Origin of the sequence: Brevundimonas sp. S1H14 (genome assembly GCF_047716865.1) — a bacterium.
Classification (GTDB): domain Bacteria; phylum Pseudomonadota; class Alphaproteobacteria; order Caulobacterales; family Caulobacteraceae; genus Brevundimonas; species Brevundimonas naejangsanensis.
Genome location: NZ_CP136679.1, coordinates 2,819,727 through 3,207,108 on the forward strand (window position 1 = coordinate 2,819,727; position 387,382 = coordinate 3,207,108).

A 387,382-nucleotide genomic window follows, 5' to 3' on the forward strand; every position below is an offset into this window, starting at 1 on the left:
ATGGCGGTCCATCCCGCCCCCGGCTGCGAGACCGGCACCCTGGTCCACGCCCTGCTGCACCACTGCGCGACCCTGTCGGCCCTTGGCGACCCCGACCGTCCCGGCATCGTCCATCGGCTGGACAAGGACACCTCCGGCGTCATGGTCGCCGCCAAGTCGGACCGCGCCCACGCGGGGCTGGCCGCGCTGTTCGCCGCCCACGACATCGAGCGCACCTATGTCGCCCTGACGCGCGGCGCGCCCTCGCCCGAGAAGGGCCGCATCCAGACCCAGATCGGTCGCTCCAGCGGCGACCGCAAGAAGATGGCGGTGCTGAAATCCGGCGGGCGAGAGGCCATCACCGACTATGTCGTCCAGCAGACGTTCGGCCGCCCGGCCAAGGCCTCCAACGCCCCGCTGGCCGCCCGCGTCGCCTGCACCCTGCAGACCGGCCGCACCCACCAGATCCGCGTCCACATGGCGTCCAGGGGCTCGCCCCTGCTCGGCGATCCCGTCTATGGCTCAGGCAGCCCCGCCGCCCCCGTGCGCGCCGCCATCGCCGAGGTCGGGCTGAAACGCCAGGCCCTGCACGCCGCAATCCTCGGCTTCGTCCACCCCGTCACCGGCCGGCCCCTGCGTTTCGAGACGGCCCCGCCCGAAGACATGAAGCGGCTGGAAGCGCTGCTGGCGGACCTCTGACGCCGCCGCTTTATTCGCAACAACATCTGTGCTAGATAAAGACGGGCGGCGACACAGCATCGCCGTTCAATTGGGACAATCCGCCCCTTTCGTTTCGGGCAACGGATTCCCATCTTGTCAGTTGAGGGGCGAGGTGATGATGCACGTCATGTGGTCGGAGCCGTAGCGCCAGCTCGTGAAGCCGGAGGGACCATATGGCCAATAAAACGCTGACGGTGATGTCGCCTGAACAGGGACTGTCCCGTTATCTTACGGAAATCCGTAAGTTTCCCATGCTCACCAAGGACGAGGAGTTCATGCTCGCCAAGCGGTGGAGCGAACACCAGGATACCGAGGCCGCCCACCGTCTCGTGACCTCTCACCTGCGCCTCGTGGCCAAGATCGCCATGGGTTATCGCGGCTACGGCCTGCCGATCGGCGAGGTGATCTCCGAGGGCAACGTCGGCCTGATGCAGGCGGTCAAGAAGTTCGATCCCGACAAGGGCTTCCGCCTGGCGACCTACGCCATGTGGTGGATCCGCGCGTCCATTCAGGAATACATCCTGCGCTCCTGGTCCCTCGTGAAGATGGGCACCACAGCGGCGCAGAAGAAGCTGTTCTTCAACCTGCGCAAGGCCAAGAGCCAGATATCGGCCTTCGAGGAAGGCGATCTGCACCCTGATCACGTCGAACACATCGCCACCAAGCTGGGCGTAACCCATCAGGACGTCATCGACATGAACCGCCGTCTGGGCGGCGACGCCTCGCTGAACGCGCCCCTGCGTTCGGACGGCGAAAGCGAGTGGCAGGACTGGCTGGCCGACGACAACGCCGTCAGTCAGGAAACCGAGTTGGCCGAGAGCGAGGAAAAGTCCATCCGCATGGGCCTGCTCGAAGAAGCCATGCAGGAACTGACCGACCGCGAAAAACACATCCTGACCGAGCGTCGCCTCAAGGACGATCCCGTCACGCTTGAGGAACTGGCCGGCCAGTACGGCGTCAGCCGCGAGCGCGTCCGCCAGATCGAAGTCCGCGCCTTCGAGAAACTCCAGAAGGCCATGCGCGCCGCCGCCGAAGAGCGCAATCTGGTCGACGCCTGAGGGCGCTTGCCCGTCACCCTTCTCCGTAGCGGGAGAAGGGGCGCCCCTACCCGGCCCGCGCCAAGCTCTCGGGCGAGGCCAGCTTCAGCACGGCCTGAACCGGCGCCGTCAATGCGGCCTTGGTCGGTGCCCCGGCGGCCAGCACCGTGTCCAGTCCCGCCGCCGCAATCGCCAGCGGCGCGTCGCCTGTCTTGATGGCCAGCGCTTTCAGCGTCTCCGCCTGCTGCTTGATGGCGCGCACCGCCTGCATGGGATCGCTGTCGAACTGGGTCAGGGCCGAAAACAGGATCCGCATCGCCTGATCCTTGACCGCCAGGGCGGCCTCGGCGCTGGAGCGCGGCTTGTCCGCCTTGCGCTTCTGCGGCCCGGCGTAATCGTCCGAGTTGAAGCGCCGCCGGTCCGGCCCGATATAGCCGACCGCCTCGACCCAGTCGCGCGGCTTGGTCGCCAGATTCTCGATCCGCCGCTGCAGATCGCCGCTGGTGAAGGGCTTTCTCAGGAACTCATGCACGCCGGAATCGCGCGCGCCCTTGATGGCGCTGGCGGTGGCCTCGGCCGTCACCATGATGATCGGCGCGCGACGGCATGACAGGCTTGAGCGCCGGATACGCCGCGCCAGCGCCTCGCCGTCCAGCTTGGGTCCGGTCCGCTCGGTGAAGATCAGGGCCGGCTCCATTTCGCGCGCCAGATCCAGCACCCGCGCCTCATCGCCCTCGACCACGATCTCGCGCGATCCGAACCCCTTCAACAGGTCCTGCAACAGGCGCGCGGCGGCGGGATTGGGATCAACGATGATCACGCGCCGAACCACCGGCGCGATCCTCTGCATCGTCTTGGCGTCTAGGGCGAACACAGGGCGAGCTCCATTTCAGAGCGCCACCCTATGCCCTACCAGTTAAAGCGTCGTTGCCTCGGCCAGAAATGTAAACTCAACCCTGAAACGGATCGCGCATCAAAATGGTGTCGTCGCGCTCGGGGCTGGTCGACAGCAGGGCCACCGGCGCCCCGATCAGTTCCTCGATCCGCCGCACATATTTCAGCGCATGGGCGTTCAGGTCTTTGAAGGTCCGCACGCCTGCGGTGCTTTCGTCCCAGCCGTCCAGTTCCTCGAACACCGGCTCGGCCGAGGCCTGATCCTTCAGGCTCGACGGCAGATAATCCAGCACCTCGCCGTTAATGCGATAGCCGACGCAGATCTTCAGCGTCTTCAGTCCGTCCAGCACGTCCAGCTTGGTCAGGGCGATGCCGTCAATGCCATTAATGGCCACCGACTGGCGCACCAGAACGGCGTCGAACCAGCCGCAACGGCGCGACCGGCCCGTGTTCACGCCGATCTCGCGCCCCACGACCGCCAGGTGCTGGCCGACTTCATCGTTCAGTTCGCAGGCGAAGGGGCCCTCGCCGACGCGCGTCGTATAGGCCTTCACAATGCCCAGCACATAGCCGACGCCGCGCGGCCCGACGCCCGACCCGGCCGCCGCCTGTCCGGCCACGGTGTTGGAGCTGGTCACATAGGGATAGGTGCCGTGGTCCACGTCCAGGAAGGCGCCCTGCGCGCCCTCGAACAGCACCCGCTTGCCCGCCTTCTGCGCCTCGTCCAGCACCCGCCACGCCGGTTTGACGTAGGGCAGGACCTTCGGCGCGATCTCCAGCAGTTGCGCCAGTAGCGCCTCCGGGTCGATCGGCTCCAGCCCCAGACCCGCGCGCAGCGGATCGTGGTGCGAACGCAGGCGGTCGATCTTGATCTTCAGATCGTCTTCATTCGCCAGATCGCAGGCGCGGATGGCTCGGCGGCCGACCTTGTCCTCATAGGCCGGACCGATGCCGCGTCCGGTCGTGCCGATCTTTGCGCCCGGCGCGCTGGCGGCGGCCTCGCGCGCCACATCCAGCGCCGGATGGATCGGCAGAATCAGGCAGGCGTTGTCGGCGATGGTCAGGATGTCAGGGGTGATCGCCACGCCCTGAGCCTGGATCTTCTCGATCTCGCCGACCAGATGCCAGGGATCGACCACCACGCCGTTGCCGATGATCGAAGGCTTGCCCTGCACCACGCCGCTCGGGAGCAATGCAAGTTTATAGACCTTGCCGTCGACGACCAGGGTGTGGCCCGCGTTGTGGCCGCCCTGGAACCGCACCACCATGTCGGCGCGATTGGACAGCCAGTCCACGATCTTGCCCTTGCCCTCGTCGCCCCACTGGGCGCCGACCACTGCGACGTTCGCCAAGACCTATACTCCGCAATCCAGAATGCGGTGGGAGCCTATAACCCCTGAATCGTCCGGAGTCGCCCCCAAGGGCGTCTAATGGGCGACAGAATTATCTGTGCGCCGACTGAGCCAGTTCACTGACCGCCGTCTGAAACGCCCATTCCAGCCACGGCGTCGCCGCCACGATGTCCGCCGTCTCGACCGTACAGCCGCACCACAGACGCAGGCCCGGCGGGGCGTTGCGGTGCGGCTCCATGTCATAGACCGCCCCCTCGCCTTCCAGCAGCGCCTTGAACCGCTTCACAAAGGCCTTCTGTCCCGCCTCATCCAGCGCCGCCACGCGCGGATCGACGAACTTCAGACAGACCGAAGTCGTCGAGCGGATTTCCGGCTGCTCCGGCAGGAAGGCGATCCAGTCCGTCCGCTCCACCCACTCGGCCAGGGCGGCATAGTTGGCGTCTGTGCGCGCGATCAGGGCAGGCAGGCCGCCTTCGGCCTTCGCCCAGTCCAGGGCGTCGATCCAGTCCTCGATGGTCAGGACCGAGAAGGTGTTCATCACCACCCCGTCCGCGAGCGTCCGATCAAAGCCCGTCTTGTCGGCGATCCGCAGCACCTTGGGCACCGCCCGATCCGGCCGATAGCTGTCCAGCCGCGCCACCGCGCGCGGCGACAGCACCATGACGCCGACGCCCGCCTCGCCGCCCAGCGCCTTCTGAAAGCTGAAGGTCGTCACATCCAGCCTGTCCCACGGCAGATCCATCGCAAAGGCCGCCGAGGTCGCATCACAGATCGTCAGCCCCTCGCGGTCGTCGGCGATCCAGTCGCCATCCGGCACGCGCACGCCCGAAGTCGTGCCGTTCCACGGGAACACCACGTCCTTCTTCGGATCTACCTTCGACAGGTCCGGCAGTTCGCCCCACGGCGCCGTCAGGGCCTCGGGCTTCAGCCCCAGATGCGTCTTTACATCCGCCAGCCAGGTCAGGCCGAAATTCTCATAGGCGATCACCTGCACCGGGCGCTCGCCCAGCATGCACCACAGCGCCGCCTCGACCGCCCCGGTGTCCGAGCCGGGCGTATAGAGCATCACATAGTCGTCCGGCGGGCTCAGCACCTCGCGCGTCAGCCGCAGCCCATGCGCGAACCGCTCCACCACCTCCGGCGCGCGGATGCCCCGCCCCATCAGGTTCGTCGGCAGGTTCGCCAGCTCCCAGCCCGGACGCTTGGCCGTCGGCCCGGCCGAGAACCAGGGGCGAGCAGGCTTGGCGGCGGGCTTGGGCGTCATATCGGTCTCTGAAGTCTCGGGGGAGGAGAAGGAAGCTTCCGCCTTAGGCCATCAACGGCCAGGCTTATAGGGCCGGCGCTCACGCCATTCTGTCGCAAACCGGACCAGTTCGTCATCCGGCGCCTCGGGCAGCGTCACAACCAGCCTGGCCATCAGATCGCCGCGCTTGCCGTTCGCATAGGCGCCGCGCCCCTTCAGCCGCAGCACCTTGCCCGAGTTCGATCCCTTGGGAATGGTCATCATCACCGCGCCCTCGGGCGTCGGCACCTGAATCTTGCCGCCCAGCACGGCATCCGGAACCGACACCGGCAGATCCATCGTCAGGTCAGCCCCGTCGCGCTTGAACACCGGATGCGGCTGGATACGCAGTTCGATCAGCGCGTCGCCCGCCTGACCGCCGCGCCCCGGCGCGCCCTGCCCCTTCAGCCGGATCGTCTGGCCGTCCGCCGCGCCCTTGGGGATGGCCACGTCGAGCATCCGCCCGTCCGAGAACTGGATGCGCCGCGTCGTCCCGGCGATGGCGTCCTCAAGACTGATGTCGAGGGTCGCACGCACGTCCTGCCCTCGCCCTCCGCTAAAGCCGCGCCCGGCGCTGCGTCCGCCGCCTCCGAAGGCGCCGAAGATTTCTTCCAGGTCGATATCGTCAAAGCTCGCCCGCCCGCCGGGGCCGCCCTCGCCGCGCCCGCCGAAGCCGAAGCCGCCGAAACCGCCGCCGCCCGGCCGCCCGCCCTGCGCGCCGCCAAAGCCTCGGAACTGCTCGCGTCCGTCAGCGTCGATCTCGCCGCGATCATACTTCGCGCGCTTCTCGGCGTCGCCCAACAGGTCGAAGGCGGCGGTGATGCGCTTGAACCGCTCTTCGGCCGCCTTGTCGCCGGGGTTCTTGTCGGGGTGCAGTTCCTTGGCCAGCTTGCGGAACGCCTTCTTGATCTCGTCCGCGCTCGCGCCCTTGGAAACGCCCAGTTCCTGATAGGGATCGCCAGCCAATTTTCGCTCCACTCCGGATAAACACAGACCAGAGCGTCAGTTAAGCCATGCAACCGCCCGCCGAAAGGGGCGAGGATGGTTTCCTCATGTTGCGCACCTCATCCCAACAGACAGGGAGGCCGTTGTCACAACGGCGCCGTCGCCTCCGCCCCCCAGCCGAAGCCATCCCCCCACTGGGCGACAGCCACGTTCGCCTCAGCCCCGAAGCCACTCGGAAAGTCCGCCGCAACCTCCAGGGCTCCATAGACCGTCTCCAGCCCCTCGACCTCCCAGACCCGGCGCTCAACAGCGCCATCCAGCACCCGCACTCGGAAACGCCTCGGATCGACCTCGACCGGCTCGCTGTCCCATCCGCCGCCGCCCAATCGCACGCGGGGCGTCCAGCTCAGCCGCCATCCGCTGTCCTCCGGCGTGGCGCGCAGGTGCGCCGGTAGCCAGGGCGCGGCGTTCCGGTTCGTCCAGATGAAGCCGACCTCCGTCGTCCCCGCCCCGCCCGGCGGCGCGCCTGCCGGTCCGGCCCGCCAGATTCGAGGCAACCCTCGCTCGACCGCATCGACCTCGGCGCGCGCCATGCCGCGTTCCAACAGCACGACCAGCGCCCCCGCTTCCGACCCGCGCGACGCTGCGCCTTCCGTCCCCTGCTGTCCGCGCAACAGACCACTCAAGCGCCACACATCCCCGCCGACCAGTTCGGCCCGACGGAACTGCACCATCTCCCATCCTTCCGCGCTGCTCACCGCCAGCAGATTGGCGCCCGACAGCACCGCCTCGGCCGCTTGGCTCTGCGGCGCCCGCCCCTCGATCCGCACGTTCAGCACGCCCGTCTCGTCCCAGCGCCCGACCACGCCGGGCCGCAGGGGCGCCGTCAGCGTCCCCACCGTCGCGGCCGACTCCACCACCGCCCTTGGCGTCAGACTGTCGACCGACGCGCCGCCATGGAGCGCCATCGTCGTCCAGGGCTCGGCCGCCGCCGCGACCACCGGCCGCCCGTCGGCCTCCTCTCCCGGCAGCGGCGGCAGGTCCAGCAGCATCAGGAACGGCGCCCCCAGCGTTGCGATCCCGCCGCCCTCCCCGCGCCAGTCCTCCGGCGCATCCACGACGACGGCCTCGACCACGGGCGTCAACACCGCCCTGGGCGTCTCGTCCCAATCCAACCGCTCAACACGCCAGTCGCCCGCACGCCCCTCCACCGCCGCCACATCACCCGGCTCCAGCTTCAGCGCCTCCAGCGGCCCCAGCTTGAGCGTCAGCCGCTCGGCCGCCTCGCCCTGCAACAGCCGCTGCGCCGCCGCCGTCGCCAGCCCGGCCCCGACCACGGCGGGCAGGGCCGCATCCACACCGCCGCCCTCGCCGTCCCCGCGCACCGTCACGGCGCCCAGCTGATAGTCCGCCGCCTCATCGATAAAGCGCAGCCGCGCGGCGCTGGGCCGAGGCGTCAGCCGCCGCTCGGCCGCCGCGCTCCCGCCCTTGTCGGGCAGGGCCAGCGCCGCCAGATCCAGCGTCATCTCCCGCGCTGTCTCGCCCAGCACCGCTGCCTTGCCGTCGCGCTCGGCCGCCGTCGCCCCCAGCGCCTGCACCAGCGGCGCCAGCGCATCCTTCGTCGCCATCGGCCGGTCGATGACATAGCCCGTCACCGCGCCGTCCACCGCCTCGACCGTATAGTCCCTCTCCGCCAACCCGCCGCGCTTCAGAATCGCCTCGATCAGCCCCCGCGCATCGCCGCCCATCCGCCCGTTCAGCCAGTGTCCCGTGCGCCAGGCGCCTGCATCCGCCCACACCTCCCCCAGCGCCGGAAACGCCGGATAGGGCCGCGCGTCCCAGCACCAGACATCCGCCCCCTTCAGCATCGGCCCGCCATAGACGCCCGAGATCGGGTTGTTCGCCGGCTGCGCATAGTGCGTCAGCACCGCCTCGATCAGCCGCCGCTGCATCCGGTCGTCGCGCGCTCCGCTCGAGTACGGCGGCAGGGCGTTCTCAGTGCTTTTGGGGTCCTGGAACAGGTTCGGCGCATTGCCCCCGCGATCCACCGCCGCACAGCCGAACTCGGTCAGCCGAATCGGCTTCATCTGCGGAACCCAGGCGGTCGGCGCCGCCTGCCGCACCCCGGCTACGCGCTCATGGTGCGCGTTCGACCACCAGCCCTTCAGGTCCTTGTAACGCCAGATCCAGTCCTCGCCGTGGGCGCCGTCCTCGATCGCCGTGCGCCGCTGCGCCGCCCGATCCGCGTCCGAGGCGTAGTACCAGTCATACCCCTCGCCGCCCGCCACCTGCGCCGCCAGATAGGCCGGGTCTGACGGCCCTGCGAAGTCCGCGGCATCCAGCCCGCCCTCGCCGCCGCGCCAGTCGCCCATCGGCGGATACCAGTCGATGGCGACGTAATCGATGTTCGAATCAGCCCACAGCGGATCGAGGTGAAACCTTACCTCTCCCTCCTTCTGCCAGCCGAAATATTCCGACCAGTCAGCGGCGTAGCTCAGCTTCACCCGCGTCCCGACCAGCGCCCGGCACTCAGCCGCCAGCGCCCGCAACTGCGCCACTGCCGGAAAGCCCCCACCCGCATCGCGCGTCCAGGTCAGCCCGCGCATCTCCGAACCGATCAGCAGGTCGTCCGCCCCCTCCTCGGCCGCGATCTTCGCATAGTGCAGCGCCAGCCGACGCAGGCCCCAGCCGTCCGCCGCCCCGAACAGGGCCGCGACCTCGGCCGTCGCCCCCGCTCCATCCGTCCCCGTAATCCGCCCCCGCCACGGATAACCGGGACAGTCCATGAAGACGAAGGGATACAGCGTCACCTCCAGGCCGCGCGCCTTCAGCGTCCGGATCGCCTGCCTCACGCTGTCGTCCGAGGGCGTGCCGCCATAGGCCGGACCATCCTCGACCTGAGAGATCAGATGCGCGTCCGCCCGCTCGACCCCGGCCACACGCCAGACCAGCGGCTCGGTCGGCTTCTGACGCCGCTCCACCCCCGGGCGGATGCGGCAATGGCTCATGCGTATGTCGTCGCCGAACCAGCCGACCACCAGGCTGACCCGTTTCAGCCTCGGCGCCTGGGCCGTCAACTGATCCAGCGACGCCTCCAGATCCGTCTGCCCCACCGTCAGATGCACATTCTCGGGCGTCGATTTCGTCAGCCCCTCGCGCCGCATCACCGGCTCGGTCGCCAGACAGAATTCGCCCGCTCCGGGGATCAGGCAGACGCCCTCCAGCCGGTCCTCCATCTGCGCTTCGGCGCCCTGCGGTCGGCGGAACACCTCAAACGACAGCTGCGGCGCCCGGTCGCCATAGGCGTCCAGCGGCAGGTCCTCGAACACCACATAGGCCGTCCCGCGATAGGCGGGCGCCCGCCCCTCCACCGCCTCGATCAGCGGGTCGGGCAGTTGGCCCTCGGTCCCGCGATGCAGGCGCATGGTCACGCCCGCCATGTCCATCGGCTGGCCGTCGGCCCAGATGCGCCCCACCCCGTCGACCGGCCCCTCGCACAGGGCCACCGCGAAACTCAGCGAATAGGCGTAGTCGACCGTCTTTCCCGCCTTGCCCGCCGACCGCTTCTCCTTGCGCTCCAGAAAACGCGCGGCCCAGATCACCTGTCCCGTCACCCGCGCCCGCCCGAAGACGCAGGCCATCGGCGCCCCCTCGGCCGAGGATTGCAGCTTCAACCCCTCCAGCCTCGGCCCGACCTGCCGCGCCGGCGACGGTCCCGCCACCAGCCGGTCGTCCAGCGCCCGCCCCAGCAGGCCCCCGGCCAACAGGCCCAGGCTGCTGACGCCCGCCATCCCGCCAAGCCCGCCCAACAGCACCTGCGCCATCGTCTACTCCTTCAAATTCCCGCCAAGGGTTCAGGCCAGCGAAACACCGCGACCAGCCGCCGCCGCCACCACGGCCCCATCCAGCTTTCCACGACCGAGCGGCCCCAATAGGCGTGGATCATCCGCCGCTCGGGCCCCTCCACCGCGCTCAACACCGCGCAGTGTTTGGCCGGCGCGCCCGCCGCCATGCGGAACAGCAGCACGTCGCCCAGCCCCGCCCGCCCGGGCGGTATCTCCACCAGCCAGCGCCGCGCCGCCGCCCACAGCGCCTCCTCTCCCCCGACCTCGGCCCAGTCAGGCCGATAGGGCGGCGGCGCCTCCGGCTCCACGCCCATCACCTCCCGCCAGACCCCGCGCACCAGGCCCAGGCAGTCCGCCCCCTCGCCCTTCACGCTGGCCTGATGCCGATACGGCGTGCCCAGCCAACCGCGAGCAGCGGCCACGATCTGAGCGCCCTTCCTCATCTCCTGCGGCTCCGGCCGTCATTGCGCCCGCTTACCGGCCGCGCGGTCAGGAAGTCCTCGCCCGGCACATCCGGAAAGCCCTGAAAATTGACCCCATTCCCGAACACGCCCGCACACGTCGCCCACCGCTTGTCGCAACTGCGCCCCGCGATCGCCGCCGCCTCCAGCCCGCAGCGCCCATCGCCCAGTACCGCGTCGCAGCCCCGGCCATAGGTCCGCCCCACCACCCGCTCCAGCGCCGCCATCGGCCCGTCCAGGTCGGCGATGAACCGTCCGTCCTCGCGCCGTATCCGCGCCAGCCGCCCCTTCCACAGCCGCACCTTCAGGTCCGGCCGCATCCAGTCCACGCGCCACAGCTCGACCTCGGCGGCGTCATACCGCCCCGCCGCTATGTCCTCTTCGGTGATCGCCGCGTCATCCAGCCCGCCCGAGGCCGACAGCCCACCCGCCGCCAGACCGACCTCGCCTTCGCCTGCCCCGCCGGTCCAGCCGCTGGCCGCCCGGCACGTGACGCCCTCGACCTCCAGATCGCGGTCATGGTCTGTGAAGCCCATCGCCCGCCCGTCCGCCCGCCTCAGCAGCCAGACATGGCAAAGCGTCGCCGCCCCGCTTTCGATGCGGGCGGCCAGTTCATCGGGAACATTGCGCATGGCTCAGATCCGCACCTCGATCAGCGGCATGGCGACCATCCGCCCGGCGCCGAAGCTCTCCAGCGTCACCTCCATCCGGTCCGCGTCGAACCGCACCGGCACGTCAAAGGCGAAGCCCGCCGTCACGGCGACGCCCTGCAGCGGCGCCGTCGCCAGCGTCACCCGCCCTGTCGTCGCCTCCAGGTTGAAGGCCGCCGTCTCCACGCCCGCCACGGCCACCCGCACCGATCCCTCGACCGGTTTGGCGATGAGCCGCCGATGATCGCCATAGGCCTTGCACAGCTGGAACGTCCGCGTTTCGCCGTCGCCCGTCCCGATCGTCTGATCCAGCGGCGTCACGGCCGCCCCCGGCGCCCCGCTCCTGAAGTCCGCGAAGTCGCGAAACCGGAAACCATGCAGCCGCCCGCGTCGCGCTTCGAAGAAACTCGTCAGCGCCGCCATGTCGTCCAGCGAGCGCAGTCTCGCCCCGATCAGATAGCGCCTGCGACCATCGGCCCACGGCGTCGAGCGCCGCTCGAACCCCGACGCCAGCGTCGTGATCTCCGTCCTGCGCTCGACGCCTCCGGTCGAGCCGAACGCCAGCCGCGCCGGCAGGCGCACCTCATGAAAGGCCATGCGTCCTCTCCCCATCCCTGTCTCAATGTCTGGATTGCGTCCCGGACGGGACGGATTGCGAACGCGTCGCGAAAAATCTTGCGTAACGTCACGCTGCGGGTTGTCCGCGCCGCCAGCGTCGGCCATGCTTTCGCCACACCACGGCAAAGCCGTTCAACGACAGGAGATCCGCGTGCGCGGCGAAATTCTCAGCTATGACGACGCCACGGGCACAGGGCTGATCAGCGGCGACGACAGCCTCCGTTACGGCTTCGCGCGCACCGCCGTTCAGGGCGACGGCGCAGTCGCCGCCGGCGTCCGCGTCGACTTCGTGCCCGAAGGCATGGAGGCCACCCAGATCATGCTCCTGCCGTCCGCCACCGCCGCCGCGGCCTTCGGCCAGGCAGCAGGGGCCGCCTCCTCGGCCAGCGCCGAGTCCGGCTCCGGCTACGACATCAAGACCGCCTTTTTCTCCTTCAAGGGCCGCCTGCGCCGTCGAGACTTCTGGATCAGCTGGGCCATCCTGTTCGTCGTCGGCCTGGTACTGAACTTCGTGCCCAAGGTCAGCTTCATCCTCGGCCTGGTGCTGATGGTCCTGCACCTGGCGGTCGGCTTCAAACGCTTCCACGACATGGGCAAGCCGGGATGGCTGGTCGTCATCCCCTGGGCGCTCTGGTACGCCTCGCTCGCCATGTTGGTCAGCGCCTTCGGCCTGTCGGTCCTGAGCGACCCCAACGCCATGCAGTCGATGAACCCCGAACTGCTCTTCGCCACCGGCGGCGCCGCCTTCGGCCTGATGTTCCTGGCCGGTCTGGTCAGCTTCGGCTTCTGGATGTGGCTCGGCTTCGGCGGCAGCCAGCCCGGCCCCAACAAATACGGCCCCAACCCCAAGGGCGAATAAGTCCCAAAGAGCGCTCTTCGGAGCGCTCTTTTTTGTTGTCGCTACTGCTCGGCGCGCGGCGCCTTGCTGCTTGAGGTGGTCAGCGCGCTCCCAGCGCCGTGGCGCGCGCCAGCATGCGCGCGATCTGCGTCTCGGACCGCAACAAGCCCTCGGCGCCGCCGTCCACCGTGACGTTCACCGTCACCCCAGGCCCAGAGCCAGAGTGACCGTTCATCGGCTCCACCGTCCCGGCGCCGGCCGGGCGAAACACCTCCGGCCCGCGCTCGCCGACCAGATAGGCGCCTCCGCCCATGACCGGCCCGCCGTCCGCTCGCGCGCCGCCGAAGCCGCCCATCGCCGCCGCTATGGCGCCCGACAGACCTCCGCCGCGCACGCCTGCCGCCGCATTGACGGCGTTCAGCACCGCCCGCGCCAGCTCAGCCAGCGTCACCTGCCCATCCGCCGCCGCCCGCGCCAGCGACCGGGTCAGACTGGCCCCCGCCCGCCCGAACGCGTCCTCGATCGAGGCCGCCGCCCGCTCCGCCGGCTCCTTCAGCGCCTCCAGCGCCGCCGCCGCCTCAGCCGCCTTCACCGGCACGGCGTCGATCCCGTCCGGCCTGAAACCATCAGTCATCCGGCCACATCTCCTGCATTCGTTCCAGTTCGCCGCGCCCCAGGGGCGCCGCCTGCGCCGGCCCCGCCATCAGCATCCGCCACTCCTTGAGCGACAGCCGCCAGAAGCCCTCCGGCCCCACGCCGATCCGCGCCGCCGCCTGCATCATCTCCGCCCATTGACGGTCCTGGGGCGTCATCAGGCCGCCGCCGCGAAAGCCTTCGCCACCGCCTCCGCCGCCTCACGCGGATCGACCGACGCCGCCGCCAGTCCATCCGCCAGCACAGCCTCACCGCCGCCACGCAGAAGGGCCGCCAGCACCACCATCAGATCGCGCGCCGACAGCGAACGCAGCCGCTCGGCCAGCGCCGCCACCCCGGCGACGCCCAGCCCGGTCTCGATCTCCGCTAGCGCCCCCAGCGTCAGGCACAGCGTCCGCTCCGCCCCCGCCAGGTTTGCGACCACCTCCCCCCGCACGCCGTTCGCCATCACAGCGCCTCGAAACTGATCTCGCCCGCGCTGGCCAGGCTCAGCGCAAAACTGGCCTCGCCCTCATGCTCGCCAGCATATTCCAACGCCGCGACCAGGAACGGCCCTTCCAGCACGCCGAAATCCGGCACGATCAGCCGCCACGTCTTCGCCGCCTGCTCAAAGAAGCCCTCGCGGATCAGGGCGTCCGACGCCGCGTCGCGGAAAATCCCCTGCCCCGACACCGCCGCCGACTTCACGCCCGCCCCCGCCAGCAGTTCGCGCCACCGTCCGGCGCTGTCGCTGTCGGTCGCATCCACCGTCTTGGCGTTCAGCGAGATCGTCCTCGCCCTCAGTCCCGCCACCGTTGCGAAGGCGCCGCCCGCGCCCTCGACCTTCAGCAGGATGTCCTTGCCCCGTTGCGCGCTCATCTCAGATTTCCTCCGTCACGGCTCTCAGCCGCATCACCGCCCACGCCCGCTTCAGGTCCGGACTGCGGAACAGGTCCGTAAACGTCACCGACACGCTGACCGCCTTCACCCCGTCCGCTTCCAGCAGCGCATCGGCGAGCCGCGCCCGCACCGCCGCCGCCACGGCCCGCGCCTCCTCCAGCCCCCGGAACCGACTGGCGCAGGTCAGGGTCAGCCGCTGCTCCACCCCGCCGCCGTCCGCATTCAGCGGCCTGCTCTCGCACCGCCCGATCAGCAGATGCGGAAATCCCGCACCCTGCGGCGGCTCATCCCAGATCCGCGTCGGGTCGCCCAACAGCGCCTTCAGCGCTCCATCGCCGCCCAGATGCGCGATCAGCGCCTTTACCAGCGCCCCTTCATGATCCTTCATCGCGCCCGCTCCAGATTCAGCCGTACCCGACCCGCCGCCTTCGGATCGGCCTCGATCCCGACCACGGCCCAGTCCGCCCCGCCGAAGCGCGCCACCAATCCTTCCTCCAGCCTCGGATCGGCCCGCACCGTGGCGCTCAGCGTCTCTACCGCGCGCGTCACGCCCGCGTCCGTCCGCTCGCGCCGCCGTCGCGCCCCCAGCGCCAGCCACAGCGACCCGATCGGCTCATAGTTGACCACCTGGCCGCCATAGGGCGTCTGCGCCGCCACCGGCCGCACCAGAGACGCCACCACCTTCATCGCGCCCGCGCTCACAGCCGCACCACGCGATAGGGCGCGATCCACCCCTCGACCGGCGCGGCGGTCATCTCGCCATCGCCGCGCTCATGGGCGCGCATCACCAGCATCATCACCGCCAGCCTCAGCGGCGCCGCAGAGGTCGAGGTCAGGCACAACCCGACTTCGCCCTCCACCCGCGCCCTGGCCGCGTCGATCAGCGTCTGGATCAGCCCGTCCTCCGCCTCATGCTCGACGCGCAGGAACAGCTTCGCCTCCGTGAGGCTCACGGGTGCGGTCATGCTACAATCTCCAATATTCTGCTGCCTTCTCCCCTTGGGGGAGAAGGCGGGCGCCACAGGCGCTCGGATGAGGGGAAGGGTTCAACAGACGACCGGCCGACCGGGTGCACGCAGCCCCCGTGCCCCTCATCCGTCTCGCTTCGCGAGCCACCTTCTCCCCCGAAGGGGAGAAGGATGACCCACCGCCAGTCCTACGAAGCCGCGAACTTCATCAGCTTGATCGCGTCGAAGTTCTGCACTCCGCCGCCCACGCGCTTGGTCGTGTAGAACAGCACATAGGGCTTGGCCGAATAGGGATCGCGCAGCACCCGCACCCCCGCGCGATCCACGATCAGATAGCCGCGCGCAAAGTCGCCGAACGCGACCGACAGGCTGTTGGCGCCGATATCCGGCATCGTCTCGATCTCGGTGACCGGATAGCCCAGCAGACTGGCCGTCTCGCCCGGCCGCGTCGCCGGCGACCAGACATAGTTGCCGTCCGCATCCTTGAACTTGCGCACCGCCGAGACCGTGCGCCGGTTCATCACGAAACGCCCATTCGGCCGATACTGGGCCTTGGGCGCATAGATCAGGTCGATCAGCTTGTCCGCCGGGTTGGTCGAGGCGAAACCGCCCGCCGCCCCCGACGCCACCGTGCCGATCTGGCCCCAGGTCTGCGTCCCCTCGGCCGCATTGGCGTAGGCCAGAAAGCCCTTGGGCTTGTTGACCCCGTCGCCGCTGACGAAGGCCGCCGTCTCCTGCGCGGCAAAGGCGTCCTCGACCTCGGCCGCCAGCCATTCGTCCAGGTCGATAAGGGCGTCGTCCAGCAGGCTCTGCGTCGCCGCCGGACAAGCGTAGAGATCGGCCGACGAGAACTCCAGCAGCGCCAGCGTCGCCGGATCCGTCTCCGGCCGCGCCGCCGTCTCGGCCACCCAGCCCGCCTGCACGCCCGCCGTCGAGACCGGCTTTCGGAACACGCCCGAGCCCACCGTGCGCACCGTGGCGATCTCGCGCATCGGGCTGCCCGCCATCAGGCGCCGCTCGATAGCGCGCTCCGTCTCCGGCGGCACGACATAGCCCGCCGAGTTCGACGCCGACGACAGCCCCGCCTTCAGCTCCAGACCATGCGAAGCGCCGGACTTCATATAGCCGTCCCACGCCGCCTTGGCCTCCGGCGCAGCGACCACAGCGGGCGGCTCGGCGCCCAGCATCGGTCGGCGGCTCTCGCTCAGCGCACGGTCCATGCGCGCCTGCGCCTGAGCCACCGCCTGATCAATGCGCGCCACCTTCTCCTCCAGCAGCGCATCGGCCGAAGCCTTCTTCTCGATCTCGTCCAGCCGGGCGTCGTTCGCCCCTTTGAACGCCTCGAACGCTGCCATCATCTCATGCATGGCGGCGCGCGCCTCGGGATGACCCGAGACGGTCTTGGTCTCTTTCATGATGTCTCCAGAAAAATGCGCGACCGTCCTGCGGCGCGCCGTCAAACCGGGCCAGGCCCGGAACCGTCCCATCCTTTGCCTCGCTTCAAAAGCGTGCGACCCTCCCGTTATCGAACCGGAGGACATGGAGGATGGATGTTGAAACTCGTAGGCGTCGCCCTCTCGGCTCCGCTGTCGGCCATCGCCCTCATGGCCTGCTCCACCCCTGAGCGTCCGACTATGTCCCAGAATTCGTCCCAGGGTTCGCCCCAGACAGCGCCCGCCGCTCCGCCCCGCCTATCCGCCGACGTCTCCCTCGACGCCCGCCTGTTCGAGATCCTCGGTGCCTGCGAGGCCCTTGATCCGGACGGCGACCAGACCTTCGAGGCCCATCTGCGGCGCCACGCCCCCTACGCCGCCCCAGACCGACAGGACGCCCTGCGCCAGGCCCATGCCCGCGGCCGCGCTATCGCCGCCCGACAGACGCCCGAATCCTGCGCTCGCCTGCTACGCGCCTACCGTCAGCAAGAGCCCGGCCTGCACGGCCCGGCCGCCGTCCGTTCGTCATTGCAGACGACCGACTGATGCCCATCGTCTCAAGCCCAACCTCGCAGTTGCTGGACGTCGCCCGACAGTCCTGGCTTCTGAAACTGGTCTGGCCCTGGCCGCCCTGGCCCTGCTGGACGATCCTGTCGCTCTACTGACGCGTGGACTGGGTCGACCCTGGCCTCTCAGCTACTGGAGCACCTACGCCATCTTCGCTGCGATCGGCTTCCTCCTCGTGACCTGGCATTGGCTGCGCGCCATGCATGACCATTATGTCGCCGAGGGCCTCAATGCCGGCCGTCGCCCTTTTCCGGCCTTGCGCGCCTGAACCGCGCGCCCGGCAGCATCGGAAACGTCACCAGCGACACCTCCCACAACTCGACCGCGCTCAGCACCCTGAGCCGTCCCTCGCGCCGCGCCTTGGTCGCCCGAAAGCCTATCGACAGCCCGTCCAGCGCCCCGGCGCGCGTCAAGGCGGCGGCGTAGCGGGCCTCAGCGGACCAGTCCTCGATCCGCCCCTCGACCCACAGGCCCCGCTCGTCCTCAACCATCCGCTCCCAGACGCCGACGACAGCGCGGCTTTCATGCTGGTGCAGCATCCGCACCCCGCCCGCGCCGGTCTTCGCCAGGCTCCCGGCGAAAACGCCGCGCGCCGTCATGTCCCCGTTCAGGTCCGCCACGCCCCACAAGGAGGCGTAGCCGGCGATGGCCAGCGCCCCCTTCTCCCTCCCCTTTATGGGGAGGGTGGCTGAGCCTTCAGGCGAAGCCGGGTGGGGGCGGCTTAGGTCATCCAGGTCCAAGCTTGACTTGTTCTCCCCTCCCCACCCGTCGGCTGCGCCGACACCCTCCCCATGAAGGGGAGGGAGAAATCCCTGCGCCATCATTTCTCCTCCAGTCGCCGCTCGATCCGCTCGACCGCAGCGCGCGTCGCCTCGCCCTGCGCCTCCAGCCGCGCCAACCGCTCGGCGACCAGCCTTTGTTCATCCACGCGCTGCTCCAGGGTGGCGATCCGCGCCGCCGCCCCGCCGGCCCACACCAGGCCGCCGATGGTCTGCACCAGCAGCGCTGCGATCAGGGCGACGGGCATCTTCTTCATCGCTTCCATCACTCGCCCACCCCCGCCATCCGGCGCCGCTCGTCCTCGGTCAGGAAGCCAGCCGCATTCAGCCGCGCCCACAGCGCATCCCGCTCGACCTGAAGGGCCGGAACCGCATCCAGATCCGGCTCGATCCGGCAATCGACGAAGCGGCTGCCTAGCCACCCCGTCATCGCCCCGGCCGCCTTCCTCACCAGCGGGATCACCGTCCCTCGCCAGAAGGCCGCGTTCGCCTCGCGATAGTTGGCGTAGGTCGCATCGCCGGGTATCCCCAGCAACTGCGGCGGCACCCCGAAGGCCAGGGCGATCTCCCGCGCCGCGGCGTGCTTCCCGGCGATGAAGTCCATGTCGTGCGGCGTCAGGCTCATCGGCTTCCAGTCCAGCCCGCCTTCCAGCAGCAGCGGCCGCCCGGCGTTCCGCGCCCCGGCATGGGCCTCGCCCAACTCCGCCTTCAGCGCCTCGAACTGATCCGCTGTCAGCCGCTCCCCATCCTTGGCCCCATAGACCAGCGCCCCCGAGGGCCGCGCCGCATTGTCCAACAGCGCCTTGTTCCAGGCCCCAGACGCATTGTGCACGTCGATGGCGAAGGCCGCCGCCTCCAGCGGCGAAAATCCGTAATGATCGTCCGTCGGATGAAACAGCTTCAGGTGCATGACCGGCGACCAGCCGTCGCCATGCCGCCCGATCCGCACCGCGCGCCCGCCGACCGCATATTCATAGGCTTCCGGCCAGCCCGCCCGTCCGGGAACCACCTTCACCCGATCCGGCCTCAACGCCCACAGTTCATCGGGCGCGCCGTCCCCGTCGGCGTCGCCGGTCGCCTCGACATAGGCGTTGCCCGCCGTCTGCAGCGCGCCGTAAACCGCCTCCATCAACTCGCCGCCCGACTGCTCGGGATTGGGTTTGTCGATCAGCCGCGCCAGCGGATGGTCCGCGCTGCGCACGCCCCCGACCATCACCATCAGCGGGGTCGAGGCCGCCGCCTCCGCGATCATCCGCACGCAGCGATAGGCCACGGCGTTCTTGCCGAACCCCTCGTCCGCCAGATGCGTATAATCGCGCGGCGTCCACCGCGCGCGGCCCGCCCCGGTCAGAGCGATCAGCGGCCCGGTGCGGCTGTCCTTGATTTCGGGCGCAGCAACGCGCCGCCGACCGAACGGTCGTCGCCAATCCATGTGGTTCTCCATGTCCATCTTCCTTCTCCCCTTGAGGGAGAAGGTGGCCCGTCAGGGCCGGATGAGGGGTGTCGACGCGAGGCCTGCCTGGAAGCCGCCAACCCGCTTCCCCGCACCCCTCATCCGTCTTGCTCCGCAATCCACCTTCTCCCTCAAGGGGAGAAGGAAGTCCGCTAGAGCGCCCGCAGCCTCGGCTGCGTCTTCCCGGCCAGCAGCAGGTGCGTCAGCCCCCACACCAGAGCGTCCGCCCGGTCCGGGCTCTTGGCGCCCGGCGCCTCGCTCCCCAGCGCCATCATCTCTTCTTCCAGCGCCGGAAACGCCCCGCAGTGGACGACCCGGCCCTGCTCGTAGAGCGCCGCCACCGGCTCGGCCCGCGCCTTCTTGGACCGGCTGGCGTGAACCAGCTTCACCTGCGCCGGACAGTCCGCCTGCCCCAGCAGGGTCCGCACCATCTCCCCGCCCTGATTGGCCTCGGCCAGCACCAGGTCGGCGTCGAACTCGCGCGCCGTCTCCGCCACGCGCCGCGCCCATCCGGCGGGCGACAGGCCGCGCGCCGAACGGTCGGCCAGCACATAGGCCGCCTTGTCCCAGCGCCCTGCGACCACGATCCCGCAGGCGTCGCCGTGGGCGCTGGCGGGCGGATCGACCGCCACCACCACCCGCTCGAACCGCGCCGGACGACTCCCGCGCGCCCGCGCCAGATCCTCGGCCCGGAACAGGGCCCCGTCGGCCTCGACCACCAGCCCTTCCATCTCCTGCGCCTCCAGCCGCGTCCCGGCGTAGAGGCTCTGAAGGTGGCCCAGGAACCCCGGCGCCAGATTGGCTTCGTTGTCCTTGGTCGCCAGCCGGGCCGTCGCCACGCCCGGCTCGGCCAACAGGCGCCTCAGCGCCGGGATCGGGCGCGGCGTCGTCGTGATCGCCAGCTTAGGGTCCATCCCCAGCCGCAGGCCGAATCTCAGGTTCGACAGCGTGGTCTCGATGTTCCTCCAGGCGCAGAACTCATCCGCCCAGGCCGCGTGAAACTGCGGTCCGCGCAGGCTGTCCGGGTCTTCGGCCGAAAACGCATAGGCCGCCGCGCCCGAGGGCCAGACCAGCCTGCGCCGCCCCGCCTCCCAGCGCGGCCGGTTGTCCGCCGTCGCCTGAGCCTTCAGCCCCGACGGCCCCTCGACCATCACCTCGCGCACGTCATGCAGCGCCGTTCCGACCAGGGCGAAGGTCCGGTCCGCGCCCCGCGCCAGTTCGTTCATCCAGAAACCGCCGGCGAAGGTCTTGCCCGACCCGCGCCCGCCCAGCAGCACCCAGGTGCGCCAGTCCTCACGCGGCGCGATCTGGTCGTCGTTCAGCCTCGGCGTCGCCTTGACCGCCGCCCGCAGCGCCTGCCCCCGCTGTTCGCGCGGCAGGCTCTCGATCCAGTCCCGCAGCCAGCGACTTGCGCTCGATGGCTGCGACGAGATGATCGACACGGGCGAAGAATTCGGCCTGAAGCCCGGCCAGTTCGGCGTCGCTGAGGTCACGGTCGTCGTCGCTCATTCCATCCTCTTCAGGGCTGCGGCTCTTGCGGATCAGGTCGGCCTCCAGCGCCGCCACCGCCTTGGCCGTGCGGGCCAGAACGCCGATGGCGCGCGCCCGCTTCTCGGCCTCGGCCACATCGGCGGGCGGCTCGGCCGCCGTCACCACGGCTATCGCCTGGTCCGTCGCGGCCCTCAGACTGGCGAAGACCTCGCCCAGCCACGCCGCCGTCGCCCCCGCCGCCCCGCCCCGATCCGCTTTTCCCGCCATGACTGAACCATAGCCGAGCAGCGTCCTCAGGCGCGCAAAGGGCGCCCGGATCGCGTCAAACGTAAGGATTTCCCGGCTTTGGCCCGCCCAGTCGCAAAGATCGTCGGCGTCAGGCGCCCGCTCGCGTCTCTTCAGGCGTCGTTTCAGCCTCGTTCAGCCACCACGACAGGGCGGCGGCCAGTTCCGTGATCTGGATCGGTTTGGCCAGATGGCCGTCCATGCCCGCCTCCAGGCAGCGCGTCACCTGATCGGCCTGGACGTTGGCCGTCAGCGCCAGGATCGGAATGCGGCGCTCGCCCTGGGCCTGCATCCGACGAATTTCCCGCGTCGCCGTCAGCCCGTCCATGACCGGCATGTGCACATCCATCAGCACCAGGTCATAGACCCCCGAATGCGCCGCGTGCACCGCCTCGGCGCCGTCGGCGACCGTATCGATCTCCAGCCCCAGATTTCTCAGTATGGCGCTGACCAGTTCGCGGTTGGCGGCCGCGTCGTCGGCCATCAGCACCCGGCCGCGCATGGCGTCCTTGCGGGCGTGATCAGTCTCGTCCCTCGCCGTAACGCCTTCTTCCGTCGCCGCCGCCAGCGGCGCCTCGAACCAGAAGGTCGAGCCTGCGCCCGGCGCGCTCTCCACCCCGACCTCGCCGCCCATCAGTTCGATCAGCCGCCGCGAGATCGCCAGCCCCAGACCCGTCCCGCCGTAGACCCGCGTCGTCGAGGCGTCGGCCTGGGTGAAGCGCCGGAACAGTTCCCCGATCTTTTCGGACGGGATGCCGATGCCGGTGTCGGTCACCTCCACGCGCATCCGCCAGCCGCCGCACTCCTGCGGTCGCCCGCCGACCTTCAGCGTCACCGCCCCCCTGGCGGTGAACTTGGCCGCATTGGACAGGAAGTTCAGCATCACCTGCCGCAACCGCCCCTTGTCGCCGGTCAGGCGCTCGGGGGTTTCCGCCGCCATCACCACATTCAGCGTCAGCCCCTTGGCCGAGCACTGGCTCTCGATGATCGCCGCCGCCCCCTCGACCAGGGCGCGCGTATCGAACGGCTCCGGGTCCATCTCGATCGCGTCGGCTTCCAGCTTGGAATAGTCCAGAATGTCGTTGATGACGCCCAGCAGCGCCTCCGACGCCGTGGCGATGCGCTCGACATAGACGCGCTCTTCGGCGGGCAGATGCTCCGACGCCTGCAACAGTCCGGAAAAGCCGATGACGCTGGTCAGCGGCGTACGCAGCTCATGGCTCATATTGGCCAGGAACTCGCTCTTTACCCGCGCCGCCGCCACGGCGGTCTCCTTGGCCTCCAGCACCTCCGCCTCCAGCGCCTTGCGCTGTGTCATGTCGCGGATCACCACCACCACGTCGTCGACATGGCCGTGCTCGTCCTTCAGGGCCTTGAAGGTGCACTCGACCCAGACGGTCTGGCCCTTCTTGTGCACCGCCCGGTGCTCAAGGCGTGTCGGCTCGCCGCTCTTCACCGCCCTGCCGATGGCGCCCAGCACCAGGTGCCGGTCCTCGGGGTGAACATAGTCGGTCGACTGGCCGCTCATCTCCTCATAGGTCCAGCCCAGCAGTTGCTGGATCGCCGGCGAAATGTATTTGCTCGACCCGTCCATCTTGACGCGGGTGATGACGTCGCCGGTGTTTTCGGCCAGCAGCCGATAGCGCCGCTCATTGGTCTGGGCCGCACGCAGCAAGGCCTCGCGCTCGGTCACGTCCTGCAGCACGCCGAACAGGGCGATCACCCGGCCGGTGGCGTCCTTCTCGGCGGCGCCCTCGGCGGCGACCACCCGCTCGGTCTCGTCGACGCCCACCAGCCTCAGCTTGAAGGTATAGCCCTCGCCGGTCTTCAGAGCCCGCTCGACCAGCCGTTGAATCTCGCCCCGGTCGTCGACGTGATAGTGGTCGAACACATCCTCCAGCTTCGGATGGAAGACGCCCGGCGCCCGCCCGTGGATGCGATAAATCTCGTCCGACCAGGTCACCGTTCCGGTCGCGACCTCATAACGCCAGCGTCCGACCCCGACCATGTCCTCGGCCAGCCTCAAAGTCTCCAGGCGCGCCGCCTCCTGGCGCATCGCTTCGGCGTGTTCCATCAACTGTCCCGCCAGACCGGCCAGTTCGCGGATCAGGTCCAGCTCCCCCTGCGTGGGCGCCGGACGCGGCTGAACGTCCATGACGCCGATGGCTCCTGCGGGCCGGCCGTCAGCCCCGCAGACCGTGGCGCCGAGGAAGAAGCGGACATAGGGCGCCCCGACCACCATCGGATGGCGGCGATAGACCGGATGCTCATGCGCATCCTGGATCACCATCACGGCGTCCGGCCCCATGTCCGCCAGTTGGTGGCTGACGCTGTTCAGGCGCGGCACGCTCACCTCGTCCAGCCCGACCCCGGACAGAAAGACCGCCCGGTCTTCATCCAGCGTCGCGATCATGGCGTGGGGCGTGCGGAACGTCGCGCACGCGATCGCCGTCAGTCGGTCGAACGCGTCCCGCGCTCCGCTTCCCGACCCTTTTCGTGTTGCGACAATGTCCATTCCGCCCTCGCCCCTGACCACGCCCTTACCCCCGGTCGACGAATTATTCGTTAGCGACGCCGCGTTCCGCCATCCATTCCGGCGCCTCGAAGTCCAGGGCGTCCTCGGGTTCGTTCAGCGCTGTCTCGCACACGGTCTGACGCCGCACGGACACCCCGGCCGCATGCACCGTCTCCCGGTCGCCCGAGACCAGCGGGTGCCACCCGGCCAGCGGCCGCCCTTCATGCAGCCGACGATAGGCGCACGACAGCGGCATCCACTTCAGCCGCTCGATATTGTCGGGCGTCAGCTGCACGCAGTCCGGCACCTCGGCCTGACGATCAGCATAATCGGTGCAGGTGCAGGCGTCCGTATCGAACAGCTTGCAATGCACGCGCGTAGGGATGATCTGGTCGGTGTCCTCGTCCTCGAACCGGATGACGCAGCACAGGCCGCAGCCGTCGCACAGGCTTTCCCACTCGCCCGGATTCATCTCGGCGAGCGTCTTGGTCTCCCAGAAGGGCTTGGCTGGCGCGGAACTCATGGGCGCGCCCTATACGCCTCAAAACCCCCGCTGTCGCCTTCTCCCTCCCCTTCATGGGGAGGGTGGTCGAAGCGAAGACCGGGTGGGGAGGGTCAGGCGATCCTGGTCTCGGCGATTCAGCCGCACCGCCGGCGCGCTTCAGTGCGTCACGCTCTTCGAGAACAGGTTGATCACCACCACCCCGCCGACAATCATCACCAGGCCGATGATCGCCGGAACGTCCAGCTTCTGTTTGAACAGAAAGACGCCGATCGCCGAGATCAGCACCACCCCCAGCCCGCTCCAGATCGCATAGGCCAGCCCCACCGGCATCTGCTTCAGCGCCAGCGTTAGCAGATAGAAGGCGATGCCGTAACAGACCGCCAGCCCGGCCGTCGGCAGCGGCCGGGTGAACTGCTGCGACTGCTGCAACAGGCTCGTCCCCATCACCTCAAAGCCGATCGCGCCCAGCAGGGCCAGCCAGGTCGCCGGATTCATGCGTCGGCCTTCCCATCGGCGTCGGCTTCCGAATAGCCATCCGTCAGCAGACTGCCCGGCGTCAGCAGCGACAGCAGGGCCTGGCGCTGTTCCAGCGACACCTCATGCGTGCCGAACAGGTCGCTCATCCACAGGCCGTCGGCGATCAGCCGCAGCATCAGGGCGTCGTCCCGGCCCATCGGGTCTTCGGGGTCTCCCACCGTCAGGCTGCGGATCGCCTCGCGCCAGCGCGGGATCAGGCTCGGCTCTATGGCGCAGGCGGCCAGGACAGCGCGCCCGATGCTCACGTCCCGCTCGGTCGCCGGCTCATTGACCACCGTCCTCAGATAGGCCCGCGCATTGCGGCCATAGGGATTAGGATCACGCGCCGCCTCGGCCAGCACCACTGTCGTCATCTCCAGCGACAGATGGTCCAGCACGCCTTCCAGCAGGGCCTGCTTGTTCGGAAAATGGTGCAGCAGGGCGCCCTTGCTGAACGGCAGGCGCGCCACCACGGCGTCCAGCGTCACCGCCATCGCCCCCTCTTCGGCGGCCAGCTCGATGGCCGCCTCGATGATCTGGCGGCGGGTGTCTTCGGGCGTGCGGCGTATCGGTTGAGCGTCCATGCGGAGCGCCATACCGTCTGGACGGTTTTGTGTAAATCCTGAAATATTGGCCCTCGGCCCCCTCGACGCGCTATAGGCGTCGCCTCCCCTTTCGGACTGGTGTTCATGGCCCCTCGCCCCCCTCTCGTCGCCCTCAAGGACGTCCGCCTTCAGGACGGCCCCCGCCCGCTGTTCGACGGCGTCGACATGGCGATGGAGCCGCGCAGCCGCGCCGCCCTGGTCGGCCGCAACGGGGCGGGCAAGTCCACCCTGATGAAGGTCGTCATGGGCCTGATCGAGCCGGACTCGGGCGACCGCTCGTTCCAGGCCGGCACCCGCTTCGCCTATGTCCCGCAGGAACCGGTCATCACCGGCGAAACCCTGGCCGATTACGCCGCTTCGGGCGAGGCCGAACGCTGGACCGCCGAAAGCTGGCTGGAGACCTTCGGCCTCAACCCGAACAAGTCGACGCAAGGCCTGTCGGGCGGCGAGATCCGCCGCGCCGCCCTCGCCAAGGCCTTCGCCGAGGAGCCCGACCTGCTGCTGCTGGACGAGCCGACCAACCACCTCGACATCCTGGCCATCGAACTGCTGGAAAATGAGCTGATCCAGGCCCGTTTCGCCCTTCTGGTCGTCAGCCACGACCGCGCCTTCCTGAACCGCGTCACCGACACCGTTCACTGGCTGGAAGGCCGCAAGGTCCGCACCCTCAACAAGGGCTTCATCGAGTTCGACGACTGGGCCGCCAAGGTCATGGAGGAAGAGGCCGAGTCCCTTCGCCGCCTGACCAAGCGCATCGAGGCCGAGACCTATACCTTCTACCGCTCCATCACCGCCCAGCGCACCCGCAATGAAGGTCGCGCCCGCGCCCTGCAACAGATGCGTCTGGACCGCGCCGAACGGGTCAAGGACATCCCGCGCGAGCTGAATCTCGGCGTCGATTCCGGCGGCGCCTCGGGCAAGCTGGTCGCCGACATCAAGGGCGTCAGCAAGTCGTTCGGCGACCGCACCATCTTCAAGAACCTGACCACCCGCATCATCCGCGGCGACCGGCTGGCCATCGTCGGCCCCAACGGCGCGGGCAAGACCACCCTGGTCAAGGTCCTGCTGGGCGAACTGGCCCCGGACGAAGGCACGGTCCGCATGGGCGCCAACCTGGAACCCCTCTACCTCGACCAGTCGCGCGAGGGGCTGAAGTCGGACATGACCCTGTGGGACGCCCTGACGCCGGGCGGCGGCGACTCCATCCTGGTGCGCGGCCGCTCCATGCACGTCGCCGCCTACGCCAAGGACTTCCTGTTCCAGGAGGCCCAGCTGAAACAGCCCATCTCCACCCTGTCGGGCGGCGAACGCAACCGCCTGCTGCTGGCGCGGGCACTGGCCCAGCCCGCCAATCTGCTGATCCTCGACGAACCGACCAACGACCTCGACATGGACACGCTGGAGAAGCTGGAGGAGCTGCTCGAATCCTACGACGGCACCCTGATCCTGGTGTCGCACGACCGCGATTTCGTCGACCGTCTGGCCACCTCGACCATCGCCCTGAACGGCCGCGGCGACGTGGTCGAGACCCCCGGCGGCTGGCAGGACTTCCTGCGCCAGAACCCCGGCTTCCTCGCCCCGCCCCCGACCCACGCCGACAGCGCGCCCTCAGGGGCGCGTCGGGTCGAGAAGGCGGAGCCTTCTGACCGCGCCCCCAAGAAGACCGTCAAGCTGTCCTACAAGGACGCCCGCCGTCTGGAAGAGGTCGAAAAGCTGATGGAGACCCTCCCCGTCGAAATCGCCAGACAGGACGCCATCCTCGCCGACCCGGACCTCTATTCGCGCGACCCGGCCGCCTTCGACCGCGCCATGAAGGCCGCCGAAAAAGCCCGCGCCGAACTGGAAACCGCCGAACTCGACTGGCTGGAGCTTGAAGAGAAGAAGGCCGCGCTGGCAGGGTGATCGCCTGCGTCTGCACCCCTAGTTGAGTCAGGACCCCGCATGAAAGCTGTTCTCTCCGCCCTCGTTCTGGCCTTTGGGGCCCTGGGCGTCTCAGCCGTCGCCCTCCCGTCTCAAGCCCAAGCCCAGACGGTCGTCGGCTACGGCGCCTTCACCGCCCTGCCCGACGCGGGCGAACAACCTGACGCCGGGCGCGACTACCGCGTCATCTTCGACGTGGCCCAGGGCGGGCCGGACGACAAGTCGCTCAGGTCGCTCGACCGCGTGGCGCGCCTGGCCAATCTGCTCGAAGCCGGCGGCGTGACGGGCGAGCGCCGCAAGATCGTCGCCGTCCTGCATGGGGGCGCCACGCTCGCCACCCTGTCCGACGCCGCATGGGCTGCGCGCGGCAAGGGCGAGGTCAATCCCAACAGCGCCCTAATCCGCGCCCTTGTCGCGGCCGGCGTTCAGGTGCGCCTGTGCGGTCAGTCGATGGTCGCCAACGGCCTGACGCCCGCCGATCTGGAGCCCGGCGTTCAGGTCGATACCGCCGCCATGATGACCCTCATTCACCATCAGCAGGCCGGCTACGCCCTCATTCTCTAGAACGCGCGACAGGCGCGGCGTCAGACGCCTTTTCCTGTGGACAGCGCAACGCCCTGATCCGCCTGCGCGAATTTCGTCCGTCCACAGATATCCACAGGCTTACCCACCGGGTCCGGGACGATTCCGCACAGACGCGCCGGTTTGGGCGCTTGCCCAATAACCGATTTCGCGGGAACGTCAACAGGCCGAAGGGACACGGAGGCGCGGAAATCCGGGGAGACCCGGAAATCAAGCGGACCAGTCCGGCTCTCTGACCCAGGGTTCCAAGCCTCCTCGGAGGACGCGGAAACACCGACGCAGGGCCAAGGCTCCCGATCCTTTAGCGTTTCGGCGCAGGGATCATGGAGAACCTGGCCGGGATCGACGGACGGCGCGAGGTTCGCCTTGCGGAACGCCGAAGACCAGGAGCCGATGAAACAGGCGCTGAACGACGCCGGGTTCGCCCGCCGACGCTGAGGCGAAGTTTCGACCCTATAGCGGCCAAGTCCAACCCGGACTTGGCGAGGGGACGCGATCCGCGATCCGACCGGCGACGGTCTGGCTCAAAGGGTTACGTCCCCTCGCTCAATTCCGGCGCTGGATCGCGGGCTCAGGTTCGGAAATCGGCCCGGCGACGCCCCGCCGCCTTTCCAAGCGCGGCCCGCCCCCCTACACCCTAGAGGTGATGACTCGCCCCCACCTGGACCGACGCCGCCTCATGGTCGGCGCCCTTGGCCTGAGCGCCGTGGGCGCGCTGTCGGCGTGCGGCCGTACGCCTGCGCCGACCGACGAGTCCGGCCGCGTGCGCCTGCGCGTGGCGGCGGGCGGATCGGCCGACGCCCTGCATGGCGGCTTCTATCAGGCGCTGGCGGCCGGGGCCTATGAGCGGCGCGGCCTCAACGTCGAGATTCTGGCCGGCCCGACCGGCGCCGACATCCCCGCCCTTCTGGCCGCCAGCGCGGTCGAACTGGCCATCGGCCGCGACAGCTTCCTGCCGCTGCGGCTGATCGCCGAGCGCGCCCCGGTCAAGGCCGTGGCCGCCTTCCTGCAGAAAGACCCGGTCGTCCTTCTGGCCCATCCCGACCAGCAACTGGAGGATCTCACCGTCCTGCGCGGTCGCAGCATCCTGATGGAGCCCAGGGATCAGGGCGGCTTCTGGACCTGGCTGCGCGCGCGCTTCGACCTGACCCCCGACCAGGCCCGCCCCGGCGCTCCCGAGGATAATCTGAAGGCCTTCCGCGACGATCCGGACAGCGTGCTTGTCGCGCGCCTCACCGACGGCGGCCCAGAGATGATCGCGCGCGCGGTCGGCTTCCAGCCCCTGATCCTGTCCCCGGCCGAGGACGGCTACCCCTCCTATTCCGGCCTGGTGCTGGCGCCCAACGCCTTCGCCCGCGACAACGCCCAGGCCCTGCGCAACTTCATCGCCGCCTCGGTCGAGGGCTGGCGCGACTACGTCCACGGCGACGGGGCCAAGGGCGACGCACTGATCCGCCGCGCCAATCCGGACCTGCCCCAGCGCGCGCTCGACGCCGCCCGCGCGGCTCTGCGCGCCCAGGCCATGGTCGACGGCGGCGACGCGGCTCTCTACGGCCTCGGGGCCATGACGCCCGAGCGTTGGCAGGCCTTCGCCGATCAGACGCAAGGCGCCTATCCCGCCGCGCCCGACTGGCGCGAGGCCTTCACCGGCCAGTATCTGCCCTCGCGCGGCTAAATCGCCCGACGTTAGGCGAGGATTAAGTCGCGCCGCCTAGGATGCCCGGCTGAACCTCTTCAGTTTTCACGAGGCGCCGTTGCCGCGCACCCTGACCATCGCCGCCCTTCTGCCCGCGCTCGGCGCGGCCACGGCCGCCTGGGCGCAGCCCGTCCCGCCGCAGCAAAGCCCCGGCCAACCGCCCTATCCGGCGCCCTCTCATGCACGCCAGCTGTCCTGGCCCGGCCGCCCTGCGGCCCATCCAACCAGCCAGCCTGCGCCGGACTGGACCAGCGCCCCGGCTGACAGCTTCGCCCCGCCGCAGCAGGTTGTGGCGGACAGCCCGACCTATGCCGCTCGCCCGCCGATCATCCCGCACGGCGGATACCCCTGGCGTTCCGCTCAGACCTACGGCGAGCCCCAGCAGGCCCCCGCGCCCGAGTTCCGTCCGGTGACCAGCCACCCGGACGCCGTCTGGCGTCCGTATGTGAGTCCTCCTGCCGAAACCCCGGCGCCCGACTTCACGCCGCCCCCGCCCTATCAGCCGTCCTATCAACCCCCGCCGTGGACGCGCCAGCCGACGCAGAGTCAGCCTGAGCCTGCGCCCTATGCGCCGCCTCAGATTCCCCCCCAGCCCGCGTATCAGGCCTCGCCCGCGCCGATTGAGCGCGCCCCGGCGCCGAGCCAGACCCCTTGGTCGCGCGCCCAGCCAGAGCGTCAGCCGCAACCCGCGCCGGCTCCCCCCGTCCAGCACACGCCCCTGCCCCAGCCGACGCCCGCGCCGATGCCCGAGCCTTTGCGGCCGATGCCGACGCCGCCGCCGGTTCAACCGGTCCCGCGCGTCGTCGAGCCTGCCCCTCAACCCGCTTCACAGCCGGCGCCTGAACCGGTGCGACAGCCGCCGCAGACCGTTATCGCCGAGCCCCAGCCTGCGCCGCCCACGCCGCCGGTCCAGCCTGCCTCCCCGCTCCAGCTCGAGCCTCAGCCCCAAGCTCAGCCAGAGCCCGCGCCCGCACCGGCCCAGCCGACCGTCGACCCGCTGGCGCCTCGTCGCGACGCGCTGATCTTCCAACTGCAAAGGAATGCGCCTCAAGCGCCCGCCGCCTCGCCTCCCGCCTCGCCCGAGGCGCCCGCGCAGCAACCGCCCCAGACGGCGCCGCAGCCCGCGCCCCAACCCGCGTCCCAGCCCGCGTCCAATGACGCTCCAGCTCAGAGCAGCGCCCGCTATTACTCCGTTCACCGTCAGGCGGGCCGCCAGCCGGACGCCACGCCCCTGCCCGCGCCCAACTATCTGGACGCCCTGCCGGTCGAACTGGATCAACCAATCGCCTCCGACGACCTGGCTCAGCCGCCCGAAGCGCCCGCCGTCATGCGCGACGCCCAAGGCCGTCTGCGCGCCGCCCCCATGATCGACGGTCCCATGCCTGACGGTCCCGGCCTGCCATGAGCGACGGCGCCCTGCACCCCGCCGCCGCGACCGGCTCGCGCCTGCCTGAGTTGATCGCCCTGGCCCAGGAAGGCTCCAGCCCCAAGCGGCGCGCCCTCCTGCGTGAGTTGACCGACTGCTTCTTCGGCGCAGCCGAGCGCACCGAGGCGGAAACCGCCCTCTATGGCGCCGTCCTGTCCGACCTCACCGAGGCTATGGAGACGGCCGTACGCGCCGAACTGGCCGAGCGGTTCGCCGAGGCGCCCGACGCCCCGCACCAACTGATCCGCCGCCTGGCCAATGACGAAGCCGAGACCGTCGCCGCCCCCGTCCTCAGCGCCTCGCCGGTGCTGACCGAGGCGGACCTGATCGGCGTGGTGCGCTCGCGCGGTCAGGGGCATATGCGCGCCGTCAGCCGCCGCGCCGCCGTGTCCGAGGCCGTGTCCGACGCCATTGTCGAACGCGGCGACGACGAAACTCTGGGCGTGCTGCTGGGCAATGAAGGCGCCAGCCTGTCGCGCGCCGCCTCGGAAACCGCCGTGGAACGCGCTCGCGCCAACCCGGCCCTGCACGCGGTGACGGTCGAGCGCTCCGCCCTGCCGCCCGACCTGCTGAACGACCTGTATTTCGAGGTCGAAGCCCGCCTGCGTCAGCGCATTCTGGAACAGAATGCGCGGATGGACCCGGCCCTGCTGGAAAGCGCCCTGGCCGCCGGCCGCACGCGCGTCGCCGCCGAAGACGGCGCCCTGCCGCCCGACTACGCTGAGAGCCTGGCCTATGTCGAAGAACTGCGCGCCGCCCATCAGCTGACGCCTCAGGTGCTGGCCCGTTTCCTGCGCTCGGGCGGCCAGACGGCATTCCTGATCGCCCTGTCGCAACTGGCTGACGTCGACTTCCATACCGCCCGCCAGATCATCGAGCGGCGCGAGCTGGACGCCCTGGCGGTGATCTGCAAGGCGGCCGACCTGGATCGCGCCCTGTTCCTGACCTACGCCGTCGTCCTGCTGAACACCGACGACAACGCGATGGGCAAGGCGCGAGCCTATGCCGGGATGTATCAGGAACTGACCCGTGAAGCCGCCATGCGGACGATCCGCTTCTGGCGCGCGCGCAAGGCGATGCAAGCGGCCTGACGCCCCCCCGCCTTTCGATCCGGCTTTCGATCCGGCCCCTGAACAGCAAAACGCCCGCCTTTCGCTGGAAAGGCGGGCGTCTGTCTTTAGCGTGGCGCCGCTTTTACTTGCGGGTCGCGCGGGCGGGTTTGCGGCCGCCCTGGCCCAGGCCCATCTGCTTGGCCAGTTCCGAACGCGCCTTGGCGTAGTTCGGGGCGACCATGGGATAGTCTTTCGGCAGACCCCATTTGGCGCGGTATTCTTCCGGGCTCAGATTGTATTTGGTGCGCAGGTGACGCTTCAGCGACTTGAACTTGCGACCGTCTTCCAGGCAGATCAGGAAGTCCGGCGTGATCGACTTGCGGACCGGGACGGCCGGTTCTTGCGGCTCGGGCTCGGCTTCAGCCGGGGCTTCCGAAACGCCCGACAGAGCGGCGTGGATCTGCGCGATCAGGACCGGCACGGTGTCGGCCGATACGGTGTTGTTGCTGACATAGGCCGACACGATGTCCGCCGTCATCTCTAGCAGTTCGGGTTTTTCTTCCATTCGGATCAGCCTTCTGTCGTCCCAAATTCAATCGACTGATCTGAAAGGATCCGCCGCTCGTCGGTTTCATACGGATGTTCGAGTTCGAAAGCAATGCAGCCGTCTTTTATCGCTTGATAAGCGAGTTCAACTGCCCTGATCAGTAATTACGACAACGCCGATTTTTTATCGACCGAAGTTCTCCGCAAGGGCCAGCAGGGCTGCACGTTCAGGCGCCGAGTATTCGTCGATCAACGCCTCCTCCCCCTCGCGGATCGCCCGTAGAAGCGTTGGCGTCAGCGCCGAGGACAGAGACCAGTTCCAGTAACGCAGCACCGTCTGGGCTCGGTCCACCGCCAGCATTTCATAGATGGTCTGCACCCGGCGCCAATCGGGGTGCTCGGCGCCGTCAGCGGTGGTTTCCGGACGGCGCATGGCCCGCCACAAGGCCGCCAGGTCGCGCCGCGCCAACCCTGTCGCCTTGCACAGTATGGCCAGGGGCTCACCCCCCGCATCGCCCATGATCTTGGCCGAAGTCAAAGGCTTGATCCCCGACAGATAGCCGATCTCGGCGACCAGTTCGCGCGTCAGTCCCCCGGCGCCCGCCGTCGCCACGGCCGCTTCCAGATCCGCGTAAGGGCTCCTGGCCACGGCTGCACGATTGCGCTGGCGCCGCTCGATGAACTGCAGCGCCTTGCGCGCGACGGGGTCGCTCCACCCCTCCTCCGCCGCCAGGGCGAAGACGTCCTCGACGCTGCTCTGCATCACCTCGCGCGACACGGCGAAGCGTTGCAGGATGATGCGCCGCTCATCGGCGCCGCACCACCAGAACATGACATAGGCGCCCGAGGGCCGCAGTTCCGGGCGCCGCAGGATCAGGGCGCACAGAACCGGCGCGTTGCGGCTCAGAGCGATCACGCTCTCGACGGCGGATTGCGGCAGGCGCGCCGTGTCATTGCGCAGGACGGCGGCGATCACCGCCTCCTCGGCCCAGTTGAACAGGGCCTCGGTCACGACCTCGGACAGGCCGCGCCGCGCCGCCATCAGCAGGCGATGCTCCAGCCCGGCGTCGCGCGCGCAGCCGATCAGGTCCGCGTCCGACAAGGCGGCGCACTCCTCCAGCAGCGGGCGCGCCACCTCGGGCTCGTCGCGCAGCAGCAGCCGCTTCAGCGCATCAGGCAGTTCGCCCAGCGGCGCCAGCCGCTCGGCCACCCGGCGGCGCTCTTCCGTCGAGGCTGTCCGCAACACGTCGACCAGCAGGTCGCCGACCACCGAACGCTCGAAGACGTTGATCCGGCTGGCGGGCAGGCTGACCACATCGGCCAGACGACGCAGCAGGGCGCGACGCGCCCGCATCGGTCGCGCCTCGGTCTGTTCCGCCCTGCCCCCGGTTTCACTCATTGGGCGACCTTAGCGCCGACCCGTTAACCGGCTGTCACAGCCCTTCGAACAGGGCGGTCGACAGATAGCGTTCGGCGAAGCTGGGGATGATGGTCACGATCGTCTGACCGGCATAGGCGTCCTGCGCCGCCAGCCTGAAGGCCGCCGTCAGGGCCGCGCCCGAGCTGATGCCGACCGGTATCCCGTCCTCGCGCGCGACGCGGCGGGCCATGTCGAAGGCGTCTTCGTTGGTGACCTGCTCCACCCCGTCGATGACATCACGGTCGATCACGGCGGGGATGAAGCCTGCGCCGATGCCCTGGATCTTGTGCGGCCCCGGCGCGCCGCCGGACAGGACCGGAGAGTCGGTCGGCTCCACCGCGATCATCTTCACGGAGGGCTTCTTCGCCTTCAGCGCATGGCCGACGCCGGTGATGGTGCCGCCGGTGCCGACGCCCGCCACCACCACGTCCACGGCGCCCGCCGTGTCGTTCCAGATTTCCTCGGCCGTCGTGGCTTCATGGATGGCGGGGTTGGCCAGGTTCTCGAACTGGGCCGGGCTGATCGAGCCGGGGATTTCCGCCAGCAGTTCCTCGGCGCGGGCGATGGCGCCCTTCATGCCCTTTTCGGCGGGCGTCAGTTCCAGCTTCGCGCCCAGCAGGGCCAGCATCTTGCGCCGCTCGATCGACATGCTCTCGGGCATGACCAGGATCAGCCTGTAGCCCTTGGACGCCGCCACGAAGGCCAGGGCGATGCCGGTGTTGCCGCTGGTCGGCTCGATCAGGGTGGCGCCGGGCTTGATCCTGCCCAGTTGCTCCAGCGCCTCGACCATCGCCACGCCGATGCGGTCCTTGACCGAGGCGATCGGGTTGAAGAACTCCAGCTTGGCCAGCACCGTGGCCTTGGGCTTCAGCGCCGCCGTCAGGTTCGGCAGCCGCACCAGAGGCGTATCGCCGATGGTGTCGACGATGCTGTCATAGACCCGGCCGCGCCCCGCCTTCCTGTGGCGGCTGGCGTCATAGGCCTGGGTTTGAGCAGTGTCGGACATGGCGAGGTCTCCGTGCGTTCGGGGGCGACGTAACAGATAAGGCTTATACGCGCGAAGCAAGGCCCCGCTCCGCAGCTTTTCTGTCGCGGTGTTTAGCCGCGCTGGCCGCTCCCTGACGCGACGGACCTATTCGTCCGGAAAGCTCTTGTGATCCTGCCGGTGCTGGGCCGGCAGATAGGGACCGGCGGGCAGGCCCTGACCCAAGGTATGGGTCGCCGTCAGATTGGCCTGCTGGGTCAGCGGCATATAGTTGGGCTTGGCCTTCTCCAGCGCCGAAACGATGGCCTGGGCCAACAGATCGGCCAGCGGATTGCCCGAACTGGACGCCTGAGGATTATGTGTCATCGACTGATGGTCCGACCACAGCACCTGACCACTGCGACAGCTCTTCAGCGTGTATTCAAACGCCACATTGGTCGAGGTGGAAATGATGGCGTATTGCGACTCCCACTTCTGGATTTCGACGAACAGCACGGCGTCGCAGCCGAACAGGTGACCAAAGCGCGCGGCGTCGGCCTGATGCACCAGACCAGCATCCGACAGGCCTTCGTCCTCCAGCACCCCCTTCACCATATGGGCGGGGAACACATAGTAGCCCCGCTCGGCGACCGGCCGGGAAATGGTCGAGACGAAATAGTCCGCCGCATCTACGTTGACGGTCGAGTTCAGCGCCGGAACCACCATGACGCTGCGCGGATTCTCGGCGCGCAGGGCGGCGTAGCTCTTGGGCGCAGGCCCCGTGGCGCAGGCCGTCAGCAGGGCGGCGCAGGCCAGGGCGGCGACGGCGAGCGGTCTGCGGATGATCATTGCGCCTCTCCCCCGGCGACGGCGGCCTGACCGCCGAGGCCGACGATCACCCGATCCATGAAAACGGCGGATTCGGGGAAGCGCGCACGCTCTTCCTGAAACAGCGTCAGGGCCTGCGTCGTCTCGCCCGCCTGCAGATGCAGATAGCCCAGCTCGGCCAGCAGCCCCGGAGCAACGGCGTCGCGCTTGCGCCCCGCCTCGATGGCGCGCTCCAGGGCGGTGCGATAGGCCTCGCGGTTCTCGGGGTTCTGGGCATAGGCGTAGAGCGCGGGCTCATAGGCGCCCCACTCGAACCGCGTCGCGGGCGCGCAGGCGGCGACGCCGGTCAGGGCCGTCATCGCAACGATCGTGATCAGACGTTTCACGGCACCACCACTACAGCCTGCGCCCCGGCGGCGACGATCACCGTCTGGGCGTGAAGGGTCCGGTCGCCCTGACGGACGACGACCTCATGTCGGCCCGGCGTCAGGGCCGCGCCCCCGCCCAGGGCGCCGACCGATCCCAGATCGCGCCCGTCCACGATCAGGCGGGCGTCGGCCGGGGCATTGCTCAGCTTCAGCGTGCCTGCGGATGCGCCCTGCACCGCCTCGCGCGTGGGATAGTTCTTGACGCACCCCCCGGTCGCCAGCGCGGCGCACAGGACGGTCAGCACGACCGCGCTCGTCTTCATGGTCTGATCTCCGTGACCCGCAGGCCGGTTGGATCGGCAGGCAGTTCGCCCTCGATCACGCGGGCGGTCGCGCCCTCGGTCTCAGGGCTGTCGCCGAAGAAGCCGGTGATCTCGATCTGCGCCACCCGGCTTCCGGGCAGAGTGATCGGCAGGCCCGACTGGCCGCTGACCACCGTCTCGCCCGGAGTCTCGACCTGGAAGCGGTCGCCGGCGCGCAGACCCTGGCTGGGACCGCCGCTGACATAGACGGTCGGGCCGGACACCCGCAGGATGTCGGTGAACCAGGCCCGCTGCTGCAACTGGTTGACGATATTGGTCATGGCGTCGGCGATGGCCACCGATATGGCCCGATCATTCAGGGTCGAGTCATAGCCCGCGCGGCTGCCGAAACCCGCCACCTCGCCGGTCTCCGTCGTCGCCTCCCCGGCGCCCGAGGCGGTGAAGAAGACGCGGCCGGTGCGCACGTCGACCAGACGGATCTCGACCGTGGCGTTGACCGCCTGACGACGCTGGGAGTTGAGGAAGCCCTGCTTGCCCTCATTGCGGCGGCCCAGCTGGGTGATCGAGCCCAGCAGCAAGGCGTCGACCCCGCTCAGCGCCTGACCGTCCGCCTCGGACAGCACCCGCTCGGCGTTCAGCGCCGTCAGATCGGACCGCTCGAAGACAAAGAAGTGGTCGGACGTGACAAGGGCGTTGACCAGCATGTCGCCTGCCTGGCTCGCCACCGGATCAGCCTGCCCCGGCGACAGCAGCAGGCGGCCATAGGGCGTGCTGTTGGTGAAGCGCCCGACCGCCACCCGACGCTTCAGCCCCACCCTCGCTGAACCCGGCCGCGCCGTCTCGGCCTGAACCGCCCCAGGCGCGGCGACCGCTGCGGCCGGCCAGGCGGACGCACAGACGGCCAGAGCCGCAAAAACTGCGAAAGCACGCTGGAAAATCATCTGAAACCGCCCCCGGCCAATCAGCGTTATTCATGACATGTCTGGTGCGCTCAGCGCAATCCCTTCGCCAAACCCGCGCCAATTCAACAGAAACATCCGGCGCCGACGCCTTGTCGCCAGCCGTCGCGTCAGGCAATCCAGAAGCTGAACCAAGGGGATGACCAGATGACCGACACGCTTGAGCTTTCGCACTGGATCGGCGGCGAGAAGGTCGCCGGAACGCGCACGGGCGAGAGCCTGAACCCGTCCGACACGCGCGACGTCGTGGCCCGTACCCCCAAGGGCGGGGCCGCCGAGGTCGATCAGGCGGTCGCCGCCGCCCGCGCCGCCTTCGGCCCCTGGGCCGACGCCTCGCCTGAAGTCCGTTCGGATGTGCTGGATCGCGCCGGAACCCTGCTGATGGAGCGCCGCGAAGCGGTCGGCCGCCTGCTGTCGCGCGAAGAGGGCAAGACCCTGGCCGAGGGCATCGGCGAGACGGCCCGCGCCGCCCGCATCCTGAAGTTCTTCGCGGGCGAGGCCCTGCGCCTGCACGGCCAGAACCTGGCCTCGACCCGGCCCGGCGTGGAAATCCAAACCTACCGCCAGCCGGTCGGCGTGTTCGGCCTGATCACCCCGTGGAACTTCCCCATCGCCATCCCGGCCTGGAAGATCGCCCCCGCCATCGCCTTCGGCAACACCGTGGTCATCAAGCCCGCCGGCCCGACCCCGGCCACGGCCGAGGCCCTGATCGCCATCCTGCATGAGGCGGGCCTGCCCAAGGGCGTGGTCAACATGGTCATCGGCGACGGCGACGTCGGCCGCGCCATCGTCGCCCACCCAGACGTGGACGGCATCAGCTTCACCGGCTCGCAGAAGGTCGGCGCCGGGGTGGCCGAAGGGGCGATGAAACGTCAGGCCCGCGTCCAACTGGAAATGGGCGGCAAGAACCCGCTGATCGTGATGGACGACGCCGATCTGGACCGCGCCGTGAACATCGCCCTGGACGGCAGCTTCTTCGCCACGGGCCAGCGCTGCACCGCCTCCAGCCGCCTGATCGTTCAGGACGGCATCCACGACCGCTTCGTCGCCGCCCTGGCTGAGAAGGTCGCCGCCTTGCGCGTCGGCGACGCTCTTGATCCGTCCACCCAGATGGGCCCGGCCGTGACCGAGGCCCAGCGCGACGTCTCCTACGACTACATCGACATCGCCGCATCCGGCGGCGGCCGCGTCGTGGCGGGCGGCCAGCGCCTCAACCTCGACAAGCCGGGCTGGTACGTCCAGCCGACCCTGATCGTCGACACCCTGGCCGACGCCCGCATCAACAACGAAGAAGTGTTCGGCCCCGTCGCCTCGACCATCCGCGTGGCCGATTTCGAAGAGGCCATGACCATCGCCAACGGCGTCGAGTTCGGCCTGTCCGCGGGCATCGTCACCCAGTCGCTAAAACATGCGCGCGAGTTCCAGCGCCGGGCGCGGGCGGGCATGACCATGGTCAACCTGGCCACTGCCGGGGTCGACTATCACGTCCCGTTCGGCGGCACGAAGAAGTCCAGCTACGGCCCCCGCGAACAGGGCTTCGCCGCCGCCGACTTCTACACCCAGATCAAGACCAGCTACTCGGCCTCTTAAGCGTAAAGCCCTCCCCCTTCGCGGGGGAGGGTTCGCCGGCGACTAGCCTTTGAACCCGTCCTTGGCCGCACGGCGCTGGGCGAAGTCTTCGGCGTCGCGGGCGCGCAGGAAGGGGTTGAAGCGGCGCTCGACCCCGACCGTCGTCGGCACCGTCGCCTCGCCTCGTTCGCGCGCGGAGAAGATGGCCTCGGCATGGGCCTGCAAGGCCGCGTCGGCGTCCGGCAACGACAGGGCGAAGCGGGCGTTCGACGCGGTATATTCATGGGCGCAGTACAGGGTCGTCGCCTCGGGCCAGGCGGCGATGCGGTTGAGGCTCTCCCACATCTGTTGCGGCGTCCCCTCGAACAGCCGCCCGCAGCCCAGGGCGAAGATGACGTCGCCGACGAAGGCCAGACCGTCGTCCGCCGCATGATAGACCACATGGCCCAGCGTATGGCCGGGCGACAGCACCACGTCGAAGGCCGTCTCGCCCAGCCGCACCGCCTCGCCATCGACCAGCACATGGTCCAGCGGCGCCGCGCGGCGCACCTCCTCCGGCCCGGCGATCTCGCAGCCGGTCTCGGCCTGCAGCCGTTCGTTGCCGCCGGTGTGGTCGGCGTGCCAGTGGGTGTTCAGGATCAGGTCCAGCCGCCCCCAGCCCGACGCCTCCAGATCGTTCAGGACCGCCTCGGCGTCCGGCGTGTCGATGGCCGCAACCAGCCCGGTAGCCTCATCGCGGATCAGAAAGCCGTAGTTGTCGGACAGGCAGGGGAACTGGCGGACGGTCAGGGTCATGAGGAGGTCTCCGATCAGGCGGCATCCTAGCAGGCCTATATACAATTTTCCGCTCATCCCGGCGGACGCCGGAATGAGCGGCTTTAAGCAGGAAAGCCGACATCCGCCGCGAAATCCGCCATACTGCCCCCCATGCGCCGCAGCATCGACGAGCTCCGCACCTTCTACGGCGAACCGACCGGGGCGCTGGCGCGGCGCATGCTGGCGCGGCGGCTGGACGACGCCTGGGGCGAGGCGAACGGCTGCGACGTGCTGGGACTGGGCTACGCCACCCCCTGGCTGGACGCCTTCATCGGAGCCCGACGCGTCATCGCCGCCATGCCGGGCGGTCAGGGCGCCGAGCAATGGACGGCGGCCGGGCGCAACCGCACCACCCTGATCGACGAGCGCCGCCTGCCCTTCGCCGCCGGGACCTTCGACCGCATCCTGCTGGTCCACGCCCTGGAAGAGGCGGACGATCCCAAGGCCCTGCTGACCGAGGCGGTGCGCGCCCTGGCGCCGTCGGGCCGCGTCATCCTGGCGGCGGCGGCGCGCGGCGGCCTGTGGGCCCGCGCCGAGGCCACCCCCTTCGGCCACGGCCGCCCCTTCACCCGCGGCCAGCTGGAGCGGCTGGTGCGCGAGGTCGGCCTGGAGCCGGTCGCCTGGTCCCAGGCCCTGTACGTCCCGCCGTGGCGACCGCTGCTGGGTCTGGCCGACGGGCTGGAGCAGGTGGGGCCCAAGCTGTTTCCCGGCGCGGCGGGCCTGATCATGCTGGAGGCCACGCGTCAGGCCTACGCCCGCGTCCGCCCGCGCGGCCTGGCCCAGACGGTGCTGGCCGGACGACCCGCCCTGACTCCCTCGCCCGCCGCCCGCGACCACGCGCCCGCCTCGCACCCTATGGGCGCCGCGCGCAAACAGCCTTAAAGCCAGCCTCATGCAAAGACTGATCCTGATGCGTCACGCCAAGGCCGAAGCCTCGGCGCCCGGCGGCGACGTGGACCGCGCCCTGAGCCCGCGCGGCCTGCGGGACGCCGACGCCGTCGGCCGCGCCCTGGCCGAGCGGGGACTGAAGCCGGACATGGCCCTGGTGTCCGGCGCCCGGCGAACGCGCCAGACCTGGGATCAGGCCAGCGAGCATTTCGGCGACGTCGAACTGCGCGTGTCCGACAACCTCTACAACGCCTCGGCCGACACCCTGCGTCGCGCCGTCGAGGCGTCCGAGGAAGAGGCGGGCTGCCTGCTTCTGATCGCCCATAACCCCGGCATTCACCAGTTGGCGGTCGAATATCTGATCGAGAGCGCCGCCTCCCCGTCGGTGCTGGACAAGATGAGCGGCGGCTTTCCCACCGGGGCGGCGGCTGTCTTCACCGTCGATGTCGCCGGGCGCCCCTCCTATGAGGGCTGGCTGACCCCGGAGGCCCTCTAGGCCATGACCGACCTGCCCCACGTCGCCTTCAAGATCCTGAGCCGCGCCGACTGGCGCGCGACCCTGGCAGAGGGCCGCTATGACGGTTCGGCCGTGGACCTCGCCGACGGCTACATCCACCTGTCGGCCGCCGATCAGCTGGAGGCCACGGCGACCAAGCATTACGCCGGTCAGACCGACCTGATGCTGGTTGAGGTCGATCTGACGGCCCTGGGCGACGCCCTGATCTGGGAGCCATCGCGCGGCGGCGCCCTGTTCCCCCACATCTACGGCCCCCTGCCCGTCGCGGCGACGCGCGGCGCGCGCGCCCTGTCGGTCAGCGCCGACGGCCGCATGATCATCGAAGAGACCGCCTGAGCCAGAACATGAGCATGAGCCTGACCGACCTGGGCGCTGTCCTGCTGCGCCAGATGGACCCCGAAACGGCCCACCGCCTGGCCATCCGCGCCCTGCAGCTGACGCCCCTGCCCGCCCCCAGCGCCGACGACCCGATCCTGAAGACCGTCATCGCGGGGCTGGAGATGTCCAACCCCGTCGGTCTGGCCGCCGGTCTGGACAAGAACGGCGAGGCGCTGGAAGGCCTGTCGCGGCTGGGATTCGGCGCGGTTGAATGCGGCTCGGTCACCCCACGCGCGCAAGCGGGCAACCCGAAACCGCGCCTGTTCCGCCTGTCGGAAGACCGGGCGATCATCAACCGCATGGGCTTCAACAACGAGGGGCTGGAGCTCTTCGCCGCCCGTCTGGCCCGGCGCCCGACCCGCACCGCCATCGGCGCCAACCTGGGCGCCAACAAGGACACTGAGGATAAGGCCGCCGACTATGTCGCGGGGCTGAAGCGGCTGGCGGGACTGGCCGACTATTTCACGATCAATATCTCATCGCCCAACACGCCGGGCCTGCGCGCCCTACAGGGCCGCGAGGCGCTGGACGACCTGCTGAGCCGCATCCATGAGGCCCGCCCCGGCGACGGCGCTCCGGTCTTCCTTAAAATCGCGCCCGATCTGATCGGCGAAGAGATCGGCATGATCGTCGAGGCCTCCATCGCCCACGACATCGACGCCCTGATCGTGTCCAACACCACGCTGGAGCGGCCAGCCTCCCTGCGTTCCGCATTCGCAGGCGAGAGCGGCGGCCTGTCGGGCGCCCCGCTGAAGCCCTTCGCCCAGAAGGCGCTGGAGGCTGCGGCCGAGGCGGCGGACGGGCGCCTGCCGCTGGTCGCGGTGGGCGGAATCGCCAGTGGCGAGGACGCCTTCGCCCGCATTCGGGCCGGCGCCTCGGCGGTCCAGGTCTATTCGGCCCTGATCTATGAAGGGCCGGGCCTGATCGGCCGCATCAAGCGCGACCTGGCCGCCCGCCTGCGCGCCGAAGGCTTCGCCAGCATGGCCGAGGCGACCGCCGCCCGCCGTTGACGGAGCATTAGCAACCCTCGGTCGATGATGAACCAATGGGCCCAGCGCCCGTTTGGAACGTCGTATGTCCGACACTCTCGCCGACGCCCACATCGGGTGGGCGCCCGCCATTCGCCAACGTCGCAAGGCGACGATGCAGCGCCTTGTCACGGGCGGCGCGACGGCGCTTGTCTTCAGCCCCATTCTGGGACTGACGCCCGCCATGGGATGGCTGGCCGTCTATGTCCTGATCCAGGGTGTTGAGGCCTGGCTGGCCGAGCCCGTGCTCCAGGGCCGTCAGGAGACGCCAAAGGGCTGGCGCGGGCTGGCGATGGACGCCGTTCTGGCGCTCAACGCCGGCTGGCTGGGTTTCCTATCCGTGCCCCTATGGCTGATCGGCGGTCCGATGGGCGGTTTCGCCGCCTCCGTTCTTCTTTCAGCAGGCTCGATCAACTCCGTGATCATGTCGGCCGGCAACATGCGTGTGTTCAGCTTCACCGTGCTGCCCCAGCTCGTCTTCATGGCCCTGACGCCCATGTTCATGGCCTTGTGGGGGGCCGAGCGGTCCCTGATCATCGCCGTGGCGATCGGCGTCTTCTGCTACGCCCTGTTCTGCTTCAACACGCGCGCGCGCCTGCGCAACGCCATGCTGGCCGAACGCCACGCCCTGGCCGAAGCCGAACGGGAACGTCGCCAGGTCGAGACCGCCATGACCGAGCGCAGCGCCTTCATGGCCGCCGTCGGTCATGACCTGCGCACGCCCATCAGCGCCATCCTGACCGGCGCCGACTATCTGCGCGCCGCCGCGCCTTCGACCGCCGCGCGACAGCACATCGCCCTGATCGAGGACGCCGGGCTGATGATGAAGGCCCTGCTGGACGACCTGCTCGATCACGCACGGCTGAACGCAGGCCGTATGCACGTCGAGAGCAACGAGTTCGACCTGCGCCTGATGCTGGCCCAGACCGCAAGGCTGTGGCAGGGCCAGGCCCGCGCCCAGGGTCTTCAACTGCGGCTGGAGGGCGCGCGCGAGACGCCCCGCTGGGTGCGCGGCGACGCCATGCGCCTGCGCCAGGTGCTGAACAATCTGATCTCCAACGCCATGAAGTTCACCGAGGTCGGCACGGTGACGCTGAAGGTCCGCAGTTGGATGGACGACGAGGGCGCCTACGCCCTGCTGATCGACGTCGCCGATACGGGGCGCGGCATGAGCCCCGGCCAACTCCAACGTCTTTTCACGCCTTTCGACCAGACCAGGGACGGCGTCGCCGCCCGCTTCGGCGGTTCCGGCCTCGGACTGGCGATCAGCCGCGACCTGATCGAACTGATGGGCGGGCGCCTGACGGTGCGCAGCGAACCCGGCTGCGGCTCCCAGTTCACCGTGGCCCTGAGCCTGCCTCAGGGACGGCGCGATGCGGCTGCCGACGACATCCGCGATGAGCCGATCACCCCGCTGGCCGCGTCCGCCCGCCTCGACCCGCTCGCTCCCCCGCCGGGCGTCGCTCCTGCGGCCCCGCCTTCGCAGCCCCTGGCTTCGCCGCCTGCGTTCGAGGACGCCGCGTTCGATGACGATGCGGCGGACGCCCGGCCTCTGCGTGTTCTGGTCGTCGACGATCACGCTATCAACCGGCGCGCCATCCAGCTGATCCTGCAGGCCTTCGACTGCGAGATCGTCATGGCCGAGAACGGTCTGGCCGCGCTTCAGGCCTGCGAGGGCCAGGTCTTCGACGTCGTTTTCATGGATGTGCGGATGCCGGAACTGGACGGTCGCGAGACCACGCGGCGTCTGCGCAAGGGCGGCGGCCCGAACGCTGGCGTTCCCGTCATCGCCGTAACCGCCGACACCGAGCCGGAAGACATGAGCGCCTGCCTGGCCTCGGGCATGAACGCCTTCGTATCCAAGCCCCTGACCCCGGCCGCCCTGCTGGACGCCCTGTCCCACACTCTGGACGCCGCCCAAGCCGAAGCGGACGCCGAGGCCGCAGCCTAGGCTGTTTCCGGGCGCAGCGCCGTGATCAGGCGCTCTTCCCAACCCGGCTGTCTGAGGTCGCATTCCCACAGGGTCAGGACGCGCCAGCCCGCCGCCGTCAGTTCGTCGGCCACGCGAGCGTCCCGGGTGCGGTTGCGGTCGATCTTCGCGATCCAGTAATCGGCGTTGCCCTTGGGCTGGCGGGCGCCGCGCGGACAGTCGTGGCCGTGCCAGAAACAGCCGTGGACGAAGACGACGGAGCTACGCCCCTTCATCACCACGTCCGGCCGCCCCGGCAGGCCGCAACCGCCCAGACGATAGCCGATCCCGGCGGCCCGCAAGGCGCGTCTGACCTTGATCTCGGGGCCAGTGTCGCGGCTCTTCACGCGCCGCATGACGGCGCTGCGTTGTTCGTGCGTGAAGACGTCGCCCGCCACGGCCTCAACCCCGCGCGCGGCGGGCGAGATGGAGGGGGCGGGCGACGCCGGGGATCACAGCTGGGCCAGAAGGTGCTCGGCCGAGGACACCTTGAACTCGCCGCCCTGCTCGATGTTCAACTGATCGATCACGCCGTCCTTGACCAGCATGGAGTAACGCTGCGAACGCTCGCCCATGCCGAAGCCCTTGGCGTCCAGCGTCAGGCCGACCGCGCGGGTGAAGTCGCCGTTGCCGTCGGCCAGCATGACGATGTCGTCGGCGCCGTTCAGATCATTGGCCTGGGCCCAGGCGCCCATGACGAAGGCGTCGTTGACCGAGACGCAGGCGACGGTGTCCACGCCCTTGGCCGCCAGGTCGGCGCGGTGGTCGACATAACCCGGGAGGTGGCGCGCCGAGCAGGTCGGGGTGAAGGCGCCCGGCACGGCGAACAGGGCGACGGTCTTGCCGCCGAACAGCTCGGCCGTCGTGACCGGCTTGGGGCCCTCGGCGGTCATGGTGGTCAGGGTCGCCTCGGGAATGCGGTCGCCGATCGAAAGGGTCATGTCGGGGTCTCCGGATGTCGGCCCGGACGATCCGGAGCGCGATGAGGTTCAGATAGAGAGCCCCGGCCCGAACGCCAAGCGTCGAGGCGGCGACCGTCTTGCGCACTGCGGCCCGCACACCGATGATAGGGGCATGAAGACCTCCTCCTCCCCGGCGGCCTCCTCTCTGACCGGACGTCTGCTGGTCGCCATGCCCGGCATCGATGACGACCGCTTCCGGCACGCCGTCATCCTGATCTGCGCCCACGACGACGACCACGCCCTTGGCGTGCGGCTGGACCAGCCCGCGCCCGGCGTTTCCCTGGCCGATGTGCTCGAAACGCTGGATACGCCGACCGACGACCGCGTGCGCGGGCGTCATGTCCTGATCGGCGGCCCGGTCGAGCGCGAGCGCGGCTTCGTCCTGCACACCGACGACTGGATCAGCGACGACACCAGCCTCAGCTTCGGCGAGGGGCTGGCCCTGACCGGCACCCGCGACGCCCTCACCGCCATGGCCGACGCCGAAGGCCCGCGCCAGTCGATCCTGCTGCTGGGCTATGCGGGCTGGGGCGAGGGTCAGTTGGAGGAAGAGCTGAACGAAAACGTCTGGCTGACCGCAGAAGCCGACGACGCCCTGATCTTCGATACCGACTACGACACCAAATGGAGCCGCGCCCTGGCGGGCCTCGGCGTCGACGCCGCCCGCCTGTCCAGCCAGAGGGGCCGGGCCTAGTCTTCTTTCGGATACCTGCGGCGCAGATGTCGGATTCGCGCCGCAGCCACAGGCGGCGTCAGGCTGAGGGCGGCCGAAACAAGCGCCAGACCGGCCCCGACGGCGCCGACCACCACCAGATCGTGCGTGAACAGAAGGGCGACGCCAACGCCCAGAACGGCGGGCGCCGCCGCTCCCGTCATGATCAGACGATCCTTCATCGCCGGGTCTATCTTCACGCCGAGCGTCCCTTGATCGGAGCGACGCCGTCGGCGAGGGACTCGTTCAGATAGACCTCGGCCTCCTGCGCCGGCAGGGCGGGCGCATAGCCGAACCCCTGGCCGTAGTGGCAGCCGTCGGCCAGCAGCAGCTGCGCCAGCCCGGCGTTCTCGACCCCCTCGGCCACGACTTCCAGCGCCAGATCGCGGCCCAGGTTGACGACCGATTTGACGATCTTGGCCGAGCCTTCGTCCTTGTCCATCGTCAGCACGAAGTAACGGTCGATCTTCAGGGTGTCGAACGGCAGCTTGGCCAGGTAGGACAGCGACGAGAAGCCCGTGCCGAAATCGTCCAGCGCCAGGCTGGCCCCGGCTTCGCGCAGGGCCTTCAGCACCTCGGCGGCCCGGGCGGTGTCGCGCATGATGTCGCCCTCGGTGACCTCCAGCTTCAGGGCGCCGCGCGGCAGGCCCGTCTCCTTGATGATGCGGGCGACGTCCTCGACCAGATGGGGGCGCTCGATCTCGCCGACCGACAGGTTGACGCTGCAGAACAGCCGCCCCGCGTTCGGATGGCGGGTCAGCCACTCGTCCAGCTGACGCGCCGCCTGGGTCATCATCAGCAGGCCCAGTTCGTTCATCAGGCCCATTTCATCGGCCAGGGTCAGGAACTCGTCCGGCGGCACCAGACCGCGCCGGGGGTGGCGCCAGCGCGCCAGCGCCTCGAACCCGGCCACGGCGCCGGTGTTCAGGTTCACGATCGGCTGGAAGAAGGGTTCGATTTCGCCCCGTACGAGGGCGTTGCGCAGGTCCGCCTCCAGCGCCAGACGCGACAGGCTGTCGCTTTCCAACGCCCGGCCATAGGCCGCAGCCCCGCCGCGCCCGGCCGTCTTGGCCTGTTCGACCGCCAGTTCGGCGCGGCGCAGAAGTTCGGCAGGGTCCGGAGCGTCCGGACCGCCCTCGGCCGTCACCGCGCCGATGGAGACGGTGGGGTAGATGTCGAAACCGGCCATGCGCAGCGGCTGCTCCAGCGCCTCGCGCATCCGTTCGCCCCCGCCGGTTCCCCCGCGCTTCACCAGAACGGCGAACTCGTCCTCGCCGATCCGGGCGGGGGAGCAGTCTTCGGAAAAAGCCGCCGACAACCGCGACCCAAGGGCCGACAACACCAGATCGGCCCGCTCGTGCCCCAGGGCCTCGTTCAGGCGGCGCAGGCGGTCCAGATCGCCGACCACCACCTCATAGTCACCCGGCTGCGCCAGGGTTTCCGCCACGCGGACCAGAAAGGTGCGCCGATCCAGCAATCCGGTCAGCGTATCCCGGTCGGCGCCTGCGAACTTGGTTTCCAGGGCGACGATGCCCGCCGCGCGCAGTCCGTCCTCCAGCCAGACGCCGCGCCACAGACAGGTCTCGCACCCGCGCATCCGCAGGCGCACGGCGATCTCGGTCCCTTCCGCCTGCGGCTTCAGCAGGCGGTCGGCCAGGGCGCGGTCCTGCGGCATGGTCAGGGCGGTGAAGGCCGCGCCCGAACACTGCGGCGCCAGCGGCCCCAGCCCCAGCGGCCGGGTGGCCCCGGTGAAACGGATCTGATCCTCGGCGGGCGTCCATATCCACAGAGCGGCGTCCGCCGCAGCCAAGGCTTCGATGGCCGTGGTGGGATCCCACGTCAACGCTCTGGATCTTGCACTCAAAGCGTACCCGCTAAACTGGCTGAGGAAGGGTCGGCGCGAACTCGGTGTTCAAAACGCCGAACAGAAGATGATCTGCCCAGCGGCCGTTAATTTTCAAATAAGCCCGCGCCAGACCCTCGTGACGAAAGCCCGCCTTTTCCAGCACCCGGCGCGAGGGATAGTTGGTCGGCAAACAGGCCGCCTCGACCCGGTGCAGCTTCAGAGGCCCGAAGGCGTAGGTCAGCATGGCGCGCACGGCCCGCGTGCCGACCCCGCGCCCGGCGTGCGGCTGGCCGACCCAATAGCCCAGCGTCCCTGTCTCGGCGACGCCGCGCCGGATGTTGGACAGGGTGACCGCGCCCAACAGGGCCTCGTCCTCGCCATCAAAGATGAACAGGGGCCAGGCCGTGCCCAGCTCCATTTCGCGCGCATAGACGCCCAGCCGGCGACGAAAGGCGGCCCGGGTCAGGTCGTCCTCGGGCCAGGCAGGCTCCCACGCCTGAAGATAGGCGCGCGACTCCTCGCGCAGGGAGGCCCACGCCATATAGTCAGAGGGGCGCGGCGGGCGCAGCACGACACCCTGCCCGTTCAGGACCGGTCCGGTCGCCTCGGCCATCCAGTCGAACAGGGCCATGAAATCAGGATAGCGCGTCGCGGCCCCGGCGTCAGCCGCCGGTAACAAAGATGACGTCAGCCGCCGGTTGCGGACATGGCGGCGCGGAAGGCGGCGCCCGCCCCGCCCGCTGCGCGCGGCCCCAGTACGGCGCTGGCCGAACGTCCCGCCGCCGCCATTTCCCGCCCCACAGCGCGCAGATCCTCGGCGCCTTGAGCCTCGATGCGGGCCGCCGTCGTCTCGGACGAGACCGGCGCCCCGAACACCAGGGTCTGTCCTGCGTTCCGCCCCGCGCGGCTGGCCGGGCTTTCATCCGCCATCCACAGGCTGGCGTTCAGCACCGCCTTGGCGCGCGCCAGTTCCTGCGGCGTAGGCCCCCGCTCGGCCAGGTCCAGGATTTCGGCGGCGCAGACTTCGGCCAGTTCCGTCGACCGCTCGGCCGCCGCCCCGGCGTAGACGCCCAGCAGGCCCAGATCGTCATAGGTCTCGTGATAGGCGTCGATGGCGTAGGCCAGACCCCGATCCTCGCGTGCGCTCTGGAACAGGCGCGAGGCCATGCCCCCGCCGAGGATTTCGGTGAACAGGCGCAGGGCGGGCAGCCGCTCGTCGCGCGCGCCGATGGTCGGCAGTTGGAACACCAGATTGGCCTGTTCGATCTTGCGCGTCAGCCGCGCCTCGCCGCCGACGAAGACGGCCGGCGGCAGCGCTTCCGTCGGCGTCGCCGTCTGATGGCCGAACCAGGTCTCGGCCAGCGGCAGAAGCTCGTCTTCGTCCACCTCGCCCGAGACGGCCACCACCATGCGGTCGGGCGAATAGAGGCGTCGGCGCCAGTCGCCGATCGTCTCACGCGTGACCGGCGCCAGGCTGGCGATCGAGCCCAGGATCGGCCGCCCCAGCGCCTGCCCCACGAAGGCCCGCGTCTGGGCCATCTCGAAAACATGGTCGTCGGGGGTGTCGAAGGCCTCGGCGATCTCCTGCGCCACCACGTCCTTCTCGCGCTCGATCTCCTCGGGCGCCAGGGTCGGGCGGAACACCAGGTCGGACAGCACCTGCATGGCCAGCGGCAGACTGCCCTTCAGGGCGCGGATGTCGAAACTGGTGCGTTCATAGCCGGTGGCGGCGTTGATCGAGCCGCCCTCGGCCTCGATGCGCTCGACGATCTCGCGCGCCCCCATGTCGCCCGCGCCCTTGAAGACCAGATGCTCCAGCAGGTGCGACCAACCGGACCGGGCTTCGTCCTCCATGCGGGCGCCGCCGTTGACGGCCACGGTCACGGCGATGGTGCGCAGGCCGGGCATGGGGTCGCACACGACGCGCACGCCGTTGGACAGGGTGTGAAGGCGAGCAGTCAGATCGATTGTCCTCAGGAAGAACGGTAACGGCGGACCATCACGGCCGCATAGAAGCCGACCAGCACCGCCGCCAGGCCGAACCAGGTCAGGGCGTAGCCCAGGTGATTGTTGCTGAAGGCGGCGGGCGGCGCCACGGGCCGCAGCGCCGTCAGCTCGGGATTGGCCGAGGTGGTCGCATAGACGGTGTAGGGCGACACCGGCCCGGTCGCCCCCAAAGCCTGCGCCATGGCCGTCCGATCACGGCCGTAGAAGAGCTTGCCCGATGGCGGCGGCGTGAGGGCGTTGGGCTCCGGCGCCCGGCGCACCACGCCCGCGATCACGACAGGCATGGCTGCATCGGCGCGAACCGCGGGTCGGTCAGAGACTTCGTCGGGCACGAAGCCGCGATCGATCAGCACTATCCCGCGCCCCTCGACCGGACAGGCCGAGATCAATCGCACGCCGGCGTCGCCGTCCTCGATGCTCTGAAGCTCGACGAAGGGCGCCGTGTTCAGACCGCGACAGGTTACGATCGCCTGACGGAACTCGGGGTCCTCCAGCGCCAGCGCTTCCGCAAGCGGAACCGGCGCCTGGCGGGCGGCGGCCTCGGACCGGGCGATCAGGTCCAGCTTCCATTGCAGCCGCTGCGCCTGCCAGACGCCCAGCGTCAGCAGCAGGGCCAGCGCCGGCACCGCCACGACGGTCAGCACAAGGGGAAAACGAGGCCGGGCGGCGTCGGTCATCGGGTCTCTCGGGGTGAATCATCGCTGCGCTGACGCAGCATCTGAAGCGCCGTCATCAACCCCTTTCCCGGCCGCATCAAGGCCAGGGCCAGACCCGCCGTCAGCGGCAGCCAGATGATCAGGTGCAGCCAGATCGGCGGGCTGAAGGCGATCTCGACCGCCAGGGCTGAAAACCCGACCAGAAAGCCGGCGATCTGCATGATGAAGGTGGCCGCGCCGTCGCCCGTCTCGACCGCGCCCAGATCAAAGCCGCAGGCCTCGCAGGACGTGCGGCGCTTCAGAAAGCCCTCGAACAGCGGCCCGCGCCCACAGGCGGGACAGCGCCCCATCAGCCCTGTGCGCACAGCGGGCCAGACAAGCAAATCGGCGCGGGACCTGGGGCCCCGCGCCGACGAAAGCTCGACTTGTCCGTTGTGTTCGATCAACCGAAGACGACGTACATGAAGACGAACAGGAACAGCCACACCACGTCGACGAAGTGCCAGTACCAGGCGGCGGCTTCGAGGCCGAAGTGCTTCTGCGGCGACATCTGACCGGCTTGCAGGCGCAGCAGACAGACGGCCAGGAAGATGGTGCCGACCGCGACGTGGAAGCCGTGGAAGCCCGTCGTCATGAAGAAGATCGAACCGTACAGCTTGGCCTGGGCCGCGTCTTCGCTGAAGAACAGGTGGCCGTGCAGGATGTGGTAATACTCATAGGCCTGAACGCCGGTGAACAGCAGGCCCAGCAGGACGGTGATCAGCAGGCCCATCTTGGCGGCCTTGCGGTCGCCGACGATGATGGCGTGGTGCGCCCAGGTCAGGGTCGTGCCCGACAGCAGCAGGATGACCGTGTTCATGAGCGGCAGGCTCCACGGATCCAGCAGTTCTACGCCCGTCGGGGGCCAGGTCTTCCAGGCGGCGGCGGTGTCCATCCAGTTGCCGACCTCCGGGATGATCGCACGCGATTCATTGAAGATCGCCATGTCGAAGAACATCCAGAAAAAGGAGACGAAGAACATCACTTCCGAAGCGATGAACAGCACCATGCCGTAACGCAGGCCGATGCCCACGACGGGGGTGTGGTCGCCCTTGCGGCTTTCCTTCACGACATCCGACCACCACGAGAACATGGTGAACAAGACGCCGGCCAGGCCGACGAAGAACATCCACTTGGTGCCGGCTTCGAGGCCGAACAGCCCCTTCATCCACACGACGGCGCCGACGAACATGACGCAGGCGGAGAAGGAGCCGACCAGCGGCCACGGGCTGGGGTCGACCAGGTGGTAGTCGTGTTGCGGTTTCGCGTGCGCGTCGGCCATTCCTGGAGTCTCTGTAATCAAGGCGAGAATGTTTGAAGAGGGCTATAGCCCCCGCTATCCGGCTTTGCCAACAGCAGAGTCGTTCGCAGCCGCCTGCTGGAAGCCCTTCGTCGGGAAGAAGGTGTAGCTGAGCGTGATCTGACGGACGCCCTTGACCTCAGGGTCGGTCGCCAGTTCCGGGGCCACAAAGTACTGAATGGGGAAGGAACGGGTCTCTCCGGGCCCGATTTCCTGACCTTCGAAGCAGAAACACTGCAGTTTCTGGAAATAAGGCCCCGCCCGCTCGGGCACGACATTATAGGCCGCCGTGGCGTGCAGGGTCTGGTTCGAGGTGTTGGTCACCTCGAAATAGGCCATGCCGGTCTCGCCGATCCGCACCTTCTGGCTCAGCGTTTCGGCGCGGAAGGTCATCGGCAGGTCGCGCACATTGGTGTCGAACCGAATCAGCACCTCCTGATCCAGGATCTGCGTCGGGGCCGCCTCGGCCCTCTTCACCGTGCCGTCGAAGCCCGTCACCTGACAGAAGATGCGATAGAGAGGCACCGCCGCGAAGGCCGCGCCGGTCATCACCAGCACCAGAGCCGCGCACAGAATCGCGACCTTGTTCTGCTTGGTCACGGCTGGGCTGCCTCCGTAGCGACAGGAGCGGCCGGCTGGACCGGGGGCGGCAGGGCCGGATCGGCCCGCTCCAGCGTCGCCAGAGCCTCGGCCTCGGCCGCCTTGCGCGCCTCGTTGTTGGCGCTCATCCGCGACAGGGTGACCAGATAGACCAGGGCGATGAAGCCCAGCAGGCCCAGGGCGATCGCCACATTGCGGCGCTTGCGCGCGCGGACCTGCTCATCGGTCAGTTTGACGTATTTGAGTTGGGACATAAGGGTTTAGCCTCCAACGCCAGGCAGGTGCTCGACCAGCAGGGCTGAGAACAGCGCCATAAGATATAGAATGGAAAAGGCGAACAGGTTGCGAGCCGGTTTGGCCTCGGCCCTGACGTCATACAATGCGGCCTCTCGTCCCACGGCCTCGGCCTTGTCGGGCTGATCGCCGGCGCGCGAGCGATAAAGCCGCAGCGCCAGGCCCAGGAAGGCCACGCCGCCGACGATCGACACCACCAGATAGATCGGCCCGCCCAGTCCCGTCAGCGCCGGGGCGATCGCCACCGGCACGAAGACCAGGGTGTAGAGAAGGATCTGCAGGCGGGTGGACTTGGCGCCGCGCGCCACCGGCATCATCGGAATGCCCGCCTTGGCGTAATCCCCGGCCGAATAGAGGGCCAGGGCCCAGGTGTGCGGCGGCGTCCAGGTGAAGATGATCAGGAACAGCAGCCAGGCCTGCCACGGGGCGTCGCCCGTCACGGCCGCCCAGCCGATCACCGGGGGAAAGGCGCCCGCCGCTCCGCCGATGACGATATTCTGCGGCGTCCGCCGCTTCAGCACCAGGGTGTAGAGCCAGGCATAATAGACGATGGTCAGGGCCAGCAGCCCCCCCGCCAGCCAGTTGGTCGTCATGCCCAACAGCATGACCGAGAAGACCGACAGCACCATGCCGAAGGCGATGGCGTCGTTCTTGCGCACGCGTCCGGCGGCGACCGGACGGCCGCGCGTTCGGCGCATCAGGGCGTCGGTCTCGCCCTCGACGGCCATGTTGAGCGCGCCGGCCGCGCCTGCGCCCACGGCGATGCACAGGATGGCGACAATGGCGTTGATCCAGTCCAGCCGCCCCGGAGCCACGATCAGGCCGGTGACGGCGGTGAACACCACCAGCGACATGACGCGCGGCTTCAGCAGCTGGAAGAAATCTTCCGGCTGGGCGCTGGTGACGAGCGGGGTCTCGCGGGCGGGGTGATCGGTCATGGTCATAAAGAGCAAAGGCCGCCCTTCCGGTTGCGGAAGGGCGGCCTCTCCGGGTCTATCCGATAAGGATCAGTGGTTGTCCGCCTTGACCACCGGCAGTTCGTTGAACTGGTGGTGCGGCGGCGGCGAGGACAGGGTCCACTCCAGCGTGGTGGCGCCTTCGCCCCACGGGTTGGCCTCGGCCTTGCGGCGACGGATGGCCGACTCCAGCAGCATCACCATGAAGACGCCGACGCCGACGATGGTGATGACATAGCCCACCGAGGAAACGTGGTTCCAGTAGGTGAAGGCTTCCGGATAGTCGACGTAACGACGCGGCATGCCCTGCAGGCCCAGGAAGTGCTGCGGGAAGAAGATCAGGTTCACGCCGATGAACATGATCCAGAAGTGCGCCTGGCCCAGGAACTCGTTGTACTTCACCCCGAACATCTTCTCGTACCAGTAGTAGAAGGCGGCGAAGATCGAGAAGATGGCGCCCAGCGACAGCACATAGTGGAAGTGCGCCACGACGTAGTAGGTGTCGTGCAGGCTGTAGTCGATGCCGGCGTTCGACAGGACCACGCCGGTCACGCCGCCGACGGTGAACAGGAAGATGAAGCCCATCGCCCACAGCATGGGCGTCTTGAAGGTGATCGAGCCGCCCCACATGGTGGCGATCCAGCTGAAGATCTTCACGCCCGTGGGCACGGCGATGATCATGGTCGCCGCCACGAAATAGGCGCGCAGGTTCACGCTCATGCCGACCGTATACATGTGGTGCGCCCACACGATGAAGCCGATGAAGCCGATGGCGACCATGGCGTAGGCCATCGCGAGGTAGCCGAAGATCGGCTTCTTCGAGAAGGTCGAGACGATGTGCGAGATCATGCCGAAGCCCGGCAGGATCATGATGTACACTTCGGGGTGGCCGAAGAACCAGAACAGGTGCTGGTACATCACCGGGTCGCCGCCGCCGGCAGGGTCGAAGAACGACGTGCCGAAGTTACGGTCCGACAGCAGCATGGTGATGGCGCCCGCCAGAACCGGCAGCGAGATCAGCAGCAGGAAGGCGGTGATGAGCACGCCCCAGGCGAACAGCGGCATGCGGTGCAGGGTCATGCCCGGCGCGCGCATGTTGAAGATGGTGGTGATGAAGTTGATCGCGCCCAGGATCGACGAGGCGCCCGCGACGTGCAGCGAGAAGATCGCCAGGTCGAACGACGGCCCTGCGTGACCCATGGTCGACAGCGGCGGATAGGAGGTCCAGCCCCCGCCGAACCCGCGCCCCGGCCCGCCGTCGACGAACATCGACAGGATCAGCAGGCAGAAGGCGAAGAAGATCAGCCAGAAGGAGATGTTGTTCAGACGCGGGAAGGCCATGTCCGGCGCCCCGATCATGATCGGGATGAAGTAGTTGCCGAAGCCGCCCATCGTCGCCGGCATGACGACGAAGAACACCATGATCAGGGCGTGCGCCGTGACGGTGGCGTTGTAGCCGTGCTTGGAAGCCTCAACCAGGCCCAGATACTGGACGAAGGTGCCTTCCTTGAAGAGCTGGATGCCCGGCTCCGCCAGTTCCCAGCGGATCAGGCCCGACAGGGCGCCGCCGATGAGGCCGGTGAAGATGGCGAACATCAGGTACAGAAGCCCGATGTCCTTGTGGTTGGTCGACAGGAACCAGCGGGTGAAGAAACCCGGCTTGTGGTCGTGCGGATCGTGAACAGCTGCGGTGGCCATCGGTCTGGGCTCTCGCGTCTCTCTTACTGAGCAGCCGGCGCGGCGGGCGCGGCGGCGGTTGCGGGGGCCGCAGGCGCGGCGTCGGTCGGGGCGGCGGCGTCAGCAGCCGGAGCGGCAGGCGCTTCGGCGACGGCGGGCGCGGCCGCAGCAGCGGCTTCATCAGCCGCCTTGGTCATGGAGCCGCCCTTGGAAGCGACCCATTCGGCGAAGGCCTGCTTGCTGACCACCTTGACGTGGATCGGCATGAAGGCGTGGTCGACGCCGCACAGCTCGGAGCACTGGCCGTAGTAGTCGCCTTCCTTCTCGGCGCGGAACCAGGTCTCGTTCATACGGCCCGGAACAGCGTCGACCTTGATGGCGAAGGCCGGGACGGCGACGGCGTGGATCACGTCCGAAGCGGTGATCAGCAGGCGGACGTTCTCGCCCACCGGCACCACCATCGGCTCATCGGCGGCCAGGCGGTACAGATGCTTGGGCGCCTTGTCCTCCGGCAGCATGTTCGAGATGTACTCGGCCACGCCCTGGTCCGGATATTCATAGCCCCAGTTCCACTGGTTGCCCGTGATCTTCACCGTGACGTCCGCATCCGGATAGTCGTGATAGGCGAACAGCAGACGGAACGAGAACAGGGAGATGCCGACCAGGATCAGCACCGGCACCACGGTCCAGATGATCTCGATAACGGTGTTGTGGCTCCACTTGGCCGGGGTCGGATTGGCGCGCTTGTTGTAGCGGATCGCGATCCACACCAGCAGCACCAGCACCAGAACGCAGATCGCGGTGATGATCGGCATCAGCACGACGTTATGGAAGAAGTGAGCCTCATGCGCCAGCGGCGCGGCGGCCGTCTGCAGGCCCAGGCCCGCCGGAGTCGGCTGACCCAACACATCCTGCGCCATCGCCGGCGCGGCGAAAATGGCGGCAAGGGCGGTCGCGGCGATACCGCCTCCCAACCGCGCCATGGCTCGCATGCCCATCCCCATTCGAGAAGTCCTCATTAACCGTTCAGCAGCAGACGTTTGCGAGCAATTCGCAAGCGTCGCCGGGCCCAGAGGACCTCGGCGTGTCATGGGCCGGTCCTTATCGGCTCGGATCGCCCTTGCCAAGCGATCAAGCGCACCCAGGGCGCCGTCTCGACAAAATGCGGTCGATTAATTCGCTGTCATGTTTGAGCAGCTACCTTGCACCACAAGATACCTTGCGATACCTCTTCGTCATCCAGACAGGGATGCCCAAGAGGGAGGCCCGCAGGGAGACCATGCGAGACACCATCGACGTTCAACTGAAGAAAGGCGTGCTGGGGCTATGCGTCCTGGCGCTGCTCGCCCGGCGCGACAGCTACGCCTATGAGATCGCCAGCCGCCTGTCCGACGCCATCGGCATGGGCGAAGGCACCATCTATCCGCTGATGCGGCGGATGCAGACCGACGGCCTGGTCGAGACCTATCTGGTCGAATCATCCAGCGGCCCATCGCGGAAATATTACCGCCTGACCGATGCGGGGCGCCGCGCCCTGGACGGCCAGACCGGCGAGTGGCGGGCCTTCGCCCGCGCTGTCGAGGCCCTGATCGCGGGCGATGAAGGCGAAGCCGTCATCGTCGCCGAGGCCCCGGCCGAGACGCCCGCCCTGCTTGACCAGAGCGCCCAAACCGAATCGATCGCCCAAGCTGACAGGGGAGAGGACCAATGAACCGCGCGGAATTCCTGGCGCGCCTGCGTCGCGGCCTGGTGGGTCTGCCCGCCGCCGCCGCCAATGAGATCGTCGCCGACTATGAAGCCCACTTCGCCGACGGCGCCGCCGCCGGGCGCAGCGAGGCCGAGGTGGCCGAGGCCCTGGGCGATCCCGATCGCCTGGCCCGCGAACTGAAGGCCGAGGCCGGCGCCCAGCGCTGGCGTCAGGAGCCGTCGGCCTCGTCCGCCGCCGGGGCCGTGTTCGGCATCCTGGGTCTGGGCGCGATCGACATCCTGATCCTGCTGCCGATCGCCCTGCCCGTCTTCGGCACGGTGCTGTCGCTGCTGCTGGGCGGGGTCGGCGTCTTCATCGCCGGCGGCTTCGTCATGGTGGCGGGCGCCTTCACCGGCCTGCCGGGCGGGGCGCTGGCCGCCGCGCTGCTGGGCGTCGGCCTGATGGGTCTGGGCATCTTCATGGTCGGAACCATGGCCCTGCTGACCAAATGGCTGATCGACGCCACCGTCTGGTACGCCCGCCTGCACTACCGCGTCGTCAAACCCGCCCTGGAACCCCAGGCCTGAAGCCAGAGAGTGAGGAGAACACAGTCATGATCCGCAATCTGCTCATCATCTCCGGCGCAGGCCTGATCCTGGCCATCGTCGGCATCGGCGGCGCCTTCGCCGTGGGCGGCCGCGACCTGGCCCGCCACGACTGGACCTGGGTCATTACCGACGACGACGGTCCCGACAGCGGCTTCACCGTCGAGCGCGGCCAGGTGTCGCCCGACGCCACGCGCACCATCGAATGGACCGGCGACGAGCGTCTGGCCATCAACGTCCCCGCCGACGTCGTCTACGACCAGCAGGCCGACGCGCCCGGCATCACCGTCACGGGCGCCGAGACGGTCGTGAACCGCGTCCGCTTCTCCAACGGACGCCTGACGCTGGAGGAAGCCCCGCGCGGCGACCGCAGCTATGTCCGCTGGACCCGCACGGGCATTCGCGGCTGGAGCGAGACCGACGCCCTGAAGATCATCATCAAGGCGCCCTCGGTGAAGACCTTCGACCTGTCCGGCTCGACCGAACTGAAGATCCGCGGTTATGACCAGCCGACGCTGGACCTGACCCTCACCGGCGCGTCCGACGTGCGCGTTCAGGGCCGCACCGGCGCCGTTACGGTCGACGCCTCCGGCGCCAGCGACGCCCGCCTCGACGAACTGATCGTCGAGGACGCCAAGGTCCAGGTCAGCGGCTCGGGCGACGTCCGCGTCGGCCCCAGCGGCAAGGCCGAGGTCGATGTTTCGGGCAGCGGCGAGGTCCGCCTGACCCGCCGCCCCGCCGAACTGCGCCAGTCGGTCAGCGGCACGGGCGACGTGAGACAGGACTGACAAACGCTCACCCTCTCCCGGCGGGAGAGGGTTTGAGCGCACGGCGGCGCAGCCGTCGTTCTGGCGCGAAAGGGTGAGGGGCTTGTCCCGTCCGTCGGCGCAAGCCGCCGCGCGACCTTATCAACCGCGAACCCTCACCCTTTCGCGCCAGAACGATCGCTCCGCTCTCGTGCGCTCAAGCCCTCTCCCAACAGGAGAGGGTTTTTGCTTCCCCCGTGACGCGAGGCCCCGCAGCCCCTATCTAGCCTCCATGAGCACTGTCGCCTCCCCCTCCCCCATCCTCGACGCCGCCGGCGTAGCTCCTGACGAGGCCCTGTCGATCCTGCAGACCGCGCTGTCGGGCGCCGACGATGGGGAACTGTTCCTCGAAAAGACCGAGAGCGAATCCCTGGTCTTCGACGACGGGCGGCTGAAGGGCGCCTCCTATGACGCCGTGGAAGGCTTCGGCCTGCGCGTCGTGGCGGGCGAGACCGCAGGCTACGCCCACGCCAATGAGATTTCCTCCGCCGCCATCCGCCGCGCCGCCGACAGCGCTGCGCTCGCCAAGCGCGGCTATGACGGAACCGCCGCCGAGGCGCCGCGCGACACCAACCAGCGCCTCTATGATCCAGTCGACCCGCTGCTGGCCCCGGCCTTCTCGGACAAGATCGCCCTGCTCGCCGAGATCGACGCCTGGGCCCGCGCCCGCGATCCGCGCGTAGTGCAGGTCTCGGCCTCTCTGGTCGGCGAGCGCCGCGCCATCGATATCCTGCGCGGCGACGGGCGACTGCTCAGCGACCTGCGTCCGCTGGTCCGGTTGAACGTCTCAGTCACCGTCGAGAAGGACGGCAAGCGCGAGAGCGCCTCGTCCGGCGCGGGCGGCCGCGCGGGCTTTGAAGAATGGGTCGCGCCCGAACGCTGGCAGGCCCAGGTGGACGAAGCCCTGCGTCAGGCCCTGGTCAATCTGGAGGCCGTCGACTGCCCGGCGGGCGAGATGGACGTGGTGCTGGGCGCGGGTTGGCCCGGCGTCCTGCTGCACGAAGCCGTGGGGCACGGCTTCGAGGGCGACTTCCACCGCAAGGGTTCGTCGGTCTTTACCGGCATGATGGGCAAGCGGGTCGCCGCGCCGGGCGTGACGGTCGTGGACGACGGCTCCATCGCCGGGCGTCGCGGCTCCCTGTCGTTCGATGACGAAGGCACCCCGACCTCGCGCACCGTGCTGATCGAGGACGGGATCATGGTCGGCCTGATGCACGACCGACTGTCGGCGCGTCAGCTGGGCGCCAAGGCCACCGGCAACGGTCGGCGCCAGTCCTTCGCCCACACGCCCATGCCGCGCATGACCAACACCTTCATGGAAGGCGGCAAGGACAGCCAGGCCGACATGATCGCCAGCACCAAGCGCGGCCTCTACGCCGCCAACTTCGGCGGCGGCCAGGTGGACATCACCAACGGCAAGTTCGTCTTCCAGTGCACCGAGGCCTATCTGATCGAGGACGGCAGGATCACCGCCCCCGTGCGCGGCGCCACCCTGATCGGCGACGGCGCCACGGCCCTGACCCAGATCCAGATGATCGGCGACGACTTCGCCTTCGACCCCGGCGTCGGCACCTGCGGCAAGGCCGGTCAGGGCGTCCCCGTCGGCATCGGCCAGCCAAGCCTCAAGATCGGCGGCCTGACGGTCGGCGGCACGGCGGTCTAGGGGGCGCTCCTGTCTAAGGTGCAGCGGGCTTCCATTCGGGCCCGTCGACCTCAAAACCCTGCGCCTCCAGCAGGTCCAGCACCCCGCCTGGCTCGGCCAGGCGGCGCAGCGGCGCGACCGCCAGCGTCAGGCCCGGCTGGCTGACCGCCTGGGTGACCGCCTCGGTCCATTCCGTGCGCAGTTGCGACCCGATCTGCGGGTCGCCCCATGGCCAGCAGCGATCCACCGCCTGATCCACCGGCGAGGCCAGCACCTCGGCCACCCTCAGCGCTCGCCAGGCCTCGGCGCGCAGACGCAGGGCGTCCGGCCCCAGCTCGGCGGCCGACAGGGCGGCGCGCAGGCATTCGCGGTGCGTCTCAGGCGGGGCGGAAATCAGGCCCTCGATCAGATCGGCGCCGCGCACCACGCCGATCGAACGGATCGGCACACGCGCCTTGCGCGCGGCGCGACGCACGGCGTCGTCGGCGCCGACGGACCGGGCGTCCGTCTCGCCCGCCTTGTTCTTGACCAGATCAATGGCCAGCAGCAACAGGCTGTACCGCCGCCACTGGTCGGTCTTTTCCCCCGTCATCAGGGCCTCGAGCCGCTCCTGATCCTCGGGCGTCAGGTAATCGGCCGTCGTCGTCCCCTCCGGCAGCCAGCCGATAGTGCGGATGCGCCACATCAACCGCAGCACGTCGGCAGGCGAAGCACGGCCCCGTTGAGGGAACAGGATGCGGTCGGCGCGGGCCGCCGCCTCCTCCAGCGCCTGCGGCCGCCATTCGAACCCGCGCGGCGCCTCCTCGATCGCGCCGACCAGAACCATCACCCCTTCGCCGTTGCGCCTGACCGTCCACATCGGCGCGCCCGCCCGCCGCGCAGTGACCACCACCTCGTCCAGACGGGTCGGCGCCTCGTTCTGGTTCTGGGCGGCCAGAACTGAACCCGGCGCGACGGACAGCGCCAGAAAAGTCGACAGGACAATGGGAGCAAGACGAGCTTTCATCCGGTCATTCTAAAGTCTTCAAAAGCCGCCGCACGTGACTATTCCGTAATGATGTCCACGATTTAATCCACCTGTCCCGCTTGTAACTGGAGATCGTAACACGCGCCGTCCACACCTCTGCCGACACCGAGGGAGAGGAAAAATGAACACCAAAAGCGCCCTGCTGGCCACCACCGCCCTGCTGCTGAGCGCCGCCGCGCCGGCCGTCGCCCTGGCCGCCGAGAAGGCCGACGCCCCCGCCCGCCAGACGGCCGTCGCCGGCGATCAGGCCGTGCTGATCTTCACCCCTGACTTCTTCGTCGACGCGCGCCCCAACACGGCGCTGGACATGGTCAACCGGGTGCCCGGTTTCTCGGTCAACGACGGCGACGGAGCGCGCGGCTTTGAGGGCGCGGTCGGCAACGTTCTGATCAACGGCGCGCGCCCGGCTTCCAAGAACGACACCGGCTCCAACGTCCTGGCGCGCACCGTGGCCAGCCAGGTCGAGCGTATCGAACTGATCCGGGGCGGGGCGCCGGGCATCGAGATGCAGGGCTATTCCGTCGTCGCCAACGTCATTCTGAAGAACACGGTCAGCCGCGAGCACATCGCCACCTTCAACGCCAATCTGTTCGAGGGCGGCCAGGACCTGTTCGGCGGCTCCTATCAGTTCACCGAGCGCAAGGGCGACCGCACCTGGGGCGTGACCCTGAGCGACGGCATCTCCATGAGCGACTCCAACGGCGCCGGTCCGCTGCGCCGGGTCGGCCCGAACGGAGAGACCCTGCGCGCCGAGGATTACTACAACGACGGCTACGGCGGCGGGAACTCGATCCGCGGCAACTTCTCCAGTCCTTTCCTGGGCGGCAAGGTCGACCTGACGGCGCGTTATGGGATCAACGACTGGCACAACATCAACCGCCAGACCGCGCCCGGCGTGCTGCGCGAAAGCCTGTATGACGAAGACAGCCACAGCGGCGAGTTCGGCGTCGTCTACACCCGCCCCCTGTCCGAGAAGCTGAAGCTGGAAACCCGCTTCATCCATGAGTTCGGCGACTATGACTCGGCCTCGGTCTCACGCGGCCGGGTGGTTGACGTCCAGAGCCCGGAACAACTGTTCAGTTCTGACGGCAAGTCATCCGAAACCATCCTGCGCGGCCTGGTGCGCTATGAGCGGACCCCGTCGATGGATTTCGAGGCGGGCGGCGAAATCGCCTACAACATGATGCAGCGCGACCAGGCCTATTCCATCGACGGCGTCGAGGAGCCCCTGCCCTCCGCCTCGGTCAAGGTCGAGGAGACGCGCGGCGAACTGTTCGGCAAGGCGACCTGGCGCATCAACCCGAAATGGACGCTGGAAAGCGGCCTGCGGCTGGAATCCTCGACCATCAGCCAGTCCGGCGACGCTGATCAGGAAAAAAGCTTCTTCTTCGCCAAGCCGCGCCTGCTGGCCACCTGGACCCCGGCGGCCAACAACCAGCTGCGCCTGCGGCTGGAGCGCACCGTCGGTCAGCTGGACTTCAGCGACTTCGCCGCCTCGGCCGAGTTCGCCGACGGCAATGTCTTCGGCGGCAATGTGAACCTGCATCCCGAATCGCGCTGGGTCGCCGAACTGACCTATGAGAAGCGCTTCTGGGGCGAAGGCGTCGTCAGCATCGGCCTGCGCCATGACGAGATCACCGACGCCATCGACGTCATCCCCCTGGAAGGCGGTTACGCCGCCGTGGGCAATATCGGCGACGGGACGCTGGACCAGCTGGTGCTGAACGTCACCATTCCGACCGACAAACTGGGCGTCTCGGGCGGCAAGTTCGGCTTCCGCAACACCTGGAACCACACCGAAGTCACCGACCCGACCACCGGCGAGATTCGCCCCATTTCCGGCGTCCGCGCCAGCCAGGCGACCATCACCTTCCAGCAGGACATCACGCGGTGGAAGGTGCAGTGGGGCGGCGCCTGGATTCCCCTGCTGGGCCAGAACAACTATCGGCCGGACCAGATTTCGGGCTGGCGCGGTCACGACTACTATGAGCTGTGGGGCGAGTATAAGCCGACGCCGACCCTGTCGATCCGCGCCCAGATCAACATCTGGGACGACTTCAACGTCCAGCTCACCCAGTTCGCTGATCGCGAGACGCGGCCGATCGCCTTTGTCGAGAACCGCTTCATCGACCCGCGCACCTTCTATCAGATCCGCCTGCGCAAGACTTTCTGAGGAACTGAAACCACGCGCCCCGGAGCCAGCCGGGGCCTTTCCCCGGACAACTGAAAAGGGCGGCGCCTCCTGCGAGACGCCGCCCTTTCCTTTGATGGTCAGCCGGTCCGGCGCGCGAACGCAGGACCGGCTTTCTCATGGACGCTTAGTGCGGCGCCTTTTCGTGCGACCAGCCCTTGATGAAGAAGCTGAGGACGATGAAGCCGACGCCGATGCCCATGCCCCACACGCCCAGCATGCCGAACACCTCCAGCGAGGTGCGCAGGGCGGCGCCGGGGTCCAGCACCTGGCCGCCGACCGTTTCGGTCCCGGCCAGACCGGCGATCCAGCCGCCGACGTACTGGGCGATGGACGAGGCCAGGAACCACACGGCCATCATGAAGCTGACGACCTTGGGCAGCGACAGCTTGGTGATCTCCGACAGGCCCACCGGCGACAGGAACAGCTCGCCCAGGGTGTGGAACATGTAGAGCAGGCCCAGCAGCAGGATCGGCATCTGGAAGGCCGAGTCGGCCATCCCGGCGCCCCACACCACGATCATGAAGCCCAGGCCGACCTGCAGCAGGCCGAGGCCGAACTTCAGCACCGGGTTCGGATCCATGTTGCGCTTGCCCAGGAAGGCCCACAGGGCCGCCATGATCGGCGCGAAGATCAGGATGAAGCCGGCGTTGAACGACTGGGTCTGCGCCGCCGTCACCGTGGCGTCGATCCAGAAGCCGGTGGGCGTGATGCCCGCCGCCGCCAGTTGGGCCGGAGTGCCGATGGTGACGCCCAGGAACTGCACCGCCGTCGGCGTCAGGCTGAGGTCGACGTTACGGTCAGCGAACAGGTTCAGCGAGGTGCCGGCCTGTTCGAACAGGGTGAAGAAGACCACCGAGCCGAAGATCAGCACCACCGCCAGCATCATGCGCTCGCGCTGGATGCGGTTCTCGCAGACCTTGACGATGATGTAGGCGATGAAGGCCAGCGACGCGATGGTCGCGGCGCCCAGCACCCAGCCCACCAGGGCGTTGCGCTGAACCATGAACCACACCACGCCGACGCCCAGAATGCTGAGCAGATAGATCGACCACTCGCGGTTCAACGGGCCCAGGAAGGGCTTCTTGAGCTCGCCCTCGACCGGCGGCTCGCCCTTGCCCTGCAGCAGCGGCTTGCCCAGGACGAAGACGACCCAGCCCAGCGCCATGCCGACGCCGGCCAGGCCGAAGCCCGCCCACCAGCCGACCGTCTGGCCCAGATAACCGCACAGCACCGCGGCCCAGAAGGCCCCCAGGTTGATGCCGTAGTAGTAGAGGGTGAAGCCTGAATCCCGGCGCGGGTCGCCGTCAGGATACAGTTGCCCCACGATGGTGGAGATGTTCGGCTTCAGATAGCCCACGCCCATGATGATCAGGGCGATCGCCAGGTAGAAGACGTTGATGCCCGCCAGGTCGCGGGTCACGTCGATCTTGTAGTCGCCGGTCGGCAGCACGGCCGGAATCGGCGCGTCCTGCGGCAGGTCCCTGATCGCCAGGCCGTTCTCGACCGGAGCGAAGGCGTATTTCTGTCCGTTGACCATCAGGCCGACGTCGCGGGCGGCGCCGCGGCCCTCGGCCGAGATTTCATAGGTCGCGCCCTGATAGGTCAGGGTTTCGGTGGCGGGACGGCCCTCGAAGGCCATCATGCCGTGACCGGCGACCAGCAGCAGGGCGCCGAAGGCTACGGCCTTGCGCGTGCCGATGAAGCGGTCGGCCATCATCCCGCCCAGCAGCGGCAGCAGGTAGACCAGCGAGGTGTACGAGCCATAGGCCGAACCGGCCTGGGCGTCGTTGAACAGGAAGTGCTGGGTCAGGAAGAAGATCAGGATGCCGCGCATCCCATAGTAGGAGAAGCGTTCCCACATCTCCGCGAAGAACAGGATGATCAGTCCGCGCGGGTGATTTTTCAGGATCTGCATCAGCACGGGCACGCCCGTGACCAAGGTGATGATCAGACCGATGGCGATGACGATATTCATGCCTGGGCCCCCGCGCAGATCATGATCGACGTCGCTTCATTCACAGTCACCGTCTGGGCCATCGCCAGGGCGTAGCCCCCTCGAGTGCCGGGCCGGCGCGCAAGTCGCGCGCCCCCTCCGTCCGTCGTGCTCAACGGCAAGCTCCATTGTCTGACGCCCCCGACGGGCGTGGAAGCGACCAGAAACAGCACGGTCACGGATTGCAAACAAGCGTTAACGGCCAAATCCAGGCCGCCAAGGGGCGCCTGATCGTCGCAAGGTTCGCGTTTTGGGGGTAGTTAGATCATTCTACACATATTTCGCGAATGCTCTCCGAACGCCGAGATGCGGCTGAGGAGACTCGAACAGACATGTCGTTGCGCCCGTTTAACGAGAGCGATCTCGAGGCCGTCAATCGACTGCACCGCAGCGTGTGGTGGCCGGAGCGGTCGGCGGCGGGCTGGCGCTGGTTGATGGCGAATCCGGCCTCGGCCGAGATCGAGGCTCCGCACGGCTGGGTGATCGACCATGGCGCCGGGCCTCAGGCCTTCGTCGGCAACTTCATCCAGCGCTTCTGGCGGAACGATCAACGCCTGCACGCTGCGACGGGCTATTCCATCGTCGTTCCTCCGGCGCAGCGAGGCCGCAGCCGGTCCCTGATCAACGCCTTCGTCGACCAGCCCGCCTGTTTCGCCCGCTACACGCTGAACGCGAACGCCCGCTCCAGCCCTCTGTACAAGCGGCACGGCATGGTTCCCTGGCCGCCGAACACCCACACGCTGAAGCTGTCCTGGCTGATCGACCCGGTCGCCTGCCTGTACGGACGGGGCCTGCGAGAGGTCGTGGACCGCGCCCCGGCCCTGGCCCGCCTGCTGGGCGAACAACTGTCGCCCCTGCCCCGGCTGAGCGGCGAGCGCCGTCTGCGTCAGGCTGAGAGCCGCCTGCCTGGAGGGGTAAGCCTCAGCCCCGACCTCTCGGAACGCTCGGACTACGCCCGTTTCTGGACGGCCCTGCGCGCCGAGGGGCGGCTGACGGCGGACCGCAGTCCGGACATCATGCGCTGGCGGCTGTCGGACCCCGATCTGACGGTGCCCCCGCTATGTCTGGCCTATCGCGACGGAGGGCGACTGACAGGCTTCGCCGTCGCCATGCTGAACAAGCAGACGCCGCTGGAGCCGCCGGTCCTGGAGATCATCGACCTGGTCGCGCTGGACAATGATTCAACGGCGATCCAGGCGCTGGTCGAGGGTCTGCGTCGCATGGCGCCTGCGCTGGGAGCCGCCAAGGTGCGGCTGCAGGTGGTGTCGCCTGACCTGCTCGCCGCCTTGGGCCGACTGGGCCAGAAGGCCTGGCGCGAGGGCGGCTGGGGCCATTGTCACATCGCCTTCGACGACGAGATGCAGGATGCGGGCTGGCGGCCCACCCCCTATGACGGCGACTATTCCTTCTGCCTGCGCCCCCTGCCCGCGCGGGCCAGCGCCGCCCTGCGGCTGGCGTCGGCGCCCATGCGCGCTCAAACGATGGAAGCGCGGGCATGAATGGAAACGAGGGCCTCTTCCGGCCCTCGTCAGGCGCCGCCGTTTAGGAGCGCGCCTTCAGTTCGTCGCGGATTTCGGCCAGCAGGGCCTCGGTCGGCGTCGGCGCAGCGGGCGCCTCAGGCTCGGCGGGCTGCTCGCGGCGCAGCTTGTTGACCATCTTGACCATCAGGAAGACCACGAAGGCCACGATGACGAACTGGATCAGGGTGTTGATGAAGGCGCCGTACTGAATGGCCACCTTCTCGACCGCCTCGGTCGCCGGGTCTTCCGGAACCAGGACCCACTCCAGCTTGGAGAAGTCCACCCTGCCCAGCAGCAGACCGATCGGCGGCATCACCACCTGATCCACCAGACTGGTGACGATCTTGCCGAACGAGGCGCCGATGATGACCCCGACCGCCAGGTCGACGACGTTGCCGCGCGCGGCGAATTCCCGAAACTCGGACAGCAGGCTCATTTGATCTTCAGTCTTTCAGATTGTGTCAGGCGTCGCCGGACGCGTTCAGCCGCTCTCTCAGTTCCTTGCCGCTCTTGAAGAAGGGCACGGACTTGGCCGGGACCTCGACCGTTTCGCCGGTGCGGGGATTGCGCCCCGTCCGCGCCGGTCGGCTGCGCACCGAAAAGGCGCCGAAGCCGCGAAGCTCGACACGCCCGCCTTCCGAGAGGGTCTCGGTCATGCGGCCCAGGATCACATTCACGACCCGCTCCACCTCGGCATGAGTGAGGTGCAGGTTCTCCGCCGCCAACTTCTCGATCAGTTCAGACTTGATCATTCAGGCCCCCGCCATGGTTTCACCGTCCGGGACGACACCCTAACCGCCTGTCGCCACAGGAAGAAAGGGCAAAACGCATCGTCGTGAAGGTTTCTTGCATTCCACGGCGACAGGTTTCGCCGCCGAAGGGCCGTGTGAGGAAGAAAATACGTCGCAAAGAACCAGAGTCGCGGCCAAAGAAAAAGGGCGGCCGGATCGCTCCGGCCGCCCCGTTTCCCGAAGGGTGAGGAAACTTATTCCTTGCCCGCGTTCTTGAGCGCGGCGCCCAGGATGTCGCCCAGCGAGGCGCCCGAGTCCGACGACCCGAACTGTTCGATGGCTTCCTGTTCGTCCTTCATCTCCAGCGCCTTGATCGAGACGGAGACGCGGCGCGTGGCCTTGTCGACGCCGGTGATCATGGCGTCGACGCGGTCGCCGACGGCGAAACGCTCGGTGCGCTGTTCGTTGCGGTCGCGCGACAGGTCCGACTTGCGGACGAAGGCCGTGACCGGCGCGTCGTCTTCACCGAACTTGACCTCGATGCCGCCGGTCTCGATCGCCGTCACGGTGACGGTGATCTGCTGGCCGCGCTTGTAGGTGTCGCCTTCCATCGGGTCGCCGCCGAGTTGCTTGACGCCCAGGGAGACGCGCTCCTTGTCGATGTCGACGTCCAGCACCTTGGCCTTGATGACCTCGCCCTTGCGGTAGCGCTGGATGGCTTCTTCGCCCGACACGTTCCAGTCCAGGTCCGACAGGTGGACCATGCCGTCGATGTCGTTGTCCAGGCCGACGAACAGGCCGAACTCGGTGGCGTTCTTGACTTCGCCTTCGACGGTCGAACCGACCGGGTGAGCCTCCAGGAAGGCCTCCCACGGGTTGTTCTGAGCCTGCTTCAGGCCCAGCGAGATACGGCGCTTGGCGCTGTCGACGTCCAGGACGATGACGTCCACTTCCTGCGAGGTGGAGACGATCTTGCCCGGGTGGACGTTCTTCTTGGTCCAGGACATTTCCGACACGTGGACCAGGCCTTCGACACCCGGCTCCAGCTCCACGAAGGCGCCGTAGTCGGTGATGTTGGTGACGCGGCCGGTGTACTTGGCGTTGACCGGGTATTTGGCTTCGACGCCGTCCCACGGATCCGACTGCAGCTGCTTCATGCCGAGCGAGATGCGCTGGGTGTCCGGGTTGATCTTGACGATCTGGACCTTGACAGTGTCGCCGACGGCCAGGACCTGCGACGGGTGCGACACGCGCTTCCACGACATGTCCGTGACGTGCAGCAGGCCGTCGATGCCGCCCAGGTCGACGAACGCGCCGTAGTCGGTGATGTTCTTGACGACGCCTTCGCGGACTTCGCCCTCTTGCAGCTGGCCGACCAGCTCCGTGCGCTGTTCAGCGCGGGCTTCTTCCAGGATGGCGCGACGCGAGACGACGATGTTGCCGCGCGGACGGTCCATTTTCAGGATGGCGAAGGGCTGTTCCTTGCCCATCAGCGGGCCGACGTCGCGGACCGGACGGATGTCGACCTGCGAGCCCGGCAGGAAAGCCGAGGCGCCGCCCAGGTCGACGGTGAAGCCGCCCTTGACGCGGCCGACGATGGCGCCGTTGACCGGCTGGCCTTCGGCGAACACGGCTTCCAGACGGGTCCAGGCTTCTTCGCGGCGAGCCTTGTCGCGGCTGATGACGGCCTCGCCCATCGCGTTCTCGACGCGCTCCAGGTAGACCTCGACGTTGTCGCCGACCTTGGGCAGGATGGCGCCGTCGCCCTGGCCGAACTCGCGCATGGCGATGCGGCCTTCGGTTTTCAGACCGACGTCGATGATGACGATGTCTTTTTCAATGCCGACGACGCGGCCGTGAACGACCTGGCCTTCGCCAAGGTCGCGGCCTTGCAGTTGTTCGTCGAGGAGCGCGGCGAAATCGTCGCGAGTGGGGTTGAGGGTTTCAGTCATGGAAACTCTTGAGGTTGATGAAAGGCGAAACGCGCACGACCGAGCGGACCTGCGCGAATGGGGTTTGAAAAGGAGAAGTCAGGTCGTCACGAGGCGAGGCGACACACGCTCTGAAAAGCGCGAAAACGAAGAGCCAGAACGCCCGCGGCCGCCGAGGAGATCGGTGCGTTGGATTTGCCCGGCAGGATCAGATCCCGGCCCTGGCTCGCGCCGCCTCGACGATACGGCGGGCCGCATCGAAGGCGGCCTCTATACCCATATCGGTCGTGTCCAGCAAGACGGCGTCGTCCGCCTGAACCATCGGGGCGTCGTCACGGCCCGCGTCGCGCGCGTCGCGACGGCGGATATCCTCCAGCATGTCTTCAAAGGCGATGACCTCGCCGCGCGCCGTCAACTGCTTCCAGCGACGCTCGGCCCGCACCTCGGGACTGGCGGCGATATAGAGCTTGGCCGGAGCGTCCGGCGCGATCACCGTGCCGATGTCGCGCCCGTCCAACACCGCCCCGCCCGCCTGGGCGGCGAAGTCCTGCTGCAGCTTCAGCAGCGCCGCGCGCACGCCCGGATGGCTGGCCACGCGGCTGGCCGCCTCGCCCGCCCCGCGATCGGTCAGGCGCGCATTGTCGCTCAGGCTCGCCAGATCCAGCGCCTGCGCGGCCCTAGCGGCCGCCTCGGCGTCGTCCAGATCGCCGCCCGCATCCAGCACAGCCAGCCCCACGGCGCGATACAGCAGGCCCGTGTCCAGATACGGCAGGCCGTAATGGGCGGCCAGACGCGCGGCGATGGTGCCCTTGCCGGATGCGGCGGGGCCATCGACGGCGATGACAAGCACTTGGGTCAGGCTTTTCTCTCCTGTTTCAATTCACGAACGTCGCTGACCGAGGGAGGTAGCGCGCACCCATAATCGTTTCAGATCAGGAAGCGCAGCTCGGACACCAAACGCAAAGATAAGCGCCGCAACGCCCGCATCCCAAAGGACGGACAACCAGAAATCAGCAGGGCTCGCGCTACGCAATACAGTCCCGCCGTAGCGAACATGCACCTCGCCAGTCAGCAGCGCACGAACGACATTCCCGCCAAACAGTAATAGGGCACCGCCGACGAACAGGAAGCCAAGCGTATTTCTCACACCGCGCGGCAGCCGTCTCTTCCTGGTTTTGGAGCGTCGGCTAACCATCAATGGCCCCGCCCAGCCCGTTCATCATCTCGACAAAGCTGGGGAAGCTGGTGGCGATCATCTCGGGATCGCGGACCGAGACGGGCTGCTGCGCGGCCAGACCCAGCACCAGATGGCTCATGGCTATGCGGTGGTCGTGGGCGGTGTCGACGGTCGCGCCGCCATTTACCGGGCCGCCGGTGACGACGAAGCCCTCCGGCTCCTCCTGCACCTGAACGCCGCAGGCCGACAGGCCCGCCGCCATCAGGGCGATGCGGTCGCTTTCCTTGACGCGCATCTCGCCGATGCCGCGCATGACAGTCTCGCCTTCAGCGAAGGCGGCGGTCACCGCCAGGATCGGGTATTCGTCGATCATGGAGGCGGCGCGGTCTTCAGGAACCACGATCCCCTTCAGCGCCGAGTGGCGGGCGGTGATGTCGCCGACCTCTTCGCCCCCGGCCATGCGGCGGTTGGCGATGGTCAGGTCCGCACCCATGTCGATCCAGGTCTGGAACAGGCCGGTGCGTAAGGGATTCAGCATCACCGCCTCGACCGTCACCTCCGACCCCGGCGTGATCAGGGCCGCCGCCAGGGGGAAGGCCGCCGAGGACGGGTCGCCCGGCACGGCGACATGGGTTCCCTTGAGTTGCTGGCCGCCCGGCAGACGGATGCGCCAGCCCTCGCTCTCTTCGATCACCTCGACCTCGGCGCCGAAGGCGCGCAGCATCCGCTCGGTGTGGTCGCGGCTCTTCTCCGGCTCGACCACGACCGTCTCGCCGTCCGCATTCAACCCGGCCAGAAGAATGGCCGACTTCACCTGCGCCGAGGCGACGCTCTGAACGAAGGTCACGCCCTTCAGCCCGCCGCCGTGCAGGGTCAGCGGCACCCGGTCCTCGGCCGCGTTCCACTCGAAGCGCGCGCCCATGTCAGCCAGCGGCCCGGTGACGCGCTTCATCGGCCGTTTGCGTAATGACGCGTCGCCATCGAACGTCGCCGTCAGCGCATAGCCCGCGACCGCTCCCATCAGCAGGCGCACGCCCGTCCCGGCGTTGCCGCAGTCGATGACGCCTTCAGGCGAGCGCAGCGGGCCGCGCCCCTCGACCCGCCAGCGCCCCTCGCCGACCCGTTCGACCGAGGCGCCGAAAGCCTGCATGGCGCGGCCGGTGGCCAGGATGTCGTCGCCCTCCAGCAGCCCCTCGATTTCGGTCACGCCCTCGGCCATGCCGCCGAAGATCAGGGCGCGGTGCGACATCGACTTGTCGCCCGGCGCCCGCACCACGCCTTTGAGGCCTGAATTGACGCCGGAAACGGGGGACGCGGTGAAGGTCTGGGGAGTGCTCACCCTGATGCAGGCTCCGGTTGTCAGGAGGGCCGCGAAACGCGCGGAAAAGAAGGCTTTTGACAGCGGCCCCCGCCAGTGGCAAGGGAGCCGCCCTATTTCCGATTTTCCCCTTAAACCCGCCGAAGGTCTAATCACGTGGCCAATCCCGAACTGGGCCAAAAGCAGGTCTGCCCGAACTGCCAGGCCAAATTCTACGATCTGAACCGTCGCCCGGCTCGTTGCCCCAAGTGCGACACCGAGTTCGACCCGATGGAAGAAGCCGTCCGCAGCCGTCGCGCGCGTCGCGGCGCCGGCTTCGCGGCTGACGACGAGGAGGCCGAAGATCAGGTCGCCGACAAGTCCGCTGACGCCGAAGAGGACGAAGAGGATGCCGAAGGCTCCACCCCCGAAATCGACCAGGAAGGTCATGAGCCGATCCTGACGCCGGACGACGACGACGGCGAGCCCGGCGCAGACGACGCCGGCATGGGCTCGGCCGACGGCGACGATGACGACGACGTCCTGGATGATGACGACGACGATTCCGTGCCCTTCATCGAGGACGAAGACGACGACGATCTCGACGAAGAGCTGACCAAGCCGTCGCGCGACGACGACTAAAGGGTCAAGGTTCGGAAAAATAAGCGGAAAAAAATGTGTCAGACCCGCTTGATCTTCAAAACGGCCTGACCTAGTTTCCGCGCCTCGCCGGGAGGGACCATTTCTCCCGGCGGGACCGACCGAAAGGTTCGGGGCTTTAGCTCAGTTGGTAGAGCGCTTGCATGGCATGCAAGAGGTCAGCGGTTCGACTCCGCTAAGCTCCACCACCGAAGGCCTCGCGGAACGCCCGCGGGGCCTTCGTCCTTTCCAGACTTTCCGTCTGGTGCGGTCGAAAACATAACCCAGCCGATACGGCACGGGGCTTTAGCTCAGTTGGTAGAGCGCTTGCATGGCATGCAAGAGGTCAGCGGTTCGACTCCGCTAAGCTCCACCATCGAAGGCCTCGCGGAGCCCCCGCGAGGCCTTCGTCCTTTCTGGCCCGATTTTTTCCGACATTCAGGCGGGCATCGCCCGCTCCAGCACCGCCCGCTGATCCACCTGCGCCTCATAGGCGCCATAGGCCATGCCGCGCGGGCGCAGGCGAAGCGCGATGAAAGCCTCGGCCGAGGGACTGTCCATCTCCAGCAAAGCCGCCGCCTGGGCCGCCAGCGCCAGCCGCTCGACCGCCAATCGCGCCCCCGCCTCATTCGTCGTCAGATCCAGCCCGACGATGAAGCGGTCGTAGTCGGCGGATTTTCCAGCCTGCGATCCCAGCCAGTCGCGCAGGGCCTCGACCGCCTCCGGCTCGCGTCCCGCCGCGCGCAGCACGTCCAGGGCGATGACATTGCCCGAGCCTTCCCAGATGGCGTTCAGCGGCGACTGGCGGAACAGGCGCGGCATCGGCCCGGTCTCGACGTATCCAGCGCCGCCCAGCGCCTCCATCGCCTCATAGATCATGTTCGGCGCACGCTTGCAGACCTGGTACTTGGCCACCGGCGTCAGCAGTCGCCCCACGGCGTCGTCCGTATCGAAGGTGGCCGCCAGCCGCATCGATAGCGCCGTCGCCGCCTCGCTCTCCACCGCCAGATCGGTCAGGACGGCGGCCATCATCGGTTGGTCGATCAGCCGCTTCTGGAAGGCGGTGCGGTGGGCGGCGTGCCACACCGCCTGCGCCAGCGCCCCGCGCATCTGCAGGGCCGAGCCGACCACGCAGTCCAGTCGCGTGTGCTGGACCATGCGGATGATGGTGGCGACGCCCCGACCCTCGTCGCCCAGCCGCTGGGCCAGGGCGCCGTGATACTCGACCTCGGACGAGGCGTTGGAGCGGTCGCCCATCTTGTCCTTCAGCCGCATGACGCGGAAGCCCGCATTGCGCGTCCCGTCCGGCAGCCAGCGCGGCAGGATGAAGCAGGTCAGCCCGCCCGGCGCATAAGCCAGCGTCAGAAAGGCGTCGCACATCGGCGCGGAGCAAAACCACTTGTGCCCGGTCAGGGAATACCAGCCATCCTCGCCCACTGGCTCCGCGCGGGTGGTGTTGGCGCGCACGTCAGAGCCGCCCTGCTTCTCAGTCATGGCCATGCCGAGGGTCACGCCCGCCTTCTCGATCGCCGGGCGCACAGCCGGGTCATAGCGGCCGGACAGCACGCCTTTGATCCACGGCTCGCCCACGGCCGGATCGGCCTGAAGCGCCGCGACCGAGGCGTAGGTCATGGTCATGGGGCAACTGGTCCCCGAATCCGCCTGGCCGGTCAGAAACAGGATGGCCGCGTGCAGCAGATGCCCGTTCGGCGTCCCGTCCCAGGCGCTGGCGGCCAACCCCGACCCCAGCCCCAGATCCATCAGTTGATGATAGGCCGGGTGGAACGTCACCTCGTCGATCCGTCGACCATAGCGGTCGTGGGTGTCCAGCACCGGCGGGACGCGATTGGCCTGCACGCCCCAGTCGATCACCTCGGCCGATCCGCAGCGACGGCCCAGATCGGTCAGTCGCTCGACATGCCCCGCCCCGCCCCAATGGCGCACGGCGTCGTGCAGAGCCCTGTCGCCAGTGAACAGGTCGACATCCTCCAGCGGCGGAACCTGATTGGACACCTCATGGGTGTCGAGCCGCTCGACGGGACGAAAGGCGGACATGGCGAGCCTCCTGACTTGGGCGAGGAGGATGGCACGGCCGGGCGACAGCGGCGACCCTCTCCCGATGGGAGAGGGCTTGAGCCTCCAAGAGCCGGAGGCGATTGGCTAAGGCAAAAGGGTGAGGGTTCGCGATCAAAGTCGGCCGAAGGCCGTTGTGCGACGGCTTACGCCGACTGATAGGACAAGCCCCTCACCCTTTGGCTGCTACGCGCCGCCCTTCGGGTCGCGCCAGAACGATCGCTGCGCTCTCGTGCGCTCAAGCCCTCTCCCGCCGGGAGAGGGTTGGTTAAGGTCGCCCCCACGTGCGCCACGCCCCGGGCGCGGGCGATCTGCATCTGCTTCTGCCGTTCGGCGTAGCCCTCGCGCTGGGTCGCGTCGCGGCTGTCCCAGCAGCGGTCGCAGGACACGCCCTCGACATAGCGCGTCGAGAGCCGCCCCTCAGGGCTGACCGGCATGCGGCAGGCGCGGCACAGGCTGTGTGCGCCTTCGACCAGACCATGCCCCACGGACACCCGCTCGTCGAAGACGAAGCATTCGCCGCGCCACAGGCTTTCCGGCTCCGGCACCGTCTCCAGATACTTCAGGATGCCGCCCTCCAGATGGTGCACGTCGCGCACACCCTCGGCCTTCAGGAAGGCGGTGGCCTTTTCGCAGCGGATGCCGCCGGTGCAGTACATGGCCACCTTCGGCGGCGTCGGGCGGTCCAGCAGGGCGCGGCCCTCGGTGCGGAACCAGTCGGCGAACTCGCGGAAGGTGCGGGTGTTGGGCTGGACCGCGCCCTCGAAGGCGCCGATCTCGCCTTCGTAGTCGTTGCGGGTGTCGATGACGACGGTGTCGGGATCGGCGATCAGGGCGTTCCAGTCCTGGGCCGAGACATAGGTCCCGACGCCCTCGACCGGATCGATGTCGGGCTGGCCCATGGTGACGATCTCGGCCTTCACCCGCACCTTCATGCGGTGGAAGGGCATGGCCGAGGCGATCGAATACTTCAGCTCCAGCCGGTCGAAGCCCGACAAGGCCCGCACCCCGTCGATAACGCGAGCGATGTCGGCCTGCGGCCCCGCAATGGTGCCGTTGATCCCTTCATGCGCCACCAGAAACGTGCCGCGCACGTCATCCCCGCACAGATCGAGCAGATGCAGGCGCAGCGCCGCCGGGTCGGCCACGGCTGCGAAACGATACAGGGCCGCCACAGTGAAGGGGGCCGAAGGCGACGGGGAGGGAACGGCTGGGACGGTCACGGCCTTCCTATAGCGTCCCGTCGCCGCCCTCGCGACGCCAATAATCCGGAACCCAGAGTGACCGTTTCCCGGCTTGCTTCCCCCGCCGAAGCCGTGTGCATTGATCGCATGGTCGTCGTCGGTTCCCGCCTGTCCCATGTGGTTCATCCGCGTATCGCCCATGCGAGGAGCCGCCCCGCATGAGTTCAACCGCCGACGCTCCGACTTCCGCCCCCGCCCCTGTCCCGCCCGGCCGCCCGTCGGCCCTGGCGCCTCTGCGACACCCGGTTTTCCGGGCGGTGTGGATCACCAGCCTGGTCACCAATTTCGGCGGGCTGATCCAGTCGGTCGGCGCCGCATGGATGATGACCTCCATCGCCTCGGCCCAGATGGTCGCCCTGGTGCAGGCCTCGGTCACCCTGCCGATCATGCTGCTGTCGCTGGCGGCCGGGGCGCTGGCCGACACGGTGGACCGGCGCAGGATCATGCTGGCGGCGCAGACCTTCATGCTTCTGGTCTCAGCGGGGCTGGCGGCGATGACCTGGATGGGCTGGATCACGCCCTGGGTGCTGCTGACCTTCACCTTCCTGATCGGCTGCGGCGTCGCCTTCAACGGCCCGGCGTGGCAGGCGTCGGTCGGCGACATGGTCCCGCGTGAGGACCTGGCCGGGGCCGTAACCATCAACTCCATGGGCTTCAACATGGCGCGCAGCGTCGGCCCGGCGCTGGGCGGCCTGATCGTGGCGGCGGCGGGGGCGGCGGCCGCCTTCGCCGTCAACGCCGTCAGCTATCTGGGCCTGCTGGTCGTGCTGTTCCGCTGGAAGCCCGACCGGCCCAAGCAGACCCTGCCGCGCGAGGGCCTGCTGGCGGCGATGGCGGGGGGCGTGCGCTACGCCTTCCTGTCGCCGCGCGTGACGGCGGTGCTGCTGCGCGCCGTGGTGTTCGGCGTCGGAGCCAGCGCGGTTCAGGCCCTGATGCCCGTGGTCGCGCGCGAAAGCGGCGGCGGCCCGCTGGTCTTCGGCCTGTTGCTGGGTTCGTTCGGCGTGGGCGCGGTGGGCGGCGCCCTGTTCGTCGGCAGGCTGCGAGCGAAATATGAGACGGAAACCATCGTCCGCGTCGCCGCCCTGGCCTTCGCGGCAGCAGCCCTGGGCCTGGCCTATGCGCCCTGGCTGGCCGTCACCCTGCCGGCGTTGATGATCGCCGGGGCGGGCTGGGTGCTGGTGCTGTCCAGTTTCAACGTCACGGTGCAGATGTCGGTGCCGCGCTGGGTCGTGGCGCGGGCGCTGGCGCTCTATCAGATGGCGGCCTTCGGCGGCATGGCGGGCGGCAGCTGGTTATGGGGCGCCCTGGCCCAAACCTATGGGGTCGAGACGGCCCTGTCGGTCTCCGCGGGCGTGCTGGCGCTGTGCATCCTGATCGGATTCAGGGTGCCCCTGCCCTCGACCGCCAATCTGAACATGGACCTGTTGCGCCGCTGGACCGAGCCGCAGACCACCCTGGCCATCGAGCCGCGCAGCGGACCGGTCATCGTCTCCATCGCCTATCGCATCCGCGAAGAGGACATCGACGCCTTCCTGACCCTGATGGACGAACGACGCCGCATCCGCCGCCGCGACGGCGCGCGCCAGTGGCGCCTGATGCGCGACCTGGCCGAACCCCAGGTCTGGGTCGAGAAGTATCAGACGCCGACCTGGCTGGACTATATCCGTCACAACCAGCGCATCACCCACGCCGACGCCTCGATCAACGAAGGCATCCGCGCCCTGCATCAGGGACCTGACAAGCCGGTCGTGCACCGCATGATCGAGCGCACCACCGCCCCCCTGGCCGCCAATCTGCACGGCGACCGACACTATGGAGAACCGCTGACCGACCCGACCCGATCCTCCTGAGGCCAGACCCGCCGCGCCTGCCCGATATGTTGAGCAAATAATCAGCCGCGATCGGCCCAACACAGGTCGTCCTTATCAAGCCTGTCGATATTGCGGCGCACACAAACTGCGACTTGCGTGAAGGGCGCAAAATCTGGTCTAGGGAGCCACGCGTCTGGTTCGCGCAAGGTCAAGACCCATGAAGATCGCAATCCTCGGCGCCGGCGTGATCGGCGTAACCACCGCCCACTACCTGGCCCGCCAGGGGCATGAGGTGACCGTCATCGACCGCCAGAGCGGTCCGGCGCTGGAGACCAGCTTCGCCAATGCGGGGGAGATTTCGCCCGGCTACTCCTCGCCCTGGGCCGCGCCCGGCATCCCGGCCAAGGCGGTGAAGTGGCTGTTCATGCGCCACGCCCCGCTGATCCTGCACCCCCAGATCAACGCCCCGACCGTGCGCTGGCTGCTGTCGCTGCTGCGCAACTGCACCTCGGCCCGCTATGCGCTGAACAAGGCGCGCATGGTGCGTCTGGCCGATTACAGCCAGGTGGTGCAGACGGCGTTGAACGAAGAACTGGGTCTTGAATACGACCACCGCACCCAGGGCACGCTGCAACTGTTCCGCACGCAGAAGCAGCTGGACGGCATCTACAAGGACACCGAGGTCCTGCGTGAAGGCGGCGTGCCGTTCGAGGTGCTGGACCAGGACGGCTGCATCGCCGCCGAGCCGGGCCTGAAGGCCACGCGCGACCTGTTCGTCGGCGGTCTGCGCCTGCCGCGTGACGAGACGGGCGACTGCTTCAAATTCACCACTGCCCTCGCCGACCACGCTGCGTCGACGCAGGGCGTGACCTTCCAGTACGGCACGACCATTCAGGGCCTTGTCGCCGAAGGCGGCCGGATCACCGGGGTCAAGACCGACAAGGGGCTGGTCACGGCCGACGCCTATGTGCTGGCGCTGGGGTCCTATTCTCCGATGATGGTCAAGCCGCTGGGCATGACCCTGCCGGTCTATCCGGTGAAGGGCTATTCGATCACCGCCCCGATCATCAATGAACCCGCCGCCCCGGTCTCGACCATTATGGACGAGAGCTACAAGGTGGCGATCACCCGTCTGGGCGACCGCATCCGCGTCGGCGGCATGGCCGAGATCGCCGGCTTCTCGGACGCCCTGCCCGAGCGCCGCCGCAATACGCTGGAACACTCGGTCGGCTCGCTGTTCCCCGGCGCGGGCGACCTGAAGGCGGCCAGCTACTGGTCGGGCCTGCGCCCCATGACGCCGGACGGCACCCCGGTCATCGGCAAGACCAAACTCGACAACCTGTTCCTGAACACCGGTCACGGCACGCTGGGCTGGACCATGGCCTGCGGCTCGGCCCGCGTCATCGCCGACCTGATCAGCGGCCAGACCCCAGACATCGAGACAGCCGACCTGGGCATTGCGCGATACGGCCGCTGAACCCTTCTCTCCCTGTGGGAGAAGGGCCTAGCTTCTTGCCTTCGCCGCCACGGCCTTCAGGCCGCTCAGAAGTTGCTCCGTCGCCGCATTGCGTTCGCAGCCGGCGTTGAGGATCAGCCGCAGCGCCTGGACGTGCACCTGCACCGGCGGCCAGTCCCAGGCGTCCGCCGCCGTCATGCGGTCGGCTGTATCGGCCAGGCTGTAGCCCGCGTCGAACAGCGGCCCGGTATCGAAGAAGCCCGCCAGGTCCACCACGCGCGACGCGAGACGATAGACTTCGGCGCCGGGCGCCTGCGGCCGTGCTGCGCACAGGCTTTCCAGCCCCGCAACGGCGGCTTCGATCTCGGCCATGACCTCGGCCTTGTGGCGGCCCAGACGTTCATTGGCGCGGCGCTCGACGTCGGTCAGGGTCCGGCCGCCCGGCTGAGCCATCTGCTGCGCCAGAGAGGTCTTGATCCGGGTGATCACAGGCTCGGTCACAGCGACACCCTCTGCGGTTTCAGCAGCATGTCGATATCGGCCTGATCCATATTCTCTTCGACGGCGTGGCCGACGTGAGCCGACAGGTCGCCCTTGCGGCGCCCGGTCATGCCGACGGGCGGGCCGAAATTACGGACGCGCCGGTCGGGGCCGACATAGGTCTCGCACTCGACGAACTCGCGCTCATCGCCCGCCAGCCACAGGATGCGCTTCAACAGCACGGCGGGCGTCAGGGGCTTGGTGATGACAAAGCTGACGCCGCAGTCGCGGCCTTCCTGCACCTTGGACTGGGAGGCGTGGCCCGTGACCAGGATGACGGGCGTATAGCGCATCGGCGCGGGCGTCTCGCGCCGCAGCCAGCGGGTGAAGGCGTAGCCGTCCATCTCAGGATCGCCGCAGTCGATGACGATCAGATCGACCGGACGCTGTTGCAGGACCTTCACCGCCTCGACGGCCGAGGGGCGTTTGATCTGCTCCTTGACGCCGAAGCCCTGAAAGATCGAGCCGAGCATGTCCAGCGCCTGCGGCGTGTCGTCGACCAGCAGCACCGTCGACTGCTCCAGATTGATGCGGTCCTCGGCCATCGCTCAGAACAGTTGCAGCACGCCCGACGCCGAGGCGCCGGACGCCTCGTCCGGATCGTCAGCGGGCGCCGCCGAGGGGCGGGCGCGATGCGCCGTTTCCTGCATCCGCTCGGCCATCTCGGCCAGGGGCAGAGCCGCCAGGGCCGTGTCCATCGGCTGCTCCTCGGCCACGGCCTGCGCCAGTCCGGCCAGGGCCTCGATCCGCTGGGACAGGACGTCGAAGCTCTGGCTGCGCGTCAGATAGCCCAGCCGCGTCTCGGCGGGCAGTTGGCGCAGCACCTCGGACACCAGCCCGCCCGCCGCCTCGATCTCGGCGCGGATGTCCGACAACTCCGCCGCCATGGCGGCCAGCAGGTCGCGATTGTCTGTTTCAGCCATCAGAACAGCTCCAGATCCCCGGCAGCGACAGGCGTCGGCGGCGGCGTCGCGGGCGGCAGGCTGGCGCCGTCCGTCACCACGCGCTGACGCGCCCGACCGCTGACCGGCCAATAGTGAATACGACGCCCGCCGGCGCCCCTCAGACTGCGGCTGACGACGGGAATGCCCTCGTCGGCCAGGAATTTCTCGGCGAAGTCGGCGTTGGCCGACCCGATGTCGGTCAGGGCGTCGAACATCCGGCCGCCGCCGAACAGCTTGGCCTCCAGCCGGTCGCGCCGACCGCCCGCCTTCAGCACGTCGTTGATCAGGACTTCCATCAGATAGGCGCCGTAACGGCGGCTGGCCCCGCTCTCGGCCCCGGCGCCTTCGGGCAGCAGGAAGTGGTTCATCCCCCCGACCCCCGCCTCCGGATCGCGCAGGCACAGGGCCACGCAGCTGCCCAGAACCGTCGTCAGCACGACGTCGGGATCGGACGACACATAGTGATCGCCCTGCCCCACGTGCACGCGCCGCTCGACCGGCTCCTGAACAGCCGCGCCGATCACGTCAGCGGGCCGAACACCGCTTCCAGCTTCTCTTTCAGCTGGGCGGTGGTGAAGGGTTTGACCAGGTAGTTGTTCACGCCGAACTGCACGGCGCGCTGGACCAGCTCGCGGTCGGCCCGGCCGGTCAGCATGATGAAGGCCGTCTTGGAGATCGGCGGATGCGCCCGGATGGCGCGCAGCAGGCTGAGGCCGTCCAGATTCGGCATGTTGAAGTCCGAGATCACCAGATGGACCGGCTGGACCAACAGCGAGCGCAGAGCCGCCTCGCCGTCGGGCGCTTCCTCGATGTCGCGCACGCCGATCTGCTGCAGACTGGCGCGGACAAGTGAGCGCATCGTCAGCTGATCATCGACGACGAGGGTGCGGATGGCGGAGGCGGCGGGCATGAACGTCCTTACGCGACAGTCTGGGGCGCGGCCGTACGGGCGGCGCAGGATTCGAGGATGGCCGGGGCCATGCGGGACAGGGGCAGCTGGCGCTCGACGGCGCCCAGTTCGAAGGCCGCGCGCGGCATCCCATAGACAACGCAGGACGCCTCGTCCTGGCCCAGGGTGCGGGCGCCCGCCTGACGCATGGCCAGCAGCCCCTTGGCGCCGTCCTTGCCCATGCCGGTCAGGATGACGCCCGTCATCGGGCGGCCCAGCTGGGCGACCGAACCGAACAGTACGTCGACCGAAGGGCGGTGGCCGTTGACCGGATCGGCGGCGATCAGGCGGCAGCGCCCGCTCGAGGCGACCAGGTGCGCGTCCCCGCCCGGCGCGATGTAGACATGACCCGGCTTCAGCGGCGCGCCGTCCTCGGCCTCGCTGACCGTGGCGGCCGAGACCTTGTTCAGACGCGCGGCGAAGCTCCTGGTGAAGCTGGCGGGCATGTGCTGGGTGACGACCGTCGCCGGGCAGTCGGCGGGGAAGGCCGACAGAATGGTCAGCAGGGCCTCGACCCCGCCCGTGGACGAACCAATCGCCAGCACATGGTTGGGGTCGGCGTGATAGGCGCCCTCGTGGCCCTGAACCGCGCGGGTCTCCAGCGGACGGACGCGCGAGCGGGCGGCGACCTTCACCTTTTCGGCCAGATCGCCGAAGGCTTCCTGAACCGGCACGCCGGGCGCGGGCTTGGCCACGGCGTCCACCGCTCCGACCTCCAGAGCGGCCAGGGTCACGTCGGTCCCCGCCTGCGTCAGGGTCGAGACCATGACCACCGGCATGGGCCGCAGCCGCATGATCTTCTCCAGGAACTCCAGCCCGTTCATATTGGGCATCTCGACGTCCAGGGTGATGACGTCGGGGTTCAGCTCCTTGATCTTGGCCCGCGCCTCCAGCGGATCGGCCGCCGTGCCGACCACGTTGATCTCTGGATCGCGGCGCAGGACGGCGCTGATCAGGCTGCGCATGGTGGCGCTGTCGTCCACCACCAGGACCGAGACCGCGCTCATGCCCCCGCTCCCTTGACGTAGGTGGTCAGGCCCGCCGGTTGCAGCTGTTGCGCCGCCGGACCCGTCACCCGCTCGGAATGGCCGATGTAGAGGACGCCGCCGGGGTTCAGGATCGGCGTGAACCGGCCCCAGACGCGCTCCTGGGTCGCGTCGTCGAAATAGATGACCACGTTGCGGCAGAAGATGACGTCGAACCGGCCGCGCATCGGCCAGTCGCCGATCAGGTTCAGTTCCTTGAAGGTCACCAGACGGCGCAGGGCTGCATCGGCGCTGAACCGGCCGGGCGCGCCCGCCACCGGTTCGAAATGCCTCCGCGACGCGGCCGGGACCGGGGCCAACAGGTCGTCGGAATAGACCCCCGCCGCGCCCTCGGCGACCATGTTGGGGTCGATGTCGGTGGCCAGGATGCGCACGTCCAGATCGGCCGCCTCGGGCAGAACGTCCAACACCGTCATCGCCATCGAATAGGGCTCCTGCCCGTTCGAGCAGGCGGCCGACCACAGGCGCACCCGCCCGCCCGCCCGCGCCTTGGCGGCCAGGCCCGGCATCACCTTATCGCGCAGGTGATCGAAGTGGTGCGGCTCGCGGTAAAAGCGGGTGACGTTGGTGGTCAGGGCCGCCATCATCGCCTGGCGCTCGTCCACGCCCTGCGCGCCGTCGATCAGGGCGCAATAGTCGCGGAAGCTGCGCAGGCCCAGCAGGCGCAGGCGCTTGGCCAGGCGCGAATAGACCAGCGCCGCCTTGCCTTCGCTGAGGGCGATGCCTGCGTGGGCGTGCAGGGTCTGGGCGATGTGGCGGAAATCCTCGGCCGTGAAGACGAACTCGCCTTCGACCAGGGCTCCCCGCCCGGCGACGGTCGTCATGCCGCTTCGGCCTCGCTTTCCGGCAGGACGTGATCCAGATCGATCAGGCTGATCATGCGGCCGCCTTCGACAGCGAAGATGCCCTTGACGAAGGACTTCACATGATCGCTGGCCACGTCCGGGGTCGGCTGGATGGCCGCGTCCGACAGTTGCACGATGTCCGACACCGCATCGACCAGCAGGCCCACCAGACGTGAGCCCACATGGGCCACCATGATGACGTGCCGCTCGGTCGGCTCGCCGGTCTGGAGGCCGAAGCGCGCGCCCAGATCGATGATCGGCAGCACCACCCCGCGCAGGTTGATGACGCCCTTCATATAGGCGGGCGAGCGCGGCAGGGGGGTGGCCGGGGTCCAGCCGCGAATCTCGCGCACGCTCATGATGTCGACGCAGAATTCCTGTTCGCCGATGCGGAAGGCGATCAGTTCGCGATCGGTCCCGGCGACGTTGGGGGTGAGGATTTGGTCAATGTGGGTCATGGTTCAGCTCGCCATTTGCAGGTCGGAACGCGACGGGGTTCGGGAACGCTTGGCGGTCACTAGGGCGTCGATATCGAGGATCAGGGCCACGCGGCCATCGCCCAAGATGGTGGCGGCGGCCACGCCCTCGACGTGGCGGTAGTTGGATTCCAGGCTCTTGATGACGACCTGGCGCTGGCCGTGGATGGCGTCGACCAGCAGGGCGGCGCGCTGGCCGCTCTCGGTCTCGACGATCATCACCACCCCGCCCTTCAGGACCGTGGGGTCGTCGCGGAAACCCATGACCTGCGCCACGTCCACCAGCGGCACGAAGGCCTCGCGGAAGCGCAACACCGGATCGACGCCGCCGACGTAATGGATGTCGGCCTCGTTCGGCGTCAGGCTCTCGACGATGGCGGCCAGGGGCGCGACCAGGGTCTGATCGGCCGCGCCGACCACCATGCCGTCCAGCACGGCCAGCGTCAGCGGCAGGCTGAGAGTGAATGTCGAGCCCTTGCCCGGCACGGAGCTGATCGAGATACGCCCGCCCAGCGACTGGATCGAGCGGCGCACCACGTCCATGCCGACGCCCCGGCCCGACAGGTCCGACACCTCGGTCGCGGTCGAGAAACCGGGCAGGAAGATCAGGTTGTCGATCTCGTCGTCCGACAGGATGGCGTCCTCGGCGATCAGGCCGCGCTCGACGGCGATGCCCTTGACGCGCGGGCGGTTGATGCCCTTGCCGTCGTCGGAGATCTCGATGACGATCCGGCCCGAGCGGTGCAGGGCCGCCAGACGCACCGTTCCCTCGGCCGGTTTGCCCGCCGCCAGACGCTCCTCAGGCCCTTCCAGCCCGTGGTCGATGGCGTTGCGCAGCATGTGGGTGATCGGGTCGGAGAGGCGTTCGATCACGGTCTTGTCGACCTCGGTGTCCTCGCCGGACGTGACCAGTTTCACCTTCTTGCCAGTGGCCTCGGCAGCCTCTCGCACCAGGCGCGGCATGCGCTGGAACACCGACTTCACCGGCTGGGCGCGAATGGCCATGACGCTGTCCTGAATCTCGCGCGTCAGCAGCTCCAGGTCTTCAAGACCCAGGCCGATGTCGGACGATCGGGCCAAACCGCTCTCGGTCACGCGCTGGGCCAGCATGGCCTGCTGGATGACCAGTTCCCCGACCGCATTGATCAGGCGGTCCACCCGCTCCAGATCGACGCGGATGGTCACGGGCGCGGCGGCGGGAGGCGCCATTTGCACAGGCGCCGCAGCGGTCGGCGCAGGCGCAGGTTTGACCGGGAGCGGCGGCGCGACAGGCTCAGGGGCGGGGGCGATCACAGGCGCGGCGACAGGGGCAGGCGCTTCCGTCGACGCGGCGCCGACCGAGGCCAGCAGGGCGGCGATATCCAGTTCCGAAGACGCCGCACGGGCCAGGGCCGAAGCGTCGCTGTCATCCTCGTCAGCCACGGCGGCGAGCGCGGCCTCGACCGGCGCCGCATCGCCCAGCGGCGAGATGCTGAGATCGCAGTCCATCTCCACGAAGTCGAAGACCTCGCGCACCTCGGCTTCGCTGACGGCGCCGCCCAGTTCGATGGTCCAGATCAGGTGGCTGTCGGTCGGCTCCAGCGCGTCAAGGAGCGGCAGGCCGCTGTCGTCCAGTTGCACCCGCGCCGGCCCCAGGCGGGCCAGTTCGCGCAGCAGCAGCCCGGTCTCATTGGCGCTGGCGTAGAGGCGCGGATGCGGGCGGAAGACGATCTTCCAGCCGCCCGCAGCGGCCGGCGCCGACAGGTCAGGCAGAGGCGCCGGAGCGGACAGGGACGACAAGGTCGCCAGATCCGGCAGCGGCGGCAGGTCGGCCAGATCCGGCAGCCCCGCCGGAGCCTCGAACGCCGCCAGGTCCATGGCGACCGGCGTGAAGCCGAAGTCATCCTCTTCCGGCTCGATCGAGGCGACCGGAGCGCCCCCGCCATAGGTCAGGGCCTCTAGCTCGGCGACCAGCCCGGCCGAACGAACCGGGTCGACGGCTGCGCCTGCACCGCGCGCAGCGGAGACGTGATCCGCCAGCACGTCCGCAGCCCGCAGCAGGGTCTTCACCGTCGGATCGTCACACGGCTTCCGGCCCGAGCGCAGTTCATCCATCAACGTCTCGAAGACATGGGCGAAGCGGACCAGTTCTTCCAGCCCGAAGGCCCCCGCCCCGCCCTTGACCGAATGGACAGCGCGGAAGACGGCGTTGATGACCTCAATGTCCGTCGAACCGGACTCCAGCGTCAGCAGATTGCCTTCCAGGTCGGCGAGCAGTTCCTCGCACTCCTGAAAGAAGGTCGCCTTGATCGCCTCGAACGGATCGTCGCTCATCGCCCCACGCCCCTCTTTTCTTACGCCGCCACGCGGCGCACGGCGTCAACCAGACGCACCGGATCGAACGGCTTGACGATCCAGCCGGTGGCCCCGGCCTCACGCGCGCGCTGCTTCTTGGCGGCGTCGCTCTCGGTGGTCAGGACCAGCACGGGCACGGCGCTGAAGGCCGGGTCCGCCCGCATCCCCTCGATGAAGCCGAAGCCATCCATGCGCGGCATGTTGATGTCGGTGATGACGATGTCGGGGCTCTCGGCCTGAAGCACCTCCAGACCGTGAACGCCGTCCTCGGCCTGGACTACGCGATAGCCTGCGTCCTTGAGCGCCAGCATCAGCATGTCGCGCATGGTGCGTGAATCGTCGACGGTCAGAACGGTCTTGATCATTGCAGGGCGTCCTGTGTGGAAAGGTCGAAGGGCGAAGCGCCGAAGGCGCTCCATTGGGTCGTCATGGCCTCGGAAGCATTGACGAAGGTCAAAGCCTGGCCGTCGGCGCGCCAGGTGCGGATCGCCGACAACAGCAGTTGAAGGCACAGCCCGCCCAGCCGCTCGACGGCCGAACCGTCCAGCGTCAGGGCCTGACCGCGCGCCGCCAGCAGTTCGCCCTTCAGCGGCTCGGCCGCGCGCAGGTCCAGAACCGGGGCCAGAACGACCGTGGCCGTCATCAGAACTCCTCCCACCCGTCTTCGATGATTTCAGCTTTCAGGGCCGCGCCGCCGCGTCCCATCGTCTTCAGGGCGGCGACCGTCTCGGCCACCGGCTGAGCCGTGCGCAGGGGTGACGTCGACGGCTCGACAGCGCCGAAAACGGCGACCGGCTCTGGAGCCGTCGGCTTCGAAGCCGACGGCTTGAGGGCAGCCGGTTTGAGCGCAGGTGCAGCCGCGTTGAGATGCGCGACCTTGAAATGCGCCACCGACGCGGCGAGCACATCGGCCTCCTGAGCCAGAGAATGGCTGGCGGCGGTGGATTCCTCGACCATCGCGGCGTTCTGCTGCGTGACCTGATCCATCTGGTTCACGGCGGTGTTGACCTGTTGCAGGCCCGTCGCCTGCTCCTGAGCGGAGGCCGAGATTTCCGACATCAGACCGTCGATCTCGGCCACGCCGGCGACGATGCGGCCCAGGGCCTGGCCTGTCTGACCGACCAGGGTCACGCCCTGCTCCACCTGACGGCCGGAGGCGGTGATCAGGGTCTTGATCTCCTTGGCCGCCTCGGCCGAGCGCTGCGCCAGCGCCCGCACTTCCGACGCCACCACGGCGAAGCCGCGCCCGGCGTCGCCCGCCCGCGCCGCCTCGACGCCTGCGTTCAGAGCCAGCAGGTTGGTCTGGAAGGCGATCTCATCGATCACGCCGATAATGGCGCTGATCTGATTGGACGACTGTTCAATGGCGGTCATGGCGGCGACGGCGTCGCTGACCACCACGCCCGAGGCCTCGGCCTCATTGCGGGCGGTCTGCACGGCGCGCGAAGCCTGACGGGCGCCGTCGGCGGTCCGGTTCACCGTGGCGGTGATTTCATCCAGAGCCGCGGCTGTCTCTTCCAGACTGGCGGCCTGCTGCTCGGTGCGGCGCGACAGGTCGTCCGAGGCCTGGCTGATCTCGCCCGAGCCCGAGCGGATGGCGGCGACGTTGCCGACCACCGCCGCCACCGCCTGCTCCAGTTGGGATACGGCGGCGTTGAAATCGCTCTTCAGCTGTTCGGCCTTGGGCGCGACATTGGCCGTCATCCGATGCGTCAGGTCGCCATGAGCCATCGCATTCAGGCCCTGGGCCAGGGCGGTGATGGCGATGCGGTCCTCTTCGGCCGCCTTGGCCTTTTCGGCCTCGACGCGAGCCCGCTCTTCCTCGACCGCGCGACGCTGGGCGGCCGTCTCGGCCTCAAGGGCTTCCTTGGCGATGGCGGCGTCCTTGAAGGTCTGGACGGCGGCGGCCATCTGGCCGACTTCGTCCTTGCGGCCGGCGGCCGGAACAGGGACGGAGGTGTCGCCCGAGGCTAGGCGGCGCATGGCCGTCGTCATCGCCGTCAGCGGCTTGGCCAGAACATTGGTCAGCATCACCGCCATGCCGCCCGCCAGCGCCAGGGCCAACAGCAGGCCGCCGATCAGCACAATGCGGGCCGTCTTGGCGGCCAACACCTGCTTGTCGCCATAGACGCGGCTTTCCTGAACCTTCTTCTCGATCAGTCCGTCCAGCGCGCTTTCAGCCGGATCGATGAATTTGTCCGCCTGGCCTTCACGGCCGACCATGGCGATGGCCTGCATCCAGCCCGCCTGATCGGCGACCATGACCCGGCCGCGCTGAACCACCTGCTTGTTCCACTCGTCCGCAGCCGTGCGGGCCGCCCGCGCCTGAGCGGCGCTGGAGCGGTCCAGCTGGACCAGCCGGTCCAGGCTCTGATTGAAGCTCTTGCGATGCTCTTCGACACGCTGAAGATAATAGGGGTCGCGCGACACCAGGAAGCCGCGATAGCTGGCCTCCTGACGCGCCAGATAGAATTGCGCCGCCTCGGCCTCACGCTGGACCACGCCTGCGCGCGAACGATCCGTCCGCGCCGCATCAAGCGCATTGATCTGCAAAAACACCGTCAGCCCCATGGCGACGATGGCCAGAATCACGACCGCAAAGGCCGCCATCAGTTTCTTTTCGATCTTCAGGTCGCTCAACATGGCGTCCATCTAACTCTTCCCCCGTGAAGATTCTCTTGAGAGCCGAAAACGGCTTTCGATCAGAAGTTGAAGCTGAGCGCACCGACCAGGCGCCCGTCATAGCTATCGCCCAGCGAACGACTGTCGGTGTCGTACCAGCGGGCGTCGATCGCCCATCGCTCGCTCAGGTTGTATTTCACACCCAGGTTCCAGGCGTTGTAGTCGGCCCCGCCGTCGGCCGAACGAACGGCGAAGGCGGCCGAGGCCCGGGCGCGCGGACCCAGCGGCGCGGCCGCCTGAGCCTCGATCCACCAGGCCTGTCGCGTCGCGGCGAAGCCGTCCGGCGTGTAGTTGACGCGCAGCCGCCCGGACACGCGCCCGAACCTGCGCGAGACGTCCGCCTGATATTCCCAATAGTTGGCGTCGACGCCGGGCCGCGTCCCAGGCAGGTCGCGGTTCATCACCGACAGATCAAAGGCGAAGCCCGCCGCCCTGGGCCGCCAGCCCAGAGCCGTGATGATCTCGGCGTCCGAACCCTGAGACAGGTTGGCGGTCGAGGCGAAGACGCTGCCGTAGAGATCGCCGTACGACGCCTCCAGCGTTCCGTTCAGGCTGGGATCACCCGCGCTCTTGCCCAGCCCCTTGCCGACGTATTCGCTGGCGAGGCCCAGTTGGCCGCTCCAGCGGCCATCTACGGACTGCGCCGTCGCCGGGTTAGCAGCACAGGCGACTGCGACCAGAGCCGCCGTACAAAGCCCGCGCGCGCCATTCTGGCGGGGGGCTGAAACATGAAAGGGCATTCGGACCTCTTTTGAGTGAGGCCTTCTTGCCGGGCATATCCGTATGGAATCGTAAACTACCGCCTACGTATAAATCCGCATGTCCCGACGAGGGACGTCACAACCACAAGATCGACATCTGCTGACGACATGAATCTCCAGCGTCGAAACGGTAGAGTTAAGCAACAGCGTTAACAAGGTAACGAATATCGTCGTTATCTTTAGAAATGTCGCTTTCTGTGATCTCTCTGATCACTGGCGATGATTGCAACCTTCACTGCGAATATTTAGAACCCCGCAACGTCTTGATTCTGACGATGCTGTTACGAAAGATCTCGGCCCTGGTCGGGCAGGCGCGAGGAGGACTTTCGATTTATTCCGCATTGGATCGTCGCCACCCCGTCGCCTCGCATCGCAAGCCCCACGCCTGGGCTGCAGCTCTGGCGTTCTCGACGCTGACGGGCGCCGTCCTGGCGTTCGCCCTGGCGTTTCCGTGGGCAGCGACCCGCCCGGCGCTCCTGATCGCCCTGGTCTTCATCCTGCTGTCGATCCTGAGCCTGATCGCAGCCTGGCGTCAGGACCGCGACATGGCGCGCCAACTGACAGCGCGCGACGCCATGCTGCACGCCGCCTTCCTGTCGACCCCCGCCCTCACCCTCAGCCGGGAAGGTCTGATCCAGCGGATGAACGGCTCCGCCGTGGCCCTGTTCGGCCTGCCGCGCGAGGCGGCGCTGGGACGCGCCTTTTCCGATCTGACGGCCGAGTTCGACATAGACGCCGTCCTCCGGTCCGACGCCCAGGCGGGCCACTTGGAAAACCGCCGCGGCTATTGGACCGGCCGCCGCGCCGACGGCTCGACCTTTCCGCTCAGTCTGCGCTTCGGTCTGATCCCCTCGACGCCTGGCCCCGGCGGATCGGGCGTGGAGCACGTGGCCGTGGCCCTGACCGACCTGACGCACTCACATGCGGCCGAGGCGCAGGCGCGTGAACTGCACGCCCAGCTCAACAAGGTCTGGCGACTGAATTCCCTGGGCGAGATGGCCGCCACCCTGGCCCATGAGCTGAACCAGCCGCTCAGCGCCGCGACCGCCTATATTCACGCCAGCCAGGCGGAAATGCTAAAGGCCGGCCCCGCCGCCGACGCCGCCCGCCCGCCGCTTGATCTGGCCAAGGGCCAGTTGCTTCGCGCCGGCAAGCTGATCCACCGAATGCGCGAGCTTCTGACCATTGAAACCAGCGTGTTGGGGCGCGAGCGCGTCTCCTCCATGATCGAAGATCTGGCGCCCATTCTGCAGATGATCGGCCAGGACAAGAAGGTCGAGGTCCGCCTCGACGCCGAGGCCGAGGACGACGACGTCCGCGCCGACCGCATCCAGTTCCAGCAGGCTCTGGTCAATCTGGTGCGCAATGCGGTCGAAGCGGCGGCGGACCGTCCGGGCGGCGGCGCCGTCCACGTGACCGGCCGCGTGGAAGGTCCCGTCTATCGCATCAGCGTCGAGGACAACGGCGGCGGCATCGCCGAGGCGGACGTCGAACACATCTTCCAACCCCTGACCACCACCAAGTCGGGCGGGATGGGTCTGGGCCTGTCGGTCACGCGCACCATCGTGGAACGTCACGGCGGCGCCCTGTCGGCGCAACGCAGCCCGTCGCTGGGCGGCGCCGCCTTCGCCTTCGCCCTGCGCCGTCACGAGGGAGGTTCGCGATGAGCCGTTCCGTCTTCGTCATCGATGACGATCACGCCGTCCGGGACTCCCTGCTGGCCCTGTTGCGCGCCGACGGCGTGCGGGCGCGCGGCTTCGCCGGAGGCGCCGACTTCTTCGCCGCCCTGCCGCAGGACGCCGCCGCCTGCGTCATCACCGATGTGCGGATGCCCGGCATGGACGGCGGCGAACTGGTGCGCCGCCTGATCGAGCTGCGCGGAAACGCCTGGCCCATCATCGTCATCACCGGCCACGCCGATGTGACGATGGCGGTGCAGATGATGAAGTCCGGCATCGTCGACTTCATCGAAAAGCCGTTCGACCCTGAGCGCCTGATCGAGGCCGTCCGCGCCTGTCTGAACCGGATGGACGATCTGGACCAACGCCAGCAGGCCCGTCAGGCGGCGCAGATGCGGCTGGGGCGGCTGACCCCGCGCGAGCGCCAGGTCTTCGACGCCCTGATCGCGGGCCTGTCCAACAAGGAGATCGCGCTGCAGCTGAAGATCAGCCCGCGCACGGTCGAGGTCTTCCGCGCCAAGGTCATGGCCAAGATGGAGGCCGACAGCCTGTCGGCACTGGTCCGCATGGGACTGATGCTCGGCTAGACTTTCGCGCGGCCGTGCAGCCTCGTCCGCGCCGACGCATTATAACGGCTCCCCGCCCTCGTTCCTGCGTCTTGCGTCCAAGGAGTTCGCCCCATGTCTGATCCCGCCCGTCTGCTGCGTCATCAGGCTTATGTCGACGGCCGCTGGATCGACGCCGACGGCGGCGGAACCCTCGAGGTGACCAACCCGGCCACGGGCGAGGTGCTGGCGACGGTCCCCGACATGGGCGCCCCTGAGACCCGCCGCGCCATCGCCGCCGCCGAGGCCGCGATGAAGCCGTGGGCCGCCAGGACGGCGGGCGAGCGCGCCCGCATCCTTCGCCGCTGGTTCGACCTGATGATGAGCGAGCAGGACGCCCTTGGCCGCCTGTTGACCCGAGAACAGGGCAAGAGCCTGACCGAGGCCAAGGGCGAGATCGCCTACGCCGCCAGCTTCATCGAATGGTTCGCCGAAGAGGGCAAACGCACCTATGGCGAGGTCATCCCCAGCCACGAAGCGTCCAAGCGGCTGGTGACTCTGCGCCAGCCGGTCGGGGTGGTCGGGGCCATCACGCCGTGGAACTTCCCCGCCGCCATGATCACCCGCAAGGTCGGCCCAGCGTTGGCCGCCGGCTGCGCCGTGGTGCTGAAACCCGCCAGCCAGACGCCGCTGTCAGCCCTGGCCCTGGCCGTTCTGGCGGAAGAAGCGGGCCTGCCGCCCGGCCTGTTCAACGTCGTCACCGGCTCGGCCTCGGCCATCGGCGGCGAACTGACGTCCAATGAGACGGTGCGCAAGATCAGCTTCACCGGCTCGACCGAGATCGGCCGCCTGCTGATGAAGCAATCGTCGGACACCATCAAAAAGATGAGCCTGGAACTGGGCGGCAACGCCCCCTTCCTGGTCTTCGACGACGCCGATGTGGACGCGGCCGTGGCGGGCGCAGTGGCCTCGAAGTACCGCAACGCGGGCCAGACCTGCGTCTGCACCAACCGCTTCTATGTGCAGGCCGCCGTCCATGACGAATTCGTCACCAAGCTGACGAAGGCGACGCAGGCGCTGAGGGTCGGAAACGGCCTAGACGACGGCGTCCAGATCGGCCCCCTGATCGACGAAAAGGCGGTGAAGAAGGTCGAGGAACACGTCGCCGACGCCCTGGCCAAAGGCGCGACCCTTTTGACCGGCGGCGAACGCCACGACCTGGGCCGCACCTTCTACCAGCCGACGGTCCTGTCGGGCGTGACGCAAGACATGCAGATTTGCCGCGAAGAGACGTTCGGCCCCGTCTCCGGCGTCGTCTGTTTCGACACGGAAGAGGAAGGCGTTGCTCTGGCCAACGACACCATCTTCGGCCTGGCGGGCTATTTCTACGCCCGCGACCTGAGCCGCGTCTGGCGCGTGGCCGAGGCGATGCAGACCGGCATGATCGGCATCAACACCGGCCTGATCTCCACCGAGGTCGCCCCCTTCGGCGGCATCAAGCAGTCCGGCCTCGGCCGCGAAGGCTCCAGCCACGGCATCGAGGACTACCTGGAGATCAAATACCTCTGCATGGGGATTTAGCCCCCTATCCTGATGAGAGAGGGTCGCGGTTCCTGACTGCGATTATTCGACCAAGGTCGCTCTCCGCAAACCTGCGTTCCTGCTGTCACTCTCCCTTCCGACGCTCGGCGCAAAGCACGCCGGGCGCGAGGGAAACGCGCCGCGCTTCGCGGCCGCACAGGAAGGGACTGCCCATGACCGACCGCGCCATAGGTGCGGCGGACGGCGGCGAGCACACGGTCGACAAGAACGACCGGCTGGTGATTCTCGCCTCCTCCGTCGGCACCGTTATCGAATGGTACGACTTTTATCTCTACGGCTCGCTGGCCGCGATCATTTCCGCCCAGTTCTTCTCGGGCGTGAATGAGACCACCGGCTTCATCTTCGCCCTGATGGCCTTCGCCGCCGGTTTCGCCGTGCGTCCGTTCGGGGCCATCGTCTTCGGCCGCATGGGCGATCTGTGGGGGCGCAAGAATACCTTCCTGGTGACCATGCTGCTGATGGGCGTCTCGACCTTCGTGGTCGGCCTGTTGCCGCCCTATGCCGCCATCGGCATCGCCGCCCCGATCATCCTGGTGCTGATGCGCCTGATCCAGGGCCTGGCGCTGGGCGGGGAATACGGCGGCGCCGCCACCTACGTCGCCGAGCACGCCCCGGAGGGCAAGCGCGGCTTCTATACCTCCTTCATCCAGATCACCGCCACCGTGGGCCTGCTGCTCAGCCTGGCCGTGATCCTGGGCGTCCGCTTCACCATCGGCGAGGAAGCCTTCGTCGCATGGGGTTGGCGCATCCCCTTCCTGGTCTCGATCCTGCTGCTGGGCGTGTCGCTGTGGATCCGCCTGAAGCTGTCAGAAAGCCCGGCGTTCAAGCGCATGAAGGCCGAGGGCAAGGGCTCGACCACCCCGCTGAAGGACAGCTTCATGAAGTGGCCGAACCTGAAGCTGGTGCTGATCGCCCTGTTCGGCCTGGCGGCTGGTCAGGCCGTGGTCTGGTACACGGGTCAGTTCTACGCCCTCTTCTTCCTGGAGAAGACGCTGAGGGTCGATCCGACCCTGGCCAACATCATGATCGCCGCCGCCCTGGCGCTGGCGACGCCCTTCTTCATCATCTTCGGCTGGCTGTCGGACAAGATCGGCCGCAAGCCCATCATCATGGCGGGCTGCCTGCTGGCCGCCGTGACCTACTTCCCGCTGTTCGGCGCCCTGACGGAGGCGGCCAACCCGCGCCTGGCCGCTGCGGCGGCCTCGTCGCCGGTGACCGTCGTCGCCGACCCGGCCGATTGCCACTTCCAGTTCGACCCCGTCGGCAAGACCGTCTTCAACAGCTCGTGCGACGTCGCCAAAACCCATCTGGCCAAGGCGGGCGTCACCTACGTCAATGAGGCCGCCCCCGCCGGGACCGTGGCCCAGGTGCGCATCGGCGATCGCGTGGTCGACAGCTTCAACGGCAAGATCATGCCCAAGGCGGACTTCGACGCGCAGAAGAAGACCTGGGACGCCGGCCTGACCGCCGCCCTGACCGAAGCCGGCTATCCGGCCAAGGCCGACAGCGAACTGGTCAACAAGCCGCTGGTGATCGGCATCCTGTTCCTGCTGGTCCTGTATGTGACCATGGTCTACGGCCCGATCGCCGCCGCCTTGGTCGAGATGTTCCCGACCAAGGTGCGCTACACCTCCATGTCCCTGCCCTATCACATCGGCAACGGCTGGTTCGGCGGCTTCCTGCCGACCACGGCGTTCGCCATGGTCGCGGCCACGGGCAACATCTACTACGGCCTTTGGTACCCCATCGCCATCGCCGTGCTGACCCTGATCGTCGGCGTCCTCTTCGTGAAGGAAGGCAAGGACGTGAACATCCACGACTGATCGGGAACTAAGTAACAACTGACTTTCGCCAACCTGTGGGCGGTCCGGCTTCGGCCTGGCCGCCCTCTTTTTCACTTGCCCGCGTGATCGCGCCCGGCCCAGATGACGTCCATGTTCAGCCTCGCCACCCTGGCCCTGACGGCCTTCTACATGGCCGCCCTGTTCGGTATCGCATGGTGGTACGAGCGGCCTCAGATCAAGGCGCGGCGAGGCATGCTGGGGCCCTCGCTCTATGCCCTGTCGCTGGCCATATACTGCACGTCGTGGACCTATTACGGCGCGGTGGGCACGGCGGCGCGCGACGGGTGGGAGTATCTGCCCATCTACGCCGGGCCGATCCTGGGGCTGACCCTGCTGCTGCCGCTGTGGCGGCGCATCGCCTCGGCCGCCCGGCGCGAGAACGTCGGCTCGATGGCCGACTTCATCTCGTCCCGCTACGGCAAGAGCCCGGCGCTGGGCGCGGCGGTGGCGGGCGTCGCCATTCTGGGCTCGGTCCCCTACATCGCGCTGCAGCTCAAGTCGCTGTCGATGGCGGGCGAGATGATCACGGTCGGCACCCCAGTCGCCGGGTCCGAGAGCCTGACCGTCCTGGTCATGGCGGCGGTTCTGGCCGGGTTCGCCATCCTGTTCGGCGCGCGGCGGCCCGACCTGACCGAGCATAACCGCGGCCTGATCCAGGCCATCGGCATCGAGTCCATCGTCAAGCTGGCCGCCCTGCTGGCCGTCGCCGTCTTCGCCGTCTTCCTGCTGGCCGCTTCGCCGTCGCGGCAGGCCGTGACCGACAGCCTGGGCCAATTGGGAACGTGGCCGCACATCGACGCCCGCTTCATGGCCATCACCCTGGTGGCGACCCTGGCCATCTTCTGCCTGCCGCGTCAGTTCCACGTCGCCTTCGTCGAGGGCGGCGATCCAGCCCAGGTGCGCCGCGCACGCTGGATCTTCCCCCTGTACCTGCTCCTGACCACCCTGGCCGTCCTGCCTCTGGTGGCGGCGGGGGGATTGTTCACCCCGCAGACCAATCCCGACCTGCTGGTGCTGGCCCTGCCGCTGGGCGCGGGTCACAGCGTGCTGACCGCCGTGGTCTTCGTCGGCGGTTTCTCGGCCGCCACCGCCATGGTCATCGTCGAGGCCGTGGCCCTGTCGGCCATGGTGTCCAACAACCTGATCCTGCCGCTGCTGGGCGCAGGGCGGCGAGGCGGCGCCAGCCAGCCGGACATGGCGCGCACCCTGCTGAACATCCGCCGCCTGGCCATCGTCGCCCTGCTGCTGTTGGCGTGGCTCTATTATCTGGCGATGGACCGGACCAGCGGACTGGCGGCCATCGGTCTGGTGTCCTTCGCCGCCATGGCCCAGTTGGCGCCGTCGCTGTTCGGAGCGGTGCTGTGGCGCGGCGGGCGGGCCAGCGGCGCCCTGGCCGGGCTGGCGGCGGGGATGGCGGTCTGGGCCGTCATGCTGGCCGCGCCGCAGCTGGCCCCCGGCTTCGGCCTGAACGTGCCCGCCATGCTGGGGCTGGAAGACCCGTTCGCGGCCGGGGTCTTCCTCAGCCTGTCGCTGAACCTCGGCGTCTTCGTTCTGGTGTCGCGGGCGCGGCCGCCGCGCCTGATCGATCGGGTCCAGGCCCGCGCCTTCGTCGACCGGCTCGGCCCGGACTGGATGGAGGGACGCGGCGGCTCGGCAGGGGCCTCGGTCGGCGACCTGCGCGCCCTGGTCGCCCGCTTCATCGGCGACGAGCGGGCCGAGCGCGCCTTCGCCGCCTGGGCGCGAGAGACTGACACCCGCCTCAAGGACGCCGACCCCGCCGACGCCGCCCTGGCCCGCGCGGCCGAGCGGATGCTGGCCGGAGCCGTCGGCGCCGCCGCCGCCCGCCGCGTCCTGGCCGCCGCCCTGGCCGCCGGAGGCCGCGCGCCCGAGGACGTGGTGCGGATGCTCGACGAGGCGTCGCAGGCCGTCCAGTTCAACCGCGACCTGTTGCAGACCACGCTGGACAACATCGATCAGGGCGTCAGCGTCGTCGACGAAGACCTGCGCCTGACCGCCTGGAACCGCCGCTATGTCGAGATGTTCGACCTGCCCGCGGGCTTCGTCCACGTCGGCCTGCCTATCGCCGCCGTCTATCGCCTGAACGCCGAGCGCGGCGAGGCGGGCGTGCCCGATCATGAGATCGACGCCTGGGTCGAACGGCGGCTGGAGGCGCTGGCCCGTCGCATCCCCCACGACCACGAGCGCGAACAGCCCGACGGCCGCATCCTGCGCTCGTCCGGCGCGCCCATTCCCGGCGGCGGCTACGCCACCAGCTATACCGACATCACCGCCCTGCGCCGCGCCGCGCGCGAGCTGGAGGAGGCCAATGAACGGCTGGAGGCACGCGTCGCCGACCGCACCGAACGGCTGGAGGAGGCCCGGCGCACGGCCGAGGACGCCACCGCCTCCAAGACCCGCTTCCTGGCCGCCGCCAGCCATGACCTGCTGCAGCCGCTGCACGCCGCGCGCCTGTTCATCGCCGCCCTGAGGGAGGATGCGGATCTGGCCGGATCGCCCGCGCGCGGCCTGGCGACCAACGCCGACCGCGCCATCGACAGCGCCCACCGCCTGCTGACCGCCCTGCTGAACCTGTCCAAGCTGGAGGCGGGCGGAGTCCGGCCCGCCGTGGCGCCGCTGGCCCTGGGCGGCCTGTTCGACGAACTGGCGCGCGAGTTCGCCCCGGTCGCCCGCGCCAAGGGGCTGACCCTGACGGCGGCGCCGTCCAGCCTGTGGATCGCCTCGGACCGCGACCTGCTGCGCTCCATGCTGCAGAACCTGATCGCCAACGCCATCCGCTACACCGACCGGGGGCATGTGCTGATCGGCGCACGACGCGACGGCGAACGGGTGCAGATTCTGGTCAGCGACACCGGGCGCGGAATCGCCGAAGCCGACCGGCAGGCGGTCTTCGGCGAGTTCGTGCGCCTGCCCGGCGCCCCGGTGGACGAGCCCGGCGCGGGCCTGGGCCTGGCCATCGTGCAGAAGCTGTCGGACCTGCTGGGCCACCCGCTGTCGCTGGCCTCGCACGTCGGGCGGGGCACGACCTTCCGCGTCGTCGTTCCCCGCGTCCCTGCGGCGCCCGAACCGGAGATCACGCCCGACGACCTGCGCCTGCCCTTGATCGGTCTGCGGGTGCTGTGCGTGGACAACGAACCCGCCATCCTCGACGCCCTGACGGCCTTGCTGGACCGCTGGGGCGCGCAGGCCGTGACCGCGCGTTCGGTCGCCGAAGCCCGTGCGGCGGTCGGCCCGTTCGACGCGGCCCTGGTCGATTTGCATCTGGGCGACGACGAGCCGGACGGTCTGACCGCCATCGACCGCCTGCGCGCGCAGGGAGTCAGACGCATCGCCCTCGTCACCGCCGACACCCGCGACGGGCTGAAGGAGAAGGCGGCGGCGGCCGGGGCCGTGCTGTTGCCGAAACCGGTCAAGCCAGCGGCGTTGAAGGCGTTCCTGAGAAGCTGACCCTTCTCCCCTTGTGGGAGAAGGTGGCAGGCGGAGCCTGACGGATGAGGGGTGTGAACGTCCCGGCGTCCGCATAAGGGCAGCATGGCCTGAATGACTTTTGAGCGTCGCGCTGACACCCCTCATCCGAGCGCCTCCGGCGCCCACCTTCTCCCACAAGGGGAGAAGGGCGCTAAATATCCAGCGACTGCGCCAATATCACCGCCTGGGTCCGGTTCTGCACGCCCAGCTTGCGGAAGACGCTGGTCAGGTGCGCCTTGATGGTGGCCTCGGTGACGCCCAGGTCGAAGGCGATCTGCTTGTTCAGCCGCCCGACCTTCAGCCCCTCCAGAATCCGCAGCTGCGACGGCGTCAGGCTGGCGATGCGAGCCTGAAGGTCGGCCTCCTCCTCGCCCGCCGCCTCGACCTCGGGCGCCCAGGTCTCTCCCTCGAGGATGGCCTGTATGGCCTCGACCATTTCGGGCAGGGCGGCCGATTTCGGAATGAAGCCCGCCGCACCCAGCGACAGGGCGCGGCGGATGGTCGGCGCCTCTTCGCTGGCCGAGACGACGGCGACCGGGACGGCCGGATGATCGGCGCGGATCAGGGTCAGGCCCGTCATGCCGTCCACATCCGACAGCTTCAGGTCCAGCAGCAACAGGTCGACCGGCCCCTCGGACAGGGCGGCCTGCGCCTCTGCCAGACTGGCGCACTCGACGATCTGCGCGCCCTCGGACGCCTTTTCGACGGCCGACCTCAAGGCCGCGCGAAACAGGGGATGGTCGTCGGCGACGACGATGCGATCCATGAAGGTCCTTCCCACGCGCGGTTCTTGTTCATCGGGCCGCGTCGCGACGACACCATGCCGCGCCTCGACTTTGGTCGAAACTAGACGAATGGCTAATGGCCGCAAACCCGAACCGCGCGGAATGCTGCCGTTCTGAGGCCTGCGACAGACGGGCCCGGAACAACGGTCTGGGAGGACCTCGCATGGGAAGCTGCCGTCTGTTCGGCGGCGTGGCTGCGGCCGCGTTGCTGCTTGTCCCCGGCACGGCTCTGGCTCAAGAGGCCAGCGCCGCACTGGAAGCCCGTATCGCCCAGCTCGAAGCCGAGCTGAACAGCCTGAAGTCCGAAGTCGCCGCCGCCAGAACGCAGCAGGCCTCGCAAAATCAGGTCATGGCGCAGGACATCGTCCGCCTCGAAGCGCGCCCTGCGCCCGTCCCGGCGTTGGCCCCGACGCCCGTCTCCGACGCCCCGCGCGAAGAAGGCTTCCGCATCGGCGACCACACGGTGAAGTTCGGCGGCTTCATCAAGACCGACTTCATGGCGTCGAAATATTCCGGCGGCGACCCGGCCAACGGCGACGCCCTGCGCGACTATCACCTGCCCGGCTCCATCCCCGTCGGCGGCGACAGCGAGGACGTGGCCACCGACTTCAACGCTCGCCAGACCCGCTTCTGGCTGACCACCGACGGCGTGGTCGGCGGCCGCAAGATCGGCACGCGGTTGGAGATGGACTTCCAGACCCTGCCCGGCTCAGGCGACCAGCGCACGACCAGCGGCGCGAACCCCGCCCTGCGCCGCGCCTTCGTCACCATCGATGAGTGGCTGATCGGCCAGGAGTGGACCAACTTCCAGAACACCGCCGTCCTGCCGGAATCGGCGGACTTCGTCGGCGCGGCCGAGGGCACGGTCTTCGCCCGTCAGGCCCAGGTCCGTTATACGCGCGGCCCCTTCTCCATCGCGCTGGAGAACCCCGAGACCACCGTCACCCCCTTCGGCGGCGGCGCGCGGATCATCGCCGACGACAACAGCCTGCCCGACCTGACCGCACGCTATGGCCTCAGCCGTCCGTGGGGCGCCGTCCAGCTGTCCGGCCTGCTGCGTCAGCTGAAGTACCAGAACCCGGCGACCAACGTGGATTCCACCGCCACAGGCTGGGGTCTGTCGGCCTCGGCGCTTTTCAAGGTCGGAGCGCAGGACGACATCCGCCTGATGCTGACCGGCGGCGAAGGCATCGGCCGCTATGTCGGGCTGAACTTCTCCAACGACGCCGTGCTGGACGCCTCGGGCAAGCTAGAGGCCATCGGCGTGGTCGCAGGCTTCGCCGCCTATCGCCACGTCTGGGCGCCGGGCTGGCGCTCCAGCCTGATCTGGTCCACGCAGAAGGTCGACAACGACGTCGCCCTGACCGGCGCGGCCGTCAACCGCTCGGCCCAGAGCCTTCACGCCAATCTGATCTGGTCGCCGGTTGCGGCCTTTGATGTCGGCGCCGAGGTGATGTTCGCTGACCGCAAACTCGAGTCAGGACTGGACGGCGACATGACCCGTCTGATCCTGTTCGTGAAATACGGCTTCTGAAGCCGAAGAAGAAAAAGACTTTGGAGGAAAATCGCGTGTCTGATCCGGAAATCTATCCCGTCCCCGCCGAACTGGCCGCCCGCGCCCACATGGACCGCGCCGGCTATGAAGCGGCCCGGATTCAGGCGCGTGAGACCCCTGACGCCTTCTGGGCCACCCAGGCCGAGCGGCTGGACTGGATGACCTTCCCGACGAAGATCAAGGACGTCTCCTTCAACAAGGCCGACTTCCGCATCCGCTGGTTCGAGGACGGGGTGCTGAACGCCTCGGTCAACTGCATCGACCGCCACCTGCCCGCCCGCAGGGACGAGGTCGCCATCCTCTGGGAAGGCGACGAGCCGACCGACAGCGAAGCCGTCACCTTCGGCCAGTTGCACGAGCGCGTCTGCCGCCTAGCGAACGTGCTGAAGGCCAACGGCGTCAAGAAGGGCGACCGCGTCACCATCTATCTGCCGATGATCCCCGAGGCGGCCTACGCCATGCTGGCCTGCGCGCGCATCGGCGCCGTGCACTCGGTCATCTTCGGCGGCTTCTCGCCCGACAGCATCGCCGGGCGGATCGAGGACTGCGAATCCACCTTCGTCATCACCGCCGACGAAGGCTGCCGCGCCGGCAAGCGCGTACCGCTGAAGGCCAATGTCGACAAGGCGCTGGAAAAGGTCGCGGGCGTGAAGACCGTCGTGGTCCTGCGCCACACCGGCGCGGAAGTGCCCTTCGTCGCGGGCCGCGATCTGGACTGGGGCGTCGAGACGGACAAGGCCTCGCCCGACTGCGCGCCCGAGCCGATGAACGCCGAGGATCCGCTGTTCATCCTCTACACCTCGGGCTCGACCGGAAAGCCCAAGGGCGTGCTGCACACGACCGGCGGCTATCTGTTCTGGGCCAGCTATACGCATGAGCTGGTGTTCGACTATCGCCCCGGCGAGGTCTTCTGGTGCACCGCCGACGTGGGCTGGGTCACGGGCCACACCTATGTCGTCTACGGCGCCCTGGCCAATGCGGCGACCAGCCTGATGTTCGAGGGCGTGCCCAACTATCCCACCGTCAGCCGCTTCTGGGAGGTGGTGGACAAGCATCAGGTCAACATCTTCTACACCGCCCCCACGGCCCTGCGCGCCCTGATGCGCGACGGCGACGCGCCGGTGAAGGCCTCCAGCCGCAAGTCCCTGCGCCTGCTGGGCACGGTCGGCGAGCCGATCAACCCCGAGGCGTGGCGCTGGTATCACGAGGTCGTCGGCGAAGGCCGCCTGCCCATCGTCGACACCTGGTGGCAGACGGAGACGGGCGGCGCCCTGATCTCGCCCCTGCCCGGCGCGACCGACCTGAAGCCCGGCTCGGCGACCAAGCCCCTGCCCGGCGTCGAGCTTGAAATCGTCAACGCCGAGGGCGCAGTGCTGGACGGCGCGACCGAGGGCAATCTGTGCATCACCGACAGCTGGCCGGGCCAGATGCGCACCGTCTATGGCGACGACCAGCGCTTCTTCGAGACCTATTTCTCGACCTATCCGGGCAAGTATTTCACCGGTGACGGCTGCCGCCGCGACGAGGACGGCTATTATTGGATCACCGGGCGGGTCGATGACGTCATCAACGTCTCGGGCCACCGCATGGGCACGGCCGAGGTCGAGAGCGCGCTGGTCCTGCACGACGACGTGGCCGAGGCCGCCGTCGTCGGCTTCCCCCACGACATCAAGGGGCAGGGCATCTACGCCTATGTCACCCTGAACAAGGGGGTCGAGGCCACCGAAGACCTGCGCAAGGCCCTGGTCGCCCAGGTCCGCGAGGAGATCGGCCCCATCGCCGCCCCTGACGTGATCCAGTGGGCGCCGGGCCTGCCCAAGACCCGCTCGGGCAAGATCATGCGGCGGATTTTGAGGAAGATCGCCGAGAACGAACTGGGCGCCCTGGGCGACACCTCGACCCTGGCCGATCCGTCGGTGGTGGATGATCTGGTGAAGAACCGCGCGGCGTAGACTCCCTAAATCCGCTCATCCCGGCGGACGCCGGGATCCAGTGAGAGCGACGCGCGCCGCGCCAACCAGCATGGTCGCGCCCCTCGGCCAAAGCACTGGGCCCCGGCGTCCGCCGGGGTGAGCGGGCACATCATTCAGCTTCCCCGAAGAGGCGGCCCCGGACGGCGCAAGCTGGACGGGGCCGCCCGCCTCGGCTTCAGTGCCGGGTATGAGCGGAACTCTCGACGGCCTGACCATCATTGAAATCGGCGGCATCGGCCCGGCCCCCTTCTGCGGAATGATGCTGGCTGATCACGGAGCGGAGGTGGTGCTGGTCCACCGCCCCGGCGCCGCACCCGACCTGCGTGATCCCCTGAACCGCAGCCGCGCCCGTCTGGTCGAGGCCGACCTGAAGACGCCAGAGGGCGCCGCCCTGATCCGCGATCTGGCCCGCACCGCCGACGGCCTGATCGAAGGCTTTCGTCCCGGCGTCATGGAGCGTCTCGGCCTCGGGCCCGACGCGCTGCTGGCCGACAACCCGCGCCTTGTCTACGGCCGCATGACCGGCTGGGGTCAGGACGGACCGCTGGCTCCGGCGCCCGGCCACGACATCGACTACATCGCCGTCTCGGGCGCCCTGCACGCCTTCGGCCGGGCGGGCGAGAAGCCGACCCCGCCGATCAACATGGTCGGCGACTTCGGCGGCGGCGGGATGCTGCTGGCCTTCGGCATGGTCGCGGGCCTGCTGAAGGCCCAGCGCACCGGGTGCGGCGACGTCATCGACTGCGCCATGACCGACGGCTCCGCCCTGCTGATGAGCATGATCTGGGGCTTCCGCCAGAATATGCCCGCGCCCTTGCCGCCCAGTCTCGCCTGGCGCGACGAGCGCGGCGTCAACCTGCTCGACACCGGCGCGCCGTTTTACGAGGTCTATGAGACGCTGGACGGAAAATACGTCGCCGTCGGCGCCATCGAACCGGCCTTCTACATCGCCCTGATGCGGCTGACGGGGCTGGGCGCCGATCCCGACTTCGCCATGCCGTTCGACCCGGACCAATGGCCGAGGCTGAAGGACAAGCTGGCCGCCGTTTTCCGCACCCGCACCCGCGACGACTGGTGCAACGACCCGGACGCCCAGGCCGCCTGCGTGGCCCCCGTCCTGTCCATGACCGAGGCGCCCGACCACCCGCACAACCGCGCCCGCGACGCCTTCGTCACCGCACAGGGCGTGGTGCAGCCCGCGCCCGCGCCTCGCTTCCGGGACAGCCCGGCGAAGCGGCCGAAATAGAAGGCAGGTCACAAAATCCCGCTCACCCCGGCGGACGCCGGGGCCCAGCGCTTTGGCCTCAAACGCGCGGCCTGAATTACGCAAGTCCTGTGCACGCGGCTCTCACTGGGTCCCGGCGTCCGCCGGGATGAGCGGTAAGAGGGGGACTTCACCCCCCGTCCGTCCACACCGTCTTGTAGAGATCGAACCTCCGGTCGCGCAGGTTCCGCACCGTCCCCTGCGCCTTCGCCCAGGCCAGGTCTGACAGGTCCAGGTCCGCCACCGTCACTGTCTCGACGTTCTCGCTCGCCTCGGCCGCCACCCCGTCGCGCGCGAAGGGGAAGTCGCACGGCGTCAGGATGCAGGACTGGGCATACTGGATGTCCATGTTCTCGACGTTGGGCAGGTTGCCGACATTGCCCGACAGCACGACGTAGCACTGGTTCTCGATGGCCCGCGCCTGCGAGCAATAGCGCACGCGCAGATAGCCCTGGCGGTTGTCGGTGCAAAAGGGGGTGAACAGGATGCGCGCCCCCTCGTCCGCCAGGCGCCGCGCCAGTTCGGGGAACTCGGAATCGTAGCAGATCATCACCCCGATCGGCCCGCAGTCGGTGGGGATGGCGTGGACGCGGTCGCCGCCCTTGATGTTCCACCAGTGGCGTTCGTTCGGCGTCGGGTGGATCTTCTCCTGCTCATGCACCGAACCGTCGCGCAGGAAGACGTAGGCGACATTCTGGATCTCGCCGTCCTCGGTCCGCGTCGGGTGCGAGCCGCCGATGATGTTGACGTTGTAGCCGACCGCCAGTTCACGCATCGCCTCGACGAAGCGCGGCGTGTAGCGGGTCAGGGCCTCGATCGATTCCGCCGGGGTCAGCTTCTTCGTCTCCAGCGACAGAAGCTGAAGCGTGAACAACTCGGGGAAGACCACGAAGTCGGCGCGATAGTCCGACACCACGTCGACGAAATATTCGACGTTATCCATGAACTCCTGAAAACTGCCGACCTTGCGCATCTGCAGCTGGACGGTAGCCACGCGCACTGTTTCCTTCACCGCAAAGGCCGCCCCCTTGCCCGTCGCCTCGACATAGTAGGGGTTGCGCCAGACCCAGCGCGCCGCGTGACCCAGCGACGCCTTGTCTGACGGCAGATAGTTCAGCAGCACCCCCGCCGGCTCGAACCCCGAACGCTGGTGAAAGGCCATGATCGGGTCCTTCACCTTGCGGTCGCGCACCGCCTCGACATAGGCGTTCGGGTCGGGATAGGCCGAGCGGCGGCGCACGAGGCCGGGCATCCGGCCGCCGAAGACGACGCCCTTCAGGTTCTGGGCCTCGCACAGGTCGCGGCGCGCGTCGTACAGGCGCTGGCCGATGCGCAGGCGGCGCCGGGCGGGGTCGACGCAGACCTCCATCCCATACAGCCACTCGCCCGCCGGATCGTGGCGCGCGCCATAGCCGCCGCCGGTGATCTGGTCCCAGGTGTGCGGCCCCATCGCCGACTTTTCGTCGATGCGGAAACTGGCGGCGTAGCCGACGATCTCGCCCTCGAACTCAACCACGAACTGGCCGTCCGGATAGGTGGCGATCTGGCCGCGCAGCATCCCGGCCGTATAGGGCGGCATATCCTTATACACCCGCGCCACCAGGGCGTTGATGCCGGCGACGTCGCCCATGCGGGCGTTGCGGATGGTCAGGACGGCGGGCTTGGCCGGCTCGGCGGGAAGGGAAGTCTCAATGTCAGTCATGCCGCCCTAACGCGCGAGCTTGGCTGTTGGATCAATCCGGCCGACAAAAGAGACCATGCGTCAATTCCGGTCGCGTCACCCAAGGATGTTCCTGTTAAGTTCACGAGAACATCTTGCGAACAAGAACAAACCATGTCCATAGTCGGCTTCACCAAGGGAGCGGGTCCGTGGCGGGTCTCTCCCGAAGTCAGATGGGAATCATGGCAAGGGAGAGAAAACCAATGTCACAGGCGGCACTGAAGCTCGTGGGTAAAGAAGACAGCGACAAACAACGCGCTCTAGAGGCGGCGATCGCGCAGATCGATCGCGCCTTCGGCAAGGGCTCGGTCATGAAACTGGGCAAGGCCGGACAGGTGGCCGAGATCGAAAGCGTCTCGACCGGCTCGCTCGGTCTCGACATGGCGCTCGGCATCGGCGGCCTGCCGGTCGGGCGAGTGATCGAGGTGTTCGGTCCCGAATCCTCGGGCAAGACCACCCTGGCCCTTCACACCGTGGCCGAGGTCCAGAAGAAGGGCGGCGTGGCCGCCTTCGTCGACGCCGAACACGCGCTGGACCCCGTCTATGCGCAAAAGCTGGGCGTCAATCTGGACGACCTGCTGGTGTCGCAGCCCGACACGGGCGAACAGGCGCTGGAGATCGTCGACACCCTGGTGCGTTCGGGCGCCGTGGACATCGTGGTGGTCGACTCCGTCGCCGCCCTGACGCCGCGCGCCGAAATCGAGGGCGAGATGGGCGACAGCCTTCCCGGCCTTCAGGCGCGTCTGATGTCGCAGGCCCTGCGCAAGCTGACGGCCTCGATCTCCAAGTCGAAGTGCATCGTCCTGTTCATCAACCAGATCCGTCACAAGATCGGCGTCATGTACGGCTCGCCGGAAACGACGACGGGCGGCAATGCGCTGAAGTTCTACGCCTCGGTGCGCCTGGACATCCGCCGCATCGGCGCGATCAAGAACCGCGACGAGGTGGTCGGCAACACCACCCGCGTCAAGGTGGTCAAGAACAAGGTCGCCCCGCCGTTCCGCGAAGTCGTCTTCGACATCATGTACGGCGAAGGCATCTCCAAGATCGGCGAGATCATCGACCTGGGCGTCAAGGCGGGCATCGTCGAGAAGTCCGGCTCCTGGTTCTCTCATGACTCGACCCGCATCGGCCAGGGCCGCGAGAACGCCAAGGAGTTCCTCAAGAACAACCCCGACATGGCCGCCTCGATCGAAAAGGCGGTGCGCCAGTCCACAGCCAAGATCGCCGACGACATGCTGGGCGCGCCCGAACCCGACGAGGGCCAGGACATGGAAGGCTGATCCGTCCCATCATTTGAACGCCGTCATCCTCGGGCCTGATCCGAGGATGACGCCAGGAAGCGCCCCCTTCCGTTCCAGCCGGGATCGCGCGGACGATCCAGTCCTCGGGCAAGCCTGAGGATGACGGCGGGACAGGCGCCTTCCGACACAGCTTCTCCGTTCGCCGCCGCGCGACCCGCCTACCGACCCCGCGTGGCCGGTCGGACGGAGATCGGCCCGCCCGACCTGCTTCGGGCGGGCCTTTTTTTGTTCGGCGACTTTTCGTAACTAGATCAGAGCGGCCCACCAGGACGGCACTCGTGTCCTCGCTCCGCCGTATAATATGGCGTAGGGAACAGAGGCGTTACTACCCAAGCATTACCACCATATTCCATACAGTAGTCCTGGCCGTAGCCCACGATCGTGGTCTTCGAAGCATCCGAATAAAAGGTGTAATAGTATACATACTCGGGTGCTTTGAACGCCACGGCTGGCGAAGCCGTCATCGCGAACAAGAGACCTGCAGCCGCCAGCTTGACGATGCTACGCATATCCAATCTCCTTGAACTCATGACCTGACATTATTGTCAGAGACAAAGACATAACATCGATTCGCCAGATCGCTTCCCTTCTCACTCAGACAGACATCTCCATGCCCCTGCCCTTCGCCACCGCCGACCTTTGCGACGCCCACCCCGACATGGTGAAGGTCTGCCAGACTCCCTTCCGCAGCTACGGCAAGGTCACGGCTTTACACGGCCCCGTACGCACGCTCAGCGTGCTGGACGACAACGCCCTGGTCCGTCAGGCGCTGGAACGCCCCGGTCAGGGCGCCGTGCTGGTCGTCAATGGCGGCGGCTCCCTGAAGCGGGCATTGGTCGGCGACAACCTGGCCAAACTGGCGATCGATAACGGCTGGGCGGGCGTCATCGTCCACGGCGCCGTGCGCGACACCGCCGTCATCAACACCATGGATATCGGCGTCAAAGCCCTGGGGACCGTCCCCCTGCGCGCCGACCGCGACGCCATCGGCGAGATCGACATCCCCACAGCCTTCGGCGGCGTCATCTTCACCCCCGGCGACTGGCTCTATGCCGACGAGGACGGCCTGATCGTCTCGCCGCATCGCCTGCACGATTAAAGCTCCGGCCACGCAAAAACGCGGCCCTCGTCGCATGATCACGCGTCAGTGATGCGTTCGGCGCAAAATCCCTATATGACGCCGGTTCCGATATTTCCTCCGCGCGCCCGAGTTCCAGAGCGATACGCCCATGACCAGCCTGAAGCAGATCCGTTCCACCTTCCTCGACTACTTCGCCGCCGACGGCCACGAGAAGGTGCAGTCGGCTCCGCTCGTGCCGCAGAACGACCCGACCCTGCTGTTCGTCAATGCGGGCATGGTGCCGTTCAAGGACTATTTCACCGGCGCCGCGACCGCCCCCTACAACCGCGCCACCAGCTCGCAGAAATGCGTCCGCGCCGGGGGCAAGCACAACGATCTGGATAACGTCGGTTATACCGCGCGCCACCACACCTTCTTTGAAATGCTGGGCAATTTCTCGTTCGGCGACTACTTCAAGGACCACGCCATCGAGCGCGCCTGGACCCTGCTGACCAAGGAGTTCGGCCTCGATCCCGCCCGCCTGCTGGTCACGGTCTATCACACGGACGACGAAGCCTTCGACATCTGGAAGAAGGTCACGGGGTTCGCCGATGAGAAGATCATCCGCATCCCCACCAACGACAACTTCTGGGCCATGGGCGACAGCGGCCCGTGCGGCCCGTGCACGGAAATCTTCTACGACCACGGCGACCACATCTTCGGCGGCCCTCCCGGTTCGCCGGACGAGGACGGCGACCGCTTCGTCGAGATCTGGAACAACGTCTTCATGCAGTTCGAGAAGGAGAACGACGAGATCGTTCGCGAACTGCCCAAGAAGTCGGTCGACACCGGCATGGGTCTGGAGCGCATCGCCGCCGTGCTTCAGGGCGTCCACTCCAACTATGAAGTGGACCTGTTCAAGACCCTGATCCACGCCTCGGAAGAGCTGACCTCGACCAAGGCCGAGGGCGAACGCGCCCCGTCGCATCGGGTCATCGCCGACCACCTGCGCTCGACCGCCTTCCTGATCGCCGACGGCGTGACCCCGTCGAACGAAGGCCGGGGTTATGTCCTGCGCCGCATCATGCGTCGCGCCATGCGCCACGCCCACCTGCTGGGCGCCCAGGACCCGCTGATGCACCGTCTGGTGCCGACCCTGGTCGAGGAGATGGGCGAGGCCTATCCGGAACTCGGCCGCGCCCAGGCCTTCATCGAAGACACCCTGAAGCAGGAAGAGATCCGCTTCCGCACCACGCTGGGCCGCGGCATGAACCTGTTCGACCAGGCTACGACCGGCTTCAAGGCCGGCGACATGCTGGACGGCCAGACCGCCTTCACCCTGTACGACACCTACGGCTTCCCGCTGGACCTGACGCAGGACGAGGCGCGTCGTCGCGGCTTCAGCGTCAACGTCGACGGCTTCGAATCCGCCATGGCCGAGCAGCGCGACCGCTCGCGCGAGCACTGGAAGGGCTCGGGTCAGACGGCCTCGGCCGGCGCCTGGCTGACCCTGCGCGATCAGCACGGCGGCACCGAATTCACCGGCTATGAGTCCGAAACCGGCGAAAGCAAGGTCATCGCCGTCGTCAAGGACGGCGCCGAGGCCGCGTCCGCCGCGACCGGCGAGACGGTCGAGGTCCTGCTGGACAAGACCCCCTTCTACGGCGAGGGCGGCGGTCAGGCAGGCGACAAGGGCGCCTTGGTCTGGAGCGGCGGCGAAGGCCGCGTTCTGGACACCAAAAAGCACGGCGGCGACCTGCACGTTCACACGCTGGAGGTGACGCAAGGGTCGCTGTCCACGGGCGCGATCGTAACCGCCACGGTCGAGGAAGGCTCGCGCCCGACCACCCGCGCCAACCACTCGGCCGCCCACCTGTTCCACGCCGCCGTCAGGAACGTGCTGGGCGCCCACGTCGCCCAGAAGGGCCAGATGGTCGACGCCGAGCGGATGCGCTTCGACTTCAGCCACAACGCCCCGATGACGGACGAGGAGATCGCCCGCGTCGAGGATGAGGTGAACGCCGTCATCCGTCAGAACGTCCCGGTCACGACCGAACTGATGACGCCCGACGCCGCCATCGCGGCGGGCGCCGTGGCCCTGTTCGGCGAGAAGTACGGCGACGAGGTCCGCGTCCTGACCATCGGCCGCGCGCTGAACGGACCCGGCGCCTATTCGGTCGAACTGTGCGGCGGCACTCACGTCTTCCGCACCGGCGACATCGCCCTGTTCAAGATCGTGTCCGAAGGCGGCGTGGCCGCCGGCGTGCGCCGCGTCGAGGCTCTGACCGGCGAGGCGGCCCGCCGCTTCCTGCTGGATCAGGCCAATGTCGCCCGTCATCTGGCGCAGGGCTTCAAGATCCAGCCCCCCGAGGTTCCGGCCCGCGTCGAGGGCCTGCAGGCCTCGGTCAAAACGCTGGAGAAGCAGGTCGCCGACCTGAAGAAGCAGCTGGCGCTGGGCGGCGGCGCGGGCGCCAACGCCGCGCCGGAAGAGATCGGCGGAATCAAGCTGATCGCCCGCGTTCTGGACGGCGTCGACGGCAAGGGCCTGCGCGGCGTGGCGGAGGACTTCAAGAAACAGCTCGGCTCGGGCGTCGTCGCCCTGGTCGGCGTCACCGACGGCAAGGCGGCCATCACCGTCGCCGCGACCCCGGACATGGCGGGCAAGGTGAATGCGGCCGATCTGGCCCGCGACGCCGTCATCGCCATGGGCGGCAAGGGCGCCGGCGGCAAGCCCGACTTCGCCCAGGGCGGCGCGCCGGATGGATCGAAAGCCGAGGACGGCCTGAACGCCATCCGGGCCGCGCTGAAGGGCTGATCACCCCGACAAGCTGAAACGAGAAAGGGCGGCGCACCGGATGCGCCGCCCTTTTTCTTGGGCTGAACCCTCCACCCGCTCATCCCCGCGGAGATGAGCGGATATTTTTACTCCGGCGTCCCCAGATCAATCGCCGCCAGTTTCCAGCCGAACAGGTTGCGGCGCTTCATCAGCAGGGAGACCTGCTCGTCCGGCTGGTCGTCGCGGGTCAGGGTGACCGCGAAGGTGTCCAGGTCGCGATAGCCCCACGACTGGCGCACGCGCTTGTTCTCGGCTTTCGGCTCCGCGGGCTCCGGACGCTTGATCTCCGGCTTAGGCGTACGCCCCTCCTGCACCATCAGGGCGATGGCCTGAGGGGTGACGAAGGCGTCCACCGCCCCGCTGACGAGGGCGGGCGCCAGCAGCATGCCCAAGCCCGACAGGCCGCTGTCGCCGAGGCGTTTGTCCTTGCGCATCTCGACCATCATGCGGGCGTTCAGTTCGTCCTTCAGGCTGGCGCGGAACGCGGGGAAATCGACCTGACGCTCCAGCCCCTGCGCGTCCCCGGCCTGGGCCGCCTGCACCAGAGAACGCGCCGCCAGCAGGGGCGAGGCGCCGTAGGCGACCACGAAGACGGCTGCCGCCGCCAGCCCCAGACGAATAATCAGTTTGCGGTTCATCGGCCCTCCCCTGCCTTACGAACGCGACGCGATAACGACGAAACGGCGCCAAAATCCCCAGGCGGATTAGGGACATGGATCGCAGGCGGGTTCAATGCGTGTTTTCACCGGCTCGCGTTTCCAGGGGAACCTGACGATGGGGTGAGGCAAACATTGATCACTGCTCGTCCCGGCGGACGCCGGGACCCAGTTCTTTGGCTTCACGCACCCCAGATCAGCGGATAGGACACAGCGTGGCGCTCTCACTGGATCCCGGCGTCCGCCGGGATGAGCGGAATAGGGAAGCGATACCGCCCAACAAAAAAGCCCGCCGGATCGCTCCAGCGGGCCTTGATGTCTTGGCGGCTCCAGGCCGCGTCGGGTCGAGACCCGAAGGGCGGCGCGAAGCAGCCAAGGCGGAGCCTTCTGACCGCGGCCGACTAAAAAAGCCTCAGCCGATACCCGGCAGGGCCTTCTTCAGGTTCTCGGACACCTTGTCCAGGAAGCCTTCGGTCGTCAGCCAGGACTGCTGATCGCCGACCAGCAGGGCCAGATCCTTGGTCATGAAGCCCGACTCGACGGTGTCGACGACCACGCGCTCCAACGTATCGGCGAACTCGGCCAGCTGGGCGTTGTCGTCCAGCTTGGCGCGGTGCTTGAAGCCGCGCGTCCAGGCGAAGATCGAGGCGATCGAGTTGGTCGAGGTGGCCTCGCCCTTCTGATGCTGGCGGTAGTGGCGGGTCACGGTGCCGTGGGCGGCCTCGGTTTCCATGACCTTGCCGTCCGGCGTCATCAGCACCGAGGTCATCAGGCCCAGCGAGCCGAAGCCCTGCGCCACGATGTCCGACTGCACGTCGCCGTCGTAGTTCTTGCACGCCCAGACGAAGCCGCCCGACCACTTGATCGCGGCCGCGACCATGTCATCGATCAGGCGGTGCTCATAGGTCAGGCCGCGCTTCTTGAATTCCTCGGCGTATTCGGCGTCGAAGACTTCCTGGAAGATGTCCTTGAAGCGGCCGTCATAGGCTTTGAGGATGGTGTTCTTGGTCGACAGATAGACCGGGTAGTTGCGCTGCAGGCCATAGGCGAACGAGGCATGGGCGAACTCGCGGATCGAGGAGTCCAGGTTGTACATGCCCATGGCGACGCCAGCGCCCGGCGACTTGTAGACCTCGTGCTCGATCACCTGGCCGTCGTCGCCGACGAACTTGATCGACAGGGTGCCGGCACCCGGCATCAGGAAGTCGGTGGCTTTGTACTGGTCGCCGAAGGCGTGGCGGCCGACGACGATCGGCTGGGTCCAGCCCGGCACCAGACGCGGCACGTTCGAGCAGATGATCGGCTCGCGGAAGACCACGCCGCCAAGGATGTTGCGGATGGTGCCGTTCGGCGACTTCCACATCTTCTTCAGGCCGAATTCGGCGACGCGCGCCTCGTCCGGGGTGATGGTGGCGCACTTCACGCCGACGCCGTGCTTCTGGATGGCGTGGGCCGCGTCGATCGTGATCTGATCGTCGGTGGCGTCACGGCTTTCCATGCCGAGGTCGTAATAGTCGAGTTCGAGGTCCAGATACGGGAAGACCAGCTTGTCCTTGATCATCTGCCAGATGATCCGGGTCATTTCGTCGCCGTCGATGTCCACGATGGGGTTGGCGACCTTGATCTTGGCCATGCTTACGCCTCTGTCTCTCAAATCAGGGAAGGAATTCAGTGCAGGGGATATAGCGACCCCCGCGCGCGGGCGCAAAGGGGACGAAAGCCGCAACGCTCGAACACCCGCGCCGGAACGAAACGGCGGCTTGGCCGCTTGGCTTCTTCACGGCTACGCTTGAAGGCCGTCGGTCGGTCACAACGCATGGAATCCCTGATGTCGCCTCGCCGCCTCCGGTTCGTCGCCCTCGCCCTGCTTCCGCTCGCTATGGCCGCCTGCAAGGGACAGGAGGCCGCCGCCCCGCCTGAGGCCCCGGCGGTTCAACCGCCCGCCGCAGCCGCCTCCGCCGTAGTGCCCGCCGCTCAGAACGACGCCCATCCGCCCAGCGTGACGCGTGAGTTCCGCGACTGGACGGCGACCTGCGACAACACCAACCACTGCGTCGCCTTCGGCTCGGCCGAGGAAAACATGGGCTTCGTCATGGTCTCCCTGGCGCCGGGCCCTGACGCGCGGCCGGTCGTCCACATGGGGGGCTGGGGGCTGGAGGCCGGACAGGGCGACGTCTACGCCGAGATCGACGGCCGCCGCTATGCCGGCAAGAACTCCAAGATGGACGAGGAAGGCGACGTCATCGCCTTCCGCACGCCCTCGGCCGAGCTGTTGCGTGACCTGGGCGCCGGCTCCTTCATGGCGCTGAGGCGCGGCGACGAGAAGATGAAGGTCAGCCTGGGCGGGGCGGCCGCCGCCTTCCTGTGGATCGACGAGCGTCAGGGACGACTGGGCACGACCACGGCGCTGATCCGACGCGGCGACCGGTCCGCGTCCAGCGTGCCCGTCGCCGCCGCCGCGCCGCGCGTGACGCTGGCCGCCGCCGTTCCCCAGAACGGCCTGCCTCAGGATGACCTGTCGCCTGCGCTGCTGGCCCACCCCAAGGTCAAGGAATGCCTGGCCGCCACCCGCATCGGCGAACGGTTCGAGCCGAATGTCGAGGTCGCCCGTCTGGCGTCCGACAAACTGCTGTGGAGCGTGCCGTGCGGCGAGGGCGCCTATAATTTCACGCAGGTCTATCTCATCACGCCTGCAGACGGGACCGCGCCTCAACTGATTGACTTCCCCACGGCCATGAGCCGCCACGACGAACTGGTGAACAGCCGTTACGATCCGAAAACTCGGACCCTGTTCGCCTTCGGCAAAGGGCGCGGCATCGGCGACTGCGGCCGCATGGGCGTCTGGGCCTGGACCGGCGAACGCTTCGCCCTGCTGGAGGAAAAGGAAATGCCGAGTTGCACCGCCATTCCGCAGGACCTGTGGCCGAGCACCTGGCGCGCCGTGACCTGACGCCCGTTCGTCGGCGCATATGAAACGGCCCGGACGCGCAAACGTCCGGGCCGTTTTTCGTTTCAGGCCTCAGCCGCGCATCAGGCGCGCATCCGCCCTTCCAGCACCGCCAGAGGCAGGGAGCCGCTGCCCAACACCTTGTCGTGGAAGACGCGTAGGTCGAAGCCGTCCTTGGCCTGAGCCTCCTCGCGCAGGCGAGCGATGACCGTGTGGCCGACCTTGTAGGCGCAGGCCTGACCCGGCCAGACCGAGTAGCGGTTGATCTCGCTGTTCGAAGCGTCCAGCGGCTTGGCGCCCGAGGCCGCCATGTAGTCGACCGCCCGTTCACGGCTCCAGCGTTCAGAGTGGATGCCGGTGTCCACCACCAGCCGCACCGCCCGGAACAGATAGGACATCAGGAAGCCGACTCGGCCCAGCGGATCGGCCGCATAGGCGTCCAGATCATTGGCCGCCACCGCCTCGGCGTACAGGGCCCAGCCTTCGTTGAAGGCCGAGAAGCCGCCCGCGCGGCGCCACTGCGGCAGCTCGCCCGACTCGCGTTGCAGCGCGACCTGCAGGTGGTGGCCCGGCGAGGCCTCGTGATAGGTCAGGGTCGGCAGGGCGAACTTCGGCCAGTTCCCGCTGTCGCGCAGGTTGATGTAATAGGCGCCCGGACGCGAACCATCCAGCGGCGGCCCCTGATAGTAGCCACCGGGCGCGCCCGACTGGATCGACACCGGCACGCGGCGGATTTCGACGTGGGTCTTGGGCAGGCGGCCGAACACGGTCGGCAGCTTGGGCTCCAGCGCAGCGACCTGTTCGTTCAGCCACTTCAGCAGCTCTTCCTTGCCCGCATCGGTATTGGGGAAGAGTTGGGCCGGATCCTTGTTCAGGGCCTGAACCCGCTCGCCGACCGTGCCCTGAGTATAGCCCTGAGACTTCAGAATGGCGTCGATCTCGGCGGTGATTTCGGCCACCTGTTCGACGCCCATGGCGTGGATTTCCTTGGCCGACAGCGTGGTCGTGGTGTTGGACTTCAGTCCGGCGGCGTAGAAGGCCTCGCCGTCCGGCAGGCGCCACACGCCCGCGTCGTGAACGGCCTTCGGACGGATGGCTTCCAGCGCCTCGATCTGACGGGCCAGGGCCGGCTTGACCTTCTCGTTCACCAGGGCGGCGGCGCGCGCGTCATAACCCGACAGATTCAGCGCCCCGGTCTTGCGGACCAGCGACTGGATCATGGCCATGTCGGCGGCGGGCGCATCGCGCAGGGTGCGGATCTGCGGCAGCATCCGGTCGATGATGAAGTCCGGCGCGATGACCCCCAGACCGGCGTCCTCCTTGATCTTGTCGGTCTCGCCGTCCAGCACGCCGGCAAAAGCCTCCAGACGCGACAGGAACGCGTCGGCGCCCGCCGCGTCCTCGATGCGGTGCTGGTTGTCCATGAAGTCGGGCGTGGAGAAATAGGCGCCCGACAGCTGGGTCACGACATAGGGCGACGGACGGCCCGGCCCCGCGCCATAGTCGAAGCGCGCCGTCTGGGCCGCCGTTTCGCGCCCGAAGGCGGCGATGGCGTAGTTCAGCGCCCCGGCCTCGGACAGGCCCTTCTGGTCGAAGGCCTTCAGCTCGTCCCAGCGTTTGACCGCCTTTTCACGATCCTTGCGGATGGCGTCCGGCCCGGCCTCGCTGAGCTTGGACGACAGGCCCGCGCGGGCGTCCTTGTCCAGACCCAGGTTGGTGGCGCGCTCGGGCGCCTCGTCGATGTCGGCCTCGAACCAGCCGTCCAGCAGGGTGTTCAGGCGCGCGTCGGCATCGCTGGCTGCAGCGGCGGCGCACTGGGCCAGCATGGGCGCGGCGGCGGCGGTCGCAGCGGCGCTCAGCAGAAGATGGCGGCGATTGATCATTCAGGTACTCCCCCCAAAGAAGCCGCGCCGCGCCGGGCGTTGCTCCACACTCACGCTCAATGAAGGACCGGCGCGTCCGGGAAATCAGGTCGCCGTCAGACCGGCGTCCAGGCGTTCATGGTCCGCTCCAGCACGGTCAGCGGCACGCCGCCGAGGTTCAGACCCGTGTCATGGAAGCCCTTGATGTCGAAGCGGCTGCCCAGACGCTTCTTGGCGTCTTCGCGCAGTCTGACCCAGGTGGTATGGCCGACCTTGTAGCTGGACGCCTGCCCCGGCCAGACGCAGTAGCGTTCGATCTCGGTGGCGATGGTGCTTTCCTTGTCCCCCAGCACATCGACCATGTAGCGGATGCCCTGCTCGCGGCTCCAGCGCTTGTGGTGCAGGCCGGAGTCCGCCACCAGCCGCGCCGCGCGGAACATCAGCGACTGCAGATAGCCCACCTGGCCGAAGGGATCGTTTTCATAGACCCCCATCTCGTCCGCCAGCTGCTCGGAATACAGGCCCCAGCCTTCCGAATAGGCCGAGAAGCCCATCACCTTCATCAACAGCGGCGTGTCCGGCTGCTCCATCTGCAGGGCGATCTGATGGTGATGGCCCGGCGTCGCCTCGTGATAGGTCAGCGTCGGCAGCATCCATTTGGGCCACTCGGCCGTGTCGCGCAGGTTGATGTAGTAGGCGCCCGGCCGCGACCCATCCAGCGCCGGGGCCTGATAATAGCCGCCCGGCGCGCCCGCCTCGATGGCCTTGGGCACGCGCCGGATCTCGCACGGCGACTTGGGCAGGCGGCCGAAATAGTCCGGCAGGCGCGCCTGCATGGCGGCCATCTGGACGTTCAGTTCCTGGAGCAGCTCTTCCTTGGCCTCGTCCGTGTTCGGATAGACGAAGCGCGGGTCCGCGCCGATGGCGGCGATGCGTTCCCCCACGCTTCCCTGCGTCATCCCCTGCGCCTTCAACAGGGCGTCTGCGCGGGCGGAAATCTCGGCCACCTGCTCCAGCCCCATCTGGTGCACCTCGTCCGGGCTGAGCGAGGAGGTGGTGTAGTTCTTCAGGCCGAAGCGGTAATAGGCCTCGCCGTCCGGCAGGCGCCAGACGCCCGCGTCATGCGTGGCCCCGGCGCGAACCGCCTTCAGCGCGTCGGCCTGACGCTGGATCGCCGGATAGACGGCGTCGGTCAGGATGGCCTCGGCGCGCGCGGCCCAGTCGCCGGGGATGTTCTTCTCGGCCGTGCGGCGGGCGATGGACTGGGTCATGACCGACTGGGCGGCCGCCGTGCCAGTGATGGCCTCCATCTGCGTCAGAGTGCGGTCGATGACGAAGTCCGGCGGCACGGCCCCGGCGACGTAGTCGATCTGCATCCGCTCGCGCTCGTCATCCAGACTGCGGGCGAAGTCCGACAGGCGCGACAGATAGGCCTCGGCGTCGTCCGCGGCCTCGATGCGGTGCTGGCTGTCGAGGAAGTCGGGAATCTGCTGATAGGATCCGCCCAATTGGCTGATCGTATAGGGCGAGGGGTACATTCCGCCGCCGTAGGGGAAGGCGTAGCCTTCCATCACCGTCTCGCCGAAGAAGCTCAGGGCGTCGTGATAGATCTGTTCCTTGGCCGGCAGGGCGTCGCGGTCGATCGCCGCCATATCCTTCATTCCGGCGATGAATTTCGCCTTGTCGGCCTCGACCTTGGCCTGGCTGCGGTCGCTCAGCTTGAAGCGGGCGTCGGCCATCGGCCCCCGGTCCATGCCCAGCATGGTCAGGGCTTCCGGATCGCTCAGCAGCAGTTCCTGCGCGATCCGGTCCATCAGGGCGTTGAAGGCGGCCGAGGCGTCCTGCGCCCCTCTCGTGCGGGCCAGGGCGCGCACCGGCCCGATCGCCGCCAGCGCTCCCCCCGCTGCGGCCCCTGCCAGAAGACGGCGACGATCCATCATGGCTTTCCTCCCAAAAAGCGATGGGCCGGGATGCTAGCTCAGCAATGAAAGCCCGCAAGCCATGATCGTCATAGGTCGGAAGTTTCCCGCCCTCGACGTCGCGAGGGCGGGCGGGCCTTGAGGCCTCAGCGCTTCACATGGGCCTTGATGCAGTCGCGCACGGCGCGTTTCAGGTCGCCCGGCGCGTTCGGCTCGTCCACGCCCTCGGCGGCGAAGACAGCGCGCATGGCGGCGTCCAGCCCCTTGGGCAGGGCGGCGATCACCTTCTTCTGTCCTTTTTCATGCAGGCAGAAGCCGACCTGGTTGCACAGGTCGGCGAACATGGAATCGAAATCGGGGGCGGCGTCGGTCATTTCACTCAGGCTTTCAGCCGCTTGGCGTGGAAGGCCACATGGTCGTCCACGAAGCTGGCCATGAAGAAGTAGGAATGGTCATAGCCCGGCTGCATCCGCAGGGTCAGCCCCTGACCGGCCTTTTGCGCCGCCGCCGTCAGCAGTTCCGGCTTCAGCTGATCGGTCAGGAAGGTGTCGGCATCGCCCTGATCCACCAGAATGTCGTCGAAGACGCCTTTCGCCGTCCCGCCCTCGATCAGCAGGGCCGCGTCATGCCTGGCCCATTGCGCCCGATCCTCGCCCAGATAGGCGGTGAAGGCCTTCTCGCCCCAGGGGCAGCGCGTCGGCGACGAGATCGGCGCAAAGGCCGACACCGATTTGAACAACTCGGGATGGCGCAGCGCCAGCGTCAGCGCCCCGTGCCCGCCCATCGAATGGCCGAAGATGGAGCGCGTCTTCGTCGTCGGGAACTGGGCGTCGATCAGATCGATCAGCTCGCTCGTGACATAGCTTTCCATGCGGAAATGCGGCGCCCACGGCGTTTCAGTCGCATCGACGTAGAAGCCCGCGCCCTGTCCCAGATCATAGGCGTCGTCATTGGCGACGCCCTCCCCGCGCGGCGAAGTGTCAGGCGCGACGATGATGACGCCATGCTCGGCGGCGGCCTTATAGGCCCCGGCCTTGGTGGTGAAGTTGTCCTCGGTGCAGGTCAGGCCCGACAGCCAGATCAGGACCGGAAACGGCCCCTCGCCCGCAGGAACAAAGACCGACAGCGTCATGGGCGTGCCCGTCGTCGCGCTGTCGTGCTTCAGATAGCACAGCGTTCCGCCGTGCACGACGTGACTCTTGACCGTTTCCATAAGCTCAACTCCTGAAGATCAGTCCGGCCAGACCCTGGCCATGAAGTCGTCATCGAGGACGCCGCCGTCCTCGGAGAAATGAGCGTACCAGTCGCGCGGGATCGGGGCGACCGCGCCATCGGGCTGGGCGCCGCCGCCCCAGGCGTCGAACTGCAGGCCGACCAGAATCGGGCCCTGCCGCACCGATGGCGCCGGAACAGCTTTGGCGGCGCCGGTGAGGGCTTCAATGATCTGCGGCTGCATCGCCGGCTCGCCCGTGATGACCCAGGCCCTGGACCGCTCGCCCGGTTTGACCATCAGCAGCATCATGCCGGATGCGCCCGCTTGGGTCGGCTGCGCCCTGGCGGCGGCGGCGACCGCCTCATCCACCGCCGTCAGGTAGGGCGACAGATCGGCGATCTCGACCCGCTCCTTCATCACCTGATCCGGCAGATACAGCACCACCTTCTTGCGGACCCAGACGTCTGCAGGCGCCTCGGCGGGCGCGGGCGCATCGGCTCCGCGCGGCGTGCAGGCGGCGAGCGCCCCGACCGCCACAGCGGCCATGATCGACGCAATCGCCGCCTTCGTCTTCATCGTCTCAATCCTCAGCCCGGCCGGTGCACGGCGCAGATCTTGTTGCCCGACGGATCGCGCAGATAGGCCAGATGCATGACGCCGAAGGGCGAATTGCGCGGCCCGGCCGGATCCTCGATCGCCGTGCCGCCCGCCGCAACCCCGGCTTCGGAGAAGGCGACCACCGCCTCGGGGCTTCTGGCGAAAAAGCCGATGGTGCCGCCGTTGGCGTGACAGGCCGCCTGGCCGTCGCGCGGTTTGACCACGCCCAGCATTCCGCGCGGCGTCATATACCAGACGCCCGGCATCGGCGCCTCGCTCAGCGTGCCCGGCTGATGACCCAGCGCGCCCATAACGGCGTCATAGAATTTGTGCGAGGCTTCGAGGTCGTTGGCCCCGACGGTGACGTGCGTGAACATGATGATCCTCCCAGATCCGCCCGATCCTTCGCCGGGCGCGGCCAGCTAAACCGAGCAGGTTTCATTTGGCAACGAACTTTGCTGCACCTGCTCAGTCCAACCTCAGTCGGGGCGCGCGCCCTCGCGGGCGTAGGCGCCCATCAGCTCGCCATAGTCTTCGGGCGGCGGAAACTCAGGATAGCCGACCCTGGCCCCCGACTGCACGCCCGGCAGACGCTCCGTCGTCCAGGTGTCGGCATAGGGAACGAACCACGCCCCGTCGTCCAGCAGGCTGGGCCTCAGGTTGACGAACTGTCCCCCCGCAATACCGCGCGTGAACAGCCACGTCTTGCACGACGGGCAGAAGTGGTGCTCCGGCACGGGATTGTGCAAGCCGCCGATCTCCGTCTCGCCCTCGATTGTCAGCCCTTCGCTGGGCAGCATCAGGCTCAGCGAATAGGCGCCGCCCGTCAGCTTCTGACAGGCGCGGCAATGGCAGGCCGCTGCAAACACCGGCGCCTGGGCGACCTTGATCCGCACCTGCCCGCAAAGGCAGGCGCCCGTCCACGGCAGTTTCCAGTCGCCCATGGCTGAACCCCTCTCTTAGAACACGATCACCGATCGGATGCTCTTGCCTTCATGCATCAGATCGAAGGCTTCATTGATACGTTCCAGCGGCAGGGTGTGGGTGATCATCGGATCGATCTCGATCTTGCCGTCCATGTACCAGTCGACGATCTTGGGCGTGTCGGTGCGACCGCGCGCCCCACCGAAGGCCGAACCCTTCCAGACGCGGCCAGTGACCAGTTGGAACGGACGGGTGGCGATCTCCTTGCCCGCCTCGGCCACGCCGATGATGACGCTCTCGCCCCAGCCGCGGTGGCAGGCTTCCAGCGCCTGACGCATGACCACGGTGTTGCCGGTGCAGTCGAAGGTGTAGTCGGCGCCGCCCCCGGTCAGCTCGACCAGATGGGCCACCACGTCCGAGACGTCCTTCGGATTGACGAAGTGGGTCATGCCGAAGCGACGGCCCCACTCCTCCTTGTCGCCGTTGATGTCGACGCCGATGATCATGTCGGCCCCGACCATCTTCAGCCCCTGAATGACGTTCAGGCCGATGCCGCCGAGGCCGAAGACCACGGCGTTAGCGCCCGGCTCGACCTTGGCCGTGTTGACCACCGCGCCGACGCCTGTCGTTACGCCGCAGCCTACGTAGCAGGCCTTGTCGAAGGGGGCGTCCTTGCGGATCTTGGCCACCGCGATCTCGGGGAGGACCGTGTAGTTCGAGAAGGTCGAGCAGCCCATATAATGGTGAATGGTCTGGCCCTTGTAGGAAAAGCGCGAGGTGCCGTCCGGCATCAAGCCCTTGCCCTGCGTGCCCCGGATCGAGGTGCACAGGTTGGTCTTGCGGCTCAGGCACGACTTACACTGGCGGCATTCCGGCGTGTACAGCGGGATGACGTGATCGCCGACAGCGAGGCTGGTCACGCCCGGTCCGACTTCCACCACCACGCCCGCGCCTTCGTGGCCCAGAATGGAGGGGAAGAGACCCTCGCTGTCCAGACCGTCCAGCGTATAGGCGTCGGTGTGGCAGACCCCCGTCGCCTTGATCTCGATCAGCACCTCGCCCGCGCGCGGGCCTTCCAGATCAACCTCGACGATCTCGAGCGGACGTTTGGCTTCGAACGCAACGGCGGCGCGGGTTTTCATGTCTTGGTCCTTCGGACGTCCCTGACGCTCGCGACGCGGTCGCTCGCTGCTTCAGGGACATGAGGTGGGCGGGTGATTTGGCGACCTTACTACGCCCGATGCGGCTGGGTCGAAACGGCGACAACCGCAAAACATTATTGCCGTTGAGCAATAATCCTGATCCAACGTCCCCATGAGCCGCTGGGACGGGATCGACGAATTCACCGCTGTCGCCGAACAGGCCAGCTTCTCGGCCGCCGCCCGGCGTCTCGGCCTGTCGACCTCCGCCGTCAGCCGCGAGATCGCCCGACTGGAGGACCGCCTTCAAACGCGCCTGCTCCACCGCACCACCCGCCGGGTCGAACTGACCGACGCCGGCCGCGACTTCCTTTCCCGCTGCCGCCGCCTGATCGACGAACGCGACGAGGCCCTGGCCGCCGTCCAGCCCGACGATCAGGCCCCGCGCGGCCTGCTGCGCATGACCTGCTCCGTCTCCTATGGCGAGCGGTTCATCGCCCCCGCCGTCAACGCCTTCGCGCGCCAGAATCCCGAGCTGCGGATCGAGCTCGACCTCGACAACCGCCTGCGCGATCTGGTCGGCGACGGCTATGATCTGGCGGTGCGCTTCGGCCACTTGACCGACTCCCGCCTGATGGCGCGGCGGCTGGCCTCGCGGCGACTGATCCTGTGCGCCAGCCCCGACTATCTGGCCCGTCGCGGCGCCCCGCGCGACCTTTCCGAGGTCGCCAGCCACGACGGCCTGATCGGCTCAGCCGAGCACTGGCGCTTCACCGAGGCGGGGCGCGAGGTCAGCCTTCGCCCCACCGGCCGCTGGCGCTGCAACTCCGGCGCGGCGGTGCTGGACGCCGCCCTGCAAGGCCTCGGCCTGTGCCAGCTGCCCGACTTCTATGTCGCCGAGGCCCTGGCCTCGGGCGTCCTCGTCTCCTTGCTCGATGACCAACGCCCGCCCGACGAAGGCGTCTGGGCCGTCCACCCCCATCCCCGCCATGTCCCGCCCAAGGTCCGCGCCATGATCGACTGGCTTCACGACCGCCTGTCCGCGCCAAGGAGCCCTGCATGAACCTCGTCATCCTGACCGGCGCCGGCGTCTCGGCCGAGAGCGGCGTGCCGACCTTCCGCGCGTCCGACGGGCTGTGGGAAGGGCATCGCGTCGAGGCCGTCGCCACGCCCGAGGGCTTCGCCGCCGACCCGGCTCTGGTGCAGGACTTCTACAACCAGCGGCGGCGGCAACTGGCGAGCGTGCACCCCAACGCCGCGCACCGGGCCCTGGCCGATCTGGCGGCGCGGTGGGCGGACGACTTCCTGCTGGTCACCCAGAACGTCGACGACCTGCACGACCGGGCGCAAGTGGAGACGCCGCCCGCCTCGGGCTTCGAGCTGATCCACATGCACGGCGAGCTGAAGAAGGCGCGCTGCACCGCCTCGGGCGTCGTCTGCGACTGGCATGATGATCTGGAGCCCGCCCACGCCTCGCCCCATCATCCGAGCGGACGCTTGCGCCCGCACATCGTCTGGTTCGGGGAAATCCCGCTGGAGATGGAGCGGATCGAGCAGGCGCTGGCGCGGTGCGACCTGTTCGTCTCCATCGGCACCTTGGGAGCAGTCTATCCGGCGGCGGGCTTCGTCCAGCTGGCGCGCATGGCTGGAGCACGGACGGTGGAGATCAATCTGGAACCGACGCAGGGCGCGAACCTGTTCGACGAGGGCGTCTATGGGCCCGCCAGCGAGACCGTGCCCGCCTTCTTCGACGCGCTCTAAGCCCTCGGCCCGAACAGGATGATCGCGGCGCCTATCAGGCAGACCGCGCCGCCGATGACGTCCCAGCGGTCCGGCGTCGTCTTCTCTACCAGCGCCATCCACGCCAGCGACGCCACGATATAGACCCCGCCGTAGGCGGCGAAGGCCCGCCCCGCCGCCTCGGCCGGAACCAGGGTCAACAGCCACGCAAAAGCGATCAAACTGAGCACGCCCGGCGCCAGCCACCACGGCGAGCGATCCAGCTTCAGCCACGCCCAGAAGGCGAAACAGCCGCCGATTTCGGCCAGCGCCGCGAGGGGATAGACGAGGGCGAGTTTCACTTGTCCTTCTTCGCCGCCTCAGCTCGTTCCGCCGCCAGCTTGGCCAGCACCCGCCCCCGCCCCTTCGAAAGGGCGTGGATGGCGCCGCGCATGGTGGCGACCTCCTGCTCGGTGAAGGCGGCGCGGCCCAGCATGACGCGCAGGTTCTGGCTCATCGAGCGCTTCTTCTCGGGCGGATAGAAGAAGCCGCCGTTGTCCAGTTCCGCCTCCAGATGCTCGTACATGCCCAGCAGAAGGTCGTTCGACGCGGGCGGCTCGCCCTCGCGGAAGCGCGGCGGCGGGGCGTCCAGAATCAGGGTGCGCCACTCATAGGCGTTGATCGCCACCGCCTGCGCCAGGTTCAGCGAGTGGTGCCTGGGGTCGATCGGAATGGTGGTGATCCCGGCGCACAGGGCGATGTCGCCCGTCTCCAGCCCCGCCCGTTCGCCGCCGAACAGCAGGCCCGTCCTCAGCCCCGAGGCCGTGTCGTCATACAGGATGCGGGCGCTCTCACGCGGGGTGCGCACCGGCTGGCGCGTCTCGCGCGGGCGGGCGGTGGTGGCGAAGACGGTGTGCAGGTCGGCGATGGCCTCTGCCACGCTGTCGAACAGCTTCACCCCGTCCAGCACCCAGTCGGCGCCGGACGCCGTGGCCCAGGCGCGCTCCTGGGGCCAGCCGTCGCGCGGGCTGACCAGCCGCAGCTCGGACAGGCCGAAATTGGCCATGACGCGGGCGACCGCGCCGATATTGTCGGCCATCTGGGACTTGTCGAGGACGACGACGGGAGGGGTGAGTTCGCTCATGGGCGCTGTGTAATCCTTCTGCCCCGGCGCGAGAAGCGCGCTTGCCTCCTTCTTCGCCGCGCCCATATCCTCGCAACACCTTCTGTTTCCGAAAGCCGCCGCCATGACCGCGCCCGCCCCCAAGCCGCTGAAGATCGACTTCGTCTCCGACGTCATGTGTCCCTGGTGCGCCGTGGGGTTGGGCGGGCTCGAACAGGCTCTGGAGCGACTGGAGGGCGAAGGGATCGCCGCCGACATCGCCTTCCAGCCGTTCGAGCTGAACCCCGACATCGCCCCCGAGGGCGAGAACATGGGCGAGCACCTGGCCCGCAAATACGGCTCCACCCCCGAACAGTCGGCCGCCAACCGCGCCGCCATCACCGCCCGCGCCGCCGAGGTCGGGGTCGAGATGAACTTCCGCGACGACAGCCGGATGTGGAACACCTTCGACGCCCACCGCCTGCTGCACTGGGCCGGGCTGACAGCGCCCGACAGGCAGGCGGCGCTGAAACACGCCCTGTTCGGCGCCCACTTCACGCAAGGCCGCAACGTCTCGGACGCGGGCGTCCTGACCGAGGCGGCGCAGGCCGCCGGGCTGGACCGCGCCGAGGCGGCCGAGGTGCTGGCGTCCGGCCGCTATATGCAGGAGGTTCGCACGGCGCAGGCCCTGTGGCGCGCGCGGGGCGTCACCTCCGTCCCCGCCGTGGTGGTGGAGGACAAATATCTGATCTCCGGCGGCCAGCCGACGGACGTCTTCGTCAACGCCCTGCGCGAGATCGCGGGCAAGGCATAAGGCCCTTCTCCCCTTGAGGGAGAAGGTGGCAGGCGGAGCCTGACGGATGAGGGGTGTGAGCGCCCCGTTTTCCAATGAGCCCGAGGGAGAGAAAGCGCTTCATGTCGCGCCGACACCCCTCATCCGGCCCTTACGGGCCACCTTCTCCCTCAAGGGGAGAAGGGTTGGGAAAAACAGAGTCCAATTCGTCTGAATCGTCTGAAATCGTCCCCTCTCCTTCCGGCGTCAGGCGGGCGCTGAGGACGGCGATGCGCGCCTCGACGGCGCGACGGCCCAGCAGGTCGTCGGGGGCTAGGCGGGCGGCGTCGCGGGCGACGGCGGCGACCGCCTTCATGTCGGCTTCCAGCGTATCGAGCGGGTCAGGTTCAGGCGCGGGCGGCGGGCTTTGCGGCTCGGCGGCGGCCAGCAGAGCTGAATCCGTCAGCGCGCGCCAGGTGCGCAGCCACGACGCCGCCTCGGCCGCCCGGCCGCGCCGCACCGCCCGGTTCAGCCGCATCAGGGCCTGAGCCGCCATCGCGGCCAGATCGGGGGCGTCCGCCGCCGCATCCTCGACCGGATCGTCTTCGTCAGGCCAGGGGTCCGGGTCGCCCGCGTCGCAGCGGCGCCAGCCCTCGCGCGCGGCGCGGGACCGCAGCGTCCCCAGCTTCAGCCCATAGCGGTCGCAGACGGCCTCGGCCGTATCCCCGGCCAGATAGTCGCGCCGCGCCGCCGCCCAGACCGCCTCGGAGCGGACGCGATAGCCGTCCCGCGGCGCCGGGTCTTCGTAGTAATGGCCGCGCGGGGCGTCATCCTCGTTTAGAGGGGGCGCCTCGGCCCGCTCGGCGGTCGAGGGCCGCACATGGTCGGGGATGTAGGTCGTGTCGCCGTACTCGTCCTGCTCCCACCGGCCGGAGGCGATGATGCGCGGCGCCTCCTCATGCCAGTCCTTTTCCGGCCAGTCCTTCTCCCGCCCGCCCGAAGCCTGATCGTCCATCGCGCCGCCTCCTGCCTGAAAGGCGGAGGATGGAGGACGGGTGCGTCAGGATCGGACGGGGCTCAATTTACCCGGACGGCGAGGACGTGCGCCTTTGATTAGGCGTCACTAGCTGCCTCAGCCTCGACTGCTTCGGCTTCCTTTGACTCGGCACTCACTTGTTCCCGATCCTCCTGAAGGCGGTCGCAGAGAATGTTTGCAATTTCTTGAAGTTGCATTTCCATGTCTCCGGCAGGATCCAGCGGAAGCCCGCCGTAATTTCGATCTTCGGAGAAGAATCCATCCCTCACATCGGTGAGCCGAATAGGAATAACGGCTTCTTCGCCAAATCGGTCGCGGAACTGGTCGCTTTCGAATTTCGTCCAAATTCTCGTCGGATATTCTTGAGAAAGAATGGGTATTACGTACCTAGCTTCAGTTCTGTAAATAGGTCCCAAATAATCTTCTACGTTTCTCGCAATAATTCTGTGCTGCTCGTTGTAGTCGTAAAATACTGAGACTTCTCTTTCCTCAAGGATTTCGTGGAGTCTCTTTGCAATCCTGCGCTGAGGTCCGGCGAATGATAGCGCGAAATCGTACGCTCCCTTGAAGTAGTCCGTCGCAAACCCCGCTTTCCTAGTGAAATTTCTCCACACCAAATTCCTAAGGAAGAATATGAGTTTAGGATCTTCGACGCTCAGAATTCTCGTTGATGGTTCGTAATGGAAGTGCCCCCCCAGAATATCGGCTTTGTCACGCAGGAGAGCCTCTAGGTGGCCCTTCTTAATGACCTGACCAATGCTACCTTTGTGTTCTGGGTGAAGGCGGATCAGTTCAGCGAGGTCGAGAGACCAATCTTCGCTCTCAGAAAGCCACTTTAGGATATGAAGGTAGGGCGCTCGCCCCTCGCGTCGGATCTTTGATCCTCCCGCAAACACGAGTGCGGGCTTCATGAATTGTCGGGCTAGATCGGCCATCACTCTATCGATAACGACATCGACAGATACATCGATCTTAGTCAGCTCGGCTTGAGTTTCGGTGATATCGGCCTCTACGCAAATGTAGTGACAAAGTACCTGCGTGATATGAAAGCTGCCCTGTGCGGCGGCCGCGATCTGTGTATTGTCAAGAAAGTTTACATTTAGCGCAGTTGCACCTTTTGTGATCAATTCCTCAATCTTATCCTGAGGGTTTGCTTCCATTTTAAAAATGTCGATCCGCAATCCGAGATCATGTGCAAACTGAACTAACTGATCTCCAGCCTTATTAATTCCAATTAGAACCAGCTGAGAGTACTCGTCCGAGGTATCAGCCAGAAGCTTCATGTAATCTGAAAGACGAATTTTAATGTCGTCAGGAAGTCTATGGAAATCGTCAACGACTACGGTGCCAATTTTTCCCAGCTCGGGTAGTTCCGAGATCATTTCGACGTCTTGAGGTCGCCTTGCGCTTAGCTGTAGGATTTCTCCGCCTTTACCCAAGTTCTCAATGATTTGGGTAACCGTGGTTGTCTTTCCAATGCCTGAGGGTCCTTCAAGAACAACACAGCGGCCAGGAGTTCTAACTGCTACTTTGATAGCACCATATCGGAGCGGTTCCACAAACGTGTAGGTCGGGACCCCCGCTAAGCGGAAAACGTCTTCCAAATTAGGCATTTCATCCCCCAAGCTTATAGCTGCGCTCTATCTTGAACCACTAAGTCGTGGCAAGCTGGATCGTCCATAGGATCGGACACGAGGCTAGCCGAGGCTGCTTCCCGTCCAAAGGCCCGATTCCGGCCCGCGCCGGAATGCGTGGGGCTGTCTACACCTTCACCTCGATCTCCCCGCCTCCGGCCCTGAACTTCGCGCTCATCTCGGCCATACCCGCCTCGGCGTCCGTCAGGCTGGCGCCCGCGTCGTTCTGGGCCTTGGCGGCGTCGCGGATGTCCTGGCTGATCTTCATGCTGCAGAACTTCGGGCCGCACATGGAGCAGAAGTGGGCGGTCTTGTGCGCCTCCTTCGGCAGGGTCTCGTCGTGGAATTTGCGGGCGGTCTCGGGGTCCAGGGAGAGGTTGAACTGGTCCTCCCAGCGGAACTCGAAGCGGGCTCTGGAGAGGGCGTCGTCGTGGGCGCGGGCGCCGGGGTGGCCCTTAGCCAGGTCGGCGGCGTGGGCGGCGATCTTGTAGGTGATGACGCCGTCCTTGACGTCCTGACGGTCGGGCAGGCCCAGGTGCTCCTTGGGCGTGACGTAGCAGAGCATGGCCGTGCCGAACCAGCCGATCATGGCCGCGCCGATGGCGGACGTGATGTGGTCATAGCCGGGGGCGATGTCGGTAGTCAGGGGCCCGAGCGTATAGAAGGGCGCTTCGTGGCAGTGCTTGAGCTGCTCGTCCATGTTGGCCTTGATCTTGTGCATCGGCACGTGGCCGGGGCCTTCGATCATGACCTGACAGCCCTTGGCCCAGGCGATCTTGGTCAGTTCGCCGAGGGTGCGCAGCTCGGCGAACTGGGCCTCGTCGTTGGCGTCGGCGATGGAGCCGGGGCGCAGGCCGTCGCCGAGGGAGAAGCTGACATCATAGGCGCGCATGATGTCGCAGATGTCCTCGAAATGCTCGTAGAGGAAGCTCTCCTTGTGGTGGGACAGGCACCACTTGGCCATGATGGAGCCGCCGCGCGAGACGATGCCCGTCACCCGCTTGGCCGTCATCGGCACGAAGGGCAGGCGCACGCCCGCGTGGATGGTGAAGTAGTCGACGCCCTGTTCGGCCTGTTCGATCAGGGTGTCGCGGAAGACTTCCCAGGTCAGGTCTTCGGCGATGCCGTTCACCTTTTCCAGCGCCTGATAGATGGGCACGGTGCCGATGGGCACGGACGAGTTGCGGATGATCCAGTCGCGGATGTTGTGGATGTTGCGGCCCGTCGACAGGTCCATGACGTTGTCGGCGCCCCAGCGGGTGGCCCAGACCAGCTTGTCCACCTCGTCATCGACGCTGGACAGGACGGCCGAGTTGCCGATGTTGGCGTTGATCTTCACCAGGAAGTTGCGGCCGATGATCATCGGCTCGACTTCGGGGTGGTTGATGTTGTGCGGGATGATGGCGCGGCCGCGGGCGATCTCCTGACGCACGAACTCGGGCGTGACGAAGTCGGGGATCGAGGCGCCGAAGTCTTCGCCGTCGCGGATGCAGGGGGCGGTCTGTTCGCGGCGCAGGTTCTCGCGGATGGCGACGTATTCCATCTCGGGCGTGATGATGCCGGCGCGGGCGTATTCATACTGGGTGACGGGGCGGCCCTCGACGCCCTTGAACACCTGATGGTTGGAGGTGTCGAAGCGGGGGGCGAGGTGCTTGCCGCTGGCGTGGCCGTTGTCCTCGGGCTTGACCTCGCGCGGATTGGCGACGGGGGCGATGTCGCCGCGGTCCAGCTGCCAGCTGGATTTGACGCGCGGCAGGCCCTTCTTGATGTCGATGGTCACGGACGGGTCGGTGTAGGGGCCCGACGAGTCGTACATCGTCACCGGCGGCTCATTGGCGGACGGGTGGACGGCGACCTCGCGGAAGGGGACGCGGATGTCGGGGAAGAGCTCGCCCGCGACATAGACCTTGCGGCTGCCTGCGCGGGGGCCGGTGGGGATGGCGCCGTGCTCAGACGCGACTTCCTTGCGGGCTTCGCTGAGAGCGAGGCTATCGCTCGCGACGCGGTCGCTCGCTGCTTGAGCCTCGGTCGGCGCTTGGGCGTCGGTGACGTGGATATTCATTTGGCGGCCTCTTGGACTAAGAGGTCCGCCGGCGCGGTATGAGCGCCCCCTACGCCGGACTTCGGGCGTCGAAAGCGGTGAACTCGTCCCTTCGCCGGCATGACCCGGATCAGGTTCGACGGGTCAGAGGAGAAACCTCAATCTCAGCCGCTCGATTGCGACCCCCCGGAGAACGCGGCGACCCTAGCCCGTCTGTGCGGCAGGTCAAGCGCGACGGCTTCAGGAGGGAGAGGGGGCGGCCCGGCTTCTCAGTCGGGGGGCGTTAAGGCCGGGCCGCCGCAGACTTCGTCGGGATTGGGGGGGCGTCCGACGGGTCCGACTGTGAGAACCAACAAGCCGCTGGTTGGTTCCGTCCAGCGCACGGCGTTAGCCATCTTTATCGAACAGGCGTCTTCTTCGACCTGCCCCCCCTGCGGATCAGGCGATGCGACGACGGCGCTGCAGGTGCAGCACAGCGCCGCCCGCTGATACTGCCGTTGATCCGGCAGGCAATCTTATCTCCGCATCTAACGGGAACTACGCCCGGGCCGGGATTGGTGACTTGGCTGTCAAAAGCATCGCATCACTTTCAAGAAGGTGATGGGGTGGAACACTAAAATCAAAGATGAGTAAAACTGCGAACCATGGGTTTTGAAGCTTTAGTTTGCGCAGACGGGCTTTACCTCCAACGCCCTCCGGCCGCATGAGAGCCGCCTGAAGCGGACGTGCCGCCGGGAGATCGAGATGAGTCGTATTCTGGGTGTTCTGGGCGGGATGGGGCCAGCGGCGAGCGTGGCTTTTCTGGCGCGGGTTCAGGCGCTGACGCCAGCCAGGGCGGACGAGGACCATGTGCGGGTCATCGCCGACATCAATCCTCAGGTGCCCAATCGCCATACCCAGCCCGAGGCGGCCGGACGGGCGCTGGGCGAAATGGCGCGAGCGTTGAAAACGGCCGGGGCGCAGGTGCTGGCCATGCCGTGCAATACGGCCCACGCCCATGCCGACGCCATCCGCGCGGCGGGCCTGCCCTTCATCGACATGGTGGCGGAAACGGCCAGGGCGGCGGCCGGGACCGGGGCGCGGCGGGTCGGGGTGCTGGCCACGCCGGGCGGGATGCGGCTCTATGCCGGGGCCCTTGACGCCGAGGGGCTGGCGATGGTTGCCCCCTCCCCCGCCGAACAGGAGCGGTTCATGCAGGTCGTGTTCGCGGTGAAGGCGGGCGACGTCGGCCCCGGACAGCGGGCGGCCATGCGTGATCTGGCGCAGGCCCTGATCGCGGCAGGCGCCGAGGCGGTGATCGGCGGTTGCACCGAGGTGCCGCTGCTGCTGGATCAGGCGGACATCAGCGCGCCGCTGATCGATTCCGCCGAAGTGCTGGCGCAGGCTTGCGTCGTCGCCTGTCGATAGGGATCAGGTCTCCGACTTCTTGCCCATCAGGGGCGACAGCAGGCTGTTGACCTCGTCCATCTGACCGTGGCCCTGGGCGGCGCGATGCTCCAGCTCTGCGGCGCGGCGCTCCAGCTCGCGGGCGCGTTCGGCGCGCGGGTCGCTCTCGGCCACGGCGTGAAGGGCCGGGCGGCGCGATTCCAGTTCGGCGATCAGTTCGTCGAACCGCGCCTGATTCATGTTTTCGCCTTGTTCAAACAGGGCGATGGCCTCTTCCAGAGCGGCTTCAAAGGCGTCTTGATCGGGCATGGGCCTCATCCTCTTATGCTTACGCTTATCAATGGCCGGGGCCGTGCGCGGGTTCCGCCTTGGCCGGTGATCACGCAGGGTTTACGGGTAGGCCATGCGCATTCCCTTCGCCCTCGCCGCCCTGACGCTCCTGCTGGGCGCGTGCACCGTCTCGACCGGCGCCGAGCCTGGGCCGACCCAGGTCGCGGGCGCCGTCTGCGACGTGCCGGACGATTTGCGCCCGGCCCGCCCCTATCGCATCCCGCAGGACGAGGTCGCCGCCGACGTGGCCGTGGCCTTCAACATGCTGGCGGTCAGTTGGTCGCCGCAGGCGTGCCGCAGCGGCAAGGACTATCCCGACGCCCGCTATCAGTGCGCGGCCAATCAGTTCGGCCTAACCCTGCACGGGCTGTGGCCCAACGGCGCGGACAACAGACACCCGCGCTATTGCGCCGCGCCCGGCCCGGCCATTCCGGTCGAAACGGTGCGCCAGCATTTCTGCATGATCCCCTCGCCTAGCCTGCAACAGCACGAATGGGCGGCGCATGGCACCTGCGGCTGGGACAGTCCCGAGGCCTATTTCGCGCAGGCCGCGAAGATGTGGGACGGTCTGAACAAGCCGGACCTGGAGGCCATTCCGGCCCAGCGCCTGACCGCCGGGGCCATCCGCGACGCCTTCGTCGCGGCCAATCCGGGCTTCCCGCGCGAGGGCGTGTTCATCGCCACCACCGACGGCTGGTTCCGCGAGGCGCGGCTCTGCTACTCCAAGGACTATCGGCCGATGCGCTGCCCGCGCGGTCTGGGCGCGCCGGATCGCGAGCGGCTGAAGCTGGCGCCGAAGGGCGTTCAGCAGGACGCGCAACGGGGCGTGCAAACGACCGGTTAACCAGAACAGGGTCAGGCTGCGGATCGCTGTTTCGTCCGAGGCCGTCATGTCGACCATGCTGACCCAGTCCCGCCGCCGCTCCAGCGACCACTTCATGCCCGAGGACATGGAGCCGCAGGAGCAACGCCGCCTGCGCGGCCTGCTGGATCAGATCGACTACGCCGCCTATGTCGCCAACCGCGAACTGATCGGTCATGCGCTGAGCCAGGTCGACGTCGCCGCCTTCCAGAAGCTGGCCGTGCTGACGGCGCAGGCGCGGGCGCGATGGGGCGCCGAGGCCGTACGACTGGCCGAATCCGGCGCCCCGGCGACGCCCGATCAGGTCGCCCGCCTGACCGCCGCCCGCACCGCCTATGACGAACTGAGCGAGGCCTATGACGGCCTGCGCCGGATGGTGGAACGCGGGTATCTTCCGCTGAAATAGACGCCGGCTGCGTCGCCCCGGATCAGTCCAGCTTCTGGGGCCGGGTGACGATCGGAGCGTTGGGGTCGGTCTGGGCCGGGCGGGCCTGGGTCGGCGGCGGGCCGTCAGCCTGGACCGGGACGTCGGGCTGAGACGCGGCGGGAGGCGTGACGACCACCACCGGCGCGGGCGTCGCAACGGCCGGGGCCTGAGCGGCGGGGGTCTGGGTCGCGGAAGTCGGAGTCGCGGAGGTCGGGGCCGGAACCGGAGCCGGTCGGGATGGAGCGGGCGTCGGGCGCGTGGGCGCAGGCAACGTGGCTGCGGTTCGCGGCGAAGGCGCGCGCGCGACGGGCGCGGCGGCGGGCGTCTCGACGACGGCCGGGGCGGGTTGCGGCGTCGGCGCCGACGTTTCGACAGGGATCGCGGGGGTCTCGACCGCAGGTTCCGTCATGGCGGCAGGCGGCGGAGGCGCGGCGTCTTCCGCGCCCGAACGGGCCAGCAGCCACACCGCCACAGGAACCAGAACGGCGGCGGCCGCTACCCCGGCGTAGAGCGGCCAGCGCGAGCGAGGCCTTGGCGCCAGGGAGGGGGCTGGGGAGGCCGCCACGGCGGCCGGCGGCGCGACGACGGGCGCAGGCTCAGCTTGGGCGAACGACGCCGAAGCGGCTTGCGCCACAGGCGCGGCCGCCGCAGCCGCGACCACAGGCGCGGACTGAGGCACAGCGTCCGGCAGCGGCCGCGGCGTCAGGTCTACGGCGGCGGCGGCGGCGGGGGCCGCCTGCGGCGCTGGCGGAGCGGCTGGTTGCGGAGCCGAAGGGGTCGGGGCAGGCTGGCGGCGCGGCACCATCGAGCCGCCGAAGACGCCCGATGGGCGCGGCGCGGACAGCGGTGCTGCTGGCGCAGACCTGGGCGGCGTCTGCTGGGCAGGCTGGGGCTGGGGCTGGGCGGGCCTTGGCTGCGCCGGTTTGGGATGCGGCGGCATGGCGGTCAGGCGCGCCAGGCCTTCGTCGCGCGGCAGGGGGCCGACGTGGAAGGCGGCCTGGGGCGGGCGGCCCCAGGTGATCTGGCCCCGGCGGAAGGGCGCGGACTGGGTCTTGTCGTCGGCGTCAGACATTCGGTCTCCGGCGCTCAGGCGAGCGCGCATCAGGTCGAAAAGGCGTTAGAGGGCCAGGACGGTGAGCGCCGAGTTCGGCGCTTTCGTGGCCTTCAGTTCTTCAGACGATAGCCGGTCTTGAAGATCCAGCCCACCACCGCCAGACAGCCGAAGAAGAAGCCCAGCGTGGCCAGAAGGCTGACCTGAACGCTGACGTCCCCCACGCCGTAGAAGGCCCAGCGGAACCCCGAGATCAGATAGACCACCGGGTTGAACAGGGCGAGGGTGCGCCAGCCCTCGGGCAGCATCTCGATCGAATAGAAGGCGCCGCCCAGGAAGGTCAGGGGCGTGACGATCAGCATGGGAATGAACTGGAGCTGCTCGAAATTCTGCGCCCAGACCCCGATGATGAAGCCGAACAGGGCGAAGGTGGTCGAGATCAGGATCAGGAAAGCCAGCATCCAGAAGGGGTGCAATATCTGCAGCGGCACGAAGAAGGCGGCCGTTGCCAGGATGATCAGGCCCAGGATCGCCGATTTGGTCGCTGCCGCCCCGACATAGGCCAGCACGATCTCCAGCGGCGAGACGGGCGCGGACAGAATCTCGTAGATCGTCCCGGTGAACTTGGGGAAGTAGATGCCGAAGGAGGCGTTGAAGATCGACTGGGTGAACAGGCTGAGCATGATCAGCCCCGGCACGATGAAGGCGCCGTAGGGGACGCCGTCCACCTCGGTCATGCGGCTGCCGATGGCGCCGCCGAAGACGACGAAATAGAGCGACGTCGTGATGACCGGCGTCACCAGCGACTGCCACAGGGTGCGCAGGGCCCGCGCCATCTCGAAGCGGTAGATGGCCCAGACTCCGTAACCATTGAAGCTCATCACGCGGCCTCCCGATCCTGATGGACCAGGCCGACGAAGATGTCCTCGAGCGAGCTCTGGCGGGTGCTGAGATCCTTGAAGCCAATGCCGAGGTCCGACAGGCGGCGCATCAGGGACGGGACGCCGGTGCGCTCGGCGTTGGAGTCGAAGACGTATTCGATCTCGCCGCCGTCATTCTTGAGCGTCAGAGACCAGTCGGCCAATTCGGGCGGCAGGGCGGCCAGCGGCTCCTGCAGGTTCAGGGTCAGGGTCTTGCGACCCAGCTTCTGCATCAGGTCGGCGGTCTTCTCGACCAGGATCAACTCGCCCTTGAGGATGACGCCGACGCGATCGGCCATCTCCTCGGCTTCCTCGATGTAGTGGGTCGTCAGGATGATGGTCACGCCGCGATCGCGCAGGCGGCGCACCAGGGCCCACATGTCGCGGCGCAGCTCGACGTCGACGCCCGCCGTGGGCTCGTCCAGGAAGAGGATGTCCGGTTCGTGGCTCAGGGCCTTGGCGATCATGACGCGGCGCTTCATGCCGCCGGACAGGGTCATGATCTTGGCGTCCTTCTTGTCCCAAAGGGAAAGGTCGCGAAGGATCTGTTCGACATGGGCCGGGTTCGGCGCCTTGCCGAACAGGCCCCGGCTGAAGGTGACGGTGGCCCAGACGGTCTCGAAGGCGTCGGTCGTCAGCTCCTGCGGCACCAAACCGATGCGGGTGCGGGCGGCGCGGTAGTCGGACTGGATGTCGTGGCCGTCGGCGATGATGGTTCCGCTGGACGGGGTGACAATGCCGCAGACGATGGAGATCATCGTCGTCTTGCCCGCCCCGTTCGGCCCCAGAAGAGCGAAGATTTCGCCCTTCTCGATCTCCAGATCGACACGCTTGAGGGCCTGATGGCCGGACTTGTAGGTCTTGGTCAGACCTTCGATGGAAATGACGGCTGGCATGGAGCCCCTCCCGGCTTCGGGGATGGCAGATAGGCAGGGCGCCCCGCCCGCTCAAGGGGGACGCCCTTTCTCGCGCGAAACGGCGTATGATGAAGGGCAACCGTTCAGGATGTCCGTCATGTCTGTTCGCCCCCTCTTCCTCGCCCTGCCTCTCGTCGCCGCACTCGGGCTGGCGGCCTGCGAGACCGAAAGCGTGCTGCCGGAAACGGACGGGTTCGGCGCCGCGCCCAACCTGCCCGCGCCGCAGCCGCAAAGCGTGCCGATGGTGAAGATCGCCCCGGCGGTCGGCTGGCCGCAGGGACGCACGCCCGTTGCGGCGGCGGGGCTGGCGGTGAACGCCTTTGCGACCGGGCTGGATCATCCGCGCTGGCTCTATGTCCTGCCCAACGGCGACGTGCTGGTCGCCGAGTCCCAGGGGCCCGCCAAGCCGAAGGCGAAGAAGGGCGGCCTGCGCGGCTGGATCGAGGGGCTGGTGATGGCGCGCGCCGGGTCGGGCGACCGGCCCAGCGCCGACCGCATCAGCCTGTTGCGCGACGCCGACGGCGACGGGACGGCGGAGACGAAGACGGTTTTTCTGAGCGGCCTGACCTCGCCCTTCGGCATGGCCCTCGTCGGAGAGACGCTCTACGTCGCCAACGCCGACTCCGTGGTCCAAGTCCCCTATCGGACAGGACAGACGCGCATCGAGGCGGCGCCGGTCAAGGTCGCGGACCTGCCCGCCGGGCGCAACCACCACTGGACCAAGAGTCTGGTCGCCTCGGCCGACGGGACCAAGCTCTATGTCGGGGTCGGCTCCAACTCCAACATCGGCGAGAACGGGTTGGACGAGGAGGTCGACCGCGCCGCCATCCTGGAGATCGACGTCGCGACAGGCGCGCGGCGGGTCTTCGCCTCGGGGCTGAGAAACCCCGTCGGCCTGGCCTGGAACCCGCAGGACGGGCGGCTGTGGACCTCGGTCAATGAGCGCGACGCCCTGGGGAACGATCTGGTCCCCGACTATATGACCTCGGTGACGGCGGGCGGCTTTTACGGCTGGCCGTGGAGCTATTACGGCCAGATCGTCGATGAAAGGGTGACGCCCGCCCGGCCCGACATGGTCGCCAGGGCGATCCGGCCCGACTACGCCCTGGGGTCGCACACAGCCTCGCTGGGCCTGACCTTCTATACAGGCGACCTGCTGCCGCAGTGGCGCAATGGGGCGATCATCGGCCAGCACGGCTCGTGGAACCGCAACCCGCCGTCCGGGTACAAGGTCATCTTCGTCCCCTTCCGCGACGGGCGGCCGGACGGGCCGCCGCAGGACGTGCTGACCGGCTTCCGCAATCAACAGGGCGAGGCGATGGGGCGGCCGGTGGGGGTCGCCGTAGACGGCCGCGGCGCCCTGCTGGTCGCCGACGACGTGGGCGACGCCGTCTGGCGCGTGAGCCCTGCCGCACGCTGAGATGCGAAACAGACCTTCGTCAGTCATGGCGGCCGGCGACGGATTTCATCTGTAGACGATCCGGTGTGAACGCGTCCGTCATTGATGGATCAGATTGACGTTACGTCGCCCTTCGACTTGACCTTACGTCATTGAAAACGGCGCGAAAGCTTGCCTTTTTGTCGAATGGCCCCGCCTGCGTCTCCGCCGCCGGTTGACCCGCCGCTCCGCGCCGTTCATCACCCTTGGTAAAGGCAAATCGGGAAGAGGCGGCGCACCCATGGGACTGGCGGCAAACATCCGGCGTGACATCAAGTTCGCGAGCGGGCTGTTCCGGCTTCTGAAGCGCATCAAGCCCATCACCCTCGACAGCGACGTCCTGGCCTGTGACGACATCGAGGAGGCGGTCGACAGGTTCGGCCCCAACATCGCCGTCGAGGACGAGACCCGCAAACTGACCTATCGCGAGTTCGAGGCCCTGGCGAACCGCTACGCCAACTGGGCCAAGAGCCGCAATCTGAAGCGCAGCGACGTCATCGCCCTGGTGATGCACAATCGCGTGGAATACGTCGCGGCCTGGTTCGGCTTCTCCAAGGTCGGGGTGGCCACCGCCCTGATCAACAACAATCTGACCGGCGCGGCTCTGGCCCACTGCCTGACCATTTCGACCGCCTTCAACGTGGTGACGGACGAGGACTGCTGGCAGGCGGTCGAGGACGCGCGCGGCCTGGTCGACCGCAACCTGATGATCTGGGTCCACGGCCTGGGCGAGGAGAACGAGACCAACGGCCGCCGCGATCTGGACAACGCCGTGCGCAGCGCCTCCTCGGTGCGACCCGACCGCTCGCTGCGTCAGGGCATGACCAACCGCGACACGGCCCTGTACATCTACACCTCGGGCACCACGGGCCTGCCCAAGGCGGCGCGGATGCCGCATTCGCGGGTGCGGACCTATATGCGCGCCTTCGCGGGGGCCACGGCCTCGACGCCCAAGGACGTGCTGTTCAACGTCCTGCCGCTGTATCACTCGACCGGCGGGCTGGTCGGGGTCGGCTCGGTGCTGTTGAACGGCGGGCGGATGGTGACGCGGCGGCGCTTCTCAGCCACCCATTTCTGGCCCGACGTGAAGGCGACGGGCGCAACGATGTTCGTCTATATCGGCGAGCTGTGCCGCTATCTGGTCAACAGCCCCGAGACCCTCGACGAGCGGGACCACAAGCTGCGGCTGGCCTTCGGCAACGGCCTGCGCCCCGATGTCTGGCCCGAGTTCCAGAGCCGGTTCCGCATCAAGGATATTCTGGAATTCTACGGCTCGACCGAGGGCAACGTCTCCCTGTTCAACTTCGACGGCAAGGCGGGCGCCATCGGCCGTGTGCCGAGCTATCTGAAGTCGCAGATCAACATCCGCCTGATCGCCCTGGACCCCGAGACGGGCGAGCCCCTGCGCGGACCGAACGGCCAGTGCGTTCCCGTCGCCGTCGGCGAGACCGGCGAAGCCATCGGCCAGATCGGCAGCGACATCCGCCACGACTTCTCGGGCTACGCCGACAAGAAGGCGTCCGAGAAGAAGATCCTGACCGATGTGTTCAAGAAGGGCGACCGCTGGTTCCGTACCGGCGACCTGATGCGCCAGGACCGGCAGGGCTACCTCTATTTCATGGACCGGCTGGGCGACACCTACCGCTGGAAGGGCGAGAACGTCTCGACCGCCGAGGTCGAGCAGCGCCTGTCCGAGGCGCCGGGCGTGCAGGAGGTCATCGCCTATGGCGTCGAGGTGCCGGGCCAGGAGGGCAAGGCGGGCATGGTCGGCCTGGTGCTGGACGAGAAGTTCGACGCCGCCGCCTTCGCCGCCTGGACCGACGAGCAACTACCGACCTATGCGCGGCCGGTGTTCGTGCGGATGCTGAAGTCGGCCGACACCACCGGGACGTTCAAATACCGCAAGGTCGATCTGGTCGCCGACGGCTTCGACCCGGACAAGGTCGACGGCCCCGTCTGGGTGCGCGGCGGCAAGGCCGGCTATCAGAAGCTGACCGCCAAGGCGCGGGAAGCGATCCTGAGCGGCGCGACGCGGCTGTAGATTTCTCCCTCCCCTTCATGGGGAGGGTGGCTGAGCCCGTCAGGGCGAAGTCGGGTGGGGCGGCTGGCTGTTCACGCGCCACGCCATGCATCACCCGGCCCTCCCCACCCGGTCGCTGCGCGACCACCCTCCCCATGAAGGGGAGGGAGAGGGTCTTCGTCTTTTTGTGCCGAACCGGGATTCCCGAAACGCGCCCTTAAGCATTAACCGCGATAAGGGCGTCCTGACCCATCGGCTGCAGGACGCACGCTCGCCCCATGTTCCAGATCATCGGCATCGTCATGCTGTTCGCCATGGTGTTCGGCAGCTTCCTGCTGCACGGCGGCAAGATGGCGACCATCCTCTATTCGCTGCCCTATGAGCTGATGGCGATCTTCGGGGCGGGCATCGCGGCCTTCCTGATTTCCAACAGCCTGCCGGTGATCAAGGCCACCCTGGGCGGGCTGGGCAAATGCTTCGCCGGGCCGAAATGGAAGAAGCAGGACTACAAGGATCTGCTGAGCCTGCTGTTCCAGCTGACCAAGACGATGAAGTCCAAGGGCGTGATCGCCCTGGAAAGCCACATCGAAAAGCCGGCCGAGAGCACCATCTTCCAGAAGTATCCCAAGGTGCTGAAGGACCACTTCGCCACCGACTTCATCTGCGACACCCTGCGGATGATGACCATGAACCTCGAAGATCCGCATCAGATCGAGGACGCCATGGAAAAGCAGTTGGAGAAGCACCACCACGAGGCCCTGGCCCCGGCCCATGCCCTGCAGACCCTGGCCGACGGCCTGCCGGCGCTGGGCATCGTCGCGGCGGTGCTGGGCATCATCAAGACGATGGGCTCGATCACCGAACCGCCCGAGGTGCTGGGCGGCATGATCGGCGGCGCACTGGTCGGCACCTTCCTGGGCGTCTTCCTGGCCTATGGGCTGGTCGGGCCGTTCGCCTCGCGCCTGAACGCCATCGTCGAAGAGGAAGGCGCCTACTACAAGATCATCCAGTCGGTGCTGGTGGCCCACCTGCACGGCAATGCGGCCCAGATCTCGGTCGAGATCGGGCGCGGCGACATTCCCTCGACCGCCCAGCCGTCCTTCACCGAAATGGAAGAAGCCCTGGCCGCCGCGCCGATGGACGCCTGATGGGCGCCTGAAGCGACTTTCGGAACACAGAGCGTTCACGACGGTTCTCTGAAGATCACGGCTGCGTGCGCGGCCGTTTCTGAAAGGAGCCGTCCAATGCGACCGTCCTCAAGTTTCTTTCTGCCGAGCCTGAGCGCGCTGGGCGCAGTCCTGTTGCTGAGCGCCTGCAATGAGCGGGCGCCGGAAAAGGCCGAAGGCGTGGCCTCGCCCGCCGCCCAGTCCTCGCAGCCCGCCCAGCCCGCACAGCCGCCCGCGACGACGGCGTCTCCCGACACGATGTCGCCCGCCAATCCGCCGCCGGGCGACGGCGTTCCGGCCCCGACGCCGCCGACCTTGCCTCAGGATCCGGATGCCGCGCCCACGCCGCTTCCCAATGATCCGACGGATCCCACCAGGCCCCCTCCTCCGCACAGCGGCTGATGCGAGGAGTATCGGCGCATCGACAATCGAGATGCGCTCGCGACGTCTTCACGAACGCGTGAGAAATCGCTTGCGCTTATCCTCACGAAGCCGTTATCACTCCCTCAGCGAGGTTCATGGTCTCGCATTTACCTTCTGAAGGAAGAAAACTATGCGCATCACCGCTCTGATCGCCGCTTCGGCCGCCGCTCTGGCCCTGGCTGCTTGCCAACCCGCCGCCACCGACAAGGCTGAAGACGCCGCTGCCGACGCCACCGCCGCCGCCGACACCGCTGCCGACGCCGCTGCTACGGCCGACGCCGCCGCCACCGACGCTGCCGCCGCTGCTGGCGAAGCCGCTGGCGAAGCCGCCAAGGCTGCCGACGCTGCTGCTCCGGCCGCCGACGCCGCTGCTGCTCCGGCTGCCCCGGCTGCCTAAGACTTCACAGTCTTAAATCGCGGTCTCCGGACCGTGATGGAGAAAGGGATCGTCTTCGGACGGTCCCTTTTTTCTTGCCTATAGTTCCGGCCAGCTTTCGCCCGGTCGCGCGGGTCGATAGACCGGCCGTCATGACCCATCCCGCCGACATCGCGCCTGACGACGCCTCCCCGCAACTGGTGTGGGCCGAGGACGGCTCGCCCCGCTCGGGCCGATTCGGCGACGTCTACTTCTCGAAAGACGACGGGCTGGCCGAGACGCGCGCGGTCTTCCTGCAGGGCTGCGGACTGCCGGAGGCGTGGAGCGGGCGATCCGCCTTCACCGTAGGCGAACTGGGTTTCGGCACCGGGCTGAACATCGTCGCCCTGCTGGGTCTGTGGCGGCGGACGCGGCCCGAGAACGGGCGACTCAAGGTCTTCTCCATCGAAGGCTTCCCCCTGACGCGCGAAGAGGCGGCGCGGGCGCTGGCCGCCTGGCCGGAACTGGCCGAGACGGCGGCCGGGCTGCTGGCGGTCTGGCCCGCCGGGACGCCGGGGTTTCACCGGCTGGACCTGCCGCAGTGGGGAGCGACGATCGACCTGGCCGTCGGCGACGCGCGGTGGGCGCTGGAGCAGTGGTCGGGCGCGGCCGACGCCTGGTTCCTGGATGGATTTTCGCCGGCGCTGAACCCCGGCATGTGGTCGCCCGAGATTCTGGCCCTGGTCGCGGCGCGCTCGGCGCCGGGCGCGCGGCTGGCCACCTTCACCGTCGCGGGGGCCGTGCGTCGCGGTCTGGCCGAGCATGGCTTTACGGTCGAGAAAAAGCCCGGCCACGGGCGCAAGCGCGAGCGGCTGGAGGCGCGGATGGCGGGCGAGCCCCGGCCGGAACGCCCTGTCCACGTCGCCGTCGTCGGCGCCGGGATCGCCGGGGCGGCTGTCGCGCGCGCCCTGATCGCCGAGGGCGCGCGCGTCACCGTCATCGAGGCCGAACGGGCGGGCGCGGAGGCGTCGGGCTTTCCGGCGTCGCTGGTCACGCCCCGGCTGGATGCGGGCGACGCCCTGATCGCGGGCCTGCACGCCCAGGCGCTGGAGCGGGCGGGGAGCCTGTACCGCGCCCTGCCCGGCGCCGTGGTCGCCGAGGGGGTGCTGCAACTGGAGCAGGCGCCGCGCGACGCCCTCCGCTTCGACAAGATCGCCGCTCAGGACCTGTGGCCCGAAGGGGCGATGCAGCGGCTGGACGCGGCCGCCTGTTCGCAGCGTCTGGGCGAGCCGACCGCGCGCGGCGGGCTGATGATGGCGCTGGCGCTGGCGGTGCGCTCCGACGCCATACTGGAGCCGTGGCTGGAGGGCGCAGAACGGGCGCCGGGCCGCGTGACACGGTTGGAGCCGCTGGCGGACGGCTGGCGTGTTTGGGACGAGGACGACGCCGTGCTGATCGAAGCGGACGCCGTAGTGCTGGCGGCGGGCTGGGGGACGACGCGGCTGGAGCCGGACCTGCCGCTGTCGCCCGTGGCCGGACAGGCGGACTGGATCGAAGACGAAACGCTGTCTGCCCCGAGCGTCCCAGCCGCCTGGGGCGGCTATGCCGCGCCGACCGGACGAGGAATGCTGTACGGCGCCACCCACGACCGGGGCGTCGAAGCGCCCGAGGCGTCCGACGAGGCCAGCGGCCGCAACCGGACGATCCTCGGCAGCGCCCTGCCCCGATGCGCCGCGCGCGTGGACGCCGCGCCTGCCGAGGCGCGGGGACGCCGCGTCGCCGTTCGCGCCACGACGCCCGACCGCCTGCCCCTGTGCGGCGAATGGCGCCCCGGCCTGTTCGTCCTGACCGGGATGGGATCGCGCGGCTTCTGCGTCGCGCCGCTGCTGGGCGAGCATCTGGCGGCCCTGGCGATGGGGCGGCCCTCGCCCCTGAGCGCCGAGGCGGCGCGTCGGCTGTCGGCGACCCGTTGGCTGACCGAAGGCGATAACGCGGTTTGAGCGAAACCAGCGGGCGCGCCCGGCGTTGTCGTGCATAACGCCACCGGCCTGGTTCAGACCGGGCGCACCGCCGTGATCGACTTCAACCGAGGCAGCGTCATGACCCTTCGTCTCGCTATGGCTCCGGCCCTTCTGGCCGCCAGCTTCACCATCGCCAGTTGCGCGCCGGTCAACGACGGCGGCAGCAGCGGCCAGACCGCCGCGAATACGACGGCGCGCCAGTGCATCTTCCAGCGCGACATTCGCAATTTCCGCGTCTCGAACGACGGGCGCAACGTCTATGTGCGCACGGGAATGAAGTCGGTCTATCAGTTGGAGACGCTTGGCGCCTGCCCGGACCTGGAGAATGCGCTGGCCATCGGCTTCAGGCCGAACGGCGGCCTGACCAGCCTGTGCGTGGGCGACTGGACCCGCATCGTCTCGGCGCCCCGCGACTTCGACAACACGCCGTGCAGCGTTCGTATGGTCAAGGGTCTGACCGACGCTGAAGTCGCCGCCCTGCCGGCGCGGGATCGCCCCTGACCCCCGTCCCTGCCCCTTGTCCCTGATCGCAGCGCCTCCCGATCCGGCCGCCCGCAGATTACTTCTGTGTAATTGCGATCGAGTCGTTTGAGCGGGGATCGCCGAAGGGCTAAACAGCGTTGCTATGCCCGCGACGCCGGACAGAAGGTTGGCGCGCGCCCGACTGAACGCTCAATCTCCCAGGATATCCCCACGTGGCGACCTCTCGACGCTTTTCGGCCCGACTGACCGGCGCCCTGGCCGTGGCGCTGACCGCCAGCCTGACCCTGGCCGCCTGCGGCGGACACGGCGACGCCCCCAAGGACAAGGAGGCCGGCGCCTCGCGCCAGACCGTCAGCGCGGCGACGGCGACAACGGTCGCCCTGCCCCGCACCGTGGTCGCCTCAGGCACCGTCACCGCCTGGGAAGAGGTGCCGGTCGGCGCCGAAACCGGCGGGCTGACCGCGACGACCCTGTATGTCGACGAGGGCTCCTATGTCCGCCAGGGACAGCCGCTGGTGCAGATGAACGACGTGCTGCTGCGCGCCCAGGTGCGTCAGCAGCAGGCGGCGGTGCAGACCGCCGAGGCCAACGCCGCGCGCGACGACGCCGCCCTTTCCCGCGCGCAGGAGCTGAAGGAGCGGGGCTTCCTCAGCCAGGCGGCGCTGGACACGGCCCTGGCCAACCAGCGCGCCTCGGCGGCCAATCTGGCCTCGGCGCGCGCTTCGCTGTCAGAGACCCAGACCCGGCTGTCGCAGGCCACCATCCGCGCGCCCGTCAGCGGCCTCATCATCAGGCGCAGCGTCACCAAGGGCCAGATCATCGAAGCCGGAACCGAACTGTTCCGCATGGTGCGCGACGGCCGTCTGGAGCTGGACGCGCAGGTGCCGGAGACGGAACTGCCGCTGATCCAGGCCGGTCAGAGCGCGGCCATCACCTCCAGCCAGGCCGGATCGACCACCGGCACGGTGCGCATCGTCACGCCCGAAGTCGATCCGCAGACCCGTCTGGGCCTGGCGCGCATCAGCCTGGCCCCCGGCAGCGCGCTGAAGCCCGGCATGTTCGCCCGCGCCGCGATCGAAGCGGGCGCCCGCCCGGCGACCGTGGTGCCGACCGACGCCGTTCTGTACCGCAGCAACCGTTCGGGGGTGTTCGTGCTGAACGCCGACTCCTCGGTGCGCTTCGCCCCGGTGACCGTGCTGGCGCGCAACGACGACCAGACCTCGGTCGAGGGGGTGGACGCCGGGATGCGGGTCGTGGTGGCCGGCGCAGGCTTCCTGAACGACGGGGACAAGGTGACGGTGGCCGCGCCCAAACCGGCTGCGGCGCCCGCCGCTGCGACCGCCCCGGCTCCGGCCTCCGCGCCCGCCAAGAAATAAGGCCCGGCCATGAACCAGATTTCCGCCTGGGCGATCAAGAACCCCATCCCCGTCATCCTGCTGTTCCTACTGCTGACGTTGGGCGGGGTGACCGGCTTCGCCGGAATGAGGATCAACAACAACCCTGACATCGACTTCCCCCTGGTCGCGGTCACGGCCGCGCGCCCCGGCGCCGCCCCGACCGAGATGGAGGTGCAGGTCACGCGGGTGATCGAGGATTCGATCGCCGGCCTGTCAGGCGTGCGTCACATCTATTCCAACGTCTCCGACGGGGTGTCCTCGACCACCATCGAGTTCGAACTGGGCACCGACACCGAGCGCGCCACCAACGACGTGCGCAACGCCATGAGCGGGGTGCGCGCCAGCCTGCCCCAGGACATGCAGGAGCCGACGGTCCAGCGCATCGACATCACCGGCGACGCCCTGATCACCTACGTCGTGCGCTCGGAGACGATGACTCCCGAGCAGATCAGCTGGTTCATCGACAATGAGATGAGCCGCGCCCTGCTGGCCCTGGGCGGCGTCGGAGAGGTCAACCGCTCGGGCGGCGTGGATCGCGAGATCCGCGTCGAGCTGGATCCGCAACGGCTCAGCGCCTACGGCGTCACGGCGGCTCAGGTCAGCCAGGCCCTGACCAACGTCAACAACAACCTGCCGGGCGGGCGCGTCACCATCGCCGGGTCGGAGCGCGCGGTGCGAACGCTGGGCGCCGCCGGTTCGGTCGAACAACTGCGCGAGACCCTTGTGCCGGTCGGCGACGGCAAGAACGTGCGCCTGGGCGATCTGGGCGTGGTGGTCGACAAGTGGAGCGAGCCGCGCCGTCTGGCCCGCTACAACGGCCAGGAGGCCGTGACCTTCAACTTCCTGCGCTCGCGCGAGGCCAGCGAGGTGAAGGTCTCGGAAAAGGTCCGCGCCGAGGTCGCCAAGATCGACGAGGCCCACCCGGACCTGACCATCGAGCAGGTCACGTCCAGCGTGAAATACATCGAGGAATCCTACCTCGCTTCGCTGGAGGCGCTGATCCTGGGCGCGGTCCTGGCGGTCATCGTGGTGTGGATATTCCTGCGCGACTGGCGGGCGACCCTGATCGCGGCGACGGCCATGCCGATGTCGCTGATCCCGACCTTCGCCATCCTGGGGCCGATGGACCAGTCGCTGAACGTGGTGACGCTGCTGGCGCTTTCGCTGACGATCGGCATTCTGGTCGACGACGCCATCGTGGAGATCGAGAACATCGTCCGCCACATGCGCGACGGCAAGCCGCCCTATGACGCCGCCTTCGAGGCCGCCGACGAGATCGGTCTGGCGGTGGTGGCCACGACCGGCACCATCATCGCCGTGTTCGCGCCTGTGGGCTTCATGCCCGGCATCATCGGCCAGTTCTTCAAGGCCTTTGCGCTGGCCGCCTGCATCAGCGTCTTCTTCTCTCTGGTGGTGGCGCGTCTGCTGACGCCGCTGATGGCGGCCTATATGCTCAAGCACACCCACCATGAGGACAAGGACCCCTTCTGGATGGGGGGCTATCTACGGGCGCTGAAGTGGTGCCTGCGCCATCGCTGGATCGTCTTCGTCATGGGCGGGGCCTTCCTATTCGGCTCCATCGGCCTGTCCGTGGTCGCCAAGATGTCGTTCGAGTTCATGTCGCCCGCCGACGAAGGCCGCGCCGCCTTCCAGATCGAACTGCCGCCGGGCGCCACCCTGCGCCAGACCGACGCCGTGGTGCAGCAGGTGACCCAGAAGCTGAACGCCCGGCCCGAGGTCACCTCGGTCTACGCCGCCGTCGGCGGCCAGTCGGTCAATCAGGCCAACGTCTACGCCGATATGGTCGCCAAGGGTAAGCGCGAGCTGAGCCAGCAGGCCTTCGCCCGCGTCATGGTCGATGAGCTGAAGCAGATCCCCGGCGCCCGCATCCGCGCCGGCATCGCCCAGCAGGGCGGCGGCCCCGGCGACGGCACCAGCTACACCTTCTCCATCCTGGGCGACGACCCGGCGACGCTTGAGGCCGCCGCCCGCAAGGTCGAGGACGAGATGCGCGGCGTGAAGGGGCTGGCCAATGTGGTCAATACGGCCGCCATCGCCCGCCCGGAAATCCTGGTCACGCCGCGCCCCGACGAGGCGGCCCTGCTGGGCGTTTCGGCGGGGGCCATCTCGCAGGCGGTGCGCGTCGCCACCATCGGCGACATCGATCAGAACCTGCCGAAGTATAATCTGGGCGACCGTCAGATCCCCATTCGCCTGCAACTGACCGAGGCGGCGCGCGAGGACCTGAACGTGCTGGAAAGCCTGCGGGTGCCGACCGCCTCGGGCGCCTCGGTGCCGCTGAGCGCGGTGGCCGACATCGAATTCGGCGCCGGGCCGGCCACGGTCAGCCGTCAGGATCGGTCGCGCATCGCCTCTATCACGGCCGAGCTGGACGGCATCACCACCGGCGCCGCCGGTCAGGCGGTCAACCGCCTGCCCTCGGTCAAGAGCCTGCCGAACGGCGTGCGACAGGTCCCGGCCGGGGACGCCGAGTTCATCCAGGAGATGCTGGTGGGCTTCGGCATCGCCTTCCTGTCCGGCATCCTGCTGATGTATGCGGTGCTGACCCTGCTGTTCAAAAGCTTCGCCTATCCGGTCACCATCATGGCGGCCCTGCCCCTGGCCATCGGCGGCGCCTTCATCGCCCTGGTGATCGCGGGCAAGAGCTTCTCGATGTCGGCCCTGATCGGGGTGCTGATGCTGATGGGGATCGCGGCCAAGAACTCCATCCTGCTGGTCGACTACATCATCATGGCCGAGAAGAGCGGACTGAACCGTTTCGACGCCATCATGGACGCCGCCCACAAGCGGGCCCGGCCCATCCTGATGACCACCTTCGCGATGGGGGCGGGCATGGTGCCCATCGCCATCGGCTGGGGCGCCGACGTGGAGTTCCGCTCGCCGATGGCCGTGGCTGTCCTGGGCGGGCTGATCTCCTCGACCTTCCTGTCGCTGCTCTACATCCCGGCGGTGTTCACCATCGTCGACGACATCGCCGGCTTCGGACGGCGGATGCTGAACCGGATGTTCGCCGGACAGCGGCGGATGGCCGGAGAAAGCCACGCCCCGGCGGAGTGAGGCGCGCCTCAAGCGCTGAATACAGGAAAGCCCCCGGTCGCATGGCCGGGGGCTTTTTCGTGGGCGCGAGCGCGCGCCGTAAGACAAAGGGCGGGCCGGATCGCTCCGACCCGCCCCTATTGTCAGACGCTCCGCTTAGATCAGTAGCGGACGCGCAGGGTCACGCCGTAAGTGCGCGGCTGGCCCATGAAGGCGTTGTAGGTCTGGGTGTCCAGCGCCGGGTTGTAGTAGGTGCCGTTCGGCTGGACCGTGGTCTGGAAGGCCGAGCCTTGCAGCGGGGCGTTGATGGCCACCTGCTTGTACTCTTCGTCCGTCAGGTTCTGGGCCCACAGGTCCAGCGCCCAGCGGTCGTCTTCGGCGCCCAGGGTGATGCGGCCGTTCAGCAGGGTCATGGCGTCCTGCATCTTGTACGGCAGCAGGTCCGAGCCGGTGTTGAACTCGGTCGAGTACTTCGCCGACAGGTTCAGACCCACCTTCATCCCCGAACCGATCGAACGGTCGAACGCCACGGCGGCCGTGGCCGACCATTCCGGCGCAAAGGAAGCGCGGGCGCCCGGCAGCAGCGACAGCTGCGGGAAGTTGCCGGGGTTCGCCAGGTCGGCGGCGGTGAAGTCGCCGTACTTGGTGTCCGTGTAGGTCACGCCGCCGTTGAACGACAGACCCTGGACCGGCGTGAACCAGACGAAGTCGGCGTCGACGCCCTTGGAGGTCAGCTCAGGAATGGATTCGACCACAAAGGCCGTGCCCAGGAAGGTGTTGAGCTGGAAGTCCTCGAACTTCTGATTGAAGTAGGTGATGTTGAACAGCACCGAGCGGTTGAACAGGGTGTTCTTCAGCCCGATCTCGAAGCTGTCGACCGTCTCTGACGGGAACAGCAGGGAGTCGCTGGGGTTGATCGGCAGCGGATTGGCCGCCGTCGGTCCCTGCACCCGGTCCATGTTATAGCCGAACGACTTATAGCCCCGCGCATAAGAGGCGTAGGCCATCACGCTGTCGTTGAAGCGATAGCTGCCCTTCACCGTGCCGCTGAACTCGCCGTTGCTGTGGCCTTCGCCGATGCGACGGTTGTCGAACATCGGGTTGGCCCAGGGCAGGCACAGGTTGGAGGCCAGACGCCCGGCCGTAGCCTGAGCGGTCGCTTGAGGCAGACCCGCGCCCATCAGGGCCCCGGTCATGGCGGCGATGTTGCCCAGAGCGCCGCCGCAGGCCGCGCCGTTGGTCCCCAGATTGTCCTGGACGCCCGACAGGCTCTTGTCGTCCAGCGTGTAGCGCAGGCCCAGGGTGACATCGAACTTGTCGGTCAGATGCAGGGTGTTGTTGGTGAAGATGGCGAAGGATTCCGTCGTCTGACGGTAGTGGTCCTGAACGCCATGCCCCGCGCCGAAGCCGGGGCCGGTCGGCGCCGTCGGGCCGGAAGGCGCCATGCCGCCGGTCGCCAGACAGCCGGTCAGGAACTGCGCCGTCGTGCCCGGACGGGTCAGGCAGCCGACGATGTTCGGGCTGATCGGGATGGCGCTCGAACCGGCGTTCAGCTGGCTGGAGATCAACAGCGACATGAAGGGCGTGTAGCCCGCGCCGTACCAGTAGCTGTCGTCGCGGTTGATGGTCTCGCGCGTCATGAAGGCGCCGACCAGCCAGTCGATACGATCCGTGGCGCCGGCCAGACGGACTTCCTGGGTCAGGTTGTCCAGCTCGAAACCGTAGCCGCCGTCGTGCGGACGATAGAGCAGGTCGGCGGTGGTGTAGTCGAGGTCCATGCCGTTGACGCCCGACCAGTTCCGCCAGGAGCTGAGCGAGGTGAAGGTGGCGTTCCACGACGGGATGTCGATGTTGGCTTCGGCCGAGAAGCCCATGTCTTCCATGGTCTGGCCGGTGCCGCGGTTGGCGTAGGCCGTGCGCGAGAAGGGCAGCTCGCCGAAGCCCGGCGCCGGGGCGGCCTGTTGACCGCCGACCGCATTGATGAAGGCCACGGTCGGGCCGGTGCGGACCTGGGTCGAGACGCAGCAGTATTCATCGCGCTTGGAATAGTCGGCGATCAGGCGGATCGAGATGTCGTCCGACGGCAGGATCAGCAGCTGGCCGCGCGCGGTCCAGAAGTTCTGGTTCTGGTCGTCCGTTTCCTGACGCGGGCCGGCGCCGGTGACGACGTCATAGAAGCCGTCGCGCTCTCGCTTGGCCATGTAGAGGCGGCCGGCGACCTTGTCGCTGAGCGGGCCGGTGACCGAGCCGGCGATGCCCCAGGCCCCGAAGTTGCCGTAGGTGGCCTCGGCCTCGAAGCCCGGCGTGAAGGACGGCGCCTCGGAGATGATGTTGATGACGCCCGCCGAGGTGTTCTTGCCGAACAGGGTGCCCTGCGGCCCCTTCAACACCTCGATGCGGCTCAGTTCGCCCAGGTCGCCGAAGCCGACGCCGTTGCGCGAGCGGTAGACGCCGTCGATCACCACGCCGACCGAGCTTTCCAGGCCGGGGTTGTCGCCCACGGTGCCGACCCCGCGGATACGGGCGGTTGTGGCGGTTTCCGACTGGGTCGAGGTCACGGTCATGCCCGGCGTCAGGATCTGCAGATCCTTGATGTCGCGGACCCCGGCGCCTTCCAGCGCCGCCTGCGACAGGGTGGTGACCACGATCGGCACGTCCTGCAGGCTCTGCTCACGCTTCTGGGCGGTGACGATGATGTCGTCGACCGTGGTCGGCCCGTCCTGGGCGGCGGCGGCCCCCGCGAAGCCGAAGGCTGCGACGCCGACGACGGCGACCGAAGCGGTGCAGCGAAGGATGTGGTTCAAACGCATAAGGCGGCTCCCCGACTCTGTGGGCCCGGCCGCATTTCGCGGCCGCGCGCGATTCCTGTCCCTGATGATCCGCGCTCATTGAACGGCGCGGGTTCTCAGCACAAAGGGGTAGTCCATGCCCGAGTCACCGACAAGCAAAGGCCACCTGAGGAACGCTAATTTCCCTCACCCTCGCCTCACCTGTGGCGATAAAGCGACAAATATACTGACGTTAGGTCAATGTTATCAGCGATCACTCAGCCGAAGCGACTGATTTCAAATGGCGTCTTTTCTTCTGCGCTGCGTCGGCCAACGACAGAATCACGGCCGCAGCCAGACCGGACAGCAGCGAGCCGCCGATGACGCCCAGCTTGACCTCGATCTGCTCGACGGAGTCCACGGCGCCGGGGAAGGCCAGCACGCCGATGAACAGGCTCATGGTGAAGCCGATGCCGCACAGCAGGCTGACGCCGTAGATCTGCATCCAGCCCGCGCCCGACGGCTTGTCGCCCAGGCCCAGCTTAACCGCCAGCCAGGCCACGCCGAAGACGCCGACCTGCTTGCCGACGAAGAGACCAAGCGCGATGGCGATGACAAGGGGGGCGAAGGCCTGCTCCAGCGACAGGCCGGCGAAGGAGACGCCCGCCTTGGCGAAGGCGAACAGCGGCAGGACCAGATAGGCCACATAGGGGTGCAGGTCGTGCATGGCGTCCTTCAGCGGACTCTGGGACGTCTCGCGGCGCGGATCGACCGGCACGATCAGGGCGAAGGCCACGGCCGTCAGCGACGTGGACAGGCCCGACAGCACCGTCAGATACCAGACGGCGGCGAAGCCCAGCACCCAGAAGGCCGCGGCCATCCGGCGGCGGCCCAGCACGGCGAAGACGGCGATGACGCCCAGCGCCGCCAGCAGCGGAACCCACTGAACGCCCTGACTGAACAGGATGGCGATCAGGGCGATGGCGCCCAGATCATCGACGATGGCCAGGGTCAGCAGGAAGACGCGCAGCGACGCAGGCAGGCTGCGCCCCACCACGGCGAAGACGGCCAGGGCGAAGGCGATGTCGGTGGCCAGCGGAATGGGCCAGCCCTGATGCGGTCCGCCCAGCGTTCCAGCGACGGCCAGATAGACCAGACCTGGAACCGCCATGCCGCCCAGAGCCGCCAGGATGGGCAGGGCCAGCTTCTTGGGATTGCTGAGTTCACCCTTGAGAACTTCGTATTTGATCTCCAGACCGACGATCAGGAAGAAGACCGCCATCAGGCCTTCCTTGATCCAGTCGGACACCGTCTCCTCCAGCCGCAGAGGCCCGATCTGGACGGCGTGAACGCTCTTGAGCCAGCCGAAATAATCGGCCGACCAGGGCGAGTTGGCGACGATCAGCGCCGCAAGAGCCGCGAAGCCGAGGACGGCGCCGGAACCGGCCTCGGTCTTGAGAAAGGCGAGCGTGTGTTTTCTGGCCACGAAGGTCTCCGAAACAGTGAGAGGGTCTATCGTGGCGTCAGGTTATCGACGGACGCCGGACCGGATTCGCACGCAAGGCGGCGCCAGCCTGACCCCTAGGCGATGTCGCGCGGGGCCTGATCTCTGCCGGTGAAAATACGGATCGGGCCGTAAGGTTCAACCCCGCCACGCCGGATCGGCCTCGCGGTTGCGAAATGCGCGGCGAAGGGGCATCTGCGGCCCATGCCCGTCTCCCCCGCCTATCGCCCCGAACCCCGCTTTTTTGAACTGGGCGCCGACTACGGCGACGCCGTGAAGTCGGCCGACTTCCCGCAGACGATCTTGCGCCTGCGCAACGACCGGGCGGCGGCGACGGTGGGGCTGGAGACGCTGAGCGACGCCGAATGGATCGCCCATTTCGGCCGTTTCGAGCCCCTGCCCGGCCAGCCCGGCCCCGTGGCCATGCGCTACCACGGCCACCAGTTCCGCGTGTACAATCCCGAGATCGGCGACGGGCGCGGCTTTCTGGCGGCGCAGATGAGAGAAGTCCCTCAAGACGACAAGGACGCCAAACGCCCTCAAGCAGCCTCCCTCCGCGAGGGAGGCGATAGGGAAAACCAAAATCCCCGCCTTCTCGACCTGGGCACCAAAGGCTCAGGCCAGACGCCGTGGTCACGTCATGCGGACGGGCGGCTGACGCTGAAGGGCGGGGTGCGCGAGGCGCTGGCGGCGGCCATGCTGGAGAGCCTTGGCGTTCCGACCTGCCGCATCCTGTCGCTGGTCGAGACGGGCGAGGATCTGGAGAGGCACGACGAGCCGTCACCGACGCGCTCGGCCGTCATGGTGCGGCTGTCGCACAGCCATATCCGCTTCGGGACCTTCCAGCGCGCCGCATACTATGGGCGCAAGGACCAGATCGAGGCGCTGATGGAGCACGGGCGCAGCCTGTATCATCCGGCGGTCGCGCCGGGCGACGCGGCGGGCTTTCTGGGGGCGGTGGTCCAGGCCTCGGCGGCGCTGACGGCGAAATGGATCGCGGCCGGCTTCGTGCACGGGGTGCTGAACACCGACAATCTGAACGTCGCCGGCGAGAGCTTCGACTACGGCCCGTGGCGCTTCCTGCCCCACTATGAGCCGGGCTTCACCGCCGCCTATTTCGACCAGAACGGCCTCTACGCCTTCGCGCGACAGCCCGAGGCGGTGTTCTGGAACCTGACCCAGTTGGCCGGGTGTCTGAAACTGATCGCCGAGCCGGAGTCCTTGGCGACGGCGCTGAACGCCTTCGGCCCGGCCTATATCCGCCATCTGCGGGCGGCCTTCCTGAACCGGCTGGGGGTGCAGAGCCTGGGCGAGGCGGCGGACCAGCGGCTGCTGGACGCGACCCTGGCGCTGGCGCGCGAGAAGAAGGAGGCCCTACGCTGGGAGCCGCTCTTCTTCGACTGGTTCGGCGGTTTCAGCTCGGCGGCGCGGGCGCTGGGCGGGGTGCGCGGCAAGACCTATCAGGGCGAGGCCTTCGACGCCTTCCGCTTCGCCCTGATGGAGCATGAGCCCGACCGGCCTGAGCGGCTGGAGCATCCGATGTTCGCCGCGCCCGAACCTGAAGAGCTGTTGATCGACGAGGTCGAGGCCTTGTGGAGCGCCATTGACGCCGCCGACGACTGGGCGCCGCTGAAGAGCAAACTGGCCCGGCTGGAGACGGCGAAGGCGGCCTGGAGCCTCTAAGTCATCAATTGATGTCATCGACCGTTGACTCGAAATACGGCTCGGCTTAGAGGCGAATGATCCCGGCTGGGTTACGGGGAATTGTGGTTTCAGCCCCTCTGTCGCCACGACCTTCCGCCACCGTGATCACAGATTGTTTCCAGCGCTTGAAAAGCGGCTACAAGAACTGATCTTGTGACTGTTGCAAATTAACGGTTACGGCAATGACGACGACCACCTTGACGCCCCATCAGGCGCGCGCCCGCGACGACTATCTGAACATCGCGCTTTGGACGTTCCAGGGCTGGATCGCCATGTTCTTCCTCGCCGCTGGCTACGCCAAGCTCTCCGAGCCGATGGAGAATCTGATCGTCCTGATGCAGTGGCCCGCCCTGGTCGGCGAAACCTTCGTGCGCGGCGTCGGCGTCGCCGAGATGGCGCTGGCGGTCATGATGCTGGCGCCGCTGGTTTCATGGCGGTTCGGCCGCCCGCTGCTGCTGACGGCGGCGGCGGGCCTGCTGGTGCTGGAGGCGATCGCCCTGGGCGTCCACGCCTTCAACCTGGACCTGGGCCTGAGCCTGACCAACGTCTTCCTGATCGCCATTACGGCGCCGGTGCTGTGGCTGCGTCGCCGCTGAGCCGACGCTCCTTCCCGATCCGATTTGCAGGCCCGCTTCTCCCCCTCCCCCTGAGGGCCTGCGAATACGAAGGCCGCGACCCGTCCCCGGTCGCGGCCTTTTCTTTTGAGCCGTTCACAAGTTCGTAGCCGTCACGCGAAAAGCTTCCCTTTACGTCCGCGTCAAGTTATGACGAGACCATGTCGATCGCAGACGAACATCGCACCTATTCCATACGGCAGCTATGCCGTGAGTTCGGCGCGACCGCGCGCGCCCTTCGTTTCTATGAGGACAAGGGCCTGCTGACGCCGTCGCGCAAGGGGCAGACTCGGGTCTATGGCCCGCGCGACCGCGCCCGGCTGAAGCTGATCATGCGCGGCCGCCGCATCGGCTTCACCCTGGTCGAGATCCAGGAGATGCTGGATCTGTATGACCAGAAGGACCACAACGTCCATCAGATGGCCATCGCCCTGCCCCGCCATCGCGCCCGCATCGAGGCGCTGAAGCAGCAGCTCGAAGACATCGAAGGCGCCATCGAGACGGCCGAGGCCGCCTGCGCCTGGATGGAAAAGACCCTGAGCGAACACCGCCCCGACCTTCTGCCGGGCGCTGAGGCCTACGCCAGCCTGCTAAGCGAGCGTCTCAACGACCCCGACGACCATTTCCTGACCTTCAAAGCGAGAGCGTGATCCCATGACCTATAAGGCGCCCGTCCGCGACCTGTCCTTCGTCCTGCATGACGTTCTGCAGGTCGAGAACTACGGCAACCAGCTGCCCGACGCCGATCTGTCGCGCGACCTGATCGACCAGATCATCGAGGAAGGCGGCAAGTTCGCCGAAGAGGTCATCGCCCCGATCAACCGTCCCGGCGATCTGGAAGGCTGTCACATCGACGGCGACGCGGTGACGACGCCCAAGGGGTGGAAGGAAGCCTATCATCAGATGGTCGAGGCCGGCTGGCCCTCGCTGGGCTTCAGCACCGAGTTCGGCGGTCAGGGCATGCCCTCGGTCGTGTCGAGCGCGGTGGGCCAGTTCACCGCCGCCGCCAGCGCCGCCTTCTCCATGTATCCGGGCCTGACCAGCGGCGCCTTCCACGGCATCGAGGCCAGCGCTTCGGACGAGATCAAGCAGAAGTATCTGCCGAAGATGGCGTCGGGCGAATGGACCGGCACCATGAACCTGACCGAGCCGCAGTGCGGCACGGACCTGGGCATGGTCCGCACCAAGGCTGTGCCCAACGCCGACGGCTCCTATTCGATCACCGGCCAGAAGATCTGGATCTCGGCGGGCGAGCACGACTTCGCCGACAACATCATCCACACGGTGCTGGCCCGCGTCGAAGGCGCGGTTCCGGGCATCAAGGGCCTGTCCCTGTTCGTGGTGCCGAAGTTCCTGGTGAATGAGAACGGCTCGCTGGGCGAGCGCAACGGCGTGGCCTGCGCGGGCCTTGAGCACAAGATGGGCATCCACGGCAACGCCACCTGCGTCATGGCCTATGAGAACGCCAAGGGCTGGCTGATCGGCGAAGAAGGTCGCGGCATGAACAATATGTTCGTGGTCATGAACGAGGCCCGCCTGGGCACCGGCCTGCAAGGGCTGGCTATCGGCGACGCCGCCTATCAGGCCGCCGTCGAGTTCGCCAACGACCGCCTGCAGGGCCGCGCCCTCACAGGCGCCAAGAACCCGGACGGCCCGGCCGACCCGATCATGGTCCACCCGGACGTGCGCCGCATGCTTCTGGAAGCCAAGGCCTTCGTCGAAGGCGGCCGCGCCTTCATCCTGTGGACCGCGCTGCAGGCCGATCTGCAGAAGGCCGCCGACGAAGCCGTCGCCACCAAGGCCAAGGACTACATGGGCCTGATCACGCCGGTGCTGAAGGCCTATCTGACCGACAAGGGCTTCCACGTCGCCTCTCTGACGATGCAGGTCCACGGCGGTTCGGGCTACACCGAGCACTTCCCGGCCTCGCAGTATCTGCGCGATGCGCGGATCACCATGATCTATGAAGGCACCAACGGCATTCAGGCGCTGGATCTGGTGGGTCGCAAGCTGCCCGCCAACGGCGGCCGCGCCATCATGAGCTGGTTCGCCGACATCGACGCCTTCGTCAGCGAGAACGGCGATGACGAGGCGATCAAGCCCTTCGTCGAGGGCCTGGCCGACGCCAAGAAGAAGCTGCAGGAAGCCACCATGTGGCTGATGCAGAACGGCATGGCGAACCCGGACAATGCGGCGGCGGCCTCGACCGACTATCTGCACATCTTCGGCCTGACGGCCTACGCCTTCCTGTGGGCCCAGATGGCCAAGGCGGCGCAAGAGAAGATCGCGGCCGGGGACGCCGATCCCTATTACGCCAACAAGCTGATGACCGGCCGCTACTTCGTCGAGCGCATCCTGCCCGACGCCGGGGCGCACCTGAAGAAGCTGAAGTCCGGCGCGGAGGTGCTGATGCAGATGCCCGCCGAGGCGTTCTGAGCATGAACGTCTCCCTCCCCTTCATGGGGAGGGTGGTCGGCGCGTAGCGACGACCGGGTGGGGAGGGCATGGCGAGACACACGCCGCGCCCGTCCCTCCGCCACAGAGAGTCTGCCTTGCCTTGCCGCCCCCACCCGGCTTCGGCCTGACGGCCTCAGCCACCCTCCCCATGAAGGGGAGGGAGAAAGCAGGATCGCCTTTCATGAACGTCCTAGGCAGCCCCGAACCCGACTTCATGCGCGAGGAGGAGATCGTCCTCTTCTCCGACTCCGTCGCCAAATGGATCGAGGAGCACGCGCCGCAGGAGAAGTTCCAGCAGTGGATCGCCGCCTCCTCAGTGCCGCGCGGGCTGTGGAATGCGGCAGGCGAGGCGGGCCTGCTGGGCCTGTCTCTACCGGAAGAGGACGGCGGCTTCGGCGGCGACTATCGTCATGAGGTGGTGCTGATGCGCCAGTTGGGCTGGAAGGGCGCGGACCACTTCGGCATCAGCCTGCACAACGCCATCGTCATGCCCTACATCTGGCACTACGGCACGGCCGAGCAGAAGGCGCGCTGGCTGCCGCGCCTGCAGTCGGGCGAACTGGTCGGCGCCATCGCCATGACCGAGCCGGGCGCGGGGTCCGACCTGCAGGGGGTGAAGACCACCGCCGTGAAGCAGGGCGACCACTATGTCCTGAACGGCTCCAAGACCTTCATCACCAACGGCCAGCTGGCCAACTTCATCATCGTCGTCGCCAAGACCGACCCGGCCGAAGGGGCCAAGGGCACCAGCCTGATCTGCCTCGAAACCGATGGCGCCGAGGGCTTTGAGCGCGGCCGCAACCTGCACAAGATCGGCATGGAGGCGAACGACACCTCCGAGCTGTTCTTCAACGACGTGAAAGTCCCGCTGGACAACGTCATCGGCGACACCGAGGGACAGGGTTTCGTCCAGCTGATGCAGCAACTGCCGCAGGAGCGTCTGAACATCGCCGTTCAGGGCGTGGCCGCCGCCGAGCGCGGGCTTCAGGAGACGCTGGCCTACGTCAAGGAGCGCAAGGCCTTCGGCAAGCGGGTCATCGACTTCCAGAACACCCAGTTCAAACTGGCCGAGATCAAGACCAAGCTGACTGTCGCCAAGGTCTTCGTCGACCACTGCATTGCTCTGCACCTGAAGGGCCAGCTGGACGCCGCCACGGCCTCGATGGCCAAATACTGGGTGACGGACATCCAGGGCGAGACCATCGACGAGATGCTCCAGCTCTTCGGCGGCTACGGCTATATGACCGAATATCCGATCGCCCAGCTCTACAAAGACGCCCGCGTCCAGCGCATCTATGGCGGCACCAACGAGATCATGAAGCTGCTGATCGCGCGGACGCTGTAATCAGCGCAGCAGCAGGGCGCCCGCGATCAGGGCGCCTGAGATGACAATCGAAGCGGCGATCCACCGCCCGGCCGAGAGGATCGACCGGGCGGTTTCCTTGTCCGACGTCGCCGTCGCGGCGGGCTCGGCCGTCAGGCGGCGCGAGGCGGCGCGGATCAGGCGGGGCAGGTCGTCGCTGGCCGCCGACAGGTCCAGAAGGGCGCCGATCAGGCGGTTGCGCAGGGCCTCGGGGCTGCGGCTGGAAAACAGGGCGCGGCTCCAGGCGCCCTTCATGGTCTGGACCAGATCGAAATCGGGATCGACGCGCGACAGCACGCCCTCGATCGTCACCAGCGCCTTGAGGATCAGCACCAGATCGGGCGGGGCGGCCACACGCTCCTGCCGCATCAGGGCCATCAGGTCGGCGACGATGGCGGGCAGGTCGACCGCGCCCTGACCGTGGCGGGCGATCAGCCGTTCGGCCCCGGCGGTCAGGCTGGTGCGCGAGACGTCCGTTCCCTCGGTCCAGTCGGCCAGCACCTCGGCCATGCGGGCGCCGTCGCCGGCGGCCAGCGACTGGACGAAGCTGATCAGTTCGGCGCGGCGGCGCGGGGTCACGGTCCCCACCATGCCGAAGTCCAGCAGGCCCACCCGGTCGCCGGGCAGGGCGCGCAGGTTGCCGGGGTGCGGATCGGCGTGAAAACGGCCATTGACCAGCACCATGTCCAGCACGGCCTCGGCGCCGACGCGAGCCAGTCGGTGCGGATCGATTCCCGCCGCCCTCAGCCGTGCGGCGTCTATGGGCGGGACGCCGTCGAGATAGTCCTGCACCAGCACGCTGTCGGTCGTGTGTTGCCAATAGACGGCGGGGATGACCACATCGCGGTTGCGGGCGAAGTCGGCGGCGAAGCGGTCGACGTTGCGGCCTTCGGTGGTGAAATCCAGCTCGTCCAGCATGGCCTCGGTCAGTTGGGCGATCAGGGCGCGCGGGCGATAGCGGGCGATCTCGGCGCTGGACTGTTCGGCGCGGCGGGCCAGTTCGGCGATCAGGCGCAGGTCGGCCTCGACGCGCGGACGCACGCCGGGGCGGCGGATCTTGACCACCACCTCGGTCCCGTCGTGAAGGGCGGCGCGGTGCACCTGGGCGATGGAGGCGGCGGCCAGCGGCGCCGCGTCGAAGCGGGCGAAGACCTGTTCCGGCGGCCCGCCCAGAGCGGCCTCGACCTCGGGCCGTAGCGTTTCGAAGTCGAGGGTGGGACCGGCGCTCTGAAGCTGTTCGAACTCGGCGATCCAGTCAGCGGGCAACAGGTCCGAGCGGGTGGACAGAATCTGGCCCAGCTTGACGAAGGTGGGGCCCAGCGCCTCCAGCGCCTGACGGGTGCGGCGGGACAGGGGCTCAGGCCCGTCCGTCTCGTCCGCGCCTCCGCCGCCGAGGCCGAGGCGCAGCAGCACGGCCTCAAGCCCGAAGCGGGCGGCGACGCCGGAAATCTCGACCAGACGTTTTCGATCGCGCGCCGCAACGGCCAAGGTTGTGAACATGACAGACGAACGCAGGCGGAACGGCCGCGTTCCCGGCAAATTCAGTCGATCGCCGAGGTTGGTCGCGACTGCGAAAGCGCGATATGCAGACGCCATGATCCGTCTTCATGTTCAGGGCGACCTCGCCCCCGGCGCCGCCGTGGCGCCCACGCTCGACCAGTCGCGCTATCTGACGCAGGTGATGCGGTTGAAGGGGGGCGACGAACTGCTGGTCTTCAACGGTCGCGACGGCGAGTGGCGCGCCAGCGTCGCCGAGGTGCTGAAGAAGGGCGTCATCCTGCGCGCCGAGGAACAGACGCGGCCGCAGACCTATGGCCCCGATCTGGAACTGATCGTGGCCGTGGTGAAGAAGGCGCGCGTCGAAACCATCGTGGAGAAGGCCGCCGAACTGGGCGCCAAACGGGTGCGGCTGGCGCTGACCCACCGCACCAACGCCGACCGTCTGCGGCTGGACCGGCTGGACGCCATCGCCGAGGAGGCCGCCGAGCAGACCGGCCGTCTGGACGTGCCGGCGGTGGATGATCCGGTGAAGCTGGACGCCCTGCTGGACGGCTGGGAGGACGGGCGTCGGCTGATGTTCTGCGACGAGACGGGCGGCGCGCCTGCGGTGTCGGCGCTGACCGCCGCTGGCGACGGCAAGTGGGCCATACTGATCGGGCCGGAGGGCGGGTTCTCGCCCGAGGAGGGCGAGCGGCTGCGCTCCCTGCCCTTCACCACCGCCGTCTCGCTGGGTCCGCGCATCCTAAGAGCCGACACCGCCGCCATCGCCGCCATGACGCTGTGGCAAGCGGCGGTCGGCGACTGGGATCGTTAGAAGTTTCCGCCGCCCCCCTTGAGCCCGGCCGCTGGCTGGCCCATCTAGCCGCGACAGCAGAGGTTACAGATGTCCGACACGGCGCCCCTTTCCAGAGACCAGCTGATCCACGCCATGTCAAAGGGCGAGAAGCCCCGCGACCAATGGCGCATCGGCGCGGAGCACGAGAAGTTCGGCTTCGACAAGTCGACCCTGCGCCGCCCCGCCTATGACGGCCCCGGCGGCATCAAGGCCATGCTGGACGGGCTGACGCGCTTCGGCTGGACGCCGGTGCTGGAGGGCGACCACGTCATCGCCCTGGAGCGCAAGAACGCCGAGGGCTTCAGCGCCTCGATCAGCCTGGAGCCGGGCGGGCAGTTCGAACTGTCAGGCGCCCCGCTGAAGGACATTCACGACATCTGCAACGAAACCGGCCAGCACCTGATGGAGGTCAAGCAGGTCGCGGACCAGCTGAATCTCGGCTTCCTGGGGCTGGGCTTCGACCCCCTGTGGCGGCGCGAGGACATCCCCGTCATGCCCAAAGGCCGCTATGACGTCATGCGCGCCTATATGCCCAGGAAGGGCAAGCTGGGCCTGGACATGATGCTGCGCACCTGCACCATTCAGGCCAACCTCGACTTCGATTCCGAAGCCGACATGGTGATGAAGTTCCGCACGTCGCTGGCGCTGCAGCCCATCGCCACCGCCCTGTTCGCCAACAGCCCCTTCACCGAGGGCCAGCCGAACGGCTTCCTGTCGGCGCGCGCCAACGTCTGGACCGACACCGACCCGGATCGCACCGGCATGCTGGGCTTCGTGTTCGAGGACGGCTTCGGCTATGAGCGCTACGCCGACTATGCGCTGGATGCGCCGATGTATTTCGCCAAGCGCGGCGAGACCTATGTCGACCTGTCGGGCCAGTCGTTCCGCGCCTTCATCGAAGGCAAGCTGGACGCCCTGCCGGGCGATCGGGCGACGGCGCAGGACTGGGCCGACCACCTGACCACCCTGTTCCCCGAAGTGCGGCTGAAACAGTATCTCGAGATGCGCGGCGCCGACGGCGGGCCGTGGAGCCGCATCTGCGCCCTGCCCGCCCTTTGGGCCGGGATCCTGTACGACGCGCCGTCGCTGGCGGCGGCGTGGGACCTGTGCAAGGACTGGGACATCGCCGACCATGAGCGCCTGCGCCGCGACGTGACGCGGCTGGGCCTGAAGGCTGAAGTGGGCGGCCGCAGCGTGCGCGACATCGCCGTCAACATGGTCAACATCGCCAAACAGGGCCTGAAGAACCGGGCTCGTTTCAGCGGCGGCATGGTGGACGAGCGGGGCTACATCACCGAGTTGGAAGACATCGCCGACAGCGGCGTGACCTCGGCCGATCGCCTGCTGGAACTGTACAACGGCGAATGGGGCGGCGACATCAGCCGCGTCTATCGCGACTGCGCCTATTAAAGACCCAGCCAGCCCGCGATCATGGCCCGCAGCGGATTGGCGGGGTCGGACAGCAGCCGCGCCGTCATGGCCAGCGAGATCACCACCAGCAGGGGTCGGATCAGGCGCGGGCCGAAGCGCATGGCCGCGTGCGAACCCAGCCGCCCGCCGATGAACTGGCCCACCGCCATGATCCCGGCCAGCGCCCAGACCACGTGGCCGCCGACGGCCAGGACGACGATGCCGACGACGTTGCTCATCAGGTTCAGCGCCTTGGTATGCGCCGTCGCCCGCGTCAGCCCCATGCCCAGCAGCATGACGAGGCTCAGCGCAAAGAACGACCCCGTCCCCGGCCCGAAGAAGCCGTCGTAAAAGCCGATCCCGCCCGCCACAAAGGCGTAGGCCAGCGGCGTCAGCCGGGCGTGGGCGTCCTCGTCCGCCGCCTTGGGTCCGAGTAGGAAATAAAGCGCGATGCCGATCAGCAGGACCGGCAGCAGGATCATCAGCCAGCGCGTATCCACCAGGGTCACGGCGAAGGCGCCCAGCCCCGACCCGACCGCCACCAGCGCCAGAGGCCAGCGGATCAGACGGAAATCTACCCGGCCCTTGCGCCAGAAGTTCCACAGGGCGCTGGCCGTGCCGACGCTGCCCTGAACCTTGTTGGTGGCGATGGCGGCGACCGGGTTCAGCCCCACCGACAGCAGGGCCGGCAGCGAGATCAACCCCCCGCCTCCGGCGATGGCGTCGATGAAGCCGGCGATCACCGACGCGACGCCCAACAGGGCGATGATTTCAGGCGTCAGGTCGAACACGCGCACAGCACTCCGGTCAGGCTGGCGCTATAGCCCCGCGAGCGGCGAACCGCCACGCTCTGGCGTTAAATCGGCGATGAAGCCTTAGGAACTGGCCCCGGCCCTGGCCTGACAGGCGTTGGCGACGCCTTCGCGGATGTCGCGATAGCCGGCGCGCTGGGCCAGTTCGGTCGCCTGGCCGCATTCGTTGGCGGCGATCAGCTTGTCGAGCTCGTCGGCCAGCAGCCAGCGTTGGTTGATGACGGCGGCTTCGTAGTTCAGGCGGACGCGCTCACGGCGCATGTCGTCGATCATGCGGCGATCATCCATGTCCTGAAAGCGCCACATGGTGGTGTCCGCCCCCCTGTCGCTGGGCCGGATGACCTGATGGTTGGAAGGGGGCGCAGGCTTGGCCTGCGTCTGGCCGCCGAGCGCCGTAACACCGTAGAACAGAACCGCCAACAACATGACCGACCTCCGTTTGTCGAGCATCACTATGCATAGGCTGACGGTGCGGCCAAGCCCCCTTGAGCCATGATCTGACGGCGCCGTCATGCCTCTGTCGTCGCGATTAGGCGGGGTCCTGACGAATGTCTTGGACATGGGCCGGGCGGCGGGCGCATGGTGGCGGTCCCGCAGGGACGAAGGCGCCGGAGGGCCCGTGTCGTTCATCGCCGTCGTGACCTTCGCCCTGATCGCCGCAGCCGCGCCCCAGACAGCGGCGGCCTCGCCCGCGCCCTCCTCCGCCTCTGCATCGGCGCCCATGTCCGCCGCCCCGGCGCGGCCCCAGTGGCTGCTGTCGCGCGAGGGACTGCGCGTGGTGTTTCGCGGCGCCTTGAACCCGGCCTCGGGCGCCGCCCTGGCCCTAGCCCTGTCGGACGAGAGCGTCGAGGGGCTGGTGATCGACAGCGGCGGCGGCGACGAGAACGCCGCGCTGGATGCGGCCGAGGTCATCCTGGCGCGGCGCCTGCCGGTGACGGTGCGGGGGCAGTGCACGTCCGCCTGCGCCAACGCCGTCTTCGCCGCCGGGGCGACGCGCACCATAGAGCGGGCAGGCTTCGTCAGCTTCCATCACTCCTCGCCGGTGATCGAGGCCAACTATCAAAAGCTGAACGAGGCCGTGCCTGAAGAGATCGCCCGGGGCGCCCAGCGGCTGCGCGCCCTTTACGCCGCGCGGGGCGTCGATCCCGGCATTCTGGAATGCGCCGCCGCCCAGATCGGCCTGTCGGACATTCAGACCCAGGTGACCATCCCCGGCGAGACGACGCCGCGCGCGGCCTGGCTGTCGCGCCATTCGCTGTGGCTGCCGCATGAGGCGACGCTGAGGCGCTACGGCCTGGACTTCACCCGCTGGGGCCGACCGCCCAGCCGCCGCGACGTGCTGGCCCGCCTGCGCCCGCCCAACCCGCGCGCGGTGGTCTTCGGCGGGGCGGGAGATTGCGTTTCAGGCTGAGGCGGGGGTCGGCCGTTTGGCTGGCTCGCTCAATGTCCGGGAGTTGGATTGAGACGGACTTCGCTTCACGACCCGTTGCGGACGTTCACTCGCCCTTGCTTCGAATATCCAGAGTGACGGCGGCCAGTCCCAGAAACCCGATCATGAGGCCAAGCGAGAACTCAGCGTAGATGTGGTTTATCAACCAACGCCAAATCTCGTTATCGAAACTTGGCCACCAACCATCGGGTTGATTGTAATATAGAAATCTGAGACCCGCCGCCCAGGCAACTGGCGGCCCCAATAGAACAATGGCCATGATCAAAAGCCTGTCGCCGATTTTTTTTCGAAAAACGTAGGCCGCTACGCCGAACGCTATAAATATCGTCCACGCGAGAATGACATGTGAACGAGCGAAGACCACAGTCTCCCATAGGTCTACTACTCGCGCGCCGCCTTCGTTCAAACCTACCATTACAAAGCCTACGTAGGCGGCTGCTGAAGCCGCTGCTCCGAGCGATGCGAATAGCCTGATTGAATGCGCTTTCGTCATGCCTGAGCATACACCGTAGAAGACCGCTTCCCACCACTTTCAGACCTTCACACCATCCGCTTTCCGTAGCCGCCGCCGCTGATTTCTGCGATCAAGCGGCCTGCATCAGGAGGCGCGGCCATGACAGGATCCATCCATATCGGCGTCGGCGGCTGGACGTTCGAGCCGTGGCGGGGGGTCTTTTATCCGCAGGGGCTGGTGCAGAAGCGGGAGTTGGAGTTCGCCAGTCGGGCGCTGACCTCGATCGAGATCAACGGCACCTATTATTCGACCTTCAAGCCCGACAGCTGGATGAAGTGGCGCGACGAGACGCCGGACGGCTTCGTCTTTTCGATCAAGGCCAGCCGTTACTGCACCAATCGCAAGGTGTTGGCCGACGGCGCCGAGAGCTTTGAACGGTTCCTGTCGCAGGGGCTGACGGTGCTGGGCGACAAGCTGGGGCCGATCAACTGGCAGTTCATGGGGACGAAGAAGTTCGATCCCGAGGACTTCGAGGGCTTTCTGAGGCTGTTGCCGAAGGAGAAGGACGGCGTGCGGCTGCGCCACGCGCTGGAGGTGCGCAACCCGACCTTCGCCACCGAACAGTTCTATGATCTGGCGAGGAAGTATGGGGCGGCCATCGTCTATGCGGTCGACGACGAAGAGCCGACCTGGCCGCAGATCGACGAGGCGACGGCGGACTTTACCTACGCCCGGCTGATGTCCAGCCGCGAGGACGAGCCGACGGGCATGACCTCCGGCGAGCTAGACGCGGTGGCGGCACAGGCGCGCGGCTGGGCCGGGCGGGGCGATGTCTTCGCCTACTTTATCTCGGGGGCCAAGGTGCGGAACCCGGCGGCGGCCCAGGCGCTGATCGCCCAACTCCGGGACGCCAAGCTGAAGGACTGAATCCATGCCCATCGCCACACGCGCCTTCGCCGCGACCGCCGCCGACCAGCCGCTGAGCCCCTATAGCTTCGAGCGGCGCGATCCGGGGCCGGACGACGTGGCGATCGAGATCAAATACTGCGGCGTCTGCCACTCGGACCTGCATGTGGTGAAGAACGATCTGGGCGGAACGCGCTATCCCATCGTGCCGGGTCATGAGATCGCCGGAGTGGTGACGGCGGTCGGCGCGAACGTCACGCGCTTCAAGGAAGGCGACCGCGTCGGCGTCGGCTGCATGGTGGACAGCTGCCGGACCTGTTCGGCCTGCCGCGAGGGGCTGGAGCAGTATTGCGAACCGGGCATGACCCAGACCTACGGCTCGCGCGATCCGAAGGGCGCAGGCGTCGGCCAGACGATCACCCAGGGCGGTTATTCGGACCGGATCACCGTCGATCAGGCCTTCGTGCTGAACATACCCGACAGCCTGCCGCTGGATGCGGCGGCGCCGTTGCTGTGCGCGGGCGTGACCACTTGGTCGCCGCTGAAGACCTGGGGCGTGGGGCCGGGCTCGAAGGTGGCGGTGATCGGCCTGGGCGGGCTGGGCCATATGGCGGTCAAGCTCGCCGCCGCCCTGGGCGCCGAGGTGACGGTGCTGTCGACCTCGGACCGCAAGAAGGCCGACGCCGAGCGGATGGGCGCCCGACACTTCCTGATCAACTCGGACGCAGACGCCATGAAGGCGGCGGCCGAGCAGTTCGACCTGATCATCAACACCGTTTCGGCCACGCATGAGATCGCCAGCCACGTCAATCTGCTGGCGCGTGACGGGACCATGGTGATGCTGGGGCTGACGACAGAGGGGCTGCCGGTCTTCGCCATGCCCCTGCTGTGGCGCCGCCGCCGCATCGCCGGCTCGCTGATCGGCGGAATCCGCGAGACTCAGGAGATGCTCGACTTCTGCGGCGAACACGGGATCGTGTGCGATATTGAAGTGATCGCCCCTGACCAGATCAACCAAGCTTATGAACGGATGGAGCGTTCGGACGTGCGCTATCGCTTCGTCATCGACATGGGCCGCATGGCCGCGACGGCGTAACCCCGTCTTCTCGTTCGACGCGCGCCGCGCTAAGGCTGGCGTCCAAGGGAGGCGGACGGCGTCGCGACCACGACGGCCGCCGCACAGGACAGGGAGACGTCATGACGCGTACCGCATTCGTCACCGGGGGCACCCGGGGCATCGGCAAGGCGATCGTTCAACGACTGAAGGAAGACGGGTTTCAGGTCGCGGCCGGCTATTCCGGCAACACCGAGGCCGCAGAGGCCACCGCCCGCGAACTGGGCGTCATGGTGGTGAAGGGCAACGTCGGCTCGTTCGACGACTGCGCCCGCGCCGTGCAGGAGGTCGAGGCGCAGCTGGGCCCGATCGACGTGCTGGTCAACAACGCCGGGATCACCCGCGACGGCTTCTTCCACAAGATGAGCGCCGATCAGTGGTCCGACGTGATTCGCGTCAACATGGACAGCGTGTTCAACATGACGCGCCAGGTGATCAACGGCATGCGCGACCGGGGCTTCGGCCGCATCGTCAACATCTCTTCGATCAACGGCCAGAAGGGCCAGATCGGCCAGACCAACTATTCCGCCGCCAAGGCCGGGATGATCGGCTTCACCAAGGCGCTGGCGCTGGAGAACGCGCGCAAGGGCGTGACGGTCAACTGCATCGCCCCAGGGTATATCGACACCGAAATGGTCGGAGCGATGGACCAGAAGGTGCTGGACGCCATCGTCGCCCAGATTCCCGTCGGTCGCCTGGGCAAGGGCGAGGAGATCGCCGACATGGTGTCCTGGCTGTCAGGCGAGCGTGCCGGATATGTCACAGGCTGCACCCTGTCGCTCAACGGCGGGCAGTACCTGGTTGGATAAGCCGCGTTCGCCCAAAATCCGCCGTTCGCGCATATCACCTCTGAAAGCATGAGGTCTGCGGTCCAAGCCGTGGCGGAGAATCCGCCTGCCGTCCTCCTCGCGACGCCTCGTGTCGCGGGGAGCGTCTGCGTGCGCGCCTGGCGCCGCAGCGGGGCGACGGCCGGACTGGCCATCGCCCTGGCCATCGTCCTGGCCTGCGGGATCGCAGCGGCCGAGGCGCAGGCTCAGACGCGTTCCAACGCCCAGGCCGAGCAGAGCCGGGCGATCCGCGACCAGTCCGTCATTCGCACCACCCCGCCGCCCGGACGCTATGTCTCCGAGGCGGGGCAGGCCTTTGTGCTGGATCAGGCCGGGTCGCTGACCCTGCTGCGGTTCGAGCGCTCGACCGAGACCTGGGCCCTGCGCCCGTCTTCGGCGCCGCGCGGCGACACCATCTATCGCAACGACGCCGGGGATCAGGTGCTGCGCGTCACCGCCGGGGGCGGCATCACCGTCTATACGACGCGGACGCCCGGCGGCTCGCCGGTGTCGCTGGCCGGGCCGCCGGTCAGTCTGGCGCCGCCGTCGCTGGGGCCGGTGCAAATGTTCAATCTGATGGCGCGCCGCAGCGGACTGGTCTCCGAGGCGATGGGCCGGCTGGTCCGCATCAATGTGGACGGCCAGGAATCCGAGGCCCTGTGCATCGAGGCCCTGATCGTCACCACCGACGCCGTGGTCCGCATCGCCCGCTCGCCCAGCGCCCGCCCCTTCCTGGACCGGCTGCGCAGCATCACCGTCATCGAGGGGCAGCGCTCGTCGGTGACCTATTCCGGCGGCGACCTGCGCGTGGTGGTCGATCCGCGCCGGGGCATCGCCGGACGGCCGTCCTCGGCGCGCGTCATCCGGGCGGTGATCCCGCAGGACTGACCTGGGACCAAAGGCGCCAGTCGCCCCATCTGCCCTTTCGCCGTCTTTGGGCGTATGAGGGCCGCCATACTCACCATCACAGAGGCTGATTTCACAGTGACCTCTTCCCTCACCGCCGTCTCCGCCGAAGATCAGGCCAAGACCCGCGCCATCGTCCCGGTGTCGATGAAGGACTATGACGCCGACTTTCAGGCCTTTTCGGACGCTCTGGGCGCCTCCTTTTCACGCTACGGCTTTGCCGTCATCGCCGATCATGGTCTGGATCAGGGGCTGATCGACGCCGCCGTCAACGACGCCAAGGCCTTCTTCGCCCTGCCGGAAGACGTGAAGCGCCAATACCACCAGCCCGGCACCGGCGGGGCGCGCGGCCTGACCCCCTTCGGCGTCGAGGCGGCCAAGGGCGCCAAGGCGGTCGACCTGAAGGAATTCTGGCACACTGGCCGCGAACTGCCGGAGGGCCACCCCTATCGCAAATACATGCGCGACAACGTCTGGCCGGCCGAGGTCGAGGGCTTCCAGCAGCACGTCTACGGCCTGTACGACGGTCTGGACACGCTGGGCCGCCGCATCCTGAAGGCCATCGCCCGCTATCTGAAGCTGGACGACGCCTATTTCGAGGACAAGGTCCAGCTGGGCAACAGCGTGCTGCGCCTGCTGCACTATCCGCCGATCCCGGCCGACGCCGAGGGCGTGCGCGCGGGCGCCCATGAGGACATCAACGTCATCACCCTGCTGCTGGGCGCCGAAGAGGCCGGGCTGCAGCTCAAGGACTCGGATGGAGAGTGGCTGGACATCGCCCCGCCGCCGGGGGCGCTGGTGGTCAACATCGGCGATATGCTGCAGCGGCTGGTCAACCACGTGCTGCCGTCGACGACGCACCGCGTGGTCAATCCGGCCCCCGAGCGTCGCGGCTTCGCCCGCTATTCGACGCCTTTCTTCCTGCACTTCAACCCGGACTTCCCGATCGAGACCCTGCCCTCGACGGTCACGGCGGAGAACCCGGACCGCTATGCGGGCAAGACCATCCTGGCCGAGGACTTCCTGACCGAGCGCCTGAAGGAAATCCGCCTGATCTGATTGGGCGGAACGATGGCAACGATAAAGGGCCGACGGAGCGATCCGCCGGCCCTTTTTCATGCCCTCGCCCTGCCTTGGCGAGACCCCGCCTCAGCGGGCGATGCGCAGGCGGGTGATGTCGCGGCCGATGGCGCGGAAGGCTTCCTTCAGATCAGCGCCGCTGTTGGCCTGGAAGAAGTGGGTGTTCTTGTTGGTGGCGCAGGCCTCCATGACGTCCAGGGCGCTGTCGATGACGTTCGGCCTGCCGGTGTCGCTGCCCAGGTCGAAGCCGACCGTATAGACCACCACGCCTTGAGCGTGCATCGCCCGGCACAGTTCGACCGACTGGGCGAAAGGATCGCCGTTGGAGGAGTTCAGGTTGATGTGGGTGTTCAGGGCGCCGCTGCCCGTTCCTGCGTCCAGGCCGATGACCCCGTCGCGGAAGGGCGTGTTGAACTCACCGTCGGTCATCAGGATGGCGACCTTAAGCGTCTCCGTCGGCGCATAGGCGCCCGGCTTGCCCGCCCCGTCGAACAGGGAGGCGAAGTTGGGCGACACCATATACCAGGCCCAGGCGATGCCGATCTGGCCTGCGGTCGAGCCGCCGCCGCGCATCTGGTCGATCTTGGTCTTCAGGGCGCTGGCGCTGGCCGTCAGCGGGGTGATGGCGGCGCTGGGGCAGGCGTTGCCCGAGTCCAGATAACTGCGGCCGACATAGGCGGTGGACGGCCGCGCCTCTGTATAGCGCTCGGCCCCGACGCGCTCGCTGACGCAGGTGCTGGAGGCGAGCACGTTGACGTAGCCGTCCGCCGTGGAGAAGACGCGCCATTCAGCGCCGTCGCGCCCGTTCATCAGCTGACCGCCGCTGGAATAGGAGACGCCGCCCTTTGAGGTTCGGACTAGACCCAGACTGCGCGTCGTATCCAGAACCAGTTGCGATCCGTTGACGCTCGCCACGCGGAACCCCGCCTCGTTCAACTGGGCCAGACCTCCCATGCTGGTCAGGCGGACATGGTCGTTCAGCGAAAGACCGTGACTGCCGACCGTGAGCGTCAGGCCGCAGTCGCTGCGCACGCATTTGGCGACATAGGCCGATTTCGTCGTGCTGGTGGACGAGCCCTGATAGCTGGAGGCCGCGCCCGACGCCGACAGCGTCCTGAGCTGGAACTGGTTGTTGGAGATCCTCACCACCTCATAGGGAACCCCATTCAGGCCCGCGATGTCCTGGACGTTCCACAGCACCACCCGATCGCCGTTGACGAAGCCGTGGCCGTTGGAGGTGATGGTCGTCGGCGAGGCCCGCGAAATGCTCGTAATCGTGCGCACGGTCCCGCTCACCCACGACGCGGCCGTGACGGAACGGGTCGTGCTGTCCAGCGGCCCACGCGCCTGAGCCGCCAGCGACCCGACGTTCACCCCCGCCGCATACGGGACCAGCGCCACCTTGGAGTAGAAGGGCGTCTGCTGGTCCTGAACCACGATGTCGATCAGATCCTTGGCCGCCGCCTGCAGGTCCTGAAGCTTGGACGTCGGCGGACAGTTGCGCGTGCAGTTGTCCATCGACCCCGTGATGTCCAGCGCCATCGCCACCTCGACGTTGCGCGAGGCGCGCAGGACTTCGGAGCGGGTGCCGACCGGCAGATAGTCGTCCAGAAGCTTGCCGTAGGGCGGCAGGAAGACGTTGGCGACCAGCACCTTCACATTGACGCGCGCCTCGCCAGTCACTCGGTTGTTCGCCAGGACAAAGGTCGCCGTATCCGCCGAACCAGCCTGGAAATAGCGCGGCATATTGGCCTTCAGCGCGGCCATGCCTACCCGGTTGATGTTGGCGTCGTCAGCATAGATCGAACGGGCGGCGGCCAGGGCGGCGGCGTCCAGCGCGTCCTGAAGCTCGGCCTTCACCTTGGACGCCTGATGCAGGTCGATGGCGCCCAGGGTGATCATCATCAGGATCGGCAGGGCGATAGCGAACATCAGGGCGACATTGCCCTGGGTCTGGCGCATCAGGCGGCGGACAAAGAGGCTTAGACCGCGCCCAGCTCGTTTCAGACCGTGTTTCACCGTGAAATCCCGTCTCGCGCGCAGACGCCCAGGTCCGCAGTCCGCCTTAGCATGACGCGGGTCCGTTAAGGCTTGGCCCCAAGTTCACGGTTAACGGCGGGTTGCGAAACGGCCGGCTTCAGCGGCGGTCGACGCAGGCGTCCAGACCCTGCTGGCGCACCGTGCCCATGGCCGCCTGGATGCGGGCGGCGCGGCGGCGAACGTAGGGGCCGGGCGCCGCGGCGTTGTAGCGGCGCGGGCTGGGCAGGATGGCGGCCAGACGGGCGGCCTCCTGCGCGGTCAGCTTGTCCGCGCTCTTGTTGAACCAGTGGCGCGAGGCGGCCTCGGCGCCATAGACGCCCGGCGCCCATTCGGCGACGTTCAGATACATCTCCATGATCCGCCGCTTGCCCCAGCCGATCTCGATCAGGCCGGTGTAGCCCGCCTCCAGCCCCTTGCGGACCCAGTCGCGGCCGTGCCACAGGAAGACGTTCTTGGCGGTCTGCTGGCTGATGGTCGAGCCGCCGCGCACCTTGCCCGAGCCGCGCTGTTCGGCGCGCTCGTTGGCCTCCAGCGCCTTCTGGATGGCTTCGACGTCGAAGCCGTGGTGCTGGCAGAAACGGGCGTCCTCAGAGGCGATCACCGCCTCGACCAGACGCGGCGAGATGCGGTCCAGCGAGCGCCAGCGATAGTCCATGCCACGCCCGGCCGCCGCCTGCTGGACCATCAGGATCGTGGCGAGAGGCGGCAAAAAGCGATGCACCGCCACCCCGGCCAACGGGAACAGAGCCAGGATCACGAGCAGGGTCAGGATCGGCCGCCGCCTGCGGCCCTTTGCGCGGGTCATGCCGTCATCCTGCCTCAGCCAAGCTTCAGCGCAAGCGCGATCAGAGCGAGGCCACGCCCGCGTGACCGTCTTCATCCGCCCAGGCGATGCGGGCGGCGCCGGAACTCATGGCCAGGGCGGTGATGGGGGCGCCCTTGTCCTGTTTGACGAACTGAAGGCCGCGCCCGGCCGGATCGGCCCACCAGACGCGCCCGTCTTCCAGCCCCGCCGCCAGACGGCCGTGGGCGGGGGCGGCGGCGACCTGGGCGATCAGGGTCGTCTCGTCATAGCCGATCTCGGTCGCCTCGCGCCCCATTGGGCCGTTGGCGCCGACGAAGGGCCACAGCACCACGCCCTGCGCGCCCGAGGTGGCCAGAAGCTGGCCCTTGGCCATGAAGGCGAAGCTCTTGATCTTAGACGGATAGCCGCCCATCCGCATGTTCTTCTGATCCTTCAGGCGCCAGCCGTGCAGTTGGTTGTCCTGCATGGAGGTGACGACGAAGGCGCCGTCGGTCGAGAAGCCGACCGCCAGGTGCGACCCGGCCCAGGCCAGCTTCGTCGGCTGCTGCTGCTCGATGCGGGCGTACCACAGCCAGGCGCCGCCATAGGTCGAGGCGGCGATGCGGCGCCCCTTGGGGTCGAAGGCCACGCCCGAGACGGTGCGCTCATGCTGGAAGTCGCGGCGGAAAGCCACGTCCTTGCTGTCCAGCACCGTCAGCGCGCGGCCCGAGGAGAAGGCGATCAGGCCCGACTCGGCCGATGCGGCCACGGCGTCGATCCATTGGCCCTTCGTCTGGGCCAGCAGTACGGCCTCGCCCTCGCGGCTCCAGACCAGTTTGCCGTCGTCGCCGCCGGTGACGATCCCCTCGCCCGAGGGATGGACGCAGGCGCACAGGACGGCGCCGTCATGGACCTCGCTGCGGGCGCCGCTCTCGAACCGCACCGAGCCGTCGCCCAGGGCGAAGATCGCGCCCGTCTTGTCGAACAGGGCGGCTGTGACCTGGGCGTCGAAGGAGAAGGTCGTCATGTCGGCTCGCACACGCAAAGAAAGTCAGAGGGGCCTCATAACCTCCCCCGTCGCGTCTGTCGCGTGGCGGGTCTATGAGGGGGCCATGACCCTGCTGCTCATTCCCGGCTTCATGGCCGATGCGACCCTGTGGGACGAAATGGCCGACGATCTGGCCCCGTTCGGGCCGCTGGTCGCCACCGACCTCAGCCGGGGCAAGGATATCGAGCGCATGGCGGCGGCGATCCTGGCCGATGCGCCGGAGCGGTTCGTCGCCGTGGGCTTCTCAATGGGCGGCTATGTGGCGCGGGAGCTGGCGCGGATCGCGCCGGAGCGGGTGGAGGCCCTGATCCTGATCGCCACCTCGGCGCGCGGGGATACGGAAGAGTTGATCCGCCAGCGGCGCTCGTCGCTGAAGGCGCCGCCGAAGGCCTTCAAGGGGTTGAGCCGACCGGCCATCGTCTCGTCCCTGCACCCCGATCTGGCGAACGACCAGGCGATGATCGCGCGGGTGCGCGACATGGGGTTGAGGCTGGGCGGCGAGGTGTTTCACCGCCAGTCGGCGATGGCGCGGGCAGGCGATCTGGAGCGACTGGGGGAGATCGCTCAGCCGACGCTGATCGTGGCGGCGGATGCGGATCGTCTGCGCAGCGCTGAGGAGGCGGAGGAGCTGCGGCGGGGGATCGCAGGCGCGACGCTGAAGACGGTGACGCACAGCGGCCACATGATCCCGCTGGAACAGCCGAAGGCGCTGGCGCGGGTGATGACGGAATGGCTGAACACCCTCTCCTGATGGGAGAGGGCTTGAGGCTCGGGGAGCCGAAGGCGATCCGCCAGCCGAAAGGGTGAGGGTTCGGGGGTGAAGTCGGCCAAGGGCCGTGGCGCGACGGCTGACGCCGACTGAAGGGACAAGCCCCTCACCCTTTCGCGCAAGGGCAACGGCTGCGCCGCCGCGCGCTCAAGCCCTCTCCCGCCGGGAGAGGGTTTATTTATGCGTTTCGACCCAGCGCTTCGTCATCAGTTCGCCGGACACGTAGGCCTCCTGAAGCTCGACGCTCCAGTAGTTCAGGGCCTCCAGCGGGATCGGCGCGCCCGAGACCGCGCAACGCACGTGGTCGCCGTGCTGCACGATCTCGAACTCGGGCGTGCCGTAGATCAGCTTGGCTTCTGCGCGCGGGCGGGGCGGCGGGTTCATGCCACGCAGGCCTCGAACCCGGCCTTCAGCTCAGCCTCGCTCAGATCGCGGCCGATGAAGACGGCGCGGCTCCAGCGGCGCTCCTTCTCGCCCCAGGGCTGCTGAAGGTCGCCTTCGAGGATCATGTGCACGGCCTGGAAGACCAGACGGCGATCCTCGCCCTGAACGTCGATGATGCCCTTGGCGCGCAGGATGTTCTGGCCCTGCTCGCCCAGCAGGCGGTCCAGCCAGGCGGTGAATTTGGCCCCGTTCAGCGGGCGGTCCAGCGTCAGGGAGATGCCCTTGATGTCGTCGTTGTGGGCGTGGCCGCGTGGGCCGCGCGCATGATCGTGGTCATGGTCATGACCGCAATGCTCGTCGTGGACATGGTCCTCGGCATGGTCATGCCCGTGGCCGCAGTGTTCATCATGAACGTGGCCTTCGGCGCCGTGGGGCGGATTCACGAAGTCCGGCTTGACCTCAAGGATGCGGTCCAGATCGAAGGCGTGCAGGCCCAGCACCTGGTCCAGCGGCACGTTCGAACGCTCTGCGCGGACGATGGGGGCCAGAGGGTTCAGCGCGCGCAGACGGGTCTCGACCTCGGCCAGAGCGGCCTCGTCCACCAGATCGATCTTGTTCAGGATGATGCGGTCGGCGAAGGCGACCTGCTCGCGCGCCTCTTTCGAGTCATCCAGACGCGCCATGACGTGTTTGGCGTCGACCAGGGCCGTGACGCTGTCCAGCTGGGTCCTGGCCTTGACCTCGTCGTCAACGAAGAAGGTCTGGGCCACCGGGCCGGGGTCGGCCAAGCCGGTGGTCTCTACGATGATGGCGTCGAAGGCGGGCTTGCCGGGACGCTGGCGCTTCATCAGGCCGTTGACCACGCGGATCAGGTCGCCGCGCACCGTGCAGCAGACGCAGCCGTTGTTCATCTCGAACACATCCTCGTCGGCGCCGACCACCAGGTCGTTGTCGATGCCGATCTCGCCGAACTCATTGACGATGACGGCGTAGCGCTTGCCGTGGTCCTCGGTGAGGATGCGGTTCAGCAGGGTGGTCTTGCCGGCGCCGAGGTAGCCGGTGAGGACGGTCACGGGTGTCTTCTGGGTCATGGCTCGCTAGATGGCGGCTGAGGGCCGCCTTGGGAAGAGGCGAAACCGCTCAGCAGGTCGGACAATCCGGCAGGACGCCCGTTTCCAGCTGCAGCGTCGTGTGGCTGATGTCGAAGCGGCCGCGCGCCAGCCCTTGCGCCTCGGCCAGAAGGGCGTCGGGGTCGGGGCGCTGATGCACCAGATGGGCGGTCAGGGCGGCGTCGGTGGTCGACAGGCCCCACACGTGCAGGTCGTGCACCGCCGTCACCCCCGGCAGAGCCAGAAGCGCGCTGCGGATCTCGGCCACGTCGAGGCCGTTGGGCGCGGCGTCCAGCGCCAGATTCACCGAATCTTTCAGCAGCCCCCAGGTCCCGATCATGATGACGGCGACGATGATCAGGCTGACGATCCCGTCGATCATGGCCCAGCCGGTGAACAGAATGACGACGCCGGCGATGACCACGCCCAGCGAGACCCCGGCGTCGGCCATCATGTGCAGATAGGCGCCGCGCACGTTCAGGTCCTTGTGCTGGTCCTTCATGAACATCAGGGCCGTGCCCAGGTTGATGATGAAGCCGATCCCCGCCACGGCGATGATCATGCCCGAGGCCACCGGCGCGGGCTCGGCCAGACGACGCACCGCCTCGAAGGCGATGGCGCCGCAGGCGAAGATCAACAGCAGGGCGTTGCCCAGCGCCGCCAGCACCGTCGCCTTGCCGTAGCCGTAGGTGCGTCTGGCCCCCGCCGCGCGCCGGGCCAGCCAGGCCGCGCCGCCGGCCATCGCCAGGCCGAGAACGTCTGAAAGATTGTGCCCCGCATCCGCCATCAGGGCGGTGGAGTCGGCGATGAAGCCCGCTATGAACTCAACCGCGACGAAGGCCAGGTTGACGATCAGGCCGACGGCGTAGCGCCAGTCGCCGGTGTCGGTCGGGCCGTGATGATGGCCGCCGATGCCGTGGCTGTGGCTGTGGCTGTGGCTGTGGCTGTGGCTGTGGCTGTGGCTGTGGCTGTGCGAATGACCCTGGCCATGCCCTTGGCTGTGGGAATGATCGTGGCCTTCATGACCGTGTGCGTGTTCGTGCGCCATGTCCGTCCAGCTAGGTCTTCCCACGCGGCAAGGTCAAGCCCCGCAGGACACAAGTCTTTGAATGTAAATATATAACCTATCGAAACTCAGTGCTGATGCGTCAGCACCAGGAAGCCGATCAGGATCAGGGCCCCGCCCAGAATGGCTCCTTCATAGCGCGCCCACCGCTCCAGCCGCAGGATGGAGTAGCCCGCCGTCGCCAGCGCCGCCAGCAGGGTCATGCCCAGCACCGTCCCCGCCGCAAACACCAGCGTCAGAAGGCCCAGAGCCCAGAAGCCTTCGGTCGCCGAGGACAGATAGATAGGCAGAAGCACTTCGCCCGGCGTCACCGCCATCATCAGCACCAGCCCCAGAAAGGCCGCCCGGTCGGAGACGGCAGGCCCGGCCCCCTCGCCCGCGTCCATCGCTGGTCCGCCCGCCGTCGCCGTACGCTTCAACGACGCCTTGGCCAGATAGAAGGCGCCGAACAGGAACAGCAGGCCCGCCGACAGATGCGGCAGCAGGCCCTCGACCCAGCGGTTCAACGCCAGGCCCGCCGCCACGATCAGCGATCCCACCAGGGCCGTGGATGCGATATGGGCCAATCCGGCCGTCACCACGGTCGTCATCACCCGCGCCACGCTCCAGCGCTGCGCCCGTCCGACCAGGACGAACGGCAGCCAGTGGGTCGGCAGGGCCGCGTGCAGGAAGGCCGCGACGAAGCCGCCGCCCAGAAGCGACAGCAGCACCGGCTCGGCGAGATCGGGAGAGGACATGGCCGCTCCCTTAGAGTGTTACCTTATAACGGTCGAGAAGAATCGGCGAAGAATCTTCGTCCGCGGCGCCACGTCGCGTCTTCATATATAAGGGGCTTCGAACTCGGCCCGCGCTTGCACGCCCGTGCATCGCGGCCACAGAGTCGGCTCAGAACCCGTTTCAGGCGGGTTTTGCCCCCTTGGGCGTCCGTTTCACGTTGACTCTTCCGTGACCATCCGTATATGTCGCCGCTCTTCGCCCGCAGGGTCTCCTGGCGGGCGCATCCATTTTTGCGTTCACGCTGAGGCTTCCTAATGTACGCGGTGATCAAGACCGGCGGAAAGCAGTACCGGGTTCAACCGGGCGATGTGATTGTTGTCGAGAAGATCGACGGCGACGCTGGCGCTGCCGTCAATTTCGGTGAAGTCCTCATGCTGGGCGGCGACAAGGGTGTTACGGTCGGCGCTCCGCTGATCGACGGCGCCGCTGTCGCAGCCACGCTGATCGAGACCCGCAAGGGCGAGAAGATCAAGATCTTCAAGAAGATCCGTCGTCAGGGCTATCGCCGCACGAACGGCCATCGCCAGATGGAATCGGTCCTGCGCATCACCGGCATCGAAGGCGCCGGCGAGAAGGCCAAGTGGGACGGCAAGGTCGAGCTGATCACCAAGGCTGAGATCAACGCCCGCGCCCGCGGCCTGGCCCCGCGCGTCGAGGCTGTCGAAGCCGAGGCCCCGAAGGCCAAGAAGGCTCCGGCCAAGAAGGCCGCCAAGGCTGAGGCCTCTGAAGGCGCCGAAGCCTAAGATTTTCACCGGCGCTGGATCAGCGCCTAGCAGGACAGATGGAGCGCTCAAGCAGCCCGAACGGGCGGTAGCGCACCAAGGAAGAGGAGCAGCAAGATGGCTCACAAGAAATCTGGCGGTTCGTCGCGTAACGGCCGCGACTCAGAGTCGAAGCGCCTTGGCGTGAAGAAATTCGGCGGCGAGCACGTGCTGGCCGGCAACATCCTCGTGCGTCAGCGCGGCACCAAATTCCACCCGGGCACGAACGTCGGCCTGGGCCGCGACCACACCCTGTTCGCCACTGTGACCGGCTCGGTGCAGTTCACGACCAAACGTGGCGGCCGTTGTTACGTGTCGATTCTCCCGGCCAACGACGACGCCCAGGCGATGGCCGCCGAGTAACGCGAAGCCAGGACAGTATTTCCCCGGATCGCGTTGCTCTCGACAGCAGCCGATCCGGACCAAGGGAAAATATTCCGCGGGGAGTCTGGATCACCAGGCTCCCCGTTTGCGTTTCCCCGCCTCGAAAGCCGTCCGAGCCCTCCAAGGAGGCGGCGCCGAAGACATCGAGGCCGAACCATGTGCGTGATCGAAACCTCTCCCGTCGTCGAGACGCGGCGCCTGCTGCTGCGCGCCCCCGGCGCCCAGGACGTGTCGCGGATCGCGGCCCTGGCCAATGACCACGACATCGCCCGCATGACCAAGCGGATGCCCCACCCCTTCGGCGTCGACCATGCCGAGGATTTCGTGCTGCAGGTGGCGTCGCAGGACCCGAAGAAGGCCAACACCTTCCTGATCGAGCACGAGGACCACGGCCCCGTCGGCGTCGTCGGCATGTTCCACGACGCCGACACCGTGCCCGAGACCGGCTATTGGATCGGACGCGAGTTCTGGGGCCGCGGCTATGCGACCGAGGCGCTGCAAGGCGCTCTGGTCTGGGCCTCGACGCGATGGAAGCGCCGCGCCCTGATGGCGGGCCACTTTGCGGACAACCCCGCCTCGGGCCGGGTGCTGGAAAAGGCGGGGTTCCTGTATACTGGCGAGACCCGTCCGGCCTTCAGCCGCGCGCGAGGCGAGAGCGCCGATACGCGGATGATGGTCTGGCTGGCCTGATAGTGCGCGGATTTCCCGGAGCTTTTGGTCAACGGCGCAGTTTTTTCACGAAAGCGAAAAAAGCCTGTTGACCGCCCCGAGGGTCCCCCCTATTAGTCCGGCCCTCGGCGGGGCGACCCACCGGGCCCAGGTGGCGGAATTGGTAGACGCGCTGGCTTCAGGTGCCAGTGGCTTAACGGTCGTGGAAGTTCGAGTCTTCTCCTGGGCACCATTTCTCAAGCGGCGCTGTATCCGATAGGATGCGGCGCCGTTTGTCATTTCGGCCCTGATCTCTCCTCCCCTGCGGCCGCGACGGCGAAGTCGAGCCCGAGTTCCGGCGCCTGTGTTCTGGCGGTGGCGCGCGGTTCGTCTATGTTGCGGCCTGAACGACGAACGAGTTTGCGCGCATGACGGTTTATTTCCACGAAGGCGACCTGCCCGACGGCCTGGACCTGGGCCCTGAGGTGGCGATCGATTCCGAGACGATGGGCCTGCGCTTCCGCCGCGATCCGCTGTGCGTGGTGCAGTTGTCGTCGGGCGACGGAAACGCCCACGTCGTGCGCCTGAACCGCCCGGCCTATGACTGCCCCAACCTGAAGCGGCTGCTGACCGATCCCAAGGTGCTGAAGATCTTCCACTTCGGCCGTTTCGACATCGGCATGTTCGAGCTGCACCTGGGCGTCGAGACGCGGCCGGTCTACTGCACCAAGATCGCCTCCAAGCTGGCGCGTACCTATACCGACCGCCACGGCCTGAAGGACGTGTCGCGCGAACTGGCCGGGGTCGACATGTCCAAGGCGCAGCAGAGCTCGGACTGGGGCGCGGCCGAACTGAGCCAGGCGCAGCTGGACTACGCCGCCTCAGACGTTCTCTACCTGCACGTCATCATGAACCGGTTGAACGAGATGCTGGTGCGCGAAGGCCGCATGGAGCTGGCCCAGGCCTGCTTCGACTTCCTGCCCATGCGTTCGCGCCTCGACCTGGCCGGTTGGGACGAGATCGACATCTTCGCCCACGCCTAGAAGGATCGGACCTGAAACGCCGATGAGCGAACAGCACGCCCAGGACGAGCAGAAGCGCGCCGACGAGGTGCGCGTCGCCCGCGCCGGCGAACGCTGGCGCACGCGCTCGCGGCGGGTAAAGCTGTATCGGCGCGTCCTGCCCATCGTCATCCTGATGCTGGCGGGCGGCGCCCTGACCTGGACCGTGTTCCGCACCGTCATGTCGGGGGTCGAGCGCAAGGCCAGCGAAAGCCGCGAGATCCGGCTCGACAACCCGATGTTCCACGGCCAGGACGCGCAGGGGCGCTCCTTCGTTATCGGGGCCCAGGGGGCGGTGCGCGATCCGGCAAGCGGCCATTTCCGCCTGGTCGGCCCGTTGCTGAGGCTGAACCTGGGCGCGCGCAAGACGACGGAACTGAGCGCCGACGGCGGGACCTATCTGGAAGCCCAGCGCAAGGTCGTCATCGGCCCGAACGTGAAGATTTCCGATGGCGGCACGGGCTGGGAGCTGACCACGCCCGAAGCCGTGGTGGACACCGACACCGGCGTCGTCACCGGCGACAAGGGGGTGCAGGGTCGCGGCCCCCTTGGAAGCATCGATGCTTCGTCTTATGCGATCTATGATCAGGGCCAGAGGGTCGTCTTCAACGGCCAGGGCGAAAACAAGGTAACCGGGACGATCAATCCCGCCGGAGCCGACCGATGAAACTGTCCAAGTCCAAGCTGACGATCGCAGGCGCCGCCCTGCTGACCGCCCTGATGCTGCCCGCCGTTTCGGGGGCCCAGAACGCCAGCACCCGCGCCGACGCCAGCCGCCAGCCGGTCCAGTACGGCGCTGACAGCGGCGAATATACGCCAGACGGCTTCTCGCTGCGCGGCCGGGCCGAGGTGACGCAGGGCGGCAACCGCCTGCGGGCCGACGCCATCCGGGGCTTTACGTCCAATGGCGACCTGAACCGCATCGAGGCCAGCGGCGGCGTCTACTTCGTCACCCCGGACCAGAGCATGAAAGGCGACCGCGCCGTCTACACCCTGAACGACGGCAACGTCGTGGTGACCGGCGACGTGATCCTGACCCAGGGAAAGAGCGTGCTGACCGGCAGCCGCCTCGTCTACAACGTCCGCACCGAGACGGCGCGCATCGAGGGCGGCGGCGGCAACGGCCGCGTCCAGGGCGTCTTCTATCCGCAAGGGAACTGAGGCGGCGTGGCGCGCAAGGAACTCTCCGCCCTGAACCTGGACGGCCCCGTCGTCGAACCGACGGCGCCGGCGGTCGAAAACGCGTATCCGACGGGTCTGCGCGTCGAACACATCGCCCGCAGCTTCGGCCAGCGGCAGGTGGTGCGCGACGTCTCGCTGAACGTCCAGCGCGGCGAGGTCTGCGGCCTGCTGGGGCCGAACGGGGCGGGCAAGACGACCTGCTTCTACATGATCACCGGCCTGATCCCCGCCGACAGCGGCTCGATCTGGCTGGACAATGAGGACATCACCCAGCAGCCCATGTACCAGCGCGCGCGCATGGGCCTGGGCTATCTGGCGCAGGAAGCCTCCATCTTCCGCGGCATGACGGTCGAGCAGAACGTCAAGGCCGTGGTCGAACTGCGCGAGAAGACCGCCGCCGGGGTTCGCGACGAGACCACCCGCCTGCTGGAGGAGCTGCGCATCGACCACCTGCGCCACGCCCCGGCCACCGGCCTGTCGGGCGGCGAGCGGCGCCGCGTCGAGATCGCCCGCGCCCTGGCCGCGCGACCCAGCTTCATGCTGCTGGACGAGCCGTTCGCGGGCATCGACCCGCTGGCCATCGCCGATATTCGCCAGGTGATCCGCTATCTGTCGAGCCAGGGCATCGGCGTGCTGATCACCGACCACAATGTGCGCGAGACGCTGGACATCATCGACCGCGTCTCAATCATCTCGTCCGGCTCTCTGCTGTTCGAGGGCACGGCTGACGAAGCCGTCGCCGACGCCGAGGTGCGCCGCGTCTATCTGGGCGAGATGTACGGCTGAGGCCGAGCCGCAGGGCCAAGGTAAAGCCCCGCTCATCCCCCGTTAACGGCTCTGCGCCATGATCCCCAGCAAGAAGCGGGCCAACAGCGCCTGCATGCGGGGTTGAAGCGACGTGATCGGTCAGAGGCTGGAGGTCAGGCAGGGGCAGGGGCTGGTCATCACGCCCCAGCTGCAGCAGGCGATCAAGCTACTGCAACTGTCGAACCTGGAGCTGGAGGCCTTCGTCGAGGCCGAGCTGGAACGCAATCCCCTGCTGCAACGCGACGAGGCCGACGCCGGCGGCGACGCTGCGCCGGACGCCGCCAACGACGCCGCCCCCGGAGACGGCGGCGAGGCGGAGCTGAGATTCGTCGAAGGGTCGGACGCCCACGCCCAGAACATGGACGCCGCATCGGACGATCTGTACGGCGACGCCGCTCCCGGCGAACGGGTCAGCGACCGTCAGGAGGACGGCGCGGCCGCCCAACCGGGCCTCAACGACTGGTCCCGCGCAGGCCCCGGCGGCATGGCTGACGACGAGGAGCGCGAGCGCCCCGATCATCGCAACCTGACCCTGTGGGAGCATCTGCAGGCCCAGGCCTCGGCGGCGGGCCTGTCGGCGGCCGACCACGGCATCGCCCTGACCCTGATCGACGCCACGGACGAAGGCGGCTATCTGCGCGCCGATCTGGGCGAGATCGCCGAGCGGCTGGGCGTGGATATCAGCCGCGTTGAGGCGATTCTGAGCGTCTGCCACGGGTTCGAGCCGACGGGGGTGATGGCCCGTTCGATCGCCGAATGCCTGATGCTGCAACTGGTCGAGCGCAACCGCTTCGATCCGGCGATGGCCGCCCTGTTGGAGAATCTGGAGCTGCTGGCGCGGCGCGACCTGACCGCCCTGCGCAAGGCCTGCGGCGTCGACGCCGAGGACCTGGGCGAGATGATCGCCGAGCTGAAGGGCCTGACGCCGCGCCCCGGCGCCGGGTTCGGCGGCGAACCGGCGCAGACCGTGGTGCCCGACGTCCATGTGCGGCCGGATCCGGCGGGCGGCTGGCGGGTCGAACTGAACGCCGACACCCTGCCCCGGCTGCTGATGGACAAACGCTATCATTCGGTGATCGCGGCGGGCGCCCGGTCCGACACGGAGAAGACCTTCGTCGCCGACTGCGCCGCCCAAGCCAGCTGGCTGGTCAAGTCGCTGGACCAGCGCGCCAAGACCATCCTCAAGGTCTCGTCCGAGATCGTGCGCCAGCAGGACGCCTTCCTGGCCTTCGGCGTCGAGTTCCTGCGCCCGCTGACGCTGAAGACGGTGGCGGAAGCCATCGAGATGCACGAATCCACCGTCAGCCGCGTCACCTCGAACAAATACGTCTCCACCCCGCGCGGGGTGTTCGAGCTGAAATTCTTCTTCACCGCCGCCATCCAGTCCAGCGACGGCGGCGCCGCGCATTCGGCCGAAGCGGTGCGCCGCCGGATAAAGACCATGATCGACGGCGAGGACGCGGACGGCGAGGTGCTGAGCGACGATCGGATCGTCGAAATCCTCAATGAGGCCGGCATCGACATCGCCCGGCGCACGGTCGCCAAGTATCGGGAAGCCTTGAAAATTCCGTCGTCGGTCCAGCGCCGCCGCCTGCTCAAGACCGCCTGATCACGCCCCCGCCAAGCTTCACCACAAATCGGTGATCGACGTTGACACCAAACGCGGTCCGTCGCGTTGTATGGCTATGCAGATACAAGTCAGCGGCAAACAAGTGGATGTCGGCGAAGCGCTAGGCTCGCGCATCTCCCAGGAACTCGAAGAGGGCATCGGCAAATATTTCGCCCGCGGCGCCCAGGACGCCGAGGTCGTGGTCTCCAAGGATCGCCATGGCTTCCGCGTCGATTGCTGGGTGCGTCTCGCCTCGGGTCAGTCGCTGGTGACGACCGGGTTCGGCGGCGACGCCCAGGCTGCTTTCGCCGACAGTCTGGACAAGCTGGAGAAGCGGGTCCGCCGCTATAAGCGCCGCCTGAAGGATCACCACATCGGTCCCAAGGGCCTGTCGCCCGAGAAGACTGAAGACGCTGCGCGTGAAGTCGCCGCCATGACCGTCTTCCGCGATCCCGATTCAGTCGAGGATGAAGAATTCGGCGATGCGGGTCGCCCCGATGAACCGCCCCCCGTGGGCATGGTGATCGCCGAGACCCAGGCCGAAATTCGCACCCTCACGGTCGGTCGCGCCGTGGCCGAACTGGACATGACCGGCTATCCGCTGGTGATGTTCCGCAACGCCGCCCACGGCGGCCTGGCCGTGGTCTATCGTCGCCCGGACGGCAACGTCGGCTGGATCGACCCGGAGCGCACGGTGAACGGCGCGGCGAAACGGGTCGGCTGAGAGACTTCCGCTGGAGGGGCGAAGGCGCTAGAAGGCCCTCGCCCTTCCGCACATGTCGGGTACCGATTTCGGGGTAGTCATGGACATTGCTGATTTGTTGTCGCCGGACGGGATCGTCCTGCGCGGCGGCGCGTCATCCAAGCGTCAGGCGCTGCACGCCGTCGCCGAAGCTTTCGCCAGCGCGACCGGCATGGACGCCGAGCGCACCTTCGAGGCCCTGCTGGAACGCGAAGCCCTGGGTTCGACCGGCCTGGGCTCGGGCGTCGCCGTCCCGCACGCCCGCATCAAGGGTCTGGAGCAGGTGTGCGCCGTCTTCGTGCGGCTGGACACGCCGGTGGCCTATGAATCGCTGGACGATCGTCCGGTGGACCTGCTGTTCGCCCTGTTCGCGCCGACGGACGCCGGGGCCGAGCATCTGCGCGCTCTGGCGGCGGTGTCGCGCGCCCTGCGCTCGCCGGAACTGCGCGAGCAACTGCGTCAGGCGCGGACCGTGGACGCCATCCGCGCCCTGTTCGTCAAGGACGTGTCCAAGACGGCCGCCTGACCAACGAAAAGGCGCGGCGCCCAGCAGGCCCGCGCCTTTATTCTTCCAAAGAAATCAATGGACCGAGACCGGCTCCAGCTCGTGCGCGACGGCGGCGGCGAAGGCGGTTTCACGATCCAGCATGACGGCCAGACGCTCGCCGTCGGCGCCGTGCACCGCGTAGAGGATCTGGTCGGGATCGATCTCGATATCGGCCGCCGGCTCCACGTGGGCGTCGGCCATCACGTCCGACGCGCGGATGGCGCGGACGTAAACAAGATCAGGGGCGCCGAAACCGGCGAAGTCCTTTTTAGTCATGATGGGCGTCATAAGACCGCCTCCTTACGCTTGACTGAACGCCCGGAAAGCCGAGCGGTTCGACGGCTGATTCAGCCCGTCGTGGTGATAGGGATGCGCCGCACCAGCTTTTCCTGCTCCGGGCGGATCAGCTCGACGTGCAGCAGGCCGTGCTCCAGCCGGGCGCCGGAAATCTCCAGCCCATCGGCCAGAACGAAGCTGCGCACGAAGCCGCGCGCGGCGATGCCCCGATGCAGAAAGGCCTGCGGGTCGCGGCCTGCGTCCTCGCGCTTGCCGGTGATGGTCAGCTGGCGTCCTTCGACGGTGACGGAAAGGTCGTCCGGCGTGAATCCGGCCACCGCCAGAGTGATGCGGACGGCCGCATCGCCGATCTGTTCGACGTTATAGGGCGGATAGCTCTCGCCCGCCGCCTTGGCGGCGCGGTCGATCAGGGCTCGGGTTTGGTCGAAGCCCAGCAGGAAGGGGCTGTCGAACAGCACGGCGCGGGTGGTCATGGGGTCCTCATGGAAAAGCGACCTCGGCCGTCCGGCGCCTCCCGCGATCGGCAAAGCGCCCGGCCGCTGTTACAGATGGGGGGCCGGGGCCGTGCGGTCAACGCTCGCCGAGGTCGCAACCGCTGTGAAAACCCTGCCGGTTCCGTTCATGACGGGTACAGATTGGAACCTTCACCATATGGCCTGCGTTTCTGCGACCGGATCACTATCGAAAGGATCACCTATGCGCGCCAAGCTTGCCGTCACAGGCCTGAGCATCGCCGCCCTGCTGGGCGCCGCCGCTTGCACCACCACTGACCCCTACAGCTCTGCGCCGCGTCGCAACAACACCGGCACGGGCGCGATCGCCGGCGCCGTCGGCGGCGCCCTGCTGGGCTATCTGACCAACACCTCCAGCGGCGAGCAGGGCCGCAAGAACGCCCTCATCGGCGCAGGCGTGGGCGCCCTGGCCGGGGCCGGGGTCGGCCAGTACATGGACCGCCAGCAACGCGCGCTGGAAGCCGAGCTTTCGGGCACTGGCGTGGGCGTGGGGCGCCAGGGCGACAACCTGGTGCTGCGCATGCCGTCAGACGTGACCTTCGCCACCAACCAATCCTCGCTGGACACCCGCTTCCTGCCGGTGCTGGACGATGTCGCACGGGTGCTGAACGAATATGATCGCTCGATGGTCGACGTGATCGGCCATACCGACGCCTCGGGCGGCGATGCGATCAACCAGCCGCTGTCGGAACGCCGGGCGTCGTCGGTCGCCTCCTATCTGATCGACCGCGGCGTGATGCGCGAGCGCCTCTACGTCGCCGGCATGAGCGCGCGCAATCCGATCGCCTCGAACGATACGGTCGAGGGCAAGGCCCAGAACCGCCGCGTCGAAATCCTGATCCGTCCGTTCACCGGCTGATCCCGACGCCTTGTCGAGGATGGAGGGCGGCCCGTGACCGGGCCGCCCTTTTTCTTTGCCCTGTACACCCTTGCGGTTCCCTGCCCGCACGGCTTTGGTGTTCGCAATCAGGGAGATTCACATGGATGACGACGCGCCGGGTCGGGCGCTGGGCAGGGCGTTGAGGCTTGGCGCCACGGCGGCGTTCGCCGCCGTGGTGACAGCCGCCGTCGTCATTGCAGCGGGACGGGCCCTGTTCTTCTAGAACTCGCTGATCAGGCGGCGTGGTCGGGACGACCGATCGACGTATAGCGGAAGCCCCGCGCCTTCATGTCGTCCGGGCGATAGACGTTGCGCAGATCGACCATGACCGGCTGCTTCAACAGCAGCTTGACCCGGTCCAGATCCAGGGCGCGGAACTGGTTCCATTCGGTCAGGATCACCACCACGTCGGCGCCCTCGACCGCGTCATAGGGGCCGTTCTTGAAGACCACCCCGTCCAGAAGCTTGGCGGCTTCCTCCATGCCCTCGGGGTCATAGGCGTGAACCGTCGCCCCGCGCGCGATCAGGGCCGGCGCGACATCCAAGGACGGCGCATCGCGCATGTCGTCGGTGTTCGGCTTGAAGGTCAGACCCAGCAGGGCGACCGTCCTGCCCTTCAGATCGCCGCCAAGCGCCTTGGCCACGCGGTCGGCCATCGCCTTCTTGCGGGCGTCGTTGATGGCCACCGTCGTCTCGATGAGACGAACCGGCGAGCCGGCGTCGGCCGCCGTGCGCACCAGGGCCAGGGTGTCCTTGGGGAAGCACGAACCGCCGTAGCCCGGCCCGGCGTGCAGGAACTTCGAGCCGATGCGATTGTCCAGGCCGATGCCGCGGGCCACCTGCTGCACATCGGCGCCGACCGCCTCGCACAGGTCGGCGACCTCATTGATGAAGGTGATCTTCATCGCCAGGAAGGCGTTGGCCGCATATTTGATCAGTTCGGAGGTGCGGCGGCCGGTGAACATGATCGGCGTCTCGTTCAGGTTCAGCGGCCGATAGAGTTCGGCCATCACGGCGCGGGCGCGCTCGTTATCCGTGCCGACGACGACGCGGTCAGGGCGCTTGAAATCGCCGATGGCGGCGCCTTCGCGCAGGAATTCGGGGTTGGAGACGACGGCGAAGTCGGCGTCGGGGCGGCGTTCGCGGATGATGCGCTCGATCTCGTCCCCGGTGCCGACCGGGACGGTGGACTTGGTCACCACGACAGTGAAGCCCTGCATCAGATCGGCGATCTCCTCGGCCGCCGCATAGACGTAGGACAGGTCCGCATGACCGTCGCCGCGGCGCGAGGGGGTGCCGACGGCGATGAAGACGGCGTCGGCCGAGCGGATGGCCTCGGCCCCGTCCGTGGCGAAGGACAGGCGCCCGCCCTTGACGTTGGTCTCCACCAGATCGTCCAGGCCCGGCTCATAGATGGGCATGATGTTCTGGTGCAGGCGGTCGATCTTGGAGGCGTCCTTGTCGACGCAGGTCACCGTGTGGCCGAAATCGGCGAAACAGGCCCCAGACACCAGGCCGACATAGCCCGTTCCGATCATGGTGACGCGCATCGAAGCACTCCTCTAGAAAATCGTTCCCCCGCAGATAACCGCAGATGATGACAGGCGCCAGCAAGGGCGGCCTTCAGGCATAGAAAAAGGACGGTCAGCCCGCATGGGCCGACCGTCCTTGTTCTTATCGACGCTTCTACGGTCGCGGGGGCCGGGATGAGCCGGCCCCCTTGAGCCTTAGAAGTTGATGTCGACGGTGGCGCGGCGGTTCAGCGGCTCACGCACGCCGTCGCCGGTGGCCTTGGCCGGCTGGGTCTCGCCCTTGCCGTCCAGCGAGATCACGCCGCCGTTGACGCCTTGAGCGACTAGGGCGTCAGCCACGGTGCGCGCACGGCGGTTGGACAGGCCCATGTTGTAGGCCGCGTTGCCCGAGGTGTCGGTGTGGCCGACCACCAGCACGCGCGTCGGAGCGCCCGACTTGGCGTAGTTGGCGGCTTGCGTCACCACCGAGCGGGCTTCCGCCGTCAGGTCCGAACGGTCGAAGTCGAAGTAGACCACGAACTGACGCGCAGCCGGCTTGGCCGGAGGCGGCGGAGGCGGCGGCGGGGGCGGCGGGGGAGGCGGCGGAGGCGGCGGCGGCGGGGGCGGCGGCGGCGGCGGGGCCACCGGCTCGGCGCCGAACGCATAGCGCAGGCCCAGCGTCACGGTGTGCGACTGGTCATAGTCGCCCGCCAGGGTACCGAACGGAATGGCGCCCGTGCCCGAGGTGTTGGTGTCGAACTCCATGTCGCCCGTCAGATAACGGTACGTCAGGTCGATGTTGGCGCGGTCCGAGACGGCCCAGGCCAGACCGGCGATCGCCTGGGCGGCGAACTTGGTCGAGCTGTCGTCAGCGGCGAAGGCCACGCCCGGCGTCTGACGCAGGCGGCCGACGGTGTCGGTGTTGACGCGGTTGGCGCCAACGCCCAGGCCGACGAACGGACGGATGGTCCAGTCCGGCGAACCGAAGTCATAGATGACGTTGGCCATCAGGGTGGTCGACGTGATGTCGCCTTCCGGCGAGTGGCACGGACCGGTGGCCGGCGTCAGGTTGCACAGGCCCTGCGGACCCGAGACGGCGCGCACGCGGCCGATGTCGCCCGAGCGGTAGCCGCCTTCGAGCTCAACACGCCAGTTCGGGTTGAAACGGTAGCCCAGGCGAGCAAAGGCCGCCCAGCCGTCGTTGACTTCCCAGTTCCAGTTGTGGCCGGTCGCCGAAGCTTCCGTATTGATGTCGTCGATGATGTGGTAGCCGGCGTCGATCGCGCCGTACCAGCCATCGGGCTCAGCCGATGCTGCGCCGGCCGACAGGGCCAGGGCAGCCGCCGCGCTCGACGCCAGGATCAAACTCTTGACACGCATGTGATGCGGCCCTCCGAGATCTGTTGTCAGTATGGCGACGAGAAAAGTCACCTGCAGCTTCCCTAGCAGCGTTGCCATGAAGGGTCGAGCGTGAAAGGCGCCAAAACCACAGCTTAAGCCCAAAACGTGGCCTGCGGGCTACAGGGATGAAGCACAGGTTAACAAAGGCTCCTCTTGCGCCCCTTGACCTGAGGTTCAGGGTGTCGTCCACATCCGGCTGCTTCATCGGATCAGCTCATCTCAATGTCTTCTATCTGCATCGACGGCTTCAACCTGGCGCTCGCAAAGGGCTCGGGGATCGCCACCTATGGGCGAAACCTGCTGATCAATGCGCGCGAAATCGGTCTGGGCACGCAGGTGCTTTACGGCCCGGCGGCGGCCCGCAAGGCCAGCAACGTCGTCAACGAAACGGCTCTGACCGACGCCGAGCGCCCTTCCGAGAAGCTGAACCGAAAGAAGAAGATCCAGCGCTTCCGCGACACCTATATGTCGCGCTTCGGACGTGAAGCGCACGCCATTATGCCTTCGGGCGAGGTGATCTGGCCCAATCGCGGCGGCGGCCGACCAGCGGCCGACAGCTTCTGGGCCGCCCAGAACCTGTTCCAGATCGCCAACCGCAGCTTCGCGGCCTATGGCAAGGAAACCCCGGTAAGCTTCGAAACCTCGACCGAGGTGCCTCGGCCCGACGCCATGCACTGGACAGCGACCCTGCCGCTGTACGCCAAGGGCGTGGCGAACCTATACACCATCCACGACCTCATCCCGCTGCGCCTGCCGCACACGACAATGGACGACAAGGCCGTCTATATGCGCCTGTGTCAGGCCGTGGCGAAACGCGCCGACCACATCGCCGTGGTGTCCGAGACGACCCGTCAGGACGTGATCCGTCTGCTGGGCGTGTCCGAAGACCGGGTCACCAACACCTATCAGGCCGTCGACCTGCCCGAGAGCCTGACCTCGCGCTCTCAGGCCGAGGTGGAGCTGGAGCTGGAGGGCGTCTTCAACCTGGGCTGGAAGGACTATTTCCTGCACTTCGGCGCCATCGAGCCGAAGAAGAACCTGGGTCGCATCGTCGAGGCCTATCTGGCGTCCGGCAGCAAGACGCCGCTGGTCATCATCGGGGGCCGCGCCTGGCTGGACGAGGGCGAGACCGCCCTGCTGAACCAGGTCAAGCGCGACGGCGGCCCCAGCGCCGACCGCATCCGCCAATATGAGTATATGCCCTTCTCCATGTTGGTCAGCCTGATCCGGGGCGCCAAGGCCACCCTGTTCCCTTCCCTGTATGAGGGGTTCGGCCTGCCGGTGCTGGAGTCGATGGCCCTGTCGACGGCAGTGCTGACCTCGACGGGAGGCTCCCTGCCCGAAGTCGCCGGGGACGCGGCCGTGATCGTCGATCCCTATGACGTCCAGGCGATGACGCGCGGCATTCAGGCGCTGGACGCCGACGAGAGCCTGCGTCACGAGTTGCAGGCGCGCGGCCTGATCCAGGCCGGCCAGTTCACGCCCGCCGCCTATCAGGCTCGACTGCGCGACCTGTACGGCAAGGTCGGCCTGACGCTGGCCTGACGCCGTGCCCGCCGCCCTTTCCGCTGAACGGCTCACGCACCTCCAGAGACTGGAGAGCGAGAGCATCCACATCCTGCGCGAGGTGGCGGCCGAGTGCGCGCGCCCGGTGCTGCTGTATTCGATCGGCAAGGATTCGGCCGCCCTGCTGCACCTGGCGCGCAAGGCCTTCCATCCGGCCCCGCCGCCCTTCCCCCTGCTGCACGTCGATACGACGTGGAAGTTCCGCGCCATGTACGCCCTGCGCGACCGCATGGCCGCCGAAAGCGGCATGGAACTGATCGTCTACAAGAACCCCGAAGCCGTCGAGCGCGGCGTCAATCCGTTCGATCACGGCTCGGCCGTGCATACGGATATGTGGAAGACGCAGGGGCTGAGGCAGGCGCTGGACCTGCACGGCTTCGACGCCGCCATCGGCGGAGCGCGCCGCGACGAGGAGGCCAGCCGAGCCAAGGAGCGGGTCTTCTCCTTCCGCGGCCCCGGTCACCGCTGGGATCCGCGCCGTCAGCGGCCGGAGCTGTGGAGCCTGTACAATCCGCGCGTCTCGCCGGGCGAGACCATGCGGGTCTTCCCCCTGTCCAACTGGACCGAACTGGACGTGTGGGACTACATCGCCGCCGAGAACATTCCCGTCGTGGACCTGTATTTCGCCGCGCCGCGCCCAGTCGTGACGCGCGAAGGCGCCCTGATCGTCGTAGATGACGAACGAATGCGGCTGAGCCCCGGCGAAACGCCCGAGGTCCGCACCGTCCGCTTCCGCACCCTGGGCTGCTACCCCCTGTCCGGCGCCATCGAAAGCGAAGCGACGACGCTGGACGCCGTCATCGCCGAAATGCGCGCCTCGCGCAGTTCCGAGCGTCAGGGTCGCCTGATCGACCGCGACCAGGCCGGGTCGATGGAGCGCAAGAAGCAGGAGGGCTATTTTTGATGTCGGCGCCCTCCCCTCAGCGCGACCTGCTGCGCTTCATCACCTGCGGCTCGGTGGACGACGGCAAGTCGACGCTGATCGGCCGCCTGCTGCATGACGTCGGCGCCGTGCCCGACGACCAGATCGCCGCCCTGACCGATGCGGACGGCGCGCTGGATTTCTCCCTGCTGGTCGACGGCCTGCTGGCCGAGCGCGAACAGGGCATCACCATCGACGTGGCCTATCGCTATTTCTCGACCGAGCGGCGCAGCTTCATCGTCGCCGATACGCCCGGTCATGAGCAGTACACGCGCAACATGGCCACCGGCGCCTCGACCGCCGATGGAGCGATCATCCTGGCCGACGCGCGCAAGGGGGTGCTGACCCAGACGCGCCGCCACGCGCACATCCTGGCCCTGATGGGCGTGCGCCGGGTGGTTCTGGCCGTCACCAAGATGGACCTGGCGGACTGGAGCCAGCCCGCGTTCGAGTCCATCGCCGCCGAGTTCGCCTCCTACGCCGCACAGGTCGGACTGGAGGTCACGGCCATTCCGGTGTCCGGCGCGACGGGGGCCAATGTGGCGCGACGCGGCGAGGACGGCGGCTGGTATTCCGGCCCGACCCTGCTGGAGACGCTGGAGGCGCTGCCGCCGCTATCCGAAGGCCAGGACATGCCGTTCCGCATGGCCGTGCAGGGCGTGATCCGGCCGCATCTGGACTTTCGCGGCTATACGGGCCGGATCGCCGCGGGCCGCGTGAGGCCCGGCGACGGGGTGCGCGCTCTGCCTTCAGGGGTGACGACCACGGTCGCGCGCGTCCTGGCCCCGACCGAGGACGCCGAAGAGGCCCGCGCCAGTCAGTCCGTCGTTCTGACACTGACCGACGAGATCGACCTGTCGCGCGGCGACGTCCTGTGCGCCGCCGACGCCCCGCTGGAGACCGCCGACCAGTTCGAGGCCGCCGTGATCTGGATGGCCGAGGCGCCGCTGCTGCCCGGCCGCCAGTACGATCTGAAGCTGGGCGCCCGCACCGTCGCCGCCTCGATCACCGACATCCGCCACAAGGTCAACGTCAACACCCTGGAGCCGCTGGCCGCCCGGACGCTGGAGCTGAACGACATCGGCGTCTGCCATCTGTCGCTGGGGGCCGACATCGCTTTCGCCCCCTATGAGGAAGACCGCGAAATGGGCGGCTTCATCCTGATCGACCGGATGAGCCAGGCGACGGTCGGGGCCGGGATGATCCGCTTCGCCCTGCGCCGCGCCCACAACATCCATCGCCAGCCGATCAAGGTCGACCGCGCCCGACGCGCCGCCCTGAAAGACCAGCAACCAGCCGTGCTGTGGTTCACCGGCCTGTCCGGCGCGGGCAAGTCCACCATCGCCAACCTGGTCGAGGAGCAGTTGGCCGCCGAGGGGCGTCACACCTATCTGATCGACGGCGACAATCTGCGCCACGGCCTCAGCCGCGACCTGGGCTTCACCGAGGCCGACCGGGTCGAGAACATCCGCCGCGCCGCCGAAGCCGCCCGGATGATGGCCGACGCCGGCCTGATCGTCCTGGTGTCGCTGATCTCGCCTTTCCGCGCCGAACGGGCGATGGCCCGCGAAATGATGGGCGATGTCCCCTTCCTGGAAATCTTCATCGACGCCCCGCTCGCAAAGGTCGAAGCGCGCGACGTCAAAGGCCTCTACGCCAAGGCCCGGCGCGGCGAGTTGGTCAACTTCACCGGCATCGACAGCCCGTATGAGGCGCCGGAAGGGGCTGAAATCCATGTTCAAACGGAAAAAAATACGGCAGAAGAAGCGGCAGGCGTCATCCTTGACGTTTTCCTGAACGCATCGGGGCGTCCGTCTGGCGCTCGATCCAGGTAGGTTCGATGGCTTCCGATACCTCAATCCCCGACAAGTCGGCCTCGTTTCCGCGCCGCTTCTTCGCCGGCGTCGAGCACCATCTGCGCATCATCGGAGCTCTGATCCTGCGCGAGATGGCGACCCGCTATGGCCGTCAGGGGCTGGGCTTCGTCTGGATCGTGGGCGAACCTCTCATTTTCTGTTTCGGCGTGATGATCCTGTGGAGCTTTACCAAGTCGCCTTATGAGCACGGCATCCGCCTCGCGCCCTTCGTGATGACCGGCTATATGAGCCTGATCATGATCCGGCACATGATCAGCCTGCTGTCCACCGCGCTGCAATCGAATCTGGGACTGCTCTACCATCGCCGCATCACCCCGATGCACATACTGTCAGCGCGCATCATCCTGGAACTCGCCGGCAGCACGACCGCCTTCCTGATCGTCTATCTGGTGCTGCTCAGCCTTGAACAGGTCAGCCTGCCGTTCAACTACCTGCTGCTGTATCAAGGCTGGTTCACCCTGGCCTGGGTCGCTTCGGGCCTGGCTCTGGTGCTGGCCGGTCTGGCCATGCGTTTCGAGGTGTTCGAACGCATGATCGGCCTGATTAGCTACGCCATGATCCCGCTGTCGGGCGTTTTCTTCATGGTTGCGTGGGTGCCGCCAGCCGCCCAGAAGATCTATCTGAGCGTGCCCTTCGTCCACTGTGTGGAAATGATACGCGCGGCGGTGTTCGGCGAGTTCGTGGTCACCCACTACGATCCGATGTACCCGATCATCTGGGGCGCGTGTCTCAATATCGCAGGCCTGCTGCTGATCGCCGGCGCCCGCGAACACATGGCGTCTGACTGACTTTATTTACCATTTATGACCACTCCCAAGGGTAAAAGGCACGCATGGCCGACTCCAAGCTGCAGTACCTAGGCTCCTTGCCCAAGATGCTTCCGGGGCCAGGCAAGACCGGTAAGAAGCGCAAGCTTCCGATCGCCTTCATGATCGTCGTGGGCGTGCCCACCGCGTTGGCTGCAATCTATTATCTGCTGATCGCCTCGCCGCGATACGTGTCAGAAGCGCACTTCGTCGTCCGTTCAGCGAATGTATCCCAACCCACGACGGTCGGCATGGCGTTGAGCGTTGCGGGCTTCTCGACCAGCGCCAACGAAGCCTTCGCTGTGCACGAATATCTGACGTCACGCGACGGCATGAAGGAAATGCAGAAGCGGTTCGACCTGCGCGCCATTCTGGGCCGCCCCGGAGCAGACGCCCTGTCGCGCTACCCGCGTCCTTGGGAAGGCGACAGCGAAGAGAGCCTCTACAAGGCCTTCCAGCGCTTCCTGACGGTCGGCCATGATTCCGGCACCGGCATCAGCACCATCCGCGTGCAGGCCTTTTCCGCCCGCGAAGCCCAGGCGCTCAACCTGGCGATGCTGGACAGCGGCGAGACCCTGATCAACCAGTTGAACGAACGCGCGGCCGCCAACGCCCTGCGCGATGCCGAACGCGACCGCCAGGCCGCCCTGGCCGCCGCCGAAACCGCCAAACAGGCGCTGACCGCCTTCCGCACCTCGACACGCTTCCTCGATCCGCGCGCCGAAGCGGCTGAAAGCACTCAGGTGAGCGTCACCCTACTGGTCTCAATCGCCCAGTTGAAAGCCGAACGCGACCAGCTGGCCGCCGAGGCGCCGGCCAGCCCGCAACTGCCGATCCTGAACCGCCGCATCGCCGGGCTGGAACGCCAGGTGGAGGACGCCCGCGCCCGCCTCGCAGGCGGCGCCGACTCCCTGGCGCCCAAGCTGGGCGCCTATGAAGATCTGGTCCTGCAGCGCGAGATCGCCGAGCGCCGGGTGTCCCAGGCCGAAGCCAGCCTCCTGACGGCTCAACAGGACGCCAGCCGCCAAAAGCTCTATCTGGAGCGCATCGTATCGCCCAGCCTGCCGGACAAGGGCAGCGAGCCGCGCCGCTGGCGGGCGATCCTGACCATCTTCGCCTCGTCGCTTCTGGCCTATGCCATCGGATGGCTGGTCTGGGCCGGCATTCGGGAACACAGGCAGAGCTGATGGCGCTCGAAGAGCCGGGCTTGCGCGTCGTCGACGTCAGCAAGAAATTCAAGTCGAGCAAACGTCCCGTGTTCAAGGACGTCAACTTCGACCTCGGCCGCTCTGGTCGGCTCGCCCTACTAGGCCGCAACGGCCAGGGCAAGTCGACGCTCATCCAGATGTTGGGCGGCATCATGCCCCCCAGCACGGGCAAGATCGAATGGAACATGACGACGTCATGGCCCATCGGCTTTGCAGGCGGCTTCCAGGGCAGTCTGTCCGGGCTGGACAATGTCCGCTTCCTCTCGCGTCTGTATAAGCGCGACTACAAGGAGACCCTGGCGCGGGTCGACGACTTCGCCGAACTCGGCAAGGCGCTGCGCGAACCGGTCAAGCATTTCTCGTCGGGGATGCGCGCCCGCCTGGCCTTCGGCCTGTCGCTGGCGATCGAGTTCGACTGCTATCTGATCGACGAGCTGGTGGCGGTCGGCGACGCCCGCTTCCAGCGCAAATGTCAGGAAGGCCTGTTCGAGGATCGCGGCCACTGCGCCTTCCTGATGGCGTCGCACGACACCAATCTGATCACCCGCTATTGCGATCGGGCCCTGATCATCGAGAGCGGCAAGGCCAAGATTTTCGACGACATCAAGGAAGCCGTCGAAGTCTACACCTGGCTGCGCGCCGCCTGACCATGCCTAACACCAAACAACATCTGTGGCTGATCATTCCGCCATGCGCCGATCGGGACGACTGGGTGGCTTCGATCACAGCACAGGCGACGGATGCGGGCTTTACGGTCATCAATTCGGCAGCCGACGCCAACACGGTCGCGTTGGGCAAGACATTGACCCTGTCGCTAGACCCTGAAGAGGCTCGCAAAGCTGGCGTTCACGCAAAGGACGTTGCCGTCTTACTGAGCACCAGCGGTCCCCTCTCCGCCAAGCTGGACGCAGATAACGACCCTGCGCCACGCCATAATGCGGTGAAGAATGCTTCTGACTTCATCCGACGCGGATACGCCTTCTTTCCCGACCGGGTTTTCAAGGCCGAAGACTTCGCAGGAACTTCAGTCAAACTCTTTCCCGGCTTCTCCTTGCTTGGCCCAACATCCACCTCAACGTCCAATCGTAACAGAGCGCTGAAGGAGGCCCTTTCCATCTACGCGGCCGACCACGCTTTCTGGGGAAGTGAGGTTTTTGATATCAACGCAAAGGATGTGCGCCACAACAAGGAAGAAGTCGCTCTCGACCTGACCGGCCGTCCGCGCTTCCTGATCTTCGGCCCTTACATCGCCATGCCAGCGGGACGCTGGAAAGCTGTCGCCCGTATTGGCTTCAGCGCCCCCACCGCAAGACACCAATACAGGGCCGATTGGGGGACTCAGGATACATACACCTCACATCACTTTCGTCCGGAGCGGGAAGGCGTGTTCCAGGTTGAAATCGAATACGAATGGGACAAGCCCTCGGCGTCCGAATTTCGATTGCTGTTGCTAGAGGGCGCTTTCGACGGCGAAGTGACTTTCTTTGGCGTTGAGATCGTCCGGGTTGGTTAGAACCTGCCGAGACGTTCCCGGGCCCGGCAGGAAGCCCCTGCGCAATCCCATCAGGATATGGCGGTCTGCGACCCTTGACCAAGTGGGAACATCACTTGCCGTTTGCACCCGACAAACCTTCGGCAAGTTGACGCGATTGGATAACCGCTCCAGATCGCCCGGAAGCGATCCCGGAACTTCGAAGTTCCTACTACAGGAAATCATGAGACGGGGCTGCGGTGGTGCTGAGTACCTGAGACGCTGGGAACATGAAGCGATGGATTGCCCTGCCGAGAGCCCTTAGGCTACATGCACTCGCACGCTGATGATCTCTAGGATTGCGTGACCTTGTTGAGAGAAGCGACGAACATATGGCGACGGTCCAGCTATTAAAAACCAAAAGATTTGGCGACACTCGTGGCTGGTTTTCAGAAACTTATTCTGAGCAATCACTGGCCAAAGCGGGCATCCACCATAGTTTCGTTCAAGACAATCACTCGTATTCGGCCTTAACCGGGACCATTCGTGGATTGCACTTTCAGAGGCCTCCGTATGCACAGGCCAAGCTGGTTCGTTGCGCACGCGGTTCGATAATGGATTATGCTGTAGATGTTCGTCGAGACTCTCCAACCTATGGCAAGTGGGTTGCCGCTCTACTGTCGGCTGATAACGGCTCCCAGCTCTATGTGCCTGTTGGTTTTGCCCATGCCTTCATTACCCTCGAGCCCGATACCGAGGTAATTTATAAGGTTTCCGCCGTTTATGCGCCGGACTGTGATGGCGGGCTGCTCTGGAACGACCCCGAGATCGGAATCGACTGGCCGCTCCCGGCTGCGGGCCCGATCCTATCGGATAAAGACGCAGCCCTGCCTGCGTTAGCCGAGTTTGACAGCCCGTTTGACTATGACGGGGTCCCCCTCACAGCACTATCCGACTAGGCTGCACCGCGGCCCGATACGGCGACGTTACTAACGGAGAAATTGTTTTGCGCATTCTGGTTACGGGCGGAGCTGGTTTCATCGGCTCGGCTCTAGTTCGTCAGTTGATGAATCACACGGACCACGAGGTCCTCGTCTATGACAAGCTCACCTATGCAGGCGTCCTCAGCTCTCTTGAACCTGTAGTCTCCAATCCACGCTATAGCTTCGTTCGCGCCGACATCACCGACCCAGAAGCCGTTGCTCAAGCCCTGACCGACTTCAAACCGCAGATAATCGCTCACCTGGCGGCTGAAAGTCATGTTGATCGCTCGATCGACGGGCCTGGCGAATTTGTCCAAACCAATGTCGTCGGCACCTACGTTATGCTACAACAGGCACTAGGTTATTATCGCAGCCTGGACGATCAGGCCAAAGCAGCTTTCCGTTTCCACCATATCTCCACGGACGAAGTATTCGGATCGCTGGGCGATGAAGGCTTATTTACGGAAACTACCGCCTACGACCCCCGGTCTCCCTACTCGGCATCAAAGGCATCATCCGATCACCTCGTTCGCGCCTGGGGGCATACATACGGCCTCCCCATCCTGGTTACCAACTGCTCGAACAACTACGGCCCGTATCATTTCCCTGAAAAGCTAATCCCCTTGATCATCATTCGCGCCCTGAATGGTGAGCCATTGCCCGTTTACGGCGATGGGACCAATGTGCGCGACTGGCTCTTTGTCGATGACCACGCTCGCGCCCTGCAAGCCGTGTTCGAACGCGGTACGCCAGGCGAAACCTATAATGTAGGTGGTAATGCAGAACGCAAGAACATCGAGGTTGTGCGTGCCATCTGCGCCGTGCTGGACAGGGAACGCCCCCGGGCCGACGGCAGTCCGTATGCCGATCAGATAACCCATGTCGCAGACCGACCGGGCCACGATCACCGCTACGCCATTGATGCGTCGAAGATCCGGCGAGAGTTGGAGTGGGAGCCGACAAAGACATTTGAAGAGGGGATCGGTCTGACAGTCCGCTGGTACCTCGACAACCAAGAGTGGTGGCAAACTATTGTGGCTAATAGCTATGCCACCGAGCGCCTGGGCAAAGCCCATGCTTGAGACTGAGCAACCGCTTTCCATCCTCGTCACCGGCGGCGCTGGACAGGTCGGGCTGGAGCTCTTGGCGACCAAATGGCCAGATCACATCAGACTTCACGCCCCCACCCGTTCCGAGTTGGACCTTGGTAATCCAAGCGCGATAGAGCGGCTGTTCTCGTCGCGTGCTTATGCTGCGGTTATCAACTCAGGCGCCTATACCGCCGTGGATCAGGCTGAGAACGAAGTGGCCGCCGCCTATTCCGCCAATGCTCTAGGGCCGGCGCTCCTGGCTGACGCAACCCGTGCAGCGGGCATCCCGTTGATCCAGGTCTCGACCGACTACGTCTTCGACGGTGCGCATGTCGGTGAGTACAATGAAGACGAAGCCGTACAACCCCTTGGCGTGTATGGAGCTTCTAAACTGGCTGGCGAGATGGCCGTTCTGAGGGGCAACCCTCGCTCCGCAGTGTTGAGGACCGCATGGGTCGTTAGCCAACATCGCACCAATTTTGTCAAAACCATGCTTCGGCTGGCGACGGAGCGCCACACGCTGCGCGTCGTGAATGATCAACACGGCAATCCCACTTCAGCTAGGGATATCGCCGAAGCTCTGAAGACGATCACGCTGCGCATGATTGAAGACGAGGCTGCCCCGCGAGGCATTTTTCATTTCGTCAACGCCGGCGCTACAACCTGGGCAGGACTGGCGCGTGAAGTGTTAGCCCTCAGCGAAGCCCACGGCGGCCCTACAGCCAAAGTAGAGAACATTACCAGGGCCGAGTTTCCTACTCTCGCAAGCCGTCCAGCCAATTCCCGACTGGCGACGCAGAGAATCCAGCGTGAGTACGGCGTTGTTCCTCGTCCGTGGCAGTCTGCCGTTTATGAAATTGTGGACCAGTTGTCCGCCAAGGAGTGACCATGAAAGGTATTATTCTCGCCGGCGGTTCCGGCACACGGTTGCATCCAATGACGTTGGTCACATCGAAGCAGCTCATGCCCGTCTACGATAAGCCGATGATCTATTATCCGCTCTCTACACTGATGCTGGCGGGCATTCGCGAAGTCCTGATCATCTCCACGCCCCGCGATACGCCAGCCTATCGTGCGCTTCTCGGTGATGGGTCGCGCTGGGGAATGGACATCCAGTATGCTGTGCAGCCTAGTCCAGACGGATTGGCGCAGGCCTATATCATTGGCGCCGATTTTGTCGGCGACGAGCCATCAGCCCTCATTCTAGGCGACAATATTTATTACGGCCACGGCATTAACGACCTTTTCGTCAGCGCTATATCGCGATCAGAAGGCGCGACCGTGTTTGCGTACCACGTCAACGATCCCGAGCGATATGGAGTGGTCGATTTCGACACTTCCATGAAGGCCCTGTCGATAGAGGAAAAGCCAACCGCCCCTAGATCCAATTGGGCAGTGACTGGGCTTTATTTCTACGACAAGGACGTGGTTGAAATTGCAGCCAACCTGGAGCCTTCAGCTCGCGGCGAGTTGGAGATCACCGACGTCAATCGTATTTATCTGGAGCGAGGAAAGCTTTCTGTAGAAATCATGGGGCGCGGCTTCGCCTGGCTGGACACCGGTACGCCTGACAGCCTGTTAGAGGCGGGCGAATTTGTCCGTACACTTGAAAAACGTCAGGGCTTCAAGATTGCGTGTCCCGAAGAGATCGCATTCGATCGCGGCTTCATCGACGTCAATCAGCTGGAACGACTCTCACACGATTTCGGAAAGAGCTCCTATGGTGATTATCTCCGCAACATCATCTCAAATCGATAGGCGTGAGAGGGCGTAGCGCCGAGGCGCTTCTGGCTTCCGAGCCAGCCTTTTGCTCGGCGTGCGAGCTCAACCCACGTAGCCTCCAAAGTTATCGCTTGACTAATCCAGTTCCCTAACCCGCAGGTAGATTTGTGAAGATCTCGAGGTGGCTAGCGCGCGCGTATCGCAAGGCTATAGGGCGTCCGCATCGCCCTCCTCTTCTGCCCGTGGAGGATGCTGCAAAGATGGCGGCTAGCATGGGCGACGCTGCGCGGGACCGGCAAGACTGGCAGGGTGCCATCACAAACTACGGCCTGGCGTTAGTACTGGCACCCGAGAATTTGCCTATTCGCATTCAGTTAGGGCATGCCCTGAAAGAAGCCGGGCGTTGGTCCGAAGCTGAAACAACCTATCGCCTCGCCTGCGCGGCCGACCCAGCGAACTCCGAACTAAGACTGCACCTTGGGCACGTGCTCAAGATCCAGGAACGTCGTGCGGAAGCTATTGAGGCGTACTTGGACGCCCTCGACATCGACCCGGGCCTAACTCTCGCCCGCAACGAGCTAATCTCCATGGGCGCGCGTGACTTTCTGCCGAGCGAGCAATATGGGCAGCCGGCCATGTCGGCCAGCCTAGCGCGGATCAGCAGCCTCTTGGATCAAAACCTGGAAGCTATACGAGAATGGATTACGGTCTCAACCTATCCAGCAGAGGCCTACCATAATTTCAGATCCACCTTCCCCGTACAGCCTCCCCCCCCAGCAGCGGTAGGTTCCAGTCTGGCTGTAGTTATTGATGCAGTAGATGTGGATCCCGATCTTCTTCGTCTATCGCTCAACAGTCTTCTCGACCAAAGAGATGGCAATTGGACGGCAGTAGTTCGCGCGTCGGCGAGCCTGCACGAACACGCTGTCGCCAGTTATGTCTATCAGGATCGCCGGATCTCGTTCGTTAGCGACGGGGCGGATGCGCCTTGGCTTGCGCTAGATTCAGACTTGGTCCTGTTAACGGAAGCAGGCTGCAGACTAGACCGCGAAGCCGTCGGGTGGCTGCGCTACGCTTCGGAGCGAACGCGCGCCGACGTGATCTATGCGGATCACGATCATCACACCTATGACTGGCGGCGCGGGGCGACCTACAGCAGACCCGCTTTGCACGCGATGCCCGACATCCACGATCAGGCGAACACTCCCGATCCACCGCTATGCCTGCTCGTCCGCGCTGGCGCCCGGCCCCTTATAGCCGCCGCCTCTATTGAAACCGCCGGGAAGGAACGGCGCCAGAGCATCCTATTAGCTGCCCTCTCTACAGGCCTAACCGTCGCCCACCTGCCTCGCATACTTAGCAGCAAACGTATTTCCGATGCGGCTATGTCGAACAATGAGCCGTTGCCTCGTAGCGAGGCACGCCGGGTCGAGGGTGAGGAAAGACTACTGGTCATCATCCCGACTCGTGACCAGCCTGACCTCCTCAGGTCATGCCTCGACAGCTTAAAAGAGAAGCTGTCAAACCCGCATTCAGTTGATGTAATGGTGATTGACCATCGAAGCACCCAAGCTAACACTCTAAATCTTCTTTCGGAGCGCGCGCTGAGCGGCGATATCGAAATTATGCAGGTGGATGAACCCTTTAACTGGGGACGGTTCAACAACCTAGCCGCAACCGGGCAAGGCCATGACATACTTGTGTTCGCCAACAACGATGTCGAATTCCTAACCGATGGGTGGGACGACGTCGTTCGCGGCAGTTTAGCCGGCGAAGCCGTGGGTGTTATAGGCGCTAGACTTCTCTATCCGGATCGCACTATCCAGCATGCGGGCATTGCCATGGGAGTTAACCACGGCCGGCCGGTCCACGAAGGCGTCGGTGCGGATATGGCGTCCGGGGGCCCCATGAATCGTTGGCACCGTTCACGCCAGACATCCGCCGTTACCGGAGCATTGATGGCGGTAAAGCGGCGGGTGTTTGAAGCGGTTGGAGGCTTTGATGAAAGGCTGGCGATCGCGTACAATGACATTGATCTCTGTCTGCGCGTAAGAGAAGCTGGTTTCCGTGTTCTTTACGAACCGGGACTCGAGGCTATTCATCACGAATCGAAAACGCGCGGTCACAACGTGGATGCCGCTCGCGTTGCGTGGGATGATGCTGAACTTGCAGATATGTATGACAAGTGGGGCCAGGCCATGCTGCAAGAGCCCGGCAACAACCCACACTGGGTTGCCGCCGAGTCTCGGACGCATGACGGTTATCGCGACCTAAGCATGAGCGAGGTTCTTCAACACCTGGATCGCAGCGCCTTGATCAATCCATGGGCCATACATCAACGAAAGTAGCAGTCGGACTGCTGATCGTCGCTAGCCAACACGCAACGACCACGCGTGCCTTTGCTACTCGAAGAGCGCCTTTAGGGGCTTCTGATAGCGCTCTTCGATGATTTGGCGGATCGCGTCTGCGTGTCGCGAATCCGCAACCTCAAGCACCATCTGGCGCGACTCGATGCCAGAACGCAACTGCGCCTCACGGGGAAGGCCGGTCCAGACACCGCCAGCGTGTTGGTGATAGATGCTCATCGCCTGCTTGATGAAGCCGATCGGACCGAACCTTTCAAAGAAGAACGCCATTGCAATCTCATTGAACCGTTCGCGGAACAGCCGATCCGGCAACTGCCGCACCAAATCGGCTCTCAGCATGCATGACGAGAAATTGGCGATTAAATTCATCGACGGATCGGCCAGAAAATCCTCGCCGCTCAGTTTCTCCTTCGTCAGCTTGATCTGGCGATCGAGGAATGAGTCCCCACCTTCCGGTATTTGCCTGACCTTAATCATCGAGAACACCATGGAGCATTCTCGATTCCTCTGGAGGAAGTCCTTCTGGCTCTGGAGCTTCGTTGGATCGGTCCAGAGATCATCGCCCTCGAGAATGGCGATATAGTCTCCCGAGGCGGCCTGGAAAAGTCGGCGGAAGTTGCCGGAAATGCCGACGTTGGGCTCCTCGCTGATGTCGCGCACCAGCATAGGGTAGCGTTTCCGCCATTCCTGGATTTTGGCGCGCGTCCCGTCCGTCGACCCATCGGACGAAACAAGTATTTCGTGTGAGAAATCGCCGAGCTGTTCAACGACACTCCCGATTGCGGCATCGATATAACCTTCCTGATTATAGGTCGGCACTATGGTCGAGATACGAGTCATTGGGCGTATAGTCGCTTCATAGTTTGAGAGACCCCTTCGGCAGAAAAGCCTTCGCCAAGCTGCACCTCTCTTACACTCCGATCCATCGACACTATCGCTACCCGGTTCGCCTCGTCCTCCCATAGAGCGAGCCCGAGCAGGCGTTCGAGCCCATGCTCAACCGCCCCATCACGCACGAATGTCGAGCTATACCCGTCTGCGTCGCACATCATGCGAGCCGCTTTAAGCAGCAGCTGTGGGCGTATCCAGAACATAGTCCCGGCGACGAATGCCCAATCCCTGTCAAGATAACGCGAGAGACCGACTTTCTGCGCGAGAAGCTCTAGCTGTTCCATACTCGGCGGAATCGTATTGCGCCCGCCATGTTTGTAGAAATCTGCGCTACAGGCCATAGCTAGTTTTTCATCGGCTCTAAATCGTTCGATAATCTCGTCGACCAATTCAGCCGATCCTAGTAGAGGCTCCAGCAATCCCTTGCGCCAAGTATCGCCCCAAGGCTCGACATCACGTTTGGTATGAATCTTCAGAACCAGTTCATAAGTTTTGAAGGTCGACATCAGGCCGAAGAAGGGGGCAATGTCCGCGCCGACATTTGGGTAAAAGAAAATCCTCACATTAGGGAAGGCTTGGCGTATAAGCTGAAGTGCCTCGTGTTCTCCATCGAGCGATGTGGACACGAAGAGATCAAAATCAACTCGAATATTGCTGAGATATTTAATAATCTCCGGCACGCGTTCAGGGTGAAAAACGTGCAACAGGGCGGCGATCCGATATGACGACGCGTCACGGATCCTCTCAGATTCGACAGTCAGCGGGCGCGATTTCGACCGTACCTGGTTTTGAAGCGCGATAACGGCGCCCCGATCGACGTGCTCCTTATTCGTAATGCGCTCATTGGTGCCATCGTAATAGTCGACACCGACATAGGGAAGACCGGTAACTCTAGTTCGTGCGGCAACGCGCAAGATAAGATCCCAGTCCACGAGACGTCGCAGATTTTCGTCGAACCGAAAATCTCTGAATGACCCTACCCAGCGCATGAAGAAACAATTGAGGTCGATGAAGTTCGACCGCAGGCATGTCTCATAGTCAAAATCTGCATAAAGGATGCACTTTGTTTGCTGGGCATCATCATGTACGTTTGCCGCGCAATAACCGGCAGAGGACTGTGTTGCTGCAGCGTGCTTCAGCAGGAATTCGATCAGGCGATCTTTCCAGACATTGTCCGAGTCGAGAAAGAAGATCCATTCGCCGGCAGCGATATCAAGGCCAGTGTTCCGCGCACCTGACACGCCTTTGCTGTGACGATTGGACGTGTAGATGATCCGGGGGTCCGTAAACGCCTTGACCAGTTCGGCAGTCTTGTCCGTGCTCCCATCGTCAACAATGATCAGTTCGAAATTGGCATGTGTTTGAGCGAGAGCCGAGCGAATAGCGGCTTCAATCATTCCCGCACGATTGTGGGTCGGCATGATGATGGAAACCTTGTCGGCCGCGAACGGACTAGGAAGCGCTGCAAGGCGATGAATAGTTTTTTCGTGAGCGCCCCAGGCCCACTCACGATTACGGGGCGTTAATATTCGTCTGCATTCCTGCCGGTCGGCTGAAGTGCCCTGTTCCTGAACAGGGTAGATCCTCCGATTCTCATTCATGCCGCTTTTCAGATAATGAAGAAGCGGGTTTACGCCCGCTGCCTTAACATCCCGATTTGACCTAAGATATTGCGGTACACTGAAGGCGGGCGACGGGCTGCGGCCCAGGCGATGACCGAGCCAGAGGAAATGTTCCACTGGGTCCAGCCCGATCGTCTTCACATCCTGATAGCGCTCTTGGTACCACTCGGCATCAAATAAAGAAGAAGCCTTCACCAGGGCCACATCCGAATCCGACACTAACTTGATCTTTTTCATAGATTATCGCTTCAACTTTTCAATAGGGCTTGCGAAAAACATCCTGCGCAACGCCATTAATGACCTAAACCCTGAGCAATATCGGAGCTAACCCCTGTATAGCGCCAAGTAAATTCTTATATTCTTGGAATATCTCGCCATCAACTTCTTAATACTAACATGCTTTAGCTGATCGTTCCTTTCAGTTAACAGCGCGATACGCGCTTCTGCTCGAATCAATGAAGCCTCCCTCGCCTCTTTAGCCGACTGAATATTTAGCAATATTCGAGTAATATCGGCGATTTCATTGAATCTCTCTTCGACACTTCTCTCAAGAAGTTGAATCCGCTCATCGCGAGAGCGTATGATTTCATTACAACGCTCTAATTCTTTGGATTGCTCGCCCTCAAGCTTCTTGATCTCATCCTTCAAGGATGCCTGCGCCGACGCCAGTCTGCAGTTCGCCTCAAACCACTCCTCAGCCTCGAGGCTTCGCTGTCTCAACGCCGCCTCAAGTTCAGCGACGCGCGCCGCATGCTCGACCTGCACGCCCGCGCTCGTCTGGCGATGACGCTCCAACTCGTCCTCAGCCTCGAGGCTTCGCTGTCTCAACGCCGCCTCAAGTTCAGCGACGCGCGCCGCATGCTCGACCTGCACGCCCGCGCTCGTCTGGCGGTGACGCTCCAACTCGTCCTCAGCCTCGAGGCTTCGCTGTCTCAACGCCGCCTCAAGTTCAGCGACGCGCGCCGCATGCTCGACCTGCACGCCCGCGCTCGTCTGGCGGTGATGCTCCAACTCAGTCGTTAGGCGGATGCTCTCTTCATGGGACAGAAACGCGCGTCGCTCAAGTTCAGCGATTTTGTTCGCCTTCTCCGCCTCCATCGCCGAGTTTACTTGGCGTTGACGCTCCAACTCAACCACAAGGCGGGCGTTTTCTTCCTCAGACAGCACCTTACGCCGCTCAAGATCAGCAATTTTCGCCGCCTGTTCGGCCCCTCCCTCCTCCCGCGCCCGGCATTCACGGTCCAGCTCGGCGTTCAGACGGGCCGTCTCTCCCTGGTAGACTTCGATTTTTTGCTCAAGCTCGGCGATTCTAATCACTCTTTCCGCATTCTCCTGGCGGTCGCGTTCCAGCTCTGTGGTCAGGTCAGCCTTCGCCTTCTCGAGCAAGTGGGCCTTCTGCGCGACAGCCTTTAGCTCACTCGACAGGTCCTTTTTGGCGTCCAATGCACGCACCAAGGTCGTGACCTGATCCAGAGCTCCATTCATCCTGCCGCGAAGTGCGTCCAAAGCGTCGTGGTCAGACGACGCGCCAGACCCGCCCGCCCAACTTTCTAGGATCTGGAACGTCTCGCGCACGATATCGGCGACCTGCGCGGACTTGCGCACGTCTTCGGGCGCTCGTTGCTCATGACGCAGGCTCCCGGTCAGGAAGTCGTCGATCTCCTGCCGAACCTTCCCCGTATTGCGAGAGAAGTTCAGACCTAGCGCCTGTTCCATCCGCGTGATCTGCACGCGCCAGTCCTCAAGCAAGGCTTTGTAATTGGTGAACACCCGCACCCGCCCCCGTGTCGCCGCCTCGGCGTCGAGCACATGGCGAAGCCAGAGCAGCAGCCCGAGCTCGATAGGAATCCCGTCTCGCTTCTGCAGGGACTGAGCAGTCTCAAGCGGATTTCGATGGGTGTGGACAAACAAGGGCTCATAGCCGGCGCGGCTGAAGGCCTGATCCCAGAAACCAACGAAGCGACAGATTCGCGGGTCCTTTAGGAGAGGAAAATTTGCGGCCGAAAACTCTTCCTGCAGCACCTGGACGGCTTCAGTCATGAGGCTCTCGAACACCTGGGGGATAGTCGATCCTGGATCCAAAGGCGTAAGGCTCTTCCAATCAGACCCAAGTGCGTTCAGAAGCTTGTCGTTAAAGGCCATCACGCGCTGAGATTCGAAATATCCTTGGACGTTGTCGTCCCCTGCGGGCATCAGCGTTTTAGGAAGATCGCCCCCCAGGTGGCTGAGCAGGCCCGAGAGCGCTGAAGTTCCGGAGCGATGCGGACCCAGGACCATTAGGCTGAATGGCTTCTGGACCGATTTCGCTCGAGTGCTAGTCATCTTATCCATAGAGGCTTCTTAATTTGACGTTGGTCCAATGGTTGATCAAGGCGCGCGTCAATGTTGGCAGCGCGCTAGTGACTCTCTCACACGTCGCCTCCCAATAAAAAAGGCAGATCGACCTCGAAGCAGCCCTCGGCTGTGCGTTTGGAGGCAGCTTTGCTCTTGAACCCAAGAGCCAGCATCCGCGGTCATGATTCAGATAAAGCCCGCTAGTCGAAGTGCACGCGCTCGGCACGGTCCAGTGGAATCACGACCAATATCCCCATTAGGTCGTTCTGCCTCCCTTTGCGGGTAGAGACAACAGCAGGCGACGACGCGATCGACGCAATTGGCCTCATTGCTCCCCGTGCTCGCCAGGATAGCTTCTTCACCAGACTAGTTCTCGATCGGAGAACCTCGATCTGATGTGGACCTGAGCTCGTGCGAACGGGGAGCCCCAACGTGATCGCCAGGCGGCATCAGCCGCCTGGCCATTCCGCCAATTTCAAGCGCCGGCGAACAAGGACTTGCCAACGACGAAGCGTTGCCGCTGTACTTCGACTAACAGCAGGCGAGAATCCATTGTCCGTATCAATCACTATTCCAGACAAACCCGTAATGCCCCCCAGTGCGGTGGAGCGGCTTGAGCGTGCACTTGCTCAGTCTGCATGCTATCTGGAGTTCGGATCAGGCGGATCAACCGCCATGGCCAATCGTCTTGGCGTGCCTGTATCGATCAGCGTTGAAAGCGACAAGGCTTGGCTTGAGACGCTGAGCGCTGGTCTTATAATCACCCCCAACGTCCGGCGCTTTTTTCTCCATGCGGACATCGGGCCGACTCGAGAATGGGGACACCCCGTAAATGAGTCAAAGTGGCGCAGATGGCACGAGTACCCCCTTGGGGCATGGCGCACCTGCCGGGACGAATCTCTCGATCCAGACTTGGTGTTGATTGACGGTCGTTTTCGTAAGGCTTGTTTCTACGCAACCCTTATCTTCGGACGTCCTGGGGCAACGGTATTGTTCGATGATTACCAAAATCGACAGCATTATCGTGAGGTTGAATATTATGTTCGACCGTCAGCCATGTACGACCGCCTAGCCGAGTTCGTTGTCCCCGAAATCGTCGATAAGACAGCCCTATGGATGTCCTTCACTGAAGCTGTCACCGATCAGCGTTAGAGTCGATCGGCTTGGTTGATATAATCTCATCTGATTAGATCGGCCCAACGCTTCACTTGTGCTGATTAGCCCCCCACCGCCCCCTTTACTTTCCTAACTACAGCGTCAGGAAGCAACGTCTCATCTCTCTTGGCCTCATCGCGTGGACCCTTCTCGCTAAACCAATGTGCGCCACCAGCGTCGAAGAATCCTAATGCTACCCCTTCCCCCGTGACTCCCGCGCCCTTGCCCGCTATCGAGCGCGCACTATGATAGAGACTGATCGGCAATCCGAGGAACGCGGCTGGGAGACGGCGAAGACGCTCGCTGAGGCCCTGCCCTATATCCAGGTGTATGACCGCGAGACCGTGGTCATCAAATACGGCGGCCACGCCATGGGCGAGAGCGCCGTGGCCAGGCAGTTCGCCGCCGATGTGGTGCTGCTGAAACTGATGGGGGTGAACCCCGTGGTCGTGCACGGCGGCGGGCCGCAGATCAGCGCCATGCTGGATAAGGCCGGGGTCAAGTCGGCCTTCGTCGACGGCCTGCGCGTGACGGACAGGGATACGATGGCGGTGGCCGAAATGGTCCTGTCCGGCGCCGTCAACAAAGAGATCGCTCACTGGATCACCGTCGCCGGCAAGGAAGCCGATGTGCGCGGCGTCGGCCTGTCGGGCAAGGACGCGGGCCTGCTGACGGTCGAGAAGACGCGCCGCACCAAGCGCGACCCCGACAGCATGATCGAGCACGAAGTCGATCTGGGCTTCGTCGGCGAGCCGACCAAGGTGGACCCCAAGCTGATCAAGGGACTGATCGCCTCGGAGACCGAGGACTGGGTGCCGGTCATCGCCCCCATCGGCGTGGCCGAGGACGGCCAGACCTATAACGTCAACGCCGACACCGTCGCCGGGGCCGTCGCAGGCGCCCTGCACGCCAAGCGGATGCTGCTGCTGACCGACGTGCCGGGGGTCAAGGGCGCCGACGGCGAGATCATCCGCCAGATGACGCTGGACGAGGCGCAAAGCCTGATCGACACGGGCGTCGCCACCGGCGGCATGATCCCCAAGCTGGAGACGGCGATGGCCGCCGTGCGCGCGGGCGTCGAGGCTGTGGTCATCCTGGACGGGCGTCGTCCGCACGCCATGCTGGTCGAACTGTTCACCGAGCACGGCGCCGGCACACTGGTCAAAAGGAAGTGACGGGCCCGGCGTCGCAGGCGGCGCCTGAAGCCGCTCTCTCAGCGACCGAGATCGGTGCGGACCTGCGTCATGTGCGGTCCTGGATCTTCGACCTGGACAACACCCTGTATCCGCCCGAGACGCAGTTCCTGCGTCAGGTGGAGCAGCGCATCAACCAGTATGTCGTGCGGACGTCGGGTCTGGAATCGGCCGAGGCCCTGTCGGTGCAGCGCGGCTATCTGCACGACTACGGCACCTCTCTGGCCGGTCTGATGATGCACTATCAGATCGACCCGCATCACTTCCTGGCCGAGGTCCACGACGTGCCGTTGGACGCGCTGACGCCCGATCCGGGCCTGCACGCGGCGCTGGAGCGGTTGCAGGGCCCCCGGCTGGTCTTCACCAACGGCTCGACCGGTCATGCCGAACGGGTGATGGAGAAGCTGGCGCTGACGCACCTTTTCGACGGGGTGTTCGCGCTGGAGGACGCCGATCTGATCCCCAAGCCGGACCCGCGCACCTTCCAGAAAATGCTGGCGCGCTTCGGGGTCGATCCTACGACCGCCTGCTTCTTTGAAGACACGCCCAAGAACCTTGAGCCGGCGCACGACCTGGGCATGACTACCGTGCTGGTCGGGCCCAAGGCCTTCATCGCCGAAGGCGAGCATATTCACCACCGGGCCGCCTCCCTGGGCCCTTTCCTGACCACCGCCGTGCTTGACGGAGACGCGCAATGACCGACCTGACCCATCTGGAATCCGTGATCGAGGCCGCCTGGGAAGATCGCGCCGAAGTGTCGTCCGCTACGCGCGGCGAGGTGCGCGACGCCGTGGAGACCGCCCTGGCCCTGCTCGACTCCGGCCAGGCGCGCGTCGCTTCGCGCGGCGAGGACGGAGTCTGGAGCACGCACCAATGGCTGAAGAAGGCGGTGCTGCTGTCCTTCCGCCTGAACGACAACGTCATCATGCGCGCGGGCCACGCCCCGACCCTGCCGCTGTCGGCGGATCATCCGGCCGCCGTCGGCCCCTTCTGGGACAAGGTGCCCAACAAGTTCGGCGACTGGGGCGCCGCCGATTATCAGGCCGCGGGCTTCCGCTCGGTGCCCGGCGCGATCGTCCGCCGCGGCGCCTATGTCGGCAAGAATGTCGTGCTGATGCCGTCCTTCGTGAACATCGGCGCCTATGTCGATGAGGGCTCGATGGTTGACGCCTGGGCCACGGTCGGCTCGTGCGCCCAGATCGGCAGGAACGTCCACCTGTCGGGCGGCGCCGGCATCGGCGGCGTGCTGGAGCCGCTGCAGGCCAATCCGACCATCATCGAAGACGGCTGCTTCATCGGCGCCCGCGCCGAGGTGGCCGAGGGCGTCATCGTGCGCGAAGGCGCGGTCCTGGCCATGGGCGTCTATCTGTCGGCTTCGACCAAGATCGTCGACCGGGCGACCGGCGAGATTTTCCGCGGCGAGGTCCCGGCCTATTCCGTCGTGGTGCCGGGCGCCCTGCCCGATCCGAACGGCGGGCCGAGCCTGTATTGCGCCGTCATCGTCAAGCGTGTCGACGCCCAGACCCGCGCCAAGACCGGCGTGAACGAACTGCTGCGCGACTGATCCTGAGCCGGGAGCGCGAAAAGGCGCAGACGAAACAGGCTCGTCAATCTCTCTGAAACAGGCCTAATGGCTGGATGGGTTTCGGGAGAGGGAACCATGGCTGTTCATCGACTGCGCCGTATCGCGATCTCGGTCAGCGTCCTGGGCCTGCTGGCGACGCCGCTGGCGGCCTGTGGCGGAGGCGGAGGGGGGACCGGAGGCGGCATTGTCACGCCAACGCCGCCCCCTCCGCCACCGCCTCCGCCACCTCCTCCCCCGCCGCCTCCGCCGATTCCGTCAGAGGCGTCGCGGGAATATCAGCGCAACTGGGGCGTCGGCGACACCAACGCTTTCGCCGCCTGGCGCACAGGCGCGACCGGGCGCGGCATCACGGTCGGGGTGGTCGATTCCGGCATCCGCATGAACCATCAGGACCTGGGCGTGAACGTCTCGCCCCTGTCCACGGACATCGTCGCCGGACGCAATGAGCGCGAGGACCAGGACGGGCATGGCACGCGGGTGTCCAGCATCATCGCGGCGCCCTTCAACGACTACGGCACCGTGGGCGTGGCCTTCAACTCGACCATCCTGTCGATCCGCGCCGACGTCAGCGACTGCTCCAAACCCGAAGACAAGATCTGCTTCAAAAGCGGCGATCTGGCGCGCGCGCTGGATTACGCGGTGCAGAACGGAGCGCGCGTGATCAATCTGTCGCTCGGCGGCGAAGGCCCGCTGGGCGCCCAGTTCGAAGCGGCCCTGCTGCGCGCGATCAACGCGGGCGTGGTCTTCGCCATCGCCGCCGGTAATGAGGAGGGCGCCAATCCCGAATGGCCCGGCCGCTACGCCAGCGACTCGCGCTTCGCCGGCGCCATCATCGTCACCGGAGCGCATGATCAGACCCAGCAGATCGCCGACTTCTCCAACCGCGCCGGGGTGTCGCAGAACGCCTTCCTGTCGGCGCCGGGGGTCGATGTCATCGTCGACTGCGAGGGCGACACCTGCTGGCGGGTGAACGGCACCTCCTTCGCCTCGCCCGCCGTGGCGGGGGCGCTGGCCCTGCTGCTGGAGGCCTTCCCCAACCTGACCGGACGCGAAGCCGTCGAGATTCTGCTGCGCACAGGGCGAGAGGCGGGCGATCCGGGAACCGACATCGTCTACGGCCGCGGCCTGCTGGACATCGCCCGCGCCTTCCAGCCGGTGGGCGCGACCTCGGCGCCGATGGCGAACGGCGCGGCGGTCAATATCGCGCTGGAGCCGGGCGCCCATGTGGGCGGACCGTTCGGCGACGCCCTGGGCCGCACCGGGGCGCTGAGCACCATCGCCTATGACGAGTATGAACGGCTGTTCCGCGTGGACCTGGGCGCCGCCTACGGTCCGGCGCCGCGCCGCAGCTATCAGCCCAGAAATCCGACGCCGATGCAGCAATCGCAGGTGACGCTGGACGCGCCGGGCGGGGCGCGGCTGTCGCTGGCCGCCGCAACGCCCGTGGCCGTGCCCGAGCCGGTGGTCGCGCGCTACACCCCGTTCGACGCGCCGTGGTTGGGCGACGAGACGCGCAGCGAGGCCCTGTTCGACGTGCAGGCGGGGCGGCTGTCGCTGACCGCCTGGCAGGGTCAGGGCGGAGCCAGTTCGCCTTTCCGCAGCGGGTCCGGCGACGGCTTTGTCGCCCTGACCCAGGCGGATCACGCCCTGCGCGGGGCCATGAAGTTCGGGGCCATGAAGTTCGGCGCCCTGACCTTCAGCGCCGAGAGCGGATCGGGCGACCGTCGCGCCCCGCTGCGCCCGGTCGAGCGCGACGCCTCGACTTACGCCCGTGCCGGGCTGGACTGGCGTTTTGCAGACGAGGAACAGGATCGTGGCGGCCTTTCGTTCAGCCTCGGGTCGCTGGACGAGCGGATGGGGCCGCTGGGGGCCTATCTGCCGACGCGCTCGGACTTCGCCCTGCCCTCGCGCACCCGCTTCGCGGCGGTCGGGGCGGATGTTGCGCTGGGACGCGGCCTGACGCTGTCGGGCGAGGCGGGCTTCGGCCGCACCGAACTGGAGGGGCGTTTCCTGCATCTGTCCGCCCCGGCGCTCAGCTCGACATGGCGCATCGCCCTGCAATCGGCCTGCCCGTCCTGGTCAATCGCCAAGGCGCTGGGCTGCAGCAGCCTGAGCTGGGAGATTTCCCAGCCCCTGCGGATCGAGGACGGCACATTCAGCGCCTTCCTGGCCGATGCGCCGCTGGAATATTTCGACCCGGTGACCTTCTCGGAGCGGCGCTTCTCGGCCGCGCCGTCGGGGCGGCAGATCGACTTCAGCGTCCGCAGCCTGCATGCCCTGCCCGGCGGGTCGTGGCTGCAGTTGGAGGCCGTGGCCAGCCGCGAAGAACAGCACCGCGCCGACGCCCCGACCGGCTACGCCCTGCTGGGCAGCTGGCGGCGGGGGTTCTGAAACGAGGCTCCGCAATCACCCCCCGCTTGTCCCGGCGGACGCCGGGATGAGCGGGGAGTGATAGGGCGCAACAAAAAAGGCCGGCGATTGCTCGCCGGCCTTTCCCGTTTCAGCCTGTGGCTTCGCGCCTTAGCGCTCGACGCACATGGCCACGCCCATGCCGCCGCCGATGCACAGAGTCGCCAGACCCTTGCTGGCGCCCGAGCGTTTCATCTCGTGCAGCAGGGTGGTCAGGACGCGCGCGCCGGACGCGCCGATGGGGTGGCCGATGGCGATGGCGCCGCCGTTGACGTTGACCTTGGCCGGGTCGAGGCCCAGCTCCTTGACCACGCACAGCGACTGGGCGGCGAAGGCTTCGTTGGACTCGATCAGGTCCAGGTCGGCGACGGTCCAGCCCGCCTTCTCCAGCGCCTTCTTCGACGCCGGGATCGGGCCGGTGCCCATGATAGCCGGATCGACGCCCGCCGTGGCCCATGAGGCGATGCGGGCCAGCGGCTCCAGACCGCGCGCCTTGGCTTCCTCAGCCGACATCAGCACCAGGGCGGCCGCGCCGTCGTTGATGCCCGAGGCGTTGGCGGCCGTCACCGTGCCGTCCTTGACGAAGGCGGGCTTCAGCTTCTGCATCGCCTCGATGGTGGCGCCGTGGCGGATGTATTCGTCCTGATCGACCACCACGTCGCCCTTGCGCGTGGAGATCGTCACGGGCGCGATTTCGTCAGCGAACTTTCCAGCCTTCTGGGCGGCCTCGGCCTTGTTCTGGGAGGCGACGGCGAAGGCGTCCTGGGCCTCGCGGTCGATCGACCATTTGGCGGCGATGTTCTCGGCCGTCTGGCCCATGTGATAGCCGTGGAAGGCGTCGGTCAGGCCGTCCAGGATCATGGTGTCCTTCAGCGTCAGATCGCCCATCTTCTGGCCGGTGCGAATCTGCTGGGCGTGGGGCGACTGGCTCATGCTTTCCTGACCGCCGGCGACGACGATTTTCGCGTCGCCCTGCACGATCTGCTGATAGGCCAGGGCGACGGCGCGCAGGCCCGACCCGCACAGCTGGTTCAGGCTCCAGGCCGGAGTCTCATTGGCCAGGCCGGCGCCGATGGCGGCCTGACGCGCCGGGCCCTGGCCTGCGCCCGTCTGCAGCACCTGGCCCAGGATCACCTCGTCCACATCAGCGGCGGCCACGCCCGCGCGCTCCAGCGCCGCCTTGATGGCGACCTCGCCCAGCTTGGAGGCCGGAAGGGTCGACAGAGCGCCGAGGAAGGAGCCGACCGGCGTGCGGGCGGCGGAGACGATGACGACGTCGGTCATTTTTATTCACTCCCTGGAGAAATCTTTCGCGCGAGGTTGTGCCGCATTCGAATGCGCCCGTCACCTGTTGCGTTGCAGCAATCAGCAAAACGTCATCGCCGCGCCGCAGCATGGTGAAGGAACGATGCCCGCACCCGCGCTTTTACAAGGGAAAGGAGACGTCGCCGTGTCGAAAGCCCGCCCATGCTGAAAAGTCTGACCCGCCGCATCTGCACCCCGGACGAGCTCGACATGATCGAGCATTATCAGACGCGGGCCGAGCGACTGGCCGATCTGTGGGTCCACGCCGTGGGTCTGGCGCTGGCGGCGGCGGGAGGCGTGGTGCTGGCGGTTCTGGCCAGCGTCTATGCGGGCGTCGGCGCGGCGGTTTCGACGGCCATCTACGCCCTTTGCCTGGTAGGCATGCTGACGGCCTCGACCATCTACAACCTGACCCACCCGTGTGCGGCGCGGCCGGTGCTGCGGCGGCTGGACGAGGCGGCGATCTTCCTGATGATTGCGGGCAGCTACACCCCGTTCACGACCGTGCGGTTCGAGGGCGCCTGGTCCGTGGGCTTTACCATCGCCGTGTGGACGATGGCCTTTGTCGGCGCGGGCGTGAAGATGCTGGCGCCGCGCCTGTCCGACGCCTTCTGGAGCGTGATCTACGTCCTGTTCGGCTGGGTGGCCGTGTTTGCGCTCAAGCCGATGATCGAGACGGTGCATCCGCTGGCGCTGGGCCTGCTGGTCGCGGGCGGGCTGATCTACACCGCCGGGGTCTTCGTCTTCATCAGCCAGAAGGTGAAGTTCCGCCGGGCCATCTGGCATGGCTTTGTGGTGACGGGCGCGGGCGTCCACTGGGCCGCCGTGCTGATCGGCGTGGTGCTGGTCAACGGCTGAGGCCGCAACGAAAGACGGGACTCGCCTTCGCCGCCGCAATGCGGGATGCTTGGGCGTTGCAACATCGCGAGAACAAGCGTGGCCGACAAGAAATCCGAGGGCGGAAAAACCCGTGACGGCATGGTCGTCATCAAGAAGTATGCGAACCGGCGGCTCTATAATACCGCCACCAGCGCCTATGTGACGCTGGACGATCTGGCGCGGATGGTGCGCGAAGGCGTGGAATTCACCGTCTATGACGCCAAGACCAACGATGATCTGACGCGCCAGATCCTGACCCAGATCATCTTCGAGGAGGAGAGCCGCGGCGAGGCCCTGCTGCCGGTGCAGTTCCTGCGTCAGCTGATCGGCTTCTACGGCAACTCCATGCAAGGCGTGCTGCCGTCGTATCTGGAGATGTCGCTGGATACCTTCACCCGCCAGCAGGAGCAGTTGCGCGGCCAGTTCACCCGCGCCTTCGCCGCTGCGCCCGGCGGCAATCTGATGGAAGAGGCCGTGCGTCAGAACATGGCCATGTTCGAACGCGCCATGCGGATGTTCCCCGGCTTCGCCCACGCTCGTCCGGAGGGCGAAGCGGCCGAGGCCCCGCCCGCCGCCGCCAAGGCGGAACCGGCCAAGGAAGACGCCGCGCTGGACGAGATGCGCCGCCAGATGGACGAGATGCGGGCCCAGATCGACCGCCTCGCCCAGTCCAAGGGCTGAACCGGCATGACGGACGAGATCCGTCCGGTCAGCGCGGCGGATCCGATGAACGATCCTGTCGTCGAGGATCGGCGCGAGAACGACCGCCGTCGCCGTGAGCGGCGTCGCGCGCGCGCCCTGGTCCCGACCGCGGCCGAGGGACCGGAAGAGGCGGCTGATCCTGCCGCCTCCCCGGCAAAGCCTGCCGTCACCCCGCCTCCCCCGCCCGCCGCCTTCGCCGCCCAGGTGCTGGGCCAGTCGGGGCAGAAGCGCGGGCTGAAGGGCGGCGTCCCGGTGCTGGATGCGGCGCGAACCACCTATCTGGGCCGGGAGTATTCGGGACGGCACGACCGGCGCCCCTCGCCGGGACGCGCGCGCAAGACCGAGATCTGACGGCGACTGGCGCCTGAATTGCGAGGACGCAGGCTCAACCGTCTTCGGATCGCGCCATGCCCGCCGTTCTCAGCCTCGCCGCCCGCCTGTTCGACGCCACAGTGGTGGCGGTGATTTTTCTGGCGTTCAGCTAGGGGCCTCAGAACTCGCTGATCGCCCCCGGACGCCGCGAGCGGGACTTCAGCCACATCACGCCCAGCAGGTCCGAGAAGGACGCGCGCAACCGACCCCAGTTGGTGTATTTCGACCGGCCCGTCTCGCGGTGGCGATGATCGACGTCGAGGTAGCGGTTCTCATACCCCTCGCGGATCATCAGGGCGGGCAGGTAGCGGTGGATGTGATCGAAGTAGGGCAGGCGCAGGAAGACGTCGCGGCGGAAGGCCTTCAGCCCGCAGCCGGTGTCGTCGGCGTCGTCGCCCAGCAGTTTCCTGCGGATGCGGTTGGCCCATAGCGACGCCTGGCGCTTGGCGTTGCTGTCCTGACGCTTGGCCCGCACCCCGCCGACCAGGGCGACGCTGGGCGGGGCGGCCAGCAGGGCGTCGACCAGACGCGGCGCATCGGCGGGCGGGTTCTGGCCGTCGCCGTCCAGCGTCACCACGATCGGCGCCCGCGCGGCCAGCACTCCGGTGCGCACCGCCCGGCTCTGCCCCGCATTGGTCCCGTGCGACAGCACCCGCAGGGCGGGCAGTTCGGCCATCGCCGCCTGAAGCTCGGCCAGCGTCGAGTCGCGGCTGGCGTCGTTGACGAAGATCATCTCATAGGACCGCCCGGCGAAGGCCTCGGCGATTTCGCGCGCCAGAGGCACGGCGGCGCCGGATTCATCATGCACGGGCACGACGACGGAGATATCGGGCGAGGAAGCGGAGCGGTCGATCATCGACGCTCTTTAGCGCAGGCCGCGTCTCGGCGAAACGGCGCGTCCACAGCCGTCGCACAAGGTGAAGCTTCCGGGCGCCGCACCGGGCGTGATACGAGTGCGGCATGAACCGCCCGAACCTGGATCGCTACATCGCCGGCTGGCGCGGCCCCGTCCTTGCGGCCCTGCTGGCTCTGATTGCGGGCCTGCCCGGCCTGCTGCTGCTGCCGCCGCTCGATCGGGACGAGAGCCGTTTCGCTCAGGCGACGGCCCAGATGCTGGAGGGCGGCGACTATGTCGACATCCGCTTCCAGGATGATCCGCGCTGGAAGAAGCCCATCGGCATCTACTGGATGCAGGCGGCGGCCGTCGCCGCGACATCGGACGTCGAGGACCGCAACATCCAGCCCTATCGCCTGCCGTCGTTGCTGGGCGCCATGCTCGCGGCCTGGGCCGTGGCCTGGGCGGGCGCGGCCCTGTTCGGCAACAGGGCGGGCTTTCTGGCGGGCGTGATGCTGGGCGCGACCTTCCTGCTGTCGACCGAGGCGGGCATCGCCAAGACCGACGCCATGCTGGCGGGCCTGACCACCCTGTCGATGGCGGCGCTGGCGCGCATCTATATGTCCACGCGAGCGGGCGAGAAGGCCGATCGGCTGCACAAGCTGCTGTTCTGGACGGGCATCGGCCTGTCCATCCTGATCAAGGGACCGATCGGCCTGCTGGTCGTGGCCCTGACTATCATCGCCCTGTCGCTGTGGGACCGGAACATCCGGTGGCTGGGGCAGCTGGGCTGGGGCTGGGGCCTGCCGCTGGTCGCCCTGCTGGTCGGGCCGTGGGCCATCGCCATCACCATCGCCACCGACGGCGGCTTCTGGCGCGAGGCCATCGGCGGCGATCTGGCGCCCAAGATCGCGGGCGCTCATGAAAGCCACGGCGGCTTCCCCGGCATGTATCTGCTGCTGTCGCCGCTGCTGCTGTTTCCCGTCACCCTGATGCTGCCCGCCGCCCTGTCGGCGGGCTGGCATCGCCGGGCGGAACCGGCTGTGCGCTTCGCCGTCTGCTGGCTGGTCCCGGCCTGGCTGATGTTCGAACTGGCGCCGACCAAGCTGTGGCACTATACCCTGCCGACCTTCGGGGCGATCGCCCTGCTGGCCGCCGCCGCCCTGACCCAGCCGATCGGCAAGGTCTCGCGCGTGACGGGCGCCCTACTGGGCCTGTTCGCAGCCGTGATCATCTGCCTGATCACCGTCTACGGCCTGACCGAGTTCGGCCGCTCGACCGCCCAGACCTGGGCTACGGTCACCATCGTCTTCGCCGTCATGGCCGCCGCCGTGGGAGGCTTCCTGCTGGTCAACCGCGCGGCGATCACCGGGGTGCTGATCGCCGTCGTCTTCGGCGTTCTGGCCCACGCAGGGCTAGCGGGAACCATCCGCCAGCTGCGTCCGCTGTCGATCGCGCCGCGTCTGGTGCAGACGCTGGACTCGGCCGAGTTGAACCCGGCCCAGGGCCGCTATCCGGGGCCGGTGGCCATCACCACCTTCCATGAACCCAGCTTCGTCTTCCTGACCGGCAAGGACACCCAGTTGACCGACGGCGCCGGCGCCGCCCGCGCCTTGGCCGAGGGTCGTCCGGCCATCGTCGAGGCCCGCGACGACGAGGCCTTCCGCCGCGCCCTGGCCGAACTGGGCGCCGCCGGGCGCGCCGTCGGCGTGGTCAGCGGCCACAACTATTCCTCGGGCGACGACGTGCGCCTGACCGTCTACGCCCCGGCTGGGGCGGGCGAGCGGAGCATCCGCCAATGAGCCGTTTCATTCAGATCGTCGAGGTCGGCCCCCGCGACGGCCTTCAGAATGAGAAGGCGGTGCTTGAGCCCGCCGTTCGCGCCGACTTCGTCCAGCGGCTGGAGGCGGCCGGGGCGAAACGCATCGAGGCGGTCAGCTTCGTCCACCCCAGATACGTGCCCCAGATGGCGGGCGCCGAAGAGGTCATGGCCGCCCTGCCTCGCCTTGAGGGCCGCAGTCGCATCGGTCTCGTTCTGAACGGCAAGGGCTATGACCGCGCCCTGGGCACGGCGGTGGACGAGGTCAATGTCGCCATGTCCGCCACCGACGGCTTCGGCCTGAAGAACCAGGGCCTCAGCGTCGACCAGCAGGTGCAGATGCTGTCCGACATCGTCGCCGGCCGCGCCAATGCTGACGGCGCGCCGGGCGCAACGCCGAAGCTGTCCGCCACCCTGTCCTGCATCTGGGGCTGTCCGTTCGACGGCGAGGTCTCGGTCCAGCAGGTCAGCGACGTGGTCGCCCGCATAGCCGCCTTGGGCGTCGAGGAGATCGCCCTGGCCGACACCATCGGCGTCGGCGATCCTTGGAGCGTGACGAAAAAGGTCGAAGCCGCCCGCAAGGCCGCGCCCGACACGACCCTGCGCCTGCATTTCCACGACACCCGCAACACCGGTCTGGCCAACGCCTATGCGGGCGTCGAGGCGGGTGTGGACGTTCTGGACGCCTCTGTCGGCGGCATCGGCGGCTGCCCCTTCGCACCCGGCGCGACCGGCAACATCGCCACCGAGGATCTGGTCTACATGCTGGAGCGAGCCGGGTACTCGACCGGCTACGATCTGGACACGCTGATCGAAACCGCCCGCTGGATCGGCGCCCAGATCGGCAAGCCCAACCCCAGCGCGCTCAGCCGTGCGGGCGGATGGCCGCAAATCAAGGCCTGATCGCCCGCACGAAAAATGCCCCTGATGGCTTTCCCGTGAAGGCTAAAATGCGATACGAGCAGGGTTAAGGTGCCCTTGAGGCGACCGCGAACTCCTCCCGACGAGAATGCTTTGATAAACCCGTTGAAGTTCTGGCGTAAAAAAGCCCGTCAAGCAGAAGCGGTCGCGAATAAATTTCAGCTGGCGACCAACCAAATAAACGCTCTTTCCTTAGCTCTGGAAGAACATCGGCGCGAAACCCGTCTATTTTACAACAGCCTGGCTCTGCCCGCTAAGGCGGAGTGGCACGGTCAGCCCCCGATGATCCAGGGCGAGCCCGCTAAACTGGCCTTTCCGCGCAGCACCCTGTGCCGTCAGGACAGCTTTCACGAGGCCTATTTCTCTTACTGGACTCATCGCTTGCGCGAAGGCCTGCGTTATCATCGCAAGCTGTGGGAGTTCGTCTTTATCTGTCAGGTTTTATGGGAACGCGGCGCGGTCGTTGCAGGCGCGCGCGGACTGGGCTTCGGGGTCGGAGCCGAGCCCCTGAGCGCCTTCTTCGCCTCTCAGAACTGCCGCATCTTGGCCACCGACATGGATGTCGAAATGGCCGAAGCGATGGGATGGACCCTGACCAATCAACACGCAGTCGGCAAGGAAGCCCTACGCAAACCGGACGTCTGCCCTGATGATCTGTTCACCGAGAACGTCTCCTTCCAGGCGTGCGACATGAACGACGTGCCGGCGGAGTTTGTCGATTTCGACTTCTGCTGGTCGGCCTGCGCACTGGAACACCTTGGTTCCATCGAAAAAGGCCTCGCCTTTATTGAACGCTCCATTCAGTGCCTGAAGCCGGGCGGTTGGGCCGTTCACACCACCGAGTTCAACACCAGTTCCAACGAGGCGACAGTCGATAATCTGGGCACGGTCTTGTTCCGGCGGCGCGATCTCGAGGCGCTCGCTCAACGGCTACGACAACAGGGGCACACCGTCGTGCCCTTCGATTTCAACCCCGGAGACGGCCCGGTGGATCGCTACATCGACGTGCCGCCTTATCGGGAGCAGCCCCACCTGCAGATGGCTCTGTCCGGCTTCTCCACGACCTCGTTTGGGATCATCGTGCAACGCGGAGCATAGCTCGTCGCAAAGCCTCGCGATCAACAGCGCAGCGGACCAGCCTTAAGCGCCTTTCAGGCCTTGCGAAGGCCTCGCATCACCGAGCGAAGCCGGGTAAGCCCGCGTGCCGCCCAGCCTGCAATGCGCCGCTGGCCGAGATCATCCGCCTCGGAACCGCGTCGGTAGGCTTTCAGCATTTGCCGATACTGCGGGTTAGGGTCCAGGGCGATCGCCCGCTCCACAGCTTCAATAGCCGCCTGTTTCTCACCTAGGCTCTGCAGCAAAAAACCTTCCCATGCGTGAAGGTGCGCCTGATGTGAGAATGCTTCGACCGCCTCTCGAGCATGAGGTCGAGCCTCCTCAAAGCGTCCCGCCGCCATCAGAGCGTCTACATAGGGTATGAGATAGACTGGCGCCCGATTGGTCGAAGCGACAATGCCCTCCAGCCTTTCGATGGCGTCGTCATGCTGTCCCTCAGCTGACAACAGCTTGGCGAACGCCAGGCCAACGAGCGGACTTGAAGGGTTCGTTTTCACAGCTAACCTTGCCAAATCGAAAGCAAGACCCCGCCGATGCGCCGGCTGGCTCATCGCCAGTTTCGACAGGTAGAAGCCGCTCGCTCGACGGCGTCTTCGGGCTTCGATTCCAAATGCGGCTGAGTCCAATTCCCCCGAGAGCGTCTGAAACACCAACGGCTTTAGAAATCCTATCTCAGCCAGATATGTGCTGGCGGGGTGAGAGACATGGGGCAGCCGGATCGGCCAGATATCGATGTCTTCTTGTATCCTCTCGACCTGCCGTCCGTCTTCTATCGGATCGAAAACCACGATCGGCCTAACCTCACAAACGATTCGACCTTCAATCTCAGGCCGCCACTCAATACACTGGCCCTCCTGAAGCCAGCGCGTTTCAAACGGCATCTTCTTCGGGTCGATGGAATATTGCGGCGAGATCGCCAGCACGGCGTTGGCGCCGGCGGCGTCAGCGAAGCGCAGCGCCGCATAGCCGCCCATGCTGGAGCCATAGGTCATGACCCGCTCGGCGCCCGCCGTCGCCTGACGCACCGCCTGCATGGCGGCCGCCATCTCAGGATATTGATACCAGTCCTCACGGACGCCCATCACATGGATGGCCGAGATGCCTGCGGTGCGGAGGAAATCCTCGCCGAAGCCGGGGCGATCGAAACCGTGGCCGATACCGTAGTTGTCGAACGTCACCACCCAGCGGCTGAGGTCCGAAGCAGGGACGCTGCGGACGACGACATTGTCGCTGCGGAAAAGGTCAGACATTCGAGCTCCTTGCCGCTCTCCTTAGACTGATTTTTGGCAAGAAGATAAAAATACGGCGCGCCGCCGAAGCGACGCGCCGACATCCTTTAGAGATTCAGCAGGGCCGGGTCCCCGCCCTGGGCGGCGATGTTGATGCTGATGGCCTTTTCCGCGGCGTAGCGGATCAGGCTGTTGGGGCCGCCGGCCTTGGGGCCGGTGCCGCTGAGACCTTCGCCGCCGAAGGGCTGGACGCCGACCACCGCGCCGATGATCGAGCGGTTGACGTAGACGTTGCCCGCCGGGACCAGCTCCATCACTTCCTTGGCGAAGGCGTCGATGCGGCTGTGGACGCCCAGCGTCAGGCCGAAACCGCGCGCGGCCAGCTTGCCCGCCACCGTCTCCAGATCCTTCGGCTCATAACGGTAGACGTGCAGGATCGGGCCGAAGACTTCGCGTTCCAGGAAGTCCGGGGTCGGGATTTCGGCGATGACCGGGGCGAACAGATCGCCCTTATCGGCGCCCGCCGGCAGTTCGGCGCGGGCGATGATCTTGGCTTCCTTGGACAGGCGCTCGACGTGGGCTTCCAGGTTGGCGCGGCTTTCGGCGTCGATCACCGGGCCGACGTCGGTCCTGGCGTCGGTCGGATCGCCCAGCACCTGGGCGGCCAGGGCGCCCTTCAGGCCCTCGATCAGGGCGTCGGCCGAATCCTTGGGCGCGTAAAGGATGCGCAGGGCCGAGCAACGCTGACCGGCCGAGCCGAAGGCCGACAGGATGACGTCGTCGATGATCTGCTCCTTCAGCGCCGTGGTGTCGACGAACATGCCGTTCAGGCCGCCCGTCTCGGCGATGAAGGGGATGATGGCGCCCGGACGCGCGGCCAAGCCGCGATTGATCGCCGAGGCGGTGTCGGTGCCGCCGGTGAAGGCCACGCCGTCGATGCCCGGATGGTTGGTCAGGGCGACGCCGACCGTCTCGCCGCGACCCGGGACCAGGGCCAGCAGGTCGGGGTTCAGGCCGGCCTTGTAATAGAGGCGCACGGCTTCGGCGGCGATCAGCGGCGTCTGCTCGGCGGGCTTGGCCACCACGGCGTTGCCGGCGGCCAGGGCGGCCGCGATCTGGCCAGTAAAGATGGCCAGGGGGAAGTTCCACGGGCTGATGGCGGCGAAGACGCCACGGCCGTGCAGGACCAGTTCGTTCGTCTCGCCGGTCGGGCCCTTCAGGGTCTGGCGGCCGCCGAAGTCGCGCTCGGCCAGTTGGGCGTAGTAGCGGCAGAAGTCGGCGGCTTCGCGCACCTCGGCCACGCCGTCGTTCAGCGTCTTGCCCGCTTCACGCGACAGCAGGGCGACCAGACGGTCGAGGTCGGCTTCGAGCGCGTCGGCCATGGCGCGCAGGACGGGCGCGCGGCCCGCGCCGCCCAGACGGTCCCAGGCGACCTGGGCCTCAGCGGCGGCGTTGACGGCGGCGTCGACGTCCTCGACCGAGGCTTCGGAGACATGGCCCAGCACGCGGCTGCGGTCATAGGGATTGGTGACGTCCTGCGGGTTCACGCCGGCGCGCAGCTTGCCGCCGATGATCGGACCAGCGGTCAGTTTCTCGCTGTCGACGCGCTCCAGGGCCGCCGCATGAAGCTCGCGGTCGGAAGCCTGCGAATAGTCGCGGCCGAGGGAGTTCTTGCGGTCACCGTAGATGTTCATGGGCACAGGGATCTTCGGATGGCGATCGGGCTGGGCCTCGACCGAGGTGATGGGATCGGCGGCCACATCGGCCGCAGGCACGCGCTCGTCCAGCAGGGCGTGGACGAAGGAGGAGTTAGCGCCGTTTTCCAGCAGGCGGCGCACCAGATAGGGCAGCAGTTCTTCGTGGCCGCCGACGGGGGCGTAGGCGCGCACGACGACATCGCCCCACTCGACCTTGGCGCCGTCGTAGAGGGCCTCGCCCATGCCGTGCAGGCGCTGAAACTCGATGGTCACGCCGCGATCGGCGGCCATGCGGTGCACGGCGGCCAGGGTGTGGGCGTTGTGGGTGGCGAACTGGCAGAAGATGTGGGGGGAAGCCTCGATCAGCGCCTTGGCGCAGACGAGATAGTTCAGGTCGGTGGCCGGCTTGGTCGTGAAGACCGGATAGTCGGTGCGGCCGTTGACCTGGGCCAGCTTGATCTCGGTGTCCCAATAGGCGCCCTTGACCAGACGCACCATCAGGCGGCGGCCCGACGACTTGGCCAGTTCGGCCAGCTTGGCCACCGTCTCGGTGGTGCGCTTCTGATAGGCCTGAACGGCCAGGCCCAGGCCCTGCCAGTCGCCCAGCGCCGGTTCGCGCGCCAGCCGCTCCAGCAGTTTCAGCGACAGGGCCAAGCGGTCAGCTTCCTCAGCGTCGATGGTGTAGTTGATGTCGTATTTGGCGGCGATCAGCGCCAGACGCAGGATGCGGGGATAAAGCTCCTCCCACACCCGATCCTCCTGCACCGCCTGATAGCGCGGCGACAGGGCCGACAGCTTGACCGAGACGCCGTGGCCGCGCTCGGGGCCTTCGCCCTTGGCGGTCCTGCCCACGGCCTCGATGGCGTCGGCGTAGATCTTTTCATAGCGTTCGGCGTCGGCGGCGGTGCGGGCGCCCTCGCCCAGCATGTCGAAGCTGCACAGCCAGTTTTCGCGGTCCGAACGCTTCAGCGCCGCCTCGATCGTACGACCGACGACGAACTGCTCGCCCATGATCTTGACGGCCGTGGCGACGGCCTGACGGATGACCGGCTCGCCCAGACGGCCGGCGATGCGCTTGAGGAAGTTCGGCAGGTCGCTGCGGGCCTCATCGTCGACGTCGACCAGCTTGCCGGTCAGCATCAGGCCCCAGGTCGAGGCGTTGACGAACAGGCTGTCCGACTGGCCCAGGTGCGAGGCCCAGTCGGCCGAACCGATCTTCTCGGCGATCAGGCGGTCGCGGGTGTCCGCATCGGGCGTGCGCAGCAGGGCCTCAGCCAGACACATCAGCGCCAGACCTTCGCGGGTGCCCAGGGAGAACTCCTGCAGGAAGCTTTCGACCACGCCCTGGCGCTTCTGGCTCTTGCGGGCGCTTTCGACCAGGCCGATGGCGTCGTTCAGGACCGCCGCGCGACCATCAGGCGTCAGGGGTTCGGCGGCCAGCAGTTCGGCCACCACCTCACGTTCGTCCCGGTACTTGTTCCGGTCCAGCTCATCCCAATGGCGAAGATCGGTCGGCGTCATGAATCTATAAAACCCCAGGACAAAAAGCCTCTAATTTTAATCATATATGGCGAGATTATCCGAATGTGCATTGGATGATTGAATAGATCTATACCAATCCTTCGGAAAAAATGCACAGGCAACGTATGATTTTTACCGTAGGTTCAGCGAGGCTAGGCGCTCGATTTCGTCACCCTAAGACGTGCCGGGAGAATCACCTTCTCCAGAGCGCACTCTGGAGATGAACACTGCCCCTGGGCATCCAGAAGAGCGCCCCGCTCCACCAGGTCTCGACCAACCGGAAACGCCCAGCTAAACCCGGACCTATGAAGTCGAGGCCATCTGTTTATCCCGTTATTCTTTGCGGCGGAGCCGGGACGAGGCTGTGGCCCGCGTCACGGCCATCCCGTCCCAAACACTTCATTCCTCTCGCAGGCAATCGGTCGCTCTTTCAAGAAACGGCACAACGCGTCGCTCCTCTAGCGAGCGGCGACGGTCGCCTCGTCGTCGTGGGCGGCGCCAAGCACCAGAAAACAATTCTGCACCAACTATCTGAAATCGGCGTTTCAGCCGTTATCTTACTGGAGCCGGAAGGACGAGACTCTGCCGCGGCAATGGCGGCAGCAGCGATCTGGACACGGCGGCAGTCGCCAGACGCCGTCAATCTGTTCGTGCCTTCCGACCACCACATACCAGATCATAACGCCTTCCAGAACGCCGTAGAGCTTGCCGTTGAAGCCTCACTGGCTGGACGAATCGTAACCTTGGGCATTGTGCCGACATCGCCTTCTTCCGCCTATGGCTACATCGCCCCCACGAACACAGGCCTAAGCGAAGTCGCCGCCTTCGTGGAAAAGCCGACTGAAAGCGCAGCGAAACGATATATCGACAACGGGTACCTTTGGAATAGCGGCAACTTCATCGTGCAGGCTGAAGTGCTTGAACAGGAGTTCGCACAGTCAACAGCCTCACTGCACGCAAGTGTCAGAGATGCGGTCGACACCGCAGTCCATGACAGCAGCTGCCTCATTCTGGGCGAATCCTTCAGATCCGCCGCCAAGATCTCCGTTGATTACGCGATAATGGAGACGACACGCTGCGCTTCAGTGCTTCCAGTGTCGTTCGAATGGTCAGATCTCGGCGCATGGGATTCCGTACACGCCTCAGGAGAAGGCGATGTCGGCCTGCACGTTCTAGAAGATTCTGAAGGCTGCCTGATTCGCGCCCGTGATGGTGTTCTGGTTGCAGCTATCGGCTTGAGAAATGTCGCGATCGTCGTCGAGCAAGACGCCGTTCTCGTTACCGACCTCAAGCGCAGCCAAGACGTTAAAAAAGTCGTCAGGCGCCTGAGCGACCTATCCCCCAGGCATCTCGATTTTGAGGTGTCGGCCCCTCCTTCCTTCTATGAGAGCGCCGCGCGCCTTAGCGCTTGGCTCAGAAGCAAGGCATTGCCGATTTGGTGCACGCTTGGCCAGAATGACAGCGGTGCGTTCGAGGAAACCCTCGCGCTGGACGGCCGCCGCGTAAGATCCTCAAAACGCGCTCGCGTCCAAGCGAGGCAAATCTATGCCTACGGCCAAGCAGGCCTGATGGGCTGGCAAGGCCCTTGGCGGCGAGCGGTTGAAAGCGGCATGGACTATCTGGACCAGCGCTTCACGCGACCGGACGGGCTTCTTCGCTCCGTTCTTGATATGGACGGCCAGCCGATCGATGAACATGCAAGTCTATACGATCAGGCCTTCCTGCTTTTGGCTCTCGCTATCACGCGCCGTTCACTTGATCGAGCAGACCTGGAAGCACGGGCTGCAAAAATTCGTGAACTGCTGCTGATAGAACGAAGCCACAAAGGGGGGCTGACGGAGGTCGGCACCAAGCCGTACCAAGCCAATCCCCTGATGCACATGCTCGAAGCCTCCATGGGATGGGAGGCGATAAGCGCCGACAGAGGCTGGCGCGACCTATCCGACTCCATCGTCGCGATCGCCCGCACTCGGCTTATCGACCAGAAAAGCGGTCTTATCGGCGAGTTCTTCGACGAGAACTGGACACCTCCTGGCGACCGACGCGCCGAACTCATTGAGCCCGGTCATCAGTTGGAATGGTCAGGCCTGCTTGCACAACATGCGAGGGCGCGCGGAGATAGCGAACTCAAGGATCTTGCCTGGAGCCTCTACTTGAGCGGGCTTGACGGTTTCGACCCTCACAAGGAAGTCATTATCGACAGCCGCAACATCAACGGCACAATCCGAAGCGAGCGCGCGCGCCTTTGGCCGCAGACAGAATGGCTCAAGGCTTCCTTGATTTTCGCAACTCTATCGGACGACGGTCGACGCGAGTTCTGTCTCAACCAAGCAGCCCGGGCAGAAGCCAGCCTATGGCGTTACCTGACCTCCGAGGGGCTGTGGAAAGACAAATTGCTCGAAATAGGACGCTTTATCGATGAACCGGCCCCAGCCAGCTCCTTCTATCACATCATAGCCGCCTATGCCGAGGTGGAGCGCGCTGTTTCAAACCTGTCGCCAGACAGGAAAGCGGGCGTTTCATTGTTCTAGACCCGCCACACGACAGATTTGGCGCGCAGCACGGATCTATGCTTTTCTCGAGAAGGTGAAGACAGCGATGGCATCGCCGATGCAGCCCGTCTCGCCTTCGTCATGCGGAGCGTCTAGAAGTTTCACCTTCGCGAATGGCTCAAGGCCCTATCGACTTCATGCGCATTGTTCTGGTCACCGACGCCTGGGAGCCCCAGGTCAACGGCGTCGTCCGCACCCTGACCCGCACCGTGGCCGAGTGCCGCGCCATGGGGCATGAGGTGGAGGTCATAGAACCCAGCCAGTTCAAGACCATTCCCTGCCCGACCTATCCGGAAATCCGCCTGGCCCTGGGCGCCGAGGAAGAGATCCGCGAACGCCTGCGCGCCTTCGAGCCTGAGGCCGTCCACATCGCCACCGAAGGTCCGCTGGGTATCGCCACGCGGCGCATCTGCGTGGAGTGGAAGCTGCCGTTCACGACCAGCTACCACACCAAATTCCCCGAATACGTCTCGGCCCGTTTCCCGATCCCGGTGCAGGTCGGCTACGCCTATATGAAGTGGTTCCACAAACCGTCAGGGCGACTGATGGTGGCCACCCCGACCCTGCGCGACGAACTGGTCGAGCATGGCTTCAAGAACGTCTCGCCGTGGACGCGCGGCGTGGACACCGAGCTGTTCCGCCCCGACCTTGAACCGATCTACAGGGAAATGGGCGGCGATGAGTGGCCCCGTCCCTTCTTCCTGAACGTCGGCCGCGTGGCGGTCGAGAAGAACATCGAGACCTTCCTCGGCCTGGACCTGCCAGGCACCAAGATCGTTGTCGGCGACGGCCCGGCCCGCGCCGAGCTGGAAGAGAAATATCCGGACGCGAAATTCCTGGGGGCCAAGTTCGGGGAGGAGCTGGCGCGCTGCTTCGCGGACGCCGACGTCTTCGTCTTCCCCAGCTGGACCGACACCTTCGGTCTGGTGATTCTGGAAGCGATGGGCACGGGCACGCCGGTCGCCGCCTATCCGGCGCACGGCCCGATCGACCTGATCCCCGGCTCGGGCGCCGGCTTCATCGACGACGACCTGAAGACCGCCTGCCTGAAGTGCCTCGAGCTCGACCGCAAGGACGTGCGCGCCTATGCGGAGAAGTTCAGCTGGCGCGCCTCGGCCGAGCAGTTCATCGAGAACCTGCAGCCCTATCCCGAGCCCGCGCGCGGCCGCTTCTGGCGTCGCCTTCGCCGGGTGGCGCGCCTGAGACGACGCGCGGCGGCCTGAACCCCGAGCCTTGCGAAAAAGCAACAACGCCCCGGACGATGTCCGGGGCGTTTCGCATTCAGCCGTCTCAGTTCGGTCGCGACATGGAGGTCATGGCCGAGGCCTTGGCGCGTTCGGCCGCCAGTTGATCGGCGGGCAGCGGCACCAGACCGCGATCCTGCAGATAGCCGCCGCGGCCGGCCGAGCCGTCGGACATGAACTCCTGTACGAACTGTTCAAGGCCGGGCGTAACGCCGATATGGACCTTCTTGACATAGATGTAGAGGCTGCGGGCCAGCGGGTAGGAGCCGTCGGCGATGGTGGCGACCGAGGGGGCCACGCCGTCGATCGTCTCGGCCTTCACCGTGTCCATGTTCTGCTCAAGGAAGGAGAAGCCGAACACGCCCAGCGAGCCCGGCGTGCGGGTCAGGGTCTGGACGATGGCGTTGTCGTTCTCGCCGGCGTCGATCCAGGCGCCGTCTTCACGCAGGGTGTGGGCCACGGTCTCGAAATGGGTCTTGTCCTGCTTCTCGATGGCGGCGACGGCCGGGATCAGCTTGGCGCCCGGCGCCATGCCCAGCTCAAGGAAGGCGTCGCGCGTGCCCGAGGTCGGCGGCGGGCCGTAGACCTGAATGCGGGTGGCCGGCAGGGCCTTGTTGACGTCGTTCCAGGTCTTGGCGGCGTTGGCGCCCAACTGACCGTCGGCGCCCGGCGTTTCCTTGGCCAGGGCCTCATAGAGGTCGTTCAGTTCAAGATTGAAGCTGGCGCCGGTGCGGGCGGTGGCGACGACGATGCCATCATAGCCGATTTTCAGTTCGACGATGTCGGTGACGCCGTTCTCGACGCAGCGGTCGAACTCGCTGGCCTTCATCGGACGCGAGGCGTTGGCGATGTCCGGGGTCGATGGGCCGATGCCTGAACAGAAGGCCTGAATGCCGCCGCCGGTGCCCAGGGCCTCGACGCGAGGCGACGATCCGCCGCCGTTGCGGGCGAAGGTTTCGGCCACACGGGTGGAGAAGGGGAAGACGGTGGAGGAGCCGGCGGCCCAGATGCCCGTTCGGGCCTTCTGCGAACCGGGGGCGCCGCCCTCGTTGTTTCCGCAGGCCGCCAGGGCCAGCAGGGCGGCCGCGCAGGCCGTGAACTTCAGTGTGCGGATCATGGCCGGACCTTCTCCAGTCGTCAGTGCACGACGCTTAAAGCAGGAGAATGTGACGGTCCGGCCAGACCTTTGTGACAGTCAGAGCAAACGTCGACGCATAGCCTGCGACAGGAAGTCGATCAGGGTCACGGCGACGATGACCACGATGACCACGGCCGAGACGTCGCGGAAGGCGAAGCCGTTCATGCGGTCGAACAGAACCTGGCCGATGCCGCCCGCGCCGATCAGGCCCAGCACGGTGGCCGAACGGCTGTTCGATTCGAAGCGGTAGAGGGCGAAAGAGGTCCACAGCGGCGCCACCTGGGGAATCACGCCCCAGACGATCTCGTGCAGCTTGGACGCGCCGGTGGCGCGCACGCCCTCGACCGGACCCTTGTCGATCGACTCGACCGCTTCCGAAAACAGCTTGGCCAGAACACCCGCCGTGTTCAGGGCGATGGCCAGGACGCCCGCCAGCGGGCCCAGGCCCACGGCGACGACGAACAGCAGACCCATCACCAGGTCGGGGATGGAGCGCAGCATGTTCATGATCCAGCGCACAGGCTGAACCACCCAGACCGGGGCGATGTTGCGCGCGGCGGCCAGACCCATGGGCACGCCCAGGAAGATGGCCAGGAAGGTGCCCCACAGGGCGATCTGGATCGTCTCCCACATCTTGGCGACGAACAGGCGCCAGTCGGAGAAGTCCGGACGCAGCAGGTCGGCGGCGAAGGTCTGGATATTGGCCGAGTTGGTGATCAGGCGCGACAGATTGCCCAGATCGACCGCGTCGATGCTGATCAGCAGCAGGACGGCCAGACCGCCCCAGATCAGAATGTCCAGCGCCCAGGCCCCGGCCGATTTGGCGGGCGCCTTGGGGATGCCGGAGGCGGCGGCGGTAAGCGAAGCGTCGGTCAAGGCTGGACCTCGCGCAGACGACGCAGACGTTGCAGCTCGGCCTCGGCGCGCGCAGCGCCGGCGGCGTCGCCCTTGGCCTTGGCCTCGGTCAGGGTCTGGTCGGCGATCATCTCGCGCACCGGGTTCAGATAGGATTCGTCGGCCGGATTGAAGCCCGAATAGTTCAGGTCCTTCAGGATTTTGCGCTGGCGTTCAGCCTCAGCGCCCTCGCCGCGGCCATAGGTCAGGAAGAAGCCGCGGATCTTTTCCTTGATCGCCGGGTCCAGGTCTTCGCGGATGACGATGCCGGCTTCGGGGATCGGGGGCGAGCGCCAGATCTCCTCGATCTGGGCGGCGATCTGCGGATTGGAGCGGCCGATGAAGACGGTGTTGATGGTGTTCGACGTGGCCACCTGCACCAGACCGTTGGCTACGGCGAAGGAGTTGGCCTGATGGTTGGCCGTGCGCACCGTCTTGAAGCACTCGTTCGGCACGACGTTGTTGGCGTTGAACAGGAAGGTCATGGGCGCCAGGGTGCCCGAGGTCGACAGGGCGTCGCCGATGCCGAAGTCGTAACGTTTGCCGCAGGCCAGCACGTCATCCAGCGTGATGCCCGAGCCCTTTTTGACGATCAGGGTCGACTGGTAGGAATCGCGGCCTTCAGGGTCGACGATGCGGGCGACGACTTCGCCCTTGGAGCGTTCGATCGCCTCGATCGCGGTCTTGGCCGGGAACCAGGCGGCCTGAATCTGATTGCCGCGCATGGCCTCGACCAGCACGGTGTAGTTGGACGCGAAATAGGGCTTCACCGGCACGCCGACGGCCTTGGTCATGTCGTCCAGCAGGGGCTGCCACAGCGGGCCGGAGGACGCCTGCCCCTCGGCCGGAAGGATGGCGAAGCTGATCTCGGACGGAGCGCCCTTGGCGGCGCCCGCCTTGTCGCCCTGGCCGCACGCGGCGAGGCTGACGGCCAGGGCCGCGCCGGCGGCCAGGCCCAGCATCCGGCGGGTCAGTTTGGAATGGGTCATGCCTTGGCTTCCCAGAACGCGTCCTCGTATTCGGGACCGTAGATTTCGATCAGACGCTTGGTGTCCAGGCCGGTCGAGGGCCCGTCGTAAACCACCTTGCCCTTCTGCAGGGCGACGACGCGGTCGCAGTAGCGGATGGCGTAGTCCACCTGGTGCAGGGTGACGATGACGCCCAGGCCGTCGCGCTTGTTCAGCTCGACCAGCAGCTCCATCACCTTGCGGGCCGACACCGGGTCAAGCGAGGCCACGGGTTCGTCGGCCAGAATGGCCTTGGCGCCCTGGACCAGGGCGCGGGCGATGGCGCCGCGCTGCTGCTGACCGCCAGACAGGGTGTTGGCGCGCTGGGCGGCGTATTCGGACACGCCGACGCGGTGCAGGGCCGCCATGGCCTTGTCCTTGTCCGCGCCCGGCCAGACGCCGAACAGGCCGCGCCACGACGGCAGACGGCCAAGCGCGCCCAGCATGACGTTGGAGAACAGACTCAGCCGACCCACCAGGTTGAACTGCTGGAAGATCATGCCCAGCCGTCCGCGTGCGCGGCGGACAGCGCCCGTGACGCGGCCGTTCTGCTGAACGACATCGCCGAAAACCGAGATGGTCCCGCCGGGATCGATCGGGTGCAGACCCGTGATCGACCGCAGCAGGGTGGACTTGCCCGAACCCGAAGGACCGATCAGAGCGACCATTTCACCGGCGCCGACCTCGACGGACACGCCGTCGAGCGCCTTTCTGGCCCCGTAGGTCTTCGAGACGTCGCGGACAGAGGCGACGGCGGCTGTTGAAGAACTCATGAACCCATGGATGAGGTTGCGACAAAGGGGGCGCCGCATGACGCGAGATGGGCGCAAGGGCAAGTCTTAATGGCATGTCTGCGTCGATTACGTCCAGTGGGTGAGCCTTTTCAGCACGGCGCCTCCGTCTCGAAAGCCGCGCGTTCGACCGGATCGTCCAGCCGCCGCAGCGCCGCCTCGCGGCCCCAGCGGGCCGTCTGCGCCGCCACCTGACCCAGGGTGCCGTCGCGGCTGGACAGAACCGCCAGCGTCTTCTGAACCTTCACCGCCACCGAAACATCGGCCGAGCCGTAGCGGATGATGGGCGCATAGAGGTCCTCGACCATGTCGCGGGCCGATACGGCGGCGATGAACAGGCGATCAAGCTGGCCGCTGTCGCCTTCGGCCGCCTGACAGGTCACGGCCCAGTCGTCCAGCAGGCGGGCCCCGGCGCCGATGACCTGAATGGCCGTGCCCGGATCATTGATGCCCGGCGACAGGGCCTTGCCCGCGATCTCGCCCAGGACGATCAGCCCATAGCGCGGGTCCTGATCAAAGGTGCGGTCGGCCTCAAGGGTGAAGGCGTCGCGATAGGTCTTCAGCCGGTCTTCATCAGGCCGCCCCCCCCCGACAGCCGGGCCAGGGGCTGGCCGCGCATCATGAAGGCGCCGGGGCGCACCAGAATCTCGACCTGACGATCGTCCGCCTCGGCCAGCGCCTGCAACAGGCGCACGTCGATGTTCTGGATATGCCCGGCCGCCGCGCAATCCAGTTCAACACCTTCAACGACCCGCCCTTCGCGTCCGCCCAGACGCGGCGAGCGGGCATAGGCCTGCATGGCGGCGGCGGTGCGGGCCTCGACCTGGGCGATGGTGTGGCCCAGACGCGCCAGACTGGTCAGGCGGCTGACCCAGGACAGCAGGCGGAAGGCGACCAGGGCCACCACGGCCAGACTCAGAATGAACAGGATCGCCCGACCGCCCGGCCCGTAATATTCGGCGTTGATCGCCGTCACCCCGACCACGGAATAGAGGAAGGCGCCGACGAAGGTGGCCAGCGACTTCTGGGTGCTTTCATCCCCCGTCACCAGCGCCGCCGCCCGCGGCGTCGCCGAGGACGATACGCTGGTATAGGCCGTCACCATCGCCCCCAGGGAGAAGGTCGCCACCGCCAGCAGGCTGGACGCCAGAATGGTCAGCACCGCCTCCCCCGAGGAGCCGCCCAGACGGTCAGCCAATGCGTCCGGCACATAGTCGGCGCCGAGCGCGGCCAGCAGAGCCGCCAGCACGCCGAAAAGCGCATAGAGGCTGGCGCGCCACCACAGCTGGCGCGACGCCCGTCGAATCAGAAACAGCCAGCGGTTCATGCCCACGCCTCCCGCACCGCCCAACGCACGGGCACCGTGCGGGTTGCCGCAGCCGGGCGTGCGACGCGACGCCGCCCCGGATCGAGGACCCGCCGCAATTTTTCCGCTTTACATGACAGTCCAATGCCCCCATATCGCGCGTTCCGGCGGACCCCGTAGGTCCTACTTGCGCCGCTAACGCCGGGTCTGGGTTTAACAATCATCAGGGGGTTACGTGAGTTGCACACGTACCAGCTTCCCCTGGACCTGGTCCGTCAGCGGTCCCCGGAGCGTCCGGTCGCACTCGTGCGTCCCCGCTCCGTTGCCGTAGCGGCGCAGTGGTTCCAGGATAATCTGAAAGCCGACGTCTTCTATGCGGTGAAGGCGAACCCTTCGCGCTGGGTCATCGAGACCCTTGTCGAACAGGGCGTCAACGCCTTCGACGTCGCGTCTCTGGCCGAGATCGAACTGGTTCGGTCGGTCAGCCCTGACGCGCGTCTGGCCTTCATGCACCCGGTCAAGAGCCGCGGCGCCATCCGTGCGGCCTATGCCGACCACGGCGTGCGCACCTTCGTGCTCGACAGCCATGACGAGCTGAACAAGATCCTCGAGGCCACCGGCCACGCCGAGGACCTGAACCTGATCGTGCGCATGGGCGTGTCGGCCGACGGCGCCGCCTATTCGCTGTCGGGCAAGTTCGGCGTCACCCCGGATCAGGCCCCCGCCCTGCTGCTGGCCACGCGCCAGGCGGTTCAGGACGGCCTGATGGGCGTGTCGTTCCACGTCGGTTCGCAGTGCATGCGCCCCTCGGCCTATGAGGCGGCGATGACCCAGGTCGGCCGCGCCATCAAGAAGGCGGGCGTCTTCGTCGATATCGTCGATGTCGGCGGCGGTTTCCCGTCGGTCTATCCGGGCATGGTCCCGCCGGATCTGAGCGAATACGCCGACGCCATCCATCGCGGCTTCAACGAGATGCCGGTGTCGGAAACGACCGAGCTGTGGTGCGAGCCCGGCCGGGCGCTGGTGGCGGAATCGTCGTCGGTGCTGTGCCGCGTGGACCTGCGCAAGGGCGACGCCCTTTATCTGAACGACGGGTCGTACGGCTCGCTATTCGACGCCACCCACTCGCGCTGGCCCTTCCCGACCAAACTGGTCCGGGACGGCGACTCCGCGTCGGAGTTGAAGCCCTTCCGCTTCTATGGTCCGACCTGCGACAGCATCGACCACATGCCGGGTCCGTTCTGGCTGCCCGCCGATGTGCAGGAAGGCGACTTCATCGAGATCGGCATGCTGGGTGCCTATGGCGTGGCCATGACGACGGGCTTCAACGGCTATGGCGAGCATGACATCGCCGTGGTCGAGGACGCTCCGATGGGTTCGATGTACGGCCTGGCGCCGCGCTCCATCCCGACCGTGCGCACCACGGCCGAGGAGAACGCCCGCAAGGTCGTCCGCCTGTCGCGTCCCAAGGGCAAGGCGGGCCAGCGCAAGCGCAAGCGCTGATCCATCACATCACGCCTTGAACTGAAAAATGTCTCAAGGCTTTGGTACAAGCAGCGGCCCGTCGCTCCGTCCGGGCCGCTGTTCCTTATTGACGACGGGCGCTCAAATCCGAGGGAAACCGCTGAAATGAACGCTCCCGTTCAGTCGAACAAAAAAGCCGAACTGCTGGCCACCACCGTCGAGCACGTCGACATCACCAGCTTCGACGCCCGCCCGATCATCGATTCCATGCGCAAGATGTCGTTCAGCTCGCGCGACACCGCCCGCGCGGCCGACATCTTCAACATGGCGCTGGAAGACGAGACCTGCTCGCCGTGGCTGATCCTGGCCGGTTCGACCTCGGCCGGCGGCTGCATGCACGTCTATCGCGACATGGTGCAGTTCAACATGATCGACGCCGTGGTCGCCACCGGCGCCTCCATCGTCGACATGGATTTCTTCGAAGCCCTTGGCTACAAGCACTATCAGGCTGCGGGCCCGGTCGACGACAACATCCTGCGCGACAACTACATCGACCGCATCTACGACACCTACATCGACGAAGAAGAACTGCAGGACTGCGACAACGCGATCTATGAGATCGCCAATCGCCTGGAGCCGCGCGGCTATTCCTCGCGCGAGTTCATCTGGGAAATGGGCAAGTGGCTGTCGGAAGGCAACGCCAAGAAGCCCGGCTCGCTGATCCAGACCGCCTATGAGAAGGGCGTGCCGATCTTCTGCCCGGCCTTCGTCGACTCTTCGGCCGGTTTCGGTCTGGTCAAGCACCAGAAGGAACGCGCCAAGGCCGGCAAGCCGTACATGATGATCGACGCCGTCGCGGACTTCCGCGAACTGACCGACATCAAGATCGCGGCCGGCACCACGGCCCTGTTCATGGTCGGCGGCGGCGTGCCCAAGAACTTCGCCCAGGACACCGTCGTCTGCGCCGAAATCCTCGGTGAAGACGCCGAGATGCACAAATACGCCGTGCAGATCACCGTCGCCGACGTGCGCGACGGCGCCTGCTCGTCCTCGACGCTGCAGGAAGCCGCTTCGTGGGGCAAGGTTTCGACCACCTACGAACAGATGGTCTACGCCGAAGCCACCACCGTCGTGCCGCTGATCGGTTCAGACGCCTATCACCGCGACTCGTGGAAGAAGCGCGAGCCGCGCCAGTGGGCCAAGCTGTTCGGCAAGTAAGAAGAGGCCTTCGGTTCGCCGGACGCATCAAGGGCCGGAAGCGCACGCTTCCGGCCTTTTTTCATGCCCGGACTGCATCAGCGGCGCCCGCGCACGGAACCGGGCCGCCCTCCTGTCGATTGTTTCTAGTCCAGCCAAGGGAGAGCTCCATGACCGACCCCAAGACCGAAAACGACGAAAGCCGCGAAGCCGCCGCCATGGGCGAGAAGACCGATCGCGGCCACCTTCGCGACGCCCTCAACAAGGCGCTGGAGGGCACCGATTCGGGCTCTGACACCCGCGCCGGCTCCCTGCGCGGCGGGTCGGCGTCGGGCTCCGAGATCGATCCGGACCAGGACGTCATCAACGACGCGCTCGCCCGCGAAGGCCTGGCCGCGCGCGACGCCGCCACCCGCCCCGCCGGCGGACCTGAACAGGCGCGCAAGTCCACCGGCCAGCCCGGCGACGACGTTGACGCCCCTACCGGTTGAACCGCCTTGCTGCCGCCGCACGGATAGGCCACGGTGCATCCAAGTAGCGACATTAAGGATGTAGTGGGAATGAGGCGTTGCGTGGCGATCGGGGTCCTGGCGTTCAGCATCGGGCTGGCGGCGTGCGACAGTCCCGCCGCGTCCCAGGGCGAAGCGGCTGCGATCCCATCGGTCGAAGCGGGCGCGGAGGCGGCTACGGCCGACAGCGCCGCAGAAGCTTCGGCAGTCGTCATCCACGGCGCCCCGACCTTCGCCGCCCTCTATCCCGGCGCCGAGGCTGACGGCGCGCCGATCGCCGCCAATGGGCCGAGCGGGCCCGGCGGACTGATCACCTTCAGCACCGATGCAGACCCGGAAACCGTCGTCGCCTTTTATCGTCATCGGGCGGAGAAGGCCGGGCTGGCCTCGATCATGGCCATGAATCAGGGCGAGGCCCGCGCCTATGGCGCCGCCGCATCCGGCGATCGCGGCGCCAGCCTTCAGGTCGTCGCCTCGCCGGGCGAAGACGGTCTGACCTCAGTACAGTTGTCCTGGAGCGCCGGGGCCTGATGCGCGCGCCGGGCGGTCCGCGCGCCATCACGACGGCGGCCGTCCTGGCCGTCCTGTTGAGCGCCTGCGCCGGAACCCCCGCCGCCCTGCGGCCCGACGCCGCCCGCGCGCCTGTCGTGGCGGGCTATCTGGACGAAACCGTCGTGGCCGCCCTGGCCGACGCCGTCCCTCCGCCGCCTGCGCCCGGCTCGGCCGAAGATCTGGACGACAAGGCCCGTTCCGCCCGCTTCATCGCCCTGGAAGACACCGACCGCTGGCTGCTGGCCACGGCTCATGCCGAGTTGCGCCCGCCGCTGGCGCTGCAGCATTTCGACTGCGCCCTGAACGCGCGCCTGGATCCGGCCGCCATTCCGCAACTGACCCGGCTGATGCAGCGGCTGTTTCATGACGCGGACGGCGCCGCCGAGCGGGTCAAGGCCCGCGCCCATCGCCCGCGCCCCGTCGGCGACGATCTTCAGCGCAACGCCTGCCAGCGACTGACCGAGGCGGGCCGACGCAGCGCCTCCTATCCATCCGGCAGTTCGACGGTCGGCGCCGTCTATGGCGAAGCCTTCGCCGCCCTTGATCCGACGCGCGCCGAGGCCGCCCGCCGCATGGGCGACGAACTGGGCCGCAGCCGACTGGTCTGCGCCATGCACTATCCGCGCGACGTGGCCGCCGGCGACGCCCTGGGCCGCGCCGTGTTTCAGGCCGCCGTCGCCCAGCCCGCTTTCCAGGCCGATCTGATCGCCGCCCGTGCGGAATTGGCCGCCGTTCGAGCGACGGGCGCACGCAACCCCGGCTGCGCGGCCGAGGCGCAAGCGCTGGCCACGCCTCTGCCCTGATGGCCGCGCCCTGATGACGGCGGTGCGATGAGCGTTCTGGCGACCTTCCTGCTGCTCGCCGCCGAGGCCTGGTCCCTGCCCGCCGCCCGCCCCTGCGACGCCCAGGACATCGCCGCCCTGACCGCCGACGCCGATACGCCCTATCTGCTGGCCTGCCGCGCGACGCTGACGCCTGACCAGACGATCGTTCGCCCCGTGCGCATCATCGGCGCAGAAGCTTCAGGCGCCCAGTTGGACTGCGGCGGCGGGACGGTCGGCCGCCCGGACGTTCCGGTCGCGGCCTCAGCGCCGACCATCGCCATCTGGTCACGCCGTATCGACGCCGCCCTCTGGAGCCGTCCGACCGATGTCCGCATCCGCAATTGCCGGATCAACGGCGCCGTGCGGGTCTGGGGCATGGGCGCCGATGGAAGCTATGACGACCTGCGCGCCTCTTCGCGCACAAAGGATCACACCGACCGCCTTCAGGCGACGGCGCCCAGTCATGTGACGCTGGAACAGGTGACCATCCGCGCCGCCGGGACGATCCCCCTCTATGTCGGACCCGGCGTCACCCGGCTGAGCCTGCTGGGTTCGACCCTGGACGGCGACAGCGTCTCGACCGCCATCTATCTGGACGCCGAAAGCGCCGATAACCGGATCGAGGACAATCTGATCCGCACCCGAACGCAGCGCGAGATGATCGCGATCGACGGTTCGGCCCGCAATCGCATCATCGGCAACCGCTTCGAACTGGGCGGGCGGCCCGGCGTCTTCCTTTATCGCAACTGCGGCGAGCGCGGCGTCATCCGCCACCAGACGCCATCCTACAACACCATCACCGACAACCTCTTCAGCGGCGCAGCCCGACTGCGCCCTCGCCTGGTGGTGGAGAACGCTCGCCAGGGCCGACGTTCATATTGCGGCGACGACAAGGGCTACCCCTGGGGCAGCAGCGCCGATGACCGGGACGGAGCCTCGCACAACGTCGTTCGTTACAGTTTTGGGAATTGAGCGTATTTTTTGCGCCTCATCCCGAATTTTCTTCATTTGTCAGTATTTTTTTCTGCACTGTGCCATTATTGACGTAATTCCGACTTGCTTGTGGCAGGCCTCGCCGTAATGTCCCCACCGCAGGGCGAACGGCCCTGATGTGCCGCGAGCTGTCGATCGGTCCCTTCGTTCAAGGGCCGACGGCGGCTTGTTTTGTTCAGGAGAGGGTCTCTTTTGAAAAAGAGAATTGTTCGCGAGTCCTTGCTCGCTTCGACCATTATCGGGGGCGCCGCCCTCAGCTTCATGGCCGCCACCCCGGCGTTCGCCCAGTCGGCCGATGAAGATGTTGCAGAAGTCGCTTCCATCGTCGTCACCGGCTCGCGCATCCGCCAGCCCGGCTACGAGGCGTCCAGCCCCATCACGTCGCTGAGCTCTGAAGCGATCGCGATGTCGCAGCCGGTGGCTGTTGAAGAGCTGGTCAAGGACCTGCCGGCCGCCGTGCCGGCTGTCGGTTCGGCCACCAACAACGGTTCGGGCGGCGGCGCGACCATCAACCTGCGCGGCCTGGGCACCAACCGTACGCTGGTGCTGATCAACGGCCGCCGCGTGGTGCCGTTCAACCTCGAAGGCGTGGTCGACACCAACACCATCCCGCTGGCGCTGGTCGAGCGTGTCGACACCGTCACCGGCGGCGCCTCGGCCGTGTACGGCGCTGACGCCGTCGCCGGCGTGGTCAACTTCATCCTGAAGAACAACTTCGAAGGCGTCGAGGTCAACTCCTCCTACGGCTTCTCGGGTGAAGACGACGCCGTGCGTCGCAAGTTCGACGTCACCCTGGGCGGCAACTTCGCCGATGACCGCGGCAACGCCGTCGTCAGCTTCGGCTACACCAAGACCGACCCGCTGTACCAAGTGCGTCGTCCGTGGGGCGAGGTCGCTCTTTCCTCGACCACCGGCAACCCGCTGGGCTCGGGCACCTCAGTTCCCGGTCGCTTCGACCTGACCCCCGCCACGATTAGAGACGCCGACGGCAACATCATCCGTCAGGGCACGGCTCTGCCGCAGGGCGCAGAGTTGGATCCCACCACGGGCGCTCTGATCGGCTCGAACCACCCGAACTACAACTCGGCCGGTTACAACTACAACCCGTACAACCTGTATCAGACGCCCCTGAGCCGCTATCAGATCAACGGTCTGGGCAGCTTCAAGATCAACTCGGCAGCTGAAGTCTACAGCCACCTGACCTATGTCCAGAGCGATGTTTCGCTGGACAACGCGTCGAGCGGCACCTTCGGCAACACCTATCAGGTGCCGATCGGCAACCCGTTCATCCCGGACGCCATGCGCCAGCAATTCTGCGGCGCCCTGCTGATCGATCCGGCCAAGTGCGTCGCCGGCGCCGGCGGCGACACCATGATGGACCTGACCATCAACCGTCGCTTCACCGAAATGGGCACCCGCCCGGTCGACATCGAGAACAAGACGGTCCAGCTGCTGGCTGGCGTCCGTGGCGACATCAACGCCGACTGGAACTACGACGCCTACATCTCGCACGGCGAGACCCAGCAACTGCTGACGCGCCGTAACTGGGGTTCGCTGTCCAAGCTGCGCAACGCCCTGAATACGGTCTCGGCGACCGAGTGCCTGGTTCCGGGCGCCACCACCGCCGTCGCGGGCTGCGTGCCGATCAACGTCTTCGGGCCCGAAGGCACGATCACCCAGGAAATGATCGACTACATCAACCTGTCGTCGATGAGCAAAACCACCATCAAGCAGGACGTGGCCTCGGGCTCGATCTCGGGCCTGCTGCCGGAGCATCTGTCCAGCCCGTGGAGCGAGCGCCAGATCGCTGTCGCCTTCGGCGCCGAATGGCGTCGGTCGGGCGCCTCGACGCGCGGCGACGCGGCTTCGCAGACCAACGGCGAAATCCTGGGCACCGGCGCGCCGGTTCCGGATCGCAACGGTCAGTTCGAAATGCGTGAAGCCTTCGCCGAACTGGCGGTGCCGGTGATCGAGAACCTGCCGTTCATCCACAGCCTGAACCTGGAAGCCGGCTACCGCCAGACCGAGTTCAAGGCCGGCAGCTCCAAGACCAACTACGGCAGCTACAAGATCGGCGGCGACTGGTCGCCGATCGAGGACGTCCGCGTCCGCGCCATGTATCAGCGCGCCACCCGCGCCCCTAACATCGGCGAGTTGTTCAACCCGCAGGTCACCGGCCTGGGCAATATGGCGATCGATCCGTGTCAGTTGAACCTGATCAACTCGGCTGACGCCAATACGGCCGGCACGCTGAGCAACCTGTGCCGTCTGACCGGCGTGCCGGAAGGCGCGATCGGCTATGTGGCTGCGCCGAACTCGGGCCAGGTCAACCAGCAGACCGGCGGCAACCCGAACCTGGGTCCGGAAGAAGCCGACACCTGGACCATCGGCGCCGTCTGGCAACCGGCCTTCGTGCCGAGCCTGCGTCTGAGCCTGGACTACTACGACATCAAGATCGACAAGACGATCAACAGCCCCAGCCTGGCTGATGTCATGAACGGCTGCTACGACAAGGCCCTGAACCCGACGCTGGCGTTCAACGACAGCTGTAAGGCCATCCAGCGCAGCACCGCCAACGGCTCTCTGAACGGCGTCGACGCCAAGGGCGTCATCCGCCCGTCGACCAACGCCGGCAACGAGCGCGTCTCGGGCTTCGACATCGCGGCCAACTACCGCGTCGAACTGTCGGACTTCGGCTGGGGCGAAATCGGCCGCCTCGACCTGAGCGTCAACGGCAGCATCCTCACCAAGCACGAAACCCAGGCCACCCCGGCCTCCGTGCTGCGTGACTGCGTCAACTACTACTCCGTCTCGTGCGGCGAGCCCAAGGTCAAGCAACGCTGGAACAGCCGCGCGACCTGGACGCTGGGCGACTATTCGGCCTCGCTGAACTGGCGTCACCTGTCCGGCGTCGAAGTCGAGCCGAGCGCCACCAAGTGGTTCCCGGACTACGCCAAGATCGACAGCTACGACTACTTCGACCTGAGCGGCCGCTGGGACATCACCCAGACGGTGCGTCTGACGGCGACGATCAACAACCTGTTCGACAAGAACCCGCCGATCGTCGGCTCGCAGATCGGCACCACGGCTGCGAACAACGGGAACACCTTCCCGCAGACCTACGATGCGATCGGTCGCTACTTCACCTTCGGCGCCACGCTGAAGTTCTGATAGCGTTCAACGCATAAAATGAGAGAGGCGGAAGACCCCGGTCTTCCGCCTCTTTTCTATTGGGATCGGATTTTTACGAAGACCGGATCAGGCCGGGCGCCCCGTCGACAGGGCGCCGTAAAGATCCGTCCTGCGATCGCGGAAGAAACCCCAGGCTGCGCGGTGGCGATCCAGGAAATCCAGATCGAAGGTGTGGACCAGCACGCCCTCCTCCCGATCCAGGCTCTCGACCAGATCGCCGCGATGGTCGGCGATGAAGGAGTGGCCGTAGTAGGTCTGGCCTGCATCCGTCACCTGCTCGTGGCCGATGCGGTTGGCGCCGACGACCGGCACGACATTGGACACGGCGTGACCCTGCATGGCCCGCCGCCACGGAGCGGCGGTGTCCAGCGTATCGTCATGCGGCTCGGTGCCGATGGCGGTAGGATACAGCAGCACCTCGGCGCCCTGCAGCATCATCGCCCGCGCCGTTTCCGGGTACCACTGATCCCAGCAGATGCCGACGCCGATGCGGCCGAAGCGCGTGTCCCAGACCTTGAAGCCGGTGTCGCCGGGGCGGAAATAGTACTTCTCCTGATAGCCGGGGCCGTCGGGGATGTGACTCTTGCGATAGACGCCCATCAGCTCGCCGTCGGCGTCGATCATCACCAGGCTGTTGAAATAGTGCGGCCCCTCGCGCTCGAAGATGGAGACGGGCAGGACGACGCCCAGTTCCCTGGCCACCGGCTGGAGCTGGGTGACGGCCGGGTGCTCGCGCCACGGATATGCGGCGCCGAACCACTTCTCTTCCTGAGAGACGCAGAAGTACGGCCCCTGAAACAGCTCCGGCGCCAGGATGACCTGGGCGCCCTTGGCTGCGGCGCCGCGGATGAAGCCGATGGTCTTGTCGATGTTCGCCTGCATGTCCTCGCCGTACGAGGTCTGGATGGCGGCGAGAGTGATTTGACGGGTCATCACGCGGGCTCCTGCTGGCTGATGCAGTGGAAGGAACCGCCGCCCGACAGGGTGGCGATCGACGGCAGGGGGATGATCTCGCGATCGGTGAAGACAGTGGCCAGGGCCTCGCAGGCCAGACGGGCGGCCATCTCATTGCCATAGGTCGGCACGATGACAGCGCCGTCCGCGATCAGGAAGTTCATGTGGCTGGCCGGGACCGGGCGTTCGTCCTCGTCCAGGATCAGGCCCGGCGACGGGATGCGCAGCACCCGGATCGGGCGGCCTGCGGCGTCGGTCATGGCCGAGAGCGTCTCGGCGGCTTCGTCATAGACTTCGGCGTTGGGGTCCTTGGGGCCGAAACCGATCGGGCAGGCGACGACGCCGGGCGCGACGAAGCGGGCCAGGTTGTCGACGTGGCCGTCGGTATGGTCGTTCAGCAGGCCGTCGCCCAGCCACAGCACCTTCCTGGCGCCCAGGGCCTTGGCGAAGGCGGCTTCGGCCGTTTCTTCAGTCCAGCCGGTGTTGCGGTTGCGGTTCAGCACGCACTGGCGCGTGGTCAGCACCGTGCCCTCGCCGTCATGATCCACGGCGCCGCCTTCCAGAATGAAGTCATGGCGGGTCAGGGCGACGCCCGTCTGTTCGCCGATCTGGTCGGCGACCTCATCATCGTGCGGCAGGTCGTACTTGCCGCCCCAGCCGTTGAAGACGAAGGCCTGGGCCGAGGCCGATCCGGCGCCGAAGATCGGCCCCGTGTCGCGCAGCCAGATGTCGCCGAAACGCCCGGCCACGACGGTGACGCCGGCCACGTCGGCGAAGCGCGCCTGAGCGTCGGCAAGGGCCTCGTCATTGCCGACCATCAGCTTGACCTGTTCGCGGCCCGGCCCGGCCAGGGCGCGCACCAGGGCCTCGACCTCGGCCTGCGCCGGTTCGAGATTGTCCTCCCACAGATCGGCATGGCTGGGCCAGCCGACCCACATCGCGCGATGCGGCGTCCATTCAGCGGGGATAGGCAAGGTCATGGGCGAAGTCATGGGCCGAAAACGTCCACATAAAAGGGATGAAGCACGAAGGGGGCGAGATAGGCCCTGAAAGCCTCGGGTTCAATGGCGGCGGGCCTCGGCGGGTCAGCCGCTTCAACGCAGCAGGCCTGCTCAACTCGCCTTAGGCAGCGCGACCGCGCGGTAGGCGACCTAGAATGGCCTCAAGCAGCGCCACTGCGCGATAGGCTTACTTAACAATGGCCTCAAGCAGCGCGAATGCGCGGTAGGCCACCAAAAAGAAAGGGCGGCCCGTTTCCGGACCGCCCTCCCCTAGTCTTCGTTCAGCGTCGCTTAGAAGCGGTAGCGGACGCCGACCTTCACCTGCCACACCGACTCGGTGCCGAAGGTGCTCGGGCTGCGCGGCGTGAACAGCGTGTAGTTATACTTGCCGTCCACGATCGAGGCCCCGACGTTGTTCGAGGTGTAGGGGAAGCCGATCTGTTGGATCGTGCCCCACTCGTCGTTGATCAGGTTGCCCAGGTTCTTGACGTCGACATAGCCTTCCAGCTTGGCGCCGCCCGGGAAGAAGGCCGGCAGCTCCTGCGAGATGTGCAGGTCGACCGTTGTCACATAGGGCGACTTGAAGGCGTTACGCGGCGAGATTTCGCCGGCGTATTTGATCAGCCCCGTCGAGTGCAGGAAGTCGTTGAAGGCGCCGACGTTGAAGTTCGAGCCATAGGTGACGCGCGGATCGCTGGTCGCCGTGACGTTCCCCGACGAGTCGACGGCCGGCACGTACAGCAGCTGACGCTGGGTCGTGACGTGTTCGCCGTACAGGTTCGCCGGGCTGGTGCCGAAGGTGTAGCTGTAGGGCAGGCCCGAACGACGCTGGGCGTACAGGTTGAAGCGCGTGCGGTAGTCGCCGAAGAAGGCGCGCGAGTAGGTCAGGTTCAGCTTCAGCGCGTGCTCGATCTCATAGTTCGAGTCCGCCAGGGTCGGGTCGTTAGGGTCCGACAGAGCGATGTTGCCGAAGTTGGAGCTGGCCGTCGAGGAGGTCGCCGGCGAACGGTCCGTGCTGTCCAGATAGGTGTAGGACAGGTTGAAGCCCGCGCCGTTCAGCCAGCCGTCGTACCAGGCTTTGTCCAGGCCGATCGCGAACTGATCGGTCTTGCCGCCGTTCAGGTTGGTCAGCATCAGCACCTGCTGACCGCGACGGACCGGGTTCGGACCAAAGATCGGACGACCGTCAGGAGCCGTACCGGTCTGGGTCTGGGCCATGCTGAGGTCGACCCAGCCGATGGCGTTTTCCAGTTCCGAGTGAACGTACTCGGCCGTCACGCTCCAGCCCGAGCCCATGTTGAAGCGGCTCAGATCGAAGATCTTGTTGACGCCCAGCGAGGTCTTCCAGATCGACGGCGTCTTGAACGCCGGGCTGATCAGGTTGATGTTGCCGGTGCCGAGTTCGGCGCTCTCGGTGACCTTGTCCTTGAGCTGCTGGTTCGGGTTCAGACCATCGACGTTGCTCAGATACGAGCCGTCCGGACAGATGCCGAAACCGCCGGCGAACTGCGACTGATAGTCAGCGGCCGACTTGCACTGGAACGAGCCCGTCAGGTTGCCGGGGTTCGAATAGGAGTTCGAAATCCAGACGTTGGGCGAACCGCCCTGGAAGCGACCGAAGCCGCCGTAGACGGTCAGGCTGGGGTCCGGGCGCCAGTTGAAGCCGAAGCGCGGCTGCAGGATGCTGATACCGTCCAGGTTGGTGTCGTTGCCGAAGCCGAAGCGGTCATAGAACGCCTGGTTGTACTTCGGCTTGTCGTCCGAGGTGTACCAGTCGTAGCGCAGGCCGGCCGTCAGGGTCAGGTTGGGGCTGACCGACCATTCGTCCTGCAGGAACAGAGTGTTCAGGGCGTAGCTGAAGCTGGCGCCGCCGTCGTTCTTGTTGTTGCTGGCGGCGTTGGTGTAGCCGACCGACGAGGCCTTACGGGCTTCGAAATCAGCGACCGAGGCGAACTCGTACTCAGCGTTCGCCACCTGGACGAACAGGTTGAAGATGTCCTGTTCTTCGCGCTCATAGCCGCCGGTGAAGCGGTGACCGAAGCCGGCTTCCCAGTTGCCGACCAGGCGGTACTGCATGGTGTCGACCGTCAGCATATTCGCGTGACGCGAACGCTCGGGACCGAAGCGGATCGAACGACGCACGCCGGTGTTCGTGCCGATCGGCGGGTCCAGATAGACCTGCATGGCGGCGAAGTCGTTGCCGCCCAGGCCGTTCGACAGGTTCTCGGTTTCCTTGCGGCTGATCGAGAACTCGGTCGAGAAGGTGTCGGTCCAGTCCGAGAACAGCTGGGCCTTATAGGCCGTCAGGTTCTGGTCGATCTGATAGGCCGACGACAGCAGGCCGACGCTGACGTAGGCGCCGTTGGTCACCGTGTTGTTCAGACGCAGGTCGCTGCCCTTGGTCTGCTGGTACGAGAAGACCGCGCGGTGCTGGTCGTTGATGTTCCAGTCCAGCTTGGCGAAGTATTTCTCGTCCTGAACGGTCAGGGCGTCGGCCGACCAGTCGAGCGGATCGTAGCCGTAGACGCTCTTGGCGATGTTGCGGACCTCGTCAACCTGGGCCTGGGTGATGCCCGGCGCCTGGTTGACGGCGCCCGAGCCTTCCGGACCGGACAGGACCGGTTGGGTCGACTCATACTTTTCGTAGTTCAACAGGAAGAACAGGCGGTCCTTGATGATCGGGCCGCTGAGGGTCGCGCCCCAGGTCTTCTCTTCGAACTCGCCGGTCAGCGAGCGGTTCTGACGCTCGCCCGAGACGAAGTCCTTATAGCTGAAGCTGTCGCCGCGCAGGCTGTCGTTGGTGACTTCCCAGAAGGCTTCGCCGTGGAACTCGTTGCCGCCCGACTTGGTGACCGAGTTGATCACGCCGCCGGTGAAGCTGCCGTACTGGACGCCGTAGGGGGCGACATCGACGCTGACCGCCTGCAGCACCGAACGCGAGATCGGCGAGCGCAGGGTCGGATAGCCGTTGCCGTTCAGGCCGAAGTCATCGCCCTGCTTGATCCCGTCGATCAGCATGGCGTTGTAGCGGGTGTTCTGGCCGCCGATCGACAGGGCGTCGTTGTTCGTCGGGTCCACCGTGGCGAACGGCGTCGTGCGCACGATGTCCTTGATGTCGCGGCTGATGGACGGCAGCGTCTCGATGTCTTCCAGGTTCAGGCGAGCCGTCGGCGAGGTGCGCACAGCACGCACGCCGCGCACGACCACTTCAGCCACTTCGGTGGCGCCCGCGTCGGCCGCCATAGCCGAGACGGTGACGTCGAACACGGTCGGGGCGCCGATGCCGACGCTGCCCAGTTGAGCCGTCTCGGTCTGGCCGTCCACCATCACCGTCACCGAGTACGGGCCGCCGACGCGCAGGTTGCGGGCGGTGTACAGGCCGTCTTCATTGGTGACCGTCGTGGTGCTGGTGCCCGACGGAATGTGGGTGACGACGACGGCCGTATTGGCCACCGGCGCGCCGGCCGCGTCCGTGATCACGCCCCGGATGCCGCCCGTGGTTTCCTGGGCGAAGGCGGCGCTGGAGGTCGCCAACAGGATAGCTGCGGCGGAAACCCCATAGGCGAGGTTGCGGTTCAACATGGGTGCTGTGATCCTTTTCGACGCATTTGCCAGAACGACAATCAGCGCGGTCATTGATGAGGCGGCTTTAGGCCCCCCATCGGACGCTCGGACGACAACTGGATGACAGAACGATGACAGCGCCCAAGGGTGACCTGAGAGCCACACCGTACAGAGGGCGGTTCGGCGACCTAGGCTAGGCGTGTGGCCAGGGCGTCCGCCACGCGTTCGGCGGTCGCGTCCAGCGCACGGGGCTCATGATAGTTGCCGTTGATCTGGGTCCGACTGATCACATAGGCGCGGAAGGCCGTGAACAGGCTGCGGTCCGCCGACGCAGGCGCGTCCCAGAATTCATCGAGCGGCTTTTGATCGGTCAGTCCCTCGAAATCAAAGAAGGCCTGCCCCAGCACCTTGACGGGCGTGCCGAAACCAAGCGCCGACAGGGCCGCGCTAGAGTTATTGACCACCATGCCGCGCGAAGCCCGGCACAGCTGAGCCAGATTGCCCCCGTCGATGAAGTCGACACGGCCAGTCAGGCCATGCCTGGCCGCAAGGCGTCGCGTCTCACGGCCCAGGTTGATCACGCCGGGATCCAGCGGATGGTTTTTGACAAGCAGCCGCATCGACGCAGGCGCCGAGCGGGCGAAGCTGGCCATCACCCGATCCAGGAAGGACAGATTGTCGTGAATCTCGGAGTAGCGCAGCAGTTGGGCGTCGCCGTCCCGCTGCAGACAGGCGATAAAGAAATCGCCCTTGGCCTGAAGGCGCCCCACGTCCTTGGCCTGGGCGCCTGATACGGCGAGGGCCAGATATCGCCGCACATGGCCCACGCACTGCCTCCACGGCGAAGCGGTGTAATAGTGGCGATAGTGCGGGAACATCAAACGGCCAAAGGGCTGGACCGCATGATAAAAGCTGATGTTGAGCACGTGATGCGGCAGGATCTTGCCGACAGGCCTTGAAATCGGCAGTTCCGGCGGCGGCGGCGGATAGCCTGCGCCCGAACGCGGCAAGCCGCTCGAGGCATTGACGCCGTTCCGCTCCAGAGTGATCCAGTCAGGCCGAAAATAGCCGTTTTCCAGCACCCAGACACGGGCTGGAAGCTGCTTCGCCTGGGTCAAGACGCCCTGGTTATAGGGGCCGCCCTCTCCGAAAAGGATGATGTCGGTGAACTCTTCAGCCAGACGCGCGACGTCCTGCGGCCACTGCGTGGCGGGACGGCGATAGACGAGGCCGCCGGCCCTCCCCCAATTCGAAATGTCTCCGGCGTTGAACAGCATGCGGCGCACTTCGCCGCCCCGGCTCTCGATGGCGCGCGCCAGCCTGCGCCCGAACCGCCCGAAGGGCGCGGACACGACAAGAAACCGCCGTCCAGTCAGGTCGACAGGAGCCTGTAGGCCGGCGACCGGCTGGTCTGGATCGAAGGGCGCGAGCAAACGCTGATATCTCTCTTGCGGCAGAGCCTTATTAAACTTCAGACCGGCGCGGACAAGCCAATAAGGCCGCGCGCCGTCTGAAGCCTAAACACAACCGCCGAACTCAGAAACCTGAGCTCGGCGGAAGGTTCTTATCGACGCTTCTACGGTCGCGGGGGCCGGGATGAGCCGGCCCCCTTGAGCCTTAGAAGTTGATGTCGACGGTGGCGCGGCGGTTCAGCGGCTCACGCACGCCGTCGCCGGTGGCCTTGGCCGGCTGGGTCTCGCCCTTGCCGTCCAGCGAGATCACGCCGCCGTTGACGCCTTGAGCGACTAGGGCGTCAGCCACGGTGCGCGCACGGCGGTTGGACAGGCCCATGTTGTAGGCCGCGTTGCCCGAGGTGTCGGTGTGGCCGACCACCAGCACGCGCGTCGGAGCGCCCGACTTGGCGTAGTTGGCGGCTTGCGTCACCACCGAGCGGGCTTCCGCCGTCAGGTCCGAACGGTCGAAGTCGAAGTAGACCACGAACTGACGCGCAGCCGGCTTGGCCGGAGGCGGCGGAGGCGGCGGCGGGGGCGGCGGGGGAGGCGGCGGAGGCGGCGGCGGCGGGGGCGGCGGCGGCGGCGGGGCCACCGGCTCGGCGCCGAACGCATAGCGCAGGCCCAGCGTCACGGTGTGCGACTGGTCATAGTCGCCCGCCAGGGTACCGAACGGAATGGCGCCCGTGCCCGAGGTGTTGGTGTCGAACTCCATGTCGCCCGTCAGATAACGGTACGTCAGGTCGATGTTGGCGCGGTCCGAGACGGCCCAGGCCAGACCGGCGATCGCCTGGGCGGCGAACTTGGTCGAGCTGTCGTCAGCGGCGAAGGCCACGCCCGGCGTCTGACGCAGGCGGCCGACGGTGTCGGTGTTGACGCGGTTGGCGCCAACGCCCAGGCCGACGAACGGACGGATGGTCCAGTCCGGCGAACCGAAGTCATAGATGACGTTGGCCATCAGGGTGGTCGACGTGATGTCGCCTTCCGGCGAGTGGCACGGACCGGTGGCCGGCGTCAGGTTGCACAGGCCCTGCGGACCCGAGACGGCGCGCACGCGGCCGATGTCGCCCGAGCGGTAGCCGCCTTCGAGCTCAACACGCCAGTTCGGGTTGAAACGGTAGCCCAGGCGAGCAAAGGCCGCCCAGCCGTCGTTGACTTCCCAGTTCCAGTTGTGGCCGGTCGCCGAAGCTTCCGTATTGATGTCGTCGATGATGTGGTAGCCGGCGTCGATCGCGCCGTACCAGCCATCGGGCTCAGCCGATGCTGCGCCGGCTGCAAACAGCCCGGCTGCAGCGACACTGGCCAGAAGTTTCAGCTTCATGGTGTCCTCACACTCCTTAGTTAATCCGATAGCCGACACGTACCCCGCGAAGGCGCTCGAAACCCGAACGACATTGCAGTGCGGCAGTTCCCTCTTCTAGCGTTGATTGTGGCGACTGTGGCGCCGTTTCAACACAAAAAATCGTCCCCGCCTCGGTGTCTGACAACAGGGCTTCACTGTCTGGACGAACCTGAACGAGCGATGAACCTGCGGACTTTGCGACAACTTACTTGCGGCGTCATAACCGGGGTCGGCGATGAATTCCACAACATCCCGACACAGATGGTTAAAGACCAGACGATCAGGACTCTCAATTGCCACGCCCAGCCCTCTGCGTCCGCAGCTTGAAGGGTTGCAGTCAGACGAATTCGCCGCATTCCGGCCTCGCCGCACCGCGCAAATGAGGCGTTGCGCCGCGGGGCTAGCTCTCTGCAAGCAGGGCGCGCACGAACTGATCGCGCCAGTGGGCGACGTCCGTGTCGCGGACGACCTGCATCAGGGCCTTCCACTTTCGGATACGCTCTTCCAGAGGCATGGTCAGAGCCTTGCGGATGGCGTCGGACAGTTCTTCGCGGCTGAAGGGGTTGACCAGCAGGGCCTCGCCCATCTGTTCGGCGGCGCCGGCGAAGCGGGACAGGATCAGCACGCCGGGGTCGTCAGGGTCCTGGGCGGCGACGTATTCCTTGGCCACCAGGTTCATGCCGTCGCGCAGCGGGGTCACCAGCCCGACCCTGGCGGCGCGATAGATGCCCGCCAGCTGGTCGCGCCGGAAGGTCCGGTTCAGGTAGCGGATCGGCTGCCAGTCCATGTCGGCATAGGCCCCGTTGATGCGCCCGGCCAGGGCTTCCAGCCGAGCGCGGATATCCTGATAGGTATCCACGTCATCGCGCGAAATCGGCGTCACCTGCAGCAGGAAGACGTCGCCCCGCATCGACGGATTGTCTTCCAGGAACTGCTCATATCCGAGCAGGCGCTGTTCCAGCCCCTTGGAATAGTCGAGCCGGTCCACCCCCACGATCATGGAGCGGAAGGCCGCGCTGGCCGCGATACGGTCATAGGTCTTCTGGCCCAGCAGGGAATCGCGCGCCGCCAGGAAGCCGTCCACATCGATGCCGATGGGAAAGACGCCGAGCTGAACGCTGCGGTCGAAGGCTTCGACACGGCCGCCCGGCCCGACCACGCCCTTGGCCTCGACCTCCACATAGCGCTGGAACAGTTCCATCCACTCGCGGGTCTGGAAGCCCAGCAGGTCGAAGTGGAACATGGATTTCACCAGGCGTCGGTGATGCGGCAGGGTGACGAGCAATTGCCGCGCAGGCCAGGGCGTGTGCAGGAAGAAACCGATGCGGTTCTTCACCCCCAGACGGCGCAGATCCCGCGCCATCGGGATCATGTGGTAATCATGAATCCAGATGACGTCGTCGGGCTGCAACAACGGCTGCAACACCTCGGCGAAACGGCGGTTGGTGCGCTCATAACCCTCGCCATAGGATCGCTCATAGGCCGTCAGGTCGACGCGGTGATGGAACAGGGGCCATAGGGTCTTGTTGGCGTAGCCGTTGTAATATTCATCGACATCCTGAGGCTCCAGATCGACGGTGGCCACCGTGACGCCGGCGCGATCCTCGACGTTGAGCTCGCCGGTGAAATGCTCGACCGTCTCGCCGGACCAGCCGAACCACAGGCCGTCATATTTCCGCAGCGCCGCCGACAAGGCCATGGCCAGACCGCCCGCCGAGCCCGCCGCCGGGTCCTTGGGCGCCGAGACGCGGTTCGAAACGACGATCAGGCGGCTCATCGCGCGTCCTGCCATGAACGACTGAGCAGGACGGCGCAGTTGATGATCCCGACCAGAGAATAGGTCTGGGGGTAGTTGCCCCACAGTTCGCCGTCCTGGATCGAAATATCCTCGCTGAGCAGGCCCGCGTGTGTGCGGCGGCTGAGCATCTCCTCGAAGATGACGCGCGCCTCCTCGACCCGGCCGTTCAGCGCCAGGGCCTCGATGTACCAGAAGGTGCAGAAGTTGAAGGCGGTCTCGGGCTCGCCGAAATCGTCCGGGTGGATGTACCGGAACAGATAGGGGCCGCGCTTCAGGTCGCGCTCGATCGCCTCGAAGGTCTTCACCTGGCGCGGGTCGCGGGCGTCGAGGAAGCCCAGGTCCGTCATCTGCAGCAGGGCGGCGTCCAGCTCGGTTCCGCCGAAGCTGGCGGCGAAGCGGCCCTCGTCGGGAAGGTAGGCTTCGGCCTCGATGCGCTCGCGGATGATGCGCGCCCGCTCGCGCCACAGTTCACAGCGATCGTTCAGGCCCAGGTGAAGCGCCGCGCGGGCCAGACGGTCGCAGGCCGCCCAGCACATGACCGAGGAATAGGTGTGCACCCTGGCGATGGTGCGGAACTCCCACAAGCCCGCGTCGACCTGATCGTGCATGGCGAAGGCGCGGTCGCCGACCTTTTCCAAAGCGCGGAAATCCTCGACCGTGCCGGGACGCAGCAGGCGCTGATCGAAGAAGGCCTGAACCAGCGGCAGGACGATCTGGCCATAGACGTCGTGCTGAAGATGCTCATGCGCCTGATTGCCGACGCGCACGGGCTTCATGCCGCGATAGCCTTCGACGCTGTCGACGATGCGCTCGACGATGGCGGGCTCCAGCCCCACGCCATAGACCGGCTGCACATGGCCGCCCGCCGAGGCGTCGACCAGATTGCGCAGATAGCCGAGGTAGTTCTCCAGGATATCCACCGCGCCCAGGCGGTTCAGCGCCCGCACCGTGTAATAGGCGTCGCGGATCCAGCAGTAGCGATAGTCCCAGTTGCGCCCGCTCTCGGGAAATTCGGGCACCGACGTCGTCATGGCGGCGACGATGGCGCCGGTCTCCTCGTAGACGCACAGCTTCAGGGTGATGGCGGCGCGGATCACCGCCTCCTGCCAGTCCAGCGGCAGATAAAGCGTGCGCGTCCAGTGCTTCCAGTGGGCGATGGTCAGGTCCAGCGCCGCGTTGACGCCCGCCAGCACCGACTGGTCATAGCCTTCGTCCGGGCCGAGGAAGAAGGCCATCTCCTCTTCCAGACGGAAGGTGCGCTCGTTCAGCACATGGCTGACGGGACAGTTGGTGGTCAGGCGCAGCGTCACGTCGCTGCACAGATAGCGGACGTGGTTGGAGCCCGAGGTCCGCTCGGCCGCCCGCGCGCCCCAGTCGGCCGAGGGGCGCAGGCGCACGGTCACGCGCGGCGATCCCGACAGGGGCCGCAACACCCGCGCAAAGGCGATCGGCCGATAGATGCGCGAGTGCTTCAGATGGCGAGGGCAGAAGTCAATGATCTCGACGGCGGCGCCGTCCTCGGCCGTCAGGACGGTGCGCAGCACGGCCGTGTTGCGCACATAGGCCTGTTCGACAGTGGCGAGGCCCTCCAGTTCGACGGCCCAGAAGCCGTGCTCGGGCTCCTCGCCGTCCATCAGGGCGGAAAAGACCGGGTCGTCGTCGATGCGCGGGGCGCAGGCCCAGACGATGCGGCCGCGCCGGTCGATCAGGGCGCTGACGGAGCAGTTGCCGATGGGGGCGAGGTCGAGGTCAGGCTTCATGGCGAGCCTCCTTGTGAACGTCGGCGGCGACGGCTTCCAGCCAGTCCAGAACGGCGGACACGCCGGGCAGACCATAGCGGGCGGCAGTCGAGCGCGGCGCGCCGACGAGAACGCCAAAGCCGCCGAGCGCCTGCGCCGCCTCGAACCCGGCCTCATCGGTCAGATCGTCGCCGACCATGACGGGGACAGCGCCGAGGAAGGGCGGCTCCTGCATGAAGGCGCGGACGGCCGTGCCCTTGTCCGCGCCGGGGGTCTTAAGCTCCAGCACCATTGAGCCGGGCTGCAGGGTCAGGCCCGTCGCCGCCGCCAGATCGGTCGCCAGCCGCGTCGCCGCCTCGCCCTCGGTCGGAGCCTGACGGAAATGGAGGCCAGCGGACAATCCCTTGTCCTCGACCAGAACGCCGGGTCTGTCAGCGGCGAAGGCATGGAAGGCCTGCAAGGCCTGCCCGATGGCGGGCGAGGGGGCCGTCCGCAGCAAGGCGCCGTCGTCTCGCCGACGCTCCAGCCCATGCACGCCGGAAGCGGCGCGCGCGGCGCCGTCGCTGATCCGATCGATCTCGGCCAGGGTGCGACCGCTGACCACAGCCGTTCGTCCCTGCAGGACCTGCGTCAGCCGCGTCAGAACCGCCGTGCGGCGCACGTCAGGGCCCACGGCGTCCGGCGTCGGCGCAAGGGGCGCAAGCACGCCATCTAGGTCAAGAAACAGGGCGAGGCCCGGCAAGCAGACGGGCGGGTGAGGCAGGCGCGGGGGGACGGCCCCCTGAGCATCGGACATCAGGCTGAGGTTTCGACTTTCCCATTAGTGAGACCGTCACAACGCCCCAACACCGCAAAGGTTGTAAAAGATTCTCAAACGGGCGGATCGGAAAGTTTTGAGCGGCGCTTTCCGAACGCGCCATTGTGCGAAGCAGCTTATTGGGGCAATTCCCGCTGCTGTACGAAGAGCCGCAGAAGCGGCCCCGGCGCCTGGAACCGTCATGACCGCCATTTCCGCCCCTTCTACTCCCGAACAGCTCGCCGCCATGTCAGACCGCGCCCGCGAGGTCGTGCGCCTGAACATAGAGGCGCTTGAGGCGCTGGAGCGGTCGCTGGATTCCTCGATCGCGCGGGCGGCCGATGTCATCCTGTCACGGCCGGGCTATGTCGTGGTCACGGGCATGGGCAAGTCGGGACACATCGGCGGCAAGATCGCCGCCACCCTGGCCTCGACCGGCACCAACTCCTTCTTCGTCCACCCGGCCGAGATGAGCCACGGCGACCTGGGGATGCTGCGCCCGGACACCACGCTTCTGGCCCTGTCCAACTCGGGCGAGAGCCGAGAGCTGCGCGATCCGCTCATCTTCTGTGCGCGCAACGACATTCCGGTGATCGGCCTCACCCAGAGGCCGCAGAGCTTCCTGGGCCGCCACTCCGACGTCTGCCTGACCATGCCCAAGGTGGCCGAGGCCTGTCCCAACGGCCTGGCGCCGACGACTTCGACCCTGATGTCGCTGGCGATGGGCGACGCCCTGGCGATGGTGCTGATGGACCGGCGCGGCTTCACGCGGGAGGATTTCGGCCTGCACCATCCGGGGGGCTCGCTGGGCATGAGCCTGCAGACCGTGCGCGAATGGATGGGCGACAACGCCGCCGCCCCGGCCAGCGTGCCTCTGGACGCGGATTTCAGAACCGTCGTTTCGGCCATCACCGAGGGGCGCAAAGGCGCGGTCGCCGTGCTGTCGCCGGACGGCGCCCTGGCGGGCATGATCACCGACGGCGACGTGCGCCGCGCCTTCGCCAACGACATCACGACCCTGCACGCCGAAGACATCATGAGCCGCAGCCCGATCACGGTCGATCCGCAGGCCCGGATGAGCGACGTGGTCGATCTGTTGAGCGCCAACAAGATCAGTAATCTGTTCGTCGTCGATGAGCGCCGCCCGGTCGCCATCATCCACATCGCCGAGCTGATGCAGGCAGGATACGTCTCCTGATGGTGCAGGACGTGCTCTTCGACGCCAGTCGATTGCTCAGCCGGACCGAACGCAGTGCGCCGACCGGCGTGGACCGGGTCTGTCTGGCATACGCCGAGTGGCTGATCGAGCATCCCGTCTATCGCATGACGCCGGTGCGGGCGCGCAAGGATCAACTGGCGCGCGTCGACAACGACTGGTTCCGCCAGCGCCTGACCGAGCTTCGGATGCGCTGGACCGGCCCCGGCGCGGTGTCCGAACTCAACGGCGAGGCCCGTAAACTGTTCGACGCCCTGAGTTCGCCCGAGGACGACGCCTCGGTCATCGGCCATGCCCCCGAGGAAAGCCCGCAGCTTCGCAAGAAGCCGAAGCGGGTGTGGAAACAGTATTTCCGGTCGCGCCGCATCGCCGCCCCGCCTGCGGCGCGCGCCTATATCAACGTCGGCCACACCAGTCTGAATACGCCGGACATCCTGACCTCTTTGGCGCATGGCGGCATCGAACGGATCATCATGGTCCATGATCTGATCCCGGTGACGCACCCCGAGTTCTGCCGTCCCGGCGACGGGGCCAAGCATGAACGGCGCATGGAGAATGTGCTGCGCCACGCCTCGCGCATCATCGTCAACTCCCACTATACAGCGGATGAACTGAGCCGCTTCGCCGCCCGGTCGAACCTGGCCGCCCCGCCGATCGACGTCGCCCACCTGGGGCTGGAACGCACCTTCGACAGCCGCACCGCCATCACGGCCGCCCGCCCCTATTTCCTGCACGTCGGCACGATCGAGGCCCGCAAGAACCTGGCCTTCCTGCTGACCGTCTGGCGGCGGCTGCAGGAGACGATGGGCGCCGAGACGCCGCGCCTGGTTCTGGTCGGGCGTTATGGCTGGGAAAACGAGGCGGTGCTGGATCACCTGCAACGCTCGCCCAATCTGCGCGGCCTGGTGCATCAGGCGGAAAACCTGCCTGACTGCGCCCTGTCGGCGCTGATGCGCGGCGCCCGCGCCATGGTGGCGCCGTCGTCGGTCGAGGGCTTCGACCTGCCCGCCGTCGAAGCCAGCGCCATGGGCGTGCCTCTGATCGCCTCCGACATCGCCGCGCACCGCGAACTGGTGCCCCACGCCCGCCTGATCGACCCGCTGGACGGGCTGGGCTGGCTGAGCGCGCTGGAGGACTGGACCCGCAACCCGCCCGTCGCCCCGCCCTATTGCGCGCCGGATTGGGAGCACCACTTCGACGTCGTTCAGGACCGGGTGCTGTCTTCCTCTGGCGGCGCGACCGCCTGAAGGGTAAGCATCTGATGAAATTGAACAGAGGCCCCATGACCAGAACCGCCGCCAGCCTGCTCATCGTCGCCCTTCTGGCCGGGTGCTCCACCCTGCCACGCGACGGGCCGTCCGGGCGCAATGTCGTTCAGGGCGCCTCCTCGCCCGAACGCGCCGGCGACTACGCCCTGATCGATCTGGACTTCGCCCTGAGCGAACGTCTCAAGGCCGCGCCGCCGCCGTCATTCTCGAGCTTGGCCCTGGCGTCGTCGGACGCACCGACCGACATCATCGGCATCGGCGACACCCTGGCCGTCAGCGTGTACGAACCCGGCGGCGGTCTGTTCAGCGGCATGGGAACCACGACCGCCACCTCGGGCGCGCAGATGCTGCCCCCGCTGGTGGTAGGCCGCACGGGCGCGGTGCCTATCCCCTTCGCGGGCGAGGTCAATGTTCAGGGGCTGACACCGTCGCAGGCTGCGGCCGCCGTGCGCCGCGCCCTAATCGGCAAGGTCGCCAATCCGCAGGTGATCGTCACCATCGGAGCCAACGCATCCAACGCCGTCACCGTGCTGGGCGATGTCCGCAACCCGGGCCGCCAGCCCCTGTCCTCCAACCATGACAGGCTTCTGGACGTTATCGCCGCCGCCGGGGGACCGTCGCGCTCGCTGTATGATATCGATGTGCGGATCCAGCGCGACGACAAAGTCTATACGGCCCCGCTGTCGATCGTCACGACCGAGTTTAACGAGAATGTGCGCCTGCAGCGCGGCGACCAGGTCAATCTGGTCCACAAGCCCCGCCGCTTCAGCTCTTTCGGCGCCTTCAACGCCGTGGCGCGCAGCGAACTGCCGTCCGGCCCACTGACCTTGGCCGAAGCGCTCAGCGGCGTCGGCGGCCTGGACTCCAACCTGGCCAACGCCCAGTCGGTGCTGATCTTCCGCTTCGAGCGGCCTGAAGTGGCGCAGGCTCTGGGCATTCAGCAGGCTCCCACCTCTCGCGGGGTGCCGGTCGTCTATCGCCTGAATCTGAACGAGGCTGAAGGCTTCTTCATCGCCAGCAACTTCCAGATGCAGCCGGACGACGTCATCTACGCCCCGCGCGCCGGGGCCGCAGAGATGCGCAAATTCTTCGAGTTCGTGCAGAGCATGACCCGCGTCGTCTACGACGTCTCGGTGACCAGCACGCTCAACCGCTGACGGAGCAAGTCTTGTTCAGCCGCTTCGGACGATCGCGAGAGCCTTCACCGCAGCGGCTGAACGATGGGCGCTCACGGGAAGCCGACGGCCGCTTGGCTCTCGGCGCAGAAATCGACGCCATCGAGGCGGCGGCGCTCGAAATCTACGTCCGTCACGGCCTGCCCGGAGACATCGGCCACTACCAGCGCGCCGACCGTCAGGCGCCGTGGGAAAAGCTCGAAGAGACCCTGACGCCGGAACAGCGCTGGGCCATGGTGCAGGCCGCTCCAGAAGGCGAAGGTCGCCGTTTTGCGTCCAGCGCAGACCTCGGCGTCGATTCGCCTGTGCCTGAGGTGCGCAGGGCCGCCGCTGTTCTGGCCGCCTGTCGCGGGCTGAGACAAAGACTCGCTGAGGCGGCCGGCTTCACCGCCCAGGACCTGGCAGATGCGATTCAGTTGGGCGCCGCCGCACGGCGCCTCGAAGATGACGACGCTCAGGACATATCCAGTTAGACCGCCGCCCCCGCCGCCTCGGCCAGCAACTCCAGCGAGCGTATCCGTGCGGCCGGGTCCCAGATCTGGCTGGTGAGCATCAGTTCATCCGCCTCGGTTTGGGCGATGAAGGCGTCGAGGGCGGCCCTGGCGGTCGCCGGGGCGCCGACCGCAGAGCAGGCCAGGGCCGCGTCGATCATGCCGCGCGCCGCGCCGTCCAGCCGCTCGTAATAGCCCTCGACCGGCGGCGGCAGCTTGCCGGGGCGGCCGGTTCTCAGGTTGACGAAGGCCTGCTGGACCGAGGTGAACAGCAGGCGCGCCGCCTCGTCCGTCTCGGCGACGAAGGCGTTGTAGCCCAGCATGACATAGGGCTTGTCCAGGTGCTGCGACGGGCGGAAGGTCCGGCGATAGATGTCGATGGCCCGCATCATCTCGCCGGGCGCGAAATGGCTGGCGAAGGCGTAGGGCAGCCCCAGATGCGCCGCCAGTTGGGCGCCATAGGTCGAAGAGCCCAGAATCCAGATCGGCACGTCCTGCCCCTCGCCCGGATTGGCGATGATGCGCTGATCCGGCGCGGCGGGCTCGAACCACTGCATCAGTTCCATCACGTCCTGCGGGAAGGCGTCGTGGTCGCCCTGAAGCGTGCGGCGCAGGGCCCGCGCCGTGGCCTGATCCGAGCCAGGCGCGCGACCCAGTCCCAGGTCGATGCGGCCGGGGTGCAGCGCGTTCAGGGTGCCGAACTGTTCAGCGATGACCAGTGGGGCGTGGTTGGGCAGCATGACCCCGCCGGCGCCGACGCGGATGGTCTTCGTCGCCGCCGCTACTGCGCCGATCACCACCGAGGTCGCCGCGCTGGCGATGCCCGGCATGTTGTGATGCTCAGCCAGCCAGTAGCGGTTGTAGCCCAGCCTCTCGGCGTGGCGGGCCAGATCGATGGTGTTGGCGAGCGCCTGGCCCACGTCGGAGCCTTCCGGCACGGGGGCGAGGTCGAGAATGGACAGAGGGATCATCCGACCGATATGGGGCCGCGCATGCGCGACGCCATACCGGCCGTGACGATCAGTCGTCTATTGGCGCCGCTTATTGACCGGCGGGGCAGTCGCCGATGCGCTCGGCCGTCATGGTGACCTTGGTCTGTGCCATCTGCGGCGTCGGCGCCGGGTCCATCTTGGTGGTGACCTCGGTGACGTAGCGGCTGTTGAAGTCGCCGGTCACGCGGATGGTGGAATCGGCCTTCATATTGCCCGGCAGGGTGCACGACGAGGCAGCGACCATGGCGTCGCCCTGGCGCGCGAAAGGCTGGATCGTACAGTCGGCACCCGGCTGCTGGGCGCTGGCCGGCGCTTCCAGCTTGGCGTCCTTGATGCAGACGTCCTGCGCCGGGACCGAGGCGCCCCCGGGCATGCCTTCCATGGCGGTGGACACGCGCCACAGGCCGGGCTTGGGCGCGTCGAGCGTCGCCGGGGCCGTCGAGGCGATCTCGGCCCCCTCAGCGGCTGGGCCTTCGGCCTTGTTGTTGTTTCCGCAGGCCGACAGACCCAGCAGGCAGGCGACGGCGACGCCGCCGATGATCGCTGAACGCATGACGCGCTCCCCTCTCGTTAAGAACCAGGGGACAACGCCGGTCCGGCTTAACGGTTCACGCCAACGTGAGAGTCAGTCGAGAACGACGCCGGTCGTGCGCATGATCTCGGCGCGCAGTTCAGGCAGACCCAGGCCCTTCTCGGACGAGGTGACGGCCACGTGGGGGTAGGCGGCCGGGCGTTTGGCGATGGCCTTCAGCGTCGCCGCCTGCACCTTCTCGGCCTCGCCCGCCTTCAGCTTGTCGGCCTTGGTCAAGACGATCTGATAGGAGACGGCGGACAGGTCCAGCGCGTCCAGCGCCTCGTCGTCGACCTTCTTCAGGCCGTGGCGGCTGTCGATCAGCAGATAGACGCGCTTCAGCGTCACCCGGCCGCGCAGATAGTCGCGACCCAGGTCCTGAAACTTCTTCACTGTCGTTTTCGACGCCTTGGCCCAGCCGTAGCCGGGCAGGTCGACCAGACGCATCCGACCGTCCAGATCGAAGAAGTTGACCTCGCGCGTGCGGCCCGGCTCGTTCGAGGCGCGCGCCAGCTTGTGCATGCCCACCAGACCGTTGATCAGGCTGGACTTGCCCACGTTCGAGCGACCGGCGAAGGCGATCTCGGGCAGGTCCGGCGTCGGCAGCTGCTCGATCTTGGCGCAGCCCATGATGAAGGTCGCGGGGCGCGCGAACAGCACGCGCGCCGCCTCGATCTCGGCGTCGGCGTATTCGCCGACCTTGTGCTCGTCAGAAGCGTCCAAACGATCAGGCCTTCTTGAAACGGGCGATGAAGCTGTCGATCGGGTTTTCGGCCCCGAAGCGATGCATGATCACATATTGCTGGATGATCGACAGGACGTTGTTCCAGGCCCAGTAGATCAGCAGGCCGGCCGCGAACGGGGCCATGATGAAGGTGAAGACGATCGGCATCAGGGCGAAGATCTGACGCTGCATCGGGTCCTGCGCCGGCGGGTTCATCGCCATCTGCAACCACATGGTTAAGCCATAGACCAACGGCAGCACGCCTAGGTGCAGCGGGCCGTTCAGGATGGCGCCCAGCACCGGCAGGGTGGCCGGGTCCCACGGCACGGCGCCGAACAGGTTCCACACCGTCGATGGGTCGCGCGCCGACAGGTCGCGGATCCAGCCGAAGAAGGGGGCGTGACGCATTTCGATGGTCACGAACAGCACCTTGTACAGGGCGTAGAAGACCGGGATCTGCACCACCATCGGCAGACAGCCCGCCAGCGGATTGATCTTCTCCCGCTGATACAGGGCCATCATCTCCTGCTGCTGCTTCTGCGGGTCGGAGCCGTGCTTCTTCTTGATCTCCTCCATCTTGGGCTGGAGGGTCCGCATCTTGGACAAGCTCTCATAGGACTTGTTGGCCAGCGGGAAGAGGATCAGCTTGACCACGACCGTCAGGGCCAGGATGGCCAGGCCGAAGTTGCCCAGCACGCCGTAGAAGAACTCCACCACGGTGAAAATCGGGCGCGTCAGGAACCAGAACATGCCCCAGTCGATGGCGTAGACGAAGCGCGGCAGGCCCAGCGACTCCTCATAGCCCTTCAGCACCTCGGCGCGCTTGGCGCCGGCGAACAGACGCTGGGTCTCCTCGATCTGGCGGCCCGGCTGGATGGTGTGGGTCGCGCCCAGCATGGCGGCTTCGTGGATGTTCATGCCGTCCGCGTCGCGCACCGAGAAACGGCCTTCGATGGCTTCGTTCTGGGTCGGGATCAGGGCCGCCAGCCAGTATTTGTCGCTGACGCCCAGCCAGCCGCCGACCGATTCCTTCTGGATGCGCGGCTTCTTGGCCCAGTCCTTGTACTTCACCTGTTCGGTGGTGAACTTGCCGTCCGAACCGAAGGCGCCGATGGCCCCCTCGTGCAGGATCATCTGCTTGCCCAGATCAACCGGAACGCCCTGGCGCTCGACACGGCCGTAGGGGGCGATGGCGATGGCCTGGGTCCCCAGGTTGGCCACCGTGTCCTTGACCGTGAACATATACTGCTCGTCGATCGAGACGAGGCGAGTGAAGCGCAGGCCCGCGCCGTTGTCCCAGGTCAGCTCGACCGGGGTGGTCGGCGTCAGGGTCTCGCCTTTGGTCAGGCGCCAGACGGTGTTGGGACCGGGAACGCCGCCGGGGACGTTGGGGCCGCTCCAGCCGAACTGGGCGAAATAGGCGTGCTCCATCCCCTGCGGGCGGAACAGCTCGACCGGCGGCGAATTCTTGTCCAGCGTCTCGCGATAGCGGGTCAGGTACAGGTCGTCGATGCGCGCGCCCTGCAGCGACAGCGAACCCTTCAGCGTCGGCGTCTGGATCGGCACGCGGGCGACGGCGCCCAGGGCCTCGCCCCGGTCCTTGATGAAGGCGCCCGGCGCGGCCGACGACGACGTCAGCCCGGCGTCGGCCGAGGCCTCGCGCGCCTTCTGCTGCTCGGCGGCGACGATCTGCGCCTGGCGGCGGCTCTCGGCCTGCGGGCGCATCACCATGAAGTAGTAGACGCCCATGATCAGGGCCGCGCACACGAAGAAGATGATGGTGTTGCGCGAATTCTGGGTCTGCATCGGGATCAGCGGTCCTGGTCGGCGGGGCGCGGGTCGGAGGGGACGCGGGTCGGTATCGGAGCGGGCGAAACGGCCCGTTCTCCCATATCGGGAGCCGCGCGCGGGGTTGCGAGCCTTGTAAGGGCCGATTTCACATCGTCAAGCAAGCGGTCCCAGTCACGGTCCGCCGTGCCCATGCGGGCGATGAACACATAGTCGCATCCCGCCCGCCCGTGGAGCGGCGTCAGCAGGCGCGCGGCCTCGCGCAGACGGCGCTTGGCGCGGTTGCGCACGACGGCGCCGCCGATCTTGCGGGTGGCGGTGAAGCCAAGGCGCACTGAGGGGTCGCCATCGGCGCGGTCCAACTGCTGGACCACCACGGCGCCTCGGGCCTGAGAAACGCCTTTGGCGGCCGCCAGAAACTGGGGCCGCCTCAACAGGCGATCGATTTTCATCAGATCGGTCATGCGCCCCGCCCTGAAGGGAAATGGGCGCGTGACGTCAGGCCGTCAGGCGCTTGCGGCCTTTGGCGCGGCGACGCGCGACAATCTTTTGGCCATTCGCGGTGGCCATCCGCGAACGGAAGCCGTGACGGCGCTTGCGCACGAGTCGCGACGGCTGATAGGTCCGCTTCACGGTCGGCTCCGGGTTACTGGGGTTGGCGACAGACACAAGCGTCAGCCGCGAGAGAGGCGGGCGTATAAGCGGCGACAGGACGGGAGTCAACGCCACAGCCGCTTTTCCGTGCGCTCGACAGACGCGCGCGACGGCTGGAAATCCGCTAGGGATGCAGAAGGAAGAGGACGGAGCGCGGTTTGGACCGGGTCAAAAGATTTCTGCCCCTGGCCGTGCTGCTGGCCGCCGCCGCCCTGATCTTCGGCATGGGCTGGAATCGCTATCTGTCGCTGGAGACCCTGCGCGAGCACGGCGCCGCGCTGGAGGCGCTGGTCGCCCAACGCTATCTGCTGATGCTGGGCGCCCTGATGCTGGTCTTCGCCCTGCTGACGGCCAGCGTGGTGCCGGGCGTGGTCTTCATCACCGTGACGGCGGGCTATCTGTTCGGGCCGTGGGTCGGGGGCGTGGCCACCGCCTTCGCCGCCACCGTCGGCGCCCTGGCCGTCTATTATGTCGGGCGCACGGCCCTGGGCGATTCCCTGCGCCGCCGCGCCGCCGCCGATACGGGCCTGCTTAACAGAGTCTGCGCGGGCGTGGACAAGGACACCTTCTGGTATGTGCTGATCGCCCGCCTGGTCGTCACCGTGCCGTTTCACATGATCAATGTGGCGGCGGGCGTGATGGCGGCGCCCTTGCGCCCCTATGTCATCGCCACCTTCGTCGGCCTGCTGCCCGCCCACATCATCTATTGCTGGATCGGCGACAGCCTGCATGAGGTGCTGATCACCAACCCGAACCCCGACATCCGCAGCCTGTTCGCCGAGTTCTTCTGGCCCCTGATGGGCGTGGCCTTCCTGTCGATGCTGCTTCCCCTGCTGCTCAAGCTGGGCCAGAAGCTGCGCGGCCGCGCCCGCATGGAGGCGTCATGACGGTCGGCGAGATGCAGTCCCATGCGCCCGAAGTCACGCCGGTGACGGAAAGGCCCGAGCCGCGCCGCCGGTTCGCCCTGCCGTCGCCGGACGGTCTGTCGGTGCGGCTGCTGGTGCTGACAGTCGTCTTCACCCTGTCTGTCGTCGGCCTGATCATCGTGCCCAGCGCCGCCTCCTTCCAGGAGCGGTGGCTGATGGACCGGCTGCAGGCGGCCGAACTGGCCTCGGTCGGGGTCGAGGCCCTGCCCTATTCGGCGGTGGAGGATACGACGGCGGAGCAGTTGCTCAGCATCGGCGGGGTGCAGTCGGTCGTGGTCGGCGAACAAGGCGTGCGCCGCCTGCTGCTGCAGGCCCCCAACCTGCCGCGCGCGCCCGAACTGATCGACCTGCGCCAGCGCAATGTCGGCGCGCGGCTGCTGGACCCGTGGAAGACCCTGTTCGGCCACCCGGACCGTTCGCTGCGGGTGCAGGCGGCGCCGCGCTATCGCTCGGGCGACCTGATCGAGATCCTGGCCCCGGCCCAGCCGCTGAAGAAGGAACTGGCGACTTTCCTGCGCAATAACCTGGCCGTGGCCCTGCTGATCGCGGCGATGGCGGGCGGCCTTCTGTACGCCGCCCTGTCCTATCTGGTGCTGCAGCCGCTGGGCCGGGTGACGCGCTCGATTGAGCGCTTCGCCGCCGATCCCGAAAGCCCGGCCGAACCGCCGTCCAACCGCCGCGACGAGATCGGCCGGGTCGAGCGCGAACTGGCGCGGATGCAGGAGGAGGTGCGCCAGTCCCTGCGCTCGCGCGCCCGTCTGGCGGCGCTGGGCGAGGCGGTGGCCAAGATCAACCACGACCTGCGCAACATGCTGACGTCGGCCCAGATGGCGTCCGAGCGGCTGTCGACCTCGTCCGACCCGCTGGTGGCGACGGCCCTGCCCCGGCTGGAGCGGGCGCTGGGGCGCGCCTCGACCCTGGCGCGCAACGTCCTGGCCTACGGCAAGACCGAAGAACCGGAGCCCCAGCGTCAGAAGATGCTGCTGGCCCGCGCCGTGGCCGCCGCCGCCGAGGACGCCGGACTGGAGCCGGACGGGGTCAAGCTGGTGCGCGACCTGCCCGCCCGCTTCACCGTCAACGCCGACCCGGACCAACTTCACCGCATCCTGGTCAATCTGATGCGCAACGCCCGGCAGGCCATCGAGGCGAACGCCGAGACCGGAGGCAAGGGCGCCATCACCGTCAGCGCCGCGACCGAAGGGGCTGAGGCCGCCATCCTCATCGCCGATGACGGACCCGGCATCCCTCCGCGCCTGGCCGAGCGCCTGTTCGAGCCCTTCGTCAGCGGCAGCAAGACGGACGGCACGGGGCTGGGACTGACCATTTCGCGCGAACTGGCGGCGAACCACGGCGGCTCGCTGACGCTGGTCGACACCGGGCCTTGGGGCGCACGGTTCGAATTGCGCCTGCCGATCTGACAGGCAGCCAAACCGGCTCACAAAGCGTTGTTTCCCTGAAGCCTCGGAAACGCCAAGCTTGCAGCGTTCCGTCGCCGCGTCCGAAGGAGATTTCGATGATTCGCTTTTCCGCCCCGCGAAACGCCGCCCGGGTCCTGCCCCAGACCCTGGCCTTGACGCTAGCTCTGACAGCCCTCGCCGCGCCCGCCGGCGCCCAGTCGACGGCGCCCCGCGCCGACCAGCCGCAGACTCAGGCCCAAACCCAGTCGCGCGACCACGTCGCCGAAATGCTGATCAAGGGCGAGCGCTACCGGCGCGCGCCCGATTCGAAGCAGGACCCCGACGAACTGCGTCGGACCCAGGCTCTGAATGCCGAAATCGTCGCCCAGAACGATCTGGCCGAGAACGAAGACCGCGCCAATCAGACCGCGCAGGCCGAGGCGCAGCGGCGCTGGCAGGCCGAGCTCGATCAGACGGAGGCCGACGCCCGCGCCGCCCGCGAACGCCACGAGGCCGATCTGCGCGCCGCCGGGGAAGCCCAGGCCCGCTATGACCGCGAGATGGCCGACTGGCGCGCCACCGTCGCCGCCTGCGAACGCGGCGACCGCGCCCGCTGCAACGCCGGGCGTCAGGGGCCGAACTAAGCCTTCAGCAATAGAAAAGGCGCCGCCGACCTTGCGTCAGCGGCGCCTTTTTACTTAGTCGCAGCGGGCCGGATCAGGCTTCGACGCTGTCCGTGCGGCGCTTCATCATATTGTCGAAGCTGTCCCAGACGCCGTCGGCGCCGTGCCAGGCCCCCTGCGTCGCCGCCTTGGAGTATTCGGTGGCGCGCGCCTCGAAGAAGTTGGCGTGCTCCACGCCGCTGAGCAGCGACTGCAGCCAGGGCAGCGGGTTCTCGGTCACGCCGTAAACCTCGGGCAGGTTCAGCTGGCGCAGGCGCCAGTCGGCGATGAAACGGATGTAGGCCTTGATGTCGTCGGGCGTCATGCCGTTCACCGGGCCCATCTCGAAGGCCAGGTCGATGAACTTGTCCTCCATCTCGATCACCGTCTTGCAGCAGTCGACGATGTCGTCGGCCACGGCCTTGGTGACGGCGCCCGTCTCCTTGTTGAAGGCGTGGTACAGCTTGATGATGCCCTCGCAGTGCAGGCTTTCGTCACGCACCGACCAGGACACGATCTGGCCCATGCCCTTCATCTTGGACTGGCGCGGGAAGTTCATCAGCATGGCGAAGCTGGCGAACAGCTGCAGCCCCTCCGAGAAGCCCCCGAACATGGCCAGGGTCCGGCAGATGTCGGCGTCGCTGTCGACCCCGAACTGGCCCATGTAGTCGTGCTTGTCCTTCATGGCCTCGTATTCCATGAAGGCGCCGAACTCGCTGTCCGGCATCCCGATCGTCTCGAGCAGCAGGGCGTAGGCCGCGATATGGATCGTCTCCATATTGGCGAAGGCGGCCAGCATCATCTTCACCTCGGTCGGTTTGAAGACCCGGCCGTAGCGCTCCATGTAGTTGTCCTGCACCTCGATGTCCGCCTGGGTGAAGAAGCGGAAGATCTGGGTCAGCAGGTTGCGCTCGCCGTCGTTCAGATTGGCCGCCCAGTCCTTGACGTCCTCGCCCATCGGGACTTCCTCGGGCATCCAGTGGACCTGCTGCTGCTTCTTCCACATGTCGAAGGCCCACGGATAGCGGAACGGCTTGTAGGCGGCCGAAGGGGTCAGCAGGCCGGGCGTGCCGGGACGAATGATAGCGGGAGCGTTCATCGAAAAAGACCTGGGGCGAATCCGGAGAAGATGCGTTTCACCATGCGTCCGTCAGCGCGCGGGGACAAGGGAAGATGCGCACATCTAGCGATCACATTTCTCTCGACCGCTAGATATGGTGTTTCGATGACAGGAAATTGGGGAGGAAGATGGGGATGGTTTTCACGCTTTACGGCGCCACCGGATCCGGCTCTGTTCCGGTCGAGGCCACGCTGCGGCTGATCGGACTGGACTATCGGGTGGTCGAGGCGCCGACCTGGGAAGGCGAGGCGGAGCGCGACAAGGTGGCGGCGGTCAATCCCATGCGCCAGGTGCCCGCCCTGGTCACGCCCGGCGGCGAGGTCGTCACCGAAAGCGCCGCCATCCTGATCTGGCTGACGGACGCCCATCCGCAAGCGCGGCTGTCGCCGACGCTGGACGATCCGCGCCGGGCGCAGTTTCTGCGCTGGATGAGCTTCATCCCCGCCTCCATCTATTCGATGTTCTGGGTGCGGGACGAGCCGTCCCGCCTCGGGGGCGATGATCCAAAGGCTCAGGCCGAAATCCAGCAGCGCACCCTCGACCGCATCGCCGCGTGCTGGCGGATGATGGACAGTCAGGTTACGCCCGGCCGCTTCCTGCTGGGCGAGGAGATGACGGTGCTGGACCTCTCTGTCGCCGTCGCCAGCCGCTGGACGCCGCGCCGTCGCCGCTTCTATGCCGAAGCGCCGGGCATGGCCGAGGTCGTGCGCCGCGTCGACGCCCTGCCCGCCCTGCAAGACTTCTGGGCGGAGCGATTCCCGTTCGACGACGGCTGGGAGGGCTAGGGCCTAGATCAGACCCATCGCCCTCGCCTCCAACTCCAGCCCCTCGCGGAACTCGGGCGCGGCCAGGCCGATTAGGGCGCGGGCGCGGGCGTCGTCGGTCAGTCCCTTCAGATTGACCGCCCCATGCTCGGTGACGACGTAGTGGATGTCGTTGCGGGGCGTCGTCGCCGGACCGTCCAGCCGCGCCACGATGCGCGAGGCGGTCCCCTTCGCCGCCGTCGAATGGCAGGCGATGATCGACTTGCCGCCCTGCGACACCGCCGCTCCGCGCACGAAGTCCAGTTGGCCGCCCGCCGCCGTATACTGCCGCCCGTTCAGATATTCGGAGCAGCATGCCCCGAACAGGTCGATCTGAAGGGTGGCGTTGACCGAGACCATCCTGTCATTGCGGGCGATGACGGCCGGGTCGTTCACATAGTCGACCGGATAGGCCTCGACGGCCGGGTTCTCGTGCAGGAACTGATAGGTCGAGCGGTCGCCCATCGAGAAGGTGAACACCGTCTTGCCGGGATGCAGGGTCTTGCGCGCATTGGTGACGACGCCCGCCTTCATCAGTTCGACCAGACCCGGTGTCAGCATCTCGGTGTGGACGCCCAGATCGCGATGATCGTGCAGGGCCGCGCACACGGCGTCCGGCAGGGCGCCGATGCCCATCTGCAACGTCGCCCCGTCCTCGACCAGCCCCGCGATCAGGGCGCCGATGGCCAGATCCTGCGGCTGCTGCGGCGCCCTGCCCGCCTCCAGCAGGGGCGCCGAATGCTCGATCAGGGCCGCGACCTGAGAAACGTGGACGCGGCAGTCGCCGAACACGCGCGGCATGTGCGGATTGACCTCCAGGATCACCCGCTGCGCGCTCTTCGATACGGCCAGGGCGTAGTCGGTGTTGGTCCCGAAACTGAAATAGCCCTCGGCGTCCATCGGCGAGACGGTCGCCAGCAGGGTGTCGACGCCGATCTCCTGCGTCAGCACCCGAGGCGCCTGCTGAAAGCCGGTCGGCACGAACCAGACGGCGCGGCGGCCTTCCTCGATCGCGCGCGCCTCCAGCTTCCGTTCGATGGCGCCGTGGAACAGGCTGTGCGGGCGGATGCGGTCGGTCAGTTCGTAGCGCATCACCGTCTCGCCCGCGATGGCGGTGGACAGCAGGTAGTAGAGGTTGATGTCGCCGACCTGCCGCGCCTCGGCCCGGTCGGCCAGGGCCTTCAGCAGGGCCGGCGGCTGGCCGACGCCCAGGGCCATAGCCACCTTGGCGCCCGACGGTATCAGGGCGGCCGCCGCCTCGGGCGTCGTCAGCCGTTCGGCGTATAGGGCGGCGAAATCGGTCATGGGCAACTCCTGAAACGTCGTCCTTCTTTATCCGACAGCCTTGCGCCGTCGCGGCGCTAGACCTTGGTCTAAGGGAGCGGGCGTCTAAGGGGCGATCAGGGCGCGTCCTGAAGCGGCGCATCATGCAGGCGCTGACGGCGCTCGGCGGCGTAGGCGACCAGCCACAGCGCCATCGACCAGGCGGCGCCCACGCTCCAGCCCGCAAATACGTCCGAGGCCCAGTGGGCGCCCAGATAGATGCGCGTCAGCCCGATCAGAAGGGCGATCACCACCGCACAACCCAAGACATAGGCCTTCAGCCGCCGACGCGGAAAGGCGCGCGTCAGCATGACGCCCAGCGTCAGATAGAAGACCGTCGACAGCAGGGCGTGGCCCGAGGGGAAACTGGCGTTCAGCGTATCGACCGCCTGATAGATCTGCGGCGGCCGCTCCCGCTCGAACAGCGCTTTCAGCCCCTCGCTCAGGGCCACCCCGCCCGCCAGGCCGACCACAAGCATCAGCGCCGACAGCCGCTTCTTCATGATCAGCAGGAAGCCGATGGCGATGATCGCGAACAGGGACAGGACCGATATGCCGCCTAGCGAGGTCAGGTCCGCCGCCGCCTCGTGCAGCCACCACGGCCCCCACGGTCGCCCCGGATCGTCGGCGAAGGGCCGCACCGCCGCCAGCATCGCATGATCGAAAGCCTGACCGTCCGCCTCGCGCATGTCGTCCGCCACCTCGATGAAGGTCAGCACCCCCAGGGCGACGACCAGCATGGCGGCCACAGCGGCGATTTCAGTGCGCGCGACACGCAGCGCGCGGGTCAGAAAAGCGGTAGGGTGCGGGGCCATGGGGCGCTAACGGCCAAGCTGCCTGGCCGTTCCCGTCTCGCCGCCGCAGAAATCGACGCGCGTTCGGTGAAAAATGTGACCGGGCCAATTCCTGAGTCATTTCCACAGGGTGTGATCAGCCGCCCACCGATTCGTCTGAAAAGCTCCCGTCAAGAGCTTTACCTGCGGTTAGGGATGTGTACCCATATATGTAGCCGAGCACCGGCGAGCAGCCACTAGATGTAGTGTCTCAAACCGGTACGGCCTTCTAATCGCATTTGTTCGGGACAGGGACGAAAATGGCTGGCGGCGAAGCGTTGCAGACGACGGAATTTTCTAAGGTTTCCCCGGCTCCGATCGAGCTGAAGCCGGAACTGAAGGTGGTGGGCGGCCTGAAACTGGACCGCACGCGCGACGCCCTGCTGACCGAATTCGGCAAGAAGACGCTGGAAGACCGCTATCTGCTGGCGGGCGAAAGCTATCAGGACATGTTCGCCCGCGTCGCCACGGCCTATGCCGACGATGCGGAGCACGCCCAGCGCGTCTACGACTATATGTCGAAGCTGTGGTTCATGCCCGCCACTCCCGTCCTGTCGAACGGCGGCGCCGATCGCGGCCTGCCGATCTCCTGCTTCCTGAACGCGGTCAACGACAGCCTGGACGGCATCCAGAACGTCTGGAACGAGAACGTCTCCCTGGCCTCGAACGGCGGCGGCATCGGCACCTATTGGGGCGGCGTCCGCTCCATCGGCGAAAAGGTCAAGGGCGCGGGCCAGACCTCGGGCATCATCCCCTTCATCCGCGTGATGGACAGCCTGACGCTGGCGATTTCGCAAGGGTCCCTGCGTCGCGGTTCGGCCGCCGTCTACCTGGACATCCACCACCCGGAAATCGAAGAATTCCTCGAAATCCGCAAACCGTCGGGCGACTTCAACCGCCGCTCGCTGAACCTGCACCACGGCATCAACATCACCGACGCCTTCATGGAGGCGGTGCGCGACGGCAAGCCGTTCGACCTAGTTTCGCCCAAGAACGGCGAGGTGCGCAAAACCGTGGACGCCCGCAACCTGTGGACCAAGATCCTGGAAATCCGGATGCAGACGGGCGAGCCCTATCTGATCTTCTCGGACACGGTGAACCGGCAGATGCCGCAGCACCAGAAGGACCTGGGCCTGTCGGTCAAGCAGTCCAACCTGTGCTCTGAAATCATGCTGCACACGGGCCTGGACCATAAGGGCGTCGAGCGCACCGCCGTCTGCTGCCTGTCGTCGGTCAACGCCGAGACCTTCCTGGAGTGGCGCGAGGAGCCCCGCTTCATCGAGGACATCATGCGCTTCCTCGACAATGTGCTCGAGGACTTCATCACCCGCGCCCCGTCGTCGATGGCGGCCGCCGTCTATTCGGCCCAGCGCGAGCGTTCGGTGGGTCTGGGCCTGATGGGCTTCCACTCCTTCCTGCAGGCGCAGGGCGTGGCCTTTGAATCGGCCATGGCCAAGAGCTGGAACATGCGCCTGTTCAAGCACCTGCGCCGCGAGGCCGACAAGGCCAGCCGCACCCTGGCGGAAGAGAAGGGCCCCTGCCCCGACGCCGCCGATCGCGGCGTGATGGAGCGGTTCAGCCACAAGCTGGCCATCGCCCCGACCGCCTCGATCTCGATCATCTGCGGCGGCACCTCGGCGGGCATCGAGCCCATCCCGGCCAACATCTACACTCACAAGACCCTGTCGGGATCCTTCGCAGTCAAGAACCCCTATCTGCAGAAGCTGCTGGGCGAGAAGGGCATCGACACGGAGGCCGTCTGGTCCTCGATCCTCGAGAACGAAGGCTCGGTTCAGCATCTGGACGCCCTCAGCGACGAGGAGAAGGCCGTCTACAAGACCGCCTTCGAACTGGATCAGCGCTGGGTCATCGAACTGGCGGCCGACCGCACCGGCGACATCTGCCAGGCGCAATCGCTGAACCTGTTCATCCCCGGCGACGTCAACAAGTGGGACCTGCACATGCTGCACTGGTCGGCGTGGGAGCGGGGCCTGAAGTCGCTCTATTATCTGCGCTCCAAGTCGGTGCAGCGCGCCGCCTTCGCCGGCGCCGACGACAAACAGGAAGAAGAGATCGATCCGAACCAGCCGGATCTCTTCTCGGCCGCCCCGACCGATTACGACGAGTGCCTGGCCTGCCAGTAAGGCAAGCCTTAGCCGTCATCGCCATCGCCTTTGAGCCACCCGGGGAACCCTCTCCGGGCGGCTTCGTTCGTTTGATAAGGATTAAGGCGCAAAAGAGTCCGTTGCGGTTCCCCGGCGTTCGTGCACAGTGGAACCGTTAACGGGTCGGGAGGGACCGTTGATGCGGCGCATGGCATGGGCAGGACTGGCGATCGGGGCGGCTGCTGTCGTTCCCCTGCCTGTTTCCGCCATGCCTGCTTCCGCCCTGCCCCAGGTCGACGCCGAAGGCCCCATCGTCGCGCGCGGCGGCGAGGCCGTCCGATTCGAAGACGCCGCCTCCCTGATCGACAGCCGTCTGCCGTTCTCGGCCGAGCCTGACGCCGCCTTCGGCGCCCCGGTCCAGTTCAACAACGCCTCTCGTCTCAGCGCCGAAACAGGCCAACTGCGGCAAGAGGCCTGGTTCGCGGGCGACGGCTTCACCGACCGTCTGCGGATCACGACCACCGGCGAGCTGCGCCACGCGGACGGCTCGCCCGCGCCGCCCCGCGCCCTCGACCCCGTCGCCTTCTCGGGCGAGAGCTATGACGTCACCTATACGCGCGGCTGGACAGCGGCCAGCGGCCGCACCCCGTCCGGGCTGGAGGTGTCGCTGACGCCGCACGCCGGCTTCGGGGTCGGCAGCGACGGCCCCTCGGCCGAAGCGGGCGCCACCCTGCGCATCGGCGAAAACCTGGACCGCCTGGCCCCCAACGGCGACGAGGCCTTCGGCGAGCGCCCGCGCTGGTATCTGTACGCCGCAGGCTCTAAGCGGGCGGTCGGCTACAACTTCGCCCGCACGCGCGACGGCGATTTCGCCCGCTCGGGCGTCAGCCAGGACGCCGGCACCTATCTCGGCGACGCCTCCATCGGCGTGGCCTATCGCCGGGGCGCGGTGCAGAGCTCGTTCGGCGTCGTCTACCGCGAAATCGAAGCCAAGGGCCTGCGCGGTTATCAGGGCATCAACACCGACGTGTCGGAAGGCCTGGTGGCCTTCCAACTGACGATCCGCCCGCCGCGCTAAGCGGCCTCGCAGCCCTTACTGCGTCCGCGCCACGCCCTCGCGACGGCTGTCCGCGCCGCCGTCCCAGCGCCCATTCCGCCACAGGCCGCCGTGCAGACCGGAAGTCTCGGTCGTATTGGGCTTCAACTCCACGCCGCGCGCCGCCATCCCCTCGCGCACCGCCTCCGGGAAGCCCTCGGTGTCGGCGCCGAAGCCGTCACCCTTGGCCACCAGGTTCGGCAGGTCGAACGCCTGCTGCAGCGGCAGGCCCCAGGCCAGGGCGCCGATCAGGGCCTTGGCGTTATAGGCCAGGATCGACGAGCCGCCCGGCGAGCCCAGCAAGCCGACCAGACGCCCCTCGCGATCCAGGATCAGGGCAGGCGACATCGACGAACGCGGCCGCTTGTTCGCCGCCACGGCGTTGGCTGCAGGCGTGCCGTCCGACGCGGTCGGGACCATGGAGAAGTCGGTCAGCTGGTTGTTCAGGAAGAAGCCGCCCGCCATACGGCCCGAGCCGAACAGGCTCTCGACCGTGGTGGTCATGCTGACGGCGTTGCCTTGCGCATCCACCACGACCAGATGCGACGTCCCCGCCGGTTCGCGCGTAGCGTCAGCGCCGACATTCGGCGCCCCCGCCGGAACGCCATAAGGCGCCGCCCCGCGAAGGCCCGGCGCCAGGGCCGCCCGCTCGGCCACATAGGCGGGGTCCAGCAGACCAGCCACCGGAACGCTGACGAAAGCCGGATCGCCGAAATAGCGGTCGCGGTCGGCGTACATCAGCCGCTGAAGCTGGCCGAAAGCGGCCCAGGCTTCGGGGCTGTCAGGGCCCTTGTCGATGTCCGGCGTCCGCTCAGCCATCGCCAGCAACTCCAGGATGGAGGCCCCGCTGGACGGCGGCGGCGGCACGCAGATGGTGTAGATCTTGTAGGGACCGCACACGGCCTCGCGCACGATCGGGCGATAGCCGGCGACGTCGGCCGTGGTCAGGGCGCCGGGACGCGGGCCTTCATGCACGGCGGCGACGATAGCCTCGGCCAACGGCCCCTGTTGCAGGGCGGCGGCCCCGTCCCGTGCGATACGGCGCACCGTTTCGGCATAGGCCGGGTTTCGCAACGTCTCGCCCGCCTGATAGCGAGCGCCGTCCGGTTTGGTGAAATACTCGCCCGCCCAGCGGGTCTTCGCCTGAGGCGCGTCGCTGTTGATCATGCCCGCCAGCCGCTCGCTGACGACAAAGCCGTCCTGCGCCAGTTTCTCGGCGTCGCCGAACAGTTCCGACCAGGCCAGGACGCCGTGCTGCTTCTGCGCCAGGGCCAGCATGGGCACCACGCCGGGCGCCCCGGTCGAGCGCCCGCTCAACACCGCATCGACAAAGGCCAACGGCTTGCCGTTCTCATAGAAGAGTTCAGGCGTGGCGGCGGCCGGCGCCGTCTCGCGTCCGTCATAGACGGTGACGGCCCCGCTCTGCGCATCATAGAACATCATGAAGGCGCCGCCGCCCAGGCCCGACGACTGCGGCTCAGCCAGCCCCAACACCGCCTGCACGGCCACGGCCGCATCCACGGCCGACCCGCCGCGCGCCAGCACCTTCATCCCCGCCTCGACCGCCAGCGGATTGGCCGCCGACACGAACGGCCCGCGCGCGATGGTCTGGCTTGCCTGCGCCTGCGTTCCCGGCGCGACGCCGACGTCCACCGCCGAGGTCGCGCATCCGCTCAGCAACAGGGTCGCAGCGGCCGTCCCGGCGATCAAGGCCGTCATGCGGCGGGCGGGACGGAAGGTCGAGAAGGGCAGGTCGCGCACGCAGTTTCTCCAGCACGTTCCAGGTCGCCTTATGCCTAGGCCCCGCGCCCGCTCAGGCCAACCCTGCATTTTCTCAAGTTTTTCTTAGAAAACCGACTTGCCAGCCCGAAAGCGACCCGCTAGATACCCGGCCCTGCCCGCAAGGCGGTGCGCACCCGTAGCTCAGCTGGATAGAGCACCAGACTACGAATCTGGGGGTCAGGAGTTCGAATCTCTTCGGGTGCGCCATCTTTCCCAACATCGTTGAGAGCCTAGCGGAATTCACGTCTGCACTGCCGCGATCCGGCCTGTACGTCAGTTAAATTTCGTTAATCCGCATCTATCACCGCTAAGCTCGCCTCTTAATCGCATCGTTCCAACTTGTGGACATTCAGATGCGATACGCAGCCATAGCTCTTCTAGCGGCCCTTTCACTCGCTCCCATGGCGTCTTGGGCGCAATCGGATGTCGAGGTCAGCATACCATCTGGTGATGCTGTTCTGGCCGGCACGCTGACCTTGCCGGAAAGCCCCGCCCGCGCCGCGGTCGTCTTAATCCAAGGCGCAGGTCCGCATGGGCGCAATCAGATCATCTCAGGAACCCCAATGTTCAAGGAACTGGCCGAGGGCCTTGCCGAGCAAGGCATCGCCAGCCTTCGTATCGACAACGCCGGGGTCGGGGCCTCCACCGGACCGCGCGTCCAACACTTCAAGCAGCGTGAACCGCACATCCTCGCCGCATTCGACGCCCTCGCTCAGCGAAACGACCTTCAGAATGTCCCGTTGGGTCTGATCGGCCATAGCGAAGGCGCCCTGGTCGCTTCATCCATCTGGGCGGACCGCAAGGACGCCGTCGCCTTCATGGTGCTGCTCGGCGCCCCCAGCCGACAGGGCCGCGCCGTGTGGGTCGAGCAGCAATCCAACCCTGCGCGTTTTCCCGACCACAGCCCTGAAGACCACCAACGCCTCCGCGCCGCCTTCGACGTCATAGCGGAAGCGTCCATCGCCGCCGACCGCGCCGCCGTGGCGGCGGGGGTCGATCGCCTCTTCGACCTGGCGCGGGCTACGCCCGAAGAGATCGCTGAGAACAAGACCGATTTCGTTGACCGGATGGCCAGCCAGGAAATGCAGGTCTGGCTGAGCCACGATCCCGCGCCCGTATTTGGACAGATCACCGACCCGACCCTGCTGGTCTGGGGCGATGCGGATTCGCTCACCTCGCCATTGCAGAATCTGCCTGTCTTCCTTGCGAAAAAGAATCCCGCCGCCGAAATGACGTTCATCGTGCTGCCCCACGAGGATCACTTCTTTCTGCGTGGCGAAGGGTTCGCGCCGGGACAGCATCGGGCGGGAGCTATGAGCCTCAGCCCCGCCATCGTGAAGACCATCAGCGACTGGATCGCGGTGCAGGCAGTCGATTAGACAACGGTTGCGCGCCAGCGTGTGTTCAACGATGTGCTTGAGACTGGCGCACCCGACAGGATTCGAACCTGTGACCTCTGCCTTCGGAGGGCAGCACTCTATCCAGCTGAGCTACGGGTGCGTCTGCGGCGACGAGGCCGGAGGGCGGTGCTTACAGCATGGGCGGGGCGGTCTCAATCCCTGAACTGCCTTCCGCTGGTCGCTTCTTGGCGAGAGGGGCCGGAGCGCCTAGCGTCAGGGGCGAGAGAGGGAGATTTCCATGCGTGTCGCCACCATCGCCGCCCTGATGGGCGCCGTCGTCGTTCTGGCCGCCTGCGCTGCGGCGCAGAAGCCGGACGCCGACAGTCTGGACGCCGTCGCGCGCGACTATGTCGCCCTGACGCTGGAGATCGGCGAGCGCGAGCCGGGTTATGTCGACGCCTATTACGGCCCGGCCGAGTGGGCCGAGGCGGCCAAGGCCAACCCGCGCGCCCTGCCCCAATTGGCCGAAGGCGCGGCGGCGTTGAGCCGACGTCTGGACGCCCTGCCCGAGCGCGGCCTGGACGCCCAGAGCCGTCAGCGCCGCGCCTATCTGAAGGCCCATGTCGCGGCGGCCTCGGCGCGGTTGCGGATGCTTCAGGGCGAGAAGATGGGGTTCGCCGACGAGGCCGAGGCCCTGTTCGGCGTGCGGCCGGAGCTGCGGCCCCTGTCGTCCTACGATCCGGTGCTGGCGCGCATCGACGCCCTGGTCCCCGGCGAGGGGCCGCTGGCGGAACGGGTCGCGGCGTTTCGCGCCCGTTACGTCATCCCCAAGGACCGGCTGGACACGGTGATGCGGGCCGCCATCGGCGAGTGCAAGGCGCGCACCGAACAGCACATGACCCTGCCCGCCGGAGAGACCTTCACCCTGGAGTTCGTCACCGATCAGCCGTGGTCGGGCTACAACTGGTTCAAGGGCGGGGCCTTCAGCCTGATCCAGGTCAACACCGACCTGCCGATCTATATCGACCGCGCGGTCGATCTGGGCTGCCACGAGGGCTATCCGGGGCACCACGTCTACAACGCCCTGCTGGAACAGACCTTCGTCAAGGACAAGGGCTGGGTCGAGATGAGCGTCTATCCGCTGTTCAGCCCCATGTCCTTCATCGCCGAGGGCAGCGCCAACTACGGCATCGACCTGGCCTTCCCCGGCCATGAGCGGACGGATTTCGAGGCGCGCGTGCTGTATCCGCTGGCGGGGCTGGACCCGGCGACGGCGGAGGCGCAGACGCAGCTTCTGGCCCTGACGCGCGAGCTGGCGCGGGCGGAGTATACTGTGGCGGACGCCTATCTGGCCGGGCGCATCGACCGCGAGACGGCGCTGGACCAGTTGCAGAAATACAGCCTCGTCGCGCGCGACCGTGCAGCGCAGCGGTTGAGCTTCATCGAGACGTATCGCTCTTACATCATCAACTATGGCCTCGGCCGCGACATGGTGCAGGCCTGGGTCGAGCGGCAGGGGCCGGATCACTGGAAGACGACGGAGCGGCTGCTGGCCAGCCAGACGCTGCCGATCGATCTGGACTGACGCCGATCGCAACCTGTGCGGGCCAGCCGCGTTAAGGCCAAGGTTCACATCTCAGAGGGGCTATCACCCATGCGTATCCGCACCCTGACCATCGCCGTCGCCTCGGTTCTGGCGCTCGGCGCCGCCGCCTGCACCCAGGCCGAGCAGAACAAGGCCGAGGCCAACGCCGAAGCCGCCGGCGACAAGGCTGCCGACGTGGCCGCCCAGACCGGAGAAGTCATCGAATCCGGCGCCATGAAGGCCGCTCAGGCTGTCGAAGACGGCGCCGGCAAGGTCGCCGACAAGCTGGAAGACAAACAGGCTCAGGCCGCCGCCGAGGGCCGCCCCGGCGCCGTCGATCCAGCCACCGACACGCGCGTTCCCGCCAAGCACTGACGACGAACGCCAGATACACGAAGGGGCCGCGCGATGTCGTTCGCACGGCCCCTTTTTCTTGCCTCGAGCGGGGTAAAAGGACCCCCAGGCCGCGTCGGGTCGGGAGGTCCCGAAGGGCCGACGATCGCGGCCTGCTCGACTGCGCTCAAGCAGCGAGCGACCGCATCGCGAGCGATAGCGCCCTCAGATGTGTATGGCGTGACCCAGAGCGCGCAGTGAGGCCTCATGGAAGGCCTCGCCCAGCGTCGGGTGGACGTGGATGGTTCCGGCCACGTCCTCCAGCACGGCGCCCATTTCCAGCATCTGGGCGAAGCTGTTGGACAGCTCCGAGACATGCTGGCCGACGGCCTGAACGCCCAGCAGACGGTGATCCGACTTGGAGGCGATGACGCGGACGAAGCCGCCGTCCTCGCCCGCTTCGATGGCCAGGGCGCGGCCGATGGCGGCGAAGGGGAAGACCGCCTGGATCACGTCGTCGCGGCCCTTGACGTCGTCAGGGCCGAGGCCCGCCGAGACGATCTCCGGCTCGGTGAAGCAGACGGCGGCGATGGTGGTCGGGTCGAACACGCGATCATGACCGGCGATGATTTCGGCCACGACTTCACCTTGCGCCGAGCCCTTGTGCGCCAGCATGGGTTCGCCGGTCAGGTCACCGATGGCCCAGACGTTCTTCATGCTGGTGGCGCAGCGATTGTCGATCTTCACGAACGGGCCGTTCATGGCCACGCCCATGTTCTCCAGGCCCCAGCCCTGGGTCCGCGCGCGGCGGCCGACGGTGACCAGCACCTTGTCGGCGTCCAACTGCATCGGGTTTCCGTCCTTGTCGGTGACGTTCAGCTTGCCGTCGCCGAACCCTCCCGCGCGGGCGCCGAGCAACAGCTGGACCCCGTGCTTTTCCAGCCATTTGGCGACCGGGTCGGTCAGGGCCTTGTCGTAGAGCGGCAGGATGCGCTCGGCCATCTCGACGATAGCGACTTCGGCGCCCAGCTTGCGGAAGGCGATGCCCAGCTCCAGGCCGATATAGCCGCCGCCGACGACGACCAGCTTCTTGGGAACCTCGGGCAGGCTCAGGGCCTCGGTGGACGAGATCACGTCGCCGCCGAACGGCAGGAAGGGCAGTTCGACCGGCTCCGACCCGGTGGCCAGAATGACGTGCTCGGCGGTGATGCGGATGTCGCCGTCGTCCGTTTTCACCGTGCAGGTCTTGGCGTCCGAGAAGTCGGCCCACCCCTTGATGACCTTGACCTTGGCCTTCTTCAGCAGGGCGGCGACGCCGGCGTTCAGCTTCTTGACCACGCCGTCCTTCCACTCGACCGTCTTGGACAGGTCGATGGCCGGGGTGGAGGCGGTGATGCCAAGCGTGCCGTCGCCGGCGGCCTTGGCCACCGTTTCAAACTTGCCCGCCGCGTGGATGATGGCCTTGGAGGGGATGCAGCCGACGTTCAGGCAGGTGCCGCCGAGACCGGGTGACGCATCCACCAGCACGGTCTCCAGACCCAACTGGCCGCAACGGATGCCTGCGACATAGCCGCCGGTTCCGGCGCCGATGATCAGGACTTTGGTCTTGAGGGTCTGGGTCACCTGTTCAGGCTCCTTAGTCGATCAGCTGCCGCCCGAAGAGCTTCGGCGATACGCGGATCGTAGATGAAACGAGGTCCATCACTGTCGATGATGGACCAGCCAGAGTTGGGAAGAAGACGTGTCGGCAAGCCGTTACGTCTCAGATAGAGCACCACGACCGTGCCGCGCTCGGGAGGAAAGAAGCCGCATTCCCTGTCGACACCGTTGATATGCCGCATACGGTGGATCTCCTCGGGGCCGACAGTCCCTTTGATGATCGCCACGGTGCGCCAGGTTAGCCGCGCATGGTCGCGCGTGAGCCAAGCACGTCCATTGAGCCGAGCCAAAACGACGCTGTCAGCTTGATCCCAATGCAAGCGCTGCCTTGCAAGATCTGCAGAATGGTCAGCATCGAACATCACCGTGCAGGCGATGGTGGCGCTCGGTCCCAAGAGGCACAGTATGAATGCGCCAAAGGCTGCTGCGAGCGACGTTCGCATTCCGCTCTACATCCACAAGGTCGCCGGGTTCTCCAGCAGGGTCTTGATCTTCTGCACGAAGATCGCCGCGTCATGGCCGTCGACGATGCGGTGATCGAAGCTGGAGGACAGGTTCATCATCTTGCGCACGACCATCTGGCCGTTCCGCACCACGACGCGCTCTTCGATCTTATTCGGACCGACGATGGCGACTTCGGGGTGGTTGATGATGGGCGTGTGCACCACGCCGCCGAGCGTGCCCAGCGAGGTGATGGTGATGGTCGAGCCGGACAGTTCCTCGCGCTTGGCGCTGCCGTCCTTGGCGGCGCCCGAGACGCGGGCGATCTCCTCGGCCGTGTCATAGGCGTCGCGCGCCTCGGCGTGGCGGACGACCGGGACCATCAGGCCGTTCGGCGTCTGGGCGGCGATGCCCAGATGGACGGCGTTGTGCTGGGTCAGCACGCCCGCCTCGTCGTCATAGGTGGCGTTGATGTTCGGCTGGTCCTTCAGGGCCACGACGATGGCGCGGGCGATGAAGGGCAGGACGTTCAGCTTGGCTTTCCCCGTCCCCTTGTTCTGGGCGTTCAGGTGGGCGCGCAGCTCTTCCACCGCCGTCATGTCGATGTCCTCGACATAGGTGATGTGCGGGATGCGACGCACGCTCTCGGCCATCTTCTCCGCGATCTTGCGGCGCAGGCCGATGATGCGGACTTCGTTGGTTCCCTCAGCCTTGGCGTAGAGCGAGCCGCCTGAGGCCGTGGCCGGGGCGAACGTGCCGCCGCGGGCGACGAAGGCGTCCAGATCGGCGTGCTCGATGCGGCCGGCGGGGCCGCTGCCCGGCACGAAGACCAGGTCGATTCCTAGATCGCGCGCGCGGTTGCGCACGGCGGGTGAGGCCAGCGGGCGCTCGCCCGGCTGGCGGCCGGTCAGGGCCGGAACGGGCTTGGCGTCGGCCTTGGGCGCAGCAGCAGGCTTGGCGGCTGGTGCGGCGACAGGAGCCGGTGCGGCCTTCTCAGCCTTGGCGGCGGGCGCCGGAGCAGCCGCTGGAGCCTCGGCGACATTGCCCTTGCCCTCGACCTTGAAGCTGACCAGCGGACCGCCGACGGCGATCTGCTGACCGGCTTCGCCGTGCAGGGCGACGACGACGCCGGAGACCGGGCTGGTCAGTTCGACCGTGGCCTTGTCGGTCATGACCTCGGCCAGGATCTGGTCTTCCTGAACCGCGTCGCCGACCTTGACGTGCCAGCCGACCAGCTCGGCCTCGGCCGTGCCTTCGCCGACATCGGGCAGTTTGAAGACGTGGTTAGCCCCGGCGGCGGCCGGGACGCTGACTGGAGCAGCCTCGGCCTTCGGCGCCTCAGCGACGACCGGAGCCGCTTCGGCCTTGGCGGCCACGGGCGCGGGGGCTGGCTCATCGGCGGCGACGTTGCCTTCGCCCTCGACCTCGAACTCGGCCAGCGGGCCGCGCACGGCCATCATCTGACCGGGCTCGCCGTGCAGGGCGGTGACGACGCCCGCGACCGGGCTGGTCAGCTCGACCGTGGCCTTGTCGGTCATGACGTCAGCGACGATCTGATCCTCGGCGACCGTATCGCCGACCTTGACGTGCCAGCCGACGAGCTCGGCTTCGGCGGTGCCTTCGCCCACGTCAGGAAGCTTGAAAACAAAACGACCCATCTTAGCGACCTCCCGTCATGACGGCTTTCAGCGCGTCAGCGACCCGCTGCGGTCCGGGGAAATATTCCCATTCAAAGGCGTGCGGATAGGGCGTGTCCCAGCCGGTCACGCGCGCCACCGGCGCCTCCAGGTGATAGAAGCAGCGCTCCTGCACCAGAGCGCTCAGTTCGCCGCCGAAGCCTGAGGTTTTCGGCGCCTCGTGCACGATGACGCAGCGGCCGGTCTTCTTGACCGAGGCCTCGATGGTCTCAATATCCAGCGGCACCAGGGTGCGCAGGTCGATGACCTCGGCGTCCACGCCCGCATGCTCGGCGCCCGCCAGCGCCACCCAGACCATCGTGCCGTAGGCCAGGATGGTGACGTCGGAGCCTTCCTTCATCACGCGGGCCTTGCCGATCGGCTCGACGTATTTGCCGGTCGGGACCTGGGCCAGTTCCTGCGCCTTCCACGGCGAAACCGGCTTTTCGTGCCAGCCGTCGAAGGGGCCGTTGTAGAGGCGCTTGGGCTCGAAGAAGATGACCGGATCGTCGTCCTCGATCGCCGCGAGCAACAGGCCCTTGGCGTCATAGGGGTTGGACGGGATCACCACCTTCAGACCGGCGATGTGGGTGAACAGGCTTTCCGGCGACTGGCTGTGCGTCTGGCCGCCGAAGATGCCGCCGCCGTAGGGGCTGCGGATCACCATCGAGGAGGTGAACTGGCCGCCCGAGCGATAGCGCATCTTGGCCGCTTCGGAGACGATCTGGTCGTAGGCCGGATAGATGTAGTCGGCGAACTGGATCTCGACGACCGGGCGCAGGCCATAGGCGGCCATGCCGATGGCGGTGCCGACGATGCCGGTTTCCGAGATCGGAGCGTCGAAGCTGCGGCTCAGGCCGTGCTTCTTCTGCAGGTGGTCGGTGACGCGGAAGACGCCGCCGAAATAACCCGCATCCTCGCCGTAGGAGACGACGGTCGGGTCTTCGGCCATCTTGACGTCCAGGGCCGAGTTCAGGGCCTGGATCATGTTCATCGGCGCAACGGCGGGCGCGTCCGGGGCGACCGACGCCGGGGCGTTCTTCTGGTCGACCATGTCGGCTTCAATCTTGTCATTGATCTCGGCCATCACTCAGACTCCTACTTCGCGGCGCTGTTCGACCAGACGCCAGTCCTCGGTCGCATAGACCTCCTCGAACATGGTCTTCACGCTGGGGCGCGACTGGCCGAGCGTGCCGATGGCCTCGGATTCCTTGGCGGCGGCGCGGACCTTCTCGACCGCTTCCTTTTCGGCCTCTTCCTGCTGTGCGTCCGACCATTCGCCGATAGCGATCAGATGCTGTTTCAGGCGGGCGATCGGATCGCCCAGCGGCCACTTCTCATGCTCGTCGCCGGGGCGGTAGCGGCTGGGATCGTCCGAGGTCGAGTGCGGGGCGCCGCGGTAGGTGAACAGCTCGATGATCGTCGCGCCTTGATTGGTCCGGGCGCGCTCCTCGGCCCACTGGGTCGCGGCCCAGACGGCCAGGAAGTCGTTGCCGTCGACGCGCAGGGCGGGCAGGCCATAGCCGATGCCCTTGGACGCGAAGGTGGTGTCCAGTCCGCCGGCGATGCCCTGGAAGGACGAGATGGCCCACTGGTTGTTGACGATGTTCAGGATGACCGGCGCGCGATAGACGGCGGCGAAGGTCAGGGCCGAGTGGAAGTCGCTCTCGGCCGTCGAGCCGTCGCCGATCCAGGTGATGGCGATCTTGTCGTCGCCGCGGATGGCCGAGGCCATGCCCCAGCCCACGGCCTGAACATACTGCGTGCCCAGATTGCCCGAGATAGTGAAGAAGCCGTAGTCCTTGGCCGAATACATGATCGGCAGTTGGCGGCCCTTGATGGGGTCTTCGGCGTTCGAATAGATCTGGTTCATCATGGTCGCGAGCGGATAGTCGCGCGCGATCAGAAGACCCTGCTGCCGATAGGTGGGGAAGCCCATGTCCTCGCGGCTCAGGATCATCCCTTGCGCGACCGCGATGGCCTCTTCGCCGGTGCACTTCATATAGAAGCTGGTCTTGCCCTGACGGTGGGCGCGGTGCATCCGGTCGTCGAAGGCGCGCGTCAGGATCATGGCTTTCAGGCCGCGACGCATCGTCTCGGGGTCCAGCTTGGGGTCCCACGGCCCGACGGCCTTGCCCTGATCATCCAGAACGCGGATCAGTCGGAAGGCGTGGTCGCGCATCTCGGCAGGGGCCGTGCTGACGTCGGGGCGGGCGACCGCGCCGGGCTCGTCGAGCTTCAGATGGCTGAAATCAGGCGTGTCGCCCGGCCGGCCCGAAGGCTCGGGGACGCGCAGCGACAGCGTCGGGGTGTTCTTCATCAATGCCTCCCGTCCGGTTGAACCGGCCGCGTTTCCTTATGAAGCAGGGCATAGCATGTCGGCTCAATGTTAGCTCTTCCAAAAACACTCTTGCCAAATACCGATTTGGGGTATTTTATTGCGCAGAAAGCAAATTCGGAGAAAGCCTTTGGCCGACGAACTCGACCCCATCGACGCGCGCATCCTTGACATCCTTCAGCAGGACGCAGGCCTGTCCGTCGCCGAGGTGGCCGATCGGGTCGGCCTGTCGGCCTCGCCCTGCTGGCGTCGGATCAAGAGACTGGAGGATAGCGGCCTGATACGCAAGCGTGTCACGCTGTTGGACGCCGGACTCCTGGGTCTGGACTTCGAGGTCTACGCCATCGTCAAGCTGAGCCTGCCGACGCGCGACAATCTGCAGATCTTCGAGGAAGCCGTCGAGGGCTGGCCGGAAGTGGTGCAGTGCGCCACCATCACGGGGCGCGAAGACTATGTCCTGCGCATCATCACCACCGACATGCACGCCTTCGACCAGTTCCTGCGCGACAAGCTGCTCACGCTGGGCATCGTCTCCAACTGCGAGAGTCACATCGTCACGCGCGGGGTGAAAAGCGTCACCACCCTGCCCCTGGGCATCATCACGCCCCACGTCGGCTGACCGGCCGAACCGTCCTTGCGCCGTCGCCGCCTCAGCTGAGGCGGTCGAAGGCGACGGCGTGGACCTTGTCCCGCCCCAGCAGGGCCGCCAGCGGCGCGGTCGCGAACAGGGACGCCACCGCCGCATCGCGCACATCCAGCCCCCCGGTGAAGGCGCCGAAGGCGGGCATGATCAGCCGCCGCCCATCGGTCACGAAACACGGACGCCGCACCCCCCGGCCATAGGCGGCGACGCGCGCGGCGGGGTGCAGATGGCCTGCGACCTCGCCCGGCGCCGGCTCGATCTGGGGTTCGTGGATCAGAAACAGGCCGCCCAGCGCCATCGTCTCGACCACCCGGCCCGGCAACTGGTCCAGGGCGCCGGCCAGGGCGTCCAGATCATGGTTCCCCTCCAGCCAGACCCAGTCGCGCCCGGCCGCCAGTCTCTCCAGCCGCGCCAGCTGGGCGCCGTCCATGCGCGACACCGCTTTTGAATCATGGAAGCTGTCGCCCAGCAGCACGACCATGCGCGGGTCCAGCGCCTCGATCTCAGCTTCCAGCCGCGCCAGGGTTGCGGGGCTGTCATAGGGCGGCAGCATCTGGCCGCGCGCAGCAAAGGCCGAGCCCTTCTCCAGATGCAGGTCCGAGGCGATCAGGGCCTGACGACCCGGCAGCCACAGGGCGCCGGAACAGCGCAACACGCAAGGCTCGCCGTTCACCATCAGCTTCAGCCCTCCGCAGGGATGGCGGTAGGGCGACAGGGTTTCGCGCAGGGCGTCGTTCATCGCCCTTCTCCCCTCGGGGGAGAAGGTGGGCGGCGGCGCCGCTCGGATGAGGGGGCTGTATCCGCAGGCAAGCCGTCAGACCGGGAGCGCGTGTCGGGCGTCCCCCTCATCCGTCTTGCTCCGCAAGCCACCTTCTCCCCCGAGGGGAGAAGGACGCACGATTGCTTCACGCCGCCCCTTTCAGCGCCTCAGGCGCGTCTTCCATCACCTCGGCGATCAGGGCTTCGGCGCTTTCATCCAGGATCATCTCGGCCGCATCGCCGCCGACCCGTTCGCGACCGATCTGCACCAGCACGGGCACGCTGAAGGGCGAGGGCCTGTCCAGCGCCTTATGGACGATGCGGCCGTGGATGCGGCTCAGCAGTTGGCCCAACCGCGCCACGTCCAGCAGGCCGGTCGCCGCATCCGCGCGCGCTGTCCTCAGCAGCAGATGGTCCGGCTGATGCCGCCGCAGCACGTCGTAGATCAGGTCGGTCGAAAAGGTCACTTGCCGCCCGCTCTTCTCGGCCCCCGGCTGGCGCTGCTCGATCAGGCCGGAAATCAGCGCACAGTTGCGGAAAGACCGCTTCATCATGAAGCTCTCCTCCAGCCAGGCCTCCAGATCGTCGCCCAGCATGTCCGGCTCGAACAGGGCGTCCAGGTCAAGGTCGTCCATCGGTCGGATCGACCAGATGGCCAGAGAATAGTCCGTCACCACAAAGCCCAGAGGCCCGACGCCCATCCGGTCCAGCCGCCGCGTCAGCAGCATGGCCAGCGTCGTATGCGCCAGCCGCCCCTCGAACGGATGGGCGACCATGAAGTGTCGCGTCCCGCGCGGAAAGGTCTCGACCAGCAGGGTCTGCGCTTCGGGGATGGCGCTGCGGACCGCCTGAAGTTCCAGCCACTCCTGCACGTCGGGCGGCAGGACGCGCCAGTGATCGCGGTCCTGCACCATGCGCCGCACCCGCTCGGCCAGAGAGGTGCCCAGCGGGAATTTCGAGCCGCCGTAGGAGGGGATCTTCGGATCTTTGTCCACGGCGGGCGAGACGAGGGCGTCCGTCTTGACGATGCCCTGAAAGGCCCAGACCTGACCGGCGAAGACGAAGGTGTCGCCCGGCGTCATCTGTTCGAAATACCACTCCTCGGCCTCGCCGATCTTGCGGCCTGCGATCAGGTGTTTGCCGCCTCCTCGCCGCCCGGCGACGCGCACGTTCAGATTGGCGGCCGAAACGATGGCGCCGACGTTCATCCGGTGCCGCTGGGCCATCTGGGCGTTGCGCACCATCCACTTGCCGTCGCGGGTCCGCACGATGCGGGCGAAACGGTCGTAAGTTCGCAGCGCATAGCCGCCTGTGGCGACCAGATCGACGACCTCCTCGAAGGCTTCATAGGTCAGGCCGCGATAGGGACCCGCCGTCGTCACCTCGGCGTAGAGATCGGCCAGATCGAAAGGTTCGGAGCAGGCGCAGCCCATGACGTGCTGGGCCAGCGTATCCAGCGTGCCGGTATGCTCCGGCTCCCAGTCGAAGGCATTCTCGGCCACCGCCTCGCGCGCCGCCTGACATTCCAGCATCTCGAAGCGGCTGGCGGGGACCATCAGGGCGCGCGAGGGCTCGTCCAGCCGGTGGTTGGCGCGGCCGATGCGCTGGACCAGACGGCTGGCCCCTTTCGGCGCCGCCAGCTGGATCACCAGATCGACGTCGCCCCAGTCGATGCCCAGATCCAGCGTCGAGGTGCAGACCACGGCCTTCAGGTCGCCGCGCGCCATCGCCGCCTCGACCTTGCGCCTCTGCTCGGCGGCCAGCGAGCCGTGGTGCAGGGCGATCGGCAGGTCGTCCTCATTGATCGCCCACAGCGACTGGAACACGAACTCGGCCTGCCAGCGGGTGTTGACGAAGATCAGGCTGAGGCCTGCCTGTTTGATGGCGTCATAGACCTCGGGGATGGCGTGGACGCCGGTATGGCCCGCCCACGGCACGCGGCCTTCGCTGACCAGCACATCCACCACCGGCGGCGCGCCGGGATCGCCCAGGACGACGCGCACCGCGTCCGGTGTTGCGAGAGACGGCGACAGCCAGTCTGCGATCCTGCCTGGATCATCCACCGTCGCCGATAGCGCCACCCGCCGCATCTCGGGCGCGAACTGTTGCAGCCTCGCCAGCCCCAGCGCCAGCAGGTCGCCGCGCTTGCCGCTCCAGATGGCGTGGACCTCGTCCAGCACCACGCATTTCAGATCGGCGAAATAGTTTCTAGCCCCCTCCCAGGCGCAGAACAGGGCCAACTGTTCCGGCGTGGTCAAAAGGATGTCGGGCGGGAAGTCGCGCTGGCGCTGCTTCTTCGACTGCTTGGTGTCGCCGGTGCGGCTCTCGACGTGGATGTTCAGCCCGATCTCCCGGATGGGCGTCATCAGGTTGCGCTCGACGTCGGTGGTCAGCGCCTTCAGCGGCGACAGATAGAGGGTGTGAACGCCCGAACCCGGCCCTGCGTCGGGCCTCGGGCCGCGCTCGGCCAGATCGATCAGGCTGGGCAGGAAGCCCGCCAGAGTCTTGCCCCCGCCCGTCGGCGCGACCAGCAGGGCGTGCTGTCCGGCCTGCCCCGCCGCGACCATTTCCAGCTGATGCCGACGCGGCGACCAGCCCCGACCGGCGAACCAGTCGGCGAACAGGGGCGGAAGCGTTGCAGTGATCGTCGTCGTCACGCCAAGCCTATAGCATGTTCCCGTTCCGTTTCGTCACCATCGACGCTATCTAGCAAAAGTGACCGTCGAATCCGCCGAGATCAGCACCGCGTCGTCCCTGACGTTCGACCTGCCGCCCGCGCTGGCCACGCCGCCGGGGGCCGGGGCCGTGTGCGACGATCAGGGCGCAAGGAAGATCGGACGCGGCGCCGCCGAGGGCCTGTTCACCGGCGGCGACGTCATCGTCGCCCACGCCGGGCTGACGGCGCGGCGTCTGGGTCTGGCGCCGCCGCCGCGCTCGAGCGAGATGCTGGATGCGTTGGAGCTGTTCGCCTTCGTGCGCCCAGCCCGGTTCTGCGCGCCGTCGGCCACCGGGCTGGCGCTGGCGCTGGGGCGCGAGGAGCCGAGAGGGGCCGAGGCGCAGGCCGCCGCCCTGCGCGCCGCCGCCGCCGACCTGCTGGCTGAACTGGCGGCGCCCGCCTATCCGGGACGGGAGGAGGCCTACACGCTGGCCCTGACGCTGGAGCGGGCGGGTTGGGGCTGGGCGCCCCGCGTGCTTCAAGCCCTGCGCGCCGGGCCGTTGCGGGACCGCCAGCAGCGCGGCTCGGGCCTCGACGTCTGGGCGCGTCTGCAGGAGTGGGAGGACGAGGCGCCGCGCGGCGAGGCCGGGTCCGCCCCGGTCGATTCCGAGAGCGCCCGCATCCGTCTGGACAAACTGCTTCAGGCCTCGGGTCTGGACGAGACGCGGCCCGCCCAATCCGACTATGCGGCCGAGGCCGCCTACGCCTTCTCGCCCCGCAATGAGGAGGGCCGACCGCGCGTCCTGCTGGCCGAAGCGGGGACCGGCACGGGCAAGACGCTGGGCTATCTAGCGCCCGCCAGCCTGTGGGCCGAGCGCAACGCCGGGGCGGCGTGGATCTCGACCTACACCCGCGCCCTGCAACGCCAGATCGACCGCGAGAGCCGCGCCCTGTGGCCCGACGAGGCCGAACGACGCCGCAAGACGGTGGTGCGCAAGGGGCGCGAGAACTACCTCTGCCTGCTGAACCTTCAGGACATGGTGCAGGCGGCGCAACTGGGGAACGGCGACCTGATCGGCATGGCCTTGGCCGCGCGCTGGGCCGCCCACACCCGCGACGGCGACATGACCGGCGGCGACTATCCCGGCTGGCTGCCCGGCCTCTATGCGACCGCGCCCATGCATCAGGCGGGACCAGCCAATCTGGTCGACCGGCGCGGCGAGTGCGTCCACGCCGCCTGTCCCCACTATCGTCTGTGCTTCGTTGAAAAGACCATCCGCGCCAGCCGACGGGCCGATCTGGTGGTGGCAAATCATGCGCTGGTGATGACGCAGGCCGCCTTCGACGGCGCCCGCACGGCGCGCGGCCTGAAGCAGGACGGCGAGACGGCGGCGCTGAAGCGCATCGTCTTCGACGAGGGCCACCACCTGTTCGACGCCGCCGACAGCGCCTTCTCCGCCTGCCTGTCGGGGCAGGAGGCGGCCGAACTGCGTCGCTGGATACGCGGACCGGAGGGGCGCGGCCGTCGCGGGCGCGGGCTGGAACAGCGTCTGGGCGACCTGACCGCCGACAACGAAGCCGCCTCCAAGGCCCTGAAGGACGCGCTCCAGGCCGCCGCCCAACTGCCCGGCGAAGGCGTGTCGGGCCGCATCGCCCCGGCCTCGGGCGAGGTGAATCCCATCGGGCCGATCGAGCGGTTTCTGGTCGCGGCGCTGGAGCAGCTGCGCGCCCGCGCGGCCGAGAACGGCGGCGCCGAGTTCGGGCTGGAATGCGCCCTGCGCCCCGTCACCGAGCCGGTGCTGGAGGCCGCGCGCGAGGCCGCGCGCGCCATCGCCGCCGTCGAGGCGCCCCTGCTGGCCCTGTCGCGCCACCTCGAAGACATTCTGGACGAGGAGGCGGCCGAACTGGACGGCGCCGCCCGCGCGCGCATCGAAGGCTCGCTGCGCGGACTGGACCGGCGCGGCCGCATGACCCTGCCCGGCTGGCGCTCCATGCTGGCGGCGTTGGAGGAGGGCGGCGACGAACCGGATCCCGACTATGTGGACTGGTTGAGCGCCGAGGCCGCCTTCGGCCGCATCCACGACGTGGCCCTGCGTCGTCACTGGATCGACCCGACCGTGCCGCTGGAAGCGGCGGTGGTCATGCCGTCGCACGGCGTGCTGGTGACCAGCGCCACCCTGTCCGATCCGGCGGCCGAAGACCCCTTCGACCTGGCCCGTCTGCGGACCGGGGCGGCGCGCCTGATCGAACCGGCGCGGACGCTGAAGGTCGACAGTCCCTTCGACTATGCCACCAACAGCCGGGTCATCGTCGTCAACGACCTAGTCAAGGACGATCCGCGCCAGATCGCAGCGGCCATGCGCGAACTGTTTCTGGCGGCGGGTGGCGGGGGACTGGGCCTGTTCACCGCCATCCGTCGGTTGAAGGCGGTCTATGAACGGCTGGGGCCGGAACTGGCGCGCGCGGGCCTGCCGCTCTACGCCCAGCACGTCGATCCGCTGGAGGTCGGGGCGTTGGTCGATGTCTTCAGGGCCGAGCGGGACAGCTGCCTGCTGGGCACGGATGCCGTCAGGGATGGCGTGGACGTGCCGGGCCGGTCCTTGCGGGTTCTGGCCTTCGACCGCGTACCGTGGCCGCGTCCGGACCTGCTGCACAAGGCGCGGCGCGAGCGGTTCGGCACGGGCTCGGGCGGGCGTTCATGGGACGACGCCCTGGCGCGCGGGCGCATCGCCCAGGCGTTCGGCCGCCTGATCCGCCGGGCGGACGACCGGGGCGTTTTCGTCATGCTGGACGCCGCCTGCCCGACGCGCCTGTTCGCCGCCCTGCCGCCGGGGACGGAGGTGCTGCGCCTGGGGCTGGCCGAGACGGTGGAGTTGACCAAGAACTTCCTCGATCCCGAGACGACCTGAAGCCTCGGCCTCTTCTTCGTCATCCTCCGGCGAGCGGAGCGAGACCGGGGGACCTAGCGGCGCCGAAGGCGATCTTCATGGCAAGCGCAGCGCGTGGGCTTTTCGCCCTGACGGGCGCCGCTGGGTCCCCCGGTCAGCGCCGCTGCGCGGCTTGCCGGAGGATGACGAAAGGTGAGATGGGGACGCCATGTCCAAGACCACCCCCGCCACCGTCGCCCTGACCAAGGCCGGCGTCGCCTTTGAACTGCATCCCTACGATTACGATCCCGATGCGCCGCGCGTGGGTCTTCAGGCGGCCGAGGCCCTGGGCTGGGCGCCGGAGCAGGTGTTCAAGACGCTGATGACGCTGGTGGACGCCAAGCCTGTCTGCGTCGTCGTCCCGTCCGACTGCGAGGTCAGCATGAAGAAGCTGGCCGCCGCCGCCGCGGGTAAGTCGGCCCAGATGATGAAGCCCGCCGACGCCGAACGCCTGACCGGCTTCAAGGTCGGCGGCGTCAGCCCCTTCGGCCAGCGCAAGGCCGTCCCGACCTTCATCGACGAGACGGCGGCCCTGTTCGAGCGGGTGCTGATCAACGGCGGCCAGCGCGGCCTGCTGCTGGAGCTGGCGCCGGACGAGGCGGCCCGCGCCTGCGCGGCGACATGGGCGGATCTGACGGCCTGACCAGCCTAGCTCTCGAACGTCACGACCACGCTGGCGGCGGAACGCTCGGCCTCGCCGTGGAACACCGCTTCGATGTTGTTGCCGTCCGGGTCGAGCAGGAAGGCGGCGTAGTAGCCGGGGTGATAGGGCCGCTCGCCCGGCGCGCCGTTGTCGGTTCCGCCCGCCGCCAACCCCGCCTTGTGGAAGGCTTCGACCATGGCGCGGTCCTTCGCCTGGAAGGCCAGATGGCAGCGGCCCGTCGGCCGGCCCTGCGCGGCGATGCTGTCCACCGCCGAGACGAACAATTCGTCGGCCCAGAAGAAGCGTTCGGCTTCGCCGCCGATCGGCACGCCCAAGGCCTCCAGCACCGCGCCGTAGAAGCGGCGGCTGGCCTCAAGGTCCGGCGTCACCAGTTGCAGATGGTCGATCAGACGGCCGCGATGAAGCTGCTGCGTCTCCATGGTCCTCGTCTCCTGTCAGCTTGCAATTCGAACGGGTGGCAGCCTCACCTGTTCCTGCTGACAGGACGTGTCAGCAGCCGCTCATCCTGCTAAAGCGCGCTCATGACCGACGCCGTCCCGCATCACAGCCGCAAGGGCCTGATCATACCCTTCGCCATCGTCGCCGTCGCCCTGGCGGCGTGGACGGGCTGGTGGTTCGTCCTGACCCAACAGATCGAACAGCGTCTCGAGGGCAAGATCGCCGGGCTGCAGGAGAGCGGCTGGACCATCAAGCATGGCGGCGTCTCGACCACGGGCTGGCCGATGCACGCCCGGGTGACGATCAAGCATCTGGATGTGATCGCGCCGTCGGGCCACGCCGTCGAGGCGCCCGAGATGGTGGCGCAGGCCAACGCCTATAATCCCACGCGCTGGGTGCTGGCGGCGCCGGACGGTCTGACCGTCACGCGCGGCGAAAAGGGCAAGACCGCCATCCGCGCCGAAGGCATCCGCATGAGCCTGCACGGCCTGACCCAGCGCTGGCCCAATGTCGTGCTGGAGCTGGAGAAGCCGGTCTTCACCGCCCTGCCGGACGCCGAGCCCTTCCCGCTGAAACAGGCGGCGCTGGTGCAGTTTTACATGCGGCCGCATCTGGTCGGCTCGGACACGCCGACCGACGACGTCGACGTGTTGTTCCGCCTGGTCGACGGCGAGGGCCGCGCGAACGGCCCGGTCGAGAGCTTCGCCCAGTCGGGGATGCTGAACGCCCAGATCGAGGCGGTGATCGAAAAGGCCTCAGCCCTGCGCAAGGGCGCGGACGCCAAGGGACTGCTGACCGCATGGACGGCGGCGGGCGGCCGCTTCATCGACGTGAAGGGCCAGCTTCAGGCGGGCGAGAGCAAGGCCTTCGTCTCCAGCGACGCCCTGTCGGCCGACGCCAAGGGTCAGTTGGAAGGCGAGGTCTTCGTGCGCGCCGAGAAGCCGCTGGCGGCTATCGTCGGCCTGGCGGGCGCCCAGCAGGGCGGGGCGCTGGACCGCGCCGCCGCCGCAAAGGCCGCCGCCGCTACGCCGCAGGGCGGAACCGGCGACGACGGTCAGGGCGTGGAGCTGGCCATCCTGTTCCGCGGCGGCCGCACCTATCTGGGGCCGTTCGCCCTGGCGCCCGCGCCGCAGCTGTTCTGATGCCGCCCTTGTCATGCTGATCGAGCCGCCCGCCGACGAAGCGCGCCTGTCGCTGGAACGGGCCGTGGCCGAGGCCGTCCGCGCGCGGCTGGCGGCGGGCGCGCGCGGTTCGGTCGACGGCGACGCCATCGCCCTGCGCGCCATTCTTTCGGGAATGAGCCTGTCCGAAAAGGCGGCGGTGCGCGCCGTGCTGGGGCGGCTGGAGGCGGCGGACGGACGCCCCCTGATCGCCTGCGGAGCGCTGTCGCAAATGCTGGCGTCTGACCGCTGGGGTCTGACGGCGCGGCCGATGGCCGAGGCGGATCAGGCGCTGCTCGCCGTGCGTAACGGGACGGCGCGCAAGACCCGCGCCCTGATCGACCTGTCGCCGCGGCCGTGGTGGGGGCGGCTGCTGGCCCTGCCCATGCTGAAGATCATCGCCGCCCTGCCCGATGACGCCGCCGGGGCGCCGCGCGCCCTGATGGTGTCGACCGAGGCGCCGGGACCGACCGGCGAGGACCGCACCTTCTGGGTCACGGACAGCGCATGGCCGGACGCCCGTATCGTCGAGGCCCTGTCGCAGGCCGGTCTGGCGGCCGAATTTCTGTCGGGCGGAGGCGGGTTGAAGCTGTTCGTCCTGACAGGCTATGTGCAGGCGGAAGACATCAGGCTGGACGGCGCGCCCGGCGGCCTGACCGGCGTCATCGGCGCCGCTCCCGTCTTCTGAACATAGCGACCGGCAGGGGATGACGCGCGCATGACCGAAGCGAACCAGGCGCCGTCTGACGGCGCGCCTCAACCCAAGCGCGGCGTGCTGGACATCGCGCCCTATGTCGGCGGCAAGAGCGCCATCGCGGGCGTCGCCAAACCGATCAAGCTGTCCTCCAACGAAAACGCGCTGGGCGCGGGCGAAAAGGCGCGCGAGGCCTTCGCCGCCGCTGCGTCTTCGATCCACCTCTATCCCGACGGCCGGGCCGATCGCCTGCGCGTAGCGGTGGCCGAGGCGCACGGGCTGGAGCCGGAGCGGCTGATCTTCGGCAACGGCTCGGACGAGGTCTTCGCCCTGCTGAACCAGACCTATCTGGAGGCGGGGGACAATATCGTCACCAGCCAGTACGCTTTCGTCGCCTATCAGATTTCCGCCCGCGCCTGTCAGGCCGAGGTCAGGCAGGCGGCCGAGCCGGACTTCCGCGCCGACGTCGACGCCATGCTGGGCCTGGTCGATGAGCGGACGAAGCTGGTCTATCTGTCGAACCCGGCCAATCCGACCGGCAGCTTCGCCACGGGCGAGGAGATCCGCCGCCTGCACGCGGGCCTGCCGCCCCACGTCATCCTGGTGATCGACGAAGCCTACGCCGAGTTCGTGACCGAGCCGGACTGGGAAAGCGCCTTCGATCTGGCGCGCACGGCGCCCAACATCGTCGTCACCCGCACCTTCTCCAAGCTGCATGGGCTGGGCGGTCTGCGGGTCGGCTATGGCTATGCGCCGCTGGCGGTGGAGCAGGCCATCGACCGCATTCGCCTGCCGTTCAACGTCTCCCTGCCGGGGATCGAAGCGGCCATCGCCGCCCAGGGCGATGAGGCGCACCAGAAGGCCTCGCGTGATCTGGTGGCCGAGTGGCGGCCGCGCCTGACCCAGGCCATTCGGGGCTTTGATTTCGAGGTGTTTCCGGCGTCGGGCAACTTCATCCTGATCCGCTTCCCCGATGCGAAGCGCTCGGCCTCGGCGGCGCAGGATTATCTGCAGGCCAAGGGCATCATCGTTCGCGGCGTGGGCAGTTATGGCCTGCCTGACTGCCTGCGGGTGACGATCGGGACGGAAGACCAGAACCGCGCCGTCCTCGACGCCCTCAGCGAGTTCGCGGCGAGCTGAAGACTCAGCCGCCGCTGTTGAAGCGCACCACGCCGATCACGCCTGCGCGCCAGACGTAGTCGTCCTTGATCAGGGGGCTGTCCTTGATGTCGCCCAGACGCTGTTCGTAGTTGACGAAAGCGCCGACGCCGTAACGGTCGCCGATCGGCACGGCCAGCATGGCTGCGGCGCCTGCGGCCGACAGTCCGCCCGACGGCGTGAAGGCGGCGTAGTCGCTATTGGCCGCTTCCTGTGCGGTGACGCCGTAATAGCGCTGGACGCGCGCGTCGCTGCCGCCGCGCATATAGGCCATCGTCTGCAACATGCCGATAGGCGTCACGCGCTGGTGGCTGACCGAGCCGTAGTACTCAAGACCGGCGTCGTCGCCGGTGGCGTCATGCTGGATGCGGCCGCCGACCACGACATTGCCCGGCAGACGTTTGAAGGCGTAAAGGGCCGCATCGGCGCCGTAGCCGGGCCGGTCCATGCCCTCGATGTCGCCCGCTGCAAAGCGCGGACGCAACTGAACGCCCGCATGGAAGCCGTCGCGCTTGACGGCGTTCCAGCCCAGTCCGTCCAGACCGTTGGCGTAGACGATGTCACGATAGGAGGCCGAGCCCCAGGCGGTGAAGTTGAAATCCTCGGACTTGTCGCCCGAGACGCTGAAGCCCCGGACAAAGCCGCCGCCGATGTCGACCTTCCACGTCTGCGGCGCTTCAAGCGGCTGGAACGGCTGGGACTGCGCAGAGGCGACAGCCGGAAGGGCGCCGAGGGCGACCGTCAGCAGGGCGAGGCGAAAGGCGGAGCGTGAAATCATGAGCGGGTCCCGGTCAACAGCTGATGATATAGGGGCCCGCCCTCCAAAGCCTAGGTTCTGGGCGGCAACAAGGCGGTCGAGGCGTCTTCGATCCGGCTTTCCAACTGCTTCATGAACTCGGCCCGCTTCAGACCCGCGGGAATCGGCGGCAGAAACTCGAACACCACCGTGCCCGGATAGCGTTTGAAACCATGCGCCGGCCAATGGACGCCCGAGTTGGTGGCGACAGGCCAGCAGGGCGCGTCCACGTCGCGATAGATGGCGGCGACGCCGGGCTTGTAGTCGGCCGGTGCGCCCGGAGCCGTGCGGGTGCCTTCGGGGAAGATCAGGATCTGACGCCCCTCCGCCAGACGGGCGCGGGTCTGCCGCACCATGTCCTTCAGCGCCTTGGCGTGGGCGGCGCGGTCGACGGCGATCATCTTCGTCTTCCAGGCGAACCAGCCGAAGAAGGGCAGCGGCATCAGCTCCTTCTTCATCACGAAACAGGCGTCGTCGAGGAAGGCGAAGGGGGCGATGACGTCCAGCATCCCCTGATGCTTGGCCGCAATCAGGGCCGGGCCGTTGGGGCGGTGCTCCAGCCCGCGCACTTCGACCTTCACCCCCGCGATCCAGCGCAGGCCGAACAGGACGAAGCGCGCCCACAGCTTGATCACCCCCATCGCCGCCCGGTGCGGCATCAGCAGCGCGGGCGACAGCAGGACGGCGAACAGCGGCATCGACAGATACAGCCACAGGGTGAAGATCAGGGATCGAACGGTCGTCATGCAGCGGCCTTGCGGAGGTCTGAGGCGTCGGGTGCGGCAGGGCCGGGGCGCTCGGGATGGCGGCCGGTCAGGCGATGCATCCCCTCGCGGCCCAGGACGGCCAGGTATTTCATGTACTCCAGCGTCATGCGCCGGGCGGTCTCGGTCGCGCGCCACCAGGACGGGGTGTCCAGCGACGGCGTGGAGATGGCGTAGGGGGTCAGCCGCACGCCGGGCGCCGCCCCGCGAATCTCCAGCAGGCTGCGCGGCATATGATAGTCCGAGGTGACGACGATCAGATCGTCATAACCCTTGGCCCGCGCCCAGGCGGCGATCTCCTGGGCGTTGCCGACGGTGTTCTCGGCCTCGAAGCCCAGGTCGACACAGCAGTTGAACAGCTTCTTGGACCCCGGCGTCAGGGCGCGCAGCTCCTGACGGCGCACCTCGCGGTTGACGCCCGAGATCAGCAGCCGGTCGCCCTTGCCCTGCTCCAGCAGGCGGATGGCGGCGTTGACGCGCTCGGCCGAGGGGCCGGTCAGGGAGACGATGGCGTCCGCCCGCGCGGGCTCGGGCGCAGGCGTCAGACCGCGAACCCGCTCGGCGAAGACGAACAGGCCCGTCAGCCACATCAGCGCCACCACGGCGATCAGCGTCAGGAACTTCATGCTTAACTAACTAGCGACGCCCGCCCAGCTTCGCCAGCGCCGTCAAACGCGCAGCCAGCACCGCGACCGCCCCCGCCAGCAAGGGGCAGGCGATCAGCGCCAGCAGGTCGCCAAAGGCCAGCGGCAGGGCCGGGGTCAGCCCGCCCTCGCCCCCGATCAGGCGCAACGCCGCCAGCATCAGCGCGGCCAGTCCGGCCCCCGCCGCGCCCGCCGTCGCCGCCAGAACGCCGAACCGCTGCTGGAACAGGGCGGCGATCGCTCCGTCCGACGCGCCGTTCAGGCTCAGCGTCTCGATCACCGTCGCCTGAGCCGCCATGCCCGCTCGGGTGGCGTAGGCGATCGCCGCCGCCGTCGCCGCCGCGATCAGCAGGAAGGCCGCGCCCGCCAGGGCCGTGATCAGGCCCGCCGACCGTTCGACCTCGCCGCGCCACAGGCTGTGGTCGTCGACGCTGGCGTCCAGCCCGGCCTCGGCCAGGGCGCGGCTCAGGCTCGGCGCGCTGGCGGGCGCCTTGGGGTCCAGCCGGACGACGACCAGATAGGGCAGAGGCAGGTCGGGCAACACCGCCTCCCCTACCCACGGCCGCAACAGGGCCTCGGCCGCCTTGCGGTCCATCGCCTGCGCCTCGGCCACGCCCTTGACCCCGGCCAGGGTCTCGGCGGCGCGGGCGGCGGCGGCGGGGCCGGTCTCATCGACGCGCGGGCGCACCTGCACCGTCGCTTCGGCGCGCAGATGCGACGCCCAACCGTGCGCGGCCCGATCGGCCGCCAAGGCGCCGACGGCGGCGATGGAGGCCAGGAAGCACAGCACGGCGATGACCACCACCAGCCAGCGCTCGCCCCCGGCCTCGCGCGGCAGAAGTTCGGGCTGGGCGTTGCGCATGAAGCCGATCATGACTGCGCCTCCGGTCCCGCCGATGAAGCCGGCGCGATCTGAGCCAGCCGCCCGCCTTCCAACCGCAGGACGGCGGCGCCGCTGCGCTCGGCCAGAGCCTCGTCGTGGCTGGCGATCAGGACCGTGGCGCCGAGTTTGTTCAGCGACTGGAACAGCCGCATCAGCTTCTCGCCCATCGGCCGGTCGACGCTGCCGGTCGGTTCGTCGGCCAGGATCAGGCGCGGGCGGGCCACCACGGCGCGGGCGATGGCCAGCCGTTGCTTCTCGCCGCCGGACAGGGTGGGCGGCAGGGCGTCCAGCCGCCCGCCCAGCCCGACCCAGCGCAGCATCTCCTGCACGTCGGCGCCGTAGTCCGCCGGGCGTTCTCCCGCCAGCCGCAGCGGCAAGGCCGCATTGTCGAAGGCCGACAGATGGTCCAGCAGGCGGAAATCCTGAAAAATCACCCCCATGCGACGGCGAAGCGCCGGGACCTCGCGCCGGGGCAGTTGGGTCACGTCCTGACCGAACAGGCTGATTCGACCCGCCTGCGGCCGCGCCGCCAAAGTCAGCAGCCGCAGCAACGAGGACTTGCCCGCCCCCGAAGGTCCGGTAAGGAAGTGGAAAGAGCCGTTTGGCAGACTAAGGTTAACGTCCCGCAGCACGACGGGCCTGCCCCCATAGCCGAAGCCCACGCCTCTGAGGCGGACGGCGTCAGGCGCGGAATCAGGGTCGGCGGCGCGGCGGATCGGATCGGGCATAGGGTTTCGTATTGGACCGGGGCGTTGCGCCGCGACAGGAGGGGGCGATAAGCCTCACAGTCAGCTGACATGATACTGACCTGTCCCGCCTGCGCCACCAGCTATTTTGTTCCCGACGAAGCGATCGGCCCCAACGGCCGTCGTGTCCGCTGCAAGACGTGCGGCCACGACTGGCGCGCCAGCCTTGAGGATGCGCCGCTGGAGCTGGAATCGGCGACGGAAGGCCTGAGCCCAGCCGAAGACGCTTCGTCCGAAACCCTGCCTGAAAGTCTGGCCGAGACGCCTGCGCCCGAACTGCCGCGCGCCTTCCGCGCCCGGGCCGAGCGCAGGCGCCGCACCCGGCAGGCGGCGGCGGCGGGCGCAGCCTGGGCCGCGGCGGCGGCGGTCGTGCTGGGACTGATCACCAGCGGCGTCCTGTTCCGTGAAGAGATCGTCCGCAAATTCCCGGTGACGGCAGGGGCCTATGGCGCCCTGGGTCTGGACGTGAACATCGTCGGACTGGAGTTCGAAGCCCAAAGGGCCCGCGTGGCGCCGCATGATCCGGGCAAGATCGTCGTGTCAGGCGTCGTGCGGAATATTCGTGAAACCGAGGTGTCGTCGCCTCCCATCCGCGTGATCCTACAGGATGAACGCGGCGTCGAGATCGCCAGCAGGGTGGTGCGCCCAGACTGGCCCCCCACGCTGCCGGGGAAAACGCAGGGTTTCGCCACGGTCATCGCTGACCCGCAGGGCAAGGCGGCGGGGATGACGACGAAGTTCATTCTTGAGCCTGCGCGCAAGACGCCCCCCCGCACCGCCGGCAAGAAGGCTCGCCCTGAACCCGCCGCGCGCGAAGATGGAGGCCTACGTCGTCTGGGCGCCCTCAACCTTGGTCCGACGCCCGCGCCTCTCGACACCGACGTCGCAGACGGGGTATCGGCGAGGCATGGCTGACACCCCATCGACGCCCGCTCCCGCTGTCCTTCTGTCCCAGGCTGAGATCGAGGCCGTCGTGGCCCATCTGGCGCGCCGCATCGCCCCCCATGTCGATGATCAGACGGTGGCCGCCGTCCTGCTGACCGGCGGACTGTGGTTCGCCGCCGACCTGACCCGCGCCCTGTCGCGCGAAGGCCGCAATGTGCGCTTCGACGCCCTGTGGCTGGCTTCCTACGGCGATGAGCAGACCAGCCGGGGCCGGATCGAGGTCCGCGCCCCCTATCAGCGCCCGCTGACCGGCAAGAAGGTGCTGATTCTGGACGACGTGTTCGACACAGGTCTGTCGTTGGCCGAGGCGGTGCGCATCACCAGGGAAGCAGGCGCCGCCGAGGTGCTGACCTGCGTCTTCGCCCGCAAGCCCTGGCCCAAGCCCCGCGCGCCCGAGCCCGACTTCGTCGGCTGGGAGGCGCCGAACCGCTTTCTGGTCGGCTATGGCCTGGACCATGCGGGCGGGATGCGCGGCCTGCCCGACATCTGCGCGCTGGACTGAGGCTTAAAGCCAGTCCGCCATCGGTTCGCGGGCGAACATCTCGTCATAGGTCGGGCGCGGGCGGATGACCGCGCTGCGCTCGCCGTCGACCAGAACTTCGGCGGCCAGGGGACGGGTGTTGTATTCGCCGCTCATGACCGCGCCATAGGCTCCGGCGCTCATGAAGACGACCAGATCGCCCGCCTTCAACGGCGGCAGGTCCCGATCGCGCGCGAAGGTGTCGCCGGTCTCGCAGACCGGCCCTACCACGTCGTGGGGCAGAGCCTCGCCCGTCACAGGACGCACCGGCTTCAGGTCGTGGAAGGCGTCATAAAGCGCAGGGCGCATCAGGTCGTTCATCGCCGCATCCAGCACCAGGAAGCGACGGCCGTCGGTCCGCTCATTGACCTGAATGACGCGGCTCAGCAGCACGCCCGCGTTGGCCGCCATCAGGCGACCGGGCTCGAAGGCCGCTTCGACGTTCAACCCCTCCAGCACACGCGCGGCCATCGCCACATAGTCGGCCGGAGCAGGCGTCGCCGCATCGCCATAATAGGGCACGCCCAGTCCGCCGCCGAGATCAAGCCGCGTGACGCTGTGCCCCTGGGAGCGCAGGTCTTCCGTCATCTGGCGCAGCACCCGGAAGGCGGCCTCGAGCGGGGCTAGGTCGGTGATCTGGCTGCCGATGTGGCAGGCCAGCCCCACCGGCGTGACGTGGGGCGAGCTTGAGGCGCGGGCGTAAAGGGCCATCGCCTCCTCGACCGGCACGCCGAACTTGTCGCCCGCGCCGCCGGTGGTGATCTTGGCGTGACCGCCCGCGCCGATCTTGGGGTTCACCCGGATGGCGATGGCGGGGGCGGCGTTCTTAGTCGCAGCGACCGCGATCAGCCGGTCCAGCTCGGTCGAGGACTCGACGTTGATCTGACGCACGCCCTGTTCGATGGCGAAGGTCAATTCGGCGTCGGTCTTGCCCACGCCCGAAAAGATGATGCGCTCGCCGGGAATGCCGACGGCCAGCGCCCGGCGGATCTCGCCCTCGGACACGGTGTCCGCGCCGCAGCCCAGCTTGGCCAGGGTCGCCAGCACCGACAGGTTGGAGTTGGCCTTGACCGCAAAGGCGATCAGGGCGTCGCCCAGCGCGCCCCGATGCGCGTCGCACGCCTCGCGCAGCAGGCCGTAGTGACGGCGCAGGGTGGCCGAGGAATAGACGTAGGTCGGCGTGCCGACGCTGTCCGCCAGCGCCTCCAGAGAGACGCCCTCGGCATGCAGGACGCCGTCCTTGAGATCGAAATAGTGCACCGGCGGGGAGTCCAGTCAGAGAGAAGAGCCAGAAGGCTCAGTTCATCGGCGGCGGCTTGCCGAACGGGTTGCTCGTGCCGTTGTCGATGGGCATCTGGCGCGGCGGCAGGTTCTGCATCGCGTCCTCGGGCAGATGATCGGCCGAGCGGTCGCGGATGGCGCGCTCGGTCTGCTTCTTCGGCGTCGCGCCCTGCGGCGGCTCAAGGTCCGCCATGCGACCGCAGGCCGACAGCATCAGGGCGGCGGCGCCCGCGAGGATCAGGGTCTTTTTCACAGACGTCTTCTTCACAGGCGGCTTCTCCAGTCGGCGATGCGCGCGCGGACCTGTTCCGGCGCCGTGCCGCCGAAGCTCTGGCGGCTGGCGCAGGAGGCTTCGGGCATCAGCACTTCATACACGCCTTCGGTGATCCGGCCATCCAGCGCCTGCAATTCCGTCAGCGGCAATTCGCCCAGCCCCAACCCCAGCGCCTCGGCCCGCTTCACGGCGGCGCCGGTGACGTGGTGCGCCTGGCGGAAAGGCAAGTTCAGTTCGCGCACCAGCCAGTCGGCCAGGTCGGTGGCGGTCGAGAAGCCCGCGCCCGCGGCGGCGGCCATCTTTTCGGTGTTGGGGCGGATCACGGCGACCATGGCGGTCATGGCCGTCAGAGCCAGATCCAGCGCGTCAAAGGCCTCGAACACCGGCGGCTTGTCCTCCTGCATGTCCTTGGAATAGGCCAGCGGCAGGCCCTTCATCACCGTGGTCAGGGCGATCAGGGCGCCGTTGATGCGGCCCGTCTTGGCCCGCACCAGCTCGGCCGCATCCGGGTTGCGCTTCTGCGGCATGATGGACGAGCCGGTGGTCAGGTCGTCGGGCAGGGTCGCAAAGCCGAACATCGGCGTCATCCACACCACGATCTCTTCGGCCAGACGCGACAGGTGGCCCGCCGCGATGGAGGCGGCGGCCAGGCTTTCCAGCGCGAAATCGCGATCCGAAACGGCGTCCAGAGAATTCGCCATCGGCCGGTCGAAGCCCAGCGCCTGCGCCGTCATATGACGGTCGATGGGGAAAGGCGATCCGGCCAGGGCCGCGGCGCCCAGCGGGTTCTCGTTCATGCGGGCGCGGGCGTCGGCGAAGCGCCCCGCGTCGCGGCCGAACATCTCGACATAGGCCATCAGGTGATGGCCGAAGGTCACCGGCTGGGCCGTCTGCAGATGGGTGAAGCCCGGCATCAGGTCGCCCGCGTGCTGTTCCGCCCGGTCCAACAGAGTCCTCTGCAGGTCTTGCAGCTGCGCCACGGTGCGATCGCAGGCGTCGCGCACCCACAGGCGGAAGTCGGTCGCCACCTGATCATTGCGGCTGCGCGCCGTATGGAGGCGCCCCGACGGCTCGCCGATCAGCTCCGACAGGCGGGCCTCGACGTTCATGTGAATGTCTTCATAGGCGTCGCGGAAGGGGAAGCTCCCGTCCCGGATCTCGCCTTCGATCACGTCCAGCCCGCCAAGGATGGCCTGGGCGTCGGCGGCGGCGATGATCCCCTGCTTCTCCAGCATGCGACAATGGGCCCGCGAACCGGCCAGGTCCTGCGCCCACAGGCGTTTGTCGACGCCGATGGAGACGTTGATGGCCTGCATGATGTCCGCAGGCTTGGCGCTGAAGCGCCCACCCCATAGAGACTGGCCCTGAGCGGGGGAATCTGGCTGTGGTTTGGAAGGCGTATCGGACATGAGCGGCTCTGGACGGACTTGGGCGGGCGTGGCGACGTTCGCGGTGATCGGCGTGATCGGCATGGGCGCGGCGCTGCTATACGTCAATCAGAAGGGCGGAGGCAAAGAGTCCGCGCCGCCTGCGGCCCAGGCGCCGGTCCAACCCCTTGAGCCGCAACTGGCCGCCTTCGCCAAGGGATCGCTGGCGGCCCTGCAGGCGCCCGCCTCCCCCGCCGCTCCCGACTATGTGTTCAAGGCCGCCGACGGCGCCGACGTCCGCCTGGCCGACTTCGCAGGCAAGGTGACGGTGGTGAACCTGTGGGCCACCTGGTGCGCCCCGTGTCGGATCGAGATGCCGACGCTCGCGGCCCTGGCCGACCACTATAAGGCGCGCGACGACTTCGCCGTGGTCGCCGTCAGCATGGACCTCGACAAGACGGCGGACGAGGCGCGGGCCTTCATCGCCCAGAACGCGCCTCTGGACTTCTACATCGACCCGAAATTCCAGCTGGCGTTCGAGTTCCCCGGCAAGGGCGCCATGCCCCAGACGATCGTCATGGACCGCCAGGGCCGGGTCCGCGCCGTCCTGACCGGCGAGGCCGACTGGGCCGGGCCCGAGGCGCGCGCCCTGATCGAGCACCTGCTGGCCGAGGGCTGAGGCCGAGCTCCGGCCCCGCTTGTCGAAGACGGCCCGAAAGGTTGATGCTCCAGCCGAACAGGAGGCTGCGATGAGCGTCGAGACCCACTATCTGGCCGTCTTCACCAGCGACAAGACCGGCCCCAAATGGCGGGCCTGGCGCGCCATGAGCGAGGCCGAGCAGGCTGAGACGGCCCGCCGCGGCGTGGCCGCCGTCGCCGAATGGGAGGCGGCGCACCGCGACTCCATCGTCTTTCAGGGCGGCCCGCTGGGCCCGACCAAGCGCCTCGACGACGACGGCGCCGTGACCGACATGGTCAACCTTCTGACCGTCTTCATGGTCGTGCGCGCCGAAAGCCACGAGGCGGCGGCCCGCCTGTTCGAGGGGCACCCGCACATGAGCATCTTCGTCTGCGACGGGGTCGAGGTGATGCCGGTGTTGGGAGGATGACACCCCAACAAATGGAACGCCACTATACGAACCAACCTGCTGAGTATAACAACTGATCATCAAATGTCGGGGAGGAACGGTTGGCCAAGCTCGCAGTCAACATCGCTGAAGGACTCATAGAAATCGAGGGCGACGAGAAGTTCGTGCTGTCCGCTTTCTCGGAGGTTCGTGCAGCACTCAAGGAAATGGAGACAGGTTCGTCAGCGCCTGAAAAAATACAGACAACTTTCAAGGCCACGCCGCCCCCTCAAAAGGAGGAAAAAGGCTCTGGGGTAAAGACCAAGGGCTCAACCGGCAAAGGCAAAACATCAAAGGCGGCCCAGCCTGTCTTGAATGCTAACCTCGACCTGACCGGTCTGAGTGGGTTCGTAGCTGATCATAAGCCCGCGAAGAACACCGAGCGAATTCTGGTGTTCGCAGCCTTCCTTCGAGACAAGCTAGCTATTTCACCCTGCTCATTCGACGACATATTCTCGTGCTTTCACGCCATGAAAAGCACCATGAAGATTCCTCAAGCCTTCGCAAAAAACATGCATGACGCTAAATCTGAGGGCTTCATTGAATACGTAAAGCTCAACGAAATTGGAATTCCGATCATGGGCGAGAACCACCTCGTTACCCTCGCCAAGAAAACGTCTGAATGAGCGACGCGCTGGATCAATCTCATTTGGCCACCTTCTATGGCGAGATTCCTAATAAGGATGATCTTTCCAAAGGTGAGTTAGCGAACATGTTTGCCTACTATCTTCAGGTCGAGCTAGGTCGCCCATCAGTGACCACGGCCGAATTGAAACGGTGTTTCGCTCTGAGCGACCTCGGCATGCCTACATGGCTAGCCACACATCTGACCAACAATTCAAAGGGGCGCGGCGCTACCTACGTCAAGGCAACCAAGGGCTACAGGCTTCACGCCCGAGAACGTGAACGACTGGCGGCCATATTTGGTCCTAAACTCACTATAGTTCAAACTAGCTCCCCCATGAAGGCAATTCACGACTCATTGCCTGAAGGAGCGCGCAAAGACTTCTTGGACGAGGCCATTCGCTGTTACGCTGCTGGCTGCAACAGGGCGTCTGTCGTCATTTTCTGGTTATTCCTCATGGATCACCTTTACGAGTTGGTGCTCACTAGACACAAACCCGCATTCAATACTGTACTCGCAGGCAATACCGACAAGAGAATCAAGATAACATCACTATCGAAAAGGGATGATTTCGGCGAGATACCGGAAGGTAAGTTCGTAGAATTTCTGCGCTCCGCCGGTATCATCAGCAATGATGTCAGAAAAATTCTCGATCAAAAGCTTGGCACAAGAAATACTGCAGCACATCCATCTACGGTTAAACTTGCACAGAGCAAAGCAAACGATTTTTTTGACGACTTAATTGAGAACGTTTACAAAAAATACCCTCTATAGCCAATTATTGACGTCACGCTGTAGAGCGTAGCGTTCAAAAACGGCGCAAAGCCCCCATGGTGCCGCATAGCCCCGATCGGATCTACGACCGGGGCACACCATCAATGCACTCGCGCCTTGCCGATCTCCAGCCCATCGGCGCCCGCTGACACGGCCACCACGCTGCCGTCCTCGATCTCGCCGGCCAGCAGCATCTTCGCCATCGGGTCGACCAGTTCCTTCTGGATGACGCGCTTCAGCGGCCGTGCGCCATACACCGGGTCGTAGCCCTTGTCGGCGAGCCAGGTCAGGGCGCTGTCGTCCAGGGCCAGCGTCAGGCGACGGTCGGCCATCAGCTTCTCAAGACGCGCCAGCTGGATGCGGACGATGCCGCCCATCTGTTCGCGGCCGAGGCGGTGGAACAGGATGATCTCGTCGATGCGGTTCAGGAACTCGGGCCGGAAGTGGGCGCGGACCTGTTCCATGACCAGCGGGCGCACGGCCTCGACATCCTCGCCCTCAGGCTGGTCGGCCAGATACTGGCTGCCCAGGTTGGAGGTCATGATGATCAGGGTGTTCTTGAAGTCGATGGTGCGGCCCTGACCGTCGGTCAGGCGGCCGTCGTCCAGCACCTGAAGCAGCACGTTGAAGACGTCGGGGTGGGCCTTCTCGACTTCGTCGAACAGGACGACCTGATAGGGGCGGCGACGCACGGCCTCGGTCAGGGCGCCGCCCTCGTCATAGCCGACATAGCCCGGAGGGGCGCCGATCAGGCGGCTGACCGAGTGCTTCTCCATGTATTCGGACATGTCGATGCGGGTGATGGCGTTGTCGTCGTCGAACAGATAGCCCGCCAGCGCCTTGGTCAGCTCGGTCTTGCCCACGCCCGTGGGGCCGAGGAAGAGGAAGCTGCCCAGCGGCTTGTTGGGGTCGTTCAGACCGGCGCGGGCGCGGCGCACGGCGTCGGAGACGGCGGCCAGGGCCTCGTCCTGACCGACCACGCGGCGGCCCAGTTCGTCCTCCATCTTGAGCAGCTTCTCGCGCTCGCCTTCCAGCATCTTGTCGACGGGCACGCCGGTCCAGCGGCTGACGACGGCGGCGATCTGCTCGGCGTCCACGACCTCGGGCGTCAGGGGGGCGGCGACCGCCGCCGGGGCTTCGTCTTCGGCGAGCTGCTTCTCCAGCTGCGGGATCTGGCCGTAGGCGATCTCTGACGCGCGGCCGAGGTCGCCGGCGCGCTGGGCGGCGGCCAGTTCGGCGCGCAGGCGGTCTAGGGTCTCACGCAGCTGGGCGCCCTGCCCCACCTTGTCCTTCTCGGACTTCCAGCGGGCGGTCATCTCGTCCGACTGGCCCTGCAGGTCGTCGATCTCGTCTTCCAGCCTCTCAAGACGGTGCTGGGAGGCCTGATCGCTCTCCTTCTTCAGGGCCTCGCGCTCAATCTTCAGCTGGACCAGGCGGCGGTCGATCTCGTCCAGCGCCTCGGGCTTGGAGTCGACGGCCATGCGCACGCGGCTTGCGGCCTCGTCGATCAGGTCGATGGCCTTGTCCGGCAGGAAGCGGTCGGTGATGTAGCGGTTCGACAGGGTGGCGGCGGCGACGATGGCGCTGTCGGAGATGCGCACCCCGTGGTGGACCTCATACTTCTCCTTCAGGCCGCGCAGGATCGACACCGTGTCCTCGACGGTGGGTTCAGCGACGAAGACCGGCTGGAAGCGACGGGCCAGGGCCGCGTCCTTTTCGACGTGCTTGCGGTATTCATCCAGCGTGGTGGCGCCGACGCAGTGCAGTTCGCCGCGCGCCAGGGCGGGCTTGAGCAGGTTGGAGGCGTCCATCGCGCCGTCGCCCTTGCCCGCCCCGACCAGGGTGTGCATCTCGTCGATGAAGAGGACGATCTGGCCCTCGGCGGCGGCGACCTCGTTCAGCACGGCCTTCAGCCGCTCCTCGAACTCGCCGCGGTATTTGGCCCCGGCGATCAGGGCGCCCATGTCCAGCGACAGGACCTTCTTGTCCTTCAGGCTTTCGGGCACGTCGCCGTTGACGATGCGCAGGGCCAGGCCTTCGACGATGGCGGTCTTGCCGACGCCGGGCTCGCCGATCAGGACGGGATTGTTCTTGGTGCGGCGGGCCAGCACCTGGATGGTGCGGCGGATCTCTTCGTCGCGGCCGATGACGGGGTCGACCTTGCCGTCGCGCGCGGCCTCGGTCAGGTCGCGGGCATAGCGTTTAAGGGCGTCGAAGCTGTCCTCGGCGCCCGCGCTGTCGGCGGTCTTGCCCTTGCGGATTTCGGCGACGGCTTCGTCCAGTTTCCTGGCCGTGACCCCGGCGGATTTCAGCGCCTCGGCGGCGGCCCCGCCCTCCTTGGCGATGGCGGCCAGCAGGCGTTCGGTGGTGACGAAGGCGTCGCCCGCCTTCTTGGCGGCCTCTTCGGCGGCGCTGAAGACGCGCGCGGTGTCGCCGTCCAGATAGAGCTGGCCCGAGCCGCCCTCGACCTGAGGCCGCTTCTTCAGCAGGCCTTCGGTGACCAGCTCAACGGCGGACGGATCGCCGCCCGCCTGATCAATCAGCTTACGCGCTAGGCCGTCGCGCTCCTCAAGCAGCACCTTGAGCAGGTGCTCGGGCGCGAACTGCTGGTGGCGGCGAGCCAGGGCCAGAGACTGGGCGGACTGGACGGCCTGTTTGGCGCGGTCGGAATAGACGTCGAGATTCATGGTGTTCGGTTTCCCCTCAGGAGGCGGAGTTGAACTCAATGCGCCCTTATCTGAAGCGACGCCTTGAGCTGTCGCAAAACAGGTGGGTGTGGCCGATCAGACACGCAAGGGCCCAAGCGAGAACGCCCGCCGCCACAGGGGCGACGGGCGTCGGGCGCAGCCTGACGACAGGGCTCAGCCGCCCGTCGGTCCGGTGGAGAAGTCGAACTGTTCGGGCTGACGGCGCGGCCCGCCGAAGGACCAGCTCAGCCCCAGATAGAAGGCTCGCAGGTTCAGGTCCTGACTGGAACGGTCGCGGAACAGGGGCGTGTCGTAGACGGTGTCGCCGCCGAAGGAGTTGAGGATGTCGCGGGCGGTGAACTGCAGCGACAGGGTGTCGTTCAGCTTGCGCCGATAGCCGAAGTTCACCATGCCGCCGCCCTCGCGCTTGCCTTGCGCCAGCAGTTGATCGCCCTGCCAGAAGCCCATCAGCTGGACGAAGTCCTTGGGCGTGGCCTGCCAGTTCAGGCTGAGGCGACCGCTCACCATCTCGCCCTCGCGGTCGCGCCCGCCGGGGATGCCCGCCGCGTCGATCTCCTGACGGAAGGCGTTGACGCTGGCGTTGTAGCGCAGGGTCGGGTGCAGGCGGCCGCTGGCGGTCAGCTCGATCCCCAGATCGCGGCGGGCGCCCAGATTCTCGGGCCGGGTCAAAAGCACGCCGCCGCCCACGTCGGTCGCTACGTCGGTAAAGGCCTTGGTCGTGTCGCGGTAGTAGGCCGTGGCCTGATAGAAGCTCTGGCCGCGCCGCATCTGCCACATGGCCTCGAAGCTGTCGGTCTCCTGCGGCTCCAGGTCCGGGTTACCCGAGCGCAGGTTCAGCGGATCGCCATAGATGACGAAAGGATTCAGCTGCGACGGCTGGGGCCGCTGGATGCGCCGCGAATAGCTGCCGCGCAGGGTCTGGGTCTCGGTCAGCTGATACTGCAGGTGGAAGGTCGGATAGGCGCGGAAATAATCCTGAGACGCGCGCACGGCGTTGGTCACGTCCTCGACCTCGATGTCGGCCTGTTCCAGCCGCAACCCGAATTGGCCGGACAGCTTCTCGCCGAACGGGCGTTCATAGGTGGCGTAAAGGGCATGAACCGTCTGCTCCGCCTCGAAGCGGTTGCTCTGCGACGGCACGAGCGCCAGGGCGTTCTCGGCCGGTCCGCGCCGGACCTCATTGTCCTGATCCGGGCGGGTGAGGTTCAGCTCATAGCCCGCGCGCAGCTTGGCGCCCTCGCCCATCGGCCGGGTGTAGGCGCTGGTGAAGCCGATGGTCTCCTGCGCGGTCAGGCCGTGTTGGGCCTCATATACCGTCGGCTCCGTCGGTATGCGGAAGACGTTGGCGGCCAGGGAGTCGTTCTCCTGATCGTTGCGATCATAGCGCAGCTCGTTCGACCATTCGTGCCCGGACGTATCGAACTGGTGCAGCACCCGGCCGGTGACGCCCCAGCCCTTCATGGCGAAGCCGCCCGAGCCATCGCGGGTATAGGCGCGCGTCAGGGCGCCCGAGGCGTCGCGCGTCTCGAACACGCCGCGCACATCACTGTCGATGTCGAAGCGATTGGCGCGCGCCTCGCCGGTCAGCATGGTTTTTTCAGTCAGCCGGTATTCAGCGGCGACGCGGCCGAAGAAGCCGTCCTGAGTCGATTCAATGTCCTGAATCGTCGTCGTGGCGCCGGTGGTCGCACCGGTGGCATCCAGCTGTTCGCGCAGACGCCCGAAGCTCAGGCTCTGCTCGTCGTGGCGATAGCTGAGATCGCCGGTCAGGGTCAGCTTGCCCTGCTGGCGCGAGCCGCTGGCGCCGACATTCCAGCGTCCATGATCGCCCACATTGGCGCGCAGCGATCCGGTCGTGACAGCCGCGCCCGGCGTCCCGGCGGCCGCAGCAGCGGCGACCGCCGCCGGAACCGGCTTCGTGATCAGATTGATGACCCCGCCCGAGCCCTCTGGGCTGTAAGCGGCGGACGGATTGGTCATCACCTCGATACGGGCGTAGCGATCAGCCGGCAGTTGCAGCACCGCATCGGCGCGGTTCGGTCCCGACAGTATGGCCGACGGGCGGCCATCCACCAGCAGGGTGACATTGCCGTCGCCGCGCAGGGAGACGTTGCCCTGAGGATCGACATCGACCGAGGGGACATTGCGCAGGGCCTCGGCCAGCGTCCCGGTCGCCGCCTGAAGATCGTCGGCCAGACTATAGCTGATGGAGTCGATCGAGGTCCGCACATCATTGGCGCGGGCGCTGACGACGACATCGCCCACGGCGGCGGGCTGATCGTCCTTATCCGCCTTCTGCGGCGGAGTCTGAACGGGACGGTTCTGGGACGGCTGCGTTCCAGGCGAAGGCGTCTGCGCCAGAACCCCGGCTGCGGGCAGGGCCAGAACCACCCCCAGAAGGGGCGCGAACTTATATTTTGTCATGATGGGCGTCCTCGCACGGACGTCCCTCAACGTCCTGTTTCGCCGATATCAGCGTCCCGACGCATAACCGAGTTACATCTTTTTCATCCCCGAGGCGGGTCTGTGGCCAAGCCTGATTTCATTACAGCTCCGTAAGGTGCGCGGCGGCGCTTCGTCCTGTTAGGTTTTCAGCGCCCGTTTCTTCGACTGCGGGTGTTGGAAAGCCGCCCTCATGAAGAATCGTCTGATCCTGACCGCCTGCGCCTCGGCGCTGCTGCTCGGCCTGCCCGCCGCCGCCGCCGCCTGGGCCAAGGCGCCGCCTGCGAGCGCAACCGCGATCCAGGGCGGCGTCCAGGTGCCGCCGCTGGGCTTCCACAAGCGGGTGCTGGCCAACGGAATGGAGGTCTATACAGCGCGCGACGCCTCGACCTCGAACGTCACGGTGCAGGTCTGGTATCGCGTGGGATCAAAGGACGATCCGGCGGGCCGCTCGGGCTTCGCCCACCTGTTCGAGCACCTGCTGTTCAAGGCGACGAAGAACATGCCGTCCGAGACGTTCGACCGTCTGACCGAGGACGTCGGCGGCATGAACAACGCCTTCACCGCCGACGACGTGACCGCCTATTACGAGGTTGTTCCGGCCAACCACCTGCAGCGCATCCTGTTCGCCGAGGCGGACCGCATGGGGTCTCTGGTCGTCGACCAGAAGACCTTTGAATCCGAGCGCGACGTGGTGAAGGAGGAATACCGCCAACGGATTCTGGCCAGCCCCTACGGTCGCCTGTTCGGCCTGTTCGCGCCCGAGACCATCTATCAGGACCATCCCTATCGCCGTCCGGGCATCGGTTCGATCGAGGAGCTGGACGCCTCGACGCTGGACGACGTGCTGCGCTTCCACGCCACCTATTACCGGCCGGACAACGCCATGCTGATCGTGGCGGGCAATTTCGATCAGGCGCAGTTGGACGGCTGGGTCGACGAGTATTTCGCCCCGCTGAAGCGGCCGTCGACGCCCATGCCCGCCAATGACGTGAAGGAGCCCGAGCCCGCCGGCCCGCGCACCGCCACCTTCTATGCGCCGAACGTGCCCCTGCCCGCCGTGGCCCTGGCCTGGAACACCGTGGCCTATAAGGACGCCGACCGCGCGGCCCTGACGGTGCTGGACGGCATCCTGTCGACCGGCGAGAGCAGCCGCCTGTACCGTTCGCTGGTCTACGACAAGCAGATCGCCGCCTCGGCGGGCTCCAACCCTGACTTCGCCCAGCAGGCGGGCAATCTGGCCGCCTACGCCATCATGGCCGACGGCCAGACGGTCGAGACCGGCAAGGCCGCGCTTGAGGTCGAGATCGCGCGCCTGCGCGACGAGCCCGTCACCGCCGCCGAACTGGCCGAAGCCAAGAACGAACTGGTCGCCGACGCCCTGCGCGGCCGTGAAAGCATCGACGACCGCGCGACGACCCTGGGCATGGCGCTGATCATGACCGGGGATGCGACCGCCGCCGACCGCGAGATCGCCGAGATCCAGGCCGTCACCGCCGCTGACGTGCAGCGTGTGGCCCGCCGCTATCTGACGCCGCAGCGCCAGATCACCATCAACTACCTGCCCGCCGACGACGCCAACGCGCCCAGCGAGCAGAAGAAGAACGTCGACGCCCCGGTCACAGTGGCGTCTCTGGCGCCAGCCGGTCCGGTCGCCGTCCTGCTGCCCGAAGCCGAACGCGCCCGCCTGCCTCAGCCGGGACCTGAGGTGTCGCCCGCCACGCCCGCCATCGCCGACTTCCGTCTGGACAACGGCCTGCGCGTCCTGGTCGCCCCGACCAAGGGCCTGCCGCTGGTTTCGGCGCGCCTGAACTTCAACGCCGGCTCGGCCCACGATCCGGCAGACAAGCCGGGCGTCGCCTCCATGACCGCCAGCCTGCTGACTCAAGGGACAACGACCCAGTCGGCGCCGGAAATCGCCACCGCCATCGAACAGCTGGGCGCCAACATCGGCGCGGGCGCGGGCGCCGATTTCACCAATGTCTACGCCAATGCGCCCAAGGACGTGTTCGGCCGGACCCTGACCCTGATGGCCGATCTGGTGCGCAATCCGGCCTTCGCCCAGGAAGAGCTGGAGCGGCAGCAGTCCCAGACCCTGGACGGCCTGCGCGTGGCGCTCAGCCAGCCGGGGGCCATCGCCGGCCAGTCGGTCGGCCGCGTGATGTACGGCGCGGCGCCCTATGGCGCACCCGGCTCAGGCACGGTGAACAGCATCCCCGGCCTGACGCGCGACGACATGGCGGCCTTCCACGCCGAGCGGTTCCAGCCCTCGCAGGCGACCCTCGTCTTCTCGGGCGACGTGACCCCGGCCGAGGCGCGCGCCCTGGCGGATCAGGCCTTCGGCGACTGGCGCGACGCCGGTCCCGCCCCGGCCGCCATCGACAAGGCCGGTCAGGCGCTGGCGCCGCGCGTCGTCGTCATCGACCAGCCGGGCGCAGGTCAGGCCGCCGTGGTCGCCGCCATTCGCGGGATCAGCCGCACCGACGCCGACTACTTCCCGCTCACCCTCGGCAACACCCTGCTGGGCGGCGGCTTCTCCTCGCGCCTGAACCAGGAGATCCGCATCAAGCGCGGCCTGTCCTACGGCGCCCGCTCCTCGGTCGGCGCCCAACAGCAGACCGGCGTCTTCTCCGCCTCGACCCAGACCAAGAATGAGACGGCGACCGAGGTAGCCGACCTGATCCTTGAAGAGATCGGCAAGCTGGGGACCACGGCGGCGACCGAGGCCGAGCTGGCGCCCCGCCGCGCCACCCTGATCGGCGGCTTCGGACGCTCGCTGGAAACGGTGGACGGTCTGGGCGGCCTGGTCGCCAGCCTGGCTCTCTACGACCTGCCGATGAGCGACCTGGCCGACTACGCCGGGCGGGTTCGCGCCGTCACCGCCGAACAGGTTGAAAACGCCTTCGCTCGGCATCTGCCGACCGACCGAGCCAGCCTCGTCATCGTCGGCGACGCGTCCAAATTCATCGACGGCCTGCGAGCGAAATACCCCAACGTCGAGGTCATCCCCCTGACCGAACTCAACCTGGACAGCGCGACGCTGAAGTAGGGGCGGCTTGCCACGGGCTCCGATTTCCGGCCAAGCTGGAAATCGGAGAACCGCATTATGCTGAAGACCGGATACGCCGCCCTGCTGGCGGTCGGAACGATCTGGCTGGCCGGGTCGCCCGTACAGGCGCTCTCGCCCGCGCAGAACTCTCTGGACGACGCCTTGGCGCTGCTCCAGACCGATCCCTCTGCAGCCATCGCCGCACTGGAGCCTCTGGTCGCCGCTGGCGATCCCGAGGCGGCTGCTTCCCTGGCTTCCGCGCTGGAACTCACAGGAGGCGACCCCGAACGGTCAGAACGCCTCTGGGCGCAGGCTCTGCGGGACGGATCGCAGAACGCCCGCCTGAACATCGGCATGCGGCGATTGATAAACGATGACCCTGCCGACGATGCGGAAGCCATAGCCTGGCTCAATGGTCTGGATGCGAAGTATCAGCCGGCCGCCGCCTATCCCCTGGGCCGGGCCTATCTCTTCGGCGCGGGCGTCCAACAGGATCTGAAAAAGGGAACCCGGCTGATACAGACAGCCGTCAGGACGGACCCCGGCAATGTCGACGCCCAGTTCCTGTTAGGACGCGCCTATCAGAACGGCTGGGGCGTGCCGGTCGACGTCGACGCCGCCCGCACCCACCTGACCCTTGCTGCGGACAGCGGCGATCCGCGCGCCCAATGGAACCTCGGCATGCTGCTGCTGGACGGCGGGGCGCCCTCCGAGCTTGCGACAGCGTACCGCTACGTTCGTCAGGCTGCGGAACAGAATTTCGAAAGCGGCATGATCTCATTGGCGGTCATGCTGGCCGTGGGACAGGGCGTGACGCCCGATCTCGCCGAGGCTCGCCTCTGGTATGCGCGGGCGGCGCAGAACGGCTCGGCCCACGCCCTGCGTGCTCTGGGCATGATGATCCTCGTCGGCGAGGGCGGCGCCAGCGACCCGGTCCAGGGCGCAGCCTATGTCGAGTTGGCCGCGGAAGGCGGCGACGCCAACGCCGCGATCCTTCTGAGGCAGTTCGCCAAGCCCCTGTCTCAACTTCCCCGCGCCGACATCGACGCCGCCAAGGCGAAATGGGTCAAGGATCACGGCGCGCCGCGCTAGGCTCCATTCACGTCGTCAGACACACCACCTGGGCGACGCGCAGGTCGCGGCGCAGGCGGTCAGACACGGCGCCGTAGTTCTGGGTCGTCACCGCTTGACCCAGAGCCGCTTCGTCGGCGCGCTGCTGGGCGCCGACCGCAGGCACGAAGGTGTCGGGCGCCGTGGTGTAGATGCGGCCGCGCCGGGGCGACTCGGCGATGGTCACGCCCAGCACCCGCCCGCGACGATCCAGCACCGGCGCGCCCGACAGGCCCGACAGCGTGCCCTTCAGTCCCCGCGTGCGACCGGCCTCGGCCCAGGCCAGGACCGGCTCGTCATAGGAGCGGTGGCCGCGGATTTTCAGCGTTTCGCGACCGATCAGGCGCGAGGCGACCTCGCCCGGCTGACCCTGCGGGAAGCCGGGGTGGAAGGCGCGCTGGCCCTTGTACAACGGCGCCTCGGCCGCGATCGGCAATGCGGGCGGTCCGCCGTCGGTCAGCAACAGGGCCACATCCGCCCGCGCCGCCAGCCTCACGTCAGCCGCCAGAGCCCGAGTCTTGTCGATCACCAAAGCGGGCTTGCGGCACCCTTCAACCACATGGCGGGCGGTGATCCAGCGACCATCCCCGGCGATGGAGAAGGCCGTGCCGGACACCGGCTCATGCTCGTCGGACGTGTCGACGGTGACGGAAGGATCGAAAGGCGTGATTGGTCCCAGCAGAGGACCGGACGCCTCATCTGCGTGTTGATCATGAGGGGCGTCGGCGCGCTCGCCCCGGTTCAGAGAGGCGATCAGGATCACCGCGATGACGGCTGCGTAGATCGTCCAGTCGGGAAGGTGGGGAAAGCGCAAAGCCGCCCCCTCAGCCCGTCAGGGCGGCCGCCAGGATCAGGGCGGTCGACAGCTTGGCCCCGGCCAGGACCACGGCGGCGGAGACTTCGCCCTTCTCTATCCGTTGCGGCAAGCCGTGCAGCAGGAAATCGACGACGCGGAAGGCCAGCAGTTGCAGCACCACCGTCGCCACACCCCATATGGCGATGTCGCGGATCGAGTTCGACACCGAAAGGGACACCGCCAGCGGGACCGCCAGCCCGACCAGCACCCCGGCGAAGGCCACGGCGGCGGCCGGGTTGCCCTGGCGGATCAGGGCGATCTCGCGCCACGGCGTCAGCAGGGCGTAGACCGCCGCCCCTGCCGCCAGAAGGCCGAAAGTCACGGCCAGATGCAGCATCAGGATCGGAAAGCCCGTCGCAAAGGCCTGGAGTTCAGGCGTCGACAGCACGCCCGGCAACGACGAGGTCTCCATCACGACGAACCCTAGCCTCCCGATCTGAAGAGGAACGAAACCAAAACATCCTTGCCCGAAAGCTTGACCCTTCCGCTAGGGCGCCCGCGCCACAGTCCGCGGACAAAGCGTCCGGGCGGGCGATGACCTCAAGCCGCGTCGACCGCGTCGCGTTCGGCCTTCAGACGCGCCGAGGCCCGCAGCTTCTCGCTCTCGGACTTCAGCTGGCCGCAGGCGGCCAGGATGTCGCGGCCGCGCGGCGTGCGGATGGGCGAAGCGTAACCCGCCTTGTTCAGGATGGCGGCGAAGGTCTCGATCGTCTTCCAGTCCGAGCACTGATAATCCGTGCCCGGCCATGGGTTGAACGGGATCAGATTGACCTTGGACGGGATGCCCTCGATCAGCTTGATCAGGGCGCGCGCCTCGGCTGGGCTGTCATTGACGCCCTTCAGCATGACGTATTCGAACGTCACCCGGCGCGCGTTGGACAGGCCGGGATAGGCGCGGATGGCGGCCATCAGCTGGTCCAGCGGATACTTTTTGTTCAGCGGCACCAGCTGGTCGCGCAAGGGGTCGTTGGTGGCGTGCAGACTGATCGCCAGCATGGCCGCCGTGCGCTCGCCCAAGGCGTTCAGTTGCGGCACCACGCCCGAGGTCGACACGGTGATCCGCCGCCGGGACAGGGCGATGCCCTCATTGTCGGAGATGATGTCGATGGCGTTGGCGACGTGATCCAGATTGTAGAGCGGCTCGCCCATGCCCATGAAGACGATGTTGGACAGGCGACGGTCTTCCTTGGGCGAGGGCCACTCATCCAGATCGTCTCGCGCCACCTGGACCTGGGCCACGATCTCGGCCGTCGTCAGGTTACGGACCAGCTTCTGCGTGCCGGTGTGGCAGAAGGTGCAGTTCAGGGTGCAGCCGACCTGGGACGAGACGCACAGGGCGCCGGCCCGGCCCACGTCGGGAATGTAGACGGTCTCGATCTCAATGCCCGGCGCCGTGCGGATCAGCCATTTGCGCGTGCCGTCCTTGGACACCTGGCGCTCGACGATCTCGGGGCGGGCCAGGGTGAAGGCCTCAGCCAGCGCCCCGCGGGTGTCCTTGCCGATATCGCTCATCAGGGCGAAGTCGGTGACGCCGTAGTGGTGAATCCAGCGCCACACCTGTGAGGCGCGCATCCGTGCCTTCTCCGGCGGACAGATTCCGGCGTCGATCAGGGCCTGGCGCAGTTCGTCACGCGTCAGACCGCTGAGGTTGACGGGCGTCTTGGCTGAAGCGCTGGCGCGCGAAAGATCGAGCGTGATGCTCAAGGGCGGATGTCCTGCGGCGAAGAGTTGAGGCGGCGGCGTCTATCACAGATGGGGCGTCTTGTCGCCTTTGGCCATTCGGGGCCATGTGCGGGTTGATAGACGGCGAACGAGGCGCTAGAGGGGCGGCCGTTGGGGAGTAGCTTCCGACATATCCCAGTCGGGATCGCGTCAACATACTTGCCTTAAGGGGCATGGCGCGATCAGCGGATTTTGTTTCCGCCTAGCGAGACCAGCATGCTGCACCCGTGGGGCCGGCCCGCGCGTGGAGCGTGCTGTCATACGCCCGGCCGAGTTCCCGTCTCCATCATGATGTCCCCGTTCGCCATTGCCGTGCTGTCGCTCAGCATGTCCGCCGACGCCTTCGCCGCCGCCATCGGTCGCGGCGCCCAGCATCGCCCCACCCTGCCCCAGGCCCTGCGGTCCGGCCTGGTGTTCGGCGTAGTCGAAGCGATCACCCCCCTGATCGGCTTCGCCCTGGGCGTGGCCGCCGCAGGTTTCGTCGAGGCGGTCGACCACTGGATCGCCTTCGGCCTGCTGGGCGCGGTCGGCGCCCGGATGATCTGGGAGGCGCTGAAGCGCGACGATGACACGGCCGAGGCGACCGCTCCCGTCGGCAAGGCGGCGTCGCGCGGCCTGCTGGCCCTGATCGCGACCGCCGTGGGCACCTCGATCGACGCGGGCGCCGTAGGCGTGGGCCTTGCCCTGCTGGAAGCCAATATCTGGCTGATCGCCTTCTGCATCGGCTTCACCACATTCGTCATGGCGAGCATCGGCCTGTTGATCGGCAAGGCGGCGGGAACGCGGCTGGGCAAGGTCGCCGAACTGCTCGGCGGCCTGGCCCTGATCGCCCTGGGCAGCAAGATTCTGTTGGAACATCTCGGCGTTCTGGCTGGTTAAATCAGCCAGGAACCGGCTTTGCGCTTGCCGCCCGCAGACATTAGCGGAACCATCGGCCCTGACGCCCCAAGGCCGCACCAAAGGAGACGCCCATGCGCCCGCCCCTTCTGCTCATCGCCGCCATCGCGGCGCCTCTGGCTCTGGCCGGATGCGCGACCGGCCGTGGCCTGCCGACCTATCAGGAAGAAATGAACAAGCTCGACGCCGAATGCGTGGCGCGCGGCGGCGTCCTGACCCCCAGCGGCATGCAGACCGGCCGCCCTCAGACCGACTATCTGTGCAAGATCACCGGCGGCGCATCGAGGCTTCCAAATAACTGAACCCCGGCCTCGAAGCCCGCGCGCTGGGCGCGCCAGACCAGCCGCAAGCCAATACCCTGAAGATGAAGAAGTCCGTGGTGGTTGGAGGCGGGATCGAACCGCCGACCTGTGGGTTATGAATCCACCGCTCTAACCATCTGAGCTACCCAACCCCATGCGGAGCATCTCGCCGGATCGAAACGACCCTGAGCGCGAGAGGGGTGCGTATATCGCCGCCTTTCGTCCGGTTCAAGCCGCTTCGACATGGATTTCGTGCGGGACCATCGGTCGCGGCGTCTTTCGGCTCGCGTAATGCGTTGCGAGCCTGCATCTTCGCCGTCCAAAGCCACGCTGTTCAGGAGCCGCCATGCGCCCCGCCCTCTTCGCCGTTTCCGCCGCCGCCCTGCTTCTCGCCGCCTGCGGCGCCAATGGACAGAGCGAGGCGCAACCCGCCGCCACCGGCGCTCCGGTCGAGACGCGCCCGCCCAACAACCCGGATCAGAAGCCCGCGCACGAAGGCCAGACCCGCGCGCCGTCGGTTAGCACCGCCATCGCCATGCAACACGCCGTCGTCGCAGAGGGGCTGGAGCATCCCTGGGGCCTGGCCCTGCTGCCGGACGGCCAGTGGCTGGTGACCGAACGGCCCGGCCGCATGCGCGTCGTCAGCGTTGAAGGCCAGATCGGGTCTCCGATCAGCGGCCTGCCCGCCGTGGCGGCGCGCGGACAGGGCGGCCTGCTGGACGTGATCCTGAGCCCGACCTTCGCTCAGGATCGCACGATCTACTGGTCCTACGCCCAGCCGCGGAACGGCGGCAATGGCACGGCCGTAGCGCGCGGCCGCCTGTCGGACGACCTGAGCCGGGTCGAGAACGTGCAGGTCGTCTTCCAGGTCAAGGACACCTACGACGGCGACAAGCATTTCGGCTCCTCCCTGGTCTTCGGCCCGGACGGCAAGCTGTACATCACCATCGGCGAGCGTTCGGACAAGCCGATGCGGCCGACCGCCCAGAGCCTGGCCTCGCACCACGGCAAGGTCATCCGCATCAAGGCCGACGGCTCGGTCCCGTCCGACAACCCCTTCGTCGGCCGCGAAGGCGCCCTGCCGGAAATCTGGTCCTACGGCCACCGCAACCCGCAGGGCATCGCCGTCCAGCCGGGAACTGGCGCGGTCTGGAGCATCGAGCACGGCACGCGCGGCGGCGACGAACTGAACCTGGAGAAGGCGGGCGCCAATTTCGGCTGGCCCGGCGCGGCCTACGGCATCGAATACAACGGCGACGCCATCCCCGGCGCCACGACGACGCAGGAAGGCACCGTCCAGCCCATCTACTACTGGGACCCGGTGATCGCGCCGGGCGGCATGGTCTTCTACGACGGCGCCATGCTCCCGGACTGGAAGGGCAACGTCCTGATAGGCGGTCTGGGCAGTAAACATCTGGTCCGGCTGGTGCTGCGCGACGGGCGGGTGGTCGGCGAGGAGCGCCTGCTGACCGGTCTGGGCGAACGCATCCGCGACGTTGCGGTCGGGCCCGACGGCGCCGTCTGGGTCGTGACGGACGAGGAGAACGGCAAGCTGGTGCGGCTGGCGCGCCGATGAGGCTGAAATGACAGGGCGGGCCGCATGAAGCGGCCCGCCCTTTTCACATCTGGCGACCTCACGCGCCTTGTTACTTGACGTTGACGTAAACGTCGGCTTTCTAGCGACCTGAGTTTCAATTCCAGACGCGATGATCGGACCCGTCCGCCCACCGCCTCCCAACCAAGACCCAACCGTCCCTCAAGCAGTTCGCTGCCGCGCAGCGAACGGTAGGGACATCAAAGAAGAGAGACGCTCCATGGCCGACGCCTATATCTACGACGCCGTGCGCACCCCGCGCGGCAAGGGCAAGAAGGACGGCAGCCTGCACGAGATCACGGCCCTGAGCCTGGCGGCGCAGGTCCTTGAAGCGCTGCGCGACCGCAACGGGCTGGACACCTCCAAGGTCGACGACGTCATGCTGGGCGTGGTGTCTCCGGTCGGCGAACAGGGCGCGGACATCGCCCGCACCGCCGTCCTGACGGCGGGCTGGAGCCAGGAAACGGCGGGCTATCAGTTGAACCGCTTCTGCGCCTCGGGTCTGGAGGCCGTGAACGTGGCCGCCGCCAAGGTGAAGTCGGGCGAGGCGAACATGGCCGTCGGCGGCGGCGTCGAGGCCATGAGCCGGGTGCCGATGGGTTCCGACGGCGGCGCCTGGCCGACCGACCCGTCCTCGGCCTTCCCGACCTATTTCGTGCCGCAGGGCGTCTCGGCCGACATGATCGCCACCAAATACGGCTTCAGCCGCGATGACGTGGACGCCTATTCCGTCGAAAGCCACAAGCGCGCCGCCAAGTCGTGGGCCGAAGGCCGCTTCGGCAAGTCGGTGATCGCGGTTAAAAACCAGCTCGGCCTCGTCCAGCTGGATCGTGACGAAACCGTTCGTCCGAACACGGACATGCAGACGCTGGCGGGCCTGAACCCCTCGTTCGCCATGATGGGCGGCATGGGCTTCGACGCCGTGATCGGCCAGCGCTACCCCGAAGTCGCCAGCGTCAACCACGTCCACACCCCCGGCAACTCGTCGGGCATCGTCGACGGCGCCGCGGGCGTGCTGATCGGCACCAAGGAAATGGGCGAGGCCCTGGGCCTGAAGCCGCGCGCGAAGATCCTAGGCGGCGCCTCGATCGGCTCTGAGCCGTCGATCATGCTGACCGGCCCCGAGCCCGTCACCCGCAAACTGCTGGGCAAGCTGGGCATGCAGCCGGGCGACATCGACCTGTATGAACTGAACGAGGCCTTTGCGGCCGTAGTGCTGCGGTACATGCAGGCGCTCGACATCCCGCACGACAAGATCAACGTCTGCGGCGGCGCCATCGCCATGGGCCACCCGCTGGGCGCCACCGGCGCCATGATCCTGGGCACGGTGCTGGACGAGCTGGAGCGCTCGAACAAGTCCACCGCCCTGGCCACCCTCTGCATCGGCGCCGGCATGGGCACCGCCACCGTCATCGAACGCGTCTGATCCGGGAGCATATGACCATGGAAAACTTCAAGATCGACATCGACGCTGACGGCATCGCCACAGTCGCCTTCGACGTGCCGGGCCGTTCGATGAACACCCTGACCAGCGCCGTCATCGCCGAGATCCCGGCTCTGGTGGAGAAGATCAAGACGGACGACGCCATCAAGGGCGTGGTCATCACCTCGGGCAAGCCGACCGGCTTCTGCGCCGGTGCGGATCTGGGCGACATGGCCTCGGGCATGCTGGCCGGCGGCGGCGACCTGCAGAAGGCGTTCGACACCGGCTGGGCGCTGAACGGCGCATTCCGCCAGCTCGAGACCTCGGGCAAGCCGGTGGCGGCGGCCATCAACGGCCTGGCGCTGGGCGGCGGGCTGGAGTTCACCCTGGCCTGCCACTATCGCGTCGTCGAGAACGACCCGAAGATCCAGTTGGGTCTGCCCGAGATCAAGGTCGGCCTCTTCCCCGGCGGCGGGGGCACCCAACGTCTGACGCGCCTGATCGGGGTGCAGAACGCCCTGATGCAGATGGCCGAGGGCAAGTCCTGGCGCCCGAACGACGCCAAGGGCGCCGGCGTCGTCCATGATGTCGTCGAAAAGGGCCAGTCGGTCGCGGCCGCCAAGGCCTGGATCAAGAACGGCGGCAAAGCTGTTCAGCCGTGGGACGATCCCAAGTTCAAGATTCCCGGCGGCGGACCGCACCATCCGGCGGGGATGCAGGTCTTCGTCATGGGCAACGCCATCCTGCGCAAGCAGTCCTACGGCAACTACCCGGCCGTGCTGAACATGATGAAGGCCGTCTATGAAGGCGTTCAGGTGCCGATCGAGGCGGGCCTGCGCATCGAGACGCGCTACTTTATCAAGACCCTGATGACGCCGCAGGCTCAGGCCATGATCCGCAGCCTGTTCCTGTCCAAGCAGGAACTGGACAAGGGCGCCGTGCGCCCGGCGGGCGTGCCCAAGTCCGACCCCAAGAAAGTCAGCGTCCTGGGCGCGGGCATGATGGGCGCCGGCATCGCCTATGTTCAGGTCATGGCGGGCATCGAGACCGTGCTGATCGACCAGACGCAGGAAGCCGCCGACAAGGGCAAGGCCCACGTCGAGGAGCTGCTGAAGAAGCGGCTGTCTCGCGGTCAGATGACGCAGGAGAAGTATGACACGACCCTGGCCCTGGTCACGGCGACGACGGACTATGACCTGATCAAGGGCTCGGACCTGGTCATCGAGGCCGTCTTCGAGAACCGCGAGATCAAGGCCGACGTCACCAAGCGCGCCGAGGCCCAACTGGCTGAGGGCGCCGTGTTCGGCTCCAACACCTCGACCCTGCCCATCTCGGGTCTGGCCGAGGCCAGCGCGCGACCGGAAGACTTCATCGGCATCCACTTCTTCTCGCCCGTCGACAAGATGATGCTGGTCGAGATCATCATGGGCGAAAAGACCGGCGACGCGGCCCTGGCCAAGGCGCTGGACTATGTCCTTAAGATCAGGAAGACGCCGATCGTCGTCAACGACAGCCGCGGCTTCTACACCTCGCGCTGCTTCTCCACCTTCCTGATGGAAGGCATGGCCATGCTGGAAGAGGGCTATTCGCCCGTGCTGATCGACAACGTCGGCCGCATGACCGGCATGCCGCGCGGCCCGCTGGAGATGCACGACGACGTGGCGCTCGACCTGTCGTACAAGATCGCCAAGCAGACCCGCGAGGATCTGGGCGACAAGTATGTCCCGACCGAGGGCGAGCAGATCGTCGCCACCATGGTCGAACAGGGCCGTTATGGCCGCAAGAACGGCAAGGGCTTCTACGACTACGACCAGAAGCCCAAGGTCATCTGGCCGGGCCTGGCCGAACTGGCCCCGACCACCAAGGGCGACGCCTTCGGCGAAAGCCCCGAGGCCCTGGCCGCCATCGACGAACTGAAGACCCGCCTGCTGTATCGTCAGGCGGTCGAGGTGGCCCGTTGCTGGGAAGAGGGCGTCATCGACGACCCGCGCGAAGGCGACCTGGGCGCCATCCTGGGCTGGGGCTTCGCGCCCTGGACCGGCGGCCCCATCACCTTCATCGACCAGACGGGCCTGAAGGCCTTCGTGGCCAAGGCCGACGAACTGGCCGCCAAATACGGCGACCGCTTCAAGGTTCCGCAGCTCCTGCGTGACATGGCCGCCAAGGACGAAACCTTCTACGGCCGCTTCGCGCCGGAGAAGAAGGCGGCCTGAGGCAGGATCTCAAACTAACGGAAAGGGCGGCCTCCGCGGGCCGCCCTTTTTGTTGGCGCTACGCTCACAACGCGGTCGCTCGCCCCTACTTCCCGCTCATCCCGGCGGACGCCGGGACCCAGTGAGAGCCACGTGCTCAGCCTTTAAAGAAGTCCAAGATTTCCACGCCCTACGCATGAAGCCAAAGAACTGGATCCCGGCGTCCGCCGGGACGAGCGGAAAAGGGGTCATCTGCTCCGGAAAACTCGCGACGCCGCATAACCCGTCATCGCCGCCAGGATCACGCACAGCACGCCATAGCTCCACGGGCGGCGGTGGGCGAACTCATAGATGTCGCGCTCCAGTCCCACCTTCTCGACCGTCAGGGTCAGGTTGGACACCGACACCGGCGCCCCTTCCTGAAACAGCCAGACCTCGGCGTAATACTTCCCCGTCGGAGCCACGGCGGGCAGTTTGACCTCGGCGCGGAACAGGCCCCGGTCGACGAACTCCACCCCCTTGGGGTCGGTGTCGTAAAGGGCCGCCGCCTCCTTCAGCCGGATGACGGCGCGGCGCCAGTCCAGATAGTCTTCGCCCAGACGGCTGACGACCACGTCGCGCACGCCATAGCGGGTGACGGTGCGGGCCTCTTCCGGCGCGTCGATGCGCAGGTGGTCGACGCCCACGCCCAAGCGGCGCAGCTGGCCGAAATCGGCGATGTCGCTCAGCGGCCGCGTCGAGGCGGTCATGTAGAAGCCGGGCGCCCCCTCGAACAACACCGGGCGGCTGTTCAGCCATACGCCCATGTTGCGCGCCTTCTTGACCAAACGCACCGGCGCGTCGGGCCCGCGCACCACCACCACCACGTCGGCGGGCGTGTCGGTCGGGTTGAACACGGCGCCGTAGAGGACGATGGACGCCCCCCGGAAACCAGAATCCACATCCACCCGTGCGTCGGTCAGGGCGGCGGCGACCCGCACCTCCTCGGTCGTAGCGGCCGAGCGTTCGATGATGATCTCGGGCGCCGCAATCTGGGGCGGCGGTTCTGGCGGCAGAACCTGAAACATCAGTCCGCCACCCCCGGCGCCAGCAGGAACAGATCGCTGGGCCGCACGAACAGTTCCAGCCCCATCTGGATGCCGACCAGCAGAACGATCAGACCCAGGGCCGCACGCATCTCTTCGGCGCGGAACCGGCCCGACAGGCGCGCGCCGTACTGAGCTCCGACGACGCCGCCCAGCAGCAGGATGGTCGACAGGACGATGTCCACCGTCTGGTTGCGTCCGGCCTGCAGCACGGTGGTGATGGCGGTCGTGATGATGATCTGGAACAGGCTGGTGCCGACCACCACGCTGGCCCTCATCCGCAGGACATAGAGCATGGCCGGCACCAGGATGAAGCCGCCGCCCACCCCCATGATGGCCGACAGAATCCCGGCGAACACGCCCAGTCCGAACGGCGGAATGGCGCTGATATAGAGGCCCGAGCGCGGGAAGCGCATCCTGAACGGCAGGCCGTACAGCCACATGGGGCGGCGGCGCTCCTTGCGCGGCGGGGTCTCGCCCCGGACGCGATGCAGGATCTGCGTCAGGCTCTCGTACAGCATCATGCCGCCGATGGAGCCGAGGAACAGCAGGTAGGACAGCGACACCACCAGGTCGGCCTGACCCAGCAGACGCAGGTAGCGGAACAGTTCGACCCCGGCGAGCGCGCCCAGCGCCCCGCCTACCGCCATGATGCCGCCGATGCGGTAATCGACCGCCTTCATGCCGGAATAGCGGATGACGCCCGAGGTCGAGGAGGCGACGACGTGGCTGGCCTGGCTGGCCACCGCCACCGTCGGCGGAATCCCCAGAAACACCAGCACCGGCGCCATCAGGAAACCGCCGCCGATGCCGAACAGGCCGGACACGAATCCAACCAGCGCCCCCAGCATGACCAGGAGCGGCCAGTTCACCGAGACTTCGGCGATCGGCAGGTAAATATCCACGGCACGCGCCTTCGGCTGGAAGGACAGGCAATCGGCGCCGGAAAGGCGACTAGGCCTCTGGTCTTAGCGGCCCCTGCGGCGAACCGCCACCCCCGGCCGCGCCTGTTTGCGCGCGGCCTCTACGCCAGCGGCGGCGCGGTGAAGGCGTCGGCGGCCTCGCGGGCCTTGCGGCGTTCGACAGCCGACAGGGCGGGCGTCAGGCGCTGCACCGAGGCCAAGGCCTGCTGATCGCCGCGACGGGCCGCGATCATGTACCATTTGAAGGCTTCGGTGCGATTGGCGGCGACGCCCTGATCGCCCTGCTCCAGCATCTTGGCGACGTTGTACTGGCTGTCGACGCGTCCGGCCTCGGCGGCCTTCTTCAGCCAGGTCAGGGCGTCCGGCCCGCTCTTGGCGCCGCCCACCCCGTCATAAAGCTGCATGGCGTAATGGTGCATGGCCTTGGCGTCGCCGCCCTCGGCCGCACGACGGGCCCAGGCGCGCGCCTCGGCGTCATCGACCGCCAGCCCGGCCTGACCTTCCTGATAGAGCATGGCCAGACGCAGTTGCGCCGGCGCATAGCCCAGATTGGCCGCACGCGTCAGCGGTTCGACGCCCGCCTCGTCGCCGTTGTTCAGCATCAGACTGGCGCGAGCGAACAAAGAGGCCCCCTCCGTCGCAGCCGCCTCGGGCGACGGCACGGCCTCGGTCGGCACGGCGTCCAGCGCCACAGCGGCGATAGGCGCATCCAGCCCGGCTTCCGCATCCGCTGTACCCGCCGCAACGCCGGGCACGCTCACGCCGGGGAAGCGCAGGCCCGCGCCCTCGGCCACCTGCAGGCTGGCGTAGCCGCCGCCGACCACCAGGGCCGCCACGGCCGAGGCGCCCATGGCCTTGCGCATGGTCGAGCCCTGACGGCCCGCCTGCTTGTCCAGACGCTCCTGCAGTTTGGACTTGCCGCCGCGCTTCTTGAGACCGAAGCCGGAGCGGGCGCCGTCATCGGCGGCCTCAGGCGCCATCGCGGCGCGCGCCGCGTCCAGCACGTCGCGCGTCGTCGTCGGCTCCTCAGCGACCGTCGCACGCGGCGCGGGATCGACGAACTCCAGTTCCGCCGCAAAACCGTCGTCATCGTCCAGCGTCAACGGACGGTCACCCGCCGTCGCGGCGCCCGTTTCGGGACGGGCGAAGACATCGGCCGCCGGGTCTTCGAACGCCGCCAGAATGTCGCTGATGTCAGCGCCGCCAAAGGCGTCCGGCGCATGGAGCGAAGATGAGTCCGATGCGGTCTCGGCGGGCGCTCGGCCGAACGGCGCCGCGCTCTGTCCCGGCTCCAGGAAGTCGGCTTCGAACGGGTCGGCGAAGACGCCGTCGTCCGGGTGGCGTTCAGTCTGGGTCGGGAAGGGTTCGGCCTGAACGGCGCCCGCCAGCGGGTCCTGCGACCAGGGCTCGACCGGGTCGGAGAAAGCGGCCGCGCGCCAGTCGCCGCTGGGGCTCTCAGCGGGGGTCCAGGGCGCGGGTTCAGGGCTATCCAGCGGAACGTCGCGGCGTTCGATGCGGCCGGCGCGCTGCTCGATGCTGTCGCGCGCCTCGGCCAGCAGGCGCGCCGTGCGCTCCTCGCTCTGACGCATCCGTTCAGCCAGGTCGCCCGAGGCGCGCTCGTGGCGCTGATGCATCTTGTCGGTGCTTTCGGCCAGACGGCGGCCGATGTCGTCCAGCGCCTGGGCCGAGCGACGTTCCGACTGGGCGATGCGTTCGCCGAGCCTGTCGGAAATACGGGCGATCTCTCCGCCCAGACGTTCCAGCGCCAGAGCATGCTGATCATCAGCCTGGGTCAGGCGCTGATCAACCGCCTGGGCGTGGCGTGCCAGATCGCGCTCCAGCTTCTGCTCCAGCGCGGCGACGCGCTTATCGGACGCCCCTGCGCCTCCCGCCTCAACCTTTTCGACCCGACCGTTGAGGTTGCGGGCGATGCGCATGATCTCGCGGCCCATGCCCTCGACGGCGACGACCGAGCGCTGCTCGGCGGCGCGGGCCTGATCGCCGATGGCGGCCAGTGCGCGCTCGATCCGTTCGACGCGTCCTTCGGTCTCGGCCGCATCCAGACGGCGCATCATCTCGGCGCGGCTGGATTCGACCTGTCGGCTCAGGCTCTCGGCCAGCTTTTCAAAGCGCGATCCTTCGCGCGCATGATCCGGCTCGATGCGGCGCTCGGCGTCGCGCATCCGCAGGTCCAGCGCGGCGAACGACCGCTCCAGCCCCTTCAGGGCTTCGGAGGTCTGCGACTGGGCGTCGTCCAGACGCGCGCCGACCTGCGACAGCAGCGAGGTTCCAGCGCCCGGCCCTGCCGCCTTCTCGACGGCCTCGATGCGGTCGCGCAGTTCGCTGACGCCCGCTCGCTGGCGCTCGTCCATTTCATACAGGCGGGTGGAGACGGCGGTCAGGGCCGCGTCCAGCCTGTCCAGCCCCTCGCGCGCCTCGGTTCCGGCGTCCTGCTCCAGACGGCGCAGACGACGATGACCTTCGCGCAGTTCCTCGGCGATGTCGTCGATGCGGCGCGCCTTGACCGCCTCGGCCTCGTCCTGCGTCTCCAGCCGACGCACCAGACCGGCCACGGCCTGATCAATGCCCTGAATGGCCAGGGTCGAGCGACGTTCGGCCGCCTCCAGACGCTCGGCGATCACTTCCAGCGAAGCGCCCATCCTGCCCATGTTTTCATGGCGGCCTTCATCGCCATAGACGTCGTCCAGACGGCGCGAGCGGCTGCGGCGGTCATAGGGGTCAGGAATGGGCGACCGGCGCGGCAGGGTGGCGACGCCGTCGTCCTCGTCCGGCTCGTCCATGATCATGGAGTTCAGCCACTCGCCCAGGGTCATGCCCGAGCGACGCGCCAGATCCTTGGCGATCTCGCGCGCCTTGGGGTCGATGCCCTTCACGCTCCACGGCGCCGCTGCGGTCACTGATTCGCCTCCCGACCCATGGCGCGAACGGTATCCTTCCAGATAAAGCGTGTAAACGTGTCGTTAACCGCAAGATGTGGCGCCTCGTCACGAAACGCCGACGGCAGCCGACACGGCGCTGATGCGCCTGACATGGTTAATGCCGCGTTTAGATTAACCGCGCATCAAGAAATACGGCCAAGCTGCAGATCGTGGACAGCGGGACGCTTGCATCCCGCCCTCGGGCGCCCCAACTGCCGCGGTCATGGACGCCACGCTCACCCTGATCCTGCTGATCGCCTCCGTGGCGGTCGTCGTCTTCGCCGGATGGCGCGGAGCGCGACCGACAGACATCACGCGCGGCCCGCGCATGATGCCGTGGCGTTTCATCATGCTGCTGGCGGCTGCGCTGGTCTTCTTCCTGCTGATTCATCTGATGGCGGAGCTCAGCGGGCGCCCCCTGCCCGCCGCGCCGCCTTTCTAGCGGAACGCTACGACGCCTGGCTGGTTGTCTTGTCTCCCCCGCCGACAGACAGGAGACGAGCGTGACCGACAGGGAACTGACGCCCCACGAAGCCGAAGAGGCCTTCTGGAAAAGCCTGAAGTCCAGCAATACGGGCATGCTGGGGCTGGACCGTCCCGGCTATCACAGCCAGCCGATGACCGCCTTTCGCGAAGCCGAAACCGGGACCATCTGGTTCTTCACCCGCGACGACACGGACCTGGCGCGCGACGCGTCCGCGCCGGGACAGACGGCCATGTTCAGCTATGGCGCGAAAGACCAGAAGGTCTGGGCCTGCATTCACGGCGCCCTCTCGGTGCACGGCCACGACCGCGAGGTCATCGAGCGCCATTGGAACCCGGTGCTGGCGGCCTGGTATCCCGAGGGCAAGGATGATCCGCGCCTGACGCTTCTGCGCTTCGACGCGGACGACGGCCGTATCTGGGTCAGCGATGGCGGCCTGATGAAGTTCGCCTTCGAGATCGCCAAGGCCAACCTGACCAAGACCCTGCCCGACGCCGGCGACGTGGCCGACGTCAACCTGAGCTAGGCGCGTGGCCCGCCCTCAAGCAGCGCGAAGCGCGTTAGGGCTTCCTAAAAAGCTCCGAAGCACCAGGCCAGGACCGCCTTCTGGGCGTGGAGGCGGTTCTCGGCCTCGTCCCAGATCAGCGACTGCGGGCCGTCGATGACGGCGTCCGTCACCTCTTCGCCCCGGTGGGCGGGCAGGCAGTGCAGGAAGACGGCGTCGTCGGCAGCCTCGGCCATCAGGGCTTCGTCGACGCTATAGGGCTCAAAGGCCGCCAGCCGGGCCTCATAGTCCTGATCCCCCATCGACACCCAGGTGTCGGTGACGATGACGTCGGCGCCCTTGACCGCCTCGCGCGGGTCGCTGGTCAGGTGGACGTGGGCGCCGCCCTTTTCCAGATCGCGCAGGTCGGGGTGGTATTCCGCCGGGCAGGCGACGTGCAGGTGGAAGCCGAACTTGGGCGCGGCGTGCATGAAGCTGTGGCAGACGTTGTTGCCATCGCCGATCCAGGCGATCGTCTTGCCCTCGATCGGGCCGCGATGCTCCTCGATGGTCATCAGGTCGGCCAGGATCTGGCACGGGTGGCTGCGGTCGGTCAGGCCGTTGACGACCGGCACGGTCGAGACGCGGGCGAAGCGCTCGACATCTTCATGGTCGTTGGCGCGGATCATAACGGCGTCGACCATGCGCGACAGGACGCGGGCGGTGTCCTCGACCGGCTCGCCCCGACCCAGTTGCATGTCCGAGGCGGTGGCGATGATGGACGCGCCGCCCAGTTGGCGGATGGCGGCGTCAAAGCTGAAGCGGGTCCGCGTCGAGTTCTTCTCGAAGATCATGGCCAGCACGCGATCCTTGCCCGGCGCGTCGGCGTCGGCGCGGCCCTGAGGCCAGCCCTTGCGCGCGCGCTTGCGGGCGTGGGCGTCGTCCAGAATGGCGCGCAGATCAGCCGCGTCCAGGCGGTGGATGTCGAGGAAGTGACGAACCATGACCAAGCCTTCTCCCTCCCCGTCATGGGGAGGGTGGTCCCGCAGGGACCGGGTGGGGGCGGCCCTGCGGAAATCTGGAGGTAGAAGGAAAACGGCCCCACCCGCCCTCCCCATGACGGGGAGGGAGAACCAGCGTCAGCCCGCGACCTTGGTGCGAGCGAACTCGCAGGCCTTCTCGAACTTCTCGACCGCCTCGCGGGCTTCTTCGAGGGTGATGTTCAACGGCGGCAGGACACGGACCAGATTGTCCCCGCCGCCCGCGACCAGCAGCTTGGCCTCGTCGCGCGCCCAGCCCATGAACTCGCGGTTGTTCGGGACCAGTTTGACGCCCAGCAGCAGACCCTTGCCGCGCACCTCGACGATCACGTCGGGGAAGCGTTCAGCCAGACCATGAAGCTGCTGCTTCAGATAGCCGGCGACCTCATTGACGTTGTTCAGGATGGCGTCCGACGACACCTCGTCGAAGGCCGCCTTGCCGACCGCCATCGCCAGCGGGTTGCCGCCGAAGGTCGAGCCGTGAACGCCGACCGTCATGCCCTTGGCCGCCTCGGCCGTAGCCAGGCAGGCGCCGATGGGGAAGCCGCCGCCCAGAGCCTTGGCGATCGCCATGATGTCCGGGGTCATACCGGCCCATTCGTGGGCCCACAGCTTGCCGGTCCGGCCCATGCCGCACTGGACTTCGTCGAAGATGATCAGGACGCCGTGCTTGTCCGCCATCTCGCGCATCCAGCGCAGATCTTCCTCAGGCGTGGCGCGGCACCCGCCTTCGCCCTGAACCGGCTCAAGAACGATGGCGGCGGCGTTCGGGTTCTCGAAGGCGGCGGTCAGGGCGGCCTTGTCGCCCCACTTCAGCTGATGGAAACCCTCCATCTTCGGCCCGAAGCCCTCGGTGTAGCTGGGGTTGGCGGCGGCGTTGATGGCGCCATAGGTGCGGCCGTGGAACGAGCCGTCGAAGCCGTAGATGTCGATACGCTCAGGCTGGCCGTTGGCGACGTGATATTTGCGCGCCGTCTTCAGGGCGCACTCGATCGCCTCGGTGCCCGAGTTGGTGAAGAAGACGACGTCTGCGAACGACTTGGCGCACAGATCGTCGGCCAGGGCGTCCTGCCCCGGAATCTTGAAGATGTTGGAGACGTGCCACAGCTTCTCGGCCTGATCCTTGACCGCCTGCACCAGCTTGGGGTGGGCGTGGCCCAGGGCATTGGTCGAAATGCCCGAGACGCAGTCCAGATATTCGGTCCCGTCAGTGGACCACAGGCGGACGCCCTGGCCGCGCTCCACTTCCAGCGGCGCGCGATTGTAGACACCCATCAGATGACCGGACACTTGGCAGACTCCATAAAGCGAGACGGCCCCGGCGCGACAGCGACGGGACCGCTTCAGAAAAGGGCGACGAACTTGTCGGGCGCTATTTCCGCATAGTCAACACCGCGCGGGGCGCGAATTCAGCGCAGTTGCGCATCCAGTTTCCGGATCAGGGCCGCATAGGTCCGGCCTGCCAGGTCGACAGCCTCGCCCTCGACCGCCTCCATGGCGTCGTCCTTGGAGTGGATCAGGCGGAAAACCTGCGGGACGAAGCCCTCGGCCAGGCCGTTGGCCTCGCCGCCGTTGAAGGCCAGCCACATCTGATGGGCGCCGACCTCGTCCTGAAAGCCCAATGAGACCACCGGCGCGCCCGCCGCTGAGAAGGCCCGGTCGTCCGACGGCGGATAGACGGGGAAGCCCACGCACTGCATGGCCCGCTCGGCGCACAATTCCTGCACCGCGCGGGTGACGAAGGCCGACTGCGGCCCGTTGTTCTGACCGTACATCATGGTGTCGCCATAGGCGGCGATGTCGGAGTTCACCACGGCGGCGACGTTGGCGATCCCGTGCGCCTCGATCCACTTCTTCGCGCCGATCAGACCCAGCTCTTCCTGATCGAAGAAGATGATGCGGATGCGGTGCGACAGCGGCGCCTCGCGCAGAATCTTGGCCGCCTCGATCAAGGCGACCACCGAACCGGCGTTGTCGATCACGCCCTGCGACATCGTCCCATCCCGCAGCTTCACCGCGTCATAGTGGGCGGTCAGCAGGATTTCCTTCGGCCCTTCGCCCAGGGTGACGACGACGTTTGAGCCCTGCATCGGCTCGCCTCGCCCGCCGCCTTCAAAGGTCTCGACGCTTGGCGTGAAGCCCTCGTCGCGCAACTGGCGCAGCAGCACCTCCAGCCGCGCGGCGTTCGAGGACTGGACATAGGCGCCGACCTGCTCACGCAGGTCTGCGGCCCGGTTCTGCGCCAGTGACGGCGCGGCCGTCAGAAAGACAGCGGCCAGACAGGCGCCGCTGACAGCGGCTTTCAGACGAAGATGAAACGACATGGCGGGGCCCCTTTCGCGAAGCCCCTCGCCTCGCGCTGAACGCCCTGCTTAAAACGTCAGCTCTTCAGCCGCCAGCCCGAACGGAACACCAGCCAGCAGGCCGCGCCCATGACCACGGTCAGCACGGCGCTCATGACCACGCCGACCATCAGACTGCCTTCCGCGTGGCCGATGAACCCCGCCCTGAAGCCGTCGATCAGGTAGAAGAAGGGGTTGAACTTGCTGATGCTGGCGAAGGGCTCGGGCAGGCTGTCGATCAGGTAGAAGGTGCCCGACAGGAAGGTCATCGGCATGACCACGAAGTTCTGCACCGCCGACAGATGGTCGAACTTCTCCGACCACAGACCCGCCAGCACCCCCATCATGCCCATCAGCAGGGAGGCGATCAGGCCGAACCAGACGATCAGGGCGATGTTGGCCAGACCCAGCTTGGCAAACGGCATGACGCAGATCGCCGTCACCAGGCCGACCGCCACCCCGCGCGTCGCCGCCCCCAGGGTGAAGCCGATGGTCAGTTCCAGCGGGCTGAGCGGCGGGGTCAGGAAGTCGGTCGCCGTACCCATGATCTTGGCCTGAATCAGGCTCGACGAGGCGTTGGCGAAGGCGTTCTGAAGGATGGCCATCATGATCAGGCCCGGCGCCACGAACTCGGCGAAGGGCGTGCCGTGCAGCGGCGGCCGGGCGCCCTTCAGCGCCACCACGAAGACCATCATGTAGAGCAGGGTCGTCACCACCGGCGCCGCCACCGTCTGGGCGCCCACTTTCCAGAAACGGCGGACCTCCTTCAGGTAGAGGGTGCGCAAGCCCACCCAGTTGATCCCGTCGTAGCGGCGGGGCTGGGGGAGGCCATGAGGGGCGTCGGAACCGGCGGTCAGGTGCGTCATGCGGCCTCAGATGCGACAGGCGAAGCCGTTTCGCAAGGCGCCCGCCCTGTGGATGAAGGCCAAGAAACTGATTCAAATCGGGACATTAACCATACTACATATAGTTTCTGTGGACAGGTGAATTCCCACATATTGCGTGTTTTAAGAGGTGATTTACGATTAGAGGCGTGATGAGGGGCCGAAATTCGGACTCCGACACAAGATATTGAATCTGACGTCTCCGCAGGAGGACGACATGAACCCAGGTTGGACCGAAGACCGCGTCGGCGCGCTGAAGAAGCTGTGGCTGGAAGGCCAGTCAGCGAGCCAGATCGCCAAGGCCTTGGGCGGCGGCGTGACCCGCAACGCCGTGATCGGCAAGGTGCACCGCCTGGGCCTGTCGGGCCGGGCCGCTCCGTCGCAGCCCGCGCGCACGACCTTCCGCCCCGCCCGTCCCCGCGCCGCCGCCCCGGCCGCGCCGGTGCAGGCCCCGTCGGCCCCGCGCCGCATCGAGGCCGTCGCCCCGCGCCCGATCGCCGCCGCCGCTCCGCAGGCGCCGGCCCCGACGCCCACGCCGGAACTGCCCGGCACCGCCACCGTGCTGACCCTGGGCGCACACATGTGCAAATGGCCGATCGGCGATCCCTCGACCAGCGACTTCAGCTTCTGCGGCCGTCGCGCCTCGGAAGGCGTCTATTGCGTCGAACACGCCCGCGTCGCCTACCAGCCCCAGGTCCGCAAGAGCGCCAGCAAGGACGCCTCCTCCGACCTGGCCCGCAGCCTGCGCAGGTACATCTAAGTTCGCTATCGCTCGCGACGCGATCGCTCGCTGCTTGAGCTTCTAGGCCTGCTACCGCTCACCGCGCGGCGGTTCGCTACTTGAGCAGCCGCCGCGTCGTCGCCTTTCGGCCCCACGGCCGACACGAACGCCCCCTAGAGGGGCCGCCGTCCGACCCGCCGGTTTCCTGCGGGCTCCGGGGCGGGACTGCGGTTCTCCGGGTTGACGCAGTCCCATCCCCCTCGCCTCTGGCGAGGGGTTTTTTGTTTGGCCCTACCGCGCTTCGCGCTGCTTGAGGGCCGAGTTAGGCGCCCCTGCCGCGCCCTCGCTCTAGTTCAGCACCCTTCGCGCATCGGGCACGTCCAGACTGAAGGCGGGAATGGCGGCTTCGAACATCCGCCCCTCTGCGTCCTGCATGAAATAGGCGCCGACCATAGAGCCGGATGGCGTCGTCAGCGGGCAGCCCGAAGCGTAGGCGTAGCTGTCGCCCGGCTCGATCACCGGCTGTTCGCCGACCACGCCTTGACCGCGCACCTCTTCGACCCGGCCCAGCGCGTCGGTGATGGTCCAGCGCCGGGCCACCAGTTGCACCGGTCCGCCGCTCAGATTGACGATCTCGACCTGATAGGCCCAGACCCAGCGCCCCTCGGCCGGGTCCGACTGGCCCGCCAGATAGGAGGGGCGGACGCGAACGACGACGCCTTCGGTCTCGGCGGAGTAGGCAGGAGCGGAATGCATGCGCTATATGCAGCCCGCCGTGCGCGGGGTTCAAGCGTCTGTCGTCGCCGACAAGCTACACAGACGGGAAAATCCATGTGAGAACAGGACGGCATGACCAGCTTTCAGATTCCCGACCAGCCCGGCATCCTTCCCTTCCAGGGTATTGAGACCCTGATCGCGATCGGCGCCATCGCTTCCGACACCCCCTTCGACGTCGATCAGGTCCAGCCCGCCAGTCTGGACCTGCGGCTGTCGGACCAGGCCTGGCGAGTGCGCGCTTCCTTCCTGCCCGGCCAGCGCAAGGTTGAGGAACGCATCGCCGACGTCGCCATGCACGCCATCGACCTGCCCGACAGCGGTTATGTGATGGAGAAGGGCTGCGTCTACATCGCCCGCCTGCAAGAGCGTCTGCACCTGCCGCGCGGCCTGAACGCCCGCGCCAATCCCAAGAGCTCGACCGGACGCGTCGATGTCTTCGTGCGCCTGCTGACAGATCAGGGCGGCAGTTTCGACGACGTGGACGAGGGCTATGACGGCCCCCTCTATCTCGAGATCGCCCCTCAGACATTCTCCATCCTGGTCAAGCCGGGCACCCGCCTGAATCAGCTGCGCCTCAAGGCGGGCGAGCCGCCCAAGCTGGAGACCCGCAGCGTCGGCGTCGACCTGCGCGCGGGCGACAACGGCGTCGTCGGCTATCGCGGCCGTCGTCACGCGGGCGTGGTCAACATGGACCACATCGACGGCCACGACCCGCGCGACTTCTGGGAGCCGCTGACCCTGCGCCGGGGCGAGCTGCTGCTGGATCCGGGCGAGTTCTACATCCTGGCCTCGTCGGACGATGTGGAGATCCCCGTCGATCAGGCCGCCGAGATGACCCCGATCGACCCCTCGGTCGGCGAGTTCCGCGTCCACTACGCCGGCTTCTTTGACCCCGGCTTCGGCACGGACGAGGCGCACGGCGCGGGCTCCAAGGGCGTGCTGGAGGTCCGCACCCACGACACCCCCTTCCTGCTGGAACACGGCCAGATCGTCGCCCGACTGGTCTATGAGCCGCTGACGGAACGGCCCTCGCGCCTCTACGGCGAGGGCGGCAGCCACTATCAGAGCCAGGGGCTCAAGCTGTCGAAACACTTCCGCCCCTGGGGGTGACCGCCAGAGACATGAAGGCCCCGAGATCAGAGGATCACGGGGCCTTTTTCTTGCGGTTCTAGGTCAGCTTGTTCGCCTTCCTCAGATCAGGAAAGACCTTGGCCCAGACGCCCGTCGCGGCCAGCGCCCCGAAGCCGCCGAACACCGCCGCGCCGATCGGTCCCAGCAGGCGCACCATGACGCCGGAATAGGCCTCGCCCAGTTCATTGGACGCGCCGATGAACAGCATGGACACCGACGACACCCGCCCGCGCATGTGATCCGGCGTGGCCAGCTGGATCAGGGTCTGGCGGATGTTGACGCTGATCATGTCAGCCGCCCCGCCCAGGAACAGCACAGCCCCTGACAGCCAGACGCTTCTGGACAGGCCGAAGATCAGGGTGCAGACGCCGAACACGGCCACCGCCCCGAACATCCAGCGCCCGCCGTGTCGCACGATGGGGAAGCGGCTGAGATATAAGGCCATGATCAGCGCCCCCACCCCGAACGAGGCCCGCAGCAGGCCGAAGCCGATAGCCCCGACATGCAGGATGTCGCGCGCGAAGATCGGCGTCAGCAGCGCCACCCCGGCCAGCAGGACGACGACCAGATCCAGCGAAATGGCGCCCAGCACGATCTTGGTCTTCCACACATAGGCTAGGCCTTCGCGGACCTGCTGCACCGGGCCCAGCTTGGACGGATCGACCTGAGGCTTGCCCTTGGTGCGGATCAAGATGAAGCAGGCGATTGCTGCCAGAAACAGCGCCATCGCCGAGGCGTAGGCCAGCGGCACGTTCACGCCGACGATGACCCCGCCCAGCGCTGGCCCCGCAATGGCGCCGGTCTGGAAGGCGATGGACTGGGCGGCGATAGCGGGCGGCAGGGCCTTGCGACCCACCACCATCGGCAGGAAGGCCTGGCTGGCCGGAGCAAGGAAAGCGCGCGCCGCGCCGAAGACGGCGGCGACCGCCAACAGGCCCCACAGAGGCGGCGATCCGTGCAGCGCCATCATCAGGAAGGCGCCCGCGCACATCCCCTCGACGATGATCGACAGGGTGACGGTATGCTTGCGGTCGCGCCGGTCGGCCATCGCCCCGGCCGGCAGGGTGAAGGCCAGCAGCGGCAGGAACTGGCACAGACCCACCAGCCCCAGATAGAGGCTGGCCTCCTCGATCGGATGGTCGCGCCGGGCGATCTCATAGACCTGCCACAGCAAGGCCGAGGACTGGATCTGAATGCCCAGGACCGCCACCATCCGCCCCAGCCACAACAGACGAAAGTCGCGAATGCCCCACGGACTGGACGGCCCGTCGTCATGAGAGGAACCGGACGGGGGGCCAGGCGGCAGAGGCGGCTGGGGCGGAACCGTCGGGGCGGTATCGATGCTTTCGGTCGTCACGGTCGTGGTGCGTCTTCAAACAAGAGAGAGCTGTCGCGGCCGTCGGGCCTTCTCGCGGGTGCGCGATATGCCTAAAGCATAGCGGCATGAGCGCCGCATCACATTCCGTCATCGATCCTGTCGACCTGACCCGCGACCTGATCCGCATCCCCTCCGTCACCCCCGCCGACGAAGGGGCGATGGACGTGCTGGAGCGCGCCCTGACCGGTCTGGGCTTCGCCTGCCGTCGCATGGTGTTCGAGGGGCCGACCGGCGTGGGCCATGACGCCCGGATCGAGAACCTCTACGCCCGGCGCGGGACGGCCTCGCCCAACCTCTGTTTCGCGGGTCACACCGACGTGGTGCCGATCGGCGACCTGAAGGCCTGGAGCGCCGGTCCGTTCGAGGGCGAGACCCGCGACGGCGTCCTCTATGGGCGAGGCGCCGTGGACATGAAGGGCGGCATCGCCGCCTGGGTCGCCGCCGTCTCGCGCGTGCTGTCGCATTATGCCGAAGAGGGGGGCGAGGTCGAAGGCTCCCTGTCCTTCCTGATCACCGGCGACGAGGAAGGCCCGGCCCTGCACGGCACCAAACGGGTGGTCCAGACCCTGGCCGCCGAGGGCGAGGTCATCGACGCCTGCGTGGTCGGAGAACCCTCCTCGGCCCACCATCTGGGCGACATGATCAAGGTCGGACGGCGCGGCTCGCTGAACACCTGGATCACCGTCCACGGCAAGCAGGGCCACGTCGCCTACCCCGACCGCGCCGCCAATCCGGCCCCGGTCATCGCTCGCCTGCTGGCCCGGCTGGACGCCCATGTGCTGGACGATGGCTACCCCGAGTTCCCGCCCTCGAATCTCGAAGTCACCACCATCGACGTGGGCAATCCAGCGACCAACATCATCCCGGCCGAGGCCAGGGCGCGGCTGAACATCCGCTTCAACCCGACCCACACCGGCGACGGCCTGATCGACTGGCTGAACCGCGAGGCGGGCATGCTTCAGGCCCAAACAGGTCTGCGAATCGAGCTGGAGCACATGTGCTCGGGCGAGGCTTTCCTGACCGAACCCGGCGTCTTCATCAGCGCCGTGCAGGACGCGGTCGAGGCTGTTTTGGGCCGCCGCCCCGAAGCCTCGACCACCGGCGGCACCTCCGACGCCCGCTTCATCCGCGCCCTGTGCCCGGTGCTGGAGCTGGGTCTGGTCGGCCAGACCATGCACCAGGTCGACGAGCGCGTGCCCGAGGCCGAACTGCGCGCCCTGACCGACGCCTATGAGCGCGTCATCATCACGGTGCTGGAACGACTGGCCGCCTGATCAGGCTCAGCGGCAGGCGTCGACCCATTGCGCGCCTGTCAGCTCGGCCATGCGTTCAGGGCTGATGCGGACGGCCGAGTGGATGGCCCCGGCCGCCGGGATCACCACGTCCCAGGCCTTCAACGACGCATCGCAATAGACCGGCAGGGGCGTCGCCAGACCGAAGGGGCAGACCCCGCCGACCGGATGGCCGGTCACGCCCTCGACCTCGGCCAGGTCCAGCATCCTGACCTTGCCGCCGAAGGCCGCCTTGGCCTTGGCGTTGTCCAGCCGGGCATCGCCCGTCGTCACCAACAGCACGATGCGGTCGCCCGCACGCAACGACAGCGTCTTGGCGATCTGTCCCGGCTCGACGCCATGAGCGGCCGCCGCCTCGGCCACGGTGGCGGTGCTGACCTCCAGCTCGATAATGGCGATGTCCGGCGCCGTTTCCGCAAAGAAGGCGCGGACGCTGTCCAGGCTCACGCCTCGCCTGCCGCTTCCAGCCGGGCGATGCGGCGGTCCATGTCGGCGACCTGATCCTTGAGGCGCCGAGCTTCAGACGCCATGTCGACCGGCGTGCCATCCTCATAGGTCAGCTGCGCCCCCTTCTCGATCAGATCGAGGCGGTACAGGGCGGTGACTCGGGTCGCTTTGAATCGCTCCAGCTCGCTCTCGTTCGAGATGACGCGCGCCATGTCAGCGCGCCGCCACGACGACGACCTCGACCCGATAGTCGGGCGTGGCCAGCTTCGCCTCGCAGGTGGCGCGGGCGGGCGGATTGGCCGTGTCGACCCAGGCGTCCCACACGCTGTTCATCGCCGCGAAGTCGGCGATATCGGCCAGCCAGACCTGGGCCGACAGGATATTCGACTTGTCGCTGCCGCACTGCGCCAGCAGGGCGTCGACCTCGGCCAGGGCGGTGCGCGTCTGGGCGACGACGTCCTCGCCCGGTTCGCCGACCTGACCGGCCAGATAGATGGTGTCGCCGTGGATCACGGCCTGGCTCATGCGACGGTCGGGCTGGATGCGGGTGATCATGACGGCTCCTTGCTTCGCCCTCGGCCTTAACGCGACGGCGGCGCCGCTCCAAGGACAAACGCCGCTTCGACTGAAAGCTCAGGCCCGCGCCATCTTCCTAAACCGAAAAAGCCATGTCACAGGGAGCGCATGGAAACGATCCGCATCGAACACCGCATCGGCGTGCGCGCCACGGCTGAACGCCTCTGGGACGTGCTGACGGACTTCTCCGGCTGGGAGCGCTGGAATCCCCATGAGGTCGAGGTTCAGGGCGCCCTGGGCTATGGCGCGCCGATCAACCTGACCGAGCGGCTGCCGAATCTGGGCGAGCGCCAGGTGCAGGCGCATCTGGGCGAGTGGGAGCCGAACGCCCAACTGGTCTGGGTCGAGCGTCGCGGCTTTCTGTTCCGCACCCTGCGCTACTATGAGATCGAGGAGCTGGATCGCGGCGCCTGCATCGTCTCGCATGGCATGGTCTTCACCGGGCTGCGGGCCGAACTGTTCCACGACAAGCATCGCGGCCGCATCCGTCCGGCCTATGAGGCCATCAGCGAGAAGCTGAAACAGGTCGCCGAACAGGGCTGACGTCTCCCCCTGTCAGCCGTCAGCAGTCAGCCGTCAGCCGCCCTTGATCGTATCGGTGATGTTGATGATCGCCGGCCCCAGGATGACGACGAACAGAACCGGCAGGAAGAACAGGATCATCGGCACGGTCAGCTTGGCCGGAAGCGCGGCCGCCTTCTTCTCGGCGGCGGCCAGACGCAGGTCGCGGTTTTCCTTGGCCATCACCCGCAGGGCGCTGCCCAGAGGCGTGCCGTAGGTCTCGGCCTGGGTCATGGCTGTCGCCACGGCCCGGATGCCCGGATGCTGCGTCCGCTTGGCCATGCCTTCATAGGCCAGGCGCCGTTCCGGCAGATAGCTCAGCTCGGCCGACAGCAGGGACAGTTCCTCGGCCAGTTCGATCGACTGGCCGCCGACCTCCTGACTGACCTTCTGAATCGCCGCCTCGATGGACATGCCGGACTCGACGCAGATCAGCAGCAGGTCCAGCGAGTCGGGAAAGGCCGCGACGATCGACTGACGCCGCTTGTCGATCAGGTTCTTCAGATAGACGTTCGGCGCATAGAAGCCGACGCCCGCCGCCAGGATCACAAAGGAAAACAGGGTGAAGCCCGGCAGGTCCGGCTTGATCACCACAAACAGATAGAAGGCTGTCAACGCCATCAGGATGAACGGCAGGGCGAAGCGGAAGAAGTAGAAGGTGTTCACCGGCCCCGGCCCACGAAAGCCGGCCTGGGTCATGTTTTCGGCGACCTTGGGGTCTTCCAACAGCTTGACCAGATTCAGCCGCGCCACCACCCGGCTGCGGAAACTGTCGTCGGTTCGGCGCAGCCCGCCGCCGGTCTCGCCCCCGCCGCCGCGCAGGGCCTGACGCGAGCGACGGCGCAGTTCCTCGCGGCGTTCGGCCACCGCCTTCATTCGCTTGTCCAGCCGCGGCCCGCCGCCGACGAAGGACGACAGCAGCGTCAGGACGCTGGCGAAGACGGCCACGCCTACGCCGATGCTCAGCAGGTTCTGCGGATCGGTGATGAAGCGCATGAAGGCGTTCACGGTCCTGGCCCCTTCCTCAGAACTTGAAATTGATCATGCGCTTCATCACGAAGACGCCGGTGGCCATCCACAGGACTGCGCCCAGCAGCATCACGTGGCCGCGCACGTCGGTGAACAGCAGCATCATGTAGCTGGGGCTGGTCAGGGTCACCATGATCATGACCGCCGGCGGCAGGGAGCCGATGATGGCCGCCGAGGCCACGGCTTCGGACGACATGGCCTTGATCTTCTCGCCCATCATCCGCCGGGCGCGCAGCACCGAGGTCAGGTTGCTCAGGGCCTCAGCCAGGTTGCCGCCCGACTTCTGCTGGATGGCGATGACGATGGCGAAGAACTTCAGCTCCGGCGTCGGCATCCGCGTGTACATCTTGTCCAGGGCGTCGGCGAGCGTCAGCCCCACGCCCATCCCCTCGACCAGAAGGCGGAACTCGCCCGCCAGAGGCTCAGGGCTTTCGCGGGCGATGACCTTGAAGCAGTCATGGACGGGCAGGCCGGTCTTGATGCCGCGCACCAGCACGTCGACCGCATCGGGAAAGGCCAGGGCGAATTTCTTCATCCGCGCCTTGGCCTTCATGTTCACGACCCAGCGCGGCAGGCCCAACCCCATCGCGATCCCGACTCCCAGCACGATCAGGATGTTGCCGCCCAGGACAAAGGCCAGAAGGGCGCCGATCAGCCCCATCGCCACGCTGATGATGACGAAAGTCCGCAGCGACAGTTCCAGCCCCGCCTGCTTCAGCTTGGCGCTGGTGGTCATGCGCGCCTTGCGCTCGCGACGATCGACCTCGCGCAACTGGACCATGATCTGCTTGCGTCGGGCCTCGGGCGTATTGGTCGCCGCCGCCCGCTTGGCCGCCGCCACCGACTCGGTGCGGCTGGTCGCCAGAACCTTGGCGCGCTTGACCGCCTGACCCGAGGAATCGTCGCCGCCGACCAGCACCCAGCCGACGCCGCCGATGGTGATGAAGGCCAGAACCGCCGCAAGCACAGGAAGCAGCATCCGCCCTACTCCGCCGCGTCCAGGGCCTCGGCCAGTTCACGCTCCAGACCGTAATAGCGGGCGCGATCCCAGAAGCGCGGGCGGGCGATGCCGGTCGAGCGGTGGCGCCCGGTGATCTTGCCGTGCGCGTCCTCGCCGGTGATGTCGTAGACGAACAGGTCCTGGGTGACGATCACGTCGCCCTCTAGCCCCACCACCTCGGTGATGTGGGTGATCCGGCGGCTGCCGTCGCGAAGGCGCGCGGCCTGAACGATGACGTCGATCGAGCCGACGATCATCTCGCGGATGGTCTTGGACGGCAGGCCGTAGCCGCCCATGGTGATCATGGATTCCAGACGGCTGATCGCCTCGCGCGGGCTGTTGGCGTGCAGCGTGCCCATCGAGCCGTCGTGGCCCGTGTTCATGGCCTGCAGCAGGTCGAAAGCCTCAGGACCCCGCACCTCGCCGACGATGATGCGTTCGGGGCGCATCCGCAGGCAGTTCTTCACCAGGTCGCGCATGGTGATCTGACCCTGCCCTTCCAGGTTCGGCGGCCGGGTCTCCAGACGCACGACGTGCGGCTGCTGCAGTTGCAGTTCGGCGGCGTCTTCGCAGGTGATGACGCGCTCTGTCGGATCGATGAAGGCTGTCAGAGTGTTCAGCAGCGTCGTCTTGCCCGAGCCCGTGCCCCCCGAAATGACCAGGTTGCATCGCGCCGCGCCGATGACGCCCAGCACGCGCGCGCCCTCGGGGCTGATGGAGGCGTACTCCACCAGATTGCGCATCGTCAGCTTGTCCTTCTTGAACTTCCGGATCGTCAGCGTTGGGCCGTCGATGGCCAGCGGCGGGGCGATGACGTTGACGCGGCTGCCGTCGGGCAGACGGGCGTCGCAGATCGGCGAGCTTTCATCGACGCGGCGGCCGACCTGCGACACGATCCGCTGACAGATGTTCATAAGCTGGATGTTGTCGCGGAAGCGAACGTTGGTCAGCTGCACCTTGCCGCCGACCTCGATGAAGACGCGTCCTGCGCCATTGACCATGATGTCGGCGATGTCGTCGCGCGCCAGAAGGGGCTCCAGCGGCCCATAACCCAGCACATCGTTCAGGATGTCCTGAACCAGGTGCTCCTGCTCGGCGACCGACATGGAGACGTTCTTGATCGCCACCAGTTCGGCGACGATGTCGCGGATTTCCTCGGACGCCGCCTTCTGATCCAGCTGCGCCAGCTGGGCCAGGTCGATGGTGTTCATCAGGGCGTTGAAGATGGTCGTCTTCGTCGCGTGATAATAATCGCTCTGCTCGCGCACAATCTCGGCGACGGCCTGGGCGTTCTTGAGCTGGGCCAGGCCGGCGGTGGCGCGCGGCCCGGCGCCGCCCGCAGCCGGCCGCGCCGACTTATCCGACTGTCCCAGCGCGTGCTCGAACGGATCGGGACGCCTGGGCGTCGTCGGCGTCAGAGGGTCCAGTTCTTCAGGCGAAAAGCCGTCGACAGGATCCAGCGCCGGACGCCGGGACGCAGCCTCGGCCAGACTGGGGTCCGGCGCCACCGTCGGGCGCGGGGCTGCCTGAACCGCCGCCGGGGCTGACCGCTTGCCGAACACCTAGGCCCGCTTCCGGCTGAACAGACCGGCGAACAGCGACGAACCGCCCGCTGCGACCTTCGCCCGCGTCTGCGTTCCAGCGGTCGGCAGTTCGCGATGAGACACAATCTGGGCCAGGGTCTCGAACGCCTCGGCCGGTTTGGTCTTGGCCGCCGAGTCGATGATCATCTGGCCGTTGTTGGCCGCCGTGCCGAACACCTTGGCGTCGAAGGGGATGATCAGACTGGGATGCACGCCCAGCGCCGCGCCGAAATCCTTGACCGGGATCTCGGGTCGTCCCGGCAGGCCGACCTGATTCAGCACCAGTCGCGGCGGCGCGTCGTTGGGTCGCCCCTGTTTGATCAGGTCGATCATGTTCTTGGCGTTGCGTAGCGAGGCCAGGTCCGGCGTCGCCACCACCACCACTTCGTCCGCTGAAATCAGCGCTCGCCGCATCCAGCCCGACCACAGGTGCGGCAGGTCCAGAACGACGAAGGGCGCCGTGGCGCGGATACGCCCCGTGACTTCCTCGAACACGTCGGGGCTGAAGTCCCAGTCGGCGTCCAAGGTGGCGGGCGCTGCGAACAGGCTCAGCTTGTCGGTACAGCGCACCGTCATCCGGTCCAGCAGGGTGGCGTCCAGACGTTCAGGCTGTTTCAGGGCGTCGGCGACCCCGCCCAGCGGATCCTGGTTGAAGTCCAGCCCCGCCGTGCCGAACGGCAGGTCATAATCGACGATGACGGTGTTGACGCCGATCCGCTCGCTCATCGCATAGGCGGTGTTGTGCGCCACGGCCGAGGCCCCGGCCCCCCCGCGCGCGCCGACAAAGGCGATGGTGCGACCGACGAAGGGCTGAGCCGGATCAGCAAACAGGCCGCCGATCGCGGCGATCAGCTGCAAGGGCTGGATCGGCGCCACCAGATACTCGCTGACGCCGCGCCGCATCAGTTCGCGATAAAGAAGGATGTCGTTGGCCGCGCCGATGATGACGACCTTGGTGCCGGAATCGCAGACCTGGGCCAGTTGATCGATCTCGGCCAGCAGGCTCTGCGGGTCCTTCAGGCTTTCGACGATCACCAGGGGCGGCGTCGGTTCGCTCTGATAGGCCTCGATGGCCGCCTGCACCCCGCCCAGACGGATCTGGGTGGCGGCGCGGGCCATGCGGCGGTCCTGACCGGCGCGCTCGCCGGCGGCGGCCGTGTCCTGCCGCTCGGCGAAAATATGAACCGCGATGCGCGGAATGGCGACTTCCACCGCCCCGCTCACCGGGCTGAGGGCCGAAGGCGTCGCAACGGCGGGCGGCGTCGCCTCTACGAACGCGCCTTCAGCACGGGCGGACATCGGCGCGACGGCGGGAGTGGGCGTCGGCGCCGGAACGGGCCGACCGTCATCAAGATCCAGAAACTCGTCGTCCAGATCAAAGCCGTCCAGGGCGTCGAACCCGCTCGAATGGGTATCGGCCAGCTTGCTCATTGAATGGCCTGTGAGATGCGCATTTGCGACAGCAGGGGTTCACGCGCCGCCGAGGTCGCCGTTCCGGCGCGATAGGCGTCGAACACCACCGCCCGTCGCCCGGCCTCGGACGGCGTCATGCCGCGCGGCGCCACGATATCGCGCGGATCGGCGATCTGGGCGGCCAGGTTGGCGTTGACGGCGCAGCCGAAGTTGGAGGCGGACTGATTGTCGCCGCTGCGGCCCAGATTGCCCCATTGCATTCCGCACTGAGGCACCACCGCACGGACGGTCTCGAAACCGACCAGCACGGGCGCGCGCGGGTCCGGCGCGACATAGGCCGCGACCTGGATGCGGTTCTCCGGCACCCCCGCCTGTTGCAGGATCGCCCGGACGCCCCAAGCCGCTTCGGCCGCCACGGGGTCGCCGCCGGACGGGGCTTCGATGACCAGGACCGGCGCCCCCTCCATCGCGAAGCGGTTGACCAGATCGCCCAGGGCCGCGCGCTGATTGGCAGAGACGCCCGTCTCATGCACCGCCAAAGCGATGCGCTCGAGTCCCGGCTCGACCTGGAGGGAATAGCGCGACATGGGCGTCAGCGGCGGTTCGCCGCCCAGGCTCGCCGGGCCGCCGACGCAGGCCGATAGGGCTAATCCGCCCGCCGTCAGAGCAATCAGGGGAAGATACCGCGAGGAAAGTCGGGTCATGGCGTTCACTCGATCACATAGCCGACGGGGCCGCGCCAACCGGGGCCCGCCTGGGCGGTCGGCGCGGGCGAGCCGTAGACCTGATTCAGCTGGCCGAAGAAGATGGTCTGGGCGTCATGGGCGATGCGCAGGCCGTCGGCCGGCGTCTGCATCCGCCCCGGCGCCGTCGGCGTGACGACATAGGGCTCGACGATGACCACCAGTTCGGTCTCGCCCATCAGATAGTCGCGTGAACGGAACAACTGCCCCAGCACCGGGATGTTCGTCATGCCCGGCAGGGAATCCACCGCCTGACGCGTGCTTTCCTGCAACAGGCCCGCGATCATCATCGAGCCGCCCGAAGGCAGTTCGATGGTGTTCTCGCTGCGCCGCACGGTCAGGCCCGGCAGGGTGATCGACGACGGCGTTCCGGCGCCGATCGTCAAGCCGCCGCTAGGCGTCAGCTCCGACACCTCGACCTTGACCTGCAGGCTGATGCGCCCTTCGGACAGCACGACCGGGCGGAAGCCCAGCGCCACGCCATAGGGTTTGTACTGCACCGTGACCTGACCATCGCGATCGCGGCCGGTGGGCACGGGAAACTCGCCGCCCGCCAGAAAGCTGGCGGCCTCGCCGTTGACCGAGGTCAGGTTGGGCTCCGCCAGGGTGCGGACCAGACCGACGCGCTCGAACGCCTTCAGCGTCGCCGAGCCTTTGTTCAGGCCGTCGGAGCCGGGACCGGTGCCCGGCTGTGCGGTTTCCCAGTTCGGAGGATCGCCCGGACTGCCATCGACAATGACCGGGCATAGGGCGCCTTCCGGCCACCCCGGCCCAATGCAGGGCGCCTGCATCTGGAAGTTCTTGGTCGTGTCGCGCGCGATCCCGCCCGCCAGCCCGCCAAGCAGCGAGCCGTTGACGCCCCAGGTGGCGCTGTTGCCCAACAGCCACTGGGTGTCGCCGACGCGGCCGATCACGGCCTGGGTGTCGAAGCCCAGCTGCTTGATGACGTTACGCTGCACCTCGACGACGCGGACCTTCAGCGTCACCTGGTCCGAACCGGCGACCGAGATCATGTTCATGACCTTTTCGGGCGCGCTGACGAAGGCGCGCGCCACCTGGGCGGCGCGGTCAGCGTCGGCCGGGCTGGCGGCCAGACCGCTCAGGATGATGCTGTCATTGACCGCTTCGGCCCGCAGGTCCGAGCCGGGCGCGATGCGGTTCAGCGTGTCCTGCAGGGCGCTGACGCCCGCATCCACCCGCACGCGCAGCGCCAGAATGGTGCGGCCTGCGGCGTCCAGGAACACGGCGTCCGTCTCGCCTCCCTCCAGGCCGATCATGGTGATGCGGCGCGGCGAATGCAGCATGGCCTCGGCCACGCGCGGATTGGAGATGATGACGTCGCGCGCATCAGAAGGCAGGTCGACCGCAAAGGAGGTCCCGCGCGGCAGGTTGACCAGCTGTGGCGCCGAGCCCGCGGTAATGGCGGCGCGCGTCGTCTGGGCGCCCGCCTGATCCATCGGCGCCCCCGCCCCGCCCAGAGCGAGCACAGCGACGCTGGCGACGACGGCGAAACGATTCATGCGCGAAATCCTCATGGCGTCGCCACTTCCTGAGCGTCGCCGCCGCGATAGACCTTGACCACCGCGCCCGTCCGCTCGCCGCCGCGCCGTACTGCGCCCGGAACGTGGCCCGACGGCCCCGCCGTATCGGCATAGGAGCGCAGCACCAGCGACAGGTCCCCTTCGGACCGCGCCAGGGCGAGAAGCTCGGCGTCGCGTTCGCTGACGGCCAGGGTGGCGGTGGCGCCCACCACGGCCTTTTCGTCTTCGGCGGCGCGGGTGGTCTGATCGATGGCCAGGACCTTCATGTTGCGCATGATGGTCGCCGTCGTGAAACGCGGCCCGGCGCTGCTGTCGTTATTTTTGATCTCGCGCGTCATCAGCACGTCCACCCGGTCGCCGGGCAGGATGAAGCCCCCGGCGGCGGTCTCGACATTGACGCGAATGGCCATGGCGCGCGTGCCCGGCTCCAGATAGGCGGCCATATAGCCGCTGTCCCCGGCGCGGACGATCTTGCGCGCCACGATCGGCTCGCCCGCCAGAATGGGTTCGCGCACCACGGCGCCGATATAGTCGGACTTGGCGCCCGGACCGTTCAGTTCAGCGGCGGCCTTCAAGGCGCGCTCGACCGCATGGGCGCGCGCCTGCTCGCGGCTCGGCTCGCCCTTGGCGTCGACAGCGGCGTTCTCTGCGGCGGCGCCCTCGGGTTTGGCGGGCGGCGGGGTCGAGCCGTCAGTGATGAAGAGCGGATTCAGTTCCTCGGCCGGCCAGTCCTTCCAGCTCAGGTCCGCGTCGGCCAGGCGTCGACCGGCCTCAAGATCGCGCGCGGCGACCAGCACCTTGGTCATGGGGCGCGCTTCGACGGCGGCCGAGGCCGTCGCCGGTTCCCGACTGGGGGAGCCCATGGCGCGCACCACCAACGCCAGGCCGACGGCGGCCAGGGCGGCGATACAGATGACGGCGATCTTGGCGGGCTTCATCGACGGTCTCCGGCAGACGCGACGACGCGATAGCGCGCGGGCCGCCCCCTGCCGTTAACAATGATGAGGGATCGAGGTTAACGCGTCCCTAAGCGGGACAGTCCTTGGCGAACGCAGGTCAACCGGCGATGAAGGCGGCCATCAACGGACTGGCGGGATAGGCCAGAAGAGCGCCGATCGCGATGGCGACGCCATAGGGAATGTCGCCCTTGGGCTGCATCAGCCGCATCACCCAGCCCGGTCCCGTCTGGGCCAGGATGGGCAGGCGACTGCGCGCCGTCAGCAGCAGCATGCAGAAGACTCCGCCCGCCAGGCCCGTATAGAGCAGAAAGTGCAGCGTGCCCGACAGCCCCATCCACAGGGTCGCCGCCGCCAGCAGCTTGGCGTCGCCCCCGCCGATCCAGTTCAGCGCGAACATCCCCGCGCCGATGAACAGCGCCGCCAACGCCATCCCGGCGGAAACGCCCACCACGCTCAGCGGCAGCCCCAGCGCCAGCGCCGCCGGAAAGTAGCCGACGACGAGGGCGATCGAGATCCAGTTCGGGATCTTCATCGTCGTCAGATCGTGGAGCGCGGCGACGACGGCGAGCACCGGGAGGACGGCGAGGAGGATGAAGGAGAGCTGGTCCATGCCGTCAGACTGCCCTCAAGTCTTTAAAACTCGGTTTCGTTGCTCTTTATTTCACCGGGTCAAGCCAAAGAAAAACGGCCGGAGCTTTCACTCCGGCCGTTATTATTTAAGTTTAAAAAGGTCTCAACCTTCTTCCGGCTCAGCCTTGTCCAGTTCGTTGTTCACGCCATCGAACATGCCCTTGACCTTCGGTCCGATTTGCGTGAGCGCAACAATGATGACCACCGAGATCAGGGCGGCGATCAGGCCGTATTCGATGGCCGTGGCGCCGGATTCGTCTTTGGCGAAGCGATTGATGAAGTTACGCATGATTTGTCTTCCTTTGTTCAGAGCGAGCAACAGTCCCACCATTCAGGGTCACCGGTTTTCTGCCCGCTTGATCCCCGTATGCCTGACGATCATGCGCCGGATCGGATTAAGGACGAGTAAAATCTAGCCATCAGTCGCAAAATTATGATGGTTACTTATGTATTTACTACGAAATAGCCCAATCCTCGGAGGACACGCGAATTTCAGGAAATCTTGACCTTTGCGCGCGACAGTTCACGCGCGGCGTCGCGCGCGCCCGTTCTTTTGACTTCGGAGGTTCCGACATGACGGCATCGGCCAGGCCCCACAGGGCGAACCTGATCCGCCTGCTGTGCGTCGGCCTGCCGGTTGTTCTGGGCGCGACGGCGGCGACGGCGCAGAGCCGTCAACTGGAAGTGCCGATCCATCAGGCTGCGCGCGTCCAGCTGGGCGCCGCCGCCGGGTCCGTCATCGTCGCCAATCCCGCCATCGCCGATGTCGCCGTCACCGACGCCCGCACCCTGTTCATCACTGGCAAGGCCTATGGGGTGACCGAGGTCATCGCCGTGGACGGTCTGGGCCGCCCCCTGTTCCAGCGCCAGATCGTGGTGGCGCCCAGCAACGCCGGAACAGTGCGGGTCTGGCGCGGCCGCGAGACGACCGAAGTGACCTGCGGCGCGACCTGCGCCCCTGCCGCGCCCGCCGGGCGCGGCTCTTAAAAGGCCGGGCCTTGGCGCGACGTTCTCACGACCGGAAACGACGCGAGGGCTCGAACGCCATCGAGTTCGGCCTGGTCGCCCTTCCTTTCTTCCTGCTGCTGTTCGGCATATTGGAGATCGGCCTGATGCTGCTGGTCGACGCCATGGTCGAGACAGCCGCCTCGGACGCCGCCCGCCAGGTGCGCACCGGCCAGGCCCAGACGCAGGAACTGACGCCGGAGCAGTTCAAGGACAAGTTCTGCGCCGAGATGAGCCTGTTTTCCGGCGACTGCGGCCGCCGCGCCTTCATCGACGTGCGCGTACTGGACGACTTTTCCCTGACCGACCCGAGCAAGGCCCCGCCGGACCCGACCAGCGGCGACCTGTTCGACCCCGCCGGCCTGAAGTTCGAGCCCGGCGGCCCCGGGGAGCGGGTGCTGGTCCGCATCTGGTACGAGCAGCCGATCGTCACGCCGATGATCGCCCAGGCCGTGTCGCGCACCAAGGACGGGCGGGTGATGCTGACCACCACCCTGGCTTTCCGCAACGAGCCCTATCAATGAGCCGGCGCCTGCGTCTCCGCTCCCTGACCCGCCTGCTTCGTAACCGGGACGGCGCCACGGCGATCGAGTTCGCCCTGATCGCGCCGGTGATGATCCTGCTCTATTTCGGCCTGGTCGAGTTCAGCCAGGGCTTCATGGCCCAGCGCCGCGCCAGTCACGCCGCCTCGGTCGTGTCGGACCTGGTCGCCCAGAGCGAAAGAACCAACCGGGCCGGTATCAACGCCATCTACGCCGTCGGGGGCCTGATCATGCGCCCCTTCCCCGCCGCCGAACTGTCCATCCGCACCACCAGCATCTCCGTCGACGCTCGGGGCGTGGCTACAATCGAATGGAGCCACGGCAACGGCAAGGCGCTGTCGCCTCTACAGCGCGGCAGTCGCGTCACCGATTTGCCGCCCGACGTGGTCGAGAAGGAGCAGACGGTGATCATGGGCGAGACCCAGTATATCTACAGGTCGCCGTTCGCCGCCGTCCTGCCCAAGCCGGTCACTCTGTCGCGCCGTTACTTCCTGCGGCCGCGCACAGTTGATCGTGTCGTCTGCACCGACTGCTGACCTACCCCGCCAACGCCTCGCGCAGCGCCTGGATCTTGGCTTCGGTCTCCAGCCGCTCGGCGTGCGGATCACTGTCGGCGACGATGCCCGCCCCGGCTTGAGCGCGCCAACGCCAGCCCGCCGCACCCTCAACGAAGGCCGCCGTGCGGATCAGCACCGACGCCGTCAGACGGAGATCGCCCGCCAGCCCCCAGCCGAACAGAGAGCCGCACCACGGCCCGCGCGGCGGTTCATGCGCCGCGATCACCTTCATGGCCTGATGCTTGGGCGCCCCGGTGATGGAACCTGGCGGAAAGGCCGCCTCCAGCACCTCAGCCGGACCGAAGCCTGCGGCCGCCTCGGCGCTGACGGTTGAGACCAGATGATGCACCGTGGGGTGGCGTTCCAGCTCGCACAGCCCCTCGACCCGGACCGTTCCCGGCCGCGCCGCCCGCGCCAGGTCGTTGCGCATCAGATCGACGATCATCAGATTCTCGGCCCGATCCTTGGCGCTGGCGGTCAGTTCAGCCGCCAGGGCGTCGTCACGGCCCGGATCGGAAGCGCGCGGCCGCGTTCCCTTGATCGGGCGAGCCTCGATCCGCCTGCTCGCCTCGTTGAAGGTCAGGAACAGTTCCGGCGAATTGGACACGATCGCCCGATCGCCCAGCCGCCAGAAAGCGCCGTAGGCCGCGCCGCGCGCCGCCGACAGCCGCACAAAGACATCGAACGGATCACGCCCCGCCGCCAGCCCGCCCGACCAGGCGCGGGCGATGTTGGCCTGGAACAGCTCGCCCGCCGCGATGCGCCCCACGACATCCGCTACGGCGGCCTCATAGACCTCCGGCGCCGCCTCGCCCTCAAAGGCGGAAGCCGGCGCTGACGGCGTCGTCGGCGCCCGCGCCTGCGTCAGCCAGGCCGCCGCCCGACGCGCCTGTTCGCGCGCCTGCGCCCCGGTGCGGCCCCGCCCCACGGCGCGCACTTCTTTCCTCTGGTGATCGAAGGCCAGAAGGGCCGGATAACGGGCCAGCATCAGATCGGGCCAGTCCCCGCCCCGTTCACCCGTCGCCGGGCGGGCCCCCGCATCATAACTCAGCAGGCCGACGACCCCGCCGCCCGCAAAGGCCGGACTCCGCAGAGCCTCGAAAGGCGCGGCTTCGTCCACCCGCCCTGTCACGCACAGATCCGGCTCGCAGGCGACGAAGGACATCCGCCCTCCATGCGCGGCCGGATCGCCGGCCCCGGCGATCAGTCCCAGCGCTCCCTCGCGCCGGTGGATCCCCGCCACGACCGCCACCGGATCGACCCAGACGCCCGGCTCGACAGCCAGCGCCGAAAACGGGCCGGCCCCGCCTGTGTCTGATGATGAAGGGCGCTGGCTCATACCCGCCCTCCATAGCTGGTTCAGCGTCCGGCGCCAGCTGCTCTAGCGGCCCGCCACAAGGGCGGACATGGCGTCCAGATAGGCGAGAAAGGCGTCGCGCCCCGCCGTCGTCATGCTGGCGCGCGTCAGGGGCTTGCGGCCCTGAAAGCTCTTGGACACGGAGACGAAGCCCGCCTCCTCCAGCTTGCGCAGATGCACCGACAGATTGCCGTCCGTGGTCTGCAGCCGGGCCTTCAGCTCGCCGAAGTCAGCGCTCTCCACGCCCGACAGATAGGCCATGATTCCCAGACGCACCCGGCCGTGGATCACCTCGTCGATGCGGCCGATGTCGAAATCGTCAGCCGGTTCTGCGGCGGTCATGTCAGACCACCTCCGCCGGTTCCTGACGCGCCAGGATCAGGCCGGGAACGAAAGCAAAGAGGAACAGCCCCGCCGCATAGCCCAGCCACAACAGGGGGCTGCCGATCAAAAAGGCGATCAAGGGGGCGGCGATCCAGGCTCCGATGGCCAGCCGCCACTGCCACCGCTGGCCGCTCATGGTCGCCGAGACCGCCCAGCCTGAGCCGTAGAGGGCGAAGATCAGCGACGGGAAGATGGCGAAGGCGTCGCCGCGCCCTGTCATCCAGGCGATCACGCCCATCGACAGGAACATGACGAAGGTCGCCAGCCCCACGCCCATCCAGCCCGCGCCGGCGGCGCGGTTGCCCGCCGACCGGGCGCCCGGCCTGTGGCCACAGCGCTTGATCTCGACCATCAGGGCGCCGAAGAAGATCACCATGGCTGCGCCCCACAGCAGCGGATAGGCCATGGGCGACACCTCGATCACGCCGCTCTGGACGCCGTAGTGGGCAAGCGCCGCCACGCCGAACACCAGTCCGGCGATGATCAGGATGCGCCCGCCCAGCAGCGGCGCATGCCGCCCTTCCTGGGCCAGGGCCTTCATATAGGCGATGTCGTCGTGAACGGATTGAACCTGGTCGCGGGTCATGGCGTCTCTCCCTGCCTGTGATGCAGAAGATGAGCCAAGAACTTTATGTTGTAAAGTTCTTTCTTGAAAACAAAATCGAGCCTCTCCCTCCCCTTCATGGGGAGGGTGGTCGCAGCGAAGCGGAGACCGGGTGGGGAGGGCCCGGCGATATGAGCGCAGAGCGCCGCGGAGCTTGATCAGCAGCCTAGCCCCCCCACCCGTCTTGGCTGCTCCGCGCCGCCCTTTGGGTCGGCCTGACGGCCTCAGCCACCCTCCCCATGAAGGGGAGGGAGAGGCGCCGCGCCTGCACTCAAGCAGCGCGCGACCGCGTCGCGCGATAGCGCCCTCTTACCGGAAAGGCGGCTCGTCGAAAGCGCGCAGCTTGCGCGAGTGCAGGCGCGCGCCCTCGGCCCGCAGCAGTTCCACCGCCTGAATACCGATCTGCAAATGCTCGGAGATCGAGCCCTCGTAGAAACGGTTGGCCTGGCCCGGCAGCTTGATCTCGCCGTGCAGCGGCTTGTCCGAGACGCACAGCAGCGTCCCGTAAGGCACACGGAAACGATACCCCTGCGCGGCGATGGTGGCGCTTTCCATGTCGATGGCGACGGCGCGGCTCTGGTTGAAGCGCAGGGCCGACTTGGAATAGCGCAGTTCCCAGTTGCGGTCGTCGGTGGTGACGACGGTGCCGGTGCGCAGCCGCTTCTTGACCTCTTCGCCCGGCGCGCCCGAGACCAGCTTGGTCGCGTCATAGAGGGCGCGCTGCACCTCGGCGATGTTGGGGATGGGGATGTCGGCGGGCAGGACGGCGTCCAGCACATGGTCGTCACGCAGATAGGCGTGGGCCAGCACATAGTCGCCGATGGTCTGGCTGCCGCGCAGGCCGCCGCAGTGGCCGATCATCATCCAGGCGTGCGGCCGCATGACCGCCAGGTGGTCGCAGATGGTCTTGGCGTTGGACGGGCCGACGCCGATGTTGACCAGGGTGATGCCCTGACCGTCTGGCCGCGTCAGGTGATAGGCGGGCATCTGATGCTTGCGCCAGGCGGCGTCCATGATGGCCGCCTCCGGATCGTCGGTGGCGCGCGTCACCACCACGCCCCCGGCGCAGGACAGGGCCTCATAGGGGCTGTCGGGATCGGCGATCTGGGCCGTAGCCCAGCGCACGAACTCGTCGACGTAGCGGTTGTAGTTGGTGAAGAGGATGAAGCTCTGCACGTCCTCGACCGGGGTGCCGGTATAGTGCCGCAGCCGCGCCAGGGAGAAGTCGGTGCGCAGAGCGTCGAACTGGGCCAGCGGATGCTCCTCGCCCGGCTCCCACAGGCCGTCGGACACCTCGTCGCCGATGTGGGCCAGTTCGGTCGTCGGGAACCAGCGGGCGATGGCCGCCGTCATGGTGCGGTCCAGCACCACGTCCGAACCGTCCAGCACATAGGGGAAGGGGATTTCCTGATCCGACGGCTCGACCTTGAAATCGGCGCCGTATTCGGTCGCCAGCAGGGTCAGCTGCTCCAGCAGATAGGGGCGGAACAGGTCAGGCCGGGTGATGGTCGTGGAATAGACGCCGGGCCACGACAGGCGGCCATAGGCGCGGGTTTCCAGATTCTGCGGCCGCTCGCCGTGCCAGGTCACCGTCAGGCGGGGATAGGCGAACAGGCCCGCCGCGCGAGCTTCGGGTTCGGCGCGCTCGCCGGTCGCCAGAAAGACCTTCACGGCCTGGCGAAGATTGGCGACGGATTGATTGTAGAGGGTTTCGAGGCGGTCCAGCGCCGCCTGGGGGGTCATCTTGTCTGTCATGGCTTCCTCTAGCGGAAAACCGTGACCTTGGCGAGACAGGGGAAACACGCCGACATGACAGTTGACCGCAAAGACCTAGGCCAGAGCTTCGCGCAGGAAGGCGACCGCGCCCGCCATATCGCCCGTCGCTCCACGCCACACAGGCGCTGAATCAGAGGCGACGCCATAGGCCGAAGGGTCGGTGAAGGTCGTGTCCGGCCCTGCATTTGCGCTCAGGGCGGCGGCCGCGCGCGCGGCGGCAGGCGCGCCGACCGCCGCCAGATAGCGTCGATCCAAGACCAGCATCAGGGCCGCGCGGCCGCCCTCGCCCAGGCCCAGAACGCCGATGCGTTCCGCATCGCCGCCGAGATCCTGGACCCGTTTCGCCGCCCAGGCGACAGCCGCCGCCGCGTCGGAAATGAAGGCCGGGTGCGGACTGTCCGGCGCGTCGCGTCGGTCGGCCAGGACCACAATGAAGCCGCCCTCGGCCAGATCGCGTGCGGCCCGCTCGTCCGCCGCTTCGGGCGCGCCGTCCGGCAACACGATCAAGATCGGCAAGCGGTTCGCCCCTGCCGATCGATAGAGGCGCAAGGTCTGACGCGGATCGGCGCCATAGGCTGCGCGCGCCGTGCGCCAGCCGGGCGGCCCCAACTGCGCCGGCGCCATCGCCCCCTGCCCGATCAACGGCGCGCAAGCGGCCGTCGCCACAGTCGCCAGCAGCGGCGCCAGAAGCCCTCGTCGCGTCATGCGTCCTCCCCCGAAAGACGAAGGGCGCGGCCCTGACGAACCGCGCCCCGAAGTCAGGCTGAGCCTTATTTGGCCAGGTGCTTGTCCAGCCAACCGAACACTTCGTTGTGCCATTGCAGGCTGTTGGCGGGCTTCAGCACCCAGTGGTTCTCGTCGGGGAAGAAGACCAGGCGGCTCTCGATCCCGCGCCGCTGCAGGGCGGTGAAGGTCGACAGGCCCTGGGAGGTCGGGATGCGGAAGTCGAGGTCGCCCTGAACCACCAGCATCGGATCGCGCCAGTTCTGCACGTGGTTGGCCGGGTTGAACTTCTGATAGCCCTGCGGATTCTCCCACGGCGTGCCGCCGTATTCCCACTCGGTGAACCACAGCTCCTCGGTGCCGTAGCCCATGCCGAAGGTGTCGAAGACGCCGTCATGGTTGACCAGGCATTTGAACTCGCCCGGCCAGTTGCCCGCGATCCAGTTGATCATATAGCCGCCGTAGGAAGCGCCCAGCGCGCAGGCGTTGTCGCCGTCCAGGAAGTCATACTTCGACTGGGCGAAGGCCCAGCCCTTCTGCAGGTCTTCCAGCGGGCGGTCGCCCCAGTGCTGGCTGATGGCGTCGGTGAATTCCTGGCCGTAGCCGGTCGAGCCGTGGAAATCGATCATCACCACCGCATAGCCCGCGCCCGCATAGGTGCCGGGGTTCCAGCGGTAGGACCATGAGTTGCCGAAAGAGCCCTGCGGACCGCCATGGATCAGGAAGGCGACCGGATATTTCTGCCCCTCGACGTAGTCAGCCGGCTTGATGACGTAGCCGTGGACCGTCTCGTCGTTCCAGCCGGGGAAGCTGAACTGCTCGGCCTCGCCGAAGACCTTGGTCGCCAGTTGCGGGTTCACATTGGTCAGGCGGCGCGGCATTTCGCGGCCGCGCCAGGTCTTGAAGTAGAGGTCGCTGGGCGACGTCAGGCTGTCCATCGCGAAGACGAAGCCCGAGGGCGTCTGGCCGAAGGCGCCGACGTGGCCATCGCCCGTCAGCGGCATGACCACCCCGTTGCGCGTATCAATGGCGAACAGCTTGGTCTGACCGACATCGCCCGCTGTCGTATAGAGCGTCTTTCCGTCCTTGGACCACTGCAGGGTGTCAGCCGAACGGTCCCAGTTGGCCGCGATCTGGCGGGTCTGGCCGGTGGCGACGTCGCGCAGGAAGATCGAGTATTTGTCCGCCTCAAAACCCGGACGGGCCATGGCGCGATAGGCCAGCGTCTGGCCGTCCGGCGAGAAGACCGGGCCGGTGTCCCAGGCCGGGTTGGCCTCGGTCAGATTGGTCAACTGCCCCGGCGCCGAGACGGCGACGCTGTAGAGATCGAAATTGGTGCTCCACGGCTCGCTGTTCCCGGCCTTGCGCGCCGAGAAGACCAGCGACTGCCCATCAGGCGCGAAGGTGAATTCGCTCTCATCGCCGAACGGCTTGGAGGGCGTGTCGCCGTCGAAGCCCTTGGTGACCCAGACCGGCTCGCCGCCCGCCTTGCCGTCGGCGCCGATCGACTGGACGAAGAGGTGGTTCTGGGTGTGATCGTTCCACGTATCCCAGTGACGCACGAACATGCGGTCATAGACCTGGCCGGTCGACTTGCGCTCGGCCTCGGTCTTTCCGCGCGCGACCGAGGCGTTCAGGTCCGCGGCGTCCGGATAGACGGCCAGGGACACGGCCACCGCATCGCCCGCGTCGTTGATGCGATAGGCGTTGACGTCGGTCGGCAACGCCGTGACCTGCGTCGCCGTCGCGCCCTTGTCCGCCGAGACCCAGACCTGGCTTGAGCCGGAGCGGCTCGACAGGAAATACAGCTTGCCTTCGGCGCCCCAACGGGCGGTGTTGGCGCCGCCTTCGGAGATGGCCAGCTTCTGCGGCTGGGCCTCGCCCTTCAGGCTCAGGATGTAGAGGGCGCTGGAGCGCTTGTTGGCCGCCACATCCGTCTGGGTCAGGGCATAGACCACCCACTCGCCGTCCGGCGACACCTGGGGGTCGCCCAGCCGGTTGGCTGAGATCATGTCCTGATAGGTGAATGCCGTACGGGCCTGGGCCGTCGCCGCGGCCGGAGCGGCGGGCGCCCCCTCGGCCAGGGCCGGCAGGGCCGTGGCGGTCAGCAGGGCGGCGGCGCTGAGGCCGGACAGGAGATGGGGCAGGCGGCGCATTCAGGCGCTCCTCATGCGGATGTGATGTCTGGCCGAAGGCCTAACACCGCCGCGCGCCGCCCGCAAAGTCTCCTGTTCAGCTCACGCTTTACTGACCTTCCTTCGTCCAGTCGGCCGTCCAGTCCAGAATCTCCTGCTGCCACTCGACCCAGGTCTGGGGCTTCAGCACCCAGTGGTTCTCGTCCGGTACATGGACGAAGCGGCTGGGGATATTCAGCCGCTGCAGGGCCGAGAAGGTCGCCAGCCCCTGCTCCATCGGGACGCGGAAGTCCTTGGAGCCATGCAGCACCAGCATCGGCTTCTTCCAGTCGCCCGCATAGGTCTCGGGGTTGTGGACGTCATAGACGGCCTTGCGGTCCCAGGTCGCGCCGCCGAACTCATGGATGAAGGTCGAGATGTCCATGGCGTTCATCAACTGCGGCACGTCGAACACCCCGGCGTGGTTGACCAGGCAGCGCCACGGCTCGTTCCACTGGCCCGCGATCATATTGACCATATAGCCGCCGTAGGAGGCGCCGAGCGCGCAGGCCCGTTCGCCGTCGATCCACGGATTGGCCGTCAGCGCCGCCGGCCAGCCCTTGCGCAGGTCTTCCAGAGGACGATCGCCCCAGTGGTCGTTGATGGCGTCCGTAAAGGCCTGCCCGTAGCCCGGCGAGCCGTGGAAGTTGACCATCACCACCGCATAGCCCGCCGCCGTATAGACCTGCGGATTCCAGCGGTAGGACCAGCTTTCGGTCCAGGGCGACTTGGGCCCGCCGTGGATCAGATAGACGGCCGGATATTTGCGGCCTTCGACAAAGCCCGCGGGCTTGAACACCCAGCCGTGCGTCGTCTCGTCGTTCCAACCGGGGAAGCGGATCTCCTCGGGACGGGGCAGGTCGATGCGAGCCAGCAGCTCGGCGTTGTGCTGCGTCGCCTGACTCGCGGCATGGCCGTTCCTGGCGATGAAGACCTGCGTCGGGGCGGTGAAGCTCTCATGCGCATAGGCCAGGACGCCGCCGACCTCGTCGAAGTCGCCGACCGAGCCGATGTCGGTCAGGGCCTTCACCGCGCCGGTGCGGGCGTCGATCTCGAACAGGCGGTTCTGCCCCTCGTCGGCGGCCGTGACGTAGAGCGCCCGCCCATCCGAGCGCCAGCTCAGGCCGGTGGGGCCGCGATCCCAGTTCGTCAGGGCGCGAGCGTTCGCGCCGTTCACATCGGCCACCATGACCACCGGCTGATCGCCGCCGACGTTCTCACGCGGAGCCGCCAGCCAGGCCAGACGGCGTCCGTCGGGCGACAGGGCGGGCGCCCCGTCCGGCCCCGAATGCCCTTCGGTCAGATTGACCGGCGCGCCGCCGTCCAGGCTCAGTCGATACAGGTCGCTGTCGTTGGTGAAAGGCGCGCGGTCCGCCTGTTTGCGCGCCGAATAGATGAAGGAGCGCCCGTCGCGCGCGATGGTCAGGCTGCTTTCGCCCACGCCGATGTCGGCATCCAGCCCGGCGGTCAGGTCGCGCGGCTGGCCCTCGGCGAAACCCGAGCCGTTCAGCGGCTGCAGGAAGAGATGGCTCTGGCGCCCGTCGGCCCAGCGGTCGAACACGCGCAGCGGCATCCGCTCATAGACCTGCTGCGTCGACTTGGCCCGCGCGGCCAGCCGGTCCTTTGTGCAGTCCAGCGTCTCGCAGTCGGTATAGACCGACACGCCCAGCACCAGCGCCTGGCCGTCCGGCGTGAAGCGGAAACCCGACACGGACACCGGCAGGGTGGTGACCTGAGCCGCCGCCATGCCGTCGCGGTCCGCGCGCCAGACCTGGTTTGACCCGCCGCGTGCGGACATGAAATAGATCGACTGTCCGTCCGGCGCCCAGCGCGCGCCCGAGACGCCGCCGTCGGAGATCGGCAGACGACGCGCAGGCGCAGCGCCGTCGACATCGACCATCCAAAGGCCGGTCTGATTCTTGTTGCCGGCCCAGTCCGTCGTGGTGACGGCATAGATGACGCGACGCCCGTCCGGCGAGACGCGCGGGTCGCCGACGCGCTCCATCATCGCCAGATCCTTCAGGCCCAGACGATCGGACGCCGGAGCCTCGGCCGACGCCGCAGCCGCGACGGGCGCTTCGCGCGCCAGCGTCGGCGTCGCCGCCAGACTGCCAGCCAGCAACAGCATCTGGACAGCCGCCGCCGTCATCCAATGTGATCGGGTCATTACGCTACACTCCCCTATGAATGGTCAGGCTTCCTGCATAGGCGGCCCTACAGCCAGCGCCAAGCGGGATGGCGCTTGCCCGCCGCCGCCGCCTCGGCGACAAGCAGGCGATGAGTCCGGCTCCCCACATCGTCGACGTCCTGATCGCCGAGCGCGCGCCGCGGCTGACGGGATCGGCCGCATGGCCGCTGGTCCGCCTCGCCCTTTACGGCCTGCTCGACTACGCCAAGGCGCGCCGCATGGCCGACGCCATCGGCCCCATGGGCGGGCGACAGGCGCTGGATCATGTCTCCGACCTGCTGGAGCTGACGGTGCGGACGGCGCATCTGGACCGCCTGCCCGCCTCGGGTCGATGTCTGGTGGTGTGCAACCACCCGACCGGCATCGCCGACGGCCTCGCCGTGCATGACGCCCTACGTACGGTGCGCGACGACCTGATCTATTTCGCCAACGCCGACGCCCTGCGCGTCTCGCCGCGCCTGTCGGAAACCGTGGTCCCGGTCGAATGGGTCACGGCCAAGCGCACGCGCGAAAAGACCCGAGCCACGCTTCAGGCCGCCAGGGAGGCGTTCGAGGCCGAACGCTGCGTCGTCATGTTCCCGGCCGGACGCCTGGCCCGCGTCGGCCCGAACGGCCTGCTGACCGACCCTGAATGGGCCGCCACCGCCGCTTCGCTTGCCCGCAAATATGAAGCGCCGGTCATCCCGATCCACGTCTCTGGTCCGACCAGCCGCCTGTTCCACCTGTTCGACAAGGTGTCGCAGGAGCTGCGCGACATCACCCTCTTCCACGAACTGCTGAACAAGAAGGGCCGCGCCTTCGACCTGATCGTCGGCCGCCCCATCCCGCCGCTGGCGTTGGACATCGACGCCCAGGCCGCCACCCTGAAACTGAAAACCTTCGTCGAGCGGACCCTGGCCGCCGATCCTGACGCGACCTTCGCCTGATGACTTTCGACCTTCCCGACGCCGACGCCACCACCCGCCTCGGCGAAGCCATCGCCCCCCTGCTGGCGCCGGGCGAGGCCGTCCTGCTGTACGGCCCGCTGGGCATGGGCAAGTCGACCCTGGCGCGGGGTCTGATCCGCGCCCTGACGCGCCCCGACGAGGACGTGCCGTCGCCGACCTTCACCCTTGTCCAGTTCTATGAGAGCGACCCGCCCATCGCCCATTTCGACCTCTATCGCCTCAGCCGTCCCGAAGAAGCCTTTGAGATTGGTCTGGACGAGGCGCTGGACGAAGGCTGCGCCCTGATCGAATGGCCCGAACGGCTGGGCGACGACCCCGGCCGGATGCTCGGTCCCGACCGGCTGACGATCGAAATCTCGGAACCCGCCCCTCAGGCAGCCGCCCTCCGCGAGGGCGGCGATAGGGGCCTCTCTGGAAGAGTTGCGACCGTTTCCGGCACAGGCTCGTGGGAAGCCAAACTGAAGGAACTCCATGTCTGACCGCGAAGCCTTCCGTCTCGACTTCCTGCGCTCGGCCGGTCTGGCCGGGGCCGTCCGCGCGCCCCTGCCCGGCGACGCCTCGACGCGGCGCTACGAGCGGCTGACCACGCCCTCGGGCGCCTCCCTGATGCTGATGGATCAGGCCCCCGCCGCCGAGAGCCAGCCCTGCGATCCGTCGTGGACGCCGGAACAGCGCCATGCGCACGGCTGGAACGCGGTCGCCCGCCTGTCGGCAGGACGCATCGAGGCTTTCGCCGCCGTCGCCGCCCACCTGAAGTCGCTGGGCCTGTCAGCGCCCGAAATCATCGCCATAGACGCCCCGAACGGTCTGGCCGTGATCGAGGATTTCGGCGACGCCCTGTTCGCCCGCGTCATAGAGGACGGCGCCGACCCCGCCCCCCTCTATCGCGCCGCCGTCGAGGCCCTGGCCATCCTGCACGCCGCCCCGACGCCCGATGTCCTGACCGGCCCTGCAGGCGACTGGCCCCTGCTGGCCTATGACCAGACGGCGCTGCAGGGCGGGGCCGACCTGTTCGTCGACTGGCTGCCGAAACTGATCCCGACCCTCAGCTTCGACGAGGCCGCCATCGCCGAATGGCGCACAGCCTGGGCCCCGATCACGGCGGCGGGCGAGGCGGGCGCGACCGTCATGGCCCACCGCGACTACCACGCGGAGAACCTGATCCGGCTGGACGGCAAGACCGGCGCCGCCTCGGTTGGGATGATCGACTTCCAGGACGCGGTGAAGGCCCACCCGTCATGGGATCTGCACTCCCTGCTGCAGGACGCGCGCCGCGACGTGGCGCCCGAACTGGAGGCGCTCGCGCTCGACCATTATTTCACCCTGCGCCCCGAGACCGACCGCGAGACCTTCATGGCCGCCTACGCCGGTCTGGCCGCCCTCAATGAGGCGCGCATTCTGGGCATCTTCGCCCGCCTGATCGCCCGCGACGGCAAGCCCCGCTACGCCGCCTTCATGCCGCGCATGTGGGCGCACCTGAGCGCCAATCTGAAGGCGCCGGGCCTCGAAGCCGTCGCCGCCTGGATGGACCGCCACGTGCCGGAGGATGTGCGTCGATGATGTCTCCCACAACCGCCATGGTTCTCGCCGCCGGGCTCGGCACGCGGATGCGCCCCTTGACCAACGACCGCCCCAAGGCGCTGGTCGAGGTCGGCGGCAAGGCGCTGATCGACCATGTTCTCGACCGGTTGGCCGAGGCTGGCGTCACCGACGCCGTGGTCAACGTCCACTGGTTCGCCGACCGGCTGGAAAGCCATCTGGCCGCCCGCACGCGCCCGACGATCCGCATCTCCGACGAGCGCGCCGAACTGCTGGAGACCGGCGGCGGCTTGAAGAAGGCCCGTCCCCTGCTCGGCGACGATCCCGTCTTCGTCGCCAATATCGATAGCGTCTGGATCGACCGGGGCGACGCCCTTTCCGACCTGATCCGCCTGTGGGATTCCGCGCGCATGGACGCCGCCCTGCTGCTGGCCCGGCGCGAGGGCTCTATCGGCTTCGAGGGCGGCGGCGACTTCTTCCTCGGGGACGACGGCGCCCTGACCTTCCGGGGCGAGGCCGCCAGCGCCCCTTACGCCTATATGGGCGTCCACATCACCCGCCCCGACTACGCCGACCACGGCCCCGACGGCCTCTTCTCGCTCAGCCCCCTGTGGCGCGCCTCGGCCGCCGAGGGGCGCCTGTTCGGCTGCGTGCTGGACGGGGACTGGATGCACGTCGGCGACCCGCAGGCGCGCGACGACGCCGACGCGCGGCTGAGAGAGGACCTCTGACCATGACGGGGGGGCGCTTCGATCCGTTCGCCGGTTCAGGGCCGCGCTGGCGCACCGTGCCGGCCTGGCGGCCCTTCCTCGAGGATCTGGCGGCGGGGGTGCTCGACTGGCTGGGCGACGCCTCGCCCGAGACCCTGTCGGACGCCACCATCCTTCTGCCCAACCGACGCGCCGCCCGCGCCTTCGCCTCGGCGCTGGGCAGGCTGGCCGGCGACCGGCCCGTGCTCCTGCCCCAGGTGCGGCCGCTCGGCGATCTGGAGGAGGACGAGCCGCCCTTCGCGCCCGGCGAACTGGGTCTGGACCTGCCGCCCGCCATCGCCCCCCTGACGCGCCGTTTCGAGATGGCGCGGATGATCGCCGAAGAATTCGAGCCGGGGATGAAGCCGCTGCGCGCGCTCGAAATGGCCGACGCCCTGGGCGGCTTCCTCGATTCCTGCCAGTTGGAGGAGGTGTCCGACCTGTCGCGCATCGCCACCCTGGCCGAGGCTGACTTGGCCGCGCACTGGCAGGACAGCGCCCGCTTCCTCGGCCTCGCGGTCGAGGCCTGGCCCAAACGGCTGGCGGCGCTGGGCCTGGTCGATCCGGCCTGGCGCCGCGCGACCCTGCTGCGCCGTCTGGCCGAGGCCTGGGACGCCCGCCCGCCGCAGGCTCCGGTCATCGCCGCCGGTTCGACCGGCACCGTGCCCGCCGCCGCTGACGTCCTGGCCGCCGTGGCCCGCGCGCCTCAGGGCGTGGTGGTCCTGCCGGGCCTCGATCTCGACCTCGCCCCCGACGTCTGGGCCCTGATCGACGACCAGCATCCGCAATCGGCGTTGAAAGCCTTGCTGGCCCGCGCCGGGATCGCGCGCGAGGCGGTTCGGCCCTGGTTTCAGCCCCCCGTCGAAGCCGCCGTCCAGACGCGCGGCCTGGCGCGCCAGCGCCTGATCCACGAAGCCCTGCGCCCGGCCGAGGCCACCGACGACTGGCGTCAGGAAATCCGCGCGCTTCGCGCCCGCTCGGCCGAGGCCGGCCGCGCCGCCGACCCCATCGCCGAGGGCCTGTCGGGCCTGTCGGTCCTGTCCCTGCGCGCCGAGGAGGAGGCCGCCGCCGCCATCGCCCTGATGATGCGCCAGAGCCTCGAAGAGCGCGGCCCCGACGGGCGGCCGATCACCTGCGCCCTGGTGACGCCCGATCTTCAGCTGTCGCGCCGGGTCGAAGCGCGGCTGGCGCGCTGGGGCATTGTCGCCGACTCCTCCACCGGTCAGCCGCTGTCGCGGATGACGGCGGGGGTGCTGGTCGATCTTGGCGCTCGCTTCCTGGCCGAGCCGCTGAAGCCGCAGACCCTGCTGGCCCTGCTGAAGCACCCGCTGGTCCGCCTCGATCTGGGCGAGACGTCGCTCACCGACGCCGCCGAGGCGCTGGAGGAACATGCCCTGCGCGGCCCGCGCCCTCGCCGCTGGTCCCAGTTGCAGGAACGCCTGCTGAAGGCGGCTCAGCCCCGGCGCGGCGGCCTGCCCCTGGCCGACTGGAAGCTGGCCCGGCTGAAGGGCGCGCAGACCCTCGCCGACCGGCTGGAGGCTCTGGCGACCGCCCGCCCCTGTCCGCCCGACGAGGCCGCCCGAACCCTGACCGCCCTGATCGAGGTCCTGGCCGGCCAGAACGCCTGGGCCGGGCCGGACGGCGAGGCGGCGGCCGCCCTGCTGTCGGCCCTGATCGAAGGCGGCGGTCCGCTGGGACAGACCACGCCCGCCGAGTTCGCCGACCTGATCGCCGCCCTGCTGGCCGAGACGACCGTGCGGACCGGCGGCGCCACCCATCCGTCCTTGCGCATCCTCGGCGCCATCGAGGCGCGGCTGGCGCGGGCCGACCGCATGATCCTGGCCGGGCTGGAGGAAGGCGTCTGGCCCAACGCCGCCCCGGTCGATCCCTTCCTGTCGCGGCCGATGCGCGCCGCCCTGCCCCTGCCTGCGCCCGAGCGGCGCCTGGGCCAGACGGCGCAGGATTTCGTTCAGGCCGCCTGCGCCGATGAAGCCATCCTGGTCCACTGCGAACGGCGCGGCGGCCAGCCCGCCGTGCGCTCGCGCTGGCTGTGGCGGCTGGAGATGCTGACGCGCGGCGCCGACGCCCCGGATACTCCGGTCAAGCTCAGCGCGCCCGAGGGCGTCGCCGACTGGACCGAAGCGCTGGACGCTCCGCCGCCCGGCCCGGCCCGGCTGGCGCCGCGCCCGGCGCCCACGCCCCCGGTCGAGCGCCGCCCGCGCAGCCTTTACGTCACTGGGGTCGAGCGCTGGGTCCGCGACCCCTACGCCCTCTACGCCCGCCGCATCCTGAACCTCGAACCGATGGAGCGTCCCGGCGCCTCGGCCGAGGCCCTGGCGCGCGGCAACGCCGTGCACAAGGCCATCGAGCGCCTGACCGAGGACTGGCCCGACCTGCTGCCCGACGATCTCGACGCGGTGATCGAGCGTCTGCTGCTGGAGGAGCTGGGCGCCCACGGCTTCGAGGACGCCGCCATGGCCCGCGAGGCGCCGCTGGCGAGAAACGCCGCCCGCTGGCTGGCGGGGTTCGAAACCGAGCGCCGCGCGCGCGGCGTCGACCTGCTGATCGAGCAGCAGGGAGCCCTGACCTTCGACGCGCCGGGCGGCCCCTTCACGGTCAAGGCCTACGCCGACCGCATCGAGGTCGGCGCCCTGTCTGCCGCCGTCATGGACTTCAAGACCGGCCAGATCCCGACCGCCAAACAGATCAAGGCAGGCTTCGCCCCCCAACTGACCCTGACCGGCGCCATCCTGGCCGCCGGCGGCTTCAAGGAGACCAACGGCCCCGTCTCGCCGGAAGAACTGACCTATGTCCGCGTCGTCGGCCGCAAGAAGGCGGGCGAGGTCGCCGTGCGCGCCTCCGGGCCGGAGGCGCAGGCCCTGTCCGACGCCGCCCTGCAAGGCCTGATGGCCCGCGTCGCCGAGTTCGACCGGCCGGAGACGCCCTACCTCTCGTGGGCCGCGCCTCATCTGATGGGCAGCTACAGCCCCTACAACCTGCTGGCCCGCGTCTGGGAATGGCACGTCATCGGCGGCGGCGAAGAAGGAGAGGCGGAATGAACCTCCACGTCCGCGACGCCCTCAACCCCCAGACCCGCGCCGCCGACCCGGCCCGCTCGGTCTTCGTCACCGCCAACGCCGGATCGGGCAAGACCACCACCCTGGTCAGCCGGGTGGCGCGCCTGCTGCTGGGCGGCGCGGCGCCCTCGGCCATCCTGTGCGTGACCTACACCAAGGCCGCCGCCGCCGAGATGCAGGCCCGCCTGTTCGAGACGCTAGGCAAATGGGCCGTCATGGACGACGGCGAACTGTCGGCCGAACTGGCCAAGCTGGACGACGGCGACCCCGCCGCCCTCAACCCCGCCCGCCTGTCCGAGGCGCGCCGCCTGTTCGCCCGCGCGCTGGAGACGCCCGGCGGGCTGAAGATCCAGACCATCCACGCCTTCTGCGAAAAACTGCTGCGCCGCTTTCCCATCGAGGCGGGGGTGTCGCCGCGTTTCACTGTGCTGGAGAACGAGGCGGCGATCGCCCTGTCCCACGCCGCGCGCGAAGACCTGGCCCGCGCCGCCCTCGCCGACGCCGAGGGGCCGATCGGCGAGGCCTACAGCCATTTCGCAGTCGAGCTGGACTGGGGTCGTTTCCAGGATCTGCTGGCCCTGATCGAGAACAAGCGCGCCGAACTGACCGACTATGTCGCCCGCGTCGCCGACGGCCGCGCGCCCGGTCCCTACGTCCTGACCGGCGCCGATCCGGACATGACGCCCGAAGACATCGAGGCCGACTTCCTGCGCTGGCTGGACCGGCGCGAGGTCCGCCGCATGGCCGGGTTGATGGCGACCGGCTCCAAGACCGACAAGGATCGGGCTGCCGAACTGGTCCACGCTCTTGACCACGACTGGAGCTTCCACGCTCTGGGCATCGTCTTCCTGACCGGCTCGGGCTCGCCCCGCAAATCGATGGCGACCAAGCAGGCGCCGCCCGACGCCACAGGCTGGCTGGCCGATCTTCAGGACAAGTTCCTGGCGGCCCGCGACCAGTTGCGCGCCGCCAAGGTCGCGGGCGACACTGTCAGGCTGCTGACCCTCGCCAACGCCCACGCCGCCCTCTACGAGGCGGCCAAGACAACCCACGGCGCGCTCGACTTCTCCGACCTGGTGGCCCGCACGGTCGAACTGCTGACGGTCCGCTCGACCGCCGCCTGGGTGCTGTACAAGCTGGACGGCGGCGTCGATCACGTGCTGATCGACGAGGCTCAGGACACCGCCCCCGAACAGTGGGCCATCATGCGCGCCCTGACCGGCGAGTTCTTCACCGTCGAGGGGACCGACCGCACCGTCTTCGCCGTCGGCGACGAAAAACAGTCGATCTACTCCTTCCAGGGCGCCCGGCCCGAGCGGCTGAGGCAGGAAGCGCAGGTCTATGACAGCCTGATCACCGGAGCCGGCGGCGCGTTTGAAGGCGTGCCGCTGGAAACCTCCTACCGCTCGACCGAAGCGGTGCTGACCTTCGTGGACGCAGTCTTCGCCACGCCCGAACGCGCTCGCGCACTGGTCGGGGAGACGGGCGAGATTCCCCACCACACCGCCGCCCGCAAAGGCCAGCCCGGCGCGGTCGAGCTGTGGCCCCTGTTCGTGGACGAGGCCCCGCCGGAGCGCGACGCCTGGACCGATCCCGTCGATCAGGAAGGAACCGCCAGCGCCCGCAAACGCATGGCCCAAACGCTGGCCCTCGAAATCAAGCGTCAGGTCGAAACCGGCGCCGTCGTCTTCGCCAAAGACGGGACGCCGCGTCCCTGTGGGTACGGAGACTTCCTGATTCTGGTCCGCCGCCGCGACGCGACGTTCGAGGAGATCATCCGCGCCCTGAAGGCGGCGGGCGCGCCGGTGGCGGGCGCCGACCGGCTGAAACTGTCTCAGCACATCGTCTTCGACGACCTGAAGGCCCTGGCCCGCTTCGCCCTCTTCCCCGGCGACGATTTGACGGTCGCCGAGGTGCTGCGCGGTCCCTTCTGTGACGTGGACGAGGACAGCCTGTTCGAGCTCGCGGGCCGCGAGAAGCGCGACGGCCTGTGGCGCGAACTGAAGCGCCGAGCGGACGAACGGCCTGAATGGGGCCGAGCGCTGGACCTGCTGCGCATGGCGCGCGGCGCCCGCGACCTCGATCCGTTCGGCTTCTTCTCCCGCCTGCTGAACCGGGTCGATGCGACCGGCCGGTCAGGTCGCGCCCGCATCCTGACCCGTCTGGGACGCGAGGCCGAGGAAGCCATAGACGAGACCCTCAATCAGGTGCTGGCCGCCGAGGGACGCGGCGGGACCGATCTGGAGACCTGTCTCGCTCTGCTCGAAGCCGCCGACGTCGAGGTGAAGCGCGAACTGGAAGGCCCGCGCGGCGAGGTCCGCGTCATGACCGTTCACGGCGCCAAGGGGCTGGAGGCGCCGGTCGTCATCCTGCCCGACACGACGATGAAGGCGAAGGCGCAGGGGCCGTCCCTGATGCCCGTCCCGCTGGAGGGCGGCGCCGAGGCCTGGCTGATGTGTCCCGGTTCGTCGAAGGAGGACTGCCCCGTCTCGGCCGACGCTCGCGCGGCGCGTGAGGCGCGGGTCGGCGATGAATCTCTGCGCCTGCTCTACGTCGCCCTGACCCGCGCGCGGGACCGGGTGGTCGTCATGGGACGCGGCTCCAAACGCGCGCCCGAGGCCGGTGACTGGTGGTCGGTGATCGAAGAGACCTTCAACCGGCTGGGCGATCAGGTGCGGGAACTGGACGGCGGCGTTCGCCGCTACGGCGCCGACCCCGACAGCCTGCCCGCCGCCGTCGCTGCTGCCCAAATGCGCGCGGAGGCCCCCGCCTGGGCGGGGACCAACCCGCCGCGCGACGCCGCCGCCCGCTTCGCCTCGCCCTCGTCGATGCAGGAGCAGAAGCGCATCCCCGCCCCGTCGCCCCTGGCGCGCGGCGAAGGCCCAAGTTCGGGAGTGGGCGCCGGGCTGGGCCGCTTCCGGCGCGGCGACCTGATCCACCGCCTGCTGGAGCGGCTGCCTGAGCTGCCCTCGCACGACCGCCCAGACGCCGCGCACCGGATGCTGGCGCGCGAGCGCGACCTGAGCGAGGACCAGCGCGCCGAAATGATCGCCGCCGCCTTCGGCGTTCTGGACGACGCCCGCTTCGCCCCCGTCTTCGGCCCCGGCAGCCGCGCCGAGGTCGCCCTGACCGGGACCGCCCCCGACCTGCCCAGCGGGGTCTCGATCTCAGGCCGCATCGACCGACTGGTGGTCGCGCCCGAGCGGGTGCTGGTGATCGACTTCAAGTCCAACCGCCCCGCGCCTGACCACGTCGAGGACGCCGATCCGGCCTATATTCTGCAGATGGCCATCTACGCCGCCGTCCTGCGCCGCCTCTATCCCGAGCGCGCGGTCGAGGCGGCCCTGGTCTGGACCGACGGACCGAAGCTGATGGCGGTCCCGCAACGCCTGATGGACGCCGCTCTCGAAAATGCGCGTTGATTTGTCGGGGATTCGCACCCACATCTGTGGCCGAACGCTGACGCTACCGTCAGCGCGCGATTATCAAATGCGCTCAAGCAGCGAGCCGCCGCGCGGCGAGCGATAGCGCTCTTAAGGAGATCATTCATGGCGACTGTGAAAGTCACCGACGACAGCTTCGACGCCGACGTCCTGAAGTCCTCGACCCCCGTGCTGGTGGACTTCTGGGCCGAGTGGTGCGGCCCCTGCAAGCAGATCGGCCCGGCGCTGGAGCAGATCGCCGACGAACTGGCGGGCAAGGTCACGGTGGCCAAGGTCAACATCGACGACAGCCCCATGGTCCCGTCCAAGATGGGCGTGAAAGGCATCCCGACCCTGATGCTGTTCAAGGACGGCCAGATGACCTCGATGAAGGTCGGCGCCATGCCCAAGGGCAAGATCGTCGAATGGCTGGCCGAAGCCGGCGTGAAGGCGGACTGACACGACATTCTCCCTCCCCTTCATGGGGAGGGTGGTTGAGGCCGTCAGGCCGAAACCGGGTGGGGGCGGCGCCGCGAACGGGGCGCCGCCTTTTTCTTTGCCTGCTTCGCCCAAGCCCTCCCCACCCGGTCGCTGCGCGACCACCCTCCCCATGAAGGGGAGGGAGAGGCGGCGCGCTTGGTTCAGACCGGCCAGGTCTCGCGGCTGGCGCCCAGCACCTCGCCCGCCAGATAGAGCGAGCCGCAAATGACCACCCTTCCGGCGCCCAGGGCCAGGGCGCGGTCCAGCGCGGCGTCCACCGATTCAACCGCCATGGCGCCGAAACCCCGTCCCTGCGCGACGGCGGCCAGGGCCTCCGGCTCGGCGGCCGTACCCTCGAAGCCGACGGTGAAAACCTGGGCGTCGATCCCCTTCAGGGCCTCGAAGAAGCCGCCGGCGTCCTTGTTGGCCAGGATGCCGACGATCAGGGCCGTGGGGCGCGGCGCCCGCGCCTGGCGGTCGGACAGGGCGCGGGCCAGGGCGCGGGCGGCGTGCGGGTTGTGGCCGCCGTCCAGCCACAGTTCGGCGTCGGCCTTCTGGGCCTTGTCGGCATAGGGGCCGGCCGTCAGCCGCTGCATCCGCGCAGGCCAACGCACGGCCTTCAGCCCCTCGGCGATGGCGGCTTCGGGCAGGTCCAGTTCCAGCGCGGCGGCGATGGCGACGCCGGCATTGTCGAACTGGTGCGCGCCGGACAGGGCGGGCGCGGGCAGGTCGAGGAACCGCTCCTGATCCTGATAGACGAGGCCCCCGCGTTCGGCCCAGGCGTCGAAGTCGACGCCCATGACGGTCAGGGGCGAGCCGACCTCGGCCGCGCGGCGCTCGATAACGGCCATGGCCGCCTCGGACTGACGCGCCACGACGCCGCGTGCGCCCGCTTTCAATATGCCCGCCTTCTCGCCCGCCACGCCCTCAATGGTCGTGCCCAGAAACTCGGCGTGGTCCAGATCGACAGGCGTTATGACGCTGAGCAGGGGCCGGGCGATGACGTTGGTGGCGTCCAGCACGCCGCCGAGGCCCACCTCGATGATCGCCAGATCGGCAGGGGTCTCGCTCATGGCCAGAAGGCCCGCCGCCGTGGTGCTTTCGAACACCGTGGCTTCGCCGCCCGTATCAGCCATGGCCGCCTCGACCCGGTCGAGGATGGCGTTCAGGGCGTCGTCGGTAATCAGCGTCCCGGCCAGGCGGATGCGCTCGTTGAACCGCACCAGATGCGGCGAGGTGTAGGCATGGACGCGCAGGCCCGCCGCCTCGGCGATGGCGCGGATCAGGGCGACCGTCGAGCCCTTGCCGTTCGTGCCCGCGACATGGACCACCGGCGGCAGCCTGTCCTGCGGATTCCCGAGCGCCTCGCACAGGGCCCGCATCCGATCCAGCGACAGGTCGATGCGCTGGGGATGCCGGGCGCGCAGGCGTTCCGAGATCGGGTCCATGGGGACTGGCTTTACGCCGCCTTCTGTTTCTGGGCGGTTCCGCTCATCAGCATGGACAGGATCAGGCCCAGCGTCGTCGGCAGGTCGGCGCGCGACACCACCTTGTCCACCATGCCCTTGTCCTTGAGGTATTCGGCGCGCTGGAAGCCCGGCGGCAGTTTCTCGCGGATGGTGGTCTCGATCACGCGCGGACCGGCGAAGCCGATCAGGGCGCCCGGCTCGGCCAGGTGAACGTCGCCCAGCATGGCGTAGGAGGCCGTGACCCCGCCCGTGGTCGGGTCGGTCAGAACCACGACGTAAGGCAGCTTGGCCGCCTTCACTTCCTGAACGGCCAGGGTGGTGCGGGCCATCTGCATCAAGCTGAGGGCGCCTTCCTGCATCCGCGCCCCGCCTGCGGCCGTGTAGCAGACGAAGGGAACATTGCGCTTCACCGCCTCGCGCGCGGCGGCGATGAAGGCCTCGCCCGCCGCCATGCCCAGCGACCCGCCCATGAAGGTGAAGTCCTGAACGATGACCACGGCGGGGACGCCGCCGATGCGGCCATAGCCGATGGCCATGGTGTCCTTGCGGCCCGCCGCCTTGCGCGCCGCCGACAGGCGGTCGCGATAGGGTTTACCGTCCGAGAACTTCAGCGGATCCTCGGGCACGTCGGGCGTGTCGATCGCCTCATACAGGCCGTCGTCGAAGGTGGCCTTCAGGCGCGTCGGGGCGTTGATCCGCATGTGACGGCCCGACGGCGTGACCCACAGGGCCGCCTCCAGGTCCGAGCGGAACAGCATCTCGCCCGTGTCCGGGTCCTTGACCCACAGATTGTCCGGCGTGTCGCGCGGGCTGACGATCTTGCGCACGCCCGGCGCGAAACGCGACAGCCAACCGCCGCGCGGCTTGTTCTCGGGATTCTTATCGACCATGGGCGGGCCTTTAGACGGTTTCCGCGAGGAAAGCACTATTTTGGGATGCACTCGTCCGCGCGGTTCTCACCGCATCGGACAGCGCCTTCACCTTGGCCAGAACGCGCGGGACAGCCGGTTCGTTCGCCTCAAGGGCGGCGGCGACTTCGTTCACGAAAACCGAACCGGCGACGACGGCGTCGGCGACGCGGGCGATCTCGGCGGCGCGTTCGGGCGTGCGGACGCCGAAGCCGACCGCAACCGGCAGGCCGGAGGCGCGGCGCACGCGCTCGACGGCGGGCGCCACCTCTGCGGCCACGGCCTCCTTCACCCCGGTCACCCCGGCGACCGAGACGTAGTAGACGAAGCCGGACGTGCCCTCGGCGATGACCTTCAGCCGCTCGTCATCGGAGGTCGGCGTGGCCAGCCGGATCAGCGAAACCTCGGCCGCGTCCAGGGCGGCGGACAGCGGCCCGGCCTCTTCCGGCGGGCAGTCGACGACGATGATGCCGTCCACCCCGGCCTCGGCCGCATCGCGGGCGAAGACCTCATAGCCGTAGGATTCCACCGGGTTCAGATATCCCATCAGGATCAGCGGCGTGTCCTGATCGCCCTTGCGAAAGTCGGCCACCAGATCGAGCGTGCCGCGCAGGGTCATCCCCGCCTTCAGCCCGCGCAGGGCGGCGCGCTGGATCGGCGGCCCCTCGGCCATGGGGTCGGAAAAGGCCAGACCCAGTTCGATCAGGTCGGCGCCGGCGGCGGGCAGGCCCTTGAGGATCTCCAGCGCCTCGTCCCGGCTGGGATCGCCGGTCATGACATAGGGGACGAAGCCGGCCCGGTTCTCGGCCTTCAGCTTGGCGAAACGGGCGTCGATGCGTGCGGTCGTCATTGCGGCAGGGTTCCGGCGACCGGCGAGGCCGGGCCCGAGGTGCAGACGTCGCCGGGAATGACCGCGAAGCCCAGATAGCCGGGCGCCGTCGCCTCGGCCGGTTTGCTCTCGTCATAGAAGGCGACCATCTGCAGGCCGTCGCAGCCGCCGCCCTCGCGGCGTCGCACGAAGATGACGCGGTTGTCGTCGCCATCCGCCGCCAGCCAGTTCAGCGAGGCCAGATGTTCCGAATAGGCGTCGGCCAGGGCGCCGATCTGGTCCAGTTGCGCCGTCACGCAGAAGGCTGGGCTGCGCAGCAGGCCGCCGCAGTCAGCCGCCTCGGTCGCCGGAGGCAGGACCGGCATTCCTGTCGCCGCCGGGCCGGGCGGGACGGTCGGCGCCGTCTGCACCGGCGCCTGGGGGGCGGGCGCCGCGGTGTTCTGCGCCAGGGTCAGGGTCGGAGAAAAGGCCGCCATGGCGGCGGCGATCAGCAGGGTCTTCATCATCACAGCTCCACGCCCAGATGCTGGGCCACGGTGTTGATATCCTTGTCGCCCCGGCCGGACAGGACGATGACCAGATCGCCCTCCTTGCCGAGTTCCCGGGCCACCTCGCCGGCGCGCGCCAGGGCGTGCGACGACTCCAGCGCCGGGATGATGCCTTCCAGTTCGCACAGGGTCTGGAACGCTTCCAGCGCCTCATCGTCGGTCGTCGACAGATATTCGCCCCGGCCCAGGTCGTGCAGCCAGGCGTGTTCCGGCCCCACGCCCGGATAGTCGAGCCCGGCCGAGATGGAGTGGCCTTCCAGAATCTGACCGTCGGCGTCCTGCAACAGATAGGTGCGGTTGCCGTGCAGCACGCCCGAGCGCCCGCCCTTCAGGCTGGCGGCGTGGGCGGGGGTGTCCAGGCCGTGGCCCGCCGCCTCGACCCCGATCAGACGAACAGCCTCGTCCTCAATGAAGGGATGCATGGCGCCGATGGCGTTCGATCCGCCGCCGATGCAGGCCATGACGGCGTCGGGCAGGCGACCGATCTGACGCTGGGCCTGCGCCTTGATCTCCTTGCCGATCACCGACTGGAAGTCGCGCACCATCGCCGGATAGGGCGCCGGGCCCGCCGCCGTGCCGATGATGTAATAGGTGTCGGCGACATTGGTGACCCAGTCGCGCATCGCCTCGTTCATGGCGTCCTTCAGCGTCGCCGCCCCCGCCGTCACCGCCGAGACCTCGGCGCCCAGCAGCTTCATGCGGAAGACGTTCGGCTGCTGCCGGGCCACGTCGACAGCGCCCATGTAGACAGTGCAGGGCAGGCCGAAACGGGCGCAGACGGTGGCCGAGGCGACCCCGTGCTGACCGGCGCCGGTCTCGGCGATGATGCGCGTCTTGCCCATGCGGCGGGCCAGCAAGATCTGGCCCATGCAGTTATTGATCTTGTGCGCGCCGGTGTGGTTCAGGTCCTCGCGCTTCAGCCAGATCTTGGCGCCGCCGAAATGCTCGGTCAGCCGTTCGGCGAAATAGAGCGGGCTGGCGCGGCCGACGTAATGCTCCAGATAGCCGTCCAGTTCGGCCTGAAAGCTCGGATCCGCCTTGGCCGCCTTATAGGCCGCGTCCAGTTCGTGGATCAGCGGCATCAGCGTCTCGGGCACGAAGCGGCCGCCATAGGGGCCGAAGCGCCCTTCGGCGTCGGGCCAGGCGTAGGAGTTCGACAGTGGGGCGTTCACGATATCGGGCACACGAAAGTCTTCAGGGAGGAAGGCGACGAAATCAGGACCGCGATGCGGCGTCCAGAAAAGCTTTGATCAGGGCTGGGTCCTTAACACCCGGCGCGCTTTCAACGCCAGAGGAGACATCAACCATAGGCGCCCCTGAAATCCGCACCGCTTCGGTGAGATTTTCCGCAGACAGCCCGCCCGCGAGGAACCAGTTTGCGGGAAGCGCCCGGTTCTGCATCAGCCGCCAGTCGAACGAAGCCCCCACCCCGCCGGGCAGATCGGCTCCCTGCGGCGGCTTGGCGTCGAACAGCAGATGATCGGCGACGCCGGTCCAGTCGGCGAGGCCGGCGAAGTCCGCCTCGTCCCGGATCGGCAGGGCCTTGATGACCCCCGCCCCCGTCAGCCGCCGCGCCTCGGCCGCGCGCTGCGGCGCCTCATGGCCGTGCAACTGGATGAAGTCGGGCCGCAGGATCAGGGCGACTTCGCTCAACAGGGCGTCGTCGGGATCGACCAGAACGGCGACCACCTTCGCCTTCCCGCGCGCCCGGTCGAACAGGGTGGCGGCGTGCAGCGGCGTGATGTGACGCGGGCTCTTCGGAAACACCACCGCCCCGACAAAGGCCGCCCCGCCACCCAGCGCCGCATCCAGCGTATCCGGCGTCGTCAGGCCGCAGATCTTGGTCAGGGTCATGACAGGGAGGTGCGCGACTGTGGGGAAGAGGTCAAGCACGCCCTTTTCTCCCCGCTCACCCCGGCGGACGCCGGGGCCCAGTGCTTTGGCGGCAAACGCGGCGTATGGGGCTCTCACTGGGTCCCGGCGTCCGCCGGGATGAGCGGAGTTAGGAGGCGAAGATCGACGCGATCTCGTCCTCGCTCAACAGCCGCCACTGCCCCGGCGCCAGATCATCGCCGAGCGACAGCCCTCCCAGCCTCTCGCGGTGCAACGCCTCGACGTGATTGCCCGCCGCCGCGAACATCCGGCGCACTTGGTGATAGCGGCCCTCCGTCACCGTCAGCAGGGCCTCGGTCGGCGACACCACCTCCAGCACGGCGGGCGCCAGCGGCTTGTCCTCGCCCTCCAGCACCAGCTCTCCCGAGGCGAACAGCGCGCCCTCCGTCCCGTTAAGCGGCCGCGCCAGCGTCGCGCGATACACCTTGGCCACCTGGCGCTTGGGGCTGATCACCCGGTGCAGCAGGTCGCCGTCATCCGTCAGCAGCAACAGGCCCGAGGTCTGCTTGTCCAGCCGCCCGATGGTCGAGATCGCCGGATCGCGCCGCCGCCAGCGGTCGGGCAGAACATCATAGACCAGCGCCCCGTCTTCCTTGTGCGAGCAGGTCATGCCCAGCGGCTTGTTCAACAGGATGACGAGGCCCGGCACAGGATCCAACGGCTCGCCGTCGATCTCCATGCGGTTCGGCAGATCGGGCGTCACCGGAATGCGCCTGGACACGTCGGTCAGATCGGCGCCGTCCAGCACGATGCCGCCCGCCTTGCCCAGCCGGGCCATCTCGGCCCGCGAGCCGTAGCCCATCGAGCCCAACAGCTTGTCCACGCGGGATGTAGGAACTTTGCCCGCCACTATTTCACCGCCTCGAAAATCTTGTAGCCGCCCTGATCCAGGACCATCCGTACCCCCTTGAAGGCCACGTCCAGTTCGGCCTCATAGGGCAGATGGCGGTTGGCGACGATCCAGGCGGTCCCGCCCTTCCGCAGCATCTCGGCCGCCTTGCGGATGAAGGCCTGACCCAGCCGCCGGTCCTCGGCGCCGCCGTCGTGGAAGGGCGGATTGCTGACGATGAAGTCCAGATCGCCCGCCGCTTCCAGCGTCCGCACATCGGCCCAGTCGAAGCGCGCTCGCGCGTCCTCGACATTGCGCTTCGCCGCCTCGACCGCCCGCCGGTCGATGTCGATCAGCCGCAGGGCCGTCACGGCGGGCGCGCGCAGCACCACCGTCGACAGCGCCCCGAAGCCGCAGCCCAGATCGGCGCCCGCCCCCTTCAGCGGCGGCAACACCTGCGCCAGCAGGGCCGTGCCCGGATCGATCCGGTCCCAGGCGAAGACGCCCGGCTGGGACCAGGCCTCCAGCCCCGGAACCACGCGCGGCGCGCCCGCCTTGATGGCGGCGTCCAGTCCCTCGACCGTCTCGGGCCGGATGACGATGCAGCGGCGATGATGGGCCTTGGCCGTCTCAGCGACCTCAAGTCCGAAGCCCTTCAGCTCCTTGCCCAGCCGCGAACCGCCCTTGTCCTTGGGCGCCATGACATCCAGTCGCCCGCCGGGCTTCAGGGCCTTCAGCGCCAGGGCCAGCGTATAGCGCCGCTCCACCGCGCCGGGCGGGGCGTAGAGCATCACCCCGTCGGCCGATCCGGGCGCGATCGCCTCCAACGCCGTAGAACCGGGGATCAGGGGCGAGGTCTGGGTCGCCGTCGCGGGTGGATTGAACACGGCGGGCGGGCGGCCGTAGAGAAGCATGGTCATCCCCCGCCTATAATCCCTTCCCCCCTCGCCCGAGAAGCCGCCCGCGCCTAAGCTGTCGTCCATGCCCGAATTGCCCGAAGTCGAAACCGTCCGTCGCGGCCTTCAGCCCGTGCTGGAAGGCGCTCGCCTGAGCGCGCCGCGCCAGAACCGGCCGGACCTGCGCTTTCCCTTTCCCGAACGCTTCGTCGAGCGGCTGGACGGGGCGACGGTGCTGCGGCTGGACCGGCGGGCGAAATATCTGCTGTTTCCCCTGTCGACCGGCGAGACCTGGATCACGCACTTAGGAATGACCGGCCGCTTTACTCTGGAAGGCGTCGCCCCCGGCCTGTTCGAGACGGACGCCCCCGTCGTCGGCAAGCATGAGCATATGAGCCTGACCGCCGACCGGGACGGGGTGCTGACGCGGCTGGGTTATGCCGATGCGCGACGCTTCGGCTTCATGGGCCTGATCCCGACCGAGGCGGTCGAAGGCCACGCCTGGTTCGCCAAACTGGGGCCAGAGCCGCTGGGCAACGCCTTTTCGGGCGCCCATCTGGCCGAGGCCTTCGCGGGCAAGGCGCAGAACATCAAGGTCAGCCTGCTGGACCAGAGCATCGTTGCGGGTCTGGGCAACATCTATGTGTGCGAGGCGCTTTACCGGGCGCGCATCTCGCCCCTGACGGCGGCGGGCAAGGTCAGCCGCCCCCGGCTGGAGCGATTGGCGGTCGAGGTCCGCAACGTCCTGGCCGACGCCATCGCGGCGGGCGGCTCGACGCTGAAGGACTTCGCCAATGTCGAGGGCGGACAGGGCTATTTCCAGCACCGTTTCGACGTCTATGGCCGCGAGCATGAGCCGTGCCGCACCGAGGGCTGTCGCGGCGTGGTGAAGCGCATCGTGCAGGGCGGCCGCTCGACCTTCTTCTGTCCGGTTTGCCAGAAGGGTTGAGGGGTGTTCCTGTGAGCCGCCCGAGGCGCTAGACCTGCCCCGAACGAGTTGAGAGGAGCGCCTGATGGCCGACGCCTATTCCACCCTGCTGATCGAACGCTGCGCGGACGGCTATGCGGTCGTCACCCTGAACCGGCCCGAGGCGCTGAACGCGCTGAACACCACCCTGACCGGCGAACTGGGCGACTTCCTCGAGAGCGTGGCTGACGACGACAGCGTCCGCTGCATCGTCCTGACCGGCTCGGCCAAGGCCTTCGCGGCCGGCGCCGACATCAAGGAGATGGCGGATCAGGCCTATGCCGACATGTACCGCGGCAACTTCTTCGCCCGCGCGCACGACCGGGTGGCGAACTTCAGGAAGCCGATCATCGCGGCGGTGTCGGGCTATGCCCTGGGCGGCGGCTGCGAGCTGGCCATGCTGTGCGACTTCATCATCGCCTCGGAGACAGCCAAGTTCGGCCAGCCCGAGATCAACCTGGGCGTGGCGCCCGGCATCGGCGGCTCGCAACGCCTGACGCGCGCCGTGGGCAAGGCCAAGGCGATGGACATGTGCCTGACCGGCCGGATGATGGACGCCGCCGAGGCCGAACGCTCGGGTCTGGTGTCCCGCGTCGTCGCCGCTGACGCCCTGCTGGACGAGGCGCGCGCCGCCGCCGCCAAGATCGCCGGACAGTCGATCCTGGCCGTCATGGCCAATAAGGAACTGGTCAACGCCGCCTTTGAGACCACCCTGGCGCAGGGAGTGGTGTTCGAGCGTCGCCTGTTCCACTCCCTGTTCGCCTTTGACGACCAGAAGGAGGGCATGGCCGCCTTCGTCGAGAAGCGGAAGCCCGCCTTCACCGGCCGCTGAATCCATGTCGGGGCCGGATGAAACGAGGCGCAAACCCCGGCCCCGACTCAATTCCCGCCGGATCGCGTTGACCGTTCGGGGGCTTTCCGCTATAGCCGCCCGCTCTTGAGATTTTCTCGCCGTGGACGTGTGGTTTACGGCGTTTTCGTTCGAAGGTTTTTACCCGATGGCCAACAATGCAGGCGCCCGCAAGGCGATCCGCAAGATCGAAGCGCGGACCGAAGTGAACAAGGCCCGCCGCACCCGCGTTCGCACCTACCTGCGCAAGTTCCAGGAAGCCGTCACGGGCGGCGACGTGGAAACCGCCAAGGCTGCGTTCATCACCGCCCAGTCGGAACTGATGCGCGCCGTGTCCAAGGGCGTGGTTCACAAGAACACCGGCTCGCGCAAGGTGAGCCGTCTGGCCGCCCAGCTGAAGAAGCTGTCGGCCGCCTGATTTCGCACGGGCGCTCGGACGGGTCTTCACGGCTTCGTCAAACGACGCAATGCGACGGCTACGGAAGGCCCTTAACAGGCATTTCGTAAAAGAATGTAAGAATTTCAACGGCGAGGAAGCGCAAGCTCCCTCGCCGTCTTGCTGTCCGCCTCTAAGTCATGCTTACCGATTCCAGTTATTGATTGAGGCGAAATCGCCATTTTCCTAAGCCCTGCCGGGGTTTGCTGGAGTCAATCAATTTAAGTGCGAATCTCGACTCGAATCAGCGTTGATCTCCGCCGTTCCGGGGGTAAGTTGAGGGGGTAACGCACTTCCGTCCTTTCTGGATGAAGACGAGGGAAATCAATGATTTCCCCCGGCGCGAGATGTCTGTCTGTGAGTACGACCCCGCTTGCGAAGCCCGGCTTCGCGAGACGAGAGAAGTCGTCCCCGGACCTCGTCTCGAAGGGCGTTCGTCGGTGATAACTCTTGTGGCGG

At 67.3% G+C, this 387,382-nt stretch carries 355 protein-coding genes, 6 tRNA genes, 2 pseudogenes and 2 riboswitches (1 of these 365 running past the window's edge); of the genes and pseudogenes, 165 read left to right on the forward strand and 198 right to left on the reverse strand.

The window, feature by feature from the left end; translation table 11 throughout:
* Window positions 1-678 carry the 3' portion of an RluA family pseudouridine synthase gene (locus tag RSD66_RS13665; RefSeq protein WP_415288277.1) on the forward strand. Its footprint begins 321 nt before the window's first position, so 678 of the gene's 999 nt are visible here — the last part of the coding sequence; its start codon lies beyond the left edge, outside the window; its stop codon occupies window positions 676-678.
* A gap of 194 nt (window positions 679-872) precedes the next feature.
* Window positions 873-1,757 (forward strand): RNA polymerase sigma factor RpoH, encoded by an 885-nt coding sequence (gene rpoH / locus RSD66_RS13670; protein WP_024354665.1) that lies wholly within the window; start codon window positions 873-875, stop codon window positions 1,755-1,757.
* A 46-nt stretch (window positions 1,758-1,803) separates the two neighbouring features.
* Here the strand turns inward: rpoH and RSD66_RS13675 are convergent, their stop codons facing one another.
* The 8 genes from RSD66_RS13675 to RSD66_RS13710 form a co-directional block, all read right to left on the reverse strand.
* Complete coding sequence (locus RSD66_RS13675) at window positions 1,804-2,610, reverse strand: two-component system response regulator (RefSeq protein ID WP_303697954.1); 807 nt, start codon at window positions 2,608-2,610, stop codon at window positions 1,804-1,806.
* A 76-nt stretch (window positions 2,611-2,686) separates the two neighbouring features.
* Window positions 2,687-3,982 (reverse strand): adenylosuccinate synthase, encoded by a 1,296-nt coding sequence (locus RSD66_RS13680; RefSeq protein WP_415288280.1) that lies wholly within the window; start codon window positions 3,980-3,982, stop codon window positions 2,687-2,689.
* 91 nt (window positions 3,983-4,073) lie between these two features.
* Window positions 4,074-5,246, reverse strand: a complete 1,173-nt coding sequence (locus RSD66_RS13685; protein WP_415288282.1) for a phosphoserine transaminase — start codon at window positions 5,244-5,246, stop codon at window positions 4,074-4,076.
* Window positions 5,247-5,297: 51 nt separating this feature from the next.
* The gene (locus RSD66_RS13690; protein ID WP_415288284.1) at window positions 5,298-6,230 is read right to left on the reverse strand and encodes a DnaJ C-terminal domain-containing protein; all 933 of its coding nucleotides are present in this window, start codon (window positions 6,228-6,230) and stop codon (window positions 5,298-5,300) included.
* A gap of 125 nt (window positions 6,231-6,355) precedes the next feature.
* Complete coding sequence (locus RSD66_RS13695; protein ID WP_415288287.1) at window positions 6,356-10,033, reverse strand: baseplate multidomain protein megatron; 3,678 nt, start codon at window positions 10,031-10,033, stop codon at window positions 6,356-6,358.
* Between the two features lie 11 nt (window positions 10,034-10,044).
* On the reverse strand, window positions 10,045-10,497 hold the full coding sequence (locus tag RSD66_RS13700) for an NlpC/P60 family protein (protein ID WP_415288289.1): 453 nt from the start codon (window positions 10,495-10,497) through the stop codon (window positions 10,045-10,047).
* Window positions 10,494-11,147, reverse strand: coding sequence for a DUF2163 domain-containing protein (locus RSD66_RS13705; protein ID WP_415288299.1), 654 nt, complete (start codon window positions 11,145-11,147; stop codon window positions 10,494-10,496). The genes RSD66_RS13700 and RSD66_RS13705 overlap by 4 nt, the downstream gene beginning before the upstream one ends.
* 3 nt (window positions 11,148-11,150) lie before the next feature.
* Window positions 11,151-11,762: a TIGR02217 family protein gene (locus RSD66_RS13710; protein WP_415288305.1), complete on the reverse strand. Its 612-nt coding sequence runs from the start codon at window positions 11,760-11,762 to the stop codon at window positions 11,151-11,153.
* Window positions 11,763-11,934: 172 nt separating this feature from the next.
* Here RSD66_RS13710 and RSD66_RS13715 point away from each other — a divergent pair, with 172 nt between their 5' ends.
* Window positions 11,935-12,642 (forward strand): DUF805 domain-containing protein, encoded by a 708-nt coding sequence (locus RSD66_RS13715; protein WP_415288307.1) that lies wholly within the window; start codon window positions 11,935-11,937, stop codon window positions 12,640-12,642.
* Window positions 12,643-12,721: 79 nt separating this feature from the next.
* Here RSD66_RS13715 and RSD66_RS13720 read toward each other — a convergent pair whose 3' ends face one another.
* From RSD66_RS13720 to RSD66_RS13755, 8 genes are all read right to left on the reverse strand, one after another.
* Window positions 12,722-13,255, reverse strand: coding sequence for a phage tail tape measure protein (locus RSD66_RS13720; RefSeq protein ID WP_119413438.1), 534 nt, complete (start codon window positions 13,253-13,255; stop codon window positions 12,722-12,724).
* Complete coding sequence (locus tag RSD66_RS13725) at window positions 13,248-13,433, reverse strand: phage tail assembly chaperone (RefSeq protein ID WP_415288309.1); 186 nt, start codon at window positions 13,431-13,433, stop codon at window positions 13,248-13,250. Before RSD66_RS13725 ends, RSD66_RS13720 begins: the two co-directional genes overlap by 8 nt.
* A complete protein-coding gene (locus tag RSD66_RS13730; RefSeq protein ID WP_346524762.1) occupies window positions 13,433-13,723 on the reverse strand; it encodes a GTA-gp10 family protein in 291 nt (96 codons plus the stop codon). Before RSD66_RS13730 ends, RSD66_RS13725 begins: the two co-directional genes overlap by 1 nt.
* Complete coding sequence (locus tag RSD66_RS13735; RefSeq protein ID WP_415288311.1) at window positions 13,723-14,133, reverse strand: phage major tail protein, TP901-1 family; 411 nt, start codon at window positions 14,131-14,133, stop codon at window positions 13,723-13,725. Before RSD66_RS13735 ends, RSD66_RS13730 begins: the two co-directional genes overlap by 1 nt.
* 1 nt (window position 14,134) lies before the next feature.
* Window positions 14,135-14,542, reverse strand: coding sequence for a DUF3168 domain-containing protein (locus RSD66_RS13740; RefSeq protein ID WP_119413434.1), 408 nt, complete (start codon window positions 14,540-14,542; stop codon window positions 14,135-14,137).
* The gene (locus tag RSD66_RS13745; RefSeq protein WP_415288313.1) at window positions 14,539-14,856 is read right to left on the reverse strand and encodes a head-tail adaptor protein; all 318 of its coding nucleotides are present in this window, start codon (window positions 14,854-14,856) and stop codon (window positions 14,539-14,541) included. The genes RSD66_RS13740 and RSD66_RS13745 overlap by 4 nt, the downstream gene beginning before the upstream one ends.
* Window positions 14,853-15,119 (reverse strand): head-tail connector protein, encoded by a 267-nt coding sequence (locus tag RSD66_RS13750; protein WP_415288315.1) that lies wholly within the window; start codon window positions 15,117-15,119, stop codon window positions 14,853-14,855. Before RSD66_RS13750 ends, RSD66_RS13745 begins: the two co-directional genes overlap by 4 nt.
* A gap of 191 nt (window positions 15,120-15,310) precedes the next feature.
* A complete protein-coding gene (locus RSD66_RS13755; protein WP_415288317.1) occupies window positions 15,311-16,537 on the reverse strand; it encodes a phage major capsid protein in 1,227 nt (408 codons plus the stop codon).
* 135 nt (window positions 16,538-16,672) lie between these two features.
* Here RSD66_RS13755 and RSD66_RS13760 point away from each other — a divergent pair, with 135 nt between their 5' ends.
* Window positions 16,673-17,101 carry a hypothetical protein gene (locus tag RSD66_RS13760; protein WP_415288319.1) on the forward strand — a complete coding sequence of 143 codons (429 nt, stop codon included), beginning with the start codon at window positions 16,673-16,675 and terminating at the stop codon, window positions 17,099-17,101.
* Between the two features lie 248 nt (window positions 17,102-17,349).
* Here the strand turns inward: RSD66_RS13760 and RSD66_RS13765 are convergent, their stop codons facing one another.
* The 9 genes from RSD66_RS13765 to RSD66_RS13805 all read right to left on the reverse strand — a co-directional run bounded on the left by RSD66_RS13765 (window position 17,350) and on the right by RSD66_RS13805 (window position 25,250).
* Window positions 17,350-17,799 carry an HK97 family phage prohead protease gene (locus RSD66_RS13765; protein ID WP_415289600.1) on the reverse strand — a complete coding sequence of 150 codons (450 nt, stop codon included), beginning with the start codon at window positions 17,797-17,799 and terminating at the stop codon, window positions 17,350-17,352.
* 143 nt (window positions 17,800-17,942) lie between these two features.
* A complete protein-coding gene (locus RSD66_RS13770) occupies window positions 17,943-18,158 on the reverse strand; it encodes a hypothetical protein (protein ID WP_306460735.1) in 216 nt (71 codons plus the stop codon).
* An 8-nt stretch (window positions 18,159-18,166) separates the two neighbouring features.
* Window positions 18,167-19,345 carry a phage portal protein gene (locus tag RSD66_RS13775; protein WP_119413428.1) on the reverse strand — a complete coding sequence of 393 codons (1,179 nt, stop codon included), beginning with the start codon at window positions 19,343-19,345 and terminating at the stop codon, window positions 18,167-18,169.
* 161 nt (window positions 19,346-19,506) lie between these two features.
* On the reverse strand, window positions 19,507-20,631 hold the full coding sequence (locus RSD66_RS13780; protein ID WP_415289601.1) for a DNA-packaging protein: 1,125 nt from the start codon (window positions 20,629-20,631) through the stop codon (window positions 19,507-19,509).
* Window positions 20,632-20,647: 16 nt separating this feature from the next.
* Entirely contained in the window at window positions 20,648-21,112 is a 465-nt protein-coding gene (locus RSD66_RS13785; RefSeq protein WP_415288321.1) for a hypothetical protein, read from the reverse strand.
* A 109-nt stretch (window positions 21,113-21,221) separates the two neighbouring features.
* The gene (locus RSD66_RS13790) at window positions 21,222-23,645 is read right to left on the reverse strand and encodes a PAS domain-containing protein (protein ID WP_415288323.1); all 2,424 of its coding nucleotides are present in this window, start codon (window positions 23,643-23,645) and stop codon (window positions 21,222-21,224) included.
* Window positions 23,646-23,688: 43 nt separating this feature from the next.
* Entirely contained in the window at window positions 23,689-24,168 is a 480-nt protein-coding gene (locus RSD66_RS13795) for a YcgN family cysteine cluster protein (RefSeq protein ID WP_415288325.1), read from the reverse strand.
* A gap of 138 nt (window positions 24,169-24,306) precedes the next feature.
* A complete protein-coding gene (locus RSD66_RS13800) occupies window positions 24,307-24,645 on the reverse strand; it encodes a DMT family transporter (protein ID WP_415288327.1) in 339 nt (112 codons plus the stop codon).
* Window positions 24,642-25,250, reverse strand: coding sequence for a TetR/AcrR family transcriptional regulator (locus tag RSD66_RS13805; RefSeq protein ID WP_119413424.1), 609 nt, complete (start codon window positions 25,248-25,250; stop codon window positions 24,642-24,644). The genes RSD66_RS13800 and RSD66_RS13805 overlap by 4 nt, the downstream gene beginning before the upstream one ends.
* A gap of 105 nt (window positions 25,251-25,355) precedes the next feature.
* On the opposite strand from RSD66_RS13805, the gene RSD66_RS13810 reads away from it, so the two are divergent.
* The 5 genes from RSD66_RS13810 (at window position 25,356) to RSD66_RS13830 (ending at window position 31,986) form a co-directional block, all read left to right on the forward strand.
* Complete coding sequence (locus RSD66_RS13810) at window positions 25,356-27,173, forward strand: ABC-F family ATP-binding cassette domain-containing protein (protein ID WP_415288329.1); 1,818 nt, start codon at window positions 25,356-25,358, stop codon at window positions 27,171-27,173.
* A gap of 39 nt (window positions 27,174-27,212) precedes the next feature.
* Window positions 27,213-27,755, forward strand: coding sequence for a DsrE family protein (locus RSD66_RS13815; RefSeq protein ID WP_415288331.1), 543 nt, complete (start codon window positions 27,213-27,215; stop codon window positions 27,753-27,755).
* A 664-nt stretch (window positions 27,756-28,419) separates the two neighbouring features.
* Window positions 28,420-29,448, forward strand: coding sequence for an ABC transporter substrate-binding protein (locus RSD66_RS13820; RefSeq protein WP_415288333.1), 1,029 nt, complete (start codon window positions 28,420-28,422; stop codon window positions 29,446-29,448).
* 79 nt (window positions 29,449-29,527) lie between these two features.
* A complete protein-coding gene (locus tag RSD66_RS13825; RefSeq protein ID WP_415288334.1) occupies window positions 29,528-30,874 on the forward strand; it encodes a hypothetical protein in 1,347 nt (448 codons plus the stop codon).
* Window positions 30,871-31,986 carry a DUF2336 domain-containing protein gene (locus RSD66_RS13830; protein ID WP_415288336.1) on the forward strand — a complete coding sequence of 372 codons (1,116 nt, stop codon included), beginning with the start codon at window positions 30,871-30,873 and terminating at the stop codon, window positions 31,984-31,986. Before RSD66_RS13825 ends, RSD66_RS13830 begins: the two co-directional genes overlap by 4 nt.
* 103 nt (window positions 31,987-32,089) lie before the next feature.
* Here RSD66_RS13830 and RSD66_RS13835 read toward each other — a convergent pair whose 3' ends face one another.
* The 7 genes from RSD66_RS13835 to RSD66_RS13865 form a co-directional block, all read right to left on the reverse strand.
* Window positions 32,090-32,512 carry a MucR family transcriptional regulator gene (locus RSD66_RS13835; RefSeq protein WP_024354633.1) on the reverse strand — a complete coding sequence of 141 codons (423 nt, stop codon included), beginning with the start codon at window positions 32,510-32,512 and terminating at the stop codon, window positions 32,090-32,092.
* A 165-nt stretch (window positions 32,513-32,677) separates the two neighbouring features.
* A complete protein-coding gene (locus RSD66_RS13840) occupies window positions 32,678-33,892 on the reverse strand; it encodes a DUF2336 domain-containing protein (RefSeq protein ID WP_415288338.1) in 1,215 nt (404 codons plus the stop codon).
* Between the two features lie 34 nt (window positions 33,893-33,926).
* Window positions 33,927-34,919, reverse strand: a complete 993-nt coding sequence (gene cysK, locus RSD66_RS13845) for a cysteine synthase A (RefSeq protein WP_415288340.1) — start codon at window positions 34,917-34,919, stop codon at window positions 33,927-33,929.
* A gap of 126 nt (window positions 34,920-35,045) precedes the next feature.
* Complete coding sequence (locus RSD66_RS13850; RefSeq protein WP_415288342.1) at window positions 35,046-35,726, reverse strand: GNA1162 family protein; 681 nt, start codon at window positions 35,724-35,726, stop codon at window positions 35,046-35,048.
* A complete protein-coding gene (locus tag RSD66_RS13855) occupies window positions 35,723-36,091 on the reverse strand; it encodes a DUF4810 domain-containing protein (RefSeq protein WP_415288343.1) in 369 nt (122 codons plus the stop codon). Before RSD66_RS13855 ends, RSD66_RS13850 begins: the two co-directional genes overlap by 4 nt.
* Complete coding sequence (locus tag RSD66_RS13860; RefSeq protein ID WP_415288344.1) at window positions 36,088-36,396, reverse strand: hypothetical protein; 309 nt, start codon at window positions 36,394-36,396, stop codon at window positions 36,088-36,090. The genes RSD66_RS13855 and RSD66_RS13860 overlap by 4 nt, the downstream gene beginning before the upstream one ends.
* Entirely contained in the window at window positions 36,393-37,337 is a 945-nt protein-coding gene (locus RSD66_RS13865; protein WP_415288345.1) for a CsgG/HfaB family protein, read from the reverse strand. Before RSD66_RS13865 ends, RSD66_RS13860 begins: the two co-directional genes overlap by 4 nt.
* 165 nt (window positions 37,338-37,502) lie before the next feature.
* Between RSD66_RS13865 and RSD66_RS13870 the strand changes: the two genes are divergently transcribed.
* Window positions 37,503-38,945: an aldehyde dehydrogenase family protein gene (locus RSD66_RS13870; protein ID WP_415288346.1), complete on the forward strand. Its 1,443-nt coding sequence runs from the start codon at window positions 37,503-37,505 to the stop codon at window positions 38,943-38,945.
* A 42-nt stretch (window positions 38,946-38,987) separates the two neighbouring features.
* On the opposite strand, the gene gloB is transcribed toward RSD66_RS13870, so the two are convergent.
* The gene (gloB, locus tag RSD66_RS13875; protein ID WP_415288347.1) at window positions 38,988-39,719 is read right to left on the reverse strand and encodes a hydroxyacylglutathione hydrolase; all 732 of its coding nucleotides are present in this window, start codon (window positions 39,717-39,719) and stop codon (window positions 38,988-38,990) included.
* Between the two features lie 132 nt (window positions 39,720-39,851).
* On the opposite strand from gloB, the gene RSD66_RS13880 reads away from it, so the two are divergent.
* The 5 genes from RSD66_RS13880 (at window position 39,852) to RSD66_RS13900 (ending at window position 44,502) form a co-directional block, all read left to right on the forward strand.
* Window positions 39,852-40,622 (forward strand): methyltransferase domain-containing protein, encoded by a 771-nt coding sequence (locus RSD66_RS13880; protein WP_415288348.1) that lies wholly within the window; start codon window positions 39,852-39,854, stop codon window positions 40,620-40,622.
* Window positions 40,623-40,632: 10 nt separating this feature from the next.
* The gene (locus tag RSD66_RS13885) at window positions 40,633-41,124 is read left to right on the forward strand and encodes a SixA phosphatase family protein (protein ID WP_415288349.1); all 492 of its coding nucleotides are present in this window, start codon (window positions 40,633-40,635) and stop codon (window positions 41,122-41,124) included.
* Between the two features lie 3 nt (window positions 41,125-41,127).
* Window positions 41,128-41,481: a DUF952 domain-containing protein gene (locus tag RSD66_RS13890; RefSeq protein ID WP_024354622.1), complete on the forward strand. Its 354-nt coding sequence runs from the start codon at window positions 41,128-41,130 to the stop codon at window positions 41,479-41,481.
* 14 nt (window positions 41,482-41,495) lie between these two features.
* Entirely contained in the window at window positions 41,496-42,533 is a 1,038-nt protein-coding gene (locus RSD66_RS13895) for a quinone-dependent dihydroorotate dehydrogenase (protein WP_415288350.1), read from the forward strand.
* Between the two features lie 64 nt (window positions 42,534-42,597).
* Complete coding sequence (locus tag RSD66_RS13900; RefSeq protein ID WP_415288351.1) at window positions 42,598-44,502, forward strand: ATP-binding protein; 1,905 nt, start codon at window positions 42,598-42,600, stop codon at window positions 44,500-44,502.
* On the opposite strand, the gene RSD66_RS13905 is transcribed toward RSD66_RS13900, so the two are convergent.
* Window positions 44,499-44,918 (reverse strand): very short patch repair endonuclease, encoded by a 420-nt coding sequence (locus RSD66_RS13905; protein ID WP_415288352.1) that lies wholly within the window; start codon window positions 44,916-44,918, stop codon window positions 44,499-44,501. The two genes, RSD66_RS13900 and RSD66_RS13905, sit on opposite strands and share 4 nt — an antisense overlap.
* Before the next feature lie 54 nt (window positions 44,919-44,972).
* Window positions 44,973-45,461 carry a peroxiredoxin gene (locus RSD66_RS13910; protein WP_119413407.1) on the reverse strand — a complete coding sequence of 163 codons (489 nt, stop codon included), beginning with the start codon at window positions 45,459-45,461 and terminating at the stop codon, window positions 44,973-44,975.
* 133 nt (window positions 45,462-45,594) lie between these two features.
* Between RSD66_RS13910 and RSD66_RS13915 the strand changes: the two genes are divergently transcribed.
* On the forward strand, window positions 45,595-46,176 hold the full coding sequence (locus RSD66_RS13915) for a YqgE/AlgH family protein (protein WP_415288353.1): 582 nt from the start codon (window positions 45,595-45,597) through the stop codon (window positions 46,174-46,176).
* Here RSD66_RS13915 and RSD66_RS13920 read toward each other — a convergent pair.
* From RSD66_RS13920 to coxB, 12 genes are all read right to left on the reverse strand, one after another.
* Entirely contained in the window at window positions 46,173-46,394 is a 222-nt protein-coding gene (locus tag RSD66_RS13920; protein WP_415288354.1) for a hypothetical protein, read from the reverse strand. The genes RSD66_RS13915 and RSD66_RS13920 overlap by 4 nt on opposite strands.
* Window positions 46,391-48,058 carry a putative bifunctional diguanylate cyclase/phosphodiesterase gene (locus RSD66_RS13925; protein WP_024354616.1) on the reverse strand — a complete coding sequence of 556 codons (1,668 nt, stop codon included), beginning with the start codon at window positions 48,056-48,058 and terminating at the stop codon, window positions 46,391-46,393. The genes RSD66_RS13920 and RSD66_RS13925 overlap by 4 nt, the downstream gene beginning before the upstream one ends.
* 10 nt (window positions 48,059-48,068) lie before the next feature.
* Complete coding sequence (locus tag RSD66_RS13930) at window positions 48,069-48,719, reverse strand: GNAT family N-acetyltransferase (protein WP_415288355.1); 651 nt, start codon at window positions 48,717-48,719, stop codon at window positions 48,069-48,071.
* A gap of 8 nt (window positions 48,720-48,727) precedes the next feature.
* Window positions 48,728-49,948, reverse strand: a complete 1,221-nt coding sequence (locus tag RSD66_RS13935; RefSeq protein WP_415289602.1) for a M16 family metallopeptidase — start codon at window positions 49,946-49,948, stop codon at window positions 48,728-48,730.
* Window positions 49,949-50,013: 65 nt separating this feature from the next.
* On the reverse strand, window positions 50,014-50,724 hold the full coding sequence (locus RSD66_RS13940; RefSeq protein WP_415288356.1) for an SURF1 family protein: 711 nt from the start codon (window positions 50,722-50,724) through the stop codon (window positions 50,014-50,016).
* The gene (locus RSD66_RS13945) at window positions 50,721-51,053 is read right to left on the reverse strand and encodes a DUF983 domain-containing protein (RefSeq protein ID WP_415288357.1); all 333 of its coding nucleotides are present in this window, start codon (window positions 51,051-51,053) and stop codon (window positions 50,721-50,723) included. Before RSD66_RS13945 ends, RSD66_RS13940 begins: the two co-directional genes overlap by 4 nt.
* Window positions 51,054-51,145: 92 nt before the next feature.
* Window positions 51,146-52,024 carry a cytochrome c oxidase subunit 3 gene (locus RSD66_RS13950; protein WP_024354611.1) on the reverse strand — a complete coding sequence of 293 codons (879 nt, stop codon included), beginning with the start codon at window positions 52,022-52,024 and terminating at the stop codon, window positions 51,146-51,148.
* Between the two features lie 54 nt (window positions 52,025-52,078).
* Window positions 52,079-52,642, reverse strand: coding sequence for a cytochrome c oxidase assembly protein (locus RSD66_RS13955; RefSeq protein WP_415288358.1), 564 nt, complete (start codon window positions 52,640-52,642; stop codon window positions 52,079-52,081).
* Window positions 52,639-52,896: a hypothetical protein gene (locus tag RSD66_RS13960; protein WP_415288359.1), complete on the reverse strand. Its 258-nt coding sequence runs from the start codon at window positions 52,894-52,896 to the stop codon at window positions 52,639-52,641. Before RSD66_RS13960 ends, RSD66_RS13955 begins: the two co-directional genes overlap by 4 nt.
* 6 nt (window positions 52,897-52,902) lie before the next feature.
* Window positions 52,903-53,880, reverse strand: coding sequence for a heme o synthase (gene cyoE, locus RSD66_RS13965; RefSeq protein ID WP_119413401.1), 978 nt, complete (start codon window positions 53,878-53,880; stop codon window positions 52,903-52,905).
* A 63-nt stretch (window positions 53,881-53,943) separates the two neighbouring features.
* A complete protein-coding gene (gene ctaD, locus RSD66_RS13970) occupies window positions 53,944-55,590 on the reverse strand; it encodes a cytochrome c oxidase subunit I (RefSeq protein ID WP_024354607.1) in 1,647 nt (548 codons plus the stop codon).
* Between the two features lie 23 nt (window positions 55,591-55,613).
* Entirely contained in the window at window positions 55,614-56,573 is a 960-nt protein-coding gene (coxB, locus tag RSD66_RS13975; RefSeq protein ID WP_119413400.1) for a cytochrome c oxidase subunit II, read from the reverse strand.
* 275 nt (window positions 56,574-56,848) lie between these two features.
* On the opposite strand from coxB, the pseudogene RSD66_RS13980 reads away from it, so the two are divergent.
* The 4 genes and pseudogenes from RSD66_RS13980 to tldD all read left to right on the forward strand — a co-directional run.
* Window positions 56,849-57,172 (forward strand): annotated as a pseudogene (locus tag RSD66_RS13980) (PadR family transcriptional regulator); the annotation flags it as partial.
* A 104-nt stretch (window positions 57,173-57,276) separates the two neighbouring features.
* Window positions 57,277-57,843: a DUF1700 domain-containing protein gene (locus tag RSD66_RS13985; protein WP_024354604.1), complete on the forward strand. Its 567-nt coding sequence runs from the start codon at window positions 57,277-57,279 to the stop codon at window positions 57,841-57,843.
* Window positions 57,844-57,869: 26 nt separating this feature from the next.
* Entirely contained in the window at window positions 57,870-58,649 is a 780-nt protein-coding gene (locus RSD66_RS13990; protein WP_415288360.1) for a GIN domain-containing protein, read from the forward strand.
* 250 nt (window positions 58,650-58,899) lie between these two features.
* A complete protein-coding gene (tldD, locus tag RSD66_RS13995) occupies window positions 58,900-60,330 on the forward strand; it encodes a metalloprotease TldD (protein ID WP_415288361.1) in 1,431 nt (476 codons plus the stop codon).
* Window positions 60,331-60,343: 13 nt separating this feature from the next.
* On the opposite strand, the gene RSD66_RS14000 is transcribed toward tldD, so the two are convergent.
* A complete protein-coding gene (locus RSD66_RS14000; protein ID WP_415288362.1) occupies window positions 60,344-61,315 on the reverse strand; it encodes a TraB/GumN family protein in 972 nt (323 codons plus the stop codon).
* Between the two features lie 142 nt (window positions 61,316-61,457).
* Between RSD66_RS14000 and RSD66_RS14005 the strand changes: the two genes are divergently transcribed.
* On the forward strand, window positions 61,458-63,509 hold the full coding sequence (locus tag RSD66_RS14005) for a TonB-dependent receptor plug domain-containing protein (RefSeq protein ID WP_415288363.1): 2,052 nt from the start codon (window positions 61,458-61,460) through the stop codon (window positions 63,507-63,509).
* A gap of 145 nt (window positions 63,510-63,654) precedes the next feature.
* Here RSD66_RS14005 and RSD66_RS14010 read toward each other — a convergent pair whose 3' ends face one another.
* A complete protein-coding gene (locus RSD66_RS14010) occupies window positions 63,655-65,505 on the reverse strand; it encodes an oligopeptide:H+ symporter (protein ID WP_346524705.1) in 1,851 nt (616 codons plus the stop codon).
* A 350-nt stretch (window positions 65,506-65,855) separates the two neighbouring features.
* Between RSD66_RS14010 and RSD66_RS14015 the strand changes: the two genes are divergently transcribed.
* Window positions 65,856-67,022: a hypothetical protein gene (locus RSD66_RS14015; RefSeq protein ID WP_024354598.1), complete on the forward strand. Its 1,167-nt coding sequence runs from the start codon at window positions 65,856-65,858 to the stop codon at window positions 67,020-67,022.
* 43 nt (window positions 67,023-67,065) lie between these two features.
* Here RSD66_RS14015 and mscL read toward each other — a convergent pair whose 3' ends face one another.
* The 5 genes from mscL to aroA form a co-directional block, all read right to left on the reverse strand.
* Complete coding sequence (gene mscL / locus RSD66_RS14020) at window positions 67,066-67,479, reverse strand: large-conductance mechanosensitive channel protein MscL (RefSeq protein WP_024354597.1); 414 nt, start codon at window positions 67,477-67,479, stop codon at window positions 67,066-67,068.
* A 25-nt stretch (window positions 67,480-67,504) separates the two neighbouring features.
* Entirely contained in the window at window positions 67,505-67,795 is a 291-nt protein-coding gene (locus RSD66_RS14025) for an integration host factor subunit beta (protein ID WP_003169157.1), read from the reverse strand.
* Window positions 67,796-68,028: 233 nt separating this feature from the next.
* Window positions 68,029-69,726 (reverse strand): 30S ribosomal protein S1, encoded by a 1,698-nt coding sequence (gene rpsA / locus RSD66_RS14030; protein WP_415288364.1) that lies wholly within the window; start codon window positions 69,724-69,726, stop codon window positions 68,029-68,031.
* A 187-nt stretch (window positions 69,727-69,913) separates the two neighbouring features.
* Window positions 69,914-70,555 carry a (d)CMP kinase gene (cmk, locus tag RSD66_RS14035; RefSeq protein WP_415288365.1) on the reverse strand — a complete coding sequence of 214 codons (642 nt, stop codon included), beginning with the start codon at window positions 70,553-70,555 and terminating at the stop codon, window positions 69,914-69,916.
* Window positions 70,556-70,892: 337 nt separating this feature from the next.
* Window positions 70,893-72,221 (reverse strand): 3-phosphoshikimate 1-carboxyvinyltransferase, encoded by a 1,329-nt coding sequence (aroA, locus tag RSD66_RS14040; RefSeq protein WP_415288366.1) that lies wholly within the window; start codon window positions 72,219-72,221, stop codon window positions 70,893-70,895.
* Between the two features lie 135 nt (window positions 72,222-72,356).
* Here aroA and RSD66_RS14045 point away from each other — a divergent pair, with 135 nt between their 5' ends.
* The 3 genes from RSD66_RS14045 to RSD66_RS14055 all read left to right on the forward strand — a co-directional run bounded on the left by RSD66_RS14045 (window position 72,357) and on the right by RSD66_RS14055 (window position 73,194).
* Window positions 72,357-72,821 (forward strand): TIGR02300 family protein, encoded by a 465-nt coding sequence (locus tag RSD66_RS14045; RefSeq protein ID WP_024354593.1) that lies wholly within the window; start codon window positions 72,357-72,359, stop codon window positions 72,819-72,821.
* Between the two features lie 130 nt (window positions 72,822-72,951).
* A tRNA-Ala gene (locus RSD66_RS14050) sits at window positions 72,952-73,027 on the forward strand.
* 91 nt (window positions 73,028-73,118) lie between these two features.
* Window positions 73,119-73,194: transfer RNA gene (locus RSD66_RS14055), tRNA-Ala, on the forward strand.
* Window positions 73,195-73,256: 62 nt separating this feature from the next.
* On the opposite strand, the gene RSD66_RS14060 is transcribed toward RSD66_RS14055, so the two are convergent.
* Complete coding sequence (locus RSD66_RS14060; RefSeq protein ID WP_415288367.1) at window positions 73,257-74,873, reverse strand: acyl-CoA dehydrogenase family protein; 1,617 nt, start codon at window positions 74,871-74,873, stop codon at window positions 73,257-73,259.
* Window positions 74,874-75,160: 287 nt separating this feature from the next.
* A pseudogene (locus RSD66_RS14065) lies at window positions 75,161-76,114 on the reverse strand (rhodanese-related sulfurtransferase); the annotation flags it as partial.
* 179 nt (window positions 76,115-76,293) lie between these two features.
* On the opposite strand from RSD66_RS14065, the gene RSD66_RS14070 reads away from it, so the two are divergent.
* Both RSD66_RS14070 and RSD66_RS14075 read left to right on the forward strand, forming a co-directional pair.
* Window positions 76,294-77,985: an MFS transporter gene (locus RSD66_RS14070; protein ID WP_415288368.1), complete on the forward strand. Its 1,692-nt coding sequence runs from the start codon at window positions 76,294-76,296 to the stop codon at window positions 77,983-77,985.
* A 154-nt stretch (window positions 77,986-78,139) separates the two neighbouring features.
* Window positions 78,140-79,423, forward strand: coding sequence for a D-amino acid dehydrogenase (locus RSD66_RS14075; protein ID WP_415289603.1), 1,284 nt, complete (start codon window positions 78,140-78,142; stop codon window positions 79,421-79,423).
* Window positions 79,424-79,450: 27 nt separating this feature from the next.
* On the opposite strand, the gene RSD66_RS14080 is transcribed toward RSD66_RS14075, so the two are convergent.
* The 13 genes from RSD66_RS14080 to RSD66_RS14140 are packed head-to-tail and all read right to left on the reverse strand — an operon-like array spanning window position 79,451 to window position 89,958.
* Entirely contained in the window at window positions 79,451-79,903 is a 453-nt protein-coding gene (locus RSD66_RS14080) for a chemotaxis protein CheE (protein WP_415288369.1), read from the reverse strand.
* Window positions 79,900-80,487 carry a response regulator gene (locus RSD66_RS14085; RefSeq protein WP_024354587.1) on the reverse strand — a complete coding sequence of 196 codons (588 nt, stop codon included), beginning with the start codon at window positions 80,485-80,487 and terminating at the stop codon, window positions 79,900-79,902. The genes RSD66_RS14080 and RSD66_RS14085 overlap by 4 nt, the downstream gene beginning before the upstream one ends.
* A 3-nt stretch (window positions 80,488-80,490) precedes the next feature.
* The gene (locus RSD66_RS14090) at window positions 80,491-80,865 is read right to left on the reverse strand and encodes a hypothetical protein (protein ID WP_346524692.1); all 375 of its coding nucleotides are present in this window, start codon (window positions 80,863-80,865) and stop codon (window positions 80,491-80,493) included.
* Entirely contained in the window at window positions 80,865-81,410 is a 546-nt protein-coding gene (locus tag RSD66_RS14095; RefSeq protein WP_415288370.1) for a chemotaxis protein CheD, read from the reverse strand. Before RSD66_RS14095 ends, RSD66_RS14090 begins: the two co-directional genes overlap by 1 nt.
* Window positions 81,407-81,796: a response regulator gene (locus RSD66_RS14100; RefSeq protein WP_003169183.1), complete on the reverse strand. Its 390-nt coding sequence runs from the start codon at window positions 81,794-81,796 to the stop codon at window positions 81,407-81,409. The genes RSD66_RS14095 and RSD66_RS14100 overlap by 4 nt, the downstream gene beginning before the upstream one ends.
* Window positions 81,797-81,804: 8 nt before the next feature.
* Window positions 81,805-82,842, reverse strand: a complete 1,038-nt coding sequence (locus RSD66_RS14105) for a protein-glutamate methylesterase/protein-glutamine glutaminase (protein ID WP_415288371.1) — start codon at window positions 82,840-82,842, stop codon at window positions 81,805-81,807.
* Window positions 82,839-83,705, reverse strand: coding sequence for a CheR family methyltransferase (locus RSD66_RS14110; protein ID WP_415288372.1), 867 nt, complete (start codon window positions 83,703-83,705; stop codon window positions 82,839-82,841). The genes RSD66_RS14105 and RSD66_RS14110 overlap by 4 nt, the downstream gene beginning before the upstream one ends.
* Window positions 83,702-84,184 (reverse strand): chemotaxis protein CheW, encoded by a 483-nt coding sequence (locus RSD66_RS14115; protein ID WP_024354581.1) that lies wholly within the window; start codon window positions 84,182-84,184, stop codon window positions 83,702-83,704. Before RSD66_RS14115 ends, RSD66_RS14110 begins: the two co-directional genes overlap by 4 nt.
* Before the next feature lie 3 nt (window positions 84,185-84,187).
* A complete protein-coding gene (locus tag RSD66_RS14120) occupies window positions 84,188-86,515 on the reverse strand; it encodes a chemotaxis protein CheA (RefSeq protein ID WP_415288373.1) in 2,328 nt (775 codons plus the stop codon).
* A 20-nt stretch (window positions 86,516-86,535) separates the two neighbouring features.
* Window positions 86,536-86,901, reverse strand: coding sequence for a response regulator (locus RSD66_RS14125; RefSeq protein ID WP_312448639.1), 366 nt, complete (start codon window positions 86,899-86,901; stop codon window positions 86,536-86,538).
* The gene (locus tag RSD66_RS14130) at window positions 86,898-87,179 is read right to left on the reverse strand and encodes an STAS domain-containing protein (RefSeq protein ID WP_415288374.1); all 282 of its coding nucleotides are present in this window, start codon (window positions 87,177-87,179) and stop codon (window positions 86,898-86,900) included. The genes RSD66_RS14125 and RSD66_RS14130 overlap by 4 nt, the downstream gene beginning before the upstream one ends.
* Window positions 87,179-89,188, reverse strand: a complete 2,010-nt coding sequence (locus tag RSD66_RS14135) for a methyl-accepting chemotaxis protein (protein WP_415288375.1) — start codon at window positions 89,186-89,188, stop codon at window positions 87,179-87,181. The genes RSD66_RS14130 and RSD66_RS14135 overlap by 1 nt, the downstream gene beginning before the upstream one ends.
* A 50-nt stretch (window positions 89,189-89,238) precedes the next feature.
* Window positions 89,239-89,958, reverse strand: coding sequence for a TorF family putative porin (locus RSD66_RS14140; RefSeq protein WP_024354577.1), 720 nt, complete (start codon window positions 89,956-89,958; stop codon window positions 89,239-89,241).
* 296 nt (window positions 89,959-90,254) lie between these two features.
* On the opposite strand from RSD66_RS14140, the gene RSD66_RS14145 reads away from it, so the two are divergent.
* The 5 genes from RSD66_RS14145 to RSD66_RS14165 all read left to right on the forward strand — a co-directional run bounded on the left by RSD66_RS14145 (window position 90,255) and on the right by RSD66_RS14165 (window position 99,114).
* Window positions 90,255-91,646: a two-component system sensor histidine kinase NtrB gene (locus tag RSD66_RS14145; RefSeq protein WP_245559476.1), complete on the forward strand. Its 1,392-nt coding sequence runs from the start codon at window positions 90,255-90,257 to the stop codon at window positions 91,644-91,646.
* A complete protein-coding gene (locus RSD66_RS14150; protein WP_346524680.1) occupies window positions 91,643-92,245 on the forward strand; it encodes a response regulator transcription factor in 603 nt (200 codons plus the stop codon). The genes RSD66_RS14145 and RSD66_RS14150 overlap by 4 nt, the downstream gene beginning before the upstream one ends.
* 93 nt (window positions 92,246-92,338) lie before the next feature.
* Window positions 92,339-93,784, forward strand: coding sequence for an NAD-dependent succinate-semialdehyde dehydrogenase (locus tag RSD66_RS14155; RefSeq protein ID WP_415288376.1), 1,446 nt, complete (start codon window positions 92,339-92,341; stop codon window positions 93,782-93,784).
* 173 nt (window positions 93,785-93,957) lie between these two features.
* Window positions 93,958-95,628 carry an MFS transporter gene (locus RSD66_RS14160; protein ID WP_415288377.1) on the forward strand — a complete coding sequence of 557 codons (1,671 nt, stop codon included), beginning with the start codon at window positions 93,958-93,960 and terminating at the stop codon, window positions 95,626-95,628.
* A gap of 111 nt (window positions 95,629-95,739) precedes the next feature.
* The gene (locus RSD66_RS14165; protein WP_415288378.1) at window positions 95,740-99,114 is read left to right on the forward strand and encodes a PAS-domain containing protein; all 3,375 of its coding nucleotides are present in this window, start codon (window positions 95,740-95,742) and stop codon (window positions 99,112-99,114) included.
* 172 nt (window positions 99,115-99,286) lie between these two features.
* Here RSD66_RS14165 and RSD66_RS14170 read toward each other — a convergent pair whose 3' ends face one another.
* Complete coding sequence (locus tag RSD66_RS14170; protein WP_415288379.1) at window positions 99,287-99,901, reverse strand: response regulator transcription factor; 615 nt, start codon at window positions 99,899-99,901, stop codon at window positions 99,287-99,289.
* 182 nt (window positions 99,902-100,083) lie between these two features.
* Here RSD66_RS14170 and RSD66_RS14175 point away from each other — a divergent pair, with 182 nt between their 5' ends.
* From RSD66_RS14175 to RSD66_RS14185, 3 genes are all read left to right on the forward strand, one after another.
* Window positions 100,084-101,454 carry a DcaP family trimeric outer membrane transporter gene (locus RSD66_RS14175; RefSeq protein WP_415288380.1) on the forward strand — a complete coding sequence of 457 codons (1,371 nt, stop codon included), beginning with the start codon at window positions 100,084-100,086 and terminating at the stop codon, window positions 101,452-101,454.
* Between the two features lie 35 nt (window positions 101,455-101,489).
* Window positions 101,490-103,427, forward strand: a complete 1,938-nt coding sequence (gene acs / locus RSD66_RS14180) for an acetate--CoA ligase (RefSeq protein ID WP_415288381.1) — start codon at window positions 101,490-101,492, stop codon at window positions 103,425-103,427.
* Window positions 103,428-103,635: 208 nt separating this feature from the next.
* Window positions 103,636-104,694, forward strand: a complete 1,059-nt coding sequence (locus tag RSD66_RS14185) for a CaiB/BaiF CoA transferase family protein (RefSeq protein ID WP_415288382.1) — start codon at window positions 103,636-103,638, stop codon at window positions 104,692-104,694.
* A 148-nt stretch (window positions 104,695-104,842) separates the two neighbouring features.
* On the opposite strand, the gene RSD66_RS14190 is transcribed toward RSD66_RS14185, so the two are convergent.
* Window positions 104,843-106,414 (reverse strand): GNAT family N-acetyltransferase, encoded by a 1,572-nt coding sequence (locus RSD66_RS14190; protein ID WP_415288383.1) that lies wholly within the window; start codon window positions 106,412-106,414, stop codon window positions 104,843-104,845.
* A 221-nt stretch (window positions 106,415-106,635) separates the two neighbouring features.
* On the opposite strand from RSD66_RS14190, the gene recA reads away from it, so the two are divergent.
* Window positions 106,636-107,715: a recombinase RecA gene (gene recA / locus RSD66_RS14195; RefSeq protein ID WP_024354566.1), complete on the forward strand. Its 1,080-nt coding sequence runs from the start codon at window positions 106,636-106,638 to the stop codon at window positions 107,713-107,715.
* A gap of 272 nt (window positions 107,716-107,987) precedes the next feature.
* Here the strand turns inward: recA and RSD66_RS14200 are convergent, their stop codons facing one another.
* Window positions 107,988-108,245, reverse strand: a complete 258-nt coding sequence (locus RSD66_RS14200; RefSeq protein ID WP_155802476.1) for a hypothetical protein — start codon at window positions 108,243-108,245, stop codon at window positions 107,988-107,990.
* Window positions 108,246-108,346: 101 nt separating this feature from the next.
* Between RSD66_RS14200 and rraA the strand changes: the two genes are divergently transcribed.
* Entirely contained in the window at window positions 108,347-108,835 is a 489-nt protein-coding gene (gene rraA, locus RSD66_RS14205; RefSeq protein WP_415288384.1) for a ribonuclease E activity regulator RraA, read from the forward strand.
* 130 nt (window positions 108,836-108,965) lie between these two features.
* The gene (gene alaS, locus RSD66_RS14210) at window positions 108,966-111,611 is read left to right on the forward strand and encodes an alanine--tRNA ligase (protein WP_415288385.1); all 2,646 of its coding nucleotides are present in this window, start codon (window positions 108,966-108,968) and stop codon (window positions 111,609-111,611) included.
* Window positions 111,612-111,718: 107 nt separating this feature from the next.
* On the opposite strand, the gene RSD66_RS14215 is transcribed toward alaS, so the two are convergent.
* Window positions 111,719-112,270, reverse strand: coding sequence for a DUF2939 domain-containing protein (locus RSD66_RS14215; RefSeq protein ID WP_415288386.1), 552 nt, complete (start codon window positions 112,268-112,270; stop codon window positions 111,719-111,721).
* A gap of 430 nt (window positions 112,271-112,700) precedes the next feature.
* Window positions 112,701-113,921 carry an NADP-dependent isocitrate dehydrogenase gene (locus RSD66_RS14220; RefSeq protein ID WP_024354562.1) on the reverse strand — a complete coding sequence of 407 codons (1,221 nt, stop codon included), beginning with the start codon at window positions 113,919-113,921 and terminating at the stop codon, window positions 112,701-112,703.
* Window positions 113,922-114,116: 195 nt separating this feature from the next.
* Here RSD66_RS14220 and RSD66_RS14225 point away from each other — a divergent pair, with 195 nt between their 5' ends.
* Entirely contained in the window at window positions 114,117-115,238 is a 1,122-nt protein-coding gene (locus tag RSD66_RS14225) for a DUF1176 domain-containing protein (RefSeq protein ID WP_415288387.1), read from the forward strand.
* A gap of 80 nt (window positions 115,239-115,318) precedes the next feature.
* Here the strand turns inward: RSD66_RS14225 and RSD66_RS14230 are convergent, their stop codons facing one another.
* From RSD66_RS14230 to RSD66_RS14265, 8 genes are all read right to left on the reverse strand, one after another.
* Window positions 115,319-117,118: a DUF885 domain-containing protein gene (locus RSD66_RS14230; RefSeq protein ID WP_415288388.1), complete on the reverse strand. Its 1,800-nt coding sequence runs from the start codon at window positions 117,116-117,118 to the stop codon at window positions 115,319-115,321.
* Between the two features lie 95 nt (window positions 117,119-117,213).
* Window positions 117,214-119,037: a DUF885 domain-containing protein gene (locus RSD66_RS14235; protein WP_415288389.1), complete on the reverse strand. Its 1,824-nt coding sequence runs from the start codon at window positions 119,035-119,037 to the stop codon at window positions 117,214-117,216.
* 125 nt (window positions 119,038-119,162) lie between these two features.
* A complete protein-coding gene (locus tag RSD66_RS14240; RefSeq protein ID WP_024354558.1) occupies window positions 119,163-119,390 on the reverse strand; it encodes a hypothetical protein in 228 nt (75 codons plus the stop codon).
* Between the two features lie 5 nt (window positions 119,391-119,395).
* On the reverse strand, window positions 119,396-120,229 hold the full coding sequence (fghA, locus tag RSD66_RS14245) for an S-formylglutathione hydrolase (RefSeq protein WP_415288390.1): 834 nt from the start codon (window positions 120,227-120,229) through the stop codon (window positions 119,396-119,398).
* Window positions 120,230-120,247: 18 nt separating this feature from the next.
* Window positions 120,248-120,805 carry a hypothetical protein gene (locus tag RSD66_RS14250; RefSeq protein ID WP_415288391.1) on the reverse strand — a complete coding sequence of 186 codons (558 nt, stop codon included), beginning with the start codon at window positions 120,803-120,805 and terminating at the stop codon, window positions 120,248-120,250.
* Window positions 120,806-120,816: 11 nt separating this feature from the next.
* Window positions 120,817-121,203, reverse strand: a complete 387-nt coding sequence (locus tag RSD66_RS14255; protein WP_024354555.1) for a VOC family protein — start codon at window positions 121,201-121,203, stop codon at window positions 120,817-120,819.
* Between the two features lie 102 nt (window positions 121,204-121,305).
* Complete coding sequence (locus RSD66_RS14260; RefSeq protein ID WP_415288392.1) at window positions 121,306-121,770, reverse strand: GFA family protein; 465 nt, start codon at window positions 121,768-121,770, stop codon at window positions 121,306-121,308.
* Between the two features lie 15 nt (window positions 121,771-121,785).
* The gene (locus RSD66_RS14265; RefSeq protein WP_003166043.1) at window positions 121,786-122,892 is read right to left on the reverse strand and encodes an S-(hydroxymethyl)glutathione dehydrogenase/class III alcohol dehydrogenase; all 1,107 of its coding nucleotides are present in this window, start codon (window positions 122,890-122,892) and stop codon (window positions 121,786-121,788) included.
* A gap of 172 nt (window positions 122,893-123,064) precedes the next feature.
* Here RSD66_RS14265 and RSD66_RS14270 point away from each other — a divergent pair, with 172 nt between their 5' ends.
* Both RSD66_RS14270 and RSD66_RS14275 read left to right on the forward strand, forming a co-directional pair.
* Window positions 123,065-123,952, forward strand: a complete 888-nt coding sequence (locus RSD66_RS14270; RefSeq protein ID WP_415288393.1) for a LysR family transcriptional regulator — start codon at window positions 123,065-123,067, stop codon at window positions 123,950-123,952.
* A complete protein-coding gene (locus RSD66_RS14275) occupies window positions 123,949-124,650 on the forward strand; it encodes an NAD-dependent deacylase (RefSeq protein ID WP_415288394.1) in 702 nt (233 codons plus the stop codon). The genes RSD66_RS14270 and RSD66_RS14275 overlap by 4 nt, the downstream gene beginning before the upstream one ends.
* Here RSD66_RS14275 and RSD66_RS14280 read toward each other — a convergent pair.
* Window positions 124,647-124,970 carry a YnfA family protein gene (locus RSD66_RS14280; RefSeq protein WP_024354551.1) on the reverse strand — a complete coding sequence of 108 codons (324 nt, stop codon included), beginning with the start codon at window positions 124,968-124,970 and terminating at the stop codon, window positions 124,647-124,649. The two genes, RSD66_RS14275 and RSD66_RS14280, sit on opposite strands and share 4 nt — an antisense overlap.
* Window positions 124,967-125,752: an RNA methyltransferase gene (locus tag RSD66_RS14285; RefSeq protein ID WP_415288395.1), complete on the reverse strand. Its 786-nt coding sequence runs from the start codon at window positions 125,750-125,752 to the stop codon at window positions 124,967-124,969. The genes RSD66_RS14280 and RSD66_RS14285 overlap by 4 nt, the downstream gene beginning before the upstream one ends.
* A gap of 103 nt (window positions 125,753-125,855) precedes the next feature.
* On the opposite strand from RSD66_RS14285, the gene RSD66_RS14290 reads away from it, so the two are divergent.
* Window positions 125,856-126,524: a DsbA family oxidoreductase gene (locus RSD66_RS14290; RefSeq protein ID WP_415288396.1), complete on the forward strand. Its 669-nt coding sequence runs from the start codon at window positions 125,856-125,858 to the stop codon at window positions 126,522-126,524.
* A 130-nt stretch (window positions 126,525-126,654) separates the two neighbouring features.
* Here RSD66_RS14290 and RSD66_RS14295 read toward each other — a convergent pair whose 3' ends face one another.
* From RSD66_RS14295 to thiC, 3 genes are all read right to left on the reverse strand, one after another.
* Entirely contained in the window at window positions 126,655-127,497 is an 843-nt protein-coding gene (locus RSD66_RS14295; protein ID WP_415288397.1) for a hypothetical protein, read from the reverse strand.
* A 98-nt stretch (window positions 127,498-127,595) separates the two neighbouring features.
* Window positions 127,596-129,122 (reverse strand): hypothetical protein, encoded by a 1,527-nt coding sequence (locus tag RSD66_RS14300; RefSeq protein ID WP_415288398.1) that lies wholly within the window; start codon window positions 129,120-129,122, stop codon window positions 127,596-127,598.
* A gap of 157 nt (window positions 129,123-129,279) precedes the next feature.
* Complete coding sequence (gene thiC / locus RSD66_RS14305; RefSeq protein WP_415288399.1) at window positions 129,280-131,214, reverse strand: phosphomethylpyrimidine synthase ThiC; 1,935 nt, start codon at window positions 131,212-131,214, stop codon at window positions 129,280-129,282.
* Between the two features lie 68 nt (window positions 131,215-131,282).
* Window positions 131,283-131,392: riboswitch (TPP riboswitch) on the reverse strand.
* A gap of 545 nt (window positions 131,393-131,937) precedes the next feature.
* Here thiC and RSD66_RS14310 point away from each other — a divergent pair.
* Complete coding sequence (locus tag RSD66_RS14310) at window positions 131,938-132,600, forward strand: aspartate/glutamate racemase family protein (protein ID WP_346525600.1); 663 nt, start codon at window positions 131,938-131,940, stop codon at window positions 132,598-132,600.
* Between the two features lie 3 nt (window positions 132,601-132,603).
* Here RSD66_RS14310 and RSD66_RS14315 read toward each other — a convergent pair whose 3' ends face one another.
* Window positions 132,604-132,888, reverse strand: coding sequence for a hypothetical protein (locus RSD66_RS14315; RefSeq protein WP_024354543.1), 285 nt, complete (start codon window positions 132,886-132,888; stop codon window positions 132,604-132,606).
* A 94-nt stretch (window positions 132,889-132,982) separates the two neighbouring features.
* Here RSD66_RS14315 and RSD66_RS14320 point away from each other — a divergent pair, with 94 nt between their 5' ends.
* Window positions 132,983-133,753: a ribonuclease T2 family protein gene (locus RSD66_RS14320; protein ID WP_119413346.1), complete on the forward strand. Its 771-nt coding sequence runs from the start codon at window positions 132,983-132,985 to the stop codon at window positions 133,751-133,753.
* A 46-nt stretch (window positions 133,754-133,799) separates the two neighbouring features.
* A complete protein-coding gene (locus tag RSD66_RS14325) occupies window positions 133,800-134,177 on the forward strand; it encodes a hypothetical protein (RefSeq protein WP_003167184.1) in 378 nt (125 codons plus the stop codon).
* A 22-nt stretch (window positions 134,178-134,199) separates the two neighbouring features.
* On the opposite strand, the gene RSD66_RS14330 is transcribed toward RSD66_RS14325, so the two are convergent.
* The 3 genes from RSD66_RS14330 to RSD66_RS14340 form a co-directional block, all read right to left on the reverse strand.
* Window positions 134,200-135,270: a hypothetical protein gene (locus tag RSD66_RS14330; RefSeq protein ID WP_415288400.1), complete on the reverse strand. Its 1,071-nt coding sequence runs from the start codon at window positions 135,268-135,270 to the stop codon at window positions 134,200-134,202.
* Window positions 135,271-135,362: 92 nt separating this feature from the next.
* Window positions 135,363-136,130: an ABC transporter permease gene (locus RSD66_RS14335; RefSeq protein WP_024354537.1), complete on the reverse strand. Its 768-nt coding sequence runs from the start codon at window positions 136,128-136,130 to the stop codon at window positions 135,363-135,365.
* The gene (locus tag RSD66_RS14340) at window positions 136,130-137,065 is read right to left on the reverse strand and encodes an ABC transporter ATP-binding protein (RefSeq protein ID WP_415288401.1); all 936 of its coding nucleotides are present in this window, start codon (window positions 137,063-137,065) and stop codon (window positions 136,130-136,132) included. Before RSD66_RS14340 ends, RSD66_RS14335 begins: the two co-directional genes overlap by 1 nt.
* Before the next feature lie 109 nt (window positions 137,066-137,174).
* Between RSD66_RS14340 and RSD66_RS14345 the strand changes: the two genes are divergently transcribed.
* From RSD66_RS14345 to RSD66_RS14385, 9 genes are all read left to right on the forward strand, one after another.
* Window positions 137,175-138,506 (forward strand): PQQ-dependent sugar dehydrogenase, encoded by a 1,332-nt coding sequence (locus tag RSD66_RS14345; RefSeq protein ID WP_415288402.1) that lies wholly within the window; start codon window positions 137,175-137,177, stop codon window positions 138,504-138,506.
* Window positions 138,507-138,765: 259 nt separating this feature from the next.
* A complete protein-coding gene (locus tag RSD66_RS14350) occupies window positions 138,766-140,565 on the forward strand; it encodes a long-chain-acyl-CoA synthetase (protein ID WP_415288403.1) in 1,800 nt (599 codons plus the stop codon).
* Between the two features lie 257 nt (window positions 140,566-140,822).
* Window positions 140,823-141,692 (forward strand): flagellar motor stator protein MotA, encoded by an 870-nt coding sequence (gene motA, locus RSD66_RS14355; RefSeq protein ID WP_003170169.1) that lies wholly within the window; start codon window positions 140,823-140,825, stop codon window positions 141,690-141,692.
* A gap of 96 nt (window positions 141,693-141,788) precedes the next feature.
* A complete protein-coding gene (locus tag RSD66_RS14360) occupies window positions 141,789-142,112 on the forward strand; it encodes a hypothetical protein (RefSeq protein WP_415288404.1) in 324 nt (107 codons plus the stop codon).
* A 151-nt stretch (window positions 142,113-142,263) separates the two neighbouring features.
* Entirely contained in the window at window positions 142,264-142,530 is a 267-nt protein-coding gene (locus RSD66_RS14365; RefSeq protein WP_024354532.1) for a hypothetical protein, read from the forward strand.
* Window positions 142,531-142,661: 131 nt separating this feature from the next.
* Window positions 142,662-144,488 carry an FAD-dependent 5-carboxymethylaminomethyl-2-thiouridine(34) oxidoreductase MnmC gene (mnmC, locus tag RSD66_RS14370; RefSeq protein ID WP_415288405.1) on the forward strand — a complete coding sequence of 609 codons (1,827 nt, stop codon included), beginning with the start codon at window positions 142,662-142,664 and terminating at the stop codon, window positions 144,486-144,488.
* 30 nt (window positions 144,489-144,518) lie between these two features.
* A complete protein-coding gene (locus tag RSD66_RS14375; RefSeq protein ID WP_415288406.1) occupies window positions 144,519-145,010 on the forward strand; it encodes a DUF6491 family protein in 492 nt (163 codons plus the stop codon).
* A gap of 194 nt (window positions 145,011-145,204) precedes the next feature.
* Window positions 145,205-146,368 (forward strand): efflux RND transporter periplasmic adaptor subunit, encoded by a 1,164-nt coding sequence (locus RSD66_RS14380; RefSeq protein ID WP_024354529.1) that lies wholly within the window; start codon window positions 145,205-145,207, stop codon window positions 146,366-146,368.
* Between the two features lie 9 nt (window positions 146,369-146,377).
* Window positions 146,378-149,467 (forward strand): efflux RND transporter permease subunit, encoded by a 3,090-nt coding sequence (locus tag RSD66_RS14385; protein WP_415288407.1) that lies wholly within the window; start codon window positions 146,378-146,380, stop codon window positions 149,465-149,467.
* 140 nt (window positions 149,468-149,607) lie between these two features.
* Here RSD66_RS14385 and RSD66_RS14390 read toward each other — a convergent pair whose 3' ends face one another.
* Together RSD66_RS14390 and nhaA are read right to left on the reverse strand one after the other, a co-directional pair.
* Window positions 149,608-152,256, reverse strand: coding sequence for a TonB-dependent receptor (locus RSD66_RS14390; protein WP_415288408.1), 2,649 nt, complete (start codon window positions 152,254-152,256; stop codon window positions 149,608-149,610).
* A gap of 232 nt (window positions 152,257-152,488) precedes the next feature.
* Window positions 152,489-153,700 carry a Na+/H+ antiporter NhaA gene (nhaA, locus tag RSD66_RS14395; RefSeq protein WP_415288409.1) on the reverse strand — a complete coding sequence of 404 codons (1,212 nt, stop codon included), beginning with the start codon at window positions 153,698-153,700 and terminating at the stop codon, window positions 152,489-152,491.
* 222 nt (window positions 153,701-153,922) lie between these two features.
* Here nhaA and RSD66_RS14400 point away from each other — a divergent pair, with 222 nt between their 5' ends.
* From RSD66_RS14400 to RSD66_RS14420, 5 genes are all read left to right on the forward strand, one after another.
* Window positions 153,923-155,401, forward strand: coding sequence for a protein adenylyltransferase SelO family protein (locus RSD66_RS14400; protein ID WP_415288410.1), 1,479 nt, complete (start codon window positions 153,923-153,925; stop codon window positions 155,399-155,401).
* A 203-nt stretch (window positions 155,402-155,604) separates the two neighbouring features.
* Window positions 155,605-156,018: a DoxX family protein gene (locus RSD66_RS14405; protein WP_415288411.1), complete on the forward strand. Its 414-nt coding sequence runs from the start codon at window positions 155,605-155,607 to the stop codon at window positions 156,016-156,018.
* Between the two features lie 179 nt (window positions 156,019-156,197).
* Complete coding sequence (locus RSD66_RS14410; RefSeq protein WP_024354523.1) at window positions 156,198-156,686, forward strand: MerR family transcriptional regulator; 489 nt, start codon at window positions 156,198-156,200, stop codon at window positions 156,684-156,686.
* A 4-nt stretch (window positions 156,687-156,690) separates the two neighbouring features.
* Window positions 156,691-158,472, forward strand: a complete 1,782-nt coding sequence (locus RSD66_RS14415) for an acyl-CoA dehydrogenase C-terminal domain-containing protein (protein ID WP_415288412.1) — start codon at window positions 156,691-156,693, stop codon at window positions 158,470-158,472.
* Between the two features lie 202 nt (window positions 158,473-158,674).
* Window positions 158,675-159,838 carry an acyl-CoA dehydrogenase family protein gene (locus RSD66_RS14420; protein ID WP_415288413.1) on the forward strand — a complete coding sequence of 388 codons (1,164 nt, stop codon included), beginning with the start codon at window positions 158,675-158,677 and terminating at the stop codon, window positions 159,836-159,838.
* Here RSD66_RS14420 and RSD66_RS14425 read toward each other — a convergent pair whose 3' ends face one another.
* Window positions 159,839-161,356 (reverse strand): ABC1 kinase family protein, encoded by a 1,518-nt coding sequence (locus RSD66_RS14425; RefSeq protein ID WP_415288414.1) that lies wholly within the window; start codon window positions 161,354-161,356, stop codon window positions 159,839-159,841.
* Between the two features lie 94 nt (window positions 161,357-161,450).
* Here RSD66_RS14425 and RSD66_RS14430 point away from each other — a divergent pair, with 94 nt between their 5' ends.
* Complete coding sequence (locus tag RSD66_RS14430) at window positions 161,451-162,170, forward strand: 16S rRNA (uracil(1498)-N(3))-methyltransferase (RefSeq protein WP_415288415.1); 720 nt, start codon at window positions 161,451-161,453, stop codon at window positions 162,168-162,170.
* A 69-nt stretch (window positions 162,171-162,239) separates the two neighbouring features.
* Complete coding sequence (locus tag RSD66_RS14435; protein WP_415288416.1) at window positions 162,240-163,601, forward strand: glutamate--cysteine ligase; 1,362 nt, start codon at window positions 162,240-162,242, stop codon at window positions 163,599-163,601.
* Here the strand turns inward: RSD66_RS14435 and RSD66_RS14440 are convergent.
* Both RSD66_RS14440 and RSD66_RS14445 read right to left on the reverse strand, forming a co-directional pair.
* Window positions 163,598-164,392, reverse strand: a complete 795-nt coding sequence (locus RSD66_RS14440) for a TSUP family transporter (protein WP_415288417.1) — start codon at window positions 164,390-164,392, stop codon at window positions 163,598-163,600. The two genes, RSD66_RS14435 and RSD66_RS14440, sit on opposite strands and share 4 nt — an antisense overlap.
* An 84-nt stretch (window positions 164,393-164,476) precedes the next feature.
* Window positions 164,477-164,839, reverse strand: a complete 363-nt coding sequence (locus tag RSD66_RS14445; RefSeq protein WP_415288418.1) for a hypothetical protein — start codon at window positions 164,837-164,839, stop codon at window positions 164,477-164,479.
* Between the two features lie 193 nt (window positions 164,840-165,032).
* Here RSD66_RS14445 and RSD66_RS14450 point away from each other — a divergent pair, with 193 nt between their 5' ends.
* Window positions 165,033-165,824 (forward strand): hypothetical protein, encoded by a 792-nt coding sequence (locus RSD66_RS14450; protein WP_415288419.1) that lies wholly within the window; start codon window positions 165,033-165,035, stop codon window positions 165,822-165,824.
* Between the two features lie 85 nt (window positions 165,825-165,909).
* On the opposite strand, the gene RSD66_RS14455 is transcribed toward RSD66_RS14450, so the two are convergent.
* On the reverse strand, window positions 165,910-166,356 hold the full coding sequence (locus tag RSD66_RS14455) for a hypothetical protein (protein ID WP_415288420.1): 447 nt from the start codon (window positions 166,354-166,356) through the stop codon (window positions 165,910-165,912).
* 120 nt (window positions 166,357-166,476) lie between these two features.
* Here RSD66_RS14455 and RSD66_RS14460 point away from each other — a divergent pair, with 120 nt between their 5' ends.
* The 5 genes from RSD66_RS14460 (at window position 166,477) to RSD66_RS14480 (ending at window position 171,129) form a co-directional block, all read left to right on the forward strand.
* Window positions 166,477-167,244, forward strand: a complete 768-nt coding sequence (locus RSD66_RS14460; protein ID WP_415288421.1) for a DUF72 domain-containing protein — start codon at window positions 166,477-166,479, stop codon at window positions 167,242-167,244.
* A 4-nt stretch (window positions 167,245-167,248) separates the two neighbouring features.
* Window positions 167,249-168,319 carry an NAD(P)-dependent alcohol dehydrogenase gene (locus RSD66_RS14465; protein ID WP_346525303.1) on the forward strand — a complete coding sequence of 357 codons (1,071 nt, stop codon included), beginning with the start codon at window positions 167,249-167,251 and terminating at the stop codon, window positions 168,317-168,319.
* 101 nt (window positions 168,320-168,420) lie between these two features.
* Window positions 168,421-169,146 carry an acetoacetyl-CoA reductase gene (gene phbB / locus RSD66_RS14470; RefSeq protein ID WP_003169616.1) on the forward strand — a complete coding sequence of 242 codons (726 nt, stop codon included), beginning with the start codon at window positions 168,421-168,423 and terminating at the stop codon, window positions 169,144-169,146.
* A 129-nt stretch (window positions 169,147-169,275) separates the two neighbouring features.
* Window positions 169,276-170,052: a DUF4908 domain-containing protein gene (locus RSD66_RS14475; RefSeq protein ID WP_415288422.1), complete on the forward strand. Its 777-nt coding sequence runs from the start codon at window positions 169,276-169,278 to the stop codon at window positions 170,050-170,052.
* Window positions 170,053-170,106: 54 nt separating this feature from the next.
* Window positions 170,107-171,129: an isopenicillin N synthase family dioxygenase gene (locus RSD66_RS14480; RefSeq protein ID WP_415288423.1), complete on the forward strand. Its 1,023-nt coding sequence runs from the start codon at window positions 170,107-170,109 to the stop codon at window positions 171,127-171,129.
* A gap of 90 nt (window positions 171,130-171,219) precedes the next feature.
* Here RSD66_RS14480 and RSD66_RS14485 read toward each other — a convergent pair whose 3' ends face one another.
* The 3 genes from RSD66_RS14485 to RSD66_RS14495 all read right to left on the reverse strand — a co-directional run bounded on the left by RSD66_RS14485 (window position 171,220) and on the right by RSD66_RS14495 (window position 175,001).
* The gene (locus RSD66_RS14485) at window positions 171,220-173,112 is read right to left on the reverse strand and encodes a pilus assembly protein TadG-related protein (protein WP_415288424.1); all 1,893 of its coding nucleotides are present in this window, start codon (window positions 173,110-173,112) and stop codon (window positions 171,220-171,222) included.
* A gap of 175 nt (window positions 173,113-173,287) precedes the next feature.
* Entirely contained in the window at window positions 173,288-173,995 is a 708-nt protein-coding gene (gene mtgA, locus RSD66_RS14490) for a monofunctional biosynthetic peptidoglycan transglycosylase (RefSeq protein ID WP_415288425.1), read from the reverse strand.
* 40 nt (window positions 173,996-174,035) lie between these two features.
* Window positions 174,036-175,001, reverse strand: coding sequence for a WD40 repeat domain-containing protein (locus RSD66_RS14495; RefSeq protein WP_415288426.1), 966 nt, complete (start codon window positions 174,999-175,001; stop codon window positions 174,036-174,038).
* Between the two features lie 85 nt (window positions 175,002-175,086).
* On the opposite strand from RSD66_RS14495, the gene RSD66_RS14500 reads away from it, so the two are divergent.
* On the forward strand, window positions 175,087-175,773 hold the full coding sequence (locus RSD66_RS14500) for an alpha/beta fold hydrolase (RefSeq protein ID WP_415288427.1): 687 nt from the start codon (window positions 175,087-175,089) through the stop codon (window positions 175,771-175,773).
* Between the two features lie 192 nt (window positions 175,774-175,965).
* Here RSD66_RS14500 and RSD66_RS14505 read toward each other — a convergent pair whose 3' ends face one another.
* The 4 genes from RSD66_RS14505 to RSD66_RS14520 all read right to left on the reverse strand — a co-directional run bounded on the left by RSD66_RS14505 (window position 175,966) and on the right by RSD66_RS14520 (window position 179,087).
* Complete coding sequence (locus RSD66_RS14505) at window positions 175,966-176,175, reverse strand: DUF2093 domain-containing protein (RefSeq protein ID WP_415288428.1); 210 nt, start codon at window positions 176,173-176,175, stop codon at window positions 175,966-175,968.
* A complete protein-coding gene (locus tag RSD66_RS14510) occupies window positions 176,172-177,266 on the reverse strand; it encodes a CobW family GTP-binding protein (protein WP_415288429.1) in 1,095 nt (364 codons plus the stop codon). The genes RSD66_RS14505 and RSD66_RS14510 overlap by 4 nt, the downstream gene beginning before the upstream one ends.
* A gap of 49 nt (window positions 177,267-177,315) precedes the next feature.
* Window positions 177,316-178,332: a cation diffusion facilitator family transporter gene (locus RSD66_RS14515; protein ID WP_415288430.1), complete on the reverse strand. Its 1,017-nt coding sequence runs from the start codon at window positions 178,330-178,332 to the stop codon at window positions 177,316-177,318.
* A gap of 86 nt (window positions 178,333-178,418) precedes the next feature.
* Entirely contained in the window at window positions 178,419-179,087 is a 669-nt protein-coding gene (locus RSD66_RS14520; protein ID WP_024354501.1) for a hypothetical protein, read from the reverse strand.
* Window positions 179,088-179,381: 294 nt separating this feature from the next.
* On the opposite strand from RSD66_RS14520, the gene rplU reads away from it, so the two are divergent.
* The 11 genes from rplU (at window position 179,382) to ptsN (ending at window position 186,847) form a co-directional block, all read left to right on the forward strand.
* Complete coding sequence (gene rplU, locus RSD66_RS14525) at window positions 179,382-179,870, forward strand: 50S ribosomal protein L21 (RefSeq protein WP_415288431.1); 489 nt, start codon at window positions 179,382-179,384, stop codon at window positions 179,868-179,870.
* Between the two features lie 96 nt (window positions 179,871-179,966).
* A complete protein-coding gene (rpmA, locus tag RSD66_RS14530; RefSeq protein ID WP_024354500.1) occupies window positions 179,967-180,251 on the forward strand; it encodes a 50S ribosomal protein L27 in 285 nt (94 codons plus the stop codon).
* Window positions 180,252-180,428: 177 nt separating this feature from the next.
* The gene (locus tag RSD66_RS14535) at window positions 180,429-180,962 is read left to right on the forward strand and encodes a GNAT family N-acetyltransferase (RefSeq protein WP_415288432.1); all 534 of its coding nucleotides are present in this window, start codon (window positions 180,429-180,431) and stop codon (window positions 180,960-180,962) included.
* 124 nt (window positions 180,963-181,086) lie between these two features.
* Window positions 181,087-181,173: transfer RNA gene (locus RSD66_RS14540), tRNA-Leu, on the forward strand.
* Window positions 181,174-181,348: 175 nt separating this feature from the next.
* A complete protein-coding gene (locus RSD66_RS14545; RefSeq protein ID WP_024354498.1) occupies window positions 181,349-181,963 on the forward strand; it encodes a ribonuclease D in 615 nt (204 codons plus the stop codon).
* 22 nt (window positions 181,964-181,985) lie between these two features.
* On the forward strand, window positions 181,986-182,648 hold the full coding sequence (gene lptC, locus RSD66_RS14550; protein ID WP_024354497.1) for an LPS export ABC transporter periplasmic protein LptC: 663 nt from the start codon (window positions 181,986-181,988) through the stop codon (window positions 182,646-182,648).
* A complete protein-coding gene (locus tag RSD66_RS14555) occupies window positions 182,645-183,142 on the forward strand; it encodes an LptA/OstA family protein (protein ID WP_024354496.1) in 498 nt (165 codons plus the stop codon). Before lptC ends, RSD66_RS14555 begins: the two co-directional genes overlap by 4 nt.
* A gap of 6 nt (window positions 183,143-183,148) precedes the next feature.
* Window positions 183,149-183,949 (forward strand): LPS export ABC transporter ATP-binding protein, encoded by an 801-nt coding sequence (gene lptB / locus RSD66_RS14560; RefSeq protein WP_415288433.1) that lies wholly within the window; start codon window positions 183,149-183,151, stop codon window positions 183,947-183,949.
* A gap of 112 nt (window positions 183,950-184,061) precedes the next feature.
* Window positions 184,062-185,579 carry an RNA polymerase factor sigma-54 gene (gene rpoN, locus RSD66_RS14565; protein ID WP_415288434.1) on the forward strand — a complete coding sequence of 506 codons (1,518 nt, stop codon included), beginning with the start codon at window positions 184,062-184,064 and terminating at the stop codon, window positions 185,577-185,579.
* 76 nt (window positions 185,580-185,655) lie between these two features.
* A complete protein-coding gene (hpf, locus tag RSD66_RS14570; protein WP_024354493.1) occupies window positions 185,656-186,303 on the forward strand; it encodes a ribosome hibernation-promoting factor, HPF/YfiA family in 648 nt (215 codons plus the stop codon).
* Window positions 186,304-186,382: 79 nt separating this feature from the next.
* Window positions 186,383-186,847, forward strand: a complete 465-nt coding sequence (ptsN, locus tag RSD66_RS14575; protein WP_024354492.1) for a PTS IIA-like nitrogen regulatory protein PtsN — start codon at window positions 186,383-186,385, stop codon at window positions 186,845-186,847.
* A 54-nt stretch (window positions 186,848-186,901) separates the two neighbouring features.
* Here ptsN and RSD66_RS14580 read toward each other — a convergent pair whose 3' ends face one another.
* Together RSD66_RS14580 and RSD66_RS14585 are read right to left on the reverse strand one after the other, a co-directional pair.
* A complete protein-coding gene (locus RSD66_RS14580; RefSeq protein WP_003169641.1) occupies window positions 186,902-187,156 on the reverse strand; it encodes a DUF1150 family protein in 255 nt (84 codons plus the stop codon).
* Window positions 187,157-187,215: 59 nt separating this feature from the next.
* Entirely contained in the window at window positions 187,216-187,638 is a 423-nt protein-coding gene (locus tag RSD66_RS14585) for an Hsp20 family protein (RefSeq protein ID WP_024354491.1), read from the reverse strand.
* A 223-nt stretch (window positions 187,639-187,861) separates the two neighbouring features.
* Between RSD66_RS14585 and RSD66_RS14590 the strand changes: the two genes are divergently transcribed.
* Complete coding sequence (locus tag RSD66_RS14590) at window positions 187,862-188,536, forward strand: OmpA family protein (protein ID WP_024354490.1); 675 nt, start codon at window positions 187,862-187,864, stop codon at window positions 188,534-188,536.
* Window positions 188,537-188,657: 121 nt separating this feature from the next.
* The gene (locus tag RSD66_RS14595; protein ID WP_272866969.1) at window positions 188,658-188,780 is read left to right on the forward strand and encodes a hypothetical protein; all 123 of its coding nucleotides are present in this window, start codon (window positions 188,658-188,660) and stop codon (window positions 188,778-188,780) included.
* 10 nt (window positions 188,781-188,790) lie between these two features.
* Here RSD66_RS14595 and RSD66_RS14600 read toward each other — a convergent pair whose 3' ends face one another.
* Both RSD66_RS14600 and RSD66_RS14605 read right to left on the reverse strand, forming a co-directional pair.
* The gene (locus RSD66_RS14600; protein WP_415288435.1) at window positions 188,791-190,107 is read right to left on the reverse strand and encodes a UDP-glucose dehydrogenase family protein; all 1,317 of its coding nucleotides are present in this window, start codon (window positions 190,105-190,107) and stop codon (window positions 188,791-188,793) included.
* Between the two features lie 177 nt (window positions 190,108-190,284).
* Window positions 190,285-191,448, reverse strand: a complete 1,164-nt coding sequence (locus tag RSD66_RS14605) for an OmpA family protein (RefSeq protein ID WP_415288436.1) — start codon at window positions 191,446-191,448, stop codon at window positions 190,285-190,287.
* A gap of 243 nt (window positions 191,449-191,691) precedes the next feature.
* Between RSD66_RS14605 and RSD66_RS14610 the strand changes: the two genes are divergently transcribed.
* From RSD66_RS14610 to RSD66_RS14665, 12 genes are all read left to right on the forward strand, one after another.
* Entirely contained in the window at window positions 191,692-193,014 is a 1,323-nt protein-coding gene (locus tag RSD66_RS14610; protein ID WP_415288437.1) for a glycosyltransferase family 4 protein, read from the forward strand.
* A gap of 4 nt (window positions 193,015-193,018) precedes the next feature.
* Window positions 193,019-193,939: a sulfate adenylyltransferase subunit CysD gene (cysD, locus tag RSD66_RS14615; protein WP_415288438.1), complete on the forward strand. Its 921-nt coding sequence runs from the start codon at window positions 193,019-193,021 to the stop codon at window positions 193,937-193,939.
* Window positions 193,939-195,792, forward strand: a complete 1,854-nt coding sequence (gene cysC / locus RSD66_RS14620; protein WP_415288439.1) for an adenylyl-sulfate kinase — start codon at window positions 193,939-193,941, stop codon at window positions 195,790-195,792. Before cysD ends, cysC begins: the two co-directional genes overlap by 1 nt.
* Before the next feature lie 5 nt (window positions 195,793-195,797).
* A complete protein-coding gene (locus RSD66_RS14625) occupies window positions 195,798-196,622 on the forward strand; it encodes an ABC transporter permease (RefSeq protein ID WP_119413828.1) in 825 nt (274 codons plus the stop codon).
* Window positions 196,623-196,666: 44 nt separating this feature from the next.
* A complete protein-coding gene (locus RSD66_RS14630) occupies window positions 196,667-197,827 on the forward strand; it encodes a chain-length determining protein (RefSeq protein WP_415288440.1) in 1,161 nt (386 codons plus the stop codon).
* Window positions 197,827-198,495, forward strand: a complete 669-nt coding sequence (locus tag RSD66_RS14635) for an ABC transporter ATP-binding protein (protein ID WP_119413830.1) — start codon at window positions 197,827-197,829, stop codon at window positions 198,493-198,495. The genes RSD66_RS14630 and RSD66_RS14635 overlap by 1 nt, the downstream gene beginning before the upstream one ends.
* Window positions 198,496-198,497: 2 nt before the next feature.
* Window positions 198,498-199,361 carry a hypothetical protein gene (locus tag RSD66_RS14640; protein WP_415288441.1) on the forward strand — a complete coding sequence of 288 codons (864 nt, stop codon included), beginning with the start codon at window positions 198,498-198,500 and terminating at the stop codon, window positions 199,359-199,361.
* A gap of 350 nt (window positions 199,362-199,711) precedes the next feature.
* Window positions 199,712-200,278 (forward strand): dTDP-4-dehydrorhamnose 3,5-epimerase, encoded by a 567-nt coding sequence (gene rfbC, locus RSD66_RS14645; protein ID WP_119413832.1) that lies wholly within the window; start codon window positions 199,712-199,714, stop codon window positions 200,276-200,278.
* Between the two features lie 47 nt (window positions 200,279-200,325).
* Window positions 200,326-201,384: a dTDP-glucose 4,6-dehydratase gene (gene rfbB / locus RSD66_RS14650; RefSeq protein WP_415288442.1), complete on the forward strand. Its 1,059-nt coding sequence runs from the start codon at window positions 200,326-200,328 to the stop codon at window positions 201,382-201,384.
* Entirely contained in the window at window positions 201,377-202,279 is a 903-nt protein-coding gene (gene rfbD, locus RSD66_RS14655) for a dTDP-4-dehydrorhamnose reductase (protein ID WP_415288443.1), read from the forward strand. Before rfbB ends, rfbD begins: the two co-directional genes overlap by 8 nt.
* A gap of 2 nt (window positions 202,280-202,281) precedes the next feature.
* Window positions 202,282-203,151, forward strand: a complete 870-nt coding sequence (rfbA, locus tag RSD66_RS14660; RefSeq protein WP_415288444.1) for a glucose-1-phosphate thymidylyltransferase RfbA — start codon at window positions 202,282-202,284, stop codon at window positions 203,149-203,151.
* Window positions 203,152-203,387: 236 nt separating this feature from the next.
* Window positions 203,388-205,463, forward strand: a complete 2,076-nt coding sequence (locus tag RSD66_RS14665) for a glycosyltransferase (protein WP_415288445.1) — start codon at window positions 203,388-203,390, stop codon at window positions 205,461-205,463.
* A gap of 54 nt (window positions 205,464-205,517) precedes the next feature.
* Here RSD66_RS14665 and RSD66_RS14670 read toward each other — a convergent pair whose 3' ends face one another.
* From RSD66_RS14670 to RSD66_RS14680, 3 genes are all read right to left on the reverse strand, one after another.
* The gene (locus tag RSD66_RS14670) at window positions 205,518-206,321 is read right to left on the reverse strand and encodes a glycosyltransferase family 2 protein (protein ID WP_415288446.1); all 804 of its coding nucleotides are present in this window, start codon (window positions 206,319-206,321) and stop codon (window positions 205,518-205,520) included.
* Window positions 206,318-208,231 (reverse strand): glycosyltransferase, encoded by a 1,914-nt coding sequence (locus tag RSD66_RS14675; RefSeq protein ID WP_415288447.1) that lies wholly within the window; start codon window positions 208,229-208,231, stop codon window positions 206,318-206,320. The genes RSD66_RS14670 and RSD66_RS14675 overlap by 4 nt, the downstream gene beginning before the upstream one ends.
* An 87-nt stretch (window positions 208,232-208,318) precedes the next feature.
* Window positions 208,319-210,325 (reverse strand): hypothetical protein, encoded by a 2,007-nt coding sequence (locus tag RSD66_RS14680; RefSeq protein ID WP_415288448.1) that lies wholly within the window; start codon window positions 210,323-210,325, stop codon window positions 208,319-208,321.
* Between the two features lie 678 nt (window positions 210,326-211,003).
* Between RSD66_RS14680 and RSD66_RS14685 the strand changes: the two genes are divergently transcribed.
* The 5 genes from RSD66_RS14685 (at window position 211,004) to RSD66_RS14705 (ending at window position 216,652) form a co-directional block, all read left to right on the forward strand.
* Entirely contained in the window at window positions 211,004-211,480 is a 477-nt protein-coding gene (locus tag RSD66_RS14685) for a hypothetical protein (protein WP_415288449.1), read from the forward strand.
* 248 nt (window positions 211,481-211,728) lie between these two features.
* Entirely contained in the window at window positions 211,729-212,658 is a 930-nt protein-coding gene (gene argB, locus RSD66_RS14690; RefSeq protein ID WP_415288450.1) for an acetylglutamate kinase, read from the forward strand.
* Entirely contained in the window at window positions 212,655-213,374 is a 720-nt protein-coding gene (locus RSD66_RS14695) for a pyrimidine 5'-nucleotidase (RefSeq protein WP_415288451.1), read from the forward strand. Before argB ends, RSD66_RS14695 begins: the two co-directional genes overlap by 4 nt.
* Window positions 213,371-214,240 (forward strand): 2,3,4,5-tetrahydropyridine-2,6-dicarboxylate N-succinyltransferase, encoded by an 870-nt coding sequence (gene dapD / locus RSD66_RS14700; RefSeq protein ID WP_415288452.1) that lies wholly within the window; start codon window positions 213,371-213,373, stop codon window positions 214,238-214,240. Before RSD66_RS14695 ends, dapD begins: the two co-directional genes overlap by 4 nt.
* A 96-nt stretch (window positions 214,241-214,336) precedes the next feature.
* Window positions 214,337-216,652, forward strand: coding sequence for a S8 family peptidase (locus tag RSD66_RS14705; RefSeq protein ID WP_415288453.1), 2,316 nt, complete (start codon window positions 214,337-214,339; stop codon window positions 216,650-216,652).
* Between the two features lie 129 nt (window positions 216,653-216,781).
* On the opposite strand, the gene RSD66_RS14710 is transcribed toward RSD66_RS14705, so the two are convergent.
* Window positions 216,782-217,954 carry an acetyl-CoA C-acetyltransferase gene (locus tag RSD66_RS14710; protein WP_415288454.1) on the reverse strand — a complete coding sequence of 391 codons (1,173 nt, stop codon included), beginning with the start codon at window positions 217,952-217,954 and terminating at the stop codon, window positions 216,782-216,784.
* Between the two features lie 183 nt (window positions 217,955-218,137).
* Between RSD66_RS14710 and trhA the strand changes: the two genes are divergently transcribed.
* The 3 genes from trhA (at window position 218,138) to RSD66_RS14725 (ending at window position 219,907) form a co-directional block, all read left to right on the forward strand.
* Entirely contained in the window at window positions 218,138-218,833 is a 696-nt protein-coding gene (gene trhA / locus RSD66_RS14715; RefSeq protein ID WP_024355240.1) for a PAQR family membrane homeostasis protein TrhA, read from the forward strand.
* Window positions 218,834-218,953: 120 nt separating this feature from the next.
* Window positions 218,954-219,535 carry a polyhydroxyalkanoate synthesis repressor PhaR gene (phaR, locus tag RSD66_RS14720; protein WP_346525376.1) on the forward strand — a complete coding sequence of 194 codons (582 nt, stop codon included), beginning with the start codon at window positions 218,954-218,956 and terminating at the stop codon, window positions 219,533-219,535.
* Between the two features lie 6 nt (window positions 219,536-219,541).
* Window positions 219,542-219,907 carry a hypothetical protein gene (locus RSD66_RS14725; protein ID WP_415288455.1) on the forward strand — a complete coding sequence of 122 codons (366 nt, stop codon included), beginning with the start codon at window positions 219,542-219,544 and terminating at the stop codon, window positions 219,905-219,907.
* Between the two features lie 139 nt (window positions 219,908-220,046).
* On the opposite strand, the gene RSD66_RS14730 is transcribed toward RSD66_RS14725, so the two are convergent.
* The gene (locus tag RSD66_RS14730; RefSeq protein WP_024355243.1) at window positions 220,047-220,784 is read right to left on the reverse strand and encodes a glycosyltransferase family 2 protein; all 738 of its coding nucleotides are present in this window, start codon (window positions 220,782-220,784) and stop codon (window positions 220,047-220,049) included.
* A gap of 104 nt (window positions 220,785-220,888) precedes the next feature.
* Here RSD66_RS14730 and RSD66_RS14735 point away from each other — a divergent pair, with 104 nt between their 5' ends.
* The 3 genes from RSD66_RS14735 to RSD66_RS14745 all read left to right on the forward strand — a co-directional run bounded on the left by RSD66_RS14735 (window position 220,889) and on the right by RSD66_RS14745 (window position 224,601).
* Window positions 220,889-222,565 (forward strand): phospholipid carrier-dependent glycosyltransferase, encoded by a 1,677-nt coding sequence (locus RSD66_RS14735; protein WP_024355244.1) that lies wholly within the window; start codon window positions 220,889-220,891, stop codon window positions 222,563-222,565.
* Window positions 222,562-223,485 (forward strand): hydroxymethylglutaryl-CoA lyase, encoded by a 924-nt coding sequence (locus RSD66_RS14740; RefSeq protein WP_415288456.1) that lies wholly within the window; start codon window positions 222,562-222,564, stop codon window positions 223,483-223,485. Before RSD66_RS14735 ends, RSD66_RS14740 begins: the two co-directional genes overlap by 4 nt.
* Window positions 223,486-223,608: 123 nt before the next feature.
* Complete coding sequence (locus RSD66_RS14745; protein WP_415288457.1) at window positions 223,609-224,601, forward strand: class I SAM-dependent methyltransferase; 993 nt, start codon at window positions 223,609-223,611, stop codon at window positions 224,599-224,601.
* 53 nt (window positions 224,602-224,654) lie between these two features.
* Here RSD66_RS14745 and RSD66_RS14750 read toward each other — a convergent pair whose 3' ends face one another.
* Both RSD66_RS14750 and putA read right to left on the reverse strand, forming a co-directional pair.
* The gene (locus RSD66_RS14750; protein ID WP_415288458.1) at window positions 224,655-225,869 is read right to left on the reverse strand and encodes a tetratricopeptide repeat protein; all 1,215 of its coding nucleotides are present in this window, start codon (window positions 225,867-225,869) and stop codon (window positions 224,655-224,657) included.
* Between the two features lie 86 nt (window positions 225,870-225,955).
* Entirely contained in the window at window positions 225,956-229,066 is a 3,111-nt protein-coding gene (gene putA / locus RSD66_RS14755; protein WP_415288459.1) for a bifunctional proline dehydrogenase/L-glutamate gamma-semialdehyde dehydrogenase PutA, read from the reverse strand.
* A gap of 305 nt (window positions 229,067-229,371) precedes the next feature.
* Here putA and RSD66_RS14760 point away from each other — a divergent pair, with 305 nt between their 5' ends.
* Window positions 229,372-231,597, forward strand: coding sequence for an AGE family epimerase/isomerase (locus tag RSD66_RS14760; protein WP_119413848.1), 2,226 nt, complete (start codon window positions 229,372-229,374; stop codon window positions 231,595-231,597).
* A gap of 158 nt (window positions 231,598-231,755) precedes the next feature.
* Window positions 231,756-232,841: a glycosyltransferase family 4 protein gene (locus RSD66_RS14765; RefSeq protein ID WP_119413864.1), complete on the forward strand. Its 1,086-nt coding sequence runs from the start codon at window positions 231,756-231,758 to the stop codon at window positions 232,839-232,841.
* Window positions 232,842-232,908: 67 nt separating this feature from the next.
* Here RSD66_RS14765 and RSD66_RS14770 read toward each other — a convergent pair whose 3' ends face one another.
* The 6 genes from RSD66_RS14770 to RSD66_RS14795 form a co-directional block, all read right to left on the reverse strand.
* Complete coding sequence (locus RSD66_RS14770; protein ID WP_415288460.1) at window positions 232,909-233,979, reverse strand: substrate-binding domain-containing protein; 1,071 nt, start codon at window positions 233,977-233,979, stop codon at window positions 232,909-232,911.
* 78 nt (window positions 233,980-234,057) lie between these two features.
* Window positions 234,058-234,876 carry a phosphonate ABC transporter, permease protein PhnE gene (phnE, locus tag RSD66_RS14775; RefSeq protein ID WP_003168685.1) on the reverse strand — a complete coding sequence of 273 codons (819 nt, stop codon included), beginning with the start codon at window positions 234,874-234,876 and terminating at the stop codon, window positions 234,058-234,060.
* Complete coding sequence (phnD, locus tag RSD66_RS14780) at window positions 234,873-235,883, reverse strand: phosphate/phosphite/phosphonate ABC transporter substrate-binding protein (RefSeq protein WP_003168683.1); 1,011 nt, start codon at window positions 235,881-235,883, stop codon at window positions 234,873-234,875. The genes phnE and phnD overlap by 4 nt, the downstream gene beginning before the upstream one ends.
* On the reverse strand, window positions 235,880-236,674 hold the full coding sequence (gene phnC, locus RSD66_RS14785; RefSeq protein WP_024355260.1) for a phosphonate ABC transporter ATP-binding protein: 795 nt from the start codon (window positions 236,672-236,674) through the stop codon (window positions 235,880-235,882). Before phnC ends, phnD begins: the two co-directional genes overlap by 4 nt.
* A gap of 110 nt (window positions 236,675-236,784) precedes the next feature.
* Window positions 236,785-237,255, reverse strand: coding sequence for a DUF2254 family protein (locus tag RSD66_RS14790; protein ID WP_415289604.1), 471 nt, complete (start codon window positions 237,253-237,255; stop codon window positions 236,785-236,787).
* On the reverse strand, window positions 237,252-238,019 hold the full coding sequence (locus tag RSD66_RS14795; protein ID WP_415288461.1) for a DUF2254 family protein: 768 nt from the start codon (window positions 238,017-238,019) through the stop codon (window positions 237,252-237,254). The genes RSD66_RS14790 and RSD66_RS14795 overlap by 4 nt, the downstream gene beginning before the upstream one ends.
* A 219-nt stretch (window positions 238,020-238,238) precedes the next feature.
* On the opposite strand from RSD66_RS14795, the gene RSD66_RS14800 reads away from it, so the two are divergent.
* From RSD66_RS14800 to RSD66_RS14830, 7 genes are all read left to right on the forward strand, one after another.
* The gene (locus RSD66_RS14800; protein WP_415288462.1) at window positions 238,239-239,501 is read left to right on the forward strand and encodes a type III PLP-dependent enzyme; all 1,263 of its coding nucleotides are present in this window, start codon (window positions 238,239-238,241) and stop codon (window positions 239,499-239,501) included.
* Window positions 239,502-239,627: 126 nt separating this feature from the next.
* Window positions 239,628-240,680, forward strand: a complete 1,053-nt coding sequence (locus tag RSD66_RS14805) for a 1,9-bis(guanidino)-5-aza-nonane synthase (RefSeq protein ID WP_024355263.1) — start codon at window positions 239,628-239,630, stop codon at window positions 240,678-240,680.
* A gap of 149 nt (window positions 240,681-240,829) precedes the next feature.
* Window positions 240,830-241,150, forward strand: a complete 321-nt coding sequence (locus RSD66_RS14810; RefSeq protein WP_003168675.1) for a hypothetical protein — start codon at window positions 240,830-240,832, stop codon at window positions 241,148-241,150.
* Between the two features lie 81 nt (window positions 241,151-241,231).
* Entirely contained in the window at window positions 241,232-241,699 is a 468-nt protein-coding gene (locus RSD66_RS14815) for a hypothetical protein (protein WP_415288463.1), read from the forward strand.
* Window positions 241,699-242,523 (forward strand): PA-phosphatase, encoded by an 825-nt coding sequence (locus RSD66_RS14820; protein WP_415288464.1) that lies wholly within the window; start codon window positions 241,699-241,701, stop codon window positions 242,521-242,523. Before RSD66_RS14815 ends, RSD66_RS14820 begins: the two co-directional genes overlap by 1 nt.
* Before the next feature lie 27 nt (window positions 242,524-242,550).
* Window positions 242,551-243,516, forward strand: coding sequence for a right-handed parallel beta-helix repeat-containing protein (locus tag RSD66_RS14825; RefSeq protein ID WP_415288465.1), 966 nt, complete (start codon window positions 242,551-242,553; stop codon window positions 243,514-243,516).
* Between the two features lie 213 nt (window positions 243,517-243,729).
* Entirely contained in the window at window positions 243,730-246,708 is a 2,979-nt protein-coding gene (locus tag RSD66_RS14830; protein ID WP_415288466.1) for a TonB-dependent receptor domain-containing protein, read from the forward strand.
* A gap of 87 nt (window positions 246,709-246,795) precedes the next feature.
* On the opposite strand, the gene aguB is transcribed toward RSD66_RS14830, so the two are convergent.
* From aguB to otsB, 8 genes are all read right to left on the reverse strand, one after another.
* Window positions 246,796-247,662, reverse strand: coding sequence for an N-carbamoylputrescine amidase (gene aguB, locus RSD66_RS14835; protein WP_415288467.1), 867 nt, complete (start codon window positions 247,660-247,662; stop codon window positions 246,796-246,798).
* Window positions 247,662-248,663, reverse strand: a complete 1,002-nt coding sequence (locus RSD66_RS14840; protein WP_415288468.1) for an agmatine deiminase family protein — start codon at window positions 248,661-248,663, stop codon at window positions 247,662-247,664. The genes aguB and RSD66_RS14840 overlap by 1 nt, the downstream gene beginning before the upstream one ends.
* 312 nt (window positions 248,664-248,975) lie before the next feature.
* Entirely contained in the window at window positions 248,976-252,266 is a 3,291-nt protein-coding gene (locus RSD66_RS14845) for a TonB-dependent receptor (protein WP_415288469.1), read from the reverse strand.
* A gap of 170 nt (window positions 252,267-252,436) precedes the next feature.
* On the reverse strand, window positions 252,437-253,600 hold the full coding sequence (locus RSD66_RS14850) for a capsular biosynthesis protein (protein WP_415288470.1): 1,164 nt from the start codon (window positions 253,598-253,600) through the stop codon (window positions 252,437-252,439).
* 265 nt (window positions 253,601-253,865) lie between these two features.
* Window positions 253,866-255,020, reverse strand: a complete 1,155-nt coding sequence (locus RSD66_RS14855; RefSeq protein WP_024354901.1) for an OmpA family protein — start codon at window positions 255,018-255,020, stop codon at window positions 253,866-253,868.
* A gap of 421 nt (window positions 255,021-255,441) precedes the next feature.
* Window positions 255,442-256,818 carry an alpha,alpha-trehalose-phosphate synthase (UDP-forming) gene (locus RSD66_RS14860; RefSeq protein ID WP_024354902.1) on the reverse strand — a complete coding sequence of 459 codons (1,377 nt, stop codon included), beginning with the start codon at window positions 256,816-256,818 and terminating at the stop codon, window positions 255,442-255,444.
* Window positions 256,815-258,599 carry a glycoside hydrolase family 15 protein gene (locus tag RSD66_RS14865; protein ID WP_415288471.1) on the reverse strand — a complete coding sequence of 595 codons (1,785 nt, stop codon included), beginning with the start codon at window positions 258,597-258,599 and terminating at the stop codon, window positions 256,815-256,817. The genes RSD66_RS14860 and RSD66_RS14865 overlap by 4 nt, the downstream gene beginning before the upstream one ends.
* Window positions 258,589-259,374 carry a trehalose-phosphatase gene (gene otsB, locus RSD66_RS14870; RefSeq protein ID WP_024354904.1) on the reverse strand — a complete coding sequence of 262 codons (786 nt, stop codon included), beginning with the start codon at window positions 259,372-259,374 and terminating at the stop codon, window positions 258,589-258,591. Before otsB ends, RSD66_RS14865 begins: the two co-directional genes overlap by 11 nt.
* Window positions 259,375-259,576: 202 nt before the next feature.
* Here otsB and RSD66_RS14875 point away from each other — a divergent pair, with 202 nt between their 5' ends.
* The 4 genes from RSD66_RS14875 to RSD66_RS14890 all read left to right on the forward strand — a co-directional run bounded on the left by RSD66_RS14875 (window position 259,577) and on the right by RSD66_RS14890 (window position 263,506).
* Complete coding sequence (locus RSD66_RS14875) at window positions 259,577-260,572, forward strand: KpsF/GutQ family sugar-phosphate isomerase (protein WP_415288472.1); 996 nt, start codon at window positions 259,577-259,579, stop codon at window positions 260,570-260,572.
* On the forward strand, window positions 260,572-261,837 hold the full coding sequence (locus RSD66_RS14880) for a glycosyltransferase family 4 protein (protein ID WP_415288473.1): 1,266 nt from the start codon (window positions 260,572-260,574) through the stop codon (window positions 261,835-261,837). The genes RSD66_RS14875 and RSD66_RS14880 overlap by 1 nt, the downstream gene beginning before the upstream one ends.
* Window positions 261,838-261,872: 35 nt before the next feature.
* Window positions 261,873-263,015, forward strand: a complete 1,143-nt coding sequence (locus RSD66_RS14885) for a polysaccharide biosynthesis/export family protein (RefSeq protein WP_415288474.1) — start codon at window positions 261,873-261,875, stop codon at window positions 263,013-263,015.
* 92 nt (window positions 263,016-263,107) lie between these two features.
* Window positions 263,108-263,506, forward strand: a complete 399-nt coding sequence (locus RSD66_RS14890) for a hypothetical protein (protein WP_415288475.1) — start codon at window positions 263,108-263,110, stop codon at window positions 263,504-263,506.
* Here RSD66_RS14890 and RSD66_RS14895 read toward each other — a convergent pair.
* The 6 genes from RSD66_RS14895 to rpmH form a co-directional block, all read right to left on the reverse strand.
* Window positions 263,503-264,495 carry an LLM class flavin-dependent oxidoreductase gene (locus RSD66_RS14895; protein ID WP_415288476.1) on the reverse strand — a complete coding sequence of 331 codons (993 nt, stop codon included), beginning with the start codon at window positions 264,493-264,495 and terminating at the stop codon, window positions 263,503-263,505. The two genes, RSD66_RS14890 and RSD66_RS14895, sit on opposite strands and share 4 nt — an antisense overlap.
* A 70-nt stretch (window positions 264,496-264,565) precedes the next feature.
* Window positions 264,566-265,069, reverse strand: coding sequence for a DUF3617 domain-containing protein (locus RSD66_RS14900; protein ID WP_415288477.1), 504 nt, complete (start codon window positions 265,067-265,069; stop codon window positions 264,566-264,568).
* Window positions 265,070-265,141: 72 nt separating this feature from the next.
* Window positions 265,142-265,810 (reverse strand): ribosome biogenesis GTP-binding protein YihA/YsxC, encoded by a 669-nt coding sequence (gene yihA, locus RSD66_RS14905; protein ID WP_415288478.1) that lies wholly within the window; start codon window positions 265,808-265,810, stop codon window positions 265,142-265,144.
* Window positions 265,811-265,814: 4 nt separating this feature from the next.
* Complete coding sequence (yidC, locus tag RSD66_RS14910; protein ID WP_415288479.1) at window positions 265,815-267,617, reverse strand: membrane protein insertase YidC; 1,803 nt, start codon at window positions 267,615-267,617, stop codon at window positions 265,815-265,817.
* Window positions 267,618-267,622: 5 nt separating this feature from the next.
* Window positions 267,623-268,063: a ribonuclease P protein component gene (gene rnpA / locus RSD66_RS14915; protein WP_024354912.1), complete on the reverse strand. Its 441-nt coding sequence runs from the start codon at window positions 268,061-268,063 to the stop codon at window positions 267,623-267,625.
* A gap of 34 nt (window positions 268,064-268,097) precedes the next feature.
* Window positions 268,098-268,232 carry a 50S ribosomal protein L34 gene (rpmH, locus tag RSD66_RS14920; protein WP_024354913.1) on the reverse strand — a complete coding sequence of 45 codons (135 nt, stop codon included), beginning with the start codon at window positions 268,230-268,232 and terminating at the stop codon, window positions 268,098-268,100.
* A 179-nt stretch (window positions 268,233-268,411) separates the two neighbouring features.
* Here rpmH and RSD66_RS14925 point away from each other — a divergent pair, with 179 nt between their 5' ends.
* From RSD66_RS14925 to RSD66_RS14935, 3 genes are all read left to right on the forward strand, one after another.
* Window positions 268,412-269,140 carry a TVP38/TMEM64 family protein gene (locus RSD66_RS14925; RefSeq protein WP_415288480.1) on the forward strand — a complete coding sequence of 243 codons (729 nt, stop codon included), beginning with the start codon at window positions 268,412-268,414 and terminating at the stop codon, window positions 269,138-269,140.
* Window positions 269,137-270,597 (forward strand): HAMP domain-containing sensor histidine kinase, encoded by a 1,461-nt coding sequence (locus tag RSD66_RS14930; RefSeq protein WP_346525095.1) that lies wholly within the window; start codon window positions 269,137-269,139, stop codon window positions 270,595-270,597. Before RSD66_RS14925 ends, RSD66_RS14930 begins: the two co-directional genes overlap by 4 nt.
* Window positions 270,598-270,692: 95 nt before the next feature.
* A complete protein-coding gene (locus tag RSD66_RS14935; protein WP_415288481.1) occupies window positions 270,693-271,220 on the forward strand; it encodes a cell wall hydrolase in 528 nt (175 codons plus the stop codon).
* 73 nt (window positions 271,221-271,293) lie between these two features.
* On the opposite strand, the gene RSD66_RS14940 is transcribed toward RSD66_RS14935, so the two are convergent.
* On the reverse strand, window positions 271,294-272,337 hold the full coding sequence (locus tag RSD66_RS14940; protein ID WP_024354917.1) for a ribonucleotide-diphosphate reductase subunit beta: 1,044 nt from the start codon (window positions 272,335-272,337) through the stop codon (window positions 271,294-271,296).
* Window positions 272,338-272,486: 149 nt separating this feature from the next.
* On the opposite strand from RSD66_RS14940, the gene RSD66_RS14945 reads away from it, so the two are divergent.
* A complete protein-coding gene (locus tag RSD66_RS14945; protein WP_415288482.1) occupies window positions 272,487-273,143 on the forward strand; it encodes a glutathione S-transferase family protein in 657 nt (218 codons plus the stop codon).
* A gap of 3 nt (window positions 273,144-273,146) precedes the next feature.
* Here the strand turns inward: RSD66_RS14945 and RSD66_RS14950 are convergent, their stop codons facing one another.
* Both RSD66_RS14950 and RSD66_RS14955 read right to left on the reverse strand, forming a co-directional pair.
* Window positions 273,147-274,466 (reverse strand): acetyl-CoA hydrolase/transferase family protein, encoded by a 1,320-nt coding sequence (locus RSD66_RS14950; protein WP_415288483.1) that lies wholly within the window; start codon window positions 274,464-274,466, stop codon window positions 273,147-273,149.
* 95 nt (window positions 274,467-274,561) lie between these two features.
* Window positions 274,562-275,299 (reverse strand): phosphatase PAP2 family protein, encoded by a 738-nt coding sequence (locus RSD66_RS14955; RefSeq protein WP_415288484.1) that lies wholly within the window; start codon window positions 275,297-275,299, stop codon window positions 274,562-274,564.
* A gap of 278 nt (window positions 275,300-275,577) precedes the next feature.
* On the opposite strand from RSD66_RS14955, the gene RSD66_RS14960 reads away from it, so the two are divergent.
* Window positions 275,578-277,461, forward strand: a complete 1,884-nt coding sequence (locus RSD66_RS14960; RefSeq protein ID WP_415288485.1) for a ribonucleoside-diphosphate reductase subunit alpha — start codon at window positions 275,578-275,580, stop codon at window positions 277,459-277,461.
* Window positions 277,462-277,621: 160 nt separating this feature from the next.
* Window positions 277,622-278,500: a lipid A-modifier LpxR family protein gene (locus RSD66_RS14965; RefSeq protein ID WP_415288486.1), complete on the forward strand. Its 879-nt coding sequence runs from the start codon at window positions 277,622-277,624 to the stop codon at window positions 278,498-278,500.
* Between the two features lie 15 nt (window positions 278,501-278,515).
* On the opposite strand, the gene RSD66_RS14970 is transcribed toward RSD66_RS14965, so the two are convergent.
* Window positions 278,516-280,237 (reverse strand): gamma-glutamyltransferase family protein, encoded by a 1,722-nt coding sequence (locus tag RSD66_RS14970; RefSeq protein ID WP_415289605.1) that lies wholly within the window; start codon window positions 280,235-280,237, stop codon window positions 278,516-278,518.
* A 193-nt stretch (window positions 280,238-280,430) separates the two neighbouring features.
* On the opposite strand from RSD66_RS14970, the gene RSD66_RS14975 reads away from it, so the two are divergent.
* Window positions 280,431-280,507, forward strand: a tRNA-Arg gene (locus RSD66_RS14975).
* A gap of 194 nt (window positions 280,508-280,701) precedes the next feature.
* On the forward strand, window positions 280,702-281,679 hold the full coding sequence (locus RSD66_RS14980) for an alpha/beta hydrolase (RefSeq protein WP_158584944.1): 978 nt from the start codon (window positions 280,702-280,704) through the stop codon (window positions 281,677-281,679).
* A 44-nt stretch (window positions 281,680-281,723) separates the two neighbouring features.
* Here RSD66_RS14980 and RSD66_RS14985 read toward each other — a convergent pair.
* Window positions 281,724-281,800 (reverse strand) — tRNA-Arg (locus tag RSD66_RS14985).
* 138 nt (window positions 281,801-281,938) lie between these two features.
* On the opposite strand from RSD66_RS14985, the gene RSD66_RS14990 reads away from it, so the two are divergent.
* Window positions 281,939-283,225 carry a hypothetical protein gene (locus RSD66_RS14990; protein ID WP_415288487.1) on the forward strand — a complete coding sequence of 429 codons (1,287 nt, stop codon included), beginning with the start codon at window positions 281,939-281,941 and terminating at the stop codon, window positions 283,223-283,225.
* A gap of 69 nt (window positions 283,226-283,294) precedes the next feature.
* Entirely contained in the window at window positions 283,295-283,600 is a 306-nt protein-coding gene (locus tag RSD66_RS14995) for a hypothetical protein (protein WP_024354927.1), read from the forward strand.
* A 183-nt stretch (window positions 283,601-283,783) separates the two neighbouring features.
* On the opposite strand, the gene lpdA is transcribed toward RSD66_RS14995, so the two are convergent.
* The 5 genes from lpdA to RSD66_RS15020 are packed head-to-tail and all read right to left on the reverse strand — an operon-like array spanning window position 283,784 to window position 289,654.
* Window positions 283,784-285,181 carry a dihydrolipoyl dehydrogenase gene (gene lpdA, locus RSD66_RS15000; RefSeq protein WP_415288488.1) on the reverse strand — a complete coding sequence of 466 codons (1,398 nt, stop codon included), beginning with the start codon at window positions 285,179-285,181 and terminating at the stop codon, window positions 283,784-283,786.
* The gene (locus RSD66_RS15005) at window positions 285,178-285,660 is read right to left on the reverse strand and encodes a hypothetical protein (protein ID WP_415288489.1); all 483 of its coding nucleotides are present in this window, start codon (window positions 285,658-285,660) and stop codon (window positions 285,178-285,180) included. Before RSD66_RS15005 ends, lpdA begins: the two co-directional genes overlap by 4 nt.
* A 6-nt stretch (window positions 285,661-285,666) precedes the next feature.
* Window positions 285,667-287,316, reverse strand: a complete 1,650-nt coding sequence (locus RSD66_RS15010; RefSeq protein ID WP_415288490.1) for a 2-oxo acid dehydrogenase subunit E2 — start codon at window positions 287,314-287,316, stop codon at window positions 285,667-285,669.
* 1 nt (window position 287,317) lies between these two features.
* Window positions 287,318-288,388 carry an alpha-ketoacid dehydrogenase subunit beta gene (locus RSD66_RS15015; protein WP_415289606.1) on the reverse strand — a complete coding sequence of 357 codons (1,071 nt, stop codon included), beginning with the start codon at window positions 288,386-288,388 and terminating at the stop codon, window positions 287,318-287,320.
* 36 nt (window positions 288,389-288,424) lie between these two features.
* Entirely contained in the window at window positions 288,425-289,654 is a 1,230-nt protein-coding gene (locus RSD66_RS15020; protein WP_024354932.1) for a 3-methyl-2-oxobutanoate dehydrogenase (2-methylpropanoyl-transferring) subunit alpha, read from the reverse strand.
* A 148-nt stretch (window positions 289,655-289,802) separates the two neighbouring features.
* Here RSD66_RS15020 and RSD66_RS15025 point away from each other — a divergent pair, with 148 nt between their 5' ends.
* A complete protein-coding gene (locus RSD66_RS15025) occupies window positions 289,803-290,291 on the forward strand; it encodes an Lrp/AsnC family transcriptional regulator (RefSeq protein ID WP_024354933.1) in 489 nt (162 codons plus the stop codon).
* A 31-nt stretch (window positions 290,292-290,322) separates the two neighbouring features.
* Here RSD66_RS15025 and pdeM read toward each other — a convergent pair whose 3' ends face one another.
* Together pdeM and RSD66_RS15035 are read right to left on the reverse strand one after the other, a co-directional pair.
* A complete protein-coding gene (gene pdeM, locus RSD66_RS15030; protein WP_024354934.1) occupies window positions 290,323-291,054 on the reverse strand; it encodes a ligase-associated DNA damage response endonuclease PdeM in 732 nt (243 codons plus the stop codon).
* Window positions 291,055-291,220: 166 nt separating this feature from the next.
* On the reverse strand, window positions 291,221-293,731 hold the full coding sequence (locus RSD66_RS15035; RefSeq protein WP_415288491.1) for a ligase-associated DNA damage response DEXH box helicase: 2,511 nt from the start codon (window positions 293,729-293,731) through the stop codon (window positions 291,221-291,223).
* 58 nt (window positions 293,732-293,789) lie between these two features.
* Here RSD66_RS15035 and RSD66_RS15040 point away from each other — a divergent pair, with 58 nt between their 5' ends.
* Together RSD66_RS15040 and ybaK are read left to right on the forward strand one after the other, a co-directional pair.
* The gene (locus RSD66_RS15040; RefSeq protein WP_415288492.1) at window positions 293,790-296,639 is read left to right on the forward strand and encodes an ATP-dependent DNA helicase; all 2,850 of its coding nucleotides are present in this window, start codon (window positions 293,790-293,792) and stop codon (window positions 296,637-296,639) included.
* Window positions 296,640-296,826: 187 nt separating this feature from the next.
* Complete coding sequence (gene ybaK / locus RSD66_RS15045; protein WP_415288493.1) at window positions 296,827-297,300, forward strand: Cys-tRNA(Pro) deacylase; 474 nt, start codon at window positions 296,827-296,829, stop codon at window positions 297,298-297,300.
* 5 nt (window positions 297,301-297,305) lie between these two features.
* Here the strand turns inward: ybaK and RSD66_RS15050 are convergent, their stop codons facing one another.
* Window positions 297,306-297,740: a VOC family protein gene (locus RSD66_RS15050; protein WP_415288494.1), complete on the reverse strand. Its 435-nt coding sequence runs from the start codon at window positions 297,738-297,740 to the stop codon at window positions 297,306-297,308.
* Between the two features lie 102 nt (window positions 297,741-297,842).
* Here RSD66_RS15050 and RSD66_RS15055 point away from each other — a divergent pair, with 102 nt between their 5' ends.
* From RSD66_RS15055 to hisC, 3 genes are read left to right on the forward strand one after another with little or no spacing between them, the layout of a single operon-like run.
* Window positions 297,843-298,901: a DUF2125 domain-containing protein gene (locus RSD66_RS15055; RefSeq protein WP_415288495.1), complete on the forward strand. Its 1,059-nt coding sequence runs from the start codon at window positions 297,843-297,845 to the stop codon at window positions 298,899-298,901.
* Between the two features lie 13 nt (window positions 298,902-298,914).
* Entirely contained in the window at window positions 298,915-299,607 is a 693-nt protein-coding gene (locus RSD66_RS15060) for a hypothetical protein (protein ID WP_415288496.1), read from the forward strand.
* A gap of 30 nt (window positions 299,608-299,637) precedes the next feature.
* Window positions 299,638-300,753 carry a histidinol-phosphate transaminase gene (gene hisC, locus RSD66_RS15065; RefSeq protein WP_415288497.1) on the forward strand — a complete coding sequence of 372 codons (1,116 nt, stop codon included), beginning with the start codon at window positions 299,638-299,640 and terminating at the stop codon, window positions 300,751-300,753.
* Between the two features lie 4 nt (window positions 300,754-300,757).
* Here the strand turns inward: hisC and RSD66_RS15070 are convergent, their stop codons facing one another.
* Genes RSD66_RS15070 through RSD66_RS15090 form a run of 5 tightly spaced genes read right to left on the reverse strand, consistent with a single transcriptional unit; the run spans window position 300,758 to window position 304,586 of the window.
* The gene (locus RSD66_RS15070) at window positions 300,758-301,549 is read right to left on the reverse strand and encodes a MipA/OmpV family protein (protein WP_415288498.1); all 792 of its coding nucleotides are present in this window, start codon (window positions 301,547-301,549) and stop codon (window positions 300,758-300,760) included.
* A gap of 50 nt (window positions 301,550-301,599) precedes the next feature.
* The gene (locus tag RSD66_RS15075) at window positions 301,600-302,313 is read right to left on the reverse strand and encodes a lysophospholipid acyltransferase family protein (protein ID WP_415288499.1); all 714 of its coding nucleotides are present in this window, start codon (window positions 302,311-302,313) and stop codon (window positions 301,600-301,602) included.
* Complete coding sequence (locus tag RSD66_RS15080) at window positions 302,310-302,957, reverse strand: YdcF family protein (RefSeq protein WP_024354944.1); 648 nt, start codon at window positions 302,955-302,957, stop codon at window positions 302,310-302,312. The genes RSD66_RS15075 and RSD66_RS15080 overlap by 4 nt, the downstream gene beginning before the upstream one ends.
* A 10-nt stretch (window positions 302,958-302,967) precedes the next feature.
* Window positions 302,968-303,849, reverse strand: a complete 882-nt coding sequence (locus RSD66_RS15085; RefSeq protein ID WP_415288500.1) for a cell division protein FtsX — start codon at window positions 303,847-303,849, stop codon at window positions 302,968-302,970.
* On the reverse strand, window positions 303,846-304,586 hold the full coding sequence (locus RSD66_RS15090) for a cell division ATP-binding protein FtsE (protein ID WP_415288501.1): 741 nt from the start codon (window positions 304,584-304,586) through the stop codon (window positions 303,846-303,848). The genes RSD66_RS15085 and RSD66_RS15090 overlap by 4 nt, the downstream gene beginning before the upstream one ends.
* 69 nt (window positions 304,587-304,655) lie before the next feature.
* Between RSD66_RS15090 and RSD66_RS15095 the strand changes: the two genes are divergently transcribed.
* Window positions 304,656-305,519 (forward strand): MJ0042-type zinc finger domain-containing protein, encoded by an 864-nt coding sequence (locus RSD66_RS15095; protein WP_415288502.1) that lies wholly within the window; start codon window positions 304,656-304,658, stop codon window positions 305,517-305,519.
* On the forward strand, window positions 305,512-306,051 hold the full coding sequence (locus RSD66_RS15100; RefSeq protein ID WP_415288503.1) for a phosphoribosyltransferase: 540 nt from the start codon (window positions 305,512-305,514) through the stop codon (window positions 306,049-306,051). Before RSD66_RS15095 ends, RSD66_RS15100 begins: the two co-directional genes overlap by 8 nt.
* Before the next feature lie 3 nt (window positions 306,052-306,054).
* Here RSD66_RS15100 and lysA read toward each other — a convergent pair whose 3' ends face one another.
* From lysA to argH, 3 genes are read right to left on the reverse strand one after another with little or no spacing between them, the layout of a single operon-like run.
* The gene (lysA, locus tag RSD66_RS15105) at window positions 306,055-307,329 is read right to left on the reverse strand and encodes a diaminopimelate decarboxylase (protein WP_415288504.1); all 1,275 of its coding nucleotides are present in this window, start codon (window positions 307,327-307,329) and stop codon (window positions 306,055-306,057) included.
* 37 nt (window positions 307,330-307,366) lie between these two features.
* On the reverse strand, window positions 307,367-307,603 hold the full coding sequence (gene lptM / locus RSD66_RS15110; RefSeq protein ID WP_415288505.1) for an LPS translocon maturation chaperone LptM: 237 nt from the start codon (window positions 307,601-307,603) through the stop codon (window positions 307,367-307,369).
* 11 nt (window positions 307,604-307,614) lie between these two features.
* Window positions 307,615-309,033, reverse strand: coding sequence for an argininosuccinate lyase (gene argH, locus RSD66_RS15115; protein ID WP_415288506.1), 1,419 nt, complete (start codon window positions 309,031-309,033; stop codon window positions 307,615-307,617).
* Here argH and RSD66_RS15120 point away from each other — a divergent pair.
* The 4 genes from RSD66_RS15120 to RSD66_RS15135 all read left to right on the forward strand — a co-directional run bounded on the left by RSD66_RS15120 (window position 309,032) and on the right by RSD66_RS15135 (window position 311,517).
* A complete protein-coding gene (locus RSD66_RS15120) occupies window positions 309,032-309,670 on the forward strand; it encodes a TlpA family protein disulfide reductase (RefSeq protein ID WP_415288507.1) in 639 nt (212 codons plus the stop codon). The two genes, argH and RSD66_RS15120, sit on opposite strands and share 2 nt — an antisense overlap.
* A gap of 70 nt (window positions 309,671-309,740) precedes the next feature.
* On the forward strand, window positions 309,741-310,100 hold the full coding sequence (locus RSD66_RS15125; RefSeq protein ID WP_415288508.1) for a hypothetical protein: 360 nt from the start codon (window positions 309,741-309,743) through the stop codon (window positions 310,098-310,100).
* Between the two features lie 80 nt (window positions 310,101-310,180).
* A complete protein-coding gene (locus tag RSD66_RS15130) occupies window positions 310,181-310,744 on the forward strand; it encodes a hypothetical protein (protein ID WP_415288509.1) in 564 nt (187 codons plus the stop codon).
* Window positions 310,741-311,517: a hypothetical protein gene (locus tag RSD66_RS15135; RefSeq protein WP_415288510.1), complete on the forward strand. Its 777-nt coding sequence runs from the start codon at window positions 310,741-310,743 to the stop codon at window positions 311,515-311,517. The genes RSD66_RS15130 and RSD66_RS15135 overlap by 4 nt, the downstream gene beginning before the upstream one ends.
* Before the next feature lie 101 nt (window positions 311,518-311,618).
* On the opposite strand, the gene clpB is transcribed toward RSD66_RS15135, so the two are convergent.
* Complete coding sequence (clpB, locus tag RSD66_RS15140) at window positions 311,619-314,204, reverse strand: ATP-dependent chaperone ClpB (RefSeq protein WP_415288511.1); 2,586 nt, start codon at window positions 314,202-314,204, stop codon at window positions 311,619-311,621.
* A 174-nt stretch (window positions 314,205-314,378) separates the two neighbouring features.
* On the reverse strand, window positions 314,379-316,649 hold the full coding sequence (locus RSD66_RS15145; protein ID WP_415288512.1) for a TonB-dependent receptor domain-containing protein: 2,271 nt from the start codon (window positions 316,647-316,649) through the stop codon (window positions 314,379-314,381).
* 211 nt (window positions 316,650-316,860) lie between these two features.
* On the opposite strand from RSD66_RS15145, the gene RSD66_RS15150 reads away from it, so the two are divergent.
* Window positions 316,861-319,716 (forward strand): M16 family metallopeptidase, encoded by a 2,856-nt coding sequence (locus RSD66_RS15150; protein WP_415288513.1) that lies wholly within the window; start codon window positions 316,861-316,863, stop codon window positions 319,714-319,716.
* A 57-nt stretch (window positions 319,717-319,773) separates the two neighbouring features.
* A complete protein-coding gene (locus tag RSD66_RS15155; protein ID WP_415288514.1) occupies window positions 319,774-320,808 on the forward strand; it encodes a tetratricopeptide repeat protein in 1,035 nt (344 codons plus the stop codon).
* 7 nt (window positions 320,809-320,815) lie between these two features.
* Here RSD66_RS15155 and RSD66_RS15160 read toward each other — a convergent pair whose 3' ends face one another.
* The 3 genes from RSD66_RS15160 to rlmN all read right to left on the reverse strand — a co-directional run bounded on the left by RSD66_RS15160 (window position 320,816) and on the right by rlmN (window position 323,386).
* Window positions 320,816-321,640 (reverse strand): S1 family peptidase, encoded by an 825-nt coding sequence (locus RSD66_RS15160; protein ID WP_024354959.1) that lies wholly within the window; start codon window positions 321,638-321,640, stop codon window positions 320,816-320,818.
* A 10-nt stretch (window positions 321,641-321,650) separates the two neighbouring features.
* On the reverse strand, window positions 321,651-322,094 hold the full coding sequence (locus RSD66_RS15165; protein WP_119413732.1) for a DUF350 domain-containing protein: 444 nt from the start codon (window positions 322,092-322,094) through the stop codon (window positions 321,651-321,653).
* 128 nt (window positions 322,095-322,222) lie between these two features.
* Window positions 322,223-323,386: a 23S rRNA (adenine(2503)-C(2))-methyltransferase RlmN gene (gene rlmN, locus RSD66_RS15170; protein ID WP_346525163.1), complete on the reverse strand. Its 1,164-nt coding sequence runs from the start codon at window positions 323,384-323,386 to the stop codon at window positions 322,223-322,225.
* Between the two features lie 114 nt (window positions 323,387-323,500).
* Window positions 323,501-323,677, forward strand: a riboswitch (yybP-ykoY riboswitch).
* Window positions 323,678-323,692: 15 nt separating this feature from the next.
* Here rlmN and RSD66_RS15175 point away from each other — a divergent pair.
* Both RSD66_RS15175 and RSD66_RS15180 read left to right on the forward strand, forming a co-directional pair.
* Window positions 323,693-324,283: a manganese efflux pump MntP family protein gene (locus RSD66_RS15175; protein WP_415288515.1), complete on the forward strand. Its 591-nt coding sequence runs from the start codon at window positions 323,693-323,695 to the stop codon at window positions 324,281-324,283.
* Between the two features lie 92 nt (window positions 324,284-324,375).
* Window positions 324,376-324,603, forward strand: coding sequence for a hypothetical protein (locus RSD66_RS15180; RefSeq protein ID WP_415288516.1), 228 nt, complete (start codon window positions 324,376-324,378; stop codon window positions 324,601-324,603).
* A 75-nt stretch (window positions 324,604-324,678) separates the two neighbouring features.
* Here RSD66_RS15180 and RSD66_RS15185 read toward each other — a convergent pair.
* A tRNA-Met gene (locus RSD66_RS15185) sits at window positions 324,679-324,755 on the reverse strand.
* A gap of 194 nt (window positions 324,756-324,949) precedes the next feature.
* Here RSD66_RS15185 and RSD66_RS15190 point away from each other — a divergent pair.
* The 3 genes from RSD66_RS15190 (at window position 324,950) to RSD66_RS15200 (ending at window position 329,833) form a co-directional block, all read left to right on the forward strand.
* Window positions 324,950-326,179, forward strand: a complete 1,230-nt coding sequence (locus RSD66_RS15190) for a PQQ-dependent sugar dehydrogenase (protein ID WP_415288517.1) — start codon at window positions 324,950-324,952, stop codon at window positions 326,177-326,179.
* Window positions 326,180-326,417: 238 nt separating this feature from the next.
* Window positions 326,418-327,623, forward strand: coding sequence for an acetyl-CoA C-acetyltransferase (locus RSD66_RS15195; RefSeq protein WP_003168446.1), 1,206 nt, complete (start codon window positions 326,418-326,420; stop codon window positions 327,621-327,623).
* A gap of 17 nt (window positions 327,624-327,640) precedes the next feature.
* A complete protein-coding gene (locus RSD66_RS15200; protein WP_415289607.1) occupies window positions 327,641-329,833 on the forward strand; it encodes a 3-hydroxyacyl-CoA dehydrogenase NAD-binding domain-containing protein in 2,193 nt (730 codons plus the stop codon).
* Between the two features lie 227 nt (window positions 329,834-330,060).
* Here RSD66_RS15200 and RSD66_RS15205 read toward each other — a convergent pair whose 3' ends face one another.
* From RSD66_RS15205 to RSD66_RS15215, 3 genes are all read right to left on the reverse strand, one after another.
* Window positions 330,061-330,879, reverse strand: coding sequence for a TIGR02186 family protein (locus RSD66_RS15205; protein WP_024354967.1), 819 nt, complete (start codon window positions 330,877-330,879; stop codon window positions 330,061-330,063).
* Window positions 330,879-331,802, reverse strand: coding sequence for a sulfite exporter TauE/SafE family protein (locus RSD66_RS15210; RefSeq protein ID WP_346525170.1), 924 nt, complete (start codon window positions 331,800-331,802; stop codon window positions 330,879-330,881). The genes RSD66_RS15205 and RSD66_RS15210 overlap by 1 nt, the downstream gene beginning before the upstream one ends.
* A 119-nt stretch (window positions 331,803-331,921) precedes the next feature.
* Window positions 331,922-334,738, reverse strand: a complete 2,817-nt coding sequence (locus RSD66_RS15215) for a hypothetical protein (protein WP_415288518.1) — start codon at window positions 334,736-334,738, stop codon at window positions 331,922-331,924.
* Window positions 334,739-334,982: 244 nt separating this feature from the next.
* Between RSD66_RS15215 and RSD66_RS15220 the strand changes: the two genes are divergently transcribed.
* Together RSD66_RS15220 and RSD66_RS15225 are read left to right on the forward strand one after the other, a co-directional pair.
* Entirely contained in the window at window positions 334,983-335,201 is a 219-nt protein-coding gene (locus RSD66_RS15220; RefSeq protein WP_024354970.1) for a hypothetical protein, read from the forward strand.
* Between the two features lie 61 nt (window positions 335,202-335,262).
* A complete protein-coding gene (locus RSD66_RS15225) occupies window positions 335,263-335,769 on the forward strand; it encodes a pyridoxamine 5'-phosphate oxidase family protein (RefSeq protein ID WP_415288519.1) in 507 nt (168 codons plus the stop codon).
* A gap of 44 nt (window positions 335,770-335,813) precedes the next feature.
* On the opposite strand, the gene argF is transcribed toward RSD66_RS15225, so the two are convergent.
* The 4 genes from argF to RSD66_RS15245 all read right to left on the reverse strand — a co-directional run bounded on the left by argF (window position 335,814) and on the right by RSD66_RS15245 (window position 339,975).
* Window positions 335,814-336,731, reverse strand: coding sequence for an ornithine carbamoyltransferase (argF, locus tag RSD66_RS15230; RefSeq protein WP_415288520.1), 918 nt, complete (start codon window positions 336,729-336,731; stop codon window positions 335,814-335,816).
* A 135-nt stretch (window positions 336,732-336,866) separates the two neighbouring features.
* Window positions 336,867-338,042 (reverse strand): aspartate aminotransferase family protein, encoded by a 1,176-nt coding sequence (locus RSD66_RS15235; protein WP_415289608.1) that lies wholly within the window; start codon window positions 338,040-338,042, stop codon window positions 336,867-336,869.
* 134 nt (window positions 338,043-338,176) lie between these two features.
* Window positions 338,177-339,091: a M28 family metallopeptidase gene (locus tag RSD66_RS15240; protein ID WP_415288521.1), complete on the reverse strand. Its 915-nt coding sequence runs from the start codon at window positions 339,089-339,091 to the stop codon at window positions 338,177-338,179.
* A 56-nt stretch (window positions 339,092-339,147) separates the two neighbouring features.
* On the reverse strand, window positions 339,148-339,975 hold the full coding sequence (locus tag RSD66_RS15245; protein ID WP_024354975.1) for an ABC transporter permease: 828 nt from the start codon (window positions 339,973-339,975) through the stop codon (window positions 339,148-339,150).
* Window positions 339,976-340,210: 235 nt separating this feature from the next.
* Between RSD66_RS15245 and RSD66_RS15250 the strand changes: the two genes are divergently transcribed.
* Complete coding sequence (locus tag RSD66_RS15250) at window positions 340,211-340,753, forward strand: GcrA family cell cycle regulator (protein WP_119413740.1); 543 nt, start codon at window positions 340,211-340,213, stop codon at window positions 340,751-340,753.
* 309 nt (window positions 340,754-341,062) lie between these two features.
* Here the strand turns inward: RSD66_RS15250 and apaG are convergent, their stop codons facing one another.
* Window positions 341,063-341,470: a Co2+/Mg2+ efflux protein ApaG gene (gene apaG / locus RSD66_RS15255; RefSeq protein WP_024354977.1), complete on the reverse strand. Its 408-nt coding sequence runs from the start codon at window positions 341,468-341,470 to the stop codon at window positions 341,063-341,065.
* A gap of 93 nt (window positions 341,471-341,563) precedes the next feature.
* Between apaG and RSD66_RS15260 the strand changes: the two genes are divergently transcribed.
* A complete protein-coding gene (locus RSD66_RS15260; protein WP_303699731.1) occupies window positions 341,564-342,601 on the forward strand; it encodes a 2'-deoxycytidine 5'-triphosphate deaminase in 1,038 nt (345 codons plus the stop codon).
* A 58-nt stretch (window positions 342,602-342,659) separates the two neighbouring features.
* On the opposite strand, the gene RSD66_RS15265 is transcribed toward RSD66_RS15260, so the two are convergent.
* Window positions 342,660-343,928 carry an MFS transporter gene (locus RSD66_RS15265; protein ID WP_346525079.1) on the reverse strand — a complete coding sequence of 423 codons (1,269 nt, stop codon included), beginning with the start codon at window positions 343,926-343,928 and terminating at the stop codon, window positions 342,660-342,662.
* A gap of 137 nt (window positions 343,929-344,065) precedes the next feature.
* On the opposite strand from RSD66_RS15265, the gene dapE reads away from it, so the two are divergent.
* The gene (gene dapE / locus RSD66_RS15270; RefSeq protein WP_415288522.1) at window positions 344,066-345,274 is read left to right on the forward strand and encodes a succinyl-diaminopimelate desuccinylase; all 1,209 of its coding nucleotides are present in this window, start codon (window positions 344,066-344,068) and stop codon (window positions 345,272-345,274) included.
* 6 nt (window positions 345,275-345,280) lie between these two features.
* Here dapE and RSD66_RS15275 read toward each other — a convergent pair whose 3' ends face one another.
* From RSD66_RS15275 to RSD66_RS15285, 3 genes are read right to left on the reverse strand one after another with little or no spacing between them, the layout of a single operon-like run.
* Window positions 345,281-345,739, reverse strand: coding sequence for a YbaK/EbsC family protein (locus tag RSD66_RS15275; protein WP_024354981.1), 459 nt, complete (start codon window positions 345,737-345,739; stop codon window positions 345,281-345,283).
* On the reverse strand, window positions 345,736-345,951 hold the full coding sequence (locus tag RSD66_RS15280) for a hypothetical protein (RefSeq protein WP_346524963.1): 216 nt from the start codon (window positions 345,949-345,951) through the stop codon (window positions 345,736-345,738). The genes RSD66_RS15275 and RSD66_RS15280 overlap by 4 nt, the downstream gene beginning before the upstream one ends.
* Before the next feature lies 1 nt (window position 345,952).
* Window positions 345,953-346,294 carry a RidA family protein gene (locus RSD66_RS15285; protein ID WP_415288523.1) on the reverse strand — a complete coding sequence of 114 codons (342 nt, stop codon included), beginning with the start codon at window positions 346,292-346,294 and terminating at the stop codon, window positions 345,953-345,955.
* Between the two features lie 129 nt (window positions 346,295-346,423).
* Between RSD66_RS15285 and RSD66_RS15290 the strand changes: the two genes are divergently transcribed.
* A complete protein-coding gene (locus RSD66_RS15290) occupies window positions 346,424-346,858 on the forward strand; it encodes an SRPBCC family protein (RefSeq protein ID WP_415288524.1) in 435 nt (144 codons plus the stop codon).
* A 33-nt stretch (window positions 346,859-346,891) separates the two neighbouring features.
* On the opposite strand, the gene RSD66_RS15295 is transcribed toward RSD66_RS15290, so the two are convergent.
* The 9 genes from RSD66_RS15295 to RSD66_RS15335 all read right to left on the reverse strand — a co-directional run bounded on the left by RSD66_RS15295 (window position 346,892) and on the right by RSD66_RS15335 (window position 356,063).
* Entirely contained in the window at window positions 346,892-347,884 is a 993-nt protein-coding gene (locus RSD66_RS15295; RefSeq protein WP_024354985.1) for a type II secretion system F family protein, read from the reverse strand.
* A gap of 16 nt (window positions 347,885-347,900) precedes the next feature.
* Entirely contained in the window at window positions 347,901-348,884 is a 984-nt protein-coding gene (locus RSD66_RS15300; RefSeq protein ID WP_415288525.1) for a type II secretion system F family protein, read from the reverse strand.
* Between the two features lie 5 nt (window positions 348,885-348,889).
* Complete coding sequence (locus tag RSD66_RS15305; RefSeq protein ID WP_415288526.1) at window positions 348,890-350,467, reverse strand: ATPase, T2SS/T4P/T4SS family; 1,578 nt, start codon at window positions 350,465-350,467, stop codon at window positions 348,890-348,892.
* Complete coding sequence (locus tag RSD66_RS15310; protein WP_415288527.1) at window positions 350,468-351,919, reverse strand: AAA family ATPase; 1,452 nt, start codon at window positions 351,917-351,919, stop codon at window positions 350,468-350,470.
* Window positions 351,916-352,605: a CpaD family pilus assembly protein gene (locus tag RSD66_RS15315; RefSeq protein WP_415288528.1), complete on the reverse strand. Its 690-nt coding sequence runs from the start codon at window positions 352,603-352,605 to the stop codon at window positions 351,916-351,918. The genes RSD66_RS15310 and RSD66_RS15315 overlap by 4 nt, the downstream gene beginning before the upstream one ends.
* Window positions 352,606-352,610: 5 nt before the next feature.
* Window positions 352,611-354,164 (reverse strand): type II and III secretion system protein family protein, encoded by a 1,554-nt coding sequence (locus tag RSD66_RS15320; protein ID WP_415288529.1) that lies wholly within the window; start codon window positions 354,162-354,164, stop codon window positions 352,611-352,613.
* 11 nt (window positions 354,165-354,175) lie between these two features.
* Window positions 354,176-355,123, reverse strand: a complete 948-nt coding sequence (gene cpaB, locus RSD66_RS15325; protein ID WP_415288530.1) for a Flp pilus assembly protein CpaB — start codon at window positions 355,121-355,123, stop codon at window positions 354,176-354,178.
* A 118-nt stretch (window positions 355,124-355,241) separates the two neighbouring features.
* Window positions 355,242-355,754 (reverse strand): A24 family peptidase, encoded by a 513-nt coding sequence (locus RSD66_RS15330; protein WP_415288531.1) that lies wholly within the window; start codon window positions 355,752-355,754, stop codon window positions 355,242-355,244.
* Window positions 355,755-355,877: 123 nt separating this feature from the next.
* Window positions 355,878-356,063, reverse strand: coding sequence for a Flp family type IVb pilin (locus tag RSD66_RS15335; protein WP_415289609.1), 186 nt, complete (start codon window positions 356,061-356,063; stop codon window positions 355,878-355,880).
* Window positions 356,064-356,347: 284 nt separating this feature from the next.
* On the opposite strand from RSD66_RS15335, the gene RSD66_RS15340 reads away from it, so the two are divergent.
* From RSD66_RS15340 to RSD66_RS15350, 3 genes are read left to right on the forward strand one after another with little or no spacing between them, the layout of a single operon-like run.
* Window positions 356,348-356,761: a pilus assembly protein N-terminal domain-containing protein gene (locus RSD66_RS15340; RefSeq protein ID WP_415288532.1), complete on the forward strand. Its 414-nt coding sequence runs from the start codon at window positions 356,348-356,350 to the stop codon at window positions 356,759-356,761.
* Between the two features lie 11 nt (window positions 356,762-356,772).
* Window positions 356,773-357,303 (forward strand): TadE/TadG family type IV pilus assembly protein, encoded by a 531-nt coding sequence (locus RSD66_RS15345; protein WP_415288533.1) that lies wholly within the window; start codon window positions 356,773-356,775, stop codon window positions 357,301-357,303.
* Window positions 357,300-357,857, forward strand: coding sequence for a TadE/TadG family type IV pilus assembly protein (locus tag RSD66_RS15350; protein ID WP_415288534.1), 558 nt, complete (start codon window positions 357,300-357,302; stop codon window positions 357,855-357,857). The genes RSD66_RS15345 and RSD66_RS15350 overlap by 4 nt, the downstream gene beginning before the upstream one ends.
* A gap of 1 nt (window position 357,858) precedes the next feature.
* Here RSD66_RS15350 and RSD66_RS15355 read toward each other — a convergent pair whose 3' ends face one another.
* From RSD66_RS15355 to RSD66_RS15385, 7 genes are all read right to left on the reverse strand, one after another.
* Window positions 357,859-359,217 (reverse strand): anthranilate synthase component I family protein, encoded by a 1,359-nt coding sequence (locus RSD66_RS15355; RefSeq protein WP_415288535.1) that lies wholly within the window; start codon window positions 359,215-359,217, stop codon window positions 357,859-357,861.
* Between the two features lie 42 nt (window positions 359,218-359,259).
* Window positions 359,260-359,577: a winged helix-turn-helix domain-containing protein gene (locus RSD66_RS15360; protein ID WP_415288536.1), complete on the reverse strand. Its 318-nt coding sequence runs from the start codon at window positions 359,575-359,577 to the stop codon at window positions 359,260-359,262.
* A gap of 1 nt (window position 359,578) precedes the next feature.
* The gene (locus RSD66_RS15365; RefSeq protein WP_024354999.1) at window positions 359,579-360,205 is read right to left on the reverse strand and encodes a hypothetical protein; all 627 of its coding nucleotides are present in this window, start codon (window positions 360,203-360,205) and stop codon (window positions 359,579-359,581) included.
* A gap of 327 nt (window positions 360,206-360,532) precedes the next feature.
* Window positions 360,533-361,978 (reverse strand): AMP nucleosidase, encoded by a 1,446-nt coding sequence (locus RSD66_RS15370; RefSeq protein WP_415288537.1) that lies wholly within the window; start codon window positions 361,976-361,978, stop codon window positions 360,533-360,535.
* A 75-nt stretch (window positions 361,979-362,053) separates the two neighbouring features.
* Window positions 362,054-362,704, reverse strand: a complete 651-nt coding sequence (locus RSD66_RS15375; protein ID WP_415288538.1) for an alpha/beta hydrolase fold domain-containing protein — start codon at window positions 362,702-362,704, stop codon at window positions 362,054-362,056.
* A gap of 65 nt (window positions 362,705-362,769) precedes the next feature.
* Window positions 362,770-364,878, reverse strand: coding sequence for a prolyl oligopeptidase family serine peptidase (locus RSD66_RS15380; protein ID WP_415288539.1), 2,109 nt, complete (start codon window positions 364,876-364,878; stop codon window positions 362,770-362,772).
* A gap of 88 nt (window positions 364,879-364,966) precedes the next feature.
* Window positions 364,967-367,063: a prolyl oligopeptidase family serine peptidase gene (locus tag RSD66_RS15385; protein ID WP_415288540.1), complete on the reverse strand. Its 2,097-nt coding sequence runs from the start codon at window positions 367,061-367,063 to the stop codon at window positions 364,967-364,969.
* 68 nt (window positions 367,064-367,131) lie between these two features.
* Here RSD66_RS15385 and RSD66_RS15390 point away from each other — a divergent pair, with 68 nt between their 5' ends.
* The 7 genes from RSD66_RS15390 (at window position 367,132) to trxA (ending at window position 377,277) form a co-directional block, all read left to right on the forward strand.
* The gene (locus RSD66_RS15390; protein ID WP_415288541.1) at window positions 367,132-368,010 is read left to right on the forward strand and encodes a 1-acyl-sn-glycerol-3-phosphate acyltransferase; all 879 of its coding nucleotides are present in this window, start codon (window positions 367,132-367,134) and stop codon (window positions 368,008-368,010) included.
* Window positions 368,007-368,510: a tRNA (adenosine(37)-N6)-threonylcarbamoyltransferase complex ATPase subunit type 1 TsaE gene (gene tsaE / locus RSD66_RS15395; RefSeq protein WP_415289610.1), complete on the forward strand. Its 504-nt coding sequence runs from the start codon at window positions 368,007-368,009 to the stop codon at window positions 368,508-368,510. Before RSD66_RS15390 ends, tsaE begins: the two co-directional genes overlap by 4 nt.
* Window positions 368,503-369,591 carry an N-acetylmuramate/N-acetylglucosamine kinase AmgK gene (amgK, locus tag RSD66_RS15400; protein ID WP_415288542.1) on the forward strand — a complete coding sequence of 363 codons (1,089 nt, stop codon included), beginning with the start codon at window positions 368,503-368,505 and terminating at the stop codon, window positions 369,589-369,591. The genes tsaE and amgK overlap by 8 nt, the downstream gene beginning before the upstream one ends.
* Window positions 369,588-370,301: an N-acetylmuramate alpha-1-phosphate uridylyltransferase MurU gene (murU, locus tag RSD66_RS15405; protein WP_415288543.1), complete on the forward strand. Its 714-nt coding sequence runs from the start codon at window positions 369,588-369,590 to the stop codon at window positions 370,299-370,301. The genes amgK and murU overlap by 4 nt, the downstream gene beginning before the upstream one ends.
* A 2-nt stretch (window positions 370,302-370,303) precedes the next feature.
* Complete coding sequence (gene addB, locus RSD66_RS15410; RefSeq protein WP_415288544.1) at window positions 370,304-373,378, forward strand: double-strand break repair protein AddB; 3,075 nt, start codon at window positions 370,304-370,306, stop codon at window positions 373,376-373,378.
* A complete protein-coding gene (gene addA / locus RSD66_RS15415; RefSeq protein WP_415288545.1) occupies window positions 373,375-376,818 on the forward strand; it encodes a double-strand break repair helicase AddA in 3,444 nt (1,147 codons plus the stop codon). Before addB ends, addA begins: the two co-directional genes overlap by 4 nt.
* 126 nt (window positions 376,819-376,944) lie before the next feature.
* The gene (gene trxA / locus RSD66_RS15420) at window positions 376,945-377,277 is read left to right on the forward strand and encodes a thioredoxin (RefSeq protein WP_003168818.1); all 333 of its coding nucleotides are present in this window, start codon (window positions 376,945-376,947) and stop codon (window positions 377,275-377,277) included.
* Window positions 377,278-377,459: 182 nt separating this feature from the next.
* Here the strand turns inward: trxA and RSD66_RS15425 are convergent, their stop codons facing one another.
* The 8 genes from RSD66_RS15425 to RSD66_RS15460 all read right to left on the reverse strand — a co-directional run bounded on the left by RSD66_RS15425 (window position 377,460) and on the right by RSD66_RS15460 (window position 384,694).
* A complete protein-coding gene (locus RSD66_RS15425) occupies window positions 377,460-378,746 on the reverse strand; it encodes a bifunctional folylpolyglutamate synthase/dihydrofolate synthase (RefSeq protein ID WP_415288546.1) in 1,287 nt (428 codons plus the stop codon).
* A gap of 11 nt (window positions 378,747-378,757) precedes the next feature.
* Window positions 378,758-379,657: an acetyl-CoA carboxylase carboxyltransferase subunit beta gene (locus RSD66_RS15430; protein WP_415288547.1), complete on the reverse strand. Its 900-nt coding sequence runs from the start codon at window positions 379,655-379,657 to the stop codon at window positions 378,758-378,760.
* A 10-nt stretch (window positions 379,658-379,667) separates the two neighbouring features.
* Window positions 379,668-380,525 (reverse strand): tryptophan synthase subunit alpha, encoded by an 858-nt coding sequence (gene trpA, locus RSD66_RS15435; protein ID WP_415288548.1) that lies wholly within the window; start codon window positions 380,523-380,525, stop codon window positions 379,668-379,670.
* Window positions 380,522-381,010 (reverse strand): hypothetical protein, encoded by a 489-nt coding sequence (locus tag RSD66_RS15440; protein WP_415288549.1) that lies wholly within the window; start codon window positions 381,008-381,010, stop codon window positions 380,522-380,524. Before RSD66_RS15440 ends, trpA begins: the two co-directional genes overlap by 4 nt.
* Window positions 381,010-382,224 carry a tryptophan synthase subunit beta gene (trpB, locus tag RSD66_RS15445; RefSeq protein WP_199683798.1) on the reverse strand — a complete coding sequence of 405 codons (1,215 nt, stop codon included), beginning with the start codon at window positions 382,222-382,224 and terminating at the stop codon, window positions 381,010-381,012. Before trpB ends, RSD66_RS15440 begins: the two co-directional genes overlap by 1 nt.
* A gap of 43 nt (window positions 382,225-382,267) precedes the next feature.
* Window positions 382,268-382,906 (reverse strand): phosphoribosylanthranilate isomerase, encoded by a 639-nt coding sequence (locus RSD66_RS15450; RefSeq protein WP_415289611.1) that lies wholly within the window; start codon window positions 382,904-382,906, stop codon window positions 382,268-382,270.
* A 148-nt stretch (window positions 382,907-383,054) separates the two neighbouring features.
* Window positions 383,055-383,795: a pseudouridine synthase gene (locus tag RSD66_RS15455; RefSeq protein WP_415288550.1), complete on the reverse strand. Its 741-nt coding sequence runs from the start codon at window positions 383,793-383,795 to the stop codon at window positions 383,055-383,057.
* Complete coding sequence (locus tag RSD66_RS15460) at window positions 383,795-384,694, reverse strand: class I SAM-dependent methyltransferase (RefSeq protein ID WP_415288551.1); 900 nt, start codon at window positions 384,692-384,694, stop codon at window positions 383,795-383,797. Before RSD66_RS15460 ends, RSD66_RS15455 begins: the two co-directional genes overlap by 1 nt.
* Before the next feature lie 61 nt (window positions 384,695-384,755).
* Between RSD66_RS15460 and mutM the strand changes: the two genes are divergently transcribed.
* The 3 genes from mutM (at window position 384,756) to rpsT (ending at window position 386,905) form a co-directional block, all read left to right on the forward strand.
* Window positions 384,756-385,619 (forward strand): bifunctional DNA-formamidopyrimidine glycosylase/DNA-(apurinic or apyrimidinic site) lyase, encoded by an 864-nt coding sequence (gene mutM / locus RSD66_RS15465; RefSeq protein WP_415288552.1) that lies wholly within the window; start codon window positions 384,756-384,758, stop codon window positions 385,617-385,619.
* A 64-nt stretch (window positions 385,620-385,683) separates the two neighbouring features.
* Window positions 385,684-386,469, forward strand: coding sequence for an enoyl-CoA hydratase (locus RSD66_RS15470; protein WP_415288553.1), 786 nt, complete (start codon window positions 385,684-385,686; stop codon window positions 386,467-386,469).
* A 166-nt stretch (window positions 386,470-386,635) separates the two neighbouring features.
* Window positions 386,636-386,905, forward strand: coding sequence for a 30S ribosomal protein S20 (gene rpsT, locus RSD66_RS15475; protein WP_024355020.1), 270 nt, complete (start codon window positions 386,636-386,638; stop codon window positions 386,903-386,905).
* Window positions 386,906-387,382: the final 477 nt, after the last annotated feature.

Coding starts and splice junctions, on each gene's coding strand:
- rpoH (WP_024354665.1), top strand. CDS start 873: ATGGCCAATAAAACGCTGACGGTGATGTCGCCTGAACAGGGACTGTCC.
- RSD66_RS13685 (WP_415288282.1), bottom strand. CDS start 5,246: ATGACGCCCAAGCCCGCCGCCAAGCCTGCTCGCCCCTGGTTCTCGGCC.
- RSD66_RS13695 (WP_415288287.1), bottom strand. CDS start 10,033: ATGGCGCAGGTGCTGTTGGGCGGGCTTGGCGGGATGGCGGGCGTCAGC.
- RSD66_RS13700 (WP_415288289.1), bottom strand. CDS start 10,497: ATGAGGAAGGGCGCTCAGATCGTGGCCGCTGCTCGCGGTTGGCTGGGC.
- RSD66_RS13705 (WP_415288299.1), bottom strand. CDS start 11,147: ATGCGCAATGTTCCCGATGAACTGGCCGCCCGCATCGAAAGCGGGGCG.
- RSD66_RS13710 (WP_415288305.1), bottom strand. CDS start 11,762: ATGGCCTTTCATGAGGTGCGCCTGCCGGCGCGGCTGGCGTTCGGCTCG.
- RSD66_RS13720 (WP_119413438.1), bottom strand. CDS start 13,255: ATGACTGATGGTTTCAGGCCGGACGGGATCGACGCCGTGCCGGTGAAG.
- RSD66_RS13725 (WP_415288309.1), bottom strand. CDS start 13,433: ATGACGCCCCAGGACCGTCAATGGGCGGAGATGATGCAGGCGGCGGCG.
- RSD66_RS13730 (WP_346524762.1), bottom strand. CDS start 13,723: ATGGCGAACGGCGTGCGGGGGGAGGTGGTCGCAAACCTGGCGGGGGCG.
- RSD66_RS13735 (WP_415288311.1), bottom strand. CDS start 14,133: ATGAGCGCGCAACGGGGCAAGGACATCCTGCTGAAGGTCGAGGGCGCG.
- RSD66_RS13740 (WP_119413434.1), bottom strand. CDS start 14,542: ATGAAGGATCATGAAGGGGCGCTGGTAAAGGCGCTGATCGCGCATCTG.
- RSD66_RS13750 (WP_415288315.1), bottom strand. CDS start 15,119: ATGACCGCACCCGTGAGCCTCACGGAGGCGAAGCTGTTCCTGCGCGTC.
- RSD66_RS13755 (WP_415288317.1), bottom strand. CDS start 16,537: ATGAAAGAGACCAAGACCGTCTCGGGTCATCCCGAGGCGCGCGCCGCC.
- RSD66_RS13760 (WP_415288319.1), top strand. CDS start 16,673: ATGTTGAAACTCGTAGGCGTCGCCCTCTCGGCTCCGCTGTCGGCCATC.
- RSD66_RS13770 (WP_306460735.1), bottom strand. CDS start 18,158: ATGAAGAAGATGCCCGTCGCCCTGATCGCAGCGCTGCTGGTGCAGACC.
- RSD66_RS13775 (WP_119413428.1), bottom strand. CDS start 19,345: ATGGAGAACCACATGGATTGGCGACGACCGTTCGGTCGGCGGCGCGTT.
- RSD66_RS13785 (WP_415288321.1), bottom strand. CDS start 21,112: ATGGCGGGAAAAGCGGATCGGGGCGGGGCGGCGGGGGCGACGGCGGCG.
- RSD66_RS13790 (WP_415288323.1), bottom strand. CDS start 23,645: ATGGACATTGTCGCAACACGAAAAGGGTCGGGAAGCGGAGCGCGGGAC.
- RSD66_RS13795 (WP_415288325.1), bottom strand. CDS start 24,168: ATGAGTTCCGCGCCAGCCAAGCCCTTCTGGGAGACCAAGACGCTCGCC.
- RSD66_RS13800 (WP_415288327.1), bottom strand. CDS start 24,645: ATGAATCCGGCGACCTGGCTGGCCCTGCTGGGCGCGATCGGCTTTGAG.
- RSD66_RS13805 (WP_119413424.1), bottom strand. CDS start 25,250: ATGGACGCTCAACCGATACGCCGCACGCCCGAAGACACCCGCCGCCAG.
- RSD66_RS13810 (WP_415288329.1), top strand. CDS start 25,356: ATGGCCCCTCGCCCCCCTCTCGTCGCCCTCAAGGACGTCCGCCTTCAG.
- RSD66_RS13815 (WP_415288331.1), top strand. CDS start 27,213: ATGAAAGCTGTTCTCTCCGCCCTCGTTCTGGCCTTTGGGGCCCTGGGC.
- RSD66_RS13820 (WP_415288333.1), top strand. CDS start 28,420: ATGACTCGCCCCCACCTGGACCGACGCCGCCTCATGGTCGGCGCCCTT.
- RSD66_RS13830 (WP_415288336.1), top strand. CDS start 30,871: ATGAGCGACGGCGCCCTGCACCCCGCCGCCGCGACCGGCTCGCGCCTG.
- RSD66_RS13835 (WP_024354633.1), bottom strand. CDS start 32,512: ATGGAAGAAAAACCCGAACTGCTAGAGATGACGGCGGACATCGTGTCG.
- RSD66_RS13840 (WP_415288338.1), bottom strand. CDS start 33,892: ATGAGTGAAACCGGGGGCAGGGCGGAACAGACCGAGGCGCGACCGATG.
- cysK (WP_415288340.1), bottom strand. CDS start 34,919: ATGTCCGACACTGCTCAAACCCAGGCCTATGACGCCAGCCGCCACAGG.
- RSD66_RS13850 (WP_415288342.1), bottom strand. CDS start 35,726: ATGATCATCCGCAGACCGCTCGCCGTCGCCGCCCTGGCCTGCGCCGCC.
- RSD66_RS13860 (WP_415288344.1), bottom strand. CDS start 36,396: ATGAAGACGAGCGCGGTCGTGCTGACCGTCCTGTGCGCCGCGCTGGCG.
- RSD66_RS13865 (WP_415288345.1), bottom strand. CDS start 37,337: ATGATTTTCCAGCGTGCTTTCGCAGTTTTTGCGGCTCTGGCCGTCTGT.
- RSD66_RS13870 (WP_415288346.1), top strand. CDS start 37,503: ATGACCGACACGCTTGAGCTTTCGCACTGGATCGGCGGCGAGAAGGTC.
- gloB (WP_415288347.1), bottom strand. CDS start 39,719: ATGACCCTGACCGTCCGCCAGTTCCCCTGCCTGTCCGACAACTACGGC.
- RSD66_RS13880 (WP_415288348.1), top strand. CDS start 39,852: ATGCGCCGCAGCATCGACGAGCTCCGCACCTTCTACGGCGAACCGACC.
- RSD66_RS13885 (WP_415288349.1), top strand. CDS start 40,633: ATGCAAAGACTGATCCTGATGCGTCACGCCAAGGCCGAAGCCTCGGCG.
- RSD66_RS13890 (WP_024354622.1), top strand. CDS start 41,128: ATGACCGACCTGCCCCACGTCGCCTTCAAGATCCTGAGCCGCGCCGAC.
- RSD66_RS13895 (WP_415288350.1), top strand. CDS start 41,496: ATGAGCCTGACCGACCTGGGCGCTGTCCTGCTGCGCCAGATGGACCCC.
- RSD66_RS13900 (WP_415288351.1), top strand. CDS start 42,598: ATGTCCGACACTCTCGCCGACGCCCACATCGGGTGGGCGCCCGCCATT.
- RSD66_RS13910 (WP_119413407.1), bottom strand. CDS start 45,461: ATGACCCTTTCGATCGGCGACCGCATTCCCGAGGCGACCCTGACCACC.
- RSD66_RS13915 (WP_415288353.1), top strand. CDS start 45,595: ATGAAGACCTCCTCCTCCCCGGCGGCCTCCTCTCTGACCGGACGTCTG.
- RSD66_RS13935 (WP_415289602.1), bottom strand. CDS start 49,948: ATGCCCGGCCTGCGCACCATCGCCGTGACCGTGGCCGTCAACGGCGGC.
- RSD66_RS13940 (WP_415288356.1), bottom strand. CDS start 50,724: ATGACCGACGCCGCCCGGCCTCGTTTTCCCCTTGTGCTGACCGTCGTG.
- RSD66_RS13945 (WP_415288357.1), bottom strand. CDS start 51,053: ATGGGGCGCTGTCCCGCCTGTGGGCGCGGGCCGCTGTTCGAGGGCTTT.
- RSD66_RS13950 (WP_024354611.1), bottom strand. CDS start 52,024: ATGGCCGACGCGCACGCGAAACCGCAACACGACTACCACCTGGTCGAC.
- RSD66_RS13960 (WP_415288359.1), bottom strand. CDS start 52,896: ATGTCCCAACTCAAATACGTCAAACTGACCGATGAGCAGGTCCGCGCG.
- cyoE (WP_119413401.1), bottom strand. CDS start 53,880: ATGACCATGACCGATCACCCCGCCCGCGAGACCCCGCTCGTCACCAGC.
- ctaD (WP_024354607.1), bottom strand. CDS start 55,590: ATGGCCACCGCAGCTGTTCACGATCCGCACGACCACAAGCCGGGTTTC.
- coxB (WP_119413400.1), bottom strand. CDS start 56,573: ATGGGGATGGGCATGCGAGCCATGGCGCGGTTGGGAGGCGGTATCGCC.
- RSD66_RS13985 (WP_024354604.1), top strand. CDS start 57,277: ATGAACCGCGCGGAATTCCTGGCGCGCCTGCGTCGCGGCCTGGTGGGT.
- RSD66_RS13990 (WP_415288360.1), top strand. CDS start 57,870: ATGATCCGCAATCTGCTCATCATCTCCGGCGCAGGCCTGATCCTGGCC.
- tldD (WP_415288361.1), top strand. CDS start 58,900: ATGAGCACTGTCGCCTCCCCCTCCCCCATCCTCGACGCCGCCGGCGTA.
- RSD66_RS14000 (WP_415288362.1), bottom strand. CDS start 61,315: ATGAAAGCTCGTCTTGCTCCCATTGTCCTGTCGACTTTTCTGGCGCTG.
- RSD66_RS14005 (WP_415288363.1), top strand. CDS start 61,458: ATGAACACCAAAAGCGCCCTGCTGGCCACCACCGCCCTGCTGCTGAGC.
- RSD66_RS14010 (WP_346524705.1), bottom strand. CDS start 65,505: ATGAATATCGTCATCGCCATCGGTCTGATCATCACCTTGGTCACGGGC.
- RSD66_RS14015 (WP_024354598.1), top strand. CDS start 65,856: ATGTCGTTGCGCCCGTTTAACGAGAGCGATCTCGAGGCCGTCAATCGA.
- mscL (WP_024354597.1), bottom strand. CDS start 67,479: ATGAGCCTGCTGTCCGAGTTTCGGGAATTCGCCGCGCGCGGCAACGTC.
- RSD66_RS14025 (WP_003169157.1), bottom strand. CDS start 67,795: ATGATCAAGTCTGAACTGATCGAGAAGTTGGCGGCGGAGAACCTGCAC.
- rpsA (WP_415288364.1), bottom strand. CDS start 69,726: ATGACTGAAACCCTCAACCCCACTCGCGACGATTTCGCCGCGCTCCTC.
- RSD66_RS14060 (WP_415288367.1), bottom strand. CDS start 74,873: ATGTCCGCCTTTCGTCCCGTCGAGCGGCTCGACACCCATGAGGTGTCC.
- RSD66_RS14070 (WP_415288368.1), top strand. CDS start 76,294: ATGAGTTCAACCGCCGACGCTCCGACTTCCGCCCCCGCCCCTGTCCCG.
- RSD66_RS14085 (WP_024354587.1), bottom strand. CDS start 80,487: ATGGCCGAGGACCGCATCAATCTGGAGCAGTCGACGGTGCTGCTGGTC.
- RSD66_RS14090 (WP_346524692.1), bottom strand. CDS start 80,865: ATGGCTGAAACAGACAATCGCGACCTGCTGGCCGCCATGGCGGCGGAG.
- RSD66_RS14100 (WP_003169183.1), bottom strand. CDS start 81,796: ATGCCCGCCGCCTCCGCCATCCGCACCCTCGTCGTCGATGATCAGCTG.
- RSD66_RS14105 (WP_415288371.1), bottom strand. CDS start 82,842: ATGAGCGCGGTCTCGGTCCTGGTGGTGGACGACAGCGCCACCATGCGC.
- RSD66_RS14110 (WP_415288372.1), bottom strand. CDS start 83,705: ATGACGACCGTCGCCGGGCGGGGAGCCCTGGTCGAAGGCGAGTTCGTC.
- RSD66_RS14115 (WP_024354581.1), bottom strand. CDS start 84,184: ATGACCCACATTGACCAAATCCTCACCCCCAACGTCGCCGGGACCGAT.
- RSD66_RS14120 (WP_415288373.1), bottom strand. CDS start 86,515: ATGAGCGACGATCCGTTCGAGGCGATCAAGGCGACCTTCTTTCAGGAG.
- RSD66_RS14125 (WP_312448639.1), bottom strand. CDS start 86,901: ATGATCAAGACCGTTCTGACCGTCGACGATTCACGCACCATGCGCGAC.
- RSD66_RS14130 (WP_415288374.1), bottom strand. CDS start 87,179: ATGACGGCCACGGTCGTTCTGGCCCCGGTTCTGGACCTGCGCGCGGCC.
- RSD66_RS14135 (WP_415288375.1), bottom strand. CDS start 89,188: ATGGACGCCATGTTGAGCGACCTGAAGATCGAAAAGAAACTGATGGCG.
- RSD66_RS14140 (WP_024354577.1), bottom strand. CDS start 89,958: ATGCCCTTTCATGTTTCAGCCCCCCGCCAGAATGGCGCGCGCGGGCTT.
- RSD66_RS14145 (WP_245559476.1), top strand. CDS start 90,255: ATGCTGTTACGAAAGATCTCGGCCCTGGTCGGGCAGGCGCGAGGAGGA.
- RSD66_RS14150 (WP_346524680.1), top strand. CDS start 91,643: ATGAGCCGTTCCGTCTTCGTCATCGATGACGATCACGCCGTCCGGGAC.
- RSD66_RS14155 (WP_415288376.1), top strand. CDS start 92,339: ATGTCTGATCCCGCCCGTCTGCTGCGTCATCAGGCTTATGTCGACGGC.
- RSD66_RS14160 (WP_415288377.1), top strand. CDS start 93,958: ATGACCGACCGCGCCATAGGTGCGGCGGACGGCGGCGAGCACACGGTC.
- RSD66_RS14165 (WP_415288378.1), top strand. CDS start 95,740: ATGTTCAGCCTCGCCACCCTGGCCCTGACGGCCTTCTACATGGCCGCC.
- RSD66_RS14170 (WP_415288379.1), bottom strand. CDS start 99,901: ATGGATCGCATCGTCGTCGCCGACGACCATCCCCTGTTTCGCGCGGCC.
- RSD66_RS14175 (WP_415288380.1), top strand. CDS start 100,084: ATGGGAAGCTGCCGTCTGTTCGGCGGCGTGGCTGCGGCCGCGTTGCTG.
- RSD66_RS14185 (WP_415288382.1), top strand. CDS start 103,636: ATGAGCGGAACTCTCGACGGCCTGACCATCATTGAAATCGGCGGCATC.
- RSD66_RS14190 (WP_415288383.1), bottom strand. CDS start 106,414: ATGACTGACATTGAGACTTCCCTTCCCGCCGAGCCGGCCAAGCCCGCC.
- recA (WP_024354566.1), top strand. CDS start 106,636: ATGTCACAGGCGGCACTGAAGCTCGTGGGTAAAGAAGACAGCGACAAA.
- RSD66_RS14200 (WP_155802476.1), bottom strand. CDS start 108,245: ATGCGTAGCATCGTCAAGCTGGCGGCTGCAGGTCTCTTGTTCGCGATG.
- rraA (WP_415288384.1), top strand. CDS start 108,347: ATGCCCCTGCCCTTCGCCACCGCCGACCTTTGCGACGCCCACCCCGAC.
- alaS (WP_415288385.1), top strand. CDS start 108,966: ATGACCAGCCTGAAGCAGATCCGTTCCACCTTCCTCGACTACTTCGCC.
- RSD66_RS14215 (WP_415288386.1), bottom strand. CDS start 112,270: ATGAACCGCAAACTGATTATTCGTCTGGGGCTGGCGGCGGCAGCCGTC.
- RSD66_RS14220 (WP_024354562.1), bottom strand. CDS start 113,921: ATGGCCAAGATCAAGGTCGCCAACCCCATCGTGGACATCGACGGCGAC.
- RSD66_RS14225 (WP_415288387.1), top strand. CDS start 114,117: ATGTCGCCTCGCCGCCTCCGGTTCGTCGCCCTCGCCCTGCTTCCGCTC.
- RSD66_RS14230 (WP_415288388.1), bottom strand. CDS start 117,118: ATGATCAATCGCCGCCATCTTCTGCTGAGCGCCGCTGCGACCGCCGCC.
- RSD66_RS14235 (WP_415288389.1), bottom strand. CDS start 119,037: ATGATGGATCGTCGCCGTCTTCTGGCAGGGGCCGCAGCGGGGGGAGCG.
- RSD66_RS14240 (WP_024354558.1), bottom strand. CDS start 119,390: ATGACCGACGCCGCCCCCGATTTCGATTCCATGTTCGCCGACCTGTGC.
- fghA (WP_415288390.1), bottom strand. CDS start 120,229: ATGGAAACGGTCAAGAGTCACGTCGTGCACGGCGGAACGCTGTGCTAT.
- RSD66_RS14250 (WP_415288391.1), bottom strand. CDS start 120,805: ATGAAGACGAAGGCGGCGATTGCGTCGATCATGGCCGCTGTGGCGGTC.
- RSD66_RS14255 (WP_024354555.1), bottom strand. CDS start 121,203: ATGTTCACGCACGTCACCGTCGGGGCCAACGACCTCGAAGCCTCGCAC.
- RSD66_RS14260 (WP_415288392.1), bottom strand. CDS start 121,770: ATGGGCGACTGGAAACTGCCGTGGACGGGCGCCTGCCTTTGCGGGCAG.
- RSD66_RS14265 (WP_003166043.1), bottom strand. CDS start 122,892: ATGAAAACCCGCGCCGCCGTTGCGTTCGAAGCCAAACGTCCGCTCGAG.
- RSD66_RS14270 (WP_415288393.1), top strand. CDS start 123,065: ATGAGCCGCTGGGACGGGATCGACGAATTCACCGCTGTCGCCGAACAG.
- RSD66_RS14275 (WP_415288394.1), top strand. CDS start 123,949: ATGAACCTCGTCATCCTGACCGGCGCCGGCGTCTCGGCCGAGAGCGGC.
- RSD66_RS14285 (WP_415288395.1), bottom strand. CDS start 125,752: ATGAGCGAACTCACCCCTCCCGTCGTCGTCCTCGACAAGTCCCAGATG.
- RSD66_RS14290 (WP_415288396.1), top strand. CDS start 125,856: ATGACCGCGCCCGCCCCCAAGCCGCTGAAGATCGACTTCGTCTCCGAC.
- RSD66_RS14295 (WP_415288397.1), bottom strand. CDS start 127,497: ATGGACGATCAGGCTTCGGGCGGGCGGGAGAAGGACTGGCCGGAAAAG.
- thiC (WP_415288399.1), bottom strand. CDS start 131,214: ATGAATATCCACGTCACCGACGCCCAAGCGCCGACCGAGGCTCAAGCA.
- RSD66_RS14310 (WP_346525600.1), top strand. CDS start 131,938: ATGAGTCGTATTCTGGGTGTTCTGGGCGGGATGGGGCCAGCGGCGAGC.
- RSD66_RS14315 (WP_024354543.1), bottom strand. CDS start 132,888: ATGCCCGATCAAGACGCCTTTGAAGCCGCTCTGGAAGAGGCCATCGCC.
- RSD66_RS14320 (WP_119413346.1), top strand. CDS start 132,983: ATGCGCATTCCCTTCGCCCTCGCCGCCCTGACGCTCCTGCTGGGCGCG.
- RSD66_RS14325 (WP_003167184.1), top strand. CDS start 133,800: ATGTCGACCATGCTGACCCAGTCCCGCCGCCGCTCCAGCGACCACTTC.
- RSD66_RS14330 (WP_415288400.1), bottom strand. CDS start 135,270: ATGTCTGACGCCGACGACAAGACCCAGTCCGCGCCCTTCCGCCGGGGC.
- RSD66_RS14335 (WP_024354537.1), bottom strand. CDS start 136,130: ATGAGCTTCAATGGTTACGGAGTCTGGGCCATCTACCGCTTCGAGATG.
- RSD66_RS14340 (WP_415288401.1), bottom strand. CDS start 137,065: ATGCCAGCCGTCATTTCCATCGAAGGTCTGACCAAGACCTACAAGTCC.
- RSD66_RS14345 (WP_415288402.1), top strand. CDS start 137,175: ATGTCCGTCATGTCTGTTCGCCCCCTCTTCCTCGCCCTGCCTCTCGTC.
- RSD66_RS14350 (WP_415288403.1), top strand. CDS start 138,766: ATGGGACTGGCGGCAAACATCCGGCGTGACATCAAGTTCGCGAGCGGG.
- motA (WP_003170169.1), top strand. CDS start 140,823: ATGTTCCAGATCATCGGCATCGTCATGCTGTTCGCCATGGTGTTCGGC.
- RSD66_RS14360 (WP_415288404.1), top strand. CDS start 141,789: ATGCGACCGTCCTCAAGTTTCTTTCTGCCGAGCCTGAGCGCGCTGGGC.
- RSD66_RS14365 (WP_024354532.1), top strand. CDS start 142,264: ATGCGCATCACCGCTCTGATCGCCGCTTCGGCCGCCGCTCTGGCCCTG.
- mnmC (WP_415288405.1), top strand. CDS start 142,662: ATGACCCATCCCGCCGACATCGCGCCTGACGACGCCTCCCCGCAACTG.
- RSD66_RS14385 (WP_415288407.1), top strand. CDS start 146,378: ATGAACCAGATTTCCGCCTGGGCGATCAAGAACCCCATCCCCGTCATC.
- RSD66_RS14390 (WP_415288408.1), bottom strand. CDS start 152,256: ATGCGTTTGAACCACATCCTTCGCTGCACCGCTTCGGTCGCCGTCGTC.
- RSD66_RS14400 (WP_415288410.1), top strand. CDS start 153,923: ATGCCCGTCTCCCCCGCCTATCGCCCCGAACCCCGCTTTTTTGAACTG.
- RSD66_RS14405 (WP_415288411.1), top strand. CDS start 155,605: ATGACGACGACCACCTTGACGCCCCATCAGGCGCGCGCCCGCGACGAC.
- RSD66_RS14410 (WP_024354523.1), top strand. CDS start 156,198: ATGTCGATCGCAGACGAACATCGCACCTATTCCATACGGCAGCTATGC.
- RSD66_RS14415 (WP_415288412.1), top strand. CDS start 156,691: ATGACCTATAAGGCGCCCGTCCGCGACCTGTCCTTCGTCCTGCATGAC.
- RSD66_RS14420 (WP_415288413.1), top strand. CDS start 158,675: ATGAACGTCCTAGGCAGCCCCGAACCCGACTTCATGCGCGAGGAGGAG.
- RSD66_RS14425 (WP_415288414.1), bottom strand. CDS start 161,356: ATGTTCACAACCTTGGCCGTTGCGGCGCGCGATCGAAAACGTCTGGTC.
- RSD66_RS14430 (WP_415288415.1), top strand. CDS start 161,451: ATGATCCGTCTTCATGTTCAGGGCGACCTCGCCCCCGGCGCCGCCGTG.
- RSD66_RS14435 (WP_415288416.1), top strand. CDS start 162,240: ATGTCCGACACGGCGCCCCTTTCCAGAGACCAGCTGATCCACGCCATG.
- RSD66_RS14445 (WP_415288418.1), bottom strand. CDS start 164,839: ATGTTGTTGGCGGTTCTGTTCTACGGTGTTACGGCGCTCGGCGGCCAG.
- RSD66_RS14455 (WP_415288420.1), bottom strand. CDS start 166,356: ATGACGAAAGCGCATTCAATCAGGCTATTCGCATCGCTCGGAGCAGCG.
- RSD66_RS14460 (WP_415288421.1), top strand. CDS start 166,477: ATGACAGGATCCATCCATATCGGCGTCGGCGGCTGGACGTTCGAGCCG.
- RSD66_RS14465 (WP_346525303.1), top strand. CDS start 167,249: ATGCCCATCGCCACACGCGCCTTCGCCGCGACCGCCGCCGACCAGCCG.
- phbB (WP_003169616.1), top strand. CDS start 168,421: ATGACGCGTACCGCATTCGTCACCGGGGGCACCCGGGGCATCGGCAAG.
- RSD66_RS14480 (WP_415288423.1), top strand. CDS start 170,107: ATGAGGGCCGCCATACTCACCATCACAGAGGCTGATTTCACAGTGACC.
- RSD66_RS14485 (WP_415288424.1), bottom strand. CDS start 173,112: ATGCGCCAGACCCAGGGCAATGTCGCCCTGATGTTCGCTATCGCCCTG.
- mtgA (WP_415288425.1), bottom strand. CDS start 173,995: ATGACCCGCGCAAAGGGCCGCAGGCGGCGGCCGATCCTGACCCTGCTC.
- RSD66_RS14495 (WP_415288426.1), bottom strand. CDS start 175,001: ATGACGACCTTCTCCTTCGACGCCCAGGTCACAGCCGCCCTGTTCGAC.
- RSD66_RS14500 (WP_415288427.1), top strand. CDS start 175,087: ATGACCCTGCTGCTCATTCCCGGCTTCATGGCCGATGCGACCCTGTGG.
- RSD66_RS14505 (WP_415288428.1), bottom strand. CDS start 176,175: ATGAACCCGCCGCCCCGCCCGCGCGCAGAAGCCAAGCTGATCTACGGC.
- RSD66_RS14510 (WP_415288429.1), bottom strand. CDS start 177,266: ATGACCCAGAAGACACCCGTGACCGTCCTCACCGGCTACCTCGGCGCC.
- RSD66_RS14515 (WP_415288430.1), bottom strand. CDS start 178,332: ATGGCGCACGAACACGCACACGGTCATGAAGGCCACGATCATTCCCAC.
- RSD66_RS14520 (WP_024354501.1), bottom strand. CDS start 179,087: ATGTCCTCTCCCGATCTCGCCGAGCCGGTGCTGCTGTCGCTTCTGGGC.
- rplU (WP_415288431.1), top strand. CDS start 179,382: ATGTACGCGGTGATCAAGACCGGCGGAAAGCAGTACCGGGTTCAACCG.
- rpmA (WP_024354500.1), top strand. CDS start 179,967: ATGGCTCACAAGAAATCTGGCGGTTCGTCGCGTAACGGCCGCGACTCA.
- RSD66_RS14535 (WP_415288432.1), top strand. CDS start 180,429: ATGTGCGTGATCGAAACCTCTCCCGTCGTCGAGACGCGGCGCCTGCTG.
- RSD66_RS14545 (WP_024354498.1), top strand. CDS start 181,349: ATGACGGTTTATTTCCACGAAGGCGACCTGCCCGACGGCCTGGACCTG.
- lptC (WP_024354497.1), top strand. CDS start 181,986: ATGAGCGAACAGCACGCCCAGGACGAGCAGAAGCGCGCCGACGAGGTG.
- RSD66_RS14555 (WP_024354496.1), top strand. CDS start 182,645: ATGAAACTGTCCAAGTCCAAGCTGACGATCGCAGGCGCCGCCCTGCTG.
- hpf (WP_024354493.1), top strand. CDS start 185,656: ATGCAGATACAAGTCAGCGGCAAACAAGTGGATGTCGGCGAAGCGCTA.
- ptsN (WP_024354492.1), top strand. CDS start 186,383: ATGGACATTGCTGATTTGTTGTCGCCGGACGGGATCGTCCTGCGCGGC.
- RSD66_RS14580 (WP_003169641.1), bottom strand. CDS start 187,156: ATGACGCCCATCATGACTAAAAAGGACTTCGCCGGTTTCGGCGCCCCT.
- RSD66_RS14585 (WP_024354491.1), bottom strand. CDS start 187,638: ATGACCACCCGCGCCGTGCTGTTCGACAGCCCCTTCCTGCTGGGCTTC.
- RSD66_RS14590 (WP_024354490.1), top strand. CDS start 187,862: ATGCGCGCCAAGCTTGCCGTCACAGGCCTGAGCATCGCCGCCCTGCTG.
- RSD66_RS14595 (WP_272866969.1), top strand. CDS start 188,658: ATGGATGACGACGCGCCGGGTCGGGCGCTGGGCAGGGCGTTGAGGCTT.
- RSD66_RS14600 (WP_415288435.1), bottom strand. CDS start 190,107: ATGCGCGTCACCATGATCGGAACGGGCTATGTCGGCCTGGTGTCTGGG.
- RSD66_RS14605 (WP_415288436.1), bottom strand. CDS start 191,448: ATGCGTGTCAAGAGTTTGATCCTGGCGTCGAGCGCGGCGGCTGCCCTG.
- RSD66_RS14610 (WP_415288437.1), top strand. CDS start 191,692: ATGTCTTCTATCTGCATCGACGGCTTCAACCTGGCGCTCGCAAAGGGC.
- cysC (WP_415288439.1), top strand. CDS start 193,939: ATGTCGGCGCCCTCCCCTCAGCGCGACCTGCTGCGCTTCATCACCTGC.
- RSD66_RS14625 (WP_119413828.1), top strand. CDS start 195,798: ATGGCTTCCGATACCTCAATCCCCGACAAGTCGGCCTCGTTTCCGCGC.
- RSD66_RS14630 (WP_415288440.1), top strand. CDS start 196,667: ATGGCCGACTCCAAGCTGCAGTACCTAGGCTCCTTGCCCAAGATGCTT.
- RSD66_RS14635 (WP_119413830.1), top strand. CDS start 197,827: ATGGCGCTCGAAGAGCCGGGCTTGCGCGTCGTCGACGTCAGCAAGAAA.
- RSD66_RS14640 (WP_415288441.1), top strand. CDS start 198,498: ATGCCTAACACCAAACAACATCTGTGGCTGATCATTCCGCCATGCGCC.
- rfbC (WP_119413832.1), top strand. CDS start 199,712: ATGGCGACGGTCCAGCTATTAAAAACCAAAAGATTTGGCGACACTCGT.
- rfbD (WP_415288443.1), top strand. CDS start 201,377: ATGCTTGAGACTGAGCAACCGCTTTCCATCCTCGTCACCGGCGGCGCT.
- rfbA (WP_415288444.1), top strand. CDS start 202,282: ATGAAAGGTATTATTCTCGCCGGCGGTTCCGGCACACGGTTGCATCCA.
- RSD66_RS14665 (WP_415288445.1), top strand. CDS start 203,388: ATGGGCGACGCTGCGCGGGACCGGCAAGACTGGCAGGGTGCCATCACA.
- RSD66_RS14670 (WP_415288446.1), bottom strand. CDS start 206,321: ATGACTCGTATCTCGACCATAGTGCCGACCTATAATCAGGAAGGTTAT.
- RSD66_RS14675 (WP_415288447.1), bottom strand. CDS start 208,231: ATGAAAAAGATCAAGTTAGTGTCGGATTCGGATGTGGCCCTGGTGAAG.
- RSD66_RS14680 (WP_415288448.1), bottom strand. CDS start 210,325: ATGGATAAGATGACTAGCACTCGAGCGAAATCGGTCCAGAAGCCATTC.
- RSD66_RS14685 (WP_415288449.1), top strand. CDS start 211,004: ATGGCCAATCGTCTTGGCGTGCCTGTATCGATCAGCGTTGAAAGCGAC.
- argB (WP_415288450.1), top strand. CDS start 211,729: ATGATAGAGACTGATCGGCAATCCGAGGAACGCGGCTGGGAGACGGCG.
- dapD (WP_415288452.1), top strand. CDS start 213,371: ATGACCGACCTGACCCATCTGGAATCCGTGATCGAGGCCGCCTGGGAA.
- RSD66_RS14705 (WP_415288453.1), top strand. CDS start 214,337: ATGGCTGTTCATCGACTGCGCCGTATCGCGATCTCGGTCAGCGTCCTG.
- RSD66_RS14710 (WP_415288454.1), bottom strand. CDS start 217,954: ATGACCGACGTCGTCATCGTCTCCGCCGCCCGCACGCCGGTCGGCTCC.
- trhA (WP_024355240.1), top strand. CDS start 218,138: ATGCTGAAAAGTCTGACCCGCCGCATCTGCACCCCGGACGAGCTCGAC.
- phaR (WP_346525376.1), top strand. CDS start 218,954: ATGGTCGTCATCAAGAAGTATGCGAACCGGCGGCTCTATAATACCGCC.
- RSD66_RS14725 (WP_415288455.1), top strand. CDS start 219,542: ATGACGGACGAGATCCGTCCGGTCAGCGCGGCGGATCCGATGAACGAT.
- RSD66_RS14730 (WP_024355243.1), bottom strand. CDS start 220,784: ATGATCGACCGCTCCGCTTCCTCGCCCGATATCTCCGTCGTCGTGCCC.
- RSD66_RS14735 (WP_024355244.1), top strand. CDS start 220,889: ATGAACCGCCCGAACCTGGATCGCTACATCGCCGGCTGGCGCGGCCCC.
- RSD66_RS14740 (WP_415288456.1), top strand. CDS start 222,562: ATGAGCCGTTTCATTCAGATCGTCGAGGTCGGCCCCCGCGACGGCCTT.
- RSD66_RS14750 (WP_415288458.1), bottom strand. CDS start 225,869: ATGTCTGACCTTTTCCGCAGCGACAATGTCGTCGTCCGCAGCGTCCCT.
- putA (WP_415288459.1), bottom strand. CDS start 229,066: ATGACGCCGACCGATCTTCGCCATTGGGATGAGCTGGACCGGAACAAG.
- RSD66_RS14760 (WP_119413848.1), top strand. CDS start 229,372: ATGAAGTCGAGGCCATCTGTTTATCCCGTTATTCTTTGCGGCGGAGCC.
- RSD66_RS14765 (WP_119413864.1), top strand. CDS start 231,756: ATGCGCATTGTTCTGGTCACCGACGCCTGGGAGCCCCAGGTCAACGGC.
- RSD66_RS14770 (WP_415288460.1), bottom strand. CDS start 233,979: ATGATCCGCACACTGAAGTTCACGGCCTGCGCGGCCGCCCTGCTGGCC.
- phnD (WP_003168683.1), bottom strand. CDS start 235,883: ATGACCCATTCCAAACTGACCCGCCGGATGCTGGGCCTGGCCGCCGGC.
- phnC (WP_024355260.1), bottom strand. CDS start 236,674: ATGAGTTCTTCAACAGCCGCCGTCGCCTCTGTCCGCGACGTCTCGAAG.
- RSD66_RS14795 (WP_415288461.1), bottom strand. CDS start 238,019: ATGAACCGCTGGCTGTTTCTGATTCGACGGGCGTCGCGCCAGCTGTGG.
- RSD66_RS14805 (WP_024355263.1), top strand. CDS start 239,628: ATGAACGCTCCCGTTCAGTCGAACAAAAAAGCCGAACTGCTGGCCACC.
- RSD66_RS14810 (WP_003168675.1), top strand. CDS start 240,830: ATGACCGACCCCAAGACCGAAAACGACGAAAGCCGCGAAGCCGCCGCC.
- RSD66_RS14820 (WP_415288464.1), top strand. CDS start 241,699: ATGCGCGCGCCGGGCGGTCCGCGCGCCATCACGACGGCGGCCGTCCTG.
- RSD66_RS14825 (WP_415288465.1), top strand. CDS start 242,551: ATGAGCGTTCTGGCGACCTTCCTGCTGCTCGCCGCCGAGGCCTGGTCC.
- aguB (WP_415288467.1), bottom strand. CDS start 247,662: ATGACCCGTCAAATCACTCTCGCCGCCATCCAGACCTCGTACGGCGAG.
- RSD66_RS14840 (WP_415288468.1), bottom strand. CDS start 248,663: ATGACCTTGCCTATCCCCGCTGAATGGACGCCGCATCGCGCGATGTGG.
- RSD66_RS14845 (WP_415288469.1), bottom strand. CDS start 252,266: ATGTTGAACCGCAACCTCGCCTATGGGGTTTCCGCCGCAGCTATCCTG.
- RSD66_RS14855 (WP_024354901.1), bottom strand. CDS start 255,020: ATGAAGCTGAAACTTCTGGCCAGTGTCGCTGCAGCCGGGCTGTTTGCA.
- RSD66_RS14860 (WP_024354902.1), bottom strand. CDS start 256,818: ATGAGCCGCCTGATCGTCGTTTCGAACCGCGTCTCGGCGCCCAAGGAC.
- RSD66_RS14865 (WP_415288471.1), bottom strand. CDS start 258,599: ATGAAGCCTGACCTCGACCTCGCCCCCATCGGCAACTGCTCCGTCAGC.
- otsB (WP_024354904.1), bottom strand. CDS start 259,374: ATGTCCGATGCTCAGGGGGCCGTCCCCCCGCGCCTGCCTCACCCGCCC.
- RSD66_RS14875 (WP_415288472.1), top strand. CDS start 259,577: ATGACCGCCATTTCCGCCCCTTCTACTCCCGAACAGCTCGCCGCCATG.
- RSD66_RS14880 (WP_415288473.1), top strand. CDS start 260,572: ATGGTGCAGGACGTGCTCTTCGACGCCAGTCGATTGCTCAGCCGGACC.
- RSD66_RS14885 (WP_415288474.1), top strand. CDS start 261,873: ATGACCAGAACCGCCGCCAGCCTGCTCATCGTCGCCCTTCTGGCCGGG.
- RSD66_RS14895 (WP_415288476.1), bottom strand. CDS start 264,495: ATGATCCCTCTGTCCATTCTCGACCTCGCCCCCGTGCCGGAAGGCTCC.
- RSD66_RS14900 (WP_415288477.1), bottom strand. CDS start 265,069: ATGCGTTCAGCGATCATCGGCGGCGTCGCCGTCGCCTGCCTGCTGGGT.
- yidC (WP_415288479.1), bottom strand. CDS start 267,617: ATGCAGACCCAGAATTCGCGCAACACCATCATCTTCTTCGTGTGCGCG.
- rnpA (WP_024354912.1), bottom strand. CDS start 268,063: ATGACCGATCTGATGAAAATCGATCGCCTGTTGAGGCGGCCCCAGTTT.
- RSD66_RS14930 (WP_346525095.1), top strand. CDS start 269,137: ATGACGGTCGGCGAGATGCAGTCCCATGCGCCCGAAGTCACGCCGGTG.
- RSD66_RS14935 (WP_415288481.1), top strand. CDS start 270,693: ATGATTCGCTTTTCCGCCCCGCGAAACGCCGCCCGGGTCCTGCCCCAG.
- RSD66_RS14940 (WP_024354917.1), bottom strand. CDS start 272,337: ATGAACGCTCCCGCTATCATTCGTCCCGGCACGCCCGGCCTGCTGACC.
- RSD66_RS14945 (WP_415288482.1), top strand. CDS start 272,487: ATGGGGATGGTTTTCACGCTTTACGGCGCCACCGGATCCGGCTCTGTT.
- RSD66_RS14950 (WP_415288483.1), bottom strand. CDS start 274,466: ATGACCGATTTCGCCGCCCTATACGCCGAACGGCTGACGACGCCCGAG.
- RSD66_RS14955 (WP_415288484.1), bottom strand. CDS start 275,299: ATGGCCCCGCACCCTACCGCTTTTCTGACCCGCGCGCTGCGTGTCGCG.
- RSD66_RS14960 (WP_415288485.1), top strand. CDS start 275,578: ATGGCTGGCGGCGAAGCGTTGCAGACGACGGAATTTTCTAAGGTTTCC.
- RSD66_RS14965 (WP_415288486.1), top strand. CDS start 277,622: ATGCGGCGCATGGCATGGGCAGGACTGGCGATCGGGGCGGCTGCTGTC.
- RSD66_RS14970 (WP_415289605.1), bottom strand. CDS start 280,237: ATGACGGCCTTGATCGCCGGGACGGCCGCTGCGACCCTGTTGCTGAGC.
- RSD66_RS14980 (WP_158584944.1), top strand. CDS start 280,702: ATGGCGTCTTGGGCGCAATCGGATGTCGAGGTCAGCATACCATCTGGT.
- RSD66_RS14990 (WP_415288487.1), top strand. CDS start 281,939: ATGCGTGTCGCCACCATCGCCGCCCTGATGGGCGCCGTCGTCGTTCTG.
- RSD66_RS14995 (WP_024354927.1), top strand. CDS start 283,295: ATGCGTATCCGCACCCTGACCATCGCCGTCGCCTCGGTTCTGGCGCTC.
- RSD66_RS15005 (WP_415288489.1), bottom strand. CDS start 285,660: ATGCGAACGTCGCTCGCAGCAGCCTTTGGCGCATTCATACTGTGCCTC.
- RSD66_RS15010 (WP_415288490.1), bottom strand. CDS start 287,316: ATGGGTCGTTTTGTTTTCAAGCTTCCTGACGTGGGCGAAGGCACCGCC.
- RSD66_RS15015 (WP_415289606.1), bottom strand. CDS start 288,388: ATGGTCGACCAGAAGAACGCCCCGGCGTCGGTCGCCCCGGACGCGCCC.
- RSD66_RS15020 (WP_024354932.1), bottom strand. CDS start 289,654: ATGAAGAACACCCCGACGCTGTCGCTGCGCGTCCCCGAGCCTTCGGGC.
- pdeM (WP_024354934.1), bottom strand. CDS start 291,054: ATGAACGACGCCCTGCGCGAAACCCTGTCGCCCTACCGCCATCCCTGC.
- ybaK (WP_415288493.1), top strand. CDS start 296,827: ATGTCCAAGACCACCCCCGCCACCGTCGCCCTGACCAAGGCCGGCGTC.
- RSD66_RS15050 (WP_415288494.1), bottom strand. CDS start 297,740: ATGGAGACGCAGCAGCTTCATCGCGGCCGTCTGATCGACCATCTGCAA.
- RSD66_RS15055 (WP_415288495.1), top strand. CDS start 297,843: ATGACCGACGCCGTCCCGCATCACAGCCGCAAGGGCCTGATCATACCC.
- RSD66_RS15060 (WP_415288496.1), top strand. CDS start 298,915: ATGCTGATCGAGCCGCCCGCCGACGAAGCGCGCCTGTCGCTGGAACGG.
- hisC (WP_415288497.1), top strand. CDS start 299,638: ATGACCGAAGCGAACCAGGCGCCGTCTGACGGCGCGCCTCAACCCAAG.
- RSD66_RS15070 (WP_415288498.1), bottom strand. CDS start 301,549: ATGATTTCACGCTCCGCCTTTCGCCTCGCCCTGCTGACGGTCGCCCTC.
- RSD66_RS15075 (WP_415288499.1), bottom strand. CDS start 302,313: ATGACGACCGTTCGATCCCTGATCTTCACCCTGTGGCTGTATCTGTCG.
- RSD66_RS15080 (WP_024354944.1), bottom strand. CDS start 302,957: ATGAAGTTCCTGACGCTGATCGCCGTGGTGGCGCTGATGTGGCTGACG.
- RSD66_RS15085 (WP_415288500.1), bottom strand. CDS start 303,849: ATGATCGGCTTCATGCGCAACGCCCAGCCCGAACTTCTGCCGCGCGAG.
- RSD66_RS15090 (WP_415288501.1), bottom strand. CDS start 304,586: ATGCCCGATCCGATCCGCCGCGCCGCCGACCCTGATTCCGCGCCTGAC.
- RSD66_RS15095 (WP_415288502.1), top strand. CDS start 304,656: ATGATACTGACCTGTCCCGCCTGCGCCACCAGCTATTTTGTTCCCGAC.
- RSD66_RS15100 (WP_415288503.1), top strand. CDS start 305,512: ATGGCTGACACCCCATCGACGCCCGCTCCCGCTGTCCTTCTGTCCCAG.
- RSD66_RS15120 (WP_415288507.1), top strand. CDS start 309,032: ATGAGCGGCTCTGGACGGACTTGGGCGGGCGTGGCGACGTTCGCGGTG.
- argH (WP_415288506.1), bottom strand. CDS start 309,033: ATGTCCGATACGCCTTCCAAACCACAGCCAGATTCCCCCGCTCAGGGC.
- RSD66_RS15125 (WP_415288508.1), top strand. CDS start 309,741: ATGAGCGTCGAGACCCACTATCTGGCCGTCTTCACCAGCGACAAGACC.
- RSD66_RS15135 (WP_415288510.1), top strand. CDS start 310,741: ATGAGCGACGCGCTGGATCAATCTCATTTGGCCACCTTCTATGGCGAG.
- clpB (WP_415288511.1), bottom strand. CDS start 314,204: ATGAATCTCGACGTCTATTCCGACCGCGCCAAACAGGCCGTCCAGTCC.
- RSD66_RS15145 (WP_415288512.1), bottom strand. CDS start 316,649: ATGACAAAATATAAGTTCGCGCCCCTTCTGGGGGTGGTTCTGGCCCTG.
- RSD66_RS15150 (WP_415288513.1), top strand. CDS start 316,861: ATGAAGAATCGTCTGATCCTGACCGCCTGCGCCTCGGCGCTGCTGCTC.
- RSD66_RS15155 (WP_415288514.1), top strand. CDS start 319,774: ATGCTGAAGACCGGATACGCCGCCCTGCTGGCGGTCGGAACGATCTGG.
- RSD66_RS15165 (WP_119413732.1), bottom strand. CDS start 322,094: ATGGAGACCTCGTCGTTGCCGGGCGTGCTGTCGACGCCTGAACTCCAG.
- RSD66_RS15175 (WP_415288515.1), top strand. CDS start 323,693: ATGATGTCCCCGTTCGCCATTGCCGTGCTGTCGCTCAGCATGTCCGCC.
- RSD66_RS15180 (WP_415288516.1), top strand. CDS start 324,376: ATGCGCCCGCCCCTTCTGCTCATCGCCGCCATCGCGGCGCCTCTGGCT.
- RSD66_RS15190 (WP_415288517.1), top strand. CDS start 324,950: ATGCGCCCCGCCCTCTTCGCCGTTTCCGCCGCCGCCCTGCTTCTCGCC.
- RSD66_RS15195 (WP_003168446.1), top strand. CDS start 326,418: ATGGCCGACGCCTATATCTACGACGCCGTGCGCACCCCGCGCGGCAAG.
- RSD66_RS15200 (WP_415289607.1), top strand. CDS start 327,641: ATGGAAAACTTCAAGATCGACATCGACGCTGACGGCATCGCCACAGTC.
- RSD66_RS15205 (WP_024354967.1), bottom strand. CDS start 330,879: ATGTTTCAGGTTCTGCCGCCAGAACCGCCGCCCCAGATTGCGGCGCCC.
- RSD66_RS15220 (WP_024354970.1), top strand. CDS start 334,983: ATGGACGCCACGCTCACCCTGATCCTGCTGATCGCCTCCGTGGCGGTC.
- argF (WP_415288520.1), bottom strand. CDS start 336,731: ATGGTTCGTCACTTCCTCGACATCCACCGCCTGGACGCGGCTGATCTG.
- RSD66_RS15235 (WP_415289608.1), bottom strand. CDS start 338,042: ATGGGTGTCTACAATCGCGCGCCGCTGGAAGTGGAGCGCGGCCAGGGC.
- RSD66_RS15240 (WP_415288521.1), bottom strand. CDS start 339,091: ATGTCGTTTCATCTTCGTCTGAAAGCCGCTGTCAGCGGCGCCTGTCTG.
- RSD66_RS15245 (WP_024354975.1), bottom strand. CDS start 339,975: ATGACGCACCTGACCGCCGGTTCCGACGCCCCTCATGGCCTCCCCCAG.
- RSD66_RS15250 (WP_119413740.1), top strand. CDS start 340,211: ATGAACCCAGGTTGGACCGAAGACCGCGTCGGCGCGCTGAAGAAGCTG.
- apaG (WP_024354977.1), bottom strand. CDS start 341,470: ATGCATTCCGCTCCTGCCTACTCCGCCGAGACCGAAGGCGTCGTCGTT.
- RSD66_RS15260 (WP_303699731.1), top strand. CDS start 341,564: ATGACCAGCTTTCAGATTCCCGACCAGCCCGGCATCCTTCCCTTCCAG.
- dapE (WP_415288522.1), top strand. CDS start 344,066: ATGAGCGCCGCATCACATTCCGTCATCGATCCTGTCGACCTGACCCGC.
- RSD66_RS15280 (WP_346524963.1), bottom strand. CDS start 345,951: ATGGCGCGCGTCATCTCGAACGAGAGCGAGCTGGAGCGATTCAAAGCG.
- RSD66_RS15285 (WP_415288523.1), bottom strand. CDS start 346,294: ATGATCACCCGCATCCAGCCCGACCGTCGCATGAGCCAGGCCGTGATC.
- RSD66_RS15290 (WP_415288524.1), top strand. CDS start 346,424: ATGGAAACGATCCGCATCGAACACCGCATCGGCGTGCGCGCCACGGCT.
- RSD66_RS15300 (WP_415288525.1), bottom strand. CDS start 348,884: ATGCTGCTTCCTGTGCTTGCGGCGGTTCTGGCCTTCATCACCATCGGC.
- RSD66_RS15310 (WP_415288527.1), bottom strand. CDS start 351,919: ATGAGCAAGCTGGCCGATACCCATTCGAGCGGGTTCGACGCCCTGGAC.
- RSD66_RS15315 (WP_415288528.1), bottom strand. CDS start 352,605: ATGACCCGACTTTCCTCGCGGTATCTTCCCCTGATTGCTCTGACGGCG.
- RSD66_RS15320 (WP_415288529.1), bottom strand. CDS start 354,164: ATGAATCGTTTCGCCGTCGTCGCCAGCGTCGCTGTGCTCGCTCTGGGC.
- cpaB (WP_415288530.1), bottom strand. CDS start 355,123: ATGAAGCCCGCCAAGATCGCCGTCATCTGTATCGCCGCCCTGGCCGCC.
- RSD66_RS15330 (WP_415288531.1), bottom strand. CDS start 355,754: ATGGACCAGCTCTCCTTCATCCTCCTCGCCGTCCTCCCGGTGCTCGCC.
- RSD66_RS15335 (WP_415289609.1), bottom strand. CDS start 356,063: ATGCGTAACTTCATCAATCGCTTCGCCAAAGACGAATCCGGCGCCACG.
- RSD66_RS15340 (WP_415288532.1), top strand. CDS start 356,348: ATGACGGCATCGGCCAGGCCCCACAGGGCGAACCTGATCCGCCTGCTG.
- RSD66_RS15350 (WP_415288534.1), top strand. CDS start 357,300: ATGAGCCGGCGCCTGCGTCTCCGCTCCCTGACCCGCCTGCTTCGTAAC.
- RSD66_RS15355 (WP_415288535.1), bottom strand. CDS start 359,217: ATGAGCCAGCGCCCTTCATCATCAGACACAGGCGGGGCCGGCCCGTTT.
- RSD66_RS15360 (WP_415288536.1), bottom strand. CDS start 359,577: ATGACCGCCGCAGAACCGGCTGACGATTTCGACATCGGCCGCATCGAC.
- RSD66_RS15365 (WP_024354999.1), bottom strand. CDS start 360,205: ATGACCCGCGACCAGGTTCAATCCGTTCACGACGACATCGCCTATATG.
- RSD66_RS15370 (WP_415288537.1), bottom strand. CDS start 361,978: ATGACAGACAAGATGACCCCCCAGGCGGCGCTGGACCGCCTCGAAACC.
- RSD66_RS15375 (WP_415288538.1), bottom strand. CDS start 362,704: ATGACGCGACGAGGGCTTCTGGCGCCGCTGCTGGCGACTGTGGCGACG.
- RSD66_RS15380 (WP_415288539.1), bottom strand. CDS start 364,878: ATGCGCCGCCTGCCCCATCTCCTGTCCGGCCTCAGCGCCGCCGCCCTG.
- RSD66_RS15385 (WP_415288540.1), bottom strand. CDS start 367,063: ATGACCCGATCACATTGGATGACGGCGGCGGCTGTCCAGATGCTGTTG.
- RSD66_RS15390 (WP_415288541.1), top strand. CDS start 367,132: ATGGCGCTTGCCCGCCGCCGCCGCCTCGGCGACAAGCAGGCGATGAGT.
- amgK (WP_415288542.1), top strand. CDS start 368,503: ATGTCTGACCGCGAAGCCTTCCGTCTCGACTTCCTGCGCTCGGCCGGT.
- murU (WP_415288543.1), top strand. CDS start 369,588: ATGATGTCTCCCACAACCGCCATGGTTCTCGCCGCCGGGCTCGGCACG.
- addB (WP_415288544.1), top strand. CDS start 370,304: ATGACGGGGGGGCGCTTCGATCCGTTCGCCGGTTCAGGGCCGCGCTGG.
- addA (WP_415288545.1), top strand. CDS start 373,375: ATGAACCTCCACGTCCGCGACGCCCTCAACCCCCAGACCCGCGCCGCC.
- trxA (WP_003168818.1), top strand. CDS start 376,945: ATGGCGACTGTGAAAGTCACCGACGACAGCTTCGACGCCGACGTCCTG.
- RSD66_RS15425 (WP_415288546.1), bottom strand. CDS start 378,746: ATGGACCCGATCTCGGAACGCCTGCGCGCCCGGCATCCCCAGCGCATC.
- RSD66_RS15430 (WP_415288547.1), bottom strand. CDS start 379,657: ATGGTCGATAAGAATCCCGAGAACAAGCCGCGCGGCGGTTGGCTGTCG.
- trpA (WP_415288548.1), bottom strand. CDS start 380,525: ATGACGACCGCACGCATCGACGCCCGTTTCGCCAAGCTGAAGGCCGAG.
- RSD66_RS15440 (WP_415288549.1), bottom strand. CDS start 381,010: ATGATGAAGACCCTGCTGATCGCCGCCGCCATGGCGGCCTTTTCTCCG.
- RSD66_RS15450 (WP_415289611.1), bottom strand. CDS start 382,906: ATGACCCTGACCAAGATCTGCGGCCTGACGACGCCGGATACGCTGGAT.
- RSD66_RS15460 (WP_415288551.1), bottom strand. CDS start 384,694: ATGACCATGCTTCTCTACGGCCGCCCGCCCGCCGTGTTCAATCCACCC.
- mutM (WP_415288552.1), top strand. CDS start 384,756: ATGCCCGAATTGCCCGAAGTCGAAACCGTCCGTCGCGGCCTTCAGCCC.
- RSD66_RS15470 (WP_415288553.1), top strand. CDS start 385,684: ATGGCCGACGCCTATTCCACCCTGCTGATCGAACGCTGCGCGGACGGC.
- rpsT (WP_024355020.1), top strand. CDS start 386,636: ATGGCCAACAATGCAGGCGCCCGCAAGGCGATCCGCAAGATCGAAGCG.